Source organism: Pseudomonas ogarae, from assembly GCF_014268695.2.
GTDB classification, from domain to species: domain Bacteria; phylum Pseudomonadota; class Gammaproteobacteria; order Pseudomonadales; family Pseudomonadaceae; genus Aquipseudomonas; species Aquipseudomonas kilonensis.
Window position 1 is genome coordinate 2,832,716 of the sequence record NZ_CP077086.1, and the last position, 461,373, is coordinate 3,294,088.

Consider the following 461,373-nt stretch of genomic DNA (forward strand, 5'->3'; position numbering starts at 1 on the left):
ACCGCGCTCGACCAATTGGTTCACCCGCCGGGCTTGCTCGCGTATGTTGTCACGCTGCGCGCGCGCCGATACCAGCTGTGCCTGGGCGGCATCCACCGAGGCGGTGCTGGCACCCAACGCCTGGCCGGTTTCTTCCAGCCGCGCTTCAGCCTCGCTGACGACAAGCTTGTAGGGTTGCGGGTCGATACGAAACAGCACCTGGCCAGTCTTCACCCGGGCATTGTCGAGCACCGCAATTTCTGTCACACGACCACCCACCTCGGCAGCCATTTGCACGACATAGGCTTGCACCACGGCTTGCGACGTCGAGGGCGTGCGTCGTTCCATAAAAATGGAGAGGGTAAACAGCACGGCGATCAACACCGCCACACCTAGTGCAATGCGCCGCAGCGGATTGGCTGGCGCAGGCTTTTCAGGAGGCGGTTCAGTTTGGCGCTCAGGCTCGACGGAAACGGGAGAATTCTGTGTTTCGGGCATATCGGCACCTGTAAGTCATGGCGCTTCAAGAACAACTGACAGCGCGCCGGGGGGAGGCGATCCGGGCGTTGACTCAGACCGCGTCGGAGGCAGTGACCCGTGCGGTTCGGATAAACAGCGCGCGCAATTTCTCCCAGAAATTGCCACCCAGTACAAAGAAGCTGCCAACCAACAGTGCATCGCCCAGCAGTTGCAATGCCCAGCTATTGGGGCGCAGACCGGGCGCGAGGGTGTCGACATAGGGTTCGAGAAAGGAGCACACCAACGGCAAGCAGAACATCACCAGGCCAATACGGTGACGGGTGACGCTTACCTCCTGCTCAGCGCTGGGCACAAGGCCCGACACATAGCTGAACACATGCTGCTTGAGCTCTTGGAAACCCGCCTTGCCCATCACGGCGATCACCAGCAGCAACAACACCTTGTTGATAATGAACAGGGCGCCGGTGATAGCGGCGATGGTGGAGCGGGGCACATCCGCTGCCGCTGCCAGTGGCACCAACAACCACAGCGTGAGCATTAGACAAAGAATGGCGATGCCTAACTTGAAGCGCCATTTCGCGGACGTTGCCGGAGACTGTGCCGTGGTCATGCTGCCTTACCTTTCTTTAACATTGTTATTGGTTATGGTCTGGAGCGAGATTGAGCTTAGCAGCTGGATTGCCAACGCATTCAGTCGTGTCAGGTTTTCTGCGCATGCCCCCCGATGCCTGCTCGCTCTGAGTGGAGCCTCAAAGGGGGATGTGGGTTGTCGACAAGACCTGGCGCAAGCCCATGAACGAGCGAATCTGGCGAACCCCCGGCAGGTAAAGCAATTGCTCGGCGTGGAGCCGGTTGAAACTGTTGCTGTCCTTGGTGCGCAGCAACATGAAGTAGTCGAACTCCCCCGTCACCACATGGCACTCCATGCAGCCGGACACCTTTTGTGCGGCCGCCTCGAATGCGGCGAAGGATTCCGGTGTGGAGCGGTCCAGCACCACGCCGATCAAGACCACCATCCCCGCATCCAGCGCTTCATTGTCCAACAGGGCGACGATGTTCTTGATCAGGCCGACCTGCTTGAGCCGCTCGACGCGCCTGAGGCAAGCAGGGGCACTCAATTTCACCTTCTCTGCAAGCGCCACGTTGGAGATGGAGGCATCCCGTTGCAGGGCCTTGAGAATCGCGCGGTCGGTTCGATCCAGTGGCTGTGGCACTGTGGCCGTAGTGCTCGGCTTCTTGTGAGTGTTTGTTGCTCTCATATTGATTTCCACGCATTAAAAGTATGTTAGAGGTGTCTTCATGGAAATTATGTTTTTCCAAGTGATGGAAACTTGCAACACATATTTTTGGAATTCTTCTTAATATTGAACTCATCGAAGCCCCTCTGGAAAGAGCCTGGAATGCGGCCTTTTCCCTTTCGGTCTGGCGCTTGGATATCCCATATCAAGGAGCAGAGTCATGAACCTGAATCGTTTTGAACGTTATCCATTGACCTTCGGTCCTTCGCCCATCACGCCCTTGAAGCGCCTCAGTCAACATCTGGGCGGCAAGGTCGAGCTGTATGCCAAACGTGAAGACTGCAACAGTGGCCTGGCCTTTGGTGGGAACAAGACGCGCAAGCTCGAATACCTCATTCCCGAAGCGATCGAGCAAGGCTGCGATACGCTGGTCTCCATCGGCGGCATCCAGTCGAACCAGACCCGCCAGGTCGCTGCCGTCGCTGCCCACTTGGGCATGAAGTGCGTGTTGGTGCAGGAAAACTGGGTGAACTATTCCGACGCGGTGTATGACCGCGTCGGCAACATCGAGATGTCGCGGATCATGGGCGCTGACGTGCGGCTTGACGCCGCTGGCTTCGATATTGGCATTCGGCCAAGTTGGGAAAAGGCCATGAGCGATGTCGTGGAGCAGGGTGGCAAACCGTTTCCGATTCCGGCGGGTTGTTCCGAGCACCCCTATGGCGGCCTCGGTTTCGTCGGCTTTGCCGAAGAAGTGCGGCAGCAGGAAAAAGAACTGGGCTTCAAGTTTGACTACATCGTGGTCTGCTCGGTGACCGGCAGTACGCAGGCGGGCATGGTTGTCGGTTTCGCCGCTGACGGTCGTTCGAAGAATGTGATTGGTATCGATGCTTCGGCCAAGCCGGAACAGACGAAGGCACAGATCCTGCGCATCGCCCGACACACGGCTGAGCTGGTGGAGTTGGGGCGCGAGATTACCGAAGAGGACGTGGTGCTCGATACACGTTTTGCCTACCCGGAATATGGCTTGCCCAACGAAGGCACATTGGAAGCAATCCGACTGTGCGGCAGCCTTGAAGGGGTACTGACAGATCCGGTGTACGAAGGTAAATCGATGCACGGCATGATTGAAATGGTCCGTCGTGGCGAATTCCCCGAAGGTTCCAAAGTGCTTTACGCACACTTGGGTGGGGCGCCGGCGCTGAACGCCTACAGCTTCCTGTTTCGTAACGGCTAAGCGTAGAACTGCTTTTGGAGTCATCTGTGGGAGCCCCTGTGGGAGCGAGCTTGCTCGCGATTGAGTTGGTTCAGTGCCTACAGAGGTAACTGACAAATCGCTATCGCGAGCAAGCTCGCTCCCACAGGGAATTGTGTCAGCCTTTAGGCTCAGGAATCACGCCGGGAGCACCACCATGCATGCGATATCGCAGTCTGCAATCTGGGTGAAAGAACCGCTGGCGGATACCGGGGTCGTCATCGTGACCAGCGCCGCGTTGCCCAAGTACCTGATTGACAAGTTGCATATGGAGATCGACGACTGGGACCAGGTTGCTTATCTGGTGGTCCAGCAATCCAGGGCGTTTATGCTCGACTGGTTGCAGTTTGGGTCCAACCCGATAGATGCCGCGCCGGCGACCACCTGCCGGGCCAGTCAACTGCTGCGAGGCGTATCCAAAGGCTGCTTTTTACTGGATGTCGAAGTCAGCCCGATACCCCGTCTCACCTGGCTGGGATCAGTCTGCGGTCACCCACTGCGTGTCCTCAAACTGGAAGACGCAGCCTCCCATGCAGCGATCGATAAACAGGTGGAAGAGATTTTATCGGTGACCCGGACACTGGTGAAAAGCGGGTTGCAAGAGCGTTGTTTCATCTAGCGAAAGTCATCGCCACACACGCCTGAATTTATGACCCCAATGGAAAGGCCGCACTCATGAGCCGATCTGCCGACTGTCGTTCTAAAACCACGAAGTGGATGCGTGAACCTTCGAGCTGTACCCGCATCGTTGTCATAGTGTCCGCAATTGACAGTGATCATATTGACCTGATGCATCATGGGTTCAGCTGTTTTGACAATATCGCGCTGGTACAGGTCGAACCTTCGGATACAGGGGCTGACAGGTGCATTGAAGTACACGTAGCGGGGTGTGATTACAGCTTTCTCGTTTGCGGTGAACTTGAAGAGTATCTGTTGAACAATCTTTCCATTGGCAATCCGTGCATCTACCAGATAGGGCAAGACAGCTGGGCCGAGCGCTCCGTCATTGACGCGGTAGAGCAAGTCAAAAAACTCGCCCGATTGAGCTATTCGCGCCACCTTGAAGCGTTGCCCGACATTTGCAGGAGATGCCCATGAACCTGTCCGATATTCATGCCCAATGGCCGGGCCAGACCACTGAAGATGCTCAAGAAGTTGCTGAATGGCGGGACGCCTTGCTGTCGGTTATCGCCCATAGCGGCACGGCACAGGCCAAACAGATTCTCGACATGCTGGTGGCTGTGGCAAGCGCCTCGGACATCGATTGGCGGCCCAGCCATGGCACGCCTTACATCAATACCATCAGTGTTGAGTGCCAGCCGGTGTTTCCAGGGGACCTGGCTATCGAAGAACGGCTGGCCTCGATCATGCGCTGGAATGCGTTGGCCATGGTTGCCAGGGCCAACTACGCCTATGGCGAATTGGGCGGCCATATCGCCAGTTATGCCAGCGCGGCGGATTTGTTCGAAGTGGGCTTCAACCATTTTTTCAAAGCGCGAACCGAAAGGAGCGGTGGCGATCTGGTGTTCTATCAGCCGCACTCGGCGCCAGGGGTCTATGCCCGGGCGTTCCTCGAGGGACGCCTGGAAGAAAAGGATCTGCTGCATTATCGGCAAGAAATCGGCGCGCACGCCAAGGGTGCCCGAGGTCTGTCGAGTTACCCGCATCCTTGGTTGATGCCGGACTTCTGGCAGTTTCCAACAGGCTCCATGGGCATCGGTCCGATCAGCTCGATCTACCAGGCGCGCTTCATGCGCTACCTGGAGCATCGAGGCCTGCAAGACACCTCCGGGCGAACCGTCTGGGGCGTGTTTGGCGACGGGGAAATGGATGAGCCGGAAAGCATGTCGGCGCTGACGCTGGCCGCGCGGGAAGGGTTGGATAATCTGGTCTGGGTGGTCAATTGCAACCTGCAACGGCTGGACGGGCCGGTTCGTGGCAATGGTCGCATCATCGACGAGCTGGAGGCGTTGTTTGGTGGTGCAGGCTGGAACGTCGTCAAACTGGTTTGGGGCGCCGACTGGGACGGCTTGTTTGCGCGCGATGCGGATGGCGCGCTGGTCAAGGCGCTATCGAGCACCGTCGATGGCCAGTTCCAGACGTTCGCGGCAAAAGACGGGCGCTTTAACCGTGATCATTTCTTTGGCCAGAACGAGGCATTGGCGCAGTTGGCACAAGGCCTGACCGATGAGCAGATTGACCGCCTGAAACGCGGCGGTCACGACATGGTGAAGATCTTCGCCGCCTATCAACGCGCGTTGCTCGAAGGCAAGAAACCCACCGTGATACTGGCGCAGACCAAGAAGGGCTTCGGCATGGGCGATGCCGGGCAGGGCAAGATGACCGTGCACCAGCAGAAGAAGCTCGACAGGGAGGCGCTGATCGCGTTCCGCAATCGCTTCAACCTGCCGTTGACCGATGAACAGGCCGCCTCGTTGAGCTTCTTCAAACCCGATGAAGACAGTGCTGAAATGCGCTATCTGCATGAGCGTCGCCGTGCATTGGGCGGCTACATGCCATCGCGTCCTTCGACTGCCGAATCATTGGCGGTGCCTGACGTCAGCAGCTATGGCGCGTTTGCCATTGCTGCCGAAGGCAAGGAAATGTCCACCACCATGGCGTTCGTCCGAATGCTCAGTGGTCTGCTGCGGGACAAACAACTGGGCCCACGCATCGTGCCGATCGTGGCGGATGAAGCGCGTACGTTCGGCATGGCCAGCCTGTTCAAGCAGATCGGTATTTATTCCAGCGTGGGGCAGCGATATGAGCCGGAAGACATCGGTTCGATCCTGAGCTATCGAGAAGCGCTGGACGGCCAGATTCTTGAAGAAGGCATCAGCGAGGCCGGGGCGATCAGTTCCTGGGTTGCAGCGGCGACCAGCTATTCGGTGCATGGCTTGCCGATGCTGCCGTTCTACATCTATTACTCGATGTTCGGCTTCCAGCGCATCGGCGACCTGATCTGGGCGGCAGCGGATCAACGGGCCCGCGGCTTTCTGCTTGGGGCCACCGCCGGCCGCACGACATTGGGTGGCGAAGGCCTGCAGCACCAGGACGGCAACAGTCATCTGATGGCGGCGATGGTCCCCAACTGCCGTGCCTACGATCCGGCATTTGCCGGCGAGTTCGCGGTGATCCTGGATCACGGCATGCGCCAGATGCTGGAGCGTCAGGTGGACGAATTTTATTACGTCACCTTGATGAACGAAAACTACCCGCAGCCCAGCCTTCCCGAAGGCGTCGAACAGGCGATTATCAAGGGCATGTATCGGTTCACCCGGCATGAAGTCGAGGGTGCGCGTGGAAGTGTTCAGTTGTTGGGTTCCGGCGCCATCCTGCGCGAAGTGATTGCCGCCGCCGAGTTGCTGGCCAGCGATTGGGGCATCGACAGTCAGGTCTGGAGCGTTACCAGCTTTACCGAGTTGGCACGTGATGCCCGTGAAGTGGAACGCTGGAATCGACTGCATCCTGGACAGCCTTCGCGCCGCAGTCATGTCCAGGGGGCGCTCAACGACTCGGCGCCGATCATTGCCTGTACTGACTATGTTCGCGCCTTGCCGCAGTTGATCGCCAGTTATCTCGATGCCCGTTACACCGTACTTGGTACCGATGGATTTGGTCGCAGCGATACCCGTAGTCAGTTGCGCTGCTTTTTTGAGGTGGACCGCCACCAGATTGTCTTGAGTGCGCTGACTGCCCTGGTGCACATGGGGCGCCTCGATGCCAGTGTGTGTGCTGAGGCCATTGAGCGGTACGCCATTGATGTTGATGCGGTGGCCCCCTGGGACGCTTGATTTCAATAGGGGGGTGTATATCCGTTGCTGCGGTAACGGCCGCTTATGGTTCCGCTTTTACAGCGGGTCACTTTCGAAAAGCGCGAAAGTAACCAAAGCGCTTTTGCCCCACCACTTGGTGCCTCGCTTAGGCTCGGCATGCCTGAACGAAGGCATTGCTCCGTGGGCCGCCGCGAAGGGCCATCCATGGCCCAGCGCGGCTAACCCGGCATCCATGCCGGGTTGCCCACTGCGCAATACCTTCGTTCAGCCAGCGTGGTTAACGGGGCGCCCGAGATCAACGTCCACTGCGAGGCGGCCTGATAGCCGACCTGGTTCTTGGCGGACCGTGTTCCCCTGTGGGAGCGGGCTTGCTCGCGAAGGCGGTGCAGCAGTTTGCGGTGATGTTGGATGTGCTGGCCTCTTCGCGAGCAAGCCCGCTCCCACAGGTTTTGCGGTGTGCATGAGTTTTGTGTCTGCTGAAGATCCAATGTGGGAGCGAGCCTGCTCGCGATAGCGGTGGTTCAGCCACATCGGTGCCGAAATGTACCCCGCTCTTGCTCTTGCTCTTGCTCTTGCTCTTGCTCTTGCTCTTGCTTTAGATCTTGATCTGGGTGCCCCGTTAAACCACGCTGGCCGAACGCAGGCATTGCGCAGTGGGCATCCCGGCATGGATGCCGGGATAGCCGCGCTGGGCCATGGATGGCCCTTCGCGGCGGGCCCACGGAGCAATGCCGGAGTGAGGGCACACCGAGCCAAAGCGAGGTGCCAAGTGGTGGGGCATGAGCGCTTTGGTTACTTTCGCGCTTTTCGAAAGTGACCCGCTGTAAGAGCGGAACCGCCAGCCGCCGTTACCAAAAAAACGGATATACACACCACCCGTCCAGAAAAACGCGAATAGATTTCCTCCCCCCAAAAAAGCCTCAACTACCCTAGCCAACAGCCAGAATAGTCGCCACCAACGCCAGAGCCCGAGGCACCAGCGTATCCAGTTCCAGGTACTCACGTTCGGTATGAACCTTGCCACCCACCGGCCCCAGCCCACACAGGGTTGGAATGCCCAGGCTGGCGGTGAATCCGGAGTCAGCACAACCACCGGTGAACTCGCCCTCCACACTGAAACCCAGCGCCAAGGCCTTTTGTTGGTAGATCCGCAGCAGCCGTTCGCTGTGACGGGCTTCCATCGGCAGGAAAGTAGTCGCTTCCTTGAGGATGGCGCGGGTGCCGATCAGCTCTTCTTCCGCGACGATGTCCAGGATCGCGGTAAAAATCTGATCCCAGTGCTCAAGTTCGATGAAGCGCACGTCCAGTCGGGCAGAGGCGCTAGGTGCGACGGTGTTGCTGGAGGTGCCACCGGCTATCAGGCCAACATTGGTCGTGATGCCTGCCGCGTAATCGGTCAAGGCATGGAGCTTGACGATCTTGCGTGCCAGGGCTTCGATGGCACTGGCGCCGTCGGCATGGTTGACCCCGGCATGCGCCGCGCGGCCGCTGACTTCGATGATCAGCGTGGCGCCACCTTTGCGTGCGCTGACCACGTTGCCGCTGGCCCGGCCGGGTTCGGTATTGAGCACGGCACGGGCGCCACGGGCGGCTTTTTCGATATGGGTTCTGGCGCTGCCGGAGCCGATTTCTTCGTCTCCGGTGTACAGAACTTGCACCGGATAGGGCAACTCACCGGCGCGTTTGAGAGCCTTGAGCGCGAAGCAATTGAGCACCAGGCCGCCTTTCATGTCGGCGACGCCGGGGCCATAGGCGAGGTGGGCGTCACGACTGTAGCCGCGAGTCGAGGTGGTGCCTTTGGGGAACACCGTGTCGCGATGGCCCAGCAGCAGCACCGGCTTTCCAGAGGCGCCTGGTACTTCGGCGAGCATCACGTCGCCAAAATCATCGACCGGCATGCGCTTGAGCAGGATGCCGTCGGCTTCCAGTTCAGCCGCGAGCAGTGCGCCCACCGCGTCGACGCCCGCCTTGTCATAGCTGTTGGAGTCGGTGTCGACGATACGCTGCAGCAGCGCTTCCATGGCGTGGCGCTGGCCGGCAAGCCAGTCCAGCGCCTGTTGTGGCGAGTCGCTCATTGCGCCAGCTCCCGCAACTGATGTTCCTGAGTCAGGCGCGCCGCGTCGTTGCCCAGGTCCCAGAACAGACCAGCCATGATTTGCAGGCTTTCCTTGACCACCGGTGCCAGCAGGTGCTCGTTCGGCGCATGTTGCGAGCAGGCCGGGTACGAGTGCGGCACCCACAATGTTGGCAGGCCGAGCACGTCCGCAAACACGTCGTTGGGCAGCGAGCCCCCGAGGTTTGGCAGCAGCGCAGGTTTTTTGCCGGTGGTCTGTGTCAAGGAGCTGAGGGCCCAATTGACCCACGGGCTTTGCGGGTCCAGCCGAGTGGCATGCATCACATCGATGCGGCTTTGCTTGACCTCGACATTGCTGAAGCCATGAGCATCCAGGTGGGCACGAACAGCCGGGATAAAGGTCGTGTAGTCGCTGTTCACCACGAAGCGGATATGGCAGTGGGCATTGGCTTTACCAGGGATCGCATGCACGGGGGCATCCGGGTTTCCGGTCTTGAAGGCGATGACGTCGAGGGTGTTCCAGCCGAATACTTTTTCGCTCAGCGAGAGCTGCGGGTTACCCCAGTTGGCGTCGATGTCCGGATCGCCCGGTCCGCCACCCACGTCAATGTCGGCCAGTGCCTGGCGAACCGGCTCCGGCAGTGTCTCGGGCTGCAGGCCTGCCACCTTCACCCGGCCCTGTTCATCGATCATGCTTGCGATGGCATTGGCCAGAATGATGCCAGGGTTGGCCAGCAAGCCGCCCCAGTTGCCAGAGTGATGGGCGCCTTCGCGCAAATTGACCACCAGCTCGAAGTTGAACACCCCGCGTGAGCCGAGAAAAATCGTCGGTCGGGATGCCGCCAGGCGCGGGCCGTCCGAGGCGATGAAAACATCCGCCGCGAGCTCTTCGCTGTGGGCGGCACAGAACGCATTCAAGCCCGGCGAGCCTTCTTCTTCGCCCATTTCCAGCAGCAGTTTGACGTTAAAACCCAGCTTGCCGTCGCGAGCCTTGAGCGTTTGTTCCAGCGCGGTCAGGTTGATCAGGTGCTGGCCTTTGTTATCCGCCGTGCCGCGGCCGTACCAGCGATCGCCTTCGACGGTGACTTGCCACGGTGACAGGCCTTCACGCCATTGCGCTTCATAGCCGCGCACCACATCACCGTGGCCGTAGCTCAGTACGGTCGGCAGTTCTGGATGCTCAATGCGTGTGGCGATCATGAAGGGGCCGCGATCTGCCACCGGGTTGTCATAGATCTTGACGCTGAAGCCCATGGCCTTGACATGCGGGGTGATGAAGTCATTGAGGTAGCGATACAACTCGGGCTGGCTGTCCGTTGCCTGGCTTTCGGTGGGCAAGGCGACGCTACGTTCGAGCAGATTGAAAAAGGCGCCGTTGTCGAATTGCTCTGTGGTGTTGCTGATGGCCAATGAACGACTCATGAGTGGACAAGCTCCAGTGTTTGGGCAGGATTGTCGTGAAGGTGGCAACGCACGTTGCCCCCGATAATGGAATCATTGGCCGGGTAGGCCGTTTTGCACGGTGCGAAGCAGCTCGGGCAGCGCGGGTGGAAAGCGCAACCGGACGGCGGAGACATCGGATTGGGAAAGGTGCCGTGCAGGCCGATATCGGGAATGCCCAGGTGTGGATCGGGCGTGAGCACCGAATCCAGTAAGGCGCGGGTATAGGGGTGGCCGGGTTCAGCAAACAACGATTCGCGCGTACGCTCTTCGACGATGCGCCCCAGATACATCACCGCTACCCGGTCGGCGAGGTGTTCGATGACCGCGAGGTTGTGGCTGATCAGCAGATAGGTCAGGCCGAATTCGCGCTTGAGGTCTTGCAGCAGGTTGAGAATCTGCGCCTGCACCGACACATCCAGTGCTGAGGTGGGCTCGTCGCAGATCAACACATCGGGGCGCATGATCAGCGCCCGTGCGATCGCGACTCGCTGGCGTTGTCCGCCGGACAGCTGGCTTGGGTAGCTGTCGATCACCCGCTTGGGCAGGCCGACCACATCAAGCATTGCTTCGGTCTTCTTGCGCCGCTCGGCGGGGTTGCCGATGTCATGCACGATCAGCGGCAGGGTAATGATTTCGCGCAGGGTCTTGCGTGGGTTCAGCGAGGAATACGGGTCCTGGAATATCGGCTGAATGTGCCGGGACATTGCCTTGCGATCAGTCGCCGCCAGATGTCTGCCGTTGACCAGCACATCGCCGCTGGTAGGCGGCAGCAGACCGAGCAGTAGCTTGGCCAGGGTACTTTTTCCGCAACCGGACTCACCTACCAGACCGAGGGTCTCGCCCCGCATCAGGCGCAGGGAAACGCCATCTACGGCTTTCAGGGTGGCGGCGGGTTTGAAAAAGCCCTGGTTGATCCGAAACTCGCGGCGGATGTCACACAGCTCCAAAGCGATGTCTTTTTTCATGACCGTGCACGCTCCTGAAGGCGAATCGGTGCCGGGGCCGGTGCGGCGAACAGGCAGCGCGCCATGTGTCCGTCCTGTTCGACTTCGGGGATGTTCTGCGCGCAGGTCGGTATCGCCTGAGCGCAACGATTGCGGAACGCACAACCTTGCTGTTCGCCTACCAGGCTCGGCACCAGGCCTGGAATCGAACCCAGTGCCTCACCCGGTTTGGTCTGGCCAGGGATTGGAATGCTGGCCAGCAGACCACGGGTGTACGGATGCTGCGGGTTCTCGAACAGTTGCAGGGCAGGGGCGGTTTCGACGATTTCCCCGGCATACATCACCGCGACCCGATCGGCGATCCGTGCCACCAACCCAAGGTCGTGGGTGATGAAGATCACCGCCAGGCCGAGTTCTTTCTGAATGTCGCGAATCAAGCGCAGGATCTGCGCTTGAATGGTCACGTCCAATGCGGTGGTGGGCTCATCGGCGATGATCAGGTCCGGTTCGCACATCAACGCCATGGCAATGATCACCCGCTGGCGCAAACCGCCAGACAGTTGATGCGGATACTGCCGCAAGCGCTCGGTGGCATTGCTGATGCCGACTTTCTCCAGCATCCGCCCGGCGCGAACCAGGGCATCCTTGCGCGACACCTTGCGATGCCGGGTGAGCACTTCGCTGAGTTGGTCGCCAATGCTGTAGGCCGGGTTCAGCGAGGTCATCGGCTCCTGGAAGATCATCGCCAGGCGGTTGCCGCGCAGGTCGCACATGTGCCGTTCGCTCTGGCCGATCATGTCGATACCGTCCAGCGTCAGTCGGGACGCCGTGCGTTTGGCCTTGCGTGGCAACAGGTCCATCAGCGCCAGCGACGTCAAGGATTTACCGCAGCCGGATTCGCCGACGATGCACAGCATTTCGCCGCGCTCGACTTCAAAGTTCAGGCCGCGCACTGCATGCAGGGTGTCATCCGGCGTCGGGCTGTTGCCCATGGGGATATCCACGCGCAGGTTTTCTACATGGAGTAGTGCCATGTTCGGTACCCTCTATCAGTTACGGCGTCTATCAGTTACGGCCGTCGGGCAGGATCAGATCGCGCAGGCCATCGCCGACCAGGTTGATGCCCAGCACCAGAATCATCAGGGCGACACCGGGAATGGCGATGACCCACGGGGAAAAGAACATGTAGGGTTTGCCTTCGGCGATCATCAAGCCCCAGGACGGCGTTGGCGGCTGTACACCCACCCCGAGGAACGACAGTGCCGACTCCAGCAGGATCGCGTGGGCCATTTCCAGCGTTGCGACGACGATCAGCGCGCCGACCAGATTGGGCAGGATTTCGCTGACCAGAATGCGCAGGGTCGAGCAGCCCAGCGCCTGGGCCGAGGCCACATATTCAGCATCGCGAATCTGTTGCACCGAAGCCCTGACCACTACCGCGAAGCGATCCCAGAGCAGGCAGCCGAGCAGCACAATCACCACTTTCAGCGAGCCGCCCATCAGCGAGGCTGAGGCCAGTGCGACCATCACCACCGGCATCGCCAGCCGGGTGGTGATCAGGTAGCTGATGAACGCATCGACCTTGCCGCCGTAGTAACCCGCCAACAGCCCCATGACGGTGCCGATAAAGCCGGAAATAAGCGCCGCCGCAATGCCGATGAACAATGAAATACGTGCGCCGTAGATCAGTCGTGACAGGTAGTCACGGCCCAGCTTGTCGGTTCCCAGCACGTATTCCCAGGTGCCGTTGGCCATCCATACCGGCGGCTTCATACGTAGCATCACGTCTTGTGCATAAGGGTCATAAGGTGCCAGCCACGGCGCGAAGAGTGCTCCCGTGAAGATGATCAGCAACAACACCGTGCCGATGGCGAAACCACGATGACGAAAGCTCTTGCCAAGTACTCGGCTCAGGCTGCTGGGGGGTGGCAGGTAGTCACTGATCGCGAGGGTAGTGGGGGTGCTCATGTAAGCCTCCTAGCGCACGCGAATGCGCGGGTCGAGCAGTGCGTTGAGCACATCGGCCAGCAAGGTGAGGATGATGTAGATCACTGCGATGAGCAGGACCACGGCCTGTACCACCGGAAAGTCATCACGGGCGATGGCGTCCCAGGCGAGTTGTCCGATACCTTGCAGGGAGAACACGGTTTCGATCACCACCGAACCGCCGAGCATGAAGCCAAATTCCACCGCCGCCAGGGCGACGACCGGAATCAAGGCGTTGCGCAGTGCATGCTTGAACAACACGCGGGCAGGGCGCAGGCCCTTGGCGCGGGCGGTGCGGATGTAATCGGAACTGAGCACATCGAGCATGCCGGCACGGGTCAGACGCATGATTGCCGGCGTCGCGTAATAGCCCAAGGCAATCGCCGGCATGACGAAGTGCAGCATCGTCGAGTTGCCGGACACCGGCAGCCACTTGAGCGTCACCGCGAACACCACGATCAACATCAGCGCAAACCAGAAACTTGGCATTGCCTGACCCAGTACGGCAATGCTCAACGCCAGGCGGTCAATCCATGTGTCGCGTTTGACTGCGGCCAGCACCCCAAGCGGAATCGCCACCAGCAGTGCAATGCCCAATGCCATCGCTCCCAGGCCGAGGGTGATTGGCAGGCGGTTGACGATCAGGTTGTAGACCGATTCCTGAAAGAAAAAAGAGTTGCCCAGATCCAACCGCAGCAAATCGCCCAGCCAGTTGAAGTACTGGGTCGGCAGCGGTTTGTCCAAACCGTACTGCACGCGGATCTGTTCGATCTGTTCGCTGCTGGCTTCCGGTCCGCCAATGGCAGTGGCCAGGTCACCGGACAGGTGCAAAAGAGAAAAGCTGATCACCGACACGGTAACTGCAACGCAAAATGCGATACCCAGACGGCGTAGAAGGAATCCAAGCATGGCAAGTTTCCTCGTATCCATTGGCTGATATGTGTGGGGCGTGCCGTAGCGCGGTTAAAACCGCGCGTCACGGCACCTGTCGATTACTTCCAGCTGGACAGAACGAAACGCGGTAGCTCATCCGGGTAGGGCGTGAACGCCAGGTCGGAGGTATAGGCGTAGTTCATCGAGTAATTGAACAGCGGCGCCCAATAGGCCTGCTCGCTGATGCGCTGCAACGCCTTTCGGTAGTTGTCCTTGCGCACTTGCGGGTCGAGGGCGTTGTCGGCGGTCTGCAACCAGCCCTGGACCTGCGGATCCTTGATGTTGTCGTCCGGGTTGCCTTTGAACCAGGTCCCAGCGGACGCCGATGTGTCGAGAATCGAGAACGAACCCCAGGCCTGGAACGATATCGGCACTTTGCCGCCACGTTGTTGGTCGCGCAGGGCGGCGTACTTCAAGTAGCGCAGCTTGGCATTGATACCCACGGCACGCAGGTTGCCGATGATCGCTTCGACGTAATCACGGTCGCGGTAAGCGAAGATTTCTGTCTCAAAGCCATTCGGATAACCGGCTTCAGCGAGCAGCGCCTTGGCCTTGGCTGGGTCATGGTTGTAGACCGTGGCTGCCGTGGTGTCGCAACCGAACTGCCCCGGATAGCAGGCGACTTGCAAGGGTTTGGCTTCGCCGCCCACCAGTTGTGAGGCCAGTGCATCGCGGTTGATGGCGTGGTTGATGGCCTGACGCACCTTAAGGTTTTTCATCGGTGAGTTTTCAGTCGAGGTGCCACGAGCATCGAGGATCAGGAAACCGATGCGCATGGTTTCGCCGCTGGTCACGGTCAGGTTCGGCATGCTCTTGAGGTTGACTGCCTGGTCTGGTGCGACGCGCCAGGTCCAGTCAACACCGCCGGTCATCAGCTCGGCCAGACGGGTTTCCGCATCAGGGATCACTCGGAACTTGAGGTGGCCGATATGCGGTTGGCCTTGTGGGCTGTCCTTGAAGTAGTCCTTATTGAGCGCCATGGTCACGCCTTCGCCCGCCACTACTGACACAGCTTTATAGGGACCGGTGCCAATCGGTTTACGACTGAATTCAGCCAGGCCGACTTTCTCGAAATACGTTTTGGGGAACATCGGTACGGCGTTGGACAGGTATTCCAGTGCCGCGGGAAAAGCTTTTTTCAAATGCAGGCGGACGCTGTAGTCACCGGTTTTTTCAGCGCTTTTGATCCAGTCGACGTTTTGCACGGTAACGACTTTCGCTTCGGGCGACACCACGTAGTTGAGGGTGAACACCACGTCGTCGGCGGTGAAGGCGTCGCCGTTGTGAAATTTGACGCCTTTGCGCAGCTCAAAGTCGAGGGTGGTGTCGTCGACCTGTTTCCAACTGGTGGCCAGCATGGGTTTGTATTCGCCGCTGGTGGGGTCGCGGTAGATCAAGTTGTCCCAGATCAGCCGGCCGAGAATCACCCCTTCGCGTAGATCGTTGTGGTAGGGGCTGATGTTTTCAGGCTCGCTGTCGGAAGCGTAAACCAGGGTGTCGTTGGCTTTACCGGCATGCGCCGGAAAACTGCTGATGAGGCCCATCAGCGCAAAACTGCAGGCGAAACCTTTGATGCCCATGCCGTCGTCTCCGTTGGCGAGAGTGGTTGAATCAAAGGGCAGCGAATCGCAAATGCGGTAAACGAGGAGGAGAAGCTCAGGCGTAGTTTTTTTTGGTCTGGACACGAATGTAGGGAAAGGCTATCAATGCCACAAGCACAATCTTTCGATACTTGCTTTGCCGAAAAGGCAATCCTCGGGGGCTCCGATGCAGCTGTATGGCGTGCAATCCACGGCGTTGCGCTATTTTCTGGAAGTCGCGCGGTGCGGATCGATCAGCGAAGCGTCGGTGCGGCTCAATGTTGCAGCGTCAGCGGTAAGCCGACAGATTTCCAAGCTTGAGTTGGCCCTGGATGCCAGCCTGTTTGAGCGCCGTGCCCGAGGCATGGTGCTCAGCGAGGCGGGGGCGCGACTGGCGGCCTACGCGCGCAAGTCGCAGCTTGAGGCCGAGCAGGTGGTGCTGGAGATCACCGAGTTGCATGGCTTGCAGCGGGGCCATGTGCACGTTGCCTGCTCTGAAGGGTTTGCACTGGAATACATGCCCAGGAGCATCAGCGCGTTCAGGCGTGAGTATCAGGGCATTCATTTCACCTTGGAGGTGTGTGCGCCTGCCGAAGCGACCGAGAAGGTGCGTTCTGGCGAAGCCGATCTGGCGATGACCTTCAGCCTGACGCCGCAAAAGGAGATCAAGGTCGAACATGTCCTGAGCGGGGCGATTTTTGCCGTGGTCGCCAATTCCCATCCCTTGGCCGGGCGTGAAGCGGTCAGCCTCGCCGAGTTACAACCCTGGCCCATTGCGTTACCCAAGGCCGACACCACGATACGGCAACTATTCGACATCTGTTGCGGGGTACAGGGGTTGTTGTTCGACCCGGTGTTGACCACTAACTACGTTGCCGCGCTCTATAGCTTCGTCCGCGAAGAGGGCGTTATCAGCCTGGCCAGCGAAATGACCTTGCAAAAGCAGGTGGCGGACAAGGTCCTGCAGTGCGTGCCGATCCTTGACGAAGGCATGCAGGCACGCCGCATCGAACTGCAAAGCATGGCTGGGCGCAATCTACCGGCAGCGGTGTGTGCCTTCAGGGATTTTCTGATTGCGGACCTGGCGAAAGCGAAGCGTCTCTGAAAAGAGGCGCTCTGTGCGGTTCACGCAAGGCACATTGCGGTGGTGCTCCGTTAGCCTGAGAAGAGGCGTAATGCTTGCTCCATGCTGGCCAGCTTGATTTGAGTTTCCTCATACTCATCGGCCGGTCGGGATCCATGAACAATCCCGCAGCCTGCAAACAAATGGCAATGCTGGGGCGTAATCAGTGCCGAACGCAGGGCCACCAGGAAGTCTCCGTTGCCCCTTGCGTCCAGCCAGCCCACGGGCGCCGCATACCAGCCCCGATCAAAACCTTCGTGACGCCGAATGAAGCTCATGGCTGCGGCACCTGGCAAACCTCCTACGGCTGGGGTGGGGTGCAAGGCCTGGATGCCGTCCAGCAAGCTGCGCCCCTCTTCAAGTCGGGCGCTGATGGGGGTGCTCAAATGCTGCACCGTGGCCAGTTTCAGCAGTTCGGGGCGGGTTTGCGCTTGCAGTTCGCTGACGATGCCACTCAAGCCTTGCAGGATGGTCTGCACCACCAATTGGTGTTCGTGCAGTTCCTTGGGGTCCGCTAACAAGCCTGTGCCCAGTTGCTGGTCTTCTTCGGACGTTGGGGCGCGCCGAGCGCTACCGGCGAGGGCATGGGTGCTCAGGCGGCCTTCCTGGCAGCTGAGCAGTCGCTCCGGGGTGGCGCCCATGAAACAACTGTCTCCCCGGTGCAGGGCGAACAGGTGGGAATGGCTGCGCCGGTCATGCAGCCGGCGCATGACCGCGCCGCTGTCGAGGGTGGCGTCCAGCTGATATTCAATATGGCGGGCGAGCACCACTTTGCTCAGCTCGCCGCTATCGATGGCCTGCAAGGCGTTGGCGACTTTGGCCTGCCACTGCGGCGCTGGCAATGCGTTGTGTTCGATCACCTGGGGGGCAGACGCAGGGGAGTGTTGAGGCGCGAAAAGCTGTGCGTAAGCGGCAAGACTGTTGTGTGCCAGTACGGCTGGATCGCTGCCGGGTTCTACCACGCATTGGCAACGCAGCCAGCGGCCATGGTTGTCCTCACTGAGCAACCATTGGGCCAGGTGAAAACTGGCATCGGCAAACGGTGCCCAATGCGGGGTACAAGGTTGCTGCGCGTCGAAACGCATGCCGCCCAGCAGCAGCGGTGGATGGGGACCGTCGATCACCGCCTCGGCACACAACGCGAACCATTGATGGTTGACGTCGGTCAAGCGCTGGCCCCCCGCGGCTTCGATCTGCCAGGCGCAACCCAGGCCGAACAGTGTCAGGTCCGGCGAGTGAGCGCGCCAGAAGAAGCCTTGCCGGTGCGCCTCGTAGAGTGCCAAGGGGTCGAGGGTCGGTGCGGGGTGCGAGCTCACGGCGACGACGGGGCGCTGGTACTTCAGCGCGAGCTGGTGCGCGGCTTCGAACACGTTCAATAAGGTGGCTTCGTTCATACCGCTTCGCTCTTTTTTTGCAGCCAGAACGCCGTTTGTTCCGCGATGTACCAATGGATGATCTGGTTGAACAGGCCCTCGATGAATTCACCGTCCAACCCGACCTCCTGCGCCCATCGCCGGCGCTGTGGCAACATCGCCGCGACGCGGTCCGGTGCGGCAATACTGGCCTGGTCGGGCTTGAACGACGAGGCCGCCTTGACGTATTGCATACGCAGCCCCAGGGCGTCGACGATCTGCCGGTCGAGGGTGTCGATGGCGTGACGAATGTCCGGCAGGCCGGTGCAGTGTTCCGGGGTTTTCATAGCAAGTCTCCTTGAAGGTAGGCCGTGCGTTGCAGCAGGTGATGGATCACGGGGCGCGGCTGTTGCTTGAGGTAAAAATGATCGCCGTCGAACAGGCGAATATCCGGGGCGTGCTCGCTCAGGTCTGCCCAGGCGTGGGCCTGGTCAAGACTGACTTCGGTGTCTTCGCGAGCCAGCAGCACGTCGATCGGCGCCGCCAAGCGGTCGAGCCGGGTGGGGCGCCAGGTTTCGATGGCCTGGTAGTCACTGCGCAAGGTAGGCAGGAACAGTGTGCGCAGCTGCGGGTTGGCCCATAGGTCTGTGGCCTCGGCGTCCTGGCGCAGAATGTCGGCGATCAGTGCGTCGTCGTCCTGGCGATGCAGGTCACTGGACGGTTGCCGGTGCGGTGGCGGATGGGCCGAGACAAACACATGTTCGGCACCGACGCCCGCCGCCTCCAGATGCACACCGACGGCGTAGGCCAGCGCCGCGCCCATGCTGTGACCAAACAGCCACAGCGGGCCGGCGGGCAAACTCAACAGCGCCTGGGTAATACGTTCGGCCAGACTGGACAGACACGGAATATGTGTTTCGTTGAACCGTTCTTCACGTCCGGGATACTGCACGGCCAGGAGGTCGATATCCCCCGGCAGATGCGCCAGCCACGGGCGAAAAAAGCTCGCACTGCCTCCAGCATGTGGCAGGCACACCAGGCGGGCCCGGGCTTGTTCACCTTCACGTAGCACGCGCAACCACGGGGATGTTTCACCACTCATAAGGCGTGCACCTGTTCCGCCAGGGCCTTGCGGTTGACCTTGCCCAGGCGCGTCAGCGGGAACTCGCGCAGCACCTGCAAGCGATCCGGCAGTTTGTAGGCGGCCAGCCCACGCTCGCGCAGCCAGGCGTTGATCGCTCCCAGCTCGACGTGTTCGGCGTGGGCCAGCACACAGGCGCAACTGCGCTCACCCAGCAGTTCATCGGCCAAGGCCACCAGGGCTACATCGCGAATCAACGGATGGCCCAGCAGCAGATTCTCGATTTCCTCCACCGGAATTTTCTCGCCGCCGCGGTTGATCACATCCTTGGTCCGCCCCTCGACGATCAAATGGCCCTCGGGCAGACGCCGCACCAGGTCGCCGCTGCGGTAGAAGCCGTCGGCGGTGAAGGCGCGCAGATTCTGTTCGCCGGCGTTGTAGTAACCGCGAATGGTGTAGGGGCCACGCACCAGCAGTTCGCCCACGGCGCCTGGCGCAACCGGTACGTCATCGGCGTCGACGATGCGGATCTCGTCATCGGCGGTCAGCGGCAGGCCCTGGGTTTCGAAGATGCGTGCTTGCGGGTCATCCAGTGGGGTGAAGCACAGCAACCCTTCGGCCATGCCGTACACCTGTTGCAGGCCACAGCCCAGGGCCGGACCGATGCGCGCGGCGATCTCGGCCTTGAGCCGCGCGCCACCGACCTGCAGCCATTGCAGGCTGCTCAGGTCGTGGTCGGACCATTGCGCCATTTCCAGCCACAGCAGCACCAGCGGCGGGATCAAAGCGGTGTGGGTGATGCGTTCGCCCTCGATCAGTTCGAAGGTGGTGTCGGGGCTGGGTTCCGGCGCCAACACGAGGGTAGCGCCGACACTGAACACCCCGAGTGCACCGGGTGAGGCCAGGGGGAAGTTGTGCGCCACGGGCAACGCCGCCAGGTAGCGGGTGTGGCTGTCGAAGCCGCACGCCCGGGCTGCCAGGCGCGCATTGCAGGCGTAATCGTCATGGGTGCGCGGGATCAACTTGGGCAGGCCGGTGGTGCCGCCGGACAGCAGCAGCACGGCGACTTCCCGTGAGTCTGGCGCGGACAGCGGACGAGGGTCAGCAACGCAGTCGGCCAGAGACACGAATTCCTCGGCCGCCCCGACCACCCAGACCTGTTGCAGGCTCGGCGCCTGTTCACATAGGGTGCGCGCCAGCGGCCGATAATCGAAGCCCAGGTGCCGATCGACAATCACATAGGCCACGGCCTGGCTCAGTTGGGCCAAGTGGAGCAGCTCATGTTCGCGATGGGCCGGTAGGGCGAACACCGGAATCACGCCCAGGCGCAACAGGGCGAACGTCAGGCTGAAAAACTCGGCGATGTTCGGCAGTTGCACCAGCACCCGCTGGCCGGCGCGCAGGCCCCGGTCGGCGAGGCCGGCGGCCAAACGGTCGGCTTGCAGGTCGAGTTCGGCGTAACGCCAGCGCCGATGCCCGTCCACCAGCGCCTCTTTGTGCGGTGTGCGCTGCGCCTGCTCGCGCAGCAATTGGCCCAACGGCACGCCTTGCCAGTAGCCGAGTTCGCGATAACGGCGGATAAAGTCGTCGGGCCAGTCGGTGCATCCATCAAGCATGGCAATCTCCTTGAGCGATCGGGCAACCCAGCAAACGGGCGCCGTGCAGAATCAGCGGGTGCGCCAGGCCGGCGATTCGCACCGCCTGTACGCCGGTGTATTCGGCCGGCTGGATACGCAGCAACGGGTCGTCACCGGTCAGCAGGCTGAGGGCGGTGTGGTCGGCGGGATGTACGCCCAGGTGGATCGCCGCCAAGCCCGTTGCGCCGTTGGGATGAATCATTTGGGGCGGATGCTGGGCCGGCTCATAGGGCGTGACCAGGAAGGGCAGGCGGTCGTGGCGCGGGTAGACGAAACGAAAGCGCGTCTGGCGGCCATCAGCGCAGGTACGCCGCCAGTTCACCGTCCGGCCCATGGCCACGCCGCAGTCCGTCAGGCCCTTGAGGCGCGGCGCCAGGGCGGGGGTCTCGCACAGCAGCGCCAGGTCGCAGAACCCTTCGCCCTGGGCGGCCCAGCGCAACATCCGTCGCCCGGCGCCACGGCCGGCCAGGCAGTCGATGGGCCACTTGAATAGCCAGGCGTGGCGCGGTGTGGTGAGCAATTCGATGATCGGCCCCTGGCTGAACCAGATATGCGCGTGTTGCGCGCGGGCTTCGGCAGTGGCGTAGGTGACTTCGAAACCGGCAGCACGAAAATTCGCCACGGCCTGGTGCAAGTCGCGCACCCATAGCAACACATGGCTGCAGGTGGAGGAGGATTGAGCAGTGTTCAAAACGGCAGCGCTCCGAGCAGTTGGGCGGTGGCGTCACCGCAAGGGGGGTGCACGGCGTCGGCCAGGGCCTGAAGTTCAGCCAGCGGCAGCGGGCGGGGCACTGGCGGCTCAATCAAGGCGGGCATGCCGATCAGGTTGTTCATTTCGCGCCAGGCCATGGACACCTCGGTGGCCCAGACGCCGCTGCGCAGGCGCCGCGACGGCTCGTCGATGTCGCGGCACAACTCGTCCAGGGCGACGCTGACCGCGTCGGGCCAGACCTGGTTGAACACCTGCTGGTAGCTCTTGGGCACCTGCGGATCGAGCAGCACTATCGTCGGCCCGGCCAGCCGCTCGCTGCCGGGACCGGCCATGATCAGGCGGTCGGTGCTGTCCCTTAAGGCGTGCAGGCGCGGGTTCCACAGCACCGGGCCGTGGGTGTCGCCCAGGCTAAGCACCCCGGCTTCACAACCGACTTCGAGGCGATGCAACAGGAACGAGTGGTTGTCCGGGTCCTTGGGGTGCACCTGGTTCTGCACCCGCAAGCTGATCGGTACGCCGTTGAAGCGGGCGTCGAGCCGCGTGAAGGGTTGCTCTGCGACCGTAGGGGTCGGTGCCGCGAACACCCAGGGCCGCAGACCACCGGTCAGGCGCCCGAGAATATCCAGTAACGGGTAGGCCACCTGGCTGTTGCAAGCGGCTTCGATATACGCCAACCCCTGTCGATCGCGCAGGTAAGCGGCCACGGCGAGAAAGCGGCGGATCGCCAGGATATTCGGGTACAGCGTATTCACCGCATAGGCGGCCTGGCCCTGGCGCGCGGCCTGCATGCACGCGGCGATTTCGCGGTGGTGCACCGGGTGTTCCTGCAACACGTGGATGCCTCGGCGCAGAAATTGTTGGGCCAAGTCACCGCCGGCACCACCGGTTGCCCCGGAGCGCACCACCACGCAGGCGATATCGACATCATCCGGCACCTGTTCGACGGTCTCGTACAGCGTCACCCCATAATGTTCGGCGCAGGCCTTGGAATAGGCATTGCCGCGGGACAGGATGCCCACCAGTTCGTAGCGGTCATGGGCGCGGGCCAGGGCTTGCAGGTAGATGCGGCCGAACGCGGTGCCGGCCACGATCACGCGTTTGCGCGCAGGAGCACCATTCATGAGCAGGTCTCCGGCAGGCGAGCCCACAGGGCCAGCGTGTGGTTGTCGGGTAAATGGTCGGGCAGTTCGAGGGTCAAGGCGGGCTCTTCGAGGTGTGCAGACAGTGCCGCGCGGCTCAGGCGATGGACGGGCACCTGGGCGGCGAAGATGCGATGACCCAGGCGCGCCAGTGGGTGCCCGGCGGCGGGCAAGCTACGGTTGCCCTGGAACCCGGTCCTGGCCAGTGCGGTTTGCCACTGCGTGAGGTCCAGGAAGGTGGCGCTGCTGAGCTGACGTTCATCGTTGGCCTGGTTGAGCATGAAGGCCTGGGAAGCCATCACCCAGAATTCCTCCTGCGTGGGTTCGCTGAATACCAGCCAGCCGCCCGGCTTGAGCAAGGCGAGCAGGGTCGCCAGGGAGCGTTCGGTATCGCGGGCGGCATTGAGCACGCCACCGGCGACGATCAGGTCCCAGCTCTGGCTGCGGTAACCCTGGGCGAGGGCGGGGCGATCAATGTCGAACACGCCATGGCGGACCCACGGCCAGGCTTGCAAACGCTCGGCGGCCTGCTCGCTGAAATAGCGCGACACGTCGGTGCACAGGTAGTCCACCGAAGCCTCGGCCAAGGCCGGTAGCACGGCCTGGGTGGTCGACCCGGTGCCGGCACCGACTTCAAGCACGCGCAACCGGATGCCGGCTGGCTGGCGTGCGGCCCAGGCACCGACCCAGTGGGCCACCGCGCGGTGCTGGTACTGGGCCGCCAGGCTTTCGCGGTACAACGCCGCCGCGCGGTCGGTGCGCCCCTCGGGAAACAACAGGTGCACGGCCGCACAGTCGCCGCGCATCAGCGCCGGCAGTTGGCGCGCATTCGCCTGCGCATATTCGAGAGTGCCGCTGCCGCCGGTGTTGCGTGCCCAGTCCAGGGTCAACTGCGCCCAGATGTCCTCCAGGGCGGCGTCGCTCCAGGCGCTGGCGTCAAGGGTGGGATGCAATCGGGTGCCTTCGCGGCGCAACAGGCCTTGCCCTTGCAGCACGTCCAGCCAGCGTGCGATCAGCGACCGGTGACCCGGCGCGATACCCGCGTGAGCCAGACCCTGGGCCACATCATTCACCGGTGCCGGCAGCAGGCCGCAATGGTCCAGACCGTTGAGCATCGACAGCAACGCGGCGTGGCCCAACCGATCATTGAGCCGTACCGCTTCAACAAGTCGCTCGGTGGAAAACTGCCGGTCGAGGGCCGCTTCAGTGGCATCAAGGTAGTCCTCAACCCATCCTGTCTCACAAGGATGAGGTACAGCGAACAAGGTCTGGCCGTGCAACGCGACGCTGCTCACAGCGGGGTGCCCAAGGGCTCGCTCGCGCCAGCGTTGCTGCTCGAGCTTGACGCTGGCCAGGTCGCGCCATTCCCCGAGGGCGTCCGTGAACCCCTGGACGCTGCAATTGAGCTGCGCCGCCGCCCGCTCGGCGAGTTGCCAGTCGCCCGGTTGCGCCGTGACGAACAACACCTGTTCCAGGTGGCTCAGGTCGGTCAAAGGCAGGGCGGGAAAGTCCAGCAGCCTTTCCAGCTGTTCGGCGTTCATCACCGCCACGGCGGGGCGCTGGCGTTCGATGACGGCCAACAGACGAGCCGGGGAGCGTTGATGAATGCCCAGGTCGGTCAGGGCAGGCAAATGCCATGGGAACGTGCCGACGGGCAGCTCGATCAGCAGGGTGTCAACGTTCAGCGTCATCATGAAACTCCTATGGCGTGAAACAAGCGCTGCCCGGCGGCCGCCAGCGGGTCGGTTGCCGCGGGCCATACCTCAAGCAACTGGAAACCCTGGCTCTGCAAGGCCTGGCGCCATGCATCGGGTGTCATGAACGCCTCATCCGTACTGCGTAACGGCGCATTGGCGGGCGGTGACAGCAGCAGGTGCATGAAGGTCAACATCGCCGGGTTGTCCGCGATGGACTCACTGAACAACAAGCTCCCGCCGTCCCGCAGGCAGGTGCGAATCTGCCCGAGGCTGCGGGACAAATCGCGGGCGTTGTGCAGCACATTGCCGGCGATCACCAGGTCTTGGCTGCGCGCCTCGATGCCTTGCTCGGCGAAGTCGCGGTCCAGGTCGAGCAAACCGAAGTGCATCCCCGGCTCCAGGCGAAACTGGCGCTGGGCCGCGCCGCTGAAAAGCGAGCTGATGTCGGTGAAGCGATAGTTCTTCTCGCGTGCTTGCAGCGCGGCCAGCACGGCGTGGGTGGTGCAGGCGGCGCCAGCGCCCAACTCCAGCACCCGCAGCCGATCGCCGTGGGCACTGACTTCGGCTGCACGTGCGGCGAGGGCCTGATTGATCGCCGTGGTGAACAGGTTGTGCTGGTAGGCACCCAGCACCGCGACGGGGTCACCTGTTTGCAACAGCAACGGCGCCAGGGCGAGTTGATCGCGCAACAGGTCGGGCAGGCAGTCGATGACCTGGTTGTGCAGGGGCGCCATGCTGGTCGGGAAGCCCAGTTCGGCGTATAGCCGGGGCAAATTTTCGACTGCGGCTTTGGGTGGCGTGCCTTGCCAGGCAAGGCGTTCAGCGGCTTCGCACAGCGCACCGGCACGGCTCAGGGCCGCCAGCCAGCGCCGCACAATCCAGGCATGGCGGGGGGCCGTGCCCAAGGCCTGGTTGATTTGCCCGGCGCTGCGCCAGACCTGCAACGGCAAGGCCTGGGTGTGCAGCAGTACCTGGGCCATCACCCCCAGGCTCACGTGTTCAAGTTCATTCAGGGCGATGTTCATAGGCAACCTTCTTCAACGGTATGCAAGTGATCGAGCGGACCGTCCAGCAGGTTCAACGCACGGATCGCCGAGGTGCGTTGCAGGCGTTCAAGGCTGGCGGTGGGCGGCAATGCCTGGGCGGCGTAATGGCAGCCGGCACGGATTTCATCGTTCGCCACGCTGACCACCGTGGTGGCGGCCATTGCACCGGTCAGCGCTGCGTTGCCTGCGCCGCTGAGGACCAGGCTGCGGGTGCGCGCCTGGTCCTCCCACAGCCCGTCGAGTTGCAGCAGCAACGTGACGAAGGGGGGCTGGCCGCTGAGGTCCAACCGGCTGGCCTCGCACAATCGCTGCACGGCTTCGATACGTGACAGGCTGTGGGCCAGGTCCAACGCCTTGAGCACATGTCCGTCGGTGATCACGTTGAACCAATGGCCGACATTCAGGCGCAGGTCCATGGCCAGGCGTTCGCCTTCCTGATTCAAATAGGGCAGTAAGTGAACCTGGCCGGGGAAGCAGGGCAGCAGCACGTCTCGGCTGCGGCGCAGCGCCCTACTGCAGCGGCCGTTGTACCAGGCCGCCAGGGGCTCGCTGGTGCCATCTACCGCCCCTTGCAGGAAGTCGTCGGCGGCCACCGCGGTGAATTGGTCACGCAGGCCGAAATAGCTGGTCAGTCCCAGGACCTGGGTAAATGCCTGCTCGGCCAGCCAACGCGGAAGCAAACCGGTGAGCCCCGGTTGCAGGCCGGCACCGAGGACGGCACAACGGTTGCGCCACTGGCTGGGCTCGAGCGTCATGTCACCGGCGGCATCCACGTAATGGGCATTGGTTTGCAGCGCCGCCTGGGCGGCACGGTCCGCCAATTGCCAGGAGGGGCCGGCGCAGTTGAGCAGCACGTCGCAGCCATCGGCGAACCCGGCCAGGGCGGGGGCATCATTGAAGTCCACCGCTGTCCATTGCAGGTGTGCATCGGGCCATTGCTGCTGGAGCGATGCCAGGCAGCGGGCACCGTTGCGTGGGGCACGCCCGCCCAGGCGCAGCTCGTTCACGCCCAAGCTCAACAACGCCCGAGCACTGGCCAGCCCGACATCGCCACTGGCACCCAGCACACCGATCAGCATGGTTGGGCCTGCGCGTTCAGACGCCAGCCGCCGGCGCGCTGGCGGTCACGCCAAAAACCGCCGTAACGCCCGTCGAGGGCCAGCAGTTGCGGGTGTGTGCCAGCTTCCACCAGACGACCTTCATCCAGCACCAGAATCTGGTCGGCGGCCATGATGGTCGGCAGGCGATGGGCGATGACCAATACCGTCGAGCTTTGCTTCAGGCTACGAATGGCCGTCTGTACGAAGGCTTCGTTGTGCGGATCCAGTGCCGCGGTGGCTTCATCCAGCAGCACGATCGGGGCGCGTTTGAGCAACGCCCTGGCCAGGGACACCCGCTGGCGCTCGCCACCGGACAGTGCCGCGCCGCCTTCGCCCACCGGGGTGTGCCAGCCCTGGGGCAGGCGCGCGACAATTTCATCGACGCCGGCCAGCCGCGCCGCTTCAGCCACCTGCTGCGCAGTGGCGTCCGGCCTACCGACACGGATGTTGGCTTCGAGGCTGTCGTCGAACAGGTAGACGTCTTGCATCACCAGCGACAGTTGCGCCATCAAGGCTTCGTTGGACAGTTCGCGTACATCGACACCGCCGACCTTGACGCGGCCCTCGGTCGTATCGAAAAAACGCATGAGCAGGCGCGTGACGGTGGTCTTGCCCGAGCCTGAGGCGCCGACAATCGCCGTCATCGAATGGGCCGCTGCAGTGAAGGTCAGGTCGCGCAGCACCGTCGGGCCGCTGGCATAGGCGAAGTTGACGTGTTCGAAGGCAAAGCTGCCGGGGGCGGTCAACGGCTGACTGATAGCGGGTTGCGGCAATGGCGACTCGCGCAGGATGCCCACCAGTTGGTCCAGGTCATTGCCGGCCATGCGCAACAGGCCGCTGCGCGCCGCCGCCTCGGCCAGTGGCCCGACAAATCGTGCCGCCAGGGCGAGCAGGGCGATCAGTTGGATGGCGTCGATGTCGCCTCGCGCAGCCAGGGCGATGCCCACGCCTACCAGCAGCGCGAAGGCCAGTTGCACGGTCAGGCCGCCGGCGAGCAATCTGGGAAAGGTCTGGGCCAACATCGAACCGCCGGCCTGCTTCTGCGCCAGGTTGGCCGCCTGCAAGGGCGCGTAGCCCTCCTGGGTCCGGCCAAAGGCGCGCAGCACTTGCTGGTAGCGGGCGAATTCCACCACGCGGTTACCGGCGAGGGTCGCGGCGGCTTCGACCCGGGCATCGTTACGGCCAATGGCAGCGGCGGACCCGTGATGGGCGAAATAGATCAGCGGCGCGCAGAACACGGCGGTCAGGCCCAGGCGCCAGTCGAAGATGAACAAGGTCAGGGCGACCGTGGCCGGTACCACCACCCCGGACACCACCGGTCCCAGGTAATGGGCAAACAAACCGGTGACCATCAACGTGCCGCTGGTGGCACTGCGCGACAGGCGCCCGACTTTCTCCGAGTTGAACCAGCCCAGGGGCAGGCTGGCCAGGTGTTGGCCGAGGCGATCATGCAAAGTGGTCAACACGACCAGCGCGAGGGCAAAGCCCTTCATCGCCTGCTGGTAATGGGCAAAGCAGGTCAGCACGACCATCGCCGCCAGGCCGGCCAGCCAAGCCGTCGCCGTGGATAGATCACCGGCAAACAGCGCGTGGAGGATCGGCACCAGCAACGCGACGGCCAGCCCTTGCAGCACGGCGCTGGTCACCAGCCACGCGAGGTATCGATAGAGGCGTGTGGCGTGAGCCGGCCCCAGTAAAGTGACAAGACTGTGGATCACAGGGACATCTCCAACTCGGGAACGGAGGTCTTGGCGCCGGCGCGCCAGAGGTGGGCATAGGCGCCGTTGGCCTGAAGCAGGGCTTCGTGACGACCGCTTTCCAGCACACGGCCCTGATCGAGGACGACGATCTGGTCCACACCGCTGATGCTGGCTAGACGGTGCGCAATTACCAGCACCGTGCGACCCCGGGCCAGGGCCGACAGGGCGTCCTGGATCAACGCCTCGGATTCGGGGTCGGCGTGGGAGGTGGCCTCGTCGAGGATCAGCACGGGCGTGTCGGCCAACAGCGTGCGGGCGATGGACAGGCGTTGTGCTTCACCGCCGGAGAGAATCGCATCCTCGCCGATCACCGACTGATAGCCCCGGGGCAGGGCCTGGATGCGCGGGTGAATCTGCGCCGAGCGAGCCGCCGCCTCCATTTCTGCATCGCTGGCGTCGGGACGGCCCAGGCGCAGGTTATCGGCCACGGTCCCGTGCACCAGTTGCGCGTCCTGCAAGACGAAACCGACCTGCCGGTACAGCTGGCGCGGATCGATTTCCCGCACATCGACGCCACCGACCCGCACGCAGCCAGCGTTGACGTCGTGAAAGCGCGGCACCAGTTTGGCCAGGGTCGATTTGCCCGCGCCGGACGCGCCAACCAAGGCCGTCACGCTGCCGGCCGGGCAGTGCAGGTCCACGCCGTTAAGGATCGGGTGTTCGGGGTCGTAGCCGAACTGCACGTGTTCAAAGGTGATGTCGCTGCCCTGGGGTTGCTTGCCTACATTCGGCGTGGGCAGCTCTTCAACCTTGAGCAGCGCTTCGACGCGGTCGGCCGCCGCCAGGGCGGTGCGTTGGGCTGTGAGGCTCTGATTGATCACCAACAGCGACTGCGGAATCACAACCGCCACCAAGGTTTCGGCGAACAATTGCAGCGGCGTGATCCAGCCTTCGGCCAGCAACAGGCTGCCCACCCCCAGGCTCACCAACAGAATCACCGGGACACTCAAGGCCATCGAGGAAAACGCTTCCAGGCGCAGCAGCGGTTTGACCCAGCCGGCGTATTGCTCGCTGAACTGGTTGACCGCCTGCTGATAGCTGCGATGAGCCTGGCCCACCTGCCCGAATGCCTTGACCACGGCAATGCCGTGGACAAACTCGACGATGGCGGCGCTGACTCGGCTCATGCTCTTGTCCAGCAACTGCATCTTGGCGCCGAAGCCGCGCATCATCAGGGCGTAGGCCAGCGCATAAACCGGCAATGTCAGCACCGCCAGCAATGCCAGGCGCCAGTTCAACGTGACCAGCCACACCAGCCCCGCCAGGGGGGTGATGACTGCCGCGGTGAGTTCCACCGCATGGTGGGCGACCAAGTGATGCAGGTCTTCAAGATCGTCCTGCACCACTTTGCGCACCGCGCCCGAGGTGGTGTCGGTGTACCAGCCCAGGGGCACGCGCCCCAGTTTGCGCACCATGGCTTCGCGCAGGTTGGCCTGCAGGCGATGGTCGGCCAGGTGTGTCAACCACAGGGCCACGCCGTTGGCCATCCAACCCAGGCTCAAGGCGATCACCACCAGCGCTGCCCAGCGCCACAAGGCCTGGGTGTCGACGCTGCCAGCCAGCAGCAAGCGACCCAGCTCGGTCAGGCCGATAAAGGGCACCAGGTTGACCAGCGCGCCGACCGCGGCAAACACCACGCCAATACGGATCAGGCGGTTGACCGGGCGTTTCAGAGTATCCAGGGCGGTGGTCATGAGTTTTTCCGAAGGGCGTCCAGCAGGTGCGCGGTGACGATGTGGACGTGGGGCGGTTCGATCACACTGAAGTGGTTGCCGGGCACGTCGATCAAGTCGAACCGCCCCAGGCACGCGTCTTCCCAGAACGGTGCCGCCAGGTGGCCAACGCCGCCGGTGATGCCAAACGACTGCTGCTCCAGGCAGCGCAGGTAGGTCATGTTGCCGAGGAACGGCGGCGGGTCGAACCGTGCCGCGCGCATGCTGTGGCGGCACACGCGAAACAGTGTCGGCACCAGTTCAGGGCCGATGGGCACCCCAGCCTGTCCCGACGCCAGGCGCGCGTATTCGGCCAGGCGTTGTTCCTGGCTGCGCGCCGATTGTTGTTGCACCGCCAGCGCCAGGGCTTCAAGGCCCGGGTCGCCGCTCAAGGAAGCCATGGCCCCGGCCGGCACGCGGCGATTGTCACGGGCCATCAGCAGGTCGATGGCGCGGTACACGTCGTAGTCTTCGATGTGTGCGCCAAACACGGTTTTGACCGGGTCCAGGTTCAGGTTGGGCACGAAGATCGCCTCGTAGGCCAGCTCTTCGTCGGTGTCGATGAACATCGGAATGCTGTCGATCAGGCTCAGGTCCACCACGTCCATGCCGCGTTCGAGCAAGCGCCGGGCGACCTCGGTGGCGAGCAGCCCGCCGAGGCAGTACCCGATCAACTGGAAGCGCTGGTGACCGTCGGCGATCAAGCGTTCTGCATAATCCTGGGCCACGCTTTCGATCAGGCGCTTGGGCTCCAGGGCCAGGTAGCGCTCGGTGTCGGCCACGGCAAAGCCGATCACCGGCCCGGCCTGTTGCTCGGCCAGGGCGCGCCCCAGGTGCTGGAAGTAATCCAGGGTGCCGAGGGCCGCATGGAACATCACTCGCACCGGGCCGACCTCGCCACCGCCGAACGGCACCACCAACGCATTGCTACTAGATGAACGCTGGGCTTCGCCGCTCGCCGCAGCGGTGGCCGGCGTGGTTTCGCCATGGTTGAGCAGGCGCGCCAGGGCGGTGACATTTGGCTCGTTGAGCATTTGCCGCAGCAGCGTGTCGTAACTCAAGCCCTGGGCTTGGGGCAGTTGTTCACGCAGTTGACCGGCGACACGGGCGAGGATCAGTGAGTCCGCGCCTTTTTCGTAGAAACTGTCGTCGGCGCCCATCTGGGTCAACCCCAACGCCTCGGCCCATAGCCGACACAGCTCGGCGGTGAGGGGATCGCTCGGCGCCGCCTGGCCAGCAGACACCTGTGCATCGGCAGCGGGGCGCAAGCCGGCCAGGGCCTTGCGATCGACCTTGCCGTTGGCGGTCAATGGCAAGCGGTCGAGCACTTGCAGGTGCGCTGGCAGCATGTAGTCGGGCAAGCGCTGCGCCAGGGCGCGACGCAGGCTGTCGACATCCAGGCGCTGGAACCCGGCCTTGAAACGGGCGGCGAACACCTGCATGCCGAGGGCGGCCAACGGGTGATCCGCCTGGGGCAGGATCGGCAGGCATTCACCACCAAAGGCCTTGATCCGCGCCTGCCAGGTCTCGGCGTTGTGCAAACCGCTACGGCCCAGGTCGTGGTTGCCGTTGGCCGGGGTCATCATGAAGCCCTGGGTCAGCAGGATTGGCGGCCATTCACCGGTGGGTTCGCTGAACACCAGCCAGCCACCGGGGCTGAGCAATTCGGTGATCTGACCGAGGGCTTTGTCGATGTCCTTGACGCTGTTGAGCATGCCCGCGCACAACACGATATCGACGCTGTTGCTGGCCAGCCCTTGGGGACGAATGTCCAGGTCGATGTCCAGCACGCCGTAGCGCACCCAGGCGTGCTCGGCAAAACGTTGCTTGGCCGCCGGCAGGAAAAAAGCGGTCATGTCGGTGAACAGGTAATCGACTTCCAAGCCATCGAGCAGGCCGATCACTGGCGCGCTGGTGGCGCCGGTGCCGGCGCCGATTTCCAGGATACGCAGCGGGCCGTCGCCGTCATGGTGAGTGGCGAGGCGGTTGATCAGTGCCGCGATGCTGTGATTGTTGTAGCGCGAGACGGCGTCCCCGCCGTACAGCTGCAACGCCAGGTCCTGTTGGCCTTGGGGAAACAGCAGGTCGAACGGGTTGACCTCGCCCTTGAGCAGTTGCGGCAACTGCCAGATATGGTTGAGCTGGTAGTCGAACAGCGCTTGGCTGCACAGCCCCGAGGCGATGACCTGTTCCACCCGACCCCAGGCAATCGCCGGCTCTGGCGCGGGTTGCGCCAGTCGATAGCGCGATTGTTCGAGTCGCAACAGGCCCGCCTCGCACAGCGAGCCGAGCCAGCGGCGCACCAGCCAGTGATGGCGCGGCTGTGCCTGCAGGGCGTTGAGGATGGCTGGGGCATCGGGTTCGGCCAGCGCGCCGCTGAACACCCCGGCCTTGAGCATCACCTCCAGCATCGAGCTCAATGCCGCGACACTCAGGTCTGCCTGATAATCGCGTACGTGTTGTGCGTCAAACGTGCCGACCTGGCTGTCGGCATAACGATTGATCGTTGTGAACAAGGACGCGTCCGGCAGAGGGTGGGGCGCTGTCCGCGCCGCGGTGACGAAGGCCAGCAGGCTACGCTCGCTGCGCTCGTCACCGGTGACCAGGCTGATTGCGCTGTCGACGCCGGGGGTGGCGAGCAATGCGGCGTCGATCTCGCCCAGTTCAACGCGATGCCCGCGGATCTTGATTTGGCCGTCTTCACGGCCAAGGAACTCCAGCTCGCCACCCGGCAGGTAGCGACCACGGTCGCCCGTACGATACAGGCGCTGGCCATCCACGGGATGAGCGAAGAACCGCGCCTCGCTCAGTGCCTGGTCGCCGAGGTAACCCTGGGCCAGGCCGGCGCCGCTGATGTACAGGTCGCCGGGCACCCAGGTCGGGGCGTCGCGCCATTGGCTGTCGAGCACGCGAAAGCCCTGGTTGGCCAAGGGCAGGCCATAGGGAATGCTGCGCCACGCCGGGTCAATCGCGCCGATTGGGTGCAGGTTGGACCAGATCGAGGCTTCGGTCGCGCCACCGAGTCCCACCAGGGCCAGGCCGGGCAAGAGCTGTTGAAGTCGCGGCGGCAGGTTCAGCGCGATCCAGTCACCGGACAACAACGCCAGGCGCAGGCTGTCCAGTGGCCGGGGTTCGGCATGCAGGTAGTGGGCGAGCATGTGCAGTTGCGCAGGCACCGAGTTCCACAGCGTCACCTGGTGCCGCTGCACCAACTCGGCCCAGTGCGAAGGGTCGGCGCCGCGCGCCGGGTCGGGCAGCACCAGTGCGCCACCCACGGCGAGTGGTCCGAAGAGGTCGTACACCGACAGGTCGAAACTCAGCTGTGCCAACCCCAGCACGCGGTCTTTGGCGCTGAGTTGAAAGCGGCGGTTGATGTCTTGCACGGTATTGAGGGCGGCGCGATGGCTGATCATCACGCCTTTGGGATCGCCCGTGGAGCCGGAGGTGAAGATCACGTAGGCGAGGTCATCGGGACTGCCGTCGACCGCTTTGAAGTCGGCCGATGCGAGCGCCAGTTGATCCACCGCATGCCACTGCAACCCATCAGGCAGCGGTGTATTGGGCAAGGCGTGGGACTGGCCGAGTACATGACGCACCTGGGCGCTGCGCAGCACGCGGTCGCGGCGGGCGGCCGGGGCGTTGCTGTCGAGTGGCAGGTAGGCGGCCCCAGCGAGCAATACACCATAGGCCGCCACGACCTGGTCGAGGCCTTTGGGCATGAGGATCGCCACCGGCTCCTGGGCGGCGCAACCGGCCTTGCGCAGGGTGGCGGCGACGGCGAGGGCGCGTTCGACGAGCGCGGCATAGGTCAGGCTGCCGCTGGCGTCGATCACCGCCAGCGCCTGTGGAGTTTCAGCGGCCATGGCCAGCAGGCCGTCCTGCAAGCGACCGGTGGGCAGCGGCGCGGCGGTGGCATTCGCCGCCAGGCGCTCACGCTGTTGCCAGGCCGGCAGGGGCACGTGCATCGGTTGTTCCCAGGCGACCGGGTCCACGAACAATCGCTGCAACTGAGCCAGGAACGCCTGCTGCATGTCGTTGACCAAACCGTCGGGGAACACGCCTTGGCGTACGTCCCAATGAATGTGCAAACCGTGGAGGTCATCCATCACCTGGCAGTCGAGGGTGACCTGCGGGGTCTGGGTAATGCCGTGGCCCACCCGGCGCTGGCTGGCCGCCAGAGGTTCGATCGCCAGGCCAATGGCGCTGGTGAACACCACTGGCATGGCCGCGGCTTCACGGCCCCGACGGCGGCCGATTTCACGCATCACTTCAATGCCGGAAAACAGCCGGTGCTCCAGGTCGGCAAACAGTTGACTGCCCAATTGCCGGGCCTGCTGGGTGAAGTCCTGGCCTTGAGGATCGTTGACCTGCAACAGGCTTACGGAGGTGAAGTCACCCACCAGCCGATCCACCTGCGGGTGCAGCGGCAAGCGGTTGAGCAGTGTCAGGTTGAGGCTGAAGGCAGAGCGCTGGCTCCAGCGCTGCAGGGTTCCGACATAGGCGGCGAGCACTGCAATGGAAGGGGTCAGGCCGTGTTCGCTGGCGGCCTTTTTCAGGGCGCTCCATTGTTGCTGATCGAGCCGGGCCGAGTGCCGCTGGAAACGCGGTACGGTCGTGTCTTCGCCGCTCAAGGGGGCAGGCAGTTGTGGCGCGGCGGGCAAGTCGTCGACGCGCGCCAACCAATACTCGCGATCGCGTTGATGGCGACTGCTTTCGAGTAAGCCACGCTCGGCCAGCAGATAGTCGCGGAAGGTGATGTCCAGGGGCGGCAGGGCGGCTTGGGGATCGTCCAGCAACTGCTCCAGCTCATTGAACAGCAGCTGTGCGCTGGCCCAGTCGGCAATCAGCGAGTCCATGGAAAAATGCAGGGTGTCGCCGCTGTCGCTGCGGCTCAGGCGCAATTCGAACAACGGCCATTGATCGGTGGGGTAGAGCTTCTGTTCCATGGCCTGGCGGATCTGTTGCACGGCGTGCTGATGCTGGTCACTTGTGGCGCCGCGCAGATCGGCGACGGCCAGCGGGTAATGGGCCACGTTGGCCAGGACCCGTTGCGAACCCTCGCTGGCGATCACCGCGCGCAGCATGTCGTGACGCTCGATCAGACGGTTCCATGCTTGTTCCACCCGGTGTGGATCGAGCACCGGCCAGCTCAGTTCCAGGTAACCGTGGCAGGCCACATTGCCGTAGCCAAACGAAGATTGGCGGCCCAAGAGGTAGGCGTTCTGCACATCGGTGAGCGGGAAGGGGGCGTGGTGGTTCGCCGGGTCGGCCTGAACCAGCGGCTGTTGCTGTATTTCGAGCAGGTGCAGGATCTGTTGTTTGTGCTCGCGCAGTTGTGCCAGGCGCTCGGCATTGAGCAGGCCTTGGGGCGCGCGGAATTTCAGTTGTCCGTCCTGGGGCCAGAGTTCGACGCCCAGGGACTTGAGTTCACTTAGCAGTTTGGCGGCGGGCATGGGTACAGCTCCTGGAGAAAAGAGAGGTTGTACGGGCATCAGATGACGCCCTCTTCAACGGTGTCCGAGGTGGGCTGGCGCTCAAGGATCTGCGCCACCTCCGTCAAGGTGGCGGCGCCGAACAACTGGCCCATGGGAAGTTCAAGGCCCAAGCGGGTACGCAGCATTTCGAGAAAGCGCGTGGCCAGGAGGCTGTCGCCACCGAGGCGGAAAAAGTTGTCGTAGCGCGACACGCTCGGCACGTTGAGCAATTGCTGCCAGAGTTCGGCGATCACTTGTTCTTCCGGGCGCAGCGGTTGCTCGTCCACCGCCGGGCGCGACTGAGCGGCGTCGGCCAAGGAGGCCTGCAGCGCCCGTCGATCGATCTTGCCGTTGCTGCTCAGGGGCAGGCGTTCCAGCACCAGGATCTGCTCCGGGCGCATGTACCCCGGCAGGCACTGCTCCAAGTGTCGCGCCAAGACCTGCGCGTCGGTGCTGGCGGTCACGGCAGCCATCAGCCGGTTGTCCATGACCAGCGCCACGGCCCTGTTGACGCAGGGGTGACGGGCGAGGGCGGCCTCGATTTCGCCCAGCTCGATGCGATGGCCGCCAATCTTCACTTGGCTGTCGGCGCGCCCGAGAAACTCCAGCAGGCCATCGGGGTGGTAGCGGCCCAGGTCGCCGGTGCGGTACCAGCCATCGACAAAGCGCTCGGCATTCAACTGTGGCGCGTGGCGATAGCCGCGGGCGACACCGGCCCCACCAATCCACAACTCGCCGGTAACCCAATCCGGGCAGTCCCGGCCCAGGGCATCGACCACCCGATAGGCCTGGTTGGCCAGCGGCACGCCGTAGGGGATCGAACGCCAACCCGGCAGCGCTTGCCGCACGGGGTAATGGTTCGACCAGATGGCCGCTTCGGTGGCGCCGCCCAGGGCGATAAAACGGCAGTCAGAGGCCTGTTGCCGCAGGCGCTGCGGCAGGTCGAGGCCAATCCAGTCGCCCGACAGCAACGCCACTTTCAAGCCCAGTGGCTGGCGGTCGTGGGCGTTGGCTTCGAGCAGCATGTCCAGCAGGGCTGGCACGCTGTTCCACAGCGTCACGCGATGGCGTTGCAAGGCCTTGAACCAGGCCCGGGCATCGCGGCGCTGGTCCTCTTCGATCAAGACCAGCGCACCACCCACTGACAGCAGGCCGAACAGGTCGTACACCGACAGGTCGAAGTCCAGTGCGGAAAGGGCCAGCGTGCGGTCGCTGGCGTCGATGTCATAGCAGCGGTTGATCTCGGCCACGGTATTCATCGCCGCGCGATGGGTGATTTCCACGCCCTTGGGCTGGCCGGTGGAGCCGGAGGTGTAGATCACGTAGGCCAGCTCTGCGGCCGACACGGCGAACGGCGCGGGCAGCGGTTCAGCGTCCAGCGCGCGGAGCGGATCGAGGTGTTTGACGCTCGGCAGCTGCGGGTCGTGCCCGGCAAGCATCACGGTCACGCCGGCCTGTTGCAGGATGCGTTGGCAACGCTGCAATGGTTGGTCGACACCGACCGGCAGGTACGCGGCACCCGCTGCCAGAATGCCCAGCACGCTGGCGATCTGTTGTGGGCCCTTGGCCAGGGACACGGCTACCAGATCGCCAGGTGCAACACCCGCGTCCACCAGGCTGCGGGCAATGCGCAGCGCCCGCTCGGCGAGTTCGCCATAGCTCAGCGTGCCGTGCTCACCCCACAGCAGCGCCGGGCGTTGTGGCGCTTGGCGTGCCTGTTCGAAGAAGCCCTGGTGCAAGGTCGGGTCACCCGGCACGCTCGGTCCCGGGGCATTGAGCCGGGCGCGCAATTGCGCCTGGGCCTGCGGCAGCAGGTCGGGCGGCGAGCTGTCCCAGGCGTGCTCGGCCAGCCAGTTCAAGCTGTACAGGTAGGCGTCGAACATCGCTTCGACCAGGCCTTCGGGAAACAGGCCGACCACCCGGTCCCAGTTCAAGGCAATGCCGCCGTTGGCTTCCACGACCTGATGGTCGAGCCAGACCTGTGGGGTCTGGGTCAGGCCAAAGACTTGCCGGGCAAACGGTCCATCCACCGGCGCGGCCGTGCCATCCGGGACCCCGAGCGCACTGGTGAACACCACGGGCATGCTCGCCTGCTGCTCGCCATTGCCCCGGGCCAACTGCCGCAGCAGGCTGACCGAGCCGAGGCAACGGTGTTCCAGCGCCTCACCCAGGGTTCGCTGGGTACGCCGGGCGCGATCGACCCAACGTTCGCCAGGCACCGGTACATAGCCAAGCAGCGTCAGGGAGGTGAAATCGCCCATGACCTGATCGATCTGGGGGTGCAGCGCCCGACGATCGAACAGCGTGAGGTTGAGGCTGAGGTCGGGGCGCGCACTCCAGCGGCCGAGGGTTTCGGCAAACGCGCAGAGCAGTACGGCCGATGCGGTGAGGCCATGCTGTTGCGCCTTGGCCAGGATCGCCCCCCAGGCTTGGGCATCGATCTGCCCTTGCAGGCGCTCGAAGCGCGGTCGCCCCAGGCTGGCGGGGTCAACCGCTAGCGGCAATTGCGGAGGCGGCGGCAACTCGGGCAGGCGCTCCTGCCAGAAGTGTTGCGCGGCTTGCCGTTCGGCGGCCTCCACGGCGGATTGCAATTGATAGTCGCGGAACGACAGCTCCAATGGCGCCAGGGTCAAGCCGGGGTCACGGTACACGGCGTCGAGTTCTGTGTAGAAGCGCAGGATGCTCAGTGCATCGAGGATCAGGTTGTCCAGGCTGATGGCCAGCCGCGTGTGCCGGCCATGGGTCACGGCCTGCACATCGAACAGCGGCCACTGGCCCGGATCGAACACGCGATGGGCACAGTGTTCGCGCAAGTCGTCGAGGCTGGCGTAGTCCTGGCCGATTGCAAAGGACGGCAGCTGTTGCGGGGGCAGGATGCGGGCCTGGCCGCGTTGATCGAACACGGCACGGAGCATTTCGTGGCGCTCGATCAGGCGATCCAGCGCGTTCTGCAGGCGCGCAAGGTCTAGGTCCTCGACGTCGTATTCGCGATAGAAGTGGCAGCTCACGCCGCCCAGTACCAGGCTCGGGTCGCGACCCAACCAATAGGCTTGCTGCACCTCGGTCATGGGGAAGGGCGCATGGCGTTGTGGCAGGTCGGGCTCAATTGTGTACCGCGGTTCGGCCTCGGCCTGTCGATGCAAATCGGCACTAAAGTGCGCCAGTACCGGTTTGGTAAAGACCTGGGCGATCCGCGCGCCCCCCAGCCCCTGTTCTGCAAGCAGGCGTACCAGGCGGGTGGCGCTCAGGGAATCACCGCCCAGGGCAAAGAAGTTGTGTTCACGGCAGACTTCACCACGGCCCAGCAACTGCTGCCAGGCACGCGCCACCTGTACTTCGATGTCACCGCAGGGAGGGGACAGATTGGCCTGCACGGGGGCGCTGTTGGCCGTCAGCCAGTCGGTCAGTACCTTGCGATCCACCTTGCCGTTGCCGGTCAAGGGCAACTGCGCGCAGCCCAGGATTGTGCTGGGAACCATGTAGGCCGGCAGGCGTTCGGCGAGATGCTGGGCCAGGCCAGGCGAGTCTAACCGTGTGGGCGTCGCGGGGCCGTCCGTCGGGCGCACCACCGCTGCCAATTGCTGGCCGGCCAGCAGTGCCACCGCCTGCTTGATGCCGGGCCAGGCCAGCAGTGCGGTTTCGACTTCCCCTGCTTCGATGCGGTAGCCGTGCAGTTTGAGTTGGAAATCGGTGCGCCCGAGGAATTCGACGTTGCCGTCAGGGTGATAGCGCGCACTGTCGCCGGTGCGGTACCAGCGCAGGCCTTGATAGTCGACAAAGCGCTCAGCGCTGCGCACCCGGTCGCCGCGATAACCCTCGGCAACACCGGCACCGCCGATCCACAGTTCACCGGCCACCCAGTCCGGGCAGTCGTGACCGCGCGGGTCGACAATGCGCAAGCGGACGTTATCCAGCGGCGTGCCATAGGGCAGGCAGTGCCAGGGCAGCGGTTGGCCGGGCAGCACTTCGAACAGCGTCGAGTGAATCGCGGTTTCGGTGGCACCGCCCAAGGCCATGAAGCGGCAGCCGGGGGCTTGGGCCCATAGCCTTGGCGCAAGATCCGGGGCCACTTTGTCACCGCCGAGCAACACCGCACGCAGTGGCAGGCTGGCGTCGGCGGGGGCGCAGCCGAGCAGCATGTCGAGCAACGCCGGTACGCAGTTGAGCACGCTGGCGCGATGCAGCAGGGCCAGCTCACGCCAGCGTCCGGCATCGCGCTGGGCCTCGGGCGCGATACCGATCACCGCCGCCCCCGTCGACAGCGCGGCAAACAGATCGAACACCGACAGGTCGAATTCCAGCGCCGAGAGCGCGAGGATTCGGTCATCGCTGTTCAGTTGCAAGCGCCGTTGCAGGTCTTCCAGGGTGTTGGCGGCAGCCATATGGCTGATTTCCACGCCCTTGGGCTCACCCGTGGAGCCGGAGGTATAGAGGATATAGGCCAGGTCGCTGTTCGCGCCGGGCCGGGGGGCGTCCAGCGCGGTGCTGGCGGCGGGCAGTTGCGTGAGCAACAAGCGGGCACCCGACGAATCGCAGATTCTCTGGCAACGGGTCGCAGGTTGATCGACGCTGATGGGCAGGTACGTGGCGCTGCACGCCAGGATGCCCAGCACCGCGATCACCTGCTCGGGCCCCTTGGGCAGTTGCAACGCCACCACGTCGCCGCGCCGGATGCCTTGGTCTTCCAGGTAAGCCGCCACTTGTAGGGCGCGTTCGGCGAGCTCGCCGTAGTGGATGACGGAGTGATTGCCGTGTAACAACGCGGGCAGGGCGGGAGTCAGGCGCGCCTGGGTAAAAAAGGCCTCGTGCAGGCGCTTGACCGGCAGGGGCGCCACCTGGCCTTGGACGGTATTGCGTACCGCAAGTTGGCTTGCAGGGATCAGCGCCGGAGGCGGCAAGTCCCACGCTGCGGATTCAAAACACAGGCGCTGCAACAGGCCGGTATAGGCTTGGAACAAGCCATCCAGTACACCGTCGGCGAACAACCCTTCACGGGCGTCGAGATTGACCAGGATGCCGTCATCCAGCTCGGTGACCTGGGCGTCGAGCCACACTTGCGGGCCTTGGGAAATGATCCAGGCCGGTTGACCGAAACACGCCTGCACACCCTCGGCGAACAATTCCCCCAGCCCCAGGGCGCTGGTGTACACCACCGGCGCCAGCACTTGCTCACCCCGTTGCCGGGACAGTTCGCGCAACACCTCCAGGCCGGAAAACGCACTGTGCGCCGCATCGCCGTGGAAGCGCCGTTGCAGGGTCGCGGCGCGAGCGGCAAAAGTGCCGGTGACGTGACCGTCCCAAGCCAGCAGGATCGATGAAGTGAAATCGCCGACCAGGCGGTCGACATCGGCGTGCAGTGGCGTGCGATTGAACAGCGGCAGGTTGAGCAGCAGCTCGGGCGTCTCGCACCAGGCGCCAAGGGCTTCACAGAACACCGCCGCCAGGGCCATCGCCGGCGTCAGGCCGTGCTCCCGGGCATGGCGCTCGAAGGCCTGGCGCTGGGACGGCGGCAGCCAATGATGACGGCGCCGCACCTGGCGATCGTCGCCCTGGGGCTTGATGGGCAAGCGCGGGGCGCCGGGTAATTGGTCCAGGCGCTGCAGCCAATAGTCACGGGCTCTTTGATGAAGCACACGTTGCTCGGGGCTGGCGTGTTCATGGCGCAGGTCCGCCAGGTAGCGGGCAAAGCTGTAGTCCTGCGCGGCCAGAGGCTGTTGGCGATACAGTTGCACCAGATCACCGAGCAGGGTACGCAGGCTCAGGGCATCAGCGGCGAGCATGTCGAGGTTCAGGTGCAGGCGCGTTCCGTCGGGCAGCAGCGACAACTGGATATCCAGCACCTGACCTTGTTCGACGGCCAACTGGCGGTGGGACAACTGGGCGCGCAACGCCTCCAGTTGTTGCTGCTGTTGCTCGGCGTTGGCCTGGCGCAAGTCATGCACCTTCAACCCCGGCCAAGGGCTGCGGGCGAGGATCCGCTGGCGGCCGTCGTCGAGAAACTGCGCGCGCAACATCGGGTGGCGCGCCAGTAGCGCTCGCACGGCGGCTTCCAAGCGGATCGGGTCGACATCGCGGCCATCGAATTCGTTGTAGAAGTGCGCAGCTACACCGCCCAACTGCTGGCCGGGGGCGCGTCCGATCCAATAGGCGTGTTGCATCGGCGCCAGTTCGAAAGGCTCCCCGTCGTCCACTTGCGCGGTAGCTGTGGTCGGGGCACGGGTCTCCACATCGAGCATGGCCAGCCAGACTGACAGGCGCGGGTCGGCGATCAGGTCGGCAAAACGCGCGGCCAGGCCATGGCGGCGCCATTGGCCGGCGAGGCGAATCAGGGTGACGGAGTCCAGCCCCCATTCGATCAGGTTCGCCTCCAGGGGAATCTGGTCGGCGGGCAGGTCGAGGGCCTGGGACAGGGATTGGCGCAGCAGTGTTGCGGTTGAGGTGCTGGGAGTGGCCATGGCTCAACGTCTTCTCATTGCTAGGGCCCGGACCGGGGTTGGCCCAGGCGCTGGGGGGCAGGCAGTTGCATGAAAGAAGATGCTAGTCATTCTCATTTTGCCAACTACCCGGATCGAATCGTTTTTGCCCCGCATCCGCGTATCGCTCACCGGTTGCAGTGCCGTGGTGGCTATGCACAACGCCGATCGCTCGCAGGATGCGGTTGGAAAATGACTTGAATCGGGTAGCGCCCGCACCATGGCCTTGACTACCGTCGCTCGCCGCCCTCTTTGCAGGGCCTGTGTCCCTCTGATTGGAGTTGTGGATGTCTGTCGATTCGGGTTTACAAGTGCGCGGCCTGCGCAAGCGCTACAACAACGGCGTCGAAGCGCTGCGCGGCGTGGACCTGAGTGTCGGCCCCGGGATGTACGGCTTGCTGGGGCCTAACGGCGCGGGCAAAAGCAGCCTGATGCGGACCCTGGCGACCCTGCAGCAACCCGATGCCGGCAGCATTCACCTTGACGGGGTGGATGTGTTGGCCGATTCCGATCATTTGCGCCGTCGCCTGGGTTATCTGCCGCAGCAGCTGGGCGCGTACCCGGGCGTGAGTGCGCGGGACTTGCTCGATCGTTTTGCATGGCTCAAGGGGCGTACCGACAATCGCCAGCGCCGCGAGGAAATCGAGGGCCTGCTGGACAAGGTCAACCTCCAGCAGGCCGCCCATCGGGCGCTCGCCACTTATTCGGGCGGCATGCTGCGTCGGTTCGGCATCGCCATGGCGCTGGTGGGCTCGCCACGCTTGTTGATCGTTGATGAGCCCACAGCGGGCCTCGACCCGGCTGAGCGCAACCGTTTCCATCGAGTGCTCGCCGATGTCGCCGCTGAGTCCATCGTGTTGCTTTCGACCCATATCGTCGAAGACGTCGAGAACCTCTGCAGCCGACTGGCAGTGCTGGCCGCTGGGCAGATCATTGTCGAAGGTAGCCCGGCGCAGTTGCTGGGTGCCGAGCAGGGCCGATTGTGGGAAGCGTCCTTCGACCGTGGCGAGTCGCTGCCCGACGCCTTGCATGTGGCCGCCAGCCCGCTGGGCAGCCGCGTGATCGTGCACGGCGAGCGTCCTGCCGATCCACGTTTCCTGCCCCATGCACCGCGCCTGGAAGATATCTATTACCTGGCATTGGCTCAGGCAGGTGAGGCGATCGACGCATGAATACCTTTGCTCTGCTGATGCGCGAAGCCTGGGTGGAAGTGCGCGCCGGGCTGCGCAGCGGCATTCCGTTACTAGTCTTTCTCGGCCTGACCGGCTACCTGCTAATGGCCCTGGCCAACGCCGACTATGTGCAGAAAATGGGCGCCAGCGATATCGCCCGCAATGCCCCGAGCCTGATTTACCTGATGTCGTGCGGCTGTATGTTCTTCCTGTTTTTTGCCTGGGCCTGGGTGTTTGCCCAGCCGGCCCTGAGGGACCGCAAGGCGCAGTTGGAAGAAGTGTTGCTGGCATTGCCGCTGTCGCTGCCGGCGCTGTTGTGGGGACGTTTCATCGGTGCGGCATTGGTGGGTGGTTTGCTCGCCAGTTCATTGATCGTCGGTTTTCTCGTCAGCCCGGTGCTGGGCTGGCTCGACTGGGTGTCCGCGGCGAGCATCGGCGCGCCCATGTGGTCGGCACTGGGGTTTGCCTGGGTTGCCTTGCTGTTACCGGTGAGCACCGGAATTGGGGCGTTGTATTACCTGTTGGCCTTGCGCAGTCGAGGCCTGGCTGCGCCGTTTGCCTTGGCGACGGTGTTGATGCTGCTTTGGATGTTCGCGGTGGTGGTGCTCAAGGGCGGCCATATCAACCCGCTGCTGGCCGCCAGTCTTGATCCGTCGCTGTTTACCTTTGCCCAGGCCCAGGTGGAAACCTGGAGCGCCGCGCAGAAGTCCCAATCGCTATTGGCATTGACCCCGGGGTTCTGGCTTAACCGGGCGTTGTGGTGTGGGTTGCCTTTGTTGCTGTTGGCCGTCGTCCTGGCCCGCACCAGCCGCCAGGGTTTGATGGGCCGACGCAGTGGCGCCGTATTGGCCGAGCCACCGATGCTGCTGGCGAGCCACGTGCACCTGCCCGGCCCATTATCCGCCAGCTTGTGGTCGCGGGCCTTGTGGTGTGAGGTTCGCTGGCAGGTGCGGCAGTTGTTTGCCCGGCGCATTGGCTGGGTGGCCCTCGGGTTGCTGCTGGCCATGGGCATACTCAGTGGGTTTGTCCACATCGTGTGGCATGCGCGCGGGCCGATGGTGCCGCGCCCGGACCTGATCTTGCCGCTGTTATCGAGCGCATCGTTCCTGGTGATCGCTTTTATTGTCGCGGCGCTGGTGGGGCTGGTGTGCCGGCGCGATGACGTCGAAGGCCTGGGGGCGATGTTGCAGGCAACCCCGGCACCGGCATGGCTGCGCTTGTTGGGGCAGGTGGCTTGCGTGCTGACGGCGACACTGGCCTTGGCGCTGGTACCGGGTGTTGCCAGCCTGGTGATCAGCGCGATTGCCGCGCCCGACAACCTGGCACCGAGCTTTGTGCTGATCTATCAGGCGCTGGTGTTTGCGCCGCCGTTGCTGGAGTTGGCGATGCTCACGGTGCTGGTGCATGCGTTGGTCCGTCGCTCCGGCCTGGCGTACGCGACGTCAATGTTGCTGACGTTTTTCCTGGTGCTCAACCATGAGTTAGGGCTGGTCAGTTATCCCGCCTATGCCATGGCGATACCGGCCCACGTGGCGTTGTCGCAACTCACGGGCTGGGCGCCCTGGTTGCCCTATCTCGCCACGTTGGCGAGCTGGAAACTGGCCGGCTGCCTGGTACTGTTTGCGGTGGCGGCGCTGGCCTTGCCCCGTGGTCCGGAGCGGCGGCGTCTCATTGATGTACGCCGCAGCCTGTTGGGTTTGCCGGGTGCGCTGCTGGCGTTGGGAGCCTTGGGTTTGCTGGGCAGCGGTGTGCTGTTGCATCGGCATCTGGTGGAGCAGGGCGATTACCTGTCGGTAGCCGAAGAACGGGCCGAGCGCGCCGAATGGGAACAGCGATGGTTGGCCGGGGCGGGTGCCTGGCAGGTGGCCGAGGGCCGCTTGCACTTGCGCATCGACAGCGTTGCACGACGTGTTGAAGGTGAGTGGATGCTGGGGGCCGTGACCGCCGCCAATGAGCGCCTGGACGCAGAACTGCCGCCAGGTTTGCAGGTTACGGCGGTAAGCGTCATGGGGCGGCCGGTGGTTTTCGAACAGGCGGCCGGGCACCTGCGTGTGCCCTTGGATGGGTGCGCGGCGAGCGGCTGCAGCGTGCAACTGAATTGGACGCTGGATGCCGCCGGCTGGCCTTCCGAAGGTGATGCAATCTGGCTGGGACCGCGAGGGGGGTGGCTGCAAGCGCGCCGCCTGATGCCGCGCCTGGGCCTGGACAGCGAGCGCTTGCTGCGCGCGCCGGTACAACGTGCCGAAGCCGGTTTGCCGCCTGCAGTACCGAGCGTGCCGGCAGGCTCGGCAGTCGCCGTGGACGCCGTGGCTCCGGCGGCGGCGTGGCAGTGGCTGATCGAGGTTGATGGTCAGGCTTTCAACGGCCACAGCGTAGGGCCACTGGACTTCGCCTATCACATGGCGGCGACGCAAGACCTCGACGGCGTGCAAGTGCTCGCCGACGCCGGCCGCCAGCAAACCGCCCGCGAGGTACGTGAAGACCTCGACGTCATGTCCGCCTGTGTGGCCCGGCGCCTGGGCAGCCGCCCGGCCGTCGAGTCCCTGAGCCAGTGGCCGCCCGGCATGGGGGGCAGCCAGTTGAGCCAGCGCCATCTGTTGCTTAGCCAGGCGCCGGATTGGGACGTGGCGCAGGCGGGCGTCGGGCGCTGGGCGCGCCGCGCGCATATCGCCGAACTGCTCGCACGCCGAATGCTGATCGACGCCAGCGACCTGCGCCAGGCCCCAGGCTACCTGTGGCTGAGCCAGGGCGTGGCGGGCGCGATCGGCTTGTTGTGTGTCGGTGACGTCGACGGTGCTGAGGCCCGCTCGGTCTTGGTGAAGTTGATGGCCGATGACTTGACCCGCGCCTTGGGCAACGACGGCGAGCCCATCGGCACCTTGGCCAATGCCCGGGAGCAGGGTTGGGTCGCGACGTATGCACCGCTGGCCAGCCTGGATTGGGTGGCCGGGCAAAGCGTCGGACAACTGACGGCGATGACCGCAAATATCCGCAACGGCCAGGGATGGCCCGCCGCGATCCAGGACCTGCTGGGCGCGCCCTCCGATCAGGCGATCACCGCAGCACTCAAGCGCTGGGGGCCTGCGCAATGAATTCGAACCATCCCTTTTGCCTGGAGCTTTTTCATGTCATCACAGCTGTCTATCCAACCGCTGCGCCGTCCCCTCGGCTGGCGGGAGAATGTCTTGACCCAAACCCTGGCGCTGGCCTTGTCCAGCCAGATGTGCACGGCCTATGCCGCTGATTATCAACCTGCCGCCAGCGCGCAGGTGATCGAGCTGGCGCCGCTGATGGTCAGCGCCCGGTTGAACGAGGAAAGCGCCAAGGATATTCCCTTCGGGCTCTCTGTGATCGACGGACAGACCCTCGAAACCCGGCGTTTGCGCACGCTTGAAGACGCATTGCGCACCACGCCGGGTGTGGATGTGAACTCCTGGGGCGGCGCTAACGACGCCAATGTGCGCATCCGTGGGGTCGGTTCGCTGAACCAGATGAGCATGGACGACGGCTCGGTGGTGCTGAATGTGGACGGGGTGCCGATGTCGGTGCGCAACGCGGCGATGGCCACCCTCGATGTGGAGCGGATAGAGGTGCTCAAGGGCCCCCAGGGCACGTTGTTGGGACGTAACAGCGAGGCGGGCGCGATCAACGTCACCACGCGCAAGCCAACGCGCGACGTGGAAGGCTATGTGCGCGGCGAAGTTGGCCAGCAAGGCCAGTTCATGACCGAAGGCGCCGTGGGCGGGCCATTGACCGAAACCCTGGCAGGGCGCGTTGCCGTGCGCCGCAGCGGCTTCGATAACTGGGTCGACGACCAGCAGGACGGCGACCCGTTGACCAAACCTCGCGACCTGGCCCTGCGCGGCAGCCTGCTGTGGGACAACGAGCAAGGCACGACCGGCCTGCTGACTGCCGAGCGCCAGCGCGCCGAGCATTATGCCGGCCTGGAGTTGCTGCGCCCGTTTGGCAATCGTCCCAGCCTGGACTACACGCCCGGTACGTTCGATGGCAACCAGAAGACCAACGAGCGCTATTCTTTCGAACTCAATCATGACCTGGCGCAGGCACGGATCACCTCGATCAGCGCCTACACCAGCACGGACCTCAATGCGGTAAAAGGCTATGACCGCAACATCACCGAGGCACTCTATGGCTCTCCGTTCGAATACTTGATCGAGGATTCTGCCAAGGAGCGGGTGTGGAGCCAGGACCTGCGCCTGGGCTCGCTGACGGATGCCGATGTGTTCTGGGTGACCGGGGTAAACCTGTCACGCTCCGAGCGCAGCTTCGATTCCAACAACTTCACCAACGGCGCACAACAGGTGCGCGATTTCAGCACCAACAGTTATGCCGCCTATGGCGAGGTGACCTACCCGATTGCCGAAGACTGGAAACTCACCACCGGCCTGCGCCACACCTGGGACCGCAAGACCTATGGTGCCGACTATTCCAGCGGCGGCAATACCGTGGGCGATAGCCGTCGGTTGCAGGATAACTACAGCACCGGACGCGTGGCGCTGAGCTATACGCTGACGCCGCAGACGAACCTGTATGCGGTGTTGTCGCGAGGCTATAAATCAGCGGGCTTCAACGATTACGCCACCTCGGTCAGGGACAGTGAACCCTACAAGGCCGCCAAGGTGAACGCCGCCGAAGTCGGTTTCAAGCATGAAAGCGCCGAGGGGGCCTTGAGCCTGGAGGGGGCGTTGTTCCTGACCCGCGTACAGGACGACCACCTGCTGGGGTATGACTTCAATACCCTGGCGGTCAGCGCCGTGAATGCCGATACCCGCAGCAAGGGCGCCGAGCTGTCGAGCACTTGGCATGTCACCGATGAGCTGACCTTGGGCAGCGCCATCAGCTACACCAACGCGGTGGTGACCTCCGATGCACCGGGCGTTTCTGGCGGTGATGTTACTGCGGGAAATCGTGTGCCGGATGTGCCGCTGTGGAGCGGCAACTTCAGCGTCGTCTGGCAGAAAGACCTGGGCGCGTTCCTGGGCTTGCCGGCGCCGCGCCTGAATACGCTGCTCAACTATCGCGTGCAGAAAAATCGCCCGGCCGACCCGCAGAATCACTACGACCTCAAGGGCTACGCCAAGCTGGACCTGCACCTGGGCCTGGAAAGTGGTGGTTCGGAAGTCTACCTGTGGGGTGACAATCTGCTTGATGCGCGATATGACTTGTATGGTTCGTATTCCACCGATCAGGTGCTGACCGGCATGCCGGGCCGGGGGCGCTCGGCCGGCGTCGGGTACAGCTATTCGTTTTGAGCGCCCTTTGATCATCGCAAGGTTAGAACTGATAGGTGTAGCCGACACCCAAGGTGCGCCGCCGCGCCGGCGCACCGTAGGCCACCGGGTCACTGTAGAAACCATAGGTGTCGTAGGTTTGGTTCAGCAGGTTGTCGGCAAAGGCATAGACTTCGCCAAACCGGCTTTCCAGGCCCGCGCGCAGGTCGAATTTCTCGTAGTTGTCCAGGTTGAAGTGGTTCTGCGGATCGGCTGCGCGTTCGCCCACCAGATGGTAATTGAGGCTGGTGTTCAGGGTGGTTTCGCCAATGCTGGGGAAGGTGCCTAACGGGCGCTGCCAGCTGATGTTGAGGTTGCCGCTCCAACGCGGAACATCCGGGGTACGGTTACCGGCTGCGATGTCACCGGCCTGGATGCCGTGCACGGCGCTGGTGATCTTGGCGTCGAGGTAGGTGGCGCTGGCGGCCAGGGTCAGGCCGGAGTCGAAGTGCCAGGCGCCTTCCAGTTCGGCGCCCCGGGTACGGGTATCGGCATTGAACGCATTGGTGGCGAAGGTTGCCGCGTTGTAGCCCAGCAGATGGTCGTCGTGCACGCGGGTATAGAACAGCGCACCGTTCAAGCTGCCGCGACGATCTTCTGTTTCACTTTTGAAACCCAGTTCAGCGGCTTTGCTGACAGCGGCCTTGTAGGGCGCGCTGTCGCTGACCTGCGAAGCATAATCATTGAACCCCCCGGATTTATAGCCCCGCGCCAGTTGCACGTAGACGTTGGTTTGCGGGGTGAGCGCGTAGCTCAGGGCCGCGCGGCCGGTGCCGTAGTGGTCCGTCAGCTTGCGTGAATCGTCCACGGCGCTGGCGCCATTGATGTATTGGCCATCGTAGGTCTTGCGATCCCAGGAATGGCGATAGCCCGTCGTGAGTTTCAGGCGCTCGGTGAGCGGGAAGGTGATTTCGCCGTAGCCGGCATACGTGGTGGTGGTGAAATCGCGGAACCTGGCGCTGGTGGTGCCATCGGTGTTGCGCGGTGTGTCGTAGCTGCGCTCGTTGCGGCTGGCGGCAAGGCCGGCGATCCAGAACGTGTCGGCGTCGGGCAGCGAGCTCAAGTGCAGATCCTGGCTCCAACTGCGCTCGAAGGATTTGTCCACTACCCAGTACTCGCTGGGCGTGCCGTACAGCGCGCCCATCAGTTTACTGTCGTAGGCGATCAGGCCTTCGAAGTCGGCAGTGGCGGTGGAGGTTGTAGAGGTCAGGCGACTGTTGGCGAAGTCATGATCGACCTTGACGGTGTAGCGTTCAGTGGTCTTGTAATTGTCGTCGAACAGGCCGGGCGTCAGGTCCAGGCTGGGGTCGCTGCCATAGGGGCGCAGCACCAGCGAGTTGGTGGCGCGCTCGGTTTTCTGGCGTTCGGCGCTGAACAGCACCTGGGTGTCATCGTTGAGGTCCCAGAGCAGACTGGCGCGATAAGCCTCGTTGCGCGGCTTGGTGATGGGATCGTTGGTCTGATCGTTGTCGATCCAGCTATCGTAGCCGGCACGGCGCACCGCCAGGCGACCGCTGAGGCTGTCGCTGATCGGTCCGCCGATGGCCCCTTCGCTGAGGAACTGGCCCTCCTGGCCGACTTCGCCGCGCACATAGCCTTCCACTTCACGGGTCGGCTGGCGGGTGGTGATGTTAACCGCGCCGGCCTGGCCAATCGCACCGGACATCGTCCCCTGGGGGCCCTTGAGCACTTCGATGCGGTCGATATCCAGGGTGCCGAAACCGAGGCTGCGCGACGATACAGGTACCCCGTCGATGTTGAATGCCACTGAGCTGTCATCCATTGACATCTGGTACAGCGAGCCGACGCCACGGATCAACACGTTGAAATCATTGGGGCCGCCGGATGAGTTGACGCTGACCCCGGAACTGTTGCGCAAGGCGCTTTCCAGCGTGTCGAGGCGCTGGGTACGCAGTTGCTCGCCGCTGATGACGCTGAGGCTGATGGGCAGGTCCCTGGGATCTTCTTGCTCCATGCGCGCGGTCACCGTCGAGACGGGTAATTCGTAGACTTCACCAGTGGCTGCGAGGACTGGACTGGCCAGTGTCCAAGTTAAAATTATTGTTATAGTATTACATTTGTAGCAAGATCGAGGGACGGTCGTCGTGTTGCGTCGTGCAGACATAATGGGACCTTGACTGAGGTTTTGAGCGGTGCGCGTGACCGTTGGCAGTAACGAATTGGCGCAGCGTGGTGATGCGCTAGATGCTAATAATTATCAATTGCGCAACTCTACCCCGATGTGATCTGATTCGAGCCGTATCCGGTCAACCAGGAGATTCACGATGTCAGTCGTTCAAGGAGGCGCAGGAGAGCCGATGCCGGTCTCGCGAATCATTACGGGAGAATATGGAAGCGACTTGGGGCCCGGGGCGCACTGTCGGGTCACTCGCATGGCCCTGCAGGACGGGCTCGACATCGTGCGCTGGCAAAGCAAGTTCGAGCAGCCGATCGAATTGCCCTTGCAGGATGACAGCGACTGTATTCACTTCAGCTTTACCAACCTGCTCAAGGGCAAGGCCGCCTGCAGCTTCCGTGATGGCCGTCGGCAGCGCCGTTACGTGATTGACGAAGGCGCGGGCTGCATCAGTTATGGCCGTCGTCGCGATGGCCTCTATCACCAGCACGGCGAGATCGACAACATCACGGTCATGATCCGTCCCGAGGTGTTGTCACAGTGGGAGTTGAAACTCGATCCGCTGCTGAACAAGGCTCTGGCCTGCGATCATTGTTTTCTTGATGGCCACCGCAGTGGCGAAATGAGCGCGACCGCGCATCTGTTGTGCAAGGCCATGGACCAGGGACCAGACGCGCCGATGAGCCAACCACGAAGCGGCCTCTGGCTGTATGGCCAGAGCGTGACGCTGGTCAGCCTGTTCCTGGAGGCACGGCGCGACTTGGGGTGCACCTGCCGTGTCAGTCATATCGATCGCCAACGCCTGTTGCGTGCGCGCGAACGACTGCTTGCCGATCTGGGCAAGGCGCCAAGCCTGTCAGAACTTGCTCGCGAGTCCGGGATGAGCCAGCCCAAGCTCACGCGCGGGTTTCGCCAACTGTTCTTGAACAGCGTCTACGGTGTCTTCCAGCAAGCGCGGATGATCCAGGCCCGGGGTCGATTGTTGAACGGCGAAGAGTCGGTGATGAGAATCGCCTCGGACCTTGGCTACGCCAATGCAAGCCATTTCGCCACAGCCTTTCGCAAACAGTTCGGGATCAATCCTTCGATCCTCAAACAGGGCGGAAGAAGTAAATTATCGATCTCGGCCAAGTGAGTCAAAACCGCCAGGGCAACTGGCCTCTCCATGGCGTCGAGTCCGTGACCATGTACGTGGTCTGGCCGTGGCTGCGACACAGATCGTCAGGCTGTCATTGCACGATTGGTGGCAACAATTTGCTCATGCGTGAACTGACTGCCGGGAGCCATGAACTTGGCCAGAAGTGCCTCCCGGTTTTGAGGCGCCTTCATTTTATCAGCCACACACAAGGCCGATTTTAGCTCCGGCAACGTGAGTTCGGTGCAGTACGCAGGCGTGCCTGGTTGCTGATGCCACGAGCTCTCAAGGCTGCCAGCGGCAAGCGCGGTGAAGCCGGTATCCTCGACGAGATCCTGCGCGATTGCCTCAGCCTTGATGTCATTCCCAGCTACAGGCAAGGCGATGCGCGCTAAAGACCCGGCGGGTTGGCCTTTGTCGGCAAGCGTCGCTGCGAGGACGGCGTTCCATGCCTTAACGACCGGGCGGCCAATCTGCTCGCTTACCCAGACACTCTCGGGTTTGCCGTCGTCAACTTCCTTGATCGCCCCGTCACGTCCTGGATAGTAATTGGATGTATCAATGACGACGACTTTCTCGGGAGCATGACTCAACGTCTGCTTGAGATCAGGGTATTTAGCGAAGGGGATGGAGAGGATAACAACGTCAACCTCGGACACAGCCTCTTCCTTGGTCACCGCCTGTACACCGATTTCGTTGGCGAGGTTCTGAATGCTCTGGGGGCCCTTCGAGTTTGCCAGTTTAACTTCATGGCCGCAGGCAGCGAGCTTACGGGCAAGGGTAGCCCCGATGTTGCCTGCGCCGATAATTCCGATTTTCATTTCAATAAACTCCTCACCTATCAACAACTATTCAGTTACCGCTTGGCTGGGTGTGCGAATGAATTAAGCGTGTCGCGAAGCGCCAGCAATTCTTCAGGTGTCAGCTGACAAGCGGATTCAATCTTTTCAGTCACTCCCCAAAGCTCATGCCGAAGTGCTTCGCCTGCGCGAGTGAGCGCGATGAGCACGCGACGCTCATCGGCTCGGTCACGCGTTCGAGTCACAACGCCAAGCAGTTCCATCCTCTTCAAAAGCGGCGTGATGGTGCCGGTGTCCATGCCGAGCTTTGTACCGAGATATCCAGGTGCTACCGACACGGTTAACATCATTCTGCCGGTGCTTTGTATCCCGCCAGCATGTTCAATACCTCATCATGCGCACCGTTCGCTTCAGCAAACCGCAATGGCTTGGCGCGTTCGACGACAAGCTCGCGTGGGGTCGGAGTGATCTCGAACAGTTCGAAGATTTCATTCAAGAACTCGTCCAAAGGCATGGCGTGTTCGTCATTCTCCTGCCCAAGCAACGTGGTACGCACACCCGGTGGCGCAAGCTCGATGACCTCGACTGACGAGTCCTCCAGCTGCACGCGAAGACTTTGAGTGAACGAATGAACGGCCGCTTTGGTTGCGCTGTAGGTCGGTGTTGCAGGCAGCGGGACGAATGCCAAAGCCGAACTGACATTGATGATCGTTGCACTGGGTTGCTTGATCAGTTGGGGAGTGAATGCGTACACCATGCGAATCGTGCCCAGCAAGTTCGTGGTCACTATATCTTCGGCGGTACTCAGGTTTTGCGGATCAGTCAGATCCTCCCAGTGCATGATGCCCGCGTTGTTTATGAGCACGTTCAGATTCGGGTGACTGATCACAAGCGCTTCGCTGGTGCGCTGGATGGATTGCGGATCGCAGATGTCCAGCAATACCGTTTCAATACCTGGATGTTCCGACATGATCTTGTCGAGCAGCGCCTTGCGACGTCCCGCGATGATGACGTTGTTTCCCGCCTTGTGAAGCCTGAGCGCAAGACCAAGGCCAATGCCTGAGGTGCTGCCGGTAACCAGGATCGTGTTGCCAGTGCTGTTCATAGTAAACTCCGGTAAGGGGATTCAAGCGGACAGTTGTCCACTTGTCAAAAAATTACCGGACAACTGTCCGCTTTGCAATGCTGCGAAGGAAAAAACTTTGCCCAGGAATGACGAGTTGGCGATGCGTTCTGACGCCAAGAAAAACCGAGAACGAATTCTGAAGGTCGCTGTGGCAGAGCTGACACTCGATCCTGCAGTCCCGCTGAGCGCGATTGCGAAGAAAGCCGGCGTGGGGCAGGGCACGTTCTATCGCCATTTCGCCAACAGAGAGGAACTGGTATTCGAGGTCTACCAATTCGAGATGCAGCAAGTGGCCTCGTTGGCGGAACAACTGCTCGCCACAAAACCCCCTAAGGAGGCCCTCCGAGAGTGGATGGACTGCCTCGTTGAATATGCAATGACAAAGTCGGGACTTGCGGCCGCGATACGGCAAGCAGCCTCTACTTACGAGTTCCCAGGGAAGTCGGGATACGCGCCAGTCCAGGCAGCGGCCGAGTTGCTTTTGAGGGCTAATGAAAAGGCCGGAACGATTCGTAGCGGGGTTACCCACGACGACTTTTTTCTAGCCACTGCCGGAATATGGCAAGTAGATTCCCAGAGCGAATGGCGCTCACGTCTTGCCAGATTGATGGACCTGGTGATGGATGGGCTATGCGCTGGCAGCCCCGAAAGCCTGAAGAAGAAACCGTCCAGCACTGAGTGATCGCAGGGGAGTAGAGCGGCTATCAAGATCGTCTTTCAAGCGAAAGCGCAGGATTACTGCCGCTGCATCACGACCGGTCATGCCGTATTCGAAGCTGCATGACCGGTGCGCTTTGCGGATTACTTTTGCGCCAGCAATGCCTTTCTTGCTGCCTTTTCGTTTTTCATGGCGGCGATTTCACGTTCGCAGGCCTCGACATCGAACGAGTTGTCCCACTTGGCAATGGCGATGGTGCCAATGCCGTTGCCGATCAAGTTGGTCACCGCCCGCGCTTCGTTCAGGAACCGGTCAATGCCCAAGAGCAAAACCAGGCCAACCAGGGGGATGGAGTGAATGGTTGTCAGCGTGGCAGCCAGCGTTACGAATCCCGCACCCGCCACGCCAGCCGAGCCTTTTGAGGTCAGCAGGAATACGCCCAGCAGAATCATCTGATCCACAAATGTCAGCGGCGTATTGGTCGCCTGGGCGATAAAGATGGCGGCCATGGTGAGATAGATGCAGGTGCCGTCCGCATTGAAGGTGTACCCGGTTGGCAACACCATGCCCACGACGGATTTTTTGCAGCCAAGCTTTTCAAGCTTCACCATCATTCGCGGCAGCACGGCTTCGGTTGAGCAGGTGCCAAGGGTGATGAGAATTTCATCTTTGAAATAACGCAGAAACTGCATGAGCGGCATGCCCGACCATCGAGCAACCGCACCCAGCACGACGACGATGAAAATCAAGGTCGTGAGATAGAGCGCGACCAGCAACTGGCCGAGCGACAGCAAGGTACCAATCCCGTATTTGCCGATGGTGAACGCCATGCCGGCACCGGCACCAAGCGGCGCCAGGCGCATGACCATTGCAACGATCTTGAACAGGCCTTGCAGGAACAGATCAAGGGTGTTGATCAGCGGCTTGCTGGTTTCGCCCATTTGAACCAGGGCAACACCCATCAAGACCGAAAGCAGGATGACCTGGAGCATGACGCCATTGGAGAAGGCGCCGATGAAGGTTTGCGGGATGATATTGAGAAAGAACTCAATGGCGCCACCTTGCTCACTGGCAACTTGGCTGTATTTGCTGATGGAGCTTCCATCAAGCGCACTGGCGTTGATGTTCATACCGACGCCAGGCTTGACGATGTTGACCACGATAAGGCCGACGACCAGGGCGATGGTGGAAAGAATCTCGAAGTAGATCAGCGCTTTTACGCCAATCCGTCCGACCTCCTTGATGCTGCCCATCTTGGCGATACCGACAACGACCGTACCGAAAATAATCGGCGCCAACAGCATTTTGATCAGTTTGATGAAGCCATCGGCAAAGGGTTGGAGCTTGGCGCCGATATCAGGCACGAAGTAACCGATTGCTGCACCGAGCACGATGCCGATCAGCACTTGCACATACAGCTGGCTGTACCAGCGGGACTTGGAGATTTCCACGGGAGCACCTCATTTTATTTTTGTGATGGGCTGTGGCTTGGCGTCGAGAGGGGACACCGGGTGTTGCGGCCTCTTTGACAGAGACCGCAGATCGAGGGTGATCAGCCTTCGCCCAACTCACGCATTACGGCGTACAAAGCGGACTTGGCTTCGAAGCCGACACCTGGAATATCCGGCAGGCCGACGTAGCCATTTTCGACACGGATGCCGTCAGCGAAGCCGCCAAAAGGCTGGAACACGTCGGGGTACGATTCGTTACCGCCAAGATGCAGACCTGCTGCGATGTTCAGGGACATCTGGTGACCACCATGCGGAACTACGCGGCGGGAAGACCAACCCATTTCCTCCATCACCTTGAGGGTGCGCATGTACTCCACAAGCCCGTAGGACAGCGCGCAGTCGAACTGGAGGTAGTCGCGATCAGGGCGCATGCCGCCGTGGCGCAGCAGGTTGCGGGCGTCCTGGTGGGAGAACAGGTTTTCCCCGGTGGCCATGGGCAGTTCATAGTGATTGGCGAGCTCGGCCTGGAGTGCGTAATCCAGTGGATCGCCGACCTCTTCGTACCAGAAGAGGTTGTACTTCTTGATGGCTTGCGCGTAAGCAATACCGGTCTGCAGATCGAAACGACCATTGGCATCGACGGCTAGCCGACGACCGTCGCCAACCACTTCAAGTACTGCTTCGATGCGACGGATATCTTCGTCCAGTGGCACCGCACCGATCTTCATCTTGACGACGTCGTAGCCACGATCCAGATAGCTCTGCATTTCCGCCTTGAGCTTGGTCTGGTCTTTGCCAGGGTAGTAGTAGCCGCCCGCCGCATAGACCCAGACCTTGTCATCGGCCACGCCGTTACGGTAACGGTCGGCCAGCAGGCGATACAGCGGTTTGCCTTCAATCTTGGCGACGGCATCCCATACGGCCATGTCGAGGGTGCCAACGGCAACCGAGCGCTCACCATGGCCGCCTGGCTTTTCGTTGGTCATCAAGGTTTTCCAGATGGCGAACGGATCCAGGTTGTTGTTGGCATGGTCGATGAGCGTGTCTGGATCAGCTTCCGTAATACGCGCCAGGAAACGATCACGCATCAGTGCGCCCTGGCCATAGCGGCCATTGGAATTGAAACCGTAGCCGATGACAGGCTTTCCGTCGCGAATCACATCTGTGATGACAGCGACAACCGAGCAGGTCATTTTCGAAAAATCGATGTAGGCGTTAGCGATTGGGGAGGCAATGGAAACTGTTTTTTCACGAATGTCTACGATGCGCATGACGGGGTCCTCTTGTTGTTTGTAGCCCCACGTTAGGCTTTGCGATGTCACCCGCCCAATGCTATTAATGCCGCACCCTATGCACAGGAGGCATGGCCCGTGGAACTCGTTTGGCTTGAGGATTTTTCAGCGCTTGCGGAGTACGGCAGCTTCGTTCGGGCAGCTGAGGCGCGGCACGTTACGCAGCCGGCATTCAGTCGCAGAGTGCGCTCGCTGGAGAGCTGGATGGGGGTGCAATTGTTCGTTCGAACGCCTCAGGGCGCGACGCTGACTGAAGCCGGGAGGCAAATTTTGCCAAGTGCCCAGGAGGCTGCCAGGCGCTTGTACAGAATGCGCAACGAGGCTCAAGAGGTTGCTGGGATGGCTGCCAGGTCGCTTCAATTTGCGGCAACGCATTCCCTGTCGTTTACATTTTTTCCCAGGTGGCTTCGAAGCTCGGAGAGCGGTGCCCCCATTGAGGCTGTGCAACTGCACTCCGATAGCATGGCTGTCTGTGAGCAGATGCTGATACATGGCCAGGTCCAGTTTCTGCTCTGCCATCGCCATCCCGATGTTCCACCTTTGCTCGCCCCAGATCAGTTCATCGGCAAAAAGGTGGGTGAAGACGTTCTTGTTCCTCTGGCGAGTGCTTCTGCCAACTTCGGCACCTCGCCTGCGGCATTGCCATACCTGGCTTACACCCATGAGTCTGGACTGGGGCGTATCGTCGCCCACAGGCTGCGTGGCAAAGAAGATTACCTGCACCTCAAGCCACTTTTCAGCAGCCACCTTGCTGCGGTGCTGATGTCCATGGCCCTGGAAAGCAAAGGCGTGGCCTGGCTGCCCAAGAGCCTCACGGAGCAGGAAATGCTGGATGGACGCTTAGTCAGAGCGCTCGACGAAAGCTGGGATATACCGCTGGAAATTCATCTGACCCGTCCAACAGCGCCACTCAGTCAATCTGCCGAAGCGTTCTGGGCCCGGGTGGGGCCGTGACCCGGCGCGTTTCAGGTGACACGCTGCGTTGTCCAATAGTGAAAGGAGGTGACGTGTCTGTCGCATGACTGCCTGGCGACACGTCAACGCCCCCAGAAGGTCAAGGCAATGGGGTTGGGCTATACGGACTGACCTCGAACTCCTCCAGAGCATCCAGCAGCGCGTCGTTGAAGTATTGCTTCGAGGCGCGATCCCACAGGATATGAAAGGCCGGTGCCTCCACACTTCCCGTATGGATCACGATCACATTGATCCGCGCCGCCGATGTCTGCGCCACCGCCCCTGGCTTGAAGGCCGGGAAGCTGAGGTCGACCCCGCAGAGCTTGGCCATCACCTGGGCAATCGCACCTCCGCTGAGCACCAGGCAGGCGTGGCTGTCCTGGCGGGGCAGCAGGTAGTTGGCCTGGTGGTCGAGTTCCCAGCGCGCCTCTTCATCGGCAATCCGCTGACCCTGATCCTGGGGGCTGCCCAGCAACACATATTCGGTCTGTGACAGGCGCGCCACCCAGCTGCCGTCGGCCTGGGCGGTGGCGCGGTTGGGGGCGTCCGGCAGGGTGAAGCCGCGCGCGGTGAGGTACTCGGCACTGTGGCTGCCACGAAAACCGACCCGGGGCAGGTCGGTCTGGTCGACCAGATGGTATGGTTGCGTGATTGGTTCGTGGTCTTTCAGACTGGTCATGGCTTAACCCTCCTGGCGTTGGTTGGTGGGGTCGAAGAAGGGCAGTTGCACCACTTCGGCCTGGACGATGATGCCGCCTTCGACGCGAATCGGAATGTGCTGTCCCGGGGCACTCTGCTCGATACCGGCGTAGGCCAGGCCTATGATTCGGCCCAGCGTGGCGGAGTATTCGCAGGAGGTGACGTTGCCGCTGATGTCCGGGCCGTCGAGTACCAAGTGGCCTTCCAGCGGTTGTGCGCTGCCCTTGGGCAAGGAGAATCCCACCAGTTTGCGTTTCAGCGGCTGGGCTTCGAGGATGTCCACCGAGCGCCGGCCGACGAAGAACGGTTTGTTGCGGCTGACCGCCCAGCCCATGTCGATTTCCGCCGGATGGGTCATGCCGTCGGTGTCCTGACTGATGATCACGTGGCCTTTTTCCAGGCGCAGCAAACGTTGGGTTTCGACGCCGAAGGGGCGGATGTCATGGGCCTTGCCGGCCTCCATCAGCGCGTCCCAGAGCATGAGCCCGTGACGCGCCGGCACGTGGATTTCATAGCCCAGTTCGCCGACAAAACCCACGCGCAGCAAACGGGCCTTGATGCCCGCCACGGTGCCTTGTCGCACACCGAGATAAGGAAACGCTTCGGCGCTCAGATCCAGGTCGGTGCAGACCTGCTCCAGCACTTTGCGCGAATCGGGCCCGGCGACGTTGACCGCGCAAATAGCCGCGGTGACGTTGGCGACGTCCACGTCGAGGCGCCATTGCGCGTTCCACTTGAGCATTTGCTGATAGATCCGGTCGACACCACTGGTGGTGGCGGTGACGTAGAAGTGATGCTCGGCCAACCGCGCGCAGACACCGTCATCGATCACCACCCCGTGCTCGTTGGTCATCAGCGCATAGCGGGAGCGACCGACCGGCTGTTTGAGGAAGGCAAAGGTGTACATGCGGTTGAGCAACTCGGCGGCGTCCGGCCCGCGCACATCCAAACCACCGAGGGTCGAGACATCGATGATGCCGACCTTGTTGCGCACGTGCAGGGCTTCGGCCTGCATGCAGGCTTCGCGATCCTTAGCGTTGCCATAGTAGGCCGGGCGTTGCCAGATGCCCGCAGGCATCATCTTCGCCCCGGCCTGCAGGTGTCGGGCATGCATCGGCGTTTGCCGGTACGGATCGAACGCGCGCCCGGCGACATGCGCCAGTTTCTCGGCCACAAACGGCGGCCGTGCCGTGGTCACACCGGTTTCGCTGATGTTGCGTTGCGTGGCCCATGCCACCAGCCGTGCGGTCGGCAGCGCCGAGTGACGACCCTGAGACGGTCCCATGCCGACGGTTGAGTAGCGCTTGACCAGTTGCACGTCGCGATAGCCGATCTTGGTTGCGTTGACGATGTCGGCCACTTGCAGGTCCTCGTCGAAGTCGACGAAGTCCTTGCCTTTGGGATGCGGGAAGATCGGCCAATTGAAGTTGACCCGGGCTTCACCGCTGAACGATGCGCGTTGCGTGCCGATTGTCAGGCCCAGCGCGAGGGCGGCTTCGGCACCGGCATTCACGCCATCGGCAATCACGTTATCCAACTGATGACGACCGTTGACCGAACCGGCGATATTCAGATTCTGTGGCAGGCCGCTGAGCGTGAACTCGGCACGTTGATCGTCGTAGGCCAGTTTGCCGCCGGCCTGGCACAGCAGTTGATAGACCGGCATGTAACCGGCGGACATGCACAGTAAGTCGCACGCCAGATATTGCCCGCTCTCGGCGACCTGGCCCTGTGCGGTGATCTGGCGCACATCGACGCCGTTGATGTGGCGCATGCCTTTCTCGTGCAGGGCCTCATAGACGGTGCTGTTGCCCTGGTGGTAGATCTTGCGTTGCGCCAGTGCGCGCAGCAGGGCTTCGTCCGAAGGCCCTTGGCGTAGGTCAACCACGGCGACGACCTCTACGCCCTGGTCATGCAGATCCAGCGCGGCGAGGTAACCGTCATCGTTGCCCGTCAGCACCACGGCGCTGTTACCCGGTTTGACCGCATACAGCTTCATCAGCCGTTGCGCGGCGCTGGTCAGCATCACGCCCGGCAGGTCGTTGTTGCGAAAGATCACCGGCTGATCGAAGGCGCCGCTGCACACCAGACACTGGCGAGCGCGGACCTTGTAAAGGCGTTTACCCTGGATCACCGGCAGGTAGTTATCGGTGAACCAGGCGTTGCACGTGGCTTCGGTCAGGACCTGGATATTGGCGTGTTGCTCGACCGCCGCGAGCAGTTCGCAGCGCAGGTTTCCAGCCTTGTTGCCGTCGATATCGAAGCGGGCATAGGTGAGCGACCCGCCGAGAATCGGCTGTTGCTCGATGAGCAACACCTTGGCTCCGGCGTTGGCGGCGGTCAGGGCAGCGTGCAGCCCGGCGGGACCGGCACCGATGACGGCGACGTCGGTAAACAGGTAGGCCTTGTCGTAATACTCAGGCTGGAACTTCAGGTCGAGCACACCGAGGCCGGCCTTCTTGCGAATGATCGGTTCCCAGACTTTCCACATGCCCTTGGGCTTGTAGAACGAGCGGTAGTAGAAGCCCACTGGCATGAATTTGGAGAACTTGCCCAGGTAGGCGTCGCGGTCGTTATCCAGCGAGCCGTTGACGTTCTGCGCCGTCACCTGCAAACCCGCGGACAGTGCATAGGCATCGGCCAGCACATTGGGTTCCTGGGGCAGTTGCACCAGGCTGTTGGCATCCTGGCCGGCCATGGTCAGCGGGCCGCGCGGGCGGTGGTATTTGAACGAGCGGGAGATCAGGAAACGCCCGTTGGACAACAGGGCGCTGGCGATGCTGTCGCCTTGCAAGCCTTGGTAGTGCTGCCCGTCGAAACTGAAATCCAGCGGCTGATCGCGGTTGATCAGCAGGCCCATGGGGGCGGGTAGGCGATTCATCCTGCGATCTCCTTGGGGGCGGCGTTGAATTCGACACGGGTGTTGAAGAGTTCCTTGGGATCGAAGGTCCGCAGGATCTCGTCGGTAACGGTGTGCCGCTCCGCGAGAAACCAGTAGCTGGAGGGGGTGTGCATCCACCATTCGCGCACCACGCCGGCGAGGTTGTCGGTGTTGAACACGTAGTCCGCCCATTCGCCGTCGCTGCACGTCACCGGGTCGGGCATGGGTTTGAATTCACCGCCATAGGTGAACTCGCTGATATTGCGTGGCCCGTTGAGCGGGCAAGTCATGATTTTCATCGTCCGCTCTCCGTCAGTGACTGGCCGCCGTAGCGCCCATCTCGTTGACTTGCTGGAAGGTTGAGAAACGTTCCAGGCCGAAGGGTTTGATCAGCTCCGGCACCTTGCCGCCGCTGGCGACCAACTCGGCCATGGTCTTGCCGCAGATCGGCGTGGCCTTGAACCCCCAGGTGCCCCAGCCCGCGTCGAGGTAGTAATGCTTCACCGGCGACAGGCCCATGATCGGACTGTAGTCCGGGGTCATGTCGGTGATCCCGGCCCATTGGCGCATCAGCTTGGCGTTGGCCAGGAACGGGAACATCTCGATGGCATGGGCCAGCAGGCTCTCCTTCAAATCGAGCGTGGAACGGGTATTGAACAGCGGATAGGGGTCGGAGCCGCCGCCAAACACCACCTCGCCACGACTCGTTTGCTGCACATAGCAGTGCAGGGCAGAGGAACTCACCAGCGGGTCGAGGAACGGCTTGAACGGCTGGGTGACCATCGCTTGCAGCGGGAAGGTCTGAATCGGCGAGCGAATCCCTGCCTTGGCCATCAGCAATGAACTGTGCCCGGCAATCGCCTGCACCGCGCAACCGCACTTGATGGTGCCGCGATTGGTCTTGACGGCGGTGATGGCGCCGTTCTCGATGATCAGGTCCTGGACTTCGGTGAGCTGATGGATTTCCACGCCACGCTTGGCGGCCTGTTTGGCGTAGCCCCAGGCCACGGCGTCGTGGCGCGCGGTGGCGCCGTCGATGTGCCACAGGCCGGCGAGCACCGGCAAGTGGCCGGGATCGAGGTTGAGGCTGGGCACCAGTTCGCGGATCTGCTGGCGGTCGATCATCTCGGTGCGACCGCCGAAGTGCTTGTTGACCTCGGCGCGCTGGCGGAACGAGCGCACCGTGGCATCGGTGTGGGCCAGGGTCAGTTGGCCGCGCTCGGAATACATGATGTTGAAATCGAATTCGTTGGACAGCGACTGGAACATCCGCACCGACTCGGCATAAAAGCGCACGCCTTCGCTGGTCAGGTAGTTGGAGCGGATCACCGCCGTGTTGCGCGCGGTATTGCCGCCGCCCAGGTAGGACTTCTCCAACACCGCGACGTTGGTGATGCCGTGGTACTTGGCCAGGTAATAAGCGGTGGCCAGGCCGTGACCGCCGGCACCGATGATCACCACGTCATAGCTCGGTTTGAGTTCCCGTGGTGGCGGCAGGTCCACTTCCACCGGGTACTGCGAACTCAGCCCGTATTTCAATAGATTGAATGGCATAAGGCCTCCGATTGGCTGCGTAGGGCCCGGTGTTGTGCAAGGGCTGCGGTGACGGTGTTTTTCATCAGGAAGGCAATGGTCATCGGGCCGACTCCACCGGGTACCGGGGTGATCGCCGCGACGTGCGCCAGGGCGCTGTCGAAGTCGACGTCGCCCACCAGGCGGCTGCGGCCATCGTCGTCGATGCGGTTGATGCCGACGTCGATCACCACGGCGCCAGGCTTGAGCCAACTGGCGTCGATCAACCGCGGGCGACCCACGGCGGCGATGACGATGTCGGCCTGGCGGCACAGCGCCTGGGGATCCGGGCTGCGCGAATGCAGGACAGTCACCGAGCAGTCAGCCCTGAGCAGCAACGCGGCCATGGGTTTGCCGACGATGTTCGAGCGGCCGATCACCACCGCGTGCTTGCCGCGCAGATCGCCGCAGGTTTGTTCCAGCAAATACAAACAACCACTGGGGGTGCAAGGCGCGAGTACCGTGCGACCCTGGCTGAGGCCGCCGACGTTCTGACTGTGGAAACCATCGACGTCCTTGTCCGGCGCGATAGCTTCCAGCGCGCGTAATTCATCGATATGAGCAGGCAGCGGCAGTTGCAGGAGAATGCCGTGGATCGAGCGATCGGCATTCAGTCGAGCGATCAGAATGAGTAACTGTTCAGTGCTGGTGTCTGCAGGCAGCCGATGTTCCAGCGAGCGGATACCCACCTCTTCGGCGCGCAGGATCTTGTTGCGCACATAGACCTGGCTGGCCGGGTCGCTGCCCACCAGGATCACCGCCAGTGCCGGTTCAATGGCCTGCTCGCGCAGGCGCTCCACGTCCTCGCGGACCTGTACCAGCACGCGGGCGGCAGTGGCTTTGCCGTCGATCAGTTTGTGCATGTTCACCGGAAGATCACCGTTCTGTCCTGGTTGAGGAAAACCCGGTGCTCCAGGTGGTACTTGACCGCCTTGGACAGGGCCACGGTTTCGGTGTCACGGCCGGTGGCGACCAGGTCGTCGGGCAGGTAGACGTGATCGACGCGCTGCACTTCCTGCTCAATGATCGGTCCTTCATCGAGGTCGCTGGTGACGTAGTGAGCGGTGGCGCCAATGAGCTTCACGCCACGCTGGTAGGCCTGGTGATACGGCTTGGCGCCTTTGAAGCCGGGCAAGAACGAATGGTGAATGTTGATCGCCCGGCCTGAGAGCTGCTTGCACAGGTCATCGGAGAGGATTTGCATGTAGCGCGCCAACACCACGAGCTCGGTGCCGGTGTCGTCGACGATCTTCATCAGTTCGGCTTCTTGCCGAGCCTTGGTGTCCTGGGTCACCGGCAGGTAGATGAAGCGAATGCCTTCGCGTTCGGCCATGGGCCGCAGGTCGAGGTGGTTGGAGACGATGGCGGTGATGGTCATGTCCATCTCGCCCTTGTGGTAGCGGTAGAGCAGGTCGGTCAGGCAGTGGTCGAACTTGCTGACCATCAGCAACACGCGCATCGGCTCGCGGGTGTCGTGCAGTTCCCAGGTCATCTCGAACGCCTTGGCGACGTCGGCGAAACCGTCCTTGATCTGTTGAATGCTGCCCTGATGGCCGTCGTTGAAGCGGAACACCGCACGCATGAAAAAGCGGCCGCTGAAGTCGTCGTCGAATTGCGCCATCTCCCCGATGTAGCAACCGTTGTCCGCCAGATAGGTGGTGACGGCTGCGACGATGCCGGACACCGCGGGACAGGTGATCTTGATGATGAAATGGTTTTTTTCGTGTTGCATGACACGTCCTCGGGATGATGGCGGCAGTTCATCGCATAGCGAAAAATGTCTGAGGACAGCAGGCTCATTCCTTGAGCGCGTTTTCTTGTTAGGAATAAAATATTCCTGATTTGGCTTTATAGGGGAGTGGAGGCGGGACGTCTAGGGGTTTTGGAAAGATTTTTAACTGAGGGGAATTTTTTGCGAGGGAAGGTGACTCGTTTCCGTCGAGCGAGCGCGGTCAAAAATGTGGGAGCGGGCTTGCTCCCACAGGGGGGCGTTACTCTTTGTCGTTGCCGTAGTTCATGATCGACAAAAGGCGGATAGGCACCTGCACCAGTTGCTCGGGGCCATGGGGGATTTCGCCTTCGAACGTCAGGCTGTCGCCCGCTTCCATGCGGTAAAGCTGATTGCCGTGGCGATAGATCAGTTCACCTTCCAGCAGGTGAAGGAATTCGGTGCCGGGGTGAGAGAAGGTCGGAAACTCCTCACTCGCGTCATCCATGCTGACCATATAGGCCTCGAAACTCTTCTTCGGCCCGCGAGTATGGTTGAGCAGGTGGTAGGTATGGCCTTTCTCGGTGCCACGGCGCACTACTTCCATGCCCTGGTCAGCCTTGACCAATAGCGCACTGCCGTCTTGCTGGTCGTATTCGCTGAACAACTTGGACAGTGGCAGGCCGAGCACGTCGCACAGGCGGCTCAGGGTATCGAGGCTGGTGGACACCTGGGCGTTTTCGATCTTGCTCAACATGCCTTGGCTGATATCGGCAATCTTGGCCACGTCAGACAGTTTCAGATCCTGAGCCTGGCGCTGGCGCTTGATCTGCAATCCCAGGTATTGCTCAAGCTTGAGGCGCGGGGCGGTTTCGGTCGACATAGTCATCAATCCTGCACACTTTCCGTTCAGTAATATTAGTTTCGCACTGAGAAAGTGCAAATGGCGGCGTTCCGCTCGCGTCTGTCGAGCGATATTCCCACGGGGAAAAGAATTTTCCCATATATACAGCACAAAAACGCTTTCTGAGGAGCGTCGGCGCTTCACTCGCGAATCTGGCAAGGGCCTTGCATTCCTATTGGGAAACTAACTTTCTTTTTAGGAATAAAAAGTCAGTCCAGGCCCATCCACAATGTTTTGCCCTTTCGCGAGGAGTGACGAGCAATGTTGCCAGCAGAAACCCAGCGCATCATCGACAAGCACGCAATCAAGTACGTGCTTGCGCAGTTTGTGGATATACACGGGGCGGCCAAAACCAAGTCGGTGCCTATCTGTGGGCTCAAGACCGTCGCCGAAGAGGGGGCGGGTTTTGCCGGATTCGCGATCAGCGGCATGGGCATGGAGCCCCACGGACCGGACTTCATGGCCCGTGGCGATCTGTCCACTCTGACCCCGGTGCCCTGGCAGCCGGGTTACGGGCGCGTAGTGTGCATCGGTCACGTCGACGGCAAGCCGCATCCGTACGACAGCCGTTATGTGTTGCAGCAACAAGTTCAGCGCCTGGCAGAAAAGGGTTGGACGCTCAACACTGGCCTGGAGCCCGAGTTCAACCTGATGCGTCGTGACGAGCAGGGCAAACTGCAACTGGTGGACCCCAGCGACAACCTGGACAAGCCTTGCTACGACTACAAAGGCCTGTCGCGCTCCCGGGTTTTCCTTGAACGCTTGACCGAAGCCTTGCAGGCCGTGGATTTCGAGGTCTATCAAATCGACCACGAGGACGCCAACGGCCAGTTCGAAATTAACTACACCTACAGCGACGCCATGACCTCGGCGGATCGCTTCACGTTTTTTCGCATGGCCGCCGGCGAAATCGCCAATGACCTGGGCATGATCTGCTCGTTCATGCCCAAGCCGGACCCGAAACGCGCTGGCAACGGCATGCATTTTCACCTGTCGATCAGCAGCGTCGAAAATAAAAACCTGTTTCATGACGCCAGCGACCCCAGCGGCATGGGCCTGTCGAAAATGGCTTATCACTTTGCCGCCGGCTTGCTGGCCCATGGTCCGGCGCTGTGTGCCTTCGCCGCGCCGACGGTCAACTCCTACAAGCGTCTGGTGGTCGGCAATTCGTTGTCCGGCGCGACCTGGGCGCCGGCCTTTATCGCCTTCGGCGCCAACAACCGTTCGGCCATGGTGCGGGTGCCTTACGGCCGCCTGGAGTTCCGCCTGCCGGACGCTGGCTGCAATCCCTATCTGGTCAGCGCCTCGATCATCGCCGCCGGCCTGGATGGCATCGATCGCCAGTTGGAAATCGACCATGTCTGCAATGAAAACCTCTACAGCCTGAGCCTGGAACAGATCGCCGCGCGGGGCATCAAGACCCTGCCGCAATCGCTCAAGGAAGCCTGTGACGCCCTGGAAGCCGACCCGCTGTTCGCCGAGGTGCTGGGCCCGCAGATCGTGGGCGAGTTCATCAAGCTCAAGCGCATGGAATGGGTGGAGTACAGCCGCCACGTCTCCGACTGGGAGATCCAGCGCTACACCGAATTTTTCTGACCCTCAGTGTTTTGACAACCATTCGGGCACCCGGCACGGCGTCGAGTGTTCAGTGCCTTCGAAGGAGACTTTGTTATGTGTGGGATCGTAGGTCTTTACTTGAAAAACCCGCAGCTGGAGTCCCAGCTCGGCAAGCTGTTCGAACCCATGTTGCAGGCCATGACCGACCGTGGGCCGGACAGTGCCGGGTTTGCCATCTATGGCGATGAAGTGGCGGACGGCTGGGTCAAGCTGACCCTGCAGGCAACCACCGAAGGCTTCGATTGGAAAGCCCTGATGGGCGAACTGGAAGGGCGCCTCGGCTGTTCGCTGGACTGGTTCCAGAACGCCAGCGCTGCCGTGCTCAAAGTCAATGCCCAAGAGGCGCCGGTACGTCTGGCCCTCGCCGAACTGGCGCCGAGCGTGCGCATCATGAGCGCCGGCCAGAGCATCGAAATCCTCAAGGGCATGGGCTTGCCCCAGGAAATTTCCCAACGTTTCGGCCTGGCCGGCATGAAGGGCAGCCACATCATCGGCCACACCCGCATGGCCACTGAAAGCGCGGTGACCATGGAAGGCAGCCACCCGTTTTCTACCGGTGCCGACCTGTGCCTGGTGCACAACGGCTCGCTGTCCAACCACTTCCGCCTGCGGCAGGAACTCAAGCGCGAAGGCATCCACTTCGAGACCGACAACGACACCGAAGTGGCCGCCGGCTACCTGACCTGGCGCCTGCAGCAGGGTGACTCATTGAAAGAAGCGCTGGATCACTCGCTGGAGGATCTGGACGGTTTCTTCACCTTCGCCATCGGCACCCGCAACGGTTTTGCCGTAATCCGCGACCCGATTGCCTGCAAGCCGGCGATCCTCGCCGAGACCGACGATTACGTCGCCATGGCGTCCGAGTATCAGGCCCTGTCGAGCCTGCCGGGCATCGAGCACGCCAAGGTCTGGGAGCCGGCACCGGCCACTATGTACATCTGGGAACGCGAGTCAGCTTAAGGGGCGCACACATGAAAACCATCGATCTTTCCACTGCCACCGTGCGTGAACTCAATCAGGCGTTGCACGACCAGGTCAACAGCGTTGAAGAGCGCGAATGGGTGGTGACTCATTCGGACGGCAAGCACAACCTCGCGGTCGGGGTGAACGAAGTGCTGTCCATCGATATTCAGGGACACGCCGGCTACTACTGCGCGGGCATGAATCAAAAGGCCTCGATCACCGTTCACGGCAATGTCGGTGTCGGCTGCGCCGAGAACATGATGTCGGGCTACGTCCGCGTCAAAGGCAGCGCCTCCCAGGCGGCCGGTGCCACGGCCCATGGCGGGCTGCTGGTGATTGAAGGGGATGCCGGCGCGCGTTGCGGCATTTCCATGAAGGGCATCGACATTGTCGTGGGCGGCAGCATCGGCCACATGAGCTGCTTCATGGGGCAGGCCGGGCGTCTGGTGGTCTGCGGCGATGCTGGCGATGCGCTGGGCGATTCCTTGTACGAGACCCACATCTACGTGAAGGGCAATGTGGAGTCCCTGGGTTCCGATTGCGTCGAGAAAGAGATGCGCACCGAGCACCTCCAGGAGCTCCAGGACCTGTTGAACCGTGCCGGTTTCGCGCACAAGGCGGCTGACTTCAAGCGCTACGGTTCGGCCCGTCAGTTGTACAACTTCAAAGTCGATAACGCGTCCGCGTACTGATCCGCGCGAGGAGAACAGATATGAGCGACCCCATCAGCCAAAAAACGGCTCCGGTACTGCGCGAGTCAGCCACCTTCGACCGCCTGACCATCCAGGAAATCCAGCGAGCCGCCGAGACCGGCATCTACGATATTCGCGGCGGCGGCACCAAGCGCAAACTGCCGCACTTCGATGATTTACTGCTGCTCGGTGCCAGCGTTTCGCGTTACCCGCTGGAAGGCTATCGGGAGAAATGCGGCACCGACGTGATCCTCGGCAACCGCTTTGCCAAGAAGCCGATCCACCTGAAGATTCCGGTGACCATTGCCGGCATGAGTTTCGGTGCGTTGTCGGCCAATGCCAAGGAAGCCTTGGGTCGTGGCGCGACCATCGCGGGCACCAGCACCACCACCGGTGACGGCGGCATGACCCCGGAGGAGCGCGGCCAGTCGCAGCATTTGGTTTATCAGTACTTGCCGTCGCGCTACGGCATGAACCCGGACGACTTGCGCAAGGCTGACGCGATTGAAATCGTCCTGGGGCAGGGCGCCAAACCCGGTGGCGGCGGTATGTTGCTGGGGATGAAAGTCACCGAGCGGGTGGCCGGCATGCGTACCTTGCCCATCGGCGTGGACCAGCGCAGCGCTTGCCGCCACCCGGACTGGACCGGCCCGGATGACCTGGCGATCAAGATTGCCGAGCTGCGCGAAATCACCGATTGGGAAAAACCGATCTACGTGAAAATCGGCGCAAGTCGGCCGTACTACGACGTCAAGTTGGCCGTGAAGGCCGGGGCGGATGTGATTGTGCTCGATGGCATGCAAGGCGGCACGGCGGCGACCCAGGAAGTGTTTATCGAACACGTGGGGATTCCGATTCTGTCGGCCATCCCGCAAGCGGTACAGGCTTTGCAGGAGATGGGCATGCATCGCAAGGTGCAACTGATCGTTTCCGGCGGGATTCGCAACGGTGCCGACGTCGCCAAGGCGATGGCGCTGGGGGCGGATGCGGTGGCCATCGGGACGGCAGCGCTGATTGCCTTGGGTGATAATCATCCACGCCTGGACGAGGAACTGAAGAAAATCGGCTCGGCCGCCGGTTTCTACGATGACTGGCAGAACGGCCGCGACCCGGCCGGGATCACCACCCAGGACCCGGAACTGTCCAAGCGACTGGATCCGGTGGAGGGTGGCCGCCGCTTGGCCAACTACCTGCGCGTGTTGGTACTGGAAGCCCAGACCATGGCCCGGGCTTGCGGCAAATCGCACCTGCACAACCTCGATCCCGAGGATCTGGTAGCGCTGACCGTGGAGTCGGCGGCCATGGCCCGGGTGCCGTTGGCGGGGACCAACTGGGTTCCGGGTTCCGGTACCGGTTACTGACCAAAACCTGTGGGAGCGAGCTTGCTCGCGATGACGGCGGCACAGTCAAGACCGATGCAAGCTGACCCACCGTTATCGCGAGCAGGCTCGCTCCCACAAGTCCTGTTCATGGCATTTATATTCGAGAGGCCGAGAAGGCCCGTATCTCATTCTTTACTGCTCGCTGCCCGACACCCACCTTTCTTTGCAGGAGCTTTGAACATGGTCAATCGTCTTCTTGGCAAATCCCTTCTTGGCTTACTGGCTACCGGTGTGCTTGTGCCGCTGGCGCAGGCGGCCGAGACGCCGACTTTGAACACAGGCAGCACTGCCTGGATGGTCACTGCCGCGGTGTTGGTGTTGTTCATGTGCCTACCAGGTCTCGCCTTGTTCTACGGCGGACTGGTGCGCGCAAAAAACATGCTTTCGCTGTTCACCCAGTGCTTCGGCATCGCCGGCCTGGTCGGCGTGTTGTGGGTGATCTATGGCTACAGCATGGTGGTCGACAGCACCGGCATGGTCGAAGGGCAGGTGACCTTCAGCAGCTTTGTCGGCGGCCTGAGCCGGGCCTTTCTGGCGGGCATGACTCCGGAGAGCCTGGTAGGAGATATTCCGGAGGGCGTGTTCGTGACCTTCCAGATGACCTTCGCGATCATCACCCCGGCGCTGATTGCCGGTGCATTCGCCGAACGCATGAAGTTTTCGGCGGCGCTGTGGTTCATGGCGTTGTGGTTCACCCTGGTGTATGCCCCGGTAGCGCATATGGTCTGGGGTGGTGCGGGCGCGTTGATGCATAACTGGGGGGTACTCGATTTCGCCGGTGGCACCGCCGTGCACATCAATGCCGGCGTCGCCGCTTTGGCCGCGTGCCTGATCCTCGGCAAGCGCAAGGGCTATCAGAACACGCCGATGCCAGCCCACAACCTGAGCCTGACCATGGCCGGTGCGGCGATGCTCTGGGTGGGGTGGTTCGGTTTCAACATCGGTTCCGGCGGTGGCCTCAATGGCACTTCTGGCATTGTCATGCTCAACACCCAGTTGGGGGCCTGCGCCGGCATTCTCGGCTGGATGTTCACCGAGTGGTTCAAGGTTGGCAAACCAAGCGCTCTGGGCCTCGCCAGTGGTGCCTTGGCCGGTCTGGTCGGCATCACCCCAGCGTGTGCCTATGTCGGCGTCGGGGGTGCGTTGGCCATCGGTTTGCTGTGCGGGGTGTTCTGCTACTTGAGCGTCACCGTGCTCAAGCGTCGCTTTGGTTATGATGACAGCCTCGATGTGTTCGGTTTGCACGGCATTGGCGGAATGATTGGCGCGGTGTTGACCGGGGTGTTCTGCGTGCCGTCGGTGGGAGGATTGGTCGAAGGTGTGACCATGGGTGCCCAGGTCGTGGCGCAAATCAAAGGCGTGTTGCTGACGACGGTCTACTGCTTTGTCATCAGTTGGCTCATTCTCAAGGTGATCAACGCGGTGATCGGCTTGCGCGCCAATGAGTCGGTGGAGGAGATGGGGCTGGACCTGGCTGAACATAACGAGCGTGCTTACAACCACTGATCGTTACAGTTGTTTTTGGCTTTATTTGAGAAGGCCCGATATTTATATGGTTTGGTGTGCATATCCGTTTTTGCGGTAACGGCTACTTATGGTTCCGCCCTGACGGCGGCTCACTTTTGAGAAGCGCAAAAGTAAGCAAAACGCTCCTGCCCCACCACTCGGTGCCTCGCCTAGGCTCGGCATGCCTGAACGAAGGCATTGCTCCGTGGGCCGCCGCGAAGGGCCATCCATGGCCCAGCGCGGCTACCTCGGCATCCATGCCGAGGTGCCCACTGCGCAAGGCCTGCGTGCGGCCATCGTGGTTAACGGGGCGCCGAGATCAAAATCCAAAGCAAAGCAAGAGCCTATGTGGCTGAGCCACTGCTATCGCGAGCAGGCTCGCTCCCACAATGGTCCTGCTGTGAACACAAGACTCAAGAAAACCCAAGATCCCCTGTGGGAGCGAGCTTGCTCGCGATGAGGCCGGCACATCCAACATCACCGCAAACTGCTGCACCGCCTTCGCGAGCAAGCCCGCTCCCACAGGGGAACACGGTCCGCCAAGAACCAGGTCGGCTATCAGGCCGCCTCGCGGTGGACGTTGATCTCGGGCGCCCCGTTAACCACGCTGGCTGAACGCAGGTATTGCGCAGTGGGCAACCCGGCATGGATGCCGGGTTAGCCGCGCTGGGCCATGGATGGCCCTTCGCGGCGGCCCACGGAGCAATGCCTTCGTTCAGGCATGCCGAGCCTAAGCGAGGCACCAAGGGGTGGGGCATGAAGCGTTTTGCTTACTTTTGCGCTTCTCAAAAGTGAGCCGCTGTAAGAGCGGAACCCTAAGCCGCCGTTACCGCAGCAACGGATATACACACCAATCCCACCCAAAAACACGCTAGGAACAGAAGATCAGAATCTCCGGGAACGGCTTAAGTGAACAGCACTACACCCTCGAGTGGGCTGGCAGATGTCTGCCCACGAGCCTGGGCCGCATGCTGCAACTGGCTGGCGATCAGGGTGTTCTTCAGCAGATAAGCAATGGTCATCGGCCCGACACCACCAGGTACCGGCGTGATCGCGCTGGCGACGGTGCGCGCGCTGGCATAGTCGACATCGCCTACCAGATGGCTGCCGGACCCGTCGGTAATACGATTGATCCCGACATCGATCACCACCGCTCCAGGCTTGAGCCAACTGGCATCAATCAGCCCCGGACGGCCTACCGCTGCAACGACGATATCGGCCAGTCGACACAACGCCGGGGCATCGACGCTGCGTGAATGCACCACGCTGACCGAGCAGTGAGCCTGCAACAGCAAGGTCGCCATGGGCTTGCCAACGATGTTCGAGCGCCCGACGACCACGGCGTGCAGGCCGCTCACATCACCGCAGGTTTCCTGCAGCAGACGCATGCAGCCGCTGGGCGTGCAAGGTGTAAGGACTTCTATGCCTTGCACCAGGCCGCCGACGTTTTCCCGATGGAAACCGTCCACATCCTTGATCGGGTCGATGGCATGGATGACGGCCGCCTCGTCGATATGCCCCGGCAACGGCAATTGCACCAGAATGCCGTTCACCGTGGCATCGGCGTTCAGTTGGGTAATCAGTTCCAGCACCTGATGCTGGCTGGTGTTTTCTGCCAGACGGTACTCCAGTGAGCGGATGCCGACATCCTTGGCCCGCAGCAGTTTGTTGCGTACATAAACCTCGCTGGCCGGGTCGTTACCCACCAACAGTACCGCCAGGGCGGGGTAAATGTGCTGCTGCGCGAGGGTCAGAACCTCTTCTCGCACCTCATTGAGAACCTGGGCGGAGATGGCCTTGCCGTCGATGTCGCGGGCAAGTGCGGGGGTGGTGCTGATCAAAAGAGTCACCGTTGTCTTGATGGATAGAGGGACGAAATCATCACCGAGGTGTCGTTGCACCTCGATGATTCATCAGGGATCTGCAGGCAAGGGCGCTCAGACTACCAATTGATGGCTGCCGTACACCACAAGGACACCCGCGATCAGCGTGAGGTAAGGCAACCAGCCAGCACGTTTCTGACCCGTGTCGGCCTGAACGTAAAGATCGTTGAGCATGGCTTCGGGGAACAGCCCCTTGTCCTGCACATAGTGGCGGTAGCAGAACACCGGCAGGATCAACAGCGCCAGCAGCAGGCCGGTCATCAGGGTGCCCGCGCCCCAGATATCGGCGCCCAGCCCCATGCAGGCCAGGTTGACGAAACTCAGCACACCACCGGCTGCCAGGAGCACGGTAGGGGCTTTGTACGGGCGTATCCAGTCGGGACGATCCAGGCGGTGGATCCAGCCAGCGTTGAGGTTGAGGAAGTTGAAGATGATGTAGCTGACGTTGGACGCGGCGAGCACGAAGACATAGTCGGACATCAGCAACAGCAGCAGGTTGAAAGACAGGTCGGTCCACATCGCGGCGGTGGGTGCGCCGTGTTCATTGGTGCGGCCCAGGTACTTCGGCAGCCAGCCGTCCACCGACGCCTGGTACAAGGTGCGCGATGAGCCGGACATCGACGTCATGATCGCCAGCAAGGTGGCCAGGACCAGCATGATCAGCACGATGTTGGCGACCAGTTTGCCGCCGCCGATACTGTCCGCCATTACCTGGCCGACGCCCATGCCGCTGTAGATTGCGGGCGACAACAGGCCGCTGTAGACCGCCGGCGAAACCACTGCACCGCTGGCGTCCAGCACGGCCGGTGTCACCAGTTGACCGAGCCCCAGGCTGCCCTGGAACGCGAGGGGCACCAGGGTGAACACCAGGATGCACAGCAGGCCCGCATAGAAAATCGCCTTGAACGTGTCGCGCTTGGGGTCTTTGAATTCCCGGGTGTAGCACACCGCGGTTTCGAAGCCGTAGGTGGACCACGCGGCCATGAACAGACCGCCGGCCATCAGCGACCAGCCGGACAGATCCCAGGGCCCATCGATCACTTGCCCGGCCGCATCATGGGCCAGGGGGTACAACGGCAGGAAATTGGCCTGGGCCGAATCACCGGTGAACAATGGCACCACGCCCACCAGCAGCAGGGGGACCAGCGATGTCACGCCGAGCACCAGGGTCAGGCGCGCCGAGCGCAGAATGCCGCCATGCTGCACGGCGAAAACCGTCAGCAGGATCAGCAGACCGATGGCGAATGTCGCATTGATTCGCAGCGACAGGCCACTCTTGATCCAGCCCAGATCGAGCAGGGTCAGTTGCCAGGTATTGATCAATGCATCGGCGGGAAACAGTGCGGTGAGGATATAACCGGCCGCCAGTCCCGAGCCGATAGACAAAACCGGCGACCAGGCCAGCCAGTTGCACCACACCGAAACCGGTGCGATCAGCTTGCTGTAACGCACCCAGGCGACCGCGCCATAGACCGAGGCACCGCCGGATTTGTGCGGGAACAGTCCGGCGATTTCGGCGTAGGTGAAGGCCTGGATAAACCCGAACAGGATCGACACGATCCAGACGATCCACGCCGGTTTGCCCACCGTGGCGGCAATCGCGCCGATTGAAAACAGCACCAGCGCGGGCACGCCACTGGCGACCCAGAAAGCCCCGCGCCAATCGATCTTGCGGTGCAGGCTGCCCACTGAGCTGGCGGCCTGCGGTACGGTCTCGAACGTAGTCGCTTCCATCTTCGTATTCCCATGTCTGAGTAGCGGAGGAGTGGCGGCAGTCAAAGTCAGGGTGGCGCCCAGGTCCGTCTGGTCGATCAACTACGCACCCGGCTCTTTTCCGGGTCGTAGAAAATCGCTGCGGTGACCTCGGCGCTGATGCGCTTCTGCAGGCCATCGACTTTGCCGATCTCAAGCGTGGTGCCGACGTCGGCGCAGGCCACATCGACCCGGCACAGCGCGATGTTGCTGGCCAGCAGCGGCGAGCGGCAGGCACTGGTGATGACCCCGACCTGGGCCCGCCCGCGATACACCGGGTCACCGTGGTGGGCGGCTTCGTTGCCACTCAGTTGCAGGCCCACCAGCTTGTGGGCGGGGTGGGCGCTGCGCCGCAACAGCGCATCGCGGCCGATGAAGTCGTCGGTTTTGCTTTTCATCGGCACAGAAAAGCCGATACCCGCCTCGAAAGGATCGGTCTGGTCGCTGAACTCGTAGCCGGCGAAAATCAGCCCGGCTTCGATGCGCAGCATGTCCAGCGCTTCCAGGCCCAGCGGCACCAGGCCCAACGGCTGGCCCAGTTTCCAGATCCGGTCCCAGACCCGCTCGGCGTCTTCGGGCTGGCACCAGACTTCGTAGCCCAGTTCGCCGGTGTAGCCGGTGCGTGAGATCATCAGTGGGCAGCCGTCGTAACTGTCCAGGCGGCCCACCAGGAATCGGAACCAGCCCAGGGTTTCCAGGCTCGGTTGGGTCGCAGGGGTCCAGACCATCTGCTTGAGCAGTTCACGACTCATCGGGCCCTGGACGGCCAGGTTGTGAATCTGTTCGCTGGCGGATTTGACCCAGACCTTCATGCCGAGCTTTTGCGCCTGTTCGCGCAGCCAGACCCCGGCGTAATCCTCGCCGCAGATCCAGCGGAAATTGTCCGGGCCCAGGCGCAGCAGGGTGCCGTCGTCGAGCATGCCGCCGTGTTCGTGGCACATCGCCGAGTACACCACTTGACCCACCGCCAGGCGCCGCACATCCCGGGTCAGGCAGTACTGCAGCAAGGCTTCGGCGTCGGGGCCGATGATTTCGAATTTGCGCAGGGCGGTCAGGTCCATCACCGCGACGCGTTCACGGCAACCGAGGTATTCCTCGATCGCGCCATAGCCGTCGTAGCGCAGCGGCAGCCACCAATTGCGGTAGTCGGTAAAACTGCCGGTCAAGGTGCTGGTGCGTGAGTGGAACGCGGACTCACGGGTGAGGATCGGGTCGGCATCGGCCGTGGTTCGAGTGCTCATGGCGATGGAAAAACGCTCCTTTTCGCTGTAGATGCGGACCTGGATATCGGTCGGGTTCCAGCCGTTGGCCGGGTCGATGTCATCCGGGCATGAGGTGCTGCCACACAGCAGATCGGTCATGGCCCGCAGCAGCACGTAATCACCGGGACGCGACCAGGGCTCGTCGAGCGTCATCTGCTGGTGGGCGTCGATCCCGGTGTTGAAGAACAAATTGATCGCCGGCCAACCGCTGCGCGCCTCGACCCCATGGGGCGCCAGGGCCCGGCTCAGGTTGTCGCTGCAGTTGTCGTGCCCGAAGTAGCCATGGCTCTCGTAGTAGCGCGCGGCGCAGGCCAGGGCGAAGGAGTCGTGGCGGCCCACGGTGTCACGCACCACCTCCAGCATCGGCTGCATCTGCCGATCGAAAAATTTCGAGAACAGTCCCGGAGCGGGGTAGGCGCTGCCGTTCAAGGTGCGGGTGACGGTCTGGTCCAGCTCCAGCTCCAGGCCGCGATCCAGTGCCCGTCGATCGAGGGCGACGAAGTCCGAGCATTGGCGACCGGCGACGTCCAGCACCTGCACGTACTGCCCTTTGCCGACGGTGTAACTGTGGGCGGTACCGGCGTGAATTGTGAATTCGTCGAGCAACTCGCCCAACGGTTCGGGTAGTGCCGGGAGCAGCAGCGCCGAGGGATTGGCCCGGGTCACCCACAACCGCAGTTCGCTGGGCCGGTACTGTCGATCGACGGACGTGGGGCCCGCGGGTGCAGCGACAATCACCAGCAGTTCATCGCTGGCGACAAAGTGGCGACTGAAGTCGGCAGGACTGTCCTCGTCCCAGAGCGAAGCTGCGCTGGGCAATTGGTATGGCTCAACGCCGCGCCGGCTCAGCGCCTGGTTGATACGCCGAGCTTGCACGGTTGGCTCGGCGAGCCGTGCGCCGATGAACCCGCAGGCCGCCGAACCGCTCAATGCCCAGGCCGCCAGCGCGCTGCGACCGTTGGCGTCCACGGCCAGCAGTTCACAGGGTTGCTGTCCTTCAAGGTTGATCACTTGCAGGCTGTCCCCGGGCTGCAAGGCCACCAGCGTCAGGCCGCCGGCCGCTACCCGATAGCGCTCCAGGGTCGGCGCCCGGGCAAACAGTCCGGGCTCCCGGGGATGAGAGACACGAGGTGCATGCATGATGAACCTCCTGGTCAGCCGACCGACGTGATGGACGTCGGCGGCTCGGCGAGGTACGCCGCCATCGAGTCGTCCAGCGCATGCAGCCAGGGGGTGTGGTGCGGCGGTGACTGGGTGCCGGTCATCAACGAGCGATAGGACTTGTCGCGATAACCCATGATGTTTTCCGCTTTGTCATGCTTCCAGTGCAGGAAGGTTTCATTGACGGCGGCGATATCGAAGTTCGGGTAGTCGGTGGCGTCCACCAGGTGCTGGATGTAGGCGCCCTGGTATTCGAACATCTGCTGGTTGGTTTCCAGTGTCTGTTCCCGCTCGTGCCATTGCCGGCTGTCGGCGATCATGTCGGCCAGGCCGGGTAGTTGAATGTGCCCCAGGATCACATCGCGGGCGTACCAGGCTTGGGCGTCGAACATGTTGAAGGAGTACCACTGGTCCTGCATGCCGAGGTAGATCAGTTGCGGGTTGGACTCCCAGAAAATGCCTTTGTACAGGTTCATCGGCCATAACCGGTTATCGGTCTTGAGGCACAGTTCATCCGGCAGGAAGGGGAAGTGATGTTTGTAGCCGGTGCAGAGGATCACCGCATCGATGGACTTGTGGGTGCCGTCGATAAAGTACGCGCGGTTTTTTTCCAGGCGCTGCAACAGCGGCTTTTCCTCCCAATTGGCGGGCCAGTCATAGCCCATGGGCGCGGTGCGGTAGCAACTGGTGATGCTGCGGGCGCCGTATTTGTAGCACTGGGAACCGATGTCTTCGGCAGAATAGCTGCTGCCGACGATGAGCAGGTCCTTGCCCTTGAACTCCAGCGCCTCGCGGAAATCATGGGCGTGCAGGATGCGCCCGCCGAACTGCTCGAATCCGGGGAAGTACGGCATCTTCGGCGTCGAAAAGTGCCCGCAGGCGTTGATCACATAGTCGAACTCTTCCGAGGTCTGGGTATCGCTGCCGTGGTCGTGGGCAACCACCGTGAAGCGGCGAGTCGCTTCGTCAAAAGTGACCTGGCGCACCACGTTGTTGAAACGGATGTAATCCCGTACCCCGGCTTTTTCGACGCGGCCCTTGATGTAGTCCCAGAGCACTTCCCGTGGCGGGTAAGAGCCGATCGGCCGGCCGAAATGTTCTTCGAAGGTGTAGTCGGCGAACTCCAGGCATTCCTTGGGGCCGTTCGACCACAGATAACGGTACATGCTGCCGTGCACCGGCTCGCCGTTCTCGTCCAGACCGGTGCGCCAGGTGTAGTTCCACATGCCGCCCCAGTCCTGTTGCTTTTCAAAGCACACCAGTTCGGGAATGGCGGCGCCCTTGTCGCGGGCCGACTGGAAGGCGCGAAGTTGGGCCAGGCCGCACGGGCCGGCGCCGATGATTGCTACGCGTAGTGTCATGAGCGTGCCTCCTGAAGGGTTTCAGCGAAAGATCACTGTCTTGTCCTGGTTGATGAATACCCGGTGTTCCAGGTGGTATTTCAGGGCTTTTGAAAGGGCGACGGTTTCGGTGTCGCGGCCGATGGCGACCAGCGAATCGGGCAGGTGCGTGTGGTCGACGCGCTGGATTTCCTGCTCGATGATCGGCCCCTCGTCGAGGTCGCTGGTGACGTAATGGGCAGTGGCACCGATCAGCTTCACGCCGCGGTCGTAGGCCTGGTGATAGGGTTTGGCGCCCTTGAACCCGGGCAGGAACGAGTGATGGATGTTGATCGCCCGTCCCGATAACTGCTGGCACAGGCCGTCGGACAGAATCTGCATGTAGCGCGCGAGCACCACCAGGTCGGTCTGGGTGTCTTCGACGATGCGCATCAGCTCGGCCTCCTGGCTGGCCTTGCTGTCCTTGGTGATGGGCAGGTAAATGAAGCGGATGCCCTCGCGCTCGGCCATGGCCCGCAGGTCCAGGTGGTTGGAGACCACGGCGGTGATGTGCATGTCCATCTCGCCCTTGCGGTGGCGATAGAGCAGATCGGTGAGGCAATGGTCGAACTTGCTGACCATCAGCAGCACCCGGGTCGGTTGGCGCGAACTGAACAATTGCCACTGCATGTCGAAGCCGCCGGCCAGGTCGCCCAGCCCTTCGCGCAGGGTGCCTATATCACCGTCGACGCCGGTGTTGAAACGGAACACCGCGCGCATGAAAAACTGCCCGGTGAACTCGTCGTCAAACTGCGCCAATTCGCTGATGTAGCAATGCTGCCGGGCCAGGCAGGCGCTGATCGCGGCGATGATCCCGGATGCCGCCGGGCAGGTGATCTTGAGAATGTAATGTTCGCTGGAGGCGTCCATTGAAGGCTCCTGATTAAATAAAGGGGCGGCTCAGCCCTTGGCCGTGCGTTTGGTTTTTTCCGGGTCGTCGAAGGGCAGGGCATGGGTCACGGCGCCCGCTTCAAGGCTGCCGCGTACCTGCAGTGCAATACCGGGCACCGAGCAGGCGACGTTCAGGCGGGCGATGGCCATCGAGCGTTTGCTCAGGCGCGAGTACATGCCGCAGGTGATCACGCCGACTTGCTGGTTGCCCTGCCACAGGGTGTCGCCGGCCTCGGCCGGGCGTACGCCCTCGAGCAGCACACCGGTGATCTTGAAACGCTCCTGGCCGCGCAGGCGCAGGTGTTCTTCGGCGCCACGGAAGGCTTGTTTGCCGGGCGAGACGGTGAAATCCAGGCCCATTTCCCACAGGGTGTCGCCGGCCTTCTGGTCGGCGAAGGGGTACATCTGCGAGTTGTCATAGGGGAAAAACATCAGCGAGCTTTCCACCCGCAGCCAGTCCAGCGCGGTGAAGGCACACGGGATAATCCCCAGGCTGGCGCCCTGTTCGAGGATGCTGTCCCACAGGAATGGCGCGTCGGCCGCCTTGCAGAAAATCTCGTAGCCGCGCTCGCCGGTGTAGCCGGTGCGGGAGATCATTACCGGGCGTTCGAACAGGCGCGTTTGCAGGTGATGGAAGTACGGCAACTGGCGAATGCCGGGCACGTGTTCGGCGAGGAAGTCCACCGCCAGCGGCCCTTGCAGCGACAAGTCGTGCAGGTCGTCGTCGAACAACACCGCCACTTGCCGGCCCTGGGATGAGCGCACCAGCATTTCGTGACCGGCGCCGGCGCCGTGGACCACCATGAACGCGTTAGGCCCGGTGCGGTAGACGATGCAGTCATCGATGAACTTGCCGTCCTCGTCGAGCATCGACGCGTACACCGATTTGCCGGGGTAGAGTTTGGCGATGTCGCGGGTGGTAGCCCATTGCAGCAGGCTTTCGGCGTGGGGACCCACGTAATGGACTTTTTTCAGCCCCGACACGTCCATCAGGCCGGCGCGGGTGCGGATCGCTTCGTGGTGGTCGGCCAGCGCGCTGCTGTAGGTCCAGGCGGTGCCCATGCCGTTCCAGTCTTCAAGGTTCGAACCGAGGACGCGGTGCCGCTCGGCCAATGCAGAAATACGCCATGAATGGGTCATGTGGAGATCCTTGTCGGGAAAAAAGGGTTAGGCGATTGGATCGAACTGGCTTAGCCACTCGACCAGCGTGTGTCGGTAGCGGGTCATGCCCTTGTAGTCGGCGATGGGATCGGGCAGGTCGCGCAATACGCGGTGCAGGCGACAACCCCAGCCGGGTTGGGTGACCAGTTCGTCCAGGCTGATCAGGTAGGTGCGGATGCTGAACATCACCGCGTTGCTGCGCGGCAGACGGGCCATCACTTGCAGCTCGACGCGCAGATGCACCTGTTGGCCGACGTTTTCGCCGGTGATGCGGCCGCGGTCGGCGCCCCATTCATGGAACGTCTCGGGCGAGGAATCCAGGCGCGGCTTGATGGTCAGGGTCCAGTTCAGGCGCCGCACCGGCTGACCCACTTGCAGGTTGAGCAGATACTTCAGCGCACGGTCGAACACGCCCATCTGGTGGGCCATGGGCACCGGTGAATGCCACTGCTTGAAGCTCATGCCGGCGTCGAAGGCCAGGGACCAGTCAGCGGGACTGGTGACCAGGCCGGCGTCCATGTACAGATCGCCGTCACGTTGATCGAGCAGGGCGAAATCCCCCTGAACCTGTCGTCCGATGAACTCCAGCGGCGCGCAGGGCAGGCTGGTGGCATCACCGAAAATGAACGGCTGATCGATCTCCAGCAGGCGGTTGCGCCAATGCCAGCGGTCGCCGTCACGCGCCAGGCTGAACCACTGCGGGTAGTCGGCGGCCAGGTGTTCCATCAGCATCTGCAAGGCATCCCAGGCTGCCACTTGCATGTGCGGCATCACCAGGTAGCGGCGCGGGTCCTGGTCCAGCACCAGGGCGCGCTCGGCCATTTCCGAGCGGTAGTGCTCGTCGATGTCGAAGGCGTGCTCATAGATCGAGCCGGGGTCGCGGGAGGTGGCCGGTTCGATATTGACCGAGTACAGGTAGCTGTCCTCGACAAAGGGAAAGGGGAAACGGCGGATTGCCGCAGGGCTGTTGCGAAAGCTGAAGTCATCGCGATAGCTCAGCACGGGGCTCGCTTGCAGGGGCATGTCACTCACTCCTATAGGTCCAGCGAAATGCAGGGGCCGCTGCCGCGTGAGACGCAGGGCATCAGAAAGTCGGCCTGCTCGGCCGGGCTGAGGAAGCTGTCGCGGTGTTCGATGGCACCGCCGCCGTGGCGTGTGATGCACTGGCCGCAGACCCCGCCACGGCACAGGTTGGGCACTTGCAACCCGGCGTGTTCCAGGGCTTCGAGCAGGCTCTGCTCGGCCTCCACCCGCAGGCGCCGCTCGCTGCGCAGCAGGTGCAGGTCGAAGGGCTGGCCGGGTTGTGCGCCTTTGAACGCTTCCGAATGCACGCGTTTGCGCGGCCAACCGAGGCGTGAGGCCTCACGCTCAACCGCGTCGAGCAGAGGCTGCGGGCCACAGGTGTAGACGTGGCTGCCCAGCGGTCGGGCGGCGAGGATCTGGCTCAGGTCGGGGCGACTGTCATAGGCATGCAGGCGCGCGCCGAGGCGCTGTTGCAGTTCGTCGAGGTAGGCGTCGCTCAGGCCCGGGCGGAACAGGTAATGCAGTTCGAAATCGGCCTGCTGCTGTTCCATCGCGGCGATATAGGCCATGAACGGCGTGATGCCGATGCCGGCGGCGATCAGGATATGCAGGCGTGCAGTGCCGTGGGGGGCGAACAGATTGGCCGGTGGCGAAATCTGCAAGGTGTCGCCGACCTGCACCTGGCGATGCAGGTACTGCGAGCCGCCACGAGAAGCGTCCTGCAAACGCACGGCGATGCGGTAGTGTTGGGTGTGTGCCGGGTCGCTGGTGAGCGAGTAGGCGTTGCGCACCTTGCCCTCGGCCAGTGGCAGATGCACCTGCACATGGCTGCCGGGCGAGAAGCCGGGCAGGGCGCCGTCGCAGGCCCTCAGGGTGAATTCGCGCACCACCGGCGTGAGCATTCTTGCCGCGCTGACCTGAACGTCGAGGATCGCGCTCATGGCTGGAATGCCGCATAGGGTTGGTCGGGGTTGTTGCACACACCGAGGTAAGCCCCCAGGCGCCGGGAAAAATGCGTGCGCACCTCCAGCCCGACGTGGCAACCGATGCAGTTCAGCGACGACTCCGGCCCGGCCGCCTGGGTCAGGCCACAGTGCGCGCAGTACACCTGGCGCAGGCCGGGCGTTGCGCAGGTCATGCTGATCTCGTCGTCTTCCAGGCCAGCGGCGCGAGCCTGGCCGTGAACACGCCAGACAAAAGCTTCATCGCCCAGCAGGTAGAGCCGACACCCCACGGTTGCGCTGGCCAAGGCCTGTTGCAGGTGCCGGGTGAAGTCGGCTTGTTCGCCGTTCAACAGCAGGGGATTGTCCAGTTCAGCGACAACCTCTGTGCAGACGGTTGCTGATTGCATTACCACGATGGGGCGGCTAAGGGTGGGCTTCATGCGGGCTCTCCAAAGTGCTTTTTTATTTCCTGTTGGGAGAGATACTTTCCTATGGGGAAAATCTTCTCAATCTGGAAAAAGGGCTATGCCTTTGGAGATAAGCCTTGCTACACGGCCGTCCGGGGCATGGAAGTTGCTGGTATTCGAGGAATGTGGAGCAACTGGACGGGGAGTTATCGAGAGTGCGAACACGACCGCAGTGGTGGCCGCTCTGGTTAGGGCCTGTGCGCCCTGAACAGGCCCGCAGCGTGCGTAAGCTGTTGGCCGGCTTGCCCTTGAGCCAGGCGCACGCTGACGGTGCCTTATCGGGTTTTCTGGACCGTTTCGACGCACTGCTGCCGCCTGCCAGGTTGAACCTGATCCTCGGCGGCGAGGACCTTAGCCCGACGCGACGCGGTTTGATCGAGGGGTGCCAGGACGTGGCGACTTGTCCCTGGCGCGACGCAAGCGCGGCAGACACCCCCCAAAGCTGCGGCACGTGCCGGCAACGCGGCGTGCACCGCCTGGTGTGCGCCTTGCCCGAGGGCCAGAAGGGCGTGTTGCTGCTCGATAGCCCGAAACGGGCCGGTGCCAGTTGGCGCCAGTTACTGGAAGAGGTGGCGCAGGCGGTAGGCATGGCTGTGCGCTTGCGCAGCTACAACCGTGAGCAGCAGCGCAAACAGGCGACGTCCCGCCACGGTGCCTTGGCCCGTGAGCTGCACGACTCGGTGGCACAGCAACTCGGTTACCTGTCGTTCCAGGCCCATGGCCTGCAATCCCAGTTGGGCGAGCCGGAACAAGCCACTGCGGGTTTGCAGGACCTGTGCGCCGGCTTGAGCCAGTTGCAGCGCCAGGTGCGCGAGTTGATTACCAGTGCGCGTCTGACCATGGACGGGCGCTCATTGCGCCAGGCACTGGCCGACTCGGTCGCCGAGTTCTCGCGGCGCTGCATCATCGTGTTCGAGCTGGACAACCGCCTGGCTGACGACGCTTTGAGCCCGGGAACCGAGTTACAGATTTTGCAGATTATTCGCGAAGCACTGGCCAACGCGGTGCGCCATTCCCATGCGCGGCATGTCCGCATCGAGTTGCGGCAAAACCAGGACGGTGATGTTTCCATTTCGGTGGAGGATGACGGCATTGGGCTCAGTCCGGCGTCAGGGGAGGCCAATCATTTCGGTCTGGCGATTATCCGCGAGCGCGCCGCAAACATTGGCGCCCGACTGACAATTGAAGCGATCCGCCCGCACGGGGTCCGCGTACACCTTGGCCTTCGCTGCCACCAAGACCAGCCACAGGGGAGTTTCGATGGACTGCACGACCTTATTACTGATCGATGATCACCCGCTGTTTCGCAAAGGCCTGGCGCAGCTGTTCGGCGCCAGTGACGACTTCGAGGTGGTGGGGCAGGCGGCCAGCGGTCGCGAAGGCATCAACCTGGCCGTGAGCCTGGCGCCGCAGCAGGTCTTGCTCGATTTGCACATGCCCGGCTTGAGCGGTTTGCAGGTGCTCGATGAACTGCGTCAGTTGCGCCTCGACTGCCAAGTGGTGGTGCTCACCGCGTCGATGGATCGCGCCGAGCTGTTGACGGCCTTGCGCCTGGGGGCCAGTGGTTATGTGCTCAAGGAAACCGAGCCCGATGCGTTGTTGAGCTACATGCGCAATTGCCACAAGGGCGCGATCGTTCTGGATGCAACCCTGGTTGCCTTGCTGGCCGATCAGGACGAATCGGTGAGCCGGCCTGCGTACGATCCGGACCTGCCAGATACAGGCAACCTGACCGAGCGCGAGGGGCAGACCCTGGCCCTGATCGGTGCCGGCATGAGCAATAAACAGATCGGCCGGGAACTGGGAATCAGCGATGGTACGGTCAAGATCTATGTGAGGAATCTGTTGCAGAAGTTCAGCCTGCACTCACGTCTGGAGTTGGCGGCGTGGGTACACAACGGCGCATCGGTAAGGCACGAGGAGCGTCATTAGATGAGGGAAAGCCTGGAAGCTTTTGCACAGACACCGAGCGTGCACCTGATGGATCGCTTTCCCGCCGCCCTGCTGGAATTGCGCGACAACGGCCAGATCGCTCACTTCAACCTGGCCTGGGCCGAGTTGATGGGGCCGCCGGGCGCGGAGCGCAACCTCATCGATTATGTGCACCAGGAAGACCGCCCGTTGTGGCGCAAGGCCTTGCATGAGCTGCGTCGGCGCCCCGATACCTCGTTCAATCAGCGCCTGCGTTTTGTACATCCTTCGGGTGACTTACGCTGGTTCGAGGTGAGCCTCAAGCGCGGTCCGCAGGGGTTCTATCTGGTCGTCGGGGACGTCACGGCACACAAACGCCGCGAAATTGCTTTGCAGGCCAGTCAGCGCAGCAGCATGAGCCTGCTCGATAGCATGCCCGGGCTGATCTATCGGGGCCGTAACAACCGCGACTGGACCATGGAGTTTGTCAGTGCCGGTTGCCTGCAACTGACCGGATATCCCGCGGAGCGGCTGGTGGACAATCATGAGTTCACTTACAACAGCCTGATCCTGGCGCAGGATGCCGACTACGTCTGGCGCGAGGTGCAATATGCGTTGTCGCGCAACGAGCCGTTCGAACTCAATTACCGGATTCGTTGCGCCGATCAGTCGATCAAGCACGTCTGGGAAAAGGGCATCGGGATCTATGCCGATACGCGTGAAGTGCTGGGTATAGAGGGGGCGATTTTCGAGCGAACGGCAGGTCAGACCTCTGTTCGCTGAGTCGCCGCTGACCCCTGGCCGGGATCGCGGCGAAGTGTCGAGCGTGTCGCTACTTGTAATGTTGTTCAAACACCGCCAACTGCTCAGGCTTGATCAACTGAAAGGGCACCCAGACGTCCGATTCCACGGGTTCTCCCTTGATCATCTTGAGCGCTGCCTGTACCGCGCTGGTCGCCTGGGCCTTGGGGTCCTGGAACACCGAGGCGACCAGCATCCCACGCTTGATCGCCGCCAGGCCGTCAGGCAAGCCGTCGATGCCGACAATCGCGATCTCACCCTTGGCTTTGCCGGCCTGTTGCAAGGCCATGGCCGCACCGATGGCCATTTCGTCGTTGTTGGCGACGATGGCATCGAAACGGCTGCCCGCCAATAGCCAGTTGCTGGTCAGGTCCATCCCTTTGTTGCGTTGCCACTCGGCGCTTTGCTGCTCGACAATCTTGATCCCGGGATAATCCTTGAGCACCTGTTTGACGCCTTCGGTGCGGTCGTGGGTCGCGTTTTGCGCCAGGTCGCCCATGATGATCGCGAGGTTGCCCTTGCCGCCGAGCTTTTCGGCCAGGTAGCGCATTTGCAGCTGTCCGGCCTCGATGTCATTGGACGCGACGGTGACGACGCCTTTGGGCAAGGTGCGCTCGTCCGGGTGACGGTTGACGTAGACCAGCGGCGTCTTCGCTTCGACTGCGGCGCGGGTGATATTGGCCGTGGCGGAGGTGTCCACCGGCAGGACAATGACCGCGTCCACTTGCTGGTTGATAAAGCCCTGGACCTGGTTGAGTTGGCGCACCACATCGCCTTGGGCGTCCTCGAACTGAATCTGCACGTTTTCCTTTTTCGCGGCCTCGTCCAGGCCGTTACGCACGTAGGTCATGAAGTTGTCGTCGACCCTGGCGATGCTGACGCCGATGCGATAGTCGGCGGCTGCCCATTGGCTGAAGAGCAATAGCAGGGTGGCGAAAAGCAGTGTGCAACGACGCATGATGGTTTTCCTTTTGTTGTTATGAGTTGTACGTCACCAAGAGATGAAAATCTGCCGCACGTTGTGAATTCGGCGCGTGCTTTATCCATCAAGCGTGAAGGCCTGCCTGAAACGCTCAAGCGCGACCTCGCTGTCACCGCTGGCCCAGCCTTCGAGGCCGACGACACCGCTGTATCCCATGCCGAACAAGGCCCTGGCAATGGCGGGATAATGGATTTCACCGGTGCCGGGCTCCATGCGCCCCGGAACGTCGGCGACCTGGATTTCGCCGATGGCGCTGCCGGCGCGCTGGATCAGTTCGATCAGGTTGCCTTCGCCGATCTGTGCGTGATAGAGGTCCAGGTTCATCTTCAGGTGCGGGCTGCCCACGGCCTCGATCAACGCCAGGGTGTCGTCAGCGCGGGCGAACGGCGTGCCCGGGTGGTCGACTTCGGTGTTGAGGTTTTCCAGCAGGAAAACCCGACCCGCGTCCTCGCCCAGGCGAGCGATTTTTTCCAGCGTCTTGCAGGCGCTCAACCACATGCGCCCGGTGGTCTGGGCCACGGGTTTGACCGGCAACCCCTGGTCACCCAGGCCGGTGCCATGCAGGTTCAGGCTGGGGCAACCCAATTGAGCGGCGACGGCCAAGGATTCCTGGGCGCTGTCGAGCAGGTGCTGGATATCATCCGGATCGGTCAGGTTGCCCGAGATGTAGCCGGTCATGGAGGTGAAGTCCGCGCCGGTCGCCACGAGGGCCTGAATGTCTTTGGTCGTCCAGTTCCATATCTCGACGCTGAAGCCCAGCGCATGGATGCGTTTGACCCGCTCGGTGAAGGGCAGGTCGAGAAAGACCATCTCGGCACTGATCGCCAGTTTGAACGGTGTAAAACTCATGAAAGCGCTCCTTGCACACGCACCGCTTTGCCCTGTTGGAAGGACTCGATGCAGGCACGAGCAATGGCCAGTGCCGCCCGGGCATCTTCACCGCTGGCCAGAGGTTTTTCGCCGCTGCGCACGCAACTGACGAAGTGGTTGAGCTCGGCCACATAGGCATCACGCAGCAGGTCGGTGTCCATGCGCTGGGTGTCGGCCTGGACCCCACTGGCCAGGTACCGCAGCAAGTCAGAGTCGTTGACGTTGCCCATGGTCAGCATGCCAGCGCTGCCGAACACTTCGCCGCGGACATCGTAGCCATACACGGCCTGGAAATTGGCCTCGGCCGTGGCGATGGCGCCGTTATCGAAACGGATCGTGACCACCGCGGTGTCGAGAAACCCTTTGTCCTTGTAGGCCGGTGCGATCAGGGCATCGGCCATCACAAAAACCTCAACCGCTTCGGCGCCCGGATTCAGGTAGCGCAGGGTATCGAAGTCATGGATCAGCGTTTCCAGGAAGATCACCCATTGCGGCGAGGCGGCCGGGTTGTTCAGCGCCGGGTCGCGGGTCAGCGAGCGCAGCAGTTGTGGTGTACCGATGCGGCCGGCAACCACGTCCAGGTGAGCGGTGCGAAAACTTCTGGCAAAGCGACGGTTGAAGCCGACTTGTAGCGTCACCCGTGCGTCGGCAGCGGCGGCGATGGCGCGGTCGGCTTCGTCCAGGGTGATGGCCATCGGTTTTTCACAGAACACCCCTTTGCCGGCCCGGGCCGCACTGATCACCAGTTCGGCATGGCTGCGTGCCGGGGCGGCAATCAGCACGGCATCGATGTCCGGGTCATCCAGCAATTGCTGTGGGTCGGTATAGACCTTCTGCACGTCCAGTTCTGCCGCCAGGCGCGCGGCTTGGCCGGGAGTAGGGTCGGCGATGGCGGCGAGGCAGGCGCCGGGGATGTGCCGGGCGGCGGTCAGGCCGTGAAAACTGCCCATGCGGCCGGCGCCGATGAGGCCAAGGCGAATGATCTTGGATGTGCTCATGAACATGACTCCCTTTATTGTTTTTACGACTCGGCGGTAAGAATGTCCTCGTCTGTCCAGGCAGGAGCAAGTGCTGTGCCAATAATTAACCAGTTGATATTTAAGGTGTTTTATTCGTGTTTATTTGAATTGATGTTCATTTGAATGACATGTCTATACTGGCATGTCGAAAATATGAACATATGGCCGAATAATGAATGAGCAACCTGCAGCGTTGAGCGCCGAAGACCGCGATTACCTCACCACGCTTGGCCCTGCGTCGTTGAACGAAGGGCCAGGCACTGCACTGGATGAGGCCTGGCAAGCGTGCTTGCGGGGGGGCACTGATCGACCTGCCGGGATCCGGCGGGTGATTTGGGCGTCCTGGTTGCGCAGTGTCAATGCCGGCCTCGATCCGGAGGATGGCGAGTACCGTTTTGTCGCGCCTGCCGACCTGACCGCGACACTGGCAGCCAACCGGGTGCTGATCGCCGCTGCGGCGCAAGTCATGCGCGGTTTGCTCGCCTATAACCCCAGGGGGCATATCAACCTGACCGATGCCGAAGGCACGACGTTGTATTTCTGTGGCCTGGACCTCACCCCCATAGGCAGTCGACTGCTGGAGTCGGTACAGGGCACCAATTGCACTGGGCTGGCGATCGTCGAAGACCGTTTGGTGTATGTGCTGGCCGAAGAGAACTTCGGGCTTGGCCTGCGCCAGCGCCGCATGCATTGCGCCGCCGCGCCAATCCGCGATGCCCAGGGCCGGACGCTGGGCATGTTGACCTTGACGGCAGAGCCGGGCTGGTTTCACTTCCATACGCTGGGCACTGTCCAGGCTGCGGCCGAGGCGGTCTCGAGGCAGATGGCGCTGCAAGCCTTGCTGGAAGAGCAGCAAACGGTCCTTGAGGTGCTCAACGAGGGCTTGGTGGTTTTGGATGAGCAGGGCTGTATCAAGGCGCTCAACCATTACGCCCGACAGTTGTTTCGCGTCGGCCATGACCTGCTCGGCAGTCCGTTCAAGAGCCTGGGCAAGAGCGAATTGACCGATGCGGTCCTGCTCGGGGGCGGGGAAGGTGTGCGCGACCTGGACTGCACCTTTGAACTGCACGACCGCAGCCATCTGGCCTGCCTGGTGTCGGTCTGCCCGCTGGAACAAGGCGGGCGGATTGTGTCGTTGCGCGAGAACCGACGCATCCGGGAAATTACCCGGCGGATCATTGGCACCCAGGCCAGCTACACCTTCGAAACCATCCTGGGCCGTTCACAGGCGATTGAGGATGCACTGCACCTGGCGCGGATTGCCAGTCGCAGTGATTCGACCACGCTGATCCTCGGTGAGAGCGGCACTGGCAAGGAGTTGTTCGCCCAGGCCATCCATAATGGCAGCGACCGATGTGGCGGACCTTTCGTGGCGGTCAATTGCGGCGCCATTCCCCGTGACCTGGTACAGAGCGAACTGTTTGGACACGTCGAAGGCGCGTTCACCGGATCGGCGCGCGGTGGGTCGGCAGGCAAGTTCGAATTGGCCGATGGCGGGACGATCTTCCTCGACGAAATCGGTGACATGTCCTTCGATGCACAGGTCAGCCTGCTGCGTGTCCTGCAGGAAGGCGAGGTGACACGAGTGGGCGCGAAAAAATCGCTGCGGGTCAACGTGCGCATCATCGCCGCCACCCACCGCAACCTGAGCCAGGCAGTGGCCGAGGGTGCCTTTCGCGAGGACCTTTACTACCGGCTCAACGTGCTGAACCTGACGGTGCCGCCGCTGCGGATGCGCCGTGAAGATGTGCCGTTGCTGGCGCGGCATTTTCTCGCGCGATGTGCGCGGTCGCTACGCAAGTCGATGCAGGACCTTTCGCCAGCGGCCCTGGAGATGCTTGGCGCCTATCACTGGCCAGGCAATGTCCGTGAGCTGGAAAACGTCATTGAGCGGGCGACCAACCTGGCGATGACCGAGTTGATCGAGCCGAGCGATCTTGCCCTGGATATCAGGCAGCGAGGGCGCCCATCGACATGGGGAAGTGCCCCTGAGCCGCGGATGGCGCCGGATCTTGGTACCCATGAGATGAATGCCATCATCGCTGCTCTCAAGGACACGCGCGGAAACATCCGCCTGGCTGCTCAGCGGCTGAATGTGTCTCGGGGTGGGTTGTACAACAAAATGAGCCGGTTTGGACTCAAGGTTGAGGCGTTTCGTTCTTAGCGGGTGGCGCATGGTCAGGAGCGCGGTCAGAAAGCGGTTTTCTTGAAGAGGCGAGCGGGCACGCCCCGATAGAATGACAAAATGGCGAGCCCCTGCACGATGACCGCTCCTGCCACGACGGCGACGATGGCGTGATTCGAATCGCTGAAGAGGGAGCGCACCAGGCCGAAAAAGGCCGGGGCGAAGGCGTAGGTGGCCTGGCTGATCGCGATCATCAGGGCGATCACCCTGGCGGTTTGTTCTCGGCTGAACTCGGTCTGGGCTATCAGTGGCGGCAAGGAGGTGGCATTGCCAATGCCCGAACCGATCAATACCACGGCTATCCAGGCCACTGTCGGGTGAAGGTCCAGGCCCAGAAGCATCAGCGTGCCCAGCATCTGGACGGCATAACCGAGGCAGGCCAGTTGTCGGCGGTTCATGCCTTGGATCATCAAGCGCGCGGCGACGTATCGCCCGCCCATCGCACTGGCAGTGGCCAGACCCATGGCGAATGAGGCGTCATGCGCCCCCATGCGACCCACCAGGATCGAGTACAGGTGCGCGATCAAGCCGATCTGGGCGAACAGCCCCAAGGACATGCCGGCTGCCAGGGTGCGGAAACTTGCCGACCTGAGGGTCTGCTTTGCGGTCCACGGCGTGGCGCTGGCGCTGACCGGCACGGGGTCCGGCTGGTCTGCATGGTCGGGATGTTGTCCCAGGCTTTGTGGGCTTTTGTTGAAGACCAGGAAAGCGAAGACGCCTATGAGCAACACGGCGACGACGCTGATCACCAGCGCCGCCGTGATAAAGCCGAAACGCTCGATCAGCAACACCCACAGCGGCGAAAAGATCACGCCACCCAGACTGGCGCCGTTGTAGGCCTTGCCCAGGGCCTTGGGTCTTTCCTTGACGTACCACGGCGCGATCAGGGTATTAACGGCTGCGGCACCTAATGTCACCCAACCGATACCCGAGCAGACGGCGCCGGCATACAGCACTCCTAGCTGGTTGGCTTGAGCCCAGATGTTCACGCCGATGCCCAGGACGATGCTGCCCAGCAGGGTGATGGTGGGTATCCCGAAGCGTGCGTAAAGGCGTGGCAGGTTGGCGATGACAATCGTGCCGCTGAGAAAGTGCAAGGTCACGGCAGCCGAGACCTGGGCGATCGGCCAACCCGTGCGCTCCATGACCGCTTGCATATAAATCGGCGGGCCATAGAACCCGATCCCCCAGCCGATAATCGCCAGGATGAACGTGCAGGCCAGTACGGTTTTTCCAAAAAAGCGGGTGCGTGTCATCGCCATCTCCTCCATGTTTGGCTCATAGACTATGGGATCGACAGGTTCCTCAATTCGAGGTGCATCGAACTATGGATGTCGTGCGAGGACCGGGGCTGGAGGGATGTTACAAACTTACTATTCCCCTTTCGGGTTGATGACGGCAGAAGCGACTATCCTTGCGGACACTGCATCCGAACACTGTATCCATAAAAAAGAGACGCCATGACACATTATGATCGCGCCATCGGCTCCCGACCCGGTATCACATGTGGTGATCGAACCTGTAAGGCCAGGTCCCGGTTGCTCAAGATGATTTCAATGACGGCTTTCTGTCTCTTCACGGCAACGCCCGGATACGGCCAGGATCTACCGGCAGCAACGGACGCCACGGTTACGGTGAATCAAGCACAGGAAATGGTTGCCAAGGCCACCCTCGGCGCCGTTCCCTGGAGCGGCCCCGAATCCGGCCCGCGCGCCCAGCGTGGCAAGAGTATCGCCATTGTCGCAGAAGATATGCGCAACGGAGGTATTGTCGGTGTCGCCCAGGGCGCTCGCGAGGCCGCCAAGGCGATGGGCTGGACGCTGAGGGTATTCGATGGCGCCGGATCCCCGGATGGGCGTGCAAAGGCCTTTGCCGATGCCCTGGCGGCGAACCCCGATGGCCTCATTCTGTGCGGTGCCGATGCCCTTGAAAACAAGGCGGCGCTGGCCGTCTTCGCCGACAAGGGCGTGCCAGTGGTGGGCTGGCACGCCGGGGAGCGGCCCGGGCCGATTGATGGGACGCCGATGGCCATGAACGTCACGACCGACCCGCTCGAAGTGGCTCGCATCACGGCCATGGCGGCAGTGGCGCAGTCGAACGGAAAGGCCGGGGTTGTCATCCTGACCGACTCCAGGTACAGCATCGCCATGGCGAAAGCCAAGGCCATGGAAAACGTGATTCGGGCCTGTCGGGAGTGCTCGTTGCTGGAGGTGCGTGATGTCGCGATCTCCGAAAGCCGCGAGAAAATGCCGGCGATCACCACGGAACTGCTCCAGCGCCATGGCAAGCGCTGGACCCATACGCTGGCCATCAACGATATCTATTTCGACTACGCGGTGGCCACCTTGGCCAGCGCCGCGATACCCCGCGACGGCATCAGTCTGATGTCGGCCGGTGACGGGAGTGCTTCGGCGTTCTTGCGCATACAGGAAAAAAACTACCAGACCGTCACCGTGGCCGAACCGCTCAATGTGCATGGCTGGCAGGTGATCGATGAATTGAACCGACTGATGGCAGGTCAGCCGGTGAGCGGTTTCGTGGCACCGGTTCACTTGGTCAATGCCGACAATATCACCTTGGACGGCGGGACGAAGCTCCTGTACGACCCCAGCAATGGTTATCGAGACATCTATAGATTCCAGTGGAATCCCTGAGCGCTGGACGTGGCTTCACGGCCAGGGAGCCTGGGTCTCCCAGGCCGCCAACGGCGTATCGAAAAATAATGGCGTCGACCTGTCGATTTCGACCATTGCCATTCGATTAGTCCGTAGAGCCGCCACACGGACGGCTTGATCCATCCATTCTCAGGAGAAAAAAGCATGCGATTTATGGTGATCGTCAAGGCCAGCCCAGAGTCGGAAGCCGGAGAAATGCCCAGCGAAGAACTGCTGGCCGCTATGGGCGCCTACAACGAAGAACTGGTCAAGGCCGGGGTGATGCTAGCCGGTGAAGGCCTGCATCCCAGTGCCGAGGGCGTGCGCGTGCAGTTTTCCGGCAAGAACCGGACTGTCATCGACGGGCCCTTTGCTGAAACCAAGGAGCTGATCGCCGGTTTCTGGATCTTCAAGGTCCAGTCATTGCAGGAGGCCATCGACTGGGTCAAGCGCTGCCCGAACCCGATGGTCAGCGACAGTGAAATCGAGATCCGCCAGATATTCGAGGTCGAGGAGTTCGGCGAGTCCTTTACCCCCGAATTGCGCGAGCAGGAAGAACGCTTGCGGGCGCAGATGTCCGGCCAATCGTGAAGCCGGTTACAGGAGATCCCACCATGAGAATCATTCCTTACCTGACCTTCAACGGTAACTGCAAGCAAGCCTTCGCTTTGTATGAGGAGGTACTGGGCGGTGAGCTGTTTTCCATGTCTTTTGCCGAGGCCCCCGAGGAAACCGGGATGCCCAAGGATCCCAATCTGGTCATGCACACTTGCCTGACCGTCGGCGCTTTCAGCCTGATGGCTTCCGATTGCCCGCCAGGCCAGCCATATAGCAAACCACAAGGCGTTTCGGTATCCCTCAATGTCGACAGCGTGGAGGAGGCCGAGCGGCTGTTCAATGGCTTGAGTGCGGGTGGCAGTGTGTATATGCCCCTGGAGAAAACCTTTTGGGCGGAACGCTTTGCCATGTTCGAAGACCGTTTCGGGATTGCCTGGATGGTCAATTACGAGGGGGGGAAATAAGTCGAGCGCAGCCCATGGGTGGACGACTCGGGTGAACCTTGCGCCAATACTGCGTTCACTTATTGAGGTGCCGTTTTAAGTGGTCCTGTGGGAGCGAGCTTGCTCGCTCCCACAGGGGGCCAGTCTGAATCTGACGGCTGCCCTCCAGTGCCGACAAGGACTTCGCATGCATCCAACCTCGTCCACGTTCCCCTTGACCACCACCGTCGAACGCGAGCTCAGTCCGCGTGCGGTCAGTACGGGAATCGTCCTCGGTATCCTGCTGACACCTTCCAATGTCTACGCCGGGTTGAAGATCGGTTGGTCGTTCAATATGTCGATCATTGCCCTGCTGATCGGTTATGGCATCTGGCAAGGCCTGGCCAGTCGATCGGTGGGTCGACTGCCCTGGACCCTGCACGAAAGCAACATCAACCAGACCGTGGCCTCTGCCGCTGCGTCGATCATTTCCGGTGGGCTGGTCGCGCCCATCCCGGCCTACACCCTGCTGACCGGCCAGCAGTTGGACGCCATTCCCATGGTGGCCTGGGTCTTTTCGGTGAGTTTCCTGGGGATTTGGATTGCCTGGTACCTGCGGCCCTCATTGCTCAATGACAAGGCGCTGAAATTTCCCGAGGGCATGGCGACCCTGGAAACCCTGCTGCATATCTATAACCACGGCCACGAAGCCGCGACGCGCTTGAAGGTGTTGCTCGGCGCCGCGTTGCTGTCCGGGCTGGTCAAGGCGGTCGACACCTTCATGTGGACCATTCCGCGCTGGTCTCCGAGCGCCCAACTGGAGCGCCTGACGTTTACCGCTGACCCTTCGCTGTTGTTAGTGGGGTTCGGCGGAATCATCGGTATACGCGTGGGCCTGACTTTGCTACTCGGTGCCTTGCTGGCGTGGGGCGGGCTGGCGCCGTGGCTGTTGGAGCAAGGCTTGGTGCAGTTGCCGCACGACAGCAGCGGCCCGCAGTTCGCGGCGCTGGTGGAGTGGTTGCTCTGGCCGGGGGTGAGCCTGATGGTTTGCTCGACCCTGGCCTCGTTGGTGATTCGCTTGTGGGCACTGCACCGGTCCACCCTGGCGGGCGGCGGGGCGATCTGGACGATACCCAAGCCTGGGCCTGCCACCGGTTTTGTACTGTCGATCATCCTGGTGGTGAGCCTGCAGGTGCTGTTGTTCGGCATCAATCCATGGATGGCCTTGCTGACCATTCCCTTGGCGATCTGCCTGGCGGCGGTGGCCGCCCGAGTGGTCGGCGCCACGGGCATTCCGCCGATCGGGGCCATCGGCCAATTGTCCCAGTTGAGCTTCGGCATCGTTGCCCCGGGGCAGGTGCCGATCAACTTGATGAGCGCCAATACTGCCGGTGGTTCGGCAGGGCAGTGCACCGACTTGATGAACGACTTCAAGGTCGGCCGGGCGATTGGCGCTACGCCGCGCAAGCAGTTGATCGCCCAGACCCTGGGGATTTTCGTCGGTAGCATCGTCGGGGTATTGGCTTACCTGGCCCTGATCCCGGACCCGCAAACCATGCTACTCACTGAAGAGTGGCCAGCCCCGGCAGTCGCCACTTGGAAGGCCGTTGCGCAAACCCTGACCCTGGGCCTGGACTCGTTGTCAGCGAGCATTCGCTGGGCGATTTTCATCGGTGGCCTGGTCGGCTTGTTGTTGGGGATCCTCGACAGCCTGTTGCCGACGCATCGGGCCCGCTACCTGCCAAGCACGGCGGCCTTGGGCCTGGCCTTTGTCTTGCCGGCCTCGGTGTCGCTGATGATGGCCCTCGGTGCGCTGTTGACATGGCTGGTGAGTTGTCGTTGGTCGAGCCTTACGGAACGCTTTGCCATTACCGCTGCGGCGGGGTTGATTGCCGGGGAGAGCATTACCGGGGTGGGGGCGTCGTTGTGGCAGATGCTTGGGGATGGGTGAGATGGAGTAACTATCGACGGTTGGTCTTGTCAATGCGATGGTCGCGCTTCAGAGTGGTGTGTATATCCGTTTCTGCGGTAACGGATATACACACACCCAAAAAAACCACCCGTAAAACCGAACCCAAAAAACGGCATTTTCCATTTCTGAAAAGAAGCGCCGTTTTTCCTAAGTGAACAGCATTACAGTCGCACCTGGACGTTCAAACCCTCGCAGCGCACGAATTTCACACCCACCTCACGCAGTACGACCACCGAGCACTTCAGCCACCCAATCGGCAATGTACTGGCCGGCATTGATACTGTTATCGAAACTCGAATGCTGCACGCCGCCCTCACGTTCGGTGAAGACTTTCAGCTCGCGCTTTGGACTGTTGACCAACTGTTCGTAGGTGCGGTGTGCCCACTTCAGCGGAATTTGCGAATCCTTTTCACCGTGGGTGACCAGGAATGGCACCTTGATGCGATCCAGGATGCCGTCCAGATGAACATTCTCGGCGATGGTCATGAACTCATCGGTGTCTTCGGCGCCCCATACCCAGGCCACATGCGACCAGTAATGCGGCACCGGAAAGCTGCCTTCCTTTTCCAGGCGACGTTTTTGCACATCACGCCAATCATGGTTGGCACCCCACACTACGCCGCAAGCGAAGCGCGGCTCAAAGGCGACCGCACGCGGGCAGTAATAGCCGCCGAGCGATACGCCTTCCAGGCCAATGCGTTTGGCATCGACATCGTCGCGGTTTTCCAACCAGTCCACCACGCGGCTGGCCCAATGCTCACTGTCGAAACGCGCCGTCAGGTGATGCAGGCGCAGTGCTTCGCCTGTTCCCGGCTGGTCGATGATCAACGACGACACGCCCCGTTTGGCCAGCCAGGCGGGCAGGCCGACGCGGTATTTCATTTCTTTGGTAGAGTCCAGTCCATTGACCTGTACCAGAATCGGCGCTGGGCCGTTGACGCCTTCGGCACGGACCAGCAGGCCGGAAATGTGTTTGCCTTCGTAAGGTATTTCAACGCGCTCGCAGTTTTCTCGTGCCAGTTCGATACCGCGTTGGAAGGTGTGCAGAAAGCGCTGGTACAGCTCAGTGCGGCCGGGGGCACCATGGGCCTGCAAGCGTTCGCAGCTCAGGTAGTAGGTCGCGGCGCGGTTGTATTTTTCACCGGCAGACAACATTCGACCCTTGCCTTCGTCTTCTTCAGCCAGGCCGCACAGCTTGTCGGCCATGTTCGCCCAGGTCTCACGGAAGGCCTTGCTACCGGCGGCGTCCGGTTGCTTGGCGGCCTCTTGCAGCGGCGCGCACATCTCTTCGATTTCGCCGATGCGGGCGCCCATTTCAATGGCCAGGTCGACGGAAAGATTCCACACGTAGTTGGTCGGGAAGTAGCGGAACATGATTGTTATTGTCCTTGTGCAAGCAAAGGCAGGCGGCCAGGTCCGGCGCGGGGATGGCCAAGCCTGACGGTTCGAAGCAGGCTAAGGGGAGGCCAATGGTTTGGCCAATCGCGAGTCGGGATGAGAGGTATTGCGAACGCTGATAGAGCGTGTGTGGACCGCTGGCCTAAGGGTTTTCTACTCACAGTTCAAGCAGCAAATCCAGATACCTATCATCGTACTTTGCGATTGCTCATAACGCAGGACGCGATTGGTGCCGTTGAGGTACGACTCACTAGAGTTGGCGCTACACCGCGTCGTTGGCTGGAGTCCCGGGCGCGCACAACAACAAGAACAAGGTATCGGCAGATGAGTGAGTCCAAACCCGGCACAGCGATCAGTCTGGGCGCCAAAGGCAGCCTGTTTTTCCACGACGGTGCGAGGAGCCGGACATGCCTGTACTGAGCCGTGTGTTTGGCAATCTATCGGTGGGGGCCAAGCTGTCATTGGGTTTCGGCCTGGTGCTACTGGTGACGTTGGCGGTGGCGGTCACTGCTTTTCATTCCCTGAGTGTGCTGCAGCAGCGCGGTGAACAATCGCGTCAGGCGTCATCGATCCAGGCACTGATCCTGCGTGCGCGTATCGCCGAGAAGGCATTCGCCCTGGATCTTGCTCCGCAACGCCAGGACCAGGTACGCGAGACGATCGGGAAACTGAGTCAGCAACTCGATGCCGAGCCCGACAATAGCGCAGTACGTACGGCCGTTAGCACGTATCTGGAGCAGTTCCTCGGTTATGCCGATTCGTTGCGTCGAGCCCGGGAGGCGCGCCTGCGCATGCAGGCACTGGCGCAGACGGCTGGCGATAGTTTTACCCTGCTGTTTCTCGATCAACTGGATGCGCTCAACACCCGGTTGGGGCAGGGGACACCGCCGAGCAGCGATCAGATGGTGCGGCTTGAGCAGACGGCCGCGTTGCGGGACAAACTCGCCAAACTGCGTGACAGCGAGCTGTACTACTCGCTCGATGGCGAGGAGCGCTACCGCAGCGACTGGGAGATGAGCATGAGTGACCTGCTGGCCGCCATGCAGGCGCTCGATCTCGGCGAGCAGCAAGGCGAGTCGCTGCAGGAGGCGAACACGGCCTTGGGCGACTACCGCAAGGCCTTCGTCGAGTTCGTCGACAGTCGTCGGCAAAGTGCGCAAAGCAGTGCGGCGATGAACGCGCAAACCGAGCAGGTAAGTCAGCTGCTGACCCAGGCCGATGAACAGCAAAGGCAGGCGGTACTGGACGATAATCGCGATGTCTATCGCCAATTGGGTTTGATCACTGTCCTGGCGCTCGCCTTGGGCATTGGCGCCAGCCTGCTGATCCGCCAGTTGATTGTGCAGCCGTTGCGCCAGGCTGTGCAGTTGGTCCAGCGCGTGGCGGCGGGGGACCTGAGTGATCCGCCGTCAGACAGTGGTCGTCGTGATGAGTTGGGCCAACTGTTGGGCACCGTGGGCAGTATGCTGGGCAGTCTGCGGGGCTTGGTCGGGCGCATCGACCGTGGTGTCGGCTCGCTGAACGGTATGGCCGGCAGTCTGGTCGAAGTGACCCAGAGCAACAGCCGTGGTGTTGAGCGCCAACGTCAGGAAACCGAACTGGCCGCCACCGCCATGCAACAGATGGCCGCCACGGCGCAGGAGGTCGCGCGCAACGCGGGTGAGGCCAGCGCAGCGGTGGCGCATGCCGACCAACAAGCGCGTGAGGGCGACGAGCTGGTGCGCCAGGCGGGTGGCAAGATCGACCACCTGGCGTTGGAAATGAGTGGTTGTGCCGAGGCCATGCGGTCCTTGCTGGTGGAGAGCGCGGCGATTGGTGGTGTGCTCGATGTCATCAAGGCGGTGGCCGAGCAGACCAACCTGCTGGCGCTCAACGCCGCCATCGAGGCCGCGCGGGCCGGTGAGCATGGTCGCGGCTTCGCTGTGGTCGCCGATGAGGTACGTGGCCTGGCACGACGCACACAGCGTTCGACCACGGAAATCGAAGGGCTGATCGTTCGTCTGAGCAGTGTGGCCCAACAAGCCGCCGAGCGCTTGCAAGGCAGCCATGTGCTGAGCGATGAAACGGTGGTGCTTGCCGCGCAAGCTTCCCAGGCGCTGGCGCGGATCACCCGGGCGGTGTCCAGCATCGAGCAGATGAACCAGCAGATTGCCGCGGCGGCCGAGCAGCAGAGCGTGGTGGCCGAGCAAGTCAGCCAGAGCATGACGCGGGTGCGCGAAGTGGCCGAGGGCAGTGCCAGGGAAAGCCTGCAACTGCAAGTCTCAACGGCCGACTTGCAACAGGTTGGCGGCGAGCTCAAGGCGGCTGTCGGGCACTTTCGTACCTGACCTCGCCTGCGAGTAGCCGCTACTACTGCTCCAGCTCGTTGATGATCTGACTGATTTTCGCCCGCAGCCAACGGTGCATCGGATCCCCCTCCATGGTCCGGTGCCAGAGCATGAACTCACGCATCACCGGGATTTTCACCGGTGGTTGCAGGATGCGCAGCGGCAGGTAGTTGGCGTAGAGCCTGGCCATGCGCTGGAGCATGGTAGCGACGCGTTGGGTACCGACGATCAGTTGCGGCAAGGTGTTGAAGTCGTGGGTCACCACTTCCATGCGACGGGTGAAACCGTACTGGCTCATCAGCCATTCTTCGACGCTTAACTGCCGGTTGCGGCCAAAAATCACTGAGACATGGCCCATCTCGATGTACTGATCGAGGCTGATGCTGTCGCCCACTAGTGTGTTGCCATCCCACACCACGCATACATGCTCTTCTTCGAACAGCAACTGCGATGGGTGGCCTTCGAGGAGGTAGCGCTCAGGCACGATCATCATGTCGGCCTCGCCGCGCATCAGCATTTCGGTGGACGTGTCGCCGGGGCCCAGCAGTTCGAAGGTGATGTGCGGGGCCTCCAGGGAGATCTTCTGGATCACCCGGGCAAACAGGACGCTGATCAGATAGTCCGAAGTGATCAGGCGAAAATGGCGCTTGCTGGTGGCGGGGTCGAACACCGGTTTGGCGGTGATCGAGGACTGGATCGTCAGCAGCACCTGGCGCACCGGCGCCGCCAGTTCGCGGGCATAAGGCGTGGGCTGCATCTTGCGTCCGACCTGCGCCAGCAGCTCATCTTCGAAGTAGAGGCGCAGCCTGCCCAGTACGCCGCTGGTGGCGGATTGGGTCATGTGCAGGCGTTCGGCGGCGCGGGTGATGTTCTGCTCTTCCAGCAACACATCCAGCGCCACCAGGAGGTTGAGATCCAAGTGGTTAAAACGCATGGCGGTCTCGATTTTTGTATTTATTTTGTAAATACCTTCCGACCTTCCTATCGCGGCGTCAAGCCCCATGAGTGGGCGAATCGAGCGATGCCTGTTCGATTTTTCACGGCACTTGGCCCTGTGCGGCCAGGTATCGCATTTGCCGATAGGTCGCATCCCGACAAGCGATTAGTCAGTGCGTTTCTGCCCCTTCAGTATCGGCCCACAGTCGGTTGGCCGTGAGGCTTTATCGACCCCAAGACCCGCCTCGGCAGCGCTCCGCCTGGCACGGCTCCCGTAAGCGGGGTGCTGGCCTGCGCTGAATAATTACAATGGAGTGGTAACTCAATGAACATCATTGGCCTTGATGCCTTGATTTTTGGCGTCGACGACATTCAAGCCTGTACTCATTGCCTGCGTGACTACGGCCTGCTGCCTGTCGATGTCGACAGCGAGGGCGGTCGTTTTGAAGCCCTCGACGGCACTGCCGTGATTATCCGTCGTGCGGACGATGCCCGTCTGCCGGCGGCCATCGGGCCTGCGCCTTCGATTCGTGAAACCGTTTACGGCGTGGCCAGCGCGGCTGATCTTGAGGCCATCGCCGATGAACTGGGGCGCGATCGCCTGGTGACCCGCGATGCCGATGGTTCCGTGCACAGTGTGGACGACATGGGCTTTGCCATTGGTTTCCAGATCAGTGTGCGGCGTGCGTACAGCGCGCCAGCGGACCTGACCAATGCACCGGGCCATGCCCCCCAGCGTCCGGTCAACCAACCGGGCATCAACCCCGATATGCAGGCCCTGCCGCGGACCCTGTCCCATGTGGTGTATTTCGTGCCGGATGCGGTCAAGGCCGAGGCCTTTTACAAGCGCCTGGGCTTCATGACCACCGACACCTTTGTTGGCGTGGGGCCGTTCATGCGTCCCGCCGGTTCCGATGACCATCACTGTTTGTTCATGATCCAGACGCCACCGCACATGAAGGGTTGCGAGCACTTCACCTTTCACATGGGCAGCGGCACGGAAGTGCTGCTGGCCGGGCGTCGCTTCGAGCAGCAAGGCTGGACCAGCTTCTGGGGACCGGGCCGTCACCTCTTTGGCTCCAACTGGTTCTGGTACTTCAACAGCCCGCTGGGCTGCCACATCGAATACGACGCCGACATGGACAAGCACGATGACGCCTGGCAAGCGCGCCAGGCGCCGTTGTCGGCGGATAACTCGCAATTGTTCCTGTTCACTTCCCGGGAAAAATGGTTCCCCAGCGGCCCGCCGCCCAAGCAGGCCTGAGTGCGGATGTCGTCCATGAGTCACGACGCCATTGTTCTCTGTCGCCTGGATGAATTGGTCGAAGGGCAGGCCCGCGGGTTCGATCCCCTGGGCACGGGGAAGGACAGCGTGTTCGCCCTGCGCCATGGCGGCGAGGTGCGGGTCTATCGCAACAGTTGCCCGCACCTGGAGGTGCGGCTGGAGTACCGCAAGGACCGTTTTCTCAGTGTCGATGGCAGCCAGATCGTCTGTTACGCCCATGGTGCCCGGTTCCTGCCGGACAGTGGCCTGTGCGTCTACGGGCCTTGCCTGGGGGAACGCCTGAGTGCGCTGCAATGGCATGCAGAGGCCGATTGGCTGGTGCTCGAAGCGGGTCAGTTGGAAGCGTGTGGACCTTAGTTAACGTATCGCGGTTGCTGATACATCGTATCCCTACATGCGATTAGTCAAACGCCTGCTTTGCCGAGAAAGTGAACACAACGCGGTAGCGAATGCGTGCAGAAACAGCCGGTCGTGAAGCCTGGGAACGCTCCGGCAGAACGCTTGCGTGAATAACAAGAATAAGAGTGAAACGAGCATGAACGCAGTGGAAAAGGTGCTTATCGTCGGTGGTGGTATCGGTGGCCTGTGTGCCGCAATCGCTTTGCGTCGCAAAGGCATCGTCGTCGACCTTGTCGAGCTCAAGACGCAGTGGACCGTCTACGGCGTGGGCATCATCCAGCAGAGTAACGTCGTGCGGGAGATGGCCAAGTTGGGTGTGCTGGACGGCTACCTGGACGCCGCCTACGCGTTCGAGGATCTGACCATCAATACCACGGCTGGTGAGCAGCTGGCGCGAATCCCCGGTCAGCGCCTGGCTGGCCCCGAGTATCCGGCCAATGTCGGTATTTCGCGCCTGGCCCTGCATCAAGTCCTCAGCGAAACCACTATCGCCCTGGGCGCCTCGATTCGCCTGGGCCTGAGCGTCGAGACGCTGGAGCAGGTGGGCGAGGGCGTTGATGTGCTGTTCACCGATGGCAGTCGCGGTCGTTACGATCTGGTCGTGGGCGCCGATGGCCTGTACTCAACAATGCGCTGCTTGCTGTTCGGCGAGCAGTACCCGCCGCGCTTCACCGGCCAATCGGTGTGGCGCTACAACTTCCCGCGCGCCGCTGGAATCGATCATCTGGCCACCTTCCAGGGGCTCGCCGGCAATGCCGGGCTGGTGCCGCTGGGCCACGACCAGATGTACCTGTTCATGACCTCCCACGAGCCCGCCAACCCGAGGATGGAGGCCGCCACGCTGGCAACCCAGATGCGCCAGCGCCTGAGCGGTTTCACTGGACTGATCGGCGAACTGCGCGAGCAAATAATCAACAGCGAACAGGTGGTCTACAAGCCACTGGAGGTGGTGTTTGTCAGTGAGCCTTGGTACCGCGGCCGTGTCGTGTTGATTGGCGACGCGGTACACGCCACGACGCCGCACCTGGGCCAGGGCGCCGGCATGGCCATTGAAGATGCCATCGTGCTTGGCGAAGAGCTGGTCGCCGGTGGCAGCGTCGAACAGCAGCTCGAACGCTTTATGGCGCGCCGTTATGAGCGCTGCAAATTCATCAGCGAAAGCTCGGTGCTGGCCGGAGACAAGGAAATGGCCCACGACAGCAGCTTCGATCGGATCGGCCTGGTCAGGCGGATGCTCGAGGTCACGGCACAGCCTATCTGAGGCGCCGGCAAAACCGAATTCGCTCTCCCATGGATGCTTCATGCCTGTGCAGGCTGGGCCCGGCTCGACTGCGGGCGCCGTTTCACCAGAAGAGCTGACATACAACAACAATAAAGAGGGTTACTTCGATGGCTACTCGCAAGATCGCTGCGTCGCGGCGCGTCCCCTTCACCCTGACCCTCGCGGCCAGCCTGGGGCTTGGCGCTTCGGCTGCCCAGGCCTTTCAGATCGATACCGGCAATCCGGATCTCAGCTTGCGCTGGGATAACACGCTGAAGTACAGCGCGGCCTGGCGTCTCAAGGACCCCAGCAGCAAGCTCAGCCAGGGCCAGACGGCGTTGAACCAGAATGACGGCGATAACAACTTCGGCAAGGGGCTGATCTCCAATCGCCTGGATATTCTTTCCGAACTGGACATCGGTTATCACAACTTCGGTGCCCGCCTGAGCGGTGCCGCCTGGTATGACACGGTTTACCAGGACCGCAACGACAACAACGACGCGGCCAGTGCCAACCAGCGTTCGGTGGGTTTCGATGAATTCACCAGCGACACCCGTCAACTGCATGGCGGTGACGGCGAACTGCTCGATGCCTTTGTCTACTGGAACGGTGAGCTGGCCGACCGTGCCTTGTCGGTTCGCGCCGGGCGCCACGGCCTGATCTGGGGTGAAAGTCTGTTCTTCGGCGGCAACGGCATTGCCGGTGCCATGGCGCCGGTGGACGTGGTCAAGGCGCAATCGGTGCCCAATACCCAGTTCAAGGAAATCACCCGGCCGGTCAATCAGCTCTCGACCGCCTACCAACTGACCGACGATGTGTCATTGGGTGCCTTCTACCAGTTGGAGTGGGAGGCCACCCGCTTGCCGGGCGCCGGCAGCTATTTCTCCACCAGCGATACCATCGGTGAAGGCAATGAACGGCTGATCACTGGCGGACCCTTCCCGGATTTCCTTGGCGGCAATGCCAACAGCCCAGCCGCGTTTTTCCATGGCAAGGACAAGAAAGCCAGGAGTTCCGGCCAAGGCGGCCTGCAGCTCAAGTACAACACCGGGACGACGGATTACGGGCTGTACGCGCTGCAGTATCACGAGAAGACGCCCTCGTTGTATTTGAAACCGAATGCCACCGGGCCGAACTTCAGTACCGGGCAAGTCGGCGAATATTCCTGGGTCTACCCGGAAGATATCCGTGTCCTTGGCGCCAGTTTCGCCACCTCCGTGGACGAGTACAGCTTTGCCGGCGAGGCGTCCATGCGCTGGAACATGCCGTTGGTGTCCAACGCCCAGACCGTCCTGGCGGGTGTCGACGCGGACAACAACGATGACGCTTTGTACGCCGTTGGCCGGACGGCCCACGTCAACCTCAACGTCCTGGCGTCGCTGGGCCCTTCCTTTGTCGCCAATGAAGCCAGCCTGGTCGGGGAGATCGCCTGGAACCGCCTGCTGGCCGTGACCAGGAACCGCTCAGCCCTGGACCCTAACGCCACCGATGACGGCCTGGGCTTGAAGCTGGTGTACACGCCCACCTATCGCCAGTTTTTCCCTGGCGTCGACATCAGCGTGCCGCTGGGCATCAGCTACTTCCCCATGGGCAAGTCGGCGGTGATCAGCGGGTTCGGCCCCGATAGAGGAGGGGACATGAACATCGGCGTCTCCGCCACCTACCTGGACCAAGTGACCGTGGGGCTGACCTATACCCACTTCTACGGCCCCGAGGACACCAGCCTCAACGCCGCCAACCAGTTCAATTACAAGCAGTCGTTGAAGGACCGGGACTACCTGGCTTTCTCCGTCAAGACCACGTTCTAAGAGGATTTGCGCATGACCATTCAGTTCACTCTAAAGGCCTTGTGCTTAACCCTGCTGGCCGCCGCCGCGCCGATGACCCTGGCCGCCAGCGCCGAACAAGCGGCCGAGCTGGGCAAGACCCTGACGCCCTTCGGTGCCGAGAAGGCGGGCAATGCCGACGGCAGCATCCCGGCCTGGGACGGTGGCTACACCAAGGTCGATCCAGGCTATGTCCCGGGCGGCAAACGTGGCGATCCGTTTGCCGCTGACAAACCCTTGTACAGCATCACTGCCCAGAACCTGGCCAAGTACGCCGACAAGCTCAGCGACGGCACCAAGGAACTATTCAAGCGTTTCCCGGACACCTATCGCATCGACGTCTATCCGACCCGGCGCACGGCGGCCGCGCCGCAGTGGGTCTATGACAACACGTTCAAGAATGCGACCCGCGCCAAACTGGTCGACAGCAGCGCCGGCCTGATCCCCGACGGTGCCTATGGCGGAATCCCCTTTCCGATTCCACAAAACGGTACCGAAGCCATCTGGAACCATCAGCTGAACTGGCGCGGCACCTCGGTGGCGGCGCATTTCCGCCACTATCTGATGACGGCCGACGGTAATCAGGTAATGACCAGCGACGGCCTGTTGACCCAGGAGATGCCCTACTACTTCGAGGAAGGCAGCCCTGAAAACTACTCGGGTGACTACTGGCAGGTTCACTTTGTCAATTCCGGCCCGGCGATTCGTGCCGGCGAACAGATCCTGGGACGCGAGAACATCAACGGCGAAAAATCCCAGGCCCATGTCTATCTGGCCGGTCAGCGCCGGGTGCGCACGTTGCCCAACGCCTGCTGCGATACACCGACGCCGTCCACCGCCGGGGTCATGTCCTTCGACGAACTGTTCGTGTGGCAGGGCCGCACCGACCGGTTCGACTGGAAACTGGTGGGCAAGCAGGAAATGTATGTTCCCTACAACACCAACAAGGTGCAGACCGCTGCCCAGCCGCAAGACCTGTTCGCCAAACACCATCTGAATCCGGACTACGTGCGTTGGGAGTTGCACCGCGTCTGGGTAGTCGAGGCGACGTTGGCCGCCGGCAAGCGGCACCAGTTGCCCAAAGGTCGCTACTACCTTGACGAAGACACCTGGCAAGCCCTGCTCGGCGACCGTTGGGACGCCAGCGGCCAACTGGCCAAGACCCTCTGGTCCCTGCCTTCCGTACTGCCCGACTTGCCAGCCGTGGTGCAACTGTCTGCCGGTTTTTATGACCTGACTTCGGGGGCGTGGTTTATCCAGAACGTCTACGCCGGATTGCCGGATCAGTATCGCGCGGTGGATCGCTACAAGGCCTCGGAGTTCTCGCCCGCAGCGATGGCCGGTCGCGGCGTGCGTTGAGTCTGAGCTGAGCGTGAAGGGCAGGCCTGTCGGTCTGCCCTTGGGGTGCGAGTGTTTTTCCGAGGTTAGGTTATGAACAGAATCAGTCAGGCGAGCGCTGTGCTCTTGGCCCTGTATTTGCCCTTCGCCACGAGCGAGTGCCTGGCAGGACCGACTGCCGTGGGCGCACCGTTGAGCACTCCGGCCATGCCGGTGCCGGCGGCGCAGAAGAGCGTATTGATCGATCTGGCGCGGGCCGGCACACGTCTGGTGGCGGTGGGCGAGCGCGGCCTGGTGCTGCTCTCCGACGACAATGGACAAAGCTGGCGCCAGGCCTCGGTACCGGTTTCGCTCAGCTTGACGGCGGTGCAGTTTGTCGATGCGCGCAATGGCTGGGCAGTGGGTCACGCTGGAGTGGTATTGGCCACGCGTGATGGCGGTGAGCACTGGGCGCTGCAACTCGACGGCGCGCGTGCGGCACAGCTTGAACTGGATGCAGCCAAGGCCGATCAAGCCACGGCAGCCAACCCGGATGACGCATTGGTACGTGTACAAAATGCCGAGCGTCTCGTCGCCGATGGCGCCGACAAACCCTTCCTGGCACTCGAATTCATCGACGCCCAACACGGGCTGATCGTCGGTGCCTACGGCCTGGCGCTGTGGACCGCGGACGGCGGCGCCACGTGGCAGTCGCTGATGGGGCACATCGCCAACCCGAACGGGATGCACTTGTACGCCATCAGTCATCAGGGAACGCGCTGGTTCCTGGCTGGCGAGCAGGGTTACCTGGCGCGCTCGGATGATGACGCGGTGTCGTTCAGTCAGTTGGAAAGCCCCTATGAAGGGAGTTTCTTCACCTTGCAGAGCCGCGCCGATGGTGCCCTGCTGGTTGGCGGCCTGAGAGGCAATGCCTTTATCTCCAATGACGGTGGCGCAAGCTTCCAGCACCTGTCTGTCCCTATGCCGATTTCTTTCAACGACGCCACCCGCCTGGCCGGCGGCCAAGTGCTGCTGGTCAACCAGGGTGGCGCACTGTTTCTCAATGGTGAGCATACCGGGGCGACGCTGCAGCCACTGGGCGAGCCCTTGGGCAAACCTGTTTCAAGTGTGATCGAGGCCGCCGATGGCAGCTTGATCGTTGCCGGTTTCACCGGGCTGCAGCGTCTTGCGCAGCCATCCACTGCCGCTTCGGAGTGAGGTTATGACGTCCCCTGGTAATTTTTCCCAGTCCCCCGCGAATGCGTTCGAAGATTTTGATCCGCGTTCCGGTTCGGTGCTCGAGCGAGCCCTGTTCAACCATCGCCTGTGGGTGTTGCTGCTGTGCCTGGCGACCACGCTGGTATTGGGTTGGCAGTCCAGTCGTGTCGAGCTCAACGCCAGTTTCGAAAAAATGATACCCACCCATCAGCCCTATATCGCCAACTACCTTGAGCACCAGAGGGAACTGAGCGGGCTGGGTAACTCGGTGCGCATCGCGGTGGTCAACAAGCGGGGCGATATCTACGACAGCGCCTACCTCAAGACGCTGCAGGCGTTGAGCGACAAGATCTATCTGCTGCCCGGTGTCGACCGCGCGTACATGAAGTCGCTCTGGACACCGGCCACGCGCTGGGTGGCGGTGACCGAAGCGGGCCTGGACGGTGGGCCGGTCATTCCGGATAACTACGATGGCGGCGCCGCGAGCCTGGCGGCATTGCGGCGCAATGTGCAACTGTCCAACGAAATCGGCCAGTTGGTGGCGTTCGACCAGGCCTCGAGCATCATCCAGGTACCGCTGCTGCAGCGCACCCCCGATGGCCAGCCGTTGGACTACACCCGGCTGTCGCAACAACTGGAATCGCTGCGCAGCCAGTACCAGAGCGACAGCATCGACATTCGTATCACCGGTTTCGCCAAGAAAATCGGCGACCTGATCGCCGGCCTGCGGCAGATCCTAGTGTTCTTTGCCGTGGCGATCCTGATCACCGCCGTGGTGCTCTACTGGTACACCCGCTGCATCCGCAGCACCTTGCTGGTGGTGTTCTGCTCGCTGGTGGCAGTGGTCTGGCAGCTCGGCCTGCTGCCGCTGTTGGGCTATCAACTGGATCCCTATTCGGTGCTGGTGCCGTTCCTGGTGTTTGCCATTGGCATGAGCCATGGCGCCCAGAAGATGAACGGCATCATGCAAGACATCGGGCGCGGCATGCACCGGGTGGTCGCCGCACGCTTCACCTTCCGCCGCCTGTTTCTCGCCGGTCTCACCGCGCTGCTGTGTGATGCGGTCGGCTTTGCGGTGCTGATGATCATCAAGATCCAGGTGATCCAGGACCTGGCGATGATCGCCAGTATCGGTGTGGCGGTGCTGATCTTCACCAATTTGATCTTGCTGCCGGTCCTGCTCTCCTATGTGGGCGTCAGCCGCCGCGCCGCGCGGCTGAGCCTGAAAAGCGAGCACGCTGAACAGGCCGGCCAACATCGCCACGGGTTTTGGCGTTTCCTCGACCTGTTCACCCAGCGGCGCTGGGCGGCGTTGTGCATTGCCTTGAGCCTGGCACTGGCGACGGCGGGCTTTGTGGTCAGCCTGCAATTGAACGTCGGAGACCTGGATGCCGGCGCACCCGAGCTGCGGGCCGACTCGCGCTACAACCAGGATGACGCGTTCCTGACCCGTCATTACGGCGCCAGCAGCGATCTGTTCGCGGTCATGATCAAGACCCCCGCCAGCGCCTGTTCGCGCTACGACATCCTGCGCAAGGTCGATGCCCTCGACTGGCAGTTGCGCACCTTGCCAGGGGTGGATTCGACCAATTCCCTGGCGCTGCTCAACCGCCGGATGCTGGTGGGCCTGAGCGAAGGCAGCCCGAAGTGGTACGAGCTGCAGAACAACCAGGCGATGCTCAACATGGTCACCGCCGGGGCGCCGCGCGGATTGTACAACGAAGACTGCAGCCTGCTGACGCTGTACGTCTACCTCTCCGACCACAAGGCGCAAACCCTGACCCGCCTGGTGGAGCACGTCGAACAATTCGCCGCGGCGAACAATACCGACGAGGTCCAGTTCCTCCTGGCCGCTGGCAATGCCGGGATCGAGGCAGCGACCAACATCGTCGTCAAGCAGGCCAACCGCGAAATGCTGTTCTGGGTCTACGGTGCAGTGATCCTGCTCTGCCTGATCACCTTCCGCTCCTGGCGCGCCACGATCTGCGCAGTGATTCCGCTGATGCTCACGTCGATCCTCTGTGAGGCGCTGATGGTCTGGCTGAACATCGGCGTCAAGGTCGCGACCCTGCCGGTGATCGCCCTCGGCGTGGGCATCGGCGTCGACTACGCGCTGTACGTGATGAGCATCCTGCTCGGTCATATGCGCCAGGGCACCAGCTTGTCGCAGGCGTATTACCGGGCACTGCTGTCCACCGGCAAGGTGGTGATGCTGACCGGTGTGACCCTGGCGATCGGCGTGGCCACCTGGATGTTTTCGCCGATCAAGTTCCAGGCTGACATGGGCGTGCTGCTGGCTTTCATGTTCGTCTGGAACATGGTCGGTGCGCTGGTCCTGTTGCCGGCCCTGGCTCACTTCCTGTTGCCGAGCAAGCGTGTCAGCACGGGGCAGGCTGAGGCCAGGCCCAACCGCCCGACGAGCCTGCCGCTGATGCCGGCCGTAGCCGAGGAGGGGGCCTGCGTGAAGCACTCGCTGCGCCTGACTTCGGGACACGATCAAACGACAACAGCCGCCAATTCCGTCGCGTCATAACAACAAGAAAGGACTTTCCCATGCCTCGTGTTTCGCTGTTCCAGCAGTCTCTATGGCTTGACCTTATCGCCGGCCTGAGTGCCTTCGGCATGGCGTTCTGCGCGACCCAACCACCGGAGGTGCGTGATGAGCGTTGAACGCCAGGCAGGTTTGCCACAGTCGTTGTTACTGCTACTCGGCAGTTGCCTGCCGGTGCTCGGTGCGGTGCTGCTGGCTCCCATCCTGCCGCGTATGCAGGAGCACTTCGCCGACACGCCGGGTGTGGCCGTGCTGGTGCCCATTGCCCTGACGCTACCAGCATTGATGATTGCACTGTTGGCACCTGTAGCAGGGATCATCGCCGACCGACTGGGGCGCAAGCCGTTGCTGATCGGTGCGATGTTTCTCTACACCGTCTGTGGGGTGCTGCCGCTATGGCTGGAGTCGCTAGAGGTCATCGTCATCAGCCGCGCCGGCATCGGTGTGGCCGAGGCGGCGATCATGACCTGCTGCACCACGATGATGGGCGACTACTACAGCGGTGCGCGGCGTGAACGCATGTTCGCCCTGCAAATGGTGGCGACCTCGTTGTCGGCGGCGATTTTCATTGCTGTTGGTGGCGTGCTCGGCGAGCACGGCTGGCGCACGCCGTTTGCCCTGTATGGGCTGGGGCTGGTGTTTCTGCCGCTGATGGTCTGGTTGTTGTGGGAGCCGCGGGCGCAGGTCGTCACCGCGACAACAGTGGCGGGAAGGGCATTCCCCTGGCGCCCCCTGGCACCGTTGTATGCCCTCGCATTCCTGGCGGGCTTGAGCCTGTTCATCGTGCCGGTGCAAGTCGGTTACCTGCTCAACCTGCTGCATGTCGAAGGCTCGCAGCAGATCGGCATGACCATGGGCGCCAGTCAGTTTGGCGTCCTGGTCGGCGCCCTGAGTTTCCGTCTGTTGCGTGGTGTCCCTGCGCACCGGCAGATGCTCCTGGCTTTCGTCGCGGCCGGTATCGGTGGCGGGCTGCTGGCGGTGGCCGACAGTCATGGGCTGGTGGTGATCGCCGTCCTGATCAACGGCCTGGGCATCGGCCTGATGATGCCGACCCTGCTCACCTGGATCATGAGCCAGGTCGACTTCCAGCAACGCGGCCGCGCCGCCGGCGGCTTCACGGCGATGTTCTTTGCCGGTGAGTTCGCCAGCCCGCTGGTGGTGTTGGCGATTACCGGGGGAATGATCAGCGCTTTGCCCGCCGCACTGGGAATCGTCGCGGGCGTTCAACTGTTGGTGGCCCTGGCCTGCATTCGGTTGCGTGGCCGCAGGTCAGCTTTTCCCGCTGCGGTGGCCGCAGACGCTGATCGCTGATCTGCCCATTCGACGTGTCATCAAAATAAGAAAAACGAGGAGAACATCATGAGTTATTTGCTCAACACCTGGTACATCGCTGGATGGGCGGACGAGCTGGCGCAAGGTGGCATGCTGGGCAGAACCATCGTCGAGCAACCCATCGTGTTCTTTCGCAATAGCCAGGGGGCGATCAAGGCGCTCGCCGATCGTTGCCCGCACCGTTTTGCCCCGCTGCACATGGGCAAGATTGTCGGCGACAGCATTCAGTGTCCGTACCACGGCCTGCGTTTCGATGGCAGTGGCCAATGTACGCACAATCCCCACGGCGATGGGAGTATCCCCAAGGCCGCCTGTGTCCGCGCGTTCGCGGTCGCTGAGCGCCATGGCGCGATCTGGGTCTGGCCTGGCGATCCGAACTTGGCCAACGATGCGCTGATCCCTGATTTTTCCTTCTTCGAGCAGGCGCCAACCGATGCCAAGGGCCATGGGTATTTGCCTACGCGCGCGCACTACGAGCTGCTGGCCGACAACATCATGGACTTGAGCCACGTTGATTTCCTGCACCCCGATACGCTCGGTGGCGGAGCGTTGTCCAGCACGCGCGCCACCATCGAGGAGTTGCCCAACGATCGCGTGCGCATCAGTTGGTGGGCGCCTGATGATGTGCCTCCACCGGCCTTCGGCGCTCACCTTGAAGATCCGACTCGGGCGGACGTCTGGGCCGAGGTCATCTGGCACGCCCCCGGCCTGATGCTGCTGGGCAGTGGCGCCACGCCTCCAGGGCGCCCCAGGGAAGAGGGGCCCGTGACATGGAACCTGCACCTCATGACACCGCAGGACGCGACCAATACCCATTACTTCTTTGCCAACACGCGCAGTTTCGAGCAGGACAACGCGCAGTTGAATGCCTTCGTCCAGGAAATGTTGATCGGTATTTTCGCCGGTGAGGACAAACCCATGGTCGAGGCTCAACAGCGCCAGATTGGCGAGGTTGAGCTGCTTGGCCTTAACCCGGTGCTGCTGCCAGTCGATGCAGGGGCTGTGCGTTGCCGACGTGTCCTGCGTCGGTTGATCGCCGCTGAACAGCCAGTGGGTAGCCAGTGATGATCGATGTCGTTGTGACCCGCAAACGCCTCGAAGCCGAAGGCATCTACAGCTTTGAACTGGCCCCGGCCGAGCATTCCATCTTGCCGGCTTTCAGCGCCGGCTCGCATATCGACGTGCACCTGCCCAATGGCCTGGTGCGCCAGTACTCGCTGTGCAATCACCCTGAAGAGCGCCATCGCTACCTGCTGGGCGTGTTGCTCGACCCGGCGTCTCGCGGCGGCTCGCAGGCCATGCACGAAGATGTGCACGAAGGCAGCCGGCTGCGCATCAGCGAGCCACGCAACCTGTTCCCGCTGGAGCATGCGGCCGGGTACAGCGTGCTGTTCGCCGGCGGTATCGGCATTACGCCGATCCTCTGCATGGCCGAGCGCCTGGCGCGGATCGGCGCGCCTTTCGAGCTGCACTACTGCGGTCGCTCGGCCGGGCGCATGGCCTTTATCGAGTACATCCGCCATTCGGCGTTTGCCAATTGCGTGCACGTTCATGTGGACGATGGTGAGGATGCTCAGCGTCTGGACAGTGCTCGGGTCTTGTCCGCGCCGGCGAGTGACCGTCACCTGTATGTCTGTGGTCCTACTGGCTTCATGGAGCACGTGCTCGGCACGGCTCGCGAGCAGGGCTGGGCCGAGGCGCAACTGCACCGTGAGTACTTTACCGCCGCTGTCCCGACGGGTGAGGCGGGCGGTTTCGAGGTGCAACTGGCCAGCACGGGACAGTGTTTCCAGGTGCCGGCCGCGCTCAGCGTTGCCCAGGTGCTGCTGGAGGCGGGGATCGATATTCCGTTGTCCTGCGAGCAGGGTATCTGTGGCACCTGTCTCACGCGCGTGCTGGAAGGCGAGCCGGACCATCGCGACATGTTCTTGACCGATGCCGAGCGAGCCCGCAACGACCAGTTCACGCCGTGTTGCTCGCGTGCCAGGAGCGCGCGGCTGGTGCTCGATCTTTAAGGTTTTTCCATGAATCCATTTTTACCTGCTGCTGTGCTTCGCCAATTGATTGAGGAGTCGAACATGCAACAACTTCCTGGTTTCAAACGCGTGGTCACCGGGCACGATGCCCAGGGCCAGGCGGTGGTCGCACTCAGCGGCCCGACGCCCAACAGCTTCGCGCTCAAGGCCGTACCCGGCACGGTCTTCCATGAGATCTGGAACAGTGGCGCCAGCCCGGCCGTGCTGGATAACGGCGATGACCCCACCCGCAAGCCGCTTCAATTGAGTCCGGCACCCCTGGGCAGTGTCATCCGCGTGGTGGATATCCCGCCTGACAGCGTGCAGAACCAGGTCAGCGCCGAGGATGCGGCGGCGGCCTTCGCCGAAATTGGCCAGGCCCATGCCGGCACGGGACAGGCTGATTCCAAGCACAAGCTGATGCACCGCACCGAAACCCTCGATTACGGCGTGGTCACGGAGGGGGAGGTCTGGCTGGTGCTCGATGGCGAGGAGGTGCATCTCAAACGCGGTGACATCGTCGTGCAGCGAGGCACCAACCACGCCTGGAGCAATCGCACCGAGCAGATGGCCCGCATGCTGTTCGTGCTGCTCGATGGCCGTTTCGCGCCCGAGCTGCAAGGAGAACAGGCATGAAACTCAGTACTCTCAAGAATCACAGCCGTGACGGTCGCCTGCTGGTGGTGTCCCGCGACCTGGCCTGGGCGGTGGATGCCAGCGATATTGCCGCGACGCTGCAGGATGCCATTGAGCAATGGCCAAGCGTCGAAACCGATTTGCGCGCGCGGTATGACGCCTTGAATGAAGGCACGCTGACCGGTGCCTTCGCCTTTGATCCGCAGCAAGCCGCCGCCCCCTTGCCGCGCGCCTGGCAGTGGCTGGATGCCTCGTCTTTCCTCAGTCATGGCGAGCGGATGCAAAAGGCTTTCGGGCTTGACCCGATCGAAGGCGTTGAACACACGCCGCTGATGTATCAAGGCTGTGGCGATGACTTTCTGGGGGCCCACGACGACATCGTGCTGCCCAGTGAAACCCATGGTATCGATTTCGAAGGTGAATTCGCGGTGTTGGTCGATGAAGTCCCGATGGGCTGCTCGGCGCAAGACGCCGTCGACCATATTCGGCTCATCGTGCAAGTCAACGATGTCAGCTTACGTGCGCTCGCCCCCCGTGAAATGAAGACCGGCTTCGGTTTTATCCAGGCCAAATCATCATCCAGCTTTGCCCCAGTGGCGATCACCCCCGACGAGTTGGGCGAGGCCTGGCGCGATGGGCGTGTGCACTTGCCGCTGAAGGTTGAATGGAACGGCAAGTGGTTTGGCCATGCCCATGGCGGCGCCATGCATTTCGGTTTTCATCAGTTGATTGCCCATGCGGCGCTGACCCGGCGCCTCAGGGCGGGCTGCCTGATCGGGTCCGGAACCGTCTCCAATGCCGACCCAACGGTTGGCGCGGCCTGCATCGCCGAACGCCGTGCCGTCGAGATGATCGAGCAAGGCGCGCCACAGACACCGTTCATGCGCTTCGGTGATCGCGTGCGCATGGAAGTCTTCGACCAGCAAGGGCAATCGGTGTTCGGGGCGATAGACCAGCGTGTCGTGCGTGGAGGCCTCCCATGCGCGTGATGATTACCGGGGCCAATGGTTTTGTCGGCCGGGCGCTGGTGAAACGATTGCTCGAAACCCATGAGTTACAAGGCCGGACGATCAGTGCGTTGATCCTGCTGGATAAAGAGTTAGTGGGCTTTGCTGACGATAAGCGCCTGCGCCGGCATTGCGGCAGTGTGACCGACGCCGCGTTATTGCGCCGTGCGTTGGCCGATGGCATTGATGTGGTTTTTCACTTGGTCAGCGTCCCGGGTGGCGCGGCCGAGCAGCACTATTCGCTGGGCTATCAGGTCAACCTGTTGGCAAGCCTGGAATTGCTTGACCAGTTGCGCGGACAGCCGGGTCGGCCGGTGCTGGTGTATGCCAGCAGCGTGGCGGTGTACGGCGGCGACCTGCCGGCCCGCATGGATGAGCGTGCCGTGCCGAGCCCGCAGTTGAGTTACGGCGCGCACAAGGTGATGGTGGAAATGGCGCTCAACGACCTTGCCCGACGAGGCGAGGTGGACGGTCGCGCCGTGCGCCTGCCCGGCATTGTCGCCCGTCCACGTGAACCCAATGGATTGCGTTCGGCGTTCATGAGCGACCTGCTGCACGCCTTCGCCGAAGGCCAGCCATATTGCTGCCCGGTCTCGCCGCAGGCGCAGGCATGGTGGATGTCCGTGCGGTGTTGCGTGGATAACCTGCTGCGGGCCGCCGAACTGCCGGCTGCCGAGCTCGGTGAGTCACGCGTCTGGCAATTGCCGCTGCTACACCTGTCCATTGCCCAGGTCATCGATGCCTTGGCCGCGGCCTATGGCCAGGAGCGCCGCGCATTGATCAGCTTCGCTCCGGATGCCGGGCTGCAAGCGTTGTTCGGCAATTTCCCCGCGATGAAAACCCCTCTGGCCCGCGCCCTTGGCTTTCGCCATGACGGCTCGGCAGCCGCCTTGATTCGTAACAGCTTGAACACGGCTACCCCGACGCGTCGTGCGCGTGGGCGGGTGGCGCTTGGAGTGAGCGAAAATGCAATCAACTAAACGCCGCCTGGTGGACCTGTCCGTTACCCTGGACAACAACCCTTACACCGATCCACCGCCGTTGCTACCGAAAATCGACTACATGGATCATCAGCAAGGCTGGCCGGAGATGGCCGCGATGTTTCCCGGCCTGTCCAAGGCGCAACTGCCCGGCGACGAGTCCTGGGCGGCCGAGCGCCTGCAGATCACGACGCACAGCGGTACGCATATGGACGCCCCTTGGCACTACGCCTCGACCACGGACGGTGGCAAGCCGGCTTTCGGCATCGACGAACTGCCGCTGGACTGGTGCCTGCAACCGGGCGTGAAACTGGACTTTCGTCATTTGCCGGATGGCCATGTGGTCAGCGCCGCCGAAGTGCAGGCTGAGCTGGCGCGCATCGAGCACGTCCTCCAGCCGTTGGACATTGTCCTGGTCAACACCCGCGCCGGGGCGCTGTTTGGCCAGCCTGGGTATCTGGATGCCGGGGTCGGCATCGGCCGCGAGGCCACGTTGTATCTGCTCGAGCGCGGCGTGCGCGTGGTCGGCACCGATGCCTGGAGCTGGGATGCGCCGTTCAAGTACACGCGCGAACGCTTCGCCGCCACGGGCGACGCCTCGATCATCTGGGAAGGGCACAAGGCCGGACGTGACATCGGCTACGGCCAGATGGAGAAACTGGCCAACCTGGAATGCCTGCCAGCCCACGGTTTCCAGGTGTCCTGTTTCCCCTACAAGATCAGGCACGCTTCGGCTGGTTTCGTCCGTGCCGTAGCGATTTTCGAGGAATGAGCGTGACTGCGGACGCTGCTTTGACGATTGTCGATCCTCGATGGACATTGTTTGTGCGGGTCGCGGCGGCTGGAAGTCTCAGTAAAGCGGCTGTTTTACTGGATATGCCGCAGTCCATGGTCAGTCGAAACATTGCGCAGCTCGAATCGCAATGTGGCGAGCGGCTGTTTCATCGTACTGGCCGTGGAGTGCTCCTGACTGAGTTTGGGGAGCAGTTGCTGCCTTGCGTATCGAGTCTTATCGCGGACGCCGAAGGCCTGGCCGATGACATTCGTACCCGGCGTGGGAAACCCGTGGGGGAGGTGGTCGTAGGGATGCTGCCTTCGGCGGTCCGGCGGTTTGCCGGTACGCTTTTTGCGGCGGTACAAGCACAGATGCCGGGTGTGAGATTGCACCTGATCGAGGGCGCGAGTGCGCAACTCGAAGAGCAGCTGCAGGATGGTCGTCTGGATATGGCGCTGGTCCTGCGCGAGAACGAAGCCAGCATCGGCGAGGCGTATCTACTGGCCAGGCTGGCGCTGCATTTGATAGGGCCCGCCAGTGATCCGCTCCTTGCCGAGCGAGACATTGCGTTAAAGCGGCTATCCGGATTGCCACTGGTAGTCCCGGGACGTCCCCATCTGTTAAGGGCCAGGCTCGATCATCTGGCCGCCGAACAGTGCATGGAGTTGTGCGTTGCCGTGGAAGCCGACTCCGTCCAGCTCCAGTACGAAGTCGTCGCGGCAGGTGGAGGTTATGCGATTGCCTCTGTGCTGCCGGGCTCGCTGGATCAACGACTGATTTCATCGCGCATTATCGAGCCCGTGCTGGAGCGCTTTGTCGTGCTGGTCGAGTCGCCCCGTCGTCCCTTGACCCGTGCTTCCCGTGAAGTGCGACGGCTGATTTGCAATCTGTCCATGCCATCGATTTGAGCGATAGCTGCTTTGCATCCCCAGCAGTATTCGGTGGGGGGCGCGCCTCGTAGGGTGTCAGTCAATCAACGACTGATCCCCGATTGCGAGGTTAGCGCTATGCATCACGCCCAAGAACCCCAAGTCATTGCCCCGACGCTTTTTCTCAGCGACGCCGATGTTGCCTCGCTCGCTGACTGGAGCACAGCCGTTGCCGCGCTCGCGCAGGCGTATGCCTGTCCCACGACGGATGCCATGGTGCCGCCTCGTTCCATGGCCCGCGGAGACGGTATCTGGCTGCGCAGTTTGACTGCTGTACCTCCCGCTGGCGGCCAAATGGGCTGCAAGTTGATCGCGGCCTCCATGCGGGCGCGCTGCGCCAGCTACCTGATTGCATTGTTCGACCAGCAAACCATGGCGCTCAGTGCCCTGATCGACGGCAATCGGGTGACGGGCTTGCGCACCGCTGCAACCGCTGCGCTGGCGGTTGATCTGCTGGCGCCTCAACGAGCGCTGCGGGTGGGCGTGATTGGTGCCGGGTTTGAGGCGCGTGGCGCGCTTGACTGCCTCAAGGCCGTGCGCGATGTCGCCCGTGTCCGGGTGTTCAGTCCAACGCCCGCGAGCCGCGAGCGGTTTGCCGAAAGCTTCAGGCCGGGGCTGGATATCCAAGCGGTGAACACTGCGCAAGAAGCCGTGCAGGACTGCGATGTGGTGATTTGTGCCGCACGCAGTCGTGACGAGTCTCCAGTGTTGCAAGGGGCATGGCTTTGCGCAGGCGTGACGGTCGTGTCGTTGGGTTCCACCTTGCCTGAGCAACGGGAGGTTGACCCGGTCACGATGGAGCGAGCCGTCTGCATCGTCGCGGATATGCCGCAAGAGGTACTTCACGATACCGGCGACGCCATTGCTGCGATCAGTGCCGGTGTTTATGTCGCCGACAAATTAGTCGCGCTGTCGGATCTGGTCGCGGGTCGCGTCAATCCGCGCCAGAAAGAAAGCGACATCGTTCTCTACAAGTCAGTTGGCTCGGCGCTGCAGGATGTCGTCATCGCACAAGCGTTGTACGAGCGCGCCAGGCAACAAGGCCTCGGCATCGAGCTGCCTGCCAGCATTGTCCCTGTCTCGAAATAACCCCTCCACTGTTCGAAGGAAAATCATCATGGCTACTTACAAGAAAGCTGATGCCCGCGCCTGGGCCCGTGAAAACCTGGTGGGCTGCTCGGCTGTCACCATCCCAAGCTTCAGTGCTGATCTGAAGCGTCTCAATGAGCGTGGCATACGCCACGACATCGAGCATACGGTTGGACTGGGTTACAGCAGCACGTTGCTGTGCAGCGAACTGGCGATCTCTGCCCAGGAAAACGCTCAATTCACCGCCTGGGCGCGTGAGTCGGGGAAAGACCTGATCCTGTTCTTCCACGCGGCTTTTGGCACACTTGCCGAGAACATCGAGGCGGTGAAACTCGCTGAGAATGCCGGTGCCGACATCGTCCTGCTCTCCTATCCACCGCAGTTCTGGCCGACCAGCGAGCAGGAAATCTACGACTACACCAAGTCGTTCTGCGACGCGACGGACCTGGCCGTCATGCTCTTCCCGATTCCGCTCTGGGGCTTTGAACGCGTGCATCCGGCGGGTATGTCGTTGGAGTTGGTCCGTCGCCTTCTGGCCGATTGCCCGAATATCGCCGCCATCAAGTCCGAGCAAGGATTTCCGTTGCCGGCGGGCATTTGCGAGATGTACTACCACTTCCGTGATCAGGTGGTGATCAGTTGCCCGATCGAAGCTGACGCAATCCCGTTGATGAGCCTGATGAAGCTGCAGTTTTCTGGCACCAGCAACACCGCCTGGATGAGCGACTACTACCCGAAAGCTTTCGAACTGGCCCGCACGGGCCGCTTCGAAGAGGCGATGGAACTGTATTGGAAGGTCAACCCGGCACGCAGTGCCAATGGCGCCGCTGCGCAAAGCTATGCCGGCGGCACCGGGGTGCTCAATCGCACGATGTGGAAATACCAGGACTGGCTCGCCGGCTTCAACGGCGGCCCACTGCGTGCCCCGGCGATGCGCGTGCCGGATCGCCTCATGAAGTCTTTGCGCCAAGGGCTGGTTGCGGCGGGCCTGCCGGTGACTTCGGACCCGGATAGCGCCTTCATGATCGGGCGTCACCCTTGCTGATTAAGAGGATTGCAAAGTGAAGCATTTACTTAAGGATTCGACGCTGTGGCGCACCGGTGCCTACATCGCCGGCGAGTGGTTGAACGAGACTCCGCACGGTCGGTACACGCTGCGTAATCCGGTGGATCAAGCGGTGCTGGCCGAGTTGCCACGCTGCCGCGAAACTGAAGTCCGGCACGCCATCGATGCGGCGCATGCGGCCTTTGGTCCATGGCGACGCTTGACGGCTAAACGCCGGGGCGAGGTGTTGCGCCGTTGGTATGAGTTGATGGTTGAACATCGTGAGGATATCGCCACGCTGATTACCCTGGAGGAGGGCAAGCCGCTGGAGGAGGCGCGGGGGGAGGTCGATTACGCTGCGTCGTTTGTGCGATGGTTTTCCGAAGAAGCCACGCGGGTGCGCGGTGATTTGATTCCCGGCGTAAAGGACACTCAGCGCATTGTGGTACTGCGCGAACCCATCGGGGTTTGCGCCGCGATCACGCCCTGGAACTTCCCCGCGGCCATGATCACGCGCAAGGCCGCTCCGGCGCTTGCGGCGGGCTGCACGATGGTCGTGAAACCGGCCAGCCAGACGCCCATGACCGCCCTGGCCCTCGCTGAACTTGCGCAGCGCGCGGGTGTGCCGGCTGGTGTGTTCAGTGTGATTACGGGGAATGACACCCGAGACATTGCCGGTGAACTCACGGCCAACCCGTTGGTGCGCAAACTCACCTTCACCGGGTCTACGGAAGTGGGCCGGTTGCTGTTGGCGCAAGCGGCCCAAACGGTCAAGAAATGCTCCATGGAGCTGGGCGGCAACGCGCCGTTCATTGTCTTCGACGATGCCGATCTTGATGCGGCAGCCGACGGGGTGATGTTGGCCAAGTTTCGCAATGGTGGGCAATCCTGCATCGGCGCGAACCGGGTGCTAGTGCAGTCAGGGGTCTATGACGCACTGGCCGAACGTATCGTCGAGCGCATGGCGCGCTTGAAGGTGGGCAATGGTCTGGAGCCGGGTGTACAGGTCGGGCCGTTGATCGATGACGCAGCGGTACGAAAATCCCAGGCCCTTGTTGATGATGCACTGGCGCAAGGTGCTCGACTGCTGTCCGGCGGCAAGCCTCATGCGCTGGGTGGGTGTTTCTTCCAGCCCACTCTGTTGGCTGATGTGACTCATGGCATGCGGGTTGCTCGCGAAGAGATCTTCGGCCCGGTCATGCCACTGGTGCGTTTCGACAGTGATGACGAAGCCATTGCGATGGCCAATGACAGCGAGTTTGGCTTGGCGGCGTATCTGTACAGCCGTGACGCGGCCCGCATCTGGCGCAATGCCGCTCGCATCGAATCGGGCATGGTGGGCATCAACTGTGGCTTGATTTCAAATGAAGTCGCACCTTTCGGCGGCGTGAAGCAGAGCGGTCTGGGGCGAGAAGGATCTCACCTGGGGATCGACGAGTTCCTTGAAGTGAAATACCTCTGCTGGGATGGCTTGGAAAGCGTGTGAATCGCTATCGCGAGCAAGCTCGCTCCCACATGGGGTTGTGGGTGTTCACAGCACCTGGACACAACACAAAAACCTGTGGGAGCGAGCTTGCTCGCGAAGGCGTCGGTACATCCAACATCATCGCCAACTGACTCTCCTCGATCGCGAGCAGGCTCGCTCCCACAAGGGGACTGCGGGTGTTCAGCAGTCGAGCAGGCATACCCTCTGACACCCATCACCTCCTGCGATACCTCGGATTGTGGAAAGCGATTTCAGCGCTGATAGCCAATTCGATAGTCTCGTCGTTGATCCGGCATTTCGGTCGGAACTTCATGAGTCTGCGGCATTGAGTCGATAGCGCTGCAGAGCCCGTCGGTGCGCCATGCAATGTCAGCCCGATTGAAATAAGAATAATTAGGAGAGCGTGATGATTGCAGCAGTCAATAAGGTCCTGGTGATCGGAGGCGGATTCTCCGGTATGACCGCGGCTATCCAGCTCGCCCGCGAGGGCGTCGAAGTGGACCTGGTCGAGATAGATCCTCTGTGGTGTCCCCTGGGGGCCGGTATTACGCTCAGCGGGCCGACGTTGCGAGCGCTTGATACGGTGGGGATTCTTGAACGGGTGGCCGCAGAAGGGTATCTGTCGACCAATTTCGATGTGTTTTCACCGGTTGGCGAACTGATCGTGCAGTTGGCGCTTCGACCACCGGTCAGCGATAAACCGATTCCCTGTGGCGGCGGCATCCTGCGCCCGGTGCTGGCTCGCATTTTTGCCGACAAGACGCGGGAAGTGGGCACCCACGTGCGCCTGGGCATTACGTTCGACAGCCTCATGGAGCATGCCGATGGCGTTGAAGTGTCTTTCACTGACGGCACCTCCGGGCGCTACGACCTCGTCATCGCCGCCGACGGTGTGCATTCGCGGATGCGAAAGGAGTTTTTCCCGCAGGCGCCCTCACCAAAACCCATTCACCAGAGTGTCTGGCGCGCGGTGTTGAAGCGTCCGCAGGAAATCGTACGGCCCAGTCATTGGCTGGGGCGCACCAAGGTCGGCGTCAATCCGATTTCCGAAACGCATATGTACATGTTCCTCATGGAAAACCGCGAGTTTTCCGAGTGGATCGATCCGGCCAGTTGGCCAGGCGAAATGGCGCGTCTGCTGGGTGAGTTCCCCGCACCGATCCTGCAAACGCTTGTGCCGCAACTGTTCGAGCCGGGAGCCAATATCGACTACCGCCCGCTGGCCAATTTGTTGGTGCCGTTGCCATGGCATAAAGGCCGTATCGTGCTGATTGGGGACACGGTGCATGCCACCACGCCCCATCTGGCTTCCGGGGCCGGGATTGGCATCGAGAGTGCCATCGTGCTTGCTGAAGAACTGTTCGCCGACAGCGATCTACAGGCTGCCCTGAGCCGGTTCGAAGCGCGGCGTTGGGAGCGTTGCCAACTGGTGGTCGAGAACTCTGCACGGCTGTGCGAGATAGAAAAAAGTGCGGGTGACAAGGATGAGCATGCCCAGATCATGCGAGAGTCCACTGCTACGTTGGCTGAGCCTATCTGAGTGATTCAGCCTCTTCGACTGGATGCCTTGAATCACATCAGCATCCAGTTCGAAGAGGGGCAGTGGACATGATGCAGTTAATTAATTCATTAAATGTTTACTGGCCCAGATCGAAAATGACGACCTCCTTGACGTATACAAAAAAAGATTCCGACGCCAGCACGACTCCTTCGTCAGACAGCTGTTGGAACAGTGCTCGCTGATACTGACGAAAAACAGAAAGATCGGCTTCATTTTCAAACCACAGGCTGGAAGTGCCTTCGTATACCGCGATGTCTGGCCCGAAATAGGACGTCACTCGGTCGCCTTCGGGAAGGTATCTGGAGCGAGTGTGCCGACGTAGCACCTTTTGGAAGTCCGGGTATTGATTGGCAACCGTGTCGTGAGCTGAATCCCAGGCGGTGAAAAAGGTATCCAGTTGCACCGTCGGGTTCTTTTTCAGGAAGACGATCGCCTTCCATTTGGAGGAGGCGGCATCGGCATTGGAAATCTCGACTTCATCCATCAGCTGAGCGGCCTGTTTTGACAGGTCGGCGAAGTTTTTTGCATCAGGCCCAACAGTTTGTTGGGTATAGGGATCGCTGAAGGTGTGAATCAAACCTGACATATCATCAAAAAATAATTCCGTGACGGAGTCCCGGTGAAATGTTTGTGTGTAGGCGTTATCGGAGTCAACGCCGAAAGCTGAGTCGATAACATGATTTTGCACGTATCGTTTGACGCCTAAGGGTTTAGCCCGGGCGATTTCTCCATGCTGGTGTTCTATATAGTTCAAGAACTCAGCATGCGTCATGCCGGGTTTGCGGCGTACGGCAGCTAGCATTTTAATCATGGGGGCACTCGCGTCTGGTTGGGGTTGATGACATTGGTCTTATCTTTCTAAACATTGAATGCGCTTTTGCAGGCGGTATTCACCGTGGTGATGTTTTAGAAACAAGATAAGACCAACGTTGTCCTCCAAACCAATCAGGGTTTCTGCTAGCAGGTATCACGTAAGAACATGCTTGATGCGTCTTTACCTGGCTGAGGCCTCTGCCAATGCTCTGAGGATAAGCCTCGGCACCTTCCACTGCCTGACCCGTCCGGCGAAAAAACAAATTGCTAAGGCTGGCCTGCGGTCTTGGTGGAGACAATTTTGCCGTAATTTTCTGCTGGCGGTGTCTCGACCACCAACGTACGTTCTTTGCGACACTTGAACTTCACCCCTTTGCGCGGCGCCATGACTCTGGCCGTCTCCATGCACATTGCCTTGGAAGCAAAGGTTGGCCCTGGTTGTCGTTCATCGACACAGCCTTCGAAGCCACTGCAGATCGTCATCACAACAAAATAGACAGTCATCATCTCGGTGTCGCTCCATTGAGTGATGCGATTGATTACTTCCTGTAGCCCAGGTCGGCGGCCTGAACGTTTTGCGGGGGTTGCCTGCGGATGATGAGCTTCGATTTGAACCCCCAGCAATGGCACATGGGTACCGTGCGTCGGGAAACCGTCACTGTATTAATTTATTTTTATCTCGTCGATTTTTGTGCCAATAAGTTGGCGTCATCCGGGGTTAAGTGGACGTGCTTGAGGTGGCTTGGGAGGGCCGTCACCGGGCGGTGAAATGGCGTAGAGTTTCTCTCTTGGCTGGCTGGTATTGTGCCGTCGTTCTGTTTTACGAAGACCTGGCAGTGCCCGTTTGGACGAGCTTGCCCTCGAGCCATTCCTTCAGCGCCAGCGTGGCGGAGGAGGCGAATTTTGCCGAGGGGCGGATAAGGTAGATCCCTCCTTTTGCCCCCAACTCCCAGTCCGGTAATACCCTGACCAGTTCTTTGTTTGCCAACGCACGGCTGAACAGCCACTCCCCCGCACCGAGAATGCCGGTACCTGCAATGGCCGCGCTCAAAAGCGCTTCACTGTCGTTGGAGACGAGGGAGCCTTGGGGGCGTACGGTCACTTGTTCACTGGCACTGATCAGCTTCCATTCAGGATAAGACGCCAGCCCCGTGAACCCCAGGCAGTTATGCGTGGCCAGCTCCGTGGGTGACGCTGGCCAGCCATATCGTTCGATATAACCAGGAGACGCGCAAAGAATGCGCCGATGATCGCCGAGGCGCTTGGCAATCAGGCGGCTATCGTTGAGTTCCCCCAGGCGTATCGCAACATCGAAGCCTTCGGCGATCACATCAACCAAACGCTCGCTGTAATTCACGGTGATCGTTAAATGCGGATGGGCGGCCAGGAACTCCGGCAGTATCGGCGCCAACCAGAGCCTGCCCAGGGCGGCCGGCACCGCAAGCCGCAGATTGCCGCGCACCTCGGCAGCCCCTGACGCTGCCTCTTGCTCTGCTTCAGCCATCAACTCGGTCGCCAGCCGCAGGCGCTTGACCAGGCGGGCTCCTGCATCTGTCAGGCGGATGTGGCGGGTGCTGCGCTCGAGCAGCCTGACCCCCAGCCGGGCTTCCAGCGCCGCGAGGCGCTTGGAAATGATCGTGGGGTGGCGCTGCAAAAGCCGCGCGGCCGCCACAAATGAACCTTGCGATTCGAGCGCCAGCAAAGCGGCAAATTCGTCCGTGTGGCGGCTATCCAGTGTGATCACGTGCCCACAGCCTCCAGGCTTCTCAAGGACATCTCAGGGAATGAGCAGGAGAGTACCTGAAGCGCGGCCGCTTTCCAGGTCCGTGTGGGCTTGTGCGGCGTTCTCCAGCGGGTAGGTTTTCCAGACGGCGGGTTCGATGATCCCGGCCTGGAGTGCGGCCAGGACGTCATTGGCGCGGGCCTGATATTCCTCGACGCTGCTGGTGTGGGCGGCAATCGAAGGGCGGGTGAGGAACAGCGAACCCTTGGCGTTCAGCAGGCCCACTTCGACCGCTTGTGGCGCACCTGACGACGCGCCGAAAGACACCATCAGCCCGCGCGGGCGCAGGCAATCGAGCGATGTCGCGAACGAGACACGCCCGATCGGGTCGTAAACCACATCGGCCTTCTTGCCGTCGGTGATTCGAGCCACCTCCTGCGCCAGTGTCTGCGCCTCGAAAACCAGAACTTCATCGCAGCCCAGTGCACGTGCCTTCTCGACGCTTTGCGCACGGGAGACGACACCGATCACGAACGCGCCCAGGTGCTTGGCCCACTTGGCCATGATGGCGCCCACACCACCGGCGACGCCATACAACACCATGACCGTTCCCGGACCCACTGGATAAGTGCTCTTGAGCAGGTACTGGGCCGTGATGCCCTTGAACAGAACGGCGGCGGCATCCTGGAAACTGATCGAGTCGGGAAGGGGCACCAGTTTCCCGGCCGGAACCAATCGACCACTTGCGTAGGCACCCAACGGGCCGGTGGCATAGGCCACGCGATCACCCACTTTGACATGAGTGACACCCGGCCCCACGGCAGCGACCAACCCGGCCCCCTCCAGACCCAACCCTGAAGGCAAGGGGACGGGAACCGCGCCGTTGCGCTGGGTGACGTCGAGGTAGTTGATGCCAATGGCATGCTGCTCTACCCACACCTCATCGCGGCCGGGCGCAGCATGATCGTTTTGTCGGACCTCTAGAACGTCCGGCCCACCCGTGGAAGAAAAACCAACGACAGTGACCATTTCAGCGACTCCTCAGGATTTGAACTAGGTGTCACTGGAGAATGATTGCGGATCAGGGCATGGGCAATACATTGGACATGCAGGGTATAGCTGCACCCTGTGCAGCAATCCGGTTGATTGAATCAGTGGGTGGGCTGCCCCTGTCTTTGCTCGGACTCCTGTAATTCTTTATCCCCTGCGTCGCACTTTCACCCACAAAGAACCTGATGGCAGCAGAACCGGCTATCCTTTTGGAACACTGCATTCTTGGCAAAAAGGGACGTCATGCCTGACTTTGATCGCGCCACCAGCCCCGGATACGGCATTACATGCGCTGATCGAACCTGTTCGATGGGGCCCAGGTTTCCGCGATCCTCGTTACTCCGGATGGCTTCAATAACGGTTTCCTGTCTTTTCACGGCAACTGCCGGATACGGCCAGGACCTGCCAACCGCAGCGGGTCTCGAAAACGCCACGGTCACGGTGATGCAAGCGCAGGAAATCGTTTCCAAGGCCACCCTCGGTGCCGTTCGTTGGAGCGGCCCTGAATCCGGCCCGCACGCCCAGCGGGGCAAGAGCATTGCGCTTATCGCTGAAGATTTGCGTAACGGCGGCATTGTCGGTGTCGCGCAGGGTGCCCGGGAGGCCGCCAATGCGTTGGGCTGGACGCTGAAGATATACGATGGTGCCGGCTCATCGGCCGGGCGCGCAAAGGCCTTTGCCGATGCCCTGGCCGCGAGGCCCGACGGCCTCATCCTGTGCGGCTCCGATGCCCTTGAGAACAAGGCGGCGCTGCTGCTCTTCGCCAACAAGGAGGTACCGGTGGTTGGCTGGCACGCTGGGGCACGCCCGGGGCCGATTGACGGCACACCGGTGGCCATGAACGTCACGACCGACCCGCTTGAAGTGGCGCGCCTCACGGCCATGGCGGCAGTGGCACAGTCAAGCGGACGCGCCGGCGTGGTCATCCTGACCGACTCCAAGTACAGCATTGCCATGGCGAAAGCCAAGGTCATGGAGGACGTCATTCGGGGCTGTCGAGAATGTACGTTGCTGGAGGTGCGCGATGTGGCGATTTCCGAAAGTGGCGAGAAGATGCCGGCGATCACCAAGGAGCTGCTTCAGCGCCATGGCAAACGCTGGACCCACACGCTGGCCATCAACGACATCTATTTCGACTACTCGATTGCCTCGCTGACCAGCGCCGCGATACCCAGTGACGGCATCAGTCTGTTGTCTGCCGGTGACGGCAGCGCTTCGGCTTTCTTGCGCATACAGGCAAAAACCTACCAGACCGTTACTGTGGCCGAGCCGCTCAACCAGCATGGCTGGCAAGTGATGGATGAATTGAACCGGCTGTTTGCAGGTCAGCCAGTGAGCGGCTTCGTCGCGCCGATTCACTTGGTCAATGCCGACAATATCGCCTTCGATGGCGGGAAAAAATTCCAGTACGATCCTGACAATGGCTATCGAGACATCTATCGCCACCAATGGAACCCCTGACGTTGGATATGACTTCCCGGTTTGGACGCCAGCTATTGCCACAATCGCTGCGTGCACAATTTACCCTGGCGTTCCTGACGCTGGCGCTGCTGATCCTGGCAGGCGCCGCCACGGCGGTCTACGCGTTGCGCACCTCTAACAGCGCCACTCGCCAGTTGACGGATGAACGACTGGTCCGCATGCAAAATGGGCAAGACATGGTGCAGCGCACCTTGCTGATCGAACGCCAGACCGACCAGCTTCTGACAACCCGTTCCCCGGACATCCTGCGTTCAAGTTATGCGGCGACCGTCGAACAGCTTGAAGCCCTCGATCAACGGGTGCAGCAACTGACTGCCGCGAACAGTGGCGTGGCGATACTCGACATGCATCAGTCGAGTCAGATGTTCCGCAACACTGCCAACATCGTTGCGCAGCTGCGAGAAAGCCTGCTGCAAACCGAGGTCACCTTCGCGCAGGCCCTGGAGGATCGCACCGCCCGATTGACGGCGACCCAGACCCGGGCCAGCCTGGAGCTGGCGGTGCTGCTTTTCGATCTGCCGCAGGCGGTTGACAGTGAGGCCGTGCAACGGCTGCGGGCCCGATATGAGCGCTTGCCACGTACCGCCGGCGTGTTATCCGACGCTGATGTGCAGACGCCGGATCTCTTCTCCCTGCGCCAGACGCTCATCAATCAACACAACGTCTTGCAGCGCTTCAATGAGCAACTCAAGAACGAGGCCGGGGTCCTGGTTACGGTGGCCCGTGAGCAATCGAACGCCTACACCGAAGACTATCGCGAAGCCGTGCAGCGCCTGGTCGAGGCCTCGAATCGCAGCCAGCAATGGGTACTGATCATGTTGGGCGCCAGCCTGGTGTTCGCCTGGTTCGTGACTCGGGTGTTCATGGGCCGTCATGTGCTCGTGCGCCTGAATGAAATAAGTCGGCAATTGCGTCAGGAGCACACGGACAAAACCCATGTGATGATGGCCGACCATGGGAAGGACGAGATCGGCAACATGGCGCGGGCAGTGAACCAATTTCTTGAAGACCGGCTTCAGCTGGAAAAAAGAACGGTTCAATTGAGCATCGCCACAGAACGGCTCGCCGTGCAAAACGACCGATTGGAAAAAGAAGCGATCATCCGTACCGGACAAGGTCATGTCCTGGAACTGATCGCCAGGAGCACCGAGCTTGCAGAAGTCCTCGACAGCCTGGCGCACCTGGTCGAGTCTCAACTGGAGGGCATGAAGGTCTCCATCCTGCTGCTGGATGAGGAGGGCAAACACCTGCTGCACGGGACTGCACCCAGCTTGCCGAAAGCCTATTGCCAGCTCATCGACGGAATCGAGATCGGTCCGAACGTCGGTTCATGTGGTACCTCGGCGTATCGACGAGAGCCGGTCATCGTCACGGACATCGAGCAGGATCCACTGTGGGAAGCGTACCGTTCACTCGTTGCGCCCTATGGGTTTCGCGCCTGCTGGTCGACGCCGATCCTGTCCCATGAGCGCAAGGTCTTGGGTACGTTTGCCTTGTATGCCAACACCGTGCGCAGCCCCAGCGCGGCCGAGACGCAACTGATCGACCTGGCCACACCGCTCGCCGGCATTGCGATAGAACGCCAACTGACCGAAAAGCGCATCCGCTTCATGGGCGACCATGACGCACTGACCGGGTTGCCGAATCGCACGCTGCTCGAAGACCGCCTCAAGCAGGCGATGCTATACGCCCAGCGCTACAACCGGCTGGTGACAGTGGTGTTTCTCGACCTGGACAAGTTCAAACTGGTGAATGACAGCCTTGGGCACAGTGCCGGGGACGAACTGCTGAAAACCGTCGCCCAGCGCATGCTGGGGTGTGTACGGCGTACCGACACCGTGGTGCGACTGGGCGGCGACGAGTTTGTGATCATCCTGTTCGACCAGCCCTCGGACCTGGACGGCGTGACGCCCGTCCTGCACAAAATCCAGGAAGCGATCCTGCGGCCGATTCAACTCAGCGGCCATACGCTCCACGTCACCTGCAGCATGGGGTTGGCCACGTACCCTACCGATGGCACCGACACCGACACGTTGCTCAGCAATGCGGACGCGGCCATGTACCGGGCCAAGGAGCTGGGGCGCAACAGCTTCCAGTTCTATACGAGCGAGATGAATAACAAGGTCCAGGGCAAGCTCGCCATGCAAGACGGGCTGCGAAGCGCACTCAACAACGACGAGTTCCTGCTGTTGTACCAGCCACAGGTGGATTTGCAGTCAGGTCAGATCATCGGCGTGGAGGCATTGATCCGCTGGCAGCATCCCGAGCTGGGCATGGTCTCTCCTATCAAATTCATTCCCCAGGCCGAAGAGACCGGGCTGATCGTGCCCATCGGCGACTGGGTGATTCATACCGCCTGCAGACAGAACAAGGCGTGGCAGGATGCCGGCTGGCCGCCGATCACCATGTCGGTGAACATCTCGGCTCGCCAGTTCATCGAACGGGACCTGATCGATCGGGTGATGCATGCCTTGCAGGAAACCGGACTGGACCCGATGTATCTTGAGCTGGAGCTGACCGAAAGCCTGATCATGCAAGACCTTCAGCAAGCCATCAGCAAAATGAAGGCCCTGCAAGCCATGGGGATCAGCCTCTCGATCGACGACTTCGGCACCGGCTATTCCAGCCTCGCCGCATTGAAAAGCTTCCCGATCGCGAGGCTCAAGATCGACCAGTCTTTCGTGCGCGATCTGCCCGACAACGAGAACGACAAAGCCATCGCCACCGCCGTGATTTCGTTGGGGCACAAGCTGAACCTCAAGGTCATTGCCGAAGGTGTCGAAACCGAGGAGCAGCAAACCTTCTTGCGTGATAACGGCTGCGATGAAATCCAGGGGCATTTTTTCAGCAAGGCGGTCAGTGCGCAGGAAATCAGTCGGTTACTGCGTACGTCCGGAGTGTTTGAACCAGGCCGCCTTGCCAGCCCTGGTTCGGTCAGGCAAAAAAAACGCGATGTAAAACGCCCGAGCGGTCCAATGTCTGGGCGCTGATGACGCAGCGTGCGGTAGCGCGCTGCTGTGCCGGCCAAGTCTGCAATCAGGCGCGAACACCCACACGGGTGTGCAGGTGTTCGGTGTTATCCGGCCTCAGAACTGTTCGGGTTGCAGTTGCAACAGTGACGGGCTGCCGGCGCGGATGCTTTGTTCCAGGCTGAGGATGCGCGGCAGCAGACGGCCGAAGTAGAAGCGCGCGGTGCCCAGCTTTGCCCCATAGAACGCAGGGTCTGTGGCGTGTTGGTGTTCGGCTGTCTGGGCCATGCGTGCCCACATGTAGGCATAAGCGACGTAGCCGAACAGGTGCAGGTACTCGACGCACGCGCTGCCGATGGCGTGGGGATCGAGGCTGGCCTGTTGCTGCAGCCAGTCGCTGAGGTTCTCCAGGCGTTGCACGGCGTCCAGCAGCTCGGCGGCATAGGCGGCGCCGGGCAGGTAAGCGAAGTCACGGATCTGAGCGGTGAACAGCCGCAGGGCCACGCCGCCGTTGCCCACTACTTTGCGCCCCAGCAGGTCGAGGGCCTGGATGCCGTTGGTGCCTTCATAGATTTGAGCGATGCGCACATCGCGTACCAGTTGTTCCTGGCCCCATTCGCGGATGTAGCCGTGGCCGCCGAATACTTGTTGGCCATGGATGCAACTGTCCAGGCCAGTGTCGGTGAAGAATGCCTTGGCCACTGGCGTCAGCAGGGCCACCAAGGCTTCTGCATCAAGCCGCTCCTGGGGGTGGTCGCAGAACTTGGCCAGGTCCAGTTGCTGGCCGACGTAGCAGGCGAAGGCCCGGCCGCCTTCGGTCATGGCTTTCATGCTGAGCAGCATGCGGCGCACGTCGGGATGGACGATGATCGGGTCGGCGATTTTGTCCTTGGCCTGGGCGCCTGCGGGGGACCGGCTCTGGATGCGTTCCTGGGCATAGCGGCGGGCGTTCTGGTACGAGGCTTCGGCACAGCCAATGCCCTGGATGCCTATGGACAGCCGCTCGTAGTTCATCATGGTGAACATCGCCGCCAACCCCTTGTTGGCCTCGCCGATCAGCCAGCCACTGGCACCGTCGAAATTCATCACGCAAGTGGCCGAGGCCTTGATGCCCATCTTGTGTTCGATCGAACCGCAGCTGACGGCGTTGGCTTTCCCAAGCGTACCCTGCGCATCAACGTGGATTTTCGGCACCAGGAACAGCGAGATGCCCTTAGGCCCGGCGGGCGCATCCGGCAGCTTGGCCAGGACCAGGTGAATGATGTTCTCCGTCAGGTCCTGCTCACCGCCGGTGATGAAGATCTTGCTGCCGGTGATCTGGTAGCTGCCATCCGCCTGGGGTTCGGCACGGGTGCGAATGATGCCCAGGTCGGTGCCGGCATGGGCTTCGGTAAGACACATTGAGCCGGCCCAGCGACCCTCGTACATCGGCGGCAGGTACAGAGCCTTGAGTGCTTCGCTGGCGTGGGCGTCGATGGCCAGGCAGGCGCCGGAACTCAGCGCCGAGTACAGGGCGAAGCTGGAGTTGGCGGCGTAGAGCATTTCTTCGAACTGTACGGCGAGCATCTTTGGCATCCCCATGCCGCCATAGGCCGGGTTGCCGCTCAGGCCAACCCAGCCGCCGTCGATGTAGGTCGAATACGCTGTCTTGAAGCCGTTCGGCGTGCTGACCTGGCCATCGTGCCACTGGGCACCTTCCTCGTCGCCGCTGCGGTTGAGTGGAAAGATCAGGTTATGGGTGACCTTGGCGGCTTCTTCGAGAATCGCATCGGCGGTGGCGGCATCGACGGTATTCGCCAGGGCGGGCAGGCGGGCCCAGAGGTTCGGTGCGTTGAAGACTTCGTGCAGGACAAAACGCATGTCTCGCAACGGGGCGTTGAATTCGGGCATTGCAATGAGCCTCATGCAAGGAAAGGAGGTTGGATGGCCGCAGTTGCGCGGTTCACGATCCCAGGCACCGCTGACGTGCGGGTGCTCGCCGGCCCACGAGACGGCCGGTGAGACGCCGGGGCTGTCAGCGATACCTGGGGTTTTTCGGCGATCGGGCTAGAGATTCTTCGCCATGTCGCGCAGTACGAACTTCTGGATCTTGCCGGTGGAAGTCTTGGGCAACTGGGTGAAGACCACCGTGCGTGGCACCTTGAAACCTGCCAGGTGCTCGCGACAGAAGCTGATGATCTCGGCTTCGTGCACTTCTTCACGGTCGGATTTCAGGGTGATGAAGGCGCAGGGGGTTTCTCCCCATTTTTCGTCAGGACGGGCCACCACGGCGGCTTCCAGAACCGCCGGATGTCGATAGAGCACGCCTTCCAGTTCGATGGTGGAGATGTTCTCGCCACCGGAAATGATGATGTCCTTGAGCCGGTCGCGGATTTCCACATAGCCATCGGCATGGGTGACGGCCAAGTCGCCGGTGTGGAACCAGCCGCCTTCAAAGGCTTCGGTGGTGGCGCTGGGGTTCTTCAGATAACCCTTCATCACGGTGTTGCCGCGCATGAAGATCTCACCGATGGTCTGGCCGTCATGAGGCGTTGGTTCGAGCGTTCTTGGATCGGCCACCATCAACCCTTCCAGGGTAGGGTAGCGTACGCCTTGGCGAGCCTTGATCTGGGCTCGCTGTTCCAGTGGCAGCTCATCCCAGGCCGCGTGCCAGGCGCAGAGAGTCACCGGCCCGTAGACCTCGGTCAGACCGTAGACGTGGGTGACCTTGATACCCATTTCCTCGACGGCGCCAATCACCTTGGCCGGTGGTGCCGCTCCTGCAACCATGGCACTGACCGGATGATCGATCGCGGCCTTGGCCGAGTCGGGCATGTTCACCAGAGCGTTGAGCACAATGGGCGCACCGCAAAGATGGGTGATCTGATGCTCGCGAATCAGGTTGAGGATTTTTTGCGGATCGACCCGGCGCAGGAACACATGGACGCCGGCCAGGGCGGTCACGGTCCAGGGGTAGCACCAGCCGTTGCAATGGAACATCGGCAAGGTCCAGAGGTACACCGGATGATTGCCCATGGCCCACGTCATCTGGTTGCCCAGGGAATTGAGGTAGGCGCCGCGGTGGTGATAGACCACGCCTTTGGGGTTGCCCGTGGTGCCAGAGGTGTAGTTCAGGGAAATGGCCTGCCATTCATCATCTGGCCACTGCCAGGCGAAGTTCGGGTCGCCCTCGGCAAGAAACGCCTCGTAGTCCAGTTCACTGTTCGCCTGGCCTTCGCCGTACTCCGGATCGTCGAGGTCGATCACCAGGGGCGGGTGGTCGAGCATGCCGATGGCCGCTTGCACCACATCATGGAACTCACGGTCGGCGATCAACACCTTGGCTTCGCCATGGGCCAGCATGAATGCGATGGCCTCGGCATCCAGGCGTACGTTGAGGGCGTTGAGCACCGCTCCGATCATCGGCACACCGAAATGCGCTTCAAGCATGGCCGGAATATTCGGCAGCATGACCGCCACCGTGTCGTTTTTACCGATGCCGCGTCCGGCCAGGGCTGAGGCGAGGCGTCGGCAGCGGCTGTAGGTGTCGGCCCAGGTGCGCCGGATCGAGCCGTGGATCACGGCCGGGTAATCGGGATAGACGCTTGCGGTGCGCTCGATGAAGCTCAGGGGTGTGAGGGCGATGTGGTTGACGCCAGTTGGCGCAAGACCTTGCTCGTAGATGGACATGGCTGGGGTACCCGGTGGCTGATTATTAGCTCTATTGGCCGAGGTTCTCGTGGTCACGGGCTGCCGGTGCCAGCTGAATCGCAGTGCGATTGTCGGCAGACGCGTTCACCACAGAAAAGCTCGGTGACTTATCCGGGGGAATTTATATACTGTTTGCCGATTGATATGGAAGTACTACCTGAGTTGTATAGTATATATACCATATGTTGTTCGCTCTCTTTTCACGACAGGTTTTCTGATGATCTCCACCTCCGTTCGCTTGCACGGCTGGTTGCGCCTGCAACGTGAAGGCATGGCCCTGGCGGCTTGCGCCGATGCCCTTTGCCGGGCCTTGCAGGATTGCGCGCAAATTCGCCGGGCGGTCTACCTGAGCTGGCATGCGCCAAGTGGCATCTATCGGCATGAAGGCCGTGCCCGGCATTTGCCGCCGGGCTTTGGTGAAGCTTTGCAAAGCAGTGACCGGGCGCTTTTCCAGCGTTTGCAGGACGAGGGACGATTGGAGCTGGCGCAGGTGCGCCAGCTCGATTGCTGGCTGGCCGGTCGTCTGCGTCGTGCGGCCCTCGAGCATGGCCAGGTCCTGGAGTTGACCCTGCAGCCGGGGCAGCAAGGCTTGCTGCTGGTTGAGCTACAGCCGGAAGTGGGCCAGGACTGGCTGGTGGCCGTGCACGAATTGTTGAATCTGCTGTTGGCCAGTGTCGGTGGCCAGTTGCGCGATTCGCCGCTGCTCGGCCATGACCCGCAGCCAAGTGCATTGCTTGACTCGCGAGGCCGACCGCTGGAGCTCAATGAGGCGATGATAGCGCTGCTCGAACAGCTGTCGTTGGTCGATGCCTCGAGCCTGTTGCCGGTCAGCCACTCGCACCTGGTACAGGCCTGTCTGGCCCAGCAGCGAGCCATCGAGAACGTGGAGGTGCAGGTTGCCGAGCAGATCCTGATCTGGACGTTCATTCCCGACCCCAAGGCCAATCGCGTGCTGGTCCGCTGTCGCCAGGCCACCGCGCAGATCCTCGCTGAGCGCGAGTCGGCCAAGGCGCGGCGCCTGTACCGGCTGATCACCGAAAATACCACCGACCTGATTTCCCGCCACACCCCGGACGGCTGCTTCCTCGATGCGTCACTGGCTTCTTGGACGCTGCTTGGCTACTGGCCGCAGGAGCTGCATGGGCGCCAGGCCCACAGCCTGTTTCACCGGCAGGACCAGGCTGGTCTGATGCAACGCACTCGCGATGCCCTGGAGCTGGACGGCTATCACACCATGACCTACCGCATTCGCCATCGCGACGGCCATTACTTGTGGTTCGAGACCGCGTGCCGTGCCATTCGCGAAACCTACACCGGCGCGGTGGTTGAGGTGATCAGCGTGTCTCGGGACATCACCGCCCGGGTCCAGGCCGAAGAAAACAAGCGCCGTTTGGCGGAGGTGGTGGAAGCCAACACCGACCCGGTGCTGTTCATCCAGCCCGATGGCGCGGTGACCTACCTCAACCCGGCCGCGCGGCGCACCCTTGGACTGGAGGCGCAACACAGCCTGCCTACGCTGGATGCCTTTCTCAGCGCCGAGGTGCTGGCCAGCCTGGAACAGGAAGGGTGGGATTATGCCGAGCGCAGCGGCCGCTGGAGCATCGAGGCTCGCCTGCAACCGCCGGCCGGAGGGGCTTCGGTGCCGGTGTCGTTGATGCTTCTGGCCCATCGCGCGGCCAGTGGCGAGCGTTTCTATTCGCTGGTGGCTCACGACCAGTCTGAACGAGAGTTGCGTGAAGCCCAGCAGCGTCATCATCAGGACGAACTGGCTCACACAGCGCGCCTGGTGACCCTTGGTGAACTTGCCTCGGGCATTGCCCATGAGATGAATCAACCGCTGGCGGCGGTGGTCAATTATGCCAACGCCAGCCAGCGCTATTTGCAGGCCCTGGGCAGTCATTCCGAGGCCGCCGAGAAGGTAGCCCAGGGGCTGGAGCGGATCGCCGTACACGCCAATCACGCATCGGAGGTGATCAAGCGCCTGCGCGCCTTTCTGCGTAAAGGTCGCCGCCGTATGGAGGCCTTGGACCTCAGTGAAGTGGCCCGGGCAACCACGCGCCTGTGCCTCTGGGAAGCGAACAGTTGCCAGGTGGAGATCGTGGAGCGGTTGCCGGATAATCTGCCGCTGGTCTACGCCGACCGGGTGCTGCTGGAGCAGGTGCTGCTCAACCTGCTGCGCAACGCCATCGAGGCCAATCGCGAGGCCCATCCCGGCCAGTCGTCGCAGATCGTCCTGGCGGTCGAGCCTGGGGCCGACGGCGGGGTGCAGGTCAGTGTCAGCGACCAGGGACACGGCGTGCCGACGGCGCAACTGGAGCAGATTTTCACCCCGTTCTATTCCAGCAAGGTCAACGGCCTGGGGTTGGGGCTGTCCATGAGTCGCAGCATCATCGAAGGTTTTGGTGGCGAGTTGCAGGCCCGGCCCTTGGCCGTGGGCTTGCAGATGCGCTGCAACTTGCCGGGGCCGACCCTGGCCGGCTTGGCCCGACAACAAGAGGAGTAAGGCAATGGTGAGTGTGGCGGAGCAGGTGGTGTATGTGGTCGACGATGACCAAGGCATGCTCGACTCGACGGTCTGGCTGCTGGAGTCCGTGGGCCTCAAGGCCCTCTCGTTCACCAGTGGCCGGGAGTTTCTCGAGGCCTGCGACAACCCGCTCAATGGCTGCGTGCTGCTGGACGTGCGCATGCCAGGCATGGGGGGGCTCAACGTGCAGGAAGAGATGCGCAATCGTGGGCTGCGCCTGCCGGTAATCTTCGTCAGTGGGCATGCCGATGTGCCGATTGTGGTGCGGGCGTTCAAGGCCGGGGCCCATGATTTCATCGAAAAGCCCTACAACGAACAGTTGCTGCTCGACAGCGTGCAACAGGCCTTGAGCCTGGCCGACGACAGCCAGACCGTCAGTGCGGGCCAGGCGCGGGTGCAGGCCCGGCTACAGAGCTTGACCCCGAGGGAAAATGACGTGTTGCTGCCTCTGGTCCGAGGCTACACCAACCGGGAAATCGCCGAGCAGCTTGGGGTCAATGTCAGGACCATCGACCTCTATCGTTCCCGGGTCATGAAGCGCATGGGCGCCGAGAACCTGCCGCAGCTGGTGGGCATGGCGATTGTCGCAGGCCTGATCGACCCGTTGCAGTTGCGCTGAGGGCTTGGCTCAGGCCGCGGTGACGCGCAATGTCGGTTCGGCGGCGACCTTGGATGCCAACACCCGTTCTATGGCGCCAGCGAGCAGGTTCTCCAGCAACTCATCGTGTTCGTGCTGCCCAAGGGGGTGGTGCGCCAGCCAACTGGGCGCGCTGTTGAGCAGGGTGGCAATGGCGTGGCCGGCCGCGGCTATTGCCCGGGAGGGGAGGCGCCGAGGAGCACCCAACATCAGCAACAGCCGCCGTTCGTATTGCTCGCGTAAATGCTGCACCCGCTGTTGTTGCTCGAGGTTGAGGCACCCGCTGTCGCGCTCCACCAGGCGAAAATGCCAGGGCATATCCCGGTGCAGCTTGAGGTGGGCGCGGATCAACCGTTGCAGGTTGCCGCGCTTGTCCCGGGGTTGCTGTTCAATGCGCCCGAGGGTGGCCAACAGCTCCTCGAAAAACTCCTCGATCAGATCGGCCAGCAGGTGCTGCTTGCTTGGGTAATGGTGATACAGCGAGCCGGGCGTCAGCCCCAGGTGGCTCGCCAGCTCCCGCATGCCGACCTGGCCGAAGCCCTTGCTGGCGAACAGTTCCAAGGCTTTGTCCCGGCTTTCGGCGAAGCGCGAACAACGCTCAGCCATAGGCATGGAAACCCCGCCCGGACTTGCGTCCCAGATAGCCGGCGGCGACCATTTCCTTGAGCAGTGGAGCCGGGCGATATTTACTGTCGTTGAAGCCTTCGTAGAACGCCTCCAGGATTGCCAGCAAGGTGTCCAGGCCGATCAGGTCGGCCAGGGCCAGCGGTCCGATGGGCTGGTTGCAGCCCAGGCGCATGCCCGCGTCGATATCTTCGGCGCTGGCCAGGCCTTCCTGGAAGACCAGGATGGCTTCGTTGATCATCGGCACCAGGATCCGGTTGACCACGAAGCCCGGACGGTTCCCGGCGGTGATCGCGGTCTTGCCCAGCCGTCGGGCCATTTCCAGGGCCATGGCGTGGGTCGCGTCGTGGGTCTGCAGGCCACGAATCACCTCGATCAGGCCCATTACCGGCACCGGGTTGAAGAAGTGCAGGCCGATAAAACGTTCGGGGTGACTGACGCCAGCAGCCAGTTGTGTGATCGAGAGGGAAGAGGTGTTGGACGCGATCACGCAGTCGCTGCTGACTTGAGTGGCGACCTGTTGCAGCAGTCGCTGTTTCAGCTCGAGGTTCTCGGTGGCGGCTTCGATCACCAGTTGTGCATCGGCCAGGCTGGCGTAGTCGGTGCTGGTGCGGATCTTCTCCAGGGCGAGATGTTTCTGCGCTTGGCTCAGGGTCTGCTTGGCGATTTGCCGGTCGAGGTTCTTGGCCACGGTGGCCAGGGCTTTTTCCAGGGCGCTGCCGGAGATGTCCAGCAAGATCACTTCGAAACCGGCCAGGGCGCAAACCTGTGCTATGCCGTTGCCCATTGTGCCGGCGCCGATCACGCCGATTGTGTGCAGATGCATGTGAGGTGTTTCCCTTTTTTAGCGCGCCCCAGCGTGCAGTCAATGGCTGGCCCTGGACGCGGTCCGCTGGAGGGGGCTCGACAGATGGTGTGCCGTGCCCCTTAATGCCGCCAGTCTAGAGGCCGCCGTTGGGTGGGCCTATGCCATAACTGCTCAGCGATGCTGGCGTTTTTTGCCATCCGGGAAGTGGGGAAACTGGGTTTATGCGGGAAAAGGATTCGGTCGCGGTCTACTTCGTGCACACCATGATCCACGCGCTGCGGGACCAGCCTCAACGGCTGGCGGCGATACTGGCCGAGGCCGGCATCGACCCGGCGTTGCTGGGGCAGCCTGAGGCCCGGGTTTCAGCGAGCGCTTTTGCTGCTTTGTGGCTGATCCAGATTCGCGAACTACAGGACGAGTTCTTCCAGCTGGATTCCCACGGCATGCCGGTCGGCAGTTTTGCCCTGATTTGTCGGGGATTGATTCAGGAACCCGACCTGGGCAAGGCCTTGCGCCAGTGCCTGGGTAACTTCGGGTTGTTCCTGAGGGACTTTCGCGGCAGCCTCAGCGTGCGTGGCAAGCGGGCGGTGATCAGTCTGCAGACGTGCTCGACGGACCCGGATGCCCGGCGTTTTGGTGAGGAAACCTTCCTTGTGCTGATGATCAGCCTGCTGTGTTGGCTGGGCGGGCGGCGCATTCCCATCGATCGCGCGGACTTTCGTCAGTCGCGCCTGGCCCTCAGCGACGATGCGCTGCTCTGGGGGCCCAACCTGAGCTTTGGCGCCGAGCGCACGGAAATCGAATTTGCCAGCCGCTACCTGCGCTTGCCAGTCGTTCAGGACCTGGCCTCCCTCAAGGTATTTCTGCGCAGTGCGCCACAATGGCTGGTGATCCGTTTTCGCAATCAGCATGGCCTGGCTACGCGGCTTCATCAGTGCCTGCGTCACAGCCATTACAGCCAGTGGCCGACCCTGGAAGCCTTTGCCAGTGACTTGCGGATGAGCCCCAGCACCTTGCGTCGACGCTTGGAGCGCGAAGGAAGTTCGTTCCAGGAAATCAAGGACGAGGTCCGCCGTGGGCTGGCCGTCGAGCTGCTGCGCCAGACCGGCAGCAGCATCAGTGACATTGCCGAACAGACCGGCTTTCAGGAGCCCAGCGCCTTCCATCGTGCCTTCAAGAAATGGACCGGCGAAAGCCCCGGTCGCTATCGTGCACGCTTCCAGCGGTCGGCATGACCAGCCCACAGGCTACCGCAGCACTGACGGCCTGCTGGCGGTTTACCGAACCCAGCTTGCGTCGGGCATTGAGCAGGTGGAAGTCGATGGTGCGTTCGGAGCAGGTCAGGATGTGGCTGATCTCCCAGGAGGTCTTGCCTTCGCTGGCCCAGTACAAGCAGTCCATTTCCTTGGGGGTCAGGTCCTGGCGCGGTTGGGCAGGCCGTTGCAATTGATGTCGTATTCCGGCGAGCAAGTAGGGGATGAGCATGAACAGTTGATAGACGGCGGGGTTGGAAAAACCCTTCTGTTCGGTGATCTGCGTATCGTCGAAGGCCACGCTCAGTGTTCCTCGGAGCATTTCGTAGCGCAGCGGGATACTCACGCCGCTGCGCAGGCCGTGTTGCTCGCGTTGCTCCCAGAAGTGCCGGGAGCGTCCCCGGGCGCGCCGTCGTTCGCTGTCCCAGAAAAGCGGCACCAGTTCGCGTCGACAGTGCCTGAGTATCGGGTCGATCTCGATCAGCCCGTCACAGCGGTAGTGTTCCAGCCAGCGTTTGGGAAAGGTGGTGATGAGACCAGCGAGAGGGTCGGTATCCCTCGGCGCTACCGGCCCCAGACTGATGAGGTAGCTGCCGAAGCCGAGTTGGCGCAGCACTTTGTTCAGCAGGCGCTCCCAATCGCAACGGTTGGCATCCTTGGCGAGGCTCGTGAAGGCGGTCAGCGTAGCGGCACGCTCGGCCTGGGTCCGGCCGCAGGCGGGGGAGTGGTGTTTGTCCATAAACGGATCGCTCTAGTTGTAGCAGGAATGAAGCAGTCGCAGTACGGGGAAAGAAGGGGCGCATGCCCCTTCCGGGCAGATCACTTGTGCACGTGACACCGGATGAAACTGCGGAACAGATCCAGGCCGTTTTCGGTGAGGATGCTTTCAGGGTGGAACTGCACGCCCTCCACCGGCAGGTGGCGATGGCGCACGCCCATGACATAGCCGTCGTCCGTGGATCTGGATGTGATCTCCAGGCAGTCGGGTAACGGCTGCTCGCTGATCATCAACGAGTGGTAGCGGGTCGCCCGAATCGCATGTGCCTGGGTGTGGTCATAGACACCCTTGCCGTCGTTCTCGATCGTGCTCACCTTGCCGTGCATCACGTGTGGGGCCCGGCAAACCTGGGCACCGAAGGCCAGGCCGATGGCCTGGTGACCCAGGCACACACCCAACAGTGGCAGGCGCCCCTGAAAGTGCCTGATCACTTCGATGTAGCCCACATCCGCCGGATGCCCAGGCCCAGGGCCCAGCACGCAGAAATCCGGTGAGAACGCTTCAATGCGCTGGATGAGGTCCGGTACGTCGTGACGCTCGACGTGGGTTTCCAGCCCCAGTTGTTCCAGGTACTGGCTGATGATGAAGACGAAGCTGTCATAGGCGTCGATCAAGAATACTTTCACAGTGCGATCTCCTGGCCGGTCACTGCCCGATAGACGGAACCCATCTTGTACAGCGTCTCTTTCCACTCAAGCTCTGGCACCGAATCGGCCACCACTCCGGCGGATGCACGCAAGTGGTACGTACCCTCGTCGAAGACCGTCGAGCGAATGCACAACGCAGTGTTGACGCTGCCATCGAAGCCGACCAGGCCAAGGGCCCCGGCATAAATGCCCCGGCGGTTGCTTTCCATCCCCTCGATCAGCTCCATCGCCCTGACCTTGGGCGCGCCAGACATGGTGCCCGCGGGGAACGAGGCCTTGATCACGTCGTAGGCATCCAGGCCTGGGCGCAGCAAGCCGCGAACGTTCGACACCATGTGGTAGAGGTGCGAGTACTCTTCCACCAGCATGAACTCATCGACCTCCAGCGAGCCGGCCTGGCACACGCGACCGATATCGTTGCGACACAGGTCGATGAGCATCAGGTGTTCGGCGCGCTCCTTCTCGGAGCGGGTCAGCTCCAGGACCAACTGAGTCGGATCGACGCCAGGTTTCTTGCCCACGGTGCCGGCGATCGGGCGCATCTCGATCAAGTCGTCCTTGATCCTGACGAACAGCTCCGGACTGGCGCCGATCAGGTCGATGCCGCCTACGTGGGCCAGGTACATGTAGGGGGAAGGGTTGCGCAGGCGCAGGTTCTGGTACACATCGAACGGCGAAACCTGCGAGCGGATGCGAATCTCATGGCCGAGCTGGATCTGGTAGACGTCGCCGGCGCGGATGTGCTCCATCGCCACTTCGACACGCTCGACGAATTGCTCCGGGGTCACCGTGCGCTCTTCCTCGAAGCCCTCGGGGTAGGGCTGCGGAGCCAGCGCCTCGGCTGCCGGGGTGGTGCTCAGGAAGGGGTAGTCCTCCAACGTACGGGGCGACCAGAGATCGTGGTTGTTGATCAGGGTTTCGACGATGCCATTGCTGTGGAAATAAACCAGGGTCTGATAGACCGACAGGGCAATGAGCGGGTAGTCGTAGGTCTGTTTGGCCAGATCGGGAAGTCGCTCGATCAGGCGAACGCAGTCGTAGGCGAAATAGCCGAAGAAGGCCAGGCTGGAAGGGGCATTGGACGCAGGCTGGAACGTTGCCTGGATAGCCCGCAGCAGGTTCCACGCCGCCTCGCTGTCGGGTAGATGGATCTTGTGTTCCTGGTCGACCTGCATACCCGCTTGCCGCAGACTGGCGGACAAATGTTCACACAGGGCGGCGCAGCCTCGCAGTTGGGCCTGGCCCTCATTGATACACACCTCGAAAAGCGGTTCGAGCCCGATGATCGTCGCCCGGCGATCGCGGCTTGGGCCGGACAGTGATTCAAGAATGAAAACAGACTCGCGACCCAGTTGTTCCAGTGCATTTGCATATATGCCAAGTGCATCCGCAGGTCGACGTTCTTCGCGACGAAGAACATTCACGCCAATTAGATTTTTATTCACGGTTAATACCATATTTAAGGTGTAACGATTCAGGCGCTCGATTAAGAGAGCGCCACGGGAATATAAAGCGCGCAGGCACTTTAAATACGTGTTGACGGATATTCTGAATAGGCGGGGCGAACGCTGTTCATGTCGCGCGCACTAAAAAGCTTGCAATGGATTGCAGCCAATTGTTGCGCAGGGCACAAGGCGCGAGCGCCTTCGATTTCAGAGGGGAAAGATCAGGACGTTGCTGGCAGGCAGCAGACAGGCTCCGGTCTTCGCTAGATTAGCGACGCCAGATATTGCTTTTGAAGATGGCCAGAATGGCCCGGGAACAGCTGTCGGGATAGCTGTGGGAGGAACTGATAGCAGAAAGGTGATAGTACATTTTTAGACATCCCAGTCTTGGCTAAGCACTGCGGGAATAATTGGCAGTGCGGCGAAATTACCAGCGTGCCCTGGGGCTGTCAACTGCTGAGGGAATATTAATCTTTGATTCATTTCTGAATGTCGACGAGGCGAAGAGCTATCCCTACGCGTATGTAACCGCGCGTGCTTTTAACAAGAAACTCGTGCGCGCACAACTGCGAGATAGCGCAGCTGGGTATTTATAAGTTCTGTTACTAACGTAGCGGCCGTTGAGTTCCAGTAACCCATCAAACCTGAGCGGCTGAAATGAAAGAGCATCTAGAGACATTCAAGAAGCGGTACGATCCGATTCATCATGCCTATTGGACCGACGTCCTCAGCGACACCGAGCTGGCGGCCTGGCACCAGGCACAGTTACGGGAAGTGATCGGCCACGTGAAGCGGTCCTCGCCGTTCTATTCCAGGCACCTTGCCCAGGTCGACGAGCGTTCGCTGACCTTGGATGACCTCGCCACCCTGCCATTCACGACCAAGGATGATCTGCGCGAGGCTGGCTTCGACATCTTGTCCGGCCCGTTGGAAGACAGCATCTTCTATTACGAGACCACGGGGACCACCGGGCCAGCCACGCCATGCCCGCGGGACCGCAAGGAAAGCTACGCGAGCAATCGCCAACTGGCCATGGCCTACCAGGCCGTGATCGAAAAGCATTTCCCGGGCGAAAAGACCGTGGTCGGCATCATGGGACCCACCGAGGTCCATTCCTTCGGTGACACCCTGGGCGATGTCTGCACCCAGCTTGACCTGTGCAATGCCAAGATCTGGCCGCACTCACCGGTGATCGGCTGGCCCAAGGCCCTGCAACTGCTCAAGGACCTGCGGATCGGCGTGCTCGCATCGGCACCGGGGCTGTTGCTGGCCATGGCCAAGGAAGCCGAGCGCCAAGGCTTGAACCCACGCGAGGACTTCGCCCTGCGCGCGTTCATGATGAGCGGCGAACTGTGCACGCCTGCGTTGAAGAACAACCTCTACAGCCTGTGGGGCGCGCAGGCCTACAACAGCCTGTATGGCTCCCAGGAAGCGATGATCATCGCGGCCTGCAACGCCAACGACCAGTTGGTGCCGCATCGCCTCAACTACATCATCGAAGTGCTCGATCCCAAGTCCGGGGAAAGCCTGGGCTGCACCGGCGACGGTGAGTTGTGCGTGACCATGCTGATCCCTGGCAGCAAGCCGTTGATCCGCTACCGCACGGGTGACCTGGTCTCGATCCAGTCGCGCCCCGGCTATCCGCAATCGATGCGCCAGACCGTCAAGGTCGTCGGTCGGGTGAAGGATGCCGTGCAACTGAACGATCGCGCCTTCTCGGCCGCACAGATCGAGCAGGCGCTGCTTGAAGGCGTCGAACAATGCCTTGGCTACCAGATCATCCTCAGTCGCGCCAATGATCGCGACACCGTCATCGCCAAGCTGGAAATGTCGCGCTTCTTCGAAGGTGATCGTGGGCGTCTGGTGCTGCTGATCAAGGAGCGCCTGCGCGAACGGCTGGGGGTCGATGCCACGGTCATGGTGGTGGGCGATCTGGCCGAGCATGTGAACCTTGGCAGTTGGTTCAGCTGGAAAGAAGCGCGCATCGTCGATCAGCGTCAAGGCCAGTGAGGTCAGGGATGAGCCTGTCTGTTCGCGTGATCGACAACGCCAATGAACTGTTCGAGTCCGTCCGGCAACTCAGGAGTCGCTACCTGGGGACCAACCCGGCACGGGAGGATGACTTCGAGCGCAGGGAGCAGGTGCGCGACGCCTTGTCCTATCACCTGGTCTACCTGGACAAGGACGAAGTGGTCGGGACGTTGCGCGTCACCCCCCTGGGTCATGGCCTGAGCTTCGTCGAGCGAGCGGTCGACGTGCAGGCCTATTTCGAACAATCGACGGATGCCTTCGATGCCAATCGCCTGGTGCTGGACGAGCGATACCGCGGCGGTCGGCACCTGCGCCTGTTTCTCCTGCAAGCGGCCATTTGGCTGAAAGCCAACACCCACCTGCGATTCATCTCGGCACTGTGCCGCGGTCAATTGGCTGCGCTCTATGTCGGCCTGGGCGGGCGCGTGCTGGTGGATGACGTTACCTGGACCGGGGAACAGGTCGAGCGGCGCTACAGCCTCGTGTACCTGGAACTCGAAAGTGTTTACCTCAATGTTAAAGGAACCAATTGAAATGCAAGCATTCTTCAAGGAACTCGACGCTATCGTCGACGCGGGCTGGGCCCAGATCAAGCAGGGCGCCTACTGGAAATTCAGCCTGGACAACCCGACGCCGCCAGCCCTCTATCAACAGCTCATGCTGCAGGTCTACCACTACACCCGCTACAACTCGGTGAACCAGGCTGCCTGCGCCTTCAGTGCCGATCCAGAGGAGACGACGCTGTTGCGTTTCGTCTACAAGCACGCCCTGGAAGAGCTGGGCCACGAGCGCATGGTGCTGCGTGACCTGGAGTCGGTCGGGCTGCTGCCGCAAGCCATGCCGGCACCCCTGGCGCCGACCCAGGCACTGATCGCCTTTCTCAACGATGTGGCTATCCGCAAGGGGCCGATCGCTCGCCTGGGCTACAGCTACTGGGCCGAGGACGTCTACGAGCACATCCAACCGATCCTGGAACGGTTCCGTGCCGACCTGGGCTTGAAGGATGAGCAGATGACCTTCTTCGTCGCCCACTCGACCATCGACGAGAAGCACGCCGAAGAAGTGCGTATGGCGATGCAGCGTGCGGTGAAGACCGAAGAAGATCGCCGTCAGATCAAGGAAGTGGCACGCGTCACGCTGTGGCTGACCGGGCAGTTGATGGAAGAGGCGCTGCGCGCCTACCTGGCTGGCGAAGAAGGGTTGCGGGAGGCGTCCTGAATCATGAATCTGACCATCATTGTCGGGTCAAGCCGACCTTGTGGTGTCAGTGCACGGGTGGTGGCGCTGGTGCGCCGCCACCTGGGCGAGGAGGTCGCGGTCGATGACATCTGGCTCAAGGATTACCGGATCGATTACTGCGACGCCGACAACGCCTGTGCCGATCAGGACTGCCAAGTGCAGGACGACGTCGGGCAGTTGGTGGCGCGGCTGGACCGCGCCGATGCGGTGCTCTATCTCCCCGTCATGCATGCCTACGGCACCAACAGTCGCTTCCAGGCGTTTCTGGAGCGAGTCGGCTATGGCTTCCTGCGACCACGGGAGCGTCCGCTGCGCGACAAGCTCGCGGCGATTGCGGTCGTCGGCCGACGCTATGGACACACGGCGGTTTTCTCCCAGGTCGCGCTGAACGTGCTGCTCAACAAAATGATTCTGGTCGGCTCGGGATTTCCGCCGTGCTTCCAGACCCAACTGGCCCACGATCCTGAAGCGGAACAGGCCCTGCGCGAGACATTGGACCGGCTCTGTGAGCATCACTGTCGACTTAACCCCCCAGCACTTGCGACAGGCAAGCCGGAAAGAATCCTGCGGCCCATTCAATTTCAGAAGGGATAACTGTCATGCCATTGAAAGATTCATTGCTCGCGTTACTGGTCGCGTTTCTCTGGGGCGCGCAGGTCACCGCAGTGAAAATCGGCGGCGCCGAGTTGCCGCCTATCCTCATGGTCGCCATGCGCTACGCGATCATGGCGCTGTTTCTCCTGCCGCTGCTCAAGCGCGTCAAGCGTGAGCAGTTGGCGTCCGTGGCCCTGATCGCCACGATTACCGGGACCTTGCATTTCGGTTTGCTGTATTGCGGTATCGCCCGGGTAGATGCCTCCACCTCGGCGATCATTTATCAATTGGCGGCACCGTTTACCCTCGTCCTGGCATTCGCGTTATTGGGGGAAGTCCTGAAACTGAGGCTCCTGGCGGGCATCCTGCTGGCGTTCGCCGGTGTCCTGGTGCTACTGGCTACGCCATCGGCGGGCGGGACGTTCATCGGCATGTTGCTGGTGGCGCTGGCGGCCTTGGCATTCGCTGCCGGGTCAGTGTTGACCAAGCGTCTCGGGCCCCTGGATCCGCTGGCCTTGAGTGCCTGGACGGCGGTCATCGCCGCACCGCAACTGTTGCTGTGGTCGTTCGTTCAGGAAGGCGAGCAATGGACACGCGTCTACACGGCCAGCGCGCAGGCGTGGTGGGCGGTGCTCTACACCGCGCTCAGTGGTGGTTTGCTGGGGTTCGGCCTGTGGTTCTGGTTGCTCGGCCGCAACTCGATGCAGCAACTGAGCCCGTACCTGCTCCTGGTGCCGGTGTTCGCGATTGCTGTCAGCCAGGTCATGCTCGCCGAAGGTTTCAGCCAGCGCCTGGTGATCGGCGCCGTGTTGACGTTGTCAGGTGTGGCGCTATGCCAACTGCGCCTGCCGGCAAAGTTCTCCCTCAAGGCGGCTAACAAAGGACAAGGAGTGGCGGATGAACCGCGTTGATCGACTGCTGCTCGGCACTTTGCGCCTGGTCCACCGCTGGCAGTTCGGTTTGAAACTGCGCTGGCACACCGGTACACATGGACGCCTGGCCTATCTGCAAAACCCCGCACGGAACCCACGGACGGCGCTGGTCATGCTCCATGGCTTGGGTGCCAGCAAGGACCAGTGGGGCCCTGCGATGCTGGGCATGGCGCGCCATCACCATTGCGTTTTCGTCGACTTGCCGGGGCATGGCCAATCCGTGTACGAGGCGGGTGCCGGCTTTGGACCCCAGGCAATGCTGGCGGAACTCGAAGGCCTGCTGGATACGCTCGTCGAGGGCCCCTTCGTGCTGGTCGGCAGCTCTTTGGGTGGGTGCGTGGCCGGCCTGTATGCCGCCAAACACCCGCAGCGTGTCAGTCACTTGGTCTTGCTGGCGCCTGCCGGTCTGGGTGAGCAAGCGCTAGGCCCCACATTGAAAGCCAGCCTGCAAGGGCCGGGGACGGTGTTTGGCTATCGTACGGTCGAGGAGATGAAGCGCTTCTGGAGCCTGGTGTTCAAGGCGCCGCCTGAGGTAGGAGGGCGCTTGGCCCAGGCCATGGCGGCCAGCGGCAGGTCGAGGTTTGCCGCTGTGCAGCGGGTCGTTGAGGATTTCCGTCGTGAAGGCCTGGACGTGCTGCTCGAACGGTTGCCACAGATTGCTGCCAAGACGCTGGTGATCTGGGGGCGGCATGACCAGGTGTTCCTGCCGGCGACCCTGGAGAACCTGCTCCAGCAACTCCCCGATGCACGCGGCGAGTTCATCGAGGACTGCGGGCATGTGCCCTATCTTGAACGGGGCGCCGAGGTGGTGGCGGCCATTACACGGTTCATTGCGATGTCCAGGGTTTAGGACGATTCATTCTTCCTCTACCCCCGCAAGAGAAACAACACCAGCGCCACCAGGCAGGCCGTCGTCTGAATCCCACCCAGCGTCGTGACCGGCGCGAAGCTCAAGACCGAGGCCAGCCAGGTGGTCAGCGCAGCCGCACCCATGGAGAGAAAACCCAGCAGTGCGGAGGCCATCCCGGCTTCCTTGCCGAAAGGGCCCATGGTGATTGCCGTGCCCAGCGGATTGGCCAGGCCCATGCCCCACAGGAAGGTGACCATCGAGAGGGCATACCACCCAAGACCAGGCGCGGCTGGACCGACGAGCAGCAGGCCGCCTCCGGCCATGGCGCAGGCAATGCCCACGAGTGTGACGATTCGGGTGCCATGACGATGCGCCAGACGCGGGGCCGCCATGCCGGCGGCGAACACGACGAATACCGTAGCGGCGAAATACAGGCCGGTTTGCAACGAAGTCAGGCCGATACCTTGCATCAGGATGGCGGGCGCCGCCGCGAACGATGCGAACAAACCGCTCATCAGCAGGCTCATTGAAAGGGCGGGGAGGATGAAGCGCCTATCCAGCGCCAATCTGCCATAGGCGAGCACCACGCTCTTGGCCGAGTGCGGCGCCCGGCGATCGGCGGGATGGGTTTCTCCGAGGTCGCGCACGTAGAAAAAGGCCAGTACCACGGCGGCCAGTCCCACCAGGATGAAGATGGCGCGCCAGCCAAGTGTGACGGACAGGACGCTGCCGGCCAGCGGCGAAAAACCCGGCGCCGCGGCGGTGGCGATCATCGTCAGCGACAGGGCCCGGGCGAGCGTCTCGCCTTCAAACAGATCCCGTGCGATGGCGCGCGACAGCACCGAGGCTGCGCACACGCCCAGCGCCTGGACGACACGTCCGGCGATCAGCACATCAAGGGTGGTGGCAAGGCCGGCGATGACGGTGCCGACCACGAACACCGACAGGCCGCCGAGCACCAGTTTCTGGCGCCCGTAGCGGTCGGCCAGTGGCCCGACCACCAACTGGCCCAAGGCGAACGTGATGAAGAAGCTGGACAGCGTCAGGCCGAGCTCGCGAGCAGTCACGCCCAGGTCTTCGCCGATATCTGCGAACGCCGGGAGAATGATGTTGGTAGACAGCATGCTGATCGCCGCCAGGCCTGCAAGCAGCGCCACGACTTTGCCGGTCAATGGTTGGGTGGAGGCGTGCGGTTGCGTAGCGGTAATTGCCAATGAAGTTCTGGCTTCCATACAGCCTCTCCTGTGTTTGGTTGGCGGGCAAAGACGTTGATGCCAAACGCCACGACTGTGGTTCGCGATCTCGGCGCAGTGACGTAGGCTTGAACATGACGCTCATAATATTTTTTGTAAATATGATGATCGTAATCTCTGGCGTCAAGTTAAATATCTGGCGTGTGCAGGCAGGATTCACTGTTGCCAGTCAGTGGGGGCGAGGTAGAGCGGATGGGAAGGTGTGAGGTCGACGCTTTTCAAGCGTCGAGACCTCGGTATCTGGTAGGTCCGGATCGAAAAATGCCCTAAACGGCCGGTCGACGCATCGCCAGAATGGCCGCACCGAAGCCGATGAACGTCGAGCCGACGAGCCTGCTGATCCACACGGAAAACGCGGGCCGTTTCAGCACTCCTTTGGCCTGGGCCGCAATGGCGGCATACAGGCTCAAGGAAACCAGCGACAAGCCTGCGAATATCGAGGTGAGGAGCAGGAACTGCGGCAGCAGTGCGGCGCTCTGGTCGATGAATTGCGGGAATAGGGCGGTGAAGAACATCGTCGCCTTGGGGTTGGTGATGGCTGTCAGGAAGGCCGACTTGTACAGCTTTGAACGCGATGGCTTGCTGGTCGTGCCGTCCGCTTGCACGTCCTGCGCGAGTATCGGGCTCTTTTTGAACAGTTGCCTGGCACCCAGGTAGAACAGATAACCCGCCCCGAGGACTTTCACCGCGTTGAACAGCCATTCGGAGCTGGCGAGCAACGCGCCAAGGCCCAGCATGGCGGCGGCCGACAAACAGAACAGCCCGCTGGCGTTGCCCACCGACGACCACACCGCGTAGCGCGGCCCGTAGGCCAGGCTGTTATTGATCGCCATCAGGGTGGCAGGACCAGGACTGGCGATGGCGATGGCCGCGACCAGGGTAAAGGCGAGAATTGAGTGCAGTTCCATTGTTCACATTCGCGGCTGATTGACAGGATGCGCATCCTACAGGAGAACCTGGGGTTGCCTGAATACAGCCGTCACAACGTTTCTATCGGTGTAGCCGCGCTCGGGGTGTTCATCGAGTGGTTCGCGACCCTGCTGGGACCTTGTCTTGAGCGCTGAGTCGTTGGGGTGGCTTTGATGCTACAGTCCGGCCTTTCCCGGGGGAGGGCGCGTCATGCGGATCGTAGTAATGGCTTTGGCGATGGCGTTGCTGGGTGGATGCGCCACGGCCAACGAAACCTTTGGCATGGGCCAGCTCTGCGGTCGCCATCCCTACTGCGGTGCGGCGACCGATATCGAGATCATCAAGGCTTCGACGAACGACAACGACGTATACGCGCGTGCTCTGGCACCTTTTGCAATCGTCGACCTTCCTTTCAGCATCGTCGCCGATACGCTGATCCTGCCTTATACGATTTTTCATATGAGGCCTGCCGAGGAGTAGTGGTATTGCCTTGACGGGGTGAATCCTTGGGGCAGCAATGCGGCATTTTGGGTGACGATCACCGCCTACAGATCTCGCGAGGGACGCACATGATCGACGGTTCCGCTGTCTTGACAGTTTTTTTGGTCTACCTGGCTGGTGTCGTGGTTCCTGGACCGAATTTCGTCGCGGTGGTCCATAAGGCGGTGGCTGCTACGCGCTCTGAAGCGCTGGCCTTGGTGGCGGGAATCGTACTGGTCAACCTGTTCTGGTCCACCTGTGCGATTGCAGGTCTCGGGGTTGTATTTGCTGCGCTCCCTTGGGCTGCGCTGGTTGTAAAGGTTCTGGGCGCAGCCTACCTGATGTGGTTCGGATTCCGACTGCTGATCAACGCGGGCCGGAATGCGCCAGGCCCGCTGAATGATGCCGTTGCCGGTAGTTGCCGCCAGTCCTTTATACAGGGAGTGGTCACCAACATAGGCAACCCCAAGTCCATGGCTTTCTATGCCGCTGTTTTTTCAGCCGCGGCTCCCGCCCACGTTTCGCCAGGCACGTTTTTGTCGATGCTGGCAGTTGTGGTGGTGGTTTCAATGGCCTGGTATGCAATGGTCGCAATTGCGCTTTCACAGCCCAGGATTGCTTGCGCCTATCAAGGTAGGAAAAAAGCAATTGATCGACTGTGTGGTGGTTTGATTTTGTCTCTGGGGGTTCGCCAGCTGGTTTAGCGAGTAGCCGTTGCTGGAGCAAGCCTTCCTCGTTGCACGCCAGGTCGGTCATCCGCTGACCGAGGCCCAATGCTGGACGAGGATGACCTGACAGTACTGCCCCAGCTGTTCAAGCCCCGGCAATGGCCTCGCGAACGAAGTCTTCATAGGTGCGCAACGGACGCCCCAGGATCGCCTGCAGTCGTTCCACGGTTCCTTCAGCAGCCTGCATGCCAAACGTCTGGATACCGGACATCATCAGGCGCATGTCATAAGCCAGCCAGGCGGGACCGTACGCGGCCAATTGTGCTTCGAAGGCGGCCACATCGTCACCACCGTAGGCGATCTCGCGACCCAGGGCGGAACTCCATATCTTCGCCGCGGCGGCACCGGTCAGTGCTTGTGGGCCGACCAGCTCCAGGGTTACACGGTCCAGGGCCGAAGGTGCCTTGTCGCGTCGCAGCAACTCGGCAGCGGCGATGTCGGCGATGTCGCGGGCATCGATCATCGAGACGCCCTTCGAGCCGATCGGCATCGGGTACACCGAGTAGTTCTGAATTGTCTGCTGGACCATCAATTCGTTTTGCATGAAGTAAGCTGGACGCAGGATGGTTGCGGCCATGTCGAGGCTTTCGATCATGCGCTCGACCGTATGCTTGCCCGTGAAGTGCGGCACGTGGGTGAACTTGTCGGCATGAATCACCGACAGGTAGACGATGCGCTCGATGCCAGCCTCGCGAGCGAGGTTCAAGGTGATGAGGGCTTGTGTCACCTCGTCGGGCGTCACGGCGTTGAGCAGGAACAGCGTACGCACCGATACCAGCGCCTCGCGCAGCGAAGGGACATCGGTGAGGTCGGCAACGACTTCAGTCACGCCCGCCGGGAATGTTCCCTTGCCAGCCTGGCGAACGAGGGCTTTGACGTCGGCGCCTGCGTCGGCGAGGCGCTGGATGATGAGTGAACCGATGGTGCCCGTGGCGCCGGTAACGAGAATGCTCATGTTGAATCTCCTGCAAAAGGGGGGTAGCCGGAAAAGTCCGCAACGGCCTTGTCGGCCCGTTGCGATGTTCAAACGATATTCCGTTGCAGAAACAAAACGAAGGCGCCAGGATGTAGACACTCCGTTTCAAAAGTGGAACAGCATGAACTTGAACGCGCTGATCGATTTCACCCTCGTCGCAACGAATGAGGGCTTGGGCAAGGCAAGCCGTGCGAGCGGAATATCCAAGGCAACCTTGTCGCGGCGTATCGCCGACCTTGAGGAGCAACTGGGCGTCAGGCTGATCGAGCGCAGTGCGCGTGGGCTGAAGCTCACCGAGGCTGGGGAGCTGCTGCTGAGCAGGGCCGAAGGGCCGTTGGCCGAGGTGGCGGAAGCCATGGCGGCGGCGAAGGAGGGCGTATCGACGCCTCGCGGACGCTTGCGTGTCGCTGCCCCGGTCCTGTTTTCGCAGCTTGCGATGGGCGGCATCGGCGCAGCGTTTTGTGCGGCTTATCCTGACGTCACGATCGAGGTCATTGCGGAGGATCGCGTGGTTGATCTCGTCGAGGAACAATTTGATGTCGCCATCCGGATCAACCCCAGCCCGGACAGCAGCTTGGTCGGCCGCTGCTTCGCCAAGGACCGGCTGGTGGTGGTGGCCGCGCCTGGACTACCTCGGCCTGCCCCCGGCGCCATCCGCTCAGTTCCCGGCATTGTGGTGTCCAGTTTCGAGCCGACCCGTTGGACACTCGACGGCGGCAGCCTGATTCTGGAGCCGATCCCCAGGCTGCGGTTCTCTTCGTTCCTGATGATCCGCGATGCAGCCATCGCCGGAGGTGGGGCTGCCCTCATTCCACAGTCCATCGCATGGAGCCAGTTGGCCAGTGGCGAGTTGGTCCAGTGGGGCAAGGTATCGGGGAAAGAAGCCGAGCTCTGGGTCTTGCACACGTCCAGGCGTCTTGCTGCGCCGAAGGTTCGCGCATTTGTCGATTTCATGTGCGCCAGGTACCCGGACATGTCGTTGGTACTGAAGGGGTAGGGACGATCAATCTCACGTCGGGTTGTCGGCAATGAGCCTCACCCTGTGGCAATCGGACGGTCCGAGTTTCTGACCGCTTGAGGATCGAACATCCATCTGCATGAGCGCCTGCCCGGACGTGTTGTCCAACAGCACGGAACGCGTTTCTCCCGGCTCGAACAGGAAGCGTTCGCCCCACTGCCGCAGGCTGACCACGACCGGAAAGATCTCTCGTCCTTTCTCCGTCAGGACGTATTCCTTGTAGGCACTTCCATCTGAGGCGGGGCGAACGTCGAACACACCGACCTCGACCAACGCTTTGAGTCGCGAAGCCAGAATATTCTTGGCTACGCCCAGGCTCTTTTGAAACTCGCTGAAGCGGCGGATGTCGTCGAATGCGTCGCGGATGATCATGAGCGACCAGCGATCGCCAATCACGTCCAGTGTCCTGGCTACCGGGCATTCGCTGTTTTGTGGTGAAGCATTTTCCATTTTATTGACCTTCTGAAAAAGGATCGCAAGTCCGGTCGATGTCTGTGGTTGCAAATTAAAACCTGATCGGGTGACAATCCATTCAGGTTTTTAATTGAAACCAGTTTAGCGCCAAGGAGGCGTGCATGACAGCAGATGCCGACTGTTTCACCCAGCAGCCTTCGGGAAATTTGAGTGACGAGCAATGTGCGGGGCTTTCGCCGGCGCTCACGTTATTGTTTTCCGTGACCTGTGCATTGGCCGTCGCCAATGTCTACTTTGCCCAGCCCTTGCTCGCCTCAATGGCCGAAAGCCTGGGCGTTGCTTCAGGATTGATCGGGGTTGTGGTCACGGCCACTCAAGTGGGGTATGCGCTGGGGTTGCTGTTCATCGTCCCGCTGGGGGACAGGGTCAACCGTAAACGACTGGTTTGCGCGCAATTGGTGCTGTCCGCGCTTGCGCTCGCGGCCGTCGGCGCAGCCCAGCATTGGTTGGCTTTGCTGGGTGCGATGATCGTGATGGGCTTGCTGGCGGTGGTTGTCCAGGTGCTGGTGGCCTATGCCGCCGTGCTGTCCTCGCCCTCCCAGCGTGGACAGGCCGTGGGAACCGTCACCAGCGGCGTTGTCCTGGGTATTCTCCTGGCGCGGTTTACCTCTGGAGTGATCGCCGACCTGGCGGGCTGGCGCGGGGTTTATTTCGTTTCCGCGGGATTGATGCTGACCATCGCTGCAGTGTTCTGGGCAGTGGTGCCTGCCGCCGTGTCGCCACCTGACCGGCAGCCTTATCTGGCACTCATCCGATCGCTGTTCAAGCTGTTCATGACCGAGCCGGTGCTACGGGTCCGGGGGCTGCTGGCCTTGCTGATCTTTGCCGCGTTTTCGGTGTTATGGACCGCTATGGTGCTGCCGTTGAGCGCCGCGCCGCTGTCGCTTTCACACACGGCTATCGGGCTGTTTGGCCTGGCTGGCGTCGCCGGGGCCCTGGCAGCCAGAAGGGCCGGTCGTTGGGCCGATCAAGGTTTTGGACGGCGCGTTACCGGCTGGTCGCTGGGGCTCCTGACGCTTTCCTGGCTGCCCATCGCGTTTACCGAGACCTCCCTGATCGCACTGGTGTGCGGCGTGGTGTTGCTCGACTTTGCGGTGCAAGCCGTGCATGTCACCAACCAGAGCTTGATCTTCGCTGCACGTCCCGACGCGCAAAGTCGCATGGTCGGCGCTTATATGTGCTTCTACTCGGTGGGCAGCGCACTGGGCGCGGTGGCCGCGACCCAGGTCTATGCGCTGTGGGGCTGGATGGCGGTCAGCCTGCTAGGCGCCTTGATCAGCCTCGCCGCGTTGGCGGTATGGAGGCTCTCGCTTCATTGCGGCCACTGTTCAAGCAGGATCGAGACAAACTTTTCCGCAGCCGGGGAGAGCGATGCGCCCCGGCGGTAGACCAGGCCCAGCGAGCGGTTTACCACCGGCTCGATCAGCGGCACGCTGACCAGCGTTGGATGATCCCCGGCCGGCATCGCCAGGCTGGGCATCGCCGACACGCCGAGGCCAGCCTCGACCAATCCCAGCGACGTCGACAAGTGTTGCACTTCGTAAAACCATTGCGGACGCCAGCTCAGGCCCGACAGCGCGTGGTCCAGCAGCATGCGGTTGCCGCTCAGGCGACCGACGCCGATCAGCCGATAATCACTGAGTTCGGACCAGGTAACCGCACTGCGTTCAGCCAGTTCATGATCGCGCCGGCAGGCCAGCACAAAGGGTTCGTTGACCAGGGGTACGAACTCGATGTCCGGGTGCTGGCCGCTCATCATGTTGATGCCGAAATCGGCTTCGCCGCGCAGTACCGCTTCGAGCCCTTCGTTGGCGCTGAGGTCGAGCAGGCGGATGCGGATTTTCGGGTAGCGCTCGTTATAGAGGCGAATCACTGAAGGCAAGAAATAGAAGGCCGCCGTAGGAATGCACGCCAAGGTCACCCGGCCGATCTGTCGCTCCGCCAACTCGCGGATGTTGAGAATCGAGTCGTCGAAATCATCCAGCAGGCGCCGCGCCTTGGGCAGGAAATCACGCCCGACACTCGTCAGGCTGACCTTGCGGGTCGTGCGATCGAGCAACGCGGTTCCCAGGCCTTCCTCAAGTTTTTTCATCCGTCGGCTCAAGGCTGGTTGTGACAGATGCAGTGCGTCGGCGGCTTCGTGGAAACTGCCAAGTTCGGCGATTTTCACGAAAGATCGTATGTCCTGGAGTTCATATTCCATGTGCTACCTCACCGGGAAAGGGCAGTGCGCGATGGCAATTAGCGTAAAACAATTCATTTGTGAAACGCAATAATCGCTCTGATCTTTGCATTGGAAACACTTTTAAAACCCTGACACTCTTGTTTCCAGAGCATCAATTATCCAGATTGATTAACAAGAGTTAGTGATCATGCAGCGAATTCCTTGTGTGCTAATGCGCGGCGGTACGTCCAAAGGCCCGGTATTTCTTGCCTGGGATCTGCCGGTCGCCATCGCTGAACGCGATGAGCTGCTGCTCAACCTGATGGGCTCCGGCCATGAGTTGGAAATCGACGGCATCGGTGGCGGCAGTCCACAAACCAGCAAAGTGGCGATCGTCAGCCCATCGCTGCACCCTGACGCAGATGTCGATTATTTGTTTGTCCAGGTCATGGTTTCCCAGCGTCGGGTCGATACCGCCCCCAACTGCGGCAACATGCTCTGCGCCGTCGGCCCGTTCGCTATCGAGCAGGGCCTGGTCAAGCCTACCGGCGACCTGACCCGGGTGCGTATTCGCAACCTCAATACCGGGACCTTCGTGAATTCCGAAGTGCAAACCCCGGAAGGCAAGGTCAGTTATGAAGGCGACACCGCCATCGACGGCGTGCCCGGCACAGCCGCTCCGGTGCAACTGACGTTCCTTGATGCCGCAGGCAGCAAGACGGGGAAACTGTTCCCGACCGGGCAAACCCAGGACCTGATCGACGGCATTGCGGTGACGTGCATCGACATGGCGATGCCGATGGTGATCGTCGATGCCAGCCAACTGGGCAAGCGCGGTGATGAAAGTCCCGCTGAATTGGACGCCGACAAGGCGTTCATGCAGCGCCTGGAGTCCTTGCGGCTCAAAGCAGGCCTGGCGATGGGCCTGGGTGACGTCAGCGACATGGTGATCCCCAAGCCGGTCCTGGTGTCGCCGGCCAAGTCTGGCGGGACCCTCCAGGTGCGCTACTTCATGCCGCACAACTGTCACCGCGCCTTGGCAATCACCGGCTCTATCGGCCTGGCGACGGCTTGCGTAACCAACGGCAGTGTCGCGGCCAACCTGATCGGTGGCGGCAGCGAGCCGCGTTTGCAGCAAGTTCGCATCGAGCACCCCAACGGCGGTATCGATGTGGTGTTGTCCTACACCGGCGAAAAGGGTGAGACCATTCGTGCTTCGGTGGTACGCACCGCCCGCCGACTTTTCTCTGGTTTCGTCTACGCCACGGTTTCCCAGCGCCTGGCTGGATAGTCCAGGCAGACCTCGTCATTGCATCAGCTACTCAATAACAACAAGAGATCTGACATATGCTCGCTTTACTTGGCTTGGCCATGGTGGTGGTCTTCACCTTCCTGATAATGACCAAACGGTTGTCACCGATCGTCGCCCTGACGGTGGTGCCCATCGTTTTTGCCGTGCTCGGCGGCTTTGGCGGGACCACCGGCAAGATGATGCTGGACGGCCTGAAAATGGTCGCGCCGTCGGCGGCGCTGCTGTTGTTCGCGATCCTGTTTTTCGGCCTGATGATCGACGCCGGTCTGTTCGACCCGCTGATCCGCAAGATCCTCAAGCGGGTCAATGGCGACCCGATGAAGATCGCCGTGGGCACGGCCCTGCTGTCGCTGTTGGTGGCACTGGACGGTGACGGCACGACGACTTACATGATCACCTGTGCCGCGATGTTGCCGCTGTACAAGCGCATCGGCATGAACCCGATGATCCTGGCAACCATTTCCATGCTCTCCTTGAGCATCATGAGCGGCATGACCCCTTGGGGCGGCCCCGCAACCCGTGCGATCGCGGCGCTGGGCCTGGATGCGGGTGAGTATTTCGTGCCGTTGCTGCCGACCATGATCGGCGGGGCCGCATGGGTGGTGTTCACGGCGTTCCTGTTGGGTCGTGCCGAGCGCAAGCGCATCGGCAACGTTCAACTGCAAAGCGGCGGCGGTAATTGCTACATCAACGCGATCATGGAGGACACGCCACACAAACGCCCGAAACTGGCCTACGTCAACCTGCTGCTGGTGGTCGCGGTGATGGTCGCACTGGTGATGGGGCTCATGCACTCGGCGATCCTGTTCCTGATCGGTTTCGTCCTGGCGCTGATGATCAACTATCCGCAACTGGATATTCAGAAGGAGCGCATTCTCGCCCACTCGGGCAACGCCATGACCGTGGTCCTGCTGGTGTTTGCCGCGGGCATCTTCGCCGGGATTTTCTCCGGGACGAAAATGGTCGATGCGTTGGCACAAACCCTGGTCGACTGGATTCCGCCTTCCTGGGGCCATCTGTTCCCGCTGGTGGTGGCGATTACCAGCATGCCGCTGACCTTCGTATTGTCCAACGATGCCTACTACTTCGGTGTCGTGCCGATCCTGGCCAACGCCGCGGCTGCCTATGGCATTGATCCGGTCGAAATTGCCCGGGCGTCCATTCTCGGCCAGCCGGTGCACCTGATGAGTCCGCTGGTGGCCTCGACCTTGTTGCTGGTGGGCATGGTCGACCGCGACCTGGGCGACTTTCAGAAAGCCACCGTCAAATGGGCGGTGCTCACCTCCCTGGTGATTACCGCGCTGGCCCTGCTGACCGGGGCGCTGACGCTGTTTTCCTGATTCACCCGACACACTTTAGCTTCCCTGCCAGACATGCCCTCGCAAGCGGGTGTGCGCTGGCTTGCACGCCAAATAACAACAACGAGTAGCTCGATATGACCACTTTGCTTACCCGCGGGGCTTTGTTTCCAATCCTTGGGCTGTTGCCCCTGGCCTCGGCCAGTGCCGAAGGTTTCATCGACGACAGCAAGCTCAAGCTGCAATTGCGCAACGTCTACTTCAACGAAAATTTTCGCGATGAGCACGGTATGAGCCCACGGGCGGCGAGGACCGCCAAGAGTGAGCGCACCGAATGGGCCCAGGGCTTCCTGCTGGATTACCAATCGGGCTTTACGCCGGGCACCATTGGCTTCGGGGTCGATGCCCTGGGCCTGCTCGGGGTCAAGCTCGATTCCGGGCGTGGTCGCAGCGGCACCGGCCTGCTGCCGGTGCATGACGATGGTCGCGCCGCCGACGAGTTCGCCAGCGCAGGGATGACCGCCAAGGCCAGGGTGGCCAAGACCACGCTCAAATACGGCACCTTGCTGCCCAAGACCCCGGTATTGGTCTACAACGATGCGCGGCTGTTGCCCCAGACTTACCAGGGCACCCAGATCAGCAGCACTGACATCGACAACCTCACCGTCACCGGCGGGCATCTGGAGCGTTTCAAGCTGCGCGATTCGAGCGACAGCATGCCCATCGTGCCCGATGGCTACGGCGGCGATAAGTCCGGTGACTTCAGCTATGCCGGTGCCGACTACAAGTTGGGCAAAAACATCCGCCTGAGTTACTTCTATGGCGAGCTGGAGAATTTCTATCGACAGAATTTTGCCGGCATCCAGCATGATCTGCCCTTGGGCGCTGGGGTATTGACCAGTGACCTGCGCTACTTCAACAGCGTCGATTCGGGTTCGGCCTACGGCGGCAAGATCGACAACGACATGCTCAGCGGATCGCTGTCCTACGCCGTGGTCGGCCACACACTGAGCGCCGGCTACCAGACCCTCAGTGGCGAGGCGGGCCTGCCTTACATCAGTGGCGCCACGGTGTATTCCTTCAGCAACGTCGGGATCGGCAAGTTCATCGAGGAAGACGAAAAGACCTGGATGCTCGGGTACGGCTACGACTTCGCTCGCCTCGGTGTGCCCGGCCTGACATTTTCCACCCGCTACCTGAGCGGCAACGACGGCAAGTCCAACACCACGGTCAAAGAGTGGGAGCGAGACGCAGAGATCGCTTATGTGGTGCAGCAGGGCACGTTCAAGGGGCTGGGGGTGAAGCTGCGTAACTATGTCTATCGCTCGGACTTTTCCCGTGGCCGTGACAGTAATCGGATCTATTTCACTTACGACATCGCTCTTTGGTAGGACATGCAGTTCACTTAAGAAAAAGATGGACCTGTGGCGAGGGAGCTTGCTCCCGCTCGGCTGCGAAGCAGTCGTGAACCGGCGGGTGCGGTGTGTCTGTGTTACGCGTTCGGCAGGTTTTGGGGCCGCTTCGCGACCCAGCGGGAGCAAGCTCCCTCGCCACGGTTCTCTCAGTGGCTCCGCGCTCATCACGGTGGCCCGGTTCGATTCTTTGCGACATCATGGCGTCAATTTTCTTTGGGGCAATGCCCGTCGAGGCCGCTATGGATCGCAACCGAGACCGACGCAACAACCTTTCCCTGGATGGCCTGAATTTTTTCCTCGCGGATGTACGCGATGGGCTGGGTCCTTATCTGGCGATCTACCTGCTGGCGGTGCATCGCTGGGACCCGGCCAGCATTGGCGTGGTGATGACAGTGGCGGCGATGGCCGGGCTCGTTGCACAGGCGCCCGCCGGGGCGCTGATCGACCGGGTGCGCAGCAAACGTGCCGTGGTGGCTGTGGCCGCCTTGATGGTGACGCTGGGTTGCCTGGTGCTACCGTTCACGTCTTCCTTCGGCCTGGTGGCGCTGACCCAGGCGCTCGGCGCCGTGGCGGCATCGGTCTTTGCGCCGGCTATTGCGGCCATCTCCCTGGGCATTACTGGCGCCAAGGCCTTTACGCGGCGCACTGGGCGCAACGAGACGTTCAACCACGCGGGCAATGCCTGCGCAGCGCTGCTGGCGGGTGGGTTCGCCTGGCTGTTCGGTCCCGTTGCGGTGTTCTACCTGATGGCCGCGATGGCATTGGCCAGCATCGTGGCGGTCAGTTGCGTGTCCGCTGAGGCGATCGACCATGATGTGGCCCGGGGCCTGGAGGCTGGTCAGTCGGTGCAGGGCCCGACGCCCTCGGCGCTGCGCGTGTTGCTGGATAACCGCACGCTGCTGTTGTTCGCCGTCTGCTGCGGGCTGTTTCACCTGGCGAACGCGGCGATGCTCCCGCTGGTCAGCCAGAAACTCGCCCAGGCCAATGCACACCTGGCCACGCCGCTGACGTCGGCCTGTATCGTCGCGGCGCAATTGGTCATGGTGCCCATGGCGTGGTTGGTCGGCGTCAAGGCCGATGCCTGGGGGCGCAAGCCGTTGTTGCTGGCCGGCTTCCTGATCCTGCCCATTCGAGGTGTGTTGTACGTGCTCTCGGACGACCCCTATTGGTTGGTGGCGGTGCAGTTGCTCGATGGGATCGGTGCCGGGCTGTTTGGCGCGCTGTTTCCCTTGGTGGTCAAGGACCTGACCCAGGGCACCGGGCGTTTCAACGTCAGCCTCGGGGTGCTGTCGACGGTGTTCGGGTTCGGCGCGGCGTTGAGTAACAGCTTGGCCGGCTTTGTGGTGCAAGGGGCTGGCTACAGCGCGGCGTTCCTGACCCTGGCGGCGATTGCTGCGTTGGCATTTGGTCTGTTGCTGGCGATGCCCGAGACTTTCATGCCCAGGCGCGCTCCACAGTCCGGCACGCTACCGGTACCTGACGGTGGGGTTGCCTGAGGCCGGGTATCACCAATGTGGGAGCGAGCTTGCTCGCGATGACGGTGGCACATCCAACATCGATGCTTGCTGGACCCCCTGCTATCGCGAGCAAGCTCGCTCCCACAGGGGAATTGAAAACGCCCGGCATCTGAATCCAGTCATCCCCGTCGAGACAGCTGCAGCAACAAGCCTGGCTCCGCTCGCTTGGCAGAAAGCGTCCAGCCATGGGCCTGGGCGATTTCCCGGCAGATCGTCAAGCCCAGGCCGGCACCATGGTCGCGGCGATGGGCCCCGCGCCAGAAGCGAATGAACAGGTGTGGCAGTTGCTCCCGATCCACTCCGGGGCCCCAGTCTCGTACGCTCAGATGATCCGCGCCGATGTCCACTCGAACCTCTGTGCCCCGAGGGGCGTGTTGGATGGCGTTTTCCAGCAGGTTCTTCAACAAGGTGAAGAGGGCGCTGCGATCCGCCTGCCATGGGTCAGCAGAGGCAGCGTTCTGCACCAGCACCAGGCGTACCTCGGCGGCTTCGGCCATGCGCTGCAAATAGTCGCTGGCTTCCCTCGCGACATCGGCCAGTTCGACCTCGGCAAACAGGTAGTTCTGGGCCTCACTGGCTTCGGTGAGGAGCAGCAGTTGCTGGACTTGACGGGTCATGTGAGCGACATCGTTGAGCAGCGCGTTGCGATCGTGGCTGTCCTCCATCAATTCGATTTGTGCGCGTATCAGCGCCAGCGGTGTCTTGAGTTCGTGCGCCGCGGTCGCCAGGAACTCCTGCTGGGTCCGGTAGCCATTTTCCAGGCGCTGGAGGGCCCGATTGAAACTGTCCACCAGTGGCACGACTTCGGACGGTACGCTGCTGACCTGCAAGCGTGAATGCAGGGAGCGAGGCGAGATCGCCGCGGCCGACTCGGACACCTCGCGCAAGGGTTTGAGCGTATAGCCCAGGGTGATATAGGCGCAGGCGGCAAAGACGAAGAGCAGCACCAGGCTGAACAGGACGATGCCGGCACCCATGAATGGCAACGCGAATGCACCGTGGAAGAGGTCCATCAGCCGTTCGCTGACGGCAAGTTGCAGGAACCAGGTCTTGCCGTCGTGTTCGACCGGCGCGGTGGCGCCATACATCAGGATGCCCTGGCGCTCGAACTTGAACGGTTCGTGCTCTGAAGGGCGCAGCGCGGTGCTTGCAGGCCAGAAGGTTGCTTCGGTGGACGTCAGGACCACGTTTGCCGAGGCGTCCAGCACGCGGTATCCGATGTCTTGCTGCATGCTTTCATAGGTCCAGATTCGATCGGCCTCGCTGCGATCGAATCCGACCGGGCGTCCAGCAGGATCGAACTGGAGTTTTTGCGCCAACTCCTGGGTGCGCTCGGTTATGTTCATGACCAGCAGGATGTCGCTCTGTGAGGTGACGAGGGCCAGGGCCATCAACACGATCAGCAGGATGCTCAACGCCACGCCGGCAATATAAGCCAGCAGCACCTTGAATCTGAGACTACTCAGCCACGTCGACCTGGCGCAGCGCATAACCAAGACCTCGCAGGTTGACAATGCGTTGGTGGGAGCCGATGGCAAGCAGCTTGCGGCGGATACGGTGAAGGGCCACGTCCAGGGCGTTCGGCGTGACCGCCTCGCTCAAGCCCCAGCCTGCTGCCTCTATCGTCTGACGGCGGACGATCTCCCCAGGTTTGCGCAACAGCAGCAACATGATCTGCATTTCCGCCGGTGCCAGGGCAATGCTTTGATTGGCGCAGCACATGCTGCCGGTGTCGGGCTGCAGGCTCAGGTCGCCATGGCTGGGCGCCAGTGGGCGACAGTCCACGGGGCGTCGCAGCAACGCTCGCACGCGCGCGACCATTTCATCCATGGCGAACGGCTTGGGCAGATAGTCATCCGCGCCGGCATCGAGCCCCTGTACCCGATCATGCAGGGCATCCCGCGCCGTGAGCACCAGGCAAGGGATGCCGAGCCCGGCGCTGCGCAGACGCTTCAACAAGACGAGCCCGTCGCCGTCCGGCAAGCCGCGATCGAGGATCAGCGCCTGGTAAGGCACACGCTGGATGGCCGCCCACGCGCCATCCATGCGGTTGATCACATCGACGGCGATCCCTGCATTCGCCAGGCCCGTGCAGACCAGGTGCGCCAATCGTTCGTGGTCCTCGACCAGCAGAATGCGGCTCATCAGAAGCGGTACAGGTAGCCGAACAGCGCGCTGTTTTCGGTAGAGCTGTCTACCAGTGGGCTGTCCTTGATCTCACTGGCGAGGCTCGTCGCTTTGATATCGAGGAACAGAGAGTGGTGTTTATCGAACATGTAGTTTCCCCGGACGCCAAATTCGGTATTGAGGGCGGACTTGCCATCATAGGCCGCACGATCGATGCGGGCCTCACTGTCGCGCACGCCAAAATAATAATCGACGTATTTTTTGTCCTGCCACATCGCCGTCACATGGGGCGTGAGGGTGATGTGGTCGTCGAGCCGCCAGGTTCGCTCCAGGCCCACGTTGAAGCGCTGCCCCTTGCTGTTGCCCGACAGGTCCGAGAGCCACTCGGCGCGCACGTCCACCAGACCGGTGTGCCACTCCACTTTGGCCCCCGCCCAGAAGCCACTTTTGCGGTCGCTCATGCCATCGAAGACCCGCGCGTCGTCAGCGTCGTAGCCACTGAAGTCGTACTGGCCCATGAGGCTGAAATCGATTTGCTGGGTGTCGCCGATCTCGAGTTGGGGCAGCTTGACCTCGGCGTTTGGACCGAACACCCGCAGGTATTCGTTCTCGAAGTAGATCAGCGGTATCGCCTTGTTGTCACGATCGATGCCGGTATAGGGCTGCTGGCTGCTGATTGCGCCGACCCCCAGTCCCCAGGACGAAGACGGTTCGGTAGTTTCAGGTTCGGCTGCTTGTGCGGCGATGGCTGAAGTGGCCACGGCGAGCAGGATCATATTCGGGATTGTTGAAACGGCTAAGCGCAGCAAATGCATTGGGGGGCTCCAACGGGACAGGATGAAATGCACGCCTATCGTTGAGCGTTTTCCCTTACTGGATGCTTACGGTTATCTGTCGAAAGCCAGAGATTGCTCCCGCTTGGCTGCTGTAGGAGCAGTGTAGGAGCTGTCGAGTGCAACGAGGCTGCGATCTTGTCCCAGACAATTGAGTCGCAAGCGAAGGATCAAAATCAAAAGATCGCAGGCTTCGCCAGCTCCTACAGCAGCGGGAGCAAGCTCTGACCACGGGTGTGCGCTCAAACGATATCGTCAATCAGGATATGGCGCTCGCCGCGGCTGCATTGTTCGATCCGCGCCTCGGCCTTGTAGACCTTGCGCAGCATCGACTCGGTAATCACCTCGGCGCTCGGGCCGCTGCCCTGGGCGGTGCCGTCGGCGATGACCAGCACCTGGTCGGCAAAGCGCAGCGCCTGGTTCAGGTCATGGATGGCGATGAACACAATGACTTCGCGCTTGCGCGCCAGGGCACGCATGAAACCCAGCACCTGGACCTGCCGGTGCATGTCCAGGGCGCTGGCGTTCAAGCCCTGAGGCATGTAGCTAATGCCTTGCGGCCCCTTTTTCGAACCCTGCAAGAGCACCTGTCCAGGACCTTCGATCAATCCGGCCATGCGTTTGAACAAGGTGGATTTGCCCGCCGCGTTGGGGCCGACCACCGCCACCACCTGACCGCCGACAAAGGCTGCCGTGGTGACGCCATGAATGATCGTGCGCTGGCCGTAGCGGGCACCGAGGTTCTCCAGCTGGATCGTTACCATGAGTTTTTCTTCCCGCCGAGAATCAAGGAAATGAAGAAGGGCACGCCGATCAGCGACGTGACCACGCCGATGGGGAAAATGGCGCCGGGGATCAGGGTTTTGCTGATCACCGAACTGGCGGACAGAATCAATGCACCGGTCAACAAAGACGCTGGCAGGAAGAACCGCTGGTCTTCACCGATCAGCATTCGCGCGATGTGCGGGCCGACCAGGCCGATGAAACCGATGGTGCCGACAAACGCCACCGGGAACGAGGCGAGCAGGCTGACCATGATCAGCGTCTGAAAGCGCAGGCTGCGCACGTTGATGCCGAAACTCGCGGCCTTGTCATCCCCCAGGCGCAGCGCGGTCAAAGCCCAGGCTCGCCGCGTACCCTGCAGTTGCCGGCCACGGTCGATTTCTGAGAGTAGGGCAAGGGTGGTTCAAACAAAGGGCCACCCACGCTCGTATCCTCCAAGCCATTTCTATCGCAGGCGCGTGCCCCAGCGCGCGTCCAATGAATAGACTCCGCCGCCGCGCGCGACGATGTAGAGGGCAAGAAATCCCATAAGCACAGGAAACTCGATGCCTCGATCTATCCAAGGCCATGTCGGTCCCAGCGCGTAGCTGATTGCAACCATCTCAATAGCGATCAGCAGGGCGACGAGTCGCGTGCCGAGCCCTATCGCCAGCATGAGCGCGCCGACCGTCTCCAGGAGCATGACCAGGAAGGCAAGTTGTGCAGCGAAAGGCAGTCCCATCACGTTCTGGATGAGGTTGATCGACGCGGTCATTGGATCAGCCATCGAACCGTGGGCGGTGCGCAGAACCTTCGGCAAGCCGTGGGTAAACAGGACCACGGCGAAGATGGTCCGCAGCACGGCGTACAGGCAAGGTTCGTAGCGGGCGACGCGTGCAGTCACCGTGTCCACAGCGCAGCGCAGCGATGATAGGTCTTGAGTTGTCATGGGGAATCCTTGGCAGGGTTGCTTGAAGCACTGTGCATGACGTCGATAGGTCTTTCGAATACTCCGAAGGCGCTATTGTCCTTTGGCAGGCAGTCCCATCTTCGCCAGCGTCAGCGTTTCATCAGCGCGCCCCCATCCGCCGTCTGCCACCTCTTCGACCAGCACCATGGTGAACGGACGGACTCCCTCGCCGAAGTACTCGACGAACATTTCTGTGGTGCGATGGATGATTTCTTCTTTGCGAGCGTGGTCCAGGATCCCTTCGGGGAATTTGTAGTTGGCAAATGGCATGGATCGACTCCGTGGGTGTGAGAAAGATGCGGCAGGGCGAAGACCCCTGGCGCGCATCTTTCTCCTTTGCGCCCTTGGAATAAATCCCTCTGGGTTGGCATCAGCATTCAACGTACGTGAACAATCGGCCGTCTGGACTCAGTGCGAATGACGCGGTTCACCGCTGCGGGCGATCACGCGCAGATGCAACGTCGCCGGCTCCAGGCAGCCCCCTGTGGAAAGCTGTCCCACCAGTTGCCGGTACAGTTCCTGCCAAGGCGTTTGTGACGGCGGAATGTTCGGCGTCCACTCAAGCCGGCGCTGGGACATCTCGGCGTCGTCGATCAGCAGGTTCACGGTGCGGGTATTGAGGTCCACTTTCAGCCGGTCGTTGGTTTTCAGCAACGCCAGGCCGCCGCCCACGGCCGCTTCCGGGGACATGTTGAGGATCGACGGGCTCGCCGATGTGCCGCTCTGGCGCCCGTCGCCCAGGCAAGGCAGGGAGTCGATGCCTTGTTTGATCAGCGCCGCCGGCGGGGCCATGTTCACCACTTCGGCGCTGCCGGGGTAGCCCACGGTGCCAACGCCACGGATCACCAGGATGCAGCGCTCGTCGATGTCCAGCGCCGGATCGTCGATCCGCGCGTGGTAGTCCTCCGGTCCTTCGAACACGATGGCCCGGGCTTCAAAGCTATTCTCGGCGCCGGGCTCGGACAGGTAGGTCTTGCGAAACGCTTCGCCCACCACCGACATCTTCATGATCGCGCTGTCGAAGAAGTTGCCGCTGAGCACGATGAAACCGGCGCGGTGCTTGAGCGGGGTGTCGAAGGGGTGGATCACGTCGGTGTTGCTGGTCAGGCTGTTGCTGACGATTTCGCCGATGGTCTTGCCGCTGACCGTGGCGCAGTCTTCGTGCAGGTGCCCGGCTTTTTGCAGTTCATGCATGACCGATGGCACGCCGCCGGCCCGATGGAACCCTTCGCCCAGGTACTTGCCCGCCGGCATGCAGTTGACCAGCAGCGGCACGTCCTCGCCAATCCGTTGCCAGTCATCCAGGCTCAGCTCGACGCCCATGTGTCGGGCGATGGCGATCAGGTGCGGCGGGCAATTGCTCGAAGCACCCAGGGCCGAGGCGACGGCGATGGCGTTCTCGAAGGCCTGGCGGGTCATGATCTGCGACGGGCGTATGTCTTGCAGCACCAGGTCGCAGATGCGCTTGCCGGTGGCATAAGCCATTTGCCCGCGCTCGCGATAGGGCGCCGGGATACTCGCGCATCCAGGCAGTGACATACCCAGGGCTTCGGCCAGGGCGTTCATCGACAAGGCGGTGCCCATGGTGTTGCAGTGTCCCACCGACGGCGATGCCGCAGTGGTCATTTCCATGAAGCCTTCGTAGTCGATCTCGCCGGCGGCCATCAGGTTGCGCGCATGCCAGAGCACGGTGCCGGAGCCGATCAGTTCGCCCTTGTGGTGGCCGTCGAGCATCGGCCCGCCGGACAGGACAATGGCCGGTAGGTCGGTGGTCGCCGCAGCCATCAGGCAGGCCGGGGTGGTCTTGTCGCAGCCGGTGGTGAGCACCACGCCATCCAATGGGTAACCGTGAAGAATCTCCACCAGCCCCAGGTAGGCCAGGTTGCGGTCCAGTGCTGCGGTGGGGCGCCGTGATTGTTCGGCGATCGGGTGCACCGGGAATTCCATGGGAATGCCACCGGCATCACGAATACCGGCCTTGACCCGTTGGGCCAGTTCCAGGTGATGACGGTTGCAGGGCGTCAGGTCGCTGCCGGTCTGGGCGATGCCGATGATCGGGCGTCCCGACTGCAGCTCTTCGCGGGTCATGCCGTAGTTCATGTAGCGTTCGACATACAGGGCGGTCATGTCCGCGTGGGCCGGGTCATTGAACCACTGCTCGCTGCGCAGGCGGCGTTTTGGCGTGTCACTCATGATTCATTTCTCTCTTGTAATTGGATGAATCGGTCACGGTCGTGGCGTTTTAGCGCTCCAGCAGTCCTCGGGCGGCGAGGTTACGCAGCAAGGCGCTGACACCAAAGGTCCAGGGGGTGGCATCGCAGCTGTGCGTCACCTGGTTATGCAGGCTGCCGAGCAACGGGCTGCTGATGCTGACCACGTCACCGCGTTTGTGGGTGAAACCGCTGCCGGCATGGTCACGGTCTTCGGTGGGGGCGAACAGGGTACCGAGAAACAGCACAAACCCGTCCGGATATTGGTGGTTGGCGTTGAGCGTCTGGCCTGCCAGGTCCTGCGGGTCGCGGCTGATCTGGTTCATGGAGCTGGAGCCGTGCAGGCGGTAGCCATCCTCGCCGTGTACCTGGAGATCGACCACGCATTCCCGTACATCATCCAGGCTGAAGTGTTCGTCAAACAGGCGAATGAACGGCCCGATGGCGCAGGAGGCGTTGTTGTCCTTGGCCTTGCTCAGCAACAGCGCACTGCGGCCTTCGATGTCCCGCAGGTTGACGTCGTTGCCCAGAGTGGCGCCGTGGATCTGGCCCCGGCTGTTCACCGCCAGCACCACTTCCGGTTCCGGGTTGTTCCATTGCGATATCGGATGAATGCCGATGCGGCTGCCGCTGCCCACGGCAGCCAGGACCGGAGCCTTGGTGAAGATTTCCGCATCCGGGCCGATGCCGACCTCCAGGTACTGCGACCACATGCCCTGCTCGATGAGCAAGTCCTTCAGGCGCATGGCTTGCTCGGAGCCCGGCACGATCGTGCGCAAGTTGTCGCCGATCACGCTGTGCACCGTGGCGCGTACGGCTTCGGCCTTCGCCGCGTCGCCGCCGGCCTGTTCCTCGATCACACGCTCGATCATGCTGGCAGCGAAGGTCACGCCGGCGGCCTTGATCACTTGCAAATCCAGTGGCGGCAACAGCGACGGTTTGTTCGGGTCGGCATCAGGGCCGGTGTTGGCCAGCAGGGCTTCGACACTGGCGATGAAGGTACCGGGCGTCTGTCGCACGGCGGCCAGCGGCGATTCTGTTTCCAGCAGATCGCTCAATGTCGCAAAACGATCCGAGAGATCGAACACACCGTCGCTGCGCAACGCAATGGGCGAAGGCCCGGCGATTCGGCCTGGCACCCAGGCACGACCAATCAGGGTTCCGGTCACGCCATCGACGGGCAGGGTGTTCTCGGGAGTAAGCAGTAGCGACATGGCAAGTCTTCCTGTTCGTAAAGCCTTCACGCTAGGGTGGCCGCTCGATAAACTCCAATGAGATATATTCAGTATTTGATAACGTCGGGTTATCGCCGGCCTGAGGAATAGCCATGTCAGATCTGTCCTTCTCCAGCTTCTGTGGCTGGCTCAAATTCCGCCACTTGCTGCTGATCGACACGTTGGGGCGCACCCGCAACATGCATCTGGCGGCGCAGCAGATGAACCTCAGCCAGCCGGCCATCAGCAAGATGCTCAAGGAAATCGAAAGCCTGCTCGGCTTTGCCTTGTTCGAGCGGTTGCCACGGAGCATGCCGCCTACGGCCTTGGGCGAACACGTACTGCGGTATGCGCAGATTGCCTTGAATGATGCGCGCTCGTTCGTCGAGCAAATCAGCAGCTTGCGCGAGGGAGGCCACGGTTTTCTCAAGGTCGGCGGGATCTTTGCCGCCACTGCGGTGGCTTTGCCCGAGGCGATCCTGCAGATCAAGCAGCGCTGGCCGATGCTGTCGATTGAAGTGGTGGAGCAGACCAGTAACCACCTGATGGAGATGCTTGAAGAGAAGACGCTTGACCTGGCGGTGGCCCGTTTTACCGATCAAAGCCAGCAGCAGCGCTATGACTTCCAGCCGTTGGCCCCGGAACCGTTCTGCATCGTGGTCAACTATCGCCATCCATTGGCCGGCGCGGGCCCGGTCTCCTTGCAGCAACTGGTGGACTTGCCGTGGATTCTCTATCCGGTCGGCACGCCGATTCGCGCACGCATGGAGCTGGCCTTCGCCGAGGCCGGGGTGGGAATGCCGCGCAACACCATTGACACCATTTCCATGCAGACCTTCCTCCAGGTGCTGCAACGCGGGCCCATGATCGGCATGCTGCCCAATGCGATGGTCGATCCGCTGCTCGAAAGCGGCCAGCTCAAGACCCTCGATACCCCGTTGCACCTGGTGCCGCAGGACTACGGCATTCTCACGCGCAAGGATGAGCCGTTGGTGGGCGCGGCGCTGGAGTTCGCCGAGATCCTCAAGGACAACGCCCGCCAGATTATTTGAAGAGGCAATGAACCTGTGGCGAGGGGATTTATCCCCGTTGGACTGCGCAGCAGTCCTAAACCCGGCCTAAGCATTCTGTCAGGTTGGTTGCGTTGAGCTTTTTGGGGCTGCTGCGCAGCCCAGCGGGGATAAATCCCCTCGCCACAAGTCATGTGCTTTGACTTGAATCCTCGCCCGGGTCTCCAAGAGTCCGATAACTGCCCGTTATCAACTAATCCAAAAATGCCATTGGGAAAGAATCGCTCCCCGACAGTAAAGTCCTCGTTCAATCGCCGGATGATTCGCTCATTCGACGTGACCCAATAAAAACAATCAGGGGTTACCTCATGCAAACCATCTCCGAGCAGTTGCCCGCCCAGGCTCCCGCCTGCGAGCTCGATTTTGAAGACCGGACCTACCGCAAGGTCATCTGGCGCATCCTTCCGGTCCTGCTGTTGTGCTATATGGCGGCGTACCTCGATCGAGTGAACATCGGGTTCGCCAAGCTCGACATGCTCAACGAGCTGCAATTCAGCAACACCGTATATGCCTTGGGCGCCAGTATGTTTTTCTGGGGCTATTTCCTCTTCGAAGTCCCCAGTAACCTGTTGCTGCATCGCTTTGGCGCACGGTTCTGGATCGCCCGGATCATGCTCAGTTGGGCGGTGATTTCCATGGCCGTGGCCTACACCGTGCCGCTGGCAGGCTTGTTCCACGTCGAATCGAGCACCATGTTCTACGTGCTGCGCTTTCTGTTGGGCATCTGTGAAGCGGGCTTTTTCCCCGGCGTGATCCTCTACCTCAACTACTGGTTCCCGACCCATCGGCAGAGCCGGGTGATGTCCGGGTTCCTGCTGGCGTTGCCGGTCAGCCTGACTCTGGGCGGGATTCTCTCTGGTTGGCTGATGAACAGCATGCAAGGGGTGCATGGCCTGTCTGGCTGGCAATGGATGTTGCTCATCGAAGGCATTCCTTCGATCATCATGGCGTTCGTGGTGATCGTCTGCCTGGCCGACAACATCGACAAAGCCAAATGGCTGTCTGTCGCGGAAAAAGCCCTGCTCAAGGCCAATCTGCAAACCGACAACCAGGGCAAGGCCACGCGCTTGAGTGAAGTGTTCTTCAACCCTCGGGTGTGGTTGCTGGTGTTGATCCTGCTGACCTTCAACACCGGCTTCTATGGCCTGGCGTTCTGGATGCCGTCGATCATCAAGAGCACCGGCATCACCAACAGCTTGCACATCGGTTTGCTGACCGCCATTCCATATTCGGTGGCAGTGGTGGCGATGCTGCTCAACGCCCGACACTCCAACCGCACCGGCGAGCGGCGCCTGCATGCGGCGATCCCAGCCTTCATTGGCGGCGTCGGCCTGATCCTCAGTGCGTTCTTTGCGGATAACCTGGTGCTGTCGGTCTTGTTCCTCAGTGTTTCCGCCTCGGGGATCCTCAGCCTGATGCCGATCTTTTGGACCCTGCCGGGCACCGTGCTGTCGGGCGTCGCCGCTGCAGCCGGCATTGGCATGATCAACGCCATCGGCAACCTGTCGGGCTTCACCGGTTCGATGATCACCGCCGTGGCGGAAACGCTTACGGGCAATATCAATAACGGCACCTATGTACTGGCTTTGTGTCTTTTGGTCAGCGGTGGACTGATCCTCGCCATTCCCGCCTCGATGCTCGGCAGGACACCCAAGCACGCCACCACGGCAGCGCAACTGGAGACCGCATGAACCTACAAAACAAGCGCGTACTGGTGACGGCAGCGGGGCAGGGCATTGGCTTGGCCAGCGCCATAGCCTTCGCCCGGGCCGGTGCCGAGGTGTTCGCCACTGACATCGATATCCAGGCACTGGCGGGGATCGAAGGGATCACCGCCATGACCCTGGACGTCACGTCGCCCGCTGCCATCAGCGCCGCCTGCGACCGCATCGGTGGGCTTGATGTGCTGTTCAACTGCGCAGGCTTTGTGCACAGCGGCAACATTCTCGACTGCGACGAAGCCGCCTGGACACGCTCGATGGACCTCAATGTCACGGCCATGTACCGGATGATCCATGCGTTCCTGCCGGACATGCTGGCCCGGGGCGGCGGTTCGATCATCAACATGTCGTCGGTGGCCTCCAGCGTCAAGGGCGTGCCCAATCGCTTCGCCTATGCCACCAGCAAGGCCGCAGTGGTGGGCCTGACCAAGGCCGTCGCCATCGACTTCGTCAGCCAGGGCATCCGCTGCAACGCGATCTGTCCGGGCACTGTGGATTCACCCTCGTTGCGCCAGCGCATTGCTGACCAGGCCGCGCAGCAGGGCGTCGATGAGGCGCAGGTCTACCGGCAATTTCTCGACCGCCAGCCCATGGGCCGCATCGGCCACACTGAGGAGATCGCGCAGTTGGCGTTGTACCTGGGCAGTGATGCGTCCGCCTACACCACGGGTGCCATCCACATCATCGACGGTGGCATGAGCATCTGAACCCCGGTCTTCACTTGAGCAGGAGTACGACATGAAACTATTGCGCTACGGCGAAAAAGGTTCGGAAAAACCCGGGCTGTTGGATGCCGACAATCAGATCCGCGACCTCTCGGGCCATGTGCCGGACATCGCCGGGCAGGTCCTCGGCCCGGACAGCCTGGCAGCGCTCGCCGCCCTCGACCCGCGCAGCCTGCCGATCGTGGCCGGCCAGCCACGGATCGGTGCCTGTGTCGGACAGGTCGGTAAATTCATCTGCATCGGTCTGAACTACGCCGACCATGCGGCCGAGTCGAACATGGAGGTGCCCAAAGAGCCGATCATCTTCAACAAGTGGACCAGTGCCATCTGCGGGCCGAACGACGACATCCAGATCCCGCGCGGTTCGCTCAAGACCGACTGGGAAGTCGAGCTGGGCGTGGTCATCGGCAAAGGCGGGCGCTACATCGACGAAGCCAATGCCATGGAGCATGTCGCCGGCTACTGCGTCATCAACGATGTGTCCGAGCGCGAGTGGCAGCTGGAGCGCGGCGGCACCTGGGACAAGGGCAAGGGCTTCGACACCTTCGGCCCCCTCGGGCCGTGGCTGGTGACCCGGGACGAAATTGCCGACCCGCATACGCTGGACCTGTGGCTGGAGGTCGACGGACACCGCTATCAGAACGGCAATACCCGAACGCTGATCTTCAGTGTGCCGCAACTGATTGCCTATCTGAGCCGCTGCATGAGCCTGCAACCGGGGGATGTGATCTCCACCGGCACGCCGCCCGGCGTCGGCTTGGGCATCAAGCCCAACCCGGTGTTCCTGCGGCCGGGCCAAACCATGCGCCTGGGAATCGAGGGCTTGGGCGAACAGCACCAGGTCACGGTGCAGGCGGACTGAGGGCAGGGCTCGCTGCCGCTATCGCGAGCAAGCTCGCTCCCACAGTTGATCTTCGACAGGCACAAAATTCATGTGCCCCATAGGCCCCTGTGGGAGCGAGCTTGCTCGCGATAGCGGTGGGTCAGTTTGCATCATCCCTTGGGATCAACACGCCTGACACGCTTCATCACCACCACAAAAAACACCGGCACAAACACCACCGCCAGCGTCGCGGTGATCATCCCGCCGATCACCCCGGTGCCGATGGCCTGCTGGCTTGCCGAACTGGCGCCCGTGGCAATCGCCAGCGGTACCACCCCAAGGATGAAGGCCAGCGAGGTCATGATGATCGGCCGCAGGCGCAGGCGTGCCGCCTGGAGCGTGGCGTCGATCAGGTCGTGGCCTTCGTCGTACAGGCTCTTGGCGAACTCGATGATAAGAATCGCGTTTTTCGCCGACAGGCCGATGATGGTGATCAGTCCGATCTTGAAGAACACATCGTTAGGCATGCCGCGCAACGACACAGCCAATACCGCGCCGAGCACACCCAGCGGCACCACCAGCAACACCGAGGTCGGGATCGACCAACTCTCGTACAGCGCCGCCAGGCACAGGAACACCACCAGCAGCGACAGGCCCAACAGGATGGGCGCCTGGCTGCCGGACAAGCGTTCCTGCAACGACAACCCCGTCCATTCCTGGCCCAGGCCCGTCGGCCCCAGGGCCACCAGCCGTTCGATTTCAGCCATGGCTTGCCCGGTGCTGTAGCCCGGTGCCGGTTCACCGGAAATGCTCACCGCCGGATAACCGTTATAGCGGGTCAATTGCGCCGGCCCCTGGGTCCAGCGGGCCTGGACGAAAGCTGACAACGGGACCATTTTTCCGCTGTTGTTGCGCACATGGATCTTCAGCAAGTCCTCGACCTGGCTGCGCTGGTCGCCCTCGGCCTGGACCACCACCCGTTGCATACGTCCCTGGTTGGGGAAGTCGTTGATGTAGGTCGAACCCACCGCCGTGGACAACACGCTGCCGACGTCGGCAAAGGAAATGCCCAGGGCATTGGCCTGCTTGCGGTCGACCTCCAATTGCACCTGCGGTGCCTCCGCCAAGGCGCTTTCGCGCACATTCATCAGCATCGGGCTTTTGTCGGCGGCGGCGAGCAATTCGCTGCGGGCCTGCATCAAGGTGGCATGGCCGAGGCCGCCACGGTCCTGCAAACGGAACTCGAAACCGCTGGAAGTGCCCAGGCCGTCCACCGGCGGCGGTAGCACCGAGAACGCCATGGCGTCCTTGATCTGGCTCAGCGCCAGGTTGGCACGGTCGGCGATGGACGCCGCCGAATCATCGGCGCCGCGTTGCGACCAGTCCTTGAGGGTGGTGAAGGCCAGGGCCGCATTCTGCCCGCTGCCGGAAAAGCTGAAACCGAGAATGATCGTGCTGTCACCGACTCCCGGTTCACCGGCGTTGTGGGCTTCGATCTGCTCCACCACCTGCACCGTCCGGTTTTTGCTGGCACCCGGTGGCAGCTGGATGTCGGTGATGGTATAGCCCTGGTCCTCCACCGGCAGGAACGAGGAGGGCAGGCGACTGAACAGCAGGCCCATGCCCACCAGCAACACGCCGTAGATCAGCAGATAACGGCCGCTGCGTTTTACCGCATAGGCCACCCAACCTTGATAGCGCTCGCCGAATCGGTCGAAACCACGGTTGAACAGGCCGAAGAAACCGGTCTTGGCGTGGTGGTCACCTTTGGCGACCGGTTTGAGCAAGGTCGCACAAAGTGCCGGGGTCAAGGTCAGTGCCAGAAAAGCCGAGAACAGGATCGAGGTCGCCATCGACAGCGAGAACTGCTGGTAGATCACCCCCACCGAGCCCTGCATGAAGGCCATCGGAATGAACACCGCCACCAGCACCAGGGTGATGCCGATGATCGCTCCGGTGATCTGCCCCATGGCCTTGCGCGTGGCCTCCTTGGGCGACAAGCCTTCCTGGGCCATGATCCGCTCGACGTTCTCCACCACCACGATGGCATCGTCCACCAGAATGCCGATGGCCAGCACCATGCCGAACATCGTCAGCACGTTGATCGAAAACCCCAGCGCGAGCATCGTCGCGAAGGTGCCCATCAGCGCCACCGGCACCACCAATGTCGGGATCAGGGTGTAGCGAATGTTCTGCAGGAACAGGAACATCACCGCGAACACCAGCAACATTGCCTCGCCGAGGGTGTAGATCACTTTGGTGATCGAGACTTTGACGAACGGCGACGTGTCATAGGGAATCTTGTACTCCACGCCGGCCGGGAAGTAGCGCGACAGCTCGTCCATCTTGTTGCGCACCAGGGTCGCGGTGTTCAAGGCATTGGCGCCCGGCGACAGTTGCACCGCCACGGCAGTGGACGGCTTGCCGTTCAGGCGCGTGGAAAACTGGTATTCCTGGCTGCCGATTTCCACCCGTGCCACGTCGGCGATGCGCACCGTCGAGCCATCGGGGTTGGCCTTGAGCACAATGTCGGCGAACTCCTGCGGCGTGTTGAGCTGGCCTTTGACGACGATGGTCGCGGTGATTTCCTGGGTGCTGCGGCTCGGCAAATCGCCCAGGCTGCCGGCCGACACCTGGGCGTTCTGCGCCACGATGGCGGCATTGACGTCGGCCGGGGTCAGGTTGAAGCCGACGAGTTTCTGCGGGTCGATCCAGATCCGCATGGCCCGCTCGGCGCCGTACAACTGGGCCTTGCCGACACCGTCCAGGCGCTTGATCTCGTTCATCACGTTGCGCGCCAGGTAGTCGCTGAGGGCCACGTCGTCGAGCTTGCCGTCGCTGGAGGTGAGGGTGATCAGCAGCAGGAAGCCGGCGGAGACTTTGTCCACTTGCAAGCCTTGCTGGGTCACCGCTTGCGGCAGGCGCGACTCCACCGCCTTGAGGCGGTTCTGCACATCGACCTGGGCCAGTTCCGGGTTGGTGCCGGGTTGGAAGGTCGCGGTGATGGTGGCGCTGCCCAGGCTGCTCTGGGACTCGAAATACAGCAGGTTGTCGGTGCCGTTCAGCTCTTCCTCGATCAGGCTGACCACGCTTTCGTCCACGGTTTGCGCCGAAGCACCCGGGTAGACGGTGTAGATCTCGATTTGTGGAGGGGCCACGACCGGGTATTGTGCCACCGGCAGTTGCGGAATGGCCAGGATACCGGCCAACAGGATGAACAACGCAACGACCCAGGCGAACACCGGGCGGTCGATGAAGAATTGCGGCATGGCTTAGTGTCCTGCCTGTGGCCCGGGAACCTGGGCGAGGGGAAGTGGGGTGTCATCGACCTGGACGTGCTCGCCGGGACGGGCGTGTTGCAAGCCTTCGATGACGATGCGGTCGCCGGGTTTCAAACCTTGCGTGACGACCCAGCGATCGTTTTGCGCGACGCCCAGTTGCACCGGTTGCTGGCTGACCTTCTGCTCGGCGTCCAGCAGCAACACCTGGGCGACTCCGGCGCTGTCTCGCAGGATCGCCCGTTGCGGCACGGTGATGCCCTGGCTATTGACCGCTTGTTCGAGGCGCACGCGAATGAAGCTGCCAGGCAGCAAGTCCAGGTCGGGGTTGGGGAATTCGCTGCGCAGGGTGATCTGGCCCGTGCTCGGGTCGACGCTGAGGTCGGTGAACAGCAATTTGCCCGGCAGCGGATAGGGGCTGCCATCGTCCTGAATCAATGTGGCCTTGGCCTGGCCCTGGCCGACCGCTTGCAAAAGCCCTGCGCGAAAGGCGCGGCGCAGGTCGTTGAGTTCGCGGGTCGATTGCGTGAGGTCGGCGTGGATCGGGTCCAGTTGCTGGATCAATGCCAGCGGCGTGCTTTCGTTCTGCCCGACCAAGGCACCTTCCGTCACCAAGGCGCGACCGATCCGTCCGGAAATCGGCGCGGTCACCGTGGCGTACCCCAGATTCAGTTTCGCTCGTTCCACCGCGGCCTTGCTGGCAGCGACGTCAGCGGCGGTCTGGCGCACGCTGGCTCGGGCGTTGTCGTAATCCTGGCCACTGATCGCCTTGTCATCGATCAACTGGGCGTAACGTTGTGCCTGTAAGCGGGCCTGGAACGCATTCGCCTCGGCCTTGCGCAACGCCGCCTCGGCACTGTCCAGGTCGGCCTTGAATGGTGCCGGATCGATGCGAAACAACACCTCGCCCTGTTTGACGTCGCGGCCTTCACGAAACACCCGCTGCAAGACCACGCCGGCCACCCGCGCCCGGACTTCGGCCACCCGCGGCGCGGCGATCCGGCCGCTCAGCTCGTTGCTGATCGACAGTGGCTGGGCCTGGACGGTTTCGACACGCACGCTTGCCAGCGGAGCGGATGCCTCTGGGGTCGAGGCGCTATCACAGCCACTGAGCAGCAGTGCCCCGACCAACAGGCCCAGTGTGACGAAAGGAATCTTGGACATGGTGCTTCCCCAATATTGAGCCGCCCATGGTAGGGGGCGAGGCCAATGGCAGGGGTGAAGCTTTGTAGGGGGGATGTGAAATTGTGTAATGGCCCCTAAATCCGAAAGTGACCTACCAGTTGCTGTTGATGATTGGCCATCGCACGCAACGAGTGGCTCGCCTGCGAGGCTTCTTCCATGCGGCTGGTCAAGGTTTCACTGATCCCGCGAATGTCGCTGACGCGGTGGCTGATGTCTTCTACGACAGCGCTTTGCTCCAGGGCGGCACTGGCAATCTGCTGGTTCATGTGTTCGATCACCTCCACTGCGTCGGTGATGCGCTGCAGTGCCGCCTGGGTCTTGTCGACGTGCGCGACGCTGTCCCTGGCCAGCTCGCGGCTCGACTGGGTGCTGTGCACGACGTCCTGACTCAGTTGCTGCAGCGCTTCGATCACCGAGCGTATTTGTTCGACCGAATTCTGCGTATTACTCGCCAGATGCCGCACTTCGTCAGCCACCACCGCGAAGCCGCGCCCCTGTTCACCCGCCCTGGCGGCTTCGATGGCGGCATTCAAGGCCAGCAGGTTGGTCTGCTGGGCAATGGCGCAGATCACGTCCAGCACCTGGCCGATGTGTTGACTGTTGCCGGCCAGCGCCTGCACTTGCTCAAGCGTGGTCTCCAGGCGCCGGTCCAGTCTGTCGATGCTGCTGACCGCGTTGGCGAACAATTCACGCCCCGATCGGCTGGCGTTCTCGGCAACGGTGGCGGCATCGGCCGCCTGGTGGGAGTGGCGGGCCACTTCCTGGGCGTTGGTGCTCATCTCATGCAGGGCGGTCGCGGCCAGCTCGACCTCCCGGTACTGCGTGTGCATGCCTGCGCTGACTTCCCGGGCCACCTGCGCCGACGTATCGGCGGTGTCGCGGGTGTCCAGGGACGCTTGCTGGATATCGCGGATGATGGGCTGCAATTTGTCGAGAAAGCGATTGAAGCCCTTCGCCAGTTGGCCCAATTCATCGTGGCGATCGTTGGGCAGGCGTTGGGTGAGATCGCCGTCGCCGTCGACAATCGCATCGAGCATGTGCGCCACCCGCAGCAGCGGCCGGGTCACGCCGTAGGCCGTCAGCCAGATAAGCAATAAGCCCAGGCAACTGGCGAGCAAGCCCAGGCTGAGGTTGAACCAGTTGGACTGGCGACGCTTGTCGTCCAACTGGGCCTGCATGTGCAGGGCCGGCGCTTGCACAAGCGACTCCGGCACGCGTATCTGCAATTGCCAGGGGGTATTGGCGGGAACGGTTTGCACGGCTTGCTGAACGTCGATGGAGATGCCGTCAACCGTGCCGCTATGGCCGGCAACTTGCCCTGACGGGGAAAGAATGTTGATCTCGCTGTGGCCGGGGTACAGGTCGTTGGCAAGGCTGGCGGCGAGTTGCTGGAGGGTATCGAGGCTGATGTCCATGCCCACCACGCCGATGACTTTGCCCTGGTCCAGCAACGGTATGGAGATGCTGCTCATCAACGTCTTCTGGCCTTCGACCTCGATCGCGTAGGGCTCTGTCACGCAGGTGCGCCCCTGGGTCTGCGGGCAGACGTACCAGGCGTTGGCCGGCTCGCTGCCCGGAGGAGCGGTGTTGGCGCTGATCTGGGCTTCGCTGAGCACCTCTTGCACCAAATGGCCGGGTTGGCTTTGCGACCAGTACAGGGCAAAGCGACCTTTTTCATTGCCGGCCAGATCGCGTTGGCCAGTGAAACCGACGTCTTCACCGACCAGCGCGTCGGGAAGCAGTACCACGTAGAAACCGAGGACTTTTTCGCGGTTTTGAAGGGCTTGGCGGGTCGCGGCGATCAGGTCCCGGCGCAGTTGCCCTGGCGTCAGTCGCCCGCTCCACGCCTGGGCGCGCAGTTGCAAGACCTGTTGGGCAAAACCTTCCCCATAGATCGCTGTTTCGCTGAAAAAGCGTTCCACCCGCTGACCATGGGCCAGGCCCTGTGCCTGCAAACCTTCCAGGGCCGAGCGCCCCAGCAGTTGACTGCTTTGCTGCTTGAGCAGTGTTGCGCCTTGCTGGTTCTGATACAGGGAAGCGCTGGTCAATGCCCCGACGACGGCGAGCAAGCACAGGCCACTCAAGAGCGTGATCCGCCATTGGATAGAGAGACGAGCGAAGAACATGCTGAAGTTTCCTGCGCTTAGGGATTTTTATTGTTCTGTGCCCAGCACTGTCTGAACGACGGGCGAGGCTATCTTGCGGCAGGAGGCCCCTTGCCGTTATCCCGAATCGGCAGCCGTTGTGCGCCACAAGGGCTGACCTGTTTTGGGGCGCCGCTTTGGATGCTGCCGTTTTGGGATAGCGAAGGGTTTTGGCAAGGGCCTAGGATCGAATCCAGCGTGCAAGCAGAACAATAAGCTTTTGGATGTCGGCGAAGCTGGCGTCTGCGATCCAGCAACAACTGCCTCATACAATAAGGTCAAGAACAATGAGTGTATCTTTCCCGATCAGCAGCTCGACGGAGTTGAAGCGCGGCGCCTTGGGTGTCGGTTTCATCATCTTCTTTGTGATTTCAGCGGCGAGCCCCTTGAGCGTCATCGCCGGCGGTTTCCCCATTGGCATCATGCTGGGCAACGGCGCTGGCACACCGGCATTGCTGCTCCTGGCCTTGCTGGTGTTACTGGCGTTCTCGGCGGGCTACACTGCCATGTCCCGCCACATGACCAACGCCGGTGGGTTCTATGCCTTCACCTCCCGCGGCCTGGGTGGCCTGGCCGGCGGGGCGGCGGGGGTGCTGGCGATGTTTGCCTACAACATTCTCCAGGTCGGCCTGTATGGCATGTTCGGCGGCGTGGTCAGCGGCACGATGGCCAGCGTCTTTGGCCTGGACTTGCCTTGGTGGACCTATTCGCTCCTGGCAATGGCGAGCATCGCGATTCTTGGTTATCGCAAGATTGACCTGTCGGCCCGGGTGCTGTCGGTGGTGGTCATTGCCGAGTACCTGGCGATCCTGACGCTGGATTTCGCCATTCTCAAAACCGGTGGCGACAGTGGCATCAATCTCGATTCGTTCGATCGCAGCCATGTGTTCAGCGGCACGCCGTCCATCGGCTTGCTGTTCTGCTTCGCGGCGTTCATCGGATTTGAGGCCACCACCATCTACGGCGAGGAGGCGAGGAATCCGCATCGCACGATTCCCATCGCCACCTACAGCTCGGTGCTGTTGATCGGTGGTTTCTATGCCCTGTCGGTCTGGGCGATGGTGATCGGCGTCGGGGCCGACAAGATCGTGCCGACCCTGCAGGCGCTCCAGGATCCGACCACGTTCATCTACGGCATGTCCGATCACTTTGTCGGCCCGCACCTGACCCAGATCATCCGCGTGCTGTTCATGGTCAGCATCTACGCCGGGCTGCTGGCGTTCCACAATGCCGCGGCGCGTTATTTCTATGCCATCGGCCGTGACGGTTTGCTGCACAGCCGGCTGGGCACCACCCATCGCGTGCACCAGAGTCCGCACATGGGCTCGGTCCTGCAAAGCCTGATCGCGGCGGTGGTGGTGCTGATCTTCGCCGCGCTGGACGCCGATCCGATCCTTCAGCTGTTCGCCTGGTTTTCCAACCTGGCCACGTTGTGCGTGATCCTGCTCATGGCGCTGACCTCAGCGGCGGTGTTTGTCTATTTCCGCGCTCACCCGGAGCTGAAGCTGGGGCTCTGGCGCGGTCGGATTCTGCCGGTCTTTTCGTGCCTGGCATTGCTGGTGGTCCTGGCCCTTGCGGTGATTCATTTCGACGTGCTGACCGGCGCCAGCCAGCTCCTGTCCTATGGCCTATGCGCGGTGATTCCCGCCGCGCTGATCGTCGGTGTATTCCTCGCCGCTCGATTGCGCAAGGCATCGCCCGAGCGATTCATGGCGCTGGGAAGCCACAAGCTCTAAGGCGTCACGCACAACGTCAATCCACCCAGAAAACAAGTCCGCTGTCGTTCGGGACGGTTCGTCAGCGCGTGAAAGGAAGGTTCTATGCACGATTATCAAATGCTCATCAATGGAGCTCGGGTCGACGGTGAAAACGGGCACTTTGATGTGCTCAATCCGGCGACCGGTACGGTGTTCGCTCGATGCGCGGCCGGTTCCCTGGCCCAGCTGGACCTTGCCGTCGAAGCGGCGCAGTCGGCCTTTGTCGAGTGGCGACACAGCACCCATGAAGATCGCCGCCAGCGCCTGCTGAGCATCGCTACCGATCTCGAGCAGGAAGCCGAGGCGTTGGCCCGGCTCATTGTCCTGGAACAAGGCAAGCCACTGGAATTGGCGTTCTCCGAAGTGATGGGCGCGGTGGCCTGGACGCGCTATGCCGCCGAGCAGCAGATTCCCGTGGAGTTGGTGGAAGAAACCCCGACCCAGCGTATCGAACTGCATCGCAAGCCGTTGGGCGTGGTCGCGTCGATCACGCCTTGGAATTGGCCGTTCATGATCGCTGTCTGGCACATCATGCCGGCGTTGCGGGCCGGTAACTGCGTGATCAGCAAACCGTCAAGCCTGACCCCCTTGAGCACCCTGCGCCTGGTGGAAGTCATCGCTCGCCACGTGCCTCGGGGCGTGATCAATAGCGTGACTGGTGAGCAAGGGTTCGGCAGTGCGATCACCTCCCACTCAGGTATCCAGAAGATTGTCTTCACCGGCTCTACCGCTACCGGCCAAAGCGTGATGCGCGGCGCCGCCGGCAACCTCAAGCGCCTGACCCTGGAACTGGGCGGCAACGATGCCGCCATCGTGCTGCCAGGCACCTCGGTCGAGGCGGTCGCCGAAGATATTTTCCAGGCTGCATTCCTGAACATGGGGCAGACCTGCGCCGCCCTCAAGCGTTTGTACATCCACCAATCCCAGTACGAGGCCTTTGCCGAGGCCCTGACTCTGATCGCCCGGCGTCAGGTGGTGGGTGACGGCCTGGCGCCCGGGGTCACGTTTGGCCCGGTGCAGAACCTTGAACAGCTGGCACTGGTAGAGGAGCTGGTGGCGGATGCCCGTGCCCAGGGGGCGCGTGTGTTGTGTGGCGGTGCTCGCCTGGACCGTCCGGGCTTTTTCTACCCGCCGACGCTGGTCGCCGATGTGACCGATGGGCAGCGCCTGGTGGATGAGGAACAGTTCGGCCCGGTGTTGCCGCTGATTGCCTACCAGGATGTCGAGGATGTCCTGCGTCGCGCCAATGCTGGCGACATGGGCCTGGGTGGATCGGTCTGGGGACGCGACAGCGAGCAGGCACAGGCCCTGGCCAGTCGCCTGGAATGTGGCATGGCCTGGGTCAACTGCCATGCGCAGATCCAGCCGAACACGCCGTTTGGCGGCAGCAAGATGTCCGGGTTCGGCGTCGAGTTCGGCCTTGAAGGGTTGTTGGAGTTCACCGGCCAGCAACTGCTGTACGTACGCAAGCGTGAAACAGAGTGAGGAGTGCAACCATGTACGAGCAATACAAGACAGCACAAAAAAAATTCTGGCACCCGATGAGTTCTTCGGCGCCGGCGAACCGGTCCAAGACGTTGATCATCGCCCGTGGCGACGGTAACTACATCACCGATATCGAAGGCCATCGCATGCTCGATGGTGTCGGCGGTTTGTGGAACGTGAACGTGGGCCATAACCGGGCTTCAGTGAAGGCGGCCATTGCCGCGCAGCTGGACGAACTGGCCTATTACCAGACCTTCGACGGCATCGCCCATCCGCGGGTGTTCGACCTGGCCGAGCGGCTGACGTCGATGTTCGCCCAGGAAAACATGACCCGGGTGTTGTTCAGCTCAGGCGGTTCCGATGCGGTCGAGACGGCCCTGAAAATGGCCCGCCAATACTGGATCGCCAGCGGCGAACCAGGGCGCACGCGCTTTCTGTCATTGCGCAATGGTTACCATGGCGTGCACGTGGGCGGCACCTCGGTGGGTGGCAACGGCGTGTATCACTACAACCACGGACCGCTGCTGGCTGGCTGTCATCTGCTCGACACGCCGTGGCTGTACCGCAACCCCTGGGACTGCCGCGATCCGGAAGAACTGACCGCCCACTGCATTCGTCAGTTGGAAGACCAGATCGCACTGCTCGGCCCGCAGACCATTGCCGCGCTGATCGCCGAACCGGTGCAAGGCGCCGGCGGCGTGATCGTGCCGCCGGCGTACTACTGGAAGAGGCTGCGCGAAGTCTGCGACCGCCACGGCATCCTGTTGATCGCCGATGAAGTGGTGACGGGCTTCGGCCGCACCGGCTGCATGCTCGGCAGTCGTGGCTGGGGTGTCGCCCCCGACGTACTGTGCCTGGCCAAGGGCATCACCGCCGGTTACATCCCCATGGGTGCCACGGTGTTCAACCAGCGCATGGTCGATGCCATCGAGAACGGCCCGGGTTTCAGCAACGTCATCATGCACGGCTACACCTACAGCGGGCACCCGACTGCCTGTGCGGCGGCCCTGGCGGTGCTGGACATCGTCGAGGCCGAGGATTTGCCGGGCAACGCCGGGAAGGTCGGTGCCCAGTTGCTGGAGCAACTGCAACCGCTGACCGAACGTTATGCCGTGGTGGGCGAAGTGCGCGGCAAGGGCTTGATGATCGCGGTGGACCTGGTGGCGGACAAGGCCACGCGCGAGCCGCTTGATCCTGCTACGGGCCTGGCCTCGCGCATTGCCGAGCAGGCGCGCCTGGCCGGCGTATTGATGCGCCCGATAGGCAACAAAATCGTGATGTCGCCGCCGCTGACCCTCACGTCCGACGAGGCCGCCATGATGGTCGGCGCATTGGACAGCGCGCTCGCCGACTGCCGTTAGCCCGACCAGCCGGTGCCGCTTGCGGTGCCGGCTCCTGCATATAAAAACAGCCTATAAGGGCGCACCACAAGGAGCTCCAGCCATGCGAAATCTATCGCGTATGGGATTTTTCGGCAGTGGCCTTGCCTGTACGCTGGCGCTTTGCGCTGCGAGTCAGGTCCAGGCCTATGAGTTGTATGCCGATGACGACACTCATCTCAACGCCGACGTGCTGGCCGTGTTCGGCCATTTCAACAGCCGCAAGAACTACGACGGCAGGCCAGGTGGTTCAACCTGGCGCGAAGGCTTCATCAAGTATGGCGTCAGCGGCGACCAGGGCCTGGCCGGCCATGGCACCGCCTACGGGGCGTTCAGCCTGGTCAGTTCCGCCACCTGGGGCGATGGCGACGCGGCCGGCAATACGCTGGGCAGCGAGCGCACGACGAAGATTGAAGACGCTTACCTGGGTTGGCGTTCCGCCGATCTGTTCCCCGTACTGGGACAGGACGGTGTCGATATCTCCGGCGGCCGCCAGGTGGTCAAGCTGGGCAGGGGATTTTTGATCAACGATGACGGGCCGAACCTGGGCAAAGGGCCTGCCGATGGTCGCTTGAATCGCGGTGGCGCCTATTACCTGGCTGCCCGACACGCGTTCGATCAAACCGCGGTATTACGTCTGGGCGGGCAGGATGGACTGCATGGCAGTGTGGTGTGGCTCAAGTCCGATAACCGCGCCCAGGCCGAAACCGAACTGGCCGCTGGCACGCTTGATTACACCGCCAAGGCGGGCACGTTGGGACTGACCTGGATACATGGTCTTGACGTGAACGAGCAGTGGGCCAGCGATTTCCAGAAGCAACGCAAGGACATGGACGTCTACAGCATTCGTGGTGAAGGCGACGCGGGCATCGAGAACGCCAGCCTGGCATTCGAATACGCCTGGCAGGACAAGGACGCCGGCGCGCAGAAGGCCTGGTACGCTGAGGCCGGCTACACCTTTGCCGATCTGGCCTGGGCGCCCAAGCTGACGTATCGCTACACCCGCTATTCCCAGAAGTGGGACTCGCTGTTCACCGGGCAGAGCACGGGTTATGGCACCTGGTTCCAGGGTGAAGTAGCGGGCAATTATGCCGGGCCCTTCAACAGCAACACGGGCATTCATCATGTCGGCCTGACAGCCAAACCGTTGGAAAATCTGACCCTTGGTGCGCTGTACTTTGATTTCAACACGGTACGCAAAGATAACGCCCTGAACCTGGATGCCCGTGAGCTGGATCTGTATGCCGAGTGGGCCGTCAACGAGCATTTGATCATCACGCCGCTGATAGGCCTCTACAAGCCGGATCGGGATGCAACGACCGGGGGCAATCAAGTGGCGGGCAATGGCACCAACGTGTACAGCCAGGTGACGGTGGCCGTTCCGTTCTGAGGATGGTGTTGTTCGATAAACCCTGTGGCGAGGGAGCTTGCTCCCGCTGGACTTGTAGGGGCTGCCGAAGGCTGCGATCTTTTGATCTTTCGTTGAGACTCAATGGGGGAGAAAAGATCGCAGCCTCGCTTCGCTCGACAGCTCCTACAGCACCCTGTGGGAGCGAGCTTGCTCGCGATGACGGCGGCCCAATCAACACCAGTCTCAACTGATCCACCGCTATCGCGAGCAAGCTCGCTCCCACAGGGCACCGGTATGGCCGCACCTCCGGTTTCTAGCCGACAGCAGGCGGATTCTGCATCCGCTCGGCAATCCGTCGGGTGGTATCCATCACCATTTCAACCACGGTTTCCTGGCGCAGCAGTTTGAAGCTGTCGGTGCTGCCGACGGCTGAAAGGCTGCCTACCACCTCGTCGAGCCCGGGGTTGATGATCGGCGCGGCGATGCCGGTGAGCCCCAGGTTGAGTTCATCGTGAGTCAGGCAATAGCCGTCCTTGCGGATCTTTTTCGCCGCTTTGGAAAAACTTGCCCAGTCATAGCCGTTGTCGGGGTCATTGGCCATGTGTTCTTCGAACAGGCGTTGCAGGCGTCGCCCCTTTTGGAAGGCGATCAGCACCTTGGATTGCGCACCGCGAAAAAACGGCAGTGGCTGGCCGCGACCGAATGCGAACTGGTAGGTGTTATCGGGTTCGGCGATGTAGGTGTTGATGATGTGGCCGTCATAGAAAACGCTGGCGAACACCGCCAGGCCAGTGGCGTCGGACAGCTGGTGCATCAACTCGCGGCCCGCCACGAGGATCGGATCGTATTGGCGCATCATCCAGTCGAGTTCAATGATGCGCGGCCCCAGGCCGTAGCTGCCGGCATCCACCCGGACCAGCAGGCCCGCATCACACAAATCCTTGACGTAGCGGTACACGGTCGCCCGTGACAGGCCCATGCGCTCGGCGATGGTGTCGGGGTCGATCTTCAGCGTTGCCGGGCCGAACAGGTCCAGAACACTCAGCATTTTGCTCAGACTGCTCATCTCGCTCCTAAAGGGGGGAATGGCGCGTAGGTGGTCGTTGGGTGAGCACTATAGGTAGGTGCGCCGATGATGAAAAGCCCGCTCGCTCGGCGAACAGGGCGTTGCCACGATACGCCAGCGCTTGAGAAAAACAAACTTATTGAAGGCTTTATTCTCGTCGTAATTTTGCATAAATCTCAAAATAAGAGTTTTTATGTGTAAAAAATACTTGAGTTGAGGGTTTTTCTATGTGATAAATCTCAGCCACTGCAAACGCTCGATCAAGAGGGCTGGAAATGAATGGTGCGCAACTGATAGTGAAAGCGGCGGTGGCGAGCGGTATCGAATACTGCTTCGCCAATCCCGGAACGACTGAAATTCCCCTGGTGGCAGCCATGGCCAGTGCGCCAGCCCTCAAGCCGGTGTTGTCCTTGTTCGAAGGGGTGTGCACCGGTGCTGCGGACGGCTATGGCCGGATTGCCGGCAAGCCGGCGATGACCCTGACTCACCTGGGACCAGGCTTTGCCAATGGCATTGCCAACCTGCACAACGCGCGTCGCGCCAACACCCCGATCGTCAACGTCATCGGCGATCACGCGTCCTGGCACGTCAATTACGATCCGCCTTTGGCCAGTGATATCCAGGCGTTGGCCGGCAGCGTTTCCAAGTGGGTACGTACCTCGCGCACGGCATCGGGCGTTGGTGAAGATTTTCAAGAGGCGGTGCGTGCCGCCTGGCAGGCCAATGGGCAGATCGCCAGCCTGATTCTGCCGATGGACCTGCAAGCCAACACGGTGCAGCACGAGAAAGCCTTCACGGCATTGCAGGCTCCGGTTCGACGTTTTGCCGGTGACCGGATCGAGTCGGTCGCCCAGGCCCTGCGTGATGGCCAGCGCCTGGTGTTTATCGTTGGCGACCAAGGCTTGTCCGTCGCCGGACTCGAAGCGGCGGGGCGCCTGGCGCAACTGCCGGGCGTGCGCCTGTTCGCCGAAACCTTTCCGCGCATGAGTTATCGCGGCGGTGGCCTGCCCGATCTGGATCGCCTGCCGTACTTCCCCGAAGTCGCCATTGAGATCCTTGACCAATACGACGCGGTAGTGTGCGCCGGCGTGCCGGAGCCGATCAGTTATTTCGGCTACGAAGGCATCGCTTCTCGCCTGGCCGAACGTGAACGCCTGCTCTGCCTGGCGGAAGTAGGGGACGATGTTGCCGGCGCGCTCACTGCGCTTTCCGATGCGCTTGAAGCTCCGGCTTATGTGCCAACGCCAACCGGTATCGAACTGCCGCCAAGCGAAGCTACGTTGACACCGCAGTCCGTGGGCCAGGTGTTGGCTGCGTCGCTGCCCGACGACTGCATCGTTTCGGTGGAAGGCGGGACGTGCGGCTATCCATTCTTCACTGCCTCGGCCCATGCCGCACGGCATCGGGTCTTGACCAACACCGGTGGGGCCATCGGCCAGGGCATCCCGGTGGGCTTTGGCGCCGCCATGGCCGAGCGCGGCAACCGCGTGTTCTGCCTGCAATCGGACGGCAGTGCCCAGTACACCATCCAGACCTTGTGGAGCATCGCCCGCGAGCAACTGCCCGTGGTGATCCTGATCGCGGCCAACCATCGCTACGCCATTTTGCAGAACGAGCTGCGCCGTTTCGGCATGACCGAGTTGGGCCCCGAGGCCCTGAGCCTGACGGTACTGGACCGTCCACGCATCGATTGGAAGGCTTTGGCCAAGGGCTACGGCTTGCCGGCCAGCACTGTGCACACCAATGGTGAGTTGCAGCGCGCCCTGGCCAACGCCAAGGCCGATGGCGGTCCTTGCCTGATTGAAATGGCCCTGTGAAGGAGCGGATATGAACCCGATTCAATTGTTACCTGCCGTCGAGAAGTTCCTGTCGCAACCGGGTCGGCTGTTTATCGGTGGGACTTGGCAGGACGCCGCCAATGGTCGCCGGTTTGCCGTGGAAAACCCGGCCACTGAACACACCCTGGCGGAAGTCGCCGAAGGCGGCGAACGCGACGTGGATGCCGCCGTCGCTGCCGCCCGCGCGGCCTTCACCGGGCCCTGGGCGCAGCACTCACCGGCCCAGCGCGGGTTGTTGCTGTTTCGCCTGGCGGAACTGCTCGACCAGCATCGCGAAGAGCTGGCGCAACTGATCACCCTCGAAAACGGCAAGCCGATCGCCGCGGCCCGGGGGGAAGCTGCCAGTGCGGCCAATATCATTCGTTATTTCGCCGGCTGGCCGACCAAGATCGAAGGCAGCACGCTGCCGGTATCGCCGTCCAGTGGCGCGCCGATGCTCAACTACACCTTGCGCGAGCCGGTGGGCGTCTGCGCCTTGATCGTGCCGTGGAACTTTCCGCTGACCATGTGCGTGTGGAAACTTGGCCCGGCGCTGGCGACCGGTTGCGTCGCGGTGCTCAAGCCCGCCGAGCAGACGCCCCTGGTTGCCATTCGCCTGGTGCAGTTGATCGAGGCCGCCGGTTTCCCGGCCGGGGTGGTCAACCTGCTCACCGGTCTGGGTGTGCATACCGGCGCACCGCTGGCCCAGCACCCGGACGTGGACAAGATCGCCTTCACCGGTTCGACCCAGGTGGGGCGGCTGATCGCCCAGGCGGCCACCGGCAACATGAAGAAGGTCTCCCTGGAGCTGGGTGGCAAGTCCCCCAACATCATCCTGCCGGACGCCGATATCGTCCGTGCCGCCAAGGGCGCCGCCGACGGCATTTTCTACAACCAGGGGCAGGTCTGCACCGCCGGATCGCGTCTGTACGTGCACGCCAGCGTCCTCGATCAGGTGCTTGAAGAACTCCAGCGCCACGCGGCCGCCCATGTGTTGGGGCCAGGCCTGGATCCGGCAAGCAGCATGGGCCCGCTGGTCTCGGCCCGGCAACTGGGCACGGTGCGTGGCTACCTGCAACGGGGCCAGGAAGAAGGCGCCGAGCTGATCTGCGGCGGTGACCGGCCAGCCCACCTGGAGCGCGGCCACTTTATCCGGCCCAGCGTGTTTCTCGATCGCGCCGAACGCGCCTGTGTCGCCCGGGAAGAAATCTTCGGCCCGGTGCTGACCGTTATGAGCTGGACCGAGATCGATGAACTGGTGCTGCGCGCCAATGATTCGCCCTATGGCCTGGCCGCCGGTCTCTGGACCCGTGACTTGCGTTCCGCCCATCGCGTGGCTGCCCAGTTGAAGGCCGGCTCGGTGTGGATCAACTGCTGGAACGTCGTCGACCCAGCCTCGCCATTTGGTGGCTACAAGCAATCCGGCTGGGGCCGGGAAATGGGTAAGAACGTGATCGATGCCTACACCGAAACCAAAAGTGTCTTCGTCGATCTCGCCTGAGCCGAACAATCACAAGAGGAACTGCTATGGATCTGGAATTACAAGGCCGCGTGGCGATCGTCACCGGCGGTGGCATGGGCATCGGCAAGGAAGTCGCGCGCTTTCTGTCCCAGGAAGGTTGCAAGGTGGTGATCTGCGCGCGGCGTATGGAGTTTCTCCAGCAAGCCGCCGAGGAAATCACCGCAGAGACCGGCAACGAGGTGCTGCCGCTGTTCTGTGACACCAACCAGATGTCGGCGGTGTCCGACATGGTCGAGGCTGCCCACAAGCACTTTGGCCGCATCGACATCCTGGTCAACGGCGCCGCGGCCCCGTCCGGTGTGGTGCGCAACGACATCGAGCACGCCGGCGACGACGAATTGCTCTCGGACCTCAACACCAAGGTGATTGGCTATTTCCGTTGCGCCAAGGCCGTGACCCCGCACATGAAGGCCGGCGGCTTCGGTCGCATCATCAATATCGGTGGCCTGACCGGGCGTGGCAGCAAGGTCCTCTCGGGCATGCGCAACCTGGCCATCGCCCACATGACCAAGACGCTTTCCGACCAACTGGGCCCAGCCGGCATCACGGTCAATCTGATCCACCCCGGCGTCGTGGACACCCCGCACATCCAGGAGCTCTACGAGCGCGAAGGGATCAAGCAGGGCAAGACGCCCGAGCAGGTGGAGCAGGGCTACATCGACGCAACGCCGATCCGACGCACCCTGGCACCCATCGAAATGGGCTGGCTGATCGGTTTCCTCGCATCCCCCAAGGCCGGTGCGGTGACCGGGGAATCCATTGGCATCGACGGCGGCTTGACCCGCGGCATCTTCATTTGAGGAGCAGCAGTGATGAGTAACGGAACCCTTTTGGTCGCCACCGTAGGGCAAGCGGTGATCCGCAGCGCCAACGATGGCCGTACCTGGCACCGCCTGGGCCTGGGCCAGGACCTGGAATTCGACGCGATCACCCGCTCCCTGAGTTTCCATCCGGGGACGCCTGAGGTGATCTATGCCGGCACCGATGTCGGCCTGTGCATCAGCCGTGATACCGGCAGCCATTGGCAGCGGGTGGATTCGCCATTCAACGGCCAGACCGTCTGGAAGGTGGCGGTGGACCCGCAAGATGCACAGCGCATTTTCGTCGGCACCGGTGCGCCGTCGCGCGCCGTGCTGTGGCGCACCCTCGACGGTGGTCAGCACTGGGAACGTGCCCCGGTGGAGATCCCGGAGTTCTGCGACGGCGTCAGTCGTCCGCGCTTGCTGGCCTTCGCCTACGACCCGACCGATCGCAACCAGCTCTGGTTCGGCCTGGAAGAGGGTGGGTTGTTCCACAGCCGTGACGGTGGCGATAGCTGGACCCGTGTCGATGACCGCCTGCTGTGGGACTACAACTCGGACGTGCACAACATCGTGGTCCTGCCCAACCATGGGCAGAAGGTCATCGTGGTGGTGTGCGTCAACGCCGTGTATCGCAGCCTCGACGAGGGGCAGACCTGGACCGGCATCGTCGCCCGGGAAACCTTCGGCCTGTACTACGTGCGCGCCATGAATGCAGCGCTGGGCAGCGAGGATACGCTCTACCTGAGCATTTCCGACGGCACCCCTGGCACGACCAGCAAGGTGCTGGTCTCCCGGGATGCCGCCCTCAGTTGGGAAGTGCTGCCGCTGCCGCAACAGCCAAATTCCTGTGTCTGGGCGATTGCCTTGAACCCTGCCGACCCTCGCCAGATCGTCGCCGGCACCAAGTACGGGCATCTGTTCACCTCCGAGAACGGCGGTGACGGCTGGCAGAAGCAGTGGCGTGAATTCAGTGAAATCGCTGATGTGCTCTGGACGCCCGCCGTGGCGCAAATCAAGTCCGGGCATCAATCCATCATCAAGAAAAACTGAGGTATCGCGCGATGAAAGTCGAAGTCGTTCGTACTCACCTGTCGCTGTCCGTGAGCGACCCTGAAGTGTCGGCGCGTTGGTACGCCGACGTGCTGGGCATGCATGAAAGCGCCCGGGGTGAAAGCTGGATCATGATGGCCTTCGGTGCCAAGCACCACGACATCGCGTTGCTCCGCGCAGCACCCGGGGCCCACCAGGGCGGCCTGGGGCTGCAGCACTACGGGCTGGAGATTGCGGGCGACATGACCACCCTGCGCAAGCTCTACGGCATGTTGCTGAAGAAGGGCGTCGAGGTGGTGAAGATCACCGACCACGAGATCGGTAACGGCGTGTATTTCAACGACCCCGATGGCAATCGCATGGAGTTCTTCCTCGAGTCCGAACACGACGATGTACGCGGCAAGGCCCGCTTCAAGGCCGCTGGAGCCCCCAGCCGGCATTTCGATCTCGACCCACTTTGAAAGAGACTGCTCTTATGAAAACCGCAAATTTCGCCAGTTACCACATCCGCAAATGGTACACCTTCGTCGAGGAAACCCTGGCCAACGAAACGGGCCAGTTGGCCGATGGTGAGCCGCTGTTCAAGTACGCCATTGGCGCTGTGATCGCCAACCCTTATGCCGGCCGTTTCAGTGAAAGCCTCGCCGAGTTGATTGAGCCATCACCCTTGTTGGGCCAGGAGTTTGGTCGGCGCATCCGGGTACTGGCGGGCCAGCATCAGATCGTCAGCTATGGCAAGGCGTGCCTGGTGGGCAGCCAGGGCGAGTACGAGCATGGCAATGCATTGTTGACCAATCCGGCGGCGGATCCGATCCGCGTCGCATTGGGCGGAGGCAAATCCTGGGTGCCTTCCACCGGCAAGCGTGGCGGGCCTGGCGTGACCATCGATGTGCCGCTGGCTCACAAGGATGCGCTGTATGTCCGTTCGCACTACGACAGCATTTCGTTGTCGTTCGGCGATGGTCCGGCGGCCGACGAATTGATCATCATCTGGGCCTTCGCCACGCGTGGGCGCTTGCATGCGCGCCTGGGTGGCCTTGAGGCTGCCGACGTCAAGGGCAATGACGGCCTGTATTGAGGTGTGCTGATCGTGGGAAGCGAACGAATGTCTGCAAACAGCCAGTTCTTCACCAATCGATCGGGGCTGCGCCTGCATTATCTGTCCTGGGGCAATCCGTCGGGCATTGCGGTGGTACTGCTCCACGGGCTGCGCTCCTATGCTCAGACCTGGGATGGCCTGGCCAATGCATTGGGCGAGCGGTACTGCTGCTATGCCCTTGACCAGCGTGGACGTGGCTACAGTGACTGGGCGGATGCCGCCAGTTACCGGACCGAAGCCTATGTCAACGATCTTGACGATCTGGTGGCGCATCTGGAGCTGCAGCGTTTCGTCCTGGTGGGGCATTCCCTTGGCGGTACCAATGCACTGGAGTATGCGCGGCTCAATCCGGGACGACTGCAAGCGTTGGTGATCGAGGACATTGGCCCTGGTTCTTCGGTCAGCGGTGACGGCGCCGAGCGGATTCGGCGCGAGATGAGCCAGACACCGTTGTTGTTTCCTGACTGGGAGAGCGCCGCCCAGTTCTGGCTGCAAGCGCGACCTGGCCTCTCTCAGGAGGGGCTGGCTTCCAGGTTGATGTATTCCATGAAGGAAACGCTGGCTGGAATCGAATGGCGTCACGACCAGCAAGGTATTGCCCAGGCGCGCCTGAGTATTACCCCGACCGACCTGTGGCCGGCGGTACGGGCGCTGGATTGCCCGACGCTGTTCATTCGTGGCGCCCGTTCCGATTTCCTGCCCCTGGCGACCCTCGAGTCGATAAAGCAGGCCAATAAGTGGGTGCGCACAGAGGAAATCGCCGACGCCAGCCATTACGTCCATGATGACCAGAGCGAGATGTTCAACCTTGTCGTCATGGACTATTTGTATGACCAGTGCCTACAACCACAACAACAAAGCGGTGAATAGCGATGAAGCAGGAGAAAACCCAGGTTGTCATCGTGGGCGGCGGCCCCAATGGGATCACGGCCGCTCATTACATGGGGCTGTACGGCATCGACTGCATCGTCCTTGAATTGGCTGACGGCGTCCTGCCGTATCCGCGCGCGGTGGGCATGGATGACGAGGCCCTGCGTGTGTTGCAGGGCATCGGCATCGCTGAATTGGCCGCGCGCGACATGATCTGCAACGTGCCCCTGCGTTACTACAATGCGCGAGGCGTGTGTTTTGCCGAGGTCAAACCGAGCACGGCAAACTATGGCTGGCCGATGCGCAACATCTTCATGCAACAGTTGCTGGAAACGACGTTGCGCGAGCAGTTGGGCAAGCACGCCAGTGTGGAGTTGCGCCAGGGCCATGAAATGCTCGATCTGGAGCAGGATGCCGAGGGCGTGACCTTGCAGGTGCGCGATGCCCAGGGCGAGCTCTATCAATTGCAGGCGCAGTACGTGATCGGCGCCGATGGCGGACGTTCCAGCGTGCGCAAGAAACTCGGCATCGAACTGCTGGGACTGACCCATCCGCGCAAATGGGTGGTGATCGACACGGCCAACGACTCCCTGGATGCACCGTATACCGCCCTGCATGCCGACCCTCAGCGACCTTTCGTCTGCATTTACCTGCCGTATCAGCAACGGCGCTGGGAGTTCATGCTCCTGGAGGGCGAAGACGAGGCCAGGATGTGCGAAGAGGCGACGATCCGGGACTTGATCCGTGGGCATATCGGCGATGCGGTCGATCAACTGGAAATCATCCGGATCCGCGCCTACACCCATAACTCTCGGGTCGCGGCCCGCTTTGTCCAGGGCCGTGTGGCATTGGTGGGGGATGCGGCGCATATTTCCCCGCCCTGGGCCGGGCAGGGGCTCAATTCGGGCCTGCGTGATGTCGCGAACGTCACCTGGAAGCTTGCCGCGATCCTTCAAGGGCGGGCGTCGCCGGCGATTCTGGCCAGTTACGATCAGGAGCGCCGCGGGCACGCGACCGATCTCATCGCGTTGGCCGACAACATGGGCGCGGTCCTGGGGCTGACCAACCCGTTGATGGCCGGTGTGCGGGACTGGTTGTTCCAGGCCGTCAACAGCGTCGACAACCTTCGCTCGCACTTGCTGGAGTTCAAGTTCAAACCCAAGGCGACCATCACCAAGGGCCTGGTTCATCACGAGCGTGCCGAGCTGCATGAGGATGATCTGGTCGGGCAATTGTTCATCCAGCCGTCTGTCGAGGATGCCCAGGGTCAGCGCCGGCGCCTGGACGAGGTGCTGGGGCATTCCTATGCGGTGCTGGGGTATCGGGTCAATCCGAGCGAACAGCTCAGCGAGCAAACCGCCGCCTGGTGGGCGCGCTGGGAGACGCGTTTCATCCAGATCAATCGCTCGCGCAGTGGCGTGGGGCGCAACCAACCCTTGTCCGCCAATGGCGCCATTTGCGTCGAGGACGTCGATAACCGCTTGGGCGAATGGTTTGCCAAGGTGCGTGACTGTGTTGTGGTGGTGCGGCCGGATCGGTTCGTTGCCGCGATCACCACACCTGAGCGGCTCGAAGGCGTGTTGCGCAAGCTGGCGGAGCAGCTCTCATGAGGCGCGAAGACGATCTTCTGGTCCGGCTTCAGGGTGCCGCGCAGGCTGTACACGCCTTGCCTTCGTTGGAGCCTCAGGCCGTTGACCTGGCGGCGGGCTACACCTTGCAGCGCGAGGCGCTGCGCCGGCGCCAGGTCGCTGGTGAGCGGTTGACCGGGTGGAAAGTGGCCTTCGCCGGCCGCGCCGCCCAGGACCGTTTCGGTATTGGTGAACCGGTATTGGGCGCGCTGACCGATGCCATGGCAGTGGAAGCCGGCAGCACGGTGCCCCTGGCACGGCTGATCCAGCCCAAGCTGGAGATCGAGCTGGCGTTTGTCCTGGGGCGCACGCTGGTGCCGGGTTTCTACAGCGACGAGGACATCTTCGCTGCCATCTCCGAGGTCGCGCCGGCATTCGAAATTGCCGATTGTCGCTGGCAGGACTGGCGTTTCGACGTCGGGGCGTTTCTTGCCGACAATGCCGCTGCGGGGCTGTATTGCCTCGGGGCGAGGGTGGGGTTCGATCCGGATCGACTGCCCGAAGTGAACTATCGCCTGGCGCATGACGGCGTGTCCTGCGGTGAAGGTAACGTCCTGGCGCGCGAGGACACCCCTCTGGCGAACCTGTGTTGGCTGGTCCGGCGGTTGCTGGCCGACGGGCAGCGCGTTGAAGCGGGGCAGGTGGTGCTGTCCGGGGCGTTGTTGGCGCCGATGGACGTCAGGGCAGGCGAATATCGTTTGCACATGCTTGGCACGGAACTGGCTTTGGTTTTCCGACAATAAGAACGGTTCACGAGTCCGTGGCGAGGGAGCTTGCTCCCGCTGGGTTGCGCAGCAGACCTGTTTTGTGAGCGCTTCGCGCTCAAGCGGGAGCAAGCTCCCTCGCCACAGGTTTATCGACCTCTTTGGATATCAGCACCAGGGTTAAGCACAGCACCACCGAGGAACAATGATCATGTTCGCCGAAGTCCGTACCTTCAATGATCCTCAGCAACACGCCGGTTCGATCCTGGGCTGGCAACAGGTCTATGACCAACTCGGGCGTGGCTGCCTTTCCAGCGAGCTGCGGCAGGTGTGCGCCGAGCGTTTCCAGATCTTCCAGGAGGTGCTGGATAAACGGGTGGTGCAGCGCGGTAGCGCGCCAAAAGGGCGCTTGTGCATTGCCATGTCGCTGGGCGGTGCGCCGGTGGTCCAGGGGCACCAAGTGGGCGCCCACAGTGTCGTGCTGTTGCGCGATGGCGAGGACTTCGTCTTGCACGCCCCAGAAGGCATGCACTTCTTTGCGGCCAATGTCGATACGGTGCGGTTCGCCAAGCTGGCGGCCTACGAACTGTCGAGCGAACAGCTCAAGCGCCTGAAAAGCGTGTCCCAGGTCAGCGTGGATGAGGCGGTGCTGCGCCGGGTGCAGCAAAGGATCCACCCACTGTTTCGTCACCTTCTGGAGCAGGCGGACGCGGTCAACCCTGCCGCGGAAAAAATCCTCGAAGACGTCCTGCTCAACGCCTTTCTCGACCTGTTCAGTCACGCTTCGGACGAGGTGCGTGGCCGGCGTGGCAATTTTGCCGTCAGTGCCTATCTGGTCAAGCGTTGCCAGGAGCTGGTCGTCGCCAGCGCAGAGGTGCCCTTGAGCATCCTCGACTTGTGCGAGCAATTGCGGGTGAGTCGCAGGACCCTGCAGAACAGTTTCCAGGCGGTCACCGGGATGCGTCCGGTGGAGTACCTGCGCAACCTGCGGCTCAATGCCGTGCGCCGGCGTTTGATCACGACCCGTGCGGCGGCACTGAACGTCAGTGAAATCGCCGTGGCGATGGGGTTTTTCCACCTGAGTCATTTTGCGGCGCATTACCGGGCGTTGTTTGGCGAATCCCCCTCCGATACGCCCAGGGCACCTGCATGATGGGCTGCCGCCTGCGGTGTTACCGAAGCGCCATCCTGCACCCATAAAAGGCAGCCACTGAGCTGTTAGGTAGCACACCTGCGCGGTTAAGGGCTTAAGGCTGGCAGTCGTTTTCCTCGGCAAATTCCTTCAAATCAATCGCTTGCACGCTAACGCGTGAGGTTGGCACGCATTCTGCTTTTTTGAATCCATGGATAATTGGATACAAAAATGCAGAAGGTGCTGCCATGCAATTTGCCCCGACTTACGCTGAACGCCCACCGATGACTGCCGAGGAAGAGGCCTACAACTTCCTGCTCGATGCCATTTGTGGCGGTCGGTTACGCAAGGGCGACCGGCTGATTGCCGAGGACATCGCCAACGAGATCGGCATGAGCCGGATGCCAGTGCGCGAAGCCTTTCGCCGTCTGGATGCCCAGGGCTTGGTGACTCTGCGGCCCAATCGCGGGGCGATTGTCAGCGGCCTGGACATCGATGAGTTGCACGAAGTCTTCGAGATGCGCAGCGCCCTGGAAGGCCTGGCAGTCCGTGTCGCGACAGCCAGGATTGGTGAGCGCCAACTGGCTGCCTTGGAGCGACTGCTGGACGAGATGGACGATTACCGCGAGGAAAGCGCCGAGTGGGTCAGCCGCCATCGCGCGTTCCATGAATACCTGTGCAGCCTCAGCGGTCGCCCGCGATTGCTCAAGCAGATCAGCGCGCTCTATTCCCTGATCGAAGCGCCCATGCGCCTGTGGTTGCAGCACGTGGAAAAGCCCCTGAGTGCGCGCCAGGAGCACATGCTGATCCTTGACGCCCTGCGTGCGGGCGACGCCGACAAGGCCGAGGCGGTGGTGCGTGCGCACATCGAAGGCACCGTCCCTGAATTGATCGAGTTCCTGCAATCGAAAAAATAACGAGAGCGGGCTCCGAGCCTGCCCGTGTTCTGACTTTGAGTACTGCCCGTTACTTACTGAACTGGAGTGTCTGGTCATGCATAAGCCTCGCCTGTTGGTTGCCGCTTTATCCTTGGGTTTCTGTGCACAGTGGGCGGTTGCCGCGCCCGTTGTCCCGGAGCGTTTGCTCAAGGTCGATAAACTCGTCTACTGCTCAGGCATGGATTCGCCGCCGCTGGTGTCCTTCGATGAGGCGCAGAAACCCAAGGGACTGACCGTGGACCTGGGGCTGGAAATCGCCAAGCGCCTGGGCGACAAGAAGGTGGAATGGCGGGTCATTCCCTTTTCCGGGCTGCTCCCCGCGTTGCTGGCCCGACAGTGCGACATGATCGTCGACCAGCTGTTTGACAAGCCCGAGCGCCGTGAGGTGATCGACATCGTCAACTACATGTATTCCAGCCAGGCGGTGGTGGTGCCCAAGGGCAATCCAAAGGGCCTCAAGACGCTGCCGGATCTCTCCGGACACAAGGTCGCCGTACTTAACGGTTCCACCATCAAGACCCTGCTCGACGCCGAGAACGAGACCCTGGTCAAGGCCGGCAAACCGCCTATGAAACTGGTGGTCTACAACTCCGACACCGATGCCTTCCAGGCCCTGCGCATCAGCCAGGTCGACGCCTACGGCACCACCGTGGAAACCGCCGGTTATTACGCCACCATGGCCCCCGATCTGTTCGAGGAGGGCGTGCCAGCCTTCAGCCGGATTCTCACTGGCCTGGGCATTCGCAAGGACGATCCGCAACTGACTGCGGCTGTGCAGCAGGTCATCGGCGATATGCGCAGCGATGGCAGCTACAGCCAACTGCTGGGCAAATGGCATGTCGCCAGTGACACGCTTGATTGAGGTGAACTACCGATGAATTTCAATTGGGATGTGTTCTGGCAGTACCTGTTGCAGCCCAGTGGGGTGTACCTCACCGGGCTCTGGCTGACCTGCCTGATCAGTGTGCTGGCGATGCTACTGGGCTGTGCCCTCGGGCTGGCCGCCGCGCTGTTGCGGTTGTCGAAGAACCCGTTGCTGCATTTGCCAGTGCGCTTTTACGTGTGGCTGATGCGCGGCACGCCGTTGCTGGTGCAGATCGTCTTTCTCTACACCGCACTGGCCGCCGGCGGGATTTTCCGCTTCGAAGACATCGACCTCTTTGGGCTGGTAATCCCTGGCAATATCCAGGCGGCGATCATTGCCCTGGGCCTCAACGAGGGTGCCTACATGGCCGAGATCATCCGCGCCGGCATCGGTGCGGTGGACAAGGGCCAATACGAGGCCGGGCGCTCGTTGGGCATGACCTTCGCCAAACTGATGCGCCGCATTGTGCTGCCCCAGGCGTTCCGGGTCATCGTTCCGCCGCTGGGCAACGAGTTCAACGTAATGCTCAAGAACACCACGCTGGTCAGCGTGATCGGCGTCCAGGAATTGTTGCTCAGTACCCAGATGGTCACGTCGGCGACGTTCCGGGTGTTCGAACTGTATCTGGTGGTGGCGATCTACTTCCTGTTGCTGACCACGTTGTGGGGCTTTTTCCAGCGCTGGCTGGAGGCCCGTTTCGGTCAATCGGACCGGCCCTCGTCACCGCCGCCGGCTTCGACGCGGATGTTCGGTCGCAGCACCCTGAACCTGCTGAGGGCACGTTAACCATGGCGCATAAAAGCGAAGAGCTGATTATCGAGGCGCTGGATGTCCACAAGTCCTTCGGCGAGCTGCAGATTCTCAAGGGCATCTCCCTGCAAGTGCGGCGCGGCGAAGTGGTGGTGCTGATCGGCGCTTCGGGCTCGGGCAAGACCACCTTCATCCGCTGCATCAACCTGCTGGAGGACATCCAGGGCGGGCGGATCCGCGTCAACGGCCGGGCCATGGGCTATCGCGAGCGGGCCGATGGCAGCCTGGTGCGTGAGTCTGAGCGCAACATCGCCCGTCAACGGCGGGACATCGGCATGGTCTTCCAGCGCTTCAACCTGTTTCCTCACATGACGGCCCTGGAAAACATCATCGAGGCGCCGATCCAGGTGCTTGGCGTGACTCGCACTGCCGCGCTGGAGCAGGCCCGCGGCCTGCTGGAGCGGGTCGGCCTGGCGGACAAGGCCGATCACTACCCGTCGATGCTCTCTGGCGGCCAGCAACAGCGGGTGGCGATTGCCCGGGCCCTGGCGATGAAACCCCAGGCCATGCTGTTCGACGAACCCACCAGCGCCCTCGACCCGGAGACTGTCGGCGAGGTGTTGCAAGTGATGAAGGAGTTGGCCGAGGAGGGGATGACCATGGTCGTGGTGACCCATGAAATGGGCTTTGCCCGGGAAGTGGCCGACCGTGTGGTGGTCCTGGACCAGGGCGAGCTCATCGAGCAGGGGCCGCCGGAGCAGATTTTCTGTCACCCCATTCATCCTCGTACCCGGGCTTTTCTCAGTCGCGTGTTATGACCTTTCCCGGCCACTGAATTCCTGTATCGAAGAGCCTTCACCATGCTGAAATTTTCTGCCCACCAATACCCTTATCCGTCGCAACGCCAGAGCGTTTTCGCCCGTCGGGGCATGGTCGCCGCGTCCCAACCCCTGGCTGCCCAGGCGGGCATCGAGATCATGCAAAAGGGCGGCAATGCCATCGACGCCGCCATCGCCACCGCGGCGGCGCTGACGGTGGTGGAACCCACTGGCTGTGGCATCGGCGGTGATGCCTTCGCGCTGGTCTGGTGCAAGGGCCAGTTGCACGGCCTCAACGGCAACGGCCATGCACCGGCCGCCTTGAGCATCGAGGCGGTCAAGGCCGCCGGCCACGAGCAGATGCCGCTCTATGGCTGGACATCGGTAACCGTCCCGGGCTGCCCGTCGGCCTGGGCCGAATTGTCCCGACGCTTTGGCAAGCTGCCCTTTGCCGAGCTGCTGCAACCGGCGATCAGCCTGGCCCGGGATGGCTTTGCGCTGTCGCCGGTGGTTGCCCATCAATGGCAGGTTGCGGTGAACGAGTTCACGCCCCATCGGGATGCCGTCCTCGAGACTTGGTTCGAAACTTTCCTGATCGATGGCCGGGCGCCACGGGCTGGGGAGGTTTTTCGCAACCCGGCCCAGGCGCGCACCCTCCAGGAGTTGGCCGATACCCGCTGCGAGAGCCTGTATCGCGGTGCATTGGCCGAGCGCCTGGACGCTCATTCCCGGGCCAGCGGCGGCTATCTGCGGGCCTCGGACCTCAAGGATTATCGCGCCCAGTGGGTGGACCCCATCCACATCAATTACCGAGGCGTGGATGTCTGGGAAATCCCGCCGAGCGGGCAGGGCCTGGTGGCCTTGATGGCGTTGAAGATACTGGAAGGCTTCGACTTCGATCACCGTGACAGCCAACAGACCTGGCATCGCCAACTGGAAGCGATGAAGTTGGCCTACAGCGACGGCCTGCACTACATCACCGATCCTTTGCACATGCGCGTGGCGGTGGCTGACCTGCTCAGCGATGACTACAGTGCCCACCGTCGTCGGCAGATCGGCGAACAGGCCCAACCGCCCGCGCCCGGCGACCCCCACGCCAGCGGCACGGTGTACCTGGCGACTGCGGATGGGGAGGGCAATATGGTCTCGTTCATCCAGAGCAACTACCACGGGTTTGGCTCTGGCGTGGTGCTGCCCGACAGCGGTATTGCCTTGCAGAATCGTGGGCAGGAATTCAGCCTCGATTCGAGCCACGCCAACTGCCTGGCCCCAGGCAAGAAGACCTTCCACACCATCATTCCCGGTTTCCTCACCCGCAATGGCGAGGCCCTCGGTCCCTTCGGCGTGATGGGCGGCTACATGCAGCCCCAGGGGCATGTGCAGATGGTCATGAACCTGGTGGATTTCGGCCTGAACCCGCAAGCGGCGCTGGATGCACCGCGCTGGCAATGGCTGGGGGCGATGAAGGTCGGGATCGAGCACGGGGCCTCACGGGACCTGGCCAATGCCTTGGCGCGTCGGGGGCATGAGGTTCAGATCGCCAGCGACCTGACCGACTATGGCCGCGGCCAGATCATCCTGCGCGACCCGGCCAGCGGGGTGTTGTGTGGCGGGACTGAACCCCGGGCGGATTCGCATATTGCTGTTTGGTAAATACGTGATCCGCCGATACCTGGAATATCGGCAGATCGCGTTGCCGCTCAAGCCTCAGTAAGGATTGCAGTACTGTGCGACAGCCCTGGCCTGGTCGACGTAAGGACGTGCCGGCTCAAGGTTCCACTCGGGTTTGTTCCTGACGGGTTTGCCATCGAAGGTTGCCGCCAGATGACACACCAATTGCCGGCGGAGGGACCCGCCGTAGACGCTGTATTGCCGCCATTGCCCGTCGTCTTTGTGCTTGTTGTACAGCTCGGCAAACATCCTGTCGGTCTGGTCATCCTTGATCGCGCGACCACAGGCCGTGGGCACGACCTCGAGCGACCAGGTGTCGGGCCCAAGCTTCGGATCAGGGCGTTTTACCCAAGTGCTGGATTCGATGTAGCGGTCACAGAATTGTTGCGTGGGCGGCGGCGTGGTTCGGGTGCAGGAGAACGTGGCCTTGCTGCCCGGCGTCCTGGGGAAGTCGATCTTGATGATGTTGCGATCCTTGCCGGTCTTGTCCTTGTAGTCCCGTTGGTTGGCCAGGGCATCGTTCAGGCCACGTTGATCGCTGTAGAAAAACGCCAGGATCGGCAGTGCATCGTCTTTCGGGTTACCCAGGCGCAGTTCGGTCTGGGTTTGAAACTCGCGGGTATTGATGACTTGCCGGGCGCCCATGAAGTTTCGAAAGGCGTCGACCCGTTCCCGGCTGCTCATGGGGTTGCGCATATTGAAACCACATTGCAACTGGTCCTGCTTCCTGTCGTTGTTGAACCGGGTGAAGTGCGCGACCCAGGCATTGGCGTTGAGGATAGGTGGCGCCATGGCCTGGCAGACCGCCTCTGTCTGGGCGGTGTTTTTATTGTTGCCACAACCTCGATCATCGCGAAAGTCGGTCCAGGCATCGTTCGGAAATGCGCAGTAGATGTGCACCGGGGTTTCCGGTTCGCGTACCTGGTCAATCGGCGTGATGATGTAGCCGTTCTGGGTGCTCATGCCAGGGTCTTCATAGCTGATGCCATCGACCCGCATCCAGGAGGCGGCAAAGGTGCCCAACTCTTTCGCTTTCGGGCTTGGGTTCCAGACATCCCATTTCTCGCCCTTCGCCGGGTTGGCGCGGTGAGTGCCCCTGATCAGCAACCCCGAACAATCCGAGGCCGGGTCCTGCCGGCAACTGTCGACGGTGTTGTTGTACAACCCCTCCACCCGTTTTAGCGTCTCTTCGCACGACTCGGCATTGGCCGCTGTCGTTTGCCAGAACAACGGGAGGACGAGCAGTGGTGTGATCCTTTTCAAACGTGTCTTCATGACGTGACTTCCTTGTGTTGGAACCGGTAGCCGGCACGGCATTCCATGCCGGGGAAAGAGAAAACAGAAGGGGTTGGTGCCGGCCGGCGGGTTTCATTGAACCTGTCGCGGGCATTGGCGGTGTTATGGGCGAGGGCAACTCAACGCTGGGCAGCTACCGCATGGGACGTCAGGGGGCAGGGTAAAAGACGCACGAGCAGCTGCGCACATGTCGACACTCCTTGTCGAACGAGATGGGTGAGTTTCAAGGTAGTCAACCGATTCCCGCAGGTCAAATCAGCGCTTTTTCTTCAGGGGCCATTCCCGAGTGAATCTTGATGACGACCTTGCCCTTCGATCGTCCTTGTTCGACGTAGCTCAAGGCATCGGCTGTCGCGTCGAAGGGAAAGGACCGATCAATCACCGGCTTGATGCTGCCGGCCTCGACGAGCGTGCTGATCTCACGCAGTTGAGGACCGCTGGCGTGCATGAACACGAAGGTGTAGCTCACACCCTTTCGGCGGGCCTTGCGGCGTATACCGCTGCTCAACAGGCCCATGATCAGTCTCAGCACCCAGGAAAATCCCTGGGCCTGGGCGAACTGTGGGGTGGGTGGCCCGGAGATGGAAATGAGCTGGCCGCCAGGTTTGAGGATCTTCAGCGATTTCTCCAGCTCATCGGCGCCCAGGCTGTGCAACACGACGTCATAGTCCTGCAGAACGCTGGCGAAATCCTGTTGCTTGTAATCGATGACAACGTCCGCGCCCAGGGCTTTGACCCACGGCACATTGCCGGCGCTGGTGCTGGTCGCAACGAAGGCGCCGAGGTGCTTGGCAAGCTGGATGGCGAGGGTGCCGACGCCGCCTGAACCGGCCTGGATGAAGACCTTTTGGCCTCGCTTCAGTCGGGCGGTTTCCACCAGTACCTGCCAGGCGGTCAGGACGACCAAGGGCAGGGCGGCGGCTTCTTCCATGCTGATGTTTGCCGGTTTCATGGCCAAGGCGTTTTCGTTCACTGAAATCTGCTCGGCGAAGGTGCCGATGTGCCCATCCGGGGCGCGGGCATAGACTTCATCGCCTGGTTTGAATTGCTCGACACGGGATCCCACGCGGACCACGACCCCCGCCACGTCATGACCCAATGCCAAGGGAAATGAGTAGGGCAGGATCAGTTTGAATTCGCCTTTGCTGATCTTTGAATCCAACAGATTGACGCTGGCAGCCTGCACGCGGACCAGTACGTCATGGTCACCCACGTCAGGGGCCGCTAGCTCGCCAATACGGCCACTGTGCTTGCCGTAACGGTCGATTAGAAATGCCTTCATGGTGCTTTGCTCTCATAAGGGATGCAGCGCAGTGATCACCTGGCCAGGCATCCGGAAATACCGGCGCTGTCCTTCGCGCCGGCGCCCGCTAAACGATGATCACGCCGGGTCTTGATAGCGTTCGGCAACATGGGACTGCCGGATTTGTCCGAGCAGGCCTTGACGCGCGGCCTGCAAGGCATCCCAGCGTGCTTCTTCATGCAAGGGCGGGATGGTCACCGGCTCGCGACGATCAAAACCGACCAGCGCGGCATCGACCAGGTCACTGACTTCCATGATTTCATTCAGGGTGTTGATATCGATGCCCGCGCGTTCCCAGATTTCGGTACGGGTGGCCGCTGGCAGGACGGCTTGTACGTAGACGCCTTTCGGGGAGAGCTCCAGGCTGAGTCCCTGGGAGAGAAACAGCACGAACGCCTTGGTCGCGCCGTAGACCGACATACCGAACTCCGGTGCCAGGCCAACGACGGAGCCAATATTGATAATCGCGCCGTCACCCGCTTTGACCAGGCGTGGGGCGATGGCGCTGGCCAACCGGACCAGCGCAGTGGTATTGAGCGACACCAGGTGTGCGACGCTGTCGGTCGATTGCTCGATGAAGGTCCCGGATTGGGCGGCGCCGGCGTTATTGACCAGGATGCCGATGTTGGCGTCATCGCGCAGCCGCGCTTCGACGGTTGTCAGGTCGCTGAGCTGGGTCAGGTCGGCCTGGAGAATATCGACGGCAACGTTGTGTTCGCTGCGCAGCTTGGCGGCCAGTGCTTCCAGGCGCGCGCTGTCGCGGGCCACCAGGACGAGATCATGTCCACGTTGGGCAAAGCGCTGGGCATAGACAGCGCCAATGCCGGTGGAGGCGCCAGTGATGAGAACGGTTGTGCGAGTGTCCATGGGAAATTCTCTTCTTCAAGGTATTGATGAGCGAGTCGCGCGCTGTTGTTCAGGCGCGCAATCGGGTCTGGTTAGTGTTACTGCGCGCTGGATTCAGCGAGCGTTGGATAATCGATGTAGCCCGTCGCACCACCACCGTAGAGGGTAGCGGGATTGAATGCCGACAAAGGCGAACCGGTTCTGAGCCGCTCCACCAGGTCCGGATTGCCGATGAACGGCCGGCCGAAGGCGATCAGGTCAGCCTTGTCTTCGACGAGTCGTGAGGTAGCCAGGTCCAGGTCGTAGCCGTTGTTGGCGATGTAGGTGTTTTTGAAGCGCTGGCGCAAGACAGCAAAGTCGAAGGGCGCAACCTCGCGCGGCCCACCGGTCGCGCCTTCGACCACGTGCAGGTAAACGATGTCGAGGGCGTTGAGCTGTTCGACCAGGTAGTCGAACTGCGCCTGTGGTGCGCTGCTGGACACACCATTGGCCGGCGAGACCGGCGAGATGCGCAGGCCGGTGCGGTTGGCGCCGACTTCGTCCACCACTGCCGCGGTCACTTCCAGCAGCAGGCGCGCACGATTTTCAATCGACCCGCCGTAGGCATCGGTGCGCACGTTGGCGCCGTCCTTGATGAACTGGTCCAACAGGTAGCCGTTCGCGCCGTGGATCTCTACGCCATCAAATCCCGCGGCGATGGCGTTCGCCGCCGCCTGGCGAAAATCGTTGACGATCCCCGGCAACTCGCTGATGTCCAGCGCTCGCGGTTCGGAAACGTCCTCGAAACTGTTGTTGACGAAGACCTTGGTCGCCGGACGCAGGGCGGAGGGGGCTACTGGCGCCGCGCCATTCGCTTGCAGGTCGACGTGGGAAACGCGGCCGACATGCCACAGTTGCAGGAAAATCCTCCCGCCTTTGGCATGCACGGCCTCGGTGACCGTGCGCCAGCCGTCGATCTGTGCCTGGGTGTAGATCCCGGGTGTGTCCTGATAGCCCTGTCCTTGCTGGGATATCTGTGACGCCTCGGAGATCAGCAGGCCTGCCGACGCTCTCTGGCTGTAGTAAGTGGCCGCGAACTCGCTCGGTACAAAACCTTGCCCCGCACGGTTACGTGTCAGCGGCGCCAGGACCACTCGGTTGGAAAGCGTGAGATCACCCAACGTGTAGGGCGTGAACAGGATCTGGTCGGTCATGGCGTCTTGTTTCCGTCGGTTTGGATAAAGGGAGCGCGTGCAGCCTGGCGAGGTGAGCACGGCTTTTCATTAGGATGATGATCGAAATCTAAACTGTCAACGAATTTGATTATGTTCGACATCTATGTATGATGTACGCATGATTTCGAGCAGCACGAGGGAGTGAAAAATGAGGGTGACCAAGGCCCAGGCCCAGGCAAATAGGGAGCACATCGTCGAGACGGCCTCTGTCTTGTTTCGCGAGCGAGGCTTTGACGGCGTGGGTGTGGCGGACTTGATGGCGGCCGCTGGCTTCACCCATGGCGGGTTCTACAAGCATTTCGGCTCCAAGGCCGACCTGATGGCCGAAGCAGCAGCTAGCAGCCTTGCGCAGTCGCTGACCGACAATGCGGGCATCGACGTGGCTGGTTTCGTCGATCTTTACGTGTCCAGGGATCACCGCGACGGCCGGGGTGGCGGTTGCACCATGGCGGCACTGTGTGGCGACGCTGCCCGTCAATCGCCCGAACTGAAGGCCACCTTTGCCAACGGCATCGAAAACACCCTGGCCGCGCTCGAAAGCCGGTACGACTCCGGGCAAGACGAGTCGCAGGAAGCACCGCAGGAAGCGATCAGGGCAAAAATGCTCGACATGTTGGCGCATGCCGTCGGGGCGATCATGTTGTCACGGGCCTGCCCGGACGATTCCGCACTGGCCGATGAAATCCTCGAGGTTTGCCGCGCCCGGATCATCGCGGCGCTGCCGCCGTCGTCCGCGAAACAGCCTTGAGGGCAGGGCGCCGGATGCCGCTTGGCGTTATAGCGACGCCCTGACCACCAACGGGCAATCCACCGGCTGGGTGCCCGATACCTCGAGGTTCTCGATCAGGTGCCGGGCCGCCTGGCGACCGATCTCGTAGTACGGCAGTTGTACGGTGGTCAGTGGCGGGATGAACAGTTCGGCGATGCCGATCATGTTGTCATAGCCGAGCACCGCGACATCGCTGGGAATTTTCAGGCCGCGCCCCAGCAACAGCTGATAGGCGCAAAAGGCAATGCGGTCGTTGCCGCAGACCAGGATGTCGAATTGCGGACGGCCGTCAACGATATGCCGGTCGAGAATGGCGGCGGTTTCACCATAGGCGTCGTGATCGGAAAGGTCGTATTGCAGGAGTGCTTCAGGTGCCAGCCCGACGGCCTGACAGGCGCGCTTCAGGCCTTGCTGGCGCAGGCCCCAGGCAAGACTTTTCCTCGGTAAATTGATACACAGCGGGCGTCGGTAGCCTTGGCTCAACGCATGCTGCATGGCTCGATGCTGCCCGGCTTCATCATCCGGGACATAACTGACCAGGTGGCTGTCATCGGCCAGGCAATTGGCGAGCACCAGCGGCTTGCTCTTGAGTCGCTCGGGAATGCTCACCTGGCGCAATCCCATGGCACTGAAGATCAACCCGTCGGGGCGGTGCGACAGCATCAGGTCGATGTTCTGGTCGGTGGGCGGGTTGCTCAACAGGTTGAGGATGAAGACGTTCCAGCCTGCCTGCTGCGCGGTCTGTTCGATGGACAGCAGCAACTCGACGGCGAACGGTGTGGTCGCGGTATCCAGTGCGAACACACCGATGGTGCGCGCCTGCAGGTTGTCGCCGCGCATCCTGCGCGCCGACAGGCTCGGTACGAATTGCAGTTCCTCAATGGCGCGACGTACCCGCTGAAGGGTTTCGGGGCTCAGTTTTTCCGGCGTGTTGAGCGCGCGCGAAACCGTCATCAGGGATACGCCGGCCAGCTGTGCAACGTCTTTCACTGAAGTCATGCGAAGTGCGGCCAGTCAGGTTGACGCAGAATCATGACACAGGCCTTGGGCTTCTCGCGACTCGAATGACGGTACTCACAGCCAGCCCGAGTCCAGCGGCCACGCCTTGGGAATGGCGACGCGCCCGCCAGTGCCGTTTGCCAACAGTTTCACCCCGAGGCTGTCGGGCCGCGGATAGAGGCGGCTGCTGAAGCTGAAGCGGCCGTTTTCCTCGAACACCTCGATGGACGAGCGATCGAGAAACACCCGCAGGTGCAGTTGTGTTTGCGTCGGCTCGATCGACACGCTGCGCTGACCGCTCACTTGCGCACCCGAGCGGCTGCGATCGAGTACCAGGCGTTGCAGTGACGCGTCGTAATAGAGCAGGGTTTGCTCCTGCTCATCGGCACTGCAGCGCAAGGCAATGCCCAGGTGGCCTTCGGTGCAGCCGAGCAGATCCAGATGCACATGGATTTCCAGCCTGTCGCCCCGCACCTGCGGCACCCAGCGGCTGCCCGACTCGCCCCACGGCGCGATGCTCGGCAGCGGCGCCTGGCGCAGCGCCGTCAGTTCCCGTGCCGGAAACACGCCAAGGCGATCGCCCTGCAGTTCAAGCTCGCGGGGCAAGCCGAGCATGCCGCACCAGTGATGGGCCTGGCTCGGCATCGGGCTTTCCCACATGTCCAGCCAGGCCCATACCAGGCGCCGACCATCGGCGGCCTCCAACGTTTGCGCGGCATAAAAATCGTGACCGTTATCCAGTTCGATGAACGGCCCGCCGGTGAAGTGCCATTCGTTGTCGAGCCGGCCAATGCGATAACCGGTCTGGTACTTGTTGAGCCGTTCGTAACCTTCGGGTTGCATGCCCTGAGGGGAGTACAGCAGCACGTCACGCCCGTTGAGGCGAAACAGGTCCGGGCATTCCCACATATAGCCATCGCCCTCATTACCGCTGGACACGTAGTCGAGGAACTCCCAGGTGTGCAGGTCGGTGGATCGGTACAGCGGCAGCAACGGTTTGTTGCCCAGGCGCGCGCCGGCAATCAGGTACCAATAGCCGTCCTCCTGCCAGACCTTGGGGTCGCGAAAGTGCATGATCGTTTCTTGCGGCGCGTCCTTGATGACGGCGCCATGCTTGACGAACCGGATGCCGTCGTCACTGGTGGCCAGGCACTGGACCTGGCGGATAGAGCGTTCGTCACCCACTTCTCCCAGCCAGGTGTGCCCGGTGTAGATCAGCGCCAGGGTGTCGCCACACACCACTGCGCTACCGGAAAAACAGCCGTGGCGGTCGAAGTCATCGCCTGGCGCCAGGGCAAGGGGCAGATGCTGCCAATGGACCAGGTCGGCGCTCTTGGCGTGGCCCCAATACATTGGCCCCCATTTGGCATCGAAAGGGTGGTGTTGGTAGAACACGTGATATTCGCCACGGAAAAACACCACCCCGTTAGGGTCGTTCATCCAGCCCGCGACAGGCGCCAGATGATAGTCCGGTCGATAATCGTCGATGAGTCGAGACTGACCTTCACTCAGCGCCTGCTGCGCATGTTCAAGGGGGGAGGGCATGGGTGCGTTCATGGCATTCACAGACACAGTCATAGAGCGCCTGCTTTTGGCGAGCGCTGCGGGACGTCCTCCGGGAGGACTTCAATAACAGCAGGAGGGCGTCTCAAGGCCGTGCCATCCGCGTCGAACAGATGCACGCTGCCGAACGCCAGTTGCAGTTCAACCCGATCGCCCACTCGCCATCCGGCGTTGACCTCACAGCGACAGATCAAGGGTTCATCCTCGCCTGATTCCAGGTGCACGTAGGTTTCGCTGCCCAGGTATTCGACCCCGACCACGACGACCCCAGCGCTGCCTTGCGCCGCTTTGAGCGACACGTGTTCCGGGCGAATCCCCAAGGTCAGCGGACTGTTCGCGGCCAGGTGGGCGCTGTCGAAGGGAAGGGGCGTCATGCCCAATAAAGGGCTGTCGATCAGGCTGGTTTCGCCTGGGGTATGCAGGCGCGCCGGCAGAAAGTTCATCTTGGGCGAGCCGAGGAAGCCGGCGACAAAGCGGCTGGCCGGGTGCTCGTAGAGTTCGCGTGGCGAGCCGACCTGTTCGATGCGCCCGCCATTGAGCACGACAATCTTGTCCGCCAGGGTCATCGCTTCAACCTGGTCGTGGGTCACGTAGATCATGGTCGAGCCCAGGCGCCCATGCAGCCGAGCGATTTCGTTGCGCATCTGCACGCGCAGGGAGGCGTCGAGGTTGGACAGCGGCTCGTCGAACAACAGAATGTCCGGTTCCCGCGCCATGGCCCGGCCCATGGCCACGCGCTGGCGCTGTCCACCCGACAGTTCCCGTGGCTTGCGTTGCAGCAGTTTGTCCAACTGCAGGATCTGCGCGGTTTTCAGCACTCGCTCGCGCAGGGTGGTCTTTTCGGTCTTGGCCAGTTTGAGGCCAAAGCTGATGTTGTCGTAGACACTCATGTGCGGGTACAGCGCATAGGACTGGAACACCATGCCGACGCCACGCTCGCGCGGCTCCAGGTCATTGACCCGGCGTCCGTCGATCAGCAGGTCGCCGTCACAGATCGAATCCAGTCCGGCGATCAGCCGCAGCAAGGTCGACTTTCCGCAGCCCGAAGGGCCGACGAAAACCACGAATTCACCCGCCGAGATTTCCAGGCTGACGTCGCGAAGAATGCGTGCGCCGCCCAATTGTTTGTTCACGTTATCCAGCTTCAACTTGATCACGATGCTGTTCCTTTCTTATCTGTGTTGGGCCTCAACCCTTTAACGCGCCGGCAGTGAGGCCGGAAACGATGCGGCGCTGGAAGACCAGCACCAGAATCACCAATGGAACCGTGACCAGCACCGACGCCGCCATCAACAAGCCCCAGGGCAATTCATGGGGGCTGCCGCCGGAAATCAGCGCGATGGCGACCGGGACCGTGCGTTGCGAGTCGGTCAGGGTGAAGGTCAGGGCAAACAGAAACTCGTTCCAGGCGGCGATGAAGGCCAAAAGCCCCGTGGTGACCAGTGCCGGCCAGAGCAGCGGCAACAGCACGCGGGTCAGCGTGACCCAGGGTGACGCACCGTCCATGATGGCGGCCTCTTCCAGCTCATGAGGCAGTTGCCCCATGAAGGTGGTCAGTACCCAGACGGTGAAGGGCAGGGTGAAAATCGTGTAGCTCAGGATCAACGCCCAGGACGTGTTGTACAGGCCCAAGGCTCGGATCACTTCGAACAATCCCGACAGCACTGCGACTTGTGGAAACATCGAGACGCCCAGGACCATCATCAACACCACGCCGCGTCCGCGAAACTTCACGCGGCCCAAGGCATAGGCGGCGGTCAGGCTGAGGAACAACGCCAGTGCGACCACGCTCAGCGCAACCACCAGCGAGTTGCCGATGGCCCGCAGGAACGAGGCCTGGCTCAGCACGGCGGCATAGTTGGAGAAGTCGGGGTTGTCGATCCAGTAGCTCACCTGGAACAAGGCACTGGACGGCTTCAGCGACGTCACGATGGCGTAGTAGAACGGGAAGACCGCGTACAGCAGCAAGATCCCGATCAGGCACCAGAATCCGGCGCGCAGCAGGGTTTTTTTCAGCAGGCGCGGGCTCATGCGCGGACCTCCAGTTGACGGCGTCCGAGGTACAGGTACGCCATGGCGATTACTGCCACGACCAGGAACAGCAAGGTCGAAGCGGCGCTGCCGTAACCGACGTCCTGGAATTCCACCAGGTGCTGGCGGGCATAGACCGACATGCTCATGGTGCTCGATGAGTTCGAGGTCAACACATAGATGACGTCGAACACCCGCAAGGAATCGAGGATGCGAAAGATCGCCGCCACCAGCAAGGCCGGCATCAGCAGCGGCAGGGTGACCCACCAGAACACTTTCACCGGGTGAATGCCATCGACCCTGGCGGCTTCGTAGCAGTCGCTGGGCAACATCTGCAAGGCCGCCAGCATCAGCAGCGTGACGAAGGGCACGGTCTTCCAGACGTCGACGACGATCACTGCCCACATCGACAGGTCCGCGTCGGCTGTCCAGGCCAGGGGCGCATCGATCAGGCCGAGGCCGAGCATCAGGTGATTGATGATGCCGAACTGGTCGTTGAGCATCCATGACCAGATTTTCGCCGAGACGATGGTCGGGATCGCCCAGGGGATCAGGATCAACGCCCGCACCAGGGCGCGTCCGGTGAACTTGACGTTCAGCAGCAACGCCACCAGCAGCCCCAGTACGATTTCCAATCCCACTGACACCACGGTGAAATGCAAGGTGTTGCGCACCGCATTCCACCACTGTGGATCGACCAGGATGCCCGACCAGCCAGCACTGCTGTGAAACAGATAATTGCTCAAGCCGACAAAGCTTGCATCGCCCGTGTCGGCCAGGCTGGCGTCGGTCAGGCTGAACCAGAATGTGCGCAGCAGCGGCCAGGCCGCCACCAGGGCCAGGCACAGCAACATCGGGCTCAGGAACAGCCAGGCGGCGCGAACGCGACGGCGTTGTACCGGCGTTTCCCGAGTGAGCAGGTGCTCGTCGTCGCCGGGGGCGAGTGTAGTGGAGACAGACATGGTGATTTCCTTCCTTGTGGCTTACCAGTTCCGGCGTTTGATGCGCGTGAGTTCGCTTTCCAGTTCGGCCAGCGCCTGATCGACCGGCCGTTCGCCCGCCAGCACGCCGTGCACTTGATCGAAGAACGCGTTGGAGACCCGTGGATAGCGGTCGGCGGTGATTGAAGCGGGGCGCATGACCCCGTCGTTGAGGATGCTGCGCAGTTGACTGTAGTAAGGCATGGCCGCGAGCAACTCGGGATCCTGGTACAGCGACTCGATCACTGGGTTATAGGCGCCAACCAAGGCGCGGTGTTTCTGCTGTTGGGCGCTGCTCAGGTAGCTCACCAGCTCTGCGGCGAGCTTGGGGTTGGCGCTGTAGCGCGATACCGCCAGGCCCCAGCCGCCGAGGGTGGACGCATGGGTGCCCGTCGCGCCGCCGCGGGGCAGGGGAGCGACGCCGACCTTGTCCTTCACGACGCTGTCCTGGCTTTGCACCAGGGCCCAGACATAAGGCCAGTTACGCATGAACAACGCATTGCCCGATTGGAAGACGCCGCGTCCTTCTTCCTCGGTGTAATTGAGCACGCCACGCGGGGCGATGTCTCCCACCCAGCTTTTGGCCAGGGTCAACGCCGCCCTTGAGGCCTGGCTGTTGACCACGATGTCGCCTTGCGCGTTGACCAGCCCGCCTTGCGGCTGGCTGCTGATCCACTCCAGTGCGTTACACGTCAGGCCTTCGTAGGCGCGCCCTTGGAATACATAGCCCCAGGCATTGGCGTTCCCAGCATCACGCTCGGCTTGCTGGACAGTCTTGGCGGTAGCCGTCATTTCTTCCCAGGTCTGTGGCACGGGCTTGTTGTACTTCTCGAGCAAGTCCTTGCGGTAATACAGCAGCCCCGAGTCGGTGAACCACGGCATGGTCACCAGGCGCCCGTTCACCGTGGCGTTGTCCACCTGAGCCTGGAAGTAACCCTGGGTCGCGTTGGCAGGAAGCACCTCGCGCAGGTCCATCAAGTGTTTGGCAAGCATCCCCGGCCACACCATGTCGATCTGGATGATGTCGATGTCGCTGGATTGCGCACTGAGGATCTGTTGGTAGAACGACAACCGCTCGGTCGCCGAGTTAGGCGTGGAAACCACTTCGACGCTGTTGCCGGTCTGCTTCGACCACGCCTCGACGGCCTCCTTGCACAGTTGCAATTCAGCACCCACGGCACCGCAGGAAATCGTCAGGCTGGCGGCTGTGGAGAGGGATGGAAACCCGACGCACAGGCCGAGCAGTGCCGCTGGAAGGATCGATTTGAGCTGTTTCATAAAGCCCTCTTTATTTTTGTTTTTAGAAAAGTTAACGTTAACATCGCCAAATGTAGCAGTGTATTTGCGATGAGGCATCCTTTTTTTCCTTGGGTTTGACAATTCAGAACCTAGGCAAAAAGGCCGGTCGCGGCAACAGAACAATAAAAACAAAACAGGGAAAAACCACATGCAGAAAGCATCAAGCTGGCTACTCGTAGGTGTGCTCGGCGCCTCGGCGACCACTTCTCAGGCCGCGACTCTGGAAGAGCGCATGGCCGCGTTCGAGGCCCGTGCCAGCGCAGCGGAAAAACGTGCCGCCGCCGCCGAACAGCAAACCCAGGCACTCGCCAGGGAATTGCAGCAACTCAAACTCGCCACGCCCGCCACACAACCGGTGGCGTCCGCCGCTACGGTCCCCACGCTCGATGCGCGCCTGGCCAAACTCGAAGCCAGCCAGCAAAGCACAGAAAAGCAGGGCAGTGGCGCACACCTTACCGACGGTTTCAGCTTCAAGGGCTACGCTCGCTCCGGGTTGCTGATCAATGATGGGTTGGGCGGTGGTCGTGGCGGTCCGTACACCACTCCGGCCGGTTCTGTCGGTGGTGCTGTCGGGCGACTCGGTAACGAGGACGATACCTACATGCGTATCGACCTGTCGAAAGAGCAATACGCGCAGAACGGCACCCGCTCCAAGTTCACGGTGTCCATCGCCGATGGTGTGGAGAGCTCCAACGACTGGACCGCCGATGAAAGCAACCTGAACGTGCGCCAGGTGTTTACCGAACTCGATCACCTGGCGGCATTCAAGGGCAACTCGATGTTCGAAAATTCCACCCTGTGGGCTGGCAAGCGCTTCGACAGGGACAATTTCGACATCCACTGGCTCGACTCCGACGTTGTCTATCTGGCCGGTACCGGTGGCGGTATCTACGATATACAGATGAACAAGAACTGGCGCTCGAACTACTCATTGATCGGTCGCAACTACGGGGATTTCAGTGAGGGCGGCGTCAATGCCGATGTGGAAAGCTACATCCTGACGTCCAACCAGTTTTTCGACGGTGGGCAGTGGCAGTGGATGTTCAACGCCATCGGTTCGAAGAAAAACGACTTTGCTACCCGCACCAATGAAGCGGGGCTGACGCCGGCCGATTCAGGCTTGCACAGCATGGTCGCCAATCACCAGAAAAACTTTTTCGGCCGCGAAGGCTTCTTCAAGACGGCGCTGCTCTATGGCCAGGGATTGGGGGCGGAGGTCAAGAACGTCGGTGCCGATGGCGAATTGATCGACGATGCCCGTGCCCTGCGTCTGGCGCTCTACGGCGAGACGCCTATAGCGTCCGACTGGCGCATCGGCCCGAGCCTGCTGGCCGAGCAAAGCAAGGACCGCTACGTCAAGGGCGACGATTACCGTTGGATGACCCTCAACGTGCGGTTGGCCAACGAAATCAACAGCAATTTCGAGATGGCCTACGAGATGAGCTGGCAAACCATGCAGCTCGACCCCAAGGGCTACCTGCAACGCAATGCGGTCGACGGCAACTTCTGGAAGTTCACGGTCGCCCCGACCTTCAAGCCTGACCTGGGCGATCTGCTTACGCGTCCTGAGCTGCGCGTGTTCGCCAGTGTCATGAACTGGTCGTCGGACCTGGACCGGTACAGTACCACCGACTCCTTCGGCAAGACTGACTTCAACGCCGGCGGTACCTGGCAGTACGGCATCCAGATGGAAACCTGGTTCTGATGCCCAGTTGAGCCCTGTGGGAGCGAGCTTGCTCGCGATGACGGCGTGCCAGCCACCCTCAATGTTGCTGAACCACCGCTATCGCGAGCAAGCTCGCTCCCACAGGGGGATGTGTGGTGTGGTCAAGTCGCATCATCACCTTAGTAGGAAGGTGGGCTCGCTATTCATGCACCGTCACCCGATTGCGCCCGGTCTTCTTCGACGTATACAGCGCCTGGTCCGCCCTGGCGATCAGGTCGGCGTGGTCGTTCGAGGGCTGGCTCAGGTCGGCCACGCCCAGGCTGATGGTGAAACGGATGGTCTGGTCGTTGAACTCCACTTCCAGCGCTTCGACGGCGTTGCGCAGGCGCTCTGCGAAAATCAGTGCGCCGGTCTTGTCGGTGTCTGAGAGCACCACGCCGAACTCCTCACCGCCATAGCGCCCGGCCACGTCGGACTCGCGCACATGCTCGCGCAGCAGCCTGGCAACCTGCTCGATGACCCTGTCGCCGGCCTGGTGACCGTAGGTGTCGTTGACCCGCTTGAAGTGGTCGATATCGAGCATCACCAGGCTCAACGCATGGCCGTAGCGCTGGTGCCGAGCGTAGGCGGTTTTCAGATCGCTTTCCCAATGCCCGCGGTTGTACAACCCCGTCAGTCGATCAGTGCTGGAGAGTTGTTGCAGCTGGGCGTTGGCGGCCTGGAGCTGATGCCGGTTGGTGGCGACGTCGGTGACGTCATAGATCACCAGGCAGATGTGCTTGATGGTGTTGTCAGGCGAGCGCAGCGGCAGCAGCGTGGTGTTCTGGTACATGAACGCTTCCTGGCCGGTGATCGGCTGGTAGCTCTTGAACCGAATCAGGTACGGGCGCTGCTCCCAGACCGTGAACGCCGGCGTGCCCAGGGTCGCGACACTTTCCACCTTGCGGCTGAACCATTGGCGATCGATTTCAGGGAACAGAGTGAAAAAATGCTGATTGTGGGCATCCTTGGGCTGCACCCCGGAGCGATTCTCCATGAAGGTGTTCCAGACCTGCACGCGGTACTCGCGGTCGAGTACCACGACACCGACGTCGATGCTCTGAACGATGGCCAGCAACCAGTGAAACTCGTTCAGATCGATGGAATCGTTCATGGCTCAGCTCATCAGGTAGGCGAGTTTGTGGGTCAACCGTTCGATGGAGTCTTCCGTGAACAGCAGCAACAGGTCGAAGCGAATATCGTGCCCTTCCAGGCTGTAGCTGATTTCCACTGCCAGGGTCTTTTTCCAGTGCTTGCGGTTGACCTGGATCAGGTCATCGATGGCCGCGTGCTGGCCGAGGATCTGCGGATGGCCCTGGGAAAACACCACATCGATCTGTTCGGCAATGCTGCTCAGGCACGCACCGATCAAGACGCTGGAAAGGTCCAGCAACATTTCCAGGTCCGAATAATCGGCACTCTCGCGCTGCATCAGTTGCGCGATGTCGGCGATCTCCGAGTCGTGGAATATCAGCAGGGCTTCGCCGGCGATGCCGCTGCCGATGAAACCCTGGCAGATGGCCGTGAGTTGCTCGGAGCTGCCGACGTCGTTGAGCGCCATATGCAGTTCCCCGACCTCGAGGATGTTCACGTTCGGCACCGGCAACTGCACAAAGACCCCCAATACCTTGGCGATCAGGGCCGCTGCCCGGCCGATGGCAACATTGACCGTCTCGCGAAACACATCGTGAAAACTGATGGCCACGTTCGTGGTCGAGCGATTTTGCAACGGCACCTGGCTGGCTTGGGCCAGTAGCCCCAGCCGCTCCAGTGTCTGGCGCAGTTCGTTTTCGTCGAAAGGCTTCTTCAGGAACGCCAGCGCGCCCAGCTCAAGCACGCGGCGCACCGCCTCGTCCTGGACGTCACCGGAAATCACGATGACTTGCGCCTTCAATCCCTCGGCGCGCAAGGCGCTCAACACCTGGTAGCCATCCATCTCCGGCATGGTCAGGTCGAGCAGCACCACGTGTCCCAGGCCCTGGCGTATGGCGTCCATGGCCTGGCGCCCGTTGATCGCCTCTGTGACCGAAACCGGCCAGTCTGTCGGCAGCGCGCGCAATACCTGTTTGCGCGCCATGTTGGAGTCGTCACACACAACCAGGGGAATCAACGGCACAGGGGCATCCATTGGCGTTCAATGGCAGGGGAGGTCCTACGTACATCATTCATAGGCTGGCAGGGGCCCTTTGATTAACGAACAGGATTTATCGGGCATTACGTCCTGCATCGAAGGCCTGCAGGACATTGTTGTATTAAAAACTGGACCAATAAGTCAGGGGCGTCAACTGCACTTCGTCATTACAATCACCGCAAAGCCACGGTCGGCGTGCCGATTGGCAGTGGCAGGCGCAGTTTGTGGTCTATAGTTTTCTGCAGGTTCGGAATCCTTCAGTGCCGGCGACCAGGAACCACGGACGCCTCGCAGCGTTACCGCGTCGGATACCCGCAGGCCGTCAGCAGTGAACAATGCAGGGAGCACACCATGGCGATCCAACGGGCGAGTGTACTGACGTCGGCCCAGGATGTCGCCCCTCGTGAAAACGCCCTGTCCGATGCGACGAGCAATCGGTTTCGGCGCCGCTTCGACCAGGTCAAGGAAGCCTACATTCTGTTCCCGCTGCTGGCCGTTCTGCTGTTGTCGGTCATCTGGGCGGGCACCCTGTACCTGATCAAGCTCGAACAGGCCCGCGCGCAGCAAGGCATCGCCGAGGCGAGCCTGGAAATCGGCGCCACCTACGAAGCGCAGATCCTACGGGCGGTGCGTGAAATCGATCAGACCCTCAAGCTCGTCAAGTACACCTACGAGTCCGAGCGCGAGCCAAACCCGCTGCCCAAGCTCAAGGCACGCGCCTTGCTGCCTTCGCCTTACTTGTTTGATGTCAGCGTGGTTGATGCCAGTGGTCTGGTCGTGGCCAGCACCCAGTCGAGCGAGGTCGGAAACCGGATCGCCAAGGATGAGCTGCAAACGGTGGGGCGTGACACTGCACTGTCGATCAGCCGCCCATGGAAAAGCCCAGCGACGGGGGAGTGGAAGTTGCGTTTCAGCCGGCGGCTTGACACGGGGGATGGCGCATTCGCCGGGATCGCCATGGTCGAGATCGATGCGGCCTATTTTGTCAGCAGTTATGACCCCTCCAAGCTCGGCAATCATGGCTTGCTCGGCCTGCTGGGCATCGACGGCATTTTTCGAGCACGGCGCAGCGGGGAAGCGATATCCGCCGGCGACGAGGTCGATTACGCCACCGTGGTGCCGGACACCGAAAACACTGAAGCCGTGCGCTCGATCAATGGATGGGACGGTGTGCGGCGCTATACCAGCGCCCGTCAGCTCTACGATTTTCCGCTGGCGGTGATCGTCGGGTTGTCCGAAGAAGAACAATTGGCCACGGTGACCCGGCAAGCACGCACCTATCTCTGGCGCACGGTCGGCGGCAGCCTGTTGCTGGTGTTGTTGGCGGGGCTGCTCGCCCGGATGAGCTGGCAACTGGTGCAAAGCCGCTTACGCGCTGGCGAAGCGAAAATTGCCTACGCTGAAAATGTCGAGTATCTGGCTTATCACGACGGCCTTACGGCGTTGCCCAATCGCAGTCTGTTCAGCAAGCTGTTGAGCCAGAGCATCGGCGAAGCAAGCCGTTATCATCGTCAACTGGCGGTGCTGTTCCTTGACCTCGACCGCTTCAAGCAAGTCAACGATACGCTTGGGCACGATGCCGGCGATCAATTGCTCAAGGAGGTCGCGCTGCGACTCAAGGCGTGTTTGCGCACCAGCGATACGGTGGCCCGACTGGGCGGCGACGAATTCGTGATCCTGCTGCCGGAGCTGTCTGATGACAAGGACGTGGCAACCACCGCCCAGAAAATCCTCGGCGCCATTGCCCGGCCCTTCAACCTCCAGGGCCAGGAGTTCCGGGTGACCGCAAGTGTCGGGATCAGTGTGTTTCCACAAGATGGCCTGGACGAGCAGACGCTCAAGAAAAACGCTGATATCGCGATGTACCAGGCCAAGCAATGTGGCAAGAACAACTTCCAGTTCTACTCCGCGAAGCTGAACGCGGACTCACTGGAGCGGATGACGCTGGAGCTGAGCTTGCGCCACGCGCTGGAGCGCCACGAGTTCCAGCTTCACTACCAGGCCAAGCGAGATATTGGCAGTGGTCGCATTACCGGCATGGAAGCGCTCCTGCGCTGGAATCATCCGGACCTGGGTATCGTGGCACCGATGCAATTCATCCCCGTCGCGGAAGAGACCGGTTTGATCGTGCCGATCGGCAAGTGGGTGCTCAAGACCGCCTGCCAGCAAAACGTGGCCTGGCAGCAACAGGGATTGCCGCACCTGGGGGTCGCCGTGAACCTCACGGCACGGCAGTTTGCCGATGAGAACCTGCTCACGGACCTGGCTGAGATATTGGCCGAAACCGGTATGGATGCGCGTCTGCTGGAGCTGGAAATCGCCGAGAGCCTGCTCATGCAGGACGTCAAGAGAGCGTTGAGCGTGTTGACCGGGCTCAAGCACCTGAAGGTCCGTATCGCCATCGATGATTTCGGCATTGGCTATTCTTCGCTCTCTGCCCTCGAACAGTTTCCGCTCGATGTCATCAAGATCGACCGCTCGTGTATCTGCGATACCAGCAGCGTGTCGGAAGACAAAGCCTTGACCGAGGCCATTATTGCCATGGGCCGGACCCTCAGCCTGACCGTGGTGGCCCAAGGTGTGGAAACCAAGGAGCAGGCCGATTTCCTGCGCGACAATGCCTGCGACGAATTCCAGGGCTTTTACTTCAACAAACCGGTTCCGGCCGATCAGTTCAAGGTGTTGCTGCAAGCCCAGGCGGCTGGCACGGATCTCGATAACTAAGGCTCGCGCTTATTGCGGGTCAAGCGGCAGTGCCCTGACGCTGCCGTCCACCTCCCGAGCATCGATATAGCCAATGGTGCCGGGATTCTCTGCAACACGCTTCTTGACCTCCGCGCTGCTCGAAACAGCCTGCGGCGGTTGGCCCCTGCCGGTAAAGATGATTTTCGACCAGTGCGCCTTGAGCTGGGAGGCGGACTTGCCGGTGAACGTTGTGTAGAACTCATCGCGGGTCGGCGAATCTTCCGTCAGGTCAATGGGAGTTGCCTGTCCGCCGTAGGGGAAACGACTGGTCTTGCCGAGGAAAATATCCGCCACCTGATTGGGCGCGAGCGCTTTCACCGGGCTGGACGTGGCGACGACCACGGCCACCTCGGCCTTGACGGCAGCGCTGGCTGCGCACAGGGCGAGCCCCGCTACGGCGAATCCGATGAGCCTCACAAACCCCATGGCCTGCTCCATCAGAATACAAAATCGACAGCTAGGCTGATGACGTTGAGCGAGCCCCCCGACGTGAAGTCCGGTTGGGGGTTGATCAACGGACCGACCGAGTTGCCCTTGAAACGTGTGTGATCGTATTGCAGTTTGGCGTCCATGTTCTTGGTGAAATCCCAGCGCACGCCAAGGGACACGGTCTGCTGGCCTTCATTTGAGCCCAGGACAGAGTTGAGCGCACCGTTGAGCTGCTCGGCAACCCCCGCCAGGGCCGGTGGCAAGGCCGATGTCGTCAAGCCCGGGCTGGAAACTTCTGTTTCGGTCCTGGATCGAGCGTAGGTGACATAGGGGGTGAACGCTGCAACGCGGTACCCGCCGCTGATGTACCAGCCACTGGTCCTGCCCAGGCCGGAACGGCTATCCAGACGCCCCCATTCGCTCATGACGAACCAGTCGCCCGGGTCATAGCTGGCGCCCACGCCGAGGAATTCGACGGGTGTGTCATCGGAGTCGTAGCGATCAGCGATGGCGATGCCTTCGGCACCGAACTCCCTGAACGTATCGAAGAGTGAATTGAACGGCTCCAGGGTCAGGTCGGCTTTCATGAAGGTGATGCGCGTGGTCAGGACGCCGAACTCGGTGGTGTTGGTGACCCCCCAGAAATTTCTCGTCAGTGCCTTGCCGGCGCCGTCAGGCTGACGGGTGTCGTTCTGGCCGTAGTGCGCCTGCACGGTATTGGTGATTTCATCGACACGAAACCGGTAGCTGCCATCGATGCCGTCGCTACTGGAAATCGGCATCAGGCTGTAGACCTCCATGGGCGCACGCACCCAGGGCAGGGTGTAGCCCACTTTTCGAGTGTCGGAGACCAGGAAAGTCGGCAATACGGTGCGGCCAATGCGGGCGTTGAAGTCCGGCGTGAACTGGTACTTGATGTTCGCCCACTCGACAAAGGGGCGATAGCTGTTGTCGTAGCGCTGCTCTGAAATGACCTGCACCACGGCCGACAGCTGCGGGGTGAAGGTGGCGGTCAGTTGGGCACCGATCAGGCTGTCGACATCGGCGCTCCAGTTGCGTGAATGACCGGCGCCATTGGGTTTGAAGATGCTGGAGGTGAAGTCAGCTTTTTTCTCGCTGGAGTGGACGATCCCCACCGTGCCGAAGCTGCTCAACGAAAACATCGACGTATCGGCTGTGTCGGCGCTGGCCCCGCCGGCATACAGCGTCATGACGGCCAGGGCCAGGGTATTGGGTCTTGTCGCCATAGGGTCAACGAGACCTCGTTGCATGGATCGCCATTCGTCTGTTCCTTGTAACGTTGGCTGAAGCTGCGCGCTACCACGCACCGAAGCGTAGTCTAGATCGCCAATTTGAGCGTAAAGGTCGCCCCCGTTCCCGGGCCATCGCTGTGGGCCTCCAGCGACCCCCCCATCTCCATGGCCGCCAGGACGCAGCTGTGCAGGCCAAAACCATGGCCATCCTTGCGGGTGGTAAAGCCATGGGCAAATATTCTCGTCAGGTTCTCGGGCGCGATGCCTTCGCCATTGTCGATGACCTTGATCACCAGGGAGTCTCCTTGGTGCATCTCACTCTGAAGGATGATTTGATGGGCAAGCTCCGGCTTGTCATCCATCGCCCTGCTGGCGTTTTTTATCAAATTGACCAGGATCAGCAGCACCCGGTGCTTGTCCAACAGCAGCAAGGGCGTTTCGGCAAAGTTTCGCACCACGGTTATCTGGCGCGCCGCGATGATGCCGGCGTTCATGCGCAGGGCATCCTCGATCAGTTCCTTTATCTGCACGGTTTCGGCAATGCTGGAGGTGCCTGCATACGATTGCTGGGCGGCGACGATTTCCTTGATGTGATCAACGCTTTTACTCAGCTGGCCGAGCTCCTCGGTCATGCTCTGTTGCTCGATCGCAAGCGCGTCCACCAGTTGGTTCAGGTAGCTGGGCAGCAGCTTGCCTTTTTCGTCGTGGGAGATGAAGTCGCCGAGGTCCTCGGCATGCTCGTTCATCATTTGCACGGCCTTGCCAAGCCCCAAGGCCTTGCTGGTGCGCAGCTTGCGGGTGACCAGGTCGGCGGAGATATTCACGCTGTTGAGTACATTGCCCACGTTGTGCAGGACGTTGGTGGCGATTTCGGCCATGCCGGCCTGGCGGGCGGCCGCGGCCAGTTGCGTCTGGGCTTCGGCGGCGCGCAGACGGCTTTGCACCAGTTGCCAGCTCATCCGGGCGAGCAGGCCCACCAACAACACCAGCACCAGGCTGCCGCCTGCGGCGCGCCAGAGATAGGTACGTGCTTGCTGGTTCACCACGGCCAGTTGTTCTTCCTCCGACAACCCGACAATCACTGCCAGCGGAAAGTCGTAGAGCTGGCGGGCACTGGTGTAGCGCCGCACCCCGTCCCATCCATTGACCGAGAGCACGGCCTCGGTGTTTTCGGCGTCTGGCACCACGGTGGTGTAATCGACCGTGTCGCCTGCATGTACCGTTTCCCCGGTGCGCCTTACACGGAAGATACCGTCGGTGCCAAGGAGTCCGAGCGCACCCTGGTCGCCGAGTTTCGAGGCGTCGTAGCTGCTGACGAAATAGGCAGCATCGACCTCGACCCTGGCGATCCCGGCAAGCCTGCCATCGGCCGCGTCGAGTCGACGGCTGAAGCGCAAGCGCCATTCTCCGGTGACCGGGCTTTTCCACGGATGGCTGATGGACAGTGAGTCGCTGTGCCGCAGCGTTTGCTGCTCATCCGGGTCAGCGATATTTTCCAGGTCGTTGACCCGCGTGCTCGCCACGAGCCTGCCGTCCGGGTTGACCACACTGACGTCAAACACCAAGGCTGGCGGCAACAAGGCCCGCTCCTGGAGCCGACGCAGGGGATTGGGTTCGCCCTCAGCCTCGTAGGTGTATTTGACCAGCTTGAGGGTTTGATCGATTTCGTGAATGGCGCGCAACATTTGCGCTTCGTAGGTGGCGCCCATCTCCAGGCTCGCCGTCGCGGCGCTCTGCTGCGCGCGAAGATGTTCAACCTTGATCAGGTACAGGGTAGCGGTCCAGATGGCCAGCAACAGCAGCGCGGCCAGCAGCGGGAACAGAATGTAGGCTTCCTTGGCCTGGTCGAAACCGCGTCGAAACACGCTGGCCTCGGTATTGTCATCGGTCTCTGCATGATGGGCAGGGCCAGGGGCCAACCTCAGTGTCTCAGGCCGCTGGATCGGCATGGTGTGCTCCCTGCATAGTTCACTACCGAAGGCTGTTGGGCATCCGACATGGTTGCGGCTCGAGAGGGTGTTGCTCCTATGGCCCGAGCGAAACTCTGGATCTGTCAGGAACTATAGACCACAAACTCTGCATGCCAATGTACAAGGAGGGGCGATTGGCTGGGACACTGAGGACTTTGTGATGAGTGTGTGTGGGAGCAAGGCTTGCCCGCGATGAAGGTGACGCGGCCCTCCTGAAGTCGAGTCGACTCCATCGCGGGCAAGCCTTGCTCCCACAACTCCGCCCGCCACAGGTTATTCAGCGTTTGCTCTATTGGGCTCAGACCGCTTGTTTGACCTTGCGATGCACCCACTGTGCCTCGTCCTGCAGTTCAAGGACTTGCCAATGGAAGTGCTCCAGGGAGGCGCTGTGCCCGACACTGATCAGGATCGTGTCCGGCAGCGTTTGCTTGAGCAGTTGATAGCAGCGCGCTTCGTTTGCCGCATCCAGCGCCGAGCTGCTCTCGTCGAGAAACAGCACCGCAGGGCGGGCCAGTAGGGCCCTGACGAATGCACAGCGTTGCTGTTCGCCGACGCTGAGGGTCTGCGCCCAGTCCCGTTCCTGCTCCAGTTGATCGGCCAGGTGTTGCAGGCCGACTTGCTCCATGATCTGGCGCAGGGCCGCATCTTCTTCGCGGCGGGGCGGTTTGGGGTACCACAGCGCCTCGCGCAGGCTGCCCAACGGCAGGTAGGGTTTTTGCGAAAGTGTCAGGGCGCGCTCACGGTCATAACAACTTGAACCGCGAGCGTGATGCCAAAGCCCGGTAATCGTGCGGATCAGCGTCGATTTGCCGTAGCCGGACGGCGCGCTGATCATCAGGCTGTCGCCGGGCTTGAGGGAAAGGTTGAAGCCTTTGAACAATGGCCGGCCGTTCGGCAGCCAGATGTCCAGGTCCTTGATGTCGAGGCCGCTGGCCTGTTGCTCGTGCCTGACCTGGGACTTGACCTCGACGTTATCCAGGCGCTCCTGGAAACCGACCAGCCGGTCGATCACCGACTTCCATTCCGACAGTTCCGGGAACACGCTCACCAGGTAGGCGATGGCCGCGTGCACTTCACCGAAGGCCGCGCTTATCTGGGTCAGGCGGCCGAGGGGAAAGGCGCCGGCAAAGAACTGCGGCGCCATGATGAACATCGGGATGACCGTCGCGCTGCGCAAGTAGAAGGTCGAGTAGCCCATGATCAACTTCTGTTTCTTCACCAGCGCCCAGAAGTTCTCCAGCGCCGCCTCCAAGCGGTGGTTGAAGCGTTCGTTCTCCACGACTTCGCCCCGGTATTGCGCCACCGAGTCAGCGTTCTCCCGCAGGCGGATGAGCGAGAAACGAAAATCTGCCTCACGCCGCTGTTGCATGAAATTGAGGCTGGGCAGCGCGCGGCCCAGCCAGAAGGCCAGGCCGGTGCCCAGGAGCGCATACACCAGGGCGACCCACACCAGCAGTCCCGGAATGACCACCGATTGGTCGTTGAACGGCACGCTGACGAGGCTGGAGGCCTGCCAGAGGATATGCAGGAAGGAAAACAGCGACACCACCGACGTCAACAGGCCCAGGCTCAACTTGAGCGACTTGACGATAAACAGGTCGATGTCCTCGGCGATCCGCTGATCGGGGTTGTCGACGTCGGTCTCGGTCAGCTTCAGTTTCTGGTAGCGCTGGCTGCCCAGCCATTGATCGAGCATGTTGCGGGTGGCCCAGCGCCGCCAGCGGATGGTCAGCTTCTGCTGGAAGTGGAATGCGCCTACGGTAAAGGCGGCCATGCCGATCTGCAGCAGGATGAATTGCAGGCTGCCCACCAGGAAGCCGTGGTAGTCCAGGGCCTGCAAGGCGTTATAGAAGTGCAGGTTCCAGAAATTGGTGAGGATATTGACGCCAACCAGGCACAGGGTCATCAGCACGGTGGCCAACAGCAGCAACAGGGCCGGGTACTTTTCCTCGGAGGCCCAGAAAGGCCGCGCGAGACGCCAGAAATTGCGAAGTGTGTGCATGTGGTCTTGGTAAGCCTGGTCGCTAACGACGTTGAGTTTGCAGGGGCGGGAGGATAGGATCAGCCAATGCTAATCGTTTGCATTAATTAGGGAAAGCCACGGGAGCCCCGTTATCGAATTTCCAGAATGGCTTAACCAGGCCTGGCCGCCGATACAGCGGGTTATCCGGCAGGCACCTGGCGACCAGCCTGCCATCGCGTTGAGCCAGCTGGCCGACCCTGCGGTACTGCAACCCTTGCTAAGCCGGTTTGCGCTGCGTTACCCGGGGGTGAACCGCGCCGCCGTGGTATCGCAGTGGTCGATGAACTACATGAGCATTGTCCTGCCGGCCACCCTGGCCTGCGTGCTGACGCGTCACTGCGCCATCGAGTTCTGGGGCGAGGACGCGCTGCTGCTGCATGACGACGGTCAACCTGCGGCGCTGGGCCTGGGCACCGGGCTGTCGGCCTTGGGCGCGGATGATCGTGCCGCGTACTGGTCGCGATTGATCCACGAGCACCTGGCGCCGCTGTTCAGCACCTTGGCCGCTGCCGGTGGCCTGGCTCCGAAGATATTGTGGGGCAACTTCGTCGCCATCTGGGACGGCGCGTTCGCCAGGATGGACCCCGACCTGTCCAGGGACGGCTTCGCCGAGGCGCACCAATGGCTGGAACAGGTCACGGTGAACAACGGACGCTTGAAGCTGCGGGGCCTGCAGCGCATGGTCGAATCACCGGCGCCGCAGATTTGCCCGTGCTTGCCCCTGCGCCGGCATTGCTGCCTGCATTACCAACTGCACGAGCCGGTCGAAGGCCAACCGCCAGTGCTCTGCGAATCCTGCCCCAAGCTGCACCGCCTGCCGGTGGCAGAGCAGGTGAGCTACCTGCATTACATCTATGAGTAGGGGGAGCGCGTCGTTTTCCTTTGGGGTTGGACTGGATTGGATTGGGTGCATATCCGTTGCTGCGGTCACGGCCGCTTAGGGTTCCGCCCTGACGGCGGCTCACTTTTGAAGAGCGCAAAAGTAAGCAAAACGCTCCTGCCCCACCACTCGGTGCCTCGCCTAGGCTCGGCATGCCCGCACTCCGGCATTGCTCCGTGGGCCCGCCGCGAAGGGCCATCCATGGCCCAGCGCGGCTATCCCGGCATCCATGCCGGGATGCCCACTGCGCAATGCCTGCGTTCGGCCAGCGTGGTTAACGGGGCGTCGAGATCAAGAGCAAGAGCAAGAGCAAGAGCGAGGTACATGCCGGGATTCTATGTGGCTGAGCCACCGCTATCGCGAGCAAGCTCGCTCCCACATGGATTTTCGGCAGCCACAAAAATGCACATACGCCGCAGAACCCTGTGGGAGCGAGCCTGCTCGCGATGAGGCCGGCACATCCAACATCACCGCAAACTGACACATCGTCTTCGCGAGCAGGCTCGCTCCCACAGGGGAAACGCGGTCTCACCAAAATCAGGTCGGCTGTTAGGCCGCCTCGTGGTGGACGTTGATCTCGGACGCCCCGTTAACCACGATGGCCGGAGTGAGGGAATGCCGAGCCCTAGCGAGGCACCGAGTGGTGGGGCAGGAGCGCTTTGGTTACTTTCGACTGGGCCGGCTTCCGGGCTTTTCGAAAGTGACCCGCTGTAAAAGCGGAACCATAGGTGGCCGCTACCGCAGCAACGGATATGCACACTACCGCCTGGAAAAAGGCGAGTAGATGTTTCAAAAAAAGTGAACAGCATTACCCACAATGTTCAGGGTTTCCTCAAGACAGCATTTGCGCCAGGGGCGCGGCGTCAGCCTGCGGGGCGACTTCGCTGAGCTTGCCATGTTCGATGCGAATCAGCCGGTCGGCCAGGCCGAAGTAGGCGTCGTCATGGGAGATGACGATCAGTAATTTGCCGCGCTCGCGCAGGTCCGGCAGGATCCGGGTGTAGAAAAAGTGCTTGAACACCGGGTCCTGGTCGGCGGCCCATTCGTCGAACAGATAGCAGGGGCGATCATCCAGGTACGCACTGAGCAGCGCCAGGCGCTTGCGTTGCCCGGTGGACAGCGCCAGCGTCGTCAGTTTGCCGTCCTCGATTTGCACCTTATGGTCCAGTTGCAAATGCATCAGATAGTCCTGCGCCTGTTTCACCAGGTGTGGATCGTCGCCATCGAACAGGTTCTCGAACAGACAGAAGTCGGTGAAGATCGCCGAGAAGTGCTGCCGGTAATGGTGGTTGTCATTGCTCGAAGACACTTGCTCGTCGAGCATGATGTCGCCGCTTTCCGGCCGGTACAGTCCGGTCAGCAACAAGGCCAGGGTGGTCTTGCCGCTGCCGTTGCCGCCGGTGATGAACACCACTTCGCCGGCATTGAGGGTGAGGTCGATGGGGCCCAGGGTGAAATGACCGTCCTCGCGCTCGCGGTAATAGGTGTGGGTGACCTGGCGGCACACCAGGCTGCGAACCTGGGTCGGCGAGATCGTGTCGAGGGCCTCGTCGGCGGTTTGCATCTCGCCTTCCAGGGCGCGGATCTTGTTCAGCGCCACGCTGGCCCGGCCGAGGGTCGGCAAGGCGTGCATCAGTTCCGACAGCGGCGTGATCATGTAGAGGATCGCCAGGATATAGCCGGTGACCAGGCTCACGCCCAGGTCGATGAAATGCGGCGCGGCGAACAGCACCACGCCGATCAGCATGTAGAACACCGCATTGCCCCAGTTCAGGACCAGGGCGTAGATGCTCATGCCCCGGACAAAATCGCGGCGGTATTGCTGGCTCACCGGTATCAGCAGGCGGGTGAAGAAGTGCTGCCGGCGCGGATGGTTGAGTTGCAGTTCCTTGCTGCCATCGGTGAGCAGGCGGTATTGATTGAACAACTGGTCCTTGAGCTCGCGAGCGCGGGAAATCGAGGTCAGTGCCCGGCGTTGCGGCCAGTGAAAGCTCAGGCTACCGAGGGCGATCAGCAGCAGCGTCAGGCCCAGCAGCGGCATGCTGAGCCAGCCCAGGTAGCCCAGGCATGCGACGATGATCCCGACGTTGACCAGCAGGATTGGCACCAACTCCACAGCCTGGCTGATGGTTTGCGTATCGTCGGTGAGCATTGCCAGCAGGCGATGTTTGCCCAGGCGCTGCAATTGCGCGTAGGGCGTGTCGATCAGCTTGGCGCTCAGGTGCAGGCGCATGTCGTTGACCGCGGCCTGGCCCAGGCGCAGCAGGCTGATGTCGGAGATGATCCGCGACACCGCGACCAACACCACCAGGCCGGCGAAGAGCAGGCCATCCACTGGGCGCAGCTTATCGAACACCTCCAGGCTGTGGTTGATGTTGGCGATCAGGCCGGCCGCTGCGAGGCCGCAGGTCAGCCCCGTCAGGGTCGCCACCAGCAGTGCGCGCCATGAGCGTTTAGCCATGAGTAACAACAGATCCATTTCAAACCGCTCCGTGTGTAGCAATGGCCGTGAGGCGCGCCGCCAATTGTTCATGCAAGGCGCGTTGCTCAAGGATGGTGAGGTGTTGTGCTGCGATGACCTCGCGGGTCAATGGCTCGCTGCTCAGCTCTTCCCAATGTGGGTCGACGAAGGCAGCCTCGGTCAGGGTATCGCTGGCCCACCAGACATGCACCGGGCAGCTCAACCGTACGGGCTTGAACGTGGCCAGCAGGTGCTGCGTATGCTGCTGGTAGCGCAGCCGCGTTTGCAAATGCTCCCAACTGTCGCCATCGAGTTGCAGGCCTTGTTGCCGTGCCCACTGGACCAGTTCCGGCAGGCGGGCCGCTGGGGGCAGGGCGTCCAGTTGCGCCAGCAACGCAGCCATGATCGGTGATGGCAACTGGCGCAACACGGCCTGGCTGTCCGGCGTCAACGCTTGGGAAGCCGATTCCAGCAGCGCTTCGACACTGTCTTCCGGCGACTGATGCTGGTATTGCGAGTCAATGATACCGAGAAACGCCACTTCTTCACCCTGGCTTTCCAGGCGAGCGGCCGCGGCAATCGCGAGCAGGCCGCCAAGGGAGAAGCCCAGCAGGTGATATGGCCCCTGCGGCTGCTGCTGGCGCAGGTGCTCGACATAAAGCGCGCCGAGGCTCTCGATATCGCCGCCCAGCGCTGTGCTGTCGTCGGTCAGGTAGGCCGCCTGCAAGCCCCACAGATGCCAGCCCGAAAGCGGTGTCAGTAGCGTGCGGTAATCCTGCACGTGGCCGGTGGAGGGGTGGAAGCAGAACAGGTTGGCGGCTTCAACGGCGTTGGGCGTCGACAGCCGGACTAGCGGCGAGAGCTTGAGCTCGGCCTGCACCAATGCCGCAAACGCCGAGACGCTTGGGGCATTGAACACCGCATTGACCGTCACCGGTGCCGACAGCGCAGTCTGCAAGCGACTGGCAAGGGTCACTGCTGCCAGGGAGTGGCCGCCCAGCTCGAAGAAGTCATCGTCGATGCCCACTCGCTCCAGGCCCAGCACCTGTGCCCAGACGTCGGCGAGCAGGGCTTCCAGCGGCGTGCGTGGCAAGGCGCTGCCGACCGTGTCGAGAACTTTATCGGCCCATTGCTGCAGGGTCTTGCGGTCGAGCTTGCCGTTGCCCATCAGTGGCAACGCTTCGACGATCCGCAGGGTGGGCAGCATGTAGTCCGGCAAGCAATCCTGGGCCTGGCCATGCAGCCGGGCGACCGTGGTCGAATGCCCGGGTGCCAGGGTCATGAAGGCGAACAGTTGCTGGCCGAGCTCGCCCCGGGTGATGGATTCCACTGCAGCCTGGGCCACACCGGGAAGGCCGGTCAGCTGCGCCTGGATCTCGTCGAGTTCCACACGGAAACCGCGGATTTTCACCTGGCGGTCTGCGCGTCCGGTGATTTCCAGGCTGCCGTCATGGCGATAGCGGGCCAGGTCGCCGGTGCGATAGAGGCGTTCGCCAGGCAGTTGCGCCAGTTCGATGAAACGCCCGGCGCTTTGTTGCGCGTCCAGGTAACCGCGGGCCAGTTGCGGGCCGGCGATATACAGCTCGGCGCTTTGGCCGGGGGCGGCCAGCGCTTGCTGCTCGTCGAGCAGGTACAGGCGCATGCCGTCGAGACGGTCGCTCAGCGGCAGGCGGCGATAATCCATGGCTGGCTCGGCTTTGTGCATCACCACGCCAACGGTGGTTTCGGTCGGGCCGTAATGGTTGAAGACCGCCAGCGTCGGCGCGAGGTCGCGAATGCTTTGCAACAGGCGCCGCGAACAGCTTTCGCCACCGAGGATCAATTGCTTGCGTGGCAACACGGCAGCGCTTTGGGCGTGAATCAACCAGGCGTCGAGCAACGACGGCACGATCTTCAGGTGGTCGATCGGGTATTGCGCCTGCCAGGCAGCCCAGGCCTGGGCGTCCATCGCCGTTTCCTTGTCCAGCAGGTGCAATTCGCCGCCGCTGAGCAGCGCCGGGAACAGCAACGTGTAGCCCAGGTCGGCCGCCAGGGAAGTGACCACCGCACTGCGTTCGCCGGGCGCCAGCGCCAGGCGGCGGGACACGCTGGCGACATAACTGGCCAGCTGTCGATGCTCGACGATAACGCCTTTAGGCGTGCCGGTGCTGCCGGAGGTGAACAGCACGTAAGCTGCGTCCTGGGCTTGGATCTCGACGTCGACTGGCGTGGCGGGTGCTTGCTGCCAGGTCGCTTCATCCCGCAGGTCGAGACAGCCGATGGCGGGCAACGCGGGGGCGCTGCCGGCCGAACCACTCAGGACGAAGACCGGCTGCGCCTGTTGCAGGATGGCCAGGGAGCGCTGTGCCGGCTGATGCACGTCCAGGGGAACGAACGCCGCGCCGCTCTTGAGTACGGCGAGCATGGCCAGGACCATCTGCGACGAGCGATCCAGGTACAAGGCCACGCGGTCTTCGTGACCCACGCCTTGAGCGCGCAGGTAACGCGCCAGTTGGTTGCTGCGGGTCTGCAATTGGGCGTAGCTCAGTTGCCCGTTGTGGTCGCGCAGGGCCAAGTGCTCGGGGAACTGCGCGGCACACGCATCGAAGCGCGCCGGCACGCTGGTAAACGGCAGCGCCGCGACGTCGACTGACGCCTGCAGGGCGGCCAGCGTCGCGGTGAAACTTGGCGACTGCAATGAGAGCTCGGCCAAGGGCTTGCCCGGGTTGGCGAGGGCATCGAGCAGCAGCGATTGGAACTGTTCCAGCAAGACCAGGGCGGCTTGCTCGCTGTAGCGGCTCGGCAGGTGACAGAGGTTCAAGCGATAGCCGCCAGCGGTGGTTTCGGCCACCAGCAGCAGCTCCATGCCCGCGGGGATGGCCTGTGCGTCCAGCACGGTGAGCGTCGATGCCAGGCTACCCAAGGTGTCGAGCCGATCGGGCAACTGCCCACCCCACTGGAAACCGTACTGCGAGGCGTCGGCCGGCAATGCAGCGCTGACGCCGCAGTATTCCTGCCATTCCGTGGCTTGCTCGCAGAGCACCTGCAGGTTCGCCAGCGCCTGGGCAAAATGGCTGTCCGCCGCCGGTTGCCAGCGCAGGGGCAGCGGCTTGGCGAACAAGCCCCAGCAGTCGGCGAGTTCTTCATAGTCGTCGCGGCAATCGTGGACCCAGTTCAAGGTCAGTGCCGGACTGTCGCCGGTACTCAGGCGCTGCAACAGCGCGCCCCAGGCCGTCATCAGCACCTGCTCGGGCGATGAGTTGTGACGTTGGCAAAAGCTGTCCAGGGCCATGCTCAACGGCGGGTTGGCGCCCAGGCGAGTTGTGACCGGGGCGTCGGGGCGGTCGCTGCGTACCTGGCGGTAGAGCAATTCGCTGGCGGCCGGCTCGTCCAGGGCCTGGCTGGCCCAGAAGCGCCGACCAGGCTCGGCGTCTTCATCGGCCTGCAATTCGTAGAGCCAGGCACTGTACTGGGTATAGGTCATGGCCTCGTCATCCACCGATGGTGCATCGGTCGAGGCCAAAGCCTGCGCCAGGCGCAGCAAGGTTCCGCGATCGGCGCTCAGTGCCGGCAGTTGCAGCGTCACTCGGTGGCGATCGTCGCCGATTGCTTGCACCTCGACGCTGATGGCGTCCGCGGCCATGGCGGTGGATTCAACCACTTGCAACGGCATCAGCAGGCCCGGCTCAGGCCGCACCCGCAGGCGCAGGGCCTCGTGGCAAGCGCTCAGGGCAACGAGTCGTTGCTGCAGACGTTCCAGAGCCAACGGACCTTTTACTTCCAGTTCCAGGCGCGCCGCTGGCAACCCGGCCAACCATTGGCTGCGCTGTTGCGGCGAGAGGGCGAAGGCTTCTTCACGTTTTTCGAAGGCGCTCATGCCTGCACCTCCACAGCCGGCACCGGCTGTGCTTCGGGCAGGCACCCGGTCAGTTGTTCGCGGCGCATCATCTGGCCCATGGCGACACAGATCTTGCGCTCGCCCTCGAAGGGGTCCCGGGCGTGGGCCACCAACATATTGTCCAGCATCACCATGTCACCCTTTTGCCAACTGAAACGTACCGCGCAGTCTTCATAAGCTTCGCCGATCACCTGCATCACCGCGTCTTCGATCACGCTGCCGTCGCCGTAGTACACGTTGCGGGGCAGGTGCCCGGGGCCGAACAGGTTGATCAGGTTGTTGCGCACTTCCGGCTCCAGGCAGGCGGTGTGGTGCAGTTGCACCTGGTTGAAGAACGACAGTTCCCCGGTCTCGGGATGCGCGACGATGGCCGGGCAATGCTGGGCGATCCGCAGGTTGTCGGCCCCCTGCCATTCCCAGCGCATGCCCGACGCCAGGCATTGACGCTCGACTTCCTCGCGCTGTTCGGTCTTGAAAAAGTCCTGCCAGCGCACATCCAGCTTGTCGGTGAAGTGCCGCACATACAGCAGCCCCAGGGCTTTGAAGCGAGCGACGATATCCTCGGGCAAGCGCGCCAACACTTGCCGGCAATCGACGATGGGCGTGCAGCCGCCGCGCGGTGCCGGCGTTTCGCAATAGAACCACTGCTTACGTGGCCACTGCGGCAAATGAGAGCTCTCGTTGTGGAAGAGAATCATGTGCTGTTCCGGGTACGGCGTGGAGTGGTAGATGTTCTTGCCCGAGGTGTTTTTCGGCAGGTCGCCGTAGGTCCCGTAGAGGTCGGGTTCGATGGCCTGGGCGAATTGTTCGAAAGCGCCAGCGTCCGGCAGGTTGAAACCCCGGAACAGCAGGCCACCGTGGGTCAGCAACTGGGCATTGATCCATTCCCGGGCTTGCAGCGCCCAGTGCACCGGGTCCAGGTCGCCGAGCAACGGCTCGATCACCAACGGCAAGACTTGCCCGGCGTTGAGGGTGCGGGTACGGACCTGCTCGTGGGCCACCTGGCTCACGGCGGTTGCGCGGGTCTGCTTGAGCTTGCTCAGCTTCGACTGTTTGCGCGCGCTGCGGGCCGAGGCGTCGTCGAGCGGCAAATCAGGCGTGGCGCCAGCGTTGCTGCCTTCAAGGCGCCACGACCACAGGTCCAGCGCCTGCGCCGGGGCCGCGACGAGCTGCTCCAGCAGGTGCTCGAAGCCTTGTTCGAGGCGCTGGAGGGTCTGCGCCTGCAACACGCTGGTGCGATACACCCAGCGCACGTTCAAGCCTTGTTCTTCGTCCTCTTCGACAAACACGGCTAGGTCGAACTTGCTGCTTTCCTGGGGCGATACCAAGTGCTCCACCTCAAGGTCCGGCAGGCTGGCATTGCCGCTCGGCGTGTTCTGCATGACGAACAGCACCTGGACCAGCGGATTGACCCCTGGCGTACGCGGCGGCTGCAGTTCCTCCACCAGTTTGTCAAACGGCACTTGCTGGTGCTGGAATGCCGACAGGCAATCCTCGCGCAAGCGTTGCAGGCGGGCGTCAAAGGTTTCGCCCTCGTTCAGGCGGGCACGGATCGGCAGCACGTTGACGAAGAAGCCGATGAGGTGTTCCAGGGCCGGATGTTCGCGGTTGGCCAGGTCGGTACCGACGATAAAGTCGTTGGCCCCGGTGGCCCGCTGCAACAGGCTGTTGAAGGCATTGAGCAAGACCATGAACAGCGTCGCCCGTTGTTCCTGCGCATAGGCCTTGAGCACCTGCGTCTGGGCCGCGGTGAAGCGTTGCTCCAGCGCCGCACCCTGGTAGTCGGGGCGCGCCGGGCGTGGCTGGTCAAGCGGCAGCGGGATCAGCGTGGGCGCGCCTTCGAGCTGGCGGCGCCAGTAGTCGATGGCCCGTGCCAGCAGGCGCTGTTGCGCTTCGCTGCGTTGCCAGTAGGCATAGTCGGCGAACTGGATCGGCAGCACCGGCAGCACCGGTGTCGAGCCGCTGCTGCGGGCCTGGTACCCGACGATCAGCTCCTGCATCAGGATACCCATGGACCAGGCGTCGGTGGCGATGTGATGCAGCACCAGTTGCAGCACATGATCATCGGCGCCCAGGCGCAGTAGGTTGGCGCGCAGCATCGGTGCCTGTTGCAGATCGAACGGGCGAGCGGCCTGTTCATCGATCAGGCGTTGCAGGGTTGGCGCCTGCTGTTCGCTGTCGAGGTGACTCAGCTCGGTCGGCGTCAAGTCCACCACAGGTGCGGGACTGATGACCTGGCAAGGCTGGTCGCCGTGGAGGTGGAACGCCGTGCGCAAGGATTCATGGCGTTCGAACACTGCCTGCAAGGCCCCTTGCAGCGCCGCGATGTCCAGCGCGCCACGCAGCCTGACGGTGGTGGTCATGTTGTAGGCGGCGCTGGGGCCTTCGAAGCGATCCAGGAACCACAACCGTTGCTGGCTGTAGGACAGCGGCAACGGCTGGTTGCGCGGCGCCAGGGCCATCTCGCTGTCGCTGTCGGCTTCGGTCTGGGCGTTGCGCTGCTGATCGACCGCTTCGGCCAATTGTTCGAGGGTGCCACGCTCGAACAGCGTGCGCAGTGGCAGGTTCACGTTCAATCGTCGACGAATCCGCGACAACACCTGAGTGGCCAGCAGCGAGTGACCGCCGATGGCGAAGAAGTCGTCGTGCACACCGACGTCGTCCAGGCCGAGGATTTCCTGCCAGAGTTCGGCGAGCACTGTCTCGGTTGGCGTACGCGGTGCGATGCCTTGCGCCTGCGTGGTCTCGTCCTGGGGCACACCCAAGGCGGCGAGGGCGCGGCGGTCAACCTTGCCATTGGCGTTCAGCGGCAATTGCGCAAGGGCCAGCCAACGGGCCGGGACCATGTAGCTTGCCAGTTGCTGGCCCAGGTAAGCGCTCAAGACCTGTTGCGCGGACTCACCGCCCAGGTCGACCGCTTCGTCGAGCACATACCAGGCCACCAGTTGCAACGCACCGCGGGCGTCGGGCAGCGCCAGTACCGCCGCGCTGCCCACCGTCGGGTGTTGCATCAGGCGATTTTCGATCTCGCCCAGTTCGATGCGGTGGCCACGGATCTTCACTTGCTGGTCGCGACGGCCGAGGTACTCGATCACGCCGTCGGCACGCATCCGGCCGATATCACCGCTGCGATACAGGCGCGCATCGGCCTGGAATGGGTGCGGCACAAAGGCTTCGCGGGTGCGTTGCGGGTCGCGCAGGTAGCCGCGACCTACGCCGACACCGCCGATGCACAACTCGCCGGGTACGCCGATGGGGACCATGCGCAGCGCCGAGTCGAGGACGAATACCTGGTTATTGGCGGTCGGCTTGCCGATAGGCATGTGCAGGCAGTCGTCGGCCGGGGCTTGGGTGATGGGGTAGAAGGCTACGTCGTCCGAGCATTCGGCGGGGCCGTAGGCGTTCATCAACGGGATGGCCGGGAAGCGTGCGAACCAGTCTCGCGCCAGGGCCGGTGGCAATGCCTCACCGGTAGGTAGGAGCCAGCGCAGGCTCGCCAGGCTGTGGTGCGCCTGGCTTTCCTGGAGCATGCCGCGAATCAGCGCCGGCACGGTTTCCAGCAGCGTCAGCTGCTGTTCTTGAACCGCATCAAGCAAGGCCACAGGGTCGTGGGCCTGGGCATCGGGAAGAATGTGCACGGTGGCGCCGAACAGCGGTGCGGCGAGGAATTGCCACACGCTGATATCGAACGCTGCCGAAGCCGTCTGGGCAATCCGGTCGTGCTCACCCAGGCCCAGGCTCGGGACCTTGCCGAACATGTTGTTGAGCATGCCGCGTTGTTCGACCATCACACCTTTGGGCGTGCCGGTGGAACCGGAGGTGAAGATCACGTAGGCCAGTTGATCCGGGTTGTGCGCATAGCTCACCGACGGCTGTTCACGGCCTTGCCAGAGTGCCTGGGCGATCAGGCAGGTGGGTTGCTGGCGCATCTGCGGCAGGACGTTGTCCAGTGCTGAGGTCGCGTGCTCGCACACCAGCAACAGCGGCGCTTCGCCCAGGTCCAGCAGCTCCGCCAGGCGTGCGTGAGGCTGTTGGATATCCAACGCCTGGAACGCGGCACCGGCCTTGAGCGTGGCGATCATCATCGTCAGCAAGGCCAGGCCACGCTCAGCGAACAGCGCCACCAGGGTTTCCGGGCCGGCACCGGCGGCTTGCAGCGCATGGGCGATGGCGTTGGCGCGGCGATCCAGTTCGGCGTAGGTCAGAGATTGTCCCTGGCATACCGCGGCCAGGTGCTGCGGGCGGCTGCACACTTGTTCAGCGAACAACGCCGCATAGCCACGTTCCAGCGGGAAGTCGACGTCGCTGCGGTTGCAGTCGATCTGCAACTGCCGGCGTTCCGCCTCGGGCAGCATGTGCAGGCTGCCCAGGGGCGCCTGCGGTGTCTCCAGCATGTTCGAAAGCAGTTGCACCAGATGCCCGAGCATGCGCTGCACGGTGTCCGTGCTGAAACGCATGCTGTCGTAGGACAGGCGAATGCCCAGGCGGTCGCCGGGGTACAACACCACCGTCATCGGAAAGTTGGTGTGGACCCTGTCTTCATAGATGTCGATGCTGAAGGCATCCAGTTGCACGCTGCTGATATCCAGTGGCGCGTTCTCGAACACCACCAGGCTGTCGAACAACTGCTGGCCGCGCGGCACTTGGCTGCAACGTTGAATGTCCACCAGCGACGCGCTTTCGTGTTCGCGCAATTGCGCATTGTGGGACAGCAGCGCCTGCAACCAGTCGGCCACTGGCGCTTGTGGGTCGACATCGATGCGCAGTGGCAGGCTGTTGATGAACAGTCCGACCATTTCTTCTACACCGGCGAGGTCAGTCGGGCGGCCGGCGACGGTCACGCCGAACAGCACGTCGCGGTTACCGCTGTAGCGCGACAGCAACAGCGCCCAGGCACCCTGGATCCAGGTGTTGGGGGTCAGTTGGTATTGCTGGCACAGCTGCTGCAGACGCTGGGTCTGGGCGATGCTCAGGGTCTGGTCGAAGTCGCCGACCTGTTCCGGCGCCTGTTCCGGGCCGGCCACGGGGCTGTCCACATGCAGTGGCGTCGGCTCGCTGAAACCGGCCATTTCGGCCTGCCAGAACGCGTGTGCGGCGGCCATGTCATGGCGTTCCAGCCAGCTCATGTAGCCGCGGAACGAGCGCAAGCGCGGACGGGCCACCGGCTCCTGGCGCACGATGGCCTGGTAGATCGCCAGCAGGTCTTCCATCAGCAGGCCGAAGCACCAGGCGTCAGTCAGGATGTGGTGGAAGCTGCGCACCACGGCGAAGCGTCGCTCGTCGAGTTGGAACACCCGCAGGTGGGTCAGTGGCGCACCGGCCATGTCGAAACCTTGCAAGCGTTGTGCTTCGAGGGCCTGGTCCATGGCCAAGCGCTGCTGTTCTTCGTCGAGATGGCGCAGGTCCTGCCAGTCGAACGCCCGGTGCGTTTGGCGGTACACGCATTGCAGCGGCTCATGGTCGTCCTGCCACCAGAAGGCGGTCCGCATCATTGGATGGCGTTCGAGGAACAGCTGCCAGGCCGCTTCCATCGCCGGGCGTTGCAATACCCCGTCCCAGCTGTAGCGTTGTTGCATCAGGTAGATGCCGCTGTGGGGTTGCAACAGCGTGTGCAGGAGCATGCCTTGTTGCATCGACGACAGCGGGTAGACGTCTTCGATGTTCAACCAGTCCAGCGGCTCGGCCGCCAGGGTCGCCGCTTGTTTGTGGCACAGTGGAAACGCCTGGCTGGCAGGGCGCAGATCCGGTGTGGCGACGAGCCCGGCGAGTTCGCTCAAGCGTTGAGCAAGGCGCGGTGCCCAGTCGGCGGCGAGGGTGCCCTGGCTGCGCAGGTGTAGGCAGTCATCCTGCCACCAGGCGTCCAGGGTCAGTGGGCAAGGCGAAGCCGCCGACGGGTTTGCGGCCTCGACCTGGGCCAGGATGCCGCGCTCTTCGCGATGGCTGTCGAGGTTGCCCAGCCAGCGAATGGCGACCGAGGCCGCCGGCAGGTCACGCAGCGGTTCTTGCAGGTAGGTGTTGTCCGACAGGTAGCGCAGGGCGCCATAGTCGACGCCGTGTTGCGGGTAGGCTCGCATCTGCGCGGCCAGTGCCTGCAAGCGTTGCAGCAGGCTGTCGCCTTCGGGTTGGAGGAAGTACGGCACCGCCAGTGCCAACGGCCCGATGATGCGTGCCGGGTCGAGGTCGGCCACGGCAATGGGCGCCGCGACCGGCAAGCGCTCGACACTCGGCCGGGCGCCGTGCACGCTCAGCGCGACCAGGCCATTGCCGCACAGTTCACGGTACTGTTCGGCCACGGCCGCGGCCAATAGGCTGCTCCAGTCCAGTTGCAGCACTTCGCCCAGGCGCTTGAGTTCGCCTGAGGTGGCAGTCGCCAGGGACTGTTCGATCACGCTGGCCGGCTGCTGGCTGTCAGGCAGTTGCAGCGGTTCCGCGCCGGCGTATTGCAGCCAGTGCTCCCAGGCGTCGTCCAGGCCATCGCCCTGTGCGTGAGCCTGTTGGTGCCGTGTCCACTGGGTGAAGTCACCACCGGCGTAGGACAGGCGTACTGGCCGCTGATAACGCAGTTGCGCCAAGGCCAGGTTGAGGTCCGTCAGCAGCAGCGCCCAGGACGCTTCGTCCAGGCACAGCGGATGAGCGGCCAGCAGCAGCGAATGTTTGCCGTTTACCTCCAGCAAGCTGGCGTGCAGGGTTTGGCCTGCGTCCAGTTCCAGCGCGTCGACACCGGCCTGGGCCAGGGCTTGCAGTTGCGCCGGGGCGCAGGTCTCCAGTTTTTCGGCGGTGACGACCGGGGCCTTGGCCGCGACCAGCACCCGTTGCTGCCAATCGCCCTCCGGCAGGGCCATGAGCGCCAGGCGCAAGGCCTGGTGGTGTTGCTGCAAGGCGACGATGGCCTGGCTCAGCAGCTTGCTATCGATCGCCTGGGTCAGCGCCACGCAACGCCAAGTCGCGTGCAACGGCCCTTGTTGCAAGCGCGCCAGTTGCCCGGCGGCCAGTGGCAGGTCATAGCCATCGGCAATCTCGTGTGCCACGCCCTGGCTGGCATCGGCGCCCAGCACCCGGGCGATGTCGGCGATGGTGCGGTTTTCGAAGAGCTGGCGGGGCGTGAGTTTCAGCCCTTGCTGGTTGGCGCGGGCGATGATCTGCAAGTTGATGATCGAGTCGCCGCCCAAGGCGAAGAAGTTGTCATGCACGCCGACACGCTCAAGCTTCAGCACCTCCTGCCAGATGGCGGCCAGTTGTGCTTCGACTTCATTGCGCGGGGCAATGTGGGTGGCGCTGTCGTCCGTGGGCTTTTGCGGGAGCGGCAGGCGCTGGACATCGACCTTGCCGTTACGGGTCAAGGGCAGTTCGTCGAGGGTGATGAAGTGCGCCGGCACCATGTAGTCCGGCACCCGCGCAGCGAGGTCGTTACGCAGCTTGGTGGCGGACAGCGACTGGCTGGCGATCAGGTAGGCCACCAGGCGCAGGCTGCCGTCCAGTTCCACGGCGCGGACCAGCGCCTGTTCGATCAGCGGCGACAGGCGCTTGAGCTGCGCCTCGACTTCGCCCAGCTCCAGGCGATTGCCACGGATCTTGACCTGGCTGTCGACCCGACCGAGGAACGCCAATTGGCCGTCCACTTGCCAGCGCACGCGGTCGCCGGTGCGGTACCAGCGTTGCTGATCCGCGTCGAGGTGGAAGCGTTCGGCGGTCAGGTCCGGGCGGTGCAGGTAACCCCGGGCCAGGGCGCCGTTGATCAGCAGCTCACCGGACACCCCGGTGGGCACCAGGCGACCGTTGGCATCCACCACTTGCAATTGACGGTTCGGCAGCGGTCGCCCGAGGGCGATGCTGCGCAGGCCCGCGGGCAGTTCGGTGGCAATCGCCCCGACCGTCGCTTCGCTCGGCCCATAGTGGTTGAACACCCTGAGCCCCGGCGCCAGGCGGTTGACCTGCTCCAGCAGCGTCGGGCTGAGGGCGTCGCCCCCGAAGACCAGCAGGGCGCGCGGCAACAGGCGGGCATCGGGAAGCGCCTGCAACAGACCGGCCAGATGGCTTGGGGTGATCTTCAGCACATCCACCGGGTGTTGCTCGAAGAGTTCGGCCAGTGCCAGGGGGCTGAAGCCGCTGTCTTCATCCACCAGCAACAGGCTGGCGCCGCTGCACAGGGCGCCGAACAGTTGGGTGTGGCCGAGGTCGGCGGCGATGCTCGACAGCAAGCCGTAGCGGGCTGTCTGCGGTGGGTTGAGTACTGCGTGCACCGCCGTCAGGTAATCGACGATGGACTGGTGCTCGACCACCACACCCTTGGGGGTGCCGGTGGAGCCCGAGGTATAGATCACGTAGGCGGCGTCAGTCGGGCTGTGGTCCACGGCCGGTGGCGTGTCTGGCTGGGAGGCGATGGCCTCGGCCTGTTCTGTCAGCCACAGCGTCGGCGTGTGCTCGGCCAGGCCTTTGAGCAAGGGTGAGGCGGCCGCGCCGATCAGCAGCGCGGCGCGGCTGTCCACCAGCACGTCGGCCAGGCGCCCGGCAGGCTGCTTGAGGTCCAGCGGCAGATAGGCGGCGCCGGCCTTGAGGGTGGCCAGCAGGGCAATCACGAACTCGGCGCTGCGTTCCAGGGCCAGTGCCACGACGCTGTCGTGGCCGATGCCCTGGGCGCGCAAGTACTGGCTGAGGCGGTTGGCCTGCTGGTCCAGTTCACGGTAGGTCAGGGCGACCTGACGGTCGCGGACTGCCAGGTGGTCCGGGTGAGCGGCCACCTGTTGTTCGAAGCGCTGGTGCAGGCACGCCTCAGGCACCGGCAGTTGCACGCCGCGACCCTGTACGAGCAGTTGCTGGCGTTCTTCAGGGCTCAGCCACTCAAGCTCGCTGACCCGGCACTGCGCTTGCGCCGTCATCGCTAACAGGATGGCGCGCAATTGTGCCGACAACACCGCGACCTCGGCGTCGCTGAAGCGACTGCGGTCGTAGCTGATCAGGTAGTGCAGTTGTTTGTCCGGCACCACGATCAGCGATAGCGGGAAGTGGTTGCGGCCTTGGGTGAGGGTAATGCCATCGACCTGCTGGTCGTTGCTTGGGGCACTGAAGCTCAAGCCACCGGTGTCCTGGTTGAGCGCGTCGGTGACCGGGAAGTTCTCGAACACCAGGATCGAGTCGAACAGCGCCTGTTCGGCAGCGATGCGCGTCATCGACTTGAGCTTGCCCAGCGGCAGGTAGGCGTGGTGACGCAGATCGCTGTTGGCTTGCTGCAAGTGTTGCAGCCAGGTCACCAGTGTCGGCTCATTGGCCCATTGCACGCGCAGCGGCAGGGTATTGATGAACAGCCCGACGGTGCTGTCCACCGCCGCCAGGTTCTCCGGACGCCCGGCGACGGTGACGCCATAGACCACGTCGTCACGCCCGGCGTGTTGGCCCAGCAGCAGCGCCCAGGCGCCCTGGATCAGGGTATTGATGGTCAGGTCGTTCTGGCGGGCGAAGTGCGCCAGTTGCTCGGTTTCGCTGGCCGCCAGCAGACTTTCCCGTTCGGCGAACGGCGCTCCTGCCGGTGCTGCCTGGCGTACGGCGAAGGTGGGCAGCGGGGTCGGCTCGCTGACGTCCTGCAGTTGCTCGCGCCAGAACTCTTCGGTGGCGGCCATGTCCTGTTCCGCCAGCCAGGCGATGTAGTCCCGATAAGGGCGGGTTGGCGCCAGGTGGGCGGGGCGGCCATGGGCTTGTTCGTAGTACAGCGCCAGCCACTCCTGGACGGCAATGCCGACGCTCCAGCCGTCCATGAGGATGTGATGGAAGGTCCAGATCAGGTGCCAGCGCTCGGGGGCCAGGCGCACCAGGCATACGCGCATCAGCGGCGAGTCATTCAGCTCCAGCGGTTGCGCCCGCTGCTCCAGCGCCAACTGTTCCAGCGCGGCCTGTGGCTCGGCGCGGTCTTGCCAGTCCAGTTCGGTCAGGGGCAGTGGCACTTCCTGTTGCACCACCTGATAGGCGTCGTCCAGTTCTTCCCAGAGGAACGCACTGCGCAACACCGCGTGGCGCTGCATCAGCGCCTGCCAGGCACCGCGAAATGCGCTCAGTTGCAGCGGGCCGTTCATGTCCAGGCTCAGTTGCTGGTAATAAACCCGCGAATCCGGTTCATAGACGCTGTGGAACAACAGACCGTGCTGGGTCGGCGAAAGGGAGTAGATGTCTTCGATGTTGTTCATGCTTGCTTGGTCCATTTCAAAGTCTTGAAAACTCAAGTGAGTCGATCAAGGCGCCGCGCAGGTCTCAGACCTGCGCCGGCGCCGCACCGCTCGCTAGCTTTGGGAATTGGGTTTGGTCTTGAGCTTGCCCAGCAGCTTGTCCAGGGATTTCTGGTTCAGCGCCTTGGCCAGCGGGAAGTCCGCGGGCATCAGCGAGCCGGCCTGCGGGTCGAGGCAGTGTTCGACCAGCGCCTGCAAACGTTCCAGCAGGCGAGCGGGCAAGCGGCTGTCGGCGTTTGGCGTGACGCTGTGCCACTCGACACGCAACACGCCATCCTCCAGCCAGGCCACCACTTCACGGGCGTGGGTCACTCGGTTCGCCGGGGCCACGTTCGGCGGCGGGGTCAGGCTGCTGGCGCGCAACCAGCCCTCTGGCGTTTGCTCATGCCCCAGGTAGTTGAACAGCACATCACCGTGGCTGGCCGGCAACTCGCCGCGCTGGCGCAGCAAGCCGTAGCCGAGGCCCAGGCCGGGTACGTCACGCAAGGCTTGCTTGGCGTTGCGCACCTGATCGCCCGCAGCGCCGCTGGCATTCACGCGCAGTGGGTAGAGGGTGGTGAACCAGCCGACGGTGCGGCCGACGTCCAGCCCGGCAAACGGTGCGTCACGCCCGTGGCGCTCCAGGTCCACGACGATGTCGCTGCGCTGTTCGACCTCGGCCAGGGTCGCGGCGAGGGCGGCGATCAGCAGTTCTTCCGGTTGCGTGCGGTAAGCCGCATGGGATTTGGTCAGCCATTGGTGCGTGCGGCTGGCGTCCCAGCGGACCGACAGTGTCTGGCGCTCGGCGACCGTGGCCATGGGCGGCTGGTTTGCGCCGATCTGGGCACTCCAGTAGCGATGCTCGGCAGCGACCTTGGCGGCATGGGCTTGCAGGTGTTCGGCCCATTGACGATACGAGGTGGTTTTCGCTGGCAACGTCGGGTTCTCGCCATGCTCCAGTGCCGGGTACAGCTGTTGGAAATCTTCCAATAGCGGCGTCCAGGACACCGCATCGACCACCAGGTGATGGGCCACCAGGTATAGGCGCTGCGGCGTGCCTTCCAGCAGCGCCGCGGCAAACAGTGGGCCGTGTTGCAGGTCCAGGCGCTGGGCGACTTGCAGCAGTTGTTCCGGGTGCTCGCAGCAGGTCAGTTGTGCCGTAGCCACCGGCGCAATGTGCGCTTGCCATTGGCCGTCGACGTCGGTGAAACGCAGGCGCAGGGCGTCGTGGTGGGCGACCAGTCGATCCAGCGTGGCTTGCACGATGGCCGGCTCCAGGCGACGGTCGCTGTCGGCCAGCACCGATTGGTTCCAGTGCGCGACCTGGACCTGCTGCTGGTCGAAGAACCACTGGTGCAATGGCATCAGCGGCATCGGCCCGGTCACATCACCTTGTTCGGCCTGGGTCAGCAGCGCCGTGGTCACATGGGCCAGGGCCGCCGGGGTCGGCGAACGGAACAAGTCCCGTGGGGTGAGCGAATAGCCTTGTTCACGCAAGCGCGAGATCAGTTTCAGGCCGAGGATCGAGTCACCGCCCAGGGCGAAGAAACTGTCCGAGGTGCCGACTTCACGGCCGCCGGTCAAGGTTTCGCCGAGCAACTCACCGAACAACTGGCAGAGCAGGCGTTCCAGGTCGTTGCGCGGTGCCGCGTAGTCCTTCTGGGTGTTCGGCAAGGGCAGGGCGGCCAGGGCCTTGCGGTCGATCTTGCCGTTGGTGCTCAGGGGCAGGGCCGGGATTTGTACCCACACCGCTGGCACCATGTAGGCTGGCAGTTCGGCCGCGAGTTGGGTGTCGAGGTCCGATTGCGCGGTGCTGCTGCTGTAGAACGCCACCAGGCGGTTGTCGATGACCAAGGTGCAGGCACCGGTGATGGCCGGCAGGTTCAGCAGGGCTGAGTCGATTTCCCCCAGCTCGATGCGCTGGCCGCGCAACTTCACCTGATGGTCGAGACGCCCCAGGTATTCGATGTTGCCATCGGCCAGGAAGCGGCAGCGGTCGCCGGTGCGGTACAGGCGATCCCCGGCCACGAACGGGCTGGCGAGGAAGCGTTCCTCGGTCAGGTCTGGGCGTTTCAGGTAACCCCGGGCCACACCGACGCCGCCGATGTACAGCTCGCCGATGCTGCCAATCGGCAACGGTTGCATCGCCTCGTCGAGGATGTACAAGCGCAGGTTGGCGATGGGCTTGCCGATTGGCACGATCACATCGTCCGCCGAGCAGCGCCAGACCGAGACGTCGATGGCCGCTTCGGTCGGGCCGTACAGGTTGACCAGCGTTGCCGGGTGTTGACCCATGAAGCGTCGCACCAGGTCCACCGGCAAGGCTTCGCCACTGGCGAACACCTGGCGCAGGCTCTGGCAGTCGACCAGGCTCGGCTCTTCGACAAAGGCTCGGAGCATCGACGGTACGAAGTGCAAGGTCGTGACCCGTTCCTGCTGGATCAACTGGCTGAGGTAGGCCGGGTCGCGATGACCGTCCGGGCGAGCAACCACCAGGGTCGCGCCAGTGATCAGCGGCCAGAAGAACTCCCACACCGACACGTCGAAGCTGTACGGGGTTTTCTGCAAGACGCGGTCGTTCGGGCCAATCGGGAAGGCGTCTTGCATCCAATGCAGACGGTTCATCAAGGCGCCGTGTTCGTTCATCACGCCCTTGGGTTGGCCGGTGGAACCGGAGGTGTAGAGCACGTAGGCCAGGTCATTGGCTTCGACGTTGATCGGTTCGAACGCGGGGGCCTGGGGCAAAGTATCGAGGGTCCAGGCCTGATGCCCGACCGGCAGGCGCGACAGCCATTGCGCTTGGGTCAAGGTGACCCGGGCGTCGGCGTCTTCGATCAGGAATGCCAGGCGCGCGGCAGGCAGTTCGGGATCCAGCGGCAGCCATGCGGCGCCGGCATGGACGATGCCGAGCAAGGCCACGACCATCTCCACCGAACGCTCCATGCACAGCGGCACGATGCTGTCGCTGCCTATACCGGCGGCGCGCAGGGCACGGGCGACGGCTTGCGCCCGCTGGTCCAGCTCGGCATAGCTCAGGCGCTGGCCTTCGAACACCAGCGCCGGGGCGTTGGGGCTCAGGGCGGCTTGCTGGCTCAGGGCGGTGTGCAGATTGGTCGGGCCACTGTAGTGGCGGTCGGTGGCGTTCCAGCGGTCCAGTTGCTGCTGATCCTGCTGTTGCGGGAACAGTTCGACCAGGCTGCGCCCAGGGCTTGCCATCAGTGCATCGAGCAGCGCGCACCACTGCGCGCTCCAGCGTTGCATCGTCGCTTCGTCGTACAAGGCCGATTGGTATTCCAGCGCCAGCGTCATGTCGCTGCCGTCGTCCTGGACTTCCCAGCTCTGTTCAAACTTGGCGTCGATCACCGGCAGCATCTGTTCTTCGACGTTCAGCCCCGGCCATTGGCTGCTGTCGATGCGGCCGTAGTTGAGGGAGAACAGCACTTGGAACAGCGGCGTACGGTTCAAGTCGCGGTTTTGTGCGATAGCGCCGACCAGGGTGGCGAAGGGCAGGTCAGCATGGGCTTGGGCTGCACGCAGATCGGCCTCGAGGCTGGCCAGCAGTTGCTCGGCCGGGGCCCGTTGGTCGACGTCGCTGCGGATCACCAGGGTGTTGACCAGGCAGGCCAGCAACGTCTGGGTTTGCCCATGGTCACGCTGGTCCGCCGGGGTGCCGAGACGAATCTCCCGCTGACCGCTGTAGCGGGCCAGCAGAGCGCTCAGGGCCGTGGCCAGCACCACGTAGGTGGTCGTGCCGCGCTGACGGGCGAACTGCCGGATGGCTTCGGCGCGCTGGGTGCCAAGGCGCACGGTGAGTTGCCGGGCGCGGCGATCGGCTTCGGCGCCGCGTGGATGGTCGATGGACAGGTCGAGCTGGTAGTCGTCCTGGCCCAGGTGGTTTTTCCAGTAGTCCAGGCTGTCATTGCGCCGGGCCTGGGTGTCCGGGTGCTGTTGCCACAGGGCGAAATCGACGTAGTCGATTTCCAGCGGTGCCCAGGCGGGCGACTGCCCGTTCAGGCCAGCGGCGTAGGCCTGGGTCAGTTCGTCGATGAGCAACTGCATGGCCCAGCCGTCGGTGGCGCTGTGATGCAGGCACACCAGCAACAGGTTTTCGACACTGCCCTGGCGTTGCAACAGGTGCGCACGCCAAGGCGCCGCGGCGGCCAGGTCGAACGGCGTCATCAGTTCGTCCTGGGCGTTGGCGCAGGTCGCTGCCCAGTCCTGGCTCGCAACGGATGTCACCGCGAGCGCCGGGCCGTGGTCGTCGATCAGCAATTGCGGCTCGCCGTCGACTTCGACGATACGGCTGCGCAGCACCAGGTGGCGCTGGCTGACCTGCGCAAAGGCCTCGCGCAAGACCTCGACCTGCAACTCGCCGCGCAAGGTCAGGGCGAATGGCATGTGGTACTCGCGGGACTCCGGTACCAGGCGGCTGAGCATCCAGAACCGGCGTTGAGCCAGGCCCAGCGGTAATTGCGCCGGGCGCGGGTGTGCGCTGATCGACTCACCGGGCATGGCCGCGCGCAGATGCTCGGCCAGGGCCGCGACCGTCGGTTGGGCGAACACCAGCGGCAAGGGCAGGGAAACCCCCAGGCGTTCACGAACCCGGCTGACCAGGCGGGTGGCCAGCAAGGAATGGCCGCCGAGTTGGAAAAAGTTGTCCTCGATGCCGACTTCCGAACCACCCAGCACTTCGCTGAACAGTTCGCAGAGCACGGTTTCAGTGACCGTGCGCGGCGCGGTGCGCGGCTGGTCGCTTTGGCCCTGTGGCAGCGGCGTGGCGGCCAATGCCTTGCGGTCGAGCTTGCCGTTGCTGTTGAGCGGCAGGTGGTCGAGCTGCACGAACAGGCTTGGCTGCATGTGCGCGGGCAGGCTGTCGCTCAAGTCGGCACGCAGGGAGACCTCATCGGCGTCACCGCACCAGAAACTCACCAGACGCTGGTCCAGCAACAAAGTGGCGGCGTCGCGAACACCGGCCTGCGCCAGCAGCGCAGCGTCGATTTCCCCCAGCTCGATGCGCTGGCCGCGCAACTTCACCTGATGGTCGAGACGCCCCAGGTATTCGATGTTGCCATCGGCCAGGAAGCGGCAGCGGTCGCCGGTGCGGTACAGGCGATCCCCGGCCACGAACGGGCTGGCGAGGAAGCGTTCCTCGGTCAGGTCCGGGCGTTTCAGGTAACCCCGGGCCACACCGACGCCGCCGATGTACAGCTCGCCGATGCTGCCAATCGGCAATGGCTGCATGGCCTCGTCGAGGATGTACAAGCGTAGGTTGGCGATGGGCTTGCCGATTGGCACGATTGCATCGTCCGCCGAGCAACGCCAGACCGAGACGTCAATGGCCGCTTCGGTCGGGCCGTACAGGTTGACCAGCGCTGCCGGGTGTTGACCCATGAAGCGTCGCACCAGGTCCACCGGCAAGGCTTCGCCACTGGCGAACACCTGGCGCAGGCTCTGGCAGTCGACCAGGCTCGGCTCTTCGACAAAGGCACGCAGCATCGACGGGACGAAGTGCAAGGTCGTGACCCGTTCCTGCTGGATCAACTGGCTGAGGTGGACCGGGTCGCGATGACCGTCCGGGCGGGCAACCACCAGGGTCGCGCCAGTGATCAGCGGCCAGAAGAACTCCCACACCGACACGTCGAAGCTGTACGGGGTTTTCTGCAGCACACGGTCGTTCGGGCCAATCGGGAAGGCGTCCTGCATCCAGTGCAGGCGGTTCATCAAGGCGCCGTGTTCGTTCATCACGCCTTTGGGCTGGCCGGTGGAACCGGAGGTGTAGAGCACGTAGGCCAGGTCGTGGGCTTCGACATTGATCGGTTCGAAGGCGGGTGCTTGGGACAGGGCGTCGAGGGTCCAAGCCTGATGCCCGGCGGGCAGGCGCGACAGCCATTGCGCTTGGGTCAAGGTGACCTTGGCGTCGGCGTCTTCGATCAGGAACGCCAGGCGCGCGGCAGGCAGCTCTGGGTCCAGCGGCAGCCATGCGGCGCCGGCATGGACGATGCCGAGCAAGGCCACGACCATCTCCACCGAGCGTTCCATGCACACCGGCACGATGCTGTCGGTGCCTATACCGGCGGCGCGCAGGGCGCGGGCGACGGCTTGTGCTCGCTGGTCCAGCTCGGCATAACTCAGGCGCTGGCCTTCGAACACCAGTGCCGGGGCGTTGGGGCTCAGGGCGGCTTGTTGGCTCAGGGCGGTGTGCAGGTTGGTTGGGCCGCTGTAGTGGCGGTCGGTGGCGTTCCACTCGATCAACTGGCGATGACGCTCGGCCGCCGGCAACGGTGTCCAATCCCTGAGGCGGGTTTGTGGCGTTTCGAGCATGGCTTCCAGCAGTTGTTGCCATTGTTCCAGCCAACGCCGGGCCGTGGTTTCGCTGAACAGCGCGGCGCGGTATTCCAGCAACACCGACAGCACCTCGCCGTCGTGCACTTCCCAGTTGAGGTCGTACTTGGTGGCCTGGGCGGTCACGGCGCGTTCGCTGACCTGCAACTGCGGCCATGGCTGGCTCGACGAGTCGGCGTTCTGCATGGCGAACAGCACTTGGAACAGCGGCGTCTGGCCGAGGCTACGCGAAGGCTTCAAGTGCTCGACGACCTGCTCGAACGGCACGTCCTGATGCTGCTGGGCATCCAGCACACGGTTGCGCACCTGGTCGAGCAAACCTTCGAAGTCCAGCGCCGGATCAAGGTCGGCACGCATGACCACGGTGTTGACGAAGCAGCCGATCAGCGGCTGCAGCTCGGCGAATGGACGCTGGGCCACCGGGCTGCCAACTCGCACATCGCGCTGGTTGGCGTAGCGGCCCAACAGCAACTGCGCGGCGCCGAGCATGAGCATGTACAGGGTGGCACCGCGCTGCTGGGCGAACTGTCGCAGGCGTTCCACCAGGACGGGCGGCAATTGCAGTTGGACCGCGCCGGCCGCTGGGGCGAGCTGGTTTGGCCGGCCCTGTTCGGTTGGCAGGTCCAGCAGGTAGTCGCCGTCCTCCAGTTGGTTGCACCAGTATTCCAGTTGGCTGCTGAACGCGGTCTGTTGACCGGGTTCGCGCTGCCAGATGGCGTAATCGGGGTATTGCAGCGCCAGCCCTGGCAGTGCTGCCGGGGCGCCCTGGCACTGGGCGGTGTAGAGCTGTCGCAGTTCATCCAGCAGGTTCTGGCTGGAGGCGTCATCAGTGGCGCAGTGGTGCACGTTGAGCAACAGCAGCGACTGGGCGGCGCCGCTGCGTTGCAATAGCGTGGCACGGACGGGTACTTCGGCAGCGAGATCGAAGCGGCGGCCGGTTTCTGCGTGGATCGCCGCGTCGGTCAGTTGCTGCCATTGCTCGTCGCTGGTCGCTTGCAGTGCCGTCACCTGCAGGCTGATATCGACCTGGGGTTCGATCACCAGCGCCAACTCGCCGTCGCTATCGCGCACGATGCGGCTGCGCAGGATCTCGTGGCGTTGGACCACGCTGTTCAGGGCCGTGCGCAGGGCCTGGACGTTGAGTGCGCCGTCCAGTTGCACGGCGCTGACCACGTTGTACTCGCCACCGCCTGTGCTCAGTTGTTCAAGGAACCACAAGCGTTGCTGTTCGAACGACAGCGGCAGGCGGCTGGGCCTTGGCACTCCGGTCCAAGTGGAGGCGGGAGTATCCAAAGGATCGCCGAGCTGGCTCGCGAAGGCAGACAGTGTCGGGTTTTCAAAAAGACTACGCAGTGGCGGCACCCGAGTGAACCGTTGACGCAAGCGGGTAAACAGCATCGCGGCCAACAGCGAGTGACCGCCAAGGCTGAAGAAATTATCGTGGACGCTGACATCCGGGCGTTCCAACACTTCGCAGAACAGCCTACTGAGCACCGCTTCGGTGGCGTTACGCGGTGCCACATGAGGTTGGCTGTCGTCGATGTTTGGCAGTGCGGTAGCCGCCAGGGCCTTGCGGTCGAGCTTGCCGTTGCTGTTGAGCGGCAGGTGGTCGAGCTGCACGAACACGCTTGGCTGCATGTGCGCGGGCAGGCTGTCACTCAAGTCGGCACGAAGGGTGACCTCATCGGCGTCACCGCACCAGAAACTCACCAGACGCTGGTCCAGCAACAAGGTGGCGGCGTCGCGAACACCGGCCTGCGCCAGCAGCGCAGCGTCGATTTCCCCCAACTCGATCCGCTGACCGCGCAACTTCACCTGATGGTCGAGACGCCCCAGGTATTCGACGTTGCCATCGGCCAGGAAGCGGCAACGGTCGCCGGTGCGGTACAGGCGATCCCCGGCTACGAACGGGCTGGCAAGGAAGCGTTCCTCGGTCAGGTCCGGACGTTTCAGGTAACCCCGGGCCACACCGACGCCGCCGATGTACAGCTCGCCGATGCTGCCAATCGACAATGGCTGCAGGGCCTCGTCGAGGATGTACAAGCGCAGGTTGGCGATGGGCTTGCCGATTGGCACGATCACATCGTCCGCCGAGCAGCGCCAGACCGAGACGTCGATGGCCGCTTCGGTCGGGCCGTACAGGTTGACCAGCGTTGCCGGGTGTTGACCCATGAAGCGTCGCACCAGGTCCACCGGCAAGGCTTCGCCACTGGCGAACACCTGGCGCAGGCTCTGGCAGTCGACCAGGCTCGGCTCTTCGACAAAGGCTCGGAGCATCGACGGTACGAAGTGCAAGGTCGTGACCCGTTCCTGCTGGATCAACTGGCTGAGGTAGGCCGGGTCGCGATGACCGTCCGGGCGAGCAACCACCAGGGTCGCGCCAGTGATCAGCGGCCAGAAGAACTCCCACACCGACACGTCGAAGCTGTACGGGGTTTTCTGCAAGACGCGGTCGTTCGGGCCAATCGGGAAGGCGTCCTGCATCCAATGCAGACGGTTCATCAAGGCGCCGTGTTCGTTCATCACGCCCTTGGGTTGGCCGGTGGAACCGGAGGTGTAGAGCACGTAGGCCAGGTCATTGGCTTCGACGTTGATCGGTTCGAACGCGGGGGCCTGGGGCAACGTATCGAGGGTCCAGGCCTGATGCCCGGCGGGCAGGCGCGACAGCCATTGCGCCTGGGTCAAGGTGACCTTGGCGTCGGCGTCTTCGATCAGGAACGCCAGGCGCGCGGCAGGCAGTTCCGGATCCAGCGGCAGCCACGCGGCGCCGGCATGGACGATGCCGAGCAAGGCCACGACCATCTCCACCGAACGCTCCATGCACAGCGGCACGATGCTGTCGCTGCCCACGCCAGCGGCGCGCAGGGCCCGGGCGACGGCTTGTGCCCGCTGGTCCAGCTCGGCGTAGCTCAGGCGCTGACCTTCGAACACCAGCGCCGGGGCGTTGGGGCTCAGGGTGGCCTGCTGGCTCAGGGCGGTGTGCAGGTTGGTTGGGCCGCTGTAGTTGCGCTCGGTGGCGTTCCAATCAATCAGCGTGCGCTGATGCTCCGCAGCGCTGAGCAGAGGCAACTCGGCGATTGGCCGTTGTGGTGTTGCGATCATCCCCTCAAGTAACTGCTCCAGACGCGCCAACATTTGGCGGGCGCTGTCGGCAGAGAACAAATCCAGCGCGAACAACAGATTCAGCTGGATCGGTGCGTTGGCCGGGCACAGCACGTGCAGGTCCAGGTCGCATTCGGAGTGCTGCAGCGGTGTGTCCAGGGCTTCGAATTCCAGCCCGGGGAAGCGCAACCGTGACTCCATGGCCAGTTGCTGGGCGACCATCACCTGGTACAGCGGTGCATGGCTGAGGCTGCGTGGCAGTTGCAGGCTGTCCACCAGTTGCTCGAAGGGCAGGTCCTGATGCAGCAGGCCATTGCGCAGGCGTTCGGCCACTTGTTTAACCAGGACAGTGAAGTCCGCTTGCGGCTCGAAGTCCGCGCGGATCGCCAGATTGTTCAACAGGATGCCCAGCAGGCCTTCGGTGCCCGGTTGTTCACGGTGGGTGACCGGGGTGCCGACCAGCACCGTGGCATCGCCGCTCAAACGGTGCATCAGCACGGCGAAACCGGCGAACAGGACGGTGAACGGCGTGGTGCTGAGGCGACTGGCAAAGGCCTGTACCCGGGCGCTGAGGTCGACGCTGAGTTCACGCGGCACGATGCCGGCGCGGTAGCTTTGTACCGATGGTCGCGGATGATCGGTGGGCAAGGCCAGCAGCGGGCTGGCGTCGCTGTCGCGCCGGTCCAGGGTGGTGGTCCAGTAATCGAGCTGGCGCTTGAGTTCGGCGCCTTGCAGGTGTTCGCGCTGCCAGAGGGCGAAGTCGGCGTATTGCAGCGGCAGGGTCGGCAGTTCGGCGGGGGCTCCGTTGCAACGGGCTTCATAACCCAGGGCCAGCTCGCGCAGGGCGATGGTGGCCGACCAGGCGTCCGAGACCAGGTGATGCAGGGCGATGCCGAGTACGTGCTCGCCCGGCGCCAGGCGCAGCAAGCGCGCACGCAGCAGCGGTGGGCAGGTCAGGTCGAACGGCTGCTCGAAGGTGTCTTGCAGGGCAGTGAACTGCGCGCCAGCGCGAGCGGTGGCGGTCAGGCCCGACAAGTCTTCGAAGGGCAGCGCGATGTCCAGCGCTGGGCTGATGCGCTGGCACGGCACGCCGTCGGTGTTGTGGATGCCGGTGCGCAGGATTTCGTGGCGCACCAGCAGGTCGTTCAGGCTGGCGTGCAGCGCCTCGACGTTGAGTTCACCCTTGAGGTGCAGGGCGAACGGGATGTTGAACAGGGTGGTGCCCGGCGTCAGTTGCTCGATGAACCACAGGCGTTGTTGCGAGAACGACAATGGCAGCAACGTCGGGCGTGGCTGGGCCTTGGGCACGCTGATCGCGCTGGCTTGCGGCGCGGCGGCCTCGGCCTGGCGGGCGGCGATGGCCACGGCCAGCAAGGCCACGGTCGGCTGTTCGAACAGCACCCGCAACGGCAGGTCGAGCTTGAACTGAGTGCGCAGGCGGGCAACGATCTGGGTCGCCAGCAGCGAGTGTCCGCCGAGGGTGAAAAAGTTGTCTTCCACGCCCACCGTATCGCGTCCCAGGACCTCGGCCCAGATCGACGCCACGGTGGTTTCCAGCGCGTTGCGCGGGGCGATGCTTTGCTGGGTGTCGGCCTGCCAGTCCAGCTCCCGGGCGGCCAGGGCTTTGCGATCGACCTTGCCGTTATTGTTCAGGGGCAGTTTGTCCAGGCAGACGAACGCCGCCGGCACCATGTACGGCGGCAGTTGCGTGCGCAGGTGTTCGCTCAGGCCGTCGCTGCCCAGGGTTTCGTCATGGGCCGACCAGTACGCCACCAGCCAGGCTTCGCCGACGGTATTTTCCCGCAGCAGGACGGCGGCTTCGCGTACGTTGGGGTGCTGGGCGAGACGGTGTTCGATTTCCGTCAGTTCGATCCGGTGCCCGCGCAATTTTACCTGCTGGTCGCGGCGGCCGAGGTATTCGATCACCCCGTCTGCACGCCAGCGTCCCAGGTCACCGGTGCGGTACAGGCGACCTTCGAGTTGAGGGTGGTCGATAAACGCGTCAGCGGTGCGCTGCGGGTCGAGCAGGTAACCGCGGCCAACGCCGACGCCACCGACGCAGATTTCCCCGGCCACGCCCACCGGCACTGGGCGCAGGGATTCGTCCAGCACATACAGGCGGTTGTTGGCGGTCGGCTGGCCGATGGGCATGTGGCTGACCTCGGCCCCCGGTGCGGCGAAGATCGGTTGGAAGGCCACGTCGTCGGCGCATTCGGCCGGTCCGTAGGCGTTCATCAGCGCGATGTCGGGGAACCGTGCGAACCAGTCGCGGGCCACGGTCGGCGGCAGGGCTTCGCCGGTAGGCAACACCCAGCGCAGGTCCGGTAGTTGCAAGTCGCACGGGCACAGCGCGAGCAAGGTGCGCATCAGGCTCGGGACGATTTCCAGCACGTTCAGACGCTCGCTGGCGAGCACTTGCAACAGGCGTTGCGGGTCGTGGGCGACTTCATCCGGAAGAATGTGCACGGTGGCGCCGAGCACTGGCGCGGCGAGGAACTGCCACACCGAAATGTCGAACGCCACCGAGGCGGTCTGGGGAATCCGGTCGGCGGCGCTGAGCCCCAGGGCCGGTACTTTGCCGAAGATGTTGTTGAGCATGCCGCGCTGCTCGATCATCACGCCCTTGGGCGTGCCGGTCGAACCCGAGGTGAACAGCACGTACGCGAGGCTGTCGGGGCCTGCCAGCATCGGCAGTGGCGCGTCGTTGCCGGACGTCCAGCAGGCTTCGGCGAACAGCGCCTCGGGTGCCTGGTCGAGGCCGCTGAGCAGTTGATCGAGCAGGCCGCTGCAGGTTTCGCTGGCGACCAGGAGTGGGGCGCGGGACAGCCCGAGGATTTCCCGCAGGCGCTCGGGCGGGTGATTGACTTCAAGGGGCAGCATCGCCGCACCGGCCTTGAACACCGCCAGCATCATGCTCAACAGCGCCAGGCCACGGGGGGCCACCAGCGCGACCAGTTGGTCTTCAGCGGCGCCGGCCTCCCGCAGGGCGTGGGCCAAGCGCGTGGAGCGCAGGTCCAGCTCGGCGTAGGTCAGCGACTCCCCGTCGCAGGTCGCGGCGATCTGTCCTGGGCGCTGGGCGACTCGGGCGGCAAACAGCTCGGCGTAGCTTTGATCCAGCGGAAAATCATGCGGGTTGAGCGCCCACTCGCCCAGCAATTGCTGGCGTTCCTCGGCGGCCAGCAGCTCGAAGCTGGCCAACGGCGCCTCGGGTGCGGCGAGCATGCTGCGCACCAGGCTGGCGATGTGGCCCAGCAGGCGTTGCACGGTGGCGGCTTCGAAACGTTCGCGGTCATAGGAAACGCGGATGCCCAGCGGTTCGCCCGGCAGGATCACCACGGTCAAGCCGTAGTGGGTGTGCACGCTGTGGTCCATGCCTTCGAGGCTGAACTGGAAGCCGCCTTCGAGAATCTGTTCGTCGATGGGCGCGTTTTCGAACACCAGGATGCTGTCGAACAGGGTTTCGCCCCGGGGAAAATCGCTCCAGCCCTGGATGTCGGTCAACGGCGTGTGCTCGAAGTCGCGCATGTCGACGTTGAGCTTTTGCAGGTCGCCCAGCCAACTGCCGAGCGAGGCATTCGGGTCCACCGAAACCCGCAGCGGCAAAGTGTTGATGAACAGGCCGATCATTTCCGCGACACCGGTCAGGTCGGCCGGGCGCCCGGCCACGGTGACGCCGAAGACCACGTCCTGTTGCCCGCTGTAGCGTGACAGCAGCAGCGACCAGACGCCCTGGAAGAACGTGTTCGGGGTGATCCGGCGACTGCGGCAGAACACCGCCAGTGCCTGGGTTTGCTGTTCGTCGAGGTGAATCAGTTGGTCGTCCACCAGCACCGCATCGGTGTAGCGGTCGCGGGTCACGCCGTTGTCCACGGTCAGTGGCGTGGGGGCGTTGAGACCTTGCAACTGGCCGCGCCAGAACTGTTCGGCCTTGCCCGCGTCCTGGCGTTGCAGCCACTGGATGTAATCGCGAAACGGCCGAGGGCTTTTCAGCTCCGGCGTGCGGTCGTTGCACAGCGCTTCGTAGACTTTGAGGAAGTCCACGGTCACCAGGGAAATGCACCAGGCGTCCATCAGGATGTGGTGGAAGCTGCGAATGAACTCGTAGGACTCATCGCCCAGGCGCACCAACCGGAAGCGAATCAGCGGTGGCTTCGACAGGTTGAAGCCGACTTTCTGCTCGTCTTCCAGCAGCGTGCGGATTCGCGCTTCCTGCTCATGGGGGGCGAGCCCGCGCAGGTCGAGGGTGTCCAGCGGTACCTTGACCTGGCGATGGATCACCTGCACCGGTTGCTTCTGGCTTTTCCACTGAAAACTGGCGCGCAGGGAAGGGTGCAGCGCCACCACCTGGCGCCACGATTCGAGGAACGCCACTTCATCAATGGCCCCACCGATGCGGTAGCGATCCTGCATCAGGTACACGCCGGAGTCTTCGTGCAGCAGGGAGTGGAACAGCATCCCTTGTTGCAGCGGCGACAGCGGGTAAATGTCTTCGATCGGGTTACCGGTGGTTTTTTCGGTGGTCATTGAAAGCGTCCTGCGTAAAAAGGGGCAACGGTGATGGCCTGGCGACGGGAGCAACCTTTCATAGGTCGGCCTCGTCCAGTTCGGCCATCAGCGCTTGCATTTCGTCATCGGACAGGCCCGAGGCGCTGAACTCGGTGCTGTCGGCTTGCGGCTCGGCGGCGCTCGGCGCCAGCGGTTGCGCGACCTCGGCCATGGCCGCGATGGTCTGGCGTTCGAAGACTTGCTTGGCCGACAGCGCGATGCCTTGCTCGTGGGCCTGGGCCACCACTTGCAGGCTAAGGATCGAGTCGCCGCCGATGGCGAAGAAGTTGTCGGTGACGCTCACCGTCGAGAGCTTCAAGACCTTGGCGACGATGGCTTGCAGGGTGGTTTCCATGGCGTTGCGCGGCGCCACGTGGGCGCTTTCGTCGAACTGGTCGGGGTCGGGCAACTGCCGAGTGTCGAGCTTGCCGTTGGGCGTGCGGGGAAAGCTCGCCAGGGTCAGCACCAGGGCCGGCACCATGTACGACGGCAGGCGCTCACCGAGGAAACGCTTGATCGCCTCCGAGTCCGGTGCGTAGCCGTGGGCGGCCAGGATGTAGGCGAGCAGGCGCTTGCCGGCGGCGTGTTCCTGGACGATCACCGCGGCTTCGCGCACGTCGCTGTGGCTGCACAACTGGCGTTCGATCTCGCCCAGCTCGATGCGGTAGCCGCGCACCTTGACCTGATGGTCCTTGCGCCCCAGGAACGCCAGGCGCCCGTCGGCCAACCAGCACGCCAAGTCGCCCGTACGGTAGGCGCGGGTGCCGTCGGCCAGGGTGACGAAGGCCCTGGCGGTTTCTTCGGGTTTGTGGCGATAGCCGCGGGCCAGGGTCGGGCCGGCGAGGACGATTTCCCCTGGCTCGCCAATGCCGCATCCGGTGTCGAATTCGTTCAGCAGGCGCAGGTCCATGCCGGCGATGGGGCGGCCGATGCTGACGTTGCGGTTTGGCTCCAACACCTCATAGGTGGCCCAGACGGTGGCTTCGGTGGGACCGTATTCGTTCACCAGCCGGGCGTGGGGCAGGGTCTTGCTGTGTTGCGCGATCAGCGACGGCGGGCAAGCCTCACCGGCGACGATCCAGCAGGCGAGGCTGTCGGTGCCTGCGCTGCGCTGCAATTGGTCGAGCAGGGCCTGGTACAGCGACGGCAGCGACAGGCCGTGACTGATCTGATGCTGGGCAATCAGTTGCGCCAGGCGGGGCATTTCCAACTCTTCACCCGGGGCGGGCAAGACCAGGCGTCCGCCTTGGGCCAGGGTCCAGAAAATCCCGGCGACCGAACTGTCGAAGGCAAACGACGACAGCAGCAGGTACGCGCGCACCGGGGCTTCATAGGCCGCCATGCGCACCTGGGTCGAGAAGCTCAGTGCGCCGTGGCTGATTTCCACGGCTTTCGGCGCACCGGTAGAGCCTGAGGTGTAGATCAAGTAGGCGAGGTCGTTCGCGGCCGGCAACGGCAGCGTCGGCCAATCGCCAAGGTCCGGCGCTGTCAGGTCATCCAGCACGAAGCATTGCAGGTTGGCCGGCACGCTGTCGGCCAGTTCGGCGCTGACCACGATGTGGGCGATGGCGCTGTCGGCGAGCATGTAGGCGCGACGGTCGGCTGGGTAGGTCGGGTCGATCGGCACGTAGGCGCCACCGGCTTTCAAGACGGCGAGCATGGCGACAATGGCCGCGTTGCTGCGGGCGAACAGGATGCCGACGGGCACCCCGGGACCGATGCCTGCGGCGACCAGTCGATGGGCTAGTTGCGTGGCGCAGGCGTCGAGGCGGCTGTAGCTCAGGTCGCCGTCCTGGTCGCTGAGGGCGATGGCGTTCGGTTGCTGGCGAACCTGACGGGCAATCAGTTCCACCAGCGTCACCTGTTCGATGGATGGCACGCTCGCGCCGGTGCCGATCAACTGTGATTGCAGCGTTCCACCCAGGGGCAGTTGGGCCCAGGCCTGTTGCGGTTCAGCCAGGGCGCCTTGCAGCAGTTGCAGCCATTGCTCGGCGAGGCAGCCTGCGGCTTCGGCGCTGAGGGCATGGCGGTCGTAGACCAGCTGCGCGTGCAGGCGGTCGGGCAACTGGCGGACGTTCAGGCACGCCTTCAGCGGGTTCATCACCGCGCTGGCATGACGCTCCCGGGCATCGCCCGAGCGCCAGGCAAAGGCATAGCCGGCGTTCATGTGGCCGGTGTAATAGTCTTGCCAGCCGACTGCCCGTTCCAGGGTGGCGGCCACTTGCGTACTTTGTTCCAGCAGGGTCGCCTGGGCATCCAGTTCGATGTTCACGGGCAGGCACTGCTCGAACAGGCCCAGGGTGCTTTCCAGTTCCGCGCCGCGACTTTCATGGATCAGGGTGAGCGGCACCTGTTGCTGGCCGACCAATCGTCCCAGCACCGCTGCCCATGCCGCCAGCAGCAGGTCCGGGGTCAGGGCCGAGTGACGGGCGAGGTCGCTCGGCAGGGTCAGGTCCAGCCGGGCCGGTGAAAAAACGCCCTCGAGGGCTGCTTCGAGCGGCAGTTGCAAGGAGGCCTGTTCGGTTTCGCCCGAGGGCTTCCAGAAGCTCACGCCCGGATGGTCCGGCGCGTCTTCAACCAGGCTCCAGCGCCATTCGGCGTAGTCGGCGTACTGCAAGGTGTCGGACAGGTCCGTGGGGTTGTCTTGCAGCAGTGCGCCGGCCAGCCATTTCAGGCTGGCGAGGTCGAAGTGGCTGCTGGCCGCCGCCAGGTCCAGAACCGCTTGTTCATCGGACAGGCGCACCAGGGTCACGCACAGTGGGGTTGCCCAGTCGCGGGGCTGGGTGGCGAGCCGGGCCAGCGCGGCGTCCTGGTCGACGCGGCTGTGCTGGCGCAAGTCCTGGAGATTCACCGCCAGCGAGCTGGCTTCGTCAATCACCTGCACCGGGTGGCGCAGGCCGGGCACGGGCATCAGGCGCGTGCGCAGGATTTCACTGCCGGCCACCAGGGTTTGCAAGCGGTTGTTTAGTGCATCGACGTCCAGCGGCTGCGACAGCGACCATTGCAAATGGCAGCTGAACGGGTGCTCCGCCGCGCCGTTGATGTGGGGGTAAACCGATGCCTGTTGCGGCGAAATACGAAAACCTTGAAGTCCGCTCATGTTCATCTCGACTGGAAAAGGGCTTGAGCCTGGATCACCGCACAGACGTCGGGGCTTGCTGGACACGTGTCAGGCAAGCCTCCTGCGAACGGCGGGTGGACCCGTTGAATGTCAGACGGCAACGTCGCTCGACAGCAGGGCTTCAGCCATGCCGGTCATGATGGCGCGCTTGCCGGTAAAGGGTTCGCGACCATGCACGGCGAGCATGTTGTCGATGAACAACACGTCCCCCTGTTGCCAACTGAAGCGCACCAGTGAATCGAGGTAGGCCGCACGCAGCGATTGCAGCACGTGCGGCTCGATCGGTTCGCCATCGCCATAAAACGTGTTGGTGGGCAGGTCGAGGTCGTTGAAGTTGCTTTGCAGCGAATCGCGGATGCGTTCGGGCAGGGTGCTGATGTGGAAGAACGTGGCGTGGTTGAACCAGACCTCTTCGCCAGTGCGCGGGTGGCGCACCATGGCGGGCCCGCGTTGACGAGTGCGCAGGCGATTGTTGTCTTTCCATTCCACTTCGATGCCGACGCTGGCGCAGTAGGCCTCTACTTCGCTGCGGTCTTCGGACTGGAACACGGTCTGCCACGGCAGGCCGAAACCGTCGCCGTAGTTGCGCACGTACAACACGCCTTTTTCCCTGAACCTCGCTTCAATCTGCGGGCTGATCCTAGCCTTCACGGCGCGGGTCGAGCCAATCGGTGTTTCACCACCGGTTTCCGACGGCAGTTGGCAGTAGAAGAACAGCCGCAGCGGGAAGCGCGGCGAGTAGGAGTGTTCGTTGTGGGGGAAAATCATCTGGTCGGCCGGGTAGTCGGTCGAGGTGTAGATGTTGCCGCCGACCCTTGTCCGGGGCGAGGCGCGGAACATGTATTCCAGAGCGCCGGGGGAGAGGGCGGCGATCACTTGGTCGAACTGCTCGACGGACGCGACGTTGAAGCCGCGAAACAGCAGGGCGCCGTACTCCAGCAGTTTCTTTTCCAGCGACTCGCGTTCCCGGGTGGCCCAGGCGATCAGGTCGACGCCACTGACCGCCGGCTCGATCACGAGGGGCAGGGCGTGGTCCGGGCTGAGCAGACGCTCGGTGACCAACTGTTGTTCCGAGACGTTCATGGCTTTGCGACGCACGGCGCCGAGGGCGCGTGGCGATGGGGGCACGATAGACATAACGGCATCCGACTCGGTTAAAGGGACAAGGAGCGACGTTTGGCTTGCATCATCTGGCTGCGACCGGCCAGCGCCTGTGACTGTTGTCGCTCACGGGCAAAGGCCTGGTCCCAGTTGTCGATGCGCTCGGCCAATGCCGGCAGCGGCTCGTCCAACAGGGTGTGTAGCTGTTCCAGCAGGCCCGTCCACAGGTGTTGCAGGCGCAGGGCACGCTGCTGGTCAAAGTATTCGCCGCGATACTTGAGGGTCGCGGCGAGGCCTTCGCTGCCGTGCACCAGGTCGAGCACCAGGTGGAAATCTCCCGGTGCCTGGGCCACGTCAAGCGTGGACAGCTGTGCGCCGGCGATGGCGGTCGGGGTCACTCGTGACGGTTGATAGTTGAGCTTGACCTGAAACAGCGGCGAGTGACCGGGGCGGCGCTGCGGCGCCAGGGCCGAGACCACCAGGTCGAAAGGCAGGCCTTGATGGGCATAGGCCAGGCGCGCTTCATCACGAACCCGCTCAAGCAGACCGGCAAGGGTCGGTTCGCCGCGCAAGTCACAGCGCAGGGTCAACTGGTTGACGAAGAAACCGATGACGTCGTTGTGCTCAGCCAGTGGCCGGCCGCTCACGTCGGTGCCCAGCAGGAACTGCTGCTGGCCGCCCAGTTGCTTGAGCACCAGTTGGTAGCTGGCCAGCAACAGCATGAACAAGGTCATGCCTTGCTCGCGGGCCAGCGCTGCCAACCGTTCGCAGCGGGCCTGGGGCACGTTGAAGTCCAGGCTGTGTTCGCCCGGGACCTGGCCGCTGCCACCGAGTTCCAAGGTTTGGGGCATGCCGGCCAGGTGTCCGTGCCAGAAGTCCTGCTCGGTGGCGATCCGCTGTTCGCTCCAGTGCCGGGCTTCCCATTGGGCGAAATCGAGGTATTGCCCCGGGAGTGCGGCGTCCGCCGAACCCGCCAGTTCCGCCAGCAATATTTGCGCCGAGCGGCCGTCGAAGGCGATGTGGTGCAGGGTCAGCAGCAGGTCATGCTGTTGGTCATGTCGGCTAAGCAACTGCGCTCGCAGCAGCGGGCCGGCTTGCAGATCGACAGGGGTGGCGTGTTCGTGGGCCAGGTGCTCGCTCAGCGCCTGCTGTTGCTGCGCTTCATTCTGTTCGCGCAAATCATGATGGATCAGTGCTACCGCTGTGGCCGGCAACACCTGTTGTTGCGGGCCATCGACACCGTCGCGGTACACCGTGCGCAACACGCCATGCCGCTCGACCAGCGCGTTCAAGCGCAGGGCCAGCGTCTCGATGTCCAACGGCCCTTGCAGGCGCAGATGCAGCACCAGGTTGTGGCGGGTGTCGTCCGGGTTCAGTTGGCGCAGGAACCATAGGCGACCCTGGGCGAACGACTGATGGCCCTGGCTGAGGTTGGTCTGCTCGGTCGACGCCTCGGCCATTGGTGCCGGTTCATTCAGGAAACCTTGCAGGGCCACCGCCCATTGCTCCAGGGTGGTTTCCCCGAACAAGTCCTGGGTTTCGAGGTTCCAGCCCAGATCCCGGTGCAGGCGCGCAGCGAAGTCGGCCACGCCGATGGAGTCCAGGCCCTGGCCGATCAGGCTGCGTTCGAAGTGGGCGGACAGATACGGGTTGACCGCGTGCAGCGTCTGTTCCAGCCATTGGCGGCAGGCGACTTGGGCCTGTTGCGGCGTTTCGGCCACCAGGTGCTTGAACTGGGCAAGGTCGAGGGTCTCGCCGTTCGAGGCAGGCTGCCCACCGCTCTGGGCGATGATGCTCAACGTGCCCGCAGCCAGTTGTTTGCGTGCGCCTTGACGGGCGATCTTGCCGCTGGTGGTCATCGGGATGGTGCCGGCTTGCACCAGCACGATCTGGTCGATGCCACAGTCGGCGGCTTCGCGCACGGCGTTTTGCATCGACGCGAACAGCGCCGGGTGATGCGCCGGGTCGACGAACTTGCGTTGCGGCTCGGCGACGATCACCAGTTTCTCGCGGCCCAATGCCGGGTCCATTTCCGAGAAAGCAGCGATGCGTCCGGTACGGATGCCCGGCTCGGCATCGGTGATGGCGAATTCGATGTCGTGGGGATAGAGGTTGCGTCCGTTGAGAATCAGCAGGTCCTTGAGCCGTCCGCAGATCACCACCTGGCCTTCGTGCATGAAGCCCAGGTCGCCGGAGCGCAGATAATGCTCCGATGAGCCGACAATCCGTGCTTCAAAGGCTTCACGAGTGGCTTCGGGGTTCTTCCAATAGGATTCGGCGTTGCTCGGGCCCTTGAGCCAGACTTCGCCGATGCGGTCGGCGGCGCAGCGTTCGAAGGTGTGCGGGTCGACGATGGCGATGCTGTGCAAGGCTTGCGGGTAACCGCAGGCGACGAACTCCACGGTGGCGGCATTGGCCGCTGCCAGGGCCGCGCGACCGGTCTCCAGCACGGCTTTGTCCAGGCGCAGTACCACTGGCAGCGCGTCGGCCGGCGTGGCGCTGACGCACAGTGTTGCTTCGGCCTGGCCATAACCGGGGCTGATGGCCAACGGGTTCAGGCCACATGCGGCAAAGCGTTGGGCGAAGGCTTCCAGGGTGCCGGGGTGGATCGGTTCGGCGCCGTTGATCGCGTGTTTCCAGGCGCTCAAGTCGAGCTGCGCGATCAGGTTGTCGCTGACCACGCGGTTGCACAGGGCATAGGCGAAGTTGGGGGCGAAACTGGCGGTGGCGCGGTAGCGACTCAACGCCTGCAACCAGGTCGACGGTGCATTGACGAAGGTCTGGGACGCCATCAGGTAGCATGGCATGCCGCTGTAGAGCGGGGCCAGCATACCGCCGATCAGGCCCATGTCGTGGTACAGCGGCAGCCAGTTGACCATGGCCCCGTGCTCGTCGAAAGCGTAGGCCTGGCGCATCAGTTCAACGTTGGCGATCAGGTTGCGTTGACGTACCTCGACGCCTTTTGGCGAACCGGTAGAGCCCGAGGTGTATTGCAGGAAGGCCACGGTCGAACCGTCGATGGCCGGGCGTTGCCACTGGCTGGCCGGTGGCGTGCCCAGGTGTTGGACGGTCAGCACATCGACGCGTCCCTCCACCAGTTCCAGCAAGCCTTCGCAATAGTCTGCCGGTGCGAGAATCAGAGCCGGTTCGGCATCCACCACCACGTTGCGGACGCGGTCCAGGTGACGCGGTTTGCGCGACGGCGGCGGAAACAACGGTACCGCGATCAGGCCGGCATAGAGGCAGGCACAGAAGGCGCGGGCGTAGTCGAGGCTGCTGGGCAGCATCAGCAGCACGCGATCACCCGGCGCATAACGCGCTTGCAGCGCGGCCGCCAGGGACTGGGATTGCTCGCGCAGTTGGGCAAAGGTCAGGGTTTCGCCGATCTCTACGCCGTCCGGCAAAAAATGCAGGCCGGCACGCTGAGGGAAGTGCTGGGCGTTGGTTTCCAGCACGTCGATCCAGTGTTCGAATGAAAACATGTGCAATTCACGCCATGGCCACGATGACTTTGCGGTCACCGGTGAAAGGATTACGACCGTGTGCCACCAGTCGGTTGTCGAGCATCAGGATATCGCCGGGCTGCCAGGGGAAACTGATGGCAGTCTCGCGGTAGACCTCGCGCACGGTGTCGAGCATGCCGTCGGCAATCGGCGAGCCATCGCCGAAATAGACATGGCGCGGCAGGTCCTCTTCACCCACCGCCGCCAGCAGGCTGGCGCGTACGCTCGGTTCGATGGCCGAGACATGGAACAGGTGCGCCTGGTTGAACCAGACCCATTCACCGGTCTCGGGATGCTGCTGCACGGCGGCGCAACGCTGGCGGGTGCGCAGGTCGCCATCGGCTTTCCATTCCCACTCGATGTCGTTGTCCTGGCAGTAGCGTTCGACCTGGGCACGGTCCTGGGTGTTGAAGACTTTTTCCCAGGGTAGGTCCAGTGCGCCGCTGTAGTTGCGCACGTAGAGCAACTCGCGGCTGGCGAACAGCTCGCGAATCTCGGCAGGCATGCGCTGGTAGATCAGGCGGCTGTCGGCAATCGGGGTCTCGCCACCGGTTTCACTGGCCTTGATGCAGTGGAACCAGATGCGCGAAGGCCAGGGACGGGTGTAGGCCTGTTCATTGTGCAGCGGGATGAATTGATGGGCCGGATACTCGGTGGAGCTATAGACCCCGGCGAAGACTTTGCTGCGCGGTGTGGAGCCGAATTCGTAACTGGCCAGCGGTGCGCCGAAGCTGGCGGCGAAGCGCTTGAAGTCGATGGGGGTGGCGACGGTGAAACCGCGAAACAACACGCCGCCAACGGTGGTCAGGACCTGGGCCACGCGGTCGCGAATCGAGGCGTCCAGGTCGTGGATCGACTGTCCCGACGTCCCCTGCACCAGCAAGGGTAGCGATTGGGCGCTTGCATCCGTGGGCGCCATTGAAAACAGCTCGGAACGCCCGTTCAGGTGTTCGATTGAGGTCATCCTTGTGCATCCTCTTATAGCGTCTTCGACCAGTCACAAGACCTTGAAAGCAGGGCAGCGGTCAGTGTTGTAGGACTCGTCTGTAATGTATGTAAGTCGATACAAGACGACATACTAGGTACAAATGAGATGGATTATCAATACTATTTATTTATTTTTTTTTTTGAATTAGACTCCGCTCCGCTGGCGCCAAACAGCCTTCGGCCAGCTCAAAAAACCTAAAAATATCTGTCGCAGGGGAGCGGGGCGTGAATTTCAAAAAGAATACAATTGCGTTGGCTGTAGGGTCGGCCATAGGCCTGAGCAACGGCGCTTGGGCGGTTGAAGAAGCCGGCAAGATGGAGATTGCTCCAATCACCGTGACGGGTGAAAAAATCGACCGTACCCTCGAAAAGACCCAGTCCAGCGTCGTGGTTGTCACCGACAAGAATCTGCGTGAGCACGGCGACAAGGACCTGGTGGATGTGTTTGCCCGCACGCCCGGCGTCTATAGCCAGGCCGGCAACGAGAACTGGGGGATTCGTGGCGTGCCGGTGTCCGGTTTTGACGACCAGGGCCCGGCCGCCCTCAACGGCGCGGTGTCGGTGTATGTCGACGGTGCTGTGCAGCCGAACCGCGCGCTGACCCTCAGCCCGGTCCCGCTCTGGGATGCCGAGCAGGTCGAGGTTTTTCTCGGTCCGCAATCCACCACCCAGGGTCGGAACTCCCTGGCTGGTGCGGTGGTTATCCGAACCAAGAACCCAACCTTCGAACCGAGCTTCTCGGCGCAGACCAGCGTGGGCAACTACGGTGAGCACGGCGCGGCCGTGGCCGGTGGCGGGGCCATCGTCGATGACAAGATCGCCGGGCGTATCGCCGTGGATTATTCCGACGGTGACGGCTACATCGACAACACCACGCTCGATAAAGACGCCAACCCGCATCGCACCAGCAACGCCCGCGGTAAATTGCTGATCCTGCCCAATGACGACACCGATGTCCTGTTGACCTACGCCCACAGCGAACATCGCCAGGGTGACCGCTCGACGATGCGCGGCGCCGATGGCAAGCCGAGCTACTACGACATCGCGTCCAATACCGAGGCCTTCGACAACCTCAAGCAAGACACTTTCAGCGCCAAGGTGGATTACCGCCTGAACGATACCTGGTCGTTGACGAGCATGACCGCCAATACCAGTACGGACTACAGCAACCGCCTGGACTTTGACCAGACAGCGGTGGACAACGAGGTCGTTCTGCGTAAACAAGACGGCAACCTGTTCAGTCAGGAACTGCGTCTGAATTACGACTCGGACACGGTGAAGAGTTTCGTCGGTGCCTACTATGGCCACAACACCAACAACTTCCACGACCGGTTGTTGTTCGATGACGTTCTGGTTCGTACCGTCAAAGGTGATACCAAGATTGAAAACAAGGCGGTGTTCGGTGAAGTCAACTGGACATTCGCGCCGCGCTGGACGTTGATCACTGGCCTGCGTTACGACCATGAGACGAACAATACCGACATCGAGGAAGACGGCGGCTTCGTTCCCGAGAAAATCAAGAAATCGTTTGATGCAGTGCTGCCGAAACTCGGCATCGACTACGAATTGGCAACGGACCAGTACCTCGGTTTCATGGTGCAGAAAGGCTATCGCGGTGGCGGTGTCAACCTGCGCTCCGGTAGTGGTCACCAAGCTTACGATCCGGAATACACCACCAACTACGAGCTGTCCTATCGCGGTTCGTTCTTCGACAAGACCCTGCGTACCCGCGCCAACCTGTATTACACGGATTGGAAAGATCAGCAGGTCAGCGTGCGCCAAGCCGGTAGCAACGTCATTGATATTTACAATGCTGGTCGCAGTGACATCAAGGGCTTGGAAGTCTTCGTCGAAAAAGACATCACCGAACAGCTGACCCTGAATGTCGGTGGCGCCATTACCGATAGCAAATACAAGGATTTCGTTTCTGACAGTGGTCAGGACAGGAGCGGCGAGGCGTTCCTCTACGCGCCTAAATACAAGGCCTCGGTGGGTGGTGTCTATCGCTTCGACGATCGCCTGATCTTCGGCACGGACATCGTCTATCAGAGCACTGCACCTTCGGAGTACGAGTTCGACGCAAACGGCAAAGTCACGGGTGAACGTAAGAGCGACGCCTATGTGCTGGTGAATTTCAACACCGAGTACAAAGTCACCAAGAATGTCGCCGTCTCCGCCTACGTGAAGAACGCGTTCGACAAGGAATACGTCACCAACAACCGCAACGACGACATCATCGACGTCGGCGCACCGCGCACGGTGGGTATGGTCCTGCGCTACGACATGTAAGCTACAACATGTAACCCCAGGCGCGGGGGGGCAATCTCCCCGCGCCTGTCCTGCAACGTTTCGGATGTTTGTTTCCAGGCTGTTCGTTCCCTTCCAAACCCAGCCTCCATGGAGGAAATCATGAGTGCTTTTTCGAATGTCACAGCGGGTGGCGCGCAACAGCTACGCCTGTTGCACACCGGTCTGTCGAGTCCTTACTGCCTCGATTCGACGCCGTTGCTGGAACGTCAGCAACAGCAGGAGTCCAACGCCCGCAGTTACCCGCGACGTATTCCCCTGGTGCTTGAAAGGGCCCATGGCATTTATGTGCAGGACAGCCGAGGGCAAGTGTTCATCGATTGCCTGGCCGGCGCCGGGACCCTGGCGTTGGGGCACAACCACCCGGTGATCATCGAAGCCATCACCCAGGTCATGGCGGCCGGTGTGCCGATGCACACCCTGGACCTCATGACCCCTGTAAAGGACGCATTTGTCCAAGAAATTTTCGCTTGCCTGCCCAGCGAGTTCGCTCGCCATGCACGCATCCAGTTCTGCGGCCCGAGTGGCGCCGATGCGGTCGAGGCCGCGCTCAAGCTGACCCGTACCGCCACCGGGCGGCACTCGGTCCTGGCGTTCGAAGGGGCCTATCACGGGATGACCCTGGGCACGCTGGCCATCAGCGGCAACCTGTCGCCGAAAAATGCCCTCGGTGCATTGATGCCCGGGGTACAGCGTCTACCGTTCCCTCATGATTATCGTTGCCCGTTCGGGGTGGCCGGCGATCAAGCGGTCACGTTGAACGTGCGCTACCTCGAGCACTTGCTCAACGACCCGGAAAGCGGGGTGACTGCACCGGCGGCAATGATCCTGGAGCCGATCCAGGGCGAGGGCGGGGTAATTGCCGCGCCGGACCGCTGGCTGCAGGAACTGCGCCGGTTGACCCAGGCCCACGGCATTCCGCTGGTCGTCGACGAGATCCAGTGCGGCATTGCCCGCAGCGGGCGGATGTTCGGCTTCGAGCAGTCGGGCATCACGCCGGATGTCATCACCCTGTCCAAAGCCATCGGCGGCGGGTTGCCGCTGTCGGTCATGGTCTACCACGAGTCGCTTGACGTCTGGCAGCCGGGTGCCCACGCTGGCACGTTCCGCGGTAATCAACTGGCGATGGCGGCGGGTACCGCGACCTTGCGTTTTATCCGCGATCAAGGCCTGGTCCAGCACGCCGAAACGGTGGGCGCCCACTTGCAAAAACAATTGCAGGCACTGCAAAACGAGTTCGCCTGGATCGGCGATGTGCGTGGACGCGGCCTGATGCTCGGCATGGAAATCGTCGATCCGCAGGGCGCCCGTGATGTCCAAGGCCATCCGCCGGTGGACACGGCACGGGCCAAGGCTTTCCAGCAGGCATGCCTGAAGCACGGCTTGATCGTTGAACTGGGCGGACGCCACGGCGCGACCGTACGCTTCCTGCCGCCGCTGATCATCACCGAACAGGAAATCGATTTCGTCGCGAAAATCCTGTTCCAGGCCGCGAGCACAATCAACGAGCGCCCCGCAAGCTGATCATCCAGGTTCGGAGCAGTATCCAGACACAACACCAAACCCTGTGGGAGTGGGCTTGCTCGCGAAGGCGTCGGCCCATCCAACCTCACCACAAGCAGACCCACCGCTATCGCGAGCAGGCTCGCTCCCACAAGGGATTGCGGGTGCCCACAGCATCCGGATTCAACACCAAACCCTCCAACAGTTACTCAAGCACTGGCGTGAGTCAGCCCCGTCAAGGTGTCCGCGATGGCCTTCGTGCGTTGCGCCGTGCCTTCGGTGGTGCGGCTGGAGTCTTCCAGGGCATCGAGCATCTCGCGCAGGGCGCTGACGGCGACGGACTGGTCTTCGATCTGTTGGGCGACGCCTTGGATCTCCGTCGAGAGCAGGTCAATGTCCACGCCGATTTCCGCGGCATTCTTGCGGGTGATTTCCGCGAGTTTGCGGACCTCATCAGCCACCACCGCAAACCCTCTGCCCATCTCACCGGCGCGCGCTGCTTCGATGGCGGCGTTAAGGGCCAACAGATTGGTCTGTCCGGCGATTTGCTGGATGACCTGCACGATCGACTGAATACGCAAGCTCGAACTGGCAAGCGCACGAGCGCCGACCACCGCTTCACCCGCTTGGGTGGCAAGCTGCTCGACGGTCGTGCCGGCTTGCTCGGCGACGCTGTTTTGCCGGTCGATCGTGCCCGTCAGGTCATCCATCGACAGGTGTAGCTCACCTGAGTAGTGCTTGATTTGCGTTGCCATCTGCGCCTGCTGCTGGCTGGCTTGGGCCAATACCTGGCCCAGATCGGTCAGACCGTCGAACACCGGCAGGATGGTGTTGTCCAGGCCGCGCGTGTCCAAGGCGCTGCTGAAGTCGTTCATCTTGAACGCCATGATCTGCTTGACCACGACATGGTTCAGGCCGGCCAGCTTCTTGATCTGGCGGCGCAGGAAAAACGCCTTGAACTCGCCATAGTGGGCGATGAAGTTATCGACGTACTCATCGACAAATTGGGCGCCCTTGGTGACTCTGAAGAAGAAAATCGCCGTGAGTGTCTGGTTAAGGTTCAAACCGAGGATTTCACCAAACGTCGAGAAACCGGCCAAAGGCACATCTCCGAAAATGCCGGCCATGCTGCCCAGGTCGCTGCTGTTGTTGAGCCGCCGCAGGATGCAGTCATTGAGAATAGCGGCCACCGGGCGGCCGCCTTTGCCCTTGAGGAATTTCTCGTAGTCGAGTCGGGTCGCCTCGCGAAGGGGCGTGCGCTTGACCATCACCAGCTCTTCGCCGGGCGCCACGTCGCAGAACAGCTGGATGATCTGCTGCTGATAATCGATGCGGGCAATGGAGCGCACGAACAGCTCATCGCCCACACGGATGGCGAATGAATAATCGGCCAGCTTCTTTTCCAGTGCCTGGGCACTGCACTCGAATGCATCGCACAGCGCCTGGACCATGCTCTTGATGTTGCCACGGCTGTCGATGACCTGGTCGATGGTGCGGTCTTCGACCGACGCGGTCAGCACGCTGAACGTCAGCCCGGCAGGTTGGAAGTTCTGGCTCTTGAACACCCCGAAGCGCACATCCGCCGCGGTTTTCAGGAAGACAATCTGCGCGTGGTTCTGATAACTGCGCTGCCCGTCACTGATCAGGGTCTTTTTGAAATCCGTCTTGCCACCGGCCGAACCGCCGACGAACAGGCAAGGGAAACGCCCCGACTCATAGAGCGCCTCCATAAAGAACGATTCGGATGCCGAAAGACCATCGAACACCACGTAGGCCAAGGTATCGCGATGGTCAATCGGCGTGCGCACCTGCGCCTGCTTGATGTTATTCACCAACCTGGCGATTCGCTCACGCATGGCCAGGCGCTTGCCGCCACCGCGAATGTCCTCGCACTCCAGCGGCACCATCACCACCTCGGCCGACACAATCACACTGGCGTCAAACAGCTGCAGCACCACCCGGTCCCAGGTCTCGCCGGTCTGGCAATACAGCGTGTTCGCGCCGTTGTACAGCTCACCCGAGGTCGTGCACAGGCTGATGGTGCTGTGGGCGAAGCGCTTCTTGACCTTGGCGGCGATCTGGTCGATGTCCAGGTGCGGGGAGACGAATCCAGTGATCAGCACCGGGGTAATACGTATGTTGGCCAGCGCCTGGTCCAGCTCAGCAGAGGTGCAGGCCACGCTGACAGCCCCTGGAGTACGGGCTCGGGCAGTGTTGAAGAGGTTCAGTAGGTTCATGGCAGGACTCGGTTGAGCGCGACGTGACGCGTACGAGGTATGCGTGCGGAGTCCTTTCTCTGTAGCGGTCACGGCAGGGGGCTTGTATGGGCGTGAGCTTGTGCTATTTGCGGGGGCGGCCCATAGGGGCTTTTGGTTGGGGTTTACTCCGCCTGTTGATCAGCGACTTTCGTATGGAGCCCAGGAGAAGCCTATGAAAAAAATCGGCTCCATGACGCCTGGACGACAAAGCGACACCCGCTATGCTATCGACGGTGGCGTCTTGCCATTTATCACGCCCACCACAACCCCAGGTGCGAGACGAGAACCTGCTCGTCATCGCCCGTTGCAGAGACGATCCATGAATACATACAAAGCCGTGTCCGGAGTGGCCTGGGGTGTTTTGTTGGGTTGCATCGGCCAGGTCAACGCTTTTCAACTCTCGCCGGATGGCACCTTGGCTGAGCGGGAGATGGCCAAGAAATATGGGGTTTCCTATAAGGCGACGGTGCCTTTCGCCAGTTTTGCGCTGCATAATTTTTCCGATCCTGCCCATGAGGCGCTGACGCAGAAGATCTATGGGTGCGACGGGGATTGGCAGGATTGCAGCAACCCCAACCTGGAGAATGCCGGTGCCTACATCATTGCCGGAGTTCGCTGGAACGATGATCCGGTGTTCATGCCCGGCGCGGAAGATGCCAAAACCAAGGGCTGCGATGGGCGTTATTCGGTTGGTTTTATCTCGCAGACGCGGTGCTGGGTAAATCTCTTCGAGAAAGCCGAGAGCAAAAGTGCTTCTGATCCGATGGCGTTCATGGGCGCGGGAAACTACATCTCTCGTTCGCATTTCGGCGACCTACAGTTCTTGCACTCCATGGCTTCCCAAGAGGGCGCCGCGCCAGAACAGACCAAGCGTGAAATCATGATGTGGGCCGAGTTCGCTTGGGGGGTTGCCGATGGAACCTATCCCATCAATACCTATTTGAAAGATATCAAGATCGAAGGCTGGGAGCAGCATTTCAATAACGGGCAGACGGTGCAGGATCTTTTTGCTGTCGGGCGTCCATGGTTGCGGGCGAACGTGAATCAGGTGGCGTTTGGCAGTTTGCTTCACCTTGTCCAGGACAGCTTTGCCGGGGGGCACGCACAGCGGCGCGAAGAGATCCTGGGTGACAAGTGCATGGGCCGTACCGAGGCTGCGCTGGGGAGGATTGAGGCGTTTCACTCTTACGCTCGGCAGGATCATGCCAAGCACAAGGACGGTGATGCCAGTTCAGTCGCCAGGCTCATGTTGATGGCGCATGAACCGGATGTGGTGGATGCGGGCAAGAAGCTGCGGGGATTTATCGCCGATGGCAAGAAATGGGCGGACGTCAGGCCTTATTTGGACGAGTGTATCTTTGCCCTGGCCAATGAAACGACCCCGGCGTCGGCGGGCGATGGGTACAAGCTGGAAGCCAGCCGCTGAACACTTGACGAAAAGCTTGGGGGAAAAACCTGTGGGAGCGAGCTTGCTCGCGATGACGTTGGCACATTCAGCGTCAATGCCAACTGATTCACCGTCATCGCGAGCAGCCTCGCTCCCACAGGGGGCTGTGCTGGTCGAAAAACAGGGGTTTACCACCGATCCGACGTGCGATCCGCCCTCAGCCCAAGTCCGCATCCTCATGCCGCTCCGGCACCTGGCTCGCTTCGTCACCCCAGGTACGGTTGACCCGCTGTCCGCGCTGGACGGCGGGGCGCTTGGCAATTTCTTCGGCCCAGCGCTGCACATGGGTGTATTCGTGGGCACTCAGGAATTCGGCGGCGCCGTACACGTTGTTGCGCACCAGTTGGCCATACCAGGGCCAGACCGCGATGTCGGCGATGGTGTAGTCGTTGCCTGCCAGGTATTGGCTTTCGCCGAGGCGGCGATCCAGGACGTCCAGTTGACGCTTGGCTTCCATGGTGAAGCGATTGATCGGGTATTCGAGTTTCTCCGGCGCATAGGCGTAGAAATGCCCGAAGCCACCGCCCAGGTACGGGGCGGAGCCCATCTGCCAGAACAGCCAGTTCAATGTTTCGGTACGACCTGCCAGGTCGGTGGGCAGGAAGGCGCCGAATTTTTCCGCCAGGTACAGCAGGATCGAACCGGACTCGAAGACCCGGATGGCAGGTTCTACGCTGCGATCCAGCAGGGCCGGGATCTTGGAGTTGGGGTTTATCTCGACAAAACCGCTGGAGAACTGGTCGCCTTCGCTGATGCGGATCAGCCAGGCGTCGTATTCCGCGCCCGTATGACCCAGCGCCAGCAGTTCCTCCAGCAGGATGGTCACCTTCACGCCATTGGGCGTGGCCAGGGAGTAGAGCTGCAGCGGGTGCTTGCCAACCGGCAAGGTTTTGTCGTGGGTCGGCCCGGCGATAGGGCGGTTGATGCTGGCGAACTGGCCGCCAGACGGGGCGTCGTTTTTCCAGACCTGGGGCGGAACGTAGGACGCTTTACTCATCGGGACATACCTCATCGTTGCTTGTGGTGTGATCCCCCAGAGTCTACCGCTGTTCGCTCATGATCCGCGCCACTTCACCGGACGCCTTGAGCTGCTCGAAAGCGCGCTGGGCCTTGGCGACGACTTCATCCGGTGTGCTCAGGCTGAACGCCAGGTGGACCTTGTGGGGTTGTTCGTCGAGGATGTAGACCTCTTCCAGCGAAGTGAAATCCATTTGGGCATCTTGGCTCATCAGGCGCGCGGTGTTCTCCGGCATCGGCAGCAACTGGATCTGGCGATTCAACAGTTTTTGAAAGTTGTCGTGGTTGTTGGCCGAGATGACCAGCCGGGTAAACCCACGCTGTTGCAGGTAAATCTGCTTGGCGTCGTTTCGCACCACGCCGATGCTGTACTGCTTGGCCTCCTCGAGGTTGTTGACGATTATGTCTTTATTGTCGCGCAGCTTATAGAGCCGGCTCGCCACCCGATGTATTTCACCCACCCATTTGAACAGTTGCTCGCGGGCTGGGGTGCGGTCCAACGGGAAGATCAGCACGTTAGGTTCGTGCAGGGCTTTTTCGTAGGCCCGGGCCCATGGGTACAGCGACAGACTGTAGTCGGTTAGCTGCGCGCTTTTCAGCGTTTCTTCGGCGATGCGACTGCCCGGCCCGATGACCTTGTCGTCACGCTGGTAGGCGTAGAGGGAGTCTTCGGTCACGACTTCGATCGTCTCGGCATGGCTTTGCAGGCTGATCGAGGTGAGGAGCAAACACGAGCAGAGTATCAGGCGATAATGCATATACAGACCTCATGGCACGCGATGGTTTTTACAGAGCGACGCAATCGCGTCCCTGGTGTTTGGCTCGGTACAACGCCTGGTCGGCGCGTTGCAGCAGTTGATCGAAATGGTCCATGGTCTCCGGGTCCAACTCGGCGACGCCGATGCTCACGGTGACAAACGGCGATACCTTGGAACCGCTGTGGGGCAGTTCACGTTCGGCCAGGCTTGTACGGAAACGTTGGGCGGCCTCGCAGGCCTGGGCGGCGTCGACGTTGGGCAGGACCACCACGAACTCTTCGCCGCCTACGCGCGCGGTCAGTTCGCCAGAGCGGCCGAACACGCTGCGCAAGGTCTCGGCGATCTCTTTCAAGCACAAGTCGCCCTGCATGTGGCCGTAGGTGTCGTTGTAGATCTTGAAGAAATCGACATCGCACATGAGCACCGCCAGCGGGGTCTTGTGGCGGATCGCCCGGCGAAACTCGATGTCCTTCAACTCGTCGAAATAGCGACGGTTGGCCAGGCCCGTCAAGGCATCGTGACGTGACAGGGCTTCAAGGGCCTGGTTGGCTGCCTTCAATTCTGCGGTGCGGGCCTCGACCAGTTCGGCCATTTGGTCGCGGCTGGTGGCAAGGGCCAGTTCGTCCGAATGCTGGCGCTCCAGATGGGCGCGCAGATTGTCCTGGAGTGTGTTCACCTGGAATTCGAGCAGGCTCAGTTCGTCCTGGCGCTGCACAGCCCGTTGCAGCTTGAGGTGACGCATGAGGGTTTGCGGCGCCAGTTCGCCCAGGTGCCGGGCGATGTGCACCACATGCACGGTCACCAGGCGATTGAACACGGTCATGACCAACCCGGCCAGCAGCAAGGACTGGATGAGCTGGGTGATGACGATGCTGCGTGCTTCGCCCCAGAGGCGTACCCAAAGCAGGTTGTTGTCGCCTTCGATGGTCAGCTCGCCGACTTTTTCATGGGCCCCGGCGTAGGGATGCGCGATAAGCTCTCGACGCAGCACCGGCACCACGCCCGATTGATCGGCGGCGTATCGATTGATTTCGATGACTTCAGGCGCTTGCCCTGGGCGCAGGATATTCAACGCCACGCGACCCACGGGTGCTGCCGTGGCGACGCTGCTGATTTGCTGGTCGAGGGATTCACGGTCCAGTTCCCAAATGGCATGGGCCAGGGTGTTCTGGAACACCTGATCGATCAGGGCCAGCTCCGAATTCATTTCCGCCAGGTTGTTTTCCCAGGCCAGCCAGGTACGCCAAGTGACCATCGCCAGGGTAAAGAGCAGGCAGAACAGCAGCGTTGCCAGCACCAGGCGGCGCCCTAGGGAGCTGAACGCCTTGGTCTGTGGTTGCAAGGAGGAGGCCCTACGGAAATTGGCATCCATGTCATAACCATTTGCGCAGGATGGCATCGTAGACGCCATTGCGCCGGATGGTCTCCAGACCAGCACGGAATTTCGCCACCGTATCGGCCGGCGTATTGCGGCTGAACGCCATGCTCAAGCCGTCGGTACTGCTCATCTCGGGAAGCGCCAGTGAGCGGATCAGCAACTTGTCCGGGTCTTCACCATTCTGGCGCGTCAGGTACAGCGCGTTGAGCTCATTGGAAATCCACAGCTCCACGTGATCGACCTTGAGCTTGCGGTAGTTGTGTTCGTACTTGGTGCTCGACTGCAGTTCTTCGCCGATGCGAAAACCCTTTGAGACCAGGTATTGCTCGCCCACGTCCTGATTGACCGTGGCGATCTGGTGACCATGGGCATCGGCCAGCGAGTCGAGTTTCACCGGCCGGTCCGCCAGCGAGTAGATGTACCACTGCGTCGGGCCAATGCTGCCGACCCACTGAAAAAGCGATTCGCGTGCAGGTGTGCGGACGATCGAATAGATCAACACGTTGCTTTCATTGAGCGCCAGTTCGTAGGCCCGGGCCCAAGGCATGGACTGGATAGGCGCGTCCATGCCAACCTCCTTGAGCACGGCTTGGACCACCTCGGTGCTCATGCCGGTCACTCGACCGTTCTGCGTCATGTTGTAGGGCGGCAGTTCCTCCGTCACGATGCGCAGCGGTGCCTCTGCCGCATAAGCGCTTGCAGCGAGGAACATCAGGACGCCCCACATCAGCAGGCGATTCAGCGGCCAACCCATTGATCATTACCCTACGCAACTTGCAGGTCTCGGCGAGGCCTGGGAGCTATCACTGATAGGGTTATCGGCTGGGCTGGCGGCTGCTTGAATATCAACCGTTCAACAACGTCATCGTCTGCGCCTGGTATCGGTCGCCCGCCACCACGCCTTCGCCTGTGAAAATCCCATCCAACTGGGCCAATTCGTCAACGCTCAACACCACCGAAGCCGCCGCTACATTGCTCTCCAGGTACTTGCGCTGCTTGGTGCCCGGGATCGGAATGACATGCTCACCCTGGGCCAATACCCAAGCCAGGGCCAGTTGCGAGGCGCTGATACCTTTGTCCGAGGCGAGTGCCTTGACCCGCTCTACCAGCACCAGGTTGCGATTGAAATTTTCGGCCTGGAAGCGCGGGTTGAAGCGGCGATAGTCATCGGCGGCGAAGTCCTCCGGTGATTTCAGCTCGCCAGTCAGAAAGCCCCGGCCCAAGGGGCTGTAGGCGACGAATGCAATGCCCAGGCGCCGGCAAGTATCGAGCACGTCATTGTGTTCAGGCTCACGGGACCACAGCGAGTATTCGCTTTGTACCGCTGCCAGGGGATGTACGGCGTGGGCCCGCTGGATGGTCTCGGCGCTGGCTTCCGAAATCCCGATGTGGCGGACCTTGCCGGCCTTGACCAGCTCGGCCATGGCGCCGATGGTTTCTTCGACAGGCACTTCAGGGTCGATGCGGTGCTGGTAGTAGAGGTCCAGGTAATCGGTGTCGAGGCGCTTGAGGCTGCCGTCGACGGATTGCCGGACGTATTCGGGCCGGCCATTGACCCCTCGGGCATGGGGATCGCTGCTGCGCACCAGGCCGAACTTGCTCGCCAGGTACAGGCCGTCACGCTTGCCACGCAGGGCCCGTCCGAGCAGTTCTTCGTTGGTATGTGGCCCGTACATGTCGGCGGTGTCGAACAGCGTCACGCCCAGTTCCACGGCGCGGTGCAACGTGGCAATCGCTTCGCTCTCGTCCACGCCCGTGGTGTAGAAATCCGACATGCCCATGCAGCCCAGGCCGATGGAGGAAACGTGAGGGCCGCGATGGCCGAGTTGGCGAGTCTTCATACTGATAGCTCCTGGAAATGAACGACCTGTGCAGTCTCTATCAAGTGGTTTCCTGGATAAATCCACGATTATTGGTTTAACTATTCGTGATATCTAAATAGTGAGGCGCGACATTGGACCGATTACAGGCCATGCAGGTGTTCCGGCGCATCGTTGAACTGGGCGGTTTTGGCAAGGCGGCCGATGACCTTGGGCTGCCCCGGGCCACCGTCAGCCTGCTGATCCAGCAGTTGGAAGCGCATTTGGGGGTGCAACTGTTGCAACGTACCACCCGGCAGGTGCGGGCAACGCTGGATGGAGAAGCGTATTACCAGCGCAGCGGCCAGTTGCTGGACGACCTCGATGACCTGGAAAGTTCGTTATCGGCGCAACGCAGCCAGCCGCGCGGCACCTTGAAAGTGGACATGCCCATCGCCTTTGGTTGCACCTGGATCCTGCCGCGCCTGGCGGATTTCTATCGCCGCTACCCGGCGTTGCAACTGGACATCGGCTTCCATGACCGCCAGGTCCATCTGCAGCGCGAGGGCGTGGATTGTGCAATCCGCGCCGGCAATGTCGTCGACCAGGCGTTGGTGGCGCGCCCCATCGTGCGCTTGCATCAACTGACGTGCGCCAGCCCTGGCTATCTGGCCCGCGCCGGCACGCCCGGGCGGTTGGAGGATTTGACGGCGCACCGGGCCATCGGTTTTGCGTCCGGCAATGGGCGGTTCTTCCCGTTCGAGTTCGAGGTGGCGGGGCGGGTACGCGAAATGCAGTTGCCTCGTGAGCTGACCGTCAATAACGCCGACGCTTATGTGACGGCCTGTGAAGCGGGATTCGGCTTGATCCAGGCGCCGCGATACCACGTACAACAGCAGTTGGCCGAGGGCAGGCTGGTCGAAGTGTTGAGCGAGTATGGCGTGCCGACCTGGCCGATCTCAGCGGTGTACCCGCCCCATCGACAGTTGTCGCCCAGGGTGCGGGTCTTTATCGACTGGGTAATCGAGCTGTTGCACGGCGAGGCGGATGCCCAGCGGACGTTGATGGATAGAGTGTAGAACCATGCTGTGTGGGAGCGAGCTTGCTCGCGATAGGGCCCTGTCAGTCAATAGGAACTCAAGCCTTGACCCAGCGCTGGCGACTCCAGCTGCTCAACGTATCGACCGCGAAAACCAGCAACAGCATCGCCAGAATCACTGTGCTGCCTTGGGCTTCCTGGAACAGGCTGAGGCTGACGTAGAGCATTTGCCCCAAGCCCCCGGCGCCGACGAAGCCGAGCACGCTGGCCATGCGGATATTGTTTTCCCAGCGGTACAGGACATAGGCCAGTAGCTGGGGCAGGAGGTTGGGCAGCGTGCCGTAACAGAACGCCAATACCGCATTGCCACCTTGCAGGCGGATGGCGTCGGCCGGTTCGGAGGGGGTGTTTTCCAGCGCTTCGGCGAACAGCCGGCCGAGCACGCCGGTGGTGTGCAGGGCCAAGGCCAGGGTGCCGGCGTTGGGGCCGAGCCCGGCGGCGAGGACCATCAGCGCCGCCCACACCAGTTCTGGAACCGCGCGCAAGGCGTTGAGCACCAGCCGCGAAGCGCTCTGCAGGGGCCAGCCGAAGCGCCCGGCCGCAGGCAAGGCCAATAGCAGGCCGAACACCGCCGCGAGCAGGGTGCCAAGGGCCGACATGGCCAGGGTTTCCAGGGCGCCGTGGCCGATCGCCTTCAGATGACCCGGGCTCAGGTCCGGGGTGAGAAAGCGCTGCGCATAAGCGCCCATCTGGTGCAGATTGCCGCTGTCGCCGAGCTCGCCCAGGTCGATGCCCAGGTAGACGAACGAGGCGACGACCGCCGCGCCGATGCACAGGACCATGACCACGTTGAACAGGCGGTTCATGCCAGCCTCCAGCGCAGCAGGCGGCTGAGTTGATCGGCGAGCAGCACCAGCACCAGGAACGTCAGCAGCAGGCTGGCCACTTCACCGCCGGCGAACATGCGCAGCGACAGGTCCATCTGCTGACCCAGGCCCCCGGCACCGACGAAGCCCATCACCACCGAGGCGCGAATGGCGCATTCCCAGCGATACACCGTGTACGACAACAGCTCCGCCGCGACATTGGGCAGGATCCCGTAGCAGAAGGCCGAGAGTCGGCTGCTGCCCGATTGCAAGAGTGCGTGGGCCGGACGTTGGTCGACCGACTCGTAGATTTCCGCGTAGACCTTGCCCAGCATGCCGCTGTAGGTAATGGCGATCGCCAGTACGCCGGCCGTGGGGCCGAGGCCGACGGCACGGACGAAGAGCAACGCCCAGACGATTTCCGGGACGCTGCGCAGGAAGATCAGCAGGCCGCGCACTGGCCAGCGCAGCAGTTGGCCCCAATAGCCCGGGTGCCCGGCACGGGAGGCCGCCGACAGCGACAGGGCGCGGCTGGCCAGCAGGCTCGCGGGCACCGCCAACAGCAACGCCAGGGCCATGCCGGCCGTGGCGATCGCCAGCGTCTGCAAGGTAGCTTGCCACAGCAGCTCGACAAATTCGTCGCCATGGGCTGGAGGCCAGAAGGCCGCTACAAACCGACCCATCTCGCTCTGGCTGTCGCTCGCCACCAGCACGCTGAGGTCCAGTTCGCTGAACTGGATGCCCGGCCACAGCAGGACGAGGGCCAGCAGAGTGAGCAGCAGGCGCGGGCGGGTGGCGGGGTCTCGGGTATCGCGTGTCAGCATCGGGGAATCTGCACGCTCAAGGACGCGTGGGGCGTTGTGGGCGAAGACTGCAGCTGTTCGTTGGCGTAGAGCGTGTCGAGCAACTGACGGTCCACGGCTTCGGTTGGCAGGTCGAACAGGATCTGTCCATCACGCAGGCCAATGACCCGGGAGAAGTGCGCCAAGGCCAGTTCCACCGCGTGCAGGCTGGCGACCAGGGTCACGTTGTGCTCCCGGGCATGGCGGCACAGCACCGAAAGCGTGTGCTGGGCCAATACCGGGTCCATGGCCGAAACCGGTTCATCGGCCAGTAGCACCTCTGGCGCCTGGTACAACACCCGGGCAATGCCAACGCGTTGCAGCTGTCCGCCCGACAGCTGCTGGCATTGCGCGAACAGTTTGTCGCCCAGGTCAAGCCGGGCCAACGCCGCCCTGGCGCCTGGAATATCCAGCGGATGCAGCAGGTTCAACAGGCTTTTGCCGATGCCCCACTGACCGAGCTTTCCGGCCAGGACCGCCGTGACCACGCGTTGACGTGGCGGCAGCGGCGGCGATTGGTGGATCAGGCCGATGCGCGCGCGCAGGCGCTGACGTTGGCGGGCAGACAGCTGCCAGGCGCGCTCGCCGAGCAACTGCAGCTCGCCGTTACCCGGGCGCAGGGCAGTGGCCAGCAGGTTGAGCAGGCTCGACTTGCCCGCGCCGGACGGGCCGATGATAGCGACCTGTTCGCCAGCGCCGATGTGCAGGTCGATGCCCCGCAGCGCCTGGACGCCGTTGGCATGGGTAACGCTGACCTGGGTCAGTTGCAGGGTCATTTGAGCAGTTCGGCGGCGCGCGCGGCTTCCTCGATGCCCTTGTAGTTCTCAGGCTTGGTTTCGATGAAGCGACTGGCGGCCTGCAGATCGAGGATTTCCTTGTCCTTCGGGTTGGCCGGATCGAGTGCCAGAAACGCTGCCTTTATCTTCGCCGCCAACGCTGGGTCGAGGGTTCCGCGCACCGTCCAGTTGTAATCGAAGTAGGCTGGGGTGGTGGCGAAGACCTTGACCTTGGTCGTGTCGACCTTGCCGGCAGCAACCAGTTTTTCCCAGACGCTGGCGTTCAGCACCCCAGCGTCGACCTTGCCGGCCTGGACCCAGGCGACGGTGGCGTCATGGGCGCCCGAGTAGCCCACGCGACTGAAGTAGCTTTCCGGCTTGATGCCGTCCTTGAGCATGAAATAGCGCGGCATGAGGCTACCGGACGTCGATGACACCGAACCGAAGGCAAAGGTCTTGCCCTTGAGGTCGGCGAGGGATTTGACCGCCGGGTCGGCGGTGATGAATTTGCTGGTGAACTGGGCGTCCTGTTCGCGCTGGACCAACGGGATGGCGTTGCCGGTTTTCAGGCGTGCCTGCACGAAGGTGAAGCCACCCAGCCAAGCCATGTCGATCCGGTCGGTGGCCAGCGCCTCGACCACGGCGGGGTAGTCGCTGACGGGTACGAACTCGACTTTCATGCCGGTTTGCTGTTCCAGGTAAGCACCCAGCGGCTTGAACTTGCGCAGTAGCTCGGTGGGGGCCTCATCGGGAATCGCACTGACTTTCAGGGTGTCGGCGGCCTGGGTCAGCAGGCTGCAAAAAGACAGGGCAACGCCGACGGCCAATGCCAGGGAACGCTTGAGCATGGAGGATCTCCGGTACAGGAAGGCAAGGAATGGTGAAGCATCACGCCCACGAGGACGGTACGCCGCTCTGTGAGGGTAGACGAAGGAGCGCGATATTAACCGTTTCTGGCCTTGAACTCACTCATTCCCCTGTGGCGAGGGAGCAAGCTCCCTCGCCACAGGTTCTGGGTTGTCTGGGTTGACGCCATCGCGAGCAAGCTCGCTCCCACATTTGTCAGAACAGCTTGGTGAACAACCAGTAGAGGCTGCCGGACAGCAGGATGGCAGCAGGCAGCGTCAGTACCCAGGCCATCACCAGGTTGCGGATGGTGCGCATCTGCAAGCCGGACCCGTTGGCGACCATGGTGCCGGCCACACCGGAGGACAACACATGGGTCGTGGACACCGGCAAACCGAACATGTCGGCGGCACCAATAGTCAGCATGGCGACGGTTTCGGCCGAGGCACCTTGGGCGTAGGTCAGGTGAGACTTGCCGATTTTCTCACCCACCGTCACCACGATGCGCTTCCAGCCGACCATGGTGCCCAGGCCGAGGGCGATGGCCACGGCGATTTTCACCCACAGTGGAATGAACCGCGTGGAATTGTCGATCTGCTGCTTGAACAATTGCAGCTGGGCACTGGTGTCGGCGTCGAAGTTGCCGACCTTGTTCTTGTCCATCAGGCGAATGGTTTCGCTGGTCAGGTACATGTCGTTGCGCACGTTGCCCACGGCTTCGGCGGGGACCTTGGCCAGCGAGCCGTAGCCCTTGACCTCGGCGCCGATGCTGCCGGTCATGGCGGCCAGGGCCGGGACCAATTGCGGCGTCGCTTCCTTGCTGCCCACGTAGGTGGAAAGGATCGCTCGCGGATTTGCCGGGGCCGGCAGCGGTGAGTGCTTGGCCAAGGCTTGCTGGGTAACTTGCGCCACGGCGGCGAATTGCAGCGCCTGGTCGGCCGGCATGGTGCGGTTCAGCGCATACGCCATCGGCAGGGTGCCGACCAGAATCAGCATGATCAGGCCCATGCCTTTCTGGCCGTCGTTGGAGCCGTGGGCGAATGACACGCCGGTGCAGGTCAGGATCAGCATGCCGCGAATCCACCAGGGCGGCGGAGTATTGCCTTCCGGGGCCTTGTACAGTGAGCGGTTCTTGACGAAGGCCCGCAGTGCCAGTAGCAGCAATGCAGCGCAACCGAAGCCCACCAGCGGTGACAACAGCAACGCATAGCCGATCTTGGTCGCCTGGGCCCAGTCCACACCGCTGGTGCCGTCACGCCCGTGCATCAGGGCATTGGCGACGCCCACACCGATGATCGAGCCGATCAGGGTATGGGACGATGACGCCGGCAAGCCCAGCCACCAGGTGCCCAGGTTCCACAGGATGGCGGCGATCAGCAGGGCGAAGATCATCGCGAAGCCGGCAGAGGAGCCGACTTGCAGGATCAGTTCCACCGGCAGCAGGGCGATGATGCCGAAGGCCACGGCGCCGCTGGAGAGCAGTACCCCGAGGAAGTTGAAGAAGCCCGACCAGGCCACGGCGAAGTTCGGCGCCATGGAGTTGGTATAAATGACCGTGGCGACGGCGTTGGCGGTGTCGTGGAAACCGTTGACGAATTCGAAGCCAAGGGCAATCAGCAGCGCCACGCCCAACAGCAGGAACGGCGTCCAGGTGGTCACCACGGTACCGAGTTCGCTCATGTCGTGCATCAGGCTGTAGGCGGTAAACAGCAGGCCGCTGCCCAGTACGGCAAAAAACACCACCAGGGTGATCACGCTCGGTTTGCGGTTGAGCTGCGGTCTTGAACTGGGGGCGATGGCACTCGATGAGTCCATGGCCAGGGTCTGGTTTGTCATGATGAAATCCGATTCAGTGAGCGGTGGAAGTGAGAGGCTCGGTGCCGGGCGTCCCTGCCTGGCTGGCCTTAATAGACCCGGGGCACGATGAGCTCCGGTGGCGTCGGACTGCGGGAGTAGTCTTGCTGTCGTACCCGCTGCGGCAGTTCGATGGCCGGCAGTTCCACCTCTTCATAGGGCATTTGCCCAAGCAGGTGATGGATGCAGTTGAGCCGGGCTTTTTTCTTGTCGTCAGCGTGCACCACCCACCAGGGGGCCTCGCTGATGTGCGTGCGTTCGAGCATGATTTCCTTGGCCTTGGTATAGGCCTCCCAGCGCCGACGGGACTCCAGGTCCATGGGGCTGAGCTTCCATTGCTTGAGCGGGTCATGGATGCGACTGAGAAAGCGCAGGTGCTGTTCCTGGTCGGAAATGGAGAACCAGTACTTGATCAACTGGATGCCGGAGCGGGCGAGCATCCGCTCGAATTCCGGCACGGTACGAAAAAACTCCTCGTACTGGTCGGCGGTGCAGAACCCCATGACTTGTTCGACGCCGGCGCGGTTGTACCAGCTGCGGTCGAACAGCACGATTTCACCCGCCGCTGGCAGGTGCGAAACGTAGCGCTGGAAGTACCATTGGGTCCGTTCGCGGTCGTTGGGGGCGGGCAGGGCCGCAATGCGACAGACCCGGGGATTGAGTCGCTGGGTGATGCGCTTGATCACGCCACCCTTGCCGGCAGCGTCGCGTCCTTCGAACAGGATCACGACCTTGTGCCCGGTCTTGACCACCCAGCTCTGCAGCTTCACCAGTTCGCCTTGAAGGCGGAACAGTTCGCTGAAATACCGTCGGCGGATTTCCTTCTCGCTGCTATCCGGGGAGTGTTTATCGAACAAGTCGTTCAAGTCATGCCCGTCTTCGGATAACTCCAGCTCCAGTTCTTCGTCACTGTGATCGAGCAGTTCACGGTGGATGCGTTGTACCAAGGTGTCCTGGGTTGAAAGCATGATGGAAAACTCGGTCGTGGAGGCGCCATCCACGCTAGTTGCATTTTGTTACACCGCGGTGAACGTCATCGGTGCTTCACGCGCTTTCCCCTGGCTAAAACGTTTATCTGTGGGAGGATGCCAGCACGATCAGGTTTTATCGATTACGCTCGAAGGCGCGGGGCTCGCCCGAAATTTCGCCGGCACGCGTCTGTTTTTTCATGGTCGAGCGCCAGGGGTGTCATCCAGGTGTCATCGAAGCCGTGGCAGGATCCTCGCAAACCATCGTGGGAAGTCCGGCAGCGCTTGTGCCTGCTGGCTGATGAATCAAGGAACACCGCTATGAAAGGCGACGCCCCCCTGTTCGCGGCCATTGACCTGGGCTCTAACGCCTTCCGCCTGATGATTGGCCAGTCGGTCAGGCGCAATCGACAGTTGGTGATCCAGGAAGTGAAGACCCTGCGTGAGCCGGTCCGATTGGCCGAGGGCCTGCAGGCCGGGGCTTTGGACGAGCTGGCGCTGGACCGGGGCTGGCAGGCGCTCGCTCGATTCGGCAAAAAACTGCGTGGCTTTGAAGCCGGACGGGTGCGGGCGGTGGCGACCAGTGCCGTGCGCGAAGCGGCGAATGCCCAGTTGTTCCTGGCCAGTGCCGAGCGGCACCTGGGGTTTCGGATCGACGTGCTGTCCGGGCATGAAGAAGCCCGGCTGGTGTACGCCGGTGTTGCCCACACGGTGCCCGGTGTCGAGCACACGCGGCTGGTGGTGGACATCGGCGGCGGCTCGACCGAACTGATTCTGGGGCAGGGCGCTCAACCGCTAGTGACGGAAAGCATCGCTATTGGCAGTGGCACCTTTGGCGCGCGTTACTTTCCGGGTGGATGCATCACCGCTCAGGCCTTGTTGGAGGCTGAGCGAGTGGCTGTGCTGCAGTTTGAAAAAGTGGCGGCGGGCTATCGCGCCCAGGGCTGGCAGCAGGCAATCGGTTCTTCCGGTACGGCGCGGATGTTGGCCAAAGTGCTCAAGGCCAATGGTTTCAACGATGTTGGGCAAGGCGGCATTACCTACGGTGGCTTATTGCGCCTGTCGTTGCGGTTGCTGGAAGTCGGCCATGTCGACCAGCTCAGACTGGCTGGCTTGCAAAGCCATCGCCTGGGCATCCTGCCCGGTGGCCTGGCGATCATGCTGGCGGCATTCAAGGTCTTCGGTATCTCGCAAATGATTGCTTCCGAGCCGGGCCTGAGGTTCGGCGTTCTTCATGGCCTGATTCATCAGCACTGATCACGGACGGTTGTTGCCCATTGCCGTCTATCAGCGATGGCTCAATTTCGAGCATCGACGCCTCTTCGGTGACCCCTTCTTTACCAGATCATCCAGCATTTCATCGCCTGGGCAGTCGGTATGTCCGGTTATCGCAAAGCGTGGGCCTGGATCAGGGTGATTGCGTGAACGGGGCTTTTCGCTCTTTCGATCTGCAGTCAGTGAAGGCACAATGCGCATCCTTTTTTGGCTCGCCTTGCCCGGAGGCCTCGAAAATGATCAAAACCCCGTACTACCTTATCGACAAACAAAAGCTGCTGGCGAACATGCAGAAGATCGCCTATGTGCGTGAGCAGTCCGGGGCCAAGGCCTTGTTGGCGCTCAAGTGCTTCGCCACCTGGTCGGTGTTCGACCTGATGCAGCAGTACATGGACGGCACCACGTCGTCGTCGCTTTACGAACTCAAGCTCGGCCGGCAGAAGTTCGCTGGCGAGACCCACGCCTACAGCGTGGCCTGGGCTGACGATGAAATCGAAGAGATGCTCGCCAACTGCGACAAGATCATCTTCAACTCCATTGGCCAGTTGCAGCGCTACACCGAGGCTTCGACCGACAAGGCCCGTGGCCTGCGGGTCAATCCGCAAGTGAGCAGCTCCGATTACCTGCTGGCCGACCCGGCGCGACCGTTCAGCCGCCTGGGCGAATGGGATCCGGTGAAAATCGAGCAAGTCATCGAGCATATCTCCGGCTTCATGTTCCACAACAACTGCGAGAACGGCGATTTCGGTTTGTTCGACCAGATGCTGGGCACTATCGAAGAGCGCTTTGGTCACTTGCTGCATAAGGTCGAGTGGGTCAGCCTCGGTGGCGGCATTCACTTCACCGGCGAGGGCTACGCCCTGGACGCCTTCTGCGCACGGCTCAAAGCCTTCTCGCAAAAATATGGCGTGCAGGTCTACCTGGAGCCGGGCGAGGCCGCGATCACCCAGAGCGCGTCGCTGGAAGTCACCGTGCTCGACACGCTCTACAACGGCAAGCACCTGGCCGTGGTGGACAGTTCCATCGAGGCACACATGCTCGATCTGCTGATCTATCGCCTGGACGCCAAGATGGCACCGAGCGAGGGCGAACACACCTACATGGTGTGCGGCAAATCCTGCCTGGCCGGAGATATTTTCGGCGAGTACCAATTCGATCGTCCGCTGTCCATCGGCGATCGGCTGTCGTTCATCGACGCAGCGGGCTACACCATGGTCAAGAAAAACTGGTTCAACGGCCTGAAAATGCCGTCCATCGTAGTGAAGCAGCTCGACGGCAGCGTCGAGGTGGTTCGCGAGTTTGTTTACGACGACTATCTGTCCAGCCTGTCTTGAGCTGGCGGAAGGAGAAATGAAGAAATTGAAGAAGAACGTACTTATCATTGGTGCAGGAGGTGTCGCCAAGGTGGTGGCCCACAAGTGCGCGCAGCACAACGACGAACTCGGTCGTATTGCTATCGCGTCGCGCAACATCTCCAAATGCCAGGCCATCATCGACAGCGTCAAGGCCAAGGGTAGCCTCAAGCAACCCGCCGACATCAAGGCCTTTGCACTGAACGCTCTGGATGTCGAAGCGACCAAGTCGCTGATTCGCGAAACCGAGTCGCAGATCGTCATCAACGTCGGCTCTGCCTTTCTCAACATGTCGGTGCTGCGAGCCTGCATCGATACCGGCGTGGCCTACCTGGACACCGCCATCCACGAAGAACCGGGCAAGGTCTGCGAGACGCCGCCCTGGTACGGCAACTACGAGTGGAACCACCTCCAGGAGTGCCAGGAAAAGAACATCACCGCCATTCTCGGTGTGGGCTTCGACCCGGGTGTGGTCAATGCCTATGCGGCACTGGCGCAGCAACAGCATTTCGACCGCATTGATTCGATCGATATTCTCGACGTCAATGCCGGCTCCCATGGCAAATATTTCGCCACCAATTTCGACCCGGAAATCAATTTCCGTGAGTTCACCGGACAGGTGTGGAGCTGGCAGGACAGCCAGTGGACCAGCAACACCATGTTCGAGGTCAAGCGCACCGACGACTTGCCGGTCGTAGGCTCGCAGAACCTGTACCTGACCGGCCACGACGAAGTGCACTCGCTGTCGAAGAACCTCGATGTGCCTAACGTGCGTTTCTGGATGAGCTTCGGTGAGCACTACATCAACGTGTTCACCGTACTGAAGAACCTCGGCCTGCTCTCCGAGCAACCGGTCAAGACCGCCGAAGGCCTGGAAGTCGTGCCGCTGAAGGTGGTCAAGGCCGTGCTGCCTGACCCGAGTTCGCTGGCGCCGGGCTACACCGGCAAGACCTGCATCGGCGACCTGGTCAAGGGCGTCAAGGATGGCCAGCCGCGCGAGATGTTCATCTACAACGTGGCCGACCACGAGGACGCCTACGCCGAAACCGACAGCCAGGGCATTTCCTATACCGCAGGCGTGCCACCCGTGGCCGCAGCCTTGCTGGTGGCCCGTGGCGAGTGGGACGTGCAGCGCATGGTCAACGTCGAGGAGCTGCCCGCCGAGGCGTTCCTCGAGGCGTTGGATGTGATGGGCTTGCCGACGCGCATCAAGGACGAGCATGGAGACCGTCCCTGGAACCAAAACGCCTGAAGGACGCCAGGCAGGTTCCGTTCCGACTCCCCGATAGGAACTGCAGAATCCCTCTGAATTCTGCAGGCGATTGAACCAGGCATGAATACCTGGCAATCAGTGGGGGTCTTGAAGAAATGCTCCGTATCGAAAGGTACGGAGCATTTTTCGTTTATGCCCGCGTCAAATGAATAACCTTGTGGCGAGGGGATTTATCCCCGCTGGGCTGCGCAGCAGCCCCCCCCTTTGTGATCGAAGATTCCAGCGGGAGAATAGTGGGGCGCGCAAATTTAAAAGGCATCCATTCACCACACGGTTGCGCCGAGGTGGGCTATCGCATTGATCAACGTGTTTGCGGGCAAGGGCTGGCAACGTTGGCCCTGAAACACCTGATCCACGCGGCGCGGATGCGTTGGGGCCTGACGCAACTGGTGGCTTATGTCTATGAGAACAATGGTGGCTCAAGGAAAGTCCTTGAACGGTGCGGGTTTGTGCCTGGAACGCTGTTGGGTAGCGAGGAAATCGAGGATGGAGGCCGCTTCGTGCTTTCGATCTAGAACTCGATCCACGCCGGACAGTGTCAGGCGTGGCTTGTACGTTTTAAATCCTCAATACTGAGCCTTCACCGCCGTGTTATAGCGCGACTGCAATTCGTCATAACCGGCCCTAGCGGCGGCGAGGTCCTGGTTCAGTTCATCGGCGTCGGCCCCTGAAGCCCAGTGTTGCTGCAATCGCTCCAGAGCGGTGAGCCATTCCTTGGCGGCGAAGCTGATGTGGGTCCACACGGGCCGGGTGCCGTTGGCCGAGCGCAAGCGGGGCAGGGCCTGCACTAAGGTTTCAGCCTCCGTCCAACGGATCGTGAGTGTCTGCTGCGCGGCAAGCAGGTGTTCCGGGCTAAGCGGTGCGCCTTCGGTCATGGCGTCGAGTGCATTGATGGTCTGGCGTGCCAGGATCATGAAGCGCAGGGTCTGCCAATGCTGGTCATGGCCCAGGCGTGTTTCGATGGCCGCCAACTGTTGCTCGCGAACGTGCAATTGCGGTTGCTCCAGCGCCTGGCGCAACGGTATCGCTTGGGTACGTACGTCTTGCAGGTTCAGGTTGAAGGCCTGTTCGAGTCGGTCGAGTTCGGGGGAAGGCAGTTCGTTCGACCGGTCCCCCAACCAGCGCTCGATGGCCAGGGCGTCAGGCCGTAGGCGGTCATAGGCCTTGACGTAGTTCTTGGCCTGGGTGTTCAGGTTGGCATCGTCGCTATGGAACCAGGGTTTGCAGGGGGCCTGGGTCCTCAGGATATCGTCGGAGCCCATGCCGAATCCGACAAAGTCCCGCCGGGTCGGCCATACATCCTTGGAAGGCACAAGAACGGCGTGATAGTCGGCGTAGCGCTGTTCCAGAAGCTCCGCACCTTCCACCAGGCAAGTGCTAATGGCCTGGATGTCGGTCCAGGATGAAAGGGTCGCTTTGTCGACGGTTTCCGAACTGGACACTCGCTGCACCAGCCAAGCCATCGTTAACAGGACGACAACCGCCGTGATAAAGGCGCGGGTGCTGATCATGGCTGTTTCGCCTGTGAGGTGTCGGGCTTATGCCACTGGGTGGCTGAAAGTTTGGAGGGACATGGCGAGTCCGTCAGTTGGCGGGCGGCGCAGGTACGCTGTGGCCAAGCCTGGAGGCCTTGATTCGCAGCAAGACTCGAGTGGTTGGCCAAGGCATTGCCCAGCATGACCAGGGGCACGAGCATTCCCAGGAACAGACCGACCAGTACATCCCCGGGCACGCGCTCATGGGCGCGGGCAATAAAGGACTTGCCGTGTCTGGCGGCGGTGCGTCGGCTCAGGGCTGCGAGCGTAGCGAGGATCCCGAAATAAGTTGCAGCTGCGAGAGCACCTCCGGCCAGGTAGATGGGAACACCGAGCAACCCGACCCAGAGACTTTCACGAATCGGCAAGGGTGCAGGACGTCGCAGACTCAGCCAATGACCAAAGCGCGTCTGGATCGATCGGTCGAGGCGCCAGGCACCGCGGCCCAGTACTTTGCAGAATGCATGCAGACCCCAGGCGACGACACCAAGCAGCAGCGCACGCAGAAGCATGTCGATCAAACTGGTGAGGAACGCGCCGCCAAGCTGATATTCGAAGGCCCAGCTCATGTAGGTTGAGGTGCCGAGCAGGGCTAGCGGCATGGCCAGGATCGGCGGTTGGCGACGTAGCGGGCGCCAAAGTTCCGGGGCCAACTGAGGCATTTCGTCCAGTAGACGGGGGTAGCGAAGCTGGACGTTGCGATACAGCGTTTCGCCAGCTGCCCAATCTTCGGCGCTGAAGCTCATGCTCAAGTGCATCCGGGCATTTTCATCGGCCGATCCAAACAGCATGCGTGCAGCCTGGGATTCGCTGCTGTGGGAACCCTGGGCGAGGCGAGCCTGCTGCTGAAGGAACGTAGCGCAGTGGCTGCGGGCAAGCAGTTGACTCCACCAGGGTTCCGGACACGGACTATGGTGGCCGGTCTGCTTCCAGCCCTGTTGCGCGCAGATGGCGTCGAACAGCTGTTCCGACCAAGTCGGTGCCTGCAGGAGGGCCATGGCCAGGCAGCGGTTCAGCCATTGCCGAGCGTCCAGGCTCTGTAGCCAAGGGCTGGCGTCGAGCTGGCGGGCGAGATCGAGAAAGCGTTGGCTATCGTGCCAGGCCCCGGTCAGGCGAGACCATGCCAGATCCATGAGCCTGCCGCGCAGTTGCTCGGTGGCGGCGCTGGGCAGGTCCTCGCGTTGCCAAGGGGTCAGCCAGTGCAATTGGGCAATGGCCGCTTCGGCCAGGTCGTAGGTATCTTCCTGCGCCAGGCAAAACTCCAGCAGGCCGTGTTCGAATTCACGCTCGCAGGCATAAAGACGCGCCTGCGTCAGGCGGCTGGCGAGGTTGGTCGCGTCTATCGCCTCCAGGCATTGCGCCGCCAGACGCTGGCTGGGGGAAGGCCCTGTCGGTGCCTGCCTCGGGGTTGGCAGTTCCATGAGGGGTAGCTCGATGGGGGCGGGCTGTTCTTCGTCGACGGCCACTTCCTGCTGCCAATCAGCCCACGCCAAAGCCTGCTCGTAGGCCTCTCGCAGGCGCTGGAACCCTTCGGGATCTTCGTCTGGACGATGCTGTTTGAGCAGGCTTGCATACTGGCGCTTGATGCTGCGCTTATCGGCGTCCTCCGGTAGCCCGAGTACCACCCAACAGGTCATCGCCAGACACCTTCTTCCAGGCTGTCGAGCTGGGCGCTGATCTGCAGCCGGAGCGCGCGGATGTCGTGCAGCTCCTGGGAATCGAGCATCTGGGCGAAGCGGGTCGCCAGCTCATCGATCCGCTGGCGCAGATCACCGCGGCTTTCCTGATAAAGGCGTTCCAGCCGGGCGATCAGCAAGGTATTGGGTTGTTCGTCCCGTGGATGGATCTTCAGCGCTTCCAGGGCCTTGAGGCGCTGGCTGATCTCTTCGCTATTCAGCACGCCGGCGTTGTTGGCGATCACCAGGTTGCGTCGCTCTCCTGTCTGGACGATCTGCGCATCGGCTTCCAGGAGGCCGTTGGTATCGTAGGTGAAGCGTACGTCGATCCCTACTTCTCCGGCAGGCATGGGCGGCACCGGAATTTCCAGTTCGCCCAGGAGAATGTTTTCACTGATCCGACGGCTTTCGCCCTGATAGACCTTCAGCAGCACGAACTTTTGCTGGTCCTGGAGTGTGAACACGCGCTTGACCTTGCTCACGGGCACCACGCAGTTGCGTTCGATGATCGGCAGGTAATGGCCGTTTTCGAGCTTGCCGCCATACTCGACCGCAATTTCGATGCCCATGGAATAAGGACAGACGTCCGTGAGCACGACTTCTTCAAGTGCCGCGTCGCGGCTTTTCAGCCCTGCCTGCACGGCGGCGCCCAATGCCACGGTTTCATCGGGGTTGAGCTGGATCGAGGGAAAACGTCCGAACAGGCTGGCGGCCAATTTGCGCACGAGTGGCATACGGGTGGTGCCGCCCACCAGCAATACTTCGTCCAGCTCACTGGCACGGATACGGGCATCGCGCAAAGCGGTTTCGATAGGGGCTCGAAGGCGGCTGAACAGGGGCGCATACAGATCGGTCAGACCGGCCTGGGTGTATTCGCGACGCCATTCGCGCTCGCCCTGGCGTACTGCAAACGTTGCGCTTGATTCCTGGCCCAGGAATTTGCGTACACGTTCGGCTTCACGGCGCAGTCGACCGTAGAGCTGAGCGTCTTCAAGGGTTAGCGGGCCCTCGGTGTTGTCCGCCTGGGCGGCAACGAAATCCTGGAGCAGCAGTGTGTCGAAATCTTCCCCACCCAGGTAGTTGTCGCCGGCGCTGGCGCGCACTTCCATGATGCCTTCAAACAGCTCCAGGATGGACACGTCGAAAGTCCCGCCGCCGAGGTCGAAAACCAGGAAGGTGCTGGCGCTATCGCGCTGGTGCAAGCCATAGGCGAGTGCGGCTGCGGTGGGTTCATTGATCAGTCGCTCGACCTTGAAGCCCGCCAGCTCACCGGCAATTTGCGTGGCCTTGCGCTGGGCATCGCTGAAGTAGGCGGGGACGCTGATGACGGCTTCTTCCACGGGTTCGCCGAAATGCCGCTCGGCATCCTCGCGCAAGCTGCGCAATACCATGGCCGAGAGTTCCTCGGCCCGGAACTGTTGATGACCAAGCGTGGTGAGGCGGGCGCTGCCCATATAGCGCTTGAAAAGCGAGGCGGTGACCTGGGGATGGGTCTGCAGGCGCTCCAGCGCCGCGCGGCCGACCATGACGCGGCCTTCGTCGTCCAGGCCTACCACGCTCGGTGTCAGCCACTCGCCCAATGCGTTGGGCACCAGTTGCGCCGCGCCGTCGCGCCATGCTGCGATCAGGCTATGGGTGGTGCCCAGGTCAATGCCGACAATCATGTCCGTTGGATCTCCTTAATCGATGCGTCGCAAGGGGCTATCTGCGAGCCGGTCAGTTTATCAGGCATGTATCGGCGTATTCGTGGAAATCTTTGAGGGGCATGGGCGAGTCTTGCATGGAGCATCAGCCCAACGCGTCGACCAGCCTCGGCAACCAGTGGGTCGCATCGCCCACCAGCGTTTTATCGGAAGCGGTCCCCATGGGTTCGATATTGATATGCACCATCCAGGCGCCATGTTCGGTTGCCAACGTCGGAATCCGTGCCGCCGGGTACACGTTTCCAGAGGTGCCAATGGAGAGCATGACGTCGCAGTCGCGGGCAGCGCTGAAGGCCTGGTCCAGTTCCTGTTCCGGCATGCCCTCGCCGAACCAGACGACATTGGGGCGGATCTGGCCGTCGCAGTGCTGGCAGCGTGGTGGTTCCAGGCTGTCACAGTCCGCCCTGACATCCACGGGCAACGCGCCCAGGTAGGGACGATTGCACTGGAAGCAACGAGCGCTGGCCAGATCGCCGTGGAGGTGAATCACCTCCTTGGATCCGGCTCGCTCGAGCAGGTCGTCGACGTTCTGTGTGATGACGGTCACATGGGGCAGGCACTGCGCCAGCCTGGCGACTGCCAGGTGCGCGTCATTGGGTTGCGCCTCGTTAACCAGCGTTCGGCGCCAGCTATACCATGCCCATACCAACGCAGGGTCTTTGGCGAAGGCAGCGGGGGTGGCCAGTTTCTTTGGGTCGTAACGTGCCCAGAGGCCAGTCGAGGGATCACGGAATGTGGAGATACCGCTTTGGGCTGAAATACCGGCCCCGGTAAAAATGGCAAGGTGCCTGGCGGCTCGCAGGCGTTTCACCGTTTCAGCGAAAATGACTTCTGAATTCATCGTCTCATCCCCTCGTCAAACCTGAGAGCACTGGTCGCGCAGCCAGTCGAAGTTGCTCCAGTACTTTCGGTCGCCGCCGGGCTGGGCGCGTTTTGTCTCGATGAAAGGGGCAAGTATCTGGTGGCAGTGCTTGATACTCGGTGCCCAGTTTTCGATGATGATGTGTTTGTTCTTGATCAAGTCGGCACGCAATAACGCCGCGACGACGTCGTAGTTCGCACAGGTCAGCGAGGCATGCTGGACATGGGTGGCGTCCCACTGGTCATGGTGCAGGGTCGACAGCGTGGCGCGAACCGCTTGCCGGGCATCGCGGGCCTGGCTGGTTTGCAGGAACTCGACAATCGAAATGATGCTCTGGGCCTCGGAAGCCTGTTGCGTCGCCTTCAGTTGTGCCGTCAGGATGACCACCTGGCGAACAACCAGGTACATCGACGGCAGGGCCACCAAGGCCACGGCCACCTGTACCACCAACGTCCATGTTTCGTAATTAGTCATTTTTTTCTCTCTTGCTCCTTTAGTAATTCAAGTGTTCTCGAGTCGACACTCACCTCGCCATTCAGCGCCTGGGCATACACGGAATGCTCGCCCGCAGCCACTGCAAAAAGCGTCATGCATGACGCGAATTTCATGGCATCAAGTGTCCCCAGGAGTTTCTCTGCAGCGACGTCCGAGTCCAGTACGGCACGGGTCGCGCGCTCGAGTCGCGGTCCCAAAAGCGGGTGATGCAAATAGTCGCGCGTCTCTTCAATGCCGCGCAGGCCATAGTAGGTGGCGTTCTCGCTGACCCCCAGGCCGCGTAATTGAGGAAAGATGAACCACATCCAGTGGCCTTCCTTGCTACCACGCCGCAGTTCAAGCAAGGCGTGGTCGTAGGTTGACGCTTGTGCCTGGACAAAACGCTCCAGTGATTCGGTCATGCGGGCCTCTGATACGGTTTCAAGGCTGAAGAATGCAGCGTGTCCAGGTTCGATCAAAATAGTGGCTTTATGATGTCACGGCTTGGCGCGTATCGGTAGCCTTGATCATCACTCCTCATCCCGACAGGAACAAAGCCTATAGCACACTTGCGCTATAGCGCCGGTTGGCACTCGACCCATAACCTATGAGCGCTGTCGGGTTCTCGATCAGTCGCAACGAGCTCATTTGAAGATGGATCTGTTTTTGAAAACTACATCGGCCAGAAGACCCAACGTCAACACGGCTTGGCGCAAACGCCTGGCAACAGCGTTCACCGCCTCGGCCCTTGTCGCCAGCGCATCGGCATCGACCGCCAGTGCAACGTCTTCTGCAGCTTGCACCAACGAAGCGGACTTTCAGGCCGGGACAGTGGTGGAGTATGAAAGCCGTGACAACCTGTCGTCGGCCATCAGTCGCGGCAAAACCGAGGCGTTGGGGCGCGAGGCATTTGCCGACGCCAATCCGGTGGCTTCGGCGCACACGTCGTTCTTGAATAACGTGCCGTTCTTCCTGACGACAACCTTCGCCGAAATCAAGGACGATCGACTGATTCGTTACGGTGATCGCCATGGCGCCGGGGCATCGTTGGTGACCACCACCTACCAGCCTCCTGCTTCCACACCGATTGACCTGCAACCTGGGCAGACCGTCACCGTCAGCTACACAACCAAAGCCGTGAGCGCCGGGGCAACCATCGAGTTCGATGTCGTCGAGAAGCTGACTTATAACGGTCGTGAAACGATCAAGACGGCCCTCGGTACGTTTGATACCTGCAAGTTCACCAATGAAATCTCTACGGGCTCGGTTTCAGCCACGCAGCCGAAAAACGTGGTCGTTGTGCAGAATTGGTTTCCCGCGGAGGGGCCTTACCGTGGCCAGTCGATCCGATCAGTCACGCCGCCGGCCAATGGTGTTGCGCAGCGAATCACTGAAGTCGTCAAGATGCAGTATGAGGCGCGATGAACGACGCGTTCGAGTCAGAAGATTTGCCGGATTATCGTGGCAGACGCACATCCGCTGTTCCGAGAGGGGATGATGGTGTTGCTGGAACATCTCCCTTCACCTTGCGCATTCATGTTTCTTCGCGAATCCGTGCGCTGAACGTCCCCAGCAGGGGCTGGCCAGGTACCTTGCGTTAGTCGGGATGATAAATCGACGCCTGTCAAAGGCCAGGCGCCGATCCGTCCAGCGCTTACAGCCAGTACCGCAAACCGAGCATCACGGTCTGTGCGTTGTACTCCGTTTTCACATCGGCCTGGGGCAGGCCCTGGATCTTGCCGAAGTTCGCTTCGCCGGTCTTGAAGTAGCGATAATCCAGGGACATGGACCAATGTTCGCTGAGCTCGTAAGCGACGCCGGCGCCGAGTTGCCAGGCCGTGACGGTGTCGCGATGGGTGCCGCCGAACTCGACGCCGCCAGCTTCCAGGCCTGTGATGGTCAGCACGGCGTAGCCCAGGCCACCGCCTACATAAGGTGTGAAGCGGCTCAAGGGGGCCGGCAGGTTCGAGATGTCATACCAGAGGTTGGCCATGAGGCTGGTGGCTTCCTGTTCGCCTTTGCCCTCGATGCTGGTGCCGCCTTCGTAGACCCGGTTATTGAACTGGTCCATGGTGTTGCGGCGGTAGCTCAGCTCCACCTCGGGCCGTAGCCCGACCGGGAACCGCCAGCCCAGTGCCAGCCCGGTAGCGTAGCCCGAGTGCAGCGGTTGATTGTATTCCATCTCGACGAAGTCGAGGTTGTTCTGGGTCAGGTCCTGTTCAGCGACCCAGTTCACCCCGCCCATGCCACTGACATAAGGGCCAAGTGTGTCGGCGAAGGTCGATGCTGGGGCGATGACACCCAGGCCAACGATGCCCATGACAAGATACTGGGTGTTTTTTTGTAGGTTCATGCTAGATCCGAAATGTGCTGTTATCGATAAGTAGGCGAAGCGAGTCCGGGAAGGCGCGTTCAGCGCGCCTCCTGCCGGGAGGTATTCATACGAGGTGCAAAGGCGTCGCGGTTTTCCCGTGCCCCGGGGCGCCGATGGCCCGTTGTTCAGCCAGCGTGCACAGGTTGTCCAGTGCCGTGGTCATCGCTGCAGTCAACGCTTTGCGCAGCAGCCCGCGGTAGAGGAAGCTCAGCGGGCCGGAAATCTTCGCGCTATGGATGACATGGGTTTCATCGGGAGAAATCCTGCGCATCTGGTGATCGAATTCGAGGTCGATCCACAGCAGCCGTGCGCTGTTGCGATAGCTTTCGTGCAGGCTTACGGCTTCCAGTTTCAGTGGCATGTTCAAGCCATTCTTGAGCACACATTTGCCGCGCGTCCCCACCTGGAACGGGCCGTCGAGTTGACACTGGCGGACGTCGGTATCCCATAGCGGCGCTTCTGCAAAATTGCTCCAGATCTTCCAGATTTCAGAAGGAGGCGATTTAACTATGACTTGCACTTTGACATCGTTCACGGCGACACCTTGGTTGTGGGGGGCACGGTCATGCTGGAGGGCAGATCCATTCAATGCTCAGGCCGCCGGTGCGGATTGACTCAGCACCTGAGCGGTAATGCTCGCTTGACCGATTTTTTCGCCCCGGTTGAACAGGTCGATATAGATGCGGTTGGTCTTGAATGCCTGGAGCGCCGCATCAAAGCCGGCTTGCGGCGCCAATGAGAGCGGGCTGTTCCTGGGGATGGGGCGATCCAGGGTGAAGCTCAAGGCCAGCAGATTCATCGGGGTATTGAGTGGAATCCGCAGATGACTGTGGGCGATCTGCATGTAGCACTGGCGAGCGACTTCGAGGAAATACACCATCGAATAGTGCTCGGGATCACCGGCCTGGAAGAAGTGTTCCGGCGGCAGCTTCAACGTGTCCACGCTCAGGCCCTGGGCGACGCTGCTCATCTCACTGACGATGACGTTCTCCTCCCTGGCCTTGTGCAACAGGGCCTTGTTACGGCAGGGCGTGGCGGTGAATTCGCTGGCTGGCAATGTCTCGAACGCCGAGCTGTAGCCCATCCCCAGGACGCAGGTGCACATCACTTTTGCACCTTGCATGACCTTGGCATTGAACACCTGGGGATCCTGGCCTTGCTCGACATGCAGATCGATCACGCCCTGCTTCTGCACGTATTGCTGGAACTTGATCGTCAGGCTCTTGATGTAGGCGACCCGTCCGCTCAGAGGCGGCATGGCCAGTTCGATCAGTTGCAGCACCCCCTCAAGCAGCAAAATGCCCGGGACGTGATCCAGGGGATGATCGAAAAAGTACGGGTGCGCTTCATTCACCACGAGCTGGGCATGCAGCGACTGAGGGCTGCGCTGGGCGTTGGCGATCACGATATGCTCCGCGCTGCGCTGCCAGTGCGTCGGGCGCTGGGTTGTGTCGCCACGGTGCAGGGCGAACAGGCTTTCCATGGCGCGAACCCGCACCCGCAGCCCGGAGAGCAGGGTGCTGGTGAGCATGTCGCTGAGTTGCTGCACGTCGACGCCATCGTTCTGCGGTTCGCGGACCAGGCTGACAGGCCGGGCAGGCGTGATGACCTGCTGCAGTTCGTGGGATGACGAATGGGCAAAGCGCAGCATGAAGGGATGCTTGATGGGCGAGCTGGCCTCGGCCGCCGTCGGGCTCCATTGGCGAAGCTTCTCGGTAAACAACCACATCACCGTCTTGCCGGCGTCGCGTACCTCGATCACGGAATGGGTCGCGCCCTTCAACATCACCGCCAACAGGGTCTCGATGCCACTGGCTTCAGCCAGGAAACCGGTCATCTCTTGCAGTGATCCACTGGCAGGTGTCGCAGCAGGCTGCAACTGACAGACCTCAACGTCTGCATAGTCGCTCGGCGCTTTGCCCAGCTGTCGGCAAGCTTCTTCCAGCGAGTCGGCAGCGTGGGCGAGGACCGCCGCACGGATCACCAACAAGGGTTTGTCAGCGGCCTCCGGTTGATAGCGACGCAGCGCGATCAGTCCCAGTCCTTCACCTTGCGTGATCGTGCTGCACCGGGCGCGCTCGACCTCGATTTCACCGCTGACAAAACGCCCTGCGCCGAGCAGCAGCGTGGTGATGCCGTCGTTGAACCATTGCGGCGAGGCCAGCAAGGTTTGCCAGAACAGTCCCGCCGTGCCGACCAGGGTCTGATGGAAACCCTTGAAGTCAAAGATCTGCGCCGGGTAGCCGGACAACATGTTCGGCAGCATGGTTGCCACGTCAGTCACTTCGACGCCCGGTGCCGCACCTTGTGCCCGGGAGTAGAAGTTGTGGGCGCTGCTATAGGCATTGCTGAAGCGCTCGCCACCCATGTTGCAGCACATGACCATCGCTGTGCCGGGCGAACCGGCTACACCCGGCAAGCGTCGCAGCAAATGATTGACGCGATCGGTGATCAACAGCTTGAACGGGTCGACATGAGCCAATGGCTTGGGCCCCATGCCAAAGCCATCGATATCGATGACGTGGTCCTGTGCGAGGAATTTTCCCAGCAACGGTTGACCGGGCGCCGGGGTGTAATCAACGAAGCGCCCATAAGGGAACATGACCGAGGGGGCGGCGGGTTGATCGAGTTGCTGCTGGAATGACTGCAAGGAACGGTGGCTGCCCAGCGCTGCTTCAGCCTCGACAATGGCAAGATTCAGCAGCACCACACCGCTGGCGTTCGCCGGGGGCGCGGCAGGGCGGTCGGCGGGAATGTATTCGTCCACCACCAGATGCGCGTTGGCGCCGCCGAAACCAAAGCTGGAGATGCCAATGCGGATTGCAGACTGACGCTCCTCCAGCGGGTGTACCTGCTGGGTGGCGAGTCGCAGGCAGGTCTCGTCGACCTTCGTGCTGGGGCGGTAACCGGGCTGCGGTGGAATGCCTTTATGGCGCAGTATCATCAACGCCTTGGCGAGCGAAGCACCACCGGCAGCGGCCAGGGGATGGCCAATGACCGACTTGATCGAGCCGATGGTGATTTTCTTGCCGTCCGGGCGATGAGGGGCAAAGAAACTGTTCAGCGAGGCCAGCTCCGTTGCGTCCCCCAGCGGTGTACCGGTGCCGTGGGTCTCGATGTAGTCCACGTCCCGTGGATCAAGGCCGCGATAGGCACGTTGGTAGGCCGAGTACTGGGCCTGTTTGCCCGGCGCAAACACCGAGCCTTCGGCGCCGTCGGCGGACATGCCCAAGGCGCGCAGCACGCCCAGGGGACGGCGCTGCGCCGTCAGGGCCTGGGCAACCGGTTCGACCAGAAAGGCCACCGCACATTCGCCCGGCACAATGCCGTCGGCGTCCTGGCCGAACGCTTCCATGCGCGCGCGGGCGGAAAAGGCCGTCAACTGCGAGAAGCCCAGGAACAGCGCCGGTGGCAACACGGTGTTGAGGGCCATGACAATCGCGTTGTCCGCCTGGCCACTGTTGACCAGCGCCTGGGCCATATCCAGGGCATAGGGGAACGAGCTGCACGCGGTGTCTACCGATAACGCCGGCCCGCCCAAGGCAAAGGCCGCCGCCAGTTCCGCTACTTGTTCGCCCGGTGTAAAGCCTTGCGGTGTGTCGGTTTTTCCGGACAGGCCGGTGACGAAATAGCTCTCGTCGCTCCAGGATGTCGCGACCACCAGCGCAGTGCGTTCCCTGCTCAGCGCCGAGCCTTGTCCAGCGAGTTGGGTGAGCAGCGCCTGGAGCACTTTCTTGCCGATGGCGACCTGTCGTCCTTCGTGCCGTGATGGGGTCGAGACGTCGTCGGTCAGGCAGAAAGCGCTGTCCAGGTAGGTGCGATCCTTCTCCCCGGTCGTGCTTGAATAGATCGACGCCTTGTCCAGTTCCCAGCGTGCCGGCATGGATTCGATCGGTGCGATCTGCCCTTGCGAGAGCAACTGCCAAAGCGCATCCGTGGACGGTGCTCCCGGAAACTCGCCCGCCATCGCGCTGAAGCAAAAATCGCCCGTTGTTGTTACTGCGCCACTCATACCCTGTCTCCCTGATCGCCAAAAAAACTGGGTGACCTGTTCGATCACCCGGATTCCATTCCTGTCGCTCGTTGCCGGTCAGCTCAGCCTGGCGAGCAACGACAGGGCATCTTGCGGCGTGCGACGGGACATCAGCGCTTCACCGGCAAACTCGCTGGCAGAGCACTGTTGTGCCATGGATTGGCAGAGCGCCTCTCGGGCAAAGCCGTTGAGACCCAGTTGGGCGAACGGCGTCTGGATGTCGATCGACTGCGCGGTGTCCGGGATCAGCGGAGACAGGGCGTTGAGCAGCAAGTTTTCCTCCTGCCCTTGGATGTCCGTCGTGGCCGGTGAAGGCTCGTCGGCAGGTGCTGCCTGCGGCTGGGGATCGGCCAGGGCGGCTTGAATCAGGGCAATGGTGGCCATTGGGAACTTGGCGTTGGCCAGCTCGGAACTGTGAGCCTTGAGTTGCGGCCACATGGCCACTACCGATTCGAGGAAGTCCAATTGCACCAGCGAATCCAGGCCCAGGCTTTCATAACTTTGTGTCGGGTCGATCTGTTCAACCGTAAAACCGGTGATGGTCGCCAACTGGTCGAATACCCACGCGTGGACATCCACCGACGGTGCCTGCGGATCGGCTTCAAGCCGTGCCAGCAAGGCGGTCGGGGTCGGGGCATCGAAGAGCTGCGAGGTGAGGTCTTTCTTTTCCGGGAAGTGCTGGGCCAGGGATTCGAAAATATCCACCAGCCCCAGGGAGTCGATCCCCAGGCTCTCGAAGCTCTGATCGAAGTCGATCTGTTGCGCCTGGAACCCGGTGACCGAGCTGATTTCGGCGCGCAACCATTGCCCGTAGTTGAGTGCGGCTGGCTGTTCGACGGCTTCGACGACGGGCGCCGGGGCCGTTATTGTCGGATTCGAGTGGGCCGGCTCCAGGGCAGGAGCACTTTTGTTGATAGGGGCTTCGATCCCATTGACATAAACGCCTTCAAGGACTTGTTGATGAGCATTGAAATAATGCGCAGTGACCGTTTCGGCTTGTTCCAAGAGCCGCAGCAATATCGATTCTTTGGCGACATTGGATTCGCACAGTGAATCAATGATTTTTTCGGAAAGAGAGAAATAGCTATGGGCTATTCTCCCATTGGACACGATGAATTCCTGCACAACATCGTTAAGTTGCAAGCGCATAAGATTCTCCTAACCAAGTCGGTCGATATTTCTTTAAGTAAGAAAGATCAAAATTCATGGCCCAGGGCAGGGCCTTGTTTATATCAATTAATCAAACTGGCAGTAGCCATGGAGCGACTTAAAGTTGGAGTTCCACTGCTTCGGTCTCGCAAGATATTGTTGTTCTGGCGCCTTTGATCAACCCGGACCTTACGTTCAGGTATGTCATCAGCGTTATTGCATCGGCACCGAGGAAAGCGATATAGCCGTCAGGACGAATCAGCATCATCGTGCCTTCCTTGGCGTGGTAGCGCTTGTGCAGTCGCCAATCGGGGTCCAGCAACGTCGAGTGCCAAGCCGGCAGACCGGCGCCGCTCAGGGCATCGATCACGCAATAGGCCTTGATGCCTGGGTAGTCCTTTTCCACCGACGCGGCCAACGCGTAGTGCCCTGGCAGCAAAGGAGAAAACTGATCGGCGGCGCTGAAAATCAACAGCGTGAATGTTCCATGGAACAAGTCGATCAAGCGTTTTGCTGGCATCCCTTGCAGTTGCCACAGTTCGACATCGGGCGCCAGTTGCCCGGCGCGAGGCGGTGCGGTCTGGAACTCGGGTTTTTTCCCTTTCTTGTTCCAGTTCTTGCGCTGCTTCTTCGTCAGCGAGTCTTGAATGTAGTCACTCTTTTCATAGTGATACTGATGACCGGAAATCATCGACGGCAATTTGCGCTGGACCTTTTTCCGGTTGCTCAACAGCGGCAGGACATTGTCCCGTAGCCAGACCAGGGCGCGACGCTGGACCGTAATCAGCCCCGTCAGCCGGTGGGCGGTGTTTTCGACTTCCAGGGCAACCGGGTAGCGCTCTTCGTTGTAGCTGTCAAGCAAGGATGGGGCCGCCAGGCCTTGATCGACATAGGCCATTTTCCAGGCCAGGTTATAGGCCTCGGAAACCCCCAGGTTCATCCACTGCCCACCAATGGGGCTGCCGATATGCGCCGAGTCCCCCAGCAGAAACACGGAGCCTTGTTGCATCGATTGCACGCGGCGATGCTGGAAAGAGGCGATGGTGGTCGATGAAATGTTGGACAGCGTCATCTTTTGCCCGCGCCCTTCGCACAAGCGCTGGAAGTTCTCCAGGCTCAAGGACGGGCGCTCGCCTTCTGGCGGCAGGTTGTAGGGCATTTCAATGAACAGCCGATAACGCGATTGTGCGCTGATCGGTGCAACGGCCACATAACCGTCCTGCGCGCCTAGGAAAAACGCGCCCTCATCCTTGCTTCCGGACCATTCGATATCGGCATCGGCGAGCATGAAGAAGCGGTCGTAGGACGAACCTTCGAAGGTCATGTCCAGGCGTTTTCTGATGTTACTGCGAGCACCGTCACAGGCGGCGACCCACCGACTGGTGAAGTGTTCGTCGGTGCCGTCGGCATGCTTGAGCGTCATGCGCACCGAACCCGGCAGGTTTTCGATGTCCACCAGTTCGGTGTTCCACTCCACCTCGGCGCCCAGCTCCTTGAGCCGATCAAGGAGAATTTTCTCCGTTTTCGGCTGTGGCAGGCTCAGGAGCAGGGGATAGGTAGCATCCAGGTAGGAGAAGTTGTAGTTCAGCACCCGCTTGGCATTGGACTGCACCGAAAACTGGTTGATCGTGAAGCCGTTGCTGATGGCTTGCTCGGCAACGCCCAGGTCCCGAAAGATTTCCAGGGTCCGGGAATGGATGGCCATCGCCTTGGTAGCCGTCGAGGGGCCGGCGTTCCTTTCAATGATGCGAAACGACACGCCCCATTTCTTCAACAGGATTGCCAGGGACAGGCCAATAGGGCCGGCGCCGACGATCATCACGGTCGGGGCGCTGCCAGGTCGCTTGAAATGCTTGGGGGCCAACGTGCTCAGAGTGTTCATCGATCAGTACCAGTTTCTGTAGAAGGGAGAGTTGGCAATGCCGAGCAGGGCATCGTCGCCTGATGAATCGCCGTAGGCATAAATGTAAAAATCATCAAGGTTGCTCAAGCAGCCTTTAAGCCGCGTGACTTTCTCTCGCTCTACACAGTTGGTACCGGATATTCCGCCGGTCAGTTTGTTCTTTGCCGTGGCCAGGCGGGTGCCGCACACATAGTCAAAACCTGCGGCCTGGCCCCAGGGGATCAGGTAGTTTTCCGGCGAGTTGCTGACCAGCGCCGTGACGTGCCCCATGGATTGATGCCATTGCAGCCGCCGCAACGCCTCGGGCCTGAGCCAGAGCGGCAGCAGCTCGCTGATGAAATACTTGGCATGCTCGCGCTCTTGCTCCACCGACAGGCCGCCCAGGTAACAGGCAATGAAGGCCAGGCGCGCTTGCATCAGCGGAGTGATGCCGACGATCACGCTGAGCATCTTGGGCAGCAGGGGAATGATCCGGAGCCAGAACGAACGGGTGCCCACGATATAGCGCATGTAGCGCCAGAACGTGTGCCGGTCGGTCAATGTGCCGTCGAAGTCGAAAACGGCCAGTACCGGTTGTGTGCTGTTAGCGTGCATGTGCCTCTTCCTTGAGAGAAATAATCTCGATGGTCTTGGGCAGCTTGAAGCCCGATAGGTCGCGCGAAAGCAGGGTGGACAGCGCGTTCTGGGTCAGCTCGCCGGTCCCTTCGACACACAGGTGCAGCACGTTGACTTCCTTGTGGTCCGGGACGATATAGGCTTTGGCACGCAACACGTCAGGGTGCTTGAGCGCGACGGATTCGATTTCCACCAGGTCGACCATCTGCGCCTTGATCTTCGAGATTCGCAGGCGTTGGCAATAGAAAAACACATGCCCGTCGTCGTCCCGCCAGACCAGGTCACCGCTGTGGAACCAGCCGTCACGGAAGAACCGCGCATTGGTGTCCTCGGCATCGTTGTAGCCATCGATCACCATCGAGCCGCGTATCAGCAGTTCGCCGATGCGCCCAGGCGCCACGTCCTGGCCCTGGGCATCGACGACTCGCAGCTCCACACCGCTGATCGGCTGACCCATGGCGCCACGATGGACCGTGCCAATCGAGCTCTGGACGATCACCGGCATGCTCTCGGTCAACCCATAGCCTTGCAGCACCGGATTGCACCCCAGAAGTTTCCCCAGCTTCTCGGCTTCATCGGCCGGCAGGTGGCTGCCGCCCGAGTAAATCATCAACTGCGGGTGCAACGGCAAAAGCGTGCCTTTGCGCTTGGCCAGGCGCGTATTGAAGTAGCGAATGACGTCGGGCACCAGGCAGGCAAAGGTGACCTGATGCTCGGACAGCACTTCGGCGAGGTCTCGATTAAGCAGGGTGTTGGTCATGAGCAGGGTGGCGCCAATGCTCAAGGGAAACACCATCATCACGGACAGGCCGAAGATGGCATACAACGGCAGCGTTACCAGATGAACGGATCCGACGCCTTGCAGGTGAAAGTGCTCATGCAACCCATCGCTTGATTGCGTCAGGTCCAGATAACGGTGAGAAACCGCCAGGGGTCTGCCGATGCCTCGATAGGTGAACTGCACCGAGACGATCGGGTTGCCCTCGGGCAACAACAAGGGTTCGATCTGGCAAGGCAGTTGAGAGACGGCCGTTGCGTTGGCGGGCAGGGGCGATGACGGTTCGCTCCCGCCGTCCAGCACCAGGGAGTGCCTGACACCGTTGCCAGCCTGGAATGCCTCACTGTGTTGCACCCATAGCACTTCGGTCGTGACCACGAGCGTCGGCCTGGCGAGGCTGACGACATTGGCCATTTCAAAGGGGGTCAACTTGTAATTGAGGATGACCGGAATGGCACCCCGCCCGATGATCGCCAGGTAGTAAGCGATGAACGCCACACCATTGGGCAGCACCAGCGCTACTTTGTCGCCAGGCAATACACCGAGCGCTGTAAGGGCGCCATTGCATTGTTCGGCTTTGATTCGCAACTCGCGGTAAGTAACGGTGTCTTCTTCCGTGTCCAGATGCTGAATAGCAACTTGCTCGGGGAACGATTCCGAAAAACCGACAAAGCGATGCAGAAAACCTTCTTTATATGAAAGGCTTTTCATTTACCAACCTCTCTCAATCCTTGGATGTATGGCTAGTCAAAAAAAGTACTACAGAGGTAGGCTATATATGAATTGTTTCAATTAAGCATCTGTGTAGTTGTTATTCCGGTACCAATCCAGGGTATCGGTCAGGGTTTCAGCAACAGGGCGGAATTTGCACTCCAGCTCCCTTGAACTTTTGTTGTGGCTGAAATGAGTGCGGCCTTGTTCTTGCTCCATGAGCTTGACTGTGGAGGTACTGATGAGCACCGGTTTTTTGGTGATCCGGTAATAACCTTCATAAATAAGCGCGATGATTCGCAGCATGAACAGGGGCACTTTTCGCTCCGGGGCTTTTATGCCACTGACGCTGGACAGCGCTTGGAATATGCTCTTCATGTCCATATGATTGCCGGCGGCCAGGTAACGTTCTCCGGACCTGCCGCGGCTGATGGCCGCGATTTGATGCTCGGCTACGTCCCGGGCATCGACAACGGAAAAGCTTCCGGGGAGTACGCCGGGCAATTTTTGTCCGACAAAGTCGAGCAGGAACTGTCCTGACGAAGTAGGGCCGATATCGCCGGGGCCGAACATCCACCCTGGCAGGACCATGGCGATAAACATGTCCGGGTGCTGCGCCAGGAATTGCTGGACCTTCTGTTCGGACAATATTTTGCTCAAGTAGTAATCGTCAGCCTCCAACTCACTGCGAGACATGGTTTCATCGATCACTTGATCCCTATTGCCCTTCAGCACGGCAATGGAAGAGGTATGGACTGCACGACGAATACCAGCGTCATAAGCGGCTTGCAACAAGCGCTCGGTACCGGTCACATTGGTGTCATACAGTTTTTGCCAATGTTTCCCGCCTTTGTAACTGTCGCGGAAATAGGCAGCCGTATGAAACAGGGCATCACACCCTTGTAGGGCATGGGCGAAAGCATCGACATTGAGCATGTCGCCTTCGACCAACTCCACGGGCAGGTTACCGAACTGTTTTCGGGCTTTCTCTACAGAACGAACCAGCGCTTTTACTTTGATGTTTCGTTTTAATAGCGCACGAACGACATTATTCCCGAGCAGGCCAGTAGCGCCTGTAACGAAGGCATATTCCATTAAAATCCCGCTCCTGTGAGGTGACCTGCCATCGCATCGAGACCCGTGTCACTGACTCGATGCCCTGATCAGGCGTTGGGCTCCACCAACGGCGCAAGTAAAAACCATCCGGTATCTGAAAATCAAGTGGTATTTCGTCGGATTGACGAACTGACCGCTCTGAACCGGGCTTCATGCCCGTTTTTTCACGTTCCAGCGTGGGGTGTCGGACAGGAAAATATCCGGTTTGAGTCGCCCGACATCCCGTCAGGGACTTATCGAGTGGGGGCAAACGAAAATTTCAATTCGCCTGTACACCGGCAAAAACTGTGGCCACTGGCTCATCTAGCGTGCCCTGCCGGTTGCTCCAACTACATGGCACATACATGGCAGTTTTTGAAAGTTAAAATGTAAATGATTGAACAAGGCGCGTATAAGATATGATGGCGAGAACGGGTTCCGTACAGTGAGGCGTCGATTCGTTGCATCCAGTTACACGTAGATATTTTGTTTGGCCAAAGGAGCCGAGGGCGTGATTAAAAAGAGACTAGGTCGAGAAGAGAGCCAGCAAGTAACAAGAGACAGATTGTTCGACACAGCCACTGAGCTGATGATCCGAAAAGGCTTTCATGCCGCCAGCGTCAACGTTATTGCCGAGGAGGCCGGCTTTTCCAAAGGCGCCTTTTTTTCAAATTTTTCAAGTAAATCGGACTTGCTGCTGCAATTGACTCAACGCTTCAAGCGAGTTGAGATCGACCGATTGAGTACGACCCTGGCGTCGGGATACTCGGCGGAGCAGTTGAGCCACGGCTTGAATGCCTATATCGATACGCTGAAGAACAATACCCGCTGTGCGATCCTCGATGCCGAGTTGCAATTGATCGCCCTGCGCGATGAAGAGTTCTCGCCGCATTACTACGACTTGCACGAGGAAAACAGCGAGGCCTTGGGCAAGTTGATTACCATCATATTCAATCATGCCGGCAAGAAGCCGCCCCTGGCCTACGCCGCGCTTGCCAAGACCTTCACCGCCTTGGCGGAAGGCCTGATATTGCAAGGGCATAAAGACCCGGCTGTTGAAATCAAGCTGGTGTTGAACTCGCTCATCCAGACCGCAGAGCCTCTGTAAGCCCCGAACGTTATCGCTGATAGGCCAGCAACTGGCGCTCAGCCAATCGCAATTCCCCCCACCAGCGCGCATGCCTGCAACATGTAAAGCAGGGCGGCAATGCCATAGGCCTGGAAGGCCTTGAAGTTATCCTGGAATTGGGCCGGGAAGCTTGACTGAGTGCACTGATGAGTATTTAGTTGTGCAATACAACTAATCACTCATTTTGTCCGAGGTCCGCCGTGAACCATTGCCCACCAGATCTGATTGAGAACATCCGTTCGGCGTCGCGTCTCATGGTGCGCGAGCTGGGGTTCATGCACAGCACGCTGGCTGCCACGGATTATCCGCCGTCGTCGGTGCACACAATCGTGGAGCTCGGCAATCGTGAGTCCCTGACCGCGGGCGAGCTTGTCGAGTTGCTCGGCCTGGAAAAATCCAGCGTAAGCCGGATGGTTCGCAAGCTCATCGAGGCCGGCGAGATCGAAGAAATTGCCCATGAACAGGATGCACGCGCCAAGCGATTGCGACTCACCGTGCAGGGGCAAAACACTCTTCGAGCCATTGATACTTTCGCCACGCAACAGGTTGTCGCGGCCATGTCGCATTTATCCAGCGAGCAATGTCAGACCGTGAGTGAGGGGCTTGCCAGCTATGCCGTCGCACTGCACGCTCATCGACTCGGTACAGAGCCGCCTGCGCCGACGCAGTTGGCGATTGCGCGTGGCTACCGTCCTGGCGTCATCGGCCGCATTGTGCAAATGCATGCGGACTATTACGCAAGGCATTCAAACTTCGGCCAGCCGTTTGAAAGCCTGGTTGCATCGGACATGGCCGACCTGATGGGGCGTCTGCACAACCCGCGCAACGAGGTCTGGGTGGCCCTGGATGGCGAACGAGTGGTCGGTTCGATCGCCATCGACGGCGAAGGCGAGGGCGCCAGTGCGGTGCTGCGTTGCTTCATTCTGGATGATTCGGCGCGAGGCAAGGGCGTTGGCAGGCGTCTGTTGGCTGAAGCGATGAAGTTCTGTGACGAGTGGGGCTTCAGTTCAACAAGCCTCTGGACGTTTCAGGGGCTCGACGCTGCTCGCAAGTTGTATGAAGCGTTTGGTTTCAGGTTGGAGCTGGAGCAAGAGGGACAGCAATGGGGGCGACCCGTTACGGAACAGTGTTTTGTACGGTCGGGCCCAGTCGTCTCGCCAATCTGAAGTCGTATCAATCGGCGGTGTTGGATATGCCCCCACAAACAATCTGGCCAATTGCTACACGCCGTTGTCCGGCATGATCTAAGCTCCAGAGGAGGGTCACCCGAGCAGGGGGTTTCGATGCGAAGCGCGCCTGAAAACAGCTTGAAAAAAGCACTGAAAGCCTGCCGGGACAGCTTCATTTCTGTCGGGTTTTTCAGCTTTTTCATTAATGCGCTGATGCTCGTCCCCACGTTCTACATGCTCCAGGTCTATGGGCGAGTGATCACCAGCGGAAGTCTCACGACCCTGACCATGCTGACGCTGATCACGACCGCATTGCTGGTGACCCTCGGCTCGCTGGAATGGATCCGTTCGCGCGTCATGGTTCGGGTCAGCACCCGGCTGGATGTGCTGCTCAGTCGCCAGGTCTACCGGGCCAGCTTCAAGCGGGCCTTGGAAAGCGGCGGTATGGACGCTTCGGCGCAATCGCTCAATGACTTGACGGGCTTGCGGCAGTTTCTCTCCGGCAACGGCTTGTTCGCATTTTTCGACGCGCCCTGGCTGCCGATCTATATCGCCGTGATGTTCCTGTTCCATCCCTGGTTTGGTTGGGTGGCGACGGCCAGCGCACTGTTGTTGCTCGCGCTCGCCTTCGTTAACGAACGACTCACGGGACCGGCGCTGGCTGAGGCCAACAAAGAGCACATCGGCGCGACGCTCTACACCACCAAGAACCTGCGCAACGCCGAAGTCATCGAGTCCATGGGCATGCTGGAAACCCTGATGGATCGTTGGGGCCGGCGGCAACGCAACGTGCTGTTGCTGCAATCGGCGGCGAGTGACAGCGGGGCGATCATCAGCACGCTGTCGCGCACCTTCCGCATCCTGGTGCAATCGCTGGTGCTGGGTTTAGGGGCCTATCTGGCCGTGGACAATCAGGTCGGAGCCGGCCTGGTGTTCGCCGGGTCCATACTGCTGGGACGTGCGCTGGCGCCCATCGACCTGATCATTGGTAGCTGGAAGGGGTTTATCGCCGCTCGCTCTCAATACAACCGTTTGAACGACATCCTCGATAAGCAGCAAGCGCAACCCGAGCGTATGTCTTTGCCGGCGCCCCAAGGGCATGTGCAGGTCGAGAACCTGATTGTCGCGGCCCCCGGTTCCAGGACTCCGATCCTCAAGAACATCAGCTTCAGCGCACCTGCCGGCTGCATGGTGGGCATCATCGGTCCCAGCGCGGCGGGAAAGTCGACATTGGCCAGGGCGTTGCTGGGCGTCTGGGCCGCGCAGCACGGGGTGGTTCGGCTTGATGGCGCCGACATCAGCGCTTGGGACAAGCACGAGCTTGGGCCTTATATCGGTTACTTACCCCAGGACATTGAATTGTTCGAAGGCACCATCGGTGAAAACATCGCTCGCTTCGCCGAGGTCGATTCGGTGAAGGTGATCCAGGCGGCCAGAACCGCTGGGGTTCACGAGATGATCCTGCAGTTGCCCGATGGCTACGACACCGTCATAGGCGGCGAGGGCTTCATGCTTTCGGCAGGGCAGCGCCAGCGTATCGGACTGGCCCGGGCCCTGTATGGCAGCCCACGCTTGATCGTTCTCGACGAGCCCAATTCCAATCTTGACGACGTCGGTGACCGCGCCCTCGCGGCAGCGATCCAGCAGTTGAGGCAGACCGGCGCGACGCTGTTTGTCATTACCCATCGGACCAACATCGTGTCGCAGCTTGACCGGCTCATGGTGATGAACGCTGGGGTTATCAGTCTCTACGGGCCACGCGAGCATGTCCTGGCCGAACTTAACGCGCAGCGACAGCAGGCACAGACGCCAGCCGTGCCCGCAAGCACCGGCACGGCTTCGGTCGTTGCCGGCAAGGGTGATCCTGATGAACCCTATGGTGCCCATTCGTCAAATTGAGAGCTTCGCCGACCTGCCGACATCCGATCGCAAAATTCGTCGCCTGGGCGTTGTCATCATCGCGGTGATCTTCGGCCTGTTCGGCACCTGGGCGGCCGTCGCCCCCCTCGACGGTGCCGCTTATGCCCCAGGCGTGGTCACCGTGCAGGCTTATCGGAAAACCGTCCAGCACCTTGAAGGTGGCATCGTCAAAGCGCTGCTTGCCCATGATGGCGACATCGTCAAGCGTGATGATCCGCTGATCATTCTGGATGACGCCCAACTTCGCTCTGAATACGAGATGGCTCGAGGCCAACTGATTGCGGCCAGGGCCATGGAGGCGAGGCTTGTGGCCGAGCGCGACAGTTTGCCAGCGATCGGTTTTGGCGACATTGCCGAGCCCGACAGTGTGCGGGGCGTGGAGGCGCGCCAGGGCGAGACCCGGGTATTCAGCGCTCGACAAGGTTCGCGGTTGGGCCAGATCGCGGTGCTGCGCGAGCGTGTTGGCCAGTTCCGCCAGCAGATCAAGGGACTGGAATCGATGGTCGGTTCCAAAGTCCATCTGGAGAAATCCTACAGCGGTGAAATCGGTGAGTTGGCCGACCTCCTCAAGCAAGGGTTCGTTGACAAGCAGCGCCTGCTCGAACAGGAGCGCAAGTTGGGACTGCTGCGTTCAGAGGTTGCCGATCACCGCTCCGCCATTGACCGGACACGCCTGCAGATCAACGAAACACAACTGCAGATCCTGCAAGTCGACAAGGACTTCAATGCTGACGTCGCCAAGCAACTGGCCGAGGTCCAGACCCGGATCTACGACTTGCAGGAGAAAACCTCGGCGCTGGAAGACCGGCTCGCTCGTGTCGTCATCCGGGCGCCCGACGCGGGCATGGTGATCGACATGACGGTGCACACCATTGGCGGGATCGTGCGCCCGGCGACGCCATTGCTCGATATCGTGCCCTCGGTGTCCGACCTGATCATCGAGGCCCAGGTGGCGCCGGTGGACATCGATCGCATCGCCATCGGCAAGCGTGCCGATATCCGTTTCGGCGCATTCAATAGCGACACTACGCCCGTGATCGAAGGCCAGGTCAGCAGCGTGTCTGCAGACCGGATGACCAACGAAAAGACCGGGACGGCCTATTACCTGGCGCGGGTGCGGGTGACCGACGCGGGGGCACGGACTTTGGGTGAGCGCAAATTGTTGCCGGGCATGCCGGCGGACGTTTTGATTATCACCGGGCAACGCACGCTGCTGCAGTATCTGATGCAACCGGCTCGCAATGCGCTTTCTCAATCGATGATCGAGGAATGACCATGGTCGCGTCGACAGCTTTGCTCGGCAGTGTCTTGATGCTCGCAGCGGGTGCCGCCCTGGCGCAGACCGAGGCTGCAGCGCCCCCTGGAGTCAACGCCTCGACGTTCTCCACCGACCTCATGCAGTTGTATCGCGAGGCTCGGCTGGAGGACCCGCAGATACTGGCGTCCTATGCGCAAGCGCAGGCGGGTCAGGAGCATCAGCGCGAGGCCATGGGCGCGCTCTTGCCGCAGTTGTCGTTCAACGCTGGGTCGAACCGGATTCACCAGGAAAGCGATCTGGTGCAGCGCAGTTTCGACAGCGAAAGCTATGGCCTGGTGCTGCGTCAGTACCTCTACAACAAGGCTGCGTGGGAGAACTATCAGAAGTTCAAGAGTCTGGCCCGGCAGTCCGAATCCCAGGCCTTGGAAACCCAGGCCGAAGCCTCGGTGGAATTGGCCCTGCGTTACTTCACTGCGCTGGCGGCCGAGGATGAACTGCAGTTGGTGCGGGCGGAGCGTCGAACCACCCAGAAGAGTCTGGACCGGATCAATGCGTTGTATGAAAAACAGTTGGCATTGATCACCGATCAGCTCGATCTCAAGGCCCGGGTAGACCTGCTCTCGGCCCAGGAGCTGGATGCCCGTAACCAGGCCAGCCTCAGTCGTGAGGCGCTGGCTGAGATCGTCGGGCGGCCGGTCAAGGAACGACTCAACCGGATTCGTGACGACCTTGAGCTGCACGTCTCGGCACACAGTCTCGAGACCTGGGTTCGCGATGGCATGGCATTCAACCCGGCGCTCAAGGCCAACGAGAGCGCCGTCGAAGCGGCGGGCGCGGCATTGCGCAGCGGCAAGGGTGGGCACTATCCGACCCTGAGCCTGAACCTGAGTGCGCAACAGACCAATGAGGGCTACAACAACTCCCTGGCCCCCCGCACCGACAGTTACGTCGCCGGGATAGGTGTCCAGGTACCGCTGTACAGCGGCGGCTCGACCTCGGCGCGGGTCCGTGGGCTCTACCAGGATCAAGTGGTTGCCGAGCAACAGTTGGAGGCGACCCGGCGCCGGGTGGTCAAGGAGATCACCAACGCCTACCTGACCGCCAATTCCAATGGCGAAAAAATCGGCGCGAACCGGCTGGCGCTGGAGTCGGCACAGTTATCCAGGGTGGCCGCCGAGAAAGCGTTGAGCTACGGGATGGTCAATTCTGTCGATGTCCTGGCCAGCGTACGCAATGAATACCGCGCTCGACGTGACCTGCTTAAAACCCAATACGACTTTCTCAGCAACGTGCTTATCCTGAACCGCTGGGCGGGGAAACCACCGGCCGAGGGTATCGAGAATGTAAATAGCTGGTTAAGTTCCGGCAGCGTTGGCCAGGACTTTCGCTGATCGGGATAGGTCCATGGGACATTCCGTTGGCTGATTCGGAGCAGATTCTTGACGATATATTGACTTCATATTTATTAGGCGCTGTAAGTGCATGCCGCTCATCGATTAATTGACGATTTTCTCTCGGCCTAATACGGGCTGCCAGTTTCTCGCTACTAGCCTAAAGAACTGATTTAGCGAGTGTTTTTCACCTTTCGGGAAGGTTGACTAGCCGGGGCGGCACCAAGCTTCGGCCGACGACTGGTTAATGGGTCGCCAGTGGCGCACTGGGCTGGCCTAGACTCAGCCTACGAGCTCGAAAGGAGCACATTATCATGTGTAAGCTGTTGATAATTATTCCTGTTCAGGTTGTCTCGATGGTGTCGTCCGGCTTCTTGAAATCCACGCTATCCCCGCCAGAACATCCAATGCATATCCTGCTTTGCCTGGCGAAGGGGTCATCGATATGAGACCGGATCGTAGAACACCGATCCGGGTGATGCTGGTCGATTGTCGTCCCCTCGTTCTCCGGGGGCTTCATGACTTGATCAATGCCAGAAAGCCGCAGATGGAAGTGAGCGGCCAGGCTTCGACCTATACCCATGCGCTGGACCTTGCCGATCAGTTGCGGCCCAACGTGATTTTCTTCAGTTTCTTTCCCGATGCGTTGAACCCGCTGGAAGTTGTCGCCGGGCTGACCCGCAGCACGCAGATGAAAGTGCTGGTGCTCAAGGGGTTGTATGAGGCTGTTCCTGTTGCCCAGGCGATAGAGGCGGGCGCACGCGGTATCGTGTTGGCCGAAGACCCGACGGAGTCGATCATCCAGGCCATCGTCAAGGTGCATCATCGCGATATTGGGCTGGACAGGGCCTGGGCCGGTGGGCTTTCCGGCTATGCTGCCATCGGTCACACAACCACCCAGTGCAATCTGGAGCAGGCGAAACAGGCTCGGTTGACGTTGCGCGAGAAGGAACTGATTCGTGCCATCGTGGGGGACCCGTCTGCCAAATACATCAGCATCGCTGGGCGCCTGGGTATCAGCGAGCACACGGTGCACAATCACCTCAGTAACATCTATCAGAAGCTTGATCTTATTAACCGCATCGACCTGTTGATGTATGCGCTCAAGCATGGGCTTACCAACAGTGAAGAGCCGCCGGAGTCTACTTGGGTGGAGTTGGATTGACCTTGTTGGAACTGGCTAGGATTTTGTTGATTGAGTACATATCCATTGCTGCGGTAACGGCTGCTTAGGGTTCCGCCCTGACGGCGGCTCACTTTTGAAAAGCGCAAAAGTAAGCAAAACGCTCTTGCCCCACCACTCGGTGCCTCGCCTAGGCTCGGCATGCCCGAACGCAGGCATTGCTCCGTGGGCCCGCCGCGAAGGGCCATCCATGGCCCAGCGCGGCTATCCCGGCATCCATGCCGGGATGCCCACTCCACAACGCCTCCGTTCAGCCAGCGTGGTTAACGGGGCGCCGAGATCAACGTCCACCGCGAGGCGGCCTAGTAGCCGACCTGGTTCTTCTGGTCGTACACCCGTCAGATCTGTGGGAGCAAAGCTTGCTCGCGAGGCGGCCTGACAGCCGGCCTGGTTCTCCCGGGTGAACTCAATCCCAATGTGGGAGCGGGCTTGCCCGCGAAGACGGCTGCACATGCACCATCGATGCAAACTGACCCACCGCTTTCGCGAGCAAGCCCGCTCCCACACTGGATCTTCAGAGGGCAAAAAACTTGTGTTCGGCACAGCTCCGGGTCAGTTGGCATGGGGCAAGCTGGCGACCTTGTAGTCGAGGTGTCTACAAGTGCCAGCCAGCCCTTTCGGTTTGGGGCGAGTTGTTAACGTGGATCGGCGATATCCAGCGCCCGATTCGCCAGCAGCTCACTCACCTCAATCACTTGCTGGATACCCATCGCAATATGCCGGCGAGAACCCTCAAGATCGAATGCCAAGTCGCTGATCATGGCGTTGGCCGAGGCCAGGTTTTCGCTGAGGTTGGCGAGCAGGCTTTCAGTATCGATGTCATCGACGACAGTGAAGAGCTGAGCCGCTGGCCGGTCTTTCTTGGGTTTGGCCTGTTCCGGCTTCAAGTAATAATCGAGCGCCCGCTCGGTGGCTTCGTGGAATTTTTCCGGATCGAGGCTTGAGTAGGAAGAGGTGGGGTCTGATTCCGGTGGATTGGGTGTGGCTTTGAACATGATGACGCTCCTATGGGGAATGGGAGCCGCCAAGACCTGCCGCTAAACAGAATGGTGGCGACTGCACGCAGGTTAGCGAACCGGACATAGGCACCCGGTAGACCCGAAGGTCTCCTACATACAGCCGCCATGACGTAATTGCGGTTAGATCCCGCAATGAAGCATGGTTGCTTATGTGCCTATGGTTCGGGTCGCTAAACCCGACCGCTGATTCGTCAGCGACCAGGTAACGATAGAGTTCGACCCCAAAGCGCACAAGCGGGCGGATTCTGGCTTAGTTGTAGGCAAAGGCGCAAGGCGACGTAGCCTCAGGACTAACGCTCCTTGTTACTGCGTATTTGTCTGTAAGACTCGATGCCTGCTGTTAAAGGGAGCGGGGTGTTAACACCCATGTCGTGGACCCAACCTGAGGGAGCAAAGCTTGCTCGCGATGACGGCGGCAAATCCAGCGGTGATGCCAACTGATCCACCGCTATCGCGAGCAAGCTCGCTCCCACAGGAAAATGGCGGTGAACATGGAGTTCGCATCCAACCCAGAAACCAATGAGGGTGAGCTGGATTTCGTCGTGATCAGGGAAGGCATAAAAAGCGATGCGAGGATGGTTTCCAGGCCATCCCCGCATCTTTCACGCACGCGATGCTTCAGGCATTGCCAAAAACCACGTCGCTACCCAGCAGATCGACGCCCACCAACGTAATGGTTGTTATTTGCCCGCCAGACTCGGCGACCGTCACGATGCTGTCTGCGCCAGCGTTATCGATCGATTGGACAACGGCGCTCTGATCGCCATTGAGCACCAGGGTGTCCCGCAGGTTTTGGCTCACATCAAAGCCCGTGACCTGGTACTGGTTCTCGGTGAATGTCAGGTCGACGTTGAAGGCGTCTCGCTCGCCGCCCGTGCCCACCAACGTGTAGTCGAACAGCGCATCGGCTGTGTTGTTGGCGAACAGGTTGGCGTCGAACGCACTGGTCGCGGTATCGCCGTCCTTGTCCGTCAGCGTTGCGTTGAACGACAGTTGCACATCGCTGGCCAGGTTCTCGGTTTCCTGGATGAACTGGATGACCGGAATCTTGATTGCGCCTCGGCCCATCGTGAGCTGGACGGCATCGATCATCGCCGTGCCCTCGCGTTCGACCTCGAAGGACACTTGGCCCCCAGCCTCGGGCGTCAGGGTGTTGACCTCGGTGAGGTTGGAGAACGTGCCGTCTTCGTAGTAGATCCGGAAGTACAGGTCTTCAGTCGCGGTGTTGTAGCCTGCCACCGAGTTGTCGATGAAGATTTTCATGCCTGTTACCAGGCTCTCCGGGTTGATGACGAAGCTTTCGTCGGCAGCGCCGATTGCCACCAGGTTGTCCCCTTGCAGCAGGTTGTTGCCGACCCCGATACCGGACGTGCTGACGTTCATGGCTGTCGGATCGATGTAGGAAGGCAGGGGCGTGGTTTGCAGCGTGGCCTCGGTAGGGTCGGGGGCGCCGAGTCCGATGCCGGCGAGGATATCCGTGGTTGAGGCGAGTGCCTTCGCGGAGAAAAACACGACTTCTTCGGACGCCGAAGGGATGGCCGGATTGTTGGTCTCAGGGATCAACAAGGTACGCACCGGATCAGGGCCGCCGGCATCGAGGGAACCGTCGGCACTGCTGCGCACAATGGTAGAGCTGAAGCCTTGCACCAGATCCAAGGCATAGCTGCCATTGGCATAGGCGGTCAGCGTGTAGTCGACGCTGGTATCGGCGGTGGTGGCGTTGTTGTCGAAGTCACCGGTCAACGTCCCGGCGAAATGGTACGCGCCATTGACGTCCGGCGAGGGTGCCTGCTCGACGAGCGTGCCGGTCCCGGTCGTGGTCGTGTCGTCGGGCCTGACCAGGGTGAACTGGCCATTGACCAACGAGATATCCAGGCCGGTCGCACCCAGCCCATCGGCTCCGACCGATTTATCCCAGAATCCATATTGCGCCAGGACGCTGCCGGTACCGATCAGGTTGCCGAACGCGACGGCAGGGCCGTCATCCTCGAACACCAGGTTCTGGCCGATGTTGAGCGTCGCCTGGAGGCTGTCGCCGTCCTTGTCGGTCTTGGTCGCGATCAGCGTGATCAGGTTGTCCGCCAGGCTCTTGGCATCATCGGGATTGGTAGCGTCGGGATGTACCAGCGCCCGGATCTGGTCGAGGGTGACATCGCCATTGGTGGCGACGCTGACGGTGAACACCAGCAGATTGGTGGTGGCCGTGCGACCTTCTACCGTTGTGCCGTTGGACGAGAGGTTGACGGCCTCGCCGGTGGCTGTGTCGATGAGCCCGGACGCGCCGCCCACCACGCCGAGGCTGTAGGTCAGCGTGCCGGCATCATCGGCGCCGTAGGCGGAGACGAAGTTGGCGGCGAAGTTTTGCATGGCGTTGGTCGCCAATACCGTCTCGTCCACCGTCAGCGTTGGCTCGGCGCCGGTAGTGCTGATGCTCGGCCCGTCATCCTCGAACACCAGGTTCTGCCCGATGTTAAGTACCGCCTGGGCGCTGTCACCGTCCTTGTCGATCATGGTCGCGGTCAGCGTGACCAGGTTGTCCGAGGTCAGGCTCTTGGCGTCGTCGGGGTTGGTGGTGTCGGGGTGCACCACGGCCCGGATCTGGTCGAGGGTGACATCGCCATTGGTGGCCACGCTGACGGTGAACACCAGCAGGTTGGTGGTGGCGGTGCGACCCTCCACGACCGCGCCGTTGAGTGACAGGTTGACCACTTCGCCCGTGGCGGTGTCGGTGAGCCCGGAAGCGCCGGCCACCACGCCGAGGGCGTAGGTCAGCGTGCCGGCACCGTCGGCGCCATAGGCGGAGGTGAAGTTGGCGGCGAAGTTCTGCGTGGCGTTGGTGCCCAGTAGCGTTTCGTCCACGGTCAGGGCTGGCTCGATGCCGGTGGTGCTGATACTCGGTCCGTCATCTTCGAACACCAGGTTCTGGCCGATGTTGAGTGTCGCCTGGACGCTGTCACCGTCCCTGTCGGTCTTGGTCGCGGTGAGCGTGACCAGATCGTCCGAGGTCAGGCTCTTGGCGTCGTCGGGGTTGGTGGTGTCGGGGTGTACCACGGCGCGGATCTGATCAAGCGTGACATCGCCATTGGCCGCCACGCTGACGGTGAACACCAGGAGATTGGTGGTGGCCGTGCGACCTTCTACCGTTGTGCCATTGAGTGACAGGTTGACCACTTCACCCGTGGCCGTGTCAGTCAGCCCGGAGGCGCCGGCCACGACGCCGAGAGCGTAAGTCTGCGTACCAGCACCGTCGGCGCCGTAGGCGGAGACGAAATTGGCGGCGAAGTTCTGCGTGGCGTTGGTGCCCAGTAGCGTCTCGTCTACCGTCAGGGTTGGCTCGGTGCCGGTGGTGCTGATGCTCGGCCCGTCGTCTTCGAAGATCATCTGGGAGCCGATCTCGGTCTTGGCAACGGACGCCTGGACCAGGGTGAAGCCGCCGATGTCAAAGTCGGCGTGGTTGGTGCCCTTGGCGTCGAGGGCCGCGCCGTTCTCGATGAGCACGCGGTTGTGATCTGCCGTGGTGGTGTATTCGATCTGGTAACCGGCCTTGACGCCGGTAATGGTGGCGACGCCGGAGGCGAAGCTGATGACGATGCCCGCATCATTGGCGGAGCCGTCGGAGTTCTCGATGACCGCCCCGGTGCTGATGTTGATGACCCGGACATTGCTGATCGCAACCGAGGTGTCACCGGCATAGCCGTTGATGAAACTCACCCCGGATTCAGCCGCGGTGCTGAACGCGCTGATTTTTACCACGGCGGTCTTGCCGGCCTGCAACTGCACGACATCGAAGTTGGCCATCTTCGTATTGAAGACGTCGGTAAAGTCGATGTTGGATTCCACGTCCGCTTCGGTCTGGTCCAGGTTGGGAATGGTCACATCCTGCCTGGCACCGGTGACGAAGGTGAAACGGATGCCTTCCTGTTCCACGATCATCTGGTTATTGGTACCGAAAGTCGTCGGCCCACCGGCCTGGCTGGTGTTGATCGTGTCACCCGTGGTGATATTGGCGCCGCTGGATTGGTCGGCCGGGTTTTTGCCGGTGGCGATGATGGTGGGTTCGGTGATCCGCAGGACACCGTCGACCAGCTCCGTCGTCGGGTTCGCCGTGGTGAACATCAGGAAAAGGTTCTGGCCGGAGGGCGCGTTGGCGAGGCTGAACTCCAGGTCCTGGCTCGCGCCGACGAAGACTTTGTCCAGCAGGTTGACGGCATCGTCGGGGTTGGTATTGACGGGTTGCTGGAGCGGTTCGTAGAGCACGGTCCAGATCTTGCCGCCGGTGGCGGTTTCTTCTATGTACGCGGCGAAGACGATTGCTCCGGCAGGCCCGCCGGCCCGGCCGAGGACGATATTGTCGTTGGTGTCCGTGTACAGAAGGATACTGGTGCCATTGAGCGTATCCAGGCCGCTGTCCACACCGTCGAGCGGCACACCGGTGCTGTCGACGAAGCTGATATTGGTAATGCTTGCGCCAGGCGCGGCATTGATCGTGAACGCATCGCTGCCGGTGTCGCCCACGGCGCCGGTATAGCCGCTCAAGGCTGTTCCCGTCGCGGTCCCTGTGCCAAGGGCGGTCAGGCGATTGGCGAAGGTCACGGGGAGGGCTGTCGCCAGAATGTCGTTGTCATCCGCGTCTGTCGCAGGGCTCGGCGTGGCGGTGCCGTTCTGCAAATTGGCGGTTTCATCCAGCGTTACGTTGACGCCGGTTGCCACGACCCCCAGGCCGGTGCTGGCGGTTGCAGTGAATAGCGAGGCCGGATCGCTCAGCAGCGCTGAGTCTTGCTCGCGAATAGTCATGACTTTCTCCAGAGCATGCGGTCATCGAGGCCTGACCGTTGACCTTATGAGCGCAACTATGGGGAAGCCTGGAGTGATTGCGTATCGGCTGATACTCCCAGGCGGGGTGGGAGTTTCGGCCTATGCCACCGGCAACGGCAGGGAGGCGGCGAGGCAGATTCGCGCAAAACCCCGACAGTCCCAGCAAGCCTGCGAAAGCCCGGCATTCGCCGTTGCGAGAAAGTGAAGCCGTCGATAACGACAGCGCCCACGGGCGCCGGGCTGGCGAATGCCTCGCCTGCCCGCTCACGCAGGAGAGCGATCATGACCGATATCCAACACAGCATTCCCCACGAAGTCGAAGGCAAGGTTGCACTGGTCACTGGCGCCGCCAGTGGCATCGGCAAGGCCATCGCGTTGTTGCTGCATGCCCGCGGCGCCAAGGTGGTCGCGGAAGACATCAACCCCGCCGTCCATGAGTTGGCCCGTCCCGGGCTGGTACCGCTGGAGGCCGACATCACCGAGGATGGCGCTGCCGAGCGCGCCGTTGGCCTGGCGGTCGAGCAGTTCGGTCGGTTGGACATCCTGGTCAACAACGCCGGGATCATCATCAATAAACTGGTGATCGACATGACGCGCCAGGACTGGGAGCGCATCCAGGCAGTCAACGCCACCGCGGCCTTCCTGCATTCACGTGAAGCGGTCAAGGCGATGATGCCCAACAAGTCGGGGGCCATCGTCAACATTGCCTCCTACGCGTCCTATTTTGCCTTCCCGACCATTGCTGCCTACACCGCCTCCAAGGGCGCCCTGGCGCAACTGACGCGGACCCTGGCGCTGGAAGCCATCGAGCATGGTATTCGCGTCAATGCCGTCGGGGTTGGCGATGTGGTCACCAACATCCTCAATGACGTGGTCGAGGACGGCCCGGCGTTCCTTGCCCAGCACGGCGAAGCCGCGCCTATCGGTCGAGCCGCACAGCCGGAAGAAATTGCCGAGGTGGTTGCCTTCCTGGCGTCGGACCGTGCCAGCTTTATCGTTGGTTCGGTGGTCATGGCGGACGGTGGCATGACGGTCACCGCTGGCTGAGTCAAGAAAAACGGCGCCTACCCCATGAAGGGTAAGCGCCGTTTTTTTGCCTGCGGCCTCGAGCGTTTGTTCAGAGTTGCACCCGACGAAGTCTGCCACTTAACGGTGCCACGCCTTCATCTGACGTAGGCAGTGGCCGCCCGACCAGCCCCATGCCTTCGCTGACCAGTACCGCGTCGGGTAACAGGCACAGGTTGGATGGGGTATCGAGGTCGCGGGCGAGCACGGTGACCTGGGCTGTTTGCAAGTCGCAGCTCAGCAGCCGCCCACTGAACCGGGTAAAGCCGCCATGCAGGGGTTCGCCGTTCCAGTCGGGGGGTAGCGGTTGTTGCAGGCACTCGCAGAGTTCCAGCACCAGCAGCTGGCCGTTGGGACGCAGCGCCAGCCCGGTGGGCAGTTGCAGGCCGCGAATCAGGATGTCGATCCTGGCACTGGCGGGCCAGACCCGGATCACCTGGCCCGCCTTCTCGGCAAAGTCGATGCCCTTGCGGCTCGGGTCGCCGTGCAGTTCGCCCGAGAACAGGCTGATCAGCACGGCGTCTGTCGCCGGTTCGTACACCAGGGTCACGGGAACGGCTTCCTGGCCTTGATCCAGTTCGGGCAGTTGGACCAGCACGCGCTCTTCCTGGCCTGTGACGAACTCCACCAACTGATTGGTATCGGGCTTGACGGCCAGCCAACTGCCGCGGGTCGGGTGGTAGCACAGCGCATTCAGGTTGCCACGGCTATGAAAGACCGGTTCGGGCGGTGTGAATTGCAGGTCCAGCAGTTTGGAACCGGCGACGTAATCGGTCTGGCTGACCAGGCAGCGTCCGTCACCGCAGGCGATGTCCGATACCCCCATGATTTCATCACGCAGCATGCGCGCCTGCATGTTCATGGCGCGAAACCCTTGCGCCAGGGTTTCGCGGGGCAGGTAGGCGCCGGGCCGCTGCGGATCCGGTCGCAGTCGACTGATACGGCCGCTGAAGGGTTGGTCGGGCAATCCCGAACCTGCTTCGGTGAGCAGCAGGCTGCCGTCGGCTTGCAGGCAGAGGCCGCGAGGGTTCAGCAGGTCCTCGGCGACAAAGGTGCTGGGGCGCAGGCTTTCCCCGGGGTGTGCGGGGATCTGAAGGGGAACGGGCATAGGCTCTCTCCGTGAATGAGCAGGGGATACGGTCATTGCGGCGGTTGCCACGGTTCACCGGTGAGATAGGCCCGCAGCAACGCCCGTTGGCAGGGTGACATCGAGCGCACCACCGGCATGAACAACGTGGTGCCTTTGTAGGCGTCCGAGGTGCGGGCGAGGATAGGGTTCTTGGCGCCCTTGATTGCATCGGGCTGATTCAGCGGGATATAGCGCGACATGGCGGGGAACGCCAGGTAGTGAAAGCGCAGCACGTTGGGGTACATCAGCGGCCAGGTGATCGTGGTGCCCTGGGGAATGCCGAAGTCGGTCTGGGCGTACTTGCGAAAGTTGGTGAAGTAAGCGCTGCTGTCGAGGCCGTTGGCCGTGCAGGTCAGGGCGACGAAGCCGGCCTGGGCGGCGCTGCCCGGTTTGACGGTGACGGGGAAGCTGGCTGAAAGCTGGCCGGCGCTGACCGTCAGCGAGTCAGGGTAGTCGAGGAAGTCCCAGTACTGCGGTTCTTTGTACGTGGGAGGATCCGCTGCCGGGATTGCCTTCAGGCCGATTTCGGTGGGGCTGGGGACCGCCCCACCCAGGTACCTGACCTGCAAGGTGATCGACAGACCGTTGGGGTAGTCCTCCAAGTAGACGTTGCGCTGGTCGGCATAGATCCGATAGGTCGACTCAGTGGCTTGCAACGTGGTTCCGGCGACCTTGCCCGGTGCGTTGATCGCCAAGGCAGAGGTGCGTACTGCCTGTAGCTGGTCGGCGGTCAGGGGCAGGTCGACGATGCCGCCATACACGTAGTAGTCGAATAAAAAGCGGCTGGTCGGCTCCAGGGTCGTCAGGGTGGTGGAGCCGGCGCTGATGGTCACGGTCCCGTAATCGGCGTTGGGGCCGATCGGGCTGGTGATGTCGTCCCTGACGGTCCGGAAGGTTTCCTTCGGAATGACGTTCACCATGTCGATGCTCAGGTAACCGGTGTCGCCCAGGTCGGCATAGCCGGCATTCCCGGTACTCTGGTTGACCAGTTGCCGGCCCGGCTGGCAGTTCAGCGGCTCGTCGGCGAAGGCCGGGGCCAGTGTGCCGATGACCCGGCCGATGCTCGGGTTGGGCGTGTACTTGCCGGCGGCGTAGTCGGCGTCCAGTTGTTCGGTGGTCATCGTCGGGCACATTTCGAACATGACGAAACGCAGGACGATGCCCGTCGCCCCGGGTGCCTGGATGATCGAGCGCAGGCCGCTGCTGTTCTGGTTCCAACTGACAATGCTGCTCAAGGGAAAGGTCAGTTGAAAGGTGCCGCTGGCGTGGAAAGAGCCCGGCGCGTCCATTTTTTTCGGCAGCAGCACACGTCCCGCCACGTCGAAACTGCTGCACACGGTGTTGCTGCGGATCAGCAGTTGGATGTTGTCGTTGCCACCGATTTGCAGGCCGCCGACGAAGATTTGGGTGGTCGTCGAGGCGGTGGGGTCCAGGTCCACCATCATCGGGCCGGAAACAGGCCCCTGGCCGGTCACCGGGTCCACCGAGCCGAGCAAATAGACGGCCTGGCCCACCAGGTCGCCGGTGGTGTTGATGCTGCCGGGGATGCCCTGGGAGCTGATCAGGGCGTTCTGCATATCGACGACATGCTGCCCGTAGTGATTCCAGCCACCGGCGGTGTAGTAGTCGCCGGAGGGGGCATTGATCATGTTGTTCAACTGGTCGTCGGAGTAGGTCTCGGCGCCCGGTGCCAGGATCGAGGTAGTCAGGTCGAAGAGTGGCCAGTCATCGTTGCCATCGTAAGGAATGGTCGGGGAGTTGTTCGGCAGGCTGACGTCGGTGCGGATGCCGCCCCAGAAGTTCAGCCGTGGTCCGTTCAGGATGCTCATGAGTTATTCCTCGTCCTTGATGTTTTTGCCGACAGGTGAATTGGCGAATTTGAACAGGTAGGAGTAGTCGGATTTGTAGGGACTCTTGACCGGTGTCGCCATGGAGTGGCAGTTCATGCAACTGCTGTTGGGCTGGATGTAGCTTTCCATGGTCACGTTGGCCGAAAGGGCGGGCGTTGGTTGGCCCAGTGGGTTGCTGGGGTTGTCCGGCATCAGCGGGCGCTGGGTGGTGATGAGTTGGTAGTACTTCAACACGCTGCGTTGCAGGTCCGGGTCGCTGCGGTAACGGGCGTTGACCTCGTTAGTGATTTCGGCGATCGGCGTGAACCGATTCAACGGGTTAGGGGTCTGGAACGTGGTACCGGGTTTGGGCACGCAGACCAGGTGTGCGCCCTGGGTCTGCCAATCGCAGGGCGACTGGTTGAGGGTGGCTGCCGGCGCGCTGGGGTTGAAGTAGGAATAGGCCGTGCCGGCTGCCGGCTGGTCGACCCAGACACCGTTCACCAGTGCTTTGGGCGCAACGTTGTCGATCTGCTCGAAAGTCGACCAGATCCACTGCGGATAGCCGTTCACCTTGGTGATGACGTGCAGGCCCACCAGCCCCAGGTAGGCCTCGGTGACGCCGGTGCGCTGGCCTTGGTCGTCGAACGTGGCCACGCGCGCGAGCATGGTCAGGTAGCGACTGGCGTTGTCATTCGTGGTGAGGATGCGCCAACTCGATTTGACCTCGATGACTCCATAGGGAAAGTTGATGTTGTTGGCTCTGGAAACCACATCGGCGTTATAGAACTGGTTGGCGACGATGTAGTTGTAGGAGGTCTCGTTGGCCGAGATGTCGTAGTAGGTCGGATTGCCGGCCTGGTCGATCAGCCAGCCGCCGACGGCCTGGTCGACGGCATTCACCTGGGAGCTGTTCTTCAGGGCGGCGATGTTGATGATGCCCAGGCTCTTGGCAAGCTGTGGGGTGTTCCAGGGCCCTGGATCGGCCCCCAGTGGCAGGAAGGTTTCTTCCACGGTCTTGTAGGTCTGCCAGACCGTGTAGCCGGGGTCCCCCGGCTGTTTGCTGCAGTCGGGATCACCGCGTTGGCCCGCCTGGGCGGGCCAGTTCATGGCGATGAACAACTGCCAGCTGTATTGATCGAACAGATCCTGGCTGGCGTTGGCTGCCGGCGCGGTGCTGGGGGGCTGGCAATTCAGGCTGGTGGCCTGCGCCTGTCGCAAGGCTTGCTCCTGGGATTGCTCCAAGGCCTGGGCTGGAAGGTTGGCCAAGCCCAGTAGTACCAGGGTGAAACGGAGTGGAGTGTTCATGGCGATCCTTCGTCATTGGTCAGGGTTTGCGCTGCATGAGCTTGTTCCACTGCGCCTTTTGCCCGTTGCCCTGTGAAGCCGGTGGCTCGAACAGTTGGCACGGCGGTGGATTCGCCGGGCACATCGCGGCCACCTGCGCCCAGGTCTGGGCCGGGTCCGGTTTGGCGATGCGGAAGTTGGTGTAGTTCTGGCTGACGATAGGGGCATTGGCGACGCTGGTGTCACCGGAGAAAAAGAACGACTGGGGCGGCCGGTAGGGCGGTTGTCCCGACATCTTTTTGTAGAAGGCATAGCCGAACAGGATCGGCCCCTGCGGCGATTGTAGGTCCAGCGCGTAGGCCTGCACGCTGGCATCGAGGTTTTGGCTGCGCTCGGCGCTGTAGGGCAGGTGCTGGATGAAGTCTTGCCGCGGCGGATGATTCATCGGCGAAAACATGCAGCAGGCGGGCATGTCCTTGGGGCGATCCTGCGGGTAGGTCAGGAAGTAGGCCTTGTTGCCCAGGGACACGAAGGAGCAGGTGTAGTTGTTGTTCTTGATCGGGAAGATCGGCAGGCAGTACTTCTCATAGTGCTCCATCATCGCACCGAAACCGTCGCCATCGGCCGGGATATAGGCCGTGTCGTAGTAGCTGGTCCCTCGGGAGACGGTGTAGTCCGCCGGGGTCAGGGTGGAGGGCGGATTGCTGTAGGGCGGCGGGTTTTTTTCGTAGTTGTGCATCACCCGGTACATGGTCCAGTCGCTGATCCAGAATGCCGGGAAAAACGGATCGGAAGGCTCGCCTGGGAGGCGTTTGGCGATGCAGTTGCCGTTCTGTTCGTTGCAGCCCTCGGTGTTGTGCACGCCCATGGTGAAGTACACGGCACCGCTGTCCTGGGCGAACAGAGGCGGGCTGAACAGCAGGATCAACAGCAATAACCGGTTCAAGATACTGGTTTTCATAGGTCATTCCTTTGAAAAGTACCGAGTGACACTGGGTGCGAGCCTGTGGGAGCAAAGCTTGCTCGCGATGAACGATAACGCGGTCATTCGAAAGACCGAGGTGCCTTCATCGCGAGCAAGCTCAGCTCCCACACAAGCTCGCTCCCACAGTGCTTTATCCTCCTTGGGTGAACAGCGTTACGGTCAGAGGTTGTCGTAATCGCTCATCTTGAGTTGTTGTGGCGGATAGTTGCGCTTCACCAGTTTCTTGGCCCACAGCTCCAATACCGCGCGGCGGCTCTGGGACATGTCACGGGTGATAGGCATCGAGAGCGTGCTTTCCTCCTGGTAGGGCTTGCTGATCAGCACAATCAACTGGTCGATGGCGCCTTCGACGCGCGCCTGGGAGTTGAGCGGCATGTACTTGTTCATGATGGGGTACAGGTAATAGAAGGTCTGCAGGATGCGTGGGTAGAGGAAACCCTCCCACAGCTGCGTCGCGGCGTTCTGATCCTTGTAGACGGTGTTCCAGTAGTTGATGAAGTCCTGTTGCAGCTGCAGGTCCAAGGGCAGGACACGGAGCGGCGTGAGGAAGTCGATGTAGGCCTGGGGCAGGGGAAAGCTGAAGGGAATGACCGGATCGCTGTCGCCGTCCTTGACGAAAAAACGCAAGGTCGGGAAGCCCGGGGCGACAGCCCTGAAGCTCACCTGGGCGATGCCGTTGGCGTCGGTAGTGGTGGTGACATAAGAGTAATCCACCGGAGTGGCGTGGACGTCGTCGATCAGGGTTCCGGTGGCGTAGACGCCGGCATCGAATGCCAGGCAAGGGTGCAAGTCGATCGTGACCGGTTTGCCGTCGCCCTGCAGGAATTGCTGATAACCGATCGGGTCTCCACTGGGCAGATCCGTATTCTGCAGCGCGGTCAGTCGGCGGCCGCTGCCTTTGGCCAGATAGTTTTGTACGGGCGGTGCGTTATTGAAATTCGGCAGATTGGCCTTGTTCTGGTTGGGGTGGTCTGGGTGGTCGAAGAACAGCGTGAAATTGGCCGCGTTGCTGGAGGCCAGGTAGTAGTCGCTGGTGGTCACCATGTAGGGGTTGCCATATTCCGCCACCCACAGCGTGGTATTGGCGGCCGGCTGACCATTTTTCTGCACCATGATGGTCAGCGTCTTATGGTCACCCACGTCAATGAAACTGCCGCTCTCCACCACTTCGGCGGTCCAGGTTTGCTGGGTGGCGGCGATCACCGGTGTCGGGGCGGCCGTGGCCTTGAGTCGCAGCTCCAGTGGATGACCGGACTGTAGTTTCGTCAGGTCGTCGCCGCTGAGGGGGAAGTCCTGCAGGCCGGAGCGTTTGTCGAAGGCTGCCTGGTTATACCGGTCGAAACCGAAGTCCACGACCGGCGTGAATTGATCACCTTCGCGTACACCCAGTTGATAGTCGCCGGCCTGGAATTTTTCGGCGGTCAGGATGGGGGCATTGGGCTCTACCGGATAGAACGGGAACGTGTTGGCCAGATCCAGCGACAGGGTGTTGCCGGTAATCTGCACCGAAGTCACGCCCAGTGTGGCGTTTTGGGGAGTCCCACTTGGTTGAACAACCGATACGGCCTGCGCGGGCACCAGGCGCCGGCCGGCAGGGGCGGTGGGGTATTCATCGGCGAACCAGAGGCCCAGGGTCGCGGCGGTGCGGCTGTAGGCGGGGTTGAAGAAAATGCCGGAGACGTTGTCCAGACCCTTCTGATACATCGCTTGTAGACGATCCGTGTCCGAGGGGGCATTGGAACGGGTGTTGACGTACGGGAAGTCGTTGAAAACACCGTTCCTGTCGTAGCAGGTCAGGTAGGTGGAGAACCTGAACATCAGGCCCTTTGCCCCTTGCAACTTCATCTGCTGCTGGAGGTTACTCAGCAGCGCCGAATCGCCGATGACCCATTCCAGGTTCTCCTGGGGAAAGCAGGACTGCCAGGTGGTGGTGACATACACCAGGCCATGGAAGGTGCTGGCCCAATTGAAATTCAGGAATCGATCCATCATCCGATGCTGGCGATTGAGGGTCAGGCCACACGTGGCATCCCCCAGCATCAGCTTGTCGAAATACAACGCGGTGAAGGTGTTCTGCCACGGACTGACGTCCACGAAACGCGCGGCTGTCGGGGCGTTGCTGCCAAAAGGATTGCCGAGCAATTGGTAGTCCCGGCCAACCAGCGCATCCTCGGTGATGTAGGTGTCGGCCTGCAGCTCGCCGCCAATGATCGTTGAGCGAGTACCTTTGTAGCTCACCGTGCCGCAGGCATTGTCGCCAAACAGATCCCATTCGGCGGGCATGTACGGGTAGTTATCCGGGTTGGCATTGGTCGGTACCTGCAGCATATAGGCCGGCAGCTCTGCCATTGTCAGGGGCTTGATGGCCCAGGGCATCAACTGGGTGGGGGCGTTCTTGGCGTTGATGTCGAAGTGGCTCATGAACGGCCAGTTGATGTCAGCGTTGACCGCGTCATACAGCGGATACACGTCGTTGTTGTTGGCCGTTGGTGGGTTCCAGAACATATGGCCGTTGAGGTAGATACGGGGGAAATTCAATACGCTCATGTCATGCTCCTTAGCGTTGCCACTGGGCGCGTTTCAGCGACCAGACAAAGTCCAGTTTTTTGTAGCCATCGAAGTCTGAGGCTGGCAGCGGGGCTGTCGGGTAAACAATGCCGCCCCCTTGGTTCAGGGCGAAATTGAAGTAGCCGTCGTCGTTCGAGTAAGCGGCAGTGCTGTGGCAGGCCAGGCAGGACGAGGTGTTCTGGAACGCCGACTCCAGTTGCGAGTTGGCCAGTACCTGGGTGATGGGTTGGAACTCGACCCCGATCAATTCGTACTTCGACAGGTTCCGGTTATTGGCCTGGAAGCTGGCATTCACCGGCTTGGCGGCCGGAGTCGGCCCCGTGGTGTTGGTCATCGGCGCAGGCGGGGCGGCATTGGTGACGGTGTATTTGCTGTTGTTGATGTTTTCGAAGGTGGTCCAGACCCAGTCGGCATTCAGTTTGTTGACCACATGCAGACCGCTCAAAGCCACATAGCCGACCTGGTAAGTACCGTCGTCCTGCTGGTAGTAGGCCTGGGCAATGTAGTAGCCGTCGTTCACCAGGGTTTGTCGGTAGGTCGTGTCTGTGCCGATCCACAGCCATGCGGCTTTCAACTCCCAGGCGGTGGGGGGGAACTTCAGGTCGTTGGCCAGGGCGGCCTGGCCATTCACGTTGTAGACCTGCTTCTGCACGATGTAATCGAACGTGTCCTTGCCCATCAGTAGCTGAAAGCGTACGGGGTTGCCCTGTTGGGTGTCGGGCACGGCACCGCCCATTTGCAGGATCAGGCCATCGACCTGCTGGGTGGCATTGATGTTATGGAAGGATCGGGACAGGTCCATGCCTTGTGCCTTGGCTTGCGTCACCACCGCGGCCGGGAGCGGCGCGGAGCTGTCATAGGCGCCCGGTGGAGCGCCGTTGGGCAGGTAGACCTGGTCCGAGGGCTTCATCATCTCCCACACCAGATTGCTGCTTTGCGCGGTGCTGGGTTGGTTCAAGCAGACGAACCAGTTCCAGGCCATGGTCTCGGGACTCTGGGCAAACGCGGTCCGAGTCTGGTTGATGTCGGCTCCAAACTGCAGGAAGTTGCTGCAGTCGAAGTTGTTGGTGTTCTGTGCCTGTGCCAAACCGGCCAGGGCACTGAGAACGGTTATGGAAATGGCTCGCCGCATGGAAGCTCCTTGGCATTCGCCGTATCGGCATGAGGGCGCCCCTGGAAGTGTTCCAGGAGCAGTTGCTTCACCGCCGTGGCCGCAAGGTGCTGTGGCAACGACAGATCACAATTGGTGATGAGCAGCGGGCCGGTCTTCTCGCTCGCGGGCAGCCGGCCGTGGCTGCCGCGGACCAGGCGGGTGTCCAGCGGAATCAGGTCCATGTAGTAGCGAAAGCCGAGCTTTTTCTGGAGCAGGCGACGCGCCACTTTCAATTTCGGGAAGCGAATGGCCGGGTCGATGAACAGCTCGAGTGGGTCGTAGCCTGGCTTGCGATGGATGTCCACGGTGCGGGCAAAGTCGGGAGCCTTGCGCTCGTCGAACCAGTAGTAGTAATCGAACCAGTAACCGGCGGCGGCCACGGCCACCAGCTCGCCGCTGCGGGGATGATCCAGTTGCCAGGCCTGTTGTTCGGTTTTATCCAGTACCTGCTCGATGCCGGCCTGGCGTTGCAACAGCGCCTTGACGCGTGGGATGTCGCGCGCTTGCTTCACGTAGATGTGCGCGACCTGATGATCGGCCACGGCAAACGCTGCACTGGCACCGGGATCAAGCAATTCCCAGGTCAGCGATTGGCGTACCTGCAACAAGCCCTCGGCACGTAACAACCGGTTGATGGAAACGGATTGGGTGACGGCTTCGATCCCGTATTCGGACAGCAGCATCACCGCCGCGCCTTGCGCTTGGGCAAAGTCCAGCAGACGCCCGACTTCACTGTCGATGGCGCGTACCTCGTCGGCAATCGACGGATGATCGGGCCCCAGGCGTTGCAGGCTGTAGTCGAGGTGGGGCAAGTAGATCAATTGCAGGTCGGGGCGGTTGAGCTGGAATTCGGCGATGGCGCAATCGACGATCCAGCGGCTCGAGGCGATGCCGGCCGCAGGTCCCCAGAAGCTCGGAAAAGGAAACTCGCCAATCTGCTGTTCGATACGCTCATGCAACGAGGCCGGCGCCGAATACAGGCCGAACATCTTGCGACCATCAGCCGGGTAATGCGGCCGTGGGGTAATGGCGGCGTCCACGTCGGCATACATGTTGTACCACCAGAACAACTGGCTGCAGCGAAACCCGGGGTACTGACGCTTGAGTGTCTGCCAGACCTTTTCTCCCTGGATCAGTGCATTGGGTTGCAGCCAGAAACGCACTTCGGCCTGATCGCGAAAATACCAGCCGTTGCCGACGATGCCATGCGCCGACGGTGGCTGTCCGGTGAGGATCGAGGCCTGCACGGTTGAGGTGACCGCCGGGAACACCGGTTGCAGCGTGGCCATCTTGGCCGTTTTCAACAGGGCATTGACGCGGGGCGTCGCGGCACCCAGCAGCGCGGGCGTCAGGCCGACCACGTTGATCAGCAGCAGCGGCTGGCGCGCAGGATCAGAGCGCATGGGCATGGGCCTCCAGCGCTTGAGGTTGCAGCAAGCGGCGCTGCTGCAACTGATCCTCGACCCAATGCAACTCCGCCGCGATGCCCTGGAGTTGGGCGTGCTCGGTCGTGGGGCGTAGCTGACTGGGCAGGACGCCCCAGCTGTAGGTTTCCACTTCCAGTACGGGGCGAAAATCCCCATGGTCGGCCAAAAAATCGAACGTCTGCGACAGGGCAAGCTGGCTGCCGCTGAGTTCGGGCAGCAGCAGGTGCTCGCTGAACAGCGGAATGTGGAAGTGAATCCTCAGTTCGGGATGAGAGGCGCGGTTCTGCTCATAATCATCCAGGGCCGCGGGGAGGTCGGCCCAGGCCGATAACCGGTCCTGCCCAGCGCGGGCCTTCACTTGATGCAGGTAGGTGGGTTCGGCAAAACCGCTCAATGTCTTGAGCACCTGTTCGCGCCGGTGCTCGTCCTCAGGCAGGCGACAAATCAGTGCATTGGATAACTGGATCTTGCCGATGGGGACCCGGGCCTGACGCAATCGGTCCAGTGATTGATAGCAGTCTTCGAACATCACGGCCTGGTGGCAAACGTCAAAGCACAGCGCCAGGTGTTCATGGTGCGGGTCCGTGGCTTGCCAGTGGCGGAAGAAGGCGATGGCCTGGTCGGTGTTTTCCAGCACGCAATCGGGCTCCATCTCCAGGCAGACCACGATCTTCTTGCCCGTCTCCCGTTGCAACCGGGCCAGCCCGGCGGTGAGCTCGCGCAGTTGTTGCTCGGCACGTTGCTGTAGCGTCGGGCTCCAGTGGGCGGCATAGCCCAGCGGCACGCTGGAGATCACCCCCTGGGCACAGTCCGCGGGCAGGGCCTGGGCAAGAAGCCGAGCCAGGTCCAGGCTGTACGCCAGCCGCTGCGGATCGGCCCAGCTGGGCAGGTAGACGTCGGCTTTCACCGCGCCTTGGTGAAATTGGCCGTAGGGAAACCCATTGAGTGAGGTCAGGCGTAGCCCGCTGCGTTGCAGCAGGTCGAGGAAATCCGCACGGGTCGGCGCGTGTTGGAGTTCGGCGGCGGCGAGGGCGCTGATCCACAATCCACTGTCCTGCGTGTCGAGCCCGCGCAGTGTGCGTACGGTCTGGAAATGCCGTTCGATGGATGCGCGCAGCCCGCCCAGGTCATGGGTCGGGTGAACGTTGCTGCAATAGCCGATCTGCCTGGCCGTCCAACCCGTGCGGGCACTCATTTGATCACCGGTTCCTGGCCGCGCAGGGCGGAGTTGTCCTGCCACTGCCGTCGCTGATCGATGGGCAGGGGCGTGCTGACCAGGGCTTTGTCCAACTGGCCGCTCTGGGCAAAAAAGTCCACCGGGTTGTGGAACAGTACTTGTTCGACCTGGGCTTCACTGAAGCCGGCAGCCAGCATTGCCTGGCCGGTCTTGGGCACCTTGAGCGGGTCGCTGATGCCCCAGTCGGCGGCGCTGTTGACCACCATTTTTTCCGTGCCGTACTGCTGCAGCAGCGCGACCATGCGCTGTTCCGACATCTTGGTGTTGGGGTAGATGGAGTGGCCGCGCCAGCAGTCGCTGTCCAGCACCAGGGGCAGGGTCAGTTCGTTGAGGTGGTCAATGATCACCAGGTGTTCGGCGATGCCGACCTCGCGGATGACGGCGAGCGTGCGTTTGGTGCCACCAATCTTGTCGCGGTGCGGGGTGTGCACCAGCACCGGCAGATTGAATTGCTTGGCCAGCTCCAATTGCGCGGCGAGAAAGCGATCCTCTTCCGGGGTGATGTCGTCGTAACCGATTTCACCCACCGCCACCACGCCGTCTTTCACCAGGTAGCGCGGCAGAATCTCCAGCACCTCGTTGGCCACCGACAGATCATTGGCCTCCTTGGGGTTCAGGCCAATGGTGCAGAAGTGATGGATGCCAAACATGCTGGCGCGAAAACGCTCCCAGCCCAACAACGTGTCGAAGTAGTCGATGAAGCTGCCAACGCTGGTCCTGGCCTGGCCTTGCCAGAAAGCCGGCTCGATCACCCCGGTGATGCCGGCGGCCGCCATGTTCTGGTAATCATCGGTGGTGCGGCTGACCATGTGGATATGCGGGTCAAAGTACTTGAGCATGGTGAATCCTCGTCAAAAAAAGCGGGGGACGGTGGGGCATCAGTTCGGCGAAACGCCGCCCAGGTGCTCGTGCCATTGCGCCGGCAAGCGTCGTTGCTGACCCAGGCCGGCCAGGCGCTGACGTTGCGCCGGGCTCAGCAGGGCGAAGGCAATGACATGGGGCAGTCCGGCGGACACCGTGCGTTCGGCGGCGAGTTGTTCGTCCAGCAGGTCGAGGGCCAACTGGTTGAGGGTGACGCTGTGTCGTTGCGCCAGGCCGATCAGGCGTCGTACATCTAGGCCCATGCCCAGCGCTTTCAACACCAGTTGGTTGAAGGCCTGTTCGTTGTAGTGACGCGACGGGTAGGCGGTGTCCAGGGCGAGGGCGGCGAACACCTGGCTGTTGCTGGTGCGCCCGGCCTGGCGTGCAAGCTCCACGCACGCCCCGCGGCTATCGAGCCAATCGAGGGCCTTCAAGGTGGCGACTTTTTCCTGGTCGTCGCCCCACTGGAACAATTGGTGCAGCAGGGCGACTTGCCCTGCGGCGGGCTGCTGCTCCAGCACCTGGGCCAGCAGCAACGCCCGCGCCATTTGGACGTTACTCCAGCCGATGATATCGGGCAGTGCTCGCTCCTTGAGGTGGCGCTTGCACTGGCTGCTCAAGAGCGCCGAGGTATTGGCGTCCGGGTGTTGGGCAAGGTGCTCCTGTGCCTGACGCCACCATTGCCGCTCGGTTTCTTCGAGCTGACGAATGAAATTTTGCCGTTGTTCGTTCAGGCAGTCGTGGCGCATGTCGAGGGCCGCCGATGCCGGTGCAGTAACGTCCGTGTTCATGTGGGCTTGATCCAGCGTTGGAAATGAGGAAGCAGGAAAAACACCAGGACACATAACAGGCTGCCCAAGGGCTGGTTAGCCACGGCCAGCACCAGGGCATCGAACAGCGGCAGGGCTGCCAGGCCAGCGCCGATAAAGGCGCGGACCTGCCGTTGCCGAGGGTTGGCCAGGTTGTGCCAGTAATGCCAGCCCAACCAGCCAAGCCATAACAGCAGCACCGGCCAAAACCAGGCGCTGCCTGCATAGATCGCCAAGGCCAGTGGGCTCAGCATCAGGAGCAGGGGGAGGCGGCTGATCAGTTGGTTGCGGTGTTCCTGGCGAGCCAGGTAGGTCAGGCCGCTGATGTAGACACCGAGCAAAATGGCGCAGAGCCAGATCGGTCCTGGTGGCAGCGCCAGACTGGCCGCTGCGGTGAGGTAGAGCGCCGAGCGGCAGGCACCCATCAGCCATACGCTGTGGGCGTATTTCTTGTGCAGCAGGTTGTAGCCGAGAATGCAGCCTACCAACAGGACGGCGCTGCCCAGTAGCCAGTGCGGCTGCTCGATCAGCCGGCTCAGGCCCAGCAGCGAGGCCGCGGCCAGCAGCAGCAACAACGCGGTGGCCAGCCGCACTTGCTGGCGGCTGACCAGGCCCAGGGTAATGGGGCGGGGGTTGTGGTGTTGCTGGTCCCAGTCGGCGTCCAATAGGTCGTTCAACAGCATGCCGGCCAGGTACAGCAGCGACAGTGCCGCCAGCAGCAGGAGCCACACCAGGGAAGACGGCGGCGCCAGGGCCCCGGCGCTGCTGGCGAGCAGGGCGGCGGCCAAGGTGTTGGTCCATACCGTGGGCAGGTTGGACACACGGCCGAGGGTCAGCCAGGTCTTGAGGTTCGGCGCCGTCTGGTTCATTGCGCACAGCGCTCGTTCAGGGGCAGCGCAAGCTCGACCTGGGTGGACAGCCGCTGCAGCGCCTGCTCCATTCGCGCGGTATCGATTTCATGCAAGTCCACCGACTCGCCGATCCGGCTGAGCATGGGGATGGAGAGTTGCCCACCCAGATGCTGGCGGAACTCCTCCAGCCCCAGCAAAACCTGCGAGCGGCCCAGTGCATCTTTAAAGGTCAGCTCCGGCGGGTTCAGGCAGAAGCCGAGCCTGAGCAGCAAGTTCAGCACCCGTTCGGTGTCGCTGTCGCTCAACAACCCCAGGGCATTGGCATAAAGCCCATCCAGGGCCATGCCCACTGCGACGGCTTCACCATGGCGCAGTCGGTGCTGACTGAGATTTTCCAGTTTGTGGGCGGCCCAGTGCCCGTAGTCCAAGGGCCGCCCGTTACCGCGTTCGAAGGGGTCGCCAGCACCGGTGATGTGCGCCAGGTGCAATTCGGCGCAGCGGCGGATCGCATAGCGGCTGGCCCCATGTTCGAAGTGGGCGAGGGCGTCGGCCTGTTGCTCCATCCACTGGAAAAACGCCTGGTCCTTGATCAGCGCGACCTTGACCGCCTCGGCCAGCCCGGCGATCTGGTCGCGCCGGGTCAGGCTGGTCAGCAATTGAAAGTCATTGATGACCGCGGTGGCGGGATAGAAGGCGCCCAGCAGGTTTTTCTGGCCGAAGGCGTTGATGCCGTTTTTCACACCGATACCGGCGTCGTTCTGGGCGAGCACGGTGCTGGGGATGCGAATCAGGCGAATGCCGCGGTGGAAGGTGGCGCAGGCGTAGCCCACCGCATCCAGCACCGCGCCGCCACCGAGGGCCAGCACATGGCAATGCCGGTCCAAGCCATGTTTCAGCATGTCGGTGTACAGCCGCTGCAACACCTGCGAATCCTTGCTCGACTCGCCGGCCGGGACCGCGATCGGCGGCGCCTGCAGGTGCAGGTCTGGAAAATGGCTGGCGAAGTAGGCGTTGATCTGTTCCAGCAGGTGCGGGGCGCTGTGCAGCAGTTGTTCATCGGCGAATATCAATACCGTGACCGGGCCCCTGTGGCCGGCCATGAGCTGGCGGTGCAGGCAGGGATTGAGCGGATCGAACACATGATCGGTGAACACCACCGGGTAGTCGTAGCTGACCTTGAAGCGCCCGTGCAACGGTTGCTCCGCGTCGCTGCGGCGAAGGCTCTTGAACAGGCTGTACCCGGCGATGAACAGCCCGGGCAATACCATGCTGGCGAGCAGGGTCACCAACAGCGCGTTCTGCTCGACGAGAAAGGTGCCAATGGCGCTGTAGGCCAATGCCAGGCCAGCATTGGCCAGGGTGGTGACCAGGATGAACGCGCGCAGTGGGTAGCGTTGCATACCGGCGGCAACGACCGAGGTTTCCGCCAGCACCGGTACGCCGCGCAGGCAGATCAACGACAGTGTGCCCAACCGGTACGCCAGTTGCCCTGGCTGGCGCTGATGCAGGCCGAGGCGACCGGACAACAGACGCAAATAGCCGGCTCCCAGGGCATAGCCCAGCCCGGCGCCCAGGCACAGACCGACGAAAATCGCCAGGTAACCCCCCACGCTGCCGAGCATGGCCACGGCCAGCAACGCCACCATGCTCGACGGCACCGGCAGCACCACGTCCAGCGCCAGCAGGGCGACCAGCAACAACGCCAGGTAGAGTTTCTGCGCGGGCGTCGAGGGTTGGTACAGGTTGAGATGGGTCAGGAAGTCCTGGATCTGTTGTTCGAACAGCAGGAAGCTGGCGATCACCAGGGCTGAAAAGCAAACCAACGACAGCCAGAAATGTCCGGCTGCTCCTTTTTGCGAGAGCAAACGATACCCACGGCCATGCTTCATCAAGCATCCCTCTTGTTGTTATTGACTGATTCCGTGTCAGTAATTGAAAGCAACGCCAAGTGTGTGTTTTAGGCCAATAGACGCTCTCGCCCGAAGGGCTGTCAGGTGTGGTTGCTGATGTGGTTGGAGACAGGTTTGAATCTAGACGGCCCGGGTGTTTTTGCAAGGCCATCTGATGGCAATTTGATTTGGGGTGCCACTTCGGACCTCAGATGACCCGCATCAGCCGCTTGTCCAGTTCGCTCAGGGCCTCGAATACCCGCGTAACTGCGCCGGACTGACGCCAAGGCGTTGCTTGAACAGCGTGGTCATGTGCGCCTGGGAGTTGAAGCCGCAGGTGTGGGCGATATCAGTCAGGCGGGCGGTTGAATCGCGCATCAGCGCCCGTGCCTTGGCCAGGCGCCGGTCGATCAGGTAGCTGTGTGGGCTTTTGCCGGTGGCATTCTTGAATGCCCGCATGAAATACCCTTCGGACAAGCCAAGCAGGCCGGCCATTTCCTTGACCCCCAGCGGACCGTCGAGACCGGCGTCGATGAACTCGTCGAGCAGGCGCATTCGCCCGCCGGTGATGGACCCTTGTACGGGAGCCGAAAACGTCTTGTGCGCCTTCACCCGTTCAGCCAATCCGAGCGTCCAGGCTTCCCAGTCATCCTCTGCGGTGGCACGCAGCAATGCGCTGCGCATTCTCAGGGCGAGGGTGATGGCCTGCGGGTCCATACGGTTGTTGAACGCCTGTTCCCCCGGCAACGCCATGCCGTCGGTGCGCACGACCCGCAGGTATTCACCGCCCCTGGGGGATTCGGAGAACACGTCGCATTCGGCGGGGACGAAAGCCAGGCCGTTGGGGATCGCTTCGAAGGGCTGCACGCGGTCGCTGCCGATGGCGTGCAGGCCGCGCTGGCTGTCGAAGGCGAAGCCGATCGCCGACTGGGTCGCGACATAGCGGGTGGCGTAGGCGCAGCCGGGCAGCAATTCGATCGCCCACGGCCCAGCCTCGATACGACGGACCGGTTCGGACTGAGGCGGCTGTTGGCGGTTTCGAGGGTACATGACCAGCATAGTAGTGAAGAGAGGGCCAGAAAGTCAGGTCAGTTTTCTGAAAGCCCGCCGGTGGTGCCCTGATTAGACTGGGCAAAACCCGGAGGCCCATCATGCACACACTGACTCGCGACGATATCGAACAAGCTGCCCGCCACTTATACGAAGTCATGCCCGCCACCGCCCAGTACGCCTGGCCCTTGTTGGCTGAACGGCTGGGTTGCACGGTGTGGGTCAAGCACGAGAATCACACCCCGACGGGGGCCTTCAAGGTACGCGGCGGCCTGACCTTCGTGCGCTGGCTCAAGCGCGAGCACCCAGAGGCAAAAGGCATCGTCACGGCAACTCGCGGCAACCATGGCCAGAGCCTGGCGCTGGCAGCCAGCGCATTGGGTTTGAAAGCGTTGATCGTCGTGCCGCAAGGCAACTCGGTGGAGAAGAACAACGCCATGCGCGGTTTTGGCGGTGAGGTGGTCGAATATGGCCGCGATTTCGATGAGGCCCGTGAAGAGGCCGCGCGCCTGGCCCAAGCGCATGGCCTCTTCCTGGTGCCGCCGTTCCATCCCGAGTTGGTCAAGGGCGTGGCGACCTATGGGCTTGAGCTGTTCAACGCGGTGCCGGACCTGGACACCGTCTATGTGCCGATAGGCTGTGGCTCGGGGATCTGCGCGGTCATCGCCGCCCGCGATGCCTTGGGCCTGAAGACCCACGTGGTGGGCGTGGTGTCCACCGAGGCCATCGCGGCAAAGTTGTCGTTTGAAACGGGCAGGCTATGCGAGACCGATTCGGCGAATACCTTTGCCGACGGCCTGGCCGTGCGCAGACCCGTTCCCGAGGCCTTTGCCATCTACGGGGCCGCGGCGGCGCGAATCGTAGCGGTCAGCGACGCTGAAATTGCCGGGGCCATGCGGGCGTATTACACCGACACCCACAACCTCGCCGAAGGTGCCGGCGCTGCCGCCTTGGCAGCGCTGATGCAGGAGCGTGAAACGATGCGGGGGAAAAGGGTGGCGGTGATTCTGTCCGGTGGGAATATCGACCGGCCGGTGTATGCGAATCTGATTGGCTGAGGTTGGGCTCGCCGCCGTCATTGCGAGCAAGCTCGCTCCCACAGTGGTTCTTTGCCGGATATGAATTTTTTATTCAATGGAGATTGAATGTGGGAGCGAGCTTGCTCGCGATGAGGCCTGTAAGCCCAATATCCATCGTTATTGCAGGCTCTGTGTCATAGCCGGCGAAAGGGCGGTCTGCGGGCGCTGCCACAAAGTGAAAGCTTCAGGGAGATGTTGCCCAGCCAACAGTCTGTTGCAGCCCTGTTGCGCCCAGGACACTGGCGGCTTGTGACTATGAGCTTATGCGTTAAAAGAATTTCTAATGTGAATTCCAGGGGCGTTATGTTCTATGAAATTCACTCAGGAATGTCTTCATGAAGTTCGCCCGATCCCTGCGCCGTCTGTTCCTCAGCACATTGTTCGCCGCCCCTTTGGCCCAGGCCAGCGAGCCGTTGGTACTGCACGTCGGTGACCAGAACTATTACAACGTACGGGCTTCGGTGGAGGCTTCGGGTGTGCTTGAGGGCGCACCTTACCAAGTCGACTGGAAACACTTCCAGGCCGCAGCGCCCTTGGCCGAGGCGCTGAGTACCGGCGACCTGGACCTGGGTTTTCTCGGTGATTCGGGTTTTCTGTTCCTGGCTGCCAAACAGGCACCGGTGAAATTGATCGGTGTCTCGCGACAGAACCCGGACACTATCGCGCTGCTGGTGCCCAAGGACTCACCGGTCAAGACCATCGCCGACCTCAAGGGCAAGAAGGTCGCCTATTGGCCGGGCGCCTGGAGCCAGCAACTGACCTTGCGCGCCCTGGAACAGGCTGGCCTGCCGGAGAACCATGTGGCATTCATCAAGCTGATGCCGATCGACGCGGCGGCGGCCTTGCCCCAGGGCAGCATCGATGCGTTTCCGGTGTGGGAGCCCTACATCTCGCAACAGATCCTGTTCTCCGGTGCCCGGCCGATCCTGACGGCGAAAAACCTCATGCCCGGCCTCAGCGCCATTGCCGCTTCGACGCCGGCCATCGACAGTAAGCGCGAAGCCATCGCCGACTTCCTCGGGCGTGTGAAACAAGCCCGCGCCTGGGTCGACAACCACACCGACCAGTACGCGGACCTGTGGGCGAAAAAGGCCAACCTCGACCAGAGCGTCTCGCGTCATTGGTTGCGCCAGGCACACATGAGCGTCGGCCCGGTGGACCAACAGGCTGCCGCCGACCTGCAAAGCACGGCGGACTTCCTGTTCAAGGTCAAGGCGCTGCCGGCACCGCTGGCCACTGCGGGGATTATCGACAGATCCTTCACCCAGGCCTTGAGCGAATAAACTGAGCCCCGTCCGCAGGCCTTTGTGGGAGCGGCCTGCTCGCGATAGCGGTGGGTCAGCTTGTAAGGATGTTGAATGTGCCGCCGCCATCGCGAGCAAGCTCGCTCCCACAGTTTTCCGGGGTGATCATGAAATTCGAGCTACACCCTGGATCCCCTGTGGGAGCGAGCTTGCTCGCGATAGCGGTGGGTCAGATCGCCTCCGCAGCCATGGCCGCCCGGACGCTGGGGCGTGCGGCTATTCGCGCCATGAACGCCGCCAGCGTCGGCCAGTCCTCGATCTGGATATTGAACAACGGCAGCCAGTTCAGGACGGTAAACAAATAGCCGTCGGCCAGGCCAAAGGTGCCCATCAGGTAATCCTGTTGTTCAAGGGCCTGGCTGAGGTAATCCAGGCGCCTGAACAGTTTTGTCCTGAAGATGGCCTTGGTCGGCTCTGCAATATCGGCGTTGAACAGCGGCGCACATCCGCTGTGAATCTCCGAGGTGATGAAGTTCAACCATTCCTGCAGGCGAACCCGCTCCCAGCTGCCATTGGCCGGCGCCAGCGTGTTTGCGGGAACCAGGTCGGCCAGGTACTGGATGATGGCGGGCCCCTCGGTCAGGACATCCCCGTTATCCAGCACCAAGGCTGCCACGTAGCCCTTGGGGTTGATGGTCAGGAAATCGAGCCCGTCGGCGGTTCGCTTGGTCTGGTTGTCGACCCGGATCAATTCAAAGGGCAGGCCCAATTCCCGCAGCACGATGTGCGGGGACAATGAGCAGGTCATGGGGGCGAAGTACAGTTTCATGGTTTCCTCAAGGTCGGGGGACGTGCCGCCAGAATCCGCGAGGGCCGGAGCATTTTCAAAGGACATCTTCAGTGCTAGCGTATGACAAAATCTCATGAGCAAGCCAAACCCCATGGCCACAAGAATCCCTTCCCTAAATGGCCTGAAAGCATTCGAGTCGGCCGCTCGGAACATGAGTTTTACTAAAGCTGCGCTAGAGCTGAACGTCACTCAAACAGCCATCAGCCATCAAATTCGCCGGCTCGAAGAAGAGCTGGGCGTGCGCCTGTTCTTGCGCCTCAAGGACGGCCTGGTCCTGACAGACGAAGGCCATGCCTATTTTCCAGGCGTTCGCGCGGCGTTCCATGAGTTGCGCTATTGCACGCAGACGTTGCTGGAGAGCCGCAATAACAGCGTCTTGACGATCAGTACCCTGGTTTCCTTTGCCTCCAAATGGTTGTTGCCGCGACTGGCGTCCTTCCAGCAGGCGTTTCCCAACATTGACGTTCGCGTTACGGCCTCCACCGAACGGGTGGATTTTCGTAAGGGCGGCGTCGATGCGGCCATTCGTTACGGTTCCGGGGACTGGAAGGGCTTGCGGGCCGACTGGCTGATGGCCGATGAGATATTTCCGGTGTGCAGCCCCAGGCTGCTGCAAGGTCCGACAGCCTTGGAGAATCCGCGCGATCTGGCCCGGCACACCTTGTTGCAGGTCAGTGGGGTGACCCGCGACGATTGGAGTGCCTGGTTGAGTGCCGCCGGCCAACCGAAAAAACTGGCCGAAGGCAGCCGGCTGACATTCGACCTGGCCATGATGGCTGTTCAGGCCGCCGTTGACGGTCTGGGGGTGTGCATCGGGCGTTCAACCTATGTCGAGGATGACCTGAAGGCGGGGCGTTTGGTTGCCCCCTTCGATCTGCGCTTGAAATCTGACCTCGGATTTTATTTCGTGAGCCCGCACGAAACAGCCGACACCCCAAAAGTGCAGGCCTTTAGAACCTGGTTGATGGATTCGGTGGGTTTTGGCGCCAAAACATAATTACGCCGTACTGTTCAGCCTCCAGCCAGCGAGCCGATATGAATAGAAGGTCCGCTTACTTTCAGGGTTCACCGAGGGTACGTCATGTTTAATACAACACTAAAAAATGAACTGACGGCTAGGACGGCCGAATTGGCAACCTACAAAGGACTGGTCGGCGCCTTGGAGCGGTCGATGGCTGTTATCGAGTTCAGCCCCGATGGCAAGGTCCTTCGGGCGAACGAGAATTTCCTCGGCACGATGGGTTACCGTGCGGACCAATTGGCCAGCCTGTCCCATCGGGATTTCTGCACCCCAGCGCTGGTGGGCAGCGCCGAGTACCGTGAGTTCTGGAACCAGTTGCGCGCCGGTCAATTCGTCTCCGGCACGTTTCAGCGCCGCAGCGCGCAAGGGCAGAACGTGTGGCTGGAAGCCAGCTATAACCCGGTAGTGGACGAGCAAGGCCGCGTTGTGAAGGTGGTCAAGTACGCGCTCGATGTCACTGCCAAGGTTGCCAATGAGGCAGAAATACGAGGCAAGCTGTCGGCACTCGACCGTGCCATGGCGGTGATCGAGTTCGACCTGGGCGGTAACATCCTGACCGCCAACGACAACTTCATGAATGTCATGAATTACTCGCTGGCAGAGCTCAAGGGCAAGCACCACCGGATGTTTTGCGAACCAAGCCTGGTCGGTAGCTCGGAGTACAGTGATTTCTGGCGGCGTCTCAACGCGGGTGAGTTTTTCAGCGGGCAATTCAAGCGTCTTGGCAAAAACGGCAAAGTCGTCTGGCTGGAAGCCAGCTACAACCCGGTCTACGACGCTGAAGGCAAGTTGTGCAAGATTGTGAAGTTTGCCAGTGACATCAGCGAACGAGTGGAGAAATTCGAAGAGGACTCGCGCGGCGCTTCCCGTGCGTACCATATCTCCGCCGAGACCGAACGAGTGGCTGAACAGGGCGCCTTGGTGATCCATCAGACTGCCAAGGAGATGCGCGAGATCGCCGACAACATTGGCTCTTCCGCGCGCCTGGTTGGGCAGTTGGGCGCGCGTTCGGAAGAGATCACAGCCATCGTCAACACCATTCGCGGCATTGCCGACCAGACCAACCTGCTGGCCCTCAACGCGGCCATCGAGGCGGCGCGGGCCGGGGACCAGGGGAGGGGGTTCGCGGTGGTGGCCGACGAGGTCCGGCAACTGGCCGGGCGCACCAGTCGCTCCACCTCGGAGATTGCCGAAATGATCGGCATGATCCTCTCTGAAACCCGCGAAGCCGTCGCCAGCATGAACGTGACCCATGAAGGCGCATTGCGCGGCGTCACCCTGGCAGACCAGGCCGGATCGGTCATCGTGCAGATCCGGAACGGGACCACGGATGCCCTCGATGCGGTGAGCATGTTTGCGTCCAAGCTCGACGAGTCCGAGGTGATTCCCAAGACGGCTATCGGCTGGGTGGGTTGAGGTGAGCTGAGTCCTCGCCCTGGCGATCCATGTGCTTGACCCGTTCAAGCAATACCGCTCGCAGCTCCGGCGGTCGCACGGGTTTGGCCAGCACCGAGACGTTCAGGCTTTGCAGTGATTGGCGTATCCGCTCGATCTCATGCCCGGTGATGATCAGCGCCGGGACTTGCCAGCCGCGCTGCTCGCGTAGCGCGGCGATGCATTCGGCGCCCGAGACTTTTGTGCCCAGGTCGAAATCGGCGATGACGATGTCGCAATCGCTGGTCAGGCCCTGGCCGTCGCTGTGGGTTTCGACCTCGCACCCCCATTTTTCCAGCAGCGCCGACGTTGCCATCAGCACGTTGGCGTCGTCCTCTACCAAGCACACCCGCAGCCCGTCCAGGCGATTCTGTACGGGCACCACCTTGGGCACCATGACGCGGGGTGTCGTCGGCTCCAGGCCACAGATCGCCACCCTGGTGCCTTGTCCGACTTTGGAGCGGATGTGTACATCGACACCGAGTATCAGGCTGATGCGCTTGACGATGGACAGGCCAAGACCAAGGCCCTCGACATCTTTGTCGCGCACATGGCGCACGCGGTAGAACTCCTTGAACACTTCGGGCAAATGTTCGGCGGCAATGCCGCGCCCCTTGTCGTAGATCACCACGGCCAGGCGCTTGCCCTGGCGCCGCACGCCGATCAGCACCGGTTGGCCGGGCGCGTATTTGAGGGCATTGGACAGCAGGTTCTGCACCATCGTGGACAGCAGACCGGGATTGACGCTGACCCAGTAAGGACAGGCACGTAGGCGCAACTCAACGCCGGCCCAGCGCGCCGCCTCGGTGTTCTGCTTGACGACGTCCTGCAGTAAAGCGCCCAAGTGGACGGTATCGGCCTGCGGGGTCAGCTTGCCGTGATCGAGGGTGTAGATATCGAGGATCGAACGGAACAACTGCGACACGGTGTGCAGTGAACGGTCGATGTTGTCCACCAGCCGTAATTCTTCCAGCCCCAGCCTGGCGTCACGCAAGCAGGCGGTGAACAGGCCGATGGAGTGGATCGGTTGGCGCAGGTCATGGCTGGCCTGGGCCAGGAACCGTGATTTCTCCTGATTGGCCGAAATGGCTTCTTCAGAGGCAATGCGTGTGCGCTTGAGCAAAATGTGTGCGTAGGCTGGCACCACGATGGTGGTGACGATCAACATCAGGAACATGTAGGGCTGCGTACGCCAGAACGGAGTTAGCCAGAAAATCAGCATCAGGGTCGACAGCGCGATAACGGTTGCCAGCGCCAGGTAGCGCGAGCCGAAGCGCATGCCATTGCCCAGTGTGACCCAGAGCAGCGCTGCGTAGATCGGTAATGCCCCTTCGCCTCCCAGTACCATGGCAAATGCGATGCCGGTGTAGTCATGCAGCATCGTGAAAAGGTGCCGCCAGAAGAAGTGACCTGGCCAGCGCTTGATGAACATGCGCAGGAATACCGAGACGAAGATGAACGTGCAGATGTAGATAATGATGGGCACGTAGCTCGCGGCGTCCTCTGGATAGAGGCCGACCAGGATGACGATATACAACAGCGCACAAGCGCTGACGATCAGGCGTAACGTGGCCTGGTCGAATTCACTGTTCTTTTCCACTGGCTTTGGCACCGCATGACCTCTGATGCCACCAAGCGTAGCGGCTAGCCACGGTGAAGGTTGGGAACAGACTTGATGCTGCCCCCAACGGGCGATGCCATTGCGTCAGTAGACCCTGTAGTACTTCACGACGTCATCGACGAAATAGATGGTCAATACCGAACCTTGGGTCTGGCTTTGGCCTGTTTTCGTGCCGGTCACGCTGCTGACGTCATTGGCTACGGTTTGGGCCTTGGACAGTTGCGCCGAGGTTTCATACATCTTCAGGCTGGTTTCGGTCGACACGTACTTATGGGCCAGCTTCATGTACTTGTCCAGGCCCTCATCAGTCTTTTCGTAGGTCCAGTTCGACTCGTTACTGGAGCTCGTCGAATTGAGTTCTTCATTCGTCGGCACACCAAACATTTGAGTGATCTGGCCTTTTGTCGTTTTGCCCGGAATGATCGTTTGCTTGAGGTAAGAGACGTCGTATTTTTTGGCGCCCTGATTCAAGGAGCCCATCAAGTTACCCAAGTCGCCGGTGTTTGCACAACCGTTCAGTACGCCCGCCAGCGCGCACAGCGCCATTCCATTTCTAAGTGCTTTTCCATATTCGAAGGACATGATGACTTACCTTGAGTTAATGTCAGGACCATTCCATTTCAACCGGGCAGACGGTGAAGTTGACCCAGCATTACGCCGCCTGTCGATTTATTAAATCCATAGGCTTCGCACGCCATAACGTTTCAATAGGCACAGTGATACTGCACGGCGTATGGCACGTTGGTTACTTTATGTTTGGCTGTTCGAACAGCCTTTATGGAGCGTCCACAGCTTAGGAGGAGAGTACTGGGCGAAGCTATAGTACAAGTGTGCTATGGCCTTGAAGCCAGGTAGAGAGGATAACGCTCAATCAATATCCGCGGCCGTTATACATTCAATTGCCATGTTTTTCCGGCCATCCACCCTTGCTTGGGAAGTTGGAGAACTGCGCCGCAGCTGCCGCGCGCGTGGGGACCCCCAGGGATTTGAGCAGGCTTGAGACATGGATGCGCACCGTGAAGGGAGAAATACCCAAGTCCCGGGCTATCTCCTTGTTGGTCTTGCCGGCCGCGATCAAGCCAAGCACTTGTCGTTGGCGCGCGGTCAGTTGGGAAAGTGCATCGTCCAGGATCGCGTTTTCGGCTTGATACTTCACCACCACTTCGCCTTCGCGTATTGCCATGATGGCGTCGGCAATACCGGCAGGGTCGATATTCTTGCCGATGAAACCGTCGGCACCCAGCGCCATCACCTGGGAAATAACATCGACGTCATCGACCATTGAAACCACGATGATCGAGGTGCGTTTGAACTCACTGCGCAACTGGCCTATGACCTGCAGCGATTTGATCCCGGGAAAGCGCAAGTCGAGTATCAGGGAGTCCACTTCCATCCCGGAACGTGCCAGCGCCAATACTTCGTCCAGATTGCCAGCCTGTTCTATGGAGGCTGTCGGCATGAGTCGTTCAATGGTCCTCAGCATACCTTCGCGAAACAAAGGATGGTCATCCGCCACAATTACCCTGCAGGTCATGCTTCAGATCCTTCTGAATCTTCAAGTCCGCGAATCGTAACCTAAACTGCCCCCTTGGGTTTCAAGTTTGAAACAAACTTTCATGTTGGAATAGTCCTGTGATTATGACGGAAAAGAATAGCGAGCTTGATCAGGCGACGTTGAGATTGACGGTCGGGGCCTGTACTGCGCTTTACATCATTGTGGTGGCCTGTCTGGCCAGTGACTTCGAAACCTATGTACCGATTCTGTGGTACATGACCTTTTTCTTTGGCGCCGCTGTCCCGCTGCGCATGGCGATCAAGCGTTGGCCCGGGCACTTCTTCCTGCGTCGTCTTTTTGCCATGACCCTCGACTATGCAAGCCTCGCCTTCGCCATGATCGTGGGTGGGGAGGGCTTGCTACCGGTGTACGCTGCGTTGCTCTGGGTCACGTTGGGCAATGGAATGCGCTTCGGCTCGCGCTACCTGGCGCTGGCAACCGTTATCGCGCTGTCGACCCTGGTGGTGATTTTCCTGCTCACGCCGTTCTGGCGCGGCCAGCCCTACCTGTTCCTGATGCTGATCGTCACCACCATCGTGGTGCCTGCCTATGCGCATATCCTGTTGACCCGTACCCGCATCGCTTCGGAAGAAGCGATTGCCGCGAACCAGGAGAAATCCCGCTTCCTGGCCCAGGCCAGCCATGACTTGCGCCAGCCGATCCACTCGATCGGCTTGTTCACCGCCTGCCTGCGCGATGCCCGGTTGGGCCAGGAAGAGTTGCGACTGGTGGACAACATCGACCGCTCGTTGCACATCGTCTCGCAGCTGTTTCGTTCGATCCTCGATATCTACACCCTCGACAACGGACAGCTTGAACCGCAAGCCGAACCCGTACACCTGGGCGCGTTGCTGCAGGACGTGGTCAAGCAGAACACCGAAGCCGCCCGCTGGGCCGGTGTCGAGTTGCGCCTGCGGCCTTGCCGGCATTGGGTCAATGTCAACGCCGGCCTGTTGGCGACCATGGTGCAGAACCTGGTGTCCAATACGCTCAAATATGCCTCCGGCCAACCGGTGTTGATCGGCGTGCGGCCGAAAGGCAGCGGCCTGGCCATCGTCATCTACGACAAGGGCCGGGGCATTGCCGCCGAACACCTGCCTGAGGTGTTCAAGGAGTTCTATCGGGTGCGCCACGTTCGTGACAAAGACGTCGAGGGGTTGGGCCTGGGGTTGTCCATCGTCAAGCGAATCAGCCTCCTGATCAATCTGGACATCCAACTGGACTCCCGGCTCGGCAGGGGCACGCGCGCCATGATCCAGGGGCTGGAAACGGTCGCGCCAAGGACTATGGTGGACAGGCCTGTGTCCACCCATAGCCGTTTGCAAGGCTTGCGGGTGTGCCTGGTAGAGGATGACGCCAACGTGCTGATGGCAACATCCGCGCTATTGGAGAAGTGGGGGTGCGAAGTGGAAACCCACAGCGATGGAGTGGGCGTGACCAGTGACTGCGACATCATCATTGCCGACTTCGACCTGGGCACGAAAGTCTCCGGTTCCGAATGCATCGCCGCGATTCGCGAACAACGGGGCTGGGAAGTCCCCGCCATGATCATGACCGGCCATGAAATCGAAAGAATTCGCCATGCGCTGCACCACATGAACATTTCGATCCTGGCCAAGCCCGTACGGCCTCCGGAGTTGCGGGCGACCTTGCTCGAGCTGACCAAGAACTTTGCCAGCGTCAGGACGTGATCGCCGTTGCGGGCCATTCCTTGTGCTTCCACCATTCCATTTTATGAAACGGTGGATTGCAGTTTGTGCGTATTCCTGCGCCGCCGCTTTGGGCAGAAGATAACCCCAGCCACTTGCACAGCCGTGCAAACGATGGCGGAGAATCCCCAACCGTAGCGCACTGGCGCAGGCGTTCATGCTGCGAGCGCGAGGAGTAGCTGATGGACGAAGCCTTGCAAGCAAAAAACTCGCCCTGGCACGAAGGAGAGCTGGCCTTGCAGCGCTCCGTCGGGGCAGTCGACATGATGGCCGGTGTCGGTCAACGGCAACTGGCGCGCACGTGGATGCCGGACCAGCATCGGGAGTTCTACGCCCAACTGCCTTTCGTGGTGCTGGGGGCGGTGGATCGGCAAGGCGATGTCTGGGCGACCTTGCGCGTGGGGCAACCGGGCTTCATGAACTCGCCCGATCCGCAGACCCTGCACATCCAACTCGAGCCTGAACCGAACGACCCGGCCCAGGAGGGCATGGGCGAGGGCGATGCCATCGGGATGCTGGGCATCGAGTTGCACACCCGCCGGCGTAACCGCATGAACGGTGTTGTGCGTCGTCAACTCGACCCGGGGCTCGAGATTTCAGTGAGCCAGGCGTATGGCAACTGCCCTCGCTACATCAACCTGCGCCAGTACCACTTTGTCGACGCGCGGGCCGTTGCGCCGCGTCAACTGACTGTGGCGGACCCGCTGGTGCGGCGCCTGGTGACGGCAGCCGATTCGTTCTATATCGCCACCTACGTGGTTCGCGATGGCGAGCGGCAGGTCGATGCTTCCCACCGTGGCGGCAAGCCGGGGTTTGTGTGCATGGACGAAGACGGATCGCTGACCATTCCGGACTTCTCCGGCAACCTGTTTTTCAACACGCTGGGCAACATCTTGCTCAACCCACGGGCCGGGCTGGTGTTCGTCGATTTCCAGACGGGCGATCTGCTGCAAATGAGCGGCTCGGCGCAAGTGCTGCTGGACGATCCCGAGATCAGTGCGTTCCAGGGCGCCGAGCGGCTGTTGCGCTTTACCCCGCAACGCATCGTTTATCGCCCGGCGGCCATTGCCCTGCGCTGGAAGGACCAGGACGAAGGTGACTCGCCCAATTCAATGATGACCGGCAGTTGGGAGCAGGCCGCCGAGCGCTTGCAGGCCGAGGCGCTGCGTAACCGCTGGCGTGCGTTGCGGGTCGCGCGGGTGGTGGACGAGAGCCCCGACATTCGCTCGTTCTACCTGCAGGTGAGCGATGGCTTGGGTCTGCCCCGGTTTGAAGCCGGGCAACATTTGCCGGTGCGGATCTTGTTGGAGGGGCAGAACGCTCCTTCGATCCGGACCTACAGCGTATCCAGTGCGCCGTCGGATGATTTCCTGCGCATCAGCGTCAAGCGCGATGGCTCGGTGTCGTCCCACCTGCATGATCAGGTGCAGGCGCAGCACGAGATTGAAGCGCGGGCGCCCCAGGGCCATTTCACCGTCCAGGCCACCGAGCGGCGTCCGTTGGTCTTGCTGGCAGCGGGTGTGGGCATCACACCGTTGCTGTCGATGCTGCGCGAGGTGGTTTACCAGGGCCAACGCATCAGCCGCATGCGCCCGGTGTGGCTGGTGCAAAGCGCTCGTTCGGTGGCCGACCTGGCGTTCCGTGATGAAATCGACGAACTGGCCGCCCGTGCCGGTGACAAGCTGCAGGTTCTGCGCCTGGTCAGCCAGCCACCCACTGAGGGAGGGGGCGCTGAGGGCTACGACCTGGCAGGAAGGATCGATGTGGAACTGCTCAAGAACCTGCTGCCGCTCAACGACTACGACTTCTATTTGTGCGGGCCGGGCAGCTTTACCCAGGCGCTGTACGACGGGCTGCGCAAACTGCGCATCCCTGACGATCGCATCCACGCGGAAACCTTCGGTCCATCCACGCTTGTGCGGGATCTCGAAGTGAGCATGCCGGCGCCAGTGCAAGTGCCGGCTGCGAGTGAAGCGGTGAAGGTCTTGTTCGCCAGTTCCGGCAAGGAGGCACGTTGGGAGCCGGGCAGCGGAACGCTGCTGGAACTGGCCGAAGCGCGCGGCCTGAACCCGGAATTCAGTTGCCGTGGCGGTTCCTGTGGCACCTGTAAAACCCGCTTGAGCCGCGGTCAGGTGCATTACCTGAGCCTGCCGGCCGAACCGGTTGGCGAAGGTGAGGTACTGATCTGCTGCGCGGTGCCGGCCCAGGGGAGTGAACCGTTGGTGCTTGAGGTCTAGGGTTCCTGATCGTTTCACCGGATGAAATGCTGGATTGTAGAAGCTGGTTATTCCGCTGTCCGGGACAGGAGCAGAGGATAGCGCCATCGACGCGATCACCGCTTCGAGCCCAAAACAACATGGAGTACGTCATGTCTGAGAACACGATCAAACTTTATCGCCACCCGCTGTCGGGGCACGCCCATCGTGTCGAGCTGATGCTCTCGCTGCTTGGCCTGCCAACCGAGTTGATATTCGTGGACTTGATGAAAGGTGAGCACAAGACCCCGGAGTTCCTCGCCATCAACAGCTTTGGCCAGGTGCCGGTGATCGACGACAACGGCACCGTCCTGGCCGATTCGAACGCAATCCTGGTCTACCTCGCGGCCAAGTATGGCAAGGGGCAATGGCTGCCGACCGATCCGCTTGCCCAGGCGCGGGTGCAGCGCTGGCTGTCGGTGGCGGCGGGCCAGATCAACCAGGGGCCGGCCAACGCCCGGTTGATCACCGTCTTCGGCGCTGGCTATGACGCCGAAGATGCCATCAAGCGCTCCCATGCCCTGTTGAAGGTGATGGAGACGGAGTTGGGGCAGAGCCGGTTCCTGGCCGGTGAGCAGCCGACCATCGCGGACGTGGCCGCGTACACCTACGTGTCCCACGCGCCGGAAGGCAACGTCGCGCTGACCGACTACCCGAACGTCCGGGCCTGGCTGGGCAGCATCGAAGCCTTGCCGAATTTCGTCGGTATGCAACGCACCGCCAAGGGCTTGCAGCAAGCCTGATTCAAACTGCAGGTGCTTGCCGGGGGCATCTTCCGGCAAGTGCATTCAAGCCACGTGCCCTCAAGGCTGGATCGCCCATGGATCGCTTTCAGGAAATGCAGGTTTTCATGGCGGTGGCCGAGGAGGAAGGGTTCGCCGCTGCCGCCCGTCGACTGCGTATTTCACCACCAAGCGTGACGCGCGCCATTGCGGCGATGGAGGAGCGGATTGGCACCCAGCTGTTGTCGCGCACCACCCGCAATGTGTACCTGACCGAAGCGGGGCAACGCTACCTGGAAGATTGCCGGCGGATCCTGAGTGAACTCGATGAAGCCGAGGAGGCCGCTGCCGGCAGCTATTCGATTCCTTGCGGGTATCTGACGGTCACCGCTCCGGTGCTGTTTGGCGAGCTGTACATCGCGCCTTTGCTGACGGATTACCTGGATCAATTTCCCTCGGTACACCTCAATGCCTTGTTGGTCGACCGCGTGGTGAACATCGCCGACGAAGGCATCGATGTGGCGATCCGCATCGGTCATTTGCAGGAAAACAATCAGCACGCCATCAAGGTAGGTGAAGTGCGCCAGGTGATTTGTGGCGCCCCGGCCTATTTCCAGCGACACGGTCGGCCAACCCATCCTGGCGAGTTGAGCAAGGCCAATATCGTGATGTCTTCGGCCAGTCATTTGCTGAGCCACTGGCAGTTCATGGACGAAGCCAATTCGCTGAGCCTGCGCTTTGATCCACGCCTGGTGGTGACCGCGAATCAGGCGGCAATCAACATCGCCTGCCAGGGTTGGGGCGTGACCCGGGTCTTGTCCTATCAAGTGGCCCGGCAGGTCGCCGACGGCGAGCTTGAGGTAGTGCTCAAGGCGTTCGAGCCACCAGCGTTGCCGATTCACGTGGTGTATCAGAAGAGCAATCGAGTGCCGGCCAAGGTGCGCACGTTCGTGGACTTCCTCGCTGATCGGTTGGGGGACGACGTCACGCTCAAGCCTGTCGTAAAAGGCATCGCCTGATGGCTCGCCACCATGAAATGCTGATGTTCCATGCGCTGTCGCAGTGCTCCAGTCTCGCTTCGGCAGCCCAGCGCCTCAACGTTTCCGGACCGACCGTGATGCGTGCCATCGCTCGGCTGGAGGCGCGACTGGGTGTGCAGTTACTGTCACGCAGCACGCGCGGGGTCGTGCTGACTGAAGCCGGGATCGGCTTCATGGCTGACTGTTCACGGATCCTCAAGGCGATTGACGAGGCCGAGACGTCTGCCAAGGGGCGGCATGTCCAGGCCCAAGGCAACCTGACGATCCTGTTGCCCTTGCTGTTCAGCCGCTATGTCATGGCCCCGGTGCTGGCCGGCTACATGGATCAGTACCCCGAGATCAGGATATTTGCCCACTTCCACGATCGTTTTCCGAACATGCATGAGGAAGGGCTGGATGTGGCGGTGCTGGTGGGGCATCTGCCCAATTGCTCATTGATCGCACGACCGGTCGGCAGCGTTCGTTCGCTCGTCTGCGCCAGTCCCGGCTACCTGGCGACTCATGGTGAACCGGTTGTGCCGCAGGATCTGCACAATCATCGACTGATCGCCACGCAGGCCAACCAGGATTGGGTCCACTGGCCTTTCCAGCAGCAAGCCAACGGCCTCAAGGCACGCACCCGGCTCAGCTGCGCCACGCTACAGGCGGCCATCGACGCCGCGGCTCATGGGGCTGGGTTGATGCGCTGCTTGAACTATCCACTGTACGACTATCTGAACAGCGGACGCTTGCGCCGGGTTCTGCAACCCTATGAACCGCCCTCGATACCGGTTCATGTGGTCTACCGCGAAAGACGCAAGGCGCCGATGCGGGTGCGCAGTTTCGTGGACTACATCGTCGAGCACCTGCGCGAGCACCCGGCGTTGCGAGCGGATGTTTCTTGAACGTCAGTTCGTGCTTGGGCCCTGGATCCCGCGGCGCACGCGTCCTGGCGCCTCGCCGAAGACTTCCTTGAATTTCTTGCTGAACGCGGCCTGGGATTGGTAGCCGACCTGTACGGCAATATCGCTCAGTCCCAAGTGTGAGTGACTGAGCAGGCTGAAGGCCAACTCCATGCGTACTTGCGTCAACAGCACCCACGGCGAGACGCCGGCCACCTTGACGAATGCGCGCATGAAATTGGCCCGGGACATGCTCGCGATGTCCGCCAGGCCTTGGATGGTCCACTCGTGGGCAGGGTCCGCCAGCATGGCCTGCCAGACCCGGCCCAGACGCTTATCGCCGAGCAGGGCCAGCGAGCCGCTGTCCTGTCCCTGGCTGGCCAGATGCGCACGCAGAATCAGGGTGAACAGCGCCTGTGACAGGGCATCGAGCAAGAAGCGCGCGCCGACCTTATCTCCATCCGCTTCTGCGCGCATGACCGCCACCAGCGCTGGCAACGGCCCATTGGCCGGAAATGCGCCGCTGGGAATCACCAGGTATTCGGGCAAGGCACCGAACAGCAACGAAGCCCGGTTGAAGTGAAAGCCTCCGCAAAGCATGTCCAGCTCCGCGCTGGCGCCGCCAATGCGATGAATCGGCAAAGAGCCCCTGGTCACGATCCGAGGTGAGGTCGGCGTCACCGTTTTGCCAGGGCTGTGCATGACGTGAGGGGCACCGCGCGGCAACAGCAGGATGTCCCCGGCGCGCATGGGCAAGCGCTGCCCATCGGCAAACTCGACGCGGCATTCGCCGGCCAGCACGATGTGATAGGGCGCTGTGCCCAGGCTTTGTTGTCCGTGATCCAAGGCCCAGTCGCCTTGGAACTGACAGCGCAGGTCCAGGCTGCCGCGTACGTTGGCCAGGCTGATGAGTTTATCGATCGCATTCATTTGAGCGTTTCGCCAAAAAACCTGAGCGCATTGAACAAACCCGAGTGGCGCCAGGGTGAAAAACTGAGGGCGTCAAAACAGTACACCCAACCCACTCAGGAGTTAATGCCATGTTCAATAACTGGTCCGAATTGTTGCCCACCATTCAGAAAGCTTTTGGCGCGCTGGGCCGCAGCAACCCGAAAATGGTCAAGGCCTATATGGCGCTAGGAGAAGCTGCCAGCGAAAACAATGTACTCGATGCCAAGACCCGCGAACTGATCTCGATCGCCATCGCCGTCACCACCCGCTGCGACGGTTGCATCGCCGCCCACACGGACGCGGCGATCAAGGCCGGCGCGAGTCGCGAGGAGGTCGCAGCGGCCCTGGCAAATGCGATTTCGTTGAATGCGGGGGCGGCCTATATCTACTCGCTGCGGTCGCTTGAGGCGTATGACATGTTGAAAGCGTCGGTGTGATTTGTATGGGGGGCATATCCGTTGCTGCGGTAATGGCGGCTTATGGTTCCGCTCTTACAGCGGCTCACTTTTGAGAAGCCCGGAAGCCGGCCCAGTCAAAAGTAAGCAAAACGCTCTTGCCCCACCACTTGGTGCCTCGCCTAGGCTCGGCATGCCTGAACGAAGGCATTGCTCCGTGGGCCGCCGCGAAGGGCCATCCATGGCCCAGCGCGGCTAACCCGGCATCCATGCCGGGTTGCCCACTGCGCAATACCTTCGTTCAGCCAGCGTGGTTAACGGGGCGCCCGAGATCAACGTCCACCACGAGGCGGCCTTATAGCCGACCTGGTTCTTTGGTGGAACCGCGTTTCTCCTGTGGGAGCGGGCTTGCTCGCGAAGTTTACGGTGATGTTGGATGTGTCGGCCTCATCGCGAGCAAGCTCGCTCCCACAGGTTTTTGTGTTGTGCGCAGATGCTATGAACACCCGCAAACCCATGTGGGAGCGAGCCTGCTCGCGAAAGCGGTGGTTCAGTTTGCGGTGATGTTGGCTATGCCAACGCCTTCGCGAGCAAGCCCGCTCCCACAGGAGAAACGCGGTCCATCAAGAGCCAGGTCGGCTACTAGGCCGCCTCGTGGTGGACGTTGATCTCGGGCACACCGAGCCTAAGCGAGGTGCCAAGTGGTGGGGCAGAAGCGCTTTGGTTACTTTCGCGCTTTTCGAAAGTGACCCGCTGTAAGAGCGGAGCCGCCAGCAGCCGTTATCGCAGCAACGGATATACACACAACATCCCTCAAAAACGGAAAATCAAAATCCCGGCAAGCTTCTTTGGGTGCCATCAGCTGCGATTGTTTCAGATTACGCAATCAAGTCATGTAATTCCTGGGCATTCTCTAAAACCCGTCCGCCAGTGAAACTGATCCCAGAAGCGATTGACCGTTTCGGGTCGTCGCAGCGCTCTCCATTCACCGGGAGATTCCCATGATCGACACGACTTGCACCGGCAGCCTTTGGCCCGATACCTCCATTGTGATTTACCCAGAGCACGAAAGCGGATTCCTGTTGCCCCAATTGATGGGCGCCTTGGCAAGCGAGTTTGCAGGTTTCATTTCGAACGACCTGTGTCAGCAACGCGCCCACGGCACATTTCTGGCGAAGACTGGCGCCTTTGTGAGGCAGGTGCTGAAGCAAACGCCGATCGGCTGACGCAGAACCCGTGGCGAGGGAGCAAACAATGAAGCGTCGCTTCGTGCGCACTTGAAAATGGGGATGAAAGAGGTCGCTTCTTTTCCGTTCAATGGGTTCGACTTCGCTGTTTATTCGTACGTTGGCTAGGCAGGAAGCGAAAGCGAGCCATGCAGTACGATCGACTAAGTCGACACCGAATCATGGCAACAGACGCACAGCTTGTTGCCATCGAGATCCCGAAAGTAGGCGCCGTAATAGTCGGGGTGGTAGTGGGGTCTCAAGCCGGGTTCTCCCTCACACGTCCCGCCCAGTGCCAGTGCTGTTGCGTAGCTGTTCCTGACGGCTTCCCGGCTGGGCGCAAGCAGCGCCACCATTTGTCCGTTGCCGGGTTCGTGCACCTTGCCGTCAAAGGGCTTTCCAATCACGAAGATCGGGCGCGGTGAATGCTCGGCAATCCAGCCAGCCCAGCCTTTGCGGGCGTCGCTAAATTTCAATGTCAGGCCCAGCCCGGCCATGACCTTTGAATAGAACCCGAAGGCGCGATCAAAATCGGCGATACCTAGAAAAACATGCGAGATCATGATGGCTACCGTTTTGCCTGTGGGCGCGAGGAGTGTTTGAAATTCCTCCCTACGCTGCCACAGGAATCATCGGGCTGCCAAGTGCGGGCGGTTAGCGCTGCGGCTCAGACGCTTGGCGCGTGGCCTGCCAGCGCTGGTTTCCACCTCATGCGAGCCCAGGCGTCACACGGCGATGAGGCCGTGGACCTGTTTTCCCGTGCGATGCAACAGTATTTTCGGCTGTAGAGCCGATCTAGGGACTGCTGCGCAGTCCAGCGGGAGCAAGCTCCCTCGCCACGGGGGGCGTTCGTACTCAAAATGAAGTCGAACGCTGCTTTTGTGGCGAGGGAGCTTGCTCCCGCTGGGCTGCGTAGCAGCTCCAAGACCGAGCCCGCTAAACGATCAAGCCGACAGCGGCGGCGTCCGCGGCGGGACCAGGCGTTTTGAACCAATCGATTCAAACGCCGAAGCCAATCGCAACAGCTTCGAATCATCATAGGCACGCCCGGCAAACGTCAGCCCCACCGGCATGCCGATGTCCGCCATGACACCCATCGGCACGGTAACAGTGGGCACGCCCAGATGGCGGATGGCGAGGTTGCCATTGGCGACCCAGACTCCGTTGCTCCAGGCGATATCGGCAGACACCGGGTTGACGTCAGCATCGGCCGGGCCGACGTCGGCGACGGTCGGGAAGATCACCGCGTCCAGGCCCAGCCGCTCCATCCAGTCCTCCAGATCGATTCGACGTGTCTCTTCAAGCCCCCGCAGGCCGTCGGGCAGGGTCGGGATCTGGTCCCAGGGCGTGATGCCGCGCTGGGCCATTTTCACGTACTCATCCATGCCGGCGGCCAGATCATCCTCTCGGTTGGGCAGGGTGCCCGGGTCGTGGGGGAAGATCTTCGGTCCGTCGACGTCGGCCAGACGATTCAACGTTGGATCGCCGTTGGCCCGCAGGAAATCATCGAATGCCCAGGCCGACAGGTCCCACAACTCATGGTGCAGGAACTCTTTGGAAACCAGGCCGCGGGTGAACACCGTGGGTGCGCCAGGACGATCGCCCTCGCAGTTGGACACCAGGGGGAAATCCACCTCGACCACTTCGGCGCCGCAGGCCTCAAGCGCCTTGCGCGCTTGCTCCCAGAGCTCGATCACCGAGGCGCGGGTGATGATTCGCTGCCCCGTCGGGCCGCCGATGCCGGGGGCTTCGGCTGTGCCTGCTTCAGGGTCAGCGTTGATGTACATCCGAGGAACGCCGAACCGAATGCCGGCCAGTGTCCCCGGGTTGCTGGCAAGGCTCGGATACGAGACCGGACGAACCGAATCGACGCTCGGAATCGGCACCCAGGGTTGCAGGCGCCACAGGTCGCCACGGGTGTCCGGGTCATTGGCGACCACCACGTCCAGCACTTCCAGCAGGTCGGCCATGGTCCTGGCGTAGGGCACGACGACGTCCATTGTCGGCGTCAACGGCCAGTTGCCACGCACCGAGATCACGCCGCGCGACGGTGTATACGCGCACAAGCCATTGTTCGACGCCGGACCGCGTCCGCTCGACCAGGTTTCTTCCGCAAGGCCGAACGCCGCGAAACTGGCGGCGGTTGCCGTGCCCGCACCGTTCGAGGAGCCCGAGGCAAAAGGCGCGGTGAGGTAGTCGCCGTTGTACGGGCTTTCGGCACGGCCATACACCCCGCGCTGCATGCCGCCGTTGGCCATGGGCGGCATGTTGGTCTTGCCCAGGCAAATGGCCCCGGCGGCGCGAAGCCGTTCGATGGTGAACGCATCGCGATAAGCAACCAGGTCCTTGAACGCCGGGCTGCCGGAAGCGGCAGTGAGCCCCTTGACCAGGTAACTGTCCTTGGCCGTGTAGGGAATGCCATCGAGCGGACCCAGGGTCTGGCCGTTGGCCCGACGGGCATCGCAGGCCCGGGCTTCTTGCAATGCATCGGGGTTGCGCACCACCACCGCGTTGAGGGCTGTAGGCGTATCGGGGCCGTCGTAGGCATCGATCCTGGCGAGGTAAGCCTGGACAAGCGCTACCGCCGTGGTCTGGCCCGATTCCAGCGCGGCGCGCAGTTGGGCAATGGAAACTTCGGTGATGTCGATCATGCAGTTACCGCCGCGGCAGGAGGATGACGGGGTGTGCGGGTCCGTTGAGGTTGGGGCCTGGCACGTCAGGGTCATCTCAAAGTGGATATTTATCGGGTTTTGCCTACTGTACTACGGAAAAACGATCAAGGGCAGCCCGGTTTTGACCGGACTATTTGTCGAACGAACCCAAAATTTGCCACCTTCAGACTTCGTTAAGAAACGGCCCCGATACTTTCTCCCAATAGCCCGAGGGAGAACGTTGACCCATGCCCGATTTCGACTGGAACATCCACCTGCCGCTGACCTTTGGCGACGCCGGCCCGCCGGTTCGTCACTTGCACCGGGCTTTGCCGGAACAACCTCGGCGAGCTGAGTTCGAGGCGTTCATCCAGCAGCGTTTTCGCCAGGTCCACGGCGCCGATATTCGTCACTTCATGCCGGAGCTGTTCGGGCTCGACGATGTCCACGGCACGCTCTGCGCAGCCGCTGGTGTACGCCGGGCCGCTCAGGGGCCGCTGTTTCTCGAACGTTATCTGGACAACCCCATCGAGCCCTTGATCAGCGCCGCCGCCGACCGTGCGGTGGATCGCGCCGGCATCGTCGAGGTTGGCAACCTGGCCGCCAGCGACACGGGCAGCGCCCGGCTGAGCATCATCGCGATCACTTATCTGTTGGCCATGGGCGGCCTGGAGTGGGTTGCGTTCACTGGCAACATCGGCCTGGTCAACAGCTTCCATCGCCTGGGCCTCAAGCCCGTGACCCTGTGCCCGGCCGACCCGCAGCGCCTAGGCGAGGACCGCCATCTATGGGGGCGCTACTACGAAAGCCAGCCGTGGGTTCATGTCGGGAACATCCGCGCCGGTTTCATTCATCTGCGCAATAGCGGCCTGTTCAATCGCCTGGGACTGCCGACGGACCTCGGAGAAACCAGCCATGTCGCCTGAAATGGAACGCTTCAAGCGTACCTTGCGCGGTCATGCCGAGCGCAGGGGCCATGCCGTGGCACTGTGGGGCGACGGCTCGCAGCTCGACTACGCGACGCTTTATTCCGAAGTGGTGTACCGCCAGCAACGCCTGCGCGATGAACACATCAGTGTTGTTGCCCTGGCCCTGGACAACGGCATCGAAGCGATACTCTGGGACCTTGCCGCACTGTTCGAAGGGCTGACCTGCGTCATCCTGCCCGGTTTTTTCAGCCAGGCTCAACGTCGGCACTGCCTGGAACAGAGCCAGGCCGAGCGAGTGATTGCCGAGCCTGCGTTCGAGGCGGAACTGCAAGCTGCCGGATACCAGCACAGTGGCGAATTCTGGCGGCGGCACTTCGACGGACCGAGCCGTCTGCCGGCAGGCACCGCCAAGCTGACGTTCACCTCCGGTACCACCGGCACGCCCAAAGGCGTTTGCCTGAGCGCCGACAGCCTGTTGCGGGTGGCCCGTGAACTGGAGCAGGCCAGTCAACCGGTCGAGGCCAGGCATCACCTGGCGTTGCTGCCCCTGGCGATTCTGCTGGAAAACCTTGGTTGCTACGCGGCGTTGTATGCCGGTGCCATGCTGAGCCTGCCCAGCCAGAAGACCCTCGGCATCCAGGGCGCCAGCGGGGTCGACCCGGTGCGCCTGCTGGGATGCCTGGCGGCGCGTCGGGCGCACAGCCTGATCCTGGTTCCGCAACTGCTGTTGATGTTGGTCACGGCCGCCGAACAGAAGCTGTTCAACCCGCACCTCGTGCGATTCGCCGCCGTTGGCGGGGCACGGGTGTCCCACGATTTGTTGCAGCGAGCCCGGCGGGTTGGCCTGGCGGTGTTTGAAGGCTATGGGCTGTCGGAATGCGCCTCGGTGGTCTGCCTCAATCGGCCACAGGCTCATCGTGCAGGCAGTGTCGGCCAGCCGCTGCCCCATGTGGAGGTGCGCTTGGCCGATGACGGCGAAGTCCTGATCAAGGGCTCGACGCTGCTCGGTTACCTGGGTGAGCCACCGCACGCCAGCGAATGGTGGCCCAGCGGCGACCTGGGTGAGTTCGACGAAGACGGTTTCCTTTACCTGCGCGGGCGCAAGAAGCACCAGTTCGTGACCAGTTTCGGTCGCAACGTGAACCCCGAATGGGTTGAAGCCGAACTCACCCAGGGCGGTGACATTGCCCAGGCCTTCGTTTATGGCGAAGCCATGCCGCACAACCACGCACTGCTCTGGCCCGCCCGCACCAACTGTACCGATCAAGCGTTGGAACTGGCCGTGGCCAAGGCCAACGACACGTTGCCCGATTACGCACGGGTCCATCGCTGGACGCGCCTGGACCAACCCTTCAGCGCTGCCAACGGCATGCTCACCGCTAATGGCCGGCCACGCCGGGAGGCCATCGTCGAGCATTACCGTGCGCAGCTCACTTCATCTGTCTTGTCCGAGGAATCCCCATCATGAGTTTTTTTGACACGTTGCAAGAAGCCACCCAGCAAGAACGCCAGACCCTGTTCAATCTGCCGATCATTCGTGACGCTCTCAACGGCCAGGTCAGCCTGACCAGTTACCGGGGCTTCCTGATCCAGGCGTATTACCACGTGCGCCACACCGTACCGTTGATGATGGCTTGCGGGGCGCGCCTGCCAACGCACCTGGAATGGCTGCGCAAGGCCGTGTGCGAATACATCGACGAAGAGTACGGCCACGAGCAATGGGTGCTGGATGACATTGCCGTGTGCGGTGGCGATAAGGAAGCAGTGCGCAACGGCCAGCCATCGTTGCCCATCGAGCTGATGGTCAGTTACCTCTACGACTTGATCGCCCGAGGCAACCCGGTAGGCCTGTTCGGCATGGTCAATGTGCTGGAGGGCACCAGTATCGCCCTGGCGACCCATGCCGCCGACAGTATCCGCGAGCGCCTGGAGTTGCCGCCCACGGCGTTCAGCTACCTCAGCTCCCATGGAACGCTCGACATCGAGCATATGCAGACCTATCGCGGCTTGATGAACCGGCTGGACGATCCGGCGGACCAGGCTGCGGTGATCCATGCCTCCAAGGTGGTGTACCGCTTGTACACCGACATGTTCCGCGGCCTGCCGCGCGACGGGGAGCATGAACATGCGCTTGTGTGATGCGCGTGTCGTGCTGACCGGCGCCAGCGGCGGAATCGGCCAGGCCATCGCCGCCGCCCTGTGCGCCAGTGGCGCGCGGGTCCTGGCCGTGGCCAGGCATCACGAAGCCTTGCAGCCGTTGCTGGAGCGTTATCCGCAGCACTTGAGCTGGGTCGAAGCCGACCTGACCTTCCTCGCCGACCGGCGCAAAGTGCTGGTCGCCTCCGAGGCCCAGGGCGGCATCAACCTGCTGATCAATGCCGCCGGCGTGAACCACTTCGCCATGCTCGAACAACTCGACGACAGTGAGATCAACGCCATGTTGGCGCTGAACATCAGCGCGCCGATCTGCCTGACCAAACTGCTCTTGCCGCTGCTCAAGCAGGCTGACAGCGCGATGGTGGTCAACGTTGGCTCGACCTATGGATCAATCGGCTACCCCGGCTATGCCAGCTACTGCGCCAGCAAGTTTGCCTTGCGCGGTTTTTCCGAAGCCTTGCGCCGGGAGTTGGCCGATACCCGTGTCGGGGTGCTCTACGTAGCGCCCCGGGCCACCCGTACCTCGATGAACAGCCCGGCAGCCGATGCGCTCAACCAGGCCCTCAAGGCCAACGTCGACGACCCGAAAACCGTGGCGGCGGCGGTGATCCACGCGATTATCGGCGACCGTCGCGAGCTGTATCTGGGCTGGCCCGAACGCTTTTTCGTCGGCCTCAACAGCCTGCTGCCCAACCTGGTGGACCGTGGCCTGCGCAAGCAATTGCCGCTGGTGCGCCGCCTCAGTCACAAACCTGAAAACGAGCACCTCAAGCCATGAAAAAAATCCTCGCTTGCCTATTGATCGGCACCCTGAGCCAAAGCGTCTGGGCCTTGGAGGCGACCGACCAGCAACGTCTCAGCGACATCCAGCAGAGCTGGGCCCACATTCAATATGAAGTGCCCGAAGGTCAACGCGCCGATGCGTTCGAAAAGCTCGCCGTCCAGGCATCGGCGTTCAAGCAGGAGCGCCAATCGGTGGCCGAAGCGTGGATCTGGTCTGGCATCGTCAACAGCAGTTGGGCCGGTGCCAAGGGTGGGATCGGTGCGCTGGGCAAGGTCAAGGATGCCAAGGGTGATCTGGAAAAAGCCCTGACCCTGGACCCCAAGGCCCTGCAAGGCTCGGCCTACACCAGCCTCGGTGCACTCTACGACCGGGTTCCGGGCTGGCCCCTGGGTTTCGGCGACTCGGACAAGGCCGAGCAATTGCTCCAGCAGGCTTTGCAACTCAACCCGAACGGCATTGACAGCCTGTACTTTTGGGGCGATCACCTCTACCGTCAGAAGCGCTACAGCGAAGCCAAGGCAGCGCTGCAAAAAGCCTTGCAGGCAGCGCCGCGGCCGGGTCGGGAAACGGCCGATGCCGGACGCCGCAAGGAGATCGACGCGTTACTGGTGGATGTGAACAAGCAACTGAACTGACAGGAGCGTATGTGCGTTTATTACTGATCGAGGACGACGTGGCCTTGGGCGAGGGCATCCATCAGGCCCTGAGTCGCGAAGGCTATACCGTCGACTGGGTACAGGACGGCAGCAGCGCCTTGCATTCGCTGCTCAGTGAAACTTTCGACCTGGCGGTGCTTGACCTTGGCTTGCCACGCATGGACGGCCTGCAAGTGTTGCGACGCTTGCGTGACAGTGGCTCCAACCTGCCGGTGCTGATCCTCACCGCCCGGGATGCCACCGAGGATCGCATCGCCGGATTGGACGCAGGGGCCGATGATTATCTGGTCAAGCCCTTCGACCTGGCGGAGCTCAAGGCCCGGCTACGGGCCTTGTTGCGCCGCAGCGCCGGCCGCGCCCAGGCGTTGATCGAACATGCCGGCATCAGCCTGAACCCCGTTACCCAACAAGTCAGTTACCAGGGCAAGCCGGTGGCCCTGACCCCCAAGGAATATCAACTGCTCCATGAACTGCTCTCGCCGCCGGGCCGCGTCATGACTCGCGATCATCTGATGCAGTTGCTCTACGGCTGGAGCGAGGAGGCCGAGAGCAACACGCTGGAAGTGCACATCCATCACCTGCGCAAGAAATTCTCCACCGACCTGATCCGCACCATTCGCGGGGTCGGTTACCTGGTGGAGGAGCGTCGATGAGCTCGATCCGGCGTCGTACGCTTACGTTGATTCTCGGCCTGCTGTTTCTTGGCCTGTTGATCATCACCGTATTCAACCTGCATGACAGCAACCACGAAATCGCCGAGGTCTACGATGCCCAGTTGGCGCAGAATGCCCGGCTGTTGCAGGGCGTGATGCGCATGCCGATGGCGAGCAAGGAGCACGCCGAACTGTATCAGGCGTTCAATTCGGCGTTGGGGCAGGCAGTGCCCAAAGTCGACGGTCATCCCTATGAAAGCAAGATCGCTTTCCAGGTCTGGAACTCACAAGGGTCGGTGTTGGTGCATACGTCCAGCGCACCGTCGTTCACCTCACCGCCGAGCGCGCCTGGCTTCAGTGAGGTCGTGGACCAGAAAAACCGTAAGTGGCGGGCGTTCGTCCTGGATGACGCGCAATACGGCTTGAAGATCTGGGTGGGCGAGCGTGATGACGTGCGTGCCGACCTGGTCGATCGCATTGTCCGTCACACCGTCATCCCCAACCTGATTGGCAGCGTGGTGCTTGCCGCAGTGATCTGGCTGGCCATCGGCTGGGGCCTCAAACCCCTGGTCGATATGGCGGCGAAGTTGCGTGCCAGGCATCCCGGCTCACTTGAACCCTTGCAAATGATGCCGCTCCCTACGGAGCTCGAGCCCATGCAGGCGGCACTCAACCGTGTGTTGGCGCAGATCCAGGAGCTGATGGGCCGTGAGCGGCGTTTCATTGCCGATGCCGCCCATGAAATGCGTACGCCCTTGGCCGTGTTGCGGGTGCATGCACAGAACCTGATGGAGGCGGGGAGCGAGCAAAGCCGTCGCGAGTCCCTGGAACACCTGATCGCTGGCGTCGATCGCACCACGCGTTTGGTCAATCAACTGCTCACCATGGCGCGGCTCGAACCGCAGGCAGGTGTTCCGACGCCTGCGGTCATCGACCTGCCCGCCACGGTTCGTGCGAGCCTGGTTCAACTGACGCCCTGGTTGTTGAGCAAGGGGCTCGAGCCGGTGCTGGACGTCAGCGATGACATCGGCCCGGTTCGAATCGACCCGGTGGCCATCGACATCGCCTTGAACAACCTGGTGACCAACGCGGCCAATTTTTCGCCGGCCAACGGCACGATCACCGTACGCCTGGCCAGGAAGGGCGATCACTACGAGCTGTCCGTCGAAGACCAGGGGCCGGGTATCGACGAGGCCGAGCGTGAGCGGCTCTTCGAGCGGTTCTACAGCCGCGGCAATGACCAAGGGGCGGGGTTGGGCCTGACGATCGTGCGCACCATCGCGGATCGTCTGGGAGGGCGCATACGCTTGGAAAATCGCACCGAGGGTGGGCTGTGCGCGACCTTGGAAATAGGGCGCTTCTAAGCGGTTTCCCGACACCATGACAGGTGGTCGGCCCCATGCGGTGCTTCAAGCAGGCGCATCGGCCGTGGATTGTCCGGCGAGAAAGGCGACTATCTCGGTTGAGTGAGCCTGTTGCAGGACTCCAAGGGTGACTGGCAAGGTCAATGGCCGTTCCAGGAGAACGGCCATAGCGCGTCTCAGCAACGTTTGCAGGTCTTGATGCCCAACAACGAATAGATCGGGCAGAAGCGCATGAAACCGGTGGCCAATGGCACCAGGCCGATCCAGCCCCACGCGCCGATCAAGCCCGTCAGGCTCAGGATGATGAGGACAAGCCCCGCGGCAATACGTGCGCCCCGGTCAATGGTTCCAATGTTGGCTTTCATGACAATCTCCCGATCAATGGCCGCGCCGGGTTTCCAGCGCGGTGAACAACAACATGCCCGCCAACATGGCCAGCATGAACACAAAGGCCTGCCAGTGCCCGGTCAGCAGGATGGCCACGGCGGGGCCAGGGCAGATGCCGGCGATGCCCCAGCCGATGCCAAACACCAGGCTGCCACCGATCAGGCGTGGGTCCAGTTCTCGCTTGACCGGCAACTGCATGGGGCTGCCCAGCAGCGACTGAGTCTGTTGGCGTGCCCAGGCCAGGGGGACGATGGCGGTGCCAATCGCCCCGATCATCACCAGCGCCAGGGACGGATCCCAGGCGCCGGCCAGGTCCAGGAAACCCAACACTTTTTTCGGGTTGGCCATGCCTGCCAGGAGCAGCCCGAGGCCAAAGAGCAGGCCGGCGATGAATGCTGTCAGTTTGCGCATGTTCAAACCCCCATCACGTGACGCAGGACAAATACCGTGGCGAAACCGCTGAGCATGAAACACGCCGTGGCGACCATCGAACGCGGTGAAAGGCGCGATAGACCACACACGCCATGGCCACTGGTGCAGCCCGAACCGTAACGAGTGCCGACCCCCACCAACAGGCCGGCGACGGTGAGGCCGAACCAGCCGTTCTGGAACTCGATCGGCGGCAAGGTGGCAAACACGCCCCATAACAGCGGCGCGACGAGCAGGCCCAGGAGAAACAGGGCCTTCTCGCCCAGGCCTTCGCTGCCACGCTGCAGCAGGCTGCCGATCAGCCCACTGATGCCGGCGATCCGGCCGTTGGCAACCACGAACAGGCTGGCCGCCAGGCCAATCAACATGCCGCCGGCAAGGGATGACCAAGGCGTAAAGTTGAGCCAGTCAAGATTCATCAGCGTTCTCCGCTACACATCGTTGATATTCCATTACGCGATTCAACCCAGGGCTTTTACCAGCAGGGCGACCGCTACCAGCGTCGACACCAGGGCGAAGCCTCTTTGCAGATAGGGTTCCGGCAACCTGGCAGCGACCAGGCGCCCGCCGAGCATGCCGACGATGGCCCCCATGGAAAAGGGTAGCGCTATTGCCCATTGCAGGTGGCCCGTCGCCGAACTCGCCAGCACCCCTGACATGGAAACCAAAGCGATGACGGTCAGCGACGTGGCGAGCACCGACTGGGTGGTCAAATTGGTGTACCGCTGGAGTGCCGGAACCATGACGAAACCACCGCCGACGCCGAGCAACCCGGATAGAACCCCGGCGACCATGCCCGAAGCCGTGAGGGCCCACGCACAAGGGCCGGTCCAGTTCAGCTTGCCGCGATTTTCGTCCAGGACACAGGGCGGCGGCTTGCGTGTTTCGCAGGCCTTTGCCCCGACACGAGACGGCAGTGATTTTTGAAAGGCCCGGAACGCCACGTACATGAGCAACAAGGCAAACAGGATCGTCAGCGGGCGGTTGGGCGTGCGCTGCGCCAACCAAAGGCCCAATGGCGAGCAGATGACCCCCGCACTGGCCGTCAGCAGTGCGGCCTTGTAGCGCACGATGCCATTGCGCAGGCCCATTACGGCGCCCAGGGTGGCGGCCAGGCCCACCGCCAGCAAACCAATGGGCCCGGCTTCGGCCATGCCCATGCCCACGCCAAAAACCAGGAACGGGACGGCGAGTATGCCGCCGCCAGAACCGGTCAGCGCCAGGATCACGCCCACCGAAAAGCCCAGTACCAGGACGGTAATCATCTCGGTCTCCTGGAGCAGAGGTTTGATTTCATAGGTCCGCCAGTTCAGGTTTTGCCAGCCATTCACGGCCCTTGAGCATGGCTTTCCAGTACAGCGGTGGAAGAATGCGCTCTTTAAGTAGCCAGGCGAGTCTCGAAGGCCGAGTACCGTCGATCAGCCAGGACGGGAAGCTGGGGGCAAGCTTGCCGCCGTAGGTGAATTCAGCGAGAACGACTTTGCCTCGCTCCACGGTCAGCGGGCAGGAACCGTAGCCGTCGTAATGGGCGCTGCCCTTGGCCTTGCCCATGGCCGCCAGCACATTATGGGCGACCACGGGCGCCTGCTTGCGCGCCGCCGCTGCGGTTTTTGCGTTGCTGGTATTGGTCGCATCGCCCAATGCGTGAATATTCGCCCAGGTCTTATGCCGCAAGCTGTCGGGATCGACATCGATCCAGCCCGCCCCATCGGCCAGAGGGCTTACACGGATAAAATCCGGCGCCACCTGGGGAGGTACCACATGCAGCAGGTCGAAGTCGTGCGTCACCAGGTGAGTACTGCCATCGACCTTGACGCACCTGAAGGTCGCCGTTTGTGCCGGTCCATCGACCGACGTTAGCGTGCTGCCGAAATTCAGGTCGATCCCATAGGCGTGGACGTATTCCATCAGGGCCGGCACGTAGTCGGGAACGCCGAACAGGACTGTCCCGGCGGTGCAGAAGTCGATCTCGATATCGTCGAGTACGCCTTGGCGTCTCCAGTGGTCGGCGCACAGGTACATCGCTTTTTGAGGGGCTCCAGCGCATTTGATCGGCATGGGGGGCTGCGTGAAAATCGCCCGGCCACTGCGCAGTTGCTGCACCTGTTCCCAGGTGTAGGGGGCCAGGTGGTACAGATAGTTCGAGGTGACGCCGTTGCGCCCCAGTGTCTGCGGCAGGCCTTCAATGGCATGCCAATCCAGTTTAAGGCCCGGGCACACGATCAACTGCTCGTAGCGGACCACGCGGCATCCATCGAGAATAATGGCGTCGTTTTCAGGTTCGAAGGCCGCAACAGCCGCTTTGATCCAATGCACGCCCCGGGGAATGGTCGCGCCCATCGTGTGGGCGGTTTGCTGTGCCTCGAACACGCCACCGCCGACGAGGGTCCAGCCGGGCTGGTAATAATGCACATCCGCCGGATCAATAATGGCAATGTCCAGGTCTGGCTCGCGGGCCAATAGGCTTGAAGCTGCCGCGATGCCCGCCGCACCGCCGCCGACAATGACCACGGCATGCCGGGCTTCGGCCACGCCAACAGGGGTGCGTCCCTCGTTGGCAATTCTGCGAATGACGCCTTTCATGTCGAAACCGGCTTTCCTGGCGGCTTCGACAATTTTTGGCAAGGGTTGCTGGCCGGCCTGGGACAGTGCCCACATCGTCGTCGAGCGCATGCCGGAGCGGCAATACGCCAACACTGGCTTGGGCAAGGACTCGAGCAATTTGCCGAAGGCAACGCCCTGTTCGTCGGTCACCTTGCCGGACTCTGCGGCAAGGTAATGCGCCTCGATACCCATCGCTTGTGCCGCACGCTGGATGTCGGCAAACAAAGGTTGATCGCTGCCTTCGCCATCAGGCCGGTTACAGATGATGGCGCGAAAGCCGCTGGTTTTGATCTCACTCATTTGGTCGGGATGAATCTGCCCTGAGATCGAGAGGCCGGACGCAAGGTGGCGGATGTCCATGACTGTCTCCGTGATGACGGTTTTTCTTATGAGAGGGGGCGGGTCTTCAGAGCCGATTGAGTGGGATTTTCAGGTAGCACGTGCCGTTCGATTCCGGCTCCGGGAAATGCCCGGCCCGCATGTTGACCTGGACCGATGGCAGGATGAGCGTCGGCATGTCCAGCGAGGCATCGCGCTGGGTGCGCATCGCTACGAATGCTTCTTCACTGATGCCGTTACGGACGTGGACATTGTCGGCACGTTGCTCGGCGACGGTGCTGGAAAATTGCACCTCGCGGCCACCCGGTTGGTAATCGTGACAGGTGTAGAGGAGGGTGTTGGCCGGCAGGCTCAAGACCTTGTTGATGGATCGGAACAAGGTATGCGCGTCGCCACCGGGGAAATCACACCGTGCGGTACCGTAGTCGGGCATGAACAAGGTGTCGCCAACGAATGCCGCCGTTTCCTGACCGTCGCTGATGACATACGTCATGCAGGCGGGCGTGTGGCCCGGTGTGTGGAGCGCACGGCATTGCAGCGTTCCAACTGTGAACGACTCGTCATTGACGAACAGATGGTCGAACTGACTGCCATCGCGGGGCATCTGCCCACCTGTGTTGAACAGCGTGCCAAAGACTTCCTGCACGGCGGTAATCTGGCTGCCGATCCCTATCGTGCCACCGAGTTTTTCCTTCAGGTACGGGGCGGCGGTGAGGTGGTCGGCGTGGACGTGGGTTTCAAGAATCCATTCGACCTTCGCCCCCAACTCGATCACCCGGGCCATCAGCTTGTCGGCCGAGGTGGTTGTGGTACGGCCTGATTTGGGATCGTAATCCAGGACGCTGTCGATCAACGCGCACTGGCGGGTCGCTTCGTCCAGCACCAGATAGCTGACAGTGTGGGTCTCAGGATCGAAAAATCCTTCGACGTACGGTTTTACGGTCATAAACGGTCTCCTTCGGGGCTCTCAGCCGCTTGAAGAACAGACACAGCAATAATGCTGCCATGTCGATCCTGGGCGGCTTAAAAACGCTAACCGTATGATTTTATTGATTTAAATTCATCGGTGCCGACAACGCCTGTTCCGATGTCCAGACAATTAAACTGCCATTGGCAGCGTTTGTTGGCATAGTGGCAGTGTCACCCTTGCTGGATGAATCACTGGAGCCGCGATGACACACAGCCTGCCGCCCACCCAAGACCTGCTTCCGCATCCAGACCAGGTGCAGTCCCTGGTCTCGTTTCTGGAGCACGAGCCCCAGCCGATGATCGTCCTCGATCCCGATTACAACATCCTGGCGGCGAACACGGCTTACCTGCGTCAGTTCGGCAGCGCCGACAGGCCGTTCATTGGCCATAAGTGTTATCGGGTTTCCCACCACTACGATGTGCCTTGTGACCAGGCCGGTGAGAACTGCCCGATGAAAAAGGCCAGGGAGATGCGCAGTCCGGATCGGGTCTTGCACATTCATCACACCCCGCGCGGGCCCGAACACGTCGATGTGGAATTGCGCCCGATCCTCAATGAACACGGCGTCATCACCGCTTATGTGGAGCGCCTTACCCAGGTGCGGAGCGCATCGGCACGGCCTAGCAATGAGGGGCTGGTGGGCAGTTCGCCGGCCTTTAATCAGGCGCTGTTGGAACTGCAGCGGGTAGCGCCCTCGATGTTGCCGGTCCTGCTGCTGGGAGAGTCCGGCACAGGCAAGGAGCTGTTTGCCCGCGCCGTCCATGAAACCAGTGAGCGGGCAGCCGGGCCTTTTGTCGTAGTCGATTGCTCCGGGTTGACCGAAACCCTGTTCGAGAGCGAGCTGTTCGGCCATGAAAAGGGCGCGTTTACCGGCGCCACCGTGCGCAAGGTGGGCCTGGTGGAGACGGCCCAGGGCGGCACGCTGTTTCTCGATGAGATAGGCGACGTTCCCCTGGCCATGCAGGTGAAACTGTTGCGACTGATCGAGTCTGGAACCTATCGCCGTGTCGGCAGTGTGGAAACCCTGCACGCGGATTTCAGATTGGTGGCCGCGACCCATAAGCCGCTGGAGAAAATGCTCGAGAAAGGCGAGTTCAGGCAGGACCTGTACTATCGCATCAGCGTTTTTCCCATCCATTTACCGCCCTTGCGGCATCGCCTTGAAGACATCGGCTTGTTGGTGGATTCGTTCCTGCAACGCTCCGGGATCGGTAAGCGTCGACTGACCATCGATCCCGAGGCGCTGATGCAATTGCAGCGGTCTTCCTGGCCGGGCAACATCCGCGAGCTGCGCAATGTCCTGGAAAGAGCTGCGCTGTTTGCCGACGACGGCGTCATTCACGCCTTGCATCTGCCCGCGCCCCCCGTGGCGTTGTTCGCCCCGGCCTTGACGCCTGCGCCCGATAGCAGGGACCTGGAACAGCTCGTGGCCACTTTCAAAGGCACCCGCAGCGAACTGGCCAACCACCTGGGCGTGAGTGAACGCACGTTGTACCGACGGTTGAAAGAACAAGGCCTGGCCTGAGCCCCATCGAGCCTTGACTGCCAATGACTGCCAGCCCCTGGCAGTTTGGCAGGTTTTATTCCCTCCAAACCAAACGATGAGCTTTGGCGTTTATAGCTAAGTGATTGGTTTATAAGAATAAATAATAAATTCAGGCGTTGGCATGAGCCGTGCTAATGCTTGCCCCATGACTATTTCCGATAAACGACTGCGTCGCCATCTGCTCACAGCAGTGCTGATCAAACTGGTCGTGCTGACAGTGCTGTGGTGGCTGTTCATCAAGGATTCGCGCGTCAGCGTCGACTCGAACACCATCAGCGACAGATTCGGCGTACCCACCTCGGCTCAAGGGGCAAGCAAGTGATCTCAGAACAACTGGTGGATCTGTCACGGCTGCAATTCGCAGCCACTGCGCTGTACCACTTTCTATTTGTGCCGCTCACCGTGGGGATGGTGTGGCTGCTGGTCATCATGGAAAGCGTCTACGTGATGACCGGCAATGTCATCTGGAAAGACATGACTCGCTTCTGGGGCAAATTGTTCGGTATCAACTTCGCGTTGGGCGTGACCACTGGCATCACCTTGGAGTTTCAGTTCGGCACCAACTGGGCGTACTACTCGCACTACGTAGGAGACATCTTCGGTGCTCCGCTGGCCATCGAGGGCCTGATGGCGTTCTTTCTTGAATCGACCATGATCGGGTTGTTCTTTTTCGGTTGGGATCGCCTGAAGAAAGAACATCATTTGCTGGTCACGCTGCTGATGGCCATTGGCACAAACCTGTCGGCGCTGTGGATTCTGATCGCCAATGGCTGGATGCAGAACCCGGTGGGTTCGGAATTCAGTTACATCACCATGCGCATGGAAATGGTGGATTTCTGGGCCGTGGTCTTCAACCCGGTGGCGCAGGCCAAGTTTGTCCACACGGTGTCTGCCGGTTATGTCACCGGCTCGATGTTTGTGTTGTCGATTTCCAGTTGGTACTTGCTCAAGGGGCGTGATGTCGAGTTCGCCAAGCGCAGTTTCCGGGTGGCGGCTGCCTTCGGCCTGGCCTCGGTGTTGAGTGTCATCGTGCTGGGGGATGAGTCGGGTTACACGGTGGGCGAGGCGCAGCAAACCAAGCTGGCGGCCATGGAGGCCATGTGGGAAACCAAACCCGCGCCGGCGGGCCTGACCCTGGTGGCCAGCATCAATGAAGCCGAATCCAGGAATAACTGGGAACTCGATGTGCCGTGGATGATGGGCTTGATCGGCACGCGCTCGGTCAGCAAGCAGATTCCGGGCATCCATGACATCAAGGCGAAAAACCGCGCACGCATTCTGCGGGGCATTACTGCGGTCAATGCGCTTGAAGCACTGCGCGCCGATCGCACCGATAAGGCCGCGTTCGATACTTTCGAAGCGTACAAGGCCGATCTTGGCTTTGGCCTGCTGCTTAAAAAGTACGTCGAGGATGTCAACCAGGCCACGCCAGCCATCATCGACAAAGCGGTGAACGATACCGTCCCGCGCGTGACCCCGATGTTCTGGGGGTTCCGGATCATGGTTGGCCTGGGCTTTGCCATGCTCGTGCTGTTCGGGCTGGCCTTCTGGAGCACCTTGAAGTCGAGCGGCGCACATCATCGCGGGTTACTGCGCTGCGCACTGTTGATGCTGCCTGCGCCATGGCTTGCCTGCGAACTGGGCTGGTTCGTGGCCGAGTACGGCCGCCAACCCTGGACCATCTACGGTGTGTTGCCGACCCACATGAGCGTTTCCACCCTCAGCGTCGATAACCTGTACGGCTCGCTGGCTGGGTTCGTTGTTTTCTACACCGTGCTGCTGGCGGTGGAAATGTTCCTGATGGTCAAGTTCGCCCGCCAGGGGCCCGGCAGCCTCGGTACCGGTCGTTATGTCCACGACGCCAAGTTGAAGGAGCTTCACCATGCTTGATTACTTCACGCTCAAGATCATCTGGTGGGCGCTGGTCGGCGTCCTGCTCATAGGTTTCGCCATCATGGATGGCCACGACATGGGCGTCGGCACGCTGTTGCCGTTCGTGGGGCGCAATGACATGGAGCGCCGCGTCGTGATCAACACCGTGGGCCCGCACTGGGATGGCAATCAGGTCTGGTTCATTACGGCCGGTGGCGCGTTGTTCGCCGCATGGCCGGTGGTCTATGCCACGGCGTTCAGTGGGTTTTATTGGGCGATGATCCTGGTGCTCTGGGCATTGTTCTTCCGCCCGGTGGGTTTCGACTACCGCAGCAAAATCCACAACCCGGTGTGGCGCAGTACCTGGGATTGGGGGCTGTTCGTGGGTGGGGCTGTGCCGCCGCTGGTGTTCGGCATCGCGTTTGGCAACCTGTTGCAGGGCGTACCGTTTCACTTCAATGAGTACCTGGTGTCAACGTATACCGGCAGCTTCTGGCAATTGTTCAACCCTTTCGCGCTGCTGACCGGCGTGGTCAGCAGCGCCATGATTACGCTGCAGGGGGGCACGTACCTGGCCCATCGCACCGAGGGCAGCATTCAGTCCCGGGCGATAAAAGGCGCGGTAGGCGCTGCCATCGTACTGGTGTGTTCGTTTGTCGTAGCGGGCATCTGGCTGCAATGGATCGAGGGGTATCGCATCACCTCGCTTGTGGATACCGCCGGGTTGCCTGACATTCTCGGCAAGTCGGTCGTGAGGGAGGCGGGGGCCTGGATGGCCAACTATGGCCGCTATCCTTCGCTGTGGCTGCTGCCCACGCTTGGCCTGGCCGGCGCAGCCGCTGCGGCGCTGTTGCTGATGAGGCGCCGTACCCTTTGCGCGTTCGTCGCGTCATCGCTTGCAGTGGTGGGCGTCATCAGTACGGCAGGGGTATCGATGTTCCCCTTTGTCATGCCGTCGTCATCGATGCCTGCGGCAAGCCTGACCGTGTGGGACAGTGTTTCCAGTCACCTGAGCCTGGCCATCATGTTCTGGGCCACGTTGTTCTTCATGCCATTGATCGTGATCTATACCGCTTGGGCGTATCGCGTCATGCGCGGCAAGGTCACGGCCACCCAGATCAAGGCCAACGAACATTCGGCGTACTAGTGTCGACAGAGGAGTAAAGCAATATGTGGTATTTCGCCTGGATGCTGGGAGTCGGTTTCGCACTGCTGCTGGCGATACTCAATGCGATGTGGGGTGAGAACGAGGCCGGTCGAGCCATGAGCGATCGTGACGAGGCGCAGCCATGACGCCGGATGTCGCTGACGTTCAGCCCTCGTCACGGCTGCATCGGCTGAGCCTGGTCGTCGCGGTGACGATCATGCTGGCCTGTACGCTCTACCCGCCACTGATGACGGCGCCGGATGGGAAAGCCGACCATGCGCTGGCAACGGCATTGTTCATCGCTATGAGCGTGGCCTTTGTCAGAGGGGTGGGGTTCATTCCGCGCAGGCTTGTCTGGCGAAGGATGTTCTCAGGCTGGACCTGCCTGGTGGCGCTTGCGCTTGCCGGCGGGTTGAAGTTCTTGCACTGAGGCCTGATGACAAGCCCCGCGATGACTACACGGTTATCGAAAACCTCACCTGCCGACGCGGCAGGTGGGGTGGGCAGCACTTGGAGGCCAGGCGCTGCCCAGGGAGACAGGTCTAGGGAGCTGGCGTACCCATATTCTGCTGGTGCTGCATCATCTGCTCCATCATCATCTGTTGCATGCCCATGTTTCGGTCCATCATGTACTGGTGCTGCTTCATCTGCTCGGGCGTCATCTGGGAATAGTGGTTGCCCATTTGTTTCCAACCCATCATCGGGCCGTTTCCCTTCATGTGGCCGCCCATCATTCCACCCCCGCAACACCCCATCATCCCATTCATCATCTGCATGCTTTGCCGCATCGAGGCCTGGTGCTCTTGCATGAGTTTCTGGCGTTGCGCCGGATCGGTGGTTTTCTGGATCAGGCTCATTTGCTCCTGCATCTTCTTCAGGTTTTCCTGGGCCTTCGCCATATCCTGGTCAAATTGCTCGATGCTCATCGACTGCGGCGCCGGCTTGGCGGCGTCGGTGGCTTGCTGGGCAAAGGTCAGCGTGGGGAAAAGCACCGCGGTCAGGGCGAGGGCGGCGAGTCTGGGTGCGTTCATGGTTCAGTTCCTTGCAGGCTGGTGGAGCGGGGAGTGGGATCGTCACGGTTGACGATCGGACTCGGTTAAACGCAGTCGAAGCTGTTTTTCAATTTCGATGATGGCGAACAGCGCAATGCCCACCGCGATGATCAGCAGTCCGTCCTTGAAGGGGACCGCTTGGGTCGCGAACACGGCTTGCAGCGGCGGCGCGTAGGTGATGGCGAACTGGGCTACGGTCACCACCGCGATGGTCGCCCACACAACCTTCGTACCTCGAAGGCCCTTCCAGGTCAGCGACGTGCCGTAGAGATTGCGGATAAAGAACAGATGGAAAATTTCCATCACCACCAAGGTGTTCACCGCCAGGGTGCGGGCCAGTTCGACGGAGTAGCCTCGGTCCAGGGCATAGGTAAAGATGCCGTAGACACCGCACAGGAACAGAATGGAAACCAGCACCATATGCCAGACCAGTGCGCCGCTGATCAACGGCGCCTGTCGTGAGCGCGGAGGCCTGCGCATGGTGTTGTCTTCGGTTGGTTCGAACGCCAACGCGACACCCAGCGTGATGGCGGTGATCAGGTTGATCCACAGGATCTGTATCGCCGTGACTGGCAATGTAAGGCCAAACAGCAGCGCGACAATCAGGGTCATTGTCTCGCCCGCGTTGGTGGGTAATGTCCAGCTCAGGACTTTCTTGATGTTGTCATAGACCGTCCGGCCTTCACGCACAGCGGCCACGATGGAGGCGAAGTTATCGTCCGCCAGTACCAGGTCTGCGGCTTCCTTGGCCGCTTCACTGCCTTTGCCGCCCATGGCGATGCCGGCATCTGCGCGCTTGAGCGCTGGCGCGTCGTTGACGCCGTCACCGGTCATCGCCACCGTCATGCCGTTGAGTTGCAGCAACGTCACCAGCCGCAGCTTATGTTCGGGGCTGGTACGCGCGAAGATGTTCACTTGCTTGAGCGATTCCCTGAGGGTGGCATCGTTCATGGCGTCCAGGTCGTTGCCGGTCAGGACCTTGTCGGGGTTGTCCAGGCCGATCTGTTCACCGATGGCGCAGGCGGTACCGGCGTGGTCGCCGGTGATCATTTTCACGACAATGCCGGCCGCCTGGCATTGCTGGATCGCCTGGATCGTTTCCGGGCGGGGCGGGTCGATCATCCCGACCAGGCCAAGCAAGGTCAGTGTCCCTTGCACATCGGCAAATTCCAGGATGGCGTGTTCGGGCGGGACTGACCTGACGGCGAGCGCCAACACGCGTTGGCCTTTGCCGGCGATGGCATTGGCCTGCGCGTGCCAATAGTCGGCATCGAGCGGGGCCGTTGCCCCCAGGCTGCTGCGCTGGCGCGTGCACATGCTCAGAATCTGCTCTGGCGCGCCTTTGACATAAATCGCGGCTTGCCGGTCATGGTTGTGATGCAGTGTTGCCATGAAGCGGTGTTTGGCGTCGAACGGAATGGCATCGGTGCGGGCCCAGGTGCCGCGTTCCTCTTCGGCGTTGATGCCGGCCTTGGCGCAAAACACCAGCAATGCGCCCTCCATGGGATCCCCTTCGACTTTCCAGGTGTCTTCGTGCTGCCTCAAGCTTGCGTCATTGCAAAGGCTGGTCGCGCGCCCCAGTTCGGCCAGCACCGGGTGGTGAGAGGTGTCGATCAACTGATCGGCAAGGTTCATGTTGCCCGAGGGCTGGTAGCCGACGCCGTCGACCGTGAAGGTCAGGTCGCTGGTGACGACGGATGCCACCATCATCTCGTTACGGGTGAGGGTGCCGGTCTTGTCGGTGCAGATGACCGATACCGAGCCCAGGGTTTCGATGGCCGGCAGGCGCCGAACGATGGCGTTGCGATGGGCCATCGCCCGCACGCCCACCGCCAGGGTGATGGTGAGTACGGCGGGCAACCCCTCGGGTATGGCCGCGACTGACATGCCCACCACGACCATGAATATCTCGGTGAAGACGTAATGCCCGACAAAGTGGCCATAAGCGAGTAGCAGGCCGGCGATCAGCAATATCAATAGCGTCAGCCAGCGGGCGAAGACATCCATTTGCTGTATCAGGGGCGTCGTCAGCGACTCTACTGTCGACAGCAGGTTGCTGATGTGCCCGATTTCAGTCGATGTCGCGGTGGCGACAACGACCCCTGTCGCTTGTCCGCAGGTCACCAGGGTGCCACTGAAGGCCATGCAGGCACGATCACCCAGGGCTGCTTCGATGCGCACCGGTTCGGTATTTTTTTCAGCCGGTGCGGACTCTCCGGTCAGGATGGCTTCCTGGACCTGGAGCCGGTTGGCATGCAGCAGGCGCAGATCCGCCGGGACTTTGTCGCCGGCCTCCAGCAAGACGATATCGCCGGGTACCAGTTCCTCGCCTGCGATGCCCAGGCGTTCGCCGGCACGAATCACGGTTGCACGGGGCGCCAGCATGTCGCGGATGGCATCCATGGCCTGTTCGGCCTTGCCTTCCTGGACATAGCCAATGATCGCATTGGCCACCACGACAGCGAGAATGACCACCGTGTCCCACAGGTGCTGCAGCGTTGCGGTGATTGCAGCGGAACCGAGCAGCACATAAATCAGGATGTTATGAAATTGCAGCAGAAATCGCCGCCATGCTGGCCGCCGGGCGGACGCTGACAACCGGTTGAAACCCGTACGCTCGAGCCGGGCCTGGACTTCGGCGATGTCCAGCCCGGCTTGCTCATCGACACCCAGGTGTTTGAGCGCCTGTTCGGCGGGCAACGTGTACCAGGCCAGGCTCTGCGAGGGCGTTGTCGGGTGCGCCGCTGGTATGTTGCTCGGTCGGTTCATCAGCCGCGTTCCTGTGGGTGCGGAGCGGTTGTTCTGCAGGCCATCGGCACAGCTCTGCCTTCAGCCCACCTGCTGCGGCGCAATCACCCACACGCTGCAGGGCATCTTGTACAGCAGGCCTTCCACAGTGCTGCCGATCAGCTTGTCCAGGCTGCCGTAGCGCACGCGCCCCATGACGATGACATCAATGTCATTGGACGCGGCGTAGCTCGCCAACACTTTGGCCGGGTCACCCATGATCATGCGGCGCTGGTCCGGGGCGATGCCATTGCGTTCGGCCAGGGCATCGAATGCCGCGCCCTGGGACTCGTAGAGCTGACGGGCCAGGGTCGAGGAGAAGAACATCGAACCGTTGCCAAAACCGTATTCAGCGGCGGTAATGGACGAAAGGTCATAGGCGTAGATGACTTCCAGCGTCGCGTCGCAGCTGCTGGCCAGCTTGTTGGCTTCGCTCAGGATCCGATCATTGAGGCCTTCGTAGCGGCCGTCCTGATGGAACGGGTCGATGGCCGCCAGGATCTTGCGCGGGCGGGCGTGGGTGACCTTGTTGACGAAGTGCAGCGGAACTTCGCATTCGCGCAGCAGGTGCACGTCCAGCGGCGTGAACATCAGTCGGGAAAACCACGACTCAGGGTCCACCGACTTGATCAGCGCATCCATCGGCGCTTCCTTGAGGTGGACCAGGATCTCCTGCAAGGGGCGCTCGACCCACGTCACTTCTGTCGTGACCTCGATACCGAGTTTGCGCAGGGGCCTGGCCTGTTCCTCCAGCCACTGCCGATGGCGCTCGATGTAGCCCAGGCGCATCTGCTCCAGTGCCTGCTCATTGACCAGGCCGGCCGTGGCCAGGCCTTCGAGGTAGTCAAAAGCGACAATATGTAGCGCGGCGCCTTCGGCCTTGGCCAGTGCGGCAGCCCGGTCGAACGCCGGGCTGTGTTCCATCAGCGGCGAGACGACCAGCATCAAGCGTGATTGCGTAGACATGACAAACCTCCCGGGCAAGGACCTGTTGGCGCCGGGCGACGTTTCGCGCGGCGTGGTGTCTGTCATCAATCATGAGCGTCATGGCGCCCGCTAACTTGATTTGCATCAAACACGCTTCAAAGCGTTGCGTCGAAGGCGGCAGCGGCGAGGCAATCGCGCTATGTTTGAGCATGAACCGTCGCCCCAGGGCGCCAGAGAGCCGTAACCATGACTGAAACCCTGGCCTTCGCCAATGCCGCCGCCGCGCTGGGAATCGGCCTGCTGGTGGGGCTTGAACGCGAACGGCGCAAAGGCGAGGGCGACCGGCGCGACTTCGCCGGCCTGCGCACCTTCGCCATCACGTCGGTGCTCGGCTACCTGGCGATCCAGGCGGGCGGTCCCTTGTTGCTGGGGGGCATGACCCTTGCCCTGGGTGCCTTGGTGACCGTGGCCTATTGGCGAAATCTCGATAAGGACCCGGGCATTACCAGCGAGGTGGCGTTATTCGCGGTATTGGCACTGGGTGCGCTCTGTGCGAGCGCCCCGGGCCTGGCGACCGCGATTGGGGTGGTGATGGCCGGGCTGCTCGCCAGCCGCCAGGCGTTGCACCACTTTGCCCGCAACCAATTGACGGCCACCGAGATGCGCGATGGCCTGGTGCTGTTGATCGCCGCGCTGGTCGTGCTGCCGCTGGCGCCGGATCGATTCCTCGGGCCTTATGACGCCATCAACTTGCGCAACCTGTGCACCCTCACCGTCATGCTGATGGCGGTGGGTGCGCTGGGGCATGTCGCGGTTCGAACCCTGGGGACCCGCTATGGCTACGCCCTCAGTGCGATTGCCTCGGGGTTTGCTTCTGCCACGGCGACTGTCGCGACCATGGGCGGTATCGCGGCCAAAGAGCCGATCAATCTCAAGGTGGTGAGCGCTGCGGCGATGTTATCCAATCTGGCGACGGTGACTCAAATGGGCCTGATCCTCGCGGCCGTGGACCCCGCGCTGCTGCGTTGGATGTGGGGGCCGTTGGTGTGCGGAATGCTGATGGTATTGCTCTACGCCGGCGTGCTGATGTTTCCCCGGCCAAGGGCGCGGGCCGATGAGCCCATCAAGCATGGCGGTGCCTTCAGCCTCAAGCTGGCGTTGACCATGGTCCTGGCGATGGCCGCTATCACCGTCCTCTCGTCGGCGATGCTCGATGCGTTTGGCCAGGCCGGGGTAACCGTCACCGCGATTTTCAGCGGGTTACTCGACGCCCACGCCTCGACAGCCTCCATTGCTTCCCTGGCCAAGGGCGGGTTGTTGCCCTTCGATGGCGTCGCCGTGCCGGTCCTGATGGCGCTGAGCAGCAACTCCCTGAGCAAATGCGTCGTAGCCTGGCTCAGTGGCGGGCGAAGGTTCGCCGGGTATGTGATTCCCGGTCAGGTGTTGGTCACGCTGGCGATGTGGGCGGGGCTGTTGCTCCCGAGTTTGTCAGCCTGAGTGAATGATGGCTGTTTGATGAAGATCAAGTCCTGTCTCTGGCAGGCGTCCATTCTGGAGCCCTCAATCCTTTAAGTGGCTATTGCCACGTGCCGAGGTGTTCCATGTCCCAGACTCAACGTTTGTTGCTAGTGGCGCCTGACGCCATGATCCGTACGCCGGCGTTCGACCGCGCCACCGAGTTGGCCCTGGCCCTGGACCTGCCCCTGCACATCGTGGCGTTCGACTACCTGGAGTTGCTCTCGGTGGCCGGTCTGTTCGCCCCGGAGCAGGTCAAGCAAGCGCGTGAGGGCTATCTGGAAACCCATCGGCATTGGCTGTGGCAACAGGCCGAACTGGCGCGCCGGCACGGCGTCGAGGTGACCTGCGAGGTGGTTTGGAGCAAGGATGCCTTCCAAGCCTTGCAGCAATACGTCAAGGAGATGCCGATGGCGTTGATCATCAAGGACGCGCAGCCGGAACCGGCGATGAAGCGGGTGTTTTTCACGCCCCTGGACTGGCGCTTGCTGCGCGACTGCCCGGTGCCGGTGCATCTGGTCACGGATTCGCGTAACCCGCGGCCTCGGCGGGTCCTGGCGATTGTCGATGTGCTGCGCAGCGAGGAGCAGGACCTGGTATTCAACGACCAGATCGTCGACGCCGCGGTCAAACTGGCCGAGCAATGCAACGCCCAGGTCGAGTTGCTGCACGCCTTCGATTGGACGGCTGTCTACGCCTCGGACATGGGCATGGGTGCGCTGCCCCTGGCCACCGGGCTCTATGAAGCGTTGGGCCAGGCACAACATGAGGTGTTCGAGTCCCTGGCCGAGCGGCATGGTGTCGCGCCGCAGCAGCGCCACTTCATTGAAGGGGCACCGCTGAGCAGCATTTGCACCTTCGCCAGCGATCACCAGATCGATGTCATCGTCATGGGCACCACGGCGCATCGTGGCCTGGACAAGCGCCTGGGCACCACCGCCGAGCTACTGCTGCAACGGGCGCCTTGCAGCGTGTTGGCGATCAAGCCGCAAGCGTGATTGGAGCAACGCTGCGCGAGGTCATACCAAGGCCTCGCGCCAGCGTTCGGGGCTAAAGGTAGAGCCGGTGGATGACCTGCCGGGTGTCGTCGGGATCGCTGTGGGTTTCAAAACCCAGGCTATGGGCCAAGTCCCGCATCGGGGCATTGCTGGCGGCATCGACGGAGTACATCTGGCGGTAGCCGTTTTTACGCGCGGTGTCGATCAGGTGTTCCATCAACAACGTCCCCAGCCCCAGGTGTTGCCAAGGGTCGGCGACCGTCACCGCACACTCGCATTCGTGTTCCTGGGTCGCGCAATAGCGACTGACCCCGATCTCGATCAACTCGCCGTTGTCATGGACCAGGGCGATGTAGGCCATGCGCGTCTTGCAGTCGACGTCCATCAAATTATCGAGCAGCGCCGCACCTGGCTCATTGATCTGCGCCAGGAAACGCATGTGCCGGGACTCCGGTGACAGGCGCATGATGAAGTCGTATTCGCGCTGGCGATCCTGGTCCCTGAGCGGGCGGATCAAGACATGCCGGCCGTCCTTGAGTGCCTGGATCCAGTGCTTGCCACTGATGCTGGCATACAGGGCTGCGGCGCGTTCGTTGTGGTCTTTGACAGTGAGCATGGTGCGATCCTCCCTCGGATGTGCACGTGCGGTGCGATAAAAAGCTCCGCATTCGATACTGTTCTACGCCCGCCACGGCGATCGATTCTGATCTGGATCAGTGCCCGCGTATCCGTCCGTCGATTGTCCTGCCTTTGATTCAGATCAAACCGTCCGGGGCCTTGATGGGCGCACGCTGAAGATCGCGCCGGAAAAGGCCGGTGCAAGGTTCTGGATTTCGTGTGGGCAATCCGATGGAGGTGTGCGATGGGGCAATACCAGCGTCTGCTATTGATCGTCGAACCTGATCTGCACCCCTCCGCCGCGATGCGCAGGGCCTGTGCCCTGGCCCGGGCCAGCGGTGCCGCACTGCACTTGTGCGCGTTCGTCCAGCCACCGGCCCGCACTCACCTATGGGGTGAAAAAATCGATGAGGCGAGTGTGCAGCGTTATCTGCACCGCTACCGCCGCTGGATGGTGGAGGAGGCGGCGCTGCTCAGGGAGGAAGGCCTGGATGTGACGACTCACGTGGTGTGGACCCTCCATCCGTTGCTGGACATCTTGCGCTACGTCGAACAGTTCCAGCCTGACCTGCTGATCAAGGACGTCACCCTCGAACCGTTGCTCAAGCGTGTGTTCGCAACGCCGCTGGACTGTCATTTGTTGCGCGACTGTCCGGTGCCGGTGCATCTGGTCAACCACGCGGTGCACGGCTTGCCGCGCCGGGTCGTGGCGGCGGTGGACCCCTCGGACCCCGAGGCCAATGCCTTGAACGAGCGTATCGTCCAGACGGCCACCGCGCTGGCCCGGCAATGCGACGCCTCGTTGCATCTGTTGTACGCCTGCGACCTGTCGCCGGCCTTCAATGGCGAAGCCTCGTTGCTGGCCGGTGCCTGGGATGACGACTTTGCCGACGCCTTGCGCGAATCGCTGCATGCGGCGTTTATCAGCCTGGCCGAGCGCTGTGGCGTACCGGCGGAACGTCGGCACTTTGTGGTTGGCCTGCCGGTGCCGGTCATCCAGGAGTTCATCGACGAATTCGAGGCCGACGTGGTGGTGATGGGTACTGTGCACCGCGCCGGTCTTGAACGTTTGATTGGCAGCACGACAGAACGCGCCTTGTACTCGGTGCCGGGCAGTGTGCTGGCGGTCAAGGGATGAGTACGATGGCCCCGTTGACCTGTCCGCTCCTCAGGCGCTCCAGGGCCTGGTTGGCCTGGATCAGGGGGTAGCAGGTCACGTTGCAATGCACGGGCGTGCGCTGGATCTGTTCGAAAAACGCCACGCCGTCCGCGCGGGTCAGATTGGCCACTGAACGCACACTGCGCTCCTGCCACAACAGGCGATAGGGGAAGGCGGGGATGTCGCTCATGTGAATGCCTGCGCACACCACGCAACCGCCTTTGGCGGTGGCTTGCAAGGCCAACGGCACCAGTTCGCCGACGGGGGCGAAGATCAGGCTGGCGTCCAGTAGATGTGGCGGGAGCTGGTCCGATGCCCCGGCCCAGGTCGCGCCCAGCGAACGGGCATAGTCCTGGCCGCTGTCATCACCGGGGCGAGTGAAGGCATAGACTTGCTGGCCCCGGCCCACGGCGACCTGGATCGCCAGGTGCGCAGCGGCACCGAAGCCATAAAGGCCCAAGTGAGGGGCGTTTTGTGCCATCTGCAAGGCCCGGAAACCGATCAGACCTGCACACAGCAAGGGCGCGGCTTCGGCGGCCTCCAGTGTGTCGGGCAGAGGGAAGCAGAACCGCGCATCGGCGACGGTGTAGTCGGCATAACCACCGTCCAGCTGGCAGCCGGTGAACAGTGCCTGGTCGCAGAGGTTCTCCCGGCCCGAGCGGCAGAACTCACACACGCCACACGTCCATCCCAGCCAGGGCACGCCCACCCGTCGGCCGATCCAGTCCGAGGCAACTTGCGCGCCGACGGCGGCGACCTCACCGACAATCTCGTGGCCCGGTACCCGAGGCAATCGAGCCTGGGGCAGTTCACCGTCGAACAGATGCAAGTCGGTGCGGCACACACCGCAGGCTTGCACCTTGATCAGCATTTGCCCGGCGGCCGGCGTCGGTTGGGGACGTTCCTCCAGTTGCAAGGGCTGGCCAATCGTGTGCAGGACCATGGTGCGCATGAGCATTCTCCTGTGTGAGCGGGCGCTCGCCATGCCAGTGAGCGGCGCCAGGGCATCGAGCAAGCACCTTGTATGACCTTAGCGTCCCTGGTTCTGATGTAAATCAAGTCACCCTTATTCCCGTGTTCCAGAATCAGGCATGGCAACCCTGTTTTTTGCGGAGGACGTGATGAGCGATTTTCTCAGCCCCGACCAGTTGGAAGGCATTGACGCCTATTGGCGCGCCTCCAATTACCTGGCCGTGGGACAGATCTACCTCAAGGACAACCCGTTGCTGCGCAAACCGCTGCAACGCGATCACGTCAAGCCGCGCCTGCTGGGCCACTGGGGCACGACGCCGGGGCTAAATCTGATTTACGTGCACCTCAATCACCTGATCAAGTCCCGTGACCTGAACATGATCCTGATCACCGGTCCCGGTCATGGCGGTCCGGCCATCGCCGCCCAGAGTTACCTGGAGGGCAGCTTTACCCAGTGTTATCCCTCGGTGGAGCAGAACGAAAACGGAATGTTGCGTTTGTTCCGGCAATTTTCCTGGCCTTATGGCTTATCCAGCCATGTCTCCGCGCAGATTCCCGGCTCCATCCATGAAGGTGGGGAATTGGGTTATTCCCTGGCCCATGCCTATGGTGCGGCGTTCGACAACCCTGACTTGATCGTGGCCTGCGTCATCGGTGATGGTGAGGCCGAAACCGGCACGTTGGCGGCGAGCTGGCACTCCAACAAGTTCCTCAACCCCAGGCGTGACGGCGCCGTGCTGCCCATTCTTCATCTCAACGGTTTCAAGATCGCCAACCCCACGCTGCTGTCGCGCATCAGTGAGGACGAGTTGTCGGCCCTGATGTATGGCTATGGCTACGATCCTTATTTTGTCGAAGGCGACGATCCGCAAGCGGTGCACCAACAGTTGGCCAGGACCCTGGACGGCATGTTGCTCAAGATTCGCGAAATCCAGCGCACGGCCCGCGCGGATTCGTCGGGACGTACCCTGGAACGCCAGCTCTGGCCGATGCTGGTGTTGCGCACGCCCAAGGGCTGGACCGGTCCGAAATTCGTCGATGGCCAGCAGGTCGAAGGCACCTGGCGCGCCCACCAGGTGCCGCTGAGCCACTTCGAGCTGCCCGTGCATTTGACGCAACTGGAACAATGGCTCCAGAGCTACCGTCCGCAGCAATTGTTCGACGACAACGGCGCGTTGCTGCCGGACATTGCCGCGTTGGCGCCGACGGGACATCGGCGCCTGGGCGCCAATCCCCATGCCAATGGCGGCGTGCTGCTCAAACCCTTGGAACTGCCCAGGTTCACCGATTACGCCGTGCAATTCTGCGCGCCCGGCAGCCTGCAGGCAGAGGCCACCCGGGTGTTGGGCGGTTTTGTCCGTGATGTGATGAAGCACAACCTGCAGGCAGGCAATTTCCGCCTGTTCGGCCCCGACGAAACCGCCTCCAACCGCCTTGATGCGGTGTACGAGGTCAGTGGCAAAACCTGGATGGCGGCCCTGGAGGCGGGCGATACGAACCTGGCGTGCGACGGTCGGGTGATGGAAATCCTCAGCGAACAGGTGTGTGAAGGCTGGCTGGAAGGGTATTTGCTGACTGGCCGGCATGGGCTGTTTTCCTGCTATGAGGCGTTCATCCACATCGTTGATTCGATGTTCAATCAGCACGCCAAATGGCTCAAGACCGCCGCCCAGATCCCGTGGCGCGCGCCGATTGCTTCGCTCAATTACCTGCTCACGTCCCATGTCTGGCGACAGGACCACAATGGCTTTTCCCACCAGGACCCGGGCTTCATCGATCTGGTGGCGAACAAGAGCGCCGACGTGGTGCGTATCTACCTGCCAGCGGACGCCAATTGCCTGTTGTCCGTGGCCGATCACTGCCTCAAGAGCCGCGATTACATCAATGTGATCGTGGCCGGCAAGCAGCCTGAATGGCAGTGGCTGGACATCGATTCGGCCGTTCGACACTGCTCGGTCGGAATCGGTCGCTGGGCCTTTGCCTGCAACAATGACGAAGACCCGGACGTGGTGATGGCCTGTGCCGGTGACGTGCCAACCTTGGAAACCCTGGCCGCTGTGACGCTGTTGCGTGAATACGTGCCCGACCTGCGCGTGCGGGTGGTCAATGTCGTCGACCTGTTGGCCCTGCAACCGCCGCAACAGCATGCCCATGGGTTGCCGGACGCCGAGTTCGATGGTTTGTTTACCGTGGATAAGCCGGTGATTTTCGCCTTTCACGGCTATCCGTCACTGATCCATCGGCTGGTCTACAAGCGTCACAACCACGATAACTTCCATGTCCGCGGTTTCATGGAGGAGGGTGCCACCACTACGCCGTTCGACATGGCGGTCATCAACCACCTGGATCGCTACCAGCTGGCGCTCGATGTCATCCAGCGCGTGCCGCGGTTGCAGCCGTTGGTGGACAGCGCTCGGGATCGCTACTGGGCAACCATGGAAAAGCATCAGCTGTACCTCATCGAGCATGGGCAGGACATGCCCGAAGTCTTGAATTGGCGCTGGACGCCGACGCCGCAATGACGGCCAACATGCCTCATGGCATCGACGCTGCGCCGTGGCGTTCGAGCCCGACTTTGGAGACCCATCATGAGCCAGTACCAACGCCTGTTGCTGATCCTCAATCCGGCACAACGTCATTCGCCCGCCCTGCATCACGCCGCGGCCCTGGCGGCGGCCAGTGGGGCGCACTTGCATGTCACCGCCTTGATTCCCTCGCTGGACATTCTTTCGCTGCTTGAAGAGGGGCCTCGTGAGGAGGCGCGGCAGAACTATCTCCAGGACCATCGCCATTGGTTGGAGGATGAGGCGGACAAGATGCGCCGCCGTGGCCTGCGGGTCACCACTGAGGTGGAATGGGCCCAGAAGATGGGCAAGCAGATCCTGCAACACGTTACGCAGATCCAGCCGGATTTGCTGATCAAGCAGGTACAACACGAGCCCATGCTCAAGCGGGCTTTCTTCACCCCGCTGGACTGGCAACTGCTGCGTAACTGCCCGGTGCCGATGTACCTGGTGGGGGCCACCGGTCATGCGCTGCCGCGTACGGTGGTCGCGGCGGTGGATCCTTCCAGTGCGTTTGCCCAGAACAGCGGGCTGAATGACCGGATCATCCGCCAGGCAATGAGCCTGGCCTTGCAGTGCGACGCCGAGCTGTATCTGGTTCACGCCTATGAGGTGTCGTCAGTCTATCTGGGGGATGCGGGCGGTGGCGGCCTGTCGCTGTCGCAGCTCAGCAAGGAACTGCGCAGGAGCCTGGAAAAAACCTTCCTGGAACTGGCGAACCTGTTTGGTGTGCCGGCCGAGCGCAGGCATTTTCTGCTGGGGCATCCGGTCTCGGCCCTGAGTGAGTTTGCCCTGGAGCATGAAGTGGATGTGATCGTCATGGGGCGATTCCAGCACGACGATCTGTATGGGCTATTGGGCAGCACGACCGAACACATCCTGTACCAGGTGTCGTGCAGTGTTCTGGCGGTGTGATGAATCGGGCTTGACCGCTGGGTTGTTGACAAAGATCAACGGCAACGAGGTCAAACAATGGGACCAATAGACTAACGATCGATTGTCCAGGAGCACCGCCATGCGCATGACATTTCTCGGGGCCGCCGGTACGGTCACTGGCAGCAAGTACCTGCTGGAACATGACGATCAGCGCATCCTGATCGACTGCGGCCTGTTCCAGGGCTACAAGCAGTTGCGCCTGCACAACTGGGATCCCTTCGAACTGCCGATGCGTGACCTGGATGCGATCGTACTGACCCACGCCCATCTGGACCACAGCGGCTACCTGCCGGTGCTGGTGCGTAATGGCTATCGCGGCCCCATCTATGCGTCGCCGGCGACCTGCGAGCTGGTGAAGATCCTGCTGCGTGACAGTGCTCGCTTGCAGGAAGAAGAAGCCGAATACGCCAACCGCAAGGGGTTTTCCAAACACGCGCCGGCCTTCCCGCTGTACAGCCGTGAACACGCTGAACGAGCGCTGAAACTGCTGCGCCCGATTGCCTTCGAACACCCGGTGGAGATCGCCCGGGGGATAACCATCTTGCTGCGTCGCGCCGGGCACATCCTCGGTGCCGCGACGGTACAGGTCCAGGCCGGTGGGGTGACGCTGGTGTGTTCCGGGGACCTGGGGCGACCCGAGGATCCGGTGATGTTCGCGCCGAAGGTCATCGAGCAGGCGGACGTTCTGTTGGTGGAGTCCACCTATGGCGACCGTCGACACCCACACGAGTCGCCGGAAGACCAATTGGCTGAGGTGATCACTCGCACCGCGCTGCGCGGTGGCATCACGTTGGTGCCCTCATTCACGGTTGGCCGGGCCCAGTTGCTGATGTACCACCTGTATCGCCTGAAACAACGCCGGGCGATCCCCGATATCCCGATCTACCTCAACAGCCCCATGGCCATCGACGTCACCCGGTTGTACCAGCGCTTTGGTGACGAGCATCGTCTCTCCAGGGAAGAGTGCGAAGGCATGTGCCACATCGCCCATCCGGTGCGCTCGGTCAAGGACGCCATGGCCCTGGACCTGCAACGCACCCCGGCGGTGATCATCGCCGCCAGCGGCATGGCCACCGGCGGGCGCGTGCTGCACCACCTCAAGAGCCTGGCGCCCAACCCCATCAACACCTTGCTGATGCCCGGCTTCCAGGCAGGCGGTACGCGAGGCGCGAGGATTGTGGCGGGCGAGCCTGCGGTGCGCATCCATGGCAAGGACGTGCCGATCAATGCCGAAGTGGTGCCCATGCAAACGCTCTCGGCCCATGCCGATGCCGACGAAATCATGCAATGGCTGCGCGGTTTCAAGACACCACCCCGGCACACCTATGTCGTGCATGGCGAGCCCAATGCGTCCGATGTCCTGCGCCACCGCATACGCGACGAATTGGGTTGGTCAGTGTCGGTGCCGGAGTACCGCGATAGCGTCGAACTCTGACCCACCGCATTCGCGAGCAGGCTCGCTCCCACAGGGGGATTTTCTGTGTTCGCGGGATTTGTGCCCGCCACGGCCCAGTGTGGGAGCGAGCTTGCTTGCGAAGGCGGCGGCCCAGCCGAATATAGATGCCAACTGATCCACCGCTATCGCGAGCAAGCTCGCTCCCACAGGGGGATTTTCTGTGGTCGCCGGATTTGTGCTTGCCACGGTCCAGTGTGGGAGCGGGCTTGCTCGCGAAGGCGGCGATACATTCAACATTGAGGTAGGCTGACTGACGTAGATCAGATGTCACGCGGGGCAGGCATCACAACTCTGCATGACGATGGCAACCGGCGACCTTTTGCCTGAGGCCGGGCAAATCCAGGATTGTGACATTGCGCCCATGCATGTCCACCAGTTCCTCCTGGCGCAGGTGGGCGATGCCCCGGCAGATGGTTTCCAGGCGCAGGCCCAGGTAGGAGCCGATGGCTTCGCGGCTCATGCGCAGCACGAATTCCCTGGAGGAATAACCGCGCATGTTGAGCCGCTGGGAGAGGTTCAATAGGAACGCCGCCAGGCGTTCGTCGGCGTTCATGTTGCCGAGCATCAACAGCATGCTGTGGTCGCGCACGATTTCCTGGCTCAGGAGTTTGTTCAGGTTGTGTTGCAACGACGGCAAGTCGTGGGCCAGTTTTTCCAGGAGGTTGAAAGGCAGCGGGCAGACTTCGCTGTCTTCCAGGGCAATGGCATTACAGGCGTAATGATCGGTACTGATAGCGTCCAGGCCAAGCATTTCGCCTTGCATCTGGAAACCGGTGACCTGTTCGCGACCGTCTACCGAAAGGACGCTGGTCTTGAAGAAACCCAATCTCACGGCATACAACGAGCGCAATGGGTCGCCGGTGCGATACAGCGCTGTGCCTTTCTTGACCTTCACCCGCTGGGCGATCAGCGTGTCGAGGCGCTCGACTTCACCGCCCGTCAGGCCAATGGGCAAGCACAGTTCAAGCACGCTGCAGTTCGAACACGCAGCCTTGAGGGAGTGCACGTGTAGAAGTCGGGCTTCGGGCTCGGGCACAGGGATTAACTCCTTTGGGTGAACCAAGCATAGAAGAACTATCCTGTCGCGCCTGTTTTTTGTCGGCTAAAGCCATACCCTCGGTCGATTCGTCGTTAAGTGCGAAAGTGCTTCACTTTGTGCGGCTCAGTCATGCATGACCCGGCAACAGAGGCATTTCTATCAGGGACAGTGGACGTCAGAATGATACGAACTGCCATCACCACCCCCACCAGCACGCCAGCAAGACCTGACGCTTCTAGAAGCGTTGGCAACCGGTGATGAAACAACAAGCCCAGTAGTGTGGCAAATAGTGATTCCAGGGCTATCAACTGCCCGGAAAGCACCATGGGAAGGCGACGGGACGCCGCGTTCCACGCCCAGGCCCCGATGACTGACGACATCAGCGCAATGACAAGACCCCACGCGTACAGGTGTCCCGCCAGGGAAACACTGAAACCCAGGCTTGGCAGCTTGAGAAGGTCAAATGCTTGCGCCGCCGGTAACAAGCACAAGGTGCCGATCCCTGCGCCGACCATCATGAGGCCGGTCCAGGCCCCCGAAGCGCTGACCGATAGGTTGACCAAGGCGCCCTGGTTCAACCAACTGAATATGAGCCACAAGAGCACCGCACCGATCGAGAAAAACAAGCCCGTCAACCATGAACCGTCGTCGCTCAGGGGCTGCTGGATGCTGCTGATGTTCGACAGCACTAGCCCTCCCGTTAAAAAAACCAGCGGTATCGCCAGCCTTCGCCATGGGAGGGTTTTGTGGGTGGCGTTGCCGAGCAGTGCCTGCAACACCGGCACCATGCCAATAAACGCCGGGGTCAGTACCGGCCCGGCAAACATGACGCCTGCGGCAATACAACTGCTGTAACCGAGGTACCCGATGACCCCCAGGCTGGCGCCAAGTAGCAGTTGGCTGCGACGCATACGCCGAAGCTGGGTTCGATAGCCCATCACGACAGCCACACCCAGCGCCCCGGCGATCAGGAACCGTATGATCATCAAATCGTGGATCGTGTAGGCACCGACGACGTAAGGCGCAATGAAATTCAACGCCCAGCTCAGCGTCGCGACGACGGCAAGGCTCACGCCGGCGAGGGGGTTCGAGTAGGCATTGGGCATTCATGCATATCCTTAAGGCATTGAGCTCATGTTGCACAGCGTCGCAGCTATGCTACAAACGAGTTCTCGGCCTTGGATGTATTACCTCTGATTATGAATACCCTTGGAAAAACATTGCCGCCGCTTGCCAGCTTGTTGCCCTTCGAAGCGGCTGCGCGCCTGGAGAGTTTTTCCAAGGCCGCCGAGGAACTGCACATCACCCAAGCGGCGATCAGTCGGCAGATCCGTGGGCTCGAAGAGGACTTGGGGCTGAAACTTTTCTGCCGTCGTAACCGCGCCGTTTTCCTGACCCAGCAAGGGCGTGAGTTGGGACGTGTGGTGAGTAACGCGTTGCAAAGTATCAGTGCCAGTGCTGTCAGCCTTCGTCAATCGCCAGGTAAAAACCGCGTCGTTTTGCTGTGCCAATTATGCGAAGCGTTCTACTGGTTGATGCCGCGGCTCTCGACGTTCCACCAGCGATACCCGGAAATCGAGATCCAGGTGGCCACATCTACCGGGCCGCTGACTGAGTTCAATGAGCATTTTGACGTGGCCCTGCAAAGCACAGGACGGCCCAGCGGCGTCCATGGCTTGATGTTTACCGCCGCTGATGAAGTGTTTCCCGTATGCAGTCCTCATTACCTGCGTACCCAGGAAGTGTTGCAAGTCCGTGACCTGAAGTCCCACACCCTTTTGCACTATCACGCTACGCCGCCTCATTGGATGCAGTGGGGTGCCTGGTTCCAGGCGTTTGGACAGTCGTTCGACAACTTTTCCGAGGGCTCGGTGTTCGATAGCTACCCCTTGATGCTCCAGGCGGCGGTCGAGGGGCATGGCATCGCGTTGGGGTGGCGGCGCACCGCCCAAGGGTTGCTTGAGAGCGGTGCGTTGGTGAGGCCTTGCGCAGAAAGCGTCCCTTTGCCTGATGCGATATCGGTATTCAGCCGGCCGGGCGGGGAAGGTCGGGTTGAGGTAAGCGCGCTGCTCGACTGGCTTGAAGGTGAATTGGGAAGTGATCGCCAGGCCGGCTTCGGTCAGTCGCGGTTAAACCGTTGAAGCCGCCATGACGGATAAAGTATTGGGTATCCGTTGTGGCAGGGTCAGAACGGCCCCAGCTTGAGGGGGTACTGGATGACGATATACAGCCGGTCGATGTCATCGCCGCCCCGGCTGCTGTTGGCGCGATGGGTGACATGGGACAGTTGCAGCGACAGGTCCTTGGCCGGGCCTGACTGCACGATGTAGTGCAGGTCCAGGTCGCGCTCCCAATGGCGTCCGCCGGCGCCTTGTTGCGGACTGTAAGTGCCGGTGTCGCTATCGAACGGGTTGTAGGCACCGCCTCGGGGGGCATGGCTGCCGTCTATCCCGCGTCCAGTCACATAGCGGGCCATGAAGCTCAGGCCGGGGATGCCCAAGGTGCCCAGGTCAAGGTCGTAGCGCGCTTGCCACGAGCGCTCGCCGGGGCCGTTGAAGTCCGCATATTTGATCGAGTTGGCCAGGTAGATGGAGTCGCCGCCGACGAAATCGAAGGGCGTGTCGCCGTTGATTTTCTGATAGGCCAGGGTGAACGCCTGGGCACTGAGCCGGTACTTGCCGCTCAGGCTATAGGCTGTGGTGTCGATGGCCCCGGCAATGGCCTTGCCATCGTCGCGGGTGTGGTACAGGTTGCCGTCGAGGAACAGTTCGCCAAGGGTGGTATGCAGGTTGGCATAGTACTGGCGCCAGGCATCGCTCAGTTCGGAGGCGTAGAGCGCGCCGCCCAGGGCTTGGCCAGTGAGCAGGTCGGCGCCGATGAAGTCGATGGCGCCGTGGCGCGTCGTCGCCCCATACCCGGAAAAATCACCCTTGCTGGTCGAGGCGTCCTGATTCTTGAACGCACTGAAGTGGCCCGCCTGCAGGTCGATCCCTTCGAACTCGCGGCTGGAGAGCAGCAGGCCGCTGGCGTATTCGGGTTGCAGGCGCTTGTCTGCGGTGTCGAATACCGGGCTCTGCACGGTCATTTCGCCGACCGCCAGGGTGGTGCGTGAGGTGTTGAATTTCAGCGCGCCGCCCGCACTGGAGTAGTGGTCCTCGCTTCGCCCGTTCTCATCCAGCGGCAATAATCCCGTTCCGGAATGCCCCTTGCCGCCGTCCAGTTTCAACCCCACGAACGCGTGGGCATCGATGCCTACGCCGATCGTGCCGGGGGTGAAGCCGGACTCGAACGAGGCGATGAAGCCCTGGGCCCATTCCTGTTTGTAGCTTTTGCCTGCCGGGGTCGGGGTGCGATAGTCATTGTTGAGGTAGAAGTTGCGGCTGAGGACTTGCAGCGTTGCCCCGTCGAGAAAGCCAGGCGTGCTTTGCGCGAGTTCCGCTGCCATCGCCGGTGCGGCGCTGCCGGTGAGCAGGGCAAGCAGCCAGAGCGGTTTCAGGGCGGTGGTTGAGTGGTGTGGTGCATGAGCCATGAAAAAATCCGTGTCAGTGGGAAATGCCTGGCGCACCGCACGGTGGGCTAGCTGCTTCCCGCTTGAGAAAACAGGTCTGGGCAGAGGGCTTCATTCTTGGGCGCGGGGCGCGAGCGTGCGAGTTAAACGTTGTTAATTGCGTTCAGGTGCAGCACCGGACGCTGCACTCACTCAGCACATGGCTGCAAGTTCTCCGGTGTGAGGCGAGTGCATGATGACCTTCGCCAGCGGCCAGTCGCCGGTGCCCGATGTCGATGCCGACCTGAAGCCTGGGCATACGCCTGACAGCGCCGCGTACTCTTTTACCTCCCAAGACCAGAGCATCTGTTTATGAGGGACCTGGTGCTTGACAGCCTCCGAGCCCGGGTAAATACTCGCGCCCATATTCATATATATGACTAGATAACAAGGTGAATAAGGTCGATGAAATCTCTCTCCAGTGATGCCCGCCTGCCGCTTTATCAACAATTGCGCGACCAATTGGCTGAACAGATTGCCAATAACCGCTGGCGTCCGGGGGAGGCGATTCCTACTGAGGCGGTACTCTCGGCCGAATACCAGTTGTCTACCGGCACGGTGCGCAAGGCCATCGATGCGTTGGTCAGCGAGGGCGTTCTGGAGCGCCAGCAGGGCCGCGGCACCTTCATTCGCCGGCCGCAATTTCAATCGTCGCTGTTCCGGTTTTTCCGCTTTCAAAGCGCTTCAGGCGAACGCCGGGTTCCCGAGAGCCGGATCCTGTCCGTGGAACCGGTGGCCGCGCCTTCTGCGGTGGCCCAGGCGCTGGGGTTGCCGGCGGATGCGCCGGTGATTCGCATCGTGCGGGTGCGTCTGCTGGATGTAGCGCCGGTGCTCGCCGAAGAAATCTGGCTGCCCCGCAACCGTTTCCAACCCTTGCTCGAGATCGACCTGAGTCAAAAAGGACCACTGCTTTATCCCATCTATGAAGAAACCTGCGGTCAGGTGGTCGCCTATGCCGAAGAAACCCTCACCGCCGAATCGGTGAACGAGGTGTACGCGCGGCTGCTGCAGGTGCCGGTCAACAGCCCGGTGGTGGTGATCGAGCGTCTGGCGCGGGACTACGCCGGCAACCCCCTTGAGTGGCGACGCTCACGCGGGCACGCCGAGCATTTCCGCTACCGCGTGGAAATCCGCTGACCTCACCTGGCTAGCGGCGAGTCGGTCGCCGCAGCCCTTATCGTTTTGTTTGTCATGACTGGCCCTGCAGCGGCGCGGTTCGCTCTCGGCTGCCTTTCGTTCCCCCTATAAGGATAAAAATCATGTTCAGTTGGTATCGCCAAGTCACTGCGCGGGAGCGCAAAACGTTTTGGGCCTGCTTCGGCGGATGGTCGCTCGACGCGCTGGAAGTACAGATGTTCGGCCTGGCGATACCGGCGTTGATCGCCGCGTTCGCCCTGACCAAGGGTGATGCCGGGCTGGTCAGCGGTGTGACCCTGGTCACTTCGGCCATTGGCGGTTGGGTCGGCGGGACGCTGTCGGACCGTTACGGGCGGGTGCGCACGCTGCAGTGGATGATCTTGTGGTTTTCGTTCTTTACCTTCCTGTCGGCGTTCGTCACCGGTTTCCACCAATTGTTGATTGTCAAGGCGTTGCAGGGCTTCGGGATCGGCGGGGAGTGGGCGGCTGGTGCGGTATTGATGGCCGAGACCATCAACCCCAAGTACCGCGGCAAGGTCATGGGCACGGTACAAAGCGCCTGGGCGGTGGGTTGGGGGCTGGCGGTCGGCGTCTTCACGCTGATCTACTCCCTTGTGCCGCAAGACATGGCCTGGCGGGTGATGTTCGTCGTGGGGCTGCTGCCGTCGTTCCTGATCATTTGGGTGCGGCGCAACGTTGAAGAGCCCGACAGTTTCCAGCGCCTGAAAAAAGAAAACGTCATCCCGCAAAGCTTCTTCAAATCCCTGAGCGGTATCTTTCGTCCTGAGCTGATCCGCGTGACCTTGTTTGGCGGGTTGCTGGGGCTGGGGGCACACGGTGGTTACCACGCGGTGATGACCTGGCTGCCGACCTTCCTCAAGACCGAGCGCAACCTGTCGGTACTCAACTCCGGCGGTTACCTGGCGGTGATCATCTTCGCTTTCTGGTGCGGCTGCGTGGTCAGTGGCTTGTTGATCGATCGTATCGGACGTCGCAAGAACATCGTGCTATTCGCGCTGTGCTGCGTGGTGACCGTGCAGTGTTATGTGTTCCTGCCGTTGAGCAACACCCAGATGCTGTTCCTGGGTTTCCCGCTCGGCTTCTTCGCGGCGGGCATTCCGGCGAGCCTCGGGGCGTTTTTCAACGAGCTTTACCCGGCGGATGTCCGCGGCGCCGGCGTGGGGTTCTGCTACAACTTCGGCCGGGTGCTTTCGGCGGTGTTCCCGTTCCTGGTTGGGCACATGAGTGACTCCATGTCCCTGGGCTCGGCCATTGGCATCGACGCCGGGATTGCCTACGGCGTGGCGGTGATCGCGGCGCTGTGCCTGCCGGAAACCCGCGGCCGTAGCCTGGAAGCCACTGCTGCATCGGCGCCTGCGGTGGAGAGTGACGGCCAGGGCGCCCGAGCCTGATTTTCCTTATTGTCGATAGATGAGACCCATGGCTGATACCTGTACCAAGCCGATGACCGGCATTGACTGCCACGCCCACGTGTTCAGTCGCAAGCTGGAGCTGGCCGCTGTCCGGCGCTACACACCCGACTATGACGCCACGCTCGACCAGTACCTGAGCCACTTGCACGCCCATGGCTTGAGCCATGGCGTGCTGGTGCAGCCGAGTTTTCTTGGCACGGATAACCGCTACTTGCTGGCCGCGCTGCGGCAGGCGCCAGCGCAATTGCGCGGGGTCGTGGTGGTGGCGCGAGATATCAGCCGCGCCGAGCTGGATGACATGGCCCGGTTGGGCGTGGTCGGTGTTCGCTTGAACCTGATGGGCAAAGCCTTGCCTGACTTTAGCGACGTAGCCTGGAACGGTTTCTTGGGGCACCTCGCAGAACTGGGTTGGCATGTCGAGTTGCACGCCAACCTGATGGACTTACCGGGGCTGATTGATCAGCTGTTGCCATTTGGCATCCCATTGGTGGTCGATCACTTCGGTCGCCCGGATGCGCGTTTGGGCCTCGATCAACCTGGCTTTGCCCAATTGATGGAGTTGGGGCAGGGCGGGCACCTGTGGATGAAGGTGTCCGGCATCTATCGATTGGGCGCAACGGCGCCGCAGAATCTTGAGTTCGCCCGCGCCTCGTTGACGTTGCTGGAACACAGCTTTGGCCCCGAGCGCTTGGTATGGGGCAGCGACTGGCCGCACACGCAGCATGAAGAACATGTCGGTTTCGAAACGGTCATGGGGCAGTTGCACGCATTGGAATGTTCGGCGTCGCTGATGCGTGCGTTATTGGTCCAGGCACCCCAGGCCTTATTCAGGTTTTGAGGCGCGCGGCCTGTGACGTCAAGTTTTCCTGAACTCGCCCAGTGAATAGGGATCTAGACTCCATTCAGGCGGTTTGAGGATGACTGATGTCGAACATTGAAGAGCTACCCATGGAAGCGCGTGCGCCAAGCGAGTACGAGAGCTTGATCGCGATGGGGACGAGCGCACTCGATGCCATTCCCGGTGCGGTGTACCTCTGTGATCGCCAGGGGTGGCTCGTCAGGTACAACAGTGAGGCGGCCGAGCTGTGGGGAAGGGCGCCGGCACTTGGAGAGAACGGTGATCGTTTCTGCGGCGCCCATCGACTGTTCCTGACCGACGGTACGCCGCTGGCATTCGAACACTGCCCGACAGCCTCGGCACTCAATACCGGCATTGCCTCGCGCAATCAGGAAGTACTCATCCAGCGCCCGGATGGCTCGCGGTTCGTGGCGCTGATGAATATCCGCGCCCTCAGGGATCGGCGGGGCGCTATTCAAGGGGTGATCAACTGTTTCCAGGACGTCTCCGCGCACCACGCCATGGCCGAAGAGCTTCGGCGCAAGAGCGCCGACCTGGAAGACTTTTTCGAAAACAGCGCGGTGGGCCTGCATATCGTCAGCGGCGAAGGCATCATCCTGCGCGCCAACAAGGCAGAGCTGACGCTGCTGGGCTATTCGGCCGACGAGTACATTGGCCGCCACATCACCGAATTTCACGTCGACGAGCCGGTCATTGGCGACATTCTCACCAAGCTGGGCAGCGGCGACTGTCTGGAAAGCTATCCGGCGCGACTGAGGGCCAAGGATGGCTCGATCAAACATGTCACGATCACTTCGAATGGCCGGTTCGAGGACGGAAAACTCTTCAATACACGCTGCTTCACCCTCGACAGTAGCCGCGTCCATGCAGCCGAGGCGGCGCGCCAGGACAGCGATGACCGGCTTTCGGCGACCTACGAGGCGGCGACCATCGGTATTGCCGAGGCCGGCGTCGACGGTCGCTTGCTCCGCGTCAACGATGCCCTGTGCAACATGCTGGGGCGCTCGCGGGAAGAGCTCCTGTCGATGACATTCCTGGACTATACCCACCCCGATTGCATCCCGCAGGACGCGGGGTTGTACGCCCGCCAGGTGGCCGGTGAACTTGATAACTACGTGCTTCGCAAACGCGCCTTGAAGCCCGATGGCGAGGTCGTTTACCTCGACATCCACAGTTCCTCGGTGAGGGACGCCAGCGGTACGTTTCGGTATGGCGTGCGAGTGCTGCAGGACGTCACGCTGGCGCGGCGGATGGAAAACCAGGTCCGCGAAAGCGAACGGCACATGCGCAATCTTCTCGAGGCGTTGCCTGCCGCGGTGTACACCACTGACGCCGATGGCCGCATCACCTTCTACAATCGCGCCGCTGTCGAACTGTCCGGGCGCACCCCTCGGCTGGGCGACCAGTGGTGCGTGACCTGGAAACTGTTCAACACGGACGGCAGTTTCCTGCCCCACGACCAATGCCCGATGGCGGTGGCCCTGAAGGAAAACCGGCCGATTCGCGGCGTCGAGGCCGTTGCAGAGCGGCCGGACGGTAGCCGTGTTCCGTTCACGCCTTATCCCACGCCTTTGCATGATGCCGATGGAAACCTGGTGGGCGCCATCAACATGCTGGTCGACATCTCCGAGCGAAAGCAGGCGGAATATCGACAGAAGACGCTGATCGATGAACTCAATCACCGGGTCAAGAACACCCTGGCCACGGTGCAATCGCTGGCAGCCCAGACGGCGCGCAATGCCGAGGATGCGAAAGACGGCTACAGGCGTTTCGAGGCAAGACTCCTGGCGTTGTCGCGGGCACACGATCTCTTGACGAAACGGCATTGGGGGCAGACGCCGCTCGACACCCTGGCCCACGAAGTGCTGATGCCGGTGTTTGGGCATGAGCCTGGTCGCTTCGTGATTGAAGGCCCTTCTGTGGACGTCGGTACTCGCGTGGCGCTCAACCTTACGATGACCCTCAATGAATTGGCGATCAACGCGCTGAAATATGGCTCGATGTCGGTCGAGACCGGGACGCTTGCAGTCACTTGGCACCTGCAAGCCCAGGCGGACGGAACGTTGCTGACCCTCGACTGGCGCGAACAAGGAGGGCCTCCGGTGTCACCACCGGAACGGGAAGGGCTCGGTTCACGCTTGATGCAGCGCTGCATCGAGCGCGACTTGGCCGGCAAGTTCGACCTCACCTACGCTGCGCAAGGCGTTTGCTGCCGCTTTTCGTTCCTGATAGGGGTGACCGGGGCATGACCCCCTTTGCGGGCGTCAGGGTGCTGGTCGTCGAGGACGAAGGCGCGATTGCCCTGTTGATCGAAGAGATGCTGGAGGAGTGCGGATGCGAAGTGGTAGCGTCGGTCGCCCGGCTCGCTGCTGCATGTGAAGTCGCAGGCTCGGCGCAGGTTGACCTGGCGATCCTGGACGTCAACCTGGCTGGCGAGCGGGTGTTCCCGGTGGCCGAGATTCTTCAGGGTCGCAAGATTCCCTTCCTGTTCAGCACCGGATACGGCGCCAGCGGACTGCCGGCCGAATACGCCGGGTGCCCGGTCCTGCACAAGCCGTTTTCGCAAAGTGAGTTGCAGCAGAAAATTGCCGTTACGCTGAAGGAGGCCCGCGAAAGCGGCTTGGCTGCCAGCACCGATGTCGACTGACCCGCCGCTATCGCGAGCAGGCTCGCTCCCACAATGGGGTAGCGGTGGACTGTAAGTGGGTAATCACCACAAGTCCCCTGTGGGAGCGGGCTTGCTCGCGAAAGCGGTGGGTCAATCAACTACGATGCCGACAGGTCCGCCGCCTTCGCGAGCAAGCCCGCTCCCACAATGGATCGGCGGTGGGCTGTGATTGAGTGACCTCCACAAATCCCCTTGTGGGAGCGAGCCTGCTCGCGATGGCGGCCCGACATTCAGCACCGATCCCCACTGATCCAACACCCTCCCCAGTAAGCCCCGTCCCGGTGTTCAAGCAGACCTCGACAAGACGTTGTCCCTGGACTGTGCTAAATCTCTTACCGGCAACCAACCTCCCAAACTTCAAGGAGTGATCATGAGTCTCCACGGTCATTACGATCCGCAGAACATCTTTGCGCTGATCCTTCGCGGCGATGCGCCGTGCTACAAGATTTACGAAGACGCCGATGTGTTGGCCTTCCTGGATCTCTTTCCTCAATCGCGCGGCCATGTCCTGGTCATCCCCAAAGCCTCCCAGGCGCGAAATATCCTTGAGGTCGAGCCTGCCGTCCTGGGCGCGATGATGTCTGCCGTGCAGCGCCTGACGCGGATCATCGTGGACGAGTTGCAGCCGGACGGGGTCCAGGTCGCGCAGTTCAATGGTGCTGTGGCCGGGCAAACGGTCTATCACATTCACATGCACATCATCCCTCGCTGGGAAGGTGAGGCGCCAGGCGTGCATGGCAGGGGCAAGGCCGATCCCGGGGAGCTGGAAGCACTCCAGGCGCGTCTGGTCGAGCGCATTCGTTCAGAGGCCTGACGCCGGGCAGAGCAAGCTCCCGGGGGATTTCGGATGGATAGGACAATGGCGGTTGTCCCGGCTTCCAGTGTGGGAGCGAGCTTGCTCGCGATAGCGGCAATACATCCAACATTGATGCTAACTGAGGATGCGCCGAATTTCCCGAGCCGGGCCGCCGTGATTCACCTGTCTCTGGACGGATCACAGGCAGTGCGATTGGTCGAGATCAAGTAAATCGGATTTATGCGATTACGATATAAGTGCTATGTAATTGGCATGGTTTATCGATTAATGCGGCACGGGTAATTTGTTTCTCTACGATATCAATCGAGAGGAAAGCCAAATGACTCTGCGTTCAACCGGTAGCCTTTGTTTTGCGCTATGCGCGGCGGCGCCTTTTGCCGGCGCCGCCAGTACAGAAAGCACCAGCGAGTCGCGGACTTCGCAACAGATCAGCCGAGCCGGCAGCCAGGCTTCAGTCGCAGGCCCGGCGGACTATTTCACAGGGCGCGTGCGGGTCGATCCTCTGTTCCCGGCAACCCATGAAATCAATGCCGCCGGCGCCTACGTCAGCTTCGAACCGGGCGCGCGTTCGGCCTGGCATACCCATCCCGCCGGACAGCGTTTGGTGGTGATTTCCGGTGTCGGTCTGACGCAGGAATGGGGCAAACCTGTGCAGCAGATCCTCCCGGGCGATGTGATCGTCTGCCCGCCTGGCGTCAAGCACTGGCATGGTGCCGCGCCGACGAGCGCCATGACCCACCTGGCCGTGACTGGCACGGTGGAGGGCAAAAACGTGGAGTGGCTGGAGAAGGTCAGCGAAGAACAATACAGCGCCGCTGGAGTGTCGACGCCATCGGCCAAGCCGGATGCCGTGGCGGTTTCGCAAACCCTATCGACCAAGCAGCAAGCCATCCCGCTGATTGCCGCCGCCATGGCGACGAGCAACATGCCTGGCCTCAATACCGCCCTGAATCAAGGGCTGGATGCCGGCCTCACCGTCAGCGAGGCGAAGGAAATCCTGGTGCAGCTTTACGCCTACAGCGGCTTTCCCCGCAGCCTCAACGCCCTCGGCGAATTGATGAAAGTGGTGGAGGCGCGCAAGCAACGCGGCGTCCAGGACGACCCGGGGCGCGATCCCGCGCGCCTGATTCCTACCGGCGATGCGCTGCTGGCGGCGGGCAAGGCCAATCAGACGCGCATTGCCGGTGCGCCCGTCCAAGGGCCGTTGTTCGACTTCGTCCCGGTCATCAACCAGTACTTGCAGGCGCACCTGTTCGGCGACATTTTCGAGCGTGACAACCTGGACTGGCAAAGCCGTGAGCTGGCGACCGTCGCCGCGCTGGCGGTCACCCCCGGCGTGGAATCACAACTGCGCTCGCACATGGCCGCCAGCCTGCGAGTCGGCCTGAGCGCTTCGCAACTGCGGCAACTGATCCAGCTACTGGGCGAGCAGGGTGATGCCGCCGCGGCCAAGCGCGCCGCCGAAGCATTGGACACCGTCCAGGCCAGTCAACCCTCGTAGCGCAAGGCTTCGCGCAGCAGCGTGAAGGCCGGTGAACTTTGGCGGCGACTGGGATAGTAGAGGTGGTAGCCGGAAAACGGCTCGCACCAATCTTCCAGCACCCGAATCAACCGGCCTTGCGCGACGGCGTCCTGCACCAGGTCCTCCGGCATGAAGGCCAGCCCCAAGCCTTGCAGCGCGGCCTCCAGGCGCATCGCGATGGTGTTGAACACCAACTGGCCTTCCACCCGGACTTTCAGTTCCTGTCCGTTTTTCTCGAACTCCCAGACATAAAGGCCGCCATGGGTCGGCATGCGGAGGTTGATGCAATTGTGCGTCGTGAGATCGTCAGGAATGACTGGCTTGGCATGCCGGGCGAAATACGCGGGCGAGCCCACTACCGCCATGCGCATGTCAGGGCCGATGCGCAGGGCAATCATGTCCTTGGCCACCTGTGGGCCCAGCCGCACACCGGCGTCGAAACCCTCCGCGACGATGTCGGTAAAGCCATAGTCGACGATGATTTCGATGTTGAGGTCGGGATGATCAGGTAGCAGCCTGGCGAGAACGGATTGCAGGATGGTGATTGCGGAGTGCTCGCCCGCGGTGATGCGCAATTTACCCGCCGGCTTATCGCGAAACTCACTGAGCATCGCCATCTCGTTATCGATCTCTTCGAAGCGCGGCGCGACCACCCGCAGCAGGTGTTCACCGGCTTCGGTCGGGGCAACACTTCGAGTGGTTCGCGAGAGCAGCCTGACCCCCAGCCGCTCCTCCAACTGACGCATCGCCCGGCTCAGCGCCGGTTGCGACATGCCCAGCTTGGCCGCTGCGCGGGTGAAGCTGCGCTCTTGGGCGACGGCGGCGAAGATGGCGAGTTGGTCGTAGCGTTCGGTGGTCATTGATCCGTCTCTGGTATGAGCAGGGAGGGATTATGGCATCTGCCGGATTAATTGGCTGAGCCATGGTTGTGGTCTTCCAATCACATCGCACCCGTCGCGCAGCGCAGCGTTTCGGTGGTGGAAGGGTTGTACGAGCTTCTCGTAGGAATCGACGGAGCGAATATTGCCCATTGACTTGCAGGACATTTCCTAGAAAATTCCAGTCCCTTGCGCCTGCTGATTTCGGTGCCTAGTCTTTGTCCACCGCTGCCAATTCAGCGGTCGGGTTTAGTCGCTCGGTATTTCGTTAGGCGCAAGGTCCCCTTGAAGTCAGGCTACGGTTTTCTCGCTGATTTTATGGTGGCTGTGCGCAGGGCACTTTAGGGTGCGCCGGTTTCCTAACGTCCCGGTCGACTAACCTGCGCACAGCCGCCACCCCACTTCGTTTAGTCGCGAACAGTGGCGGATCCGACTGACGTTAGGAGGTCCATATGGACAAACTCATCCCCGACCCACCCGTTCCACCGCTGCACCTGGACATCGCGGCCGACGCCAACGCCGAACGTGTCATCGATTCCTATCTGAACCCCAAACCCGCCCAGCCCGACAAGAAGCCACCTCCGGACCAGCTATTCACCGTCGTGGAGGGCGTCGATGTTGAAAGCCTGTTGGCCAACCTCAGCGAAACGTTAGCCTCCGCCAATGCCATGGCCAACGATTTAGCGTTCGATCTGGAGGATTCTCGACGGCATGTTGCACTAGGGCTGCAGCAGTTGATCGAGCTGGGTCAGCTATTGGCAAACCGGGCGCTGGATGTCATCGACCCTAGATAAGCGTCCGGTGGATTAGATTCCATTTTTCCCAAGATGGATCGGGTCGGAAGCGAAGGGCTGCTTCCGACCCAAAGCGGACATTGCCTGTAGCTGAAGTTGACCGACCATGAATCCGTATTGCAGCATGGAATTGACGTGTGGCAGCGCTGTGCGGCTACTCTGTAAGCGCTACCTTCGCACCTAACCGGAAGAAGCTCATGATCATGGTGTTACCGAAGATCGAATTCAAGGAACTGTCGGTGAAAGCGGAAGCAGACGGTTTAACGCTGAGTGATCTTGTCCCTATTTGCGAAAGGTTCGGCGTTGCACCGCATGATGTGCTGAACGAGCTGTCCGTCGCGGTTGCGGAAGGCTATCTACAAGGATCTCTGCTCTATGATTTTTGCGACGGCGTTATGAACGGGATCATAAATGCTGTGGTTGAAGTAGGTATGACTAATGACATGCCTCAGCCCGCTTTCTCGCTTTACCAGGCATTCGATCAAGGTGAATGGTTCCGCAGTAACGACCCACCGGAAACTGATCCCAGTGAGAAATACACGAAGCCGGTGGTCGAGGAAATAATGCGTACCCTTAGAGACTAGCTTTCACCGATCGAGAGGTTTTCGCTCTTTGGCTGGAAGGTAGTGGATCGAACGATGCTTTTGGTCGATTGCTGTCTATTGGGACGGGCAAAAACCCAAAGCGAGTATTGGCAAGTGGTGAGTGTTGGCCGGCACTGGCTCGGTTCCTAGTGGAGACACATTCAGCGCATCCAAGCACGAAGAGCTTCGAACTCGGTTGGGTTCGGATGGCGTAGTCGGGCGGCTAACGATTCCTCTTCTTCTTGAGAGATGAAGGCTTTGACAATTTTCGAGATGCCTCGAGGGCCAGCCTGGTAATTCATGGCGACACACTGTCGACTAAACAGGGCCTCAAGAAGCGCATAGTCTGCGGGTAGTAAAACCGTTTCGATCAATGCCACTTCACTTTTCAGTGCGATATTGAAGTCCATTCGAGGCGGTAGCCAAGATAAGTCCGTAGCGACGCGTACGTATTCCCTTGTCACGAACGATGAGATATCGGCATGGGCAAGTGGAGATGGCTGAGCAAAATGAAGTACCTGAGCAATCCCCGAAGTCCCGTTTTCCAATCGAACCAGGCAGTAAGGCTCACCGCCGCCTGTAGCCGCAAAGGGAAGAAAGGTTCGACCTTGCTGGTCATCAGGGTTAAGCCACTCATTGATTTCTCGTTCTGCTTCTTCGGCATCGAGCCAGTGAAAATCTACAAGGCTACTCAGTACAGCCTTTGAAGGGGGGGTATGCGCTATTCGCATGAGTGCTGCGAGGCGTTCTGGAAATTCAATGTCAATTCTGTGTGCAAGATCTTGAAAGGCTTCGACGACTGCAACAGCTTGTCCATAATTCAAAGTAGGAGAATCTCCATATCTGATAGCAGCGCAATCGAAGTCTGGATTTTAAAGCAACGCCCTCGATTTCCAGGCTTGACCTGCTGTTCATGTGAACCGCTATTGTCAGGCGCTCGCAGGATCCTACAAAGCTACAGCTAGAGGCGCAAGCACCCTAAATCCACTGACCGCTTTTGGCCGAAAGCTGCCCGTTGTGAAGGACAGCTGACGACCCAAAACACCCACCTGCAGATCACCCCAGGCCCTTCACGCTTAGACCTGATCCATAGCCTCAGTCACCCACCGATCCTCACCCAGGAACCCACCACTCTGGTGGTGCCACAGCCGCGCATAGATGCCGTTCCTGGCGAGCAATTCAGCGTGGGTACCCTGTTCAATAATGCGCCCATCATCCATGACAATCAGTCGATCCATCGCCGCAATCGTCGACAGCCGATGGGCGATGGCGATGACGGTCTTGCCCTGCATCATTTCATCGAGGCTTTCCTGGATGGCCACTTCGACTTCCGAATCCAGGGCGCTGGTCGCCTCGTCGAGGAGCAGGATCGGGGCGTTCTTGAGCATCACACGAGCAATCGCGATGCGCTGGCGCTGGCCGCCCGACAGCTTGATGCCGCGCTCGCCCACCAAGGTGTCGTAGCCGCTGTGACCCTGGCGGTCGCTCAGTTGGCTGATGAACTCATCGGCCTGGGCATTGGCCGCGGCACGGCGGATTTGCGCGTCGCTTGCATCGGGTCGGCCGTAGGCGATGTTGTCGCGAATGGAGCGGTGGAGCAGGGACGTATCCTGGGTGACCATGCCGATGGCGCTGCGCAGGCTGTCTTGCGTCACGTGGGCAATGTCCTGCCCGTCAATGCGGATCTGCCCGCTGTCGACGTCATAGAAGCGCAGCAGCAAGTTGATGAGCGTGGATTTGCCCGCGCCGGAACGGCCTACCAGGCCGATTTTCTCGCCCGGACGAATGTTCAGGCTCAAGCCATCGAGCACCTGGCGTTCACCGTTGTAGTTGAAGCTCACATTGTCGAAGGTGACCGCTCCGCCGGAGGTCACCAGTACACCCGCGTCCGGCGCGTCCTGCACCTTGGGGCCGCGGGTCAGGGTGGCCATGCCGTCCTGCACGGTGCCGATGCTCTCGAACAGCGAGGTCATTTGCCACATGATCCAATGCGACATGCCGTTGATACGCAACGCCATGGCGGTAATCGCCGCCACTGCGCCGGCGCCGACTTCGCCCTGGTGCCACAGCCAAAGGGCATAACCGCCTGCGGCCATGATCAACCCCACCACCAACGCCTGGTTGACGATCTCGAACTGGCTGACCAGGCGCATCTGGCGAAAGCCGGTCTGCTTGAAATCCTCCATGGCCGCGCGCGCGAAGTGCGCTTCACGATTGGAATGGGAGAACAGCTTCACGGTGGTGATGTTGGTGTAGGCGTCCGAGATCCGTCCGGTCATCGAGGAGCGCGCATGGGCCTGTTCCTGTCCGACTTTCCCCAAGCGGGGCACGAAGTAGAGCATGGCCAGCCCGAACAACACGATCCAGGCAAGGAACGGCAGCATCAGTTTCAGGGCGAAGCCGCCGGCCAATGCGATGATCGCAATGAAATACACGCCGATCCCGGGTGCGATCTCGATCAGGGTGAACAGCACGTCGCGCACGGCCAGCGCAGTCTGCATCACCTTGGTGGTGACCCGGCCGGAGAACTCATCGGAAAAAAACGACAGGCTTTGCCGCAGCATCAGGCGGTGGAAGTCCCAACGCAGCCGCAACGGCAGATTGATCGCCAATATCTGGTGCTGAACCATGGTGCGCAACGCCACCAGCCCGATGCTTGCCACCATGACGATGCCCATGCCCCATAGCACGCGACTTTCCTGCGCCGCCGCCTCACCACCGGCTTGCCAGGTCGAGAGCAGATCCACGACCTGACCGAGGAAAGAAAACAGCCAGGCTTCGTAGATCGACACACCGGCGCTGAGCAGCGCAAACGCAAGGATGTAGCCGCGGGCGCCCCGTGTGCACGCCCAAAGAAACCGCGCCAGGCCTTCGGGGGGCGGCGGTACCTCGTCGGGTGGGAAGGGGTCGAGTCTTTGTTCAAACACGCGAAGCATGGTGGTCTCCAAAACGATCAATTAAGGAGATTCTGCCATTTAAAGGTAGCTTTGAGGGTTCTGTGGAGTGGTGGGTATGGTTCTATTGGCATGCTGCTCAAGATATTGGGTTGCCGGGAGGGGAGCTAAGCTACGTATTGACATATCGAAAAATCTCGATATTCTCGAGGCATGGAATTGATCGAAATATTCAAAGCACTCTCAAACCCTACACGCCTGGAAATCTTGAAAGGCTTGAAGGATCCCGCAAAGAACTTCCCTCCACAGGATGAAGGTGACGTTCTCACGGTGGGAGTCTGCGTCAGCAGTATTCAAGAAGGTATCGGACTGTCGCAGTCAACGGTGTCTGGTTACCTTGCAACGCTGCAACGAGTGGGCTTGGTCGAAGTCCGGCGTATCGGTCAGTGGACCTACTACAAGCGCAATGAAGCAACCATCCGCGCGCTTGCCGAGGTCATAGGGAAAGAGCTGTAGTTTTTTTTACCGTAATATATCGAGATATCTCGATATTCCTTTTTGTAGATTCGAGGATTTTACGATGAAAGCAATGGTACTTGAATCATTCGGCGGGTCGGGATCGTTCGAACTCCGCGATGTGCCCAAGCCCGTACCGCACACCGGACAAGTCTTGGTCCGAGTGCACGCAACCTCCATCAATCCGTTGGATTACCAGGTTCGACGCGGCGACTATCCCGACCTGGTGCAACTGCCGGCCATTACCGGACACGATGTATCGGGTGTTGTCGAAGAAGTTGGGCCAGGCGTGACAGCCTTCGCTCCAGGAGACGAAGTCTGGTACACCCCGCAAATATTTGAAGGACCAGGCAGCTATGCCGAGTACCACGTTGCTGCCGAAAGCATCATTGGGAAGAAGCCGCCGTCGCTAAACCATCTAGAGGCGGCGAGCCTGAGCTTGGTTGGCGGGACGGTATGGGAAGCGCTGATCGTGCGTGCGGCGCTCAGAGTGGGGGAAAGCATTCTGATCCACGGCGGCGCGGGAGGCGTCGGTCATGTGGCGATCCAGGTGGCAAAAGCCATGGGGGCAAGGGTGTTCACGACCGTGCGTGAGTCAAACGCTGGGTTCGTGCGAAGCCTGGGAGCCGATGTGGTCATCGACTATGAAAAGGAGGATTACGTCGACGTCATCATGCGGGAAACGGGTGGTCGCGGCGTTGATGTTGTGTTCGACACCATCGGCGGCAATACCTTGTCGCGCAGCCCCGACGCGCTGGCACAGCTTGGCCGCGTTGTCTCGATCGTGGACATTGCACAGCCACAAAACCTTGTCCAGGCCTGGGGCAAGAACGCGAGTTATCACTTCGTTTTCACAAGGCAGAACCGCGGCAAGCTCGATGAGTTGAGCGCATTGGTCGCGCGAGGTCAGCTGCGGCCACATGTTGGCGCTGTCTATTCGCTTGCCGACATTGCACTTGCCCATGCCCGGCTGGAGAGTCCCAACAACGGCGTTCAAGGAAAAATCGCGATCGCAGTCGAGCCATCGCTCATCGCGTAAGTGCGCACTTTTAACCGTTCAAGTCATGTTCGAGGAACGCCATGATTTATGAGATCGCTCTGCTCCCCATTCACAAAGAACGCATTGAAATGTTCAGGCGTGCATTTGCCGAGGTTGCTCCTTTGCTCACCCGCGCAAAGGGTTACTGCGGTCACCTGCTAGCGCAAGGGATTGAATCCCCCCAACAATTCAACCTGATCGTGCGATGGCAATCGCTCGAGGATCACACGCCGGGTTTCGAAGAGAGTGAAGACCATCGGATGTTCATGATGGGCTTGGAGGACTATTTTTCGGAAGAACCGAGGGTCTACCATATTGACGGGACAGCTTCCTGCTCACCGTTTCTGACCGAGCAGTGGTCGAATTGACCGCCCTCAGGGATTGGAACTCATCCGCCCCCGGATCGCCATGCGCAGACAACCCCAGGCGATGAATCCGATGATCAACACCTCGGCCATGCCCACCAGCATGTTGAATGAGAAGGTGAGTGGTTGCTCGGCCCAGTAGAAGGTTGTCGTGCCCGTTCGACCGCCGACACGCAGCCGCCCGGCAAACAGAGCGGGCACCAATGCGATGACACGACTCAGCTCCAATAGTGCCAGGAAAACACCCATTAGAAGGAGCAGGGCGCGTGCGGGCGTGCCGAGTTTTTCGGTGATCGCATGGGCAGGCGTGAGCCCCTTGGCTTTGCGCTGCCTGGCTTCCCTCACCGCCTTACCGCTGGTTGGGGCTGGAGCAGGCCTGTAGGTAGCCTTCTTCACTCCCGCCGTCGAGCCCACCACGACTTCGGTGGGCACTGCCACGTTCAGGTAGTCGGCCAGCTCACGCAACCACAAGTCGGTGCGTTGACTTCCTGGCACCACCGGAACGTTGTCGGTCGTCAGGCGGTGTTCGCTGCCATCGCGCATCACCAGCCACAATTGGGTGTAGGCGGGCTCGGCATCTTGGCGGCGGCGAAGTTCGAGGCATTTGGGGGTATCGATTCTAAACACCGAATGCACACGCTCGCGACGCCCAAAAAAGTTTCGGGTGCGGCGCTTGCCTTCACCGTCGCGTCGCGATAACAGCAAGGTCTCGCGGATGCCGGTGTACACCATCAGGAGGAGGCCGAGTGCAGGAATCAGCAGCAGCCCGAGCACGATCAGCAGTGAAGTCAGCGGATCCAGGTCAGTCAGGGGCGAGCCTTCATCAGAGGTCACAAACACGGCGAACGCCACCGGCAAGATGAAGGCAAGCACGCCTGTCAGCAGCACGAAGGCGCTCTGCACCCGGTTGCGCGAGTGGATGTACAGGTCATCCTGCGCGGTGCGCTCGAACCGATGTCCAAACAACATGCAGACCTCCTGGTGCGCCGCTTTTAGATCGATCAATGGGGCGTACAAGCAGTGGCACGCCGCAGGCCTGGATCGTGTTTTACGCCGCGCAGAATACCTCATGCCCAGACAAAATCACTCCGCGCTCAACTCCCACAACACATCCAGCACATGTTGCGTAGGCCGTTCGATGTCCCGACTGCGGTGGGCAATCCCCAGTTGACGCCACAATAAGGGCTTCAAAGGCCGCATGACGATTCTGTTATCGAGCAATGGCGTGGCCGCCTCATGGGGCAACAACGTCGCACCATAACCCGCCGCCACCAGGCTCTTGATCGCATCGTTGTAGTTCAGTTGAATGCGCGGCGCAGGCTGCTGCCCATCACTGGCGAACCACTCCGCCGTCAAGCGCGAAAGACGCGTGGTGGTGTCGTTCAAAATCAACGGCTGAGCGGACAACCAAGCGGGGGTCACAGCCTCCGGGGACTCCCAGCGAGCTGGCAAGAAGGCCATGACTGGGTCTCGTCGCCACGGCTCGATCCGCAAGCCCTTCACCGGGGACTGCGGCAGTGCGACCAAACCGATCTCCAAGGAGCCCTCGGCAAGTTTCTTCAAGGTTTCCTGGGAGGTGAGCACCGCGACTTGTACATCGATCACGGGGTGGCGTTGGCTCAATGTCTCCAACGCATGCGGCAGCAACTGTGCGATGGCCCCCGTGGAGGCGCCTAGCCGCACACGTCCGGCCAATCCTTGAACCTGACGTTCGACGTCTTCAAGTGCCTGCTCTGCGTCTGCCAATAGGCGCCGTGCGCGTTCCACCAGTGTGTTCCCTATCGCTGAAGGTTGAACGCGGCCACGCGTGCGTGACAACAGCTTGCCGCCCACGCGCGCCTCCAGGTCGGCGATATGCAGACTGACGGTGGGTGGTGCAAGGTGCAGCGCACGGGCCGCTTCGGCAAATGATCCCAGGTCGGCAATCGCTACCAACGTGCGCAGACGGTCCAGGCTGATTTCGCGCATGAGGATTTCCTTGTTCAGAAAAACTGAATTTCATCGTTTATAAATTCAACTTTTCCTATCTTAGAGCGTCGCTGAAGATTGGGCTCCTGATTTCCAATGTCCGAGAGCATTCCATGGCAAGTCCCCTTGTATTCATCGATGGCGACCAAGGCACCACCGGGCTGCAAATCCATCAACGTCTGCGCGAGCGCAGCGATCTGCGGCTTTTCACACTCAGCCCCGAACATCGCAAGGATCCGCAACGTCGCGCCGAAGCCATCAACCACTGCGACATCGCTATTCTCTGCTTGCCCGACCAAGCCGCCCGCGACGCTGTAGCGACCATCGAAAACCCAGCCGTTCGGGTGATCGATGCGAGTTCGGCGCACCGCACCCATCCAGACTGGACCTATGGTTTCGCAGAGATGAATCCGCAACAGGCCCAACGCATCGCCGCTGCGCGGCGGGTCAGTAATCCCGGTTGCTACCCAACGGGGGCGATCGGGTTGCTGCGCCCATTGCTGGAGGCCGGATTGGTGCCCAGGGATTACCCGATGAGCATTCATGCCGTGTCGGGTTATTCCGGAAAAGGACGCGTTGGCGTGCAGGAGCATGAGGGAGCAGGCGCAGCACAGGCGTCGGCGTTTCAGGTTTATGGGCTGGGGCTGGCACACAAGCATATTCCGGAGATTCAGCAGCAAAGTGGCCTGACGGAGCGGCCGATGTTTGTGCCGGCCTATGGCGCTTTTCGGCAGGGGATCGTGCTGACCATACCCTTGCAAACCCGGTTGTTGGCGCCAGGCGTGAGCGCGGTGCAGTTGCATGCCTGTCTGATGCAGCACTACGCCGATGCGAGCCATGTACAGGTGATGTCGATGCAGGAAGCTAAGGAGTTGACGTCCCTTGATCCTCAAGCGCTTAACGGAACTGATGATTTGCGCTTATCAGTGTTTGAGAATGATGAGACCGGGCAGGTTTTGCTGGCTGCGGTGTTTGACAATCTTGGGAAGGGCGCCGCTGGCGCGGCGGTACAGAATCTGGACTTGATGCTTGCAGGCGCATGACCGCGCAAATCAGCCCGCTGCCCTGACTTCAATGGGTAGCGGGAACATTTTGTTTTGGCATGAAAAATCGAGCAAACAGCTCAGATTGCGACTTGATGTTTAGTTTTGCGTAAATGTTGCGGCGGTGAACTTTTATGGTCTCCGCCGAGAGGGACAGCTTTCCGGCTATTTCTTTATTGGAGAAGCCGCTGAGTAATAAACGGAGTACGTCACTCTCGCGTGCTGTTATTTGTGTGCCAAGCTGATTGACCGTTTCCGGCCACAGAGGCGGCTCAGTCAGGGTTTTATCTACGTCAGTTTCAAAAACCATGCGCTGATGCATCAATGCGGTTACCCACGGTTTGATGATGTCAAGCATGGTTATTTGTTCCTGGCTAAAGCGGACTTTGCTGCCAATGGAAATGCACAATGTTCTATTGGTGTCGAGCTGGACATTGTACTGTGCCTCATCCATGGAGATGTATTGTGCAAAATACTTGTGGTAGTACTCGGTTTCAAGAAAGTACTCGGGTGCAATATCCAATAGATGAAAGAAGCCGCTCTGTGGGGTTTCTCGATTAGCTATATAAAATGGATCAAGTAGATAAAGCCCCTTCACGTAACGATGAGTGAATGCGTCGACTTCTTCCGCGTCTGCTACCTCAGGAAGACTGACGACCTGTACGTGTTGATCGCTGAAAATCAATACAACCCAATTATCGATTTGCACGTACTCATTTAACGTGCGAACAAGTGAACTCCAGAAGTCTGGACGGTTCAACTGCATGATCAGCTTTCCAATCGATCGATGCCAAGCCAGGCTGTGAAGGTCAAACGGCATTTTCTACCCCTTTAGGGTTAGGGATTGGCAGGTCAAGGGTAAGTATTCGTAGGTATTTACTATTCGGTAGCACCCGGTATATTCGCTGCCAGGGTTTACGATAGCCATGAGGGCATATCGTCTTGACAAGGATGTTGCATGAGAAAGTCACATTTGCGAACCATTTTTTCGGCCTCGCTTCTCTGTGCCGGGATAAGCACATCAGTAGCGGCTGTAGAGCCCGGGATGTATCTGTATAACTGGTTCGGGTTGCTTGCGCCGGAGACGCCAAAGGAGTTTGAACAGGAAACTGGTACGAGCGTGCATATGGATGCGTTCGACAGCGCTGAAATCATGCAGAGCAAGGTCATGGCCGGGCGCACCGGGTATGACGTGGTTGTGGCCACCTCCAATGTGTTGCCCAGCCTGATCCAGGCGGGAGTCCTTCAGCCGTTGGATCGTAATCAGCTGAGTAACTTTTCACATATCGATCCCGATATCTTGTCCCAACTCGCGGTCAATGACCCTGGTAATCGCTACGCTGTGCCCTATTTATGGGGCACTACCGGCATTGGTTATGACGTTGACAAAGTCAGGGGTGCGCTGGGTGATAATGCTCCGGTGAATAGCTGGGACTTGATCTTCAAAGAAGAAAACATTAGTAAGCTCCAGTCGTGTGGTGTGGCAATGCTTGACTCTCCAAGTGAGATCATTTCCATTGCGTTGAATTACCTTGGACTCCCTAGCAACAGTAAGAACCCGGAGGATTACCAGAAAGCTCAGGCCTTGCTGTTAAAAATCCGTCCTTATGTCCTCTATTTCGACTCATCCAGAATCGACGCCGACCTGGCTGACGGCAATATTTGTGCAGTTGTGGGCTGGGCTAATGGTGCCCTTGCTGCACAGGCCATCAACGAGAAGGCCAACACGGGGCGCAAGATTGCCTACAGTCTGCCTCGCGAAGGAGCGCTGTCCTGGTCGGAGAATCTGGTCCTGTTAAAAGATGCTCCCCATCCCAAAGAAGGTATGGCGTTCATTAATTATATGATGCGACCAGAAGTTATTGCCAAGACCTCAAATCACACGCTATACCCAAACGCCAATAAAGATGCCGCTGAGTTTGTCGAGCAGAGGCTGCGAGACAATCCCTGGATTTATCCAGACAAAAAGACGATCGCTACACTTATTCCACTTGAGCCACTGCCATTGAAACTGGAGCGGATCCGCACGCGGATCTGGACCAAAGTGAAGAGTGGTGTGTGATCTGACTTGATTTGTCGCCTGCTGCTCGATGCAAGCCTTTATTTCATACATGGGCGTGGGGCGAGCAGCAGGTTTTAAAAAGAGAACAGCGGATGTTCAGCCCAGCCAATCAAACGCACTTCAGTTTGACAATCGACGGTTGTGAGCACGATTTTCAAGTGCTCGCATTCACCGGAGAAGAGGCAATCAGCAGGCCTTATCTCTTCAACGTGGCGTTTGTTAGCGAGCGGTCTGACCTGGATCTGGACGCGCTCTTCGACACAGAGGCTTTTCTGGCTTTGGACACGAAGGGCAACGGCATTCATGGGCGGGTCTATCACATCGCTCAAAGCAGTCATGGCCAGCGTCTGACGCACTACAGCCTGGCCCTCGTACCGCACCTGTCCTACTTGCGCCACCGCATCAACCGGAGGATCTATCAACAGTTCTCGGTGCCGAAAATCGTCGCCTTGATACTGGAAGAACACGGCATTCTGGGCGACGCCTATCGGTTTCATCTGGGGTCGACCTACCCCGAGCGTGACTGCTGTACCCAGTACGACGAAACAGATTTGCACTTCATTCAGCGTTTGTGCGAGGAGGAGGGTATCCACTTTCACTTCCAACACAGTGCTCAAGGCCATGTGCTGGTCTTTGGTGATGATCAGGCGGTTTTCCCCAGGATGGAGTACCCGACTGCTTATGGACAAGCGTGCGACAGGGTGACCAACGAGCCACTGATCAAGCGCATCAACCTGCGCCTGGGACAGCTAACCAGTCGTATCTCGCATCGCAACTATGATGTGGAGCAACAGCAGGACATTGAAAAAGATCACCGGCCGGAGCGTTTCACCGGTCATGAGCACGGCAAGCAGATACGTCTTCGGACTATGGAGCGCCGCCATGCGGCCTATCGGCAAGCTGAGGGGCAGAGTGACCAGACTCGGTTACTCAGTGGCCATGTGCTGGAAATCTCAGGCCATCCGCGCCAGGAGTGGAACGCTCCATGGCTACTGACTCAGGTCATCCACGAAGGCCGGCAACCACAGGTATTGAGTGAGGACGTCGCCGGTGGCAGCACTGACAGCGAGGATGACTTCCATCAGGGTTACCGCAACCGCTTTATCGTTCTTCCATGGAATGTGCCCTATCGTCCGCCGTTGGCTCACAAGAAACCTCAGGTGCCAAGCAAGCAGGCTGCTGTAGTCGTCGCTTTAGAAGACGAGGGGATCCAGAGTGATCGGCGCTTTGGAAGGATCAAGGTCAAGTTCCCCTGGGACCGCGAAGATCGATTTGACGACAAGAGTCGTTGTTGGCTGAAGGGGGGCGTCGATTGGCGTTGTGAAATTGGGCCGCCCCGGACGGGCATGGAAGTCGTGGTCACATTTCTCGAAAACGACCCTGATCAGCCGGTGGTCAGTGGGTGCCTGTGTTGCCGCTAGGTGGGCCTGCCGCCGCTTTCCTTCGGCATGTGGTCAAGCGAGATCCACGCACCCTTCAAGAACCAGCGCGCGTGGACCGGTGCCCGCTGCTCAAGTGCATGCAGCCTTCATGGCCGCACTCGCTTTTGGTTATGCACCTGTCATTTCCACGGACGAATACCTGGCAGGTTGATAGCAGATGGCCGGCGACAGTCGTCCATTTGCCTATCGAATTCGTGAGCTATGCTGATTTGCCAGTTCCGATCTGGCAAGGAGGCTGCCAAGGCATTGAGGTTCATTCAATGGTCCAATTGGTGTGTTCTGAATTCGATGAATTCGAAGAGGCCCTGTATGGCGTGCAGGGGCGCTATGTCCTTCACGCCAGGCAACAGCGCGACTGGCAACTCAACGTTGTCGACTTGAACGGTGTGGCGCTGATGAGTGGTCGCGAAGGCGCCGCAACGGTGTACACCGGCGTTGGTCTGCCAGGTTATTTCAATATTTTCGTGCCCCTGACAGGGCACGACACCACGGTGGTCGATGGTCATGCGTTCAACCGACGACGAATCGGCTGGATGGTGCCTAACGCCATGTTCCACATCGATGCGAAACGTCCCGCCAGTTGGCTGACCGTCGCCATGTCCTGCGAACTGGTGCTGCGCTGGGCGGCGGTCCGCGATGACGAGTTCGACTTTTCCGTGCTCCATCGCAACATGGTCAGCAACGCCCATCGCAATATCGCTCCGCTGATCTGGCTGGCTCGCCGTCTGTTCCACATCGAAACCCATACACCCGAAGTGCTGCATACCGAGAGCGCCGAGCATGACGCGCGCATGGAGGTGATGGATGTGGTATTCCGCCTGTTGCTGCCAATCGATCCATTACACGCCGGGGCCCGGCAGAGTCGAGACCACAGGGAAATACTCCAGCGGGCCCTGGAGTTGCTCGAGGTGCTGGACATCCAGCCGGTGTACACCGAAGACATTTGTCATGCGACCTGTGCCTCCGAACGTACGGTACGCAATGTCTTCAATGAGTACCTGGGCATGAGCCCGCATCGCTATCTGATGGTGCGTCGACTACACGCCATTCGTTTCGCGATTCGCCACGCAGGGCCTGGCGACACGATTACCAGTATTTGTTCACGCTTTGGTGTCTGGGACTTTGGCCGACTCGCCGGTCAATATCGTCAGCATTTCGGGATGCTCCCGGCACAATCCCTGAGGTCCGTGAAAGCACTTGCGCATCGCTAGGCACTGTTCAAGGTGGCATCCGCATAAGGGTCTGGCTGGGGTATTCGCCGAACAGCGTTTGGTAATCGGACGCCATTCGGCCGCCGTCGGAAAAGCCGAAGCGCAAGGCTATGGCGCTGACTGACTCGGTGTTGGCACTGGCGATCGACAACGCGGCCCGGACCAGATGCAGCCGGCGAACATGCAGGTAGCGATTGGGTCCCATGCCGAATACTTCCTTGAAAATGGAGCGCAGGGTGCGCTCACTGATACCGGCATGGCGACACAGTTCCGACAGACGAATCGGTCGCTCTTCATGGGCTTGCAGCAGCGTCAGCACCCTGGCGACGTTTGCCTGGTGTTTTGTGCCCTGCCACCCGCCTTGCGGTTTTGCCCGGGAGGGGGATTGCCTACCCGTGACGTGAGCTTTTTCCATTTCAACTTGCCATTCTACTCGGCTCAGGTTGTAGAAGTGTCGCTGGAATCCCTGCACCGCACTACGTAAAACAGGCAAACACACTCATTGCATGAATCGGTAGAACTTCATCTCCAAATTGCCGTTTTTACGTAGCTCTTGCGCTTTTGCGCAGGGATCATCGGCTGCAGTCAAGGGGCTGCTCAGGCGTCTGGAACCAATGCCCCTCAAAACCACCACGGAGTGCACAAAACCATGAGCACCTTCACTACCAAAGATGGCGTGGAAATCTACTTCAAGGATTGGGGCAAGGGGCCGGTTGTGGTGTTCAGCCATGGCTGGCCACTGGACGCGGACAGTTGGGAATCGCAGATGTATCACCTGGCCGCCAACGGTTTTCGTTGCATCGCCCATGACCGCCGTGGCCATGGCCGCTCCAGCCAACCCTGGGACGGCAATGACATGGACCACTACGCCGACGACCTGGCGCAGTTGCTCGACCACTTGGATGTGAGGGACGCCACGCTGTTCGGATTCTCTACGGGTGGCGGTGAAGTGGCGAGGTACATTGGTCGTCATGGTACCAAGCGCGTGAAAAAGGCCGGTCTCATTTCCGCCGTGCCACCGTTGATGGTCAAGACCGAAGCCAACCCCGGAGGGCTGCCCGTCAAGGTCTTCGATGACATCCGTGGCGGGCTCCTGGCCAACCGTTCGCAGTTGTTCATCGATATCCCCAGCGGTCCGTTCTTTGGCTACAACCGCCCAGGCGCTAAACCGTCACAAGGGGTGATCGACGCTTGGTGGATGCAAGGCATGCTGGGTGGCCACAAGAACACCTACGACAGCATCAAGGCATTCTCGGAAACCGACTTCACCGAGGACCTCAAGAAGTTCGACGTGCCAACGCTGATCATTCACGGTGACGATGATCAGATCGTGCCTATCGATGCAGCGGGCCGAGCTTCGGCCGAGCTGATCAAGGACAGCAAGCTGATCGTCTACGAGGGGGCACCCCATGGTATTACCGATACCCATAAGGAAAGGCTCAATGCTGACCTTCTGGCGTTCGTGAGGTCCTGAGAACCCGTCACCGGACCGGCGCGTCGACTTTGCGACGCGCCTGATGAGGAGGTCGCCATGCGTTATCGCATTTTTGGAAATACCGGCCTGCGGGTTTCTTCGCTCGCGCTGGGCACTGGCAACTTCGGTAAAGGATGGGGCTACGGATCCGACCTGGACGAGGCCCGTAAAATCTACGACGGTTACCGTGCAGCGGGGGGCAATTTCATCGATACGGCCGATCAGTATCAATTTGGCCAATCGGAATCAATTCTCGGCGATTTCATGGCCACCGAGCGCGATGAAGTGGTGCTGGCGACCAAATTCTCGCTCGGTGACTCACCCGGTGCCGGCGTCCTGCGCTCCGGCAATAGCCGCAAAGCCATGCTCAGCTCGGTGGAAGCCAGCCTCAAGCGGCTCAAGACGGATCACATTGATCTTTTGTGGGTGCATATGCCTGATGGCGTAACGCCTATCGACGAGATTGTCCGGGGGCTGGACGACCTGATCCGCTCTGGCAAAGTGCTCTATAGCGGACTGTCCAACTTCCCGGCTTGGCGTGTGGCAACGGCAGCCACCTTGGCCGAGCTTCGTGGTTGGTCGGCTATCTCGGGGGTGCAATTGGAGCACAGCCTGGTGGAGCGCTCGGCCGAACGTGAACTTCTGCCCATGGCGGCGGCATTCAATCTGGGAACAGTCGGATGGTCGCCGCTGGGAGGCGGTCTGCTGACCGGTAAATACCGTAAAGGGGAAACTGGTCGTGCGCAGGGTTTGGGGGCCGTCATCCATGACGAGAACAGCGAGCGCAAGACCTCGACGGTGGATGCCGTGTTAGCGATCGCCGAAGAAACCGGCCACACACCGGGCCAGATCGCGATCGCCTGGGTGCTGGCCAAGGGAACACTGCCCATCATCGGTCCACGCACGCCGGAGCAGATGGCCGATAACCTGGCGTCAGCAGACGTTCACTTGACGGCGGATCAACTGGCACAGCTGGACGCTGCCAGCGCAATCACCCTTGGCTTTCCACACGACATGGTGGCTGCTTCAGCGCCCTCGCTTGCCGGAGGCCAGGCAGACCTCATTGATGCAACGAACCGGGTTGTTCGATGAGTCGAGTCACGACGAGCATTGTGGTCGCAGTCATGCCTCAGACCGGCGGCAGCGCCGCAAGGTGTGGAGAGTCGCCGAAGTACTCGATCAGGAGTTCGGTGAGGACCCGTATCTTGCGTGCGGGATGCTGGCCTGGCGGGCGGATGATATAGGCACCTGCCGGGGGCGGTGGATGACGCGGCATGATCGGTACGAGTGCCCCCGAAATGATGTGTTCGTGGGTAAGGCAATCGGGCAGGTACGCGATCCCGAGTCCGGCAGTTGCAGCGGCGACTAGAGCGATGCCGTTGTCGGCCTTGAAGCGCCCCCGCGGACGGACCGTGATGATCTTGTCGCCATCCATGAATTGCCAGGCTTCGGTGCCTTGCATGAGGGCCTCATGGGCGGCGAGTTCCTCGGGCGACTCAGGTGACCCATGCGCTTTCACATAGTCCGGACTCGCGACGAGCTGCGTGTAAGTCGGGCCGATGCGCCTTGCGATCAAGTTGGAGTCCTGAAGGTAGCCAACCCGTATCGCACAATCGTAACCCTCCGTGATGAGGTCAACGAAACGATCGCTGTAGCAGGTCTGGATATGAAGCTGGGGGTGGCGTCGTGCCATTTCCGCGAGCACGGGCGCGAAATGCGTCGGGCCGAAAGAGAGTGGTACGGCGACTCGCAAACGGCCACGAAGGGCTCCGGCGGGGAGGATCGTTTCCTTGGCTATGTCGATCTCGGCGCAGACTCTGGCGGCATAGTCGCGGAACGTAGCCCCGGCTTCTGTGAGCGCCGCCCCGCGTGTGGATCGTGCAAGCAACTGGACGCCAAGTTCCGTTTCAAGTCGAACGAGCCGGCGACTGACGATCGATTTGGAAACGCCGAGCCGAAGCGCAGCAGGTGAAATGCCCCCCGCATCAGCCACTTCGACGAAGGTCTGCAGCTCTTCAATGTCCATCCAGCGTTCCCCATTTTGCGACACAGTTCGCCGCGCAATGCTACTACTGCACCGAATAGGGGAACAGCACAATGCTGCTTCCGGGCAACGTCGCCGCTGGTGCATGTCTCCCGGAAAATCATTTCTCCCACAAGCGTGGATTACCCATAAAAGGATTTGCCAATGGCAAGCGAGAATATCCGCAACCCGCAGACCGACCAACTCCTGTCCCCCGAGAACTCGGCACTGATCATCATCGACTACCAGCCGATCCAGGTCTCCTCGATTCGCTCGATGTCTCGTGATGAGCTCGTCTTCAACATAACGAGCGTCGCCAAGGCGGCGGTCAATTACAATCTTCCGATTATTCACTCGACCGTCAACGTCGCGACCGGCCGCAACAAGCCGCCGATCCAGGAGCTGCAGGACGTGCTCGGCCATCTACCAACCTATGACCGCACCTCGATCAACAGCTGGGAAGACACAGAGTTCAAGCAGGCGGTCAAAGCGATCGGCCGCAGGAAGCTCATCATGACTGCGCTCTGGACCGAAGCATGCCTGACGTTCCCGGTCCTCGACGCGATTCAGGAAGGTTATGACGTCTATGTGCCGGTCGATGCGGTCGGCGGCACGTCACTGGCCGCGCACGAGGCGGCGTTGCGCCGAATGGAACAGGCGGGCGCGAAGCTCATCAGCCGCGTGCAGATGTACTGCGAACTCCAGCGCGACTGGGCGCGAGCGTTGACCGTTCCCGGCTTCATGGGTGTCTTCGATAACTTCGATGGTTTCAACGCCGAAAAGGCCCATGGAGGCACGCGCTAAGAACGCCTGACTGATACGTGATGAAGGTGGCGTTCGCGAATGCGGCCGCTACTTTCATTTCCATAATCGGCGTTGATGGTCTTGTATTGGTGCTCAAGCAAAACAACAAGGAACCCCCAAAATGCCCACCGCCCACGTCTTCATCGCCACCAGCCTGGATGGCTTCATCTCCCGACCCGATGGTGACATCGACTGGCTTCTACAGCGCGACGACCCCTCCGAGGACCACGGTTATTCAGCCTTCATCGCCGACAAGGACGTGATCGTGATGGGGCGCGGGAGCTATGAAAAGGTGCGGACCTTCGACACCTGGTTCTACGATCGGCCCGTGATAGTGCTGTCCGAACAGTTAGCCGATTCGCCGGTGCCTGAGGCGTTGAAGGGCAAGCTGCGTTTCTCCAATCTGGCACCCAGGGATCTGATGGCGGAGCTGGAGAGCCAAGGCGTGCAGCGCGTCTATGTGGATGGCGGGCGGGTGGTGCAGTCGTTCCTGCGCGATGGGTTGGTCGCCGATATGGTGATCACCACCGTTCCCGTGTTGATCGGCTCGGGGCGGCCGTTGTTCGGCGGGCTTGAGCGGGATGTGGCTTTGAAACTGGTATCCAGCCGCAGCTTTCCTTCGGGGCTCGTGCAATCCACCTACCGAACAACCGGTGGGGCTTGACAGCCATGGGATACTGAAAGCGTCGCCACATCCATCGCGGCCTCATCCCGTCACGACGCAAAGGAAGGTGCTCTCCATGCGCAATGAAGAACTCAAGGCCTTATTCGACCAGCAGGCCGCCGGCTACGATAAGCAATGGGCGGGAATGGCGCCCATTCGTGACGCCCTGTACACCCTGCTTGACGCGGTGTTCGCTGACTTACCGGAACATGCCCGGATACTCTGTGTCGGCGTGGGCACCGGTGCGGAACTGGCCCACCTGGCCAAGCAGAACCCCGGCTGGCATTTCACCGCCGTTGACCCCTCGGACGCCATGCTCGATATCTGCCGGCAGAAAGCGGTACAAGAAGGCTTCCTCTCGCGTTGCAGCTTTCACCAAGGTTACCTCGACGCGCTGCCTGCCGAGCCTGACCACGACGGTGCTACCTGCTTTCTGGTGTCTCAGTTTTTGCTCGAGCCACAAGCCCGTATAGCTTTTTTCCACGAGATCGCCCGCCGGCTCAAGCCGGGTGGAATACTGGCAAACGCCGACCTCGCCGCTGACACCGAATCACCTGCCTATGAGGCACTACTGCGCAACTGGATGACGCTGATGTCCTCTGCAGGCGTACAGCCGGAAATGCTGGCAAGAGCTCGTGCCGCCTACGCCCGAGACGTGGCTATCCTGCCGACGCAGCAGGTCGCCGGTCTCATCGAGACCGCTGGGTTCGAGGCGCCGGTACAGTTCTACCAGGCGGGGCTGATGCATGGCTGGTTTTGCCCGCGCAAGGCGGGCATCGTCTTGAGTGAGACGTGACCTTGACTTTCAACGCACGCGGTCGCGGCTTTGTGCGGCCAGGTCCAGTGCCTTTTGCATGTCCAGTCGCGCCGAGCGACCGACGTCTTTGTCGTCGAGCTGATAGCGGCGCTCCGACGGCAGGATGGGCGCAGTGAGGTCCTCGGCGTCCATCTGTTCGAAGTCGTGGTTGTCGCCGATGGTCATGGCGCTGCGGCGTAGCAGCATGCGCAGTTGTTCGGGGTGGAGTTGCGGATTGATGGACAGCATCGCCGCCAGCAGGCCCGCGACCATGGGCGTTGCGTAGGACGTGCCGCAATGCACTGCGCCTTGCTGGCCGGCGTTGGCCGTCGAGGCATGCGCGCATGCGGCGGCGGTGATGTCGACGCGCATGTCGATGTTCGAGGAACTGCGCTTGACCGCATAGGCCGGGTCGTCGACGGCGACCCCGGTGCGCTCGCTGCGCTGGTGCCCGCCGACCACCAGCAATTGTTCGGTGATGAAGGAGGAGGGCAGGCGGTATTCGTCGCTGCCCGAGAACGAAGCGCCATTGCCGGCGGAGTTCACCACGATCACGTCGGGATGTTCCTTGCGCAGCCAGAGGAAAAACTCCTCCAGCAACTCCTCGTACCCGCCCATGGCGATGCCCGAGCGCAGCAGCGAATCGACGTCATCGCCTTTGACGTCTTTGGCGCCGACGCGGTGGATGCCCCAGCTCCAGTTGAGTACGCGTACACCGTCCTCCACGAGATTGACCGAGGCGGCGATATTGGCGGTGATCCCGGCATCGGAATTACGCTCGACGATGACCTCGAAGCCACCGCTGGTCTTGTCCAGCCCGCGGAGGAAACCAGTGTTGCCGCTGTCGTCCCAGCGCGCGGCGAGGATGCCGGCGACGGTCGTGCCATGGTTGTCCGGTTTGTCTGCATCGCGGGCGTAGACGCAGGTACGCGGCGGTGAGCAGGCGCCGAGGTAGTCGGCGAAATCCGTCGTGTCGAAATCCACATCACGCTCGATCAGGCCGATGCGCACCGGTTGCGGCTGGACGGGCGGCTGTCGCCCGGGGAGGCGGCCCTGATAGTAGTTCACCGCGTCGAGAAAGCGGTTCGCGGCCCACTCATCGGAGTCCAGGGCTGGCTTCTTCGGTTCTTCGGGATGGACTGCGGCTTGCTCGGTTTCTTCGGCCGAGGACTCCTCGATCACCACGGCGTCCACGCTGGTCTCGCTGCCCAGGCGCAGCACCAGGGCGTCGCGCTGCACCAAGTCCTTGGCCGGCAGGCGAAGTTGGTACAGGTTCAGCGGCGCAATGCTGCCGACCACCGTTGCCCCGTACTTGCGGGCCAGGCGCTCGGCTTCCTGGCGGCCATCACGGTCTTCCTCGATCAGTACGCTGACCAGGTCGACGTAGGTGGTCAGGCCATCCATGTTCTTCGCCACTTCGTCCGGCCCGGCGGCCAGTACGTGACTGTTGCGCAGGCTCAGCCAGGCGGCATTGCTGGCGCGCGGGCCGTCCTGCAGCCAGAGCGGGCCGCTCTGGTAATTGGCGCTGTCCAGGCGCACGCGCAGGTTTTTCCCTTCGCGCTGGAGAGTGTCTGCGGGTATGACCTGTGCGCCCAGGTTCAACTGCGGTGTTGCCTCACCCAACCCGCGTACGGTCAGGCACCAGTCCTGGTGCTGGGTTTCCAGCAGGTCGCCGCAGCGTTTCAGGCTTTCCAGGCGCAGCGGTTCAGGCGCCGCCGTTGCTGTGCCTGCAGCGAAAGTGAGCAATGTGGCGAGGGCAGCAGATCGTAGGGGCATGAGCCAGGTTTCTTTGCCGAGGGTCCTGTTGCTCCGACTGTTGCGTTGCTCGCTTCGTTCAGCGGGATAACGCTACCCAGCGATGACGCCTCTTTGTTCAGAAGCTATCAAGGCCACTTCAGTCGCACTCTGTGTAGAATTGGTTTTTTAGTTTTCAAAGGATTGAGCCTGTGATCACCTGCCATGTCCGGTACGTTATCGACCCCTACCAGATCCCTGCTTTCGAGAGCTACTCGCGCCAATGGATGAGTGTCACCGCATGAAAACCATTGATCGCGCTTTGCTAGGCTGCGGAATATTGATTCCATTCTGGCTGTTTTTGGGAGTCACACTGACTGCGCGGGCCTATCCAGGCTACAGCCATCTGGATCAAGCCATGAGCCAACTAGGCGCCGCGGGAGCGCCAACCCACAGCATCTCTGCCTGGGTGAACAATTTTCCGCTGGGTGTGATGTTCGTGCTCTTCGCAATAGGTGTAGCGAGACGGTTCAAGGCATCGCGGATGGCCTTGCTTAGCGCGGTACTGATTTTCGTCCATGGTTTGGCAAGCTTCGCGACCGGCTATTTTTCCTGCGACCAAGGTTGTGCGCCGGTTCAACCGTCGGTCTCGCAGCAGAGCCACAATCTTGCGGGGCTGGTGATGTTCATCTCGCTCACTCTGGCGGGAGCGCTGTGGGCTTTCCTTGGCAGGTCGCTGCTGTCGTCGCCCAGGTTCGTCATGTTCTCGGCGATTTGCGTAGTCCTGGCCATCGTGACCGTTGTGCTGATGGCGACGGCATTGGCCGACGGCCACTGGTTCGGCCTGTACCAGCGGCTCAATTACGGGGTTTCGGTGGCCTGGGCTGCGTCGTTGGCCGTCGTTGCCCTGCAGGATCCCTTGAGATAAGCAGCGAGGCGTGGCGGTTCTGGCGCAGCGCTTCAGAGGGGGCGGTGATGTGGGTCAGCTTTGCGTGGGTGTGATGGGGGCGTCACTGGATTCGGCTTCCAGTTTCAATCGGTCGGCTTTGCTGATGTATTGATTCTTGTTTTTGGGAGCCAGCTTGGCACTGGCTTTCTTGGCGTTAGCCTTCAATAACTGGTTTATTTTCTTGCGGCGATTCATGTCGTTCTGCTCAGCGTGTCAATGTTCGGATGGTATCAGCTTTCCGTTTTCTCAGGATTTTTCCTGACTTTGGCAATGGGCTTCACACGGCGCTCGACAATGATCGAGTCATTCGGGATCTCCAACCGGATCGCCGTTCCCTCGGAGTGCATTTCAATGAGCGTCGAGATGCCAACACCTCGGAAAATCACCGTCGCATTTTCAAATCTTTTGTAGTCCTCCAGCGGTGAGTCCTTGGGGGTTGGCAACAGGTTGGCGTAAGGCGGTTTCACCAGAATCGTTGCCCTTTCTATACGTATTTGCGCGAAGCTCATGGCCGCTTGCAGCAAGTCTGAAGTCACGCCCCCCATGAGAAGGGGCGTCAGGAGGATGACGCTGACGATCACGGCGCGGGTTTTTTTCAAGGGTTTCATTTCGGCGTGCGGATCCTGGTCATGATGCTCGGGATCAACAATTTCGGGTGCCGATGGCTGCGCTGCTTTTATTTTCTTGTTTTGTTCCAGATAGGCTGAATAAACGATGTACTGAAAAATAGGCAGAAGGATGAGCTGAATATGTTCCAAAGGGCTTTTGTGGGTGAGGAAGTAAATGGTCACTGCGCCGCATATTCCAAAAAACACCGAGAGGAAGGTTATTTTGGGTCGTTTGAATTCCAGTATGGGTTTTTTGTCGGTGATTTTTCCATGTAGCCAGACGAAGCTTCTAAGCACCGGTATGAACAACGGCGAAAGTAATATCCCTACAGCCGTGACGGAGACTGAAAAGAAAACACAAACCAGCCCAAAGCAAAACGCCGTGACCAGAAATAGCAAACTGTCTCCAACGGATACGCCTTGTGGGAAATGACCGTTGCTCAATAAATAACTGACGATGCATGTGCCGCCAATCAGTAATCCGATTTTTGCCGACAGAGAGAGTAGTTTTGTCGCGATCTCAATCTGTTTTTCGAGTCCAGTGGTTGCTTCCCGCATCATCAAATCCTCCTTGATATTACGCAAAGGATGGTCGTACCTGACTCATCTGTCTGTGGGGAGCATAGCGATGATTTTTGTTCCTTGTGGGGAGATGGCAGTCCTGTTTGGGAATCCAACGAACCATCCGCAAAGCGATTTGCAGCACAAACCGCCCCTGCGTGTGATAAACCGCTCAAAGGACAACGCCTGCTATCACATGCACTAGGCTGTTCGCCCAGGATAACCTGCGGGAGACGGAGGGCGAGGGGAATAACCCCGCCCCTTTGTCACCTCAGATTAGTCTGGAAGAAGCTCGTCAGCTTATCGAACGGAATGAGGTCGACCCGATCATAAAGATCGACATGGCCTGCTCCCGGTATGATGACAAGTTCCTTGGGCTGACCGGCGAGCTTGTAAGCCTCCTCGCTGAACTCCCTGGAGTGTGCATCGGCGCCAGCGATGAACAACATCGGATGAGGCGAAATGGTCTCGATGTCATTGAGCGGGTAGAAGTTCATGAACTTGATGTTGCTTGTCAGCGTCGGGTGCGTGGTCAGGTCTTTGGACGAGCTCGATGGCGTGAACTCACCGCGTGGGGTGCGGTAGAAGTCATAGAACTCACGTTGGATAGGATGAGTATTGTCATCCAACTGGTGCACCGTACCGCTGGTGTAAAGCGTTTCACCGCCCGCGAACTCCACACTACGCTGCTGAGTGGCTTGGGCGATGATAGCCCGGCGCTGTTCAAGCGTTTGGGAGTGCTTCAATCCATTGCGATTGACGCCGCCCATGTCATACATGCTCACGGTAGCGATGGCTTTCATGCGCGGGTCAATCTTGGCTGCACTGATCACGAAGCTGCCGCTGCCGCAAATGCCGATTGCGCCAATCCGCTCCCTGTCGACAAAAGGCTGGGCGCTGAGAAAGTCCACGGCGGCGCTGAAGTCCTCGGCGTAGATATCCGGCGAGACTGCATTGCGCGGCCGCCCCTCGCTTTCGCCCCAGAACGACAAGTCCAGGGAAAGGGTCACGAAGCCTCTTTCGGCCATTTTCGTGGCGTAAAGATTAGCGCTCTGTTCCTTCACTGCGCCCATCGGGTGGCCCACGACAATCGCCGGACTTCTGCTCTTGCCATTGAGTTTTTTCGGGATGAACAGGTTGCCTGCCACGTTCATTTGATATTGGTTCTTGAAATTGACCTTCTGTACGGTCACGTCGTCGCTGGTATAGAAGTTATCTGCGCCGTTGGACATATCGGCTCCTATTGCTGAGAGCGAACTGACAAGAAGGGTTAATAAAACGATGATCTTTTTCATTGGAAATCCTATCGATGCGGAGTAGTCAATTCTGGGAAAACGTCACTTGCACACCCCGCCGGCCCAGCACCTGAGCCAGTCTTGCGGGGTCGTTCACACGTCCCAAGCGTGTGTATGCGTAGGTTGAATCGAAGTTCGTATAGAAGACGACCAGGGTGTCCGGGCCGTACAGCATCAGATCGCCGTTGTGGATCGTTCCCGGCTTGCTCGCTTGGGTAGGTAGTGCTCGGGGGAGGGTGGCGTACTTTTCATTGCGGTTGAGATCATTCATGTCCAACGTCAGTGGCAATAACGCGACAAGCGCGCGGGCAGCTGTGTTGTCGGACAGGGTGATGGCGAAGCGTTGTTCCCCGACGGTCATCCACATGCCCGTGTTCTCCGTTAGCGAAGATGCCGATGCGGCTTCATTCATTGTCGAGTAGCTGCCAAGCACGAGCATCGAAGCCAGCAAACCAGGCCAGGTTGCCCTCATCGCAGTTCTGTTTTCATTCCTGTTCATGGGGAGCATGGTGAGCGACGGACAGTCACGCGACTAGCTAATGAATGCTTAACAAGGCTATAAGCAAGGCTAATCAATTGGTTTAGATGCGTCTCACCATGATCAAAAGAAATCTCAATGACCTGCTGTCTTTCGTCACGGTCGCGCGCGAAGGCAGCTTCACGCGCGCTGCCGGGGCATTGGGTGTCACACAATCTGCACTGAGCCAGGCCATCAATGGCCTGGAAGCACGCTTGCAGATCCGGTTACTGACGCGGACTACCCGCAGCGTTTCACCGACCGTCGCGGGCGAACGGCTGCTGCAAGCAATAGGCAATCGCTTCGATGAAATAGAAGCGGAGCTGGATATGCTGACGGAAATGCGCGACAAACCCGCGGGCACTGTACGCATCACCTGCGGCGATCATGTCTTGCGCACGACCTTGCTCCCCAAACTTACCGAGTTGCTGCACGACTACCCGGATGTAAACGTTGAGTTTGATGTGTGTTACGGCTTTCGAGACATCGTGGCGGATCGTTTTGATGCCGGCGTGCGCCTGGGCGATACCATCGACAAAGACATGGTTGCCGTTCCGATAGGCCCTCCATTGCGGATGGCTGCCGTCGCTTCGCAAGCGTATTTCGCTACCCACGCCATCCCCAGGGCCCCGCGCGATCTGATGACCCATCGCTGTATCAACCAGCGCATGCAGACATCAGGCGGGCTCTATGTCTGGGATTTCGAGCGGCGAGGCAAGCAGGTGAACGTGCGAGTTGACGGCCAGCTGATTTTCAACACGTCGACTCATATCGTGCAGGCCGCAGTGGCCGGGCTGGGCGTTGCGTACCTGCCAGAAGAAGAGTTTGAACCGTACCTGCAAGAAGGCCGGCTGGTGCGCGTGCTGGAAGATTGGTGTCCGCCGTTTTCAGGCTACTATCTGTACTACCCCAGCCGACGACAGCCTTCGCCTGCATTTACACTGGTTGCCAATGCATTGCGCAAAACCATCTAGGAAAGTAGTCGCTTTCAGAACACGTTTCGTCGTCCATGTGCAATCGCCAACCCCCGGGAGTGGCAAGCTGTGAGGATGCCCCGGATCAGGTGCGCCAAAGACACTTGGCCGGAGAGCGAGAATGGCGATCGGATGTGCCACGCTACCGTGACGTGGGCCGGCCGCCGCAGCCAAGACTCCGGACGGCTGCCGCTATGCGGCGGTGGCGTTCGAGATGCCGAGGTACGTTTATGCCTGATGAGACGCTTCACCTGCCGTTGATCCACAGCGTGCTTGCGCGCGAAAAGGACACCCCCGGTGCCTTGCTGCCTATTCTCCATGCCATCCAGGCAGGCTGCGGGTATGTCCCCGACAGCGCCGTCCCGGAGATCGCCCACGCCCTCAACCTCAGCCAGGCTGAAGTGCGCGGGGTCATCAGCTTCTACCATGACTTCCGTACCACGCCACCCGCGCGCCATACCCTGCGCCTGTGCCGGGCCGAGTCCTGCAAGAGCATGGGCGCCGAGACCCTGGCTGCGCAGTTGCGCGAGCAATTGGCGCTGGACGATCACGGCACCAGCGCCGATGGAAGCATCAGCCTGCGGCCGGTCTATTGCCTGGGTGCCTGCGTCTGCTCGCCGGCCCTGGAGCTGGATGGGGAGTTGCATGCGCGGATCACGCCCGAGCGTCTGCGTCAGTTGGTCAATGACTGCATGGAGGAGGGCGCATGCTGACGCTCTGTATCCCCCGCGATTCGGTGGCCCGTGCCGTGGGTGCGGACAAGGTGGCCGATGCGTTGGCCCGTGAGGCTGAGCGTCGACAGCTGCCGTTGACGGTGTTGCGCACCAGTTCCCGTGGCCTCTATTGGCTGGAACCGCTGGTGGAGCTTGAAAGCGCCGGCGTCCGGTTGGGCTTTGGCCCTGTCACACCGGCCGATGTGCCGGGGCTGCTGGATGCGCTGGCAGGCGATCCCGGCAGCCATCCGCTGGCCCTGGGCCCGGTGGAGGACATTCCCTATCTCAAGAGCCAGCAGCGCCTGCTGTTCGCGCGCGCCGGCATCACGCAACCGCTGTCCCTGGACGACTACCGTGCCCGGGGCGGCTTCCTGGGTCTGGCCCGGTCCATCCAGATGGATGGCGCGGACGTGGTCGCCAGCGTGCTGGACTCCGGCCTGCGCGGTCGGGGCGGTGCGGCGTTTCCGGCGGGCATCAAGTGGCGCACGGTGCGCGATGCCGTGGGTGCGCAGAAGTATGTGGTGTGTAACGCCGATGAAGGCGACTCCGGCACTTTCGCCGACCGCATGTTGATGGAAGGCGACCCTTTCCTGCTGATCGAAGGCATGATCATCGCTGGCATCGCCGTGGGCGCGACGATGGGCTACATCTACGTGCGTTCGGAATACCCGGCCGCCATCAGTACGCTGAACGAAGCGCTGCGCATCGCTCGCGACGCCGGCTATCTGGGCGCGAACGTGAGCGGTAGCGGCTGCGCCTTCGACATCGAGGTTCGTGTCGGGGCCGGCGCCTATATCTGCGGCGAAGAAACCGCACTGCTGGAATCCCTCGAGGGCAAGCGCGGCACGGTTCGCGCCAAGCCGCCACTGCCGGCGATTCAAGGCCTGTTCGGGCTGCCGACGCTGGTGCACAACGTGGTGACCCTGGCCTCGGTGCCGATCATCCTGGAGAAGGGCGCGCAGTTCTATCGCGACTTCGGCATGGGCCGTTCCCTGGGCACGATGCCGTTCCAACTGGCCGGCAACGTCCGTCACGGCGGCCTGGTGGAACGCGCCTTCGGCCTGAGCCTGCGTGAACTGGTGGAAGGCTATGGCGGCGGTACTGCCAGCGGTCGGCCCCTGAAGGCCGCGCAAGTGGGCGGGCCGTTGGGCGCCTGGGTGCCGCCTGCGCAATTCGATACGCCGCTGGACTACGAGGCGTTCGCCGCCATGGGCGCGATGCTTGGCCACGGTGGCGTGGTGGTCGCCGACGACAGCCTGGACATGGCCCAGATGGCCCGGTTCGCCTTGCAGTTCTGCGCCGAGGAATCCTGCGGCAAGTGCACGCCGTGCCGGATCGGTTCCACCCGTGGGGTGGAAGTGGTGGATCGCTTGATCGCCAGCACCGAAGCCGGTGCTCGCGAGGAACAGGCCCTGCTGTTGCAGGACTTGTGCGACACCCTGCAATACGGTTCGCTCTGTGCCCTCGGTGGGATGACGTCCTACCCCGTCGCCAGTGCCCTCAAGTATTTCCCCGCCGACTTCGGTCTGGCGACCACGGAGGCCGACCAATGATCACTATCTTCGATCCCAGCAGCGATATCGACCTGGGCACCCCGGCGCGCGAAAGCGACGTGCAGGTCAGCCTGACCATCGATGGGCGCGAAATCAGCGTCGCCTCCGGCACCTCGGTCATGCGTGCCGCGGCCTTGCTCGGCACCACCATTCCCAAACTCTGCGCCACCGACAGCCTGGAAGCCTTCGGCTCCTGCCGCATGTGCCTGGTGGAAATCGACGGTATGCGCGGCTATCCCGCGTCCTGTACCACGCCGGTAACCGAAGGCATGGTTGTTCGCACGCAAACCTCCAAGCTCGCCACGCTGCGGCGCAACGTGATGGAGCTGTACATTTCCGACCACCCGCTGGACTGCCTGACATGCTCGGCCAATGGCAACTGCGAATTGCAGACCGTGGCGGGTCAGGTGGGCCTGCGCGAAGTGCGCTACGGCTACGAAGGCGCCAATCACCTGGATGAAGCCAAGGACGTTTCCAACCCGTATTTCGAGTACGACCCGAGCAAGTGCATCGTCTGCAACCGCTGCGTGCGTGCCTGCGAGGAAATCCAGGGCACCTTCGCCCTGACGATCACCGGACGCGGTTTTGACTCTCGAGTGGCGGCGGCCGGCGGTGACAACTTCCTCGATTCCGAATGCGTTTCCTGCGGCGCCTGCGTGCAGGCGTGCCCGACGGCGACACTGATCGACAAGAGCGTCGTGGAGATCGGTCAGCCGGAGCGCAGTGTCATTACCACTTGCGCCTACTGCGGCGTGGGTTGCTCGTTCCGCGCCGAGATGAAAGGCGAACAACTGGTGCGCATGGTCCCGGACAAGAACGGCCAGGCCAACCACGGTCACTCCTGCGTCAAGGGCCGCTTCGCCTGGGGCTACGCCACGCACCCGGACCGCATCACCAAGCCGATGATCCGCAAGCACATCGACGACCCGTGGCAGGAAGTCAGTTGGGACGAGGCGGTCACTTACGCCGCCAGCGAGTTGCGCCGGATCCAGCTCAAGTACGGGCGCGACTCCATCGGCGGCATCACCTCCAGCCGCTGCACCAACGAAGAAACCTACCTGGTGCAGAAACTGGTGCGCACCGCGTTCGGCAACAACAACGTCGACACCTGTGCCCGCGTCTGCCATTCGCCTACCGGTTACGGCCTCAAGCAGACCTTGGGCGAGTCCGCCGGCACCCAGAACTTCGACTCGGTGATGAAAGCCGACGTCATCCTGGTGATGGGCGCCAACCCGACTGACGCGCACCCGGTGTTCGGCTCCCAGCTCAAGCGTCGCCTGCGCCAGGGCGCACGGCTGATCGTCATCGACCCACGGCGCATCGACCTGGTGGATTCGCCTCACGCCCGTGCCGAGCTGCACTTGCAACTGCGTCCGGGCACCAACGTGGCAATGCTCAACGCGTTGGGCCATGTGATTGCCACCGAAGGCTTGATTGACCAGCCTTTTGTCGAGGCACGCTGCGAGGCGGCGGACTTCGCTCGCTGGCGCGATTTCGTCAGCCTGCCGGAAAACTCCCCCGAGGTGCTGGGCCCGGTGTGTGGCGTGCCTGCCGAGCAGATCCGCGCCGCCGCACGGCTCTACGCCACCGGCGGCAACGCGGCCATCTACTACGGCCTCGGTGTCACCGAGCACAGCCAGGGCAGCACCTCGGTCATGGGCATCGCCAACCTGGCCATGGCCACCGGCAACATCGGTCGTGAAGGTGTCGGGGTGAACCCGCTGCGTGGACAGAACAACGTCCAGGGCTCCTGCGACATGGGCTCGTTCCCCCACGAGCTGCCGGGCTATCGGCACATTTCCAACGAAACCGTACGCGCCCAGTTCGAACAGGCGTGGAACGTCACCCTGCAACCCGATCCGGGCCTGCGTATCCCGAACATGTTCGAGGCGGCCCTGGATGGCACCTTCAAGGCCCTTTATTGCCAAGGTGAGGACATCGCCCAGAGCGACCCCAACACCCAGCATGTGACGGCCGCGCTGTCCGCTTTGGAATGCGTGATCGTCCAGGACATCTTCCTCAACGAGACGGCCAAGTTCGCTCACGTGTTCCTGCCGGGCAGCTCGTTCCTGGAGAAGGACGGTACCTTCACCAACGCCGAACGCCGCATCTCCCGCGTTCGCAAGGTGATGGACCCGTTGGCCGGCAAGGCCGATTGGGAAGCCACCATCGCCCTGGCCGACGCCCTGGGCTACAAGATGCACTACAACCATCCTTCGGAAATCATGGATGAAATCGCCCGCCTGACGCCGACTTTCACCCGCGTCAGCTACGCCGAACTGGATCGTCATGGCAGCCTGCAATGGCCTTGTAACGATGCCGCACCGGACGGTACGCCGACCATGCACATCGACCAGTTCGTGCGCGGCAAGGGCCGTTTCATGCTCACCGGCTACGTGCCCACCGATGAGAAGGTCAACGGCCGCTACCCGCTGCTGCTGACCACCGGACGCATCCTCAGCCAGTACAACGTCGGCGCCCAGACCCGACGCACCGACAACGTGGCCTGGCACGAGGAGGACCGGTTGGAGATTCACCCAACCGACGCCGAGAACCGCGGGATCGTCGACGAAGACTGGGTGGGTATCGGCAGTCGTGCCGGGCAGACGGTACTGCGCGCGAAGGTGACCGAGCGGGTGGCACCGGGCGTGGTCTACACCACGTTCCACTTCCCTGAATCGGGTGCCAACGTGATCACCACCGACAACTCCGACTGGGCCACCAACTGCCCGGAATACAAGGTGACGGCGGTCGAGATCGTGCGGGTCAGCCAGCCTTCGGAATGGCAGAAGCGCTACCAGGCCTTCAGTGATGAACAAAGCCGCTTGCTCAGGGAACGTCGCCATGCCGAGAAAGCCGAGGTGCGTCGATGAGTTCTGACAGCCTGATCAAGATGGCCAACCAGATCGCCCAGTACTTCGCCAGCGAGCCGGATCACGCGGTGGCGGTGCGGGGCGTGTACCAGCACATCAAGAGCTTCTGGACGCCGACCATGTATCGCGACTTGATGGCCTGGCAAACGAAACATCCCGACGCTGTCCTGCACCCGTTGGTGTTGGAGGCATTGATGGAGTTTGAAAAAGCGGCTTAGGAAGGAAATGCTGTAGAACCTGCACACAGCCCCGGCCGGCGCCCTCGTCAACGACGAAGGGAACCGACCGGGGCTGTGTGCATTTCAGTTATTGATTATTGACGGTGATGTAGGGATCCCATGTGTTGTTCGGGCCGATCTGGTTCAGGTTACGGTCCAGCAGAACGAAGACGATTTGGTACCAGAGTTTTCCCGGGCTCAGCGCAGTGGACTGCCAGACGGTATAGGTCACATCGGTCTTGGCAATGCCTCCGGGGGCACCGTTGTCCAGATAGGGCACTGGAATGCCGGGGATATTGAAAGATTGCGGGGTCGAGATGGTGCCCTTGTAATCACCGCCCTGATGAGGGTCGCCGATCACGACGTTTTTGATCAATGCGATGCGGTCGAAGTTGCGCGACAGCGTGGTGGCGCGCCAGCGGATGATGTCGCCGGGTTTTACGTCGAACCACAACTCGTTACCGCCTTCGCCTTCGCCGCTGGAGATGTTGGCGTGGCTGTCGATGGCGCTGCGGGTCACCAGCATGGCAATCGCACCGCCTACGTCATTGGGGTGGGCGAGCAGGTAATCGGCGTCAACGTTGACGAGCACATCAATGGTTTGGGTCGCTCCAGACATGTTGTTGCTCCTTGAGGGTAATGACAGTGACGACCGCCCTTCAAAGGGTGTCCGGGCCACCCGGTCCCTGGGTGCGGTCTCGGGAGGAACGATAGGTGATGGCTTTGTAGTGTCAAATTTCGAATTCTTGACGCTGGCGAAACGGAGCGAAGCGCAGTACAACCAAGGCTTTGATTTACCTTTGCCCTGGTCGATCTCTTAATGGGCTTTTGGTTATTTTCCGAGGGCAACAGTGGACAAAGGCGCACAACCGTTATCGGTGACTGCTTCTGATCCTGCTGAGGATGGGAGCCATTGCCGACCGCGGTTCAGTTGTGGGACTGATTCGCCGTCCAGCGTTTCATTTCTTCGGCAATGAAGTGATGCACCAGGTCGCTGTACATCTTCTCGATGGCATCCGGGTTCAAGCCTTCGGCCTCGGCCCACACGCGTCGTGTCGCCAGCATGGCCTTGAAACGCTCCGGTGCCTGCACCGAGGCCGCCGAGGTCTTGAATTTAGAGGCCGCAAGCACGTATTGATAGCGCTTGCCCAGCAACGTGATGACCGCTTGGTCGAGGGCATCGATTTCGCGTCGGATGTCCTCCATGCCGGTACATTCCGAGGGTTGTAATGGGGCCATGCAGTGAGCTCCGCTTGTTGGATAAGACCGGCCCGGCGTGAGCCAATCTTCTGATGGGGTTTAGAAGCACCAGTCCTCAGCGCGAACGACACGACAGAAGGCGCCTGCCAGGGTTGCGTTGTGATGGGCGACGATCATTTCTGCCTTCAATTCAGGCGTGTCGGAACAGCTATGACCGTCGGCGATCAGGACCGCGTCGAACCCCAGGTCCCGAGCGGCTCGGCAGGTGCTGTCGATACAATACTGGGTTTTCATACCGGTGATGACCAGGCCTTCAGCAGCGCAAGCCTTTAGCCGCTCTGCCAGGCCCGTCTGGGTGAAGGCGTTGGGGCGGTTTTTTTCGAAGATGACTTCATCACCCTCCAACTGCAGTGCCTGCACCAGTTGCGTCAGCGGGCTTGCAGGCTCGATGGGCGAGCCAGGCGGGCCTACGTGGCGAGCCAGGAAAATCGGTGCCCCAGCCCTCCTGGCCTTCAGCAAGCCATTCAACGTGTCCAGCAACGCTTCGCCGGCCCAGGGTTTATCCGGGCCGTGAAACAACCCAATTTGCATATCGAGAATCAACAGAGCGTGCATGGTGCTTTCCTTGCGTGTGGGCCAGCGACGCAAGGGCAAAAGAAAAGGCCCTTACCATCGCTGGCGGGCCTTTGAGATACGTGTGTTATTGGCTCACGACACCTCACGACCCGCCTTGGCGGTCGTGGTTGTGGTGGTCGAGGCGATCTGAGAAAAATTCATGGCCTGACAGTACCTGCAGGCAATCCAGCTTGGCAAGACTTGCTTGCGCAGATGTATGTGGCCTCTGTTTGGACCAAGGGACAGGGGGGCACTGTGGCGAGGGAGCTTGCTCCCGCTCGGCTGCGCAGCAGTCGTAAAACCGGCTGGTGCGGTTTACCTGTTGCACTGCGGTGACTGGTTTTGGGGTTGCTTCGCAACCCAGCGGGAGCAAGCTCCCTCGCCACAGAGGCTGGCTAGCCTTCGAGCCCGCGCTGTTCGATCACGCCAAACACATCCGCCACATCCTGCACCAGGATCCGGGCGACGTTGGTGATGGTGTTGATGTCGCTCGATGCCGAATCACGCAGGCTGCTGCACGCCACCAAGGTCAGGTAATCGAGCGTGGCGTGCAGGCGTTCGCTGGCGCAAGCATGGAGTTCGGGGAGTGGGGCTTGGGTGTCGATCAGCAGGACGGGGTGGGTGGTGGCGGTTTGGGTGAGAGGGGTGAAGCGGCTGGATGGTTGATTCGTTGTCATAAGGTTGCACTCATTCGATAGAAAGAATCGCCACCTTTTTGCTGCGAATCAAATGGGTGGCAGTTGCGCGAGGGTTCGCAGACCGAGGAACCAATCCAAAAACTCGGCAGACCCGAAAGTCTCCCGCGCACAACCGCCATAAAATGAACGCGGGCAAGTTTGCCTGAATTTCATTTGACGGTATTCAGATTTGTTCACGCGGGCTGCGAAACCCAGCCACCGGCCAAAGCCAGCGACGACCCAACTATAGAAGTCGATCCCGGCACCCACAACCGACCTGTAGGACGCACGCTCCACCTGTGGCGAGGGAGCTTGCTCCCGCTCGGCTGCGCAGCAGTCGCAAAACCGGTACCTGCGGAGTACCTGGCGAAAAGAGGTGCCTGGTTTGGGGCCGCTTCGCAGCCCAGCGGGGATAAATCCCCTCGCCACAGAGGTAAATTCCTACGAGATTTTCGGACCGCCATCCGCATTCCTATAACCGGCTTCCCGGCTAACGCAATTCCCCTGTGGGAGCGAGCTTGCTCGCGAAGCGGTGATTCAGCCTGCAAAGATATTGGTTGTGCCGCCGCCATCGCGAGCAAGCTCGCTCCCACAATGGGTTAGCAACCAATCAACAAAAACCTGCGTCTCAGCCACCGCATCCCTGGACACCCCGTAGTAATAGCGGACTAGCGGCAGGCGCAACGACGGCAGTGGACAGGTCAGGCGCCCGTTGGACAAATCCCTGCCCAGCAGCGAAGCCGGACACAACGCCACGCCCAGCCCATCGACGGCGGCCTGCAGCACGAGGTGCATGTGATCGAATTGCAGGGTCGGCAGGTTGTTCAATGGCTCGATCCCTGCGTGCTCCATCCAGTCTTGCCAATCGCTGCTGCGCGTCCTGCCCGACAACACGGTGTGTCGGGCCAGGTCGTGGACGTTTTCCAATGGCACGCTGTCCAGCAGCGACGGTGCGGCGACCAGCAGCAGGTCGTCTTCCAGCAACACCGTGGGCTGTACATGGGGCGACCAGCCGGCGTGCCCGCGACGGATGACCACGTCGAACGTTTCCCGTAACGGATCGGGAGGCCGGGTGCTGGTGACGACGTCGGGCTTGATGTCTGGATGGAGCGCCATGAAGTCGGGCAGTCGCGGGATCAGCCAACGCACCGCGAAGGAGGGGCGCACGTTGATGGTCACTTTGCGCTGGGCAGCACTGCGTGTCAGTGCGGTGGCGGCGTTGGCGATCTGGGTCAGGGCCTCGCTGACCTGCTCGTAGAAAACCCGGCCGGCCGGGGTGAGCAGGGACTGGCGGGTTCGACGTTCGAACAGCAACACACCCAAGCGCTCTTCAAGCAGCTTTACGTGGCGGCTGACGGCGCTGTGGCTGACGTGCAGTTCTTCGGCGGCGCGGCTGAAACTCTGGTGGCGAGCGGCAGCGGCGAAGGCGCGGACGGCGTTCAACGGGGGGAGGTTGGCGATCATGTGTCTAATTTAGTCACATATGCGCTGCAATTAAAGCGTTTGTCAGCGTCCCGGTGCCACGCCACCCTGAAGGCCACAGCAATTCGCCTTCAATGTGGAGTGATGCATGGCCGGTTACGGACTTTTTCTGATCCTGGCGACCCTGACGGTGCTCAGCCCGGGCCCCGGTGTGGTGCTGACGATTTCCAATGCCTTGCGCCATGGCTGGCGCGGCGCGCTGCCGGGCATCTTCGGGATCGCGTCGGGCGCGTTTATCGTGGCGGGTATCTGCGCCAGCAGCTTGGGGTTGATCCTGGCCGCCTCGGCGACGGCCTTCACGCTGTTGAAATACATCGGCGCGCTGTACTTGTTGTACCTGGGCATCAAGATGTGGCGCACCCAACGCTTCGTGCCCGAACTCACGGTCACGTCCACGCGCCCGTGGCGGCGATTCGGCGAGGCGCTGTCGATCCAGTTGCTCAACCCCAAGGCCGGGTTTTTCTTCCTGGCCGTGTTCCCTCAATTCATCAAGCCGGAGGGCGATTACTACAGCCAGTTCTTCTTGCTGGTGTCGTCCTATAGCGTGCTTGTGGTGCTGGTGCATTGCGGTTATGCGCTGATGGCCAATGGCGCCAGGGGCTGGCTCTCGTCGAGCCAGGGCGCCAGGATTGTCGGCAAATTGTCGGGCATCACCTTCCTGGGTTTCGGCGTGCTGATGGCGTCTGCCAGCAAGTGACGAGTACAGCTCATCGCCGTCCCGTCCGCGTACTCACATCCACCCACACCGCCAGCACCAGAATGCTGCCTTTGACGATCATCTGCCAATAACTGTCGACGTCGAGCATGGACATGCCGTTGTCCAGGCTGGTGATCACCAGCGCGCCGAGGAGGGCGCCGTAGACCGTGCCGGAGCCGCCGCGCATGGAGGTGCCGCCGATGAAGCAGGCGGCGATGGCGTCGAGTTCGCCCATGTTGCCGGCCGAGGGTGAACCTGCGGCCAGGCGTGCGGTGTTGACCACGCCGGCGAGGGCGCACATCACGCCCATGATGCCGAAGATCCACAGCTTCACGGCCTGTACGTTGATGCCGGACAGGCGCGTGGCTTCCATGTTGCTGCCCACCGAATAGACGCGGCGGCCGAACACGGTCTGGCTGGTGACGTAGCTGAATACGCCCAGCAGGATCAGCAGGAGCAGCACCGGCACCGGGATGCCGTCGTAGCTGTTGAGGGTATAGACGAACCCGGCCAGCACCGCGCCGATCACCACCACGCGCAGCACGTCACGCACCAGGGAGTGGGCCGCCAGGCCATGGAGCGCGCGGTTGCGCCGCTGTTTCCAGGTCAGGAACAGGGTCAGGGCGAACAGCAGGATGCCGAGCCCGGTCCCGACCGTGTGCGGCAAGTAACCCTGGCCAACGTAGACCAGTTCCGGTGACACCGGGGCAATGGTGGTACCGCCAGTCACCCCCAGCAGGACGCCGCGAAAAGCAAGCATGCCACCCAGGCCAACAATGAACGACGGGATCCGCAGGTAGGCGGTCATGTAGCCGTTGCCCAAGCCGATCACCAAGCCGCACAGGGCCACCAGGCTCAGGTTCGCCAGCAGCGGGATGTGATAGACCACATCGAGAATCGCCGCCAGGCCACCCAATAGCCCAAGCAACGAACCCACCGACAAATCGATTTCGCCACTGATGATCACCAGCACCATGCCGCAGGCAAGGATCCCGGTGATGGACATTTGCCGCAGCAGGTTGGAGAGGTTGCGCGGGGTCAAGAATCCGCCGTCGGTCTGCCAACTGAAGAACAGCCAGATCAGCGCCACGGCGATCACCAGCGCGAGCATTTTGTAGCGGGAAAACAGCTGTTTGACCTGATTCATCTACGCGGACTTCCGATCATTATTGTTATGGCCATCGGGATGGCTGAGCGCGGCGGCGAGCACCTGTTCCTGGGTCAGTTCGTGGTTGATGAAGTCGCCGCGCAACTGGCCTTCGCCGATCACCAGGACGCGGTCGGAAACCCCCAAGACTTCGGCCAGCTCCGAGGACACCATGATGATCGACACGCCTTCGGCCGCCAGCGCGCCCATCAGCTTGTAGATCTCGTACTTGGCGCCGACATCCACGCCGCGGGTGGGTTCATCGAGAATCAGCACGCGGGGTTTGGTCAGGAGCATTTTCGCCAACACGGCTTTTTGCTGGTTGCCACCGGAGAGGCTGGTGATCGGCAGGAACGGGCTCGCAGTCTTGAGGTGCATGCGCGCGATTTCCTTGTCGATGCTGCCCAGTTCGGCTTCGGCGTCGATGCGCGTCAGTTTCGCGTAGTTGTCCAGCACCGCCAGGGTGATGTTCTGCCCCACCCCCAGGTCCGGAATGATGCCTTGGCGCTTGCGATCTTCGGGGACCATGCACAGGCCGGCACGGATCGACTTGAGCGGTGTGCGCGTGTCGATTTTTTGGCCGCCCAGCCAGACTTCACCTTCGTAGCGGCCGGGGTAGGCGCCGAACAGCGCTGACACCAGTTCTGTGCGGCCGGCGCCGACCAGCCCGGCGATGCCGAGGATTTCCCCGCGCTTGAGGACGAACGAAATGTCGTCGACCCGTTTGCGCCTGGGGTTGTCGACGTCGTAGCAGGTGATGTGGCGCGCCTCGAAAATCACCTCGCCGATGTCGTGGGGTTCGGTGGGGTAGAGGTTGCTCATTTCCCGTCCGACCATCTGGGTGATGATCTTCGGGATGCTCATGTCCGCCATCGCGGTGGTGGCGATGTGTTTGCCATCGCGGATCACCGAGATGGTGTCGCACACGGCGGCCACTTCATCGAGCTTGTGGGAGATGTAGACGCAGGCGACGCCCTTGGCCTTGAGGTCGCGGATGATGTCCAGCAGCACCTCGATTTCCGAGCGGGTCAGGGCGGAGGAGGGTTCATCGAGGATCAACAGCCGCGCCTGCTTGTTCAGCGCCTTGGCGATTTCCACCAGTTGCTGGTAGCCACCGCCGTACTGTGAAACCGGCAGCGAGACGTTCATGTCCGGCACTTTGAGTTCGCGCATCAGGGCTTCGGCGCGGTGGATCATCGCCGGGTAGTTCATGCGTCCGCCGGGCAGCGTGAGTTCGTGGCCCATGAAGATGTTTTCGGCCACCGACAGGTCGGGGACCAGGGTCAGCTCCTGGTGAATGATGACGATCCCGGCGGCTTCGGTTTCGCTGATCGATTGCGCCTTGAGCGGCTGGCCGTCCCAGAGAATTTCACCCTCCCAGGTGCCGTAGGGATAGACCGCCGACAACACTTTCATCAGCGTGGATTTGCCGGCGCCGTTCTCGCCGCACAGGCCGACACACTCACCCGGCCTGACCTTGATGTCGATGCCGTTCAGGGCTTTGACACCACCAAAGGTTTTGACGATGCCGTTCATTTGCAGCAGGTAGTCGGACATGGCAAGGACTCATGGAAAAGGGCTCACACATCAGCAGTGGGGCAGGTGTGACCTTGTGGGAGCGGGCTTGCTCGCGAAAGCGGTGCACCAGTCAACATTGATGGTGCCTGACATACCGCCTTCGCGAGCAAGCCCGCTCCCACAGGTCTCCAGGGTTGCCCCCAAGTCACTGCCCGGCGATCTGCGCCTTGGTGTAGAACCCGTCCTTTTCCAGCAGGTCGATGTTGTCCTTGGTCAACGGTGTGGGGGTGAGCAGGATGGTGTCGACTTTCTTGCTGCCATTGTCGTATTGCGAGCTGAAGGTCGGCTTCTCGTTGCGCGCCAGTTGCACCGAGAGCTTGGCGGCTTCGGAGGCGATCAGTTTCAGCGGCTTGTAGACGGTCATGGTCTGGGTGCCATCGATCACGCGCTTGACCGCTGCCAGGTCAGCGTCCTGGCCCGAGATCGGCACCTTGCCGGCCATTTTCTGGGCGGCCAGGGCCTGGATGGCGCCGCCGGCGGTGGCGTCGTTGGAGGCGACGATGCCATCGATCTTGTTGTTGTTCCGGGTCAGGGCGTTTTCCACGATGCTCAAAGCTTCAGTGGGGTTCCATTCCTTCACCCACTGCTGGCCGACGATCTTGATGTCGCCCTTGTCGATGGCCGGTTGCAGCACCTTCATCTGGCCTTCGCGCAGGACCTTGGCGTTGTTGTCCGTCGGGGCGCCACCGAGCAGGAAGTAGTTGCCCTTGGGCGCGGCCTTCAGCACGCCGCTGGCCTGCATCTCGCCGACCTTTTCGTTATCGAAGGAAATGTAGGCGTCGATATCGGCGTTGAGGATCAGTCGGTCGTAGGACACAACCTTGATCCCGGCCTTCTTGGCTTCGGCGACGGCGTTGGTCAGCACGGTGGCGTTGAATGGCACGATGACGATCACATCGACGCCACGGGAGATCAGGTTTTCGATCTGCGAGATCTGCTTCTGCTCGTTGGCATCGGCCGACTGGACAAAGACCTTGGCGTCGAGTTTTTCCGCCGCCGCAACGAAGTAGTCACGGTCGCGCGACCAGCGTTCAAGGCGCAGGTCATCGATGGAAAAACCGATTTTCGGATGGGCCGCATCGGCCATGACCGGAAGCGAGAGCAGGGCGAGGGCGCCGGCGAGCAGGGTACGTTTGAATGTATTCATGTGGTGCGTCCTTTTATTGTTGTTTGAAAGACACTGCCTGACGATGAGCGTGATACCGGGTAGAACTGTAGAGCGTTGCAGCGCGCCGTGGGCACAGATTTGTCGCGCGAATGTAACAGCCCCTGTGCCCCGACCATTGCCCGTTGTCAGGGGTAGATAAACCGGTTGACCACGTTCTCGAGCATCTCCTGTCGACCGCTGACGGCTTGGGGATTCAGCTCGTTGGTGAAGGCATGCTCGGCCAGTGATTCAAGGCTGAAGTCACCGGCCAGGACCGCTTTGCCAAACGGTTGCTGCCAGCCGGCATAGCGCTGGTCCTTGAACTGTTGCAACTGATCGTTCTGCACCATGGCCGCCGCGCGTTCCAGGGCGAGGGCGAGGACGTCCATGGCGGCGACGTGGCCATGGAACAGGTCGATCTCGTCCACGCTCTGGCGCCGGACCTTGGAATCGAAGTTGAACCCGCCATTGCCGAAGCCCCCGGCCTTGAGGATTTCATAGGTGGCCAGGGTCATTTCCTCGACGCTGTTGGGGAACTGGTCGGTGTCCCAGCCGTTCTGCGGGTCGCCACGGTTGGCGTCGATGCTGCCGAAGATGCCCAGGGAGACAGCCGTGGCGATCTCGTGATGGAAGCTGTGCCCGGCCAGGGTCGCGTGGTTGGCTTCGATGTTGACCTTGATCTCGTTTTCCAGGCCGAACTGCTGCAGGAAGCCGAACACCGTGGCGCTGTCGTAATCGTACTGGTGCTTGGTCGGTTCCTGGGGCTTGGGCTCGATCAGCAGGTCGCCCTTGAAGCCGATCTTGTGCTTGTGCTCGACCACCATGCGCATGAAGCGGCCCAGCTGTTGGCGCTCGCGCTTCAGGTCGGTGTTGAGCAGGGTTTCGTAACCTTCACGGCCGCCCCACAACACGTAGTTGGAGCCTTTGAGGCGCTGGGTGGCGTTCATGGCGCTGAACACCTGGGCGGCAGCGCAGGCGAACACTTGCGGGTCCGGGTTGCTGGCGGCGCCGGCGGCAAAACGCGGGTTGCTGAAACAGTTGGCGGTGCCCCACAACAGCTTGATCCCGGTCTCTTCCTGATGGCGCTCCAGGTGGTCGACCATCTGGGCGAAGTGTTCGCGGTACTCTTTGAGCGAGCTGCCTTCCGGGGCGACATCGGTGTCGTGGAAGCAGTAGTAGTCGATGCCCAGCTTGGAGAAGAACTCGAAGGCCGCTTCGGCTTTGCCAATGGCCACTTCCATCGGATCCCCGGCGTGCTGCCACGGGCGCTTGAATGTGCCGGCACCGAACACATCCGACCCCGGCCAGACGAAGGTATGCCAGTAGCAGACCGCCATGCGCAGGTGCTCGCGCATGGGTTTGCCGAGCACCAGTTTGTTGGCGTCGTAGTGACGGAAGGCAAGCGGCGAGTCGCTGGCGGGGCCCTCGTAGCGAATCTTGTCGACAGCGGGGAAGTACGACATGGGCGAGTTCCTTTTTATTCTTGGCGGTGTCTCGATACTAACGCCGGCCCTGTGGCTGCTGATTATGAAAATCACCAACGAGCAGTTCGATTTTGAGTATTGAGGTTCGCTGCTTGCGCGCCTAGTCTGTGTGCATCGGCCCAGGGTTAAACCAATGAAAACCGTCCCGCCCGTTCACCGCATTGCACTGTTGTTCAACGGCAGCAAGATCTACGACCGCGGCATCATCAGCGGCATCGGCAACTACCTGAGCAGCACGCGCGCGTCCTGGGACTTGTTCCTCGAGGAGGATTTTCTCTGCCGCTTGAAAGGCATCGAACGCTGGCAGGGCGACGGGATCATCGCCGACTTCGACGACCCGCTGATCGGCGAGGCGCTGGCCGGGATCAAGCTGCCGGTGGTGGCGGTGGGTGGCTCTTATCAGGATGAACGCGCCTACCCGAAGGGCATTCCCTATGTCGCCACCGACAATGATGCGTTGATGACATTGGCCTACGAGCACTTGATCGAGGCCGGGTTGACGCGTTTTGCCTGTTTCAGCCTGCCTGAGGCACAAGCCAATCGCTGGGCCCAGGAACGGGAAAAAGCCTTTCGCCGGCTGGTGCAGCGCGATGGCCTGCACGCCGAGGTCTATCGCGGCATGGGCACCAGCGCACCGCTGTGGGACAGCGCCGTCGAACAGCAGATCGCCTGGTTGCAAAGCCTGCCCAAACCCATCGGCATCATCGCCGTCAGCGACGCCCGCGCCCGGCAGTTGCTGCAAGCCTGCCTGACCGCCGGGATCGCCGTGCCTGAGCAGGTGGCGTTGATCGGCATCGACAACGACCCGCTGACCCGCAGCCTGACGCGGGTGCCGCTGAGCTCGGTGATCCAGGGCACCGAAACCATGGGCCGCACCGCCGCACGCCTGCTCCATCAAATGCTGCACGGCATGCCGTCCACCGGCACGCAGATCCTGGTCCCGCCTGACGCGATCAATGTGCAGGTGTCGAGCCTGCATCAACCGTTGGGCAACCCTTATGTCATGCAGGCACTGCTCTTCATCCGCCAATACGCCTGCCAGGGCATCAAGACGGCCCAGGTGGCGGCCTATGTGGGAGTGTCGCGCTCATCGCTGGAATCGCACTTTCGCAAGGAGCGGGGCTGCAGCGTCCACGACGAAATCCTGCGCTTCAAACTGGCCGCCGCCGCCAACGGATTGGAAAACACCAACTCGCCGATTGCCGACATCGCCCAGAACTGCGGCTTCAAATCGGCGCAATACCTGCACACCGTGTTTCGCCGCGAGTTCGGCTGCACCCCTCGGGAGTATCAGCAGGGGACCAATGCGACCGCTCACTGACTCACAGCCGAACCGCTCGTGATGAGCTGACACACCACCCAATAGCTCTTGTGGCGAGGGGATTTATCCCCGCTGGGGCGCGAAGCGGCCCTGAAGCCTGGCACCTTGGTGGGTCAGGCTAATTGAGTTGACGACATAGGGCCGCTGCGCAGCCCAGCGGGGATAAATCCCCTCGCCGCCAAATAGCTCCTATGGCGAGGGACAGTGACCCACCACAAGGGGTACACCTGCGCGTCTTCCTTGTGGCAAGGTTGCGGGCTTCATCGAATATTTAGGGACGGATGGAATGACGCTCAGGGTCATGGTAGTCGGTGGGTATGGAAATTTCGGCAGTATCGTTTCCAGGCACCTGGTGGCGATGCCAGGCGTACAGTTGGTGATTTCCGGGCGTGACGCCCAAAAGCTGCAGCGCAAAGTCGATGAATTGGACGCTCAATCGGGCTCGGAGTGTGAAAGTTGGTGCGGCGACGCCATGGGAGCGGACTTCAAATCTGTCCTGGGCTTGATGAACATCCAATGGGTCATCCATACCGGTGGCCCATTCCAAGGGCAAACCTATGCCGTTGCCGAGAGCTGCATTGACGCGGGCGTGAACTACTGCGACCTGTCCGATTCCAGGGCCTTCGTCACCGGTATTGGCGCACTCGACGCCCGGGCAAAACAGGCAGGCGTGGCGGTCCTCAGTGGTTGCAGCTCAGTGCCGACCCTTTCGGCCGCCCTCATCGATCAGCAGCGGCATCGCTTTAAACGCATCGACACCATCGAACATGGTATTTCCTCTTCGGCCAAGATGCCGGGGTTGTCCACCGTCGAAGGCGTTCTGGCCTATGCAGGCAAGCCGATCAAGCAACTCAGGAATGGCCGGGTACATGAGGTTCTGGGATGGCAGGACCTGACGCTTCGCAGAATGCGGTACATGGGGACCCGGGTACTGGCCAATGTCGACGTGCCGGACATGGATATCTTCGCCAGCCGCTATGGTGCCCAGACCCTGAGCTTCAAGGCCGGCTCAGGCCTGAAGCTCGGCGGCATCGCCAACTACCTGCTGGCCCAGGCAATGAGGATGGGGATGGTACGTGACCATGCCCCTTGGGCCGCCAGGCTTCATCGGTGGGGGCTCTGGTTCGAACGATTTGGCGATGGCAAAAGCGCAATGTACATCGACGTCCATGGCATGGGGGCCAATGGCGAACCGTTGTCGATGAACGTGCAGCTCACCGCTATGAACGACAAGGGGCCGGAGATTCCCAGCTGCGCAGCCGTTGCCTTGGCGGCAAAAGTCGCCCAAGGGTATCTGCCCGAACCCGGTGCTCGGGCCTGCGTGGGTGAAATCACCGTCGACGAATACATGGCCGCCATCAACGACGCCGAAAACTTGAACCTGTCCGTTCATTTCTCTGAGGAGCAGGGCTGACAGATGCTCTATCTTTGCCTGAAGTACCTCCACATCATTGCTGCCATTTTCCTCTTCGGCTTCGGCATGGGGTCCTATCTTTACCTGATCGCGGCCAGCCGCACCGCCAACCCTCAGGTCATTGCCCACGTGGCCAGGACGGTCGTCCAGTTCGACACTTGGATTACCACGCCGGCGGGCTTTATTCAGATAGCGACGGGTTATCTGTTAATGAGGCTGGTCGGACTTCCCCTGACCACGGAATGGATAATGACGTCGTTGATCATTTTCTTTTGCGTGGGGGCGCTGTGGCTTCCTGTGCTGGTGCTCCAGAAGCGCTTATACGTGATGGCTTCGAGCGCGGTTGGGGACGGACGGGCGCTCGATGATCGATACTCATCCGTGTATCAAAAGTGGTTCTGGATGGGCGTTTTTGGCTTCTTGGGGATGTTTGTCATTGTGCTGATCATGGTGACGAAGATGACGCCACCTCAGTGGATCGAGCTACTGACGGGCTAAGTACCAATCCGTTCCACCGGATTGCTCCCAGGCGTTGGAGCCTTCAAGAAACGCCGCTCATGATCCGGGCTCGGCAAAAGGCACACGTCGTATTTGCCAAACAGCCGATAACGATTCAGGGCAATGCGATCATAGGCCCAGTCCCGAAGCACGCGGGGAACGTAGCGAAGCAGTTTCACCGGACGCCAAACCCAGGGCAGTAGGGCAACGACTTCAAAAATCGCAGCTTGAGCAAGGGCGCGGGTGTGGGGCGAGTTTGGGAGATGGACATGAATGTGTGTCTACATGGCGCCTGGTTACCCGGATAATACGCGTGTTCCAGCGTCAAGGGGCGACCCGGAGGGTTGCTCGACCATGATGACTTCAAGGGCATGATCCGATCCATGAGCGATGACACCTACACCCTGTACATGCGCTTCCAGACCCCCGACCCTGGCATCGGCCCACGGGAGCGGGTGCCGATGCTGGAGCAGGAGCTGGCCTGGGCGCGGGAGCGCGCGACCATGCATCGCTTCAGCTGGATCATGGTGCTGGTGCCGCCTCTGTGCCTGGGCCCGGTGCTGCCGGGCATCGCGTTTCTGCTGGGGCTGCTGGTCTATCAAGGGTTATCCGCCCCAGGCGTCGACCTTGACCGAATCGTCGGGGATTCCCTTGGCTGGCTTGTGCTCGCCACCTTGTTGTTCATGGCTGCCTGGGTCCTGCATAACTACTTGCGCGATAAGCGCGACCCGACCAAGCGATTTTGGCAATCGATGCCCGATCAAGGGGTGGTCGAACTCGAACACCATACCCTGGTCTCCGGCATCAGCCTGTGGTCCAACGACTATGACCCGGACTGCAACACCCTCATGCAATGGACCGACGGCAAGTTGAAGTGCGTGCAAGACAGCGGTATATCGCAATGGATTCTGGCCAAGACCGCGGCGGGGCATTGGCTGGTGCTCAAGGAACAATTTTCGGGCGACTTCAGCTACGGGCGGGTAGGGCAAATGCCGGCACCGGACAAGCTGCTGCAACCCCGCCAGCAACTGGCGATTGCTTTCGCTCCCGGCACGCATCTGCAACTGGGCCGGCGTTTCGACGGTGCGCCGATGCCATTGGTGGAGACGCCGTACTGGCTGTCTGCCGATGAGCTCAAGCGCCTGGACGAGGCCGCCCATCACTGGAATTTTTTACCGCCGAACCGCTATGGGGTGGTCAATGACGAGGATGCCGCGTGGGTGCAACGGTTGGTGAACAGGGCGCAAGCCAGCGTTGGGCCGCGGCCGCAAGAGGACTGCTGCGCAGCCCAGCGGGAGCAAGCTCCCTCGCCACAATGAATCGAACACATTCCTGGAAGTCCGGCCTGTCCTTGGCCGGGCGCTAAAGCCACGTATTCACCACCCGCCGATCCAGCTCCTCCCAATCCGCCATGCCCAGTACCCGAGTGGTGTTCAGCCCGCGCAAATAACCGCGCAGTTGATTGGCCGTGGCGCACCTGAGCTCCGGGTCGGGTGCGGTGCTGCTTAACAGCACGCTCTCGTACTGGATCAGGTAATCAGCCACCCGCTCACGGAAGTCGGGCAATACCGCGTCGCGAATCAGATCAAACGTTCTCATGGCTAGACCTCATCAATCTTTCTCGGCTTGCAACTATTGCTAGGAGTAATAGTGATCATTAGCAAATGCAAGTTCTGCTTTGCCGGCAATCGTTGGAAAATCAGCGCCATCGAACACGCAACCCCGTACTTTTATTTTTAGGACCCGCCCCATGCGCCCTTTATTTTTGCTTCCCCTGGCGTTTTCCCCGTTGTTGCTGGCCGGTTGTGCCTCGGCACCGAACGACCCGACCTTGACCTTGCAGACCAGCAAGACCCCGGCCCAATACGCTGAATGCGTCGTACCGAAATTGCAAGGCAATGCCTTGAACCCTCTGGTCTCGCAGACCCAGCGCAGCTACCGCATCGTGGTGCCGAGCAAAGTCTCGGCAGATAACGTGCTGGAAGCCTACAAGGCTGGCAGCGGCGGCAAGGTGTTCATCTACGAGCGACATTTGCTGGCCTCCAACCTCCTGCCTTCGAGTTTTGAACGCGCCGCACAGGAATGCATCTGACAGGCCCGTAAACGTTTTTTCACTGTGCTCCTTTGGTTGGCCGCAACCAACCAATTCCCTTGCCCCGCACCGTCCTCGGTCGCGGGGCTTTTTTTTGCCTGCCGGTTTCAGGTTGGCCCATCATTCGCCCGGATGAACGCGATGAGCGCTTTCAGGGCCGGTGGCACATGGCGTCGGCTGGGGTAGTAGAGGAAAAACCGGCTTGGTGGTGCTTTCCATTGCGCAAGCAGTTCCGTGAGCTGCCCATTGCGGATGTCATCGCGCACCAGCTCCTCGTAGACGTAGGCAATCCCGGCGCCATCTTTTGCTGCCTGGACCATCAGCGCATCGTCTTCAAGAATGAGTGGGCCGGTGACGGACAAACGGATCGGTTGCCCTTCTGCCTGATATTCCCAGGCGTAGAGTTTGCCGCTGGGAAAACGTCGGGCGATACAGGCATGGTCGAGCAAGTCCCGTGGAGCCTGGACGATCCCCTTTGCGGCCAGATAAGCCGGTGAAGCGACGGTCACGAACGATTGAGGGGGGCCGACAGGGACGGCGATCATGTCGCCGGCCAGGCTTTCGCCAAAACGCACGCCGGCGTCAAACCCGCCGTTCACGATGTCGGTCAAGCCATCATCGGTGACCAGGTCCAGTTGAATACGTGGATACCTGGCCACGAATGGCGCGAGCACTTTCGCAAACACCGCACGCGCCGCCGGACGCGCCACGTTGAGACGAAGCTTGCCGGCAGGCACTTCCTGCATTGATGTCAGTTGCGCCAGCGCATCGGCAACCTGTTGCAGGGTCGGGGCCAGCGTTGCCAATAGCTGGTGGCCGGCCTCGGTCGGGGTAACGCTGCGCGTGGTTCGATTGAGCAGCCTGACACCCAGGCGCGCTTCCAGTGCACGCATCGCGTGACTCAATGCAGAAGCCGAAACGCCACGCTCGTCGGCGGCCTTGCGAAAGCTGCGGTGGCGAGCGACGGCCGCAAAGGCATCGAGTTCGGAAAGATCGGGGTGCTGACTCATGAATAGTGTTCAGTAGTTCAAATGCGATTACCCATCTTATCGTCATGAGATCGCTCGCGGATACTGGCCCACATCATCTGTGGAGAACTCGCAATGCAAAAGAATCGTCTTGGATCATCGGATTTTCTGATTTCGCCCATTGGCCTGGGGACGTGGGCCATTGCTGGCACCGGCTGGGAATACAGTTGGGGCGCGCAGGACGACGCGGACAGCCTGGGCGCCCTTGAATATGCCGTCGAGCGCGGTGTGAACTGGATCGATACGGCGGCGGTTTATGGTTTGGGCCATGCCGAGCAACTGGTTGGGCAACTGTTGCGTCGGGTGCCAGCTTCACGGCGGCCGTTGGTGTTCACCAAGGGCAGTCTGGTCTGGAACCCGGTCACCAAAGCGATCACGCACTCGCTGGCGCCTCAGTCGCTGCTCGTCGAGGTCGAGGCAAGCTTGCGCCGGCTGCAAGTCGAAACCATCGATCTTTATCAGATCCACTGGCCGGCCTTTCCTGCAGATGGCAGCAGTGAAGGAATCGAGAGTGCGCTTTCGGCGTTGGCCACCGCCCGCGAACAGGGAAAGATTCGCGCTATCGGCGTCTCCAATTTCGATGTCGCGCAACTCCAGCGGGCCCAGGCGGTGACCGAGATCGTCTCTCTCCAACCGCCTTATTCAGCCCTGATGCGAGACATCGAGGAAGACGTCCTGCCATTTTGCGAGGAGGTGGGAATGGGGGTCCTGGCCTATTCCACCCTTCAATCGGGACTGCTTTCCGGGAGCATGACGCGCGAGCGCATCGCCCAATTGCCCGATGACGATTGGCGCAAGGCTCGAAGTGCGGACTTCCAGGAGCCTCGCTTGAGCGCGAACCTGGCGCTGGTCGAGGTCTTGGCCGGTATCGGCGAACGATATGGGGTGAGCGCGGCGGCAGTGGCCATCGCCTGGGTGCTGCGCAAGCCAGTGGTGACCGGTGCCATCGTCGGTGCCCGCCGTCCCGGGCAGGTCGATGGACTGATTGCCGGCGCACAGCTGCGCCTCAGTGCCGAGGAAATCGATGAGATTCAACCTTTCCTGCCCTTGGGTATGGGCACGAATGTCCCTGGGGCCGCTTGACCTCTGACGTTTGGCAGCCCGCTTGAGCAAGCGGGTTTGACGCCTCGCTGCATAACCGGCACTATTTGCTCGTTTGTGATCATTAGTGCTCGTTTATGCAGGTTGTAGCATCATGACTTCTCCTCACGAAGCGTTCCCCGGCGAACGCCAGCAATTGATCAGCCAGCGTCTTGCCCGGTATGGCCGGGTGATCGCGGCCGACTTGGCCAGCGAATTCAATGTATCCGAGCACTCGATACGGCGTGACCTGGGCGCATTGGCAGCGGCGGGGGTGTGCAAGCGCGTTTATGGCGGCGCGATACTCTTGCCCGCTGTCGAAGGGTCGTTGGACGTACGCGTACGCAAAGACCCGGCGCGCAAGGGCAGTCTCGGCCAAGCGGCCGCTGCACTGCTGCGCGCGGGCCAGCACGTCTTCATCGACGCAGGGTCGACCAACCTGGCCGTGGCCTGCGCCATTGATCCGCAATTAAAGCTGACCCTCACCACCAATTCGCCGCTGATTGCGGTTCAGTTGATGAAGCTGCCTCGCGCCGAGGTCATCCTGCTGGGTGGCCGCTTGAGTCCAAACGCGGGTGGTGTGATCGGGCTGACGGCTGTCCAGCAATTGCGCCAATTCAGTTTCGACGTGTGTGTCCTCGGCGCCTGCGCCATCGATCCGGACAATGGCGTCACGGCGTTCGGCCTGGATGACGCGGAGTTCAAGCGCGCGGTGGTCGCGGCAAGCGGGCAGGTGATTGCCGCGGTGACCAATGAGAAGCTCTCCAGCGTTGCCCACTATCAGGTGGCCTCCTGCGAAGAGGTCGCCACCCTGGTGGTGGAGCACGATGCGCCGCGGGAGCGACTCGAACCTTTCTTTGGTCGGGTAACCAACGTCGTGACGGCAGCCAGTGAGCCGCGGCACAGCTGAGGTCTTTGCTGCACGGCTTTTGCCCAATTGCGCAGGACAGTCGTATAGAGACTGCACGGCCCCCATTGTCCGCCGGACGATTTGCGTCTAGTTTGCTGCCCGATCACAAGTACAAAAATCAGGAGTCATCGATGCAACCGATTCGTCTCGGGCTGGTGGGCTACGGCAAGATTGCCCAGGATCAACACGTTCCAGCCATCCACGCCAACCCTGCGTTCCAACTGGTGGCTGTCGCCACGCAAGGGCAGCCTTGCGCCGGGGTGGAGAACTTCCGCTCCCTGGGCGAGTTGCTCGAAAACGGTCCGCAGGTCGATGCCATTGCGTTTTGCACACCGCCACAAGGTCGATTCGCCCTGGTGCAACAGGCGCTGGCGGCAGGTAAACACGTGCTGGTGGAAAAACCGCCGTGCGCCACGCTGGGAGAAGCCATGGCGTTGGTGGAGCAGGTCCGCGAGCAAGGCGTCAGCGGCCTGTTCGCCTGGCATTCGCGTTACGCGCCGGGCATCGAAGCCGCCCGTGACTGGCTGGCGAGTCGCACCTTGCAAAGCGTGCAGATCGACTGGAAGGAAGACGTGCGCAAGTGGCACCCCGGCCAGGCATGGATCTGGCAACCCGGTGGCCTGGGCGTCTTCGATCCGGGTATCAATGCCTTGTCGATTGTGACCCATCTGCTGGCGTTGCCACTGTTCGTGGAGTCCGCCGAGTTGCGCGTGCCGGACAACTGCCAGTCGCCGATTGCCGCCAGCATCAAGATGGCCGACGCGCGCCACCTCGATATTCGTGCGGAGTTCGACTTCGACCATGGCCATGAC

363 protein-coding genes and 11 pseudogenes (2 of these 374 only partly in view) are annotated in these 461,373 nt (G+C 61.6%); 180 read left to right on the forward strand and 194 right to left on the reverse strand.

From position 1 onward, the window contains the following. The 3 genes from HU749_RS12550 to HU749_RS12560 all read right to left on the reverse strand — a co-directional run. Positions 1–477, reverse strand: the start of a protein-coding gene (locus tag HU749_RS12550; RefSeq protein WP_082097871.1) for an HlyD family secretion protein. It extends 654 nt beyond the left edge of the window; 477 of the gene's 1,131 nt are visible here — the first part of the coding sequence; it begins with the start codon at positions 475–477; its stop codon lies beyond the left edge, outside the window. Between the two features lie 73 nt (positions 478–550). Further along, positions 551–1,069, reverse strand: a complete 519-nt coding sequence (locus HU749_RS12555; protein ID WP_186651945.1) for a transporter suffix domain-containing protein — start codon at positions 1,067–1,069, stop codon at positions 551–553. A gap of 139 nt (positions 1,070–1,208) precedes the next feature. Then, complete coding sequence (locus tag HU749_RS12560) at positions 1,209–1,718, reverse strand: Lrp/AsnC family transcriptional regulator (protein ID WP_186651943.1); 510 nt, start codon at positions 1,716–1,718, stop codon at positions 1,209–1,211. Between the two features lie 199 nt (positions 1,719–1,917). On the opposite strand from HU749_RS12560, the gene HU749_RS12565 reads away from it, so the two are divergent. The 4 genes from HU749_RS12565 to mdeB all read left to right on the forward strand — a co-directional run bounded on the left by HU749_RS12565 (position 1,918) and on the right by mdeB (position 6,746). Next, positions 1,918–2,934: a 1-aminocyclopropane-1-carboxylate deaminase gene (locus HU749_RS12565; protein ID WP_003200489.1), complete on the forward strand. Its 1,017-nt coding sequence runs from the start codon at positions 1,918–1,920 to the stop codon at positions 2,932–2,934. A 175-nt stretch (positions 2,935–3,109) separates the two neighbouring features. Then, positions 3,110–3,571: a transketolase gene (locus tag HU749_RS12570; protein ID WP_079302827.1), complete on the forward strand. Its 462-nt coding sequence runs from the start codon at positions 3,110–3,112 to the stop codon at positions 3,569–3,571. A 56-nt stretch (positions 3,572–3,627) separates the two neighbouring features. Then, positions 3,628–4,050: a hypothetical protein gene (locus tag HU749_RS12575; protein WP_186651941.1), complete on the forward strand. Its 423-nt coding sequence runs from the start codon at positions 3,628–3,630 to the stop codon at positions 4,048–4,050. Next, entirely contained in the window at positions 4,047–6,746 is a 2,700-nt protein-coding gene (mdeB, locus tag HU749_RS12580; protein ID WP_186651938.1) for an alpha-ketoglutarate dehydrogenase, read from the forward strand. Before HU749_RS12575 ends, mdeB begins: the two co-directional genes overlap by 4 nt. A 601-nt stretch (positions 6,747–7,347) precedes the next feature. Here mdeB and HU749_RS12585 read toward each other — a convergent pair. The 8 genes from HU749_RS12585 to HU749_RS12620 all read right to left on the reverse strand — a co-directional run bounded on the left by HU749_RS12585 (position 7,348) and on the right by HU749_RS12620 (position 15,688). Beyond that, positions 7,348–7,509 carry a nucleoid-structuring protein H-NS gene (locus HU749_RS12585; protein ID WP_157803399.1) on the reverse strand — a complete coding sequence of 54 codons (162 nt, stop codon included), beginning with the start codon at positions 7,507–7,509 and terminating at the stop codon, positions 7,348–7,350. A 148-nt stretch (positions 7,510–7,657) separates the two neighbouring features. After that, positions 7,658–8,803, reverse strand: a complete 1,146-nt coding sequence (locus HU749_RS12590; protein ID WP_186652185.1) for a M20 family metallopeptidase — start codon at positions 8,801–8,803, stop codon at positions 7,658–7,660. Continuing rightward, a complete protein-coding gene (locus HU749_RS12595) occupies positions 8,800–10,224 on the reverse strand; it encodes a M20 family metallopeptidase (protein WP_186652183.1) in 1,425 nt (474 codons plus the stop codon). Before HU749_RS12595 ends, HU749_RS12590 begins: the two co-directional genes overlap by 4 nt. Further along, entirely contained in the window at positions 10,221–11,210 is a 990-nt protein-coding gene (locus tag HU749_RS12600; protein ID WP_186652181.1) for an ABC transporter ATP-binding protein, read from the reverse strand. Before HU749_RS12600 ends, HU749_RS12595 begins: the two co-directional genes overlap by 4 nt. After that, complete coding sequence (locus HU749_RS12605; RefSeq protein WP_079301258.1) at positions 11,207–12,223, reverse strand: ABC transporter ATP-binding protein; 1,017 nt, start codon at positions 12,221–12,223, stop codon at positions 11,207–11,209. Before HU749_RS12605 ends, HU749_RS12600 begins: the two co-directional genes overlap by 4 nt. Before the next feature lie 31 nt (positions 12,224–12,254). Beyond that, positions 12,255–13,157, reverse strand: a complete 903-nt coding sequence (locus HU749_RS12610; RefSeq protein ID WP_186652179.1) for an ABC transporter permease — start codon at positions 13,155–13,157, stop codon at positions 12,255–12,257. Between the two features lie 9 nt (positions 13,158–13,166). Continuing rightward, positions 13,167–14,084, reverse strand: a complete 918-nt coding sequence (locus HU749_RS12615) for an ABC transporter permease (RefSeq protein WP_079301256.1) — start codon at positions 14,082–14,084, stop codon at positions 13,167–13,169. Positions 14,085–14,167: 83 nt separating this feature from the next. Continuing rightward, positions 14,168–15,688, reverse strand: a complete 1,521-nt coding sequence (locus HU749_RS12620; RefSeq protein ID WP_186652177.1) for an ABC transporter substrate-binding protein — start codon at positions 15,686–15,688, stop codon at positions 14,168–14,170. Between the two features lie 187 nt (positions 15,689–15,875). Between HU749_RS12620 and HU749_RS12625 the strand changes: the two genes are divergently transcribed. Beyond that, positions 15,876–16,793 (forward strand): LysR substrate-binding domain-containing protein, encoded by a 918-nt coding sequence (locus HU749_RS12625; RefSeq protein WP_186652175.1) that lies wholly within the window; start codon positions 15,876–15,878, stop codon positions 16,791–16,793. A 50-nt stretch (positions 16,794–16,843) separates the two neighbouring features. On the opposite strand, the gene HU749_RS12630 is transcribed toward HU749_RS12625, so the two are convergent. The 13 genes from HU749_RS12630 to HU749_RS12690 are packed head-to-tail and all read right to left on the reverse strand — an operon-like array spanning position 16,844 to position 41,976. Next, positions 16,844–18,205 (reverse strand): isochorismate synthase, encoded by a 1,362-nt coding sequence (locus HU749_RS12630; protein ID WP_186652173.1) that lies wholly within the window; start codon positions 18,203–18,205, stop codon positions 16,844–16,846. Next, positions 18,202–18,510 (reverse strand): isochorismate lyase, encoded by a 309-nt coding sequence (locus HU749_RS12635; RefSeq protein WP_018605337.1) that lies wholly within the window; start codon positions 18,508–18,510, stop codon positions 18,202–18,204. Before HU749_RS12635 ends, HU749_RS12630 begins: the two co-directional genes overlap by 4 nt. After that, positions 18,507–19,265, reverse strand: coding sequence for a thioesterase II family protein (locus HU749_RS12640; RefSeq protein ID WP_186652171.1), 759 nt, complete (start codon positions 19,263–19,265; stop codon positions 18,507–18,509). The genes HU749_RS12635 and HU749_RS12640 overlap by 4 nt, the downstream gene beginning before the upstream one ends. Further along, positions 19,262–20,860: a (2,3-dihydroxybenzoyl)adenylate synthase gene (locus HU749_RS12645; RefSeq protein WP_186652169.1), complete on the reverse strand. Its 1,599-nt coding sequence runs from the start codon at positions 20,858–20,860 to the stop codon at positions 19,262–19,264. Before HU749_RS12645 ends, HU749_RS12640 begins: the two co-directional genes overlap by 4 nt. Then, complete coding sequence (locus tag HU749_RS12650; RefSeq protein ID WP_186652167.1) at positions 20,853–21,572, reverse strand: VOC family protein; 720 nt, start codon at positions 21,570–21,572, stop codon at positions 20,853–20,855. The genes HU749_RS12645 and HU749_RS12650 overlap by 8 nt, the downstream gene beginning before the upstream one ends. Continuing rightward, the gene (locus HU749_RS12655) at positions 21,569–22,714 is read right to left on the reverse strand and encodes a Gfo/Idh/MocA family oxidoreductase (RefSeq protein WP_186652165.1); all 1,146 of its coding nucleotides are present in this window, start codon (positions 22,712–22,714) and stop codon (positions 21,569–21,571) included. The genes HU749_RS12650 and HU749_RS12655 overlap by 4 nt, the downstream gene beginning before the upstream one ends. After that, positions 22,711–24,423 carry a class I SAM-dependent methyltransferase gene (locus HU749_RS12660; protein ID WP_225919162.1) on the reverse strand — a complete coding sequence of 571 codons (1,713 nt, stop codon included), beginning with the start codon at positions 24,421–24,423 and terminating at the stop codon, positions 22,711–22,713. Before HU749_RS12660 ends, HU749_RS12655 begins: the two co-directional genes overlap by 4 nt. After that, positions 24,423–25,454: a class I SAM-dependent methyltransferase gene (locus HU749_RS12665; RefSeq protein ID WP_186652163.1), complete on the reverse strand. Its 1,032-nt coding sequence runs from the start codon at positions 25,452–25,454 to the stop codon at positions 24,423–24,425. The genes HU749_RS12660 and HU749_RS12665 overlap by 1 nt, the downstream gene beginning before the upstream one ends. Next, positions 25,451–26,554, reverse strand: coding sequence for a saccharopine dehydrogenase NADP-binding domain-containing protein (locus HU749_RS12670; protein ID WP_186652161.1), 1,104 nt, complete (start codon positions 26,552–26,554; stop codon positions 25,451–25,453). The genes HU749_RS12665 and HU749_RS12670 overlap by 4 nt, the downstream gene beginning before the upstream one ends. Further along, a complete protein-coding gene (locus tag HU749_RS12675; RefSeq protein WP_186652159.1) occupies positions 26,548–28,293 on the reverse strand; it encodes an ABC transporter ATP-binding protein in 1,746 nt (581 codons plus the stop codon). Before HU749_RS12675 ends, HU749_RS12670 begins: the two co-directional genes overlap by 7 nt. Then, on the reverse strand, positions 28,290–30,029 hold the full coding sequence (locus HU749_RS12680; protein WP_186652157.1) for an ABC transporter ATP-binding protein: 1,740 nt from the start codon (positions 30,027–30,029) through the stop codon (positions 28,290–28,292). The genes HU749_RS12675 and HU749_RS12680 overlap by 4 nt, the downstream gene beginning before the upstream one ends. After that, complete coding sequence (locus HU749_RS12685) at positions 30,026–35,500, reverse strand: non-ribosomal peptide synthetase (RefSeq protein ID WP_186652155.1); 5,475 nt, start codon at positions 35,498–35,500, stop codon at positions 30,026–30,028. The genes HU749_RS12680 and HU749_RS12685 overlap by 4 nt, the downstream gene beginning before the upstream one ends. 38 nt (positions 35,501–35,538) lie before the next feature. Beyond that, a complete protein-coding gene (locus HU749_RS12690; protein WP_186652153.1) occupies positions 35,539–41,976 on the reverse strand; it encodes a non-ribosomal peptide synthetase in 6,438 nt (2,145 codons plus the stop codon). 305 nt (positions 41,977–42,281) lie between these two features. On the opposite strand from HU749_RS12690, the gene HU749_RS12695 reads away from it, so the two are divergent. From HU749_RS12695 to HU749_RS12705, 3 genes are read left to right on the forward strand one after another with little or no spacing between them, the layout of a single operon-like run. After that, complete coding sequence (locus HU749_RS12695; RefSeq protein WP_186652151.1) at positions 42,282–43,166, forward strand: ABC transporter ATP-binding protein; 885 nt, start codon at positions 42,282–42,284, stop codon at positions 43,164–43,166. After that, positions 43,163–46,258 (forward strand): hypothetical protein, encoded by a 3,096-nt coding sequence (locus HU749_RS12700; RefSeq protein WP_186652149.1) that lies wholly within the window; start codon positions 43,163–43,165, stop codon positions 46,256–46,258. Before HU749_RS12695 ends, HU749_RS12700 begins: the two co-directional genes overlap by 4 nt. A gap of 33 nt (positions 46,259–46,291) precedes the next feature. After that, entirely contained in the window at positions 46,292–48,439 is a 2,148-nt protein-coding gene (locus HU749_RS12705; RefSeq protein ID WP_186652147.1) for a TonB-dependent receptor, read from the forward strand. 22 nt (positions 48,440–48,461) lie between these two features. Here HU749_RS12705 and HU749_RS12710 read toward each other — a convergent pair whose 3' ends face one another. Beyond that, positions 48,462–50,432, reverse strand: coding sequence for a TonB-dependent receptor (locus HU749_RS12710; RefSeq protein ID WP_225919163.1), 1,971 nt, complete (start codon positions 50,430–50,432; stop codon positions 48,462–48,464). 310 nt (positions 50,433–50,742) lie between these two features. On the opposite strand from HU749_RS12710, the gene HU749_RS12715 reads away from it, so the two are divergent. After that, complete coding sequence (locus HU749_RS12715) at positions 50,743–51,729, forward strand: helix-turn-helix transcriptional regulator (protein WP_225919164.1); 987 nt, start codon at positions 50,743–50,745, stop codon at positions 51,727–51,729. Between the two features lie 86 nt (positions 51,730–51,815). Here HU749_RS12715 and HU749_RS12720 read toward each other — a convergent pair whose 3' ends face one another. The 3 genes from HU749_RS12720 to HU749_RS12730 are packed head-to-tail and all read right to left on the reverse strand — an operon-like array spanning position 51,816 to position 53,634. Beyond that, the gene (locus HU749_RS12720; protein ID WP_367575883.1) at positions 51,816–52,556 is read right to left on the reverse strand and encodes an NADPH-dependent F420 reductase; all 741 of its coding nucleotides are present in this window, start codon (positions 52,554–52,556) and stop codon (positions 51,816–51,818) included. A gap of 29 nt (positions 52,557–52,585) precedes the next feature. Continuing rightward, a complete protein-coding gene (locus HU749_RS12725) occupies positions 52,586–52,879 on the reverse strand; it encodes a MarR family winged helix-turn-helix transcriptional regulator (protein ID WP_079301244.1) in 294 nt (97 codons plus the stop codon). Next, positions 52,876–53,634: an SDR family oxidoreductase gene (locus HU749_RS12730; RefSeq protein ID WP_186652145.1), complete on the reverse strand. Its 759-nt coding sequence runs from the start codon at positions 53,632–53,634 to the stop codon at positions 52,876–52,878. Before HU749_RS12730 ends, HU749_RS12725 begins: the two co-directional genes overlap by 4 nt. Before the next feature lie 121 nt (positions 53,635–53,755). Between HU749_RS12730 and HU749_RS12735 the strand changes: the two genes are divergently transcribed. After that, positions 53,756–54,337 carry a TetR/AcrR family transcriptional regulator gene (locus HU749_RS12735; protein ID WP_046062909.1) on the forward strand — a complete coding sequence of 194 codons (582 nt, stop codon included), beginning with the start codon at positions 53,756–53,758 and terminating at the stop codon, positions 54,335–54,337. Between the two features lie 119 nt (positions 54,338–54,456). On the opposite strand, the gene dctA is transcribed toward HU749_RS12735, so the two are convergent. Continuing rightward, positions 54,457–55,764, reverse strand: a complete 1,308-nt coding sequence (dctA, locus tag HU749_RS12740; protein WP_186652143.1) for a C4-dicarboxylate transporter DctA — start codon at positions 55,762–55,764, stop codon at positions 54,457–54,459. Between the two features lie 101 nt (positions 55,765–55,865). Beyond that, positions 55,866–57,035 (reverse strand): mandelate racemase/muconate lactonizing enzyme family protein, encoded by a 1,170-nt coding sequence (locus HU749_RS12745; protein WP_186652141.1) that lies wholly within the window; start codon positions 57,033–57,035, stop codon positions 55,866–55,868. 99 nt (positions 57,036–57,134) lie between these two features. On the opposite strand from HU749_RS12745, the gene HU749_RS12750 reads away from it, so the two are divergent. Continuing rightward, positions 57,135–58,010 (forward strand): LysR family transcriptional regulator, encoded by an 876-nt coding sequence (locus tag HU749_RS12750; RefSeq protein ID WP_003200555.1) that lies wholly within the window; start codon positions 57,135–57,137, stop codon positions 58,008–58,010. Positions 58,011–58,110: 100 nt separating this feature from the next. Here HU749_RS12750 and HU749_RS12755 read toward each other — a convergent pair whose 3' ends face one another. The 7 genes from HU749_RS12755 to HU749_RS12785 all read right to left on the reverse strand — a co-directional run bounded on the left by HU749_RS12755 (position 58,111) and on the right by HU749_RS12785 (position 65,753). Continuing rightward, positions 58,111–58,689 carry a sarcosine oxidase subunit gamma gene (locus tag HU749_RS12755; protein ID WP_186652138.1) on the reverse strand — a complete coding sequence of 193 codons (579 nt, stop codon included), beginning with the start codon at positions 58,687–58,689 and terminating at the stop codon, positions 58,111–58,113. A gap of 3 nt (positions 58,690–58,692) precedes the next feature. Further along, positions 58,693–61,590: a 2Fe-2S iron-sulfur cluster-binding protein gene (locus HU749_RS12760; protein ID WP_186652136.1), complete on the reverse strand. Its 2,898-nt coding sequence runs from the start codon at positions 61,588–61,590 to the stop codon at positions 58,693–58,695. Further along, positions 61,587–61,889, reverse strand: a complete 303-nt coding sequence (locus HU749_RS12765) for a sarcosine oxidase subunit delta (protein WP_046062875.1) — start codon at positions 61,887–61,889, stop codon at positions 61,587–61,589. The genes HU749_RS12760 and HU749_RS12765 overlap by 4 nt, the downstream gene beginning before the upstream one ends. 13 nt (positions 61,890–61,902) lie before the next feature. Continuing rightward, a complete protein-coding gene (locus tag HU749_RS12770) occupies positions 61,903–63,144 on the reverse strand; it encodes an FAD-dependent oxidoreductase (RefSeq protein WP_046062874.1) in 1,242 nt (413 codons plus the stop codon). Beyond that, on the reverse strand, positions 63,126–64,031 hold the full coding sequence (gene folD / locus HU749_RS12775) for a bifunctional methylenetetrahydrofolate dehydrogenase/methenyltetrahydrofolate cyclohydrolase FolD (protein ID WP_186652134.1): 906 nt from the start codon (positions 64,029–64,031) through the stop codon (positions 63,126–63,128). The genes HU749_RS12770 and folD overlap by 19 nt, the downstream gene beginning before the upstream one ends. Continuing rightward, positions 64,028–64,894 (reverse strand): formyltetrahydrofolate deformylase, encoded by an 867-nt coding sequence (gene purU / locus HU749_RS12780; protein ID WP_079301228.1) that lies wholly within the window; start codon positions 64,892–64,894, stop codon positions 64,028–64,030. Before purU (HU749_RS12780) ends, folD begins: the two co-directional genes overlap by 4 nt. Positions 64,895–65,153: 259 nt before the next feature. Further along, a complete protein-coding gene (locus tag HU749_RS12785; RefSeq protein ID WP_003200568.1) occupies positions 65,154–65,753 on the reverse strand; it encodes a helix-turn-helix domain-containing protein in 600 nt (199 codons plus the stop codon). 282 nt (positions 65,754–66,035) lie between these two features. Here HU749_RS12785 and glnT point away from each other — a divergent pair, with 282 nt between their 5' ends. From glnT to HU749_RS29220, 6 genes and pseudogenes are all read left to right on the forward strand, one after another. Further along, positions 66,036–67,370, forward strand: coding sequence for a type III glutamate--ammonia ligase (gene glnT, locus HU749_RS12790; protein ID WP_186652132.1), 1,335 nt, complete (start codon positions 66,036–66,038; stop codon positions 67,368–67,370). Positions 67,371–67,445: 75 nt separating this feature from the next. Further along, a complete protein-coding gene (locus HU749_RS12795; RefSeq protein WP_003200573.1) occupies positions 67,446–68,351 on the forward strand; it encodes a class II glutamine amidotransferase in 906 nt (301 codons plus the stop codon). A gap of 11 nt (positions 68,352–68,362) precedes the next feature. Further along, positions 68,363–69,046 carry a GltB/FmdC/FwdC-like GXGXG domain-containing protein gene (locus tag HU749_RS12800; protein WP_186652130.1) on the forward strand — a complete coding sequence of 228 codons (684 nt, stop codon included), beginning with the start codon at positions 68,363–68,365 and terminating at the stop codon, positions 69,044–69,046. 20 nt (positions 69,047–69,066) lie between these two features. Then, the gene (locus tag HU749_RS12805; protein WP_003200577.1) at positions 69,067–70,407 is read left to right on the forward strand and encodes an FMN-binding glutamate synthase family protein; all 1,341 of its coding nucleotides are present in this window, start codon (positions 69,067–69,069) and stop codon (positions 70,405–70,407) included. Positions 70,408–70,608: 201 nt separating this feature from the next. Beyond that, positions 70,609–71,934 carry an ammonium transporter gene (locus HU749_RS12810; protein WP_186652128.1) on the forward strand — a complete coding sequence of 442 codons (1,326 nt, stop codon included), beginning with the start codon at positions 70,609–70,611 and terminating at the stop codon, positions 71,932–71,934. Between the two features lie 229 nt (positions 71,935–72,163). Further along, positions 72,164–72,250, forward strand: a pseudogene (locus HU749_RS29220) (nucleoid-structuring protein H-NS); the annotation flags it as partial. A 589-nt stretch (positions 72,251–72,839) separates the two neighbouring features. Here HU749_RS29220 and HU749_RS12815 read toward each other — a convergent pair. From HU749_RS12815 to HU749_RS12855, 9 genes are all read right to left on the reverse strand, one after another. After that, positions 72,840–73,784: a bifunctional 5,10-methylenetetrahydrofolate dehydrogenase/5,10-methenyltetrahydrofolate cyclohydrolase gene (locus HU749_RS12815; protein WP_186651017.1), complete on the reverse strand. Its 945-nt coding sequence runs from the start codon at positions 73,782–73,784 to the stop codon at positions 72,840–72,842. Positions 73,785–73,871: 87 nt separating this feature from the next. Beyond that, positions 73,872–75,551, reverse strand: a complete 1,680-nt coding sequence (locus HU749_RS12820; protein WP_014338954.1) for an APC family permease — start codon at positions 75,549–75,551, stop codon at positions 73,872–73,874. A 77-nt stretch (positions 75,552–75,628) separates the two neighbouring features. Further along, positions 75,629–77,971, reverse strand: coding sequence for a trimethylamine N-oxide demethylase (locus HU749_RS12825; RefSeq protein ID WP_186651016.1), 2,343 nt, complete (start codon positions 77,969–77,971; stop codon positions 75,629–75,631). 14 nt (positions 77,972–77,985) lie between these two features. After that, positions 77,986–79,353 carry a trimethylamine monooxygenase gene (locus HU749_RS12830; RefSeq protein WP_186651014.1) on the reverse strand — a complete coding sequence of 456 codons (1,368 nt, stop codon included), beginning with the start codon at positions 79,351–79,353 and terminating at the stop codon, positions 77,986–77,988. Positions 79,354–79,374: 21 nt separating this feature from the next. Further along, entirely contained in the window at positions 79,375–80,241 is an 867-nt protein-coding gene (gene purU, locus HU749_RS12835) for a formyltetrahydrofolate deformylase (protein WP_014338957.1), read from the reverse strand. Positions 80,242–80,271: 30 nt separating this feature from the next. Then, a complete protein-coding gene (locus HU749_RS12840) occupies positions 80,272–81,402 on the reverse strand; it encodes an aminomethyl transferase family protein (protein WP_186651012.1) in 1,131 nt (376 codons plus the stop codon). A gap of 27 nt (positions 81,403–81,429) precedes the next feature. Then, positions 81,430–82,446 (reverse strand): heme-dependent oxidative N-demethylase family protein, encoded by a 1,017-nt coding sequence (locus HU749_RS12845; protein ID WP_186651010.1) that lies wholly within the window; start codon positions 82,444–82,446, stop codon positions 81,430–81,432. Positions 82,447–82,457: 11 nt separating this feature from the next. Continuing rightward, positions 82,458–83,387 carry a PDR/VanB family oxidoreductase gene (locus HU749_RS12850; RefSeq protein WP_186651008.1) on the reverse strand — a complete coding sequence of 310 codons (930 nt, stop codon included), beginning with the start codon at positions 83,385–83,387 and terminating at the stop codon, positions 82,458–82,460. After that, a complete protein-coding gene (locus tag HU749_RS12855; protein WP_079301951.1) occupies positions 83,384–83,830 on the reverse strand; it encodes a dimethylamine monooxygenase subunit DmmA family protein in 447 nt (148 codons plus the stop codon). The genes HU749_RS12850 and HU749_RS12855 overlap by 4 nt, the downstream gene beginning before the upstream one ends. A 224-nt stretch (positions 83,831–84,054) precedes the next feature. On the opposite strand from HU749_RS12855, the gene HU749_RS12860 reads away from it, so the two are divergent. The 3 genes from HU749_RS12860 to HU749_RS12870 are packed head-to-tail and all read left to right on the forward strand — an operon-like array spanning position 84,055 to position 86,551. Beyond that, complete coding sequence (locus HU749_RS12860) at positions 84,055–85,149, forward strand: ATP-binding protein (protein WP_186651006.1); 1,095 nt, start codon at positions 84,055–84,057, stop codon at positions 85,147–85,149. Then, complete coding sequence (locus HU749_RS12865; protein ID WP_046062862.1) at positions 85,118–85,789, forward strand: response regulator; 672 nt, start codon at positions 85,118–85,120, stop codon at positions 85,787–85,789. The genes HU749_RS12860 and HU749_RS12865 overlap by 32 nt, the downstream gene beginning before the upstream one ends. Beyond that, positions 85,790–86,551, forward strand: coding sequence for a PAS domain-containing protein (locus HU749_RS12870; RefSeq protein ID WP_079301950.1), 762 nt, complete (start codon positions 85,790–85,792; stop codon positions 86,549–86,551). Between the two features lie 49 nt (positions 86,552–86,600). Here HU749_RS12870 and HU749_RS12875 read toward each other — a convergent pair whose 3' ends face one another. From HU749_RS12875 to HU749_RS12885, 3 genes are all read right to left on the reverse strand, one after another. Next, on the reverse strand, positions 86,601–87,527 hold the full coding sequence (locus HU749_RS12875; RefSeq protein ID WP_046062860.1) for a sugar ABC transporter substrate-binding protein: 927 nt from the start codon (positions 87,525–87,527) through the stop codon (positions 86,601–86,603). 81 nt (positions 87,528–87,608) lie between these two features. Further along, a complete protein-coding gene (locus HU749_RS12880) occupies positions 87,609–88,400 on the reverse strand; it encodes a TIM barrel protein (RefSeq protein ID WP_046062859.1) in 792 nt (263 codons plus the stop codon). Then, a complete protein-coding gene (locus tag HU749_RS12885; RefSeq protein ID WP_186651004.1) occupies positions 88,397–89,419 on the reverse strand; it encodes a Gfo/Idh/MocA family oxidoreductase in 1,023 nt (340 codons plus the stop codon). The genes HU749_RS12880 and HU749_RS12885 overlap by 4 nt, the downstream gene beginning before the upstream one ends. 193 nt (positions 89,420–89,612) lie before the next feature. On the opposite strand from HU749_RS12885, the gene HU749_RS12890 reads away from it, so the two are divergent. Beyond that, positions 89,613–91,604 carry a sigma-54-dependent Fis family transcriptional regulator gene (locus HU749_RS12890; RefSeq protein WP_186651002.1) on the forward strand — a complete coding sequence of 664 codons (1,992 nt, stop codon included), beginning with the start codon at positions 89,613–89,615 and terminating at the stop codon, positions 91,602–91,604. Positions 91,605–91,630: 26 nt separating this feature from the next. Here HU749_RS12890 and HU749_RS12895 read toward each other — a convergent pair whose 3' ends face one another. Continuing rightward, a complete protein-coding gene (locus tag HU749_RS12895) occupies positions 91,631–92,881 on the reverse strand; it encodes an MFS transporter (protein WP_186651000.1) in 1,251 nt (416 codons plus the stop codon). Between the two features lie 378 nt (positions 92,882–93,259). Here HU749_RS12895 and HU749_RS12900 point away from each other — a divergent pair, with 378 nt between their 5' ends. The 4 genes from HU749_RS12900 to HU749_RS12915 all read left to right on the forward strand — a co-directional run bounded on the left by HU749_RS12900 (position 93,260) and on the right by HU749_RS12915 (position 97,210). Further along, positions 93,260–94,279, forward strand: a complete 1,020-nt coding sequence (locus HU749_RS12900; RefSeq protein ID WP_046062838.1) for a substrate-binding domain-containing protein — start codon at positions 93,260–93,262, stop codon at positions 94,277–94,279. Positions 94,280–94,444: 165 nt separating this feature from the next. Continuing rightward, positions 94,445–94,870 (forward strand): YciI family protein, encoded by a 426-nt coding sequence (locus HU749_RS12905; RefSeq protein ID WP_046062837.1) that lies wholly within the window; start codon positions 94,445–94,447, stop codon positions 94,868–94,870. Between the two features lie 23 nt (positions 94,871–94,893). Beyond that, the gene (locus tag HU749_RS12910) at positions 94,894–95,301 is read left to right on the forward strand and encodes a VOC family protein (RefSeq protein WP_014338986.1); all 408 of its coding nucleotides are present in this window, start codon (positions 94,894–94,896) and stop codon (positions 95,299–95,301) included. A gap of 166 nt (positions 95,302–95,467) precedes the next feature. Further along, positions 95,468–97,210, forward strand: a complete 1,743-nt coding sequence (locus tag HU749_RS12915; RefSeq protein WP_186650998.1) for an OPT family oligopeptide transporter — start codon at positions 95,468–95,470, stop codon at positions 97,208–97,210. Between the two features lie 237 nt (positions 97,211–97,447). On the opposite strand, the gene HU749_RS12920 is transcribed toward HU749_RS12915, so the two are convergent. Next, entirely contained in the window at positions 97,448–98,605 is a 1,158-nt protein-coding gene (locus HU749_RS12920) for an alpha/beta hydrolase family protein (protein WP_046062835.1), read from the reverse strand. A 1,196-nt stretch (positions 98,606–99,801) separates the two neighbouring features. Between HU749_RS12920 and HU749_RS29625 the strand changes: the two are divergent. After that, positions 99,802–100,098 (forward strand): annotated as a pseudogene (locus HU749_RS29625) (HAMP domain-containing protein); the annotation flags it as partial. Between the two features lie 57 nt (positions 100,099–100,155). Beyond that, on the forward strand, positions 100,156–100,956 hold the full coding sequence (locus tag HU749_RS29630) for a methyl-accepting chemotaxis protein (protein ID WP_437127843.1): 801 nt from the start codon (positions 100,156–100,158) through the stop codon (positions 100,954–100,956). A 22-nt stretch (positions 100,957–100,978) separates the two neighbouring features. On the opposite strand, the gene HU749_RS12930 is transcribed toward HU749_RS29630, so the two are convergent. Continuing rightward, positions 100,979–101,890: a LysR family transcriptional regulator gene (locus HU749_RS12930; protein WP_079301933.1), complete on the reverse strand. Its 912-nt coding sequence runs from the start codon at positions 101,888–101,890 to the stop codon at positions 100,979–100,981. Between the two features lie 327 nt (positions 101,891–102,217). On the opposite strand from HU749_RS12930, the gene HU749_RS12935 reads away from it, so the two are divergent. The 19 genes from HU749_RS12935 to HU749_RS13025 all read left to right on the forward strand — a co-directional run bounded on the left by HU749_RS12935 (position 102,218) and on the right by HU749_RS13025 (position 124,583). Further along, positions 102,218–103,156, forward strand: a complete 939-nt coding sequence (locus HU749_RS12935) for a VOC family protein (RefSeq protein ID WP_186650994.1) — start codon at positions 102,218–102,220, stop codon at positions 103,154–103,156. Between the two features lie 15 nt (positions 103,157–103,171). Continuing rightward, entirely contained in the window at positions 103,172–103,534 is a 363-nt protein-coding gene (locus HU749_RS12940; protein WP_186650992.1) for a Rieske (2Fe-2S) protein, read from the forward strand. Between the two features lie 178 nt (positions 103,535–103,712). Further along, positions 103,713–104,837, forward strand: coding sequence for an FAD-dependent oxidoreductase (locus HU749_RS12945; protein WP_186650990.1), 1,125 nt, complete (start codon positions 103,713–103,715; stop codon positions 104,835–104,837). Between the two features lie 128 nt (positions 104,838–104,965). Beyond that, positions 104,966–106,645, forward strand: a complete 1,680-nt coding sequence (locus tag HU749_RS12950) for a DUF1302 domain-containing protein (RefSeq protein WP_186650987.1) — start codon at positions 104,966–104,968, stop codon at positions 106,643–106,645. A 12-nt stretch (positions 106,646–106,657) separates the two neighbouring features. Then, on the forward strand, positions 106,658–108,022 hold the full coding sequence (locus HU749_RS12955) for a DUF1329 domain-containing protein (protein ID WP_186650985.1): 1,365 nt from the start codon (positions 106,658–106,660) through the stop codon (positions 108,020–108,022). A gap of 72 nt (positions 108,023–108,094) precedes the next feature. Next, positions 108,095–109,198, forward strand: a complete 1,104-nt coding sequence (locus HU749_RS12960; protein WP_186650983.1) for a WD40/YVTN/BNR-like repeat-containing protein — start codon at positions 108,095–108,097, stop codon at positions 109,196–109,198. A gap of 4 nt (positions 109,199–109,202) precedes the next feature. Continuing rightward, entirely contained in the window at positions 109,203–111,731 is a 2,529-nt protein-coding gene (locus tag HU749_RS12965; protein ID WP_186650981.1) for an efflux RND transporter permease subunit, read from the forward strand. A gap of 126 nt (positions 111,732–111,857) precedes the next feature. Continuing rightward, the gene (locus tag HU749_RS12970) at positions 111,858–113,060 is read left to right on the forward strand and encodes an MFS transporter (protein WP_095962403.1); all 1,203 of its coding nucleotides are present in this window, start codon (positions 111,858–111,860) and stop codon (positions 113,058–113,060) included. 48 nt (positions 113,061–113,108) lie between these two features. Then, positions 113,109–114,146 carry a Rieske 2Fe-2S domain-containing protein gene (locus HU749_RS12975; protein WP_095962402.1) on the forward strand — a complete coding sequence of 346 codons (1,038 nt, stop codon included), beginning with the start codon at positions 113,109–113,111 and terminating at the stop codon, positions 114,144–114,146. Further along, entirely contained in the window at positions 114,146–115,096 is a 951-nt protein-coding gene (locus HU749_RS12980; RefSeq protein WP_095962401.1) for a PDR/VanB family oxidoreductase, read from the forward strand. The genes HU749_RS12975 and HU749_RS12980 overlap by 1 nt, the downstream gene beginning before the upstream one ends. A 63-nt stretch (positions 115,097–115,159) precedes the next feature. Then, complete coding sequence (locus HU749_RS12985; protein ID WP_095962400.1) at positions 115,160–115,732, forward strand: cupin domain-containing protein; 573 nt, start codon at positions 115,160–115,162, stop codon at positions 115,730–115,732. After that, entirely contained in the window at positions 115,729–116,721 is a 993-nt protein-coding gene (locus HU749_RS12990) for a fumarylacetoacetate hydrolase family protein (protein WP_186650979.1), read from the forward strand. The genes HU749_RS12985 and HU749_RS12990 overlap by 4 nt, the downstream gene beginning before the upstream one ends. Further along, positions 116,712–117,719 (forward strand): NAD-dependent epimerase/dehydratase family protein, encoded by a 1,008-nt coding sequence (locus HU749_RS12995; protein WP_186650977.1) that lies wholly within the window; start codon positions 116,712–116,714, stop codon positions 117,717–117,719. Before HU749_RS12990 ends, HU749_RS12995 begins: the two co-directional genes overlap by 10 nt. Further along, positions 117,706–118,491 (forward strand): cyclase family protein, encoded by a 786-nt coding sequence (locus HU749_RS13000; RefSeq protein WP_079304120.1) that lies wholly within the window; start codon positions 117,706–117,708, stop codon positions 118,489–118,491. The genes HU749_RS12995 and HU749_RS13000 overlap by 14 nt, the downstream gene beginning before the upstream one ends. Continuing rightward, positions 118,488–119,402, forward strand: coding sequence for a LysR substrate-binding domain-containing protein (locus HU749_RS13005; protein ID WP_225919165.1), 915 nt, complete (start codon positions 118,488–118,490; stop codon positions 119,400–119,402). Before HU749_RS13000 ends, HU749_RS13005 begins: the two co-directional genes overlap by 4 nt. A 99-nt stretch (positions 119,403–119,501) precedes the next feature. Further along, a complete protein-coding gene (locus HU749_RS13010; protein WP_079304122.1) occupies positions 119,502–120,512 on the forward strand; it encodes an ornithine cyclodeaminase family protein in 1,011 nt (336 codons plus the stop codon). 28 nt (positions 120,513–120,540) lie between these two features. Then, positions 120,541–121,557: a dihydrodipicolinate synthase family protein gene (locus HU749_RS13015; RefSeq protein ID WP_046062817.1), complete on the forward strand. Its 1,017-nt coding sequence runs from the start codon at positions 120,541–120,543 to the stop codon at positions 121,555–121,557. A gap of 16 nt (positions 121,558–121,573) precedes the next feature. After that, on the forward strand, positions 121,574–123,043 hold the full coding sequence (locus tag HU749_RS13020; protein WP_186650975.1) for an NAD-dependent succinate-semialdehyde dehydrogenase: 1,470 nt from the start codon (positions 121,574–121,576) through the stop codon (positions 123,041–123,043). Positions 123,044–123,449: 406 nt separating this feature from the next. Beyond that, complete coding sequence (locus HU749_RS13025) at positions 123,450–124,583, forward strand: FAD-dependent oxidoreductase (RefSeq protein ID WP_186650973.1); 1,134 nt, start codon at positions 123,450–123,452, stop codon at positions 124,581–124,583. A gap of 97 nt (positions 124,584–124,680) precedes the next feature. On the opposite strand, the gene HU749_RS13030 is transcribed toward HU749_RS13025, so the two are convergent. The 4 genes from HU749_RS13030 to HU749_RS13045 form a co-directional block, all read right to left on the reverse strand. Continuing rightward, positions 124,681–125,415: an EthD domain-containing protein gene (locus HU749_RS13030; protein WP_046062816.1), complete on the reverse strand. Its 735-nt coding sequence runs from the start codon at positions 125,413–125,415 to the stop codon at positions 124,681–124,683. A 269-nt stretch (positions 125,416–125,684) separates the two neighbouring features. Continuing rightward, entirely contained in the window at positions 125,685–125,924 is a 240-nt protein-coding gene (locus HU749_RS13035) for a hypothetical protein (protein ID WP_018600403.1), read from the reverse strand. 313 nt (positions 125,925–126,237) lie between these two features. Continuing rightward, entirely contained in the window at positions 126,238–127,161 is a 924-nt protein-coding gene (locus HU749_RS13040; protein WP_186650970.1) for a LysR family transcriptional regulator, read from the reverse strand. Positions 127,162–127,194: 33 nt separating this feature from the next. Beyond that, a complete protein-coding gene (locus HU749_RS13045) occupies positions 127,195–128,169 on the reverse strand; it encodes a quinone oxidoreductase family protein (protein ID WP_186650969.1) in 975 nt (324 codons plus the stop codon). 462 nt (positions 128,170–128,631) lie between these two features. Here HU749_RS13045 and HU749_RS13050 point away from each other — a divergent pair, with 462 nt between their 5' ends. Further along, entirely contained in the window at positions 128,632–129,651 is a 1,020-nt protein-coding gene (locus HU749_RS13050) for a substrate-binding domain-containing protein (RefSeq protein ID WP_186651021.1), read from the forward strand. Continuing rightward, positions 129,639–132,662, forward strand: a complete 3,024-nt coding sequence (locus tag HU749_RS13055; protein WP_186650967.1) for an EAL domain-containing protein — start codon at positions 129,639–129,641, stop codon at positions 132,660–132,662. The genes HU749_RS13050 and HU749_RS13055 overlap by 13 nt, the downstream gene beginning before the upstream one ends. Positions 132,663–132,758: 96 nt before the next feature. Here the strand turns inward: HU749_RS13055 and HU749_RS13060 are convergent, their stop codons facing one another. Continuing rightward, on the reverse strand, positions 132,759–134,531 hold the full coding sequence (locus HU749_RS13060; RefSeq protein WP_186650965.1) for an acyl-CoA dehydrogenase C-terminal domain-containing protein: 1,773 nt from the start codon (positions 134,529–134,531) through the stop codon (positions 132,759–132,761). 156 nt (positions 134,532–134,687) lie between these two features. Continuing rightward, positions 134,688–136,310, reverse strand: coding sequence for an acyl-CoA synthetase (locus HU749_RS13065; protein ID WP_046062800.1), 1,623 nt, complete (start codon positions 136,308–136,310; stop codon positions 134,688–134,690). Positions 136,311–136,548: 238 nt separating this feature from the next. On the opposite strand from HU749_RS13065, the gene HU749_RS13070 reads away from it, so the two are divergent. Then, a complete protein-coding gene (locus HU749_RS13070) occupies positions 136,549–138,834 on the forward strand; it encodes a PAS domain-containing sensor histidine kinase (RefSeq protein ID WP_186650963.1) in 2,286 nt (761 codons plus the stop codon). 4 nt (positions 138,835–138,838) lie between these two features. Then, positions 138,839–139,474: a response regulator transcription factor gene (locus HU749_RS13075; RefSeq protein ID WP_046062798.1), complete on the forward strand. Its 636-nt coding sequence runs from the start codon at positions 138,839–138,841 to the stop codon at positions 139,472–139,474. Between the two features lie 9 nt (positions 139,475–139,483). Here the strand turns inward: HU749_RS13075 and HU749_RS13080 are convergent, their stop codons facing one another. Together HU749_RS13080 and HU749_RS13085 are read right to left on the reverse strand one after the other, a co-directional pair. Beyond that, positions 139,484–140,104 carry a TetR/AcrR family transcriptional regulator gene (locus HU749_RS13080; RefSeq protein ID WP_186650961.1) on the reverse strand — a complete coding sequence of 207 codons (621 nt, stop codon included), beginning with the start codon at positions 140,102–140,104 and terminating at the stop codon, positions 139,484–139,486. Beyond that, on the reverse strand, positions 140,091–140,942 hold the full coding sequence (locus HU749_RS13085) for a 3-hydroxybutyryl-CoA dehydrogenase (RefSeq protein WP_186650959.1): 852 nt from the start codon (positions 140,940–140,942) through the stop codon (positions 140,091–140,093). The genes HU749_RS13080 and HU749_RS13085 overlap by 14 nt, the downstream gene beginning before the upstream one ends. Positions 140,943–141,145: 203 nt before the next feature. Here HU749_RS13085 and HU749_RS13090 point away from each other — a divergent pair, with 203 nt between their 5' ends. Then, complete coding sequence (locus HU749_RS13090) at positions 141,146–142,159, forward strand: AraC family transcriptional regulator (RefSeq protein ID WP_186650957.1); 1,014 nt, start codon at positions 141,146–141,148, stop codon at positions 142,157–142,159. Here HU749_RS13090 and HU749_RS13095 read toward each other — a convergent pair. From HU749_RS13095 to HU749_RS13105, 3 genes are all read right to left on the reverse strand, one after another. Continuing rightward, entirely contained in the window at positions 142,098–142,916 is an 819-nt protein-coding gene (locus tag HU749_RS13095) for an autoinducer binding domain-containing protein (RefSeq protein ID WP_186650955.1), read from the reverse strand. The two genes, HU749_RS13090 and HU749_RS13095, sit on opposite strands and share 62 nt — an antisense overlap. An 80-nt stretch (positions 142,917–142,996) precedes the next feature. Next, entirely contained in the window at positions 142,997–143,581 is a 585-nt protein-coding gene (locus HU749_RS13100) for an anthranilate synthase component II (RefSeq protein ID WP_003200640.1), read from the reverse strand. Next, positions 143,578–145,047: an anthranilate synthase component I family protein gene (locus HU749_RS13105; protein ID WP_095962388.1), complete on the reverse strand. Its 1,470-nt coding sequence runs from the start codon at positions 145,045–145,047 to the stop codon at positions 143,578–143,580. The genes HU749_RS13100 and HU749_RS13105 overlap by 4 nt, the downstream gene beginning before the upstream one ends. A gap of 657 nt (positions 145,048–145,704) precedes the next feature. Here HU749_RS13105 and HU749_RS13110 point away from each other — a divergent pair. From HU749_RS13110 to HU749_RS13135, 6 genes are read left to right on the forward strand one after another with little or no spacing between them, the layout of a single operon-like run. Continuing rightward, positions 145,705–147,057, forward strand: coding sequence for a phenylacetate--CoA ligase family protein (locus HU749_RS13110; protein ID WP_046062794.1), 1,353 nt, complete (start codon positions 145,705–145,707; stop codon positions 147,055–147,057). Between the two features lie 8 nt (positions 147,058–147,065). Then, a complete protein-coding gene (locus HU749_RS13115; protein ID WP_014339009.1) occupies positions 147,066–147,611 on the forward strand; it encodes a GNAT family N-acetyltransferase in 546 nt (181 codons plus the stop codon). Between the two features lies 1 nt (position 147,612). Then, positions 147,613–148,296, forward strand: coding sequence for an iron-containing redox enzyme family protein (locus HU749_RS13120; protein WP_003200648.1), 684 nt, complete (start codon positions 147,613–147,615; stop codon positions 148,294–148,296). 3 nt (positions 148,297–148,299) lie between these two features. Further along, positions 148,300–148,911: a flavodoxin family protein gene (locus tag HU749_RS13125; protein WP_014339011.1), complete on the forward strand. Its 612-nt coding sequence runs from the start codon at positions 148,300–148,302 to the stop codon at positions 148,909–148,911. A gap of 5 nt (positions 148,912–148,916) precedes the next feature. Further along, entirely contained in the window at positions 148,917–149,822 is a 906-nt protein-coding gene (locus tag HU749_RS13130; protein ID WP_014339012.1) for a DMT family transporter, read from the forward strand. Further along, positions 149,809–150,693 carry an alpha/beta fold hydrolase gene (locus tag HU749_RS13135; RefSeq protein ID WP_186650953.1) on the forward strand — a complete coding sequence of 295 codons (885 nt, stop codon included), beginning with the start codon at positions 149,809–149,811 and terminating at the stop codon, positions 150,691–150,693. The genes HU749_RS13130 and HU749_RS13135 overlap by 14 nt, the downstream gene beginning before the upstream one ends. A 17-nt stretch (positions 150,694–150,710) precedes the next feature. On the opposite strand, the gene HU749_RS13140 is transcribed toward HU749_RS13135, so the two are convergent. Both HU749_RS13140 and HU749_RS13145 read right to left on the reverse strand, forming a co-directional pair. Continuing rightward, positions 150,711–151,925, reverse strand: a complete 1,215-nt coding sequence (locus HU749_RS13140; RefSeq protein WP_186650951.1) for a multidrug effflux MFS transporter — start codon at positions 151,923–151,925, stop codon at positions 150,711–150,713. Positions 151,926–152,212: 287 nt separating this feature from the next. Beyond that, positions 152,213–152,854: a LysE family translocator gene (locus HU749_RS13145; protein WP_046062789.1), complete on the reverse strand. Its 642-nt coding sequence runs from the start codon at positions 152,852–152,854 to the stop codon at positions 152,213–152,215. A gap of 27 nt (positions 152,855–152,881) precedes the next feature. On the opposite strand from HU749_RS13145, the gene HU749_RS29370 reads away from it, so the two are divergent. From HU749_RS29370 to HU749_RS13155, 3 genes are all read left to right on the forward strand, one after another. Beyond that, a complete protein-coding gene (locus HU749_RS29370) occupies positions 152,882–153,010 on the forward strand; it encodes a hypothetical protein (RefSeq protein ID WP_264084030.1) in 129 nt (42 codons plus the stop codon). A 55-nt stretch (positions 153,011–153,065) separates the two neighbouring features. Beyond that, positions 153,066–153,335 carry a YceK/YidQ family lipoprotein gene (locus tag HU749_RS13150; RefSeq protein ID WP_018600423.1) on the forward strand — a complete coding sequence of 90 codons (270 nt, stop codon included), beginning with the start codon at positions 153,066–153,068 and terminating at the stop codon, positions 153,333–153,335. 89 nt (positions 153,336–153,424) lie between these two features. Continuing rightward, the gene (locus tag HU749_RS13155; RefSeq protein ID WP_186650949.1) at positions 153,425–154,039 is read left to right on the forward strand and encodes a LysE family translocator; all 615 of its coding nucleotides are present in this window, start codon (positions 153,425–153,427) and stop codon (positions 154,037–154,039) included. 109 nt (positions 154,040–154,148) lie between these two features. Here HU749_RS13155 and HU749_RS13160 read toward each other — a convergent pair whose 3' ends face one another. Further along, entirely contained in the window at positions 154,149–155,018 is an 870-nt protein-coding gene (locus tag HU749_RS13160; protein ID WP_046062788.1) for an NmrA family NAD(P)-binding protein, read from the reverse strand. A 142-nt stretch (positions 155,019–155,160) separates the two neighbouring features. On the opposite strand from HU749_RS13160, the gene HU749_RS13165 reads away from it, so the two are divergent. Continuing rightward, on the forward strand, positions 155,161–156,036 hold the full coding sequence (locus HU749_RS13165; RefSeq protein ID WP_186650947.1) for a LysR family transcriptional regulator: 876 nt from the start codon (positions 155,161–155,163) through the stop codon (positions 156,034–156,036). 12 nt (positions 156,037–156,048) lie between these two features. On the opposite strand, the gene HU749_RS13170 is transcribed toward HU749_RS13165, so the two are convergent. Continuing rightward, positions 156,049–156,507 (reverse strand): winged helix-turn-helix transcriptional regulator, encoded by a 459-nt coding sequence (locus HU749_RS13170; protein WP_046062786.1) that lies wholly within the window; start codon positions 156,505–156,507, stop codon positions 156,049–156,051. Between the two features lie 125 nt (positions 156,508–156,632). On the opposite strand from HU749_RS13170, the gene HU749_RS13175 reads away from it, so the two are divergent. Next, positions 156,633–157,919: an MFS transporter gene (locus tag HU749_RS13175; protein WP_079304152.1), complete on the forward strand. Its 1,287-nt coding sequence runs from the start codon at positions 156,633–156,635 to the stop codon at positions 157,917–157,919. Here HU749_RS13175 and HU749_RS13180 read toward each other — a convergent pair. Then, on the reverse strand, positions 157,844–158,734 hold the full coding sequence (locus HU749_RS13180; RefSeq protein WP_003200706.1) for a LysR family transcriptional regulator: 891 nt from the start codon (positions 158,732–158,734) through the stop codon (positions 157,844–157,846). The two genes, HU749_RS13175 and HU749_RS13180, sit on opposite strands and share 76 nt — an antisense overlap. A 169-nt stretch (positions 158,735–158,903) precedes the next feature. Between HU749_RS13180 and HU749_RS13185 the strand changes: the two genes are divergently transcribed. From HU749_RS13185 to HU749_RS13200, 4 genes are all read left to right on the forward strand, one after another. After that, positions 158,904–159,986 carry a 4-oxalomesaconate tautomerase gene (locus HU749_RS13185; protein ID WP_186650945.1) on the forward strand — a complete coding sequence of 361 codons (1,083 nt, stop codon included), beginning with the start codon at positions 158,904–158,906 and terminating at the stop codon, positions 159,984–159,986. Between the two features lie 56 nt (positions 159,987–160,042). Further along, complete coding sequence (locus HU749_RS13190) at positions 160,043–161,347, forward strand: CitMHS family transporter (RefSeq protein ID WP_079304156.1); 1,305 nt, start codon at positions 160,043–160,045, stop codon at positions 161,345–161,347. 95 nt (positions 161,348–161,442) lie between these two features. Next, positions 161,443–162,696, forward strand: a complete 1,254-nt coding sequence (locus tag HU749_RS13195) for an OprD family porin (RefSeq protein ID WP_186650943.1) — start codon at positions 161,443–161,445, stop codon at positions 162,694–162,696. 263 nt (positions 162,697–162,959) lie between these two features. After that, positions 162,960–164,216 (forward strand): MFS transporter, encoded by a 1,257-nt coding sequence (locus HU749_RS13200; protein WP_186650941.1) that lies wholly within the window; start codon positions 162,960–162,962, stop codon positions 164,214–164,216. A 140-nt stretch (positions 164,217–164,356) separates the two neighbouring features. Here the strand turns inward: HU749_RS13200 and HU749_RS13205 are convergent, their stop codons facing one another. From HU749_RS13205 to HU749_RS13245, 9 genes and pseudogenes are all read right to left on the reverse strand, one after another. Continuing rightward, positions 164,357–165,682, reverse strand: a complete 1,326-nt coding sequence (locus tag HU749_RS13205; protein WP_264084031.1) for a sensor histidine kinase — start codon at positions 165,680–165,682, stop codon at positions 164,357–164,359. Between the two features lie 13 nt (positions 165,683–165,695). After that, on the reverse strand, positions 165,696–166,382 hold the full coding sequence (locus HU749_RS13210) for a response regulator transcription factor (RefSeq protein WP_079304168.1): 687 nt from the start codon (positions 166,380–166,382) through the stop codon (positions 165,696–165,698). After that, on the reverse strand, positions 166,382–167,140 hold the full coding sequence (locus HU749_RS13215) for a MipA/OmpV family protein (protein ID WP_225919166.1): 759 nt from the start codon (positions 167,138–167,140) through the stop codon (positions 166,382–166,384). The genes HU749_RS13210 and HU749_RS13215 overlap by 1 nt, the downstream gene beginning before the upstream one ends. A gap of 299 nt (positions 167,141–167,439) precedes the next feature. Further along, positions 167,440–167,961: an ATP-binding cassette domain-containing protein gene (locus HU749_RS13220; protein WP_186650936.1), complete on the reverse strand. Its 522-nt coding sequence runs from the start codon at positions 167,959–167,961 to the stop codon at positions 167,440–167,442. After that, a pseudogene (locus HU749_RS13225) lies at positions 167,955–168,329 on the reverse strand (FecCD family ABC transporter permease); the annotation flags it as partial. The gene HU749_RS13220 and the pseudogene HU749_RS13225, both read right to left, overlap by 7 nt. Positions 168,330–168,425: 96 nt before the next feature. Continuing rightward, positions 168,426–168,908, reverse strand: coding sequence for a DoxX family protein (locus HU749_RS13230; RefSeq protein ID WP_186650934.1), 483 nt, complete (start codon positions 168,906–168,908; stop codon positions 168,426–168,428). 72 nt (positions 168,909–168,980) lie between these two features. Continuing rightward, positions 168,981–169,199, reverse strand: coding sequence for a tautomerase family protein (locus tag HU749_RS13235; RefSeq protein ID WP_003200762.1), 219 nt, complete (start codon positions 169,197–169,199; stop codon positions 168,981–168,983). A 138-nt stretch (positions 169,200–169,337) separates the two neighbouring features. Beyond that, complete coding sequence (locus HU749_RS13240) at positions 169,338–171,122, reverse strand: IlvD/Edd family dehydratase (protein ID WP_186650932.1); 1,785 nt, start codon at positions 171,120–171,122, stop codon at positions 169,338–169,340. 49 nt (positions 171,123–171,171) lie between these two features. Next, positions 171,172–172,353 carry a fumarylacetoacetate hydrolase family protein gene (locus HU749_RS13245; protein ID WP_095962374.1) on the reverse strand — a complete coding sequence of 394 codons (1,182 nt, stop codon included), beginning with the start codon at positions 172,351–172,353 and terminating at the stop codon, positions 171,172–171,174. Between the two features lie 113 nt (positions 172,354–172,466). Between HU749_RS13245 and HU749_RS13250 the strand changes: the two genes are divergently transcribed. The 4 genes from HU749_RS13250 (at position 172,467) to HU749_RS13265 (ending at position 176,731) form a co-directional block, all read left to right on the forward strand. Then, on the forward strand, positions 172,467–173,405 hold the full coding sequence (locus HU749_RS13250) for a LysR family transcriptional regulator (RefSeq protein ID WP_186650930.1): 939 nt from the start codon (positions 172,467–172,469) through the stop codon (positions 173,403–173,405). Positions 173,406–173,731: 326 nt separating this feature from the next. Then, complete coding sequence (locus tag HU749_RS13255) at positions 173,732–175,114, forward strand: MFS transporter (protein WP_186650928.1); 1,383 nt, start codon at positions 173,732–173,734, stop codon at positions 175,112–175,114. Next, on the forward strand, positions 175,111–175,851 hold the full coding sequence (locus HU749_RS13260; protein ID WP_186650926.1) for an SDR family oxidoreductase: 741 nt from the start codon (positions 175,111–175,113) through the stop codon (positions 175,849–175,851). The genes HU749_RS13255 and HU749_RS13260 overlap by 4 nt, the downstream gene beginning before the upstream one ends. Positions 175,852–175,882: 31 nt before the next feature. Continuing rightward, on the forward strand, positions 175,883–176,731 hold the full coding sequence (locus tag HU749_RS13265) for an ureidoglycolate lyase (RefSeq protein WP_186650924.1): 849 nt from the start codon (positions 175,883–175,885) through the stop codon (positions 176,729–176,731). A gap of 131 nt (positions 176,732–176,862) precedes the next feature. Here the strand turns inward: HU749_RS13265 and HU749_RS13270 are convergent, their stop codons facing one another. The 4 genes and pseudogenes from HU749_RS13270 to HU749_RS29640 form a co-directional block, all read right to left on the reverse strand. Next, positions 176,863–179,961: a multidrug efflux RND transporter permease subunit gene (locus HU749_RS13270; RefSeq protein WP_186650922.1), complete on the reverse strand. Its 3,099-nt coding sequence runs from the start codon at positions 179,959–179,961 to the stop codon at positions 176,863–176,865. Between the two features lie 3 nt (positions 179,962–179,964). Continuing rightward, on the reverse strand, positions 179,965–181,134 hold the full coding sequence (locus tag HU749_RS13275; RefSeq protein ID WP_186650920.1) for an efflux RND transporter periplasmic adaptor subunit: 1,170 nt from the start codon (positions 181,132–181,134) through the stop codon (positions 179,965–179,967). A gap of 95 nt (positions 181,135–181,229) precedes the next feature. Continuing rightward, positions 181,230–181,985 carry a methyl-accepting chemotaxis protein gene (locus HU749_RS29635; protein WP_437127844.1) on the reverse strand — a complete coding sequence of 252 codons (756 nt, stop codon included), beginning with the start codon at positions 181,983–181,985 and terminating at the stop codon, positions 181,230–181,232. A gap of 102 nt (positions 181,986–182,087) precedes the next feature. After that, positions 182,088–183,281, reverse strand: a pseudogene (locus HU749_RS29640) (PDC sensor domain-containing protein); the annotation flags it as partial. 305 nt (positions 183,282–183,586) lie between these two features. On the opposite strand from HU749_RS29640, the gene HU749_RS13285 reads away from it, so the two are divergent. The 4 genes from HU749_RS13285 (at position 183,587) to HU749_RS13300 (ending at position 189,310) form a co-directional block, all read left to right on the forward strand. Beyond that, positions 183,587–185,035 (forward strand): APC family permease, encoded by a 1,449-nt coding sequence (locus tag HU749_RS13285; protein WP_046063953.1) that lies wholly within the window; start codon positions 183,587–183,589, stop codon positions 185,033–185,035. 84 nt (positions 185,036–185,119) lie between these two features. Beyond that, positions 185,120–186,541 (forward strand): aldehyde dehydrogenase family protein, encoded by a 1,422-nt coding sequence (locus HU749_RS13290; RefSeq protein WP_046063952.1) that lies wholly within the window; start codon positions 185,120–185,122, stop codon positions 186,539–186,541. A gap of 11 nt (positions 186,542–186,552) precedes the next feature. After that, positions 186,553–187,902, forward strand: a complete 1,350-nt coding sequence (locus HU749_RS13295; RefSeq protein ID WP_039011644.1) for an aminotransferase class III-fold pyridoxal phosphate-dependent enzyme — start codon at positions 186,553–186,555, stop codon at positions 187,900–187,902. An 82-nt stretch (positions 187,903–187,984) separates the two neighbouring features. Continuing rightward, positions 187,985–189,310, forward strand: coding sequence for an alginate export family protein (locus tag HU749_RS13300; protein WP_186650916.1), 1,326 nt, complete (start codon positions 187,985–187,987; stop codon positions 189,308–189,310). Positions 189,311–189,584: 274 nt separating this feature from the next. Here HU749_RS13300 and HU749_RS13305 read toward each other — a convergent pair whose 3' ends face one another. Next, positions 189,585–190,337, reverse strand: coding sequence for an IclR family transcriptional regulator (locus HU749_RS13305; RefSeq protein ID WP_079304199.1), 753 nt, complete (start codon positions 190,335–190,337; stop codon positions 189,585–189,587). 275 nt (positions 190,338–190,612) lie between these two features. Between HU749_RS13305 and HU749_RS13310 the strand changes: the two genes are divergently transcribed. The 15 genes from HU749_RS13310 to HU749_RS13380 all read left to right on the forward strand — a co-directional run bounded on the left by HU749_RS13310 (position 190,613) and on the right by HU749_RS13380 (position 205,986). Next, positions 190,613–192,154, forward strand: a complete 1,542-nt coding sequence (locus HU749_RS13310; protein ID WP_186650914.1) for an acetolactate synthase large subunit — start codon at positions 190,613–190,615, stop codon at positions 192,152–192,154. 10 nt (positions 192,155–192,164) lie between these two features. Further along, on the forward strand, positions 192,165–193,655 hold the full coding sequence (locus tag HU749_RS13315) for an aldehyde dehydrogenase family protein (protein ID WP_079304203.1): 1,491 nt from the start codon (positions 192,165–192,167) through the stop codon (positions 193,653–193,655). 26 nt (positions 193,656–193,681) lie between these two features. Further along, positions 193,682–194,476, forward strand: a complete 795-nt coding sequence (locus HU749_RS13320) for an SDR family NAD(P)-dependent oxidoreductase (protein ID WP_046063945.1) — start codon at positions 193,682–193,684, stop codon at positions 194,474–194,476. 12 nt (positions 194,477–194,488) lie between these two features. Further along, complete coding sequence (locus HU749_RS13325; RefSeq protein WP_186650911.1) at positions 194,489–195,529, forward strand: VPS10 domain-containing protein; 1,041 nt, start codon at positions 194,489–194,491, stop codon at positions 195,527–195,529. An 11-nt stretch (positions 195,530–195,540) separates the two neighbouring features. Further along, positions 195,541–195,990 carry a VOC family protein gene (locus HU749_RS13330; RefSeq protein ID WP_186650909.1) on the forward strand — a complete coding sequence of 150 codons (450 nt, stop codon included), beginning with the start codon at positions 195,541–195,543 and terminating at the stop codon, positions 195,988–195,990. 14 nt (positions 195,991–196,004) lie between these two features. Next, positions 196,005–196,607, forward strand: a complete 603-nt coding sequence (locus HU749_RS13335; protein WP_014337975.1) for an amino acid synthesis family protein — start codon at positions 196,005–196,007, stop codon at positions 196,605–196,607. 27 nt (positions 196,608–196,634) lie between these two features. Further along, the gene (locus HU749_RS13340) at positions 196,635–197,498 is read left to right on the forward strand and encodes an alpha/beta fold hydrolase (RefSeq protein ID WP_186650907.1); all 864 of its coding nucleotides are present in this window, start codon (positions 196,635–196,637) and stop codon (positions 197,496–197,498) included. A gap of 2 nt (positions 197,499–197,500) precedes the next feature. Further along, complete coding sequence (locus HU749_RS13345; RefSeq protein ID WP_095962365.1) at positions 197,501–199,108, forward strand: bifunctional 3-(3-hydroxy-phenyl)propionate/3-hydroxycinnamic acid hydroxylase; 1,608 nt, start codon at positions 197,501–197,503, stop codon at positions 199,106–199,108. Then, a complete protein-coding gene (locus HU749_RS13350) occupies positions 199,105–199,869 on the forward strand; it encodes a 2-keto-4-pentenoate hydratase (RefSeq protein WP_186650905.1) in 765 nt (254 codons plus the stop codon). The genes HU749_RS13345 and HU749_RS13350 overlap by 4 nt, the downstream gene beginning before the upstream one ends. Positions 199,870–200,041: 172 nt before the next feature. After that, complete coding sequence (locus HU749_RS13355; RefSeq protein WP_095962406.1) at positions 200,042–200,983, forward strand: helix-turn-helix domain-containing protein; 942 nt, start codon at positions 200,042–200,044, stop codon at positions 200,981–200,983. Positions 200,984–201,210: 227 nt separating this feature from the next. After that, entirely contained in the window at positions 201,211–201,879 is a 669-nt protein-coding gene (locus HU749_RS13360; protein WP_003200810.1) for a GntR family transcriptional regulator, read from the forward strand. A 76-nt stretch (positions 201,880–201,955) separates the two neighbouring features. Further along, the gene (locus HU749_RS13365; protein ID WP_186650903.1) at positions 201,956–202,762 is read left to right on the forward strand and encodes an ABC transporter substrate-binding protein; all 807 of its coding nucleotides are present in this window, start codon (positions 201,956–201,958) and stop codon (positions 202,760–202,762) included. A gap of 12 nt (positions 202,763–202,774) precedes the next feature. Then, positions 202,775–203,551 carry an amino acid ABC transporter permease gene (locus HU749_RS13370; RefSeq protein WP_014337982.1) on the forward strand — a complete coding sequence of 259 codons (777 nt, stop codon included), beginning with the start codon at positions 202,775–202,777 and terminating at the stop codon, positions 203,549–203,551. Positions 203,552–203,553: 2 nt separating this feature from the next. Continuing rightward, positions 203,554–204,333: an amino acid ABC transporter ATP-binding protein gene (locus HU749_RS13375; RefSeq protein ID WP_003200817.1), complete on the forward strand. Its 780-nt coding sequence runs from the start codon at positions 203,554–203,556 to the stop codon at positions 204,331–204,333. Between the two features lie 42 nt (positions 204,334–204,375). Beyond that, positions 204,376–205,986 carry a gamma-glutamyltransferase family protein gene (locus HU749_RS13380; protein ID WP_186650901.1) on the forward strand — a complete coding sequence of 537 codons (1,611 nt, stop codon included), beginning with the start codon at positions 204,376–204,378 and terminating at the stop codon, positions 205,984–205,986. Between the two features lie 54 nt (positions 205,987–206,040). Here the strand turns inward: HU749_RS13380 and HU749_RS13385 are convergent, their stop codons facing one another. The 4 genes from HU749_RS13385 to HU749_RS13400 form a co-directional block, all read right to left on the reverse strand. Continuing rightward, positions 206,041–207,279 (reverse strand): DUF2599 domain-containing protein, encoded by a 1,239-nt coding sequence (locus HU749_RS13385; RefSeq protein ID WP_095962361.1) that lies wholly within the window; start codon positions 207,277–207,279, stop codon positions 206,041–206,043. Between the two features lie 271 nt (positions 207,280–207,550). Next, complete coding sequence (locus HU749_RS13390; protein WP_186650899.1) at positions 207,551–208,582, reverse strand: NADP-dependent oxidoreductase; 1,032 nt, start codon at positions 208,580–208,582, stop codon at positions 207,551–207,553. A 99-nt stretch (positions 208,583–208,681) separates the two neighbouring features. Further along, a complete protein-coding gene (locus HU749_RS13395; protein WP_095962359.1) occupies positions 208,682–209,470 on the reverse strand; it encodes an SDR family NAD(P)-dependent oxidoreductase in 789 nt (262 codons plus the stop codon). Positions 209,471–209,547: 77 nt separating this feature from the next. Next, positions 209,548–210,642 carry an alkene reductase gene (locus HU749_RS13400; protein WP_046065718.1) on the reverse strand — a complete coding sequence of 365 codons (1,095 nt, stop codon included), beginning with the start codon at positions 210,640–210,642 and terminating at the stop codon, positions 209,548–209,550. Positions 210,643–210,811: 169 nt separating this feature from the next. Between HU749_RS13400 and HU749_RS13405 the strand changes: the two genes are divergently transcribed. Beyond that, the gene (locus HU749_RS13405; RefSeq protein WP_186650897.1) at positions 210,812–211,411 is read left to right on the forward strand and encodes a TetR/AcrR family transcriptional regulator; all 600 of its coding nucleotides are present in this window, start codon (positions 210,812–210,814) and stop codon (positions 211,409–211,411) included. A gap of 27 nt (positions 211,412–211,438) precedes the next feature. Here HU749_RS13405 and HU749_RS13410 read toward each other — a convergent pair whose 3' ends face one another. The 6 genes from HU749_RS13410 to HU749_RS13435 form a co-directional block, all read right to left on the reverse strand. Continuing rightward, on the reverse strand, positions 211,439–212,431 hold the full coding sequence (locus HU749_RS13410) for a LacI family DNA-binding transcriptional regulator (protein ID WP_186650895.1): 993 nt from the start codon (positions 212,429–212,431) through the stop codon (positions 211,439–211,441). Between the two features lie 75 nt (positions 212,432–212,506). After that, positions 212,507–214,009, reverse strand: coding sequence for a glycoside hydrolase family 32 protein (locus tag HU749_RS13415; protein ID WP_186650893.1), 1,503 nt, complete (start codon positions 214,007–214,009; stop codon positions 212,507–212,509). Beyond that, complete coding sequence (locus tag HU749_RS13420; RefSeq protein ID WP_186650891.1) at positions 214,006–215,151, reverse strand: ABC transporter ATP-binding protein; 1,146 nt, start codon at positions 215,149–215,151, stop codon at positions 214,006–214,008. The genes HU749_RS13415 and HU749_RS13420 overlap by 4 nt, the downstream gene beginning before the upstream one ends. Positions 215,152–215,182: 31 nt before the next feature. Further along, complete coding sequence (locus tag HU749_RS13425; protein WP_018600596.1) at positions 215,183–216,025, reverse strand: carbohydrate ABC transporter permease; 843 nt, start codon at positions 216,023–216,025, stop codon at positions 215,183–215,185. Continuing rightward, the gene (locus tag HU749_RS13430; protein WP_079304231.1) at positions 216,022–216,987 is read right to left on the reverse strand and encodes a carbohydrate ABC transporter permease; all 966 of its coding nucleotides are present in this window, start codon (positions 216,985–216,987) and stop codon (positions 216,022–216,024) included. The genes HU749_RS13425 and HU749_RS13430 overlap by 4 nt, the downstream gene beginning before the upstream one ends. Before the next feature lie 21 nt (positions 216,988–217,008). Further along, a complete protein-coding gene (locus HU749_RS13435) occupies positions 217,009–218,283 on the reverse strand; it encodes an ABC transporter substrate-binding protein (RefSeq protein WP_041475889.1) in 1,275 nt (424 codons plus the stop codon). Between the two features lie 169 nt (positions 218,284–218,452). Here HU749_RS13435 and HU749_RS13440 point away from each other — a divergent pair, with 169 nt between their 5' ends. Next, positions 218,453–220,009 carry a carbohydrate porin gene (locus tag HU749_RS13440; protein ID WP_186650889.1) on the forward strand — a complete coding sequence of 519 codons (1,557 nt, stop codon included), beginning with the start codon at positions 218,453–218,455 and terminating at the stop codon, positions 220,007–220,009. Between the two features lie 160 nt (positions 220,010–220,169). Here HU749_RS13440 and HU749_RS13445 read toward each other — a convergent pair whose 3' ends face one another. Together HU749_RS13445 and HU749_RS13450 are read right to left on the reverse strand one after the other, a co-directional pair. Beyond that, a complete protein-coding gene (locus HU749_RS13445; protein ID WP_095974384.1) occupies positions 220,170–221,123 on the reverse strand; it encodes a GGDEF domain-containing protein in 954 nt (317 codons plus the stop codon). A 3-nt stretch (positions 221,124–221,126) separates the two neighbouring features. Next, the gene (locus HU749_RS13450; protein ID WP_186650887.1) at positions 221,127–222,137 is read right to left on the reverse strand and encodes a response regulator; all 1,011 of its coding nucleotides are present in this window, start codon (positions 222,135–222,137) and stop codon (positions 221,127–221,129) included. A 354-nt stretch (positions 222,138–222,491) separates the two neighbouring features. On the opposite strand from HU749_RS13450, the gene HU749_RS13455 reads away from it, so the two are divergent. Beyond that, positions 222,492–224,864, forward strand: a complete 2,373-nt coding sequence (locus HU749_RS13455) for a putative bifunctional diguanylate cyclase/phosphodiesterase (RefSeq protein ID WP_202888913.1) — start codon at positions 222,492–222,494, stop codon at positions 224,862–224,864. A 9-nt stretch (positions 224,865–224,873) separates the two neighbouring features. Here the strand turns inward: HU749_RS13455 and HU749_RS13460 are convergent, their stop codons facing one another. The 4 genes from HU749_RS13460 to HU749_RS13475 all read right to left on the reverse strand — a co-directional run bounded on the left by HU749_RS13460 (position 224,874) and on the right by HU749_RS13475 (position 230,539). After that, positions 224,874–225,311, reverse strand: a complete 438-nt coding sequence (locus HU749_RS13460; protein WP_095963626.1) for a type 2 periplasmic-binding domain-containing protein — start codon at positions 225,309–225,311, stop codon at positions 224,874–224,876. A gap of 11 nt (positions 225,312–225,322) precedes the next feature. After that, positions 225,323–226,585, reverse strand: a complete 1,263-nt coding sequence (locus tag HU749_RS13465) for a porin (RefSeq protein ID WP_225919167.1) — start codon at positions 226,583–226,585, stop codon at positions 225,323–225,325. Positions 226,586–226,653: 68 nt separating this feature from the next. Continuing rightward, a complete protein-coding gene (locus HU749_RS13470) occupies positions 226,654–228,516 on the reverse strand; it encodes an ATP-binding protein (protein ID WP_186650885.1) in 1,863 nt (620 codons plus the stop codon). Positions 228,517–228,835: 319 nt separating this feature from the next. Beyond that, positions 228,836–230,539, reverse strand: coding sequence for an ABC transporter ATP-binding protein/permease (locus tag HU749_RS13475; RefSeq protein WP_046065733.1), 1,704 nt, complete (start codon positions 230,537–230,539; stop codon positions 228,836–228,838). Between the two features lie 199 nt (positions 230,540–230,738). Here HU749_RS13475 and fhuF point away from each other — a divergent pair, with 199 nt between their 5' ends. Beyond that, positions 230,739–231,422, forward strand: a complete 684-nt coding sequence (gene fhuF / locus HU749_RS13480; protein ID WP_186650883.1) for a siderophore-iron reductase FhuF — start codon at positions 230,739–230,741, stop codon at positions 231,420–231,422. Between the two features lie 850 nt (positions 231,423–232,272). Here the strand turns inward: fhuF and HU749_RS13485 are convergent. The 8 genes from HU749_RS13485 to HU749_RS13520 form a co-directional block, all read right to left on the reverse strand. Next, positions 232,273–233,919 carry a cyclic peptide export ABC transporter gene (locus HU749_RS13485; protein ID WP_186650880.1) on the reverse strand — a complete coding sequence of 549 codons (1,647 nt, stop codon included), beginning with the start codon at positions 233,917–233,919 and terminating at the stop codon, positions 232,273–232,275. A 1-nt stretch (position 233,920) separates the two neighbouring features. Further along, positions 233,921–237,757: a non-ribosomal peptide synthetase gene (locus HU749_RS13490; RefSeq protein ID WP_186650878.1), complete on the reverse strand. Its 3,837-nt coding sequence runs from the start codon at positions 237,755–237,757 to the stop codon at positions 233,921–233,923. After that, positions 237,754–247,953: a non-ribosomal peptide synthetase gene (locus HU749_RS13495; RefSeq protein ID WP_186650876.1), complete on the reverse strand. Its 10,200-nt coding sequence runs from the start codon at positions 247,951–247,953 to the stop codon at positions 237,754–237,756. The genes HU749_RS13490 and HU749_RS13495 overlap by 4 nt, the downstream gene beginning before the upstream one ends. 93 nt (positions 247,954–248,046) lie before the next feature. Beyond that, positions 248,047–261,939, reverse strand: coding sequence for a non-ribosomal peptide synthase/polyketide synthase (locus HU749_RS13500; RefSeq protein WP_217870577.1), 13,893 nt, complete (start codon positions 261,937–261,939; stop codon positions 248,047–248,049). A gap of 58 nt (positions 261,940–261,997) precedes the next feature. Further along, positions 261,998–265,060 carry a non-ribosomal peptide synthetase gene (locus HU749_RS13505; RefSeq protein WP_186652197.1) on the reverse strand — a complete coding sequence of 1,021 codons (3,063 nt, stop codon included), beginning with the start codon at positions 265,058–265,060 and terminating at the stop codon, positions 261,998–262,000. A gap of 111 nt (positions 265,061–265,171) precedes the next feature. Continuing rightward, positions 265,172–266,218, reverse strand: a complete 1,047-nt coding sequence (locus HU749_RS13510; protein ID WP_079301800.1) for a TauD/TfdA family dioxygenase — start codon at positions 266,216–266,218, stop codon at positions 265,172–265,174. A gap of 17 nt (positions 266,219–266,235) precedes the next feature. Then, positions 266,236–269,664 carry a condensation domain-containing protein gene (locus tag HU749_RS13515; RefSeq protein ID WP_186652198.1) on the reverse strand — a complete coding sequence of 1,143 codons (3,429 nt, stop codon included), beginning with the start codon at positions 269,662–269,664 and terminating at the stop codon, positions 266,236–266,238. Between the two features lie 7 nt (positions 269,665–269,671). Further along, a complete protein-coding gene (locus tag HU749_RS13520) occupies positions 269,672–270,649 on the reverse strand; it encodes a TauD/TfdA family dioxygenase (protein ID WP_186652200.1) in 978 nt (325 codons plus the stop codon). Positions 270,650–270,897: 248 nt separating this feature from the next. On the opposite strand from HU749_RS13520, the gene HU749_RS13525 reads away from it, so the two are divergent. Together HU749_RS13525 and HU749_RS13530 are read left to right on the forward strand one after the other, a co-directional pair. Then, positions 270,898–272,961 carry a TonB-dependent receptor gene (locus HU749_RS13525; RefSeq protein ID WP_079301803.1) on the forward strand — a complete coding sequence of 688 codons (2,064 nt, stop codon included), beginning with the start codon at positions 270,898–270,900 and terminating at the stop codon, positions 272,959–272,961. A gap of 120 nt (positions 272,962–273,081) precedes the next feature. After that, positions 273,082–274,503 (forward strand): diaminobutyrate--2-oxoglutarate transaminase, encoded by a 1,422-nt coding sequence (locus tag HU749_RS13530; protein ID WP_079301804.1) that lies wholly within the window; start codon positions 273,082–273,084, stop codon positions 274,501–274,503. Between the two features lie 188 nt (positions 274,504–274,691). On the opposite strand, the gene HU749_RS29645 is transcribed toward HU749_RS13530, so the two are convergent. Next, a complete protein-coding gene (locus tag HU749_RS29645) occupies positions 274,692–275,369 on the reverse strand; it encodes a methyl-accepting chemotaxis protein (protein ID WP_371914685.1) in 678 nt (225 codons plus the stop codon). 195 nt (positions 275,370–275,564) lie between these two features. Next, positions 275,565–276,719, reverse strand: a pseudogene (locus tag HU749_RS29650) (FIST signal transduction protein); the annotation flags it as partial. A gap of 193 nt (positions 276,720–276,912) precedes the next feature. On the opposite strand from HU749_RS29650, the gene HU749_RS13540 reads away from it, so the two are divergent. Then, on the forward strand, positions 276,913–278,166 hold the full coding sequence (locus HU749_RS13540) for a hypothetical protein (RefSeq protein ID WP_225919168.1): 1,254 nt from the start codon (positions 276,913–276,915) through the stop codon (positions 278,164–278,166). 178 nt (positions 278,167–278,344) lie between these two features. On the opposite strand, the gene yghU is transcribed toward HU749_RS13540, so the two are convergent. The 5 genes from yghU to HU749_RS13565 form a co-directional block, all read right to left on the reverse strand. Beyond that, the gene (yghU, locus tag HU749_RS13545) at positions 278,345–279,184 is read right to left on the reverse strand and encodes a glutathione-dependent disulfide-bond oxidoreductase (protein WP_186652202.1); all 840 of its coding nucleotides are present in this window, start codon (positions 279,182–279,184) and stop codon (positions 278,345–278,347) included. Between the two features lie 43 nt (positions 279,185–279,227). Beyond that, complete coding sequence (locus tag HU749_RS13550; RefSeq protein WP_095962901.1) at positions 279,228–279,962, reverse strand: substrate-binding periplasmic protein; 735 nt, start codon at positions 279,960–279,962, stop codon at positions 279,228–279,230. A 28-nt stretch (positions 279,963–279,990) separates the two neighbouring features. Further along, a complete protein-coding gene (locus HU749_RS13555; RefSeq protein ID WP_186652204.1) occupies positions 279,991–281,334 on the reverse strand; it encodes a diguanylate cyclase in 1,344 nt (447 codons plus the stop codon). Between the two features lies 1 nt (position 281,335). Beyond that, on the reverse strand, positions 281,336–282,094 hold the full coding sequence (locus tag HU749_RS13560) for a substrate-binding periplasmic protein (protein WP_046065486.1): 759 nt from the start codon (positions 282,092–282,094) through the stop codon (positions 281,336–281,338). A 91-nt stretch (positions 282,095–282,185) separates the two neighbouring features. Continuing rightward, positions 282,186–283,181, reverse strand: coding sequence for an aldo/keto reductase (locus tag HU749_RS13565; protein ID WP_079301810.1), 996 nt, complete (start codon positions 283,179–283,181; stop codon positions 282,186–282,188). 113 nt (positions 283,182–283,294) lie between these two features. Between HU749_RS13565 and HU749_RS13570 the strand changes: the two genes are divergently transcribed. Continuing rightward, positions 283,295–284,218 carry a LysR family transcriptional regulator gene (locus HU749_RS13570; protein WP_079301811.1) on the forward strand — a complete coding sequence of 308 codons (924 nt, stop codon included), beginning with the start codon at positions 283,295–283,297 and terminating at the stop codon, positions 284,216–284,218. Between the two features lie 58 nt (positions 284,219–284,276). On the opposite strand, the gene phnE (HU749_RS13575) is transcribed toward HU749_RS13570, so the two are convergent. The 6 genes from phnE (HU749_RS13575) to ppk2 form a co-directional block, all read right to left on the reverse strand. After that, a complete protein-coding gene (gene phnE, locus HU749_RS13575; protein ID WP_079301812.1) occupies positions 284,277–285,044 on the reverse strand; it encodes a phosphonate ABC transporter, permease protein PhnE in 768 nt (255 codons plus the stop codon). Continuing rightward, a complete protein-coding gene (gene phnE / locus HU749_RS13580; RefSeq protein ID WP_079301813.1) occupies positions 285,041–285,868 on the reverse strand; it encodes a phosphonate ABC transporter, permease protein PhnE in 828 nt (275 codons plus the stop codon). The genes phnE (HU749_RS13575) and phnE (HU749_RS13580) overlap by 4 nt, the downstream gene beginning before the upstream one ends. Further along, positions 285,862–286,662: a phosphonate ABC transporter ATP-binding protein gene (locus HU749_RS13585; protein ID WP_014339225.1), complete on the reverse strand. Its 801-nt coding sequence runs from the start codon at positions 286,660–286,662 to the stop codon at positions 285,862–285,864. Before HU749_RS13585 ends, phnE (HU749_RS13580) begins: the two co-directional genes overlap by 7 nt. Next, positions 286,659–287,510 (reverse strand): putative selenate ABC transporter substrate-binding protein, encoded by an 852-nt coding sequence (locus HU749_RS13590; protein ID WP_003200995.1) that lies wholly within the window; start codon positions 287,508–287,510, stop codon positions 286,659–286,661. Before HU749_RS13590 ends, HU749_RS13585 begins: the two co-directional genes overlap by 4 nt. A gap of 214 nt (positions 287,511–287,724) precedes the next feature. Further along, positions 287,725–289,344: an inorganic phosphate transporter gene (locus tag HU749_RS13595; protein WP_186652206.1), complete on the reverse strand. Its 1,620-nt coding sequence runs from the start codon at positions 289,342–289,344 to the stop codon at positions 287,725–287,727. A gap of 68 nt (positions 289,345–289,412) precedes the next feature. Continuing rightward, positions 289,413–290,330 (reverse strand): polyphosphate kinase 2, encoded by a 918-nt coding sequence (gene ppk2, locus HU749_RS13600; protein ID WP_186652208.1) that lies wholly within the window; start codon positions 290,328–290,330, stop codon positions 289,413–289,415. Between the two features lie 321 nt (positions 290,331–290,651). Between ppk2 and HU749_RS13605 the strand changes: the two genes are divergently transcribed. From HU749_RS13605 to HU749_RS13620, 4 genes and pseudogenes are all read left to right on the forward strand, one after another. Next, the gene (locus HU749_RS13605) at positions 290,652–291,587 is read left to right on the forward strand and encodes a Ppx/GppA family phosphatase (RefSeq protein WP_186652210.1); all 936 of its coding nucleotides are present in this window, start codon (positions 290,652–290,654) and stop codon (positions 291,585–291,587) included. Positions 291,588–291,841: 254 nt separating this feature from the next. Continuing rightward, entirely contained in the window at positions 291,842–292,939 is a 1,098-nt protein-coding gene (nspC, locus tag HU749_RS13610; RefSeq protein ID WP_186652212.1) for a carboxynorspermidine decarboxylase, read from the forward strand. A 25-nt stretch (positions 292,940–292,964) separates the two neighbouring features. Then, complete coding sequence (locus tag HU749_RS13615) at positions 292,965–294,209, forward strand: saccharopine dehydrogenase family protein (RefSeq protein WP_018603827.1); 1,245 nt, start codon at positions 292,965–292,967, stop codon at positions 294,207–294,209. A gap of 191 nt (positions 294,210–294,400) precedes the next feature. Then, positions 294,401–294,745 (forward strand): annotated as a pseudogene (locus HU749_RS13620) (GNAT family N-acetyltransferase); the annotation flags it as partial. A 51-nt stretch (positions 294,746–294,796) separates the two neighbouring features. Here HU749_RS13620 and HU749_RS13625 read toward each other — a convergent pair. The 6 genes from HU749_RS13625 to HU749_RS13650 all read right to left on the reverse strand — a co-directional run bounded on the left by HU749_RS13625 (position 294,797) and on the right by HU749_RS13650 (position 300,902). Continuing rightward, positions 294,797–295,741, reverse strand: coding sequence for a DUF3829 domain-containing protein (locus tag HU749_RS13625; protein ID WP_186652214.1), 945 nt, complete (start codon positions 295,739–295,741; stop codon positions 294,797–294,799). Then, complete coding sequence (locus HU749_RS13630; RefSeq protein WP_079301818.1) at positions 295,738–297,402, reverse strand: J domain-containing protein; 1,665 nt, start codon at positions 297,400–297,402, stop codon at positions 295,738–295,740. Before HU749_RS13630 ends, HU749_RS13625 begins: the two co-directional genes overlap by 4 nt. Next, entirely contained in the window at positions 297,399–299,105 is a 1,707-nt protein-coding gene (locus HU749_RS13635) for a molecular chaperone HscC (RefSeq protein ID WP_186652216.1), read from the reverse strand. Before HU749_RS13635 ends, HU749_RS13630 begins: the two co-directional genes overlap by 4 nt. Positions 299,106–299,229: 124 nt before the next feature. After that, entirely contained in the window at positions 299,230–299,985 is a 756-nt protein-coding gene (locus HU749_RS13640; protein WP_014338480.1) for an SIR2 family NAD-dependent protein deacylase, read from the reverse strand. A 15-nt stretch (positions 299,986–300,000) separates the two neighbouring features. Then, positions 300,001–300,480: a DUF4760 domain-containing protein gene (locus HU749_RS13645; protein WP_041475946.1), complete on the reverse strand. Its 480-nt coding sequence runs from the start codon at positions 300,478–300,480 to the stop codon at positions 300,001–300,003. Then, positions 300,477–300,902 (reverse strand): DUF1810 domain-containing protein, encoded by a 426-nt coding sequence (locus tag HU749_RS13650; protein WP_014338482.1) that lies wholly within the window; start codon positions 300,900–300,902, stop codon positions 300,477–300,479. Before HU749_RS13650 ends, HU749_RS13645 begins: the two co-directional genes overlap by 4 nt. A gap of 232 nt (positions 300,903–301,134) precedes the next feature. Here HU749_RS13650 and HU749_RS13655 point away from each other — a divergent pair, with 232 nt between their 5' ends. Then, positions 301,135–301,905 carry a hypothetical protein gene (locus tag HU749_RS13655; RefSeq protein WP_186652231.1) on the forward strand — a complete coding sequence of 257 codons (771 nt, stop codon included), beginning with the start codon at positions 301,135–301,137 and terminating at the stop codon, positions 301,903–301,905. Positions 301,906–302,134: 229 nt separating this feature from the next. Here HU749_RS13655 and HU749_RS13660 read toward each other — a convergent pair whose 3' ends face one another. The 8 genes from HU749_RS13660 to HU749_RS13695 form a co-directional block, all read right to left on the reverse strand. Further along, positions 302,135–302,833, reverse strand: coding sequence for an outer membrane protein (locus HU749_RS13660; RefSeq protein WP_079301821.1), 699 nt, complete (start codon positions 302,831–302,833; stop codon positions 302,135–302,137). Positions 302,834–302,918: 85 nt separating this feature from the next. Further along, positions 302,919–303,389 (reverse strand): SRPBCC family protein, encoded by a 471-nt coding sequence (locus tag HU749_RS13665; protein WP_046062182.1) that lies wholly within the window; start codon positions 303,387–303,389, stop codon positions 302,919–302,921. 57 nt (positions 303,390–303,446) lie between these two features. Then, positions 303,447–306,866: a polyketide synthase family protein gene (locus HU749_RS13670; protein WP_186652218.1), complete on the reverse strand. Its 3,420-nt coding sequence runs from the start codon at positions 306,864–306,866 to the stop codon at positions 303,447–303,449. Between the two features lie 78 nt (positions 306,867–306,944). Continuing rightward, on the reverse strand, positions 306,945–308,036 hold the full coding sequence (locus HU749_RS13675; protein WP_186652220.1) for an acyl carrier protein: 1,092 nt from the start codon (positions 308,034–308,036) through the stop codon (positions 306,945–306,947). 118 nt (positions 308,037–308,154) lie between these two features. Then, complete coding sequence (locus HU749_RS13680; RefSeq protein WP_186652221.1) at positions 308,155–309,918, reverse strand: FAD-dependent monooxygenase; 1,764 nt, start codon at positions 309,916–309,918, stop codon at positions 308,155–308,157. A gap of 3 nt (positions 309,919–309,921) precedes the next feature. After that, positions 309,922–310,533 (reverse strand): HAD-IB family hydrolase, encoded by a 612-nt coding sequence (locus tag HU749_RS13685; protein WP_079301825.1) that lies wholly within the window; start codon positions 310,531–310,533, stop codon positions 309,922–309,924. Further along, entirely contained in the window at positions 310,523–312,043 is a 1,521-nt protein-coding gene (locus tag HU749_RS13690; protein ID WP_186652223.1) for a class I adenylate-forming enzyme family protein, read from the reverse strand. Before HU749_RS13690 ends, HU749_RS13685 begins: the two co-directional genes overlap by 11 nt. An 81-nt stretch (positions 312,044–312,124) precedes the next feature. Further along, positions 312,125–313,138 carry an SDR family oxidoreductase gene (locus tag HU749_RS13695; protein WP_014338495.1) on the reverse strand — a complete coding sequence of 338 codons (1,014 nt, stop codon included), beginning with the start codon at positions 313,136–313,138 and terminating at the stop codon, positions 312,125–312,127. A 511-nt stretch (positions 313,139–313,649) separates the two neighbouring features. Here HU749_RS13695 and HU749_RS13700 point away from each other — a divergent pair. The 6 genes from HU749_RS13700 (at position 313,650) to HU749_RS13725 (ending at position 321,170) form a co-directional block, all read left to right on the forward strand. After that, on the forward strand, positions 313,650–314,246 hold the full coding sequence (locus HU749_RS13700; protein WP_003201023.1) for a TetR/AcrR family transcriptional regulator: 597 nt from the start codon (positions 313,650–313,652) through the stop codon (positions 314,244–314,246). A gap of 275 nt (positions 314,247–314,521) precedes the next feature. Beyond that, positions 314,522–315,433 carry a bifunctional helix-turn-helix transcriptional regulator/GNAT family N-acetyltransferase gene (locus HU749_RS13705; protein WP_079301826.1) on the forward strand — a complete coding sequence of 304 codons (912 nt, stop codon included), beginning with the start codon at positions 314,522–314,524 and terminating at the stop codon, positions 315,431–315,433. Positions 315,434–315,550: 117 nt separating this feature from the next. After that, entirely contained in the window at positions 315,551–317,335 is a 1,785-nt protein-coding gene (locus tag HU749_RS13710) for a type I secretion system permease/ATPase (RefSeq protein ID WP_186652225.1), read from the forward strand. Further along, a complete protein-coding gene (locus HU749_RS13715; protein ID WP_186652227.1) occupies positions 317,304–318,629 on the forward strand; it encodes an HlyD family type I secretion periplasmic adaptor subunit in 1,326 nt (441 codons plus the stop codon). Before HU749_RS13710 ends, HU749_RS13715 begins: the two co-directional genes overlap by 32 nt. Before the next feature lie 2 nt (positions 318,630–318,631). Beyond that, on the forward strand, positions 318,632–320,005 hold the full coding sequence (locus HU749_RS13720; protein ID WP_186652229.1) for a TolC family outer membrane protein: 1,374 nt from the start codon (positions 318,632–318,634) through the stop codon (positions 320,003–320,005). Between the two features lie 445 nt (positions 320,006–320,450). After that, a complete protein-coding gene (locus HU749_RS13725) occupies positions 320,451–321,170 on the forward strand; it encodes a response regulator transcription factor (protein ID WP_079301829.1) in 720 nt (239 codons plus the stop codon). 653 nt (positions 321,171–321,823) lie between these two features. Here HU749_RS13725 and HU749_RS13730 read toward each other — a convergent pair. Then, positions 321,824–322,183 carry a DUF6124 family protein gene (locus HU749_RS13730; RefSeq protein WP_079301831.1) on the reverse strand — a complete coding sequence of 120 codons (360 nt, stop codon included), beginning with the start codon at positions 322,181–322,183 and terminating at the stop codon, positions 321,824–321,826. A 642-nt stretch (positions 322,184–322,825) separates the two neighbouring features. Continuing rightward, positions 322,826–327,001, reverse strand: coding sequence for a DUF5801 repeats-in-toxin domain-containing protein (locus tag HU749_RS13735; protein ID WP_079301832.1), 4,176 nt, complete (start codon positions 326,999–327,001; stop codon positions 322,826–322,828). A gap of 303 nt (positions 327,002–327,304) precedes the next feature. Between HU749_RS13735 and HU749_RS13740 the strand changes: the two genes are divergently transcribed. Further along, a complete protein-coding gene (locus HU749_RS13740; RefSeq protein WP_046062195.1) occupies positions 327,305–328,069 on the forward strand; it encodes an SDR family NAD(P)-dependent oxidoreductase in 765 nt (254 codons plus the stop codon). Between the two features lie 70 nt (positions 328,070–328,139). On the opposite strand, the gene HU749_RS13745 is transcribed toward HU749_RS13740, so the two are convergent. From HU749_RS13745 to HU749_RS13805, 13 genes are all read right to left on the reverse strand, one after another. Continuing rightward, positions 328,140–329,195: a hypothetical protein gene (locus HU749_RS13745; RefSeq protein WP_095962893.1), complete on the reverse strand. Its 1,056-nt coding sequence runs from the start codon at positions 329,193–329,195 to the stop codon at positions 328,140–328,142. Between the two features lie 32 nt (positions 329,196–329,227). Further along, a complete protein-coding gene (locus HU749_RS13750; RefSeq protein ID WP_079301834.1) occupies positions 329,228–331,045 on the reverse strand; it encodes a hypothetical protein in 1,818 nt (605 codons plus the stop codon). A gap of 3 nt (positions 331,046–331,048) precedes the next feature. Continuing rightward, positions 331,049–332,353 carry a hypothetical protein gene (locus HU749_RS13755; protein WP_186650806.1) on the reverse strand — a complete coding sequence of 435 codons (1,305 nt, stop codon included), beginning with the start codon at positions 332,351–332,353 and terminating at the stop codon, positions 331,049–331,051. 19 nt (positions 332,354–332,372) lie between these two features. Then, a complete protein-coding gene (locus HU749_RS13760) occupies positions 332,373–333,293 on the reverse strand; it encodes a hypothetical protein (protein ID WP_053187788.1) in 921 nt (306 codons plus the stop codon). A gap of 183 nt (positions 333,294–333,476) precedes the next feature. Beyond that, positions 333,477–335,864 carry a hypothetical protein gene (locus tag HU749_RS13765; RefSeq protein ID WP_186650804.1) on the reverse strand — a complete coding sequence of 796 codons (2,388 nt, stop codon included), beginning with the start codon at positions 335,862–335,864 and terminating at the stop codon, positions 333,477–333,479. Between the two features lie 10 nt (positions 335,865–335,874). Next, complete coding sequence (locus HU749_RS13770) at positions 335,875–337,017, reverse strand: hypothetical protein (RefSeq protein WP_186650802.1); 1,143 nt, start codon at positions 337,015–337,017, stop codon at positions 335,875–335,877. Beyond that, complete coding sequence (locus tag HU749_RS13775) at positions 336,996–338,441, reverse strand: alkaline phosphatase family protein (RefSeq protein ID WP_186650799.1); 1,446 nt, start codon at positions 338,439–338,441, stop codon at positions 336,996–336,998. The genes HU749_RS13770 and HU749_RS13775 overlap by 22 nt, the downstream gene beginning before the upstream one ends. Beyond that, positions 338,431–339,660, reverse strand: coding sequence for a metabolite traffic protein EboE (gene eboE / locus HU749_RS13780; RefSeq protein ID WP_095962888.1), 1,230 nt, complete (start codon positions 339,658–339,660; stop codon positions 338,431–338,433). The genes HU749_RS13775 and eboE overlap by 11 nt, the downstream gene beginning before the upstream one ends. Beyond that, positions 339,657–340,541: a TatD family hydrolase gene (locus tag HU749_RS13785; RefSeq protein ID WP_018603866.1), complete on the reverse strand. Its 885-nt coding sequence runs from the start codon at positions 340,539–340,541 to the stop codon at positions 339,657–339,659. The genes eboE and HU749_RS13785 overlap by 4 nt, the downstream gene beginning before the upstream one ends. Positions 340,542–340,580: 39 nt before the next feature. After that, the gene (locus HU749_RS13790; RefSeq protein ID WP_186650797.1) at positions 340,581–341,354 is read right to left on the reverse strand and encodes an EboA domain-containing protein; all 774 of its coding nucleotides are present in this window, start codon (positions 341,352–341,354) and stop codon (positions 340,581–340,583) included. Beyond that, the gene (locus HU749_RS13795) at positions 341,351–342,241 is read right to left on the reverse strand and encodes a UbiA family prenyltransferase (protein WP_186650795.1); all 891 of its coding nucleotides are present in this window, start codon (positions 342,239–342,241) and stop codon (positions 341,351–341,353) included. The genes HU749_RS13790 and HU749_RS13795 overlap by 4 nt, the downstream gene beginning before the upstream one ends. Beyond that, positions 342,238–344,112, reverse strand: a complete 1,875-nt coding sequence (locus HU749_RS13800; protein WP_186650793.1) for a 3-dehydroquinate synthase — start codon at positions 344,110–344,112, stop codon at positions 342,238–342,240. The genes HU749_RS13795 and HU749_RS13800 overlap by 4 nt, the downstream gene beginning before the upstream one ends. 243 nt (positions 344,113–344,355) lie before the next feature. After that, positions 344,356–345,171, reverse strand: a complete 816-nt coding sequence (locus HU749_RS13805) for a helix-turn-helix transcriptional regulator (protein WP_186650792.1) — start codon at positions 345,169–345,171, stop codon at positions 344,356–344,358. Positions 345,172–345,263: 92 nt separating this feature from the next. Between HU749_RS13805 and HU749_RS13810 the strand changes: the two genes are divergently transcribed. Both HU749_RS13810 and HU749_RS13815 read left to right on the forward strand, forming a co-directional pair. Next, the gene (locus HU749_RS13810; protein ID WP_079301844.1) at positions 345,264–346,220 is read left to right on the forward strand and encodes a threonine dehydratase; all 957 of its coding nucleotides are present in this window, start codon (positions 345,264–345,266) and stop codon (positions 346,218–346,220) included. A gap of 356 nt (positions 346,221–346,576) precedes the next feature. Next, positions 346,577–347,524 carry an ABC transporter substrate-binding protein gene (locus HU749_RS13815; protein WP_186650789.1) on the forward strand — a complete coding sequence of 316 codons (948 nt, stop codon included), beginning with the start codon at positions 346,577–346,579 and terminating at the stop codon, positions 347,522–347,524. Between the two features lie 190 nt (positions 347,525–347,714). Here HU749_RS13815 and gstA read toward each other — a convergent pair whose 3' ends face one another. Continuing rightward, entirely contained in the window at positions 347,715–348,314 is a 600-nt protein-coding gene (gstA, locus tag HU749_RS13820) for a glutathione transferase GstA (protein ID WP_186650787.1), read from the reverse strand. Positions 348,315–348,426: 112 nt separating this feature from the next. Between gstA and HU749_RS13825 the strand changes: the two genes are divergently transcribed. The 3 genes and pseudogenes from HU749_RS13825 to HU749_RS29660 all read left to right on the forward strand — a co-directional run. After that, entirely contained in the window at positions 348,427–349,332 is a 906-nt protein-coding gene (locus tag HU749_RS13825; protein WP_052719928.1) for a transcriptional regulator GcvA, read from the forward strand. A gap of 174 nt (positions 349,333–349,506) precedes the next feature. Then, positions 349,507–350,184: pseudogene (locus HU749_RS29655) on the forward strand (PAS domain-containing protein); the annotation flags it as partial. 114 nt (positions 350,185–350,298) lie between these two features. Beyond that, a pseudogene (locus HU749_RS29660) lies at positions 350,299–350,772 on the forward strand (methyl-accepting chemotaxis protein); the annotation flags it as partial. Here HU749_RS29660 and HU749_RS13835 read toward each other — a convergent pair. The 3 genes from HU749_RS13835 to HU749_RS13845 form a co-directional block, all read right to left on the reverse strand. Beyond that, a complete protein-coding gene (locus HU749_RS13835; RefSeq protein WP_186650783.1) occupies positions 350,753–352,390 on the reverse strand; it encodes an ATP-binding response regulator in 1,638 nt (545 codons plus the stop codon). The pseudogene HU749_RS29660 and the gene HU749_RS13835 sit on opposite strands and share 20 nt — an antisense overlap. 105 nt (positions 352,391–352,495) lie before the next feature. After that, positions 352,496–352,993, reverse strand: a complete 498-nt coding sequence (locus HU749_RS13840) for a hypothetical protein (protein ID WP_079301847.1) — start codon at positions 352,991–352,993, stop codon at positions 352,496–352,498. 313 nt (positions 352,994–353,306) lie between these two features. Then, positions 353,307–353,945 carry a response regulator gene (locus HU749_RS13845; protein ID WP_046062212.1) on the reverse strand — a complete coding sequence of 213 codons (639 nt, stop codon included), beginning with the start codon at positions 353,943–353,945 and terminating at the stop codon, positions 353,307–353,309. A gap of 104 nt (positions 353,946–354,049) precedes the next feature. Here HU749_RS13845 and HU749_RS13850 point away from each other — a divergent pair, with 104 nt between their 5' ends. The 5 genes from HU749_RS13850 to HU749_RS13870 all read left to right on the forward strand — a co-directional run bounded on the left by HU749_RS13850 (position 354,050) and on the right by HU749_RS13870 (position 360,576). Continuing rightward, positions 354,050–355,657, forward strand: coding sequence for an ATP-binding response regulator (locus HU749_RS13850; RefSeq protein WP_079301848.1), 1,608 nt, complete (start codon positions 354,050–354,052; stop codon positions 355,655–355,657). Between the two features lie 200 nt (positions 355,658–355,857). Next, complete coding sequence (locus HU749_RS13855) at positions 355,858–357,912, forward strand: 2Fe-2S iron-sulfur cluster-binding protein (protein ID WP_186650781.1); 2,055 nt, start codon at positions 355,858–355,860, stop codon at positions 357,910–357,912. A gap of 131 nt (positions 357,913–358,043) precedes the next feature. Beyond that, a complete protein-coding gene (locus HU749_RS13860) occupies positions 358,044–358,673 on the forward strand; it encodes a glutathione S-transferase family protein (protein ID WP_186650779.1) in 630 nt (209 codons plus the stop codon). 77 nt (positions 358,674–358,750) lie between these two features. Then, on the forward strand, positions 358,751–359,671 hold the full coding sequence (locus tag HU749_RS13865) for a LysR family transcriptional regulator (protein WP_014338514.1): 921 nt from the start codon (positions 358,751–358,753) through the stop codon (positions 359,669–359,671). After that, complete coding sequence (locus tag HU749_RS13870; protein ID WP_186650777.1) at positions 359,671–360,576, forward strand: LysR family transcriptional regulator; 906 nt, start codon at positions 359,671–359,673, stop codon at positions 360,574–360,576. The genes HU749_RS13865 and HU749_RS13870 overlap by 1 nt, the downstream gene beginning before the upstream one ends. Positions 360,577–360,579: 3 nt before the next feature. Here the strand turns inward: HU749_RS13870 and HU749_RS13875 are convergent, their stop codons facing one another. Beyond that, the gene (locus HU749_RS13875) at positions 360,580–361,503 is read right to left on the reverse strand and encodes an AraC family transcriptional regulator (protein WP_079301851.1); all 924 of its coding nucleotides are present in this window, start codon (positions 361,501–361,503) and stop codon (positions 360,580–360,582) included. Positions 361,504–361,613: 110 nt separating this feature from the next. Here HU749_RS13875 and HU749_RS13880 point away from each other — a divergent pair, with 110 nt between their 5' ends. Continuing rightward, on the forward strand, positions 361,614–361,961 hold the full coding sequence (locus HU749_RS13880; RefSeq protein WP_079301852.1) for a carboxymuconolactone decarboxylase family protein: 348 nt from the start codon (positions 361,614–361,616) through the stop codon (positions 361,959–361,961). Between the two features lie 959 nt (positions 361,962–362,920). After that, positions 362,921–363,145 carry a hypothetical protein gene (locus HU749_RS13885; RefSeq protein ID WP_095974419.1) on the forward strand — a complete coding sequence of 75 codons (225 nt, stop codon included), beginning with the start codon at positions 362,921–362,923 and terminating at the stop codon, positions 363,143–363,145. Positions 363,146–363,309: 164 nt separating this feature from the next. Here HU749_RS13885 and HU749_RS13890 read toward each other — a convergent pair whose 3' ends face one another. Beyond that, on the reverse strand, positions 363,310–363,708 hold the full coding sequence (locus HU749_RS13890) for a VOC family protein (RefSeq protein ID WP_079301853.1): 399 nt from the start codon (positions 363,706–363,708) through the stop codon (positions 363,310–363,312). A gap of 381 nt (positions 363,709–364,089) precedes the next feature. After that, a complete protein-coding gene (locus HU749_RS13895; RefSeq protein ID WP_186650776.1) occupies positions 364,090–365,796 on the reverse strand; it encodes an amidase in 1,707 nt (568 codons plus the stop codon). Positions 365,797–366,044: 248 nt separating this feature from the next. Between HU749_RS13895 and HU749_RS13900 the strand changes: the two genes are divergently transcribed. Genes HU749_RS13900 through HU749_RS13930 form a run of 7 tightly spaced genes read left to right on the forward strand, consistent with a single transcriptional unit; the run spans position 366,045 to position 372,339 of the window. After that, positions 366,045–366,722, forward strand: a complete 678-nt coding sequence (locus HU749_RS13900; protein WP_046062221.1) for a thermostable hemolysin — start codon at positions 366,045–366,047, stop codon at positions 366,720–366,722. Further along, positions 366,712–368,193 (forward strand): AMP-binding protein, encoded by a 1,482-nt coding sequence (locus HU749_RS13905; RefSeq protein WP_095962249.1) that lies wholly within the window; start codon positions 366,712–366,714, stop codon positions 368,191–368,193. Before HU749_RS13900 ends, HU749_RS13905 begins: the two co-directional genes overlap by 11 nt. Beyond that, positions 368,190–368,864, forward strand: a complete 675-nt coding sequence (locus HU749_RS13910) for an iron-containing redox enzyme family protein (protein WP_095962248.1) — start codon at positions 368,190–368,192, stop codon at positions 368,862–368,864. Before HU749_RS13905 ends, HU749_RS13910 begins: the two co-directional genes overlap by 4 nt. Continuing rightward, positions 368,851–369,660 (forward strand): SDR family oxidoreductase, encoded by an 810-nt coding sequence (locus tag HU749_RS13915; protein ID WP_186650774.1) that lies wholly within the window; start codon positions 368,851–368,853, stop codon positions 369,658–369,660. The genes HU749_RS13910 and HU749_RS13915 overlap by 14 nt, the downstream gene beginning before the upstream one ends. Then, positions 369,657–370,301 (forward strand): tetratricopeptide repeat protein, encoded by a 645-nt coding sequence (locus tag HU749_RS13920; RefSeq protein ID WP_095962247.1) that lies wholly within the window; start codon positions 369,657–369,659, stop codon positions 370,299–370,301. Before HU749_RS13915 ends, HU749_RS13920 begins: the two co-directional genes overlap by 4 nt. Positions 370,302–370,312: 11 nt before the next feature. Then, entirely contained in the window at positions 370,313–370,975 is a 663-nt protein-coding gene (locus HU749_RS13925) for a response regulator (protein ID WP_014338527.1), read from the forward strand. Continuing rightward, positions 370,972–372,339, forward strand: a complete 1,368-nt coding sequence (locus tag HU749_RS13930; protein WP_046062226.1) for a sensor histidine kinase — start codon at positions 370,972–370,974, stop codon at positions 372,337–372,339. The genes HU749_RS13925 and HU749_RS13930 overlap by 4 nt, the downstream gene beginning before the upstream one ends. Before the next feature lie 176 nt (positions 372,340–372,515). On the opposite strand, the gene HU749_RS13935 is transcribed toward HU749_RS13930, so the two are convergent. Genes HU749_RS13935 through HU749_RS13960 form a run of 6 tightly spaced genes read right to left on the reverse strand, consistent with a single transcriptional unit; the run spans position 372,516 to position 377,044 of the window. After that, positions 372,516–372,704, reverse strand: a complete 189-nt coding sequence (locus HU749_RS13935; protein WP_014338529.1) for a YgaP family membrane protein — start codon at positions 372,702–372,704, stop codon at positions 372,516–372,518. 13 nt (positions 372,705–372,717) lie between these two features. Continuing rightward, entirely contained in the window at positions 372,718–373,137 is a 420-nt protein-coding gene (locus HU749_RS13940) for a DUF6691 family protein (protein WP_079301855.1), read from the reverse strand. A gap of 2 nt (positions 373,138–373,139) precedes the next feature. Further along, the gene (locus HU749_RS13945) at positions 373,140–373,574 is read right to left on the reverse strand and encodes a YeeE/YedE family protein (RefSeq protein WP_186650772.1); all 435 of its coding nucleotides are present in this window, start codon (positions 373,572–373,574) and stop codon (positions 373,140–373,142) included. Between the two features lie 42 nt (positions 373,575–373,616). After that, complete coding sequence (locus HU749_RS13950) at positions 373,617–374,420, reverse strand: sulfite exporter TauE/SafE family protein (RefSeq protein ID WP_186650770.1); 804 nt, start codon at positions 374,418–374,420, stop codon at positions 373,617–373,619. A 28-nt stretch (positions 374,421–374,448) separates the two neighbouring features. Beyond that, positions 374,449–376,119 (reverse strand): bifunctional protein tyrosine phosphatase family protein/NAD(P)/FAD-dependent oxidoreductase, encoded by a 1,671-nt coding sequence (locus tag HU749_RS13955; RefSeq protein WP_095962246.1) that lies wholly within the window; start codon positions 376,117–376,119, stop codon positions 374,449–374,451. A 46-nt stretch (positions 376,120–376,165) separates the two neighbouring features. Next, positions 376,166–377,044, reverse strand: coding sequence for an MBL fold metallo-hydrolase (locus HU749_RS13960; RefSeq protein WP_079301858.1), 879 nt, complete (start codon positions 377,042–377,044; stop codon positions 376,166–376,168). Between the two features lie 226 nt (positions 377,045–377,270). Here HU749_RS13960 and HU749_RS13965 point away from each other — a divergent pair, with 226 nt between their 5' ends. From HU749_RS13965 to HU749_RS13990, 6 genes are all read left to right on the forward strand, one after another. Beyond that, positions 377,271–378,593, forward strand: a complete 1,323-nt coding sequence (locus HU749_RS13965; protein ID WP_186650768.1) for a sigma-54 interaction domain-containing protein — start codon at positions 377,271–377,273, stop codon at positions 378,591–378,593. A gap of 142 nt (positions 378,594–378,735) precedes the next feature. Next, a complete protein-coding gene (gene cydP / locus HU749_RS13970) occupies positions 378,736–378,936 on the forward strand; it encodes a cytochrome oxidase putative small subunit CydP (RefSeq protein WP_139381059.1) in 201 nt (66 codons plus the stop codon). Next, positions 378,933–380,504 carry a cytochrome ubiquinol oxidase subunit I gene (locus HU749_RS13975; protein WP_079301860.1) on the forward strand — a complete coding sequence of 524 codons (1,572 nt, stop codon included), beginning with the start codon at positions 378,933–378,935 and terminating at the stop codon, positions 380,502–380,504. The genes cydP and HU749_RS13975 overlap by 4 nt, the downstream gene beginning before the upstream one ends. Beyond that, a complete protein-coding gene (gene cydB / locus HU749_RS13980) occupies positions 380,497–381,633 on the forward strand; it encodes a cytochrome d ubiquinol oxidase subunit II (RefSeq protein ID WP_079301861.1) in 1,137 nt (378 codons plus the stop codon). Before HU749_RS13975 ends, cydB begins: the two co-directional genes overlap by 8 nt. Before the next feature lie 23 nt (positions 381,634–381,656). Then, entirely contained in the window at positions 381,657–381,779 is a 123-nt protein-coding gene (gene cydX, locus HU749_RS13985; RefSeq protein WP_003201151.1) for a cytochrome bd-I oxidase subunit CydX, read from the forward strand. After that, positions 381,776–382,063 (forward strand): cyd operon YbgE family protein, encoded by a 288-nt coding sequence (locus tag HU749_RS13990; protein ID WP_046062234.1) that lies wholly within the window; start codon positions 381,776–381,778, stop codon positions 382,061–382,063. Before cydX ends, HU749_RS13990 begins: the two co-directional genes overlap by 4 nt. 112 nt (positions 382,064–382,175) lie before the next feature. Here the strand turns inward: HU749_RS13990 and HU749_RS13995 are convergent, their stop codons facing one another. The 3 genes from HU749_RS13995 to HU749_RS14005 are packed head-to-tail and all read right to left on the reverse strand — an operon-like array spanning position 382,176 to position 386,438. After that, a complete protein-coding gene (locus HU749_RS13995) occupies positions 382,176–382,664 on the reverse strand; it encodes a hypothetical protein (RefSeq protein ID WP_079301863.1) in 489 nt (162 codons plus the stop codon). A 42-nt stretch (positions 382,665–382,706) separates the two neighbouring features. Further along, a complete protein-coding gene (locus HU749_RS14000; RefSeq protein WP_186650765.1) occupies positions 382,707–385,454 on the reverse strand; it encodes a cation-transporting P-type ATPase in 2,748 nt (915 codons plus the stop codon). A 60-nt stretch (positions 385,455–385,514) separates the two neighbouring features. Beyond that, complete coding sequence (locus tag HU749_RS14005; protein ID WP_046062237.1) at positions 385,515–386,438, reverse strand: universal stress protein; 924 nt, start codon at positions 386,436–386,438, stop codon at positions 385,515–385,517. A 207-nt stretch (positions 386,439–386,645) separates the two neighbouring features. Here HU749_RS14005 and HU749_RS14010 point away from each other — a divergent pair, with 207 nt between their 5' ends. Continuing rightward, on the forward strand, positions 386,646–387,896 hold the full coding sequence (locus tag HU749_RS14010) for an MgtC/SapB family protein (protein WP_186650763.1): 1,251 nt from the start codon (positions 386,646–386,648) through the stop codon (positions 387,894–387,896). 104 nt (positions 387,897–388,000) lie between these two features. After that, entirely contained in the window at positions 388,001–388,912 is a 912-nt protein-coding gene (locus tag HU749_RS14015; RefSeq protein ID WP_014338545.1) for a universal stress protein, read from the forward strand. Between the two features lie 52 nt (positions 388,913–388,964). Here HU749_RS14015 and HU749_RS14020 read toward each other — a convergent pair whose 3' ends face one another. Then, positions 388,965–389,528 (reverse strand): GNAT family N-acetyltransferase, encoded by a 564-nt coding sequence (locus HU749_RS14020; RefSeq protein WP_014338546.1) that lies wholly within the window; start codon positions 389,526–389,528, stop codon positions 388,965–388,967. A gap of 246 nt (positions 389,529–389,774) precedes the next feature. Here HU749_RS14020 and HU749_RS14025 point away from each other — a divergent pair, with 246 nt between their 5' ends. Beyond that, positions 389,775–390,668, forward strand: a complete 894-nt coding sequence (locus HU749_RS14025; protein WP_046062240.1) for a universal stress protein — start codon at positions 389,775–389,777, stop codon at positions 390,666–390,668. Here the strand turns inward: HU749_RS14025 and HU749_RS14030 are convergent. Then, positions 390,658–391,641 carry a zinc-dependent alcohol dehydrogenase family protein gene (locus HU749_RS14030; RefSeq protein ID WP_186650761.1) on the reverse strand — a complete coding sequence of 328 codons (984 nt, stop codon included), beginning with the start codon at positions 391,639–391,641 and terminating at the stop codon, positions 390,658–390,660. The genes HU749_RS14025 and HU749_RS14030 overlap by 11 nt on opposite strands. A 169-nt stretch (positions 391,642–391,810) precedes the next feature. On the opposite strand from HU749_RS14030, the gene HU749_RS14035 reads away from it, so the two are divergent. The 3 genes from HU749_RS14035 (at position 391,811) to HU749_RS14045 (ending at position 396,596) form a co-directional block, all read left to right on the forward strand. Next, on the forward strand, positions 391,811–394,183 hold the full coding sequence (locus HU749_RS14035; RefSeq protein WP_186650759.1) for a phosphoketolase family protein: 2,373 nt from the start codon (positions 391,811–391,813) through the stop codon (positions 394,181–394,183). A 66-nt stretch (positions 394,184–394,249) separates the two neighbouring features. Continuing rightward, the gene (locus HU749_RS14040) at positions 394,250–395,140 is read left to right on the forward strand and encodes a universal stress protein (RefSeq protein ID WP_095962240.1); all 891 of its coding nucleotides are present in this window, start codon (positions 394,250–394,252) and stop codon (positions 395,138–395,140) included. 100 nt (positions 395,141–395,240) lie between these two features. Next, the gene (locus tag HU749_RS14045; protein ID WP_079301868.1) at positions 395,241–396,596 is read left to right on the forward strand and encodes an MBL fold metallo-hydrolase RNA specificity domain-containing protein; all 1,356 of its coding nucleotides are present in this window, start codon (positions 395,241–395,243) and stop codon (positions 396,594–396,596) included. Positions 396,597–396,900: 304 nt separating this feature from the next. Here HU749_RS14045 and fnr read toward each other — a convergent pair whose 3' ends face one another. Together fnr and HU749_RS14055 are read right to left on the reverse strand one after the other, a co-directional pair. Continuing rightward, complete coding sequence (gene fnr, locus HU749_RS14050) at positions 396,901–397,653, reverse strand: fumarate/nitrate reduction transcriptional regulator Fnr (protein WP_046062243.1); 753 nt, start codon at positions 397,651–397,653, stop codon at positions 396,901–396,903. A gap of 95 nt (positions 397,654–397,748) precedes the next feature. Continuing rightward, positions 397,749–398,762 carry a DMT family transporter gene (locus tag HU749_RS14055; RefSeq protein ID WP_095962239.1) on the reverse strand — a complete coding sequence of 338 codons (1,014 nt, stop codon included), beginning with the start codon at positions 398,760–398,762 and terminating at the stop codon, positions 397,749–397,751. Positions 398,763–398,855: 93 nt separating this feature from the next. Here HU749_RS14055 and HU749_RS14060 point away from each other — a divergent pair, with 93 nt between their 5' ends. Next, positions 398,856–399,797: a LysR substrate-binding domain-containing protein gene (locus tag HU749_RS14060; RefSeq protein ID WP_095962238.1), complete on the forward strand. Its 942-nt coding sequence runs from the start codon at positions 398,856–398,858 to the stop codon at positions 399,795–399,797. 44 nt (positions 399,798–399,841) lie between these two features. Here the strand turns inward: HU749_RS14060 and HU749_RS14065 are convergent, their stop codons facing one another. Next, positions 399,842–401,185, reverse strand: a complete 1,344-nt coding sequence (locus tag HU749_RS14065; protein WP_186650757.1) for an OprD family porin — start codon at positions 401,183–401,185, stop codon at positions 399,842–399,844. 211 nt (positions 401,186–401,396) lie between these two features. Between HU749_RS14065 and HU749_RS14070 the strand changes: the two genes are divergently transcribed. From HU749_RS14070 to HU749_RS14105, 8 genes are all read left to right on the forward strand, one after another. Continuing rightward, positions 401,397–401,519, forward strand: coding sequence for a hypothetical protein (locus HU749_RS14070; RefSeq protein WP_437127837.1), 123 nt, complete (start codon positions 401,397–401,399; stop codon positions 401,517–401,519). Positions 401,520–401,608: 89 nt separating this feature from the next. Further along, on the forward strand, positions 401,609–402,340 hold the full coding sequence (locus HU749_RS14075; RefSeq protein ID WP_046062252.1) for a GntR family transcriptional regulator: 732 nt from the start codon (positions 401,609–401,611) through the stop codon (positions 402,338–402,340). Positions 402,341–402,462: 122 nt separating this feature from the next. Further along, positions 402,463–403,752, forward strand: coding sequence for an MFS transporter (locus HU749_RS14080; RefSeq protein ID WP_186650755.1), 1,290 nt, complete (start codon positions 402,463–402,465; stop codon positions 403,750–403,752). Positions 403,753–403,780: 28 nt separating this feature from the next. Next, a complete protein-coding gene (locus tag HU749_RS14085; protein ID WP_186650753.1) occupies positions 403,781–404,611 on the forward strand; it encodes an amidohydrolase family protein in 831 nt (276 codons plus the stop codon). Positions 404,612–404,697: 86 nt separating this feature from the next. Further along, entirely contained in the window at positions 404,698–406,881 is a 2,184-nt protein-coding gene (locus HU749_RS14090) for a PAS domain-containing sensor histidine kinase (RefSeq protein ID WP_186650751.1), read from the forward strand. Further along, positions 406,878–407,279, forward strand: coding sequence for a response regulator (locus tag HU749_RS14095; RefSeq protein ID WP_186650749.1), 402 nt, complete (start codon positions 406,878–406,880; stop codon positions 407,277–407,279). The genes HU749_RS14090 and HU749_RS14095 overlap by 4 nt, the downstream gene beginning before the upstream one ends. A 391-nt stretch (positions 407,280–407,670) precedes the next feature. Then, positions 407,671–408,114: an HIT family protein gene (locus HU749_RS14100; RefSeq protein WP_079301880.1), complete on the forward strand. Its 444-nt coding sequence runs from the start codon at positions 407,671–407,673 to the stop codon at positions 408,112–408,114. Positions 408,115–408,436: 322 nt separating this feature from the next. Next, positions 408,437–409,618, forward strand: coding sequence for a (R)-mandelonitrile lyase (locus HU749_RS14105; protein WP_186650747.1), 1,182 nt, complete (start codon positions 408,437–408,439; stop codon positions 409,616–409,618). Here the strand turns inward: HU749_RS14105 and HU749_RS14110 are convergent. Continuing rightward, positions 409,606–410,499: a LysR family transcriptional regulator gene (locus HU749_RS14110; protein WP_186650745.1), complete on the reverse strand. Its 894-nt coding sequence runs from the start codon at positions 410,497–410,499 to the stop codon at positions 409,606–409,608. The genes HU749_RS14105 and HU749_RS14110 overlap by 13 nt on opposite strands. 470 nt (positions 410,500–410,969) lie before the next feature. Between HU749_RS14110 and HU749_RS14115 the strand changes: the two genes are divergently transcribed. Both HU749_RS14115 and HU749_RS14120 read left to right on the forward strand, forming a co-directional pair. Next, positions 410,970–411,311, forward strand: coding sequence for a DUF6124 family protein (locus tag HU749_RS14115; RefSeq protein WP_095962231.1), 342 nt, complete (start codon positions 410,970–410,972; stop codon positions 411,309–411,311). Between the two features lie 197 nt (positions 411,312–411,508). Further along, a complete protein-coding gene (locus HU749_RS14120; protein ID WP_186650742.1) occupies positions 411,509–411,895 on the forward strand; it encodes a hypothetical protein in 387 nt (128 codons plus the stop codon). A 161-nt stretch (positions 411,896–412,056) separates the two neighbouring features. Here the strand turns inward: HU749_RS14120 and HU749_RS14125 are convergent, their stop codons facing one another. Both HU749_RS14125 and HU749_RS14130 read right to left on the reverse strand, forming a co-directional pair. After that, a complete protein-coding gene (locus HU749_RS14125; RefSeq protein ID WP_186650740.1) occupies positions 412,057–412,719 on the reverse strand; it encodes an SMI1/KNR4 family protein in 663 nt (220 codons plus the stop codon). A gap of 252 nt (positions 412,720–412,971) precedes the next feature. Next, positions 412,972–414,831 (reverse strand): ABC transporter ATP-binding protein, encoded by a 1,860-nt coding sequence (locus tag HU749_RS14130; RefSeq protein WP_186650738.1) that lies wholly within the window; start codon positions 414,829–414,831, stop codon positions 412,972–412,974. A 171-nt stretch (positions 414,832–415,002) separates the two neighbouring features. Here HU749_RS14130 and HU749_RS14135 point away from each other — a divergent pair, with 171 nt between their 5' ends. The 3 genes from HU749_RS14135 (at position 415,003) to HU749_RS14145 (ending at position 416,712) form a co-directional block, all read left to right on the forward strand. Then, on the forward strand, positions 415,003–415,305 hold the full coding sequence (locus HU749_RS14135; RefSeq protein WP_186650736.1) for an ArsR/SmtB family transcription factor: 303 nt from the start codon (positions 415,003–415,005) through the stop codon (positions 415,303–415,305). Positions 415,306–415,369: 64 nt separating this feature from the next. Further along, complete coding sequence (locus HU749_RS14140) at positions 415,370–416,344, forward strand: zinc-dependent alcohol dehydrogenase family protein (RefSeq protein WP_186650734.1); 975 nt, start codon at positions 415,370–415,372, stop codon at positions 416,342–416,344. 41 nt (positions 416,345–416,385) lie between these two features. Continuing rightward, positions 416,386–416,712, forward strand: coding sequence for an antibiotic biosynthesis monooxygenase family protein (locus HU749_RS14145; RefSeq protein ID WP_027912269.1), 327 nt, complete (start codon positions 416,386–416,388; stop codon positions 416,710–416,712). A 6-nt stretch (positions 416,713–416,718) separates the two neighbouring features. Here HU749_RS14145 and HU749_RS14150 read toward each other — a convergent pair whose 3' ends face one another. Both HU749_RS14150 and HU749_RS14155 read right to left on the reverse strand, forming a co-directional pair. Beyond that, positions 416,719–417,678, reverse strand: a complete 960-nt coding sequence (locus HU749_RS14150) for a hypothetical protein (RefSeq protein WP_186650732.1) — start codon at positions 417,676–417,678, stop codon at positions 416,719–416,721. A 114-nt stretch (positions 417,679–417,792) separates the two neighbouring features. After that, the gene (locus HU749_RS14155) at positions 417,793–418,677 is read right to left on the reverse strand and encodes a LysR family transcriptional regulator (RefSeq protein WP_095962229.1); all 885 of its coding nucleotides are present in this window, start codon (positions 418,675–418,677) and stop codon (positions 417,793–417,795) included. A gap of 113 nt (positions 418,678–418,790) precedes the next feature. Here HU749_RS14155 and argC point away from each other — a divergent pair, with 113 nt between their 5' ends. After that, positions 418,791–419,720 (forward strand): N-acetyl-gamma-glutamyl-phosphate reductase, encoded by a 930-nt coding sequence (gene argC, locus HU749_RS14160; RefSeq protein WP_095962228.1) that lies wholly within the window; start codon positions 418,791–418,793, stop codon positions 419,718–419,720. A gap of 28 nt (positions 419,721–419,748) precedes the next feature. Here the strand turns inward: argC and HU749_RS14165 are convergent, their stop codons facing one another. Then, positions 419,749–420,540 (reverse strand): response regulator transcription factor, encoded by a 792-nt coding sequence (locus HU749_RS14165; RefSeq protein WP_095962227.1) that lies wholly within the window; start codon positions 420,538–420,540, stop codon positions 419,749–419,751. A gap of 138 nt (positions 420,541–420,678) precedes the next feature. Here HU749_RS14165 and HU749_RS14170 point away from each other — a divergent pair, with 138 nt between their 5' ends. The 4 genes and pseudogenes from HU749_RS14170 to HU749_RS14180 all read left to right on the forward strand — a co-directional run bounded on the left by HU749_RS14170 (position 420,679) and on the right by HU749_RS14180 (position 424,435). After that, positions 420,679–421,782, forward strand: a complete 1,104-nt coding sequence (locus HU749_RS14170; protein ID WP_186650730.1) for a polyamine ABC transporter substrate-binding protein — start codon at positions 420,679–420,681, stop codon at positions 421,780–421,782. Between the two features lie 92 nt (positions 421,783–421,874). Beyond that, positions 421,875–423,203, forward strand: coding sequence for a type VI secretion system tip protein TssI/VgrG (gene tssI / locus HU749_RS14175; RefSeq protein WP_186650728.1), 1,329 nt, complete (start codon positions 421,875–421,877; stop codon positions 423,201–423,203). 79 nt (positions 423,204–423,282) lie between these two features. Then, positions 423,283–423,375, forward strand: a pseudogene (locus tag HU749_RS29480) (cysteine hydrolase); the annotation flags it as partial. 109 nt (positions 423,376–423,484) lie between these two features. Further along, entirely contained in the window at positions 423,485–424,435 is a 951-nt protein-coding gene (locus tag HU749_RS14180; RefSeq protein ID WP_186650726.1) for an AraC family transcriptional regulator, read from the forward strand. A 7-nt stretch (positions 424,436–424,442) separates the two neighbouring features. Here the strand turns inward: HU749_RS14180 and HU749_RS14185 are convergent, their stop codons facing one another. Next, positions 424,443–424,928, reverse strand: coding sequence for a helix-turn-helix transcriptional regulator (locus HU749_RS14185; RefSeq protein ID WP_186650724.1), 486 nt, complete (start codon positions 424,926–424,928; stop codon positions 424,443–424,445). A gap of 156 nt (positions 424,929–425,084) precedes the next feature. Between HU749_RS14185 and HU749_RS14190 the strand changes: the two genes are divergently transcribed. Together HU749_RS14190 and HU749_RS14195 are read left to right on the forward strand one after the other, a co-directional pair. Next, a complete protein-coding gene (locus tag HU749_RS14190) occupies positions 425,085–425,909 on the forward strand; it encodes an alpha/beta fold hydrolase (protein WP_186650722.1) in 825 nt (274 codons plus the stop codon). Positions 425,910–425,966: 57 nt separating this feature from the next. Continuing rightward, positions 425,967–427,001, forward strand: a complete 1,035-nt coding sequence (locus HU749_RS14195; RefSeq protein WP_046062275.1) for an aldo/keto reductase — start codon at positions 425,967–425,969, stop codon at positions 426,999–427,001. A gap of 37 nt (positions 427,002–427,038) precedes the next feature. On the opposite strand, the gene HU749_RS14200 is transcribed toward HU749_RS14195, so the two are convergent. Further along, on the reverse strand, positions 427,039–427,935 hold the full coding sequence (locus HU749_RS14200; RefSeq protein WP_041475961.1) for a LysR family transcriptional regulator: 897 nt from the start codon (positions 427,933–427,935) through the stop codon (positions 427,039–427,041). 162 nt (positions 427,936–428,097) lie between these two features. On the opposite strand from HU749_RS14200, the gene HU749_RS14205 reads away from it, so the two are divergent. The 3 genes from HU749_RS14205 to HU749_RS14215 all read left to right on the forward strand — a co-directional run bounded on the left by HU749_RS14205 (position 428,098) and on the right by HU749_RS14215 (position 430,196). Further along, a complete protein-coding gene (locus HU749_RS14205; RefSeq protein ID WP_046062277.1) occupies positions 428,098–428,736 on the forward strand; it encodes a hydrolase in 639 nt (212 codons plus the stop codon). Positions 428,737–428,857: 121 nt separating this feature from the next. Beyond that, positions 428,858–429,400: a dihydrofolate reductase family protein gene (locus HU749_RS14210; RefSeq protein ID WP_095974405.1), complete on the forward strand. Its 543-nt coding sequence runs from the start codon at positions 428,858–428,860 to the stop codon at positions 429,398–429,400. A gap of 76 nt (positions 429,401–429,476) precedes the next feature. Further along, positions 429,477–430,196, forward strand: coding sequence for a class I SAM-dependent methyltransferase (locus tag HU749_RS14215; protein ID WP_186650720.1), 720 nt, complete (start codon positions 429,477–429,479; stop codon positions 430,194–430,196). A gap of 9 nt (positions 430,197–430,205) precedes the next feature. On the opposite strand, the gene HU749_RS14220 is transcribed toward HU749_RS14215, so the two are convergent. After that, entirely contained in the window at positions 430,206–431,972 is a 1,767-nt protein-coding gene (locus tag HU749_RS14220; protein WP_186650717.1) for a S8/S53 family peptidase, read from the reverse strand. A gap of 170 nt (positions 431,973–432,142) precedes the next feature. On the opposite strand from HU749_RS14220, the pseudogene HU749_RS29240 reads away from it, so the two are divergent. Continuing rightward, positions 432,143–432,226 (forward strand): annotated as a pseudogene (locus tag HU749_RS29240) (NIPSNAP family protein); the annotation flags it as partial. Between the two features lie 5 nt (positions 432,227–432,231). Continuing rightward, positions 432,232–432,858, forward strand: coding sequence for a DUF998 domain-containing protein (locus tag HU749_RS14225; RefSeq protein WP_186650715.1), 627 nt, complete (start codon positions 432,232–432,234; stop codon positions 432,856–432,858). Between the two features lie 54 nt (positions 432,859–432,912). Here HU749_RS14225 and HU749_RS14230 read toward each other — a convergent pair whose 3' ends face one another. From HU749_RS14230 to HU749_RS14245, 4 genes are all read right to left on the reverse strand, one after another. Beyond that, positions 432,913–433,074: a DUF2986 domain-containing protein gene (locus HU749_RS14230; protein ID WP_014338599.1), complete on the reverse strand. Its 162-nt coding sequence runs from the start codon at positions 433,072–433,074 to the stop codon at positions 432,913–432,915. A gap of 35 nt (positions 433,075–433,109) precedes the next feature. Next, the gene (locus HU749_RS14235) at positions 433,110–434,048 is read right to left on the reverse strand and encodes a hypothetical protein (protein WP_095962218.1); all 939 of its coding nucleotides are present in this window, start codon (positions 434,046–434,048) and stop codon (positions 433,110–433,112) included. 266 nt (positions 434,049–434,314) lie between these two features. After that, positions 434,315–435,343, reverse strand: coding sequence for an alpha/beta hydrolase (locus tag HU749_RS14240; protein ID WP_046062285.1), 1,029 nt, complete (start codon positions 435,341–435,343; stop codon positions 434,315–434,317). 25 nt (positions 435,344–435,368) lie between these two features. Further along, positions 435,369–435,815 (reverse strand): cyclophilin-like fold protein, encoded by a 447-nt coding sequence (locus tag HU749_RS14245; RefSeq protein ID WP_046062286.1) that lies wholly within the window; start codon positions 435,813–435,815, stop codon positions 435,369–435,371. A 125-nt stretch (positions 435,816–435,940) separates the two neighbouring features. On the opposite strand from HU749_RS14245, the gene HU749_RS14250 reads away from it, so the two are divergent. From HU749_RS14250 to HU749_RS14270, 5 genes are all read left to right on the forward strand, one after another. After that, positions 435,941–436,834, forward strand: coding sequence for a LysR family transcriptional regulator (locus tag HU749_RS14250; protein ID WP_186650713.1), 894 nt, complete (start codon positions 435,941–435,943; stop codon positions 436,832–436,834). A gap of 230 nt (positions 436,835–437,064) precedes the next feature. After that, complete coding sequence (locus tag HU749_RS14255) at positions 437,065–437,547, forward strand: formate dehydrogenase subunit gamma (protein ID WP_003201284.1); 483 nt, start codon at positions 437,065–437,067, stop codon at positions 437,545–437,547. Next, positions 437,541–439,100: a formate dehydrogenase beta subunit gene (locus tag HU749_RS14260; protein WP_186650711.1), complete on the forward strand. Its 1,560-nt coding sequence runs from the start codon at positions 437,541–437,543 to the stop codon at positions 439,098–439,100. Before HU749_RS14255 ends, HU749_RS14260 begins: the two co-directional genes overlap by 7 nt. After that, positions 439,097–441,973: a formate dehydrogenase subunit alpha gene (gene fdhF, locus HU749_RS14265; RefSeq protein WP_186650709.1), complete on the forward strand. Its 2,877-nt coding sequence runs from the start codon at positions 439,097–439,099 to the stop codon at positions 441,971–441,973. The genes HU749_RS14260 and fdhF overlap by 4 nt, the downstream gene beginning before the upstream one ends. Beyond that, complete coding sequence (locus tag HU749_RS14270) at positions 441,970–442,191, forward strand: formate dehydrogenase subunit delta (RefSeq protein ID WP_046062291.1); 222 nt, start codon at positions 441,970–441,972, stop codon at positions 442,189–442,191. The genes fdhF and HU749_RS14270 overlap by 4 nt, the downstream gene beginning before the upstream one ends. Before the next feature lie 88 nt (positions 442,192–442,279). Here the strand turns inward: HU749_RS14270 and HU749_RS14275 are convergent, their stop codons facing one another. The 5 genes from HU749_RS14275 to HU749_RS14295 form a co-directional block, all read right to left on the reverse strand. Further along, positions 442,280–442,810: an AidA/PixA family protein gene (locus tag HU749_RS14275; protein ID WP_018602248.1), complete on the reverse strand. Its 531-nt coding sequence runs from the start codon at positions 442,808–442,810 to the stop codon at positions 442,280–442,282. 308 nt (positions 442,811–443,118) lie between these two features. Next, positions 443,119–443,430, reverse strand: a complete 312-nt coding sequence (locus tag HU749_RS14280; RefSeq protein ID WP_041475969.1) for an isochorismate lyase — start codon at positions 443,428–443,430, stop codon at positions 443,119–443,121. Positions 443,431–443,490: 60 nt separating this feature from the next. Further along, positions 443,491–444,006, reverse strand: a complete 516-nt coding sequence (locus tag HU749_RS14285; RefSeq protein WP_186650707.1) for an isochorismatase family protein — start codon at positions 444,004–444,006, stop codon at positions 443,491–443,493. Positions 444,007–444,401: 395 nt separating this feature from the next. Next, entirely contained in the window at positions 444,402–444,683 is a 282-nt protein-coding gene (locus tag HU749_RS14290) for a hypothetical protein (RefSeq protein ID WP_053188858.1), read from the reverse strand. Positions 444,684–445,220: 537 nt separating this feature from the next. After that, complete coding sequence (locus HU749_RS14295) at positions 445,221–446,147, reverse strand: LysR substrate-binding domain-containing protein (RefSeq protein ID WP_095974400.1); 927 nt, start codon at positions 446,145–446,147, stop codon at positions 445,221–445,223. A gap of 106 nt (positions 446,148–446,253) precedes the next feature. On the opposite strand from HU749_RS14295, the gene HU749_RS14300 reads away from it, so the two are divergent. After that, positions 446,254–446,862, forward strand: a complete 609-nt coding sequence (locus tag HU749_RS14300) for a LysE family translocator (RefSeq protein WP_046062296.1) — start codon at positions 446,254–446,256, stop codon at positions 446,860–446,862. 10 nt (positions 446,863–446,872) lie between these two features. On the opposite strand, the gene HU749_RS14305 is transcribed toward HU749_RS14300, so the two are convergent. The 4 genes from HU749_RS14305 to xylA form a co-directional block, all read right to left on the reverse strand. Next, entirely contained in the window at positions 446,873–448,009 is a 1,137-nt protein-coding gene (locus tag HU749_RS14305; RefSeq protein WP_018612820.1) for a sugar ABC transporter permease, read from the reverse strand. Next, entirely contained in the window at positions 448,010–449,566 is a 1,557-nt protein-coding gene (gene xylG, locus HU749_RS14310) for a D-xylose ABC transporter ATP-binding protein (protein ID WP_095974399.1), read from the reverse strand. It lies immediately after the preceding gene. Between the two features lie 166 nt (positions 449,567–449,732). After that, the gene (xylF, locus tag HU749_RS14315; RefSeq protein ID WP_013693217.1) at positions 449,733–450,734 is read right to left on the reverse strand and encodes a D-xylose ABC transporter substrate-binding protein; all 1,002 of its coding nucleotides are present in this window, start codon (positions 450,732–450,734) and stop codon (positions 449,733–449,735) included. A gap of 146 nt (positions 450,735–450,880) precedes the next feature. Beyond that, a complete protein-coding gene (gene xylA, locus HU749_RS14320; protein ID WP_079303902.1) occupies positions 450,881–452,197 on the reverse strand; it encodes a xylose isomerase in 1,317 nt (438 codons plus the stop codon). A 154-nt stretch (positions 452,198–452,351) separates the two neighbouring features. On the opposite strand from xylA, the gene HU749_RS14325 reads away from it, so the two are divergent. The 3 genes from HU749_RS14325 to HU749_RS14335 all read left to right on the forward strand — a co-directional run bounded on the left by HU749_RS14325 (position 452,352) and on the right by HU749_RS14335 (position 455,451). Then, a complete protein-coding gene (locus HU749_RS14325; RefSeq protein ID WP_046062299.1) occupies positions 452,352–453,539 on the forward strand; it encodes a XylR family transcriptional regulator in 1,188 nt (395 codons plus the stop codon). 286 nt (positions 453,540–453,825) lie between these two features. Further along, on the forward strand, positions 453,826–454,953 hold the full coding sequence (locus HU749_RS14330; protein WP_095962211.1) for a saccharopine dehydrogenase NADP-binding domain-containing protein: 1,128 nt from the start codon (positions 453,826–453,828) through the stop codon (positions 454,951–454,953). Positions 454,954–454,956: 3 nt separating this feature from the next. Beyond that, entirely contained in the window at positions 454,957–455,451 is a 495-nt protein-coding gene (locus HU749_RS14335; protein WP_046062301.1) for a DUF2269 family protein, read from the forward strand. Here the strand turns inward: HU749_RS14335 and HU749_RS14340 are convergent. Further along, a pseudogene (locus HU749_RS14340) lies at positions 455,448–455,675 on the reverse strand (thiol-disulfide oxidoreductase DCC family protein); the annotation flags it as partial. The gene HU749_RS14335 and the pseudogene HU749_RS14340 overlap by 4 nt on opposite strands. 159 nt (positions 455,676–455,834) lie before the next feature. Here HU749_RS14340 and HU749_RS14345 point away from each other — a divergent pair. Further along, positions 455,835–456,770, forward strand: coding sequence for a hypothetical protein (locus HU749_RS14345; protein ID WP_095962210.1), 936 nt, complete (start codon positions 455,835–455,837; stop codon positions 456,768–456,770). A gap of 43 nt (positions 456,771–456,813) precedes the next feature. Here HU749_RS14345 and HU749_RS14350 read toward each other — a convergent pair whose 3' ends face one another. Then, complete coding sequence (locus HU749_RS14350) at positions 456,814–457,050, reverse strand: hypothetical protein (protein ID WP_046062303.1); 237 nt, start codon at positions 457,048–457,050, stop codon at positions 456,814–456,816. A gap of 151 nt (positions 457,051–457,201) precedes the next feature. Here HU749_RS14350 and HU749_RS14355 point away from each other — a divergent pair, with 151 nt between their 5' ends. Beyond that, the gene (locus HU749_RS14355; protein WP_014338620.1) at positions 457,202–457,543 is read left to right on the forward strand and encodes a YajG family lipoprotein; all 342 of its coding nucleotides are present in this window, start codon (positions 457,202–457,204) and stop codon (positions 457,541–457,543) included. A gap of 107 nt (positions 457,544–457,650) precedes the next feature. Here HU749_RS14355 and HU749_RS14360 read toward each other — a convergent pair whose 3' ends face one another. Continuing rightward, a complete protein-coding gene (locus HU749_RS14360; protein ID WP_079303894.1) occupies positions 457,651–458,553 on the reverse strand; it encodes a LysR family transcriptional regulator in 903 nt (300 codons plus the stop codon). A 93-nt stretch (positions 458,554–458,646) separates the two neighbouring features. Between HU749_RS14360 and HU749_RS14365 the strand changes: the two genes are divergently transcribed. The 3 genes from HU749_RS14365 to HU749_RS14375 form a co-directional block, all read left to right on the forward strand. Further along, a complete protein-coding gene (locus HU749_RS14365) occupies positions 458,647–459,654 on the forward strand; it encodes an aldo/keto reductase (RefSeq protein ID WP_095962209.1) in 1,008 nt (335 codons plus the stop codon). 112 nt (positions 459,655–459,766) lie between these two features. Then, complete coding sequence (locus HU749_RS14370; RefSeq protein WP_095962208.1) at positions 459,767–460,561, forward strand: DeoR/GlpR family DNA-binding transcription regulator; 795 nt, start codon at positions 459,767–459,769, stop codon at positions 460,559–460,561. 131 nt (positions 460,562–460,692) lie between these two features. Continuing rightward, a protein-coding gene (locus tag HU749_RS14375) for a Gfo/Idh/MocA family protein (RefSeq protein WP_095962207.1) crosses the window boundary here: on the forward strand, positions 460,693–461,373 show its 5' portion. The gene runs 246 nt beyond the window's last position; 681 of the gene's 927 nt are visible here — the first part of the coding sequence; it begins with the start codon at positions 460,693–460,695; its stop codon lies off the right edge, out of view.

Bases quoted from the DNA above. Each gene is read 5' to 3' on its own strand.
- HU749_RS13695 (WP_014338495.1), bottom strand. From the start codon at position 313,138: ATGGAATATGCCTTCGTTACAGGCGCTACTGGCCTGCTCGGGAATAAT.
- HU749_RS13065 (WP_046062800.1), bottom strand. From the start codon at position 136,310: ATGTCCATCTACGAGCAAGGTCTTGCGCCAACTGGCGTCAACCACATC.
- HU749_RS13625 (WP_186652214.1), bottom strand. From the start codon at position 295,741: ATGATCAGCACCCGCGCCTTTATCACGGCGGTTGTCGTCCTGTTAACG.
- HU749_RS14030 (WP_186650761.1), bottom strand. From the start codon at position 391,641: ATGCGCACCATGGTCCTGCACACGATTGGCCAGCCCTTGCAACTGGAG.
- HU749_RS13190 (WP_079304156.1), top strand. From the start codon at position 160,043: ATGCTCGCTTTACTTGGCTTGGCCATGGTGGTGGTCTTCACCTTCCTG.
- HU749_RS13075 (WP_046062798.1), top strand. From the start codon at position 138,839: ATGGTGAGTGTGGCGGAGCAGGTGGTGTATGTGGTCGACGATGACCAA.
- HU749_RS14360 (WP_079303894.1), bottom strand. From the start codon at position 458,553: ATGAGTCAGCACCCCGATCTTTCCGAACTCGATGCCTTTGCGGCCGTC.
- HU749_RS13865 (WP_014338514.1), top strand. From the start codon at position 358,751: ATGGATCGCTTTCAGGAAATGCAGGTTTTCATGGCGGTGGCCGAGGAG.
- HU749_RS13175 (WP_079304152.1), top strand. From the start codon at position 156,633: ATGACAGCAGATGCCGACTGTTTCACCCAGCAGCCTTCGGGAAATTTG.
- HU749_RS13960 (WP_079301858.1), bottom strand. From the start codon at position 377,044: ATGACCGTAAAACCGTACGTCGAAGGATTTTTCGATCCTGAGACCCAC.
- HU749_RS12735 (WP_046062909.1), top strand. From the start codon at position 53,756: ATGCGTTCTGACGCCAAGAAAAACCGAGAACGAATTCTGAAGGTCGCT.
- HU749_RS12880 (WP_046062859.1), bottom strand. From the start codon at position 88,400: ATGAGTTTTACACCGTTCAAACTGGCGATCAGTGCCGAGATGGTCTTT.
- HU749_RS12555 (WP_186651945.1), bottom strand. From the start codon at position 1,069: ATGACCACGGCACAGTCTCCGGCAACGTCCGCGAAATGGCGCTTCAAG.
- HU749_RS13255 (WP_186650928.1), top strand. From the start codon at position 173,732: ATGCAAACCATCTCCGAGCAGTTGCCCGCCCAGGCTCCCGCCTGCGAG.
- HU749_RS12985 (WP_095962400.1), top strand. From the start codon at position 115,160: ATGCAACAACTTCCTGGTTTCAAACGCGTGGTCACCGGGCACGATGCC.
- HU749_RS14305 (WP_018612820.1), bottom strand. From the start codon at position 448,009: ATGAATCAGGTCAAACAGCTGTTTTCCCGCTACAAAATGCTCGCGCTG.
- HU749_RS14085 (WP_186650753.1), top strand. From the start codon at position 403,781: ATGGCTGATACCTGTACCAAGCCGATGACCGGCATTGACTGCCACGCC.
- HU749_RS12690 (WP_186652153.1), bottom strand. From the start codon at position 41,976: ATGGCCACTCCCAGCACCTCAACCGCAACACTGCTGCGCCAATCCCTG.
- HU749_RS12755 (WP_186652138.1), bottom strand. From the start codon at position 58,689: ATGACCAGTCTGAAAGACCACGAACCAATCACGCAACCATACCATCTG.
- HU749_RS13435 (WP_041475889.1), bottom strand. From the start codon at position 218,283: ATGAAACAGCTCAAATCGATCCTTCCAGCGGCACTGCTCGGCCTGTGC.
- HU749_RS13770 (WP_186650802.1), bottom strand. From the start codon at position 337,017: ATGCGGCGAGCCATTTCCATAACCGTTCTCAGTGCCCTGGCCGGTTTG.
- HU749_RS13520 (WP_186652200.1), bottom strand. From the start codon at position 270,649: ATGACCTCAATCGAACACCTGAACGGGCGTTCCGAGCTGTTTTCAATG.
- HU749_RS12995 (WP_186650977.1), top strand. From the start codon at position 116,712: ATGCGCGTGATGATTACCGGGGCCAATGGTTTTGTCGGCCGGGCGCTG.
- HU749_RS12810 (WP_186652128.1), top strand. From the start codon at position 70,609: ATGGTCAATCGTCTTCTTGGCAAATCCCTTCTTGGCTTACTGGCTACC.
- HU749_RS13730 (WP_079301831.1), bottom strand. From the start codon at position 322,183: ATGTTCAAAGCCACACCCAATCCACCGGAATCAGACCCCACCTCTTCC.
- HU749_RS12565 (WP_003200489.1), top strand. From the start codon at position 1,918: ATGAACCTGAATCGTTTTGAACGTTATCCATTGACCTTCGGTCCTTCG.
- HU749_RS13645 (WP_041475946.1), bottom strand. From the start codon at position 300,480: ATGACTAATTACGAAACATGGACGTTGGTGGTACAGGTGGCCGTGGCC.
- HU749_RS13445 (WP_095974384.1), bottom strand. From the start codon at position 221,123: ATGAACGATTCCATCGATCTGAACGAGTTTCACTGGTTGCTGGCCATC.
- HU749_RS14165 (WP_095962227.1), bottom strand. From the start codon at position 420,540: ATGCCGTTTGACCTTCACAGCCTGGCTTGGCATCGATCGATTGGAAAG.
- HU749_RS13295 (WP_039011644.1), top strand. From the start codon at position 186,553: ATGTACGAGCAATACAAGACAGCACAAAAAAAATTCTGGCACCCGATG.
- HU749_RS13810 (WP_079301844.1), top strand. From the start codon at position 345,264: ATGCACACACTGACTCGCGACGATATCGAACAAGCTGCCCGCCACTTA.
- HU749_RS13745 (WP_095962893.1), bottom strand. From the start codon at position 329,195: ATGCCCGTTCCCCTTCAGATCCCCGCACACCCCGGGGAAAGCCTGCGC.
- HU749_RS12855 (WP_079301951.1), bottom strand. From the start codon at position 83,830: ATGAAGCCCACCCTTAGCCGCCCCATCGTGGTAATGCAATCAGCAACC.
- HU749_RS13265 (WP_186650924.1), top strand. From the start codon at position 175,883: ATGAAACTATTGCGCTACGGCGAAAAAGGTTCGGAAAAACCCGGGCTG.
- HU749_RS13005 (WP_225919165.1), top strand. From the start codon at position 118,488: ATGAGCGTGACTGCGGACGCTGCTTTGACGATTGTCGATCCTCGATGG.
- HU749_RS13260 (WP_186650926.1), top strand. From the start codon at position 175,111: ATGAACCTACAAAACAAGCGCGTACTGGTGACGGCAGCGGGGCAGGGC.
- HU749_RS13390 (WP_186650899.1), bottom strand. From the start codon at position 208,582: ATGAAGGCATTTCTAATCGACCGTTACGGCAAGCACAGTGGCCGTATT.
- HU749_RS13135 (WP_186650953.1), top strand. From the start codon at position 149,809: ATGAACCGCGTTGATCGACTGCTGCTCGGCACTTTGCGCCTGGTCCAC.
- HU749_RS14280 (WP_041475969.1), bottom strand. From the start codon at position 443,430: ATGGCCCCATTACAACCCTCGGAATGTACCGGCATGGAGGACATCCGA.
- HU749_RS14290 (WP_053188858.1), bottom strand. From the start codon at position 444,683: ATGACAACGAATCAACCATCCAGCCGCTTCACCCCTCTCACCCAAACC.
- HU749_RS12905 (WP_046062837.1), top strand. From the start codon at position 94,445: ATGCGATTTATGGTGATCGTCAAGGCCAGCCCAGAGTCGGAAGCCGGA.
- HU749_RS14210 (WP_095974405.1), top strand. From the start codon at position 428,858: ATGCCCACCGCCCACGTCTTCATCGCCACCAGCCTGGATGGCTTCATC.
- HU749_RS13245 (WP_095962374.1), bottom strand. From the start codon at position 172,353: ATGTCGCTACTGCTTACTCCCGAGAACACCCTGCCCGTCGATGGCGTG.
- HU749_RS14135 (WP_186650736.1), top strand. From the start codon at position 415,003: ATGGAATTGATCGAAATATTCAAAGCACTCTCAAACCCTACACGCCTG.
- HU749_RS13990 (WP_046062234.1), top strand. From the start codon at position 381,776: ATGACGCCGGATGTCGCTGACGTTCAGCCCTCGTCACGGCTGCATCGG.
- HU749_RS13130 (WP_014339012.1), top strand. From the start codon at position 148,917: ATGCCATTGAAAGATTCATTGCTCGCGTTACTGGTCGCGTTTCTCTGG.
- HU749_RS13915 (WP_186650774.1), top strand. From the start codon at position 368,851: ATGCGCTTGTGTGATGCGCGTGTCGTGCTGACCGGCGCCAGCGGCGGA.
- HU749_RS14300 (WP_046062296.1), top strand. From the start codon at position 446,254: ATGGCCGGTTACGGACTTTTTCTGATCCTGGCGACCCTGACGGTGCTC.
- HU749_RS13415 (WP_186650893.1), bottom strand. From the start codon at position 214,009: ATGACTGTGTCTGTGAATGCCATGAACGCACCCATGCCCTCCCCCCTT.
- HU749_RS13150 (WP_018600423.1), top strand. From the start codon at position 153,066: ATGCGGATCGTAGTAATGGCTTTGGCGATGGCGTTGCTGGGTGGATGC.
- HU749_RS12950 (WP_186650987.1), top strand. From the start codon at position 104,966: ATGGCTACTCGCAAGATCGCTGCGTCGCGGCGCGTCCCCTTCACCCTG.
- HU749_RS13710 (WP_186652225.1), top strand. From the start codon at position 315,551: ATGCGAAGCGCGCCTGAAAACAGCTTGAAAAAAGCACTGAAAGCCTGC.
- HU749_RS13515 (WP_186652198.1), bottom strand. From the start codon at position 269,664: ATGTTTTCATTCGAACACTGGATCGACGTGCTGGAAACCAACGCCCAG.
- HU749_RS12965 (WP_186650981.1), top strand. From the start codon at position 109,203: ATGACGTCCCCTGGTAATTTTTCCCAGTCCCCCGCGAATGCGTTCGAA.
- HU749_RS13170 (WP_046062786.1), bottom strand. From the start codon at position 156,507: ATGGAAAATGCTTCACCACAAAACAGCGAATGCCCGGTAGCCAGGACA.
- HU749_RS14200 (WP_041475961.1), bottom strand. From the start codon at position 427,935: ATGGACATTGAAGAGCTGCAGACCTTCGTCGAAGTGGCTGATGCGGGG.
- HU749_RS12850 (WP_186651008.1), bottom strand. From the start codon at position 83,387: ATGAGCGCGATCCTCGACGTTCAGGTCAGCGCGGCAAGAATGCTCACG.
- HU749_RS12615 (WP_079301256.1), bottom strand. From the start codon at position 14,084: ATGCTTGGATTCCTTCTACGCCGTCTGGGTATCGCATTTTGCGTTGCA.
- HU749_RS12765 (WP_046062875.1), bottom strand. From the start codon at position 61,889: ATGAAAATCATGACTTGCCCGCTCAACGGGCCACGCAATATCAGCGAG.
- HU749_RS12795 (WP_003200573.1), top strand. From the start codon at position 67,446: ATGTGTGGGATCGTAGGTCTTTACTTGAAAAACCCGCAGCTGGAGTCC.
- HU749_RS13475 (WP_046065733.1), bottom strand. From the start codon at position 230,539: ATGCACACACTTCGCAATTTCTGGCGTCTCGCGCGGCCTTTCTGGGCC.
- cydP (WP_139381059.1), top strand. From the start codon at position 378,736: ATGAGCCGTGCTAATGCTTGCCCCATGACTATTTCCGATAAACGACTG.
- HU749_RS14355 (WP_014338620.1), top strand. From the start codon at position 457,202: ATGCGCCCTTTATTTTTGCTTCCCCTGGCGTTTTCCCCGTTGTTGCTG.
- HU749_RS12770 (WP_046062874.1), bottom strand. From the start codon at position 63,144: ATGCCATTCAATCTATTGAAATACGGGCTGAGTTCGCAGTACCCGGTG.
- HU749_RS13195 (WP_186650943.1), top strand. From the start codon at position 161,443: ATGACCACTTTGCTTACCCGCGGGGCTTTGTTTCCAATCCTTGGGCTG.
- HU749_RS14330 (WP_095962211.1), top strand. From the start codon at position 453,826: ATGACGCTCAGGGTCATGGTAGTCGGTGGGTATGGAAATTTCGGCAGT.
- HU749_RS13920 (WP_095962247.1), top strand. From the start codon at position 369,657: ATGAAAAAAATCCTCGCTTGCCTATTGATCGGCACCCTGAGCCAAAGC.
- HU749_RS13300 (WP_186650916.1), top strand. From the start codon at position 187,985: ATGCGAAATCTATCGCGTATGGGATTTTTCGGCAGTGGCCTTGCCTGT.
- HU749_RS13845 (WP_046062212.1), bottom strand. From the start codon at position 353,945: ATGACCTGCAGGGTAATTGTGGCGGATGACCATCCTTTGTTTCGCGAA.
- HU749_RS14295 (WP_095974400.1), bottom strand. From the start codon at position 446,147: ATGATCGCCAACCTCCCCCCGTTGAACGCCGTCCGCGCCTTCGCCGCT.
- HU749_RS13115 (WP_014339009.1), top strand. From the start codon at position 147,066: ATGAGCCTGTCTGTTCGCGTGATCGACAACGCCAATGAACTGTTCGAG.
- HU749_RS13230 (WP_186650934.1), bottom strand. From the start codon at position 168,908: ATGACAACTCAAGACCTATCATCGCTGCGCTGCGCTGTGGACACGGTG.
- HU749_RS13500 (WP_217870577.1), bottom strand. From the start codon at position 261,939: ATGACCACCGAAAAAACCACCGGTAACCCGATCGAAGACATTTACCCG.
- HU749_RS14155 (WP_095962229.1), bottom strand. From the start codon at position 418,677: ATGCGCGAAATCAGCCTGGACCGTCTGCGCACGTTGGTAGCGATTGCC.
- HU749_RS14260 (WP_186650711.1), top strand. From the start codon at position 437,541: ATGCTGACGCTCTGTATCCCCCGCGATTCGGTGGCCCGTGCCGTGGGT.
- HU749_RS14205 (WP_046062277.1), top strand. From the start codon at position 428,098: ATGGCAAGCGAGAATATCCGCAACCCGCAGACCGACCAACTCCTGTCC.
- HU749_RS12890 (WP_186651002.1), top strand. From the start codon at position 89,613: ATGAATGAGCAACCTGCAGCGTTGAGCGCCGAAGACCGCGATTACCTC.
- HU749_RS13855 (WP_186650781.1), top strand. From the start codon at position 355,858: ATGGACGAAGCCTTGCAAGCAAAAAACTCGCCCTGGCACGAAGGAGAG.
- HU749_RS13790 (WP_186650797.1), bottom strand. From the start codon at position 341,354: ATGAACACGGACGTTACTGCACCGGCATCGGCGGCCCTCGACATGCGC.
- HU749_RS13705 (WP_079301826.1), top strand. From the start codon at position 314,522: ATGGTGCGCGAGCTGGGGTTCATGCACAGCACGCTGGCTGCCACGGAT.
- phnE (WP_079301813.1), bottom strand. From the start codon at position 285,868: ATGCTGACACGCGATACCCGAGACCCCGCCACCCGCCCGCGCCTGCTG.
- HU749_RS14005 (WP_046062237.1), bottom strand. From the start codon at position 386,438: ATGTCTACGCAATCACGCTTGATGCTGGTCGTCTCGCCGCTGATGGAA.
- HU749_RS13840 (WP_079301847.1), bottom strand. From the start codon at position 352,993: ATGTCCTTCGAATATGGAAAAGCACTTAGAAATGGAATGGCGCTGTGC.
- HU749_RS13025 (WP_186650973.1), top strand. From the start codon at position 123,450: ATGATTGCAGCAGTCAATAAGGTCCTGGTGATCGGAGGCGGATTCTCC.
- HU749_RS14100 (WP_079301880.1), top strand. From the start codon at position 407,671: ATGAGTCTCCACGGTCATTACGATCCGCAGAACATCTTTGCGCTGATC.
- HU749_RS13310 (WP_186650914.1), top strand. From the start codon at position 190,613: ATGAATGGTGCGCAACTGATAGTGAAAGCGGCGGTGGCGAGCGGTATC.
- HU749_RS14250 (WP_186650713.1), top strand. From the start codon at position 435,941: ATGATCAAAAGAAATCTCAATGACCTGCTGTCTTTCGTCACGGTCGCG.
- HU749_RS12645 (WP_186652169.1), bottom strand. From the start codon at position 20,860: ATGCTTGATGGATGCACCGACTGGCCCGACGACTTTATCCGCCGTTAT.
- HU749_RS13400 (WP_046065718.1), bottom strand. From the start codon at position 210,642: ATGACCGACCAGATCCTGTTCACGCCCTACACGTTGGGTGATCTCACG.
- HU749_RS12605 (WP_079301258.1), bottom strand. From the start codon at position 12,223: ATGGCACTACTCCATGTAGAAAACCTGCGCGTGGATATCCCCATGGGC.
- HU749_RS13240 (WP_186650932.1), bottom strand. From the start codon at position 171,122: ATGAGTGACACGCCAAAACGCCGCCTGCGCAGCGAGCAGTGGTTCAAT.
- HU749_RS14350 (WP_046062303.1), bottom strand. From the start codon at position 457,050: ATGAGAACGTTTGATCTGATTCGCGACGCGGTATTGCCCGACTTCCGT.
- HU749_RS12710 (WP_225919163.1), bottom strand. From the start codon at position 50,432: ATGGAGCAAGAAGATCCCAGGGACCTGCCCATCAGCCTCAGCGTCATC.
- HU749_RS13315 (WP_079304203.1), top strand. From the start codon at position 192,165: ATGAACCCGATTCAATTGTTACCTGCCGTCGAGAAGTTCCTGTCGCAA.
- HU749_RS13715 (WP_186652227.1), top strand. From the start codon at position 317,304: ATGAACCCTATGGTGCCCATTCGTCAAATTGAGAGCTTCGCCGACCTG.
- HU749_RS12975 (WP_095962402.1), top strand. From the start codon at position 113,109: ATGAGTTATTTGCTCAACACCTGGTACATCGCTGGATGGGCGGACGAG.
- HU749_RS13890 (WP_079301853.1), bottom strand. From the start codon at position 363,708: ATGATCTCGCATGTTTTTCTAGGTATCGCCGATTTTGATCGCGCCTTC.
- HU749_RS13185 (WP_186650945.1), top strand. From the start codon at position 158,904: ATGCAGCGAATTCCTTGTGTGCTAATGCGCGGCGGTACGTCCAAAGGC.
- HU749_RS29635 (WP_437127844.1), bottom strand. From the start codon at position 181,985: ATGCACACGCAGTACCGGGAGGTCGAGCTGGCCGCGACCGCCCTGCAT.
- HU749_RS14325 (WP_046062299.1), top strand. From the start codon at position 452,352: ATGAAAACCGTCCCGCCCGTTCACCGCATTGCACTGTTGTTCAACGGC.
- HU749_RS13335 (WP_014337975.1), top strand. From the start codon at position 196,005: ATGAAAACCGCAAATTTCGCCAGTTACCACATCCGCAAATGGTACACC.
- HU749_RS14365 (WP_095962209.1), top strand. From the start codon at position 458,647: ATGCAAAAGAATCGTCTTGGATCATCGGATTTTCTGATTTCGCCCATT.
- HU749_RS14225 (WP_186650715.1), top strand. From the start codon at position 432,232: ATGAAAACCATTGATCGCGCTTTGCTAGGCTGCGGAATATTGATTCCA.
- HU749_RS12725 (WP_079301244.1), bottom strand. From the start codon at position 52,879: ATGATGTTAACCGTGTCGGTAGCACCTGGATATCTCGGTACAAAGCTC.
- HU749_RS12575 (WP_186651941.1), top strand. From the start codon at position 3,628: ATGAGCCGATCTGCCGACTGTCGTTCTAAAACCACGAAGTGGATGCGT.
- HU749_RS14070 (WP_437127837.1), top strand. From the start codon at position 401,397: ATGATGACCTTCGCCAGCGGCCAGTCGCCGGTGCCCGATGTCGATGCC.
- HU749_RS13375 (WP_003200817.1), top strand. From the start codon at position 203,554: ATGGCGCATAAAAGCGAAGAGCTGATTATCGAGGCGCTGGATGTCCAC.
- HU749_RS13590 (WP_003200995.1), bottom strand. From the start codon at position 287,510: ATGCTCAAGCGTTCCCTGGCATTGGCCGTCGGCGTTGCCCTGTCTTTT.
- HU749_RS14180 (WP_186650726.1), top strand. From the start codon at position 423,485: ATGGTCCAATTGGTGTGTTCTGAATTCGATGAATTCGAAGAGGCCCTG.
- HU749_RS14345 (WP_095962210.1), top strand. From the start codon at position 455,835: ATGAGCGATGACACCTACACCCTGTACATGCGCTTCCAGACCCCCGAC.
- HU749_RS13655 (WP_186652231.1), top strand. From the start codon at position 301,135: ATGGATCTGTTTTTGAAAACTACATCGGCCAGAAGACCCAACGTCAAC.
- HU749_RS13460 (WP_095963626.1), bottom strand. From the start codon at position 225,311: ATGGGGTTTGTGAGGCTCATCGGATTCGCCGTAGCGGGGCTCGCCCTG.
- HU749_RS12990 (WP_186650979.1), top strand. From the start codon at position 115,729: ATGAAACTCAGTACTCTCAAGAATCACAGCCGTGACGGTCGCCTGCTG.
- HU749_RS13215 (WP_225919166.1), bottom strand. From the start codon at position 167,140: ATGATCCTGCTCGCCGTGGCCACTTCAGCCATCGCCGCACAAGCAGCC.
- HU749_RS12845 (WP_186651010.1), bottom strand. From the start codon at position 82,446: ATGCCCCTGCAAGCGAGCCCCGTGCTGAGCTATCGCGATGACTTCAGC.
- HU749_RS13145 (WP_046062789.1), bottom strand. From the start codon at position 152,854: ATGGAACTGCACTCAATTCTCGCCTTTACCCTGGTCGCGGCCATCGCC.
- HU749_RS13340 (WP_186650907.1), top strand. From the start codon at position 196,635: ATGTCTGCAAACAGCCAGTTCTTCACCAATCGATCGGGGCTGCGCCTG.
- cydX (WP_003201151.1), top strand. From the start codon at position 381,657: ATGTGGTATTTCGCCTGGATGCTGGGAGTCGGTTTCGCACTGCTGCTG.
- HU749_RS13680 (WP_186652221.1), bottom strand. From the start codon at position 309,918: ATGAACACTCTGAGCACGTTGGCCCCCAAGCATTTCAAGCGACCTGGC.
- HU749_RS14110 (WP_186650745.1), bottom strand. From the start codon at position 410,499: ATGACCACCGAACGCTACGACCAACTCGCCATCTTCGCCGCCGTCGCC.
- HU749_RS13270 (WP_186650922.1), bottom strand. From the start codon at position 179,961: ATGCCGCAATTCTTCATCGACCGCCCGGTGTTCGCCTGGGTCGTTGCG.
- HU749_RS14000 (WP_186650765.1), bottom strand. From the start codon at position 385,454: ATGAACCGACCGAGCAACATACCAGCGGCGCACCCGACAACGCCCTCG.
- HU749_RS14255 (WP_003201284.1), top strand. From the start codon at position 437,065: ATGCCTGATGAGACGCTTCACCTGCCGTTGATCCACAGCGTGCTTGCG.
- HU749_RS12590 (WP_186652185.1), bottom strand. From the start codon at position 8,803: ATGAGCGACTCGCCACAACAGGCGCTGGACTGGCTTGCCGGCCAGCGC.
- cydB (WP_079301861.1), top strand. From the start codon at position 380,497: ATGCTTGATTACTTCACGCTCAAGATCATCTGGTGGGCGCTGGTCGGC.
- HU749_RS13385 (WP_095962361.1), bottom strand. From the start codon at position 207,279: ATGAAGACACGTTTGAAAAGGATCACACCACTGCTCGTCCTCCCGTTG.
- HU749_RS12635 (WP_018605337.1), bottom strand. From the start codon at position 18,510: ATGAAAACCCCGGAACACTGCACCGGCCTGCCGGACATTCGTCACGCC.
- argC (WP_095962228.1), top strand. From the start codon at position 418,791: ATGGCAAGTCCCCTTGTATTCATCGATGGCGACCAAGGCACCACCGGG.
- HU749_RS14230 (WP_014338599.1), bottom strand. From the start codon at position 433,074: ATGAATCGCCGCAAGAAAATAAACCAGTTATTGAAGGCTAACGCCAAG.
- HU749_RS13800 (WP_186650793.1), bottom strand. From the start codon at position 344,112: ATGAAGCATGGCCGTGGGTATCGTTTGCTCTCGCAAAAAGGAGCAGCC.
- HU749_RS12630 (WP_186652173.1), bottom strand. From the start codon at position 18,205: ATGAACGAAGCCACCTTATTGAACGTGTTCGAAGCCGCGCACCAGCTC.
- HU749_RS14240 (WP_046062285.1), bottom strand. From the start codon at position 435,343: ATGAAAAAGATCATCGTTTTATTAACCCTTCTTGTCAGTTCGCTCTCA.
- HU749_RS13505 (WP_186652197.1), bottom strand. From the start codon at position 265,060: ATGAGCGGACTTCAAGGTTTTCGTATTTCGCCGCAACAGGCATCGGTT.
- HU749_RS13635 (WP_186652216.1), bottom strand. From the start codon at position 299,105: ATGATTGTCGGCATTGACCTGGGCACCACCCATAGCCTGATCGCAGCA.
- HU749_RS13155 (WP_186650949.1), top strand. From the start codon at position 153,425: ATGATCGACGGTTCCGCTGTCTTGACAGTTTTTTTGGTCTACCTGGCT.
- HU749_RS12870 (WP_079301950.1), top strand. From the start codon at position 85,790: ATGAGGGAAAGCCTGGAAGCTTTTGCACAGACACCGAGCGTGCACCTG.
- HU749_RS13360 (WP_003200810.1), top strand. From the start codon at position 201,211: ATGCAATTTGCCCCGACTTACGCTGAACGCCCACCGATGACTGCCGAG.
- HU749_RS12660 (WP_225919162.1), bottom strand. From the start codon at position 24,423: ATGACGCTGAACGTTGACACCCTGCTGATCGAGCTGCCCGTCGGCACG.
- HU749_RS13670 (WP_186652218.1), bottom strand. From the start codon at position 306,866: ATGAGTGGCGCAGTAACAACAACGGGCGATTTTTGCTTCAGCGCGATG.
- eboE (WP_095962888.1), bottom strand. From the start codon at position 339,660: ATGAGTGCCCGCACGGGTTGGACGGCCAGGCAGATCGGCTATTGCAGC.
- HU749_RS12745 (WP_186652141.1), bottom strand. From the start codon at position 57,035: ATGCGCATCGTAGACATTCGTGAAAAAACAGTTTCCATTGCCTCCCCA.
- phnE (WP_079301812.1), bottom strand. From the start codon at position 285,044: ATGAACCGCCTGTTCAACGTGGTCATGGTCCTGTGCATCGGCGCGGCG.
- HU749_RS13930 (WP_046062226.1), top strand. From the start codon at position 370,972: ATGAGCTCGATCCGGCGTCGTACGCTTACGTTGATTCTCGGCCTGCTG.
- HU749_RS13495 (WP_186650876.1), bottom strand. From the start codon at position 247,953: ATGAACAACATCGAAGACATCTACTCCCTTTCGCCGACCCAGCACGGT.
- purU (WP_079301228.1), bottom strand. From the start codon at position 64,894: ATGCAACACGAAAAAAACCATTTCATCATCAAGATCACCTGTCCCGCG.
- HU749_RS13200 (WP_186650941.1), top strand. From the start codon at position 162,960: ATGGATCGCAACCGAGACCGACGCAACAACCTTTCCCTGGATGGCCTG.
- HU749_RS13275 (WP_186650920.1), bottom strand. From the start codon at position 181,134: ATGTCCAAGATTCCTTTCGTCACACTGGGCCTGTTGGTCGGGGCACTG.
- HU749_RS13955 (WP_095962246.1), bottom strand. From the start codon at position 376,119: ATGGACATCCGCCACCTTGCGTCCGGCCTCTCGATCTCAGGGCAGATT.
- HU749_RS12820 (WP_014338954.1), bottom strand. From the start codon at position 75,551: ATGGAAGCGACTACGTTCGAGACCGTACCGCAGGCCGCCAGCTCAGTG.
- HU749_RS13910 (WP_095962248.1), top strand. From the start codon at position 368,190: ATGAGTTTTTTTGACACGTTGCAAGAAGCCACCCAGCAAGAACGCCAG.
- HU749_RS12980 (WP_095962401.1), top strand. From the start codon at position 114,146: ATGATCGATGTCGTTGTGACCCGCAAACGCCTCGAAGCCGAAGGCATC.
- HU749_RS13165 (WP_186650947.1), top strand. From the start codon at position 155,161: ATGAACTTGAACGCGCTGATCGATTTCACCCTCGTCGCAACGAATGAG.
- HU749_RS13690 (WP_186652223.1), bottom strand. From the start codon at position 312,043: ATGAAAAGCCTTTCATATAAAGAAGGTTTTCTGCATCGCTTTGTCGGT.
- HU749_RS13510 (WP_079301800.1), bottom strand. From the start codon at position 266,218: ATGTCTATCGTGCCCCCATCGCCACGCGCCCTCGGCGCCGTGCGTCGC.
- HU749_RS12600 (WP_186652181.1), bottom strand. From the start codon at position 11,210: ATGAAAAAAGACATCGCTTTGGAGCTGTGTGACATCCGCCGCGAGTTT.
- HU749_RS13220 (WP_186650936.1), bottom strand. From the start codon at position 167,961: ATGGTAACGATCCAGCTGGAGAACCTCGGTGCCCGCTACGGCCAGCGC.
- HU749_RS13455 (WP_202888913.1), top strand. From the start codon at position 222,492: ATGGCGATCCAACGGGCGAGTGTACTGACGTCGGCCCAGGATGTCGCC.
- HU749_RS12915 (WP_186650998.1), top strand. From the start codon at position 95,468: ATGCATCCAACCTCGTCCACGTTCCCCTTGACCACCACCGTCGAACGC.
- HU749_RS13405 (WP_186650897.1), top strand. From the start codon at position 210,812: ATGAGGGTGACCAAGGCCCAGGCCCAGGCAAATAGGGAGCACATCGTC.
- HU749_RS12885 (WP_186651004.1), bottom strand. From the start codon at position 89,419: ATGAGCACATCCAAGATCATTCGCCTTGGCCTCATCGGCGCCGGCCGC.
- HU749_RS13640 (WP_014338480.1), bottom strand. From the start codon at position 299,985: ATGAATTCAGAAGTCATTTTCGCTGAAACGGTGAAACGCCTGCGAGCC.
- HU749_RS13775 (WP_186650799.1), bottom strand. From the start codon at position 338,441: ATGCGCTCTGATCCTGCGCGCCAGCCGCTGCTGCTGATCAACGTGGTC.
- HU749_RS13905 (WP_095962249.1), top strand. From the start codon at position 366,712: ATGTCGCCTGAAATGGAACGCTTCAAGCGTACCTTGCGCGGTCATGCC.
- HU749_RS13895 (WP_186650776.1), bottom strand. From the start codon at position 365,796: ATGATCGACATCACCGAAGTTTCCATTGCCCAACTGCGCGCCGCGCTG.
- HU749_RS13595 (WP_186652206.1), bottom strand. From the start codon at position 289,344: ATGACAAACCAGACCCTGGCCATGGACTCATCGAGTGCCATCGCCCCC.
- HU749_RS12865 (WP_046062862.1), top strand. From the start codon at position 85,118: ATGGACTGCACGACCTTATTACTGATCGATGATCACCCGCTGTTTCGC.
- HU749_RS12655 (WP_186652165.1), bottom strand. From the start codon at position 22,714: ATGAATGGTGCTCCTGCGCGCAAACGCGTGATCGTGGCCGGCACCGCG.
- HU749_RS13965 (WP_186650768.1), top strand. From the start codon at position 377,271: ATGACACACAGCCTGCCGCCCACCCAAGACCTGCTTCCGCATCCAGAC.
- HU749_RS14095 (WP_186650749.1), top strand. From the start codon at position 406,878: ATGACCCCCTTTGCGGGCGTCAGGGTGCTGGTCGTCGAGGACGAAGGC.
- HU749_RS12585 (WP_157803399.1), bottom strand. From the start codon at position 7,509: ATGCCCCACCACTTGGCACCTCGCTTTGGCTCGGTGTGCCCTCACTCC.
- glnT (WP_186652132.1), top strand. From the start codon at position 66,036: ATGTTGCCAGCAGAAACCCAGCGCATCATCGACAAGCACGCAATCAAG.
- HU749_RS12680 (WP_186652157.1), bottom strand. From the start codon at position 30,029: ATGACCACCGCCCTGGATACTCTGAAACGCCCGGTCAACCGCCTGATC.
- HU749_RS13235 (WP_003200762.1), bottom strand. From the start codon at position 169,199: ATGCCATTTGCCAACTACAAATTCCCCGAAGGGATCCTGGACCACGCT.
- HU749_RS14170 (WP_186650730.1), top strand. From the start codon at position 420,679: ATGAGAAAGTCACATTTGCGAACCATTTTTTCGGCCTCGCTTCTCTGT.
- HU749_RS13675 (WP_186652220.1), bottom strand. From the start codon at position 308,036: ATGCGCTTGCAACTTAACGATGTTGTGCAGGAATTCATCGTGTCCAAT.
- HU749_RS12830 (WP_186651014.1), bottom strand. From the start codon at position 79,353: ATGACACTACGCGTAGCAATCATCGGCGCCGGCCCGTGCGGCCTGGCC.
- HU749_RS14055 (WP_095962239.1), bottom strand. From the start codon at position 398,762: ATGCCCAATGCCTACTCGAACCCCCTCGCCGGCGTGAGCCTTGCCGTC.
- HU749_RS13530 (WP_079301804.1), top strand. From the start codon at position 273,082: ATGAGTGCTTTTTCGAATGTCACAGCGGGTGGCGCGCAACAGCTACGC.
- HU749_RS13045 (WP_186650969.1), bottom strand. From the start codon at position 128,169: ATGGTCACTGTCGTTGGTTTTTCTTCCACGGGTGGGCCGGACGTTCTA.
- HU749_RS14065 (WP_186650757.1), bottom strand. From the start codon at position 401,185: ATGGCTCATGCACCACACCACTCAACCACCGCCCTGAAACCGCTCTGG.
- HU749_RS13325 (WP_186650911.1), top strand. From the start codon at position 194,489: ATGAGTAACGGAACCCTTTTGGTCGCCACCGTAGGGCAAGCGGTGATC.
- HU749_RS13755 (WP_186650806.1), bottom strand. From the start codon at position 332,353: ATGAACACTCCACTCCGTTTCACCCTGGTACTACTGGGCTTGGCCAAC.
- HU749_RS13060 (WP_186650965.1), bottom strand. From the start codon at position 134,531: ATGCCCGAATTCAACGCCCCGTTGCGAGACATGCGTTTTGTCCTGCAC.
- HU749_RS14215 (WP_186650720.1), top strand. From the start codon at position 429,477: ATGCGCAATGAAGAACTCAAGGCCTTATTCGACCAGCAGGCCGCCGGC.
- HU749_RS14275 (WP_018602248.1), bottom strand. From the start codon at position 442,810: ATGTCTGGAGCGACCCAAACCATTGATGTGCTCGTCAACGTTGACGCC.
- HU749_RS13685 (WP_079301825.1), bottom strand. From the start codon at position 310,533: ATGCACGCTAACAGCACACAACCGGTACTGGCCGTTTTCGACTTCGAC.
- HU749_RS13720 (WP_186652229.1), top strand. From the start codon at position 318,632: ATGGTCGCGTCGACAGCTTTGCTCGGCAGTGTCTTGATGCTCGCAGCG.
- HU749_RS12760 (WP_186652136.1), bottom strand. From the start codon at position 61,590: ATGAATCGCCTACCCGCCCCCATGGGCCTGCTGATCAACCGCGATCAG.
- HU749_RS14075 (WP_046062252.1), top strand. From the start codon at position 401,609: ATGAAATCTCTCTCCAGTGATGCCCGCCTGCCGCTTTATCAACAATTG.
- HU749_RS13935 (WP_014338529.1), bottom strand. From the start codon at position 372,704: ATGAAAGCCAACATTGGAACCATTGACCGGGGCGCACGTATTGCCGCG.
- HU749_RS13760 (WP_053187788.1), bottom strand. From the start codon at position 333,293: ATGAAAACCAGTATCTTGAACCGGTTATTGCTGTTGATCCTGCTGTTC.
- HU749_RS12825 (WP_186651016.1), bottom strand. From the start codon at position 77,971: ATGCATGCACCTCGTGTCTCTCATCCCCGGGAGCCCGGACTGTTTGCC.
- HU749_RS12785 (WP_003200568.1), bottom strand. From the start codon at position 65,753: ATGTCGACCGAAACCGCCCCGCGCCTCAAGCTTGAGCAATACCTGGGA.
- HU749_RS12595 (WP_186652183.1), bottom strand. From the start codon at position 10,224: ATGAGTCGTTCATTGGCCATCAGCAACACCACAGAGCAATTCGACAAC.
- HU749_RS13815 (WP_186650789.1), top strand. From the start codon at position 346,577: ATGAAGTTCGCCCGATCCCTGCGCCGTCTGTTCCTCAGCACATTGTTC.
- ppk2 (WP_186652208.1), bottom strand. From the start codon at position 290,330: ATGCTTTCAACCCAGGACACCTTGGTACAACGCATCCACCGTGAACTG.
- HU749_RS13550 (WP_095962901.1), bottom strand. From the start codon at position 279,962: ATGCATTATCGCCTGATACTCTGCTCGTGTTTGCTCCTCACCTCGATC.
- HU749_RS12895 (WP_186651000.1), bottom strand. From the start codon at position 92,881: ATGACACGCACCCGCTTTTTTGGAAAAACCGTACTGGCCTGCACGTTC.
- HU749_RS14115 (WP_095962231.1), top strand. From the start codon at position 410,970: ATGGACAAACTCATCCCCGACCCACCCGTTCCACCGCTGCACCTGGAC.
- HU749_RS12620 (WP_186652177.1), bottom strand. From the start codon at position 15,688: ATGGGCATCAAAGGTTTCGCCTGCAGTTTTGCGCTGATGGGCCTCATC.
- HU749_RS12910 (WP_014338986.1), top strand. From the start codon at position 94,894: ATGAGAATCATTCCTTACCTGACCTTCAACGGTAACTGCAAGCAAGCC.
- HU749_RS12640 (WP_186652171.1), bottom strand. From the start codon at position 19,265: ATGAGTGGTGAAACATCCCCGTGGTTGCGCGTGCTACGTGAAGGTGAA.
- HU749_RS14195 (WP_046062275.1), top strand. From the start codon at position 425,967: ATGCGTTATCGCATTTTTGGAAATACCGGCCTGCGGGTTTCTTCGCTC.
- HU749_RS13450 (WP_186650887.1), bottom strand. From the start codon at position 222,137: ATGGATGCCCCTGTGCCGTTGATTCCCCTGGTTGTGTGTGACGACTCC.
- HU749_RS13740 (WP_046062195.1), top strand. From the start codon at position 327,305: ATGACCGATATCCAACACAGCATTCCCCACGAAGTCGAAGGCAAGGTT.
- HU749_RS13380 (WP_186650901.1), top strand. From the start codon at position 204,376: ATGCTGAAATTTTCTGCCCACCAATACCCTTATCCGTCGCAACGCCAG.
- HU749_RS12560 (WP_186651943.1), bottom strand. From the start codon at position 1,718: ATGAGAGCAACAAACACTCACAAGAAGCCGAGCACTACGGCCACAGTG.
- HU749_RS13785 (WP_018603866.1), bottom strand. From the start codon at position 340,541: ATGCTCAAGTACTTTGACCCGCATATCCACATGGTCAGCCGCACCACC.
- HU749_RS14105 (WP_186650747.1), top strand. From the start codon at position 408,437: ATGACTCTGCGTTCAACCGGTAGCCTTTGTTTTGCGCTATGCGCGGCG.
- HU749_RS14130 (WP_186650738.1), bottom strand. From the start codon at position 414,831: ATGCTTCGCGTGTTTGAACAAAGACTCGACCCCTTCCCACCCGACGAG.
- HU749_RS13035 (WP_018600403.1), bottom strand. From the start codon at position 125,924: ATGATGACTGTCTATTTTGTTGTGATGACGATCTGCAGTGGCTTCGAA.
- HU749_RS13410 (WP_186650895.1), bottom strand. From the start codon at position 212,431: ATGACTTCAGTGAAAGACGTTGCACAGCTGGCCGGCGTATCCCTGATG.
- HU749_RS14140 (WP_186650734.1), top strand. From the start codon at position 415,370: ATGAAAGCAATGGTACTTGAATCATTCGGCGGGTCGGGATCGTTCGAA.
- HU749_RS14015 (WP_014338545.1), top strand. From the start codon at position 388,001: ATGTCCCAGACTCAACGTTTGTTGCTAGTGGCGCCTGACGCCATGATC.
- HU749_RS13805 (WP_186650792.1), bottom strand. From the start codon at position 345,171: ATGCTGGTCATGTACCCTCGAAACCGCCAACAGCCGCCTCAGTCCGAA.
- HU749_RS14060 (WP_095962238.1), top strand. From the start codon at position 398,856: ATGAATACCCTTGGAAAAACATTGCCGCCGCTTGCCAGCTTGTTGCCC.
- fdhF (WP_186650709.1), top strand. From the start codon at position 439,097: ATGATCACTATCTTCGATCCCAGCAGCGATATCGACCTGGGCACCCCG.
- HU749_RS13995 (WP_079301863.1), bottom strand. From the start codon at position 382,664: ATGAACGCACCCAGACTCGCCGCCCTCGCCCTGACCGCGGTGCTTTTC.
- HU749_RS13140 (WP_186650951.1), bottom strand. From the start codon at position 151,925: ATGGAAGCCAGAACTTCATTGGCAATTACCGCTACGCAACCGCACGCC.
- HU749_RS12960 (WP_186650983.1), top strand. From the start codon at position 108,095: ATGAACAGAATCAGTCAGGCGAGCGCTGTGCTCTTGGCCCTGTATTTG.
- HU749_RS13370 (WP_014337982.1), top strand. From the start codon at position 202,775: ATGAATTTCAATTGGGATGTGTTCTGGCAGTACCTGTTGCAGCCCAGT.
- HU749_RS13470 (WP_186650885.1), bottom strand. From the start codon at position 228,516: ATGCCGATCCAGCGGCCTGAGACACTGAGGTTGGCCCCTGGCCCTGCC.
- HU749_RS13120 (WP_003200648.1), top strand. From the start codon at position 147,613: ATGCAAGCATTCTTCAAGGAACTCGACGCTATCGTCGACGCGGGCTGG.
- HU749_RS14040 (WP_095962240.1), top strand. From the start codon at position 394,250: ATGAGCCAGTACCAACGCCTGTTGCTGATCCTCAATCCGGCACAACGT.
- HU749_RS13850 (WP_079301848.1), top strand. From the start codon at position 354,050: ATGACGGAAAAGAATAGCGAGCTTGATCAGGCGACGTTGAGATTGACG.
- HU749_RS13430 (WP_079304231.1), bottom strand. From the start codon at position 216,987: ATGTCTGTCTCCACTACACTCGCCCCCGGCGACGACGAGCACCTGCTC.
- HU749_RS13885 (WP_095974419.1), top strand. From the start codon at position 362,921: ATGATCGACACGACTTGCACCGGCAGCCTTTGGCCCGATACCTCCATT.
- HU749_RS13870 (WP_186650777.1), top strand. From the start codon at position 359,671: ATGGCTCGCCACCATGAAATGCTGATGTTCCATGCGCTGTCGCAGTGC.
- HU749_RS13285 (WP_046063953.1), top strand. From the start codon at position 183,587: ATGAGTGTATCTTTCCCGATCAGCAGCTCGACGGAGTTGAAGCGCGGC.
- HU749_RS13555 (WP_186652204.1), bottom strand. From the start codon at position 281,334: ATGGATGCCAATTTCCGTAGGGCCTCCTCCTTGCAACCACAGACCAAG.
- HU749_RS14245 (WP_046062286.1), bottom strand. From the start codon at position 435,815: ATGAGGGCAACCTGGCCTGGTTTGCTGGCTTCGATGCTCGTGCTTGGC.
- HU749_RS14220 (WP_186650717.1), bottom strand. From the start codon at position 431,972: ATGCCCCTACGATCTGCTGCCCTCGCCACATTGCTCACTTTCGCTGCA.
- HU749_RS12625 (WP_186652175.1), top strand. From the start codon at position 15,876: ATGCAGCTGTATGGCGTGCAATCCACGGCGTTGCGCTATTTTCTGGAA.
- HU749_RS12610 (WP_186652179.1), bottom strand. From the start codon at position 13,157: ATGAGCACCCCCACTACCCTCGCGATCAGTGACTACCTGCCACCCCCC.
- HU749_RS12695 (WP_186652151.1), top strand. From the start codon at position 42,282: ATGTCTGTCGATTCGGGTTTACAAGTGCGCGGCCTGCGCAAGCGCTAC.
- HU749_RS12805 (WP_003200577.1), top strand. From the start codon at position 69,067: ATGAGCGACCCCATCAGCCAAAAAACGGCTCCGGTACTGCGCGAGTCA.
- HU749_RS13585 (WP_014339225.1), bottom strand. From the start codon at position 286,662: ATGACCCTGCAACTGACCCAGGTCAGCGTTACCCATGCCAACGGCGTC.
- HU749_RS13010 (WP_079304122.1), top strand. From the start codon at position 119,502: ATGCATCACGCCCAAGAACCCCAAGTCATTGCCCCGACGCTTTTTCTC.
- HU749_RS13650 (WP_014338482.1), bottom strand. From the start codon at position 300,902: ATGACCGAATCACTGGAGCGTTTTGTCCAGGCACAAGCGTCAACCTAC.
- HU749_RS13305 (WP_079304199.1), bottom strand. From the start codon at position 190,337: ATGAGCAGTCTGAGCAAAATGCTGAGTGTTCTGGACCTGTTCGGCCCG.
- xylF (WP_013693217.1), bottom strand. From the start codon at position 450,734: ATGAATACATTCAAACGTACCCTGCTCGCCGGCGCCCTCGCCCTGCTC.
- HU749_RS29645 (WP_371914685.1), bottom strand. From the start codon at position 275,369: ATGGCGTTCAAGATGAACGACTTCAGCAGCGCCTTGGACACGCGCGGC.
- xylG (WP_095974399.1), bottom strand. From the start codon at position 449,566: ATGTCCGACTACCTGCTGCAAATGAACGGCATCGTCAAAACCTTTGGT.
- HU749_RS13250 (WP_186650930.1), top strand. From the start codon at position 172,467: ATGTCAGATCTGTCCTTCTCCAGCTTCTGTGGCTGGCTCAAATTCCGC.
- HU749_RS12715 (WP_225919164.1), top strand. From the start codon at position 50,743: ATGTCAGTCGTTCAAGGAGGCGCAGGAGAGCCGATGCCGGTCTCGCGA.
- HU749_RS13900 (WP_046062221.1), top strand. From the start codon at position 366,045: ATGCCCGATTTCGACTGGAACATCCACCTGCCGCTGACCTTTGGCGAC.
- HU749_RS13355 (WP_095962406.1), top strand. From the start codon at position 200,042: ATGTTCGCCGAAGTCCGTACCTTCAATGATCCTCAGCAACACGCCGGT.
- HU749_RS13660 (WP_079301821.1), bottom strand. From the start codon at position 302,833: ATGAACCTACAAAAAAACACCCAGTATCTTGTCATGGGCATCGTTGGC.
- HU749_RS13030 (WP_046062816.1), bottom strand. From the start codon at position 125,415: ATGATTAAAATGCTAGCTGCCGTACGCCGCAAACCCGGCATGACGCAT.
- HU749_RS14035 (WP_186650759.1), top strand. From the start codon at position 391,811: ATGAGCGATTTTCTCAGCCCCGACCAGTTGGAAGGCATTGACGCCTAT.
- HU749_RS12920 (WP_046062835.1), bottom strand. From the start codon at position 98,605: ATGTTCCGCTACTTCCCGACCAACTACGTGTGGAATCTTTCCGTCGAC.
- HU749_RS12945 (WP_186650990.1), top strand. From the start codon at position 103,713: ATGAACGCAGTGGAAAAGGTGCTTATCGTCGGTGGTGGTATCGGTGGC.
- HU749_RS13070 (WP_186650963.1), top strand. From the start codon at position 136,549: ATGATCTCCACCTCCGTTCGCTTGCACGGCTGGTTGCGCCTGCAACGT.
- HU749_RS13735 (WP_079301832.1), bottom strand. From the start codon at position 327,001: ATGACTATTCGCGAGCAAGACTCAGCGCTGCTGAGCGATCCGGCCTCG.
- HU749_RS13090 (WP_186650957.1), top strand. From the start codon at position 141,146: ATGCGGGAAAAGGATTCGGTCGCGGTCTACTTCGTGCACACCATGATC.
- HU749_RS12700 (WP_186652149.1), top strand. From the start codon at position 43,163: ATGAATACCTTTGCTCTGCTGATGCGCGAAGCCTGGGTGGAAGTGCGC.
- HU749_RS13950 (WP_186650770.1), bottom strand. From the start codon at position 374,420: ATGATTACCGTCCTGGTACTGGGCTTTTCGGTGGGCGTGATCCTGGCG.
- HU749_RS13940 (WP_079301855.1), bottom strand. From the start codon at position 373,137: ATGCGCAAACTGACAGCATTCATCGCCGGCCTGCTCTTTGGCCTCGGG.
- HU749_RS14145 (WP_027912269.1), top strand. From the start codon at position 416,386: ATGATTTATGAGATCGCTCTGCTCCCCATTCACAAAGAACGCATTGAA.
- nspC (WP_186652212.1), top strand. From the start codon at position 291,842: ATGATCAAAACCCCGTACTACCTTATCGACAAACAAAAGCTGCTGGCG.
- HU749_RS13565 (WP_079301810.1), bottom strand. From the start codon at position 283,181: ATGAAGACTCGCCAACTCGGCCATCGCGGCCCTCACGTTTCCTCCATC.
- HU749_RS13395 (WP_095962359.1), bottom strand. From the start codon at position 209,470: ATGGACACTCGCACAACCGTTCTCATCACTGGCGCCTCCACCGGCATT.
- HU749_RS12570 (WP_079302827.1), top strand. From the start codon at position 3,110: ATGCATGCGATATCGCAGTCTGCAATCTGGGTGAAAGAACCGCTGGCG.
- HU749_RS12840 (WP_186651012.1), bottom strand. From the start codon at position 81,402: ATGACCCATTCATGGCGTATTTCTGCATTGGCCGAGCGGCACCGCGTC.
- HU749_RS13160 (WP_046062788.1), bottom strand. From the start codon at position 155,018: ATGAGCATTCTCGTTACCGGCGCCACGGGCACCATCGGTTCACTCATC.
- HU749_RS12970 (WP_095962403.1), top strand. From the start codon at position 111,858: ATGAGCGTTGAACGCCAGGCAGGTTTGCCACAGTCGTTGTTACTGCTA.
- HU749_RS13365 (WP_186650903.1), top strand. From the start codon at position 201,956: ATGCATAAGCCTCGCCTGTTGGTTGCCGCTTTATCCTTGGGTTTCTGT.
- purU (WP_014338957.1), bottom strand. From the start codon at position 80,241: ATGGACGCCTCCAGCGAACATTACATTCTCAAGATCACCTGCCCGGCG.
- HU749_RS13465 (WP_225919167.1), bottom strand. From the start codon at position 226,585: ATGCAACGAGGTCTCGTTGACCCTATGGCGACAAGACCCAATACCCTG.
- HU749_RS29370 (WP_264084030.1), top strand. From the start codon at position 152,882: ATGCGCATCCTACAGGAGAACCTGGGGTTGCCTGAATACAGCCGTCAC.
- HU749_RS13440 (WP_186650889.1), top strand. From the start codon at position 218,453: ATGCAGAAAGCATCAAGCTGGCTACTCGTAGGTGTGCTCGGCGCCTCG.
- HU749_RS14020 (WP_014338546.1), bottom strand. From the start codon at position 389,528: ATGCTCACTGTCAAAGACCACAACGAACGCGCCGCAGCCCTGTATGCC.
- HU749_RS29630 (WP_437127843.1), top strand. From the start codon at position 100,156: ATGGCCGGCAGTCTGGTCGAAGTGACCCAGAGCAACAGCCGTGGTGTT.
- HU749_RS13320 (WP_046063945.1), top strand. From the start codon at position 193,682: ATGGATCTGGAATTACAAGGCCGCGTGGCGATCGTCACCGGCGGTGGC.
- HU749_RS13560 (WP_046065486.1), bottom strand. From the start codon at position 282,094: ATGGGTTGGCCGCTGAATCGCCTGCTGATGTGGGGCGTCCTGATGTTC.
- HU749_RS12685 (WP_186652155.1), bottom strand. From the start codon at position 35,500: ATGCCCGCCGCCAAACTGCTAAGTGAACTCAAGTCCCTGGGCGTCGAA.
- HU749_RS13860 (WP_186650779.1), top strand. From the start codon at position 358,044: ATGTCTGAGAACACGATCAAACTTTATCGCCACCCGCTGTCGGGGCAC.
- HU749_RS13795 (WP_186650795.1), bottom strand. From the start codon at position 342,241: ATGAACCAGACGGCGCCGAACCTCAAGACCTGGCTGACCCTCGGCCGT.
- HU749_RS12930 (WP_079301933.1), bottom strand. From the start codon at position 101,890: ATGCGTTTTAACCACTTGGATCTCAACCTCCTGGTGGCGCTGGATGTG.
- HU749_RS13080 (WP_186650961.1), bottom strand. From the start codon at position 140,104: ATGCCTATGGCTGAGCGTTGTTCGCGCTTCGCCGAAAGCCGGGACAAA.
- HU749_RS13765 (WP_186650804.1), bottom strand. From the start codon at position 335,864: ATGAGCGTATTGAATTTCCCCCGTATCTACCTCAACGGCCATATGTTC.
- HU749_RS12955 (WP_186650985.1), top strand. From the start codon at position 106,658: ATGACCATTCAGTTCACTCTAAAGGCCTTGTGCTTAACCCTGCTGGCC.
- HU749_RS14045 (WP_079301868.1), top strand. From the start codon at position 395,241: ATGCGCATGACATTTCTCGGGGCCGCCGGTACGGTCACTGGCAGCAAG.
- HU749_RS13540 (WP_225919168.1), top strand. From the start codon at position 276,913: ATGAAAAAAATCGGCTCCATGACGCCTGGACGACAAAGCGACACCCGC.
- HU749_RS13210 (WP_079304168.1), bottom strand. From the start codon at position 166,382: ATGAGCCGCATTCTGCTGGTCGAGGACCACGAACGATTGGCGCACCTG.
- HU749_RS13750 (WP_079301834.1), bottom strand. From the start codon at position 331,045: ATGAGCATCCTGAACGGACCACGGCTGAACTTCTGGGGCGGCATCCGC.
- HU749_RS14370 (WP_095962208.1), top strand. From the start codon at position 459,767: ATGACTTCTCCTCACGAAGCGTTCCCCGGCGAACGCCAGCAATTGATC.
- HU749_RS13630 (WP_079301818.1), bottom strand. From the start codon at position 297,402: ATGACCTGTTGGGTGGTACTCGGGCTACCGGAGGACGCCGATAAGCGC.
- HU749_RS14285 (WP_186650707.1), bottom strand. From the start codon at position 444,006: ATGCACGCTCTGTTGATTCTCGATATGCAAATTGGGTTGTTTCACGGC.
- HU749_RS13055 (WP_186650967.1), top strand. From the start codon at position 129,639: ATGGAACCCCTGACGTTGGATATGACTTCCCGGTTTGGACGCCAGCTA.
- HU749_RS14025 (WP_046062240.1), top strand. From the start codon at position 389,775: ATGGGGCAATACCAGCGTCTGCTATTGATCGTCGAACCTGATCTGCAC.
- HU749_RS14235 (WP_095962218.1), bottom strand. From the start codon at position 434,048: ATGATGCGGGAAGCAACCACTGGACTCGAAAAACAGATTGAGATCGCG.
- HU749_RS13605 (WP_186652210.1), top strand. From the start codon at position 290,652: ATGAAAGGCGACGCCCCCCTGTTCGCGGCCATTGACCTGGGCTCTAAC.
- HU749_RS13000 (WP_079304120.1), top strand. From the start codon at position 117,706: ATGCAATCAACTAAACGCCGCCTGGTGGACCTGTCCGTTACCCTGGAC.
- HU749_RS12665 (WP_186652163.1), bottom strand. From the start codon at position 25,454: ATGAACATCGCCCTGAATGAACTTGAACACGTGAGCCTGGGGGTGATG.
- HU749_RS13490 (WP_186650878.1), bottom strand. From the start codon at position 237,757: ATGAGCGCCTTCGAAAAACGTGAAGAAGCCTTCGCCCTCTCGCCGCAA.
- yghU (WP_186652202.1), bottom strand. From the start codon at position 279,184: ATGAGTAAAGCGTCCTACGTTCCGCCCCAGGTCTGGAAAAACGACGCC.
- HU749_RS13180 (WP_003200706.1), bottom strand. From the start codon at position 158,734: ATGGAATATGAACTCCAGGACATACGATCTTTCGTGAAAATCGCCGAA.
- mdeB (WP_186651938.1), top strand. From the start codon at position 4,047: ATGAACCTGTCCGATATTCATGCCCAATGGCCGGGCCAGACCACTGAA.
- HU749_RS13825 (WP_052719928.1), top strand. From the start codon at position 348,427: ATGGCCACAAGAATCCCTTCCCTAAATGGCCTGAAAGCATTCGAGTCG.
- HU749_RS13015 (WP_046062817.1), top strand. From the start codon at position 120,541: ATGGCTACTTACAAGAAAGCTGATGCCCGCGCCTGGGCCCGTGAAAAC.
- HU749_RS12935 (WP_186650994.1), top strand. From the start codon at position 102,218: ATGAACATCATTGGCCTTGATGCCTTGATTTTTGGCGTCGACGACATT.
- HU749_RS12730 (WP_186652145.1), bottom strand. From the start codon at position 53,634: ATGAACAGCACTGGCAACACGATCCTGGTTACCGGCAGCACCTCAGGC.
- HU749_RS13425 (WP_018600596.1), bottom strand. From the start codon at position 216,025: ATGAGCCCGCGCCTGCTGAAAAAAACCCTGCTGCGCGCCGGATTCTGG.
- HU749_RS14080 (WP_186650755.1), top strand. From the start codon at position 402,463: ATGTTCAGTTGGTATCGCCAAGTCACTGCGCGGGAGCGCAAAACGTTT.
- HU749_RS12705 (WP_186652147.1), top strand. From the start codon at position 46,292: ATGTCATCACAGCTGTCTATCCAACCGCTGCGCCGTCCCCTCGGCTGG.
- HU749_RS13095 (WP_186650955.1), bottom strand. From the start codon at position 142,916: ATGGACAAACACCACTCCCCCGCCTGCGGCCGGACCCAGGCCGAGCGT.
- gstA (WP_186650787.1), bottom strand. From the start codon at position 348,314: ATGAAACTGTACTTCGCCCCCATGACCTGCTCATTGTCCCCGCACATC.
- HU749_RS13330 (WP_186650909.1), top strand. From the start codon at position 195,541: ATGAAAGTCGAAGTCGTTCGTACTCACCTGTCGCTGTCCGTGAGCGAC.
- HU749_RS12875 (WP_046062860.1), bottom strand. From the start codon at position 87,527: ATGCGTCGTTGCACACTGCTTTTCGCCACCCTGCTATTGCTCTTCAGC.
- HU749_RS13945 (WP_186650772.1), bottom strand. From the start codon at position 373,574: ATGAATCTTGACTGGCTCAACTTTACGCCTTGGTCATCCCTTGCCGGC.
- HU749_RS14270 (WP_046062291.1), top strand. From the start codon at position 441,970: ATGAGTTCTGACAGCCTGATCAAGATGGCCAACCAGATCGCCCAGTAC.
- HU749_RS13345 (WP_095962365.1), top strand. From the start codon at position 197,501: ATGAAGCAGGAGAAAACCCAGGTTGTCATCGTGGGCGGCGGCCCCAAT.
- HU749_RS12670 (WP_186652161.1), bottom strand. From the start codon at position 26,554: ATGCTGATCGGTGTGCTGGGTGCCAGTGGCGATGTCGGGCTGGCCAGT.
- HU749_RS13350 (WP_186650905.1), top strand. From the start codon at position 199,105: ATGAGGCGCGAAGACGATCTTCTGGTCCGGCTTCAGGGTGCCGCGCAG.
- HU749_RS13085 (WP_186650959.1), bottom strand. From the start codon at position 140,942: ATGCATCTGCACACAATCGGCGTGATCGGCGCCGGCACAATGGGCAAC.
- tssI (WP_186650728.1), top strand. From the start codon at position 421,875: ATGTTCAGCCCAGCCAATCAAACGCACTTCAGTTTGACAATCGACGGT.
- HU749_RS13290 (WP_046063952.1), top strand. From the start codon at position 185,120: ATGCACGATTATCAAATGCTCATCAATGGAGCTCGGGTCGACGGTGAA.
- HU749_RS14190 (WP_186650722.1), top strand. From the start codon at position 425,085: ATGAGCACCTTCACTACCAAAGATGGCGTGGAAATCTACTTCAAGGAT.
- HU749_RS13485 (WP_186650880.1), bottom strand. From the start codon at position 233,919: ATGGATCTGTTGTTACTCATGGCTAAACGCTCATGGCGCGCACTGCTG.
- HU749_RS14090 (WP_186650751.1), top strand. From the start codon at position 404,698: ATGTCGAACATTGAAGAGCTACCCATGGAAGCGCGTGCGCCAAGCGAG.
- HU749_RS14120 (WP_186650742.1), top strand. From the start codon at position 411,509: ATGATCATGGTGTTACCGAAGATCGAATTCAAGGAACTGTCGGTGAAA.
- HU749_RS14335 (WP_046062301.1), top strand. From the start codon at position 454,957: ATGCTCTATCTTTGCCTGAAGTACCTCCACATCATTGCTGCCATTTTC.
- HU749_RS13725 (WP_079301829.1), top strand. From the start codon at position 320,451: ATGAGACCGGATCGTAGAACACCGATCCGGGTGATGCTGGTCGATTGT.
- HU749_RS13875 (WP_079301851.1), bottom strand. From the start codon at position 361,503: ATGAATGCGATCGATAAACTCATCAGCCTGGCCAACGTACGCGGCAGC.
- HU749_RS13880 (WP_079301852.1), top strand. From the start codon at position 361,614: ATGTTCAATAACTGGTCCGAATTGTTGCCCACCATTCAGAAAGCTTTT.
- HU749_RS14150 (WP_186650732.1), bottom strand. From the start codon at position 417,678: ATGTTGTTTGGACATCGGTTCGAGCGCACCGCGCAGGATGACCTGTAC.
- HU749_RS14010 (WP_186650763.1), top strand. From the start codon at position 386,646: ATGACTGAAACCCTGGCCTTCGCCAATGCCGCCGCCGCGCTGGGAATC.
- HU749_RS12940 (WP_186650992.1), top strand. From the start codon at position 103,172: ATGAGTCACGACGCCATTGTTCTCTGTCGCCTGGATGAATTGGTCGAA.
- HU749_RS13110 (WP_046062794.1), top strand. From the start codon at position 145,705: ATGAAAGAGCATCTAGAGACATTCAAGAAGCGGTACGATCCGATTCAT.
- xylA (WP_079303902.1), bottom strand. From the start codon at position 452,197: ATGTCGTACTTCCCCGCTGTCGACAAGATTCGCTACGAGGGCCCCGCC.
- HU749_RS13125 (WP_014339011.1), top strand. From the start codon at position 148,300: ATGAATCTGACCATCATTGTCGGGTCAAGCCGACCTTGTGGTGTCAGT.
- HU749_RS12800 (WP_186652130.1), top strand. From the start codon at position 68,363: ATGAAAACCATCGATCTTTCCACTGCCACCGTGCGTGAACTCAATCAG.